We start from the raw sequence: 461,373 nt of genomic DNA, 5'->3' as shown, positions 1-461,373 counted from the left end.
GGACAAGCTGCGCCAGACACCGCCAGTCGAAACCCTGGTGTGACGTATGGTGCGCGGGCACCCGGTCCAGCCGATATAACCCTGCCCAAAAGGTCTCTTTCAGGTTGCCGGACTGCCGATTGTAGCCCATGAGGGCCGAACCCCAGTTCTTGATCCATACGGCTGGCCCGACTTCGACCGGCACGGTGATCAAGAAAATCCTCGGGCGAACAATTGAGCAGACATGCTCGATGACGCGAACGGTGCGGTTGAGATGGATATGTTCGAGCGTTTCAAGTGCGATGACGATGTCGGCCTCGATCGTTTCGTAGAGCTTTTCATCGCTGGCGTCGCCGACGATGAAACGGCAGTTTTCGTATTTGCTGTAACGGTTGCGCGCGGCCTCAATGAAGATCGGGTCGTAGTCGATACCGATGTAATCAACGTCGAATCTCTCCAGAATATGTCCGACCGCACTTCCAGGGCCGCAGCCGATATCCAATATCCGGACCTTCCGATTGCCGACGTCCTTCTGCAATGTTTCCAAGACCTCAAGCAGCTTTCGATAGCGGCCCGCATGCAGAAAACGGGTCAGCCAGTTGTAGTTCTGCATTTTCTCGTAAGTCGTCGCGAACGTGCCCATCCAATTCGTCTCCATAAAGAGCAAATGACGTCGTCTCACTCTCCCCGTTGTCGCAAAGATCGTGCGCGACCCGGCGTTGTATTTCCGGAGTCTGGCACGGCTTGCGCGACCTGCAACTCGACCAAAAGGCTTAAGTCGGAAGTTGGGATGCTCACCCCGCCTCCTCATAAAGGCAGATATCGAAGGGCTGGACAGTGAAACGGGCAGTTCTGACTGGCCGTCCTCTCCCTTTTGGTATGCTGCCGACGCGCAGGGTCTCGTTATACCTTTTTAAGAGGCGTCATCCGGGGCCGTAACCGCTGGAGATGTGGTGGATGGTAGACAAGAAAGCCTTGATTATCGGCGTCACCGGGCAGGATGGCGCTTATCTCAGCGAACTGCTGCTTGCCAAGGGATATATGGTGCACGGCCTGAAAAGGCGGTCTTCCTCATTCAATACCGGCCGGATCGACCATCTTTATCAAGATCCGTTCGCGGAAAACGTTCGCTTTCGTTTGCATTTCGGTGACCTGACGGACGCCACGAACCTGTGCCGGGTCATTCAGGAGGTCCAGCCCGACGAGATCTACAATCTCGGCGCCCAGAGCCATGTCCAGGTGAGCTTCGAGACACCGGAATATACGGCAAATGCTGATGCGCTTGGCACGCTGCGGCTGCTGGAAGCCATGCGTATCCTGAACCTTGGCGATCGCTGCCGGTTTTATCAGGCATCGACATCAGAGCTATTCGGGGGGATGGGGACTGTCGCTCAGCACGAGGGCACACCGTTCTATCCGAGAAGCCCCTATGCTGCGGCAAAACTCTACGCATACTGGATGACTGTCAATTACCGGGAAAGTTACGGCTTTCACGCATCCAACGGCATTCTCTTCAACCATGAGAGCCCCATTCGCGGGGAGACATTCGTCACGCGGAAAATCACGCGCGGCGTCGCGGCCATCGAACGCGGTCTCATGAGCAAGCTGCGTCTTGGCAATCTCGACGCAAAGAGAGACTGGGGGCATGCGCGCGACTATGTCGACGGCATGTGGCGGATCGTGCAGCAGGAGATACCGGAGGACTATGTGCTTGCTACCGGCGAGGCACATACGGTGAGGGAATTCGTCCAGCTTGCTTTCGGCGTGGTTGGCAAGACCATCGAGTGGCACGGCGATGGCCATGACGAAGTGGGATACGATGCCAAAACCGGAAATACGATCATCGAAATCGATCCCAGGTATTTTCGTCCGGCGGAGGTGGATTTTCTTCTCGGCGACCCCAGCAAGGCGCGCAGGAAACTCAACTGGAGCCACTCGACTTCCTTCTGCGAGCTTGTCCAGGAAATGGTCGAAGCGGATCTTCGCCTCGTGATGTTGGAAGAGGGAAGAAATGAATTCGTCGCATAAATCGAAAGAAGTCCCGTTCAGCTTGCGTGGTAAGCGCGTGTGGGTTGCAGGCCATACCGGAATGGTCGGCTCGGCACTTGTGCGACGTTTGGAGGGCGAGAATTGCGAAATCCTCAAAGTCTCTCGCAGCGAGCTTGATCTGACCCGACAGTACGAGACGGAGCAATGGATGAAGGCTGCAAGACCGGAGGTCATTTTTGTTGCTGCCGCCAAGGTTGGAGGCATCGCAGCAAATGCAGCATATCCGGCGGACTTTCTTTACACCAACACCCTCATTTCGATGAATATCATGAAATCGGCTGCCGACATCGGTGTCGAAAAACTTCTCTGGATGGGGTCGAGCTGCATCTATCCGAAATTCGCAGCACAGCCGATCACGGAAAATGCCCTTTTGACCGGTCCGCTGGAGCCTACCAACGAAGCCTACGCGATTGCGAAGATCGCGACGCTCAAGCTTTCCCAGTTCTATGCCAGTCAGCACGGTTTAAATTGCGTCTCCGTAATGCCGACCAATATTTACGGGCTGAACGACAATTTCGATCCACAAAGCTCGCACGTCATTCCCGCGATGATCAGAAGAATGCATGAGGCGAAAATCAGCGGTCAGAACAGGGTTGTTCTATGGGGCTCGGGCAGTCCTCTGCGTGAATTTCTCCACGTGGACGATCTGGCGGACGCCTGTTGTTTCCTGATGAAATCACCGGTGTATTTCCCGCTGATCAATATCGGCTCGGGACGTGAGATATCCATCCGCAATCTCGCCCATCTGATTGCAGGTGTCGTCGGCTACGATGGGCAGATCATTTTTGACACAAGCAAGCCGGATGGGGCCCCCAGAAAGCTGCTTGACTGCTCGCGGCTAAAAAAGCTTGGCTGGACATCGACGGTCGAGCTCAGACACGGAATTCAGGATTTGTATGAGTGGTGGCGACAACCGAAGCCGCTGCGATCGGATCAGCTACGGCAAGCCGCACAATAAGCCCTCAAGAACACGCTCAGAAGGGCCGATAGGCGTAATCCTGGATCAAAGACGAGTTCGCTCGCGGGCTGACGCAGGTTCCACCCGATGGAATTGAAACAAACCTGTGTTCGTCTGCGGAGATTGCGCAAGATGAGATCGTCAAATTCCCGTGCTTCATGGATTGTGCTCGCCGTCCTCGTGCTTGCAATACCAGGTTTCTGCTTTACAGGGCAGCGAGCGGTGAACGGCGGGCAAGAGCAAGGCAGCCAACCTGATCCACGGCAGTTCGGTTTCCCGATACCTGTTCCAGAACCACGATTGCCGGATGATGCGGACGTCTTCAATCCACCGTGGACGGAGGTCGGCCGCAATGGGCCGGCGATCGCGGAGATTTCGAGAACGGCGGGCGCGGGCGAGGTTGTCTCGATGACCGGTGTCGATCTCGACGGACGCACGGGTTTCGAAGTCTTTTCGCAAGTCGCTGGTGCTGCGGGCGGCGTGGTGACGCTGATGGTACCGCTGACGGCTGATGCGACAGCGGCGACGCTGCTGCTGCCAGATACGCTTCCGTCATGGTCCACGTACCTGATCAGGCCTGTGCGGGGCGATGTTCAAGGGCGAAGCTTTACGATCAATCGCACGGAAAGCTGGTGGATCGGACCCGATTCTGCAGCCCCGGGGGCGATCGTCTCCGTATATGGACGCAACCTGTCGCGATCCAATGGGACCAGCCAATCCTATCTCTACATCAAGCCGGTCGCCGCCGCCGGCTGGTACGTTCCGTCAATCTCCGTCAATCCCTTCAAGGTCGATTTCGAGGTGCCAGCTCTGCCGCCGGGTGACTATGAAGTGTGGGTGCACAATACCCATGGTGGTCGTTTCGGCTGGAGCGGTCCGCTCAGACTTGACGTCCTGTCGCAATCGCCATGGGCGGCGCAGGATAAAAGGCTCCTCAACGCCGGGCAGTTTGGCGCAAAGGGCGATGGCATGACCGACGACACCGCAGCGATTTTGCGCGCGATCGACGCTGCGGCTACAACTGCCCCATCGACATTGCATTTTCCTGCCGGCATTTATCTTGTGACAAGGCCTCTGATTGCGCCCGCCAATGTATCCTGGTTCGGCGACGGTATGAACAAAACAGAAATCAGGCTGAACCGGAGGATTGATCAGAGCATGGTTGTCGTTAACGGCGACAACACCCGGTTCCGGAATCTGACCCTCAATGCCAATCGCAACACTGCCGGTAAACCTCTTCTTGGATTGCGAGATGCCAAAAACATACGTCTGGATTCCGTACGCATCGACGCCTGGGGCGCGCCGGCGTTTGATGCGCAGGACACGGAAGGGTTTTTCGTTAATGCTTCCGAGCTGATCGAGAACGGATCCTTCTACGGCGCGAGCCGGCAGGTGTTTTTGTCCAATAACCGGTTCCGGATGACGGGTTACGGCGAATCCGTTGTCGCCCTATGGGGTGGGCGTGATTTCGCCATGACCGGCAATGAGCTTACAAACGCGGATGAAAACCGCGACGACGGTCATGGCATCGGGCGTTTCTTTGTCGCTCAAGCGCATTTCGGGAGCATGCGAAACCTCTATTTTGCGAAAAACATCTCGCGAAACGCCGCTCCCCACGACTGCACCAAGGTCGATTGTAACAAGGGCGAACAAATCTGCTTCGAGATCGTCGGGAGCAAGCTTAAAAACGATTTCGTCGACGCTTCGTTGAACTCGGTTACCTTCAAGTCCCTGTCGGATTGGGAGGATGCCGTGCCGGGCGGGCGCGATCTTGTCATCGTTGGCGGGCGAGGTGCCGGGCAGCACCGTCATATCGTGTCGACTGACGGTTCTGCCGTTCTGCTTGAGCAAGTCTGGAATGTCGTTCCCGATCGAACGAGCCGTTTTGCCCTGGCAGCGACCGCGTCGAGGGCAGTGATATACGATAACACTTTTGAGGGCAGGGCGAACTATGCCGACCATGATTCCGATTCCACCGGCGTTCTGCTTTATGGTAACGTCTACGACGTGGTGGTCGACAGCAACCGTATCTCTCAGATGCGACATGGCATGATGACGATCGCGCTGGACTCGACACGGGGACTTAGCCCGTATTTCCTACAATACTCCAACAACAGCGTGAGCCGCAGCAACAGCGGCCTCTATGTCGGCACGACATTCGCGGATTCCGGCGTTGCCGGCATCTGGGGAGGTCTGGGAAATGTTTATCGCGGGAATAGTTTCACCAATATCGCCTATATCGGCGTCGAATATGAAACCTGGGACCATCTTGGCGCCGACTATAACGGCACTGTCTTCGACGGAAATACCTTCACCAACGTCCGCTATGGCTTCGTTGATGCCTACAAACTCATGTGGACGCACGACGGCAGCTTCAAGGCTGGACCGCCCGAACGCTCAAGGCGGATCAATACGGTGCTCTACGACAATCATTTCACCCGAGGAACGCCGGGCCCCGTCGAAAGTTCGGGCTTCGTGACGATGCATCCGCAGAACAGCTGGGCAAATGTCGGTTCGACATGGAGCGGATTTGCAAAGGGCAACAGGGGGCCTGATCGTTAACTCGTCCTTCAATTCGTCGAATGAAGGCCAGCACCTATTGAGCTGGGGCCAAATCTCCGGAAAATTCGGGCAATCTACCTCCAAGGGCGTAATTGGGGGTAATGGTTGCGGGCAGAACGCAAATAGGCTCGCCCGGTTGAACGAACGAGCCCACCCGCGACCGGGTAACCCCGGTAACCGGGGGCCCGCCAAGTATCAGGGGGCGGCGGGCAATTTTAGAAAACCCTTTTCATCGCCTCGGTTCAATCTGGCTATAAGCGGTAGGGGCTCCATCCATTTGCTACCTGCGAAATTTACGCGCTGTGCGTAACCGCAATAAACTGCATAAGCGCTGGAGCTTGAGAAATTCACTTGGCCGGTCCGGTTTTCGTCGTCACGCCGAGCCAGGCCCGGACATCGGTCGCCGTGATCCAGATACGGCCATCGAATGCAAACATCCCCTTCTCGATTTTAGATGCCGCTATCGTTGCAAACACGTCAGCGAATTGCGCCAGACGTTGCGCATCGCATTGCGGCGGAGACTGAATGTCGTTCAGGGCATCTTGCGTCACATGGATGGGTTGCAACCCTCTCTCGCCGTTCACGATGATGACGGCGCGCTGCCGGACCATATGATAGCCGACCGGAACGAAAGCCGATCCCATCTTCGCCTCCTGAAGGCTGTTATCCTCGCGCATGCAACGAGTCGCGAAGGTCGTCGTCGGCGCTCGTCGCTAGAGCGCGTCCGGTTTAAACGGAATCGACGGACGTATTCCATGCCTTTGTTTTTAAGCATTTTCCGGACGTAAAACCGCTACGCACTTTTACTGGAAATGCTCTAGTTGACGCTGCCTGTGACGACTGCTGCGGAAAGCGGGTCTCTGCCGGATACCGACAGGCGGACGCGGACGACGTCCCCCGCCTGGACTTGCGTATGCTCGTCCGCAGCCGTTTCGCGATATGTGCCTGCAACCTGACGCACGATGAAGAACTTGGTTTCGATCATGTCCTCGAGGCTGGAAACCCGCCGCGCCGTCGAGCCGATCTCCGCCATGGATTGAAGGCTGAAGGTCATCTTTTTCTTGAGGCGCATGATGTCCAGGGAGGTCTCCCGCAATTCGGTCGCTGCGTCATTGTGCCTTTTGCTCTTCAGCTCCAGAATACGTCGCTCCACCTCGCTCTTGTTCTGTTGTGCTCGCGCCAGGAACGATGTCGATTCGAGCACTTGCTGGTTCATGGATAGCAATTCGCGCTTGCGCTCTCTCAGGGCAGATTCAGAGGCTGCACCGCGCGTGACAAGTTCTTTCGACGCGTTGACGTCCATGTCGAGCAACTCAAGTTGCTGGCTGCGCATGACGTTGCTTTTCTCAAGCGTGTCGATTTCCTGGATGAAGTTCTGTCGCTGGACTTCGAGATTGGTCTTTTCGTCCTGCTGCGCCGACAGGCGAAGGCGAAACAGACTTGTTTCAGATGAGACGATCTTCTCCAACGCGGCGCGATCCCGGACCAGCCCGATTTCGTCTCCCTTGTATTCGAACCCGGTATCATTCAGTTCCGCTTCCAGCCGTACACGCCGGATATCCTGCGACAGGAGTTGCATCGACATGTCTTCGTACTCCTGCTGTGCAGCGATCAGCTGTATGCCGGAGGTATCCCTCTGTGCATTGGATTCCCGCAATCCCCCGCCGAGCGCGAAGAGTTCAAGCACGATCATCCCCGGACGGTATTCATATTTCCCCGGCTTCTGGACGTCGCCGACAACGAAGATCGGAGCGTATTCCTTGACCGCAACCGCAACGGAGCGGTTTGCGACGTGGGTTGCCAGATCACGGCTGATCCGCGCACCGATCTCGTCCACCGTCTGATCGACCACGTTGACGTTGCCGAGAAGCGGATAACCGATCGTTCCATCTGCACTGACAGGAAACAGGCCGGTCAGTCCTGGATCGCCATATACGGAGATCGTCAACACATCACCGGTAACGACCTTGTAGTTGCTGCCTTCTGCAGCAGCATAAGTCGGGCAAATGGCCAAAGACAGAAGGACACTACCCGCGATCAGTGGGGAAAAGCCTTTGGACTTTGTCACGAAGCGCATGTGTCACCTCTTGCTTTGGGCTGCAACCGGGGGAAGCAGATTGGTTGCCCGTTTCCGCAGCTTGAAATTATGATTCCAATCCCGGAAAATCCTTGGCCAGATCGGGGTTTGATGCTTTCTCTGACGCCGTATTCCGTTGAGAACGATGCCTGTGATCGGCCGCCCGGCGACCCGCAGCTTGATGACGGCGTTCTTCATGCTGGCACCATCGGCGACGTCCTGCCGGACGACGAAGGCCACGGCGTCCGACAGGGTGGCGATCCGCAACAGATCGAGGTCATAGGCAACTGATGGGGCATCGATCAACACCAGTTCGTATCGCTGTCTCGCCTCAGCAATCAGGCCCGCGAAGCGCTTGTTTCCAAGAACAAGATTTGGCGGCAAGTCGCCTTTCTCGGCGACGATGATGTCGACGCCGGAGGCTTCATCGCGTTGGACGACGTCATCAAGAGCTACCTCACGGCTGACCGCGTAGGCGACATGCGATGTCGTACCCACATCGAATTCCGGCCCGAGAGCCGGGTTTCGCAGATTGGCGTCGATCAGCAGCAGCTTTACCCCGCTCATAGCAAGAGATCTGGCAAGGTTGGCAATCACGAACGTCTTGCCCTCTCGATCGGTCGAAGAGGTGAAGGCGATCACTTTGGCCTTGCTCTCGGCCAACTGTATGTGGGTCTGCAGGTCGGCAAACGCGCTGTAGAAATCTGCCGCGCCGCTGCTGAATTTGCCGGGCTTGTTCTGGAACTCCCCGAAGGAAATGCGCGGGATGCGTCCGATGACGTTAAGCCCGGTTTTCTGCTGAAGAGACGAGATGGAGCCAACGGACCGGTCGGTAAAATTCAGGATAAAAGCCGTTGCCAAACCGGTGCCGCAACCGAGAAGGAGCGCAAGCAAGCCCCACAGGCTCTCGTCAGGGCTGGTCGGTTTACGGGACGGCATTGCGCTCGATATGATCCGCGCTTCGGCGGTTGCGATGCCGTCCTGTTCAATAGTCTGCTTGTAGCGTGCCAGGTACGTCTCGTAGATCGAGCGGTTCGCCGCCGCTTCCCGGTCAAGTTGCGCGGACTGAACCATCGCCATGTTCGTCGTGGAAATGGCGCGTTGCGCATCATCGAGGCTCGCCTGGACTTCCTGCCGTTGTGTTTCGTTGACCTCGATCTCGTTGCGCAAGGCAGCGATGATCTGCGATATCTCTGAATCGACCTGCTTGTTGAGTGAACTAAGCTGGGAGGATAATTGCGGACGCTCCGGACTCATTGTAGCGCCGCTTTCATCGATCTGGGCAATGGCACGAATGACTCGTGCCTGCTCGGCCCTTAGAAGCTGGATCGTTGGTGAGGACAGAACTTCGGTTATTGCCAGCCCATCGCCGCTTTTCTGCAGTTCGAGCGCTGTCGCCAACCGCGCCTTTGACCCCGCCAGCTTGGCCTGTAGCGTTGTTAACTCGACATTCAGACTTGAAAGACGCTGCGACTGCAAGGGGATGCCCCCAGTGTCAATCAATCCGGATTTTTCGCGAAATTGCGATGCCTGTCGTTCGGACTCCTCAAGCTCGGTCCGCAGACTGACGAGGCGCTCACCCAGCCAGGTGCTCACACGCCGGGTCGCCGTCGTCTGCAGGTCGATCTGATAGTCGATGTAGGCTTCCCCGAAAGCGTTGGCGACTTTCGCGGCAAGCGCCGGATCGCCGGCATAATAAGAAATGTAAATCGTATACGAGCGACCATCATTCATCACACGAACGTTGGTCATGAGGTTGTCGATCAGTTTCGCTGTCTCGGCGTCAATTCGAAGGACGGCCGGGTTGGTGTTGGGCAGCTCGGATTTGGGCTGCCGCGCATCGAGCACGCGCTCTTTCTGCAGGATGACAAGAACCCGTTCGGCCATGGACCTCGAGCCGATGATATCGAGTTCCGTTCGAAGCACCGGGCTTTCCTGAGGCAGCGGTGAGACCACGGATTCGGTGGGCAGGGCCTGAAGTTTGCGGACATCCAGAGCAAGGATTGCCTCGGCCTTGTATCGGATCGGGCTTCGCGCATAGCCGATTGCCGCGATTGCGAAACTGGCGAGAAAGCAAAGGAAGACTGCTTTGCGGCGCTCCCGCAGGATGGCTATGAAGCGGGAGATACCTTCCTGTTCACTCGGAGATGATGACGACTGGATCATGGCGGTTCCTGCTGTAAGCGGGGCGTTCGGTGGCGACCGGTGAACGGGTGCTTAGCGCTCGTAAGCCATGTCGCCGATCTTGCAGGCAACTTCTGTGCGGTTGGTCGCTCCAAGCTTCTTCATGATGTTACGGATATGCACCTTGATAGTGCTTTCGCAGAGGTTCAGCTCCAGAGCGATATCCTTGTTAGCCTTGCCGCAACGCAGGGCCTCAGCGATAGCCGATTGACGGCTTGTAAATTTCATCGGCGGTCTGGACGCGTGCGCAGTCAGGCCGAAAAGACTTTTCATGTTCATGACGCTGCTTGCCGGTATGAAACGACCACCAGCGATTGCGAGACTTATCGCCTGAACGCAGACATCGACACTGACAGAACTCGATATATAACCGCGCACGCCAAGAGCGATCGTATCGAGGATAGTATTGATATCCTGATCGTCTGAGAGCACGACGACGGCGGCCGGCGACACCGCAGCGACAATCTCTGCGAGCTCGTGGTTTGTCTCTGGCAGTGGACCATGTCCGACACTGACCAGAACCGCGGCAGGCATGCCGATTTCTGCGCGTGCCTGTTGCCATTCGCCGAGATCGGAGAAGGTCAGAATGCGCCTGTCCGCATATTGATAGTTGAGACTATGCGCGAGGCATTCCCGCTCCAGCATGCGACGGTCTATGATGCCGATGTAGCTGGCTGCGCTTGTTGCGGCCTGCGGATGCGGAGGTGCGCCCGCGGATGGGTTCTCGGAGATATAGTTGTGTATCATGACGAAGATGCCCCCTGTACTCTACTTGGCTTCTTTTCTGAACTTCCGAAAAACGTGCCGATTTCGTACCGTCCATGGGCTTGCGCCTTTCAGGCGAACATCAGCTTTCTGACGGTAAAGGCTTCTGCAAAACGTGTGGGCGCCCGGCATTCCATTCCCCGCAGCCGCGCCAGGCCACGAAAGGTTTCCGCGTCGAACCAGTCCTTGGATCTTTGTGTTCCAAAGTGCTGCAGGAGAAGTTCGACCTTCATGTTGATCGCGTCTTCGCTCAACGGCACATAGGCATTTCGCCTGCCGAAATCGCCGTCCCACTTGGGGATTTCGTATTCCATGATCAGGTGATTTCGAAAGACGTTGGATGTGAGCTTGTTGATTTCGCGATGATCCTGGTGTGCGTCCTCGCGGCTATGCGTGAATATGATGTCGGGATTGATTTTGTCGCGCAATATCAGAAGCCATGACTTGATCTCGCGGCTCTGAGTGGGAAAGTAGCTGTCCTGAAACGATCCAAGCTCGATCGAGTAGGATGCTGCCTTTGCCAGAAAAGCTTCGGCAGAACTGCGCGCTTCCAGAGCGCGCTCGTTGCCGGCGCTGAGGACGCACCAATAGACATCAAGCAATACGCCTTTTGAAAGCAGGCTGAGGATCGTGCCTCCGACGCCGATCTCAATATCGTCGGAATGAGCTCCAAGACAAAGGATCGACAGACGATCACCGGGCGAGGCGAGGGACATGTTCTTCATGGCCGTAGCTTCGGCTTTGACGATTTGCATGCCATGGATTCGTCGTCTCCTATCCATGGCATGTCACCACGCTCGACCATCGCCTCCAACGTCTGCCAGTCGCGCAAGGTATCCATCGAGCGCCAGAAGCCCTCATGTTTGTAGGCCATCAATTTGTCTTCTGAAATCAACCTGGCAAACGGTTCCAGCACGAGTTCTTCACCCTCGCGCATGTAGTCGAAAATTTCCGGTCGCATCAGGAAGTAGCCGCCGTTGATCCACATATCGGATGTTTCCGACGATCGAAATTCCCGGACCCTTCCGCTCTCGTCGATCTCTGCCAGATGGTAGGTGAGGGGTGGCCTGACAGCCAGAAAGCAGGCGAGCTTGTCGCTCTTTTCGAATTTGGCAATCATGTCGTCTAGATCGACGTCGGTCAGGCCGTCGCTGTAATTGGCGAGGAACATCTTCTCGCCTTTGAGATGATGGCGTACCGCCCAGAGACGCTCGCCTATATTGCGCCATATCCCCGTGTCGATCAGGGATACACGCCAATCCCTCGGCAGTTCCTCGAGCAACTCCACGCGTCCGGGGCTTGATATGACGCAATCGGCATAGCTTTCCGGCCGACTGTTCAGGAAGAATTCTTTTATGACGTGCGCCTTGTAGCCGAGGCAGAGGATGAAGTCCTCATGTCCGAAGCGGGCGTAATATTGCATGACATGCCGCATGATCGGTTGAGAACCGAGCGGGATCAGCGGTTTTGGGACGCTTTCGGAATATTCCCTGATGCGTGTACCCCTGCCGCCGCAGAACAAGACGACCTTCATTGCGCCAGCTCCTTCGGATCAATGATGGATATGTTGGGAATTGGAACGATGAATTTTCCACCCCAATTTTGGATGTCTTTCATTTGCGCAACGATTTCACTCTTCAGGTTCCAGGGTAGAATGAGAACGTAGTCCGGCTTCATGTGCTGGATTTCGCTGACGGGCCGGATCGGGATATGCATTCCCGGCGTGAGGCGACCATGTTTGTAAGGATTGCGATCGACGGCAAAATCGATGAAGTCGGTGCCGATGCCGCAATAATTCAGCAGCGTATTGCCTTTTCCCGGCGCGCCATAGGCGCAGATCGATTTGCGCATTTCCTTGAGACGGATGAGGAACGACAACAGGTTTCGCTTGGTTCGGCGCACGGATTCGGCAAATGCGGTGTAGGTCTCGATCTTGTCGAGCTGAGCGCTGAGCTCCCGCGCGAGGAGGGTATCCACGCTGGCTTGCCGCGAAAAACCGCTGTCCTCGTGCGAGAAATAGACGCGCAGTGAACCGCCATGCGTGGGGATTTCCTCGACATCGAAAACCTTGAGCCCATGACGGCGGGCCATTTTTTCTATGGTCAGCAGGGAGAAGTAGGAAAAGTGCTCGTGATAGATGGTGTCAAATTGGTTTTCCTCGATAAGCCTTGCGATATGCGGGAATTCGAGCGTGATCACGCCTTCAGGCTTGAGCAGGACTTTCATGCCGGCAACGAAATCGTTGATATCGGGCACTTGGGCGAGAACATTGTTGCCGATGATGAGATCAGCCTTTTGTCCCTCGGCCGCCATATCGGTCGCCAAAGCTTCGTTGAAAAATTCGGTCAGTGTCGGGATACCTTTCCCGATCGCCACCTTTGCGACGTTGACCGCCGGTTCAATGCCGAGCATCGGAATGTTACTGTTCAGGAAATGCTGCAACAGGTAGCCGTCGTTGCTGGCAAGCTCGACAACGAAACTCGCTTCGCCAAGCGCGAAGCGCTCGATGACCATGTCGCAATATCGCTTTGCGTGAGCAACCCAACTGTCTGAAAATGATGAGAAATACGCGTATTCCGTGAAAATGTTCTCAGGCGCGACGTATTCCTGTAGCTGGACGAGGAAGCAGTCGTCGCAAACGAACGCATGGAGCGGGTAGAATGGCTCAACGTCGTTGGCTGCGTCAGCTGCAACGAAGCTTTCGCAGGGCGGGGACATTCCCAGATCGACAAACGTATGCACCAATGGCGCACTGCAGAGACGGCAAAGCCCAACATGATGCGTCGCGCTGAGTCTTGCAGAAAAGACTGCCTCATTATTCATCTGGCGCCCCCTGATTTCATCGCTGTGTCTTTGAGTGAATTCTAGAAAATTCTTTTATTAACTGGAAAAATACTATGGATCAGGGGTGACTGACGATACTGCATCCGGCGCGAAAACGTCATCCATAAGTCGTAGGATGAGATGTCTACTCGATGAGAACCCGCAAAAAATGCGCTTAAAGCGGGTGAGCTCGGTAACCGAAAGGGTGACTTATTCGCCAGCCAGCCTTCAAGGCATGCTGCCAATTGATGTATTCCGGAGCCGTGAAAAATGGCGGAGAATTCCTCCTGAATAAGGGGTCGCATCAGGAGCACCGAATGCTGTTTGAGAAGACGAGGATCGAGGGGCTTTGGGTTGTCAATCCGGTGCCTATCCGGGATAGCCGCGGCTCTTTTGCCAGGACGTTCTGCAAACATGAATTTGAGAGCAACGCGCTGGTATCGGACTTCAGTCAGCACAGCCTTTCCTTATCAAAGCTGAAACACACTGTACGGGGTCTGCATTTTCAGCTGCCGCCGCATCAGGAGACAAAGCTCGTTTCCTGCGTCAAAGGATCCATATGGGATATCGCCGTCGATCTGCGCCGCAACTCGCCGACTTATCTGCAATGGGTTGGGACAACGTTATCAGCCGACAATGGCGCGCAGTTCTACATTCCCGAGGGTTTTGCGCACGGCTTCCAGTCGCTCAGCGACGACGTTGCCGTGTCCTATTTGATTTCGGTGCCATATGCGGAAGCAAGTGCAGCGGGGATACGTTATGACGAGCCCGCGATCGGTGTAGAATGGCCCGCGCCACCCTCCGTTATATCGGAAAAGGACCTCGGTTGGCCGGCCTGGCAATGAAGGCGCTACCGCGTCAGGAAACCGAGGTTCGAGACAAGGCCCGCTTCCAGAAGCCTGCCGGCAGCGCTCGCTATATCGATAAACGGCATTTTCGAAGTTTCGGCGATATCGAGCAGCGAGTTTTTTCCATCGGCAAGGTTGAGTATCCAGAGATAGGCCATGGTGCGGTCATCATTCGTCTTATGACCGCCGATGGCAGGAAAAAGCCCGTATTTTCCGAGCTGGGGTTCACCCTTCGGCTTAAGGTTCAACGGCGTCCAGTTGCCTTCGAGAGCATCGATCATGTCCATGATCATCCAAAAGGATGTGGCGAGGTGCTCGGGCCTGATGAAGTCGAGATTGTCGGCGGAGGTGTGATATTCAGGAAAGGTTCCAAAAGCGCTTCTCTGCAGAAGGCCGACCGGCAGGTTGAAGCCCGGCGAACAGAATTGACGCTCGTCATAGCCATAGGGACTGAAATCGACGATTTCGAGGTGTTTGCGATCCTCCCCGCACCGCGTGCAGGCTGCAATCCGATCGATCAGTGCATCTGCCCTGCGGCTACGCTTGTAGTTCGGCCCGCCCCCGTCACCAATGCACGAAACCACAAGACCATGCGCGATGTTCGATAGCCCGTCTTCGTTCTGCGCAAGCCATGACAGGGAGCCAATCGTTCCGGGCGCAAAAACGAACCGATAATTGTAATATGTGGATCTACTTTTCAGGCTGGCGGCAAGACACGTCAGCAATGCAAGGCCGGAACAATTGTCGTTTGCCAGCGACGGATGACAAATATGCGCGAAGAGAAGCACCTCTTTGCTGCTTGTTCCGACATGCAGGTATTCGCCGTAAAACAAATTGCCTGAGGTCTTTTCGGTGTCGATGACGACTTCATAGTCGCCTTCCTCGAGCTTGAGGAACTCATGATGCGACATGCAAAAGCCCCAGGCATCCGTGTAATAGGCTGTTTTGTAAGGAATGAGATCCGGTTGGGCCGGCAGGGTATAGATATGCGCTTTCAGTTCGGCGAGCGGCATCACGCGGCATTGGGGGATGCTGTAGTTCATGAGATGCAGGTTCGAGGTTTGGAAATCGATCACCTTGCGTCCCGAATGGTTTTTCACATAGGCGTCCCGGACGATCCATTCCTGCGGCACCGTCCAGTCGAAAACCCGTGTTCCGCTCGGGACCGCGCGTTGTTCGATATCGATGTAGTCTTTGAGGATCTCGATCGTGTCGCGCACGCCTTGGCCGGTGATGCTGCGACAGATCGGAAAGAGGCGGGAAGCCAGATCATGAATAGTCTGGCCGATACCTGCCTCCCGCCATGCAGCGCCTGTCAGCTTGGCGAAAGGCTCCATCTTGCCCATCGCAGCCTCCTGTTCAAACCGGTGCCGCAATATCGGCGTCGCGGCGCGGCGCGGGCATGGGGCGGCGCAGGTTGCTATCGATATCGTTGTCACCGATCAGCTTCTGGAGCTGGCCGATCCGCTGATAGCGCGGCCCCTCGAATTCGGCCATTGTCAGGCCGGCGCTCTTGAACGCGTGGTAGAGTTGCTCGGCGCCCGCGGCCGCTGTCCATGTCGGTTTGAACGCCGGAAGCGCACGGGCGATCTTGCCGAAATCGACCCGGTAGGAGCGGGTATCGGGGCTTGCATCACTGGCATATCGGAGCTGGCATCCGGGCACCGTGAGAGCGACGATTTCGGCAATCTCCCTGATCTGGTAATTATGCGCATCCTGTCCGACATTGAACGCCTGATTGTGTATGGCATCGGTCGGCGCTTCGAGGGCGGCCAGAAAGGCCCGCGAAATATCCTCGATGTGAACGATCGGACGCCATGGAGACCCGTCGGATTTCAGGAGGATCAGTCCTTCCGTCACCGCCCACGCGGTCAGGTTGTTGAGGACGATATCGAAGCGCAGCATGGGCGAAAGGCCATATGCCGTCGCAGGACGCATATAGACGGGTGAGAAGCCAGGGCTCGCTAGTCCCGCGATCTCGCGCTCCGCCAATACCTTGGACGTGCCATAGGCCGATACCGGTTTCAGTTCTGCCGTCTCGTTGACCAGTCCCTCGCCAGCGGCGCCATAGTTGCTGCAAGACGAGGCGAAGATGAAGCGCTTGACCCCGGCCTGCTTTGCGGCCGCCGCTGCCCGAACGCTGCCGCGGTAGTTAATTTCGTACGTGATCTCCGGATTGAGATTGCTCAGCGGATCGTTTGACAGCGCTGCGAGATGAATGACAGCGTCGAAGCCTTCCATGTCCGAAGGGGTGATGTCGCGGATGTCCTTGCAGACACCTGGGACCTGCGGCAAAGGTCCCCCCGGAAGATAAGCGCAGCGATGGTAGAATTCGGTGTCATAGCCGTGAACTTCGTGACCGGCTTTGCGCAGGATGGGTACCATGACGGAGCCGATGTATCCGCGATGCCCGGTGACCAGAACGTGCATGAAATTTCCCCTCAAAATCCGTTGTCGATCGCAACCAGCGTATCTTTTCAGTGAAGACCGATGCACCGGGCAAAGCGGCCGCAGCCGGTATGCAAACGGTTTAGCCGCCTCCGTCGGTTAAGACTTTTGGATGGTTTCCGATAATCCCGACATCTCGGCCCCGGCCAGATGATGGGCGGCTTGATGCTGCGCGCCGCCATTGAAACGCCGAAAGACGACATCGGACGGGCGCCCTATCAGGAATTTTTCGACGCCATATTCCAGCGCTTTGCGATAGACGACGAGTGCCCCATCGATGGCATCGAGCGTTTTGGCTATGTCCTCGTCCCCATGCGTGTAGCTTACAACGAGAGACGGCGCGAGAACGCCACGGCGGATGGTTTCCTGCAGGAAGAGCGAGCGAAATGCCTGAGACGGCTTTCCATTCTGATCTTTCGTGAAGTAGCTGAGGCAAGCGGAATGGCCCTGGACGCCGAAGTAGGAATCGAGGCCGTGACCAATAGCAATCTGGCCAATGGCGGTACGCAGCGCATTTCCCTGGCGGACCAGATGTGGGACCACGGGTTCGCGCTGGTAGATCTGCATGGTTGCGATAGCCGCCGCCATCGCATGCGTTTCCGCCCCATGCGTCGTCGAAAGCAGGAAGACGCGGGGGGCATTGGTTTGATCGAGACCGCCCCGTTCCATGAATTCACGCTTGCCGGCAAGTGCGGAGATAGAAAAGCCATTCCCTAACGCCTTGCCGAAACAGGATAGATCAGGGACGATATCGTATGTCTTCTGCGCTCCACCCGCATCCCAACGGAAGCCGGTGATCATTTCGTCGAGAATGAAAAGCGCGCCTCTTTCGTGGCAGAGCATTTTGAGTTTGTGAAGAAAATGGTCGCGCGGCGGATCGCCTCGCGACGGCTCCAGGATGAAAGCCGCTATTTGACCTGGAAAGCGGTCGAACAGACTGCGTGCGCTTGCCAGATCGTTGTAGCTGAAGCCAAGGACCAGATTCTGGATCGCCTCGGGAATGCCCGCATTCATCTCGGTTGTCCCGATGAACCAGTCGTCGGTCGAGAAAAACGGGTGGTCGCTGCAGCGCGCGATCAGGTCGCGGCCCGTCACGGCCCGTGCAAGTCGCACCGCGGCGGATGTCGCATCAGAACCGTTCTTGCAGAATTTGACCATCTCGGCCGTCTGGATCGTGTCGAGAAACGTCGATGCGCAATCCACCTCGATCTTTGCAGGGCGTGTGAAGTTGCAGCCGCAATATAGCTCTGCACGCGCTGCTTCTACGACGTCGGGGTATGCATGGCCAAGGCCGACAGCTCGATTGCCCATGCCGTACTCGATATATTCGTTTCCATCGACATCCCAGACATGACAGCCATATCCTCTTGCAATAAAGCCGGGAGACAGAACGGGATACTGGTCGTCACCCTTTGCATAGGTATGTGCACCGCCCGGTATGATGTTGCGGGAGCGCAGTCGTAGTCGGTCCGAGTTTTCGAAATTTTCGACGAAATTTTGCATGGCGCAATCCCGGGTACATATGTCCAAGGATCGGAGATTACCGTATCCGGCTCGGTGGCCGTCATTCCGCCTTTATGCCTGGAATGCTAGCCGAAAGACTTAGAGAAGATGCACGACCTTCTATCGTCATCGCTCCAATGCTCTTGCATCAGGCGGCACCCGTAAAAAAATATAAATTCCCCCTGATTTCACTGCATACGACGCCGGGGGTCAATTTTTGAACAGATCCGATATTTTGAAAATCACTTCCGTTCTGTTTTTTGCATCCACTTTCTTCATGATGTTGCGAACATGCACCTTTACGGTGCTTTCACGAAGGTTGAGTTCATAGGCGATGATCTTGTTCGGCTTGCCTTGAGTGAGGGCATTGATGACATCGACTTCCCGCTGGGTGAACATTGCCGTTCGCTGGCGTTCCTTGTCTTCCGCAACCACGAGCAATTGCCTCAGATCGCTGAGGTTTTCAGCCGATACGAAGGCGCCGCCTGCCAATGCGAGGGAGATGGCGCCCACGCACACTGCCAATCCTATTGCCGAGGAGATGTATCCCCGCACGCCCACATCAAAAGCTCTCATGACCTGGCGCAGATCGCGATTTTCCGCAAGAATGACGACCGGCAGATAGGGGAAATCGGCAATAAATTCCCGCAACTCATGAAGCGATCCGTCATCGGAAAAACCGTTGCGGCCGACATTGACCAGGATGCCGGTATGATGGCAGTCCGGGGTATTTCTCCACTCGTCCAGTGACGAGAATAATTCGACTTCCATATCCAGGCCGTATGCGATCAGGCTCTGGGCCAGACATTCACGGTCCAGCGCGCGGTCATCGATGATCGCCAGCTTCCTGACTGAAGCATCTATAGTTTTCGAATGCTCAACCACATGAAAATTCGATGAGAATTGGCCATGCCCGTTGTTGGGAACTGATGTCAGCATAATATGTCCTATCCGCCCTGAAGAGTTACTTTGCCGATTTTCATAGCTTGGTAGCGCCGCACCGAAGAGTTTCTTTGCAGTCGGCACACGGACGTTTGGGGTGATCCAACCCGGAACGTCGTCATCAATCGGAAATCTCGGGAAGGATGATCTATATTGATGCGCTCTGGTTTTTTTGAAATTCAATGCTGACCAGAAAGCAATAGGAGTGATGCTACCCGAATTTCTGTTCCTGCATCCTACAGTGGAGTATCGGAGCTGGAATAGAATCGGAAATTACTCATTTCGATAGCGATTTCGAGTTAGTCTTCAGTCTGGTTCGATATGAGCGTGCCAGCTCTAACCACATTGGATGAATTATAATCGCGGCCGGATTGATCTATCGTCCACCGTTGGTGCTTTTTATTCGTGACGGCCGCGACCATCAGCGGGTGGGGTTTGGTGGAATGATTATCGCTGACGCAATATCTCAAGGCCGTGACGGCTGCTTTCAAGACTTGGTGAACGCTTCAACCCTGATGCTTCGTGAGGGTCGATTTCCGTTTGGAATGCGCGTCAATTTTAGTGAGAGTAAATATGACGGAACGCGGCGCTGATAATAACCCGGCTCGTTTTGCTTTCGGGAAAAATGCCGGTCCTATGTCCGGGTCAAAAGAAGCGGGTCAGGATAAGTTCACGATTGTCGGTGTCGGAGCTTCATCGGGCGGACTGAATGCGTTCAGAGCGCTACTCAAAGCGTTGCCCGAAAAAACGGGCTGTGCGTTTCTCGTTGTACAACATCTCGATCGTTCGCATGAAAGCATGCTCGCAGAACTTCTGTCGAGCGAAACAAATATGGTCGTTACGGAGGCCGTCAATCTAACGTTGATAGAGCCGGAACACGTCTATGTCATTCCGCCGAGATTTCTGATGTCGGTTGACGGAGGAAGGATACACCTCTCGCCCCGGCGAGAGCTGCATGAGGCGCCCCTGCCGTTTGATTTTCTCCTGGATTCGATGGCGAAGGAGTATGGACCACGGGCGATAGCTGTCGTCCTGTCCGGCACGGGATCCGATGGCTCATCCGGTGTCCAGCAGATCAGGGACTTCAAGGGGCTCGTTCTGGTTCAAGAGCCGGGTGAGGCGCAGTTCGACGGCATGCCGGCAAGTGTTATTTCGCTGGAGATCGGTGCGACCGTTTTACCTGTCGCCGAGATGCCTGCAGCCATCTTCAAACATATTGCCCTATTGTCGCGGCTTCCAGCTGCTCACTCGATGCAGCACCGAATGCCCGAACTTGGGCAGATCATCGAGATATTGAGAGTTTCCACGGCGAACGATTTTTCGGCCTATAAACATGGAACGCTGCAGCGCCGGGTCGAAAAGCGCATGGCGGTTCTCGGTATTACGATCGAAAACGTAGATCGGTATCTTGAGATGCTCGAAAACAGCGAAGAAGAGCGGCAAAATCTCGTCAGAGATCTGTTGATCAACGTCACCAGCTTTTTCCGGGACAGCAAGGTATTCGACTTTCTGCGCGACACCATTATTCCGGATATTCTCCGTGCGAAAGCGGCGCATGGAACAGTGCGGGTTTGGATTGCTGGATGCAGCACGGGGGAAGAGGCATATTCGCTCGGCATTATCTTCCTCGAACTCATTCAGTCGATGGGACTTCATCTCAAATTGCAGATGTTCGCTTCGGACGCCGATGTCGAGGCGGTCGCAATTGCGAGAGATGGACATTATTCACCCGAGGCGGTCAAATCGCTGGCGCCGGACTTGCTGGCAAAATATTTCGTAAGGGATGGAAGCGGGTACACCGTGACGGCGCAATTGCGCAGTGTGGTGGTCTTCACTGTGCAGAATGTCCTGAGCGACCCACCGTTTTCAAGGGTAGACCTGATTTCATGCCGGAACCTGCTGATTTATCTTGATGCAGACGCCCAAGCCAAGGTTTTGTCCCTGTTCAGGTTCTCCCTGCGTGAAAATGGCATTCTGCTGATCGGGAAATCCGAAACCGTCGGCAGAATGGATGACCATTTCAAGCTGATTTCGGAATCAGACAAGGTATATCGGCGCATAGGACCTCCGGTGTTCGGTGATCTTCATTTCGGAACGGCCCCGGGTGGAAATGTCAGAATTCCTCCTTCGCAAGGAAAGGTGACTTTAGCGTCGAGGCACAACGCGCTTGCCGAGGCGGTTTCCCAGATACTGCTCGGCAGCTACGTGCCGGCCGCGATCCTGGTCAATCGACATTATGAATATCTGTATTCCGTCGGCCCGACAGCAAAGTTCCTACAGATCGCTTCAGGCCCGGCATCGCATGACCTGTTCGCGATGATACCGAAGGGGCTCCATAATAAAATCAGGTCTGCTGTCCATCGTGCGACCCGGGATCAGAAGTCATCCGTGGCCAGGAAGGCAAAACTTGACGGCAACGGGGCGCATATCGAGTTCAGCATTCATGTCGAGCCGCTGTTCAGTCACGGCGAAGAACTCTTCCTCATCTGTTTCGTGGAAGACCCTGCGCAAGCCAACAGGGCCGTCCGGTCACAGAAGTCATCGACGATAGATATGTCCCCCATCGCCGAGCTTGAGTTCGAACTGGAGGAGACGCGGGCTGAACTACAGGGTGCGATACGCAACCTGGAACTAGCCAGTGAAGAACAGAAGCAGATCACCGCCGAAGCGCTGTCTCTCAGTGAGGAGTATCAGTCGGCGAATGAGGAACTCGTTACTTCGAAAGAGGAGCTACAGTCCCTCAACGAGGAGCTTACGGCCCTCAACAATCAACTGCACGAAGCTCTGGAACGTCAGCGCGCAGTATCCAACGATTTGCAGAATGTCTTGTACAGCACCGATGTTCCGACGCTTTTTTTGATTCCACTCTTCGCATACGGTTCTTCACACCGGCCACGCGGTCTCTCTTTAACTTGATACCGTCCGATGTCGGACGACCTCTCTCCGACCTCAGCGGCGACAGCACGCTTCGAACCGATGCCAAGATGGTTCTCCTGAAAGGCGATACGATCGACAGGGAGATCGCCGGACCGGACGATCGCTGGTATGTCCGCCGCGTCAAGCCGTATCGCGATGAGAGCGAGACCGTCGACGGGGTGGTCATCACGTTCATTGACGTGAGTGCCCAGAAACAGGTTGCCGAGAGCAGGGAAGCTGCGAAGAAATCCGCCGAACTGGCAACCGAGGCCAAGTCGCGGTTCCTGTCTGCGGCAAGCCACGATCTTCGCCAGCCGCTGCAAACGTTGAAACTGTTGCAAGGGCTCCTGGAAAGGAGTGTGGGTGAAGGGCAGGCACGCACCTTCGTTCAGAGAATGGAGGAGACGCTGTCCTCGATGCTGGGCATTCTCAACTCCGTTCTCGACATCAATCAGATCGAAGCGGGAATGGTGGAGCCCAAGATCGTGAGCTTCGCGATCGGCGGTCTTCTGGGGCAGCTCTTCAAGGAATTTCACTATCCAGCCCGTGCCGCCGGTCTCCAACTCCGTGTCGTGCCGTCCAGCCTTGCCGTTCACACCGATCCGCGTCTGTTCGCGCAGATCGTTCGCAACCTTCTTTCCAATGCGCTGAAATATACCACGAGCGGCAAAATTCTGGTCGGCTGTCGCCGGCGCGGGACCAAGGTTCGGTTCGAAGTGTGGGATACTGGCATCGGCATTCCCGAAAACCATATCGACGATGTTTTCAAGGAATACCACCAACTCGACGCGCCTGCCGGAACGGAAGACCGCGGGTTGGGGCTGGGATTGTCGATCGTCAGGCGGCTCAGCGAGCTTCTCGGACTGGGCGTATCGGTGCAGTCACGATTGTATAAAGGGTCTGCCTTCATGATCGAGATCGACCAGGCATCGGCAGGTGAGCCGCTTGTTCCAATGCCTGCGCCAGTGGACGACCATTCGCGCCAAGCGGCAACCCTGTCGTCGGCGTCGATCCTCGTCATTGAAGACGAAAACGGAATGCGCGATCTGCTCAAGATGGGCCTTGAGCAGATGGGATATACGGTCGCTGCGACCTCAACGGCTGCCGAAGCGCTGGCGATCGTTCGAGGCCTGCAGTTCATACCCGACGTCATTCTCGCAGACTACAATCTCCATACTGGTGGGGATGGCATAGCTGCGATTGGAGATATCCGACAAGCTCTCCGTCGCAACGTTCCGGCGCTTATCCTTACAGGCGACATTTCGAGCAAGGCTCTGAAGGCTTTTGCGCAGCACGAAATACCGCATCTGCACAAGCCGGCAAAGCTCAAGGACGTCATGCAGATGGTCGAGACCCTGGTCGTTCAACAAACCGGCGAGCGGGCAGAGCGCAGAAACGAAGCCGAAAACATGGAAACGATGACGGGTCGGCGCATCGAAATCATCGACGACGAGCTAGACATCAGGGATAACCTGCGTGCTCTTTTCGAGGGCGATGGCTGGGCGGTCAGAACCTATGCTTCTGCGGAGGCGTATCTTGCGGATTACAAGCCGGACAGATCAAGCTGCCTGCTTGTCGATGCGTATCTGCCTGGCATGGTCGGCATGGACTTGCTGCGTTTGCTGAAACAAAGACAGCATCGGTTTCCGGTCATCGTGATCACAGGTCACAGCGATGTGCGGATGGCAATCGATGCAATGCGATACGGAGCGGCCGATTTCATCGAGAAGCCGATTTCTTCCAGGGAAATATATCGGAGCGTGCGGTCGGCATTTGATCGATCACGTAATGCAAATGAGCGCGAGGAACGGCGTGAAACGGCTCGAGCCACCCTGGCAATGTTGACCCGCAAGCAACGGCAGATCCTTGACCGGATTGTTCAGGGACAGGCGAACAAGATTATTGCAGCCGATATGCAGCTTAGTCAGCGCACCGTCGAAAACCATCGCGCCTCAATCATGCGCCGAACGAAATCGGCTTCATTGCCAGCGTTGTTGCGGCTTGTCCTGAATGCCGAAGAATAGACCTTTGGTGAATTCACCCCGGTATCAAAAACCGGATGTGCTCTATCGGCGGGCGATAGCCTCACGGATGCGGTGCAATGCATCAGGCCGGCGCAGAAGATAGCTGATAGGTGGCAGAAACGCTGAAGCCGGTCTCAGGCGGAAAGCCTGCGCCAGGAGCGCACCCACGCCGGGCCGGCGCCGTGCCAGATTGGAAAGTGCACACCAATAAGCGCGATCGCTCAGGCTCGCGCGACCGCGCCGGAGCAGGGTTTGGGCATTGGCAAGCGAAGCGCCCTCGTTCCCGAAGAAGCTTTCGAGCGCGGCTTCGATTTCAGTATTCCAGGCAAGCACGTTATCAAGGATGGCCGACTGGTTGGCGCCGTGGATGCGGGTGAAATTCTGAACGGCGTCAAGTTCGACGATGTCGCCCAGGACCGCGAGGCGCATCCACATCTCGACATCGTCAGTATGGCGCAGTGCGGGCCGGTAATGACCGGCTCGTTGCTGAATGCGCGTTCTGGTAACGGCGAGGGGGCCTGGCACGGGGCTGCGTCCCGTAGCGCAAATGTCGGCGATGAAGTCCATCCCGCCACGAAGGCGCATGCCTTCGGCATCGTTGCGAAGGCCAGACGCGATTTCGCCGTCATCACGGAAGAAGGCGGTGCGGCCGAAGGCCATGTGCGCGCCGGGGTGACTGTCGAGCGCCTTTATGGCGCGCGTCAAGGCGCCGGGCGACAGGACATCGTCGGCGCAGATGATGGCGAAATAGTCCGCCCGAGCCCAATCAATGCCTTCGTTGAAAGACGCGTGACCGCCGAGGTTCCTTGGGCGCAAGCTCGTTTCGATACGAGGATCGGCTGCCGCGAGAGACCGGGTGATCGCAACACTATCGTCTGTCGAAGCATTGTCGATGATGAGGATACGCATTTCCGTGACGTTCTGGCCGAGGATGCTTTGGACGCATCCTTCGAGAAAGCGACCGTAATTGTAGTTGGGAATGACGATATCGATACTGCTCATGGCTCGATCGCTGCGGAAACGGCGGTGTCGGGAATAGAAGCTGGCGCAGGAGGTTTACCGATCCTGCGGAGACGCCCGGTGAAAGCATTGAACGTTGACCGCAGCTCGCCGAGGAGAGGGTGGCGCAGGAGAATTAGGCAGGCAGCCCAGCCTGCCACCGAAAGAATGATGGCGCCGCCAGCCTGGGCGAGGGAGTAATCGAAGCGGAAGCCCATCCAGGCGGATATGGCCAGCGGCCCCGCGATCGCAGCAAGGGTCACGGCTGCGCTCGGCCCGATGGCTACGAACAGTTCGGGTAGTTTGAAGTGCGCATGGCGTCGTACCATGTAGAAGGCGACGAGCATCTGGAAGGGCAATATTACGAACTGGCTCAGCGCTGCGGCGGTCAGGCCGAAGAAGCTGGCGGAACAGAGCACCGTTGCCGATACAGTGCGGCAGACGACACTGCCCAGGAAAGCTTCCCGGTTGGCGTTGAGAGCGATAAGCAGAGGCGTTGTCAGCACCATGGGAAACCAGAAGGTCGACGCGAGCGCGAGAATCCGGGTGATCGGTATCGCAGCGAGCCACTGGTCTCCGAGTGCAAGGCGCACGATGGGATCGGCGAGTATCGCGACCATGATCAGCGACGGCCAATAAAGCACGGTGATGTAAGACAGGGCGCGCAGGTAAGACTTGCGGACGTCCCCACCTTCGCGAACTTCGGCGGCGAGCGCCGGGAAGGCGAAGGAAAAGATTGCCGAGAGGAAAATGCGATCGGGAATGGAGCAGACGGTATTGGCACGATTGTAGATTGCGACCGCTGTCGGTGTCATGGCAAGGCCGAGCACCAGTTGAGGCAGGGACTCATACAATTTGTCGACGATGGTGGTCGCACCCCTGTAACGGCCGAATTCGGCCATACGGCGCCACGACTTGAGCGAGAGACGTGCTGCGCGCTGCGCCGGATCGGCATAGGCGGCAAGAGCGCTGGCAACGCTGTTGCCAGCGAGCATGCCGAGAGCGAAACTGACGAAGCCCCATCCATTCCTGGCAGCGACTATCGTCACAACAGCCATAACAACGAGACCGATGGTTCGGACGCGTGCGATCGTGCCGAAGGCGAGCTGGCGACGCAGCATGGAAAACGCCGGCATGCCCAGGCTTTCGGCCATGACGGCAACAATTGCCAGGACAAGATAGTGCTGGAGGCCGGGCTGGTCGTAGAAAGCCGCCACATACGGTCCGCACAGATAGAGAATGATCCCGAGAAGGCCGCTGACCAGGAGCAACAGTGTAAGCGACGTGTTGATGTCATCGCGTTCAACGAAATCGAGCTGAATCAGGAAATCGGAAGAAACGAATTCGCGAAAGGCGAAAATCACCGATGTCACCCCGTAGCCGATAACGGCAAAGCCCACTTCAGCAGGCGAAAGCAGCCTCGATACGATCGCGATCAGAGTGAAATTGACCGCAATTCCGAGGTGTTGTTCCAGCATGGCCATGAAAAAGGCGCGGCGGACTTTGTGCATCGAAGGGCTCCGACAGCGTCGCCGATTGTCGGCGTAGCGTCAAATTAGAGGAGGGGCTTGCACCTTGGAAATCTGACCGTTGGGATGGCAATGAGATCCGTAGGTGTAAGCCGTTTGGAGAATGTTCGTGCAAGGGGCATGCGACAGTGTGTGGTCTACTCCCATCGGACGTTAATGAGCCTCGGCACTACGTCGAAAGAATCGGGTTGTGGGCCAGCGTGTGTCTAAGGAGTAGCGCTCTGCGGCATTGCGACGACATCGCTGAAGAGAAATTCCCGGCCCAATAACGCCTGTTGCTCAGAGAGCTGGTGCTGAAAGTGCTCGTTGGCGATGGCAATCCGCTGCCTTACTGCCTCTGCATCAGCGAGTATCTCCTTCACCAGTTCGATGATTTCCTCTACCTCGAACGTGTCGATGTGCCGGGCAAATTTCTGTTGGTCGAAATCATGCATCAGATCATCGAACTTGCGGGCGTAACCTATCGATATCGTCGGATTGCCGAGTTTCAGGGAACAGACCACACCGTGATATCTGGATACGACGGCAAGATCGATCGCCGCCATCTGTTGCATTATATCGTGGAGCGTTGCGGCCGAGCTGATCTCTATCTGCGACAGCTCGTTCTCGGAAAGCATATCCGTAAGCAGAAACATCAGATCCGCACAGGCGACACGATCCGTAACATCCCCCATCACGAGGGTGATGCGATGGCCTTCGCCGATCATCCAGCTCACGAGCCGTGAGAGCTTGTGGATGTAGGCCTTGTAAATCTTGGCGGCCTCGGGGTCGTTGTGACGCCAGCCGCGATAGTCCATGACGCCGACGCCTATTCTCATCACGCCATCGGCGGATCTCTCCCGGCGAGGCGCAGGAACGGGAAGATCAAAGGCGATGTCGGGGTAACGGTAGTCTCGCGATACGTCAACACCGATCGCTTTCATGTAGTTGAGCGAGAAATCGTCTCGGTAGGATCGGTAAGAGGCCATCTTTGCGGCGGAGCGCAGGAACCAGCGGCTGAGAAGGCTTTTCATCGGACCGGCGCCGATGCTGACGAAGGCGATCTGCGTTTTGCGAAGGCGTGCGACGAGACACCAGCAAAAGACGACAAAGGGCCAGCCGAACCACTTTTCCTGAAAGTCATCGAGGATGCCGGTCCCCGGTATGATCATCAGGTCGACTTTGTCGAAATGGAAGAGGGAACTGACAAATAGCATCAGCCGTCGGGGCAGCCTGCCGAGCAGCTTGTCCAGTCGCTTCATCCACACATTCGTCAGGGGAGGGCCCCCAACGCCCATCGAACGAATATTGAACTTTGCACTTACGACGGTCGGACTTGCGCAGATGCACAACAGATCGGCATCGGGCCTCATCCTGCGCAGATAAAGGAGCATTGCTTCCAGCGATCCGTCATTGCCGGAATTGCCAGAACCAAATTGTCCAAGGAGAGTGATCCTCATTTATTTTCCAATCGCAGCACGGCGCCGACACGCTCGATATGGCATTGATATCTTCTGGATCAGCGCGACCCCACACCGACCTTCGGGCTGCGCCTTACGCCAAACGAATAGTCTGGTTGAGGCAAACCTTTCAAAGGAAGATGCAGCTAAGCCTAAGATGCAACTGCCCGTCATCCGACGGCTTTTTAGTATGTCGCGAGGCAGCCCTTTGAACCACCCGCCGTCGATCCAATGCGGGATGGTTATGGTTGCAAGAGCGAGAGTGTCCCATGAAGTTTGCCTATTTTGTCCTTCCCCATATCGGCGGCACCTATTCCGTCTTCAAACATCTTCGAAAAGGCCTCGTCGCCTATGGCATAGACGTGCGATGGCTCGGCGTGTGCAAGGAAACATACGGGCTGCCTTTCGAGCTGCAGGATGAAAAGGCATTCGGTCAGCTACTGCGGATGCCCGTCAATCTCAGCGAACGCGATTGCGCCCGACGAATGGCGGCAGCGATTGAAGACGGAGGGTTCGACGGTGTGATCGTCAACGTTCTTGGCGATCAGTTGCAGACAAATATCGCGCGCTATCTGCCCGAAGACGTCCTGCGTATTCTCGTCGTCCATAATATCTCGCCTGGAACATATGCGGCCGCGCGCTCGGTTCGGGACTACGCCCATGTGACGATCGGCGTGTCGGAGCGGTGCCGCGCCGATCTGGTCGCGCGCCACGGCTTTTCGAGGGATCGCACGTATGCAATCCCGAATGCGGTGGATAGCGATGCATTCCGCAAGCAGGTGGGTCGGTGCGTAAACCGGGGGCCGGAACTTAAAGCTCTCTTCGTCGGTCGGATAGAAGATGCATCCAAAGGCGTCATGTGGTTGCGGGAAATACTGGATGCCTTGCCCGAGGCGGTGCGCCTGACGGTCGTGGGAGACGGGCCGGATATGGGTAAACTCAAGCGAAGACTTGCCGGCCATGCCGGTCGCGTCAGTTATACGGGTTCCGTTCAGCTTTCTGACATACCGGCCATCATGGCCAGTCACGATGTTCTCATCATGCCGTCCCGCTTCGAGGGGCTTGGCATGACGATGATCGAGGCTATGGCTGGTGGCTGCGTCCCGGTCGTGTCCCATATCCGGGGCGTAACGGACACGATCGTCGAGACGGGGCGAAACGGTTTCCTGTTCCCGATCGGCAACTATACGGCAGCGGCCAACGCGATCGCCCGCTTGCATGCCGATCGCGACCTTCTCGAGCGCATGTCGATCGCGGCAAAGGAGATGGTCCTGAACCGCTTCAGCATCGAAAGGATGGCCGCGCGCTACAACGACGTGATCGCGACGACGCTGACCGACCGTCCGCAACTGTCACCGGTGCTCAGGATGGAGGACTGGTCGATTCCCGCCGGCTTGAAACCGGGCATTAGAACCTATGTGCCGTTGCCATTGAAAAACTGGCTTCGCGTCGTTCGTGAACGGCTCTGAAGTGATGATCGGCGATGACGGGCGACTTGGTTATGTGTTCGGCGTCTTCCTTCTTTGGCTATGCATGTTTTCGACCTGTATCGCACAGGATACCGCTTTTCCGCTCCGGACGGAGCAGGACGGTCGTTATCTCGAGGACAGCAAGGGGCAGCCATTCCTGATTGTCGGGGATAGTGCGTGGTCACTCATCGGGGATGCCTCTATCCCCGATGCGGAACTTTATCTGGAAACCCGAAAGCGGCAGGGCTTCAACACCGTGCTTGTATCTTTGATCGAGCATCAGTTCTCCCGCAAGGCACCGGCAAACTTCTACGGCGAGAAACCTTTTGTCGACGAGCCGTTCGATCGACCGAACGAGGCCTATTTCGACCGGGCCGAAACTTTCATAAAGGCCGCCGCCAGTCGCAACCTGCTGGTACTTCTCTGTCCGGCCTATAACGGCGCGCGCGGTGGCCCCGAAGGATGGTATGAAAAAATGGTCGCGGCCGGGCCAGAAAAGCTGCGGGCCTATGGACGCTATGTCGGGCAACGTTTTGCGAAGTACCCGAACATAATCTGGGTGCAGGGCGGGGATTACAATCCGCCCGATCGTAATCTGGTCATGGCTGTTGCAATGGGGATCGCAGAAGCCAATCCTTCGGCATTGCAGACCGTGCATGGCAATCCGGATACCGTGACGAGCGATTTTTGGCGGGATGCATCCTGGCTCGATATCGACTCGGTTTATACGTACCACAATGTCGCGGCGGCGGCGCTGGATCGTTACCGATCTGGACCGCGACGTCCTTTTTCCTCATCGAAGGCGCATATGAAGGCGAGAACGATGTCAAGGAGCGTCAGGTTCGTCTTATTGCCTACGGTGCACTGCTTTCGGGAGCGAGTGGTCAGCTCTTCGGCAACAATCCGGTCTGGCATTTTTCCGCTGCCGGACTTTATAAAGCGCATGACAGTTGGCAAGATTCACTGAACAGCCGTGGCGCTCAAAGCATCACGCATCTGGCCACGCTTTTCAATCAACTGACGTGGTGGAAGCTTGTACCCGATCAGGGCAGCGTGCTGAAAAGCGATGCGGGAGCATTCGCTGCGCGCGACAAAGACGGGTCGTTCGCCTTGATCTATGTCGACGCTCCCTCCGTCACCGTCGATCTCGACCGTCTGGCAGCCGGCGAGAAAACCCTTCGCTGGTATGATCCGTCGAATGGACTTTACGTCGGACCGATCGAGCATCTCGGCCGCAATGGCCTTCGCAACGTGCCGGTGCCGGCATCGTCGAATACTTTCGGCTTTCAGGACTGGATCGCCATTCTCTCCGCACGGGAATGATCGCTCCGACGATACTGCTTAACTCCGGTTTTTCATTCGTGGTTGCCCACGGTCAAGGTCTCGGCCCTAGAGTGCGTCCTGTTTAAACGGAATCGTTGGACGCGCTCTAGATCTTTGTTTTCGCGCATTTTCCGGACGTAAAACCGCTACGTACTTTTACTGGAAATGCTCTAGCTCTTTCGATGGTCGATCCGGTTCGGACGTAGGGAGGGTAGACGTTAATTTCGACACCCTCTCCCTTTGGTGGATTCCACACTCCTTTTGCCCGCATACCCCTCAGGGTCAGTGTTTTTTAGGATCGTCGGGAGTCGAATATCGTTGCAAATGCACCGCCAGGTTCTAGCGAGGGGATCAGACATGTCGGGGATACTCTTCAACACCATCGCTACTTTCATCCTGTGCGTATCGTTCATTGTCATTCTCCGGCGCCTGACCATTGCGTTTCAGCTCGTGGATCGCCCCGATGCAGTCCGCAAGCGCCATACCGGGATCGTTCCGCTTTGCGGCGGCATTGCAATCTTCGCTGCTTTCGCCGTTTCTGCCTTCGTTGGAGGTTGGAATGCGGCTCTCGGCATGAACTTTTGGCTCGGGCTGGCGGTCATCCTGCTGATGGGTGTCGTCGATGATCGCCGGCCGCTGCCCGCAACAGGACGCCTTGTCATGCAACTGGCAATGGCGATTGCCCTCGTGGGCGGTGCCGATATCGGCTCTCTCTCCGTCGGTGTGCTTTTCACGCAGCATTCGGATTTGTTCCTGCCGCTGTTTTTCGTCATCGGAGTTCTCTTTGTGACGGGACTGGTGAATTCGTGGAATATGCTTGATGGTGTTGACGGGCTTGCAGGTGGCACTGCGGGCGTCGCGTTGATCTGGTTGATGATCGTGGCTGCTATCGCAGACATCCGCGACATCATCCCGCCGCTTCAGGCACTCGCGGTATGCCTCTGCGCTTTTCTGGTTTTCAACATGCGCAGTCCATGGCGCGCAAGGGCAAGCATATTCCTCGGCGATGCGGGCAGCACCGCGCTGGGCGCAACGATCGCCTACGTGATTGTCCTACTTGCAACCACAAGTCCTACAGTGTCCTTTCCGGCACTGCTCTGGATCGTCATCTTGCCGATCACCGATACGTTAAGCCTGATTGTCCGTCGCATCATGCAGGGTCGCAGTCCAATGTCGGCCGATCGCTGGCACTTTCATCACCTGCTGCTGGACTACGGTTTTTCACCGGCGGCGGCAACGAACACGCTGGTCGTAATTTCCTTCATTTGCGGAAGCATCGGTTTTGCCGGAATCAAAGCCAATATCCCGGCGGAAGTGATGGCCGCCGGCCTTCTCGTACCGATCGCCCTTCACACCGCATTCGTCCTTGCCGCGACGGGTTATCTCTCGAAAACCTGGCTTCACAAGGGAAATTTCGATCTCTACCGCGAGGTAGCGCGTCGGCCTGTTGCCGCCAGCGCCGTGCCGGAACCAAGAGCCATGCAATCGACGAATGAAGAGTAATCGATCATGAAAGCGTCGTGGCCCGGACCACGAACTTCCTCAAAGCCCGTTGCGAAAGGAAGGCCTTCGCCTTCGCGCATTTCGCAATACATGAAAGACGCTTTGCCGTTGAAACGGAACGCAATTTTCCTGGGCCTGACGATGCTGACTGCAATCGGGCTTTATGGTCTGGCACTCGTTTCAGCGGGATCGCTGCTTGTCGTTGAGGATCCGCCTGCGCAAGCCGACGTCATCGTGGTTCTGGGCGGTGACGGTCCTCCGCGTGCTGCCCAGGCCGCAAAACTGTGGCACGAGGGAAGGGCGCCCCTCGTTCTGGTGACTGGCTACGGGGATTGCGACGTCATCCGCGACATGCTGGTGCGGATGGGTGTCGATTTCGCAGCCATTACAACGGAATGTCTTTCGGTCAGTACTTGGGAAAACGCGACGTTCGCACAGCCGCAGCTGACTGGAATGGGAGCAAAACGTGCCATTCTGGTCACGAGCTGGTTTCATTCACGGCGTGCGGTAAAGCGCTTCCGGTTTGTGATGCCTCAAATCCAGTGGGTTTCCCTTCCTGCGCAACGAACCGTGTCGCTGTGGCGGCTTGCCGTCGATGCAGACGGGGTACAGGTGTTCAAGGAGTACGCCAAGACGTTCTTCTACGACCTCAGAAGCAGCTTCGTGCGGGATTTACCCCCGGTTCAGGTGGGGCTCGCTTCATGAATACGCTCCTGGTTTTTTGCCTGTTCGGTGGTGTTCTCCTGCTCATTTGTTGGGGAATGACCCGTCGGGAGCGAATTTACGAGTTCCCGTTTCTGACCGGCGTCATCACGTTCAGTTTCATCATGCCGCAGATTCCCGGCCTGGCATCAGAAAGGTTCCTGCCGGAAGGCGCGTTCGCCAGAGCCGCGCTCTTCATGATGCTGTGCCTTTTCATGTGCTGGTGGGGATGGAGCAGGACGGCAAAACCCTTTTCATTCTTCCGTATCGATTTTGATGAAACACGTCTGCTGATCGTTGCGGCCGTTCTCTCGGTCGCCGGTGCATACTTCTATTTCCAGCTCAGCCGTCTGCCGGGAGAGTTGACCATTGCGGTGCAGATGACCGGCGTTCCGGTCATGTACATCTTCTTTTCGCGGCTGTTGAGTTATGGTCTGGCCATTGCGGTGCTTTGCCTTGCACGCCGGTTTTCCTGGCTGGCGCTGGTTGTCCTCGCGTTCGATCTCGTCTTCTACCTGGATCGCATCGTGATAACAGGAAAGCGCGCCGAAGCGGTGGAACTCATCATGATGTTCGCGCTGGCCTGGTGGTTTTACAAGGGGCGGGCGATCCCGCGCATCCTCGTGATCGTGGCACTTTTCCTCGGCACATTGTCGATGAACAGCATGGGCGACTACCGCGCCATTACCAAGGCCAACGCCGCGCCCGTCTGGGATGACATCAAGAAGATAGATTTCGTCGGCAATCTTGAAAAAGTGTTCCGCGACGGCGGCGACGAGATGCGCAATGCGATTATGCGGATCGACAACACCGCAACCACCCTACAATTCGACTATGGCAAGTTCCACTGGAACAGGCTGGTGTTCAACTTCGTACCCGCGCAACTCGTTGGCATGGAGGTCAAGCGATCCTTCATGTTGCCGGTGCCGGTTCAATCGCGCGACTACAATCCCGTCCTTGGAACGACGGAGACCGGAATGGCGGATGCGTTCGAGTCCTTCTGGTATTTGGGAGCATTCAAATTTTTCCTGCTCGCTTATCTGATGCGCCGGATCTGGGTGACCGCGAACCTGGGCGAGTTCGCAGCGCAATTCACCTATCTTTTGTCGATCGTACCTTCCATGCATGCCATATCGCATCAGACCGACTGGGTTCTTATGGTCTGGGTGCATATGCTGATGTTCGCCGTGCCGGCGCTGGCATTTGCCGTTATACCCGCTCGCGAGCAGCAGCGTCGATACGAGATACCATCTTTGACGTCTCAAGCGGGAGGGTAGGCGATGCGCTCACGATACGACGATCCCGGTTTCCAGCACGCAACGACGCCCCTGCCGCGCTTCGGAGGTCCGACTTTTGCGCTGCGTTTCCGGCTGAAACGGTTGGTCTGGATGATCGTGTGGCGGCTTCTCGCCTCCTGGACGCCGCCGCCGATGCGCCGCTGGCGCAATTTTCTCCTGCGCCGTTTCGGCGCGCGCCTGCATTCCACCGCAATGGTGCATTCCAAGGCGATCGTGTGGTGGCCGGGGCACCTCGTCATGGAACGTCATTCATCCCTCGGGCCTGGCGTGATCTGCTACAACGTCGATACGATCACCATCGGCCAGTTTGCCTCCGTCTCGCAGCGTGCCCATCTGTGCACCGGGTCGCATGATGTTCAGGACAGCGCGTTTCCCCTGTTGACGCGGCCGGTGGTGATCGAGGACGACGCCTGGGTGGCTGCGGAAGCCTTCGTCGGGCCTGGTGTTGTCATCGGCAAGGGGGCTGTTCTCGGTGCGCGCGCCGTCACGGCGAAATCTCTGGAGCCCTGGACGATCTATGTCGGCAACCCAGCCAGACCTGTCGGCTCCCGTTGTCAGGAAGCGGCTGCTTCTTACGCGCTAAGTCGATAACCTTCCAGAGTGGCATGGGCGATGGCTGGCCAGGTGAATTTCTCCAGCACAAGTCGGCGACCGTTTTCGCCCATCGTCCTTGCTTTGGCGGGATTGCTGAGAACACTTGCCAAAGCTCTGGCAACTTCGGCCGCATCAACTGAGACGATAAGCCCGGCATCAGCAGAACCAACTTCAGGAAAATGACACTGATCAGTGATCACAACAGGTGTCCCGCAGGCGAGCGCTTCGGTGATCGCCATGCTGAAACCCTCCTGTCGGCTTGGCAGGCAGAAGCAGTCGGCATCAACCATTGCTTCGAGCTTCGTCTCGCCGTAAATGGCCCCGACCAGAAAGACGCGGGATTGGATGTTGAATTTTTCGATCAGGGACAAAAGGTTGCCCTCCGCTCCACCCGGTGGACCAGCGATGACGAGATCAACGTCGAGATAGGTGTCACAGATTGCCGCAAAGGCCGTGGCAAGAATGTCCACACCCTTTTTGATGTGCAAGCGCGAAAGGAACAGAATGTAACGCCTGCCGGGCGTCAAAGCGATTTTCCGCTTGAAATGACCTCTGTCGGGCAGGGGATCGAATTCCTCGGCGAAAACACCATTCGGTATGATCAGATTTCGTGCCTGAAACTTCAGCGGCTCAACGGCTGCCATTTCATCGACGTTCAGCAGATGCAGGAAAGCGGCCTCGTTCAGCATCTTCCGATAGCAGAGCATCAGAGCGATTTTCTTTTTCCACGATCGCTGCCCAAGGCTCCAATGATCCAGCATGCCGGCAGGGCAAATGCAGTAGGGTACGCCAGCGGTGCGGGCCAGCTTGGAAGCATTGAGCAGAAAAGGCTCCCATACGCCATGAATATGCACGAAGGAGGCATCTTTCAGCACGGCTCTCAGTGCGCGCCGGCCCTGGAAGCAGAAAAGTGTTTCCAGCCTCCCGGCCGGCGGCAGGAGATGCCAGTGGATATTCGCGAAATGCGGAATGCTGCGACCGATTTCCTTGACCTGGGCCTCGATGGCGGCGTCAGCATAGCTGACGATATGGACATCCAGGCCCAGTGCCGTCTGTGCAGCGGCGATACGCATGGCGACGGCTTGCAGTCCGCCATGTTTCGGGTCGATCGAAGCAATGACGTGGACGATCTTCATGTCTGGATGCTCCCGGAGTATCGTGCTTCGTCCGTCAGGCAAAGATCTGCGGAGCGCGGCAGATGAGGTCCCGGCAGGGCGGCAAGAAGCCGCTCGCCGTAAGACTCCACGGTATGTTCGGCGGCGCGCAAAAAGGCATTGGCGGACATGATCTGCCTCAGCTCGGGATTGTCGGCGAGTTCAAGCACCGCAGCGGCGATAGCTTGCGGGTCGCAGACGGGAACGATGAAACCGTCGATGCCATCGCGAACGACGCTGCCGGTGTTTTCTGTCGTTATGACAGGCAGGCCTGCTGCCAGCGCTTCGTAGACGGCGGTAGCGGAACCTTCGCAGAGCGACGGCAGGAGGAAGACATCCGCCCATCGAAACTCTTCGGCGATCTGCGAGCGCGGGACGATCCCTCTCAGCTCGACCCATTGCGAAATCTGCTTCTTGACCTCGTCGGGTAATCGAACGCGGCCCGCCATCCGGAAGCGGGCGGCGCCGTTCATCAATCTGGCGGCTTCCACGACATAGGGCGATCCCTTGCGCAGTCCGACCTCGCCGACGGTAAGAACCCTGATTGGCCCCGGCATGCGTGTCCGCCTGTCGATGGCAGGAACGGGATTGACGCCATAGGGAACAACGACACACCGGTCTTCCGGCCCCCCGCATGCGACGACATGCTTGCGGACAAATTCTGACGGGCAGACGATGACGTCTGCAAGACGCCACTCTGCTTTTTCCCGATCGGCGAATATACGCGCATGCGGATTATCCCGCACCTGATTTGCCCATGCGGGAAATCGCGTCATTTCCTGCGCCAAAAGCGTTTCGACGACATCGCGTGGCGCGATCATCTGCTCGACCGCGGTCCACAGTCCCTGCTGCTTTGCCGCCCGCATCTGTTCAAGTGCGTCGCCGCTGAAGGCGTACAGCCCTGCTGCGCCATGAAAGCCGCGCCGGGCGACCATCTCGGAAAAAAGCGATCCGGCCCATATCGCGTGAGAGGTTTCCTCGACAACGTCTTTCGTGCGCATGTGGCGCAGGACGGAGCGGAGGCCGAAGCTGGAAAATACCGTCGTCAGCGCTGTCGGCACTCCCTTGGGCAGCCGACCAGCCAGCCGTTTGACCGGCGCTGGATAAAGGGTCGACGGAAACGAAGTGACGATCCGGGGCCAGCCCTTAGTCGCGCAGATATCCGTGTAAAAATGGGCAAGGCGGCCTGCGGACGCGAATATCCTCGGCACGGCATAATGCATGCGGGCTCCGAGCTGGCTGACGACGACTTTGTCTGTCATGGCGAGATACCTTGAGCGATAGGGGATCTGGAAGGCTCGACATTCTGCAATCCGGCGATCAACACCGCCCAGGCGTCCGACGCCTTTTCTCGGGAATATTCGGCACAAAGCAGTCGTCTTGCCGCATCACCCATTGCCTTGCGGGTATCCAGGTTGTCGCACAGCTCTTCGATGATGCCGGAGAGTTTATCGGTCGCGCCGATTTCGACGTTTCTGCCGCATCCCTTGGCGCTTAGAACACGCGGCACTTCTCCATCCGGGTCGCCGACAAAGATCGTCGGCCGACCGGCCGCCAGGATGCCATAGAACTTGCTTGGAATGATGCAGTGTTCAAGTTCCGGCAGGAGCGAGACCAGATGCACATCCGCAACGCTCAGGCTTTCAGCGAGATTCTCAGCTGGTTGCAGCGGCTTGAAGATGACGTTCTGAAGATCGAGATTCTGAACGGCAGTCTTGACAGCCGCATGCTGGTGTCCGCCGCCAATCAGAAGGAACCGGATATCCGGTCTGTGCTCGAGACGTTTGGCCGCGGCAAGGATCGTGCCGAACTCATGTGCTCGCCCGAAATTTCCCGAATAGCCGACGACAAAGACATCCTGCAGTTCCCACGCCTTTCGCAAGCTGTTGTCGTGGGGCGCGACAGGATAAATTTCCTCGCCATCCGACCAGTGATGCAGGACGCTGACGCGATCTTTTGCAAGGCCTTGCTTGATGAGGAATTCTGCCATTCTCCCGGTAGGGCAGACGACCATCCCCGGTGACTTCAGAGACCAGTTGCGCGCCTGCGTGACCCATCGCACGAGCCACCGTGCCCGTTTCCTGAAAAATCCAAGTTCGATCGCAGTCTCCGGAAACAGATCCATGATCCAGTTCACCATACGCGCGCCCTTGATGCGGATCGCGATGCTGCTCGTGACGGAGAGGAGCGGAGGATCCGTGCAGACGACGACCGTATCCGTCGCCCCGACATTGCGCAGAAGCCAGACAAATGCCAGCACCTGAAAAAGGAGATAATCAATGCTCCGACGCAACAGGCTGTGCCGACCGAAGCGACCGCTTGCGAGCCGTCGGATCTCTACACCCCGAACCATCTCGGTTGCCGGCAATGTGCTGCCGGGATGATTGTGTATTTCGCGACTGGCAACGACAGTCACGTTCATTCCGCGCTGCGCCAGCGAGATTGCGATCGACGATATCATCCGGCTTGTTGCCGACTGGTCTGGGAAACCATATCTGTTTAGGAAAATCATCCTCACGCTTTTTCTCCCGCCACACGTCCGGTCTGAAGGTGCATTCTTGGGGAGGTGAAAACAGGCGGCAAGCTGGTCGTAAGGACTAGGGGGATCACGATACGGAGTGGCCAATACTCCGAAGTTGGCGACGTACTATCCTTTTGGTGGCTGAAACGCAGACGATGCGCTTATGGAGTAACAAATCCATAAAAAGCCCCAGCCAATGAATGGCAGGGCGATTGACGCGGATCGCATGCTGGCCGTCAGAAACAGCTGGGCGCACTTGAGACGATTTTCGATTTAATCGCTAAAGCCAAAGCGCCAGCCGAAGGGAGCATGAGGCTTTGCGGGGCGGTCGAAACCTTCAATATCGTCATCGGGCGGGGACTGTGATTACACAAAATATAACGCCACAGCCCGTGCTCGATCGTCTCAGGCTCCTCACATTAAATCCGCCTGGGTGAGGAGTTGAATGGTTGAAGTAGAGTAAGATTAGAAAGTATTATCCGTAGATTATGTAGAGATATGAGTGTGCACCTTGAGGTTGCCTTCATTTTCTCTTGATTTACCTTGTGTATTTCCGATGACGTAAGATGGATTTGCTACATAAGCGACTCTGTATTTTATGAGCAGTGCAAATGAACATAATAAGCGCCAAACAGAAATTGCAGCATTTCATGTCTGTCCGGTCCGACAACCCGGACCTGCTGAAAGCACAGTATCGTGCCTTCACACGGCAGATGCCGATGATGTATTTCATACTTCTTTCAAGCACATGGGCGCTTACCATTACGCATGTGCAACTGGCGCCGTTTTGGCTCACCATTGGAATTCCCGCCGTTTTTACACTCGGCTGCACACTCAGGGTCGTATTCTGGTGGAGGACCCGCGGTATCGATCCCCCGCCAAAGGTGGCCCATGCAGCACTCCAGCGCGCAAATCGCCTGGCGGCCGGCATCGCCATGGCATTCACGTTCTGGTCTTTTTTGCTGGTGCCCTATGGGGACGCCTATACGCAATCTCACGTTGCTTTCTACATTGCGATTACTGTCATTTCCTGCATCTTCTGTCTGATGTATGTGCGTTCGGCCGCCTTCATGGTCACGGTCATCGTCAACGGCGCGTTCATTGTCTTCTTTTTGGCCTCACGACAACCGACATTCATCGCCATTGCCATCAATGTTCTGCTGGTCTGCGCCGGCATGATGTCCATCCTGTTGACCAACTACCGCAATTTCGAGCGCATGGTCGTTTCGCAACAGCGCACGGAAGCGCTCAGCAATGAGAACCTGCTGCTTGCCAATATCGACAGCCTGACGGAACTGCCCAACCGCCGCGCCTTTTTCAAACATCTGGAAATCGAACTGGAAAAGGCCAGGGCCGGCGGAACACGGCTGGCTCTCGGCGTCATCGATCTTGACGGCTTTAAGCCGGTCAACGACCTTTATGGGCATTCCGTGGGAGACAGGCTGCTGGTCAATGTCAGCAAACGCCTTGCCGCCAGTCTGAAAGCCAGCAAGGCGTTTCGGCTGGGCGGTGACGAGTTTGCCATCGTCGCCCCGATCATAGAGGACGATACGCAGCTCGTTGCAAAGGCTAATGCTATTTCGGAGGAGTTGGGAGCGCCCTACCATATGCCGGAGGGAACGGTACATGTTTCCGCTTCCATGGGGATAGCCGTCTTTCCAAATCTCGCCTCCACGCTTGAACAGCTTTTCGACAGGGCGGATTATGCCCTTTACCATGCCAAGAAGACCCGGCGCGGCGATGCTGTTCTGTTTGATGCGGAGCACGAAAAGCAGATCAATATCGAAGCCCGCATCGAGCATCTGCTCAAGCAGAAAGATATGGAAAACGAGCTTTCAGTCGTATTCCAGCCGATTGTCGATATACGCGATGGAAAAGCCGCCGGTTTTGAAGCCCTGGCGCGCTGGCACAGCCCGGTCCTCGGGCATGTCCCTCCTGCCCAGTTCTTCTCCATTGCCGAACGGGCCGGTATCGTCAGCTCACTGACGCGACCTCTGCTTAGAACCGCTCTCACCTCTGCATCAGCGTGGGAGCCGTCCCTCAGACTATCCTTCAACCTTTCGGCCCATGATCTCAATTCCTGCGAAAGCGTGCTGTCATTGATCAGCATCATCGACAACAGCGGCTTCGACCCACGACGTCTTGACCTTGAAATTACCGAAACGGCATTTGCACATGATTTCGAACAGGTCAGGCAGTCCGTCGAAATGCTGCGGCGCCTCGGTTGCGGTATTTCGCTGGACGATTTCGGCACGGGCTATTCCAGCCTGACGCGGTTGCACGCGCTCCCTCTCACCAAGATCAAGATCGATCGCAGCTTCGTCACGGATCTGCACGAAAAGCCGGCCAGCTACAAAATCGTGAAATCCCTTCTCACCCTCAGTCGGGATATGGGGCTGGAATGTGTGGTCGAAGGGGTTGAAACTTTCGAGGAGCTTGCGGCCCTTGAAGGTCTCGGCGCCACGCTGGTGCAGGGCTATGTTTATGCGCGGCCGCTGCGGGAAGAGGACGTCTATGAGTTTCTTTCAAAAAACACGACAAAGCGCATGATCCTGTAAGCCTGATTTTCGAGGGGGGCTCCCTGCCACGGCAGCCGGCCGGCGTCTGGCAGGCGTTCGCATCTTGCCCGCGTCAATTAACGCCCGCCCGAAGCAGGACGCCGATGGCCGAGTCGAAATGTTCGGCCATGGCCGCCTCCGCCATCTCCAGATTCTGGAGGCTGATCGCCTCGGCGATCCTCTGGTGGCAGCGGATGTTTTCGGTGCGGTTCTCCAAAGTGGCGCGGCTGCGCCAACCGATATGCCAGGTTTGCTGAGTTATGACGCGGAACGAACCGACGATGATCCCGTAAAGGGAGTTGCCAGAGGCCTGGGCGATGAGTTCGTGGAAACGGATGTCGAGTTCCATGACCGTTTCCGGCGTTTCGAGCGCATGGAACATGTCTTCCACTATCTGGAGAAGTTCCCGCGCCTGTGCATCGGTCCTGCGCAGAGATGCGAGATTTACCGTGCGAAGCTCGAGTGTGCGGCGAACGTCCAGCACCTGCTGAACGCTGAGCTGCTTCATCATCACTGTATGGTCGAGAATCATGCTGAGCGGTGCCGCATCCGGTGCCGCGACGCGCGCGCGGTGTCCCGTGCCGACCTCCAGGATACCAAGCGCTGCAAGGGCACGGAACGCCTCTCGGGCCACAGTCCGGGAAACGTCGAGCCTGGAGGCCATGGCAGTTTCGCTGGGCATGGGGCTGCCCGGACGAAGCTGGTTTTCGCGCATATAGGCGCGGATGCCGGCGATGGTGCGTTCAACGAGCCCTGTATCTTGGTCGGAAACCTGTACTACAGCTTTTTCCATTTCGGAGCACTACTTTCGTAATTTTGGTTGACACCATTATAGAAGACTGTCAGAAATTCTGCCAGAAAAATCCGGCGGGAGGAGCCGTCAGCAGGACATTGATGGAGAAAAATGGGTCGCATGCTTTCGCGTGCGGTCGATGGTTTTCCTTTGTCCATGCGTCTTTCCGACCGAAGTGGCTGGCCTGGCGAAAGCCCTGCCGATTGAACGGAAGTGACAATGAAAATAACTGCGATCAAGACTTTTCGTGCGGATGAGTTCTCCAATGTCCTCTGGGTGCATGTGGAAACCGATCAGGGCATTACCGGCCTCGGGGAAACCTTTTATGGGGCGGCGGCCGTCGAGGCTCATATCCACGATACACTGGCAAGCCGGCTCATGGGTCGCAACCCGCTTCACATCGAGGCCCTTCACAGGGAAATGCTGAACCTGCCGATGGGCCATGCCTCGACGGGGGCCGAACATCGGGCGGCTTCCGCAATCGATATCGCGCTGTGGGACGTGTTCGGAAAGGTGTGCGGACAACCGGTCCACCAGATGCTGGGCGGCCTCTGCGTGGAGAAGATGCGCGTCTACAACACATGTGCCGGAAGCCGCTACGTGCGCACGAAGAAGATCAAGCCGGTCGATACCTGGAACCTCGGTGAGGAAACGGGACCTTACGAGGATCTCGACGGCTTCATGAACCGGGCGGGTGAGCTTGCGGAAGATCTTCTGTCTAACGGCATCACGGCCATGAAGATATGGCCGTTCGATCCTGCCGCGATGGAAAACCGCGGCCTGTTCATCACGGCGGAACAGATGAAGACGGCGATCCAGCCGTTCGAGTTGATCCGCAAGGCCGTCGGCGACAAGATGGATATCATGGTCGAGTTCCATTCGCTCTGGAACCTGCCGGTCGCCAAGCAGATCGCGCGGGCACTCGAGCCCTTCAAGCCGACCTGGTACGAAGATCCGATCCGGATGAATTCACCGCAGGCGCTCGCCGAATTCGCACATTCCACCGACGTGTGGACCTGTGCCTCCGAAACGCTCGGCACCCGTTTTGCCTACAAGGAATATCTCGACCGGGATGCCGCCCATGTCGTCATGGCCGATCTGTGCTGGACGGGCGGCCTCACCGAAGGCCGCAAGATCGCGGCCATGGCGGAGACCTATCACCGGCCATTTGCGCCGCATGACTGCATCGGCCCGGTCGGCTTTGCCGCCGCCATCCACATGAGCTTCTCGCAACCCAACACACTCATTCAGGAAAGCGTGCGCGCCTTCTACAAGGGCTGGTATCGCGAACTTGTGACGGAGGTGCCGCGCATCGAAGGCGGCTTCGTCTATCCGATGGAAGGCCCCGGCCTCGGCACCGAACTGCAGCCATCCTTCTTCGATCGCTCGGACCTCACGGTCCGTGTAACCGAACTCTGAGGAGGAAATCATCATGAGCGTTTCACTATTTGATCTCAGCGGCAAGACCGCTCTGGTGACGGGTTCGTCACGCGGGCTCGGGCGGGCTTTTGCCGAGGGTCTGGCGGCTGCCGGCGCCCGGGTTATCCTCAATGGTGTCGATACCACCCGCCTCGAAGAGGCCGCCGCTGCGATGCGATCGGCTGGCCGCGATGTGCTGACTTCGGCCTTCGACGTGACCGACGAGGCCGCCGTGCTTGCCGCTTTCGAGACGTTCGATCGGGACGGTATCCGGGTGGACATCCTCGTCAACAATGCCGGTATCCAGTTTCGCAAGCCGATGCTTGAACTGGCGACAGAGGACTGGCGTCGTGTGATCGACACCAATCTCACTTCGGCTTTCCTCGTCGGCCGGGAAGCGGCAAAGCGGATGGCGGAACGTGGTTCCGGCAAGATCATCAATATCGGGTCGCTGACCTCCGAACTCGCCCGGGCAACGGTCGCGCCTTACACCGTGGCCAAAGGCGGTATCAAGATGCTGACCAAGGCCATGGCGGCCGAGTGGGCCGAAAAGGGCATCCAGGCCAACGCGATCGGCCCCGGTTACATGATCACGGACATGAACGAGGCCCTGCTCGCCAACCCGGAATTCGACGCATGGGTCAAGGCACGCACGCCGGCCCGGCGCTGGGGCCGACCGGAGGAACTGGCCGGCACGGTCATCTATTTCGCGTCCGCCGCATCCGACTACGTCAATGGCCAGATTGTCTATGCCGATGGCGGGATGATTTCCGTGCTGTAGGCGCCGCAAATCACGTCGTTGCGCTTCGGGAGAGCGTGACGAGTTCCAACAAACCAAGGGGAGGAATGACATGAAACTCGTATCGATGAAGCGCGCATTTGGCGCGGGAAGGCAATATCTGGCATCGTGCTTCGGCACGGGTACCACGCCGGACATGGCGCGTCGCGCAATCGGTGTCGGCATATGTGCGGCGATTGCATTTGCCTTCGTGCCGGCCACGCCGATTTTGGCTCAGGACGTCAAGGTGGCAAAACTCGGCCATGGGTTTGCCGATACCCATCCGCGCTCGGCAGCGATGAAATACTTCGCCGAGGAAGTGGCGAAGGCAACCGGTGGCAGCGTGAAAATCGACGTCTTCGGCAACTCCGCGATCGGATCCGAGGAGAAGATGCTGATGGCGCTTCAGTCGGGAACCATCGATCTCTACATGGGCGCGCTTGCTCCCATCGCGACCCACGAGAAGGAACTTCAGATATTTGACGTTCCTTTCCTGTTCTCGACCGACGCCGAGGCGGCGGACGTGCTCGATAGTCCACAGGGAAAGCGGCTGCTCGACAACCTTGCCGATATGAATATTCATGGCCTTGTCTGGGCTGGTGGAGCGTTCCGCAATCTGTCGAACAGCAAACACCCGGTGGCATCGCTCACCGACATGAAGGGGCTGAAAGTCCGGGTGATGCAAAGCCCCATGGCGCTCGCAAGCTTCAAGGCGCTTGGCATGAACGCCGTGCCCATGGCGTTCACCGAGGTCTATACGGCGCTCGAGACACGGGCACTTGATGGCTACGAGCACCCGTTCGTGGACATGTACGCGAACAAGATGTTCGAGGTGCAGAAATACCTGACCGTCACCAACCACGTCTATACGCCCGTGGCGCTGCTGTCCTCCAAGAGGTTCTATGACTCGCTGACGGCAGAACAGCAGAACGCCGTTCAGGCTGCCGCGGAGAAAACGCGCACCTTCCAGCGGGAGGCTGAGTTGCGTGATGCCAGCGAAGCTCTCAAGAAGCTTGAAGCCGAGGGCATGAAGGCGACAGTGATGCAGCCGGCTGAACTCGATGCGGTCCGCAAGGCCATCGAACCGGTCGTCGCCAAGAACAGGGATGTGATCGGCAATGAATTCGTCGATCAGTTCTATGCCGAGATCGCGAAGTACAGAAAATAATCGCTGTTATCGGCGGCGAGTCGGCGCGGAATACCGGCTCGTCGCCGCATTGTTCAGACCGAAATCTGTGAAATCTGCGAGGGGCGCCGCACATCGATTGCGGCCACCCTTCTCGCTGGGGAGAGGAAAATGCGCGCATTTCTGGATGCAGGGGTCGGCGGTTTTTACCGCGCCATTGAGATCATCCTCGTATTCTGCATGGCCACGATGCTTGTGATGGTGTTTGGCAATGTCGTCCTTCGTTTGTTTTTCAATACCGGGATCGACATCTCGGAGGAGCTTCCCCGATTTGCGTTCGTGTGGATGACCTTCCTGGGAGGTATCATTGGCCTGCACAGGCGTAGCCATCTGGGTGTCGACATTGTCGTGCAGGCGTTGCCGGTCCTTGGACGAAAGGTGTGCTGGGCAATCAGCCAGGTGGTGATACTCGTCTGTGCCACCTTCATTTTCTATGGCACCTGGCTTCAGCACGACATCCTGAAAATCACGGAATCTCCGGTCGCGCAGATCAGCATGCTCTGGGTCTATGGGGTCAGCTATGTCACCGGTGCAGCGATTGCCTTGATCTGCCTGTCAAACCTCATGCGGCTGGCCATGGGGGACATTGCCGATAACGAACTGATCGACGTTCACGAGGAAGGCCTCGACGAAGGGCTTCAGGCGGCACGCGCGACCGACGAGCAGAAGGGACGCTGATCATGATCGTTTTTGTCTTCATAGCGTCGCTTCTTGGCCTGATGGCGCTGGGCATGCCCATTGCGTTCGCGCTGATCGGATGTGGGCTTGTGATGATGCTTTACATGGGCATCACCGATCCGCAAATTATCATCCAGAACATGTGGGACGGCGCCAACAGCTTTCCTTTGCTCGCCGTTCCCTTCTTCATGCTGGCTGGCGAATTGATGAATGCCGGCGGAATGACCCGGCGCATCATTACCATGGCAATGGCGTGGATCGGCCACATTCGCGGCGGTCTCGGTTATGTCGCGGTCCTGGCTGCAATCGTCATGGCGTCGCTTTCCGGTTCTGCGGTTGCCGACGCGGCGGCGCTTGCCTCGGTGCTGATACCCCTGATGCGGAATGCGGGCTACGATATCAATCGTTCGTGCGGGCTCATCTCCTGCGGCGGCATCATCGCGCCGGTGCTCCCGCCATCGGTCGGCATGATCATCTTTGGTGTCGCCGGCGGTGTGTCGATTACCAAACTCTTCCTGGCCGGCATCGTGCCTGGATTGCTAATGGGTCTTGCCATCATGCTGGCCTGGCGCTGGAGTATCGGGCGGGACAAGCCGAGGGTTGAACCGAGGCGAACCCTTGCCGAGCGACTGAGCGAAACGCGCAAGGCGTTGTGGGCGCTTGTCATGCCCGTGGTCGTCATCGGCGGCCTGAAGATCGGCGCCTTTACGCCGACCGAAGCGGCGGTGATAGCAGCTGTCTATTCGTTGTTCGTCGGCGTGTTTGTCTATCGCGAGATCAAGCTGTCCGATCTGTTCGGACTTATGTATCGCGCGGCTGAAACCACTGCTGTCGTCATGTTCCTCGTTGCCGCTGCCGGTGTTTCCGCCTGGCTCATCACCACCGCGAACATCCCGCAGCAGCTGGCCGACATGGTACAGCCGTTCATGGAGAACAAGATCCTCCTGATGGCGATCCTCATGGTGATCGTGCTGATCGTCGGTACGGCGATGGACTTCACGCCAACGGTGCTTATCCTGACCCCCGTGTTGATGCCAATCGTCAAGCAGGCAGGAATAGATCCCGTCTATTTCGGCGTGTTGTTCATCATGAACAATGCGATCGGTCTGGTAACGCCTCCGGTCGGCACGGTGCTCAACGTCGTCTGTGGTGTGGCACGGGTTCCGATGACCGGCGTCATCAAGGGGGTCGTACCTTTTATGGTCGCCCAGATTGCGGTTCTCGTCCTGCTCGTGATCTTCCCGCAGATCGTACTATGGCCACTCGCGATGATGTCGCGATGACGCCCACTCATGGCCGGTTATCCGTTTCTCTGCCGGTAGGCCAAGGGTTGTTGGCCGCTCAGCGTCACTGCGTTCGGATAGAACTTCGATGCTAGTAAACATCGGATGCGAGATTGAAGAGATTACCTCTTGCATTCGACCTGCCGCAGCTTTGGCAGGCGTGGTTGACCCTGCGCAGCTTCAATGTGGCGCAGGGGCTACGCTCGCTGATTTGGTCGAGTGTACCCCGCGGCAGGCACCGCTGTTCAACCGTCGAGCGCACTCCACTCTTCACGGAGTAGCGACATCAGGACCAGATCCTCGCGGTTTCCATTCTTCAACCGAAGCGCCCGGCGCATTGTGCCTTCCTGGATGAAGCCGATCCTTCTGTAGACGTCTTTCGCATGGACATTCGAGGGTAGCAGGTCGAGCCAGAACCGTCCGACATCGTGGAAAGTGAAGATCATGCGGCAAATCTGGCGCAGGAATGCGGATCCGTGGCCCAAGCCCGTCGGGGCCATGGCTATACGATGAAGCTGGGCGTTTCCCATGCCGTCATCGTCGAGACGAACCACGGCAAAGCCCACGGGTTCCGTTCCGAGGTGGCAGAGAAGATAGTTGGTGTTCGCGGTTTCGATGCGTCGGCGATGTTCATCCGCATCGTAGCTGCCGACCAAAGCCGCATAACCCGGAATCCGCTCCACCGACATGATGAAAGGAATGTCGGCTTCGGTGGCAGGAATGATCGAAAGAGACCGCGTTGAAGGGGGAGTATTCATGTCGTTATTTCTTCCGCTCAGCGCTCACGCGGGCAGACGGTTTCGAGCGGTGCCTCACGCCAGCCTTCGGTTCGGGTCAGATAGGCAACGCTGCGATGTCCCGCAGCGGCAATCGCCGCGAGCGACCGGTCCAGTTCCGCGCCGACAGTCTGCGCGCCATGGCTGTCGTCACCGAGCGTGGCGGGGATTCCCATCTTTCGGGCACGTTCAAGAATATGTGGAAGCGGATAAACCGGCCCATAGCCATTGCGAAAGGCCGCGCAGTTGACGTCGAGCACGGATCCGCTCGCCTTGACGGCCTCAAGTGTCCTGTCGATGGAGCGCATGACCCGATCGGAAAACACAAAGCCGGGAGGTTCGTATTTTCGAACGAGATCCAGATGTGCGACGACATCGGGTCTCAGCTTCTCCACCATCTCAGTGACCTGATCGAAATAGGTGAGACGAAGTTCCTCTGCGCCACCGAGATCGGCAGCCAATGCCGCGGTGTCGCTTGCGGAGTAGTCGAGCCACCGGCCACAGATGTCGTGAACGCTGCCGACAATGTAATCGAAGGCATGGGCTTCACGCAGCCGGCTCATCGCTTCCAGCCAGCCGTCCGGCGGCAAGGTCTCCGTTTCAAAGCCGATCAGCAACTCTATCTGCCCGGCATACGCATCGCGCAGCTCGAAGGCGCGTTTGACGTAGCCCTCGAAAGCGGCAGCGAGCCCGACAACACCCAATGCCTCTTCTCCGGGATAGAGATCCGCTTCTCGGTAACGCGGGCAATGTTCGCTAAGGCCGTAATGGGTAAAGCCGCGTGTTATGGCGGTGCGAACAATCTCTTCAAGCGTGGAGGTCGCGTGATTGCAGAATTCGCCGCTGTGGCCACCGTGATAACTGAACCAGACCATAGCTTTAAGCGTCCTTCGCGGGCGAGCGGTAGATCGTGCCGTTGTAATCTTCGATACGGCTGACCATCAGCTCTTTTATCTCGATAAATTCGGCGCTGATATCCGTCTCGTTGAGGTTCAGGATCGTCAGGCCCAATAGTGCCGCGCCCGGCTGCGCGGGCATGGACCCATCATAGGTCAAAAAGCTTGAAGCCGCACACCAGATGAACCGGCTTTCCGCCAGGTCGAACTGGACGATGCGATGCATGTGCCCGGTGACGACGGCTTGTATTTTGTGGTCCGCGATCAGGCGGCGCAACCGGGTGCGGCCTTCCCGCATCAGTGCCCAGGCCGGTCGGTCAACCTCTTCCCAGTCGTTCAGGAAAAGCGGCATATGGGTGAACAGCACGGGTTTGAGCGCTCCACAAGTCGTCAGAGCCTGCTTCAGTGCCTCCCACTGCATGGCTTCTTCCGGCAGGCCGGTGCCGATGATCTGGCTGTTGAGGCCGATCAGGCGCCAGCCGGGGAACACGTCGCTGTGCCAATGCCCCGGGCCGTAAAACGCCTGCCAATTCAAAAGACGTTCGGCATTTGCCGGCTGGTGGCTGATACGCGAGATATCGCCGACATCGTGGTTTCCAGGCAAGGCCAGCCACGGCTTGTTCACGGCGCCAAGTGCGTTCAGCCCGAAATGCAGGTCTTCTTCCTGCTCGGAGCCAAGCAGGGTGAGGTCTCCAAGGATCACGGCAAGATCGATATCTTCGCGTGCATTTACATGAGCGACGACCTGTTCCCAGTTCGGAACGAAGACGGGATTGGTCGATCCGATATGTGGATCGGAGAGAACGGCAATTTTCAAGGTCTGCAGGCCTTTTGAAGTAATGGACAACACGGGACGGCGCTTTGCGCATCTGGCTTGGCGGTACGCGCCAAAAGATTTGCCCATGATCGAAACAGCGAAAGCCAGGAGGCCGGCAGCCTCCTGGCCGATATCGAGCCTTGGTTACTTGGCAGCCATTACACCGGCGACGTGTTCGCGCAGCTTCGGCATGGCAGCTTCAGGCGTGATCTTGCCGCGCTGCAGCTGGTCGAGGATCGGGGCAACGCCACGCCAGACATCCGGTGCGGTGTTGTTGGGATAGGCAAACCACGGCATGGCGGCATCCATCGACTTGAAGACCGTCTGGAAGTTCGGGTGAGCGGCGTAGAAGGATTCCAGCACCTTGGCGGTCTGCACGTTGGTCGGCATATAACCGCTGGCCTTGGAAACCTCGGCCTGAACCTGCGCGCTCGTCATGTATTTGATGAATTCCCAGGCGGCCGCACGCTTGGCCTCGTCACGGGTGAGGATCATCAGCGCGTTGCCACCCGCAGGAAGGCCGCCCTTCTTGGCGTCGATCAGCGGGAAACGAACGGTGCGCATGGTGAAGCGGTCACCGATGGCGGTTTCATAGGCCACGAGATCGGAAGGCGATTCAACGACCATGCCGATCTTGCCCGCGAAGAATTGCTGCTGCGCAGGCTTCGGGTCGGCGTAGATCGACATGCCGGTCTTCGTCGCCATGTCCTGGGTGATACGCAGGGCCTTCATGCCGGCGTCGTTATCGTAGCCGATACCGGTCGCCTTGTCGTTCAGCATATGGTCGCCCGCGCCCATGACCATCATCTGCCAGTACCAGTCATCGCTGAGACCGCCGACGGAGAAGCCGATACCGGAGACGCCGTTGCCGAGCGCGCTGATCTTTGCGGCAAGCTCGATCACGCCATCCCAGCTGGTGGGGAAGTTGTCGACATTGCCACCGGCCTTTTCGACGAGTTCCTTGTTGACGTAGAGAAGCGGCAAGGAGGCGGTGAAGGGCACGGCGAATTGCTTGCCATCGACCTTTGCAAGGTCGAGAACGGCCGGGGCATAATTTGCTGTCTGCCAATCAGCGCCCTGTTTTGCGAACAGGGAATCGAGCGGGGTTGCTTCGCCGCGATCCTGCATCACGCCGACGATCGTCGGAAGCGAGGAGTAGGAGGAAAGATAGACGTCCGGCGCGGAGTTCGTCATCATTCCGCGAATGACGCTCTGGTCTGCGGCGCTATAATTTTCCGCGGGAGCCTGCTCGTTGATCACGATGCCCGGATGAGCTTCCTTGAAGCCCTTGAGAATGGGCTCCATAAATGCCAAACGGGAATGGAAGAAATTCAGGGTCACGGGGTCGGCGGCGTACGCCGATGTGGTGCCGGCAATAGTCAGGGCGGCAGCCGCGAGGAGGTTCGTCACTTTCATGGTCGTTCCTTTTGAGCGAAGTTGTCTTGACTTGAGGGCCTGTCCGGTTGCCGCCGGACAGGCCCGTTTCATTTCACGCCCGTCATTGTCACGCCCTGAACGAACCTGCGTTGTGCAACGAGGAACATCAGGATCAGCGGGGCAGTAACGAGGGTAGCGCAGGCCATGAGAGGCCCGAAGCTGTCGCCGCCTTCCTGACTCCTGAAGAACAGGAGGCCAAGGGTGGGCGGAGACAGATCGATGGATCTGATGACGATCATCGGCCAATAGAGATCATTCCAGTGGAAGGTGATCGAAAAGATCGCAAAGGCGGCAATGGCGGGCATCATCGCGGGCAGGATGATGCGCACCATGATTTCAATTTCGCTCATGCCGTCCAGCCGTGCGGCCATGAGGATTTCATCCGGGAATGAGCGGATGAACTGGTGAAACAGGAAGATCGCAAAGCCGGAGGTCAGGTAGGGAATGATGACGCCCAGATAGGTATCTATCAGCCCAAGCCTGGCAAGGACGATGAAGATGGGCAGTGCGGTTGCCTGCGCGGGTACCGAGAGGGTCAGAAGCACGATGGCGAAGATCATGCGACGGCCACGGAATTCGAATTTTGCCAGCGCGTAGGCGCAGGTAACCGTGGTGAGTATCTGAAACAGCAGGATGCCGCCGGTCATGATGACACCATTCAGCATGAAGCGCGGCAGGGGCGATTCAAACAGGGCGCGGCCGTAGTTTTCGGAGATGGAGGTCAGGATCGGCGTTTGCTCGCGCATGGCGCCGAAGATTTCACCCGGTGCCTGGGTGGAGGCTTTCCACATCCAGTAGAACGGATAGATCATCAGAAAGGCGCCAGCCATCAGCACGGCATGCGCACCGATTGAGCGGAGAGAAACCCGGGCCATCAGAAGTGCGCCTTCCTGTTGGTGAATACGACCTGGAGGATTGAGAAAGCACCAATCAGGATGAGGTAGACCACCGTGAGCGCGCTGCCATATCCCGCCTTCAACCCGACGAAAGTATCGACGTTGATCTTGTGCAGCAGCATCTCCGTTGCGCCGTAAGGTCCGCCATTGGTGAGAACGGCCACGGTGTCGAAAACCTGGAAGGACTGGATGCAGCTTAAGACAACAACGACAATGGTGGTCGGCGCCAGCAGCGGCCAGACGATGTAGCGCAATCTGTCGAGAAACCCGTCTATCCCGTCGAGAGCGGCTGCCTCGCGCAAATCCTTGGAAATCAGCGTGAAACCGGCAAGAAACAGAATGAGGTTGAAACCAAGCAGATGCCAGATTCCGATGATTGCAAGTCCGATCAGGGCGAGCGTTCCTGATGCGAAGAAATCGAGTGGCGGCAGTCCCAGCGTGCTGAGTAGCCCGGCCAGTGGCCCGATATGACCGTTGAGCAGATAACTCCAGACGATCGACATCGCCGTCAGCGTCGACGTCACCGGCAGGAAGTAGACAAGCTCATAGAAGCGGCGTGACCGGACGCGACTATCGAGCAGCATGGCAAGGAATAATGCGCCAAAGACGGATACGGGCACGACGATTGCAGTGTAGACCGCACTGTTGCGCAACGCACCCCAGAACCAAGGATCCGCCAGCATCCGGATGTAATTGTCGGCGCCGATGAAATTGAGTGTTACGCGTCCCAGACGATAATCGGTCAGGCTGATTATGAATACGACGAAGATTGGCGCGATTACGGTGGCAATCAAAAGCAGAAAGGCCGGCGCCGCGAAAGCGCGAGCGATCGTGGCGTAGCTCAAACCCTTGGGCCTGCGGGTCTGGACGCCATCCCGCGTATCAGAGGACAGGTTCATGACACGCCTCCTCAAGCTGGTGCTGCGCGTTGACGCCAATATCCGCTACCCGTCGGCCTGCCGCGTCGAAAAGCAGGGCGGCATCCGGCACGATCCGCAGTGCCAACCGCTCCCCGATACGGCTTCCCTTTTCGAGGCGGGCGAAGGTTTCGGGACGCAATTGCGCGCGGATCCAACCGGTGCCGATCCCGCTTCCATCGCAGCGGATGCCGACCTCGTTGCCGGCAAATTCCACCTGCACGACAGGCAAGGAAAAATCGCTGCTTTCCTCCGATATCGGCTCCAGTGCTTCCGGCCTGATGGAAAGCGTATAGGTTCCGTCTGCAACATTGCGCAGCCTCAGTCGCAACGGCTGACCATTGATCAGCACGTTGCCACCGTGAATATGGACCGGGATTTCGTTGATCGCCGTCATGCCGACGAAACGGGCCACCGAGAGATAGTCCGGTCGGTTATAAATCTCGTCGGGCGTGCCGCACTGGCGGATCTCCCCGCCTTCCATCACGGCGATGCGGTCCGACATCGCCATCGCTTCGGTCTGATCGTGAGTGACGTAGATGAAGGTGATGCCTGTCCGACGGTGAAGATCGACGATCTCCTCACGCAATTGTATCCGCAGCTTGGCATCGAGGTTCGACAGGGGTTCATCCATAAGGAAGACGGCGGGATGGCGGACCATTGCCCGTCCCACGGCCACCCTCTGTCGCTGCCCTCCGGAAAGCTGCGAAGGCTTGCGGCCGAGCAGGTCTTTCAGCCCCAGCTGCTCTGCAACCGAGTCGATTTCCTTTTCGATCCCGCTTCGGATCTGTCGTGCCGTCGCGGAAAGAAGAGTGGCACCGGGCAGGCGCTGCAGGAACGAAAGGCGCGCCATTTCCAGGGGTACGCCAATATTTGCGCGAACGGTCATGTGCGGATAGAGCGCATAGGACTGAAATACCATCGCGATATCCCGTGCCTTCGGCGGCAAGGGGGTGACATCACGGTCGCCGATCAGAATGCGCCCGGCGCTTGAAGCCTCAAAACCCGCAATCAGGCGCAGCAATGTCGATTTCCCGCAGCCGGAAGGTCCGAGCAAAGTCAGGAATTCGCCCTCGCGGATATTCAGATTGATGCGGTGAAGCACCCGTGTGCGATCAAACCGCTTCTCTAGATCCTCGATCCTGATGGACTGGCCAGCCATTGCCTTCCTGCTCCTGCTTCCCACCACACACACCTGCACGGCGGGAATGGTTGTCGTTCATGGCGTCTTGGCCGCATTCCGCTGGAAGCGGAGCCTGCTGCTCAAGGCTTCTGCTTGCCGGGACAAAGGAAATAACCGCATTTCGTCCCGGTAAGGCGATGGTGCCTCTCTAGGGCGTATTTCTAACAGAGAGATGACGACATCTAAAATAATCTAGAAAAATTCGTTATGTTTTTCATTGGTATAATTGATATAAATAACGCATAGGTTACTTATTGGATGGTTTGCAATGTCTTGCTTTGGTATAGGGGTTCCACCATATCCGGCTGTTTGCGTTGAAGATTTCGGGGATTTGCAAGCGGTGGAGAGCGGCCTCAATCAGGTTCGCCGAGATACAAAAGAGAGATAGTGAATTGGAAGACGAACATTCTGATGCCACGGCCCCGGATCTACCCCGGCGGAAACATCCACGGCGACCGGACCTATCCCAGAACCGTATTCTCGATGCCGCAGTTCTGGAATTTGCGGAGAACGGTTTTGCTGGGGCACGTATCGAGGCGATTGCGGAGCGGGCTGAAATCAACAAGCGGATGCTGTACCAGTATTTCGGCAACAAGGATTCGCTCTATCAGGCTGTGCTCGAGAAGGTTTATTGCGACATCTGGGAAGCCGAGGCCGGTCTCAGTCTGGAGCAGTTTCCGCCGCGTGAAGCACTCGTTGCACTCGTGAGGTTTGTCTGGTCCTACTATCTCGACCATCCTGAATTCATCACCCTGCTGAACACGGAGAACCAGCTGAAGGCGCGATTCTTCCGCCAGTCCCGGATATTGCGAAGCGGCGCAGCCAATTCACGTCCGCTGGTCGAGGAAATATTGCGGCGAGGCGAGGCTGACGGGACATTTCGTGCAGGTGTCGACCCGACACAACTCAGCCTGACCATTACGTCGGTGTGCTACTATTACCTGACGAACCAGGCCACGAGTTCGATCGTTTATGGGCAGCGGCTGATGGCCAAGAAAGCGCTCGAGGCGCGGCTCGCATTTAACATCGAGACCATCCTCGCGATTGTCGCTCCCGCCGCCACCATAGGCGACACCGCTTTTACCGGAGACCGCCCATAGCGGGATTTGCAGGGAAGAATTTGCGCCAGAAGAGTGCCGTATTGCGTGCGATGTGCAGGACACGCGACAGCCGACACGACCAACCAGACACTTGGAGCTGCCACTCGCCCGAACTATCGGGCATATTGCTGAGCCACGTCTGTTCAGACATAGATTCCCGAGCCAAGGGCCAAGCTCCGAAAAGAAGAAGACGAGTTCACTGCCGATGAAAAACAAGTCGCTTTATTTGTGGCTACTGACACTAGCAATCCCGGTATCGGTTCTGATCGCGGCTCAGGTCGATACAAGCTCTGCACCATCAATTGGCGGGGGAGGCTACGACCTTGGTCCGTTTCTGTGCTCTTGGTTGTTGATAATTTTCACAGCCCTCTGGTCTCTCTGCGCTTTTGTGGCAGCTCTGCTTCAGAAGGATCGTGCTTCCTCGTTACGTGGTTTTGGCCTCGCAGCCGTTGGTGTTCTCATCTTCACTGCAGTTCTCTTTTTCTACCAGGAGAACCTTTCCTAGCGCTCAGCTCGCATGTTGGTTCCGGTCGGATCTCGGAATACGGATCATGGAGATTTGTCATGCATGTCATGCGACGCGAATGGGGCCACGCGGTAACGCAGCCCCGTCCAGGGATCACAAAATCAGCCGGCGATCTTGGTCCAGCCATCGACGATAGATTTGATGGCCGTCGAGAACGTCTTCAGGTTGCTCGGGAAGTGAACCTTTTCGTACTGTTCCTTCGGCAGCATCTTCGCGCTAACTTCCGCGGGAAGGGGTATGTCGCGTGTCGGGTGGGCATAGCCTGCGGCAAGCATCTGCTGGCCTTCGTCGGAGAACAGGAAGTCGAGCGCGCCCTTGGCGGCGTTCGGATGCGGGGCGTTGGCGCTGACATACTGGGCAAACAGCATGCCGACCGTGCCATCGGTCGGAATGACCACCTGTAGCGGCAGGCCGGTGGCGTCGCGCTTGGCCATGCCGTCGAAATCGTAGACGATCGAGATCGGGCACTCGCCCTTCTGGATCGACGCAACGTTCAGGACGACGCCTTTGCGCAGGTTCCCGCCGTCGTGCAGCGCCTTGAACCAGTCGAGGCCCGGCTACGTTTTCTTCGTTGCCGCCATTGGCGAGAGCGGCTGCAAGTACCGACGCCGTGGCGTAGGTGGAAACGCGCGGATCACGGCTGCAGACCATGTCCTTGTATTCCGGCTTCAACAGGTCGTTCCATGTAGCCGGCATGGTCTTGACCACATCCGTGTTGACGAGGAACGAGATCGCGCCCCAGTAGGCCGAGGCCCAGCGGCCGTCCGCATCCTTGAATTCCGGCTTGATTTGGTCCCAGCTGGCATTCTTGTAGCCGGCGGCAAGCTGCTCATCGAGCAGGCGACCCAGGAAATCATAGCCGATGTCGGCAATGTCCATGACGGGAGCGTCCTTTTCGGCCAGCAGATGCGTGATCTGCTCGGCGGAGGTCATGTCCGTATCGACGTGCTCGACCTTGTACTTCTCTTCGATCTTACCGAAGATCGCGCCGAGATTAACCCAGTCATCGGACATGCCGTAGGATACGAGCTTGCCTTCCTTGGCAGCGCCAGCGGCGATTGCCGCATCGTCGGCGTGTGCGGCGCCGGCCAGCGCAACGAGGGCGGTGGCGGCGAGCATGTGTTTCATGGTTTTCATCAACATGGTGTCAATCCTGATTGCGGCGTGGGATCATGAACCGGCACGGGAGCGCTTACGCTTCCGGCCAGCGTTGGAAAGCAGGACAAGCGAGATGGCCCAGGCACAGACGAAGCTGATGAGGGCGAGCGCGCTTGCCTGACGGGCGTCGAACCGGGTGAACTCCACGAGGTAGATCGGGAAGGTCTTGAACCGGGTTCCGACGAGCAGGTTCGCCAGGGCGAATTCGGCAAAGGCTGCGGAAAAGACGAGAAGGCTTCCGTTCACAAGGCCGTGGCGGATGTTCGGCGCAATGACCATGAAGAACGTCTGGCGGGCGCTGGCACCAAGGCTCTGCGCCGCCTCCGACAGCATGTGGATGTCGACGGCCTCCAGCGCGTTCATCACCGAGCGGTACATGAAGGGCAGCGTGACGACGACATAGGATCCCAGCAGCAGGGCCGCGGGATCGAAAAGCGGGAAGGAAACGCCCGCATAGAGCCGCAGCAGGCCAAGCGCCAGCACAACGGCGGGAAATCCGAAGGGCAGGACGGCAAGCATCTCGAGCAGCGGTTTCAGCCGCGCCTGTCGCAGGTGCACCCAGTAGGCCGCAGGCGCCACCAGGAGCAGCGACAACACGACAGTTGCCACCGATAGCACCAGCGAATTGTAAAGCACGGTGCTGAAGGCCCGTCTGGACGTGACCTTGATCCACCAGTCAAGCGTGTAGCCCTCCGGCCAGAGCGTCCGGTCCCACCGGACGGAGACGGAAAAGAGGGCCGTGGCCAGGAGCGGAAGCGCCATGAATGCCACGAAGACAATAACCGTGACCGTCCGTACCGTGCCGGAAACAGGTGAGCGCTCCGCGACAAGAGAATGCCCGTTCATGTCTGCCTCCTCTTGCACATGCTCAGGAGCCGATGAACGGATACGGATATCATCATGATGACGAGGGAGAGCATGGCGATGGCGTCCGCCAGACCGGGATCGAGTTGGACCTCGCCACGCACCAGAGCGGCAATCTGCACGGTCACGAGATTGACCGACGAGCCGGTTAGCGTCCACGCCGTTGCATAGGCGCCAAAAGCGTTGGCGAACAGCAGGCTGAGACAACTGATGAGGCTGGGCCGCAGGATCGGCAGCGCGATGTTCCACCAATATTGCCGCTTGCTCGCACCAAGGCTGTAGGCGGCCTCGCGCCATTCCGTCCGCAGCCCTTCCATGGACGGAACGAGCAGCAGGATGGCGAGGGGGATCTCGAAATAGAGATAGGCGAGAACCAGCCCTTGCATCGAATAGATACGAAAGCCCGGATAAAGTTCGACACCCATCTGCTTCAACATCAGCGTGATCATGCCCGTCGAACCGAGCGTGATGACGAAGGCGAAGGCGAGCGGCGCACCGCCGAAATTCGCCGAGACATCCGCCAGAGCTGTCAGTGCGTTGCGGACAACCTGGCTGCCAGCCGTCACGATAATATAGGCGAGGAACGCGCCAGCGATTGTACCGATCACCGCAACGACGGCGGAAAGCGTCAAACTGTTGACAAAGGCGTTGATGATCGACGGCTGGAAGGCCCGCACGATGTTTTGCAGCGACAGGCGGCCATCGACGGTGAAGGCCGATTTCACCAGTCCGGCCAGTGGCATAAGTTCATAGAGGAGCAGGAAAGCGGCGAGTGGCACAAGACAAAGCCACCCGGCATCCAGACGGAAACCCCTGCGGGTTCGACTGTTCAGCATCGGGCTTCCACCCCGTCTGCAGCAATTATGATTGGATGATCGAATAGCTGCTGCGCCTGAGCGGTGCCGACAACAGCCGACTTGAGGGCATGATCAGCCGTACCACCAGAGAACCAGATCCGTTGTTTTCTATCGTCCATCTTCCGTCGACCCGAGCATCTTTCCCAAAGCACGAGACCAATAGCCCGCAGGCAGTGACAAATGGATGACAATAATATTATTATTCGTATTATTGTGGGCTTTTGCATTCTGTCATACGACGGGTGTAACTCTCGACATAAACGCATCTCCGCATTTCACAGGACCGCACTCTCATGACGACACAGAATTTTGCCACCTATCCCAGCCTTCAGGATAGGAGCGTGTTCATCACCGGCGGTGGCAGTGGGATCGGCGAGAGCCTCGTCAGGCACTTCTGTGCGCAAGGAGCCCGTGTCGCTTTTGTTGATATCGATGAGAGTGCATCGCGATCGCTTGTTGAAGCCATCGCCGCAGATGGTGGTCCCGTTCCCCATTTTCTTCCCTGCGACCTTCGGGATGTAGAGGCGCTCCGCAGGTCTATTGTCGAAGCTGAAAGCCGCCACGGCGCAATCCAGGTGCTGCTCAACAATGCGGGAAACGACGACCGTCATGCGACAGAGGCAGTCGACGTTCCCTTTTGGGATGACCGCATGGCGGTCAATCTGAGGCACCAGTTCTTCGCCGCCCAGTCAGTGCTGCCGGGCATGAGGCAGGCCGGGAGCGGCTCCATCATCAATCTCGGTTCGATCACCTGGATGGTTGGAGATCCCGATTGCCCCGCCTATGTCACGGCCAAGGCCGCGATATCCGGCATGACCAGAGCCCTTGCCCGCGAATTCGGCCCTTTCGGAATCCGCGTCAATTGCCTGGTGCCTGGCTGGGTTATGACCGAGCGGCAAATAAAACTCTGGCTGAATGATGCAGGCGAAAAGCAGATCGCCGAACGGCAGTGCCTGCCGGACCGCCTCGCCCCATCGGATATCGCGCGGATGGCGCTTTTCCTGGCGGCGGACGACAGCCGCATGTGCACCAGTCAGCAGTTCATCGTTGATGGGGGATGGGTTTGACCGAGGCTTTAGCGATTGCCGTTTCAGCGGGAAATCGCCCGCAGGACGTCAGCCTCTGCGCCATCGAGAAGGATGAGAAGTGCTGACTGAGCACCCTCAGAGTCACCCGTTTCGATGCAATCCACCACCTGACGGTGCAGCGGCAGCGAGGGACGCTGGCCCAGCGGATTGGCATTGGACAGACGGAAACTCATAATCAGCGCCGCCTCGATCAGGCTTGCGAGTGAACCGATGAGTTCGTTGCCGGTCATGCGCAAGATAAGCTGATGAAAGGCAAGGTCTGGCTCCGAGAAACGTTCTCCGTCATCGGCATGTTCTTCCATCTGCGCATAGTACCGCTTAAGTTCTGCAACTTCCGCCGCCGTCGCCCTTTTGGCGGCCAGCGCACCCGCAAGCGGTTCAATCCCGCGGCGCAGTTCGAAAAGCGCTCTGACATCGTCGGGGTATACGGCGGCACTATAGCGCCAGGTGAGAACGTCCGAATCGAGGAAGTTCCAGTCCGCGCGCGGACGGATACGCGTGCCCGTCCTCGGCCGCGATTCGACCATCCCCTTGCCGGCAAGGACCTTCATCACCTCCCGCATAACCGTGCGGCTGACACCGTGGGCGGCACTCAGTGCTTCCACATTTGGCAGGAGAGTACCGGGCGCCAGCTCGCCACGGACGATACGCTGGCCGATCTGGCTGAGAAGCGAGGCGTAGAGACTGACACCGGGGGAAGGCCGGGGTCTCGAGGGGGACAACGTCATCAAACTCGCCAATTTTATGTTTAATAATACGATATAAAGTCTATAGACCCCTCACCATATTGGCAATGTGTCAGCACGGTGATGTCGGGTTAAACCGCGGGTTAAATGTGCGGCCATCATGTCGCTACGAGCAAAAGCCCTGTCAGCTAAAAGCGCCGTCGTTTCCGGTTTTCAGGATATTGCAACGATGGGTCAAACGATCGAGCAGAGCGGTCGCCCTCCAGGTGGGCGGGCGACATGTTTTCATCGGGCTGTTCGGATTGGCCGTGCCTATCGCTCGATCGCGTGAGTTTCGTGGCTCAGGTGCCGCCAGGTAGGGAGTCGGTCAGCATCAGAGCATCCAGCGCCACCGCGCCCTCACCCTCGGGATAGATCACGACGGGATTGAGGTCTATTTCCCGGATCGTTGGTTCGGCCAGCAGCAGGCGGCCAAGTGTGGCGATGATCCGGGCGGCGGCGGCCACATCGAGCGGCGGGGAACCGCGGAAACCGCGCAACAAAGGCGCGTTTTTCAACCGATATAGCTCGCGGACGATGGCGTCATCAGGCAGATCGGGGGTCAGAATGCGAACATCCCTCAGGATCTCGGCCGTAACGCCGCCAAAGCCCGCCAGGATCACAGGTCCCCAGTCCGGATCGTTGCGCGCGCCGATGATCAGCTCGATACCGCGTTTGCCCATGGCTTCGACCAGTACGGCGTCGAGGGTCAAGTCTGGGCGATGGCGCGCGACATCGGCGTGCAACTTGGCCCAACCCTCCTTGAGGCTGGCCTCGTCCGCCAATCCGATGATGACGCCGCCCGCGTCGCTCTTGTGGCTGAGATCGGGCGACTGCGCCTTCAGCACGACGGGATAGCCGATCTCCGCCGCCGCCGTAAGGGCCTGCTCGAGGGTCGTTGCCAGGCGTCCTTCAGGAAAGGGAATCCCGAGCGGCGCCAGGATCTGCTTGGCGCGATATTCGGGGACGACACCTCCTTGCGAGGAGAGACCGGCAATCGCGACAGGCAGCGCGGTGGACGCTGTTACGTCGCGAGCCGCGAATTCGTCGATGCGTTGCAGTGCCCGAAAAGCGCGTTCGGTCGACGGGAAATAAACGATGCCGAGCGCGCGCAGCTGCGCGATATAGTCCGCCGGGATAGGGGCGCCCTCATCGAGCCCGGCAAAGATCAGCGGTTTTGCCGGCTTATGCTCGCGCACCGCTTTCAGGATCGGCGGCAGTTTGATGGCGGAGGTGACAGGATCGGTCTGGATGATGCAGGCGACGATGCTAGCAAAACGGGTATCGTCGAAGAGTGCGGTGAGCGTCCTGTTGTAAAGGTCCGGCTCGACAAGACCCTGTGCCGTCAGATCCAGCGGATTGCTGACGCCGACGAAGGGCGGCAGGACGGCGCGCAACGCTGGCGCGGTATCGTCGCTGATCACCGGAAGGTCCAGCCCGAGTTCCTCGCAAAGATCGAGCGTCAGAGCCTTGAATGCACCGGATTCGCCGAGGACGGCAGGGCCTCCGGCCGGAAGCGTCGGGCAGCGCAGCGCGATTTCGGCGATGTCGCCGAGTTCTTCGAGCGTCTCTGCCAGAATGACGCCGGCGCGCGCCACCTTGGCGCGCATGACCTGATAGTCGCCGGCCATGGCACCGGTGTGGGTCGCGGCGGATTCACGCGCCGCGCTGCTCCGGCCGGGATGAAGAAGGACGATCCGCTTCCCCTTCGCATATGCCTTGCGCGCCGCGGCGAGGAAACGGGCAGGCTTGCGGAACTGTTCGACGATCATCGCGATGACCCTTGTGGAGGCGTCCTCCACCAGAAACTCAACATAGTCTTCCACGCCGCTGCCGGCTTCGTTGCCGGTTGAAATCGAATAAGAGAGACCCAGATCGCGGCTGGCTAAGGTCACGCCGAGGACGGCAGCCATGGCGCCGCTCTGGGACACGATCGCAATGCCCGGCCGGTCACCCAGTTTCTCTGCAGTGGTTTCGATGAAGGTCAGGGGGATGCGGTCAACATGATTGACCATCCCAAGGCAATTCGGCCCCTCGATCACCATTGCGACCTCAGCCGCGATGCGGGCGATGGCACGCTGATCAGCCAAACCTTCCTCGCCACCCTCGGCAAAGCCCGCCGAAAAGATCACTGCCGCGCCAACGCGGCGGCGGGCAAGTGCTTCGATGGAGGGAAGTACGGCTGCGCGTGGAACGGCAAGAACAGCCGCATCCACCCCATCGGGCAGGTCATCGATCGAGGCGAGGCAGGGCTGGCCGCCGATTTCGATCCGTTTGGGGTTTATCAGATGAATGGCGCCGGCATAGCCGCTGCGGTCGAGATTGGAGAGTACCGATGCGCCGAGTGCGCCGGGCTTGTCAGAGGCGCCGATAATCGCCACCGATTTCGGGCGCAGCAGCCGTTCCATCGAACTGCTGGGGAGAGCCGATGGGAGCGCGCTAGTTGTCTCAACCGTCATGTGGGGCGCTCCTCAGGCCTGATGCTTGGACTTGTCATAGGCACCAAGACCAGGCTTGTAGGTCTTGTCGTCGATGAACTGCTTGATACCTTCCTTGCGTCCCTCGTTGTCATAACTGTTGGCTGCTTCTTGCGCGCGCACCAGGTAATCCTCGGCATTGTCGTAAGTCATTTCGCGCACGCGGCGAATGGCGTCCTTGGTGGCCTTGAGGGCGACCGGGTTCTTCTGCAGCAAAATGTTGGCGACATCGGTCACGCGCGCTTTCAACTGCGCAAGCGGCACGGACTCGTTGACGAAGCCCCATTCGGCAGCTTTCCTGCCGTCAATGTTCTCGCCTGTCAGTGCATGGTACATGGCGTTGCGGAAGGATGTGAGTTCGGTCGCCACCTTGGCGGCACCACCGCCGGGCAGGATGCCCCAGTTGATTTCGCTCAGCCCGAATTTCGCTTCATCGGCGGCAAAGGCGAGGTCGCAGGCGAAAAGAGGCCCATAGCCGCCGCCGAAGCACCAGCCGTTCACCATGGCGATGGTCGGCTTTTGATACCAGCGCAGCCGGCGCCACCAGCCATAGCTTTCGCGTTGCGCCTTTCGTGTGCCCTGCAGGCCGTGGGCTTCGGTCTCGCGGAAATATTCCTTGAGATCCATGCCCGCGGACCAGGCCGTGCCTTCGCCGGACAGAACCAGAACACCGACATCGGCCCGAAACTCGAGTTCATCCAGAACCTCCATCATCCGCCGATTGAGCGTGGGGCTCATGGCGTTGCGTTTCTCCGGGCGATTGAAGCTGACCCAGGCTATGCCTGCTTCAACGACAAAGGCGACGGTGTCTTTTTCGGAATGTTCTGTTGTCATGATGCTGTCCTTCTTGCCGTTCGGGCCTGCACATCAAAAGGGAACCGGCCGCAAAGCTGCGACCTGCGTTGAATACAGTAAGCCTCGCCAGGGCTGGTGGGCCGTGGTGAAATCCAAATGAGACGCTTCACGCCAGCCGGCGCGAATGCGCAGAGAGCGGTTGTGCCGCTGATCCGCGGATCGCAGCGCATCTGCCGATATTCTAAAAGAAACTCCTCCAATACCGGCATATGACCTCCTCGCCGGTAATGTTATGCCTCATAGCATCATTTGATTGTTATGCGCAATAGCACTATAGCCGGTCTATGGATATCGACACCCGCACATCGAAATTAAGTGACCCGCTTGAGACCCTGCTTGGCTATCAGCTGAGGAGGGCATCCAATGTGATGATGGCCGACCTGGGCTCAAGGCTTCAGGCAATCGAACTCAGGCCGGTCGAAGCTTCCATTCTGACGCTGATCGATGCCAATCCCGGCTGTACCCAGAGCGACCTTGGACGCAGCCTCGGCATCCAGCGCGCCAACATGGTTCCCCTGATGGTCGGCCTGACCAAGGCCGGGCTTGTCGACCGGGCTCCGGTCGGCGGGCGAGCACAGGCTCTTCGTCTGACCAGGACCGGCATGGAGAGACTGGTGGCGGTGCACGCCATCATCGAGGCGCACGAGGCGCGGTTTCTGCGCCTTTTCGCGTCAGATCTGCGGGAGGCAGCGTTGGAAGTCTTGCGAAGTATCCGGCAGGAGGGCGAGGGGACCCCACGCCAGGATGATCCGGAACTGCCTGCGGGTGCCTGATCGGCTGGACCGTAGCGACTGGTCCCGTGGCGCTATGTGAACCGTTCATCTTTCTAAAACGCGTGGCTTATTCTGCCGCAGTGAGGTCGGGGCGATAGCCCGTATCGATGACGATCCGTCCACCGCACGCCCGCGAAACGCAGGCGCACATGCGTGAATTTTCCTGCCGCTCGGCTTCGGAAAAGAAAACGTCGCGGTGGTCGATCACGCCGTCCGTTTCCACGATGTTGACGGCGCAGAGCCCACACTCTCCACGACGACAATCGAAAACCATACCGACGCCGGCCTCCACCAGTACGTCGAGCATGGACTGATCGGCCCGGACCCGAACACGAGTGCCGAATTTGGGAACTTCGACGTCAAAGGCCTGTTCGGCGAAGCGCCCGTTGTCGCCGAAGACCTCGTAGCGCAGTCGGCTCATGGAGCGGCCGCCTCTCTGCCAAGCCTGCCGTGCCGCTTCAAGGAGGCCGAGCGGGCCACAGATATAGGCCTCTCCATCCGGCGGCAGGGCTGCGAATTCGGCATCGAGATTCAATGTTTCACCGTCATCCTGAGCAAAAACCTGCAACCGCTCGCCAAGCTGTGCGGCAAGCTCATCGAGAAAGGCCATCTGGTTGCGGCTCTTCGCGGCATAGGCCAGCCGGACCTTCTGACCCCGCGAGGCGAGTGTTTTCGCCATGCCATAGATCGGCGTAATACCGATGCCGCCGGCGATCAGGAGATAGCGGGAGGCGCGCCAGGAAAGTTCGAAACGGTTCTCGGGTTCGGTCAGTTCTGTGTCGTCACCCGGCTGCAGCTGCCAGATGAACGCCGAGCCGCCGCGGCTGTTCGGGTGGAGCTTCACGGCAATGGAGAGCGTGCCCGGCGGTCCGGGTATGACGGTATAGGTACGGATCGCCGGTTCGCCGTTGATCCTCACCCTGATATTGGTGTGCGAGCCGGGATCGAAGCCGGCGGGCAGGCCTTCGACGGCGAAAGTCACCGCCCGCACATCCTCAGCGATCGTCCGTGCCTCAATAACCCGTGCCTTGCGCCACTCCAGTCTGGACCGCATATTTTCCTCCCCTTGATGAATCTCGATGATCTGCCGGTTCTCTGTTGCAAAAGGCCCGCTCCCAACGGGCCTTTTTCGCTTCAGCCAGACATGAGCGCCAACGCCAGCACCTTGCTGCGCAGGTCAGGTTGTTCTTCCGTAACGAAATCCAGGTTTTGCCGCGCCAGCCGCGCGTGCTCACGCGCCAGCGCTTCGGCGCGCGCGCCTTCGCGCAGTTCGATCGCAGAAAGGATTGCCCTGTGCTGTGCCTGAGCGGTCAGCAGCGTGCGTTGAAAGGCGGGCACGTCCGCTTCCGTGTTGACGAAGGCATTGGGGCTGGCAAATGGCAGGCTGGTGATCCGCTCGATCTCCCGGCTCAGGAGTTCGCTGCCACTTAAGGATGCGAGTTGTCTGTGGAAACGCTCGTTCAGCATTTCATAGAGCCCGAAATCCATGGCACCCGGTCCCGGCTCGACCACACGGTCAAGACTTGCGACCACGTCCGAAATCGCCTTCAGCTTTACCGATGGCACGCCGCGCTCCGCTGCCAGTCGCGCGGCGGTGCCCTCGAGAACGCCGCGAAGTTCTATGGCGTCGATCACGTCCTGACGGCTGAAGCTGCGGACCGCATAGCCGCCCGAGGGGATCATGACAACCAGCCCCTCCTGTTCCAGCTTCTGCAGGGCGGCACGCAGCGGGGTGCGTGATACGTTGAGCCGGGCGGCTAGCGCCACTTCTGAAAGCCGCTCTCCGGGCAGAACCTCGCCTTTGAGCACGAGATCGCGCAGGCCGGTCAAGGCCCTTGCCGTCTGCTGTTTGGGGGCGCCGTCCTGCTCTGCCATCATGCTCTACTCCGCTGCCACTGCCGTGGCGTCTCGTTCCGGGTTGATTTCCCGGTCGATCATCCGGTCGATAAACTTGCGAGCCCACATCGTGCCGGCATCGATATTGAGGTTGTAGAACTGATGATCGGGATTTGCCTTGATCGCGATCTGCTGTGCTTCAAGCACCGCCTCATCCTCGCGGAAAACACCGGCGACGCCTTCGCGCAGTTCATGTGTTCGGGCCTGGTTGTGCAGGTCGTAGTTTCGGGCGAAGGCCCAGAAATATAGACAGGTATTGTCCGTCGATGGCGTGATCGTATTCAGGACGAAGCCGTTCACGCCTTGCGAGCGGTCACCCTGCGGCGCACCGGTACCAGCTGCTGCGACACCAACATCGATGGTGACCGTGCAAGGAGCCTCGAAGCGGATGATCTGCCAACGGTCCACCTTGCCCGGCTTGCCATATTGCTTTCGCCAGAAAGGCGGTGGGTCGATGTTGTGCATCCACCTGGTCACATAGGCGAAATGATCGGAATGGCTGGCTTCGAAGGGTGATTCCGCCACCGCCCGGTCGCCGATCGAGGAGCCATGCACGAAGGTCTCGTGGGTGAGATCCATGAGATTGTCGACGACCAGGCGGTAGTCGCATTTCACCTCGATCAGCTTGCCATCGGCAGCCCAGTCGGGGTCGTCGTTCCAATGCATGTCGGGGATCAGCGCAGGGTCGGCGAGTGCCGGCTCGCCCGGCCAGATCCAGACAAAGCGGTGTTTTTCTGCCACCGGATAGGATTTGACGCAGGCCGATGGATTGATGGTGTCCTGTGACGGCATGTATACACAGCGGCCGGTTTCGTCATATTCGAGGCCGTGATAACCGCACACCACGTTGTCGCCATCAAGCCGGCCGAACGAGAGCGGTACCAGCCGGTGCCAACAGGCATCCGCCAAGGCTACGGGTGTGCCATTTTCCTTGCGATACAGCACGACTGGCTTGTTGCAGATGGTGCGCGGCAGCAGAGTGCGCTTCAGCTCCACATCATAGGCCGCGGCATACCACGCATTTAGGGGAAAGGTTGGTCGCTTCATATCATCTGTCCTCCTCAGATGGCTTAAGGAAGACATGATGTATACATTATGTCAAGATAAACGGAGAAATCTTGAAAAATTGGCGTGATTGGTGGGGTTGGAAGAAATTATGTATACAGCTATCTCAATTTACCAAGCCTAGTTTCTTCAGCCTGTATTCCAGTTTGGCGCGGGTAAGGCCCAGACTGCGGGCGGCGGCTGAAACATTGCCCGCGGCGGCCCGTAGCGCTTCCCGGTAGAGTGTGTCTTCGGCGGCGGCAAGGTCGCCAGGCGAGGTGATAGGGCCAGGGTGCGGGACGGCGAGGGGTATATCCTTCGGCTTTATCCGCCCATCACGGTTCAGTGTCTGGGGAAATGTCGGGGAAGCTTCGCCGCTGGTGAAGAGATGCTGAATGTCGATGAGACCACCGGGCTCAGCAAAAATCACGCCGCGTTCGATCAGGTTCTGTAGTTCACGGATATTGCCGGGAAAGTCATAGGCCAAAAGTGCGTCGATCGCCCGTCGCGACAGGCCGATGACATCGCGGCGGTGGCGTTCGCGGAAGATACGCAGAAAATGGTCGATCAGCATCGGAATGTCATCTCGCCTGTCGCGCAGCGGGGGATGACGATCGGAAAAACGCAGAGGCGGAAATAGAGATCCTGCCGAAACCGCCCGGCGCGCACTTCGTCTTCAAGGTTGACATTGGATGCAGCCACCACCCGAACGTCGGCGGGAATGGTGCGGATGCCGCCAACCCGCTCGATCTGCCGCTCCTGGATGGCGCGCAGCAGTTTTCCCTGAGCCGCGTAGGCGAGTGAGGCGATCTCGTCGAGGAATATGGTGCCGCCCGCCGCCCGCTCGAAATATCCCGACCGGGATGCGATTGCGCCGGTATAGGCTCCCTTTTCGACACCGAACAGTTCCGATTCCACCAGGTTTTCGGGGATCGCAGCGCAGTTGATCGGCACGAACGGGCCACTAGCCCTGCCGCTCAGCCGGTGAAGTTGCTGCGAGAAGACCTCCTTGCCAACGCCGGATTCGCCGATGAGCAGCACGGTAGCTTCGGTATCGGCTACCTTTTCCACCATCAGCCGGGCGCGCAGGAAGCTTGCCGATACGCCGATGACCTGGCTGGAGCCAGCGGCTTCGGGCGTCCCGGCCTTTGCCGGCGGCTCCGTCGGCTGCGATCCCGGCTCGGTGCCCCGACGAGCGCTGCGGCGGGACCTTGGCCATTCAAGCCCAAGGTAAGCACGTTCCGGTGCGTCTTCACCCCACTCCTCCGCATTCTGGCCTACCACCTTGCAATGGGATGCACCCATCCCGGCGCATTCGACTTCGCGGAAGATCACGGGGCGTCCAAAGAGCGTGCTGGTATAGCCACTGGGATAGCCGGTCTGCATCCAGCAAACCGGTGCGCTGGCGAGGCCGTGATGGGCGATGTGTTCGGCAGCTTCGGAGGAATCGTGCCAGTCGAACTCGCCGAAGTAGGTGCCCCGGGCGCTGTCGAATTCGAAGTGCCGGGTGGTGACCTTGACGAAACCCTCAAGGGTATGGACCCGTGGCCCGGCCGCCAGGGCGTGAGTCAGGTCCTCGTTCGGAAACCGTTTCTGGATCAATTCCGCATCACGCACGCCCTGCATGTAGCCGACCCGCATGAATATGGCCGTGGCGACCTCGACGCCGAAGGCTTCGATGATCTCCTGCCGGAGCCGGCCCAGAACCTGCGACTGCATCAGCACCATGCGCTGATCGTTCAGCCAGATGCGGCCATCTCCCAGCGCGAAGTGCAGGGCCTCGGTCAGTTCGGTCAACGTTGGCGATGCGCCGGTATCGAGCTCGCTGTATGTGCCGCGCGACAACATCTTGCCCGTGCGTTTGGATGCATCGGCCAGCGAGATCAGGTGCGGCGGGACTACGCGCTTTGGCATGATCGCCTTTCATGAAATTCTGAAAATAATGAAATTCTTTCTTATTTTATGAAATTCGGCAAGCCCTTCTCCGAACTGGATCTGATCTGCCGCCCTCCGAAAACCAAGTTGATGGAAGGGTTTATCTGCTTTCGCCTGCATCTGCCTGGACAAGAGTAAAAACTGGCACAGGCCTTGCGAGAGAAGAGGCGGTCGCTTGAGGAGCAGCGGCCGGGAGGATTGCAGCATTACCATAGCCGACGTCGGCCGAACTTTTCGGACCGCGCAATGGCGAGCGATGCGTTTCTCTCATGACAAGCTGATCTGAGGAGGCCCACACCATGAATATCCAAACCCATAGTTTCATCGATACCGGGCGCTGGTCCGGTCGCGCCTTTTTCGGCGGCTGGCATCCAACCGAGGCGGGAACGATCGATGTCACCGATCCAGCCAATGGAACCATTTTTGCCTCCGTCGGGTTTGGCGGACCGGCAGATATCGCCCGCGCCGCTACCGACGCCCGGGCTGCCCAGAAAAACTGGGCAAAGACGCCTGGTGCGGAGCGTGCACGCATCCTCAACAGGGCTGCGGATCTGCTGGAGGTAAATGGCAAGGAACTCGCCCTGTGGATTATGAAGGAGTCGGGCTCGATCCATCAGAAGGCGATGATCGAGATCGAACACGGGGCGCTGTTCATTCGTCATGCGGCAACACTCGCCACGGCTCCGTCCGGCATGTTCCTTTCCGGCATGGATGATCGCGAAAATTATGCCCGGCGGGTACCACATGGTGTGGTCGGTGTTATCTCGCCGTTCAATTTTCCGCTGGTCCTTTCCGTCCGCTCCATTGCTGCGGCGCTGGCGGTCGGCAATGCGGTGGTGCACAAGCCCGATCCACGCACGCCGATCTCCGGCGGCATCATCATTGCCCGCATTTTTGAAGAGGCTGGCCTGCCTCCGGGCATTCTCCAGATCGTGCCGGGCGGCGCCGATGCCGGCGAAGCCCTCTGCAGCGATCCAAACGTAGCGATGATCTCTTTCACGGGTTCCGCCCGGGGCGGCGCCAAGGTTGGCGAGATTGCCGGCAGGAACCTGAAGCGTGTGCAACTCGAACTTGGAGGCAAGAACGCGCTGATCATTCTCGATGATGCCGACCCTGACGTGGCGGCCTCCAATGCAGCCTGGGGCGCGTTTCTTCACCAGGGACAGATTTGCATGGCAACAGGTCTGGTTCTCGTTGATGAGAAGATCGAACAGGCGGTGACTGACCGGCTGGTCGCAAAGGCCGCGCACCTGCCGGTTGGCGATCCTTCGAGCAATCAGGTAGCGTTGGGGCCGATCATTTCCGATGCCCAGGTGGCGGCGATCCAGGCGATAGTCGATGATGCCGTCGCAAAAGGCGCGCGGCTGCTTGTCGGTGGTCGCAGCGAAGGACGTTTTTATCCCGCAACCGTCCTGTCCGGTGTGAAGCCCGGCATGCTTGCCTTCGAGGAGGAGATATTCGGTCCCGTCGCCTGCATCGTCTCCTTCCATACCGACGAAGAGGCGATAGCGCTTGCCAATCGATCCGACTATGGCCTTGCCGCCGGGGTCATCTCCGCCGATATCGGCCGGGCGATGGCAGTCGGGCAGGAGCTTGAGGTCGGCCAGTTGCACATCAACGATCAGACGGTGAATGGCGGGCCATATGCACCCTTCGGCGGACGCGGCAAATCGGGCAACGGCACGCGGGTAGGCGGCCCGGCGGATATCGAGGAATTCACCCAGTGGCAGTGGGTTTCGGTCAAGAAAACCGCAACCCCGTATCCCTTCTGATCGGCCCGTATTTTTGCTCACTTTAACGATCCGGCCCGGACCGCTTGACAGCGTGTCGGCCGACGTTTTCCAGCACAAGGATGATCCCCATGAACCTTCACGGAAAAACAATTGTCATCACCGGTGCGTCCTCCGGCATTGGCGGCGAAGTCACCCGCCTCGCCCGCTTTCATGGCGCACATGTAATCGGCCTTGATCGGAATGATCCGATGCTGATGCTTGACGGCTTCATCAAGGCCGACCTGAGCGATCCCTCCGCAATCGACGCCGCGGTCCGGGCGCTCCCCGGGCAGGTCGATGCGCTGATCAATGCGGCGGGCGTGCCGGGAACCGCCGATCGGGCTCTCGTTGCGAACGTCAACTATCTCGGGCTTCGCCATCTCACCGAAGCGCTGGTAGCGCGGATGCCCAAGGGGGCATCGATCGTCAACTTTGCTTCCATTCTTGGCGCCGAGTGGCCTAAACGTGTTGAGGCGCACTGTGCGCTCGCCGAGACAAAGAGTTTTGCCGAGGGACTGGCCTGGCTAAACGACAACCCGGTTGCACAGGAAACCTGCTACCAGTATTTCAAGGAGGCGCTGATCGTCTGGACGCGCGCACGCAGCTTCGATCTGTTCATGCATCACGATATCCGCATGAATTCGGTGGCGCCGGGGCCGGTCTTCACACCGATTCTTGGTGATTTTGTCACCATGCTCGGCGCGGAACGGGTTCAGCGAGACGCGGGTCTGATGAAACGCCCGGCCTTTGCCGACGAGGTGGCCGGACCAACTCTCTTCCTCTGCTCCGATGCCGCCCGGTGGGTAGTAGGCGTCAACTTGGCCGTGGATGGCGGCCTTGGTGCGACGGCTCTCTGATCGGCCTTGCTGGGGCGAAAGGGAGAACTGGTGAGCCGCTGCACACGGGCGCGTGCGCAGCTGGCTAGGTCATGGAGGTTGTGGTGTCGGTGTTGTCGCCCAGGGGCGGTAAAGGTGTGTTACAAAGCTTCCGCCAGCGCCCTCATCCAGACTGCAACCGCTGCCGCTCCGCCATCCGGCACGCCGACGGCGCGTTCTCCCAGATAGCTGGCCCGGCCAAGCCTGGGTGACATGCTCTCCGTTGCCTTGGTGCCCGCTTCGGCAGCCTCGGCAGCTTTCACCCATATGGCTCTTGCATCGGTGCCGGTCGCTGCCTGCAGAGTGTTGAGTGCCGGCTGCAAGGCATCGAGCATCGTGCGGTCGCCAGGCTTGGCGCCGCCGGTGTCGCTGATTGCTGCGATTGCAATTGCCAATGCCTGCGTGAAATCCTTGACGGTGAATGTACCGTTTTCGGCAAGCTTGCGCCCGGCGCGGGTCAGAGCAATGGCGTAAAATGGTCCGGAACTGCCGGCAATGGCGCGCCGCAGTGCGTTGCCGATCGAGACCAATGCCTGCGCCGGATTGAGCCAAGCCTTGTCCGGCAGCGCCCTGATCGCCTCGGCTCCGCGCAGCATGCTGGCGCCAAGATCGCCGTCGCCAGCCCTGCTGTCGAGATCGGTCAGATAGGCTTCAGATTTTTCCAGGGCAGCAGCAATGGCAAACCCGATTGCTTTTATCTTGGCTGCATCGAAGTCTGCGGTCTCGCACAATACGCTGTTGTCCTCGGCGACTGCGACAACAGGCAGGATTTTGGCTGCCTGCGGAACAGCGCCACCGATCGGCCATGCCGAGGCATCGGTGGGAGCATCAAGAAGATCGGTCTCGCCCGCCTCCAGGGAAAACAGCGAGATGGAGGCCCCCGGCATTTCTATGGCGGTCAGGAAGTCGCCGCTCCAGGCCCGCTCGACGGTGATGCCCTTCTGGCGCAATACAGCAAGAGCACGACGCGCCACGATCGCCAGTTCCATTGGCGGCGTCGCGCCAAGGCCATTGATCATCAGGGCGACACGGTTGCCGCTTCTGATATCGAGGTCTGCGACGATGGTGTCGACAAGCCGGTCGACCAGCGTGTCGGCGGACATCAAGCCAGTGCGCTCGATGCCTTTTTCACCATGAATGCCAAGGCCAAGCTCGATCTCGTCATCTGCAAGGATGAAGCCGGGTTTCCCAACTGCCGGTACGGTGCATGCGCCCAGTGCCACACCCATCGTGCCTATGCGCTGCGCGGCTGAGCGGACAAGCGATGCGATTTCTGCCAAAGGCTTGCCGCTTGCCGCAGCGGCCCCGGCGATCTTGTGGACGAAGACGGTGCCGGCGATGCCGCGCCGCCGCTCGCGCGGAACTAGACCGGATAACGCAACATCATCGGCCACGACCACGATTTCGATCGGGATACCCTCGATCGTCGCCAGTTCGGCGGCGATGCCGAAATTCAGGCGGTCACCGGTGTAGTTCTTCACCACCAACAGCGCGCCTGCCGGCCCGGCAGTGGCGCGGATGGCGGCAAGAACGGCATCAACGCTCGGCGAGGTGAACACTTCGCCGGTAACGGCGGCCGTCAGCATGCCGTCGCCCACGTAACCCGCATGTGCCGGTTCGTGGCCGGCACCGCCACCCGAAATGACAGCTACTGGTCGGTCGGCGGCCGCAGGCAGATCGGCGCGCACCACCACGTTTTCGGTATCGAGAAGAGCCAGACCAGGATTAAGGCCGGCAATGCCTTCCAGCATTTCCCGAACCACGGCGGATGGTCTGTTGATGAGTTTTTTCACGGTCAACGTCTCCCTGGAGTGTAAGCTTGCCCATATCATTCCACCTGGTCGGGGTGCATTGTCAAAGCCAGCATGCAAATGGCGGACAGAATGGCGATACCGACCATATAATGTGCGATCGAGGTAGACGAACCGTATTCGCCATACAGCGCCACGGCCACCAGCGGCGAAGGACCACCACCAAGGATCGGGGCCCGACCTGCCGTGCCAGCGAAAGTGCGAATGTTTTGCCTGGTCAGCCCGCAGCACGGAGAGGAGCCTGCCGATCTGCATCCCTATGAGCATTTTCGAGATTGGAGCAGCTCTAGTTCTGCCCCCTCAAGCTGCGCCAAAAAAAGCAAGCCTGCCCGTTACGGTTGGCCAGAAACCATGTTGCCGACGGCACCGCAAAGAACGCCACATGATCATATGCCTTCGGAAGGGAGTAGCATATCCCGTGATTATTAGAGGATTGGGCATAATGACGATCTCACGAGTAGGGGGAAGAGCCACCCCGGCGTACATGTTTCTGCATCGGTTCTTGGTTATAGGTCGTCAGTCAAATTTTGAAACCAATTTGCCCGGCGGGCGACAATGACGGACGGAAGCTTTGATGATCCATGATTTTTCCTCATTCTTCGAGCGTTTTGGTTGGCCTTCCAGCAAGGGCAGGCTTCCATTCTGTATCGGTCATCGCGGCGCGAGCGGCCATGCGCGCGAAAACACGCTTAAGGCATTCAGGCTGGCATCCGAATTGGGCGCCGAGATGTGGGAACTGGATACTCAACTGACGAAGGATGGTGTTGTCGTTGTCTCGCATGACGACCACCTCGGGCATGTCTTCGGCGTCGATCGCCATATCTCGCAGATGACTGCGGCCGAGCTTGCGGCGCTGGAGGGTGTGGACGTCCCGACATTCGAAGCGGTGGCAGCGCTTGCCCGCGACCTCGGGACAGGCCTTTACGTTGAGCTCAAGGCGCCGGGCACAGGCACCCTCTGCTGGCAGCATCTTCGGCAGATCAATCAGCGCTTCGCCTGCCTCGGCTCGTTCGATACAGCGCAGGTGCGTGAGCTACGCGACGCAGGTTGCGCTTGGCCGCTTTCGGTCTTGGTACGCGTCGGCCACGACCCACATGCGCTCGGCGACGAGGCAGGCGCGGATATCCTGCATCTTTGCTGGGAGAGGGCGGGCGCGCAACCACAAGATCTGATCACAACGGAATTGATGCGGCGAGCTTTCGATGACGGCAGAGAGATCGTGCTCTGGCACGAAGAGAGATCCGCAGTTCTGAAGGATATCATGCAACTACCGGTGCTCGGCATTTGTACGGACCTTCCCGAATTGATGCGACCGGTGACGGAAGGCGCGCATTCAGGCCTCTTCAAATCCTGATTTCTTCAACATGTGAATGATGTCGACAGCATGCAGAAAGGCAGCCACGCAAATTCGATGCGGAAGGATCACTCCTGCAGAACCAAGCTTTCGCAGGTTCAACGGTTGGTTTCCCGTAGCCCGGCACGCCCTTCATGATATCTCGGAAAGTACCAGGCGGTGACTAGGCGGCACCACGTATCTCCGTGTGTTCGTTGAAAGGAGCGGGGCGCCGATTTCGAAGCTTATCCAGGAGAAGGTAGATCACAGGGGTGGTGTAAAGGGTCAATAACTGGCTGACAAGCAGTCCACCAACGATCGCGTAGCCGAGAGGCTGCCGAAGTTCGGCGCCTGACCCGTGCCCGATCGCAAGCGGCAGACCACCAAGCAGAGCGGCCATCGTCGTCATGAGGATCGGACGAAAACGCATATGCGCGGCTTTGATTATGGCTTCTTCACTGCTCAGTCCTTCGTCGCGCTCTGCCTGTATCGCAAAATCGACAAGCATGATCCCGTTCTTCTTGACGATGCCGATCAGCAGAATGACCCCGATCATCGCCACCAGTCCAAAGTCGAAACCAGCTACTTGCAGGGCAAGCAGCGCCCCCAGTCCGGCGGATGGCAGGGTTGAAAGGATCGTCAGAGGGTGGACGAGGCTTTCATATAGGACGCCGAGGATGATGTAGACGACGACGAGCGACGCCAGGATCAACAGTGGTATCGTGCCCAACGAGTCCTTGAATGCCTTGGCACTACCGGAGAAACTCGCCTGCAACGACGCCGGCGGATGCATCTCGGAAACGGCGCTCTCGATGGCGGCGGTCGCCTGGCCAAGAGCAACGTCCGGAGCGAGATTGAAGGAAATCGTAACGGCCGGTGACTGGCCCTGATGCGAGATCGACACCGGAGAAACGCCGTTTGTCGTCCATTTGGCAACGACCGACAGGGGCACCAGAGTGCCGTTGGTCGCTCGCATCGAGAGGCGATCGAGTGTGGCAATATCGCGTTGGAGATCCGGAAGAATTTCGAGAATGACGCGGAACGTATCGGTCTGCGTGGAATAAGACGCCACCTGTCTCTGGCCGAATGCGTCGTAAAGCGTCTCATCTATTGTCGAAGGCAATACGCCGTAAAGCGTCGCGGCTGCACGGTCGATCTTGATCGACAGGTTCGGTGCTTCCGCCTGCTGGTCGCTCCCGACATCGCGAAGCTGGGAAAGCCCCTGAAGGCGTGCAGTAATCTTCGCTGCCCAATCGCCGAGCTCACCAATATCAGCGTTCTGAAGTGTGAATTGATACTGGGTCTTGGCTGGACGCGCACCGATGTTGATATCCTGGGCCGATTGCATGAACAGCTTTATGCCCTGCTGTGCATTCAGAGCCGAACTCAACCTGTCGATAACCTGCCTGGCGCTGGCGTCCCGTTCTTCCAGTGGTTTCAACGTGATATTGACGTGCCCCTGGTTAAGCGCGTTGCCGCCGTTGCCGCCACCAATGTCCATGAAGACGCTGTAGACGGCGGGGTCTTTCATGATGATCGCGCTGACCCGCTCCTGAAGCTTGGCCATCTCGGTGAACGATATATCCGGCGACGCCTGGGAAAGACCGGCAATGAAGCCGGTATCCTGCTCGGGGAAAAAGCCCTTCGGTGCGATGGCGAACAGATAGCCTGTCGCCACGATTGTTGTAAGGAAAACGCCCAGTGTCAGGAACTTGTGACGGATGACTGGTCGCAGGCTCCGAATGTAGACTGATGAGAGACTTTCGAAGAATGCCTCTCCGGCGTTGTAAAACTTACCGCGCTGACCCTCACTTATTGGCCGAATGAACCGGGACGCAAGCATCGGGGTCAGCGTTAGCGATACGATTGCGGAGATAATGATCGCAACGGTCAGCGTAACCGCGAATTCGCGAAACAGCCGGCCAACGATGCCACCCATCAAAAGGATGGGGATCAGCACCGCGATGAGCGAGAGGCTGATGGATACAATCGTGAAGCCGATCTCGCGAGCCCCCTTGCGGGAGGCCTCCAGCGGATCGACGCCGTCTTCGATATGGCGTGTTATGTTTTCCAGCATGACGATAGCGTCGTCGACAACGAAGCCGACGGCGACGACCAGCGCCATCAGCGAGAGATTGTCGAGGCTGAACCCAAGCACCCACATCGGCGCCAGCGATCCCACCAATGCAATCGGCAGCGTCAAAACCGGAATGATCGTTGCCCGAAGATTGCGCAGGAACAGGAAGATCACGAGGACGACCAACCCGATCGTCAGCATCAGCGTAAACTGGACATCGTCTACAGACACGCGGATCGTTGACGTACGGTCGGTTACAAGCTCCAGCTTCACCGACTTCGGGAGCGAGGCCTGCAGGGCCGGCAGTTGTTGCTTTACGGCGTCGACCACGGCGATGACGTTTGCACCAGGCTGTCGAAACACGTCAAGTGCGATCCCGCGCTCGCCGTTGGTCCAGTGCGCCATCTTGTTGTCTTCCGCACCATCGACCGCCTGGCCGATATCGCGGATGCGCACAGGACCGCCATTGCGGTAAGCAATCACCGCGTCGTTCCATTCGGCGCTGCTGCCGATCTGGTCATTCGTGTAGATAGGGAACGTGCGGGTCGGGTCGTCGATATTTCCCTTTGGTGCGCTGACGCTGAGCCCGCCAATCGCGCTACGTACGTCTTCCAGCGTTACATCGGCCTGCGCGAGCCGGCCCGGATCCACGGCGATGCGTATTGCGGGCTTCTGCTTGCCGCCGATGTTGACGAAGGCGACGCCGGAAACCTGTCCTATTTTCGATGCGACGTTACGTTCGATATACTCGTCCAGTTGCGGAAGTGTCAGCGTGTCCGAACTGGCAGATAACTGCATGACGGGTGCATCGGCAGGATTGACCTTGCGGACCGTTGGAAGTGAGGTCATGTCTTTCGGCAACTGGCCGGCGGCCTCGCTGATAGCGGTCTGGACATCGCTGGCTGCGGTCTGGATATCCTGATCAAGTCCAAATTGAACCGTAATCGATGTCGTGCCAAGCGAACTGTTCGACGTCATCTCCGTTATGCCGCTGACCTTCGACAATGCTTCTTCGATCGGCTGGGCGACGCTGGCTGCCATCGTGTCCGGCGAGGCTCCCGGCAGATTGGCGGCAATCTGAACCGTCGGGAAATCGATCTGGGGCAGCGCCGATACCGGCATGAATGGATAACAAATGGCGCCGATCAGAAAAATGCCGGCCATGATCAACCCGGTTGCGACCGGATGAAGAATGAAGAAATCGAAGAAACTGCCCGATTGTGAACGCTGATCGCCGTCGCGTGCGTCCGTCATGGATTGGCTTTCTCGGCAAGTTCTCCGGTCGGCGACCCTGTCCATGGGCTCACCTCGACCTTGTCGCCGTCGCCGATTCTTGATTGGCCGTCCATGACCACTTGTTCACCATTGGCGATGCCGTCGGTAACAAGCGCTCTGGCATTGGTGACGAAGGCCGTTTTGACCTTTCGCTTGGCGACTTTGCCATCCGCTCCGACAACGTAGGCGTAAAGGCCGTCCCGGCCACGGGCAAGCGCCTTGTCCGGGACGACAACGCCTTCGCGCTTTTCGACCGTCAGAATGGTCGCAACGGGCAGACCTGGCCACAGAACGTCCTGCGCGTTATCGAAGGTCGCCTTGAGGTGGATCGAGCCATTCGAAACGTCGACCGAGTTGTCGATAATCGTCAGCTTGCCCTTGGCAAGAGAGCGGCTGCCATCGGTGCTGACGAGCGCGACGTCGGCGACCCCGTTTTTTAGAGCATCCCGAATTTCGCCAAATCTGTCGCCGGGAGCAACAAAAGAAACTGCGATGGGGTCCATCTGGGTGATCGTGACGATGCCGTCCGTCGAGCTGGCGCTGATGACACTGCCGACATCAACCTGTTTGAAGCCCGTGCGCCCGGATATCGGTGCCAGAACTGTTGCAAAACCGAGCTGGGTTTCAGCATTCTTGATCAGCGCATCGTCATACTGGAGAGCGGCTGCATATTGCTGGCTGGACGCGTTCTTCTGATCCAGGGTCGAGGCGGATGCGACCCCTTTTTCTGCAAGTGTCGCGTATCGTTGGGCGTCGGAACGCGCATTGTTGAACTGTGCTTCATCTTGCGCTTTCTTGGCGCGGGCGGACGCGAGCGAAGAAACCAGTTCGCGATCGTCCAGCTTCAGAAGAACACTTCCACTCTCGACCATCTGGCCTTCGGCAAAGAGGATTTCCATGACTTGGCCATCGATGCGCGGACGAACGGTAACGGATTGAAGCGGCGATACGGTGCCTATACCATTGATGACGCGGCTGATCGTTTCAGTCCTTGCCTGAATGGCCGTCACGGGCACAGCGGCCATGTCATCGGCCCACAGCGGCACGGAACCCATTGCAATCTGCAAGGTCAAAATTGCGCCACCCACATGCCTGCCGTGTGTGACAAGCGATTGAAATAACCGTATTTTCATGCCCGCCACTCCGTGTTGCCGCGCAATTAACGCGCGTTGCAGATATTGGTTCGTATCAGCCCCAGCTATTTTTTTGGCTTCGGCTTTCGACCCCTCGTCATGCACGGACGTGTTCAGATTTGTGTGTCTTGAGCAAGCAGGGCAAGCTAGCCCGAAATGATGAAAATCACGCAACAGTCGTCGAGAGAAAATCGTGGCGACAAGCCTGCTCCGCACGGCGTTAACCGGGGGGACACAGTCATGTCGATCCCGTCTTTTGCCGCTTTCACACTTCCAATTTAGCAGCCGGATAAAAAACGAGAGCGGGCTTTCGAGCCGGTTCGTGCAAACTTTTCCAGTTGAGGAACCAGTCGAAACGGCTGCTCTAGAAATCCCTGATCCCGCGAAGGTGCGTCTGAATAGTGCAGAATGCCTCGTAACGGTTGTTGTGGGTCGTGCGGATATCGCCTGATGCCGGTTGATAGACGCGGCCCGCCTTGCTGAGGGCCTGCATGGCCTGTTTCAGATCGGAGAAGGCATGAGCGGCTGTCGCACCCAGAAGTGCTGCGCCCAAAAGCACGGGTTCGGCCGTTCGGGGAGAGATGACAGGTTTGCCGCTCGTATCGGCGAGAATCTGCCGGGTCAGATCGTGCTGACCGGCTCCACCGCTGATGATGATTTGCTGTATGTCAGCGCCTGCTTTCGCCATCGCCTCGATGATCTGTCGCAGACCGTAGCCGATGCCGCAAAGACCCGCGACGTAGAGCGCCACAAGACTATCGAGATCTCTCTCCATTCCAAGCCCGGCAATGGCGGCGCGCGCGGCAGGGTCGGCAAAGGGCGCTCGGTTGCCCAGAAATTCCGGCACAACGTGAAGACCACGGGCCAGCGATACGACAAGGGAGAGGGTGTCTTGTCTTTCTGTCGCCAGATCGGCGAGCATGACCGGAAGTGAAAGGCCTGCGGAACGCGCGCGTTCGCTTGCCTCCGGGAAGGCCGGGTGAAAGCTTAGGAGTTGATCGATAGCGGCACCCGCAGCACTTTGTCCGCCTTCATTCAGCCAGAGGCCAGGCACCATGGCGGCAAAATAGGGTCCCCATACGCCGGGTACGAATTTGGGGCTGCTGCTGGAGGTGAGTGTGCAGGAGGATGTGCCGAAGACATAGGCGAGATTGAGTTCCGGCGTTCCGCCGATACCGACCGTGCCGATGCCACCGGCATGGGCGTCGATCATGCCGGCAGAAACGGGCGTGCCGGGTACAAGTCCAAGATCGTGCGCCGCTTCCGGCGTCAGACCCTGACCAACCGGTGTGCCAGGCTCTACGATTTCCTGTCCGATGCGGGCAAAGTTCTCGTCCGCAAGCTCGGCCAGACCGATCTGGCGGAAGTAGCTCGGATCCCAGCGGCGCTCGTGTGCCAGGTAAGTCCATTTGCACGCAACCGTGCATGTGGAGCGCGCAAGGCTTCCCGTTGCGCGCCACGTCAGAAAATCGGCAAGATCGAAGAACTGCCAGGCCTCAGCAAAGATGTGAGGCCGGTTCTCCTTGAGCCACAGGAGCTTAGGCGTTTCCATTTCCGGCGAGATGCGACCGCCGACATAACGCAGGACATCGTGGCCTTGCGCATTGATGCGCTCCGCCTGATCCACGGCGCGATGATCCATCCAGACGATGATGTCCCGCGTGGGAATTTCCGATGGGCCTACGGGTAGGGAACGCCCGCCGGCCCCGAGCACGACGAGCGAGCATGTGGCATCGAAACCTAGCCCGGCAACACTTTCCGCCGCAATACCGGTATTGGTCACAACGGAGCGGACGGCCGTGGACACCGCATCCCAGATGTTGGTGCTCGATTGCTCGACCATGTGAGGGATATCGCGATAGATTTCGATCTCGCGCTTATCCGTTCCAAGGCAATTGCCCTCTTCATCGAATACACCGGCGCGTGCGCTGCCCGTGCCGACATCGACGCCGATAAAATATCTGGACCCGGTCATCTTTCCCCCGCATGCGCAATGCAGCATCAGCCGGGGTTATAGATCCACGTTATTCGGCAAAATCACAAGGTCCCGGATGACGACATTGCGTGGACGCGATATCATGAAATAGACCGCTTCGGCCACTTCCTGCGGCTGCATGAGGCTGCCGTTGGCAAGCGCTTCATCCATTTTTTCCTTCGGCCAATCATCGAGAAGCGCTGTAACGACCGGCCCCGGCAAGACTGCGCCGACGCGGACGCCGTATTGAGAAACCTGACGCCGCGTTGAGTGCACGAAAGCCTGAACCGCGAATTTGGACGCGGTGTAGATCGGTTCCCAGACCACGGGTACGACACCCGCGACGGAGCTGGTGAAAAGAATATCGCCGCTTTTCTGGGCGATCATGTGCGGCAATACGGCATGCACACTACGGAAGGCAGCGTTGATGTTGAGGTTCAGCATCCGGTCCCAGCTGTCCGGGTCACCTTCCGCCACAGCTCCACCGACATAGGCACCGGCATTGGCATGGAAAATGTCGAGCCGGCCCGCAACCTCCAGAATGCGCGACATAAGGGCGGAAACCTGCTGGCTATCCAAAAGGTCAACCGTGATCATGCGGCTGCGTTCGCCGAGTTCGGCGCACAGGGCGCGAAGTTTGTCCTGCGCCCGGTCGATCATTACCACCGTTGCGCCTTCCTCGATAAGCTTGCGCGTGCAGGCAAGACCTATCCCGGAGGCTGCGCCGGTAATGGCCGCGACTTTGCCTTCCAGGCTGGTCGTCATGGCAAAGGCTCCCTTGTGACAGTGGACGAGATGGGATTTGCGAATTTATTCGGTGAGACGGATCTGCAATTTAACATCTTCCGGGAAGCCTTTTGCCGCGCGCTCGAAGGCCGTTATGCTGTTGGCGAAGGTGTAAGTCTCCGTGATCAGCGGCTTGAGATCCACCTTGCCGGAGGCGATGAGGTTCACTGCACGGTCGAAATTGTTCGCATAACGGAACACGGTTTCGATCCGCGCTTCCTTGAAGATCGAGGCCGGAATATCGAACGCGACCGGCTCGACCGGCAAGCCGACGACCACAAGTGCGCCGCCGGGGCGGATGAGATCGAAGATACCGTGATAGGCCTTGGGGCTACCGCTGGCCTCGAAGACGATATCCGCTCCCCATCCATCCGTCGCTGCCATGACGGCCTGTTGCAGCGAAGTCTCTGTTATGTTGACCGGAGTGATGCCGGCATATTGGGCAGCGATGTTCAGTTTTGCCGCACTCAGATCAGAGATGATGACCCTCGAACAGCCGCCGGCCAATGCTGCAATTGCCGTCATGATGCCGATCGGGCCGCAACCTATCACCACTGCCACATCGCCAGGGACTATGCGGGCGCGGGTGGCGGCCTGCATGCCGACCGCGAAAGGTTCGATCATTGCGCCTTCCGCAAAAGACACATTGTCCGGAAGCTTGTAAGTGAAGGCCGCGGGATGGACGACTTCCGGCGTCAGCACGCCATGGATAGGCGGGGTCGCCCAGAAGCGAACGTCCGGGTCGACGTTATAGATGCCAAGCTTGGAGGCGCGTGAGGCCATGTTGGGCACGCCGGGTTCCATGCAGACGCGGTCGCCGACGCGGAGCGTCTTCACATCCGCACCGACCTCGATCACGGTTCCCGCCGCCTCGTGGCCGAGAACCATCGGCTCCCGGACGACGAACGAACCGATTGCACCATGCGTATAATAATGCACATCGCTGCCACAGACGCCGACCGTATGGATCGCGATCTTCACGTCACCGGAACCGACCTGATCGGGCAGATCGATATCCCGGATGGCGAGTTCGCCTTTGCGTTCCAGAACCAGAGCTTTCATGTTTTGTCTCCGGGATCAGAGTGCAAGGCCATCTGGCGTGAAGAGATAGATGTGGCGCGGGTCGATGCCAGCCGTCATTGAAGCGCCCGTCTCAAGATCGGGCCGGCCATTGGCGAGGATGGTAATGGTCTCATTTTCGGTCCGTGCATAAAGCTGGGTGGAGCCGCCAAGGTTTTCGGCGAAATCCAGCGTCAGCCGCAAGAACGGATTGGCGGCGCCGGCCTCCAGATGTTCTGGCCGTAGTCCGACGATCAGCGTATCGCCAGGGCGAGCTTTCGATGCGGATACGTGGTTCATTGAAAATATGCTGTTTTCGAAGGCGGGATGCGTCAATTGCAGACTAGTGGCATCCGCACCCGTCACCTTGGCCGTGAGGAAGTTCATCTTTGGCGAGCCGATGAAGCCCGCAACGAAGGTGTTGGCGGGGTGGTCGTAAAGCTCCGTGGGAGAACCAATCTGCTCCACAAGTCCTGCACGCAGAACGACGATACGATCTGCCAGCGTCATCGCCTCTACCTGATCGTGGGTTACATACACCATGGTGACGCCGAGATTCCGGTGCAGTTTGGCAATTTCCACGCGCATCTGACTGCGCAGTTCGGCATCGAGGTTGGACAGCGGTTCATCGAACAGGAAGATCTTGGGTTTTCTGACGATGCAGCGGCCAATCGCCACGCGCTGACGCTGGCCGCCGGAAAGCGCCCGCGGCTTGCGCTCCAGTAATGCATCGATCTGTAGAATGCGCGCGGCTTCGGCGACACGCTGTTTGATCTCGTCTTCCGGCAGCTTGGCCATGCGCAGGCCGAAGGCCATATTTTCGAAGACGCTCATGTGCGGATAGAGCGCATAGGACTGGAAGACCATGGAGACCTCGCGCTTGGCGGGTTCCTCATAGGTGACATCCTTCGCATCGATCGAAAGCGTGCCGGACGAGACGTCCTCCAGCCCGGCGATCATGCGCAGAAGCGTGGACTTGCCGCAGCCGGACGGGCCGACGAAAACCACGAACTCCCCCTTGGAGGCGGAAATGTTGACACCCTTGATAACGCTCACTTCCCCGAAGGTTTTCGTGATGTTGTCCAACTGAAGGAAGGCCATGCTGTCGTTACTCCGATCACGTGGAGCCCGGGGCGAACCGCGGGTCTCGTTCTGTCTATTGGCTCTCGTTTTGTGTCTGGTGCGTATCATCAAGCAGGGCAGCGGCGCAGTTCTCGTCCGTCACAAGCCGCTTGACGTAACCGCCGCGCAGGATGGCGCGAATGATATTGACCTTGTATCCGCCGCCCGATGCCAGGATGGAGTGACGGACGGATTTCAGCTGCTCCGGCGAGACTGAAAGGACGCGTTCGTTCAGCGGATGATCGACCGGCTTGCCATCACTATCGAGGAACACGCCGAGCAGGTCGCCGACGGCACCCGCCGCCAGCAATGCCGCCAGGTTCTCGGAAACCGTTGGCGTCTGAACCAGCAGGGAGCGTTCCGTCATGTCGCCGCAGGAAACCAGCGCCACATCCACGGACCGCGCGCGTCGCATGGTTTCACGAATGCCGTAATGGGAGAGAAGCGCTTCCCGGCTTTCTGCTGAGGGGAAATAGAGCGGCGCCGTCAGATACCAGCATTCGGCCGAGATCGCCCGCGCATAGCCGGTGGCAACTTCGAATGTGCTGGAGCCGGAACCCCGGGTGAGGCCACCCATGATGGAGGTAACCCAGCTGTCGGACAGGGGTCTGGGCGTCAGTCGCTTGAGGCCGGCGGTCAGGGTTTTTCCCCAACCGACACCAAGACCCATGCCGTTTACCAGAAGCTTGTCCAGCATGCCGCCTGCGGCATCGCCAATGGTGCGCTGATTTTCCGCTTCGTCGGGGAGGGTGGGAATGACGCAGACTTCCTCCAGGCCGAAACGCGCCTTCACCTTGTGCTCAAGCTCGATGCAATTGGCCATGGGCAGGCGAATGTCGACCAGTACGGAGCCGTCTGTTCGCAATTGCCCGAGCGTTTTATTGATCCGCAGACGTGTCAGGCCCAACTGGTCGGCAATCTCCTGCTGGGTCAGTCCTCCGATGAAATACAGCCATGCCACCCGGGCGCGTATCTGCTGCGCATCCATGTCCTCGATAGCCGATGTTTCGTTGATTGCCATGCTCACTCGTCTCCCTGCTCAGGCAAAGGCCTGTTTGAGCGTCAGGGCCGATGTCTTCAGTGCATCCAATATGGATTTGCTGTTCTGTTCGAACGGGTAGAACACTTCAAGGAAGACCGGAGATTGTGCAAGTCCAGTCCGGGCGAGCAAAGCTCTCGCGTCCTTCAGGTCTACCCGTCCAGGCTCGGTGAAATCCCAATGGCGATCCAGTTGATAATCCGTCTGCTGGATGTGGACGACGGAAATGACGTCACTCAATTCGGTAAACCACGGCTCCATCGTGTCCGCTTCGGGTCCATAGAGAGGTATGATGGTGCCATGCCCCCAATCCACGCAAAGGCTCCATGGGGTTGCGCTGCCGGCGACATCCGCCATCATCCGGCGAGCCTGCTGAACCGTCCAGGGCCATTCCCGGCGCATCGGTGTCGGCTCCACGTAGAGCTCGCTCAGACCCGCGGTCCTGGCCTTCTCACCCAGTCGAAGCATCCGCTCCACCAGGCCTTCATAATCGCGTTGGTCGATTGCGTCCGCTTCCGAGGCATCCGTACGGGATGCAATGGCGCCGAGCGGACCGCCTACACCTGATATTCCGGCCTCGGCCGCAAAACCATAAGCCCGTTCCATCCATTGTTCCGCATAGGCGCGGACATCCTCGTCCGGATGAAGCAACTGGTTGAAGGTATAGTGTGCAAGTCCAATGAAGGCACTGTGGATGGTGATGCCGTGATCTTCCGCCGCCTTGCGCACGTCGCGCGCATGGCGGGAAAGCACCGCTGAGGGCCACATGGGATCGACGAGGTCGAAGGAAAACTGGATGAGGTTCAGCCCGAGCTGGTCGCGCACGACCGGAGCCCAGAGATCCGGTGTGATCCAGCGCTTGACACAGAAGGACAGGTTGATGCCGAGGGGATTGGCCGTGCTCATTTGGTCGCTCCCATGGTCAGGCCGCGCACCATGTGGCGGGAAACGATCAAGGCGAAAATGGTGACCGGCAGAACGATGACCGTGCCGGTGGCCATTATCTTGCCCCAGGGCAGTTCGTAGCCCGACATGAAGCTCGTGGCGACAACGGGTGCGGTCTGGACATTGCGGCGCGTAAGAACGAGCGCATAGAGAAGTTCATTCCATGAGAAGATAAACGAGAAGATCGCGGAGACTGCGATGCCCGGGGCACCAAGGGGCAGATAGATCTTGCGGAAAATGGTGAATTGGTCGGCGCCATCCAGCCGCGCCGCCTGTTCCAGATCCGGTGGGATCGACTTGAACTGGTCGGTGCAAATCCAGACCACGATGGGCAGGTTGAACGTGAGGTAGATGAGGACCAACACCAGATGCGTATCCAGCATCTTCAGCTGCAGCGCCAGAACATAGACCGGCAGGGCGAGCACGATCGGACTGGTCATACGGTTCGAGATGAACCAGAACCACAGATCGGACTTTCCCCGGAAATCATAGCGGGCCAGCGCGAAGGCGGCAGGCGCACCGAGCAGCACGGCGAGTGCCGTGGTTGCCGTGGCGATTATCAGCGAGTTGCCAACCGCACCGAGAACTTTCAGATCCGCGAAGATTTCCCGGTAGTGATCGAGCGTCGGCGTAAACAGCCAGACGGGCGGTGACGCCAGAATATCCGACTGAGTTTTGAAGCTGGCGGAGACCATCCAGTAGAACGGAAACAGCGTGAACAGCACGACGACCGTCAATCCGAGGGCGTGCAGGATCTTTCCGGATGAGAAACGCATCATTGCACCTCCTTGTAGAGAACGCGGATGTAAAGGCGGCTGAGCAGGATCGTGATGACGAGCAGCAGGATGGCCTGCGCGGAGGCCGTGCCGAGATCGAAGATGCGAAAGCCGACACGCTGAATGTAGACCGAGACGAGATCGGTCGCCGAACCGGGACCGCCGCGCGTCATGACAAACACCATATCGAAGAGTTTCAGAACGTCGGCGGAGCGCAGGATGAGCAGGGCGGTGAGGCCCGGCATCAGGTAAGGCAGCTGCACATGTTTCAGCAGCGCCCATTTGGAGGATGTTTCCAACCGGGCGGCTTCCTCGATTTCGCCTGGTACCATGGAGAGTCCTGCGAGGAAAATCAGGGCGCAGAAGGGTGTCCACTGCCAGATATCCATGATGACGATGGCAGCAAAGGCGCCCGTCTGCGATCCCAGCCAGTCGATACCACCGATGCCGATGGCATCGAGAAACCAGTTTGCGACACCGAAATCGCGATTGAAGATGAGGCGACCGATGAGGCCGACGACCGCATAGGTCGTTGCGAGCGGGACAACGAGCGTCACCCGTGCAAGGGACTTGAGCAAACCCATCCCTGTCTTGTGCAGCAGAAGCGCGGTCATAAGGCCAAGCGCTATCTGGATCGGCAGCACCGTCACATAGAACTTTGCCGTCAGGAACAGGGAAGCCCAGAACGTACTGTCCGTAAGCACGTTGGCGTAGTTTTCCAGTCCGACAAACGGGAAACCGTCCCGCGGGCGGGCAATGTTGTATTGCCGGAATGACGTCACCAGGGCGAAAATCGTCGGATAGATGCCGATGACGAAAAGTGTCAGCACGGCCGGGGCGAGAAACCAGAAAGGTGTCCAGCGACCGTAGCCGCGATTGGGTCTGATGGTGGGTCCGGGCATCAGGCTTTCCTCTCACGCTCGTCCAATGGGATAGAATATCGACATGTCCGAAATCTTTTCATGCTATTCCAGATTGGTGTGATTGGCGCGCATGACGGCAGGCGAAACTTTCAGCCTGTCGCGGACCGCAAGGACCAGAAGCTCGACGGCGATATAAAGCGCACCCTCATAGAGCGATCCCATCGGCATGACGGAAGCCGTCGCACCCTGATCATTCGCCATGGTCTGCGCCGGAACATGAAGAACGAGATCGCCTTTTCGTGCAGCTGCACCCTCAGCCTGTGCCGTTATGACAAGAACCCGCGCACCTGCTTCGCGCGCGACGCCGATAAGGGCAGACACCGTGGAAAAATCGCCCGGCCCGGCCGAAACGATCAGAAGATCGCCCTTTTCGACAGCAGGTGTCGTCATGTCCCCAACGACTGACGATTGCAGCCCAAGATGGAACAGGCGCATCGCCAGCCCCTTGATCTGAAGACCTTCGCGACCCACTCCGTAAAGGGCGATCCGTCGCGCTTTCGTAAGCGCGTCAACAACCGCCTCGAACTGTGAGGGGTCGATCCGGCCCAGGCATTTGCCGACTTCAGCCAGCGCGTTTTCGTATAGGTGAAGCATTGCGGTGGTTCACTATGAGCGATGAGGAGCAGGCGTTGGCGACGGCAGGACACTGCCGCCGCCAACCGCTGCGCGATCATCCTTGGGGGAAGGGGCGAAAAGGGTTACTGCAACAGCTTCTTCTTGCCGTCGTAATAGCCTTCCTTCTTCAGGATATCTTCCATTCGGGTTCCGATTTCCTTGGAGCCGGCCTCGACGGAAACTTCACCCAACATGATCTTGGAACCCCATTCCGCCACCACCTCGGAAATGGCGGGCCATGCCGGGAAGCGCGGACGGAACTCCGGAACGCCCTTCTGCCAGGATGCGACCATGGGTTCCACGAACTTGTACTTAGCCTTGATGTCAGGGTCGTTGTAGACAGACGTGCGGCCCGAGACGCCGCCGGCCTCCACATACGCCTTGGCGATATCTTCCGAAGTCGCCCACTGGATGAAGAGCCATGTTGCCTTTTTCTGCTCCTCGGACGCCTGCGATGCGACCGCGAGCGAGAAGCCACCAAGGGCCGGAAGACGTCCTGCCGGACCGGCTGGCTCCGGGGCAACAGCAAGGCAATCACCCAGCTTGGAGGTCGTGGCATCCGCCAGCGTGCCGTAGAAAGCCGACCACTCGGTGATCATCGCGACCTGACCCTGTGCTAGAGCATTTACAGCTTCCGCGTGGTCGAAGCTGACAATGCCAGGCGGCATATACTTCATCAGCTCCTGGCGGAAGTTGAGACCCGTCTGGCTTTCCTTGCTCATGAGGTTGGATTTGAATTCCTTGTCCAGTAGTGAACCGCCGAACGGCCAGAGGAAGCGCATGAAGCTGTCCGCCGATTGGGTTTCGCCGCGCAGCGACTGCAGGGCGAACGCATACTGGTTCTTGGACGCATCAGTCAGCTTGGGAGCATAGACTTTCATCAACTCCTCCCAGGTAGCCGGAGGCTTCTCGAAGCCAGCGTCCTTCAGCTTGCAGGAGTTGTAGAACAGCAGGCCGGAATAGTTATCGAAGGGCAGGCCGTAGGTCTTGCCGCCCCATGAACCGAACGCGTCCAGCAGCAGCGGGAAGAACCCGTCGAGCTTGAGGTTCGGATCGGTAATCGACTTGTCCTTGGTGAAGTTTTCGATCGGGTCGATCCAGCCGTTTTCCGCAAACTCACCGATCCAGACCAGATCGACCAGAGCCATCGTCAGATCGCCCTGCGAGGTAAAGTTCAGCACTTCCTTCTCGCGCGTGTTCTCGTAAGGAACGATTTCGTAATTGACCTTGATCCCGGTCTTCTTCTCAAATTCCGGAAGCAACTTGATGATGGCACGATAACCCGGCCGATCCAGGAAAATACCATTGATTTCGGTGCCATTCAGCGACTTGGCGGCATCTTCCAGCCAGTCGGCATGCGCCGTCATCGGCAAGCTTGCGGTCGCGGCAGCCAGTGCCAGCACGCTAGTGCAGACTTTCAAAAAGCGTTTCATTCCACTCCTCCTACGGTGCCAGCTGCCCCTGCGCAGCTTTGAAACGGTATTCTCAGAAAAGGGGCCCATAACGACCGTCGGCAATGGCTTCTGTCGTCATTCGCAAACCCTTGGACCTCTCGTCACCCCTTCGACCCGTTGTTTGGCATAGCTCCGCCCATCGTAAGAATGCGAATTTTGTTGCCATTTCAAAACGTTAAGGTCGAACTTCCTCCCGGTGCGACGGTTAATCGATACATCTGTATTTTTTATTTTGCAATAGCATTCAATGAGGAAATATGGTGCTTTGCTGGCAGGGGGAAGGGAGGCAATTCATGATCGAGCAGCCGTGCACTCCGGATTTCGCCGTGCGCCGCGATCTTGCGGTTCGATCGCTAAAAGTGCAGGCGCCCGTGCGAAGTCTTTCCTCTCACGGCCGGAAGAGCTTCGTGCGTCTGAAAAGTCGTCTTCGCAGGATCTTGTCAGCGCCGCAGACAAGATGACTGAAGCTCACTTGCGCCGGATGATCAAACGGAGTTTTCCATTCGGCGGTGTTGTTGGTGAGGAGGCAGGGCGTAAAACCGGTGCATCCGGTTTTGACTGAGTCATCGATCCGATTGACGGTACCATGGCCTTTCTCGTGGGGCAGCCCAATTGGGTGGCATAATGGCTGGCGCGACAAAGGAATAATGTCCTCCCAAGCCTTATAGTGCAAAGCCCGCGGATGAGTGATCATTCGCGGGCTTTGTGATAGAAGAGGACAGTTAGAGTACTTCTGCAACGGGTGGCGGCAGGCGCATCTCACTGGGTAAATCCTGAGGTGAAAACAGCGCATTGTGCACCTGGTTAAGCGCGATTGCGACCGCCCCGATCAGCGTGGCGAGAGGCAAGCGTGCTTGCTTCAACCGAAATGGTACGTTTGGTACAAGCAGGTGGCGCCTCCTGGATGAAGCGCGGCGCATCGACACGCACCGGAGGGCGGTGACACACACGATAGGCCCTATAACTTCGTCCTTACTCTCCAAATGGATCCATCAGCACCTTGCATTGCGTCGTTCGCTTTCGCAGTGCCTCGAAAGTGTCAGGCATGTCGATCAGGCTAACAAGATCGGAAATCAGATGTTGTGGGGCGAAACGACCTGAATCCAATGCGTCGATGGCGTTGGCGAACTCGTGCATGTTAAAGAAAACCGACATGACGATGGTGACCTCTTTCGAGATGGCCCGGAACAGAATCCATATGATCAGGCGCAGTACAGAGGCCGAGAACGACGACCTTGCCGCGTGGTCGCACCAGTGAAATGCAGTGATCGATCATACCTGGCCGACCGACACATTCGAACACGATGTCCGGCATGCCGTCGCAGGCCTCCGCGATCCTGCGCACAGATTCCTCGCCTGAAACGACGAAGCCTGTTGCGCCAAGCGCCATCGCCCGCTCGGCCTGCAAATCCGACAGGTCGGCGAGAACGACTTTGCGTGCGCCTTGCCGCCTTGCCCAGAAGGCGACAGCAAGGCCGATAGCACCCGCACCGACAATCAGGACGGTGTCACCCGGCTTCATGGCGGATTGGGTGATACCGTGAAGCCCAACGGCGAGAGGCTCCGCCAATGCACCATCGGCGGCCGAAATGCCCCAGGGCAATCGGCGGCATTGATTGGCGTTGACGGTGGCATATTGGGCGTAGCCGCCGCCGATTAGCGTCATCGTCTCGCACCATGCCGGTTCTCCTCTCCGGCAGGAGGAGCAGTTTCCACAGCCGCGAATAGGGGCAACGCTGACCTGATCGCCAACCTTCAAGCCACAGGCATCATCGCGGATTTCGAGAATTTCGCCGGAAAATTCATGGCCGAGAATGTCGCCTTTCTTGACGCCGAACACTTCCTCCGCAGTCATGTGCAGGTCGCTGCCGCAAATCCCGCACCGGCAGACCTTTATCAGAAGCTGTCCGGGTGCTGGCTTTGGGTCTCGCGCATTGCCTATGACAAGAGGTTTGCCGACAGAATCGAAAAGTGCTGCTTTCATCGTGGCCTCCCTGTTGCGGCCGAAAGCGGCGCGATCAGCTTGCGGCCGACGGGGAAAAGGGAGATGCGGTGGGAAATGAGACCCCATATGCCCTGGCGGGCGTAAAGGGCGGTCATCAGGGTCATCAGACCCAAAACTATCATGTACGTGGCACCGTATTGGGAGAAGAGACGGTCAGCGACGAAATAGATGATCGCACCGACGAGCACCCCTTCGATCTTGCCGATGCCTCCAACCATGACGATGAAGATGCAAATATTCGCCCAGCTCGGATTGAAACCTGCCGCAGGCGTAAGACGTAGTTGCGCCATGTAATAGATAGACCCGGCGAGCCCGGTTCCCATCGCCGCGGCGACGAAAATCAGAAAGCGCAACTTCTTTACATCGACGCCCTGGCTTTCGGCGGCGACCGGATTGTCGCGCATGGCGGTCAACGCCAGGCCGTGCCTTGAGCGTAACAGCCAATAACTGCCGCCAATGGTTGCCAGGAGCATCGATACACACAGCCAGATTATGCCGACTTCCCGTTCATGCAGGGAGTACTGGCTCATGACGCGCAGGGTCATGCCCGAGCCGGCGTTGACGTATTCGATATTGGAGATGATGAGTTTTACAGCTTCTGCCACCACCCAGGTGCCGATGGCAAAGTAAGGTCCCTCCAGACGATGAAGCAAGGCGTAAGTTGGGAGTGCAAGCAGGCCCGGAACGAGAATACTGAGCCATACGGCCAGAAATGGGTTGATCCCGAAATTGGATGCAAGGACAAACATCGTATAGCCCGCGACGCCTACAAAGGCTTGCTGGCCGACCGAAACAAGCCCGGCGTAACCGGCCAGTAAATTCCACATCTGGGCAATCGCCAGATAGCAGGAAAATTCGACGACCCAGCGGATGTGGCCGGATTGGCCCCACCACGGCATGGTGATCATTCCGGCCAAAACAACCAGGCTGGCCATGGCCGCCACGCGGCTGGAGGTCGTGTGGCGGATGACGGTGACCGTGTCGGCTGCGATGGCGCCGGCGCTTTCTGGGGATGCGGTATTTGCCGTGGTCATGGGATCAGCCTTTGCTCATCAGGCCTTGCGGACGTGTCGCAAGAATGGTCAGGAAAACGAGATGTCCGGCCAGGATTCCGAAGCCAGGATCGATACGAAAACCGATTGCCTGCGCAATGCCGAGAACCATCGATCCGACAAAGGCGCCCCAGATCGATCCCATGCCGCCGATAATGACAGCTTCAAATGCAAAGATGAGCTGTGCCGGGCCATCTGCTGGCGAGACGGTGGCGCGCAGGGCGAAAAATACGCCTGACAGACCGAGGATGCCGACTGCGATTGCTGTTGCATAGGCATAGACGACACGGGGATTGATGCCGGTCATGGCTGCGGCTTCAGTATCTGCGGCGGCAGCTCGAAGCGCCCGGCCGAAACGGGTATGGCGCATGGTCAGGTCGAGGCCACATGTGAGCAGCGTTGCCGCAATGAGAATCAGGACCGGAAGCAAGCCAATATAGATGCCTCCGATATTCAGAGACGCCGCTTCAATGCCGCCGCCGGTCATGGAGCGCGTGTCGGCTGACCAGATTTCGAGCATCAGGTTTTGAAGCGCGATCGACAGGCCGAAGGTAGCGATCAGGGAGGGCAGGGATCTGCCCCGACCACCTTGTTCAGCATGAATTTTTGAAGACCCCAGCCGATGATGGCTGCGAGCGGCACGAGCAGCGCAATAAGCGGCAATGGGCCGAGCCCGAATGCGACGGACAGTGACACGCCGATCAGCGCGAACAGTACCACCAGATCGCCATGGGCAACGTTGACAAGGCGCATGACACCAAACATCAGCGCCATGCCAAGCGCATATTGGGCGTACATGCCGCCGAGGAGAACGCCTTGTATCAATGCGTCAAGCCACTTCATGACTGGCTCCAAAATATGCCTGTGCGATATCGGCGCGGGTGACGTCGGATGATTTGCTCTCAAGCGTAATATGCCCTTCAAGCATGCAGTACAGTCGATTGGAGGCGCGCTGGGCGAGCATGACATCCTGTTCCACGAGCACGATCGAGGTGCCTGTTGCAGCAATTTCGGGAAGAATCTCGTAGATCTCGCGGATCACTTTCGGAGCCAGGCCAAGTGAAATTTCGTCACAAAGCAGAAGTCGTGGCTGGCTGAGAAGGCCGCGGCCGATCGCGACCATTTGCTGTTGACCACCCGACAGCCTTTCGACACTGGCGCCGCGCTTTTCCCGAAGGATCGGGAACAGTCTGTAGATGCGCTCCAGCGTCCAGATTTTTTCGCCGGCACCCGTCTTTCTGGCATGGTCGATGGCAACCTTCAGATTGTCTTCAACGGACATGCCGGCAAACAGCCGGCGACCTTCAGGAACCATGGCGACGCCGAGCTGTACCATGCGGTGCGGCAGGCTGCCGCCAACAGGGCAGTCTTCGAAAAGGATCATGTCACGCGCAACGGGCAGCAGACCCATAAGCGCGCGCAGAAGTGTCGACTTTCCGGCGCCGTTCGCACCGATCAGGGCGACGACATCGCCAGCCGCAATCTGGAAATCGATGGAAAAAAGCGCCTGGAAATCGCCGTAGCGTGCGCTCAGACCCCTGGTGCTGAGAAGCGGTGTCGCAGAAATCATGCTTCAATCCCCATATAAACGCGCTGCACATCCGGATTTGCGATCACGTCCCTGGGAGGGCCATCTGCGATTTTCTCACCGAAATTCAGAACGAGCAGCCGGTCTGCAACCGCCATGATCGCGTTCAACACATGCTCGATCCATATAATCGTGACATTGCGTCGCCGAAGTTGCCGGACGAGTTCAACGAGCTGACGCGCCTCCTCCTCCGTCAACCCACCGGCTATTTCGTCGAGCAGCAGGAGGGTCGGGTTGGTTGCCAGCGCGCGTGCCAACTCAAGCCTCTTCCTGTCGAGAAGCGTAAGCGACCCGGCTGGCAGATTGGCCTTGGCGGCGAGGCCGCATTCGTCCAGAATTGCCGCACAAAAGGTGTTGGCCTGCCGCTCTTCCAGCGAGGCACCGAACATGGCGGCGACCATCAGATTCTCGAAGGCGCTCATGCCTGCATAAGGTTTCGGAATCTGGTAGGTGCGGCCAATGCCGCGACGACAGCGTTTGTGAGGCGGTTCGCTACGGAGGATCGCGCCCTTGAAGACGAATTCGCCGGCATCGAGCGTTGCGTCGCCACTGATCATGTTGAACAGTGTCGTCTTACCCGCGCCGTTTGGTCCCAAAATCCCGAGGATCTCTCCATCCCGAACATCGATGTCGACGCCGTGTAAGACGCGTAACGCACCGTAGGATTTCGATATTCCTGTTCCTGATAAAATAAACTGCGCCATCGCATGCCCCTGCTATGCATTGGGTTCATCGTCTCCGGGCGGACAAAACAGGCCAAAGCCGGTCCGCCCGGCGACGTGTTGCGTGATCAGGACCACTTGATCGGTTGCAGCTTTGCTTCAGGCTCGATCAGTTTGTTGACGGAGTTGTCGACGATCTTCAGATCGTACATCCACTTGTCGCTCTTGACCCATTGGCCGCCAAAGATCGGCGTCTTGCAGATATTGGCATGCGGTCCGGTGCCGAACTTGATGGGGCCGACGAGCGTGTTAAGGTCGGTGGCCTTCAGCGCATCCCGCACGGATGTACGATCCATCGGGTCACTTGCACGCTTCAGGGATCGATGGCGACCTCCCAGAGTGCATGCGCGTAGCCCAGTGGCTGGATCCACTGCTTCTTCATTGCACTTTCCCACTCGTTGGCGATATCGCGGCTGGTCTGGCCGGTGAGCGAAGACTTGAACGGGAAAGCGGGCGTCCACCAGACTTCCGAACTCATACCCTCCCCAAGCCGTCCCATCGCCTCGACGCCCGAAGGGAAGAGGAGGGCTGCGGCCACGGTGACGACCTTGGGATGGAATTTCTGCTGACTGCACTGCGTGATGAAGGTCTTCAGGTCGGAGACATAGGCGATGCCGCCGACAATATCGCAGCCACCGCTTTTATAATCGGAAATCTGTGCGGAGAAGTCGTTCGTTCGTGGCTGAAACATGCTTGGCACAATGGTTTTGAACCCGGCCTTTTCCACCGACGGCGGCAAACCGTAGTTGCGGTTACCCCAGGTTTCCCCGTCTGCATTGCGGGGAAACAGCATGCCCACGTCCCTGTTGGTGTCGATCGACTGCCAAAGCCCCACAAATGTGGCAAGCGCGTCCTCAAGACCCCAGAAGAAATGATAGGTCCAGTCGAACGGTTTCTTGTCGCCGCCGCGCGGCATGACGTAGGCCTGCCAGGGTGCTGCCGAGGAAATGCTTGCGACACCGTTGAGTTCGGCCTGATCCGCGGCCGGGTTGATGACATCTGTCGTAGAGGCGGGAATGAGAAGCTGGACATTATCATTCAGGATGAGTTCGCCAGCAATCTCGGCAGATTTGTTCGGATCGGACTGGGCGTCACGGACAAGGATTTCGACATCATAAGTCTTGCCGTTGTTCTGGATACCGTTGGCCAGCAGTGTCTTGATTTTCTCCACGGTATAACCATCGGCCTCGCCGAAGGGTGACAGTGGACCAGTCAGCGGACTGATGAAACCGATCTTGATCTTGCCGCCCGACGCCCTTGTGAGCCCCGGCATGGCAAGTGTGGCCGCCGCCGCGCCCATGGTTTTAAGCGCGCTGCGGCGCGAGAGCCGCATCTGCCTGATACCTTCGATGATTGTATTCATGTTCTCCTCCCTTTTGTTTTTGGAAAAGGCAGCATCGGTCATCTCCTCCACGACCGATGCTGCCGTGCACTAACCGGCGGGACGCAAATGCAGTCCGCCGTCGATAACCATCTGCGCGCCGGTGACGTAGGACGAGGCCGGGGAAGCCAGATAGAGCGCGAGCCCTTTTATTTCCGAGGTATCGGCGATGCGGCGCAGCACCGACCATTTTTGGAAAGCTTCGCGATCCTCCACATTGCGCAGTCGACCGCCGGCGATATTGGTGATGAAGGGACCCGGCGCGATCGCGTTGACGAGGATGTTATATCGTCCAAGCTCCATTGCCGCCTGTCGCACCAGATGGGCGACGCCTGCCTTGGCGGGCATGTAGGGTGTGCCGACGATGCCATCGTTGTAGAGCGCTGCGCAAGACGAGGTCGCAATGATGCGGCCTCCTCCGTTCTGTTTCATGTAACGGGCGGCAAGCTTGATTGTGTTGAAGACGCTGGTCAGATTGGTCGCGATGACCTTGTCCCAGTGCCCGTCGTCGAGATTGTCGATTTCTCCAAGCGGATTGCGCTCGCCTTCGGCGGTCAGAAAGCCCGGTCCCGCATCGATCCCCGCATTGGCGAAGACGATATCGATACTGCCGTGCTCCCTCACGACACCGGCAAATGCTTCCTCCATGTTTGTGCGGTCGGTTACGTCGACGACCTGTCCCCAAATATTGCCGCCCCAGACATTACCGCCGGCCCGGCGCATGTCCTCGATCGTCCGATCCAGTTCGAGGCGGTTAATGTCGAAAAGGCAGACTTTCGCGCCGTTTTCGGCCAGCACTTCAGCATAAGCGCGACCAAGGCCGCTGGCCGCACCCGTCACGATGGCCGACTTTCCGGCCACATTGAACATTTCCTGCAATGACATGTTGGCAATCCGTTATCCAGAGAACGCGTCAGATGAACATTTCCTGATTTATCGGGATGCCTTTTTCTTCGCAGTAGCTCGTGTAGTGATTGATGAACCAGAACACGTCGGCGGTGAAATCGTAGTTGCCTTTGTCGTCGAAGAACTCGATGGGCCCGTTGATCCAGAAGATGGCCTTCACGCCGTTCGGATCATCGGAGAAAAGCGTATGGTCCGTACCCGGCAGCTCGTAAACGAAATCACCGGGACGGGCGACCCAGCTATATTCATGATAGGCAAAGGAGCCTTCCAGCGTTAATGCGGAGACCACTCCGCGATGGCGGTGCGTGCCGATCCGGCCGCCGCCTTTTACCCACAGGATGTTGGCGACGGAATTTGTCCGCACGTCAAAACAGAAATGCTTGATAGCGGCGCTGTCGCCGAAGGGAACCCAGGGATTTAGGTCGTCGTCTCCAGGAATATGGGCACCCTCACGCGCATATTTAAGGATTGTCTGATGATGTGGTTCTTCTGGAAGTTTGACGATTTGCGCCGGTGTGCTCATAGAAATCTCCTCCCGATTTTTAATGGCTCAGTATGTAGGGGCAGTCTGGAATTCGCCATCGAAGAGGGTCAACACAATAATCCTCCAAATTTCCTGGAGCCCTAATTTCAGTAGTCAAAGTATTGATTTTTAATATTAAAAATCGTCATTGCAGTGCAATGAGAGACGCCTCGATTTACTCTTCAAGAATTTTGATTTTATCAAATGATAAATTCGTTATGATGATTTCATCAATTGCCTGTCTTGCATTCAGTCGCGCCAGATTTTTAGGCATGGGAGGGTAGATGAAGATCAACGGCGATCAGGAGGCGCTTCTCGACAGGGGCGGGCATCCCACGTTGCGGGAACTTCTGGCTCATCTCGTGTTCAACCCCGTTAATGGCGTCCTGCGTCTCGGCAATACGCGGATGGTGTTGCAAAGAACGAGCTTCCTCAGTCATTTGCGGGAAGAGATCGTACGCAATTACGGACGCGAGGACGCGTTCGCCTTGCTTATCCGGCTGGGCTTTCAGGCGGGCGTGGAGGATTCACGCTTCGTGCAGGCATCATGGCCCAACATCGATCCCGGCGATGCATTTACCGCCGGCACACGGCTGCATACCGTGAGCGGCATCACGCGTGTGGAGACCGTCCACAACGATTTTGATTTCAAGAAAGGCAAGTTTTCCGGCGAATTTTTATGGCACGAGAGCGCCGAAGCCTCCGAGCATCGGAAACATTATGGTGATGCGACCGAGCCGGTCTGCTGGTCGCTTGTCGGTTATGCCTCGGGCTATGCCACACATTCGCTCGGCAAGCTGATCGTCTACAAGGAAACCGAATGCAAGGCGATGGGGCACAAGCATTGCAGGGTCGTGGGAAAACCCGCGGATGCGTGGGGCGAAAACGACCCGGCTGTGCAACTGTTTCGGCGACAAATCATGCCGCGCTATCTGAGCGAGGAAATCCAGTCGCGTGCTGCAAGGCCCAAACCTCTACCCTCGAAGTTTGACGCTTCCGCACGATCTCGATCTGGTTGTCCTGGCGCCCGTACGCGACCAGATCGAAGCCTCCGCGCGCTCAAGCTTCCCGGTCACGATTTCCGGACCTGTCGGCAGCGGAAAAAGTATCGCGGCCAATCATATTGCAAGTCTTGCCGCCCCGGGCGGCAAGTTGCCCGAATGGGCATCGGGCCACGGTATGACGCTTGCAATGTTGCGCGCGCTGCTTTTGCCTCCTGCAACACGATCGGGCAGGAAACATGTCGTTTTATTGCAGGATGTCGAACATCTTGACGCGGCATGCCAGGCTTTTCTTGAGAACCACCTGCGCTCTGCAAGCGAGGCAGCGCGGCAAACCCTCTTGATCATCCTGACTGAAGCGACGCCGGCTGCTTTTGCCTCCGATCCGCGCATGCGCCCCGCTCTTCGCCGCATCCTCTCGAGGAGGCCGATCATGATGCCATCCCTCAGCGCGCGACGGGATGAGATTGCCGTAATCGCCTTGGCATTAAAGGACGTCGTCGCAGAAAAATTGGACGTCCCGGTTCGCGATCTCGATGCAACTGCGCTGGCGAGGCTGGCCAGCTTGCCCATGCCGGAAAACCTGGTGTCTCTTGAGGCCGTTCTTGCCAATGCACAGCTGGAAGTCTCCCCTCTCAAGGCGATCAATGCTGCTGCTATCGCAAGAGCGGACGCGTTGTCTTCGTCAGGCAACCTACACGATGTCTGGAATGGCAAGCTGCAGTCCATGGCTGAAGCCGCAATTGAGACAGACGGTTTTGAACTCGAACAATTAAACCAGTTATTCTATCAGCTTGCGATTGATCGGGCGGATGGAAATGTGGCCAAAGCGGCGCAATTGCTGGGCTTGACCCGGCCACAACTCGCATACAGGCTTCGGGGTCGGGAGGCCTGAAAAAGATGGGCGCCCGGTGAAATTTTACGGTCGCTTCCGAAAGGGAAAGATCGCGGACGGTCCCAAAATCGTGCAGTGAGCTAGGAAAGATTTGTTGCCGGTCCATCCAGATTTGTTGGAGACCAAACAAAAGAGAGGCATCTATGTCCAACAGGGTTTTGATCGTCACGGGGGGATCACGCGGCATTGGTGCAGCGACATCCGAGCTGGCTGCTCAACGAGGCTATGCTGTTCTTGTCAACTACGTGGGAAATTCCGCAGCGGCTGAGGCGCTCTGCGCAAAAATACATAATGCCAGCGGCACAGCCTTATCTATACAGGCCGATGTCTCGCAAGAGGCTGATATTGATCGCATCTTTGAGGCCGCAGACCGGATGGGCCGTCTGGCAGGGCTGGTCAACAATGCTGGCGTGGTTGATGCGGCAGCTCGGGTCGAAGATTTTGACTTCGATCGGCTCTCGCGGATGTTTTCGATCAACACTTTGGGCACCATTCTCTGTTCAGGCCGCGCTGTAAGGCGCTTGTCCACGCGGCATGGTGGTCAGGGTGGAAGTATTGTTAATGTGACATCCGCTGCCGCGAAGCTCGGCTCGCCTGGCACTTACGTAGATTACGCGGCATCCAAAGGGGCAATAGACACCTTTACCGTCGGGATGGCGCTCGAAGTTGCGGCCGAAGGCATACGCGTGAATGGTGTCTGCCCCGGAATCATAGATACCGACATTCATGCCTCGGGCGGCGACCCGGGGCGAGCTGCTCGCATGGCTCGCGACTTGCCTATGGGTCGAACCGGTACGGCTCTGGAGGTAGCTCAGGCCATATTATGGCTGATATCGGACGAAGCAAGCTACACCACCGGATCAGTGATTAATGTAGCGGGCGGGCGCGGGATACTCCCCTGAAAATCACAGCTACGCGGGACGATGCGCGACATTCGCCATCCACCGGGCTAGGAGGGTATTTGGTTATAATGCTGCCGCAATTATTGCTGCCTACTGTCCATCCAATGCGATCAGCAACGGAGATAGCATTGTGGGCAACCGACACCATCCAGCAACGATTTATTCCGAACAAAAGAGCGTGATCAAGCAGCAAACCGGACTGGTGTGGCTTGTCTTTCCCACGGTCGCGCTGCTTGCCAGCTGCACATCCGTTCCCCTGAAGGAGGGAGGGACACTCACCTCCTATAATCATCTTAGCCCGGCCAAGGGCAAGTTCACTAAATCCCGCATGTTTGTCGACACGACAGGACTGGCGCAGGTCAAAACCGTGTCGATTGTACCGACGACGTTTTCCTTCGATGCGGCATCGAGAATCAAGTTGCCGCAAGACAGGGCGCTCGTCTCTAACGCTCTCGACCGTGCCATTTGCGTCGCCCTCAGCGACAAGTACCAGATCGTCTCACCTGGACAGCCCGCCGATCTCTCCCTCCATACGGTCGTGACCGATGTCGTTCCCACAAACAAGACGATGGCTGGTGTCTCGACTGCGGTTTCGCTTGGAAGCAGCTTTGCGCTTCCGGTCAGCATTCCGCGTCTTCCAGCCGGTCTGGGTGGACTGGCGGTCGAAGCGGAGGCGATAGACAGTACCGGCACACAGCGCGCCGCAGTCGTCTGGTCGAAGGGCGCCAACTCCCTGACCAACAAGGCGCGCGTGTCCGAAGTCGGGGACGCCTACAGTCTGGCTGCGAACTTCGGAAAATATTTCTCCCGCATGCTTGTCAGCGGCAAGGAGCCAAAGGGGCTCGATCTCTCAATACCATCTGGCCAACGAATAAACTCCGCGCTTGGCGGCAAACCTAAATACGCCGCCTGCGACGCTTTCGGGCGGTCTCCAGGCCTTATGGGAATAGTTGCGGATAAGGTTGGCGCACCGCCCGGTTGGACGGACAGGCAACCGAAGCCCGCAATGCAATAGACTTTGACCCGGTGTTGATGTGTTCAAGCGCTTGAACACATCAAAGCCACGCCGGCAAACCGGCGAGGTTCACCGGACGATCAGGGTCAAAGAAGACTTCCCCTGCGGCCCATCAGGCTCAACAGGATCAGGGGCAGGGCGGTCGTAATCATGATGGTGATGAACGCCATCGCCATGCCAAGCCCGATTGAGCCTTGTTCGAATTGACGCCAGATATAGGTCGAAATCGTCGCCACACCGACTGGTGCCACCACACTCGAAGCGACCAGTTCGCGTGTTGCGACCGCAAAGACGAGGAGCATTGAAGCCATCAGGCTCGGCATGATCAAAGGAAGAAGGATGCGGCGTAACGCGGTCAGGGGCGAGGCGCCAAACACACGCGCAGCAGCCTCCAGATTGTCGCCGATCTGGTGAAAGGCAGCTGTGGAATAACGCACCGGCTGCGGCAGCAGGATACAGCAATAGGCAAGAAGCAGGATCAGTACGGTATTGTACGGCGTGATCGCCAGCCACGGCTGGTTCCAGGCGAGGATCAGACCAACCGCGACGACAATTCCCGGCAGGGCGTTAGGCAGGATTGTCAGCGCGTCCAGCAGCCCGCGCCCGCGCATTTTGCTTTTCACAACCGCATAGGCAGAGAGTGCGCCAAGGATCCCTGTTACGATCGCAGCCGCGAGCCCCAGACTTAGACTGGTTCCCAACGCCCTGAGCGCCCCGGAACTGTCTGCGAGGATGGCCGTGAAATTCGACAGGCCCAGATTGGACCAGCGAAGTCCCCCTGAAATCGTGCGTGACGAAGCGGTGGCGAGGATCGCCAGTAACGGCAGCCCAGTGGCAACGAGTGCGACCAGCGCAAAGACGCCAACCACGGGGATGCGCAAAAGACCCAGGTCTCGCTTCGCGCTTTCCTGGGGTTTTCCGGTGGTGGTCTGATAGGATCGGCGCATCAGTATCCAGCGCTGCAAAAGGAACGCGCTGAAAGAAAGGGCCACCAGTACCAGGGACAGGATGGCGGCGCCCGGCAGATCTATCGGCCAGTCGGAAACTCTCAGGTCGATTGCGGTCACCAGCACCTGGAACCCGGCGCGGCCACCGAGGGCAGCGGGTGTGCCGTATTCCTCGATTGCCATGGCGAACACAAGGAGCAGACTTGCCGCAAGGCCTGGAGTAGAAAGCGGCAACGTGATCCGCCAGAAGGCTCGCGCCGAGCTGGCGCCAAAGACACGGGCGACATCGGCATAGCGGGAACCGACGGTTTCCACCGTGCGCGAAACGGCAAAATAAACCACCGGGAAGGTGTTCAGCGTCATGACAAAGACGATGCCGGGGACCGAAAACAGAAAGGTCGCAAGGTCGAACCCGGCAATTTGCGACAGGTAGCCCCTTGGCTGCAATGTCATGATCCAGCCGAGCGTGGCGATGTAGGGCGGGATCATGAAGGGGATCAGGAAAAGGACATCCCATATCACCGCACCGGGGACCCGGAACAGAGCGCGCAGGACGGCAAGCGGCACCGCGATCAGTGCTGACAAGGCCACGACCAGCGCGCCCAGCACCAACGTGTTCAGCGTCATATCTATAAGTTTGGGATCGCCGAGCGTGGAAGCCAACATCGAGAACGGCGCGGCCAATGAGCCGCGCCCCAACTCGGGAAATATCGCCTGCAAGACAATGAAGAGGAAAGGCACGGCAACCACGAGGATCAACCCGGCCGCCGAGATGATGACGGAAGGGCTAACCCCTTCTTTTGCGCGTGCCATGGATTTTCCTTACTTCTTAAAGGCCTTACCGAAGGTTTCCAGCGTTTCGGCGCGCTTTCCGTAGACGGCGCCGGCATCGACCGGAAGTATCTTCAGATCGGCGATCAGCGGGCGCGCGGCGGCCACATCGGCGCGTGCCGGCATCAGGTTTTCACCCGCGACGATGGCCTGCCCCGCATCCGAGAGGATGTAGTCGACAAATTTCTTTGCCTCGTCCTGGTGCTTCGACCAGTTCATGATCATTACCGGACGCGGCGCGATCACAGTGCCGGACTCGGGGAAGATTACCTCAATTTGCTCACCCTTCGCCTTGCCGTTCAGCGAGATATAGTCGACCGCACCGAAGACGGCAGCCTTGGCTCCTTGAAGAACCGGGTTCAGCGCTTCGGCATTGGCTCCCGCAACTATTGCGCCGTTCGCGGAAAGCGCTTCGAAAAGCTTCCAGCCTTGGGTGCCCGAAAGCGCCGCAACCAGTTCGAAGCTGGCACCCGACTGCGCAGGGTCGGGCAGGTTTACCAAATCCTTGTATTCGGGCTTGGCCAAATCGGCCCATTCCTTGGGCTTCGGTGTCCCCGAAGTCGGGTTCCAGGCGATGGCGAGGGCTGATACACCCTGCGCGACGGCAGTATCTGTCTTCAGAAAATCCGGAACGGTTGCCGCATTCGGGCTTGTATAGGGCACCAGCCACCCACGCTTGTTGAAGTCGGTCGCGGTATCCCACGAAGCGGAGATCAGGACGTCCACAACCGGGTTGGCGGCTTCGGCGTCGATCCGGGCCATCACCTTGCCAGTGGTTGCCTGGAAAGTATCGACCTTGATGCCGGTTTCCGCCGTGAAGCCACCTGCGAGCTTGTCGATCAGCGATGCCGGACCTGCTGTATAGACTTTAATGTCCGCCAAGGCTGCGCCAGCGGCAAATAGGGTCGCGGCGGCAACACCGGCGCGGATTGTGTTTTTCAGCATGAGATAACCTCAGTAAATCGGGGCCAGCGTCTGCGGTGGAAACCAGCGCAAACGTTCGGAGATAATCTCCAACCCGACGCGCTCCCCTATGCGCGGGCGGATATTGCTTGAAATCTGAAGGTTTTGTTTTTCTGGCCCATCCAGACGGACGTTAACCGAGTAGGCCGTATCGCGATAATGAATGGCTGTTATGACACCACTCAGCACGGCCGCATCGATTGGGGCGACCCGAAGCGCGCGGGGCGTGACCAGCACTTCTGCCGCGGGTATATCCGGCCCCCCGAGTTGGCCAAGTGTACGATGGCCGAGCATCCAATCTGCACCCGTTCGGGCAAGGGACAGAACCGTGCCAAGGCGCAGGAATTCGGCGACTTTGGGACTTGCCGGTTGCTCTACCAGCTGGTCAGGCGCCGCAAGTTGGACGATCTGCCCGGCGTCCATCACCGCCACTTTATCGGCAAGCGTCAACGCTTCGGACTGATCGTGCGTCACGTAGATTGCTGTCAGTCCAAGGCTGCCAATCAGAGTGCCAAGTTCTTCAACCATCGTTTCACGAAGTTCGCGGTCGAGGTTCGATAGTGGCTCATCGAAAAGGACGATTTTCGGCTCCGCCACGATGGCACGCGCGATCGCAACACGCTGCTGTTGGCCGCCGGACAAAGCCGATGGGGAACGGGCAGCCATTGCCCCCAAGCCCACACGCTCCAGGGCCGCTTTAGTGCGGTGCTCACGCTCCGCCCTGCCGACCCTCGCCATTTCCAGCGGAAACGCCACGTTTCCAGCTACCGTGAGATGTGGCCAGAGCGCATAGTCCTGGAACACCATTCCGAGGCCACGCTTTTCCGGCGGCAAGAATACATTCGGACCGGCGACGCAGCATCCGTCGATGGATACTTCACCGGAACTGGGAGCGAGCAGCCCTGCGACCAGTCGCAGTAGCGTAGTCTTACCGCAACCGGAGGGACCAAGCAGTGCCAGCGTCTGCCCCGCAACCAGCGAAAAATCTATTCCGCGCAGTATCTGCGCATCGCCATAGGCCAGACGCAAGGCCTGCGTCGAGACGGCGGAAGATGATTTGTGCAAGGTATCGGGCATCAGGAAAGATTATCAATTCATTGAGTTACGCGTTCCTAATGCAGGCACATGAAGCTTTCGTGACAAGGGCGTCGTTGAGGCATTTAACTGCAAGTTGCAGGCAAATATCTGAACGCGCGTGAGCGCGCTGATGCCGGCGCAAACGCGCCGCATGCAGCGCAGCGATGGGTCTGTCTCCATCTATGCAACGCTGCATGCAGCCATTCTATTTCATTGCGAACCGATTTGAGATTTCGGGAGGCGCAACGATGAGGTGGCCAGAGGCAGTGCCGTCACAACCACCGGTACGATCAATGCCGACCATGCTGAGCCATAGCCGAAATGGTCGACCAGAAGCCCGAACAGGTAGGGACCAATTGCCATGACCGCCAGACAAATCGTCGAAGCGAAGGCGATTGTCGATGCTATCGAACCTTTAGGCGCGCTTTCCGCGATTTGCAGAAGGTAAAGCGGAAACCATCCGATCCCGAATATCCCCAAGATGACCAGCACGAAGAGGGTTATGGGCAGAGGAATGCCGACGGGGAGAGCTGCAAGGACTGCGGCAGCGCCCGCGGCAATGATCGACACCCGACCGAAGGATTGGCTGCGAAGACCGGGCCGGAAGCGATCGCTGATCCAAGGCAGCAGAATACGGCCCGGAATACCCGCAAGTTGCGTTCCGGCAAACATCGACGATGCGACAAACAGACCAAGTCCTAACCCGTCTGCCATGAACCCGATAACGTGCGCCGTGAGGGTAAACTGAAACGCAGACATGGCAATACCGAGCCGCAACACTGGCCAGAAATCAGGATTCTGCCCGACAATGCGGGCGAGTTTCGCCAAAGGAAGCGGGCGCTCGGTTTTCGCGGCGACATCGCTTCCTTCGCGGTACAGTCCCCAGAAAAGTACCGCACCTGCCACGGAAACACCGGCGCAAAGCCAGGCCGCGGCATGCCATCCGTAACGAACCGCCATGAGCGGAAGAAGAGCGGCGGCGATCATCGTTCCGAAGGGAACCGCCGCCTGTCGAAACCCTGTTGCTATGCCGCGTTTGGCGGGCGGGAACCAGCGCATGATTGCTCTTGTGCCGCCCGGCTGGACAGCCGCATAGGTGCCGCCCAGAAACGCGATGCAAACGAGGAGTGCAGGCAGGCTGTTTGCAAATATCGCCGCGCAAGCCATCGCGATCGCCATGCCGAGCATGGCAATGCCGACGATGCGGCGTTCGCCATGAATGTCGATGGCGCGGCCGAGCGTGAACATCGTTGCGATCTGGACACCGTTCATGACGGTTACGGCGAGGGACGCAGACGCAAGGGAGACGCCGAAAGCTTCCCGCCAGAAGGGCACGAGAATGTAAATCCCCTGCGAGACGAACGAACCTGCGGTCTGCGTTCCGACGGCCACGGCAAGGACTGCCCAGATCGGGGATCGGCGGGGGCCGTGGGTATGGGGGAGGTTGAGGAAATCTGTGACGACACGGAAAAGCTCCTATCAAGGGTTTCCGTGCAATAGCCCTGCAGAGGACCCGGCAGAATTAGGGGCTTGCACATTTCAGCGATAACAGCTTGTTATGCAAACCATGCGCTCATTGGACCCAGAGGCCGTAGAGGCTTTTCTTCTCGTTGCCGAATTGCAGTCGTTCACACGGGTTGCAGGTGTGATGAATACGACGCAGGCCGCCATATCCCTGCGCTTGCGTCGGCTCGAAGACATGTTGGGGCATCGCCTGGTCGAACGGACACCGCGCCGGGTGCGGTTGACGGCGGCTGGCGAACGTTTTCTGGAACCCGCGCGTGCCTATGTCGCTGCCGGCCGTCGTGCCCTTGATGTGTTTGGGCAGGAGCCGACGCGTCTGGCGATCGGTGTCACGCATCATCTGATCGGAGCCGACCTGCCGCGGATACTTCGGGTCATCAGCGAGCGTGAAACGAGTGTTACGCTTCATCTTCGCACCGCCGGCACAAGGACGCTGCTTGAGCTTTACGATGCTGGCGAACTCGATGCGATCATCGTGCTGCGGCACGATGATATCCGGAGAGACGGCGAGTTTCTGTTTCAGGAGAGCTTTGGCTGGTACTGCGCAGCAGACTTTGACCTGCAGGCAAACGTGCCGGTGCCACTCGTGCTTCAACCGGCGCCTTGCAACTTGCGGGCCATGGCCCTTAGGGCGCTGGATACTGCCAGTATTGCCTGGCGCGAAGTGTTCGTCGGGACCGGGGCAACGGCGGTGGGTGCCGCTGCCGAAGCCGGCATCGGCGTCGCGCTGCTGGCGCAAAGTGCAGCTCCCGCTGGGGTGGAGGAGGTGAGGGGGCGCATGCTCCCGGAACTTCCCAAGCTCGACGTCGTGATGATTTCCACTGTCACGGGCGACTATGGGAATTCCGTGCTCCGACGGATCACGCGCGCATTTCGATCATCCTGATGTGGCGGGCGGCGATGTTTTCACTGCCAAAGCCAATATTGTGGTTGAAGTATCGACGGCGGGAGCCGCTTTTTTGCAATCTAAAGAATAGGGCGACAAAGGCGACAAGATTTGATAGATTAAAGCTAACCGGTTGCGGTCTGACGCGCGGGTAAAAATCACCTGACGTCCTTATGCCGCCAGCCGGATCATGGCGCAGGAGGAGACATGCTATGACGGCATTCCATGTCATGGCCGGAGCGAGCGGTGAGTTCACACGCCCGGAAGTCCGGAGGATAAGTATCGCGGATCTTGTGGATGTACTGAAGTCGGGGCTTGATGACTTCAAAGAGAAACCGTCCCACTATGTCTTTATCTGTCTTATGTATCCGATCGCGGGTGTTTTTCTGGTCGCGTGGAGTTCGGGCGCCAATCTGCTGCCGTTGATTTATCCCTTGATGTCAGGTTTTGCGCTGATCGGTCCAATTGCGGCCATCGGCCTTTATGAAATCAGCCGACGACGCGAGCAGGGGCTGGATAGCTCATGGCGTCACGCGCTGGAGGTTCGTCACTCTCCGGCAATGCCGTCTATCCTTGCCGTCGGTGTCATGCTGTTTGTGCTTTTCGTCGCCTGGCTGATTGTTGCGCAGCACCTCTACACCACGACTTTCGATGCGGCTGGTCCAGCCTCGATCTCAACGTTTCTGTCGGACGTGTTCACGACCCCGCAGGGCCTCTCCCTTATGATCTGGGGGAACCTGGCCGGCTTCGTTTTCGCGGTTATCGTGCTGGCAACAACGGTGGTGGCTTTCCCGCTGCTGCTCGATCGGGATGTCGGCGCAGTCGCGGCCGTGGATGCGAGCATACGCGCCACGCTTGCCAATCCAGTACCGGTTGCACTTTGGGGGTTGATCGTCGCTGCACTGCTTGTCGTCGGCACGATCCCGGTTTTTGTCGGCCTTGCGGTCGTCATGCCGATCCTCGGACATTCAACATGGCACCTCTATCGGAAATTGATCGTTCCCGTTCACCCAAACCGCATGCCTTGAATTCATAAGGGAAATCTACCTGTAGATCACCCTCCTTGCCGTTGCGGCCTGCCCGATGGCAGCCGTTTCGGCCGGGATGGCGATGGAGCGCGTGAGGATGCCATGTTGTATCGTTTTCTTGCCGTCTGTCTGCTTTTCACCGTTGCTATCCCGTTTGAAGTGCGCGCGCAGGAGGGTGACCCTGCCGCAGGCGCCACCATTTTCAAGAAATGCGGAATTTGCCATGTAGCGGAAACGGACCAGAACAAGGTCGGGCCCTCTCTGAATGGCCTGTTTGGCAGAACCGCCGGAACGCATCCGAATTTCGCCTATTCGCAGGCAATGCAGGATGCGGGCAAGGCCGGCCTCATATGGAGCGAGACATCACTCCGCGACTACCTGCACGACCCCAAGGCTAAGGTGAAGGGCACGAAAATGGCCTTTGCCGGGCTGAAGGACGACACCGATATTACCAATCTGATCGCCTATCTGAAGCAGTACTCCAAATAGCGAAATGGTGGGAGGAGACGATGGCTGTCGTTGTGGTTCTCGTTCTGCTGGTGGTGGGGTCGATCGCATTCCACCTGCTGAGCCCATGGTGGTGGACGCCGATCGCGTCGAACTGGAGCTACATCGACAATACGATCACCATTACCTTCTGGATCACAGGCCTCGTTTTTTCTGCTGTCGTGTTGTTCATAGCCTATTGCGTGTTCCGCTTCAGGCACCGCCCCGGAAATCAGGCGGCATACCAGCCCGAAAACAAGCGTCTGGAATGGTGGCTGGCGGGAGGAACCGGGATCGGGGTGGCCGCAATGCTGCTGCCGGGCCTCTTCGTGTGGAAACAGTTCGTGACCGTGCCTGATGGTGCCAGCGAGGTCGAGGTCGTCGGGCAGCAGTGGCAATGGAGTTTTCGGCTGCCCGGAGCGGATGGTCGGCTCGGACGGGCGGATACGCGCGCCATCACGCCGGACAATCCACTCGGTTTGAACCGGAACGATCCCGCCGGAATGGACGATGTCATCGTTGAAGGCGGCGAGTTGCATTTGCCCGCCGGCAGACCGGTTAAAATGCTGCTGCGCTCGGTTGACGTTCTGCACGATTTCTACGTGCCTGAATTCCGGGCCAAGATGGACATGATCCCCGGTTCGGTCACCTATTACTGGTTCACGCCGACCCGGACTGGAACCTTCGAGGTTCTCTGCGCGGAACTGTGCGGTGTCGGCCATCCGCAGATGCGCGGCACGGTCATCGTCGATACCGAGACTGACTATCAAGCCTGGTTACAGCAGCAACCGACTTTCTCGAAATCGCTGGCATTGGCGGAAAAGTCGGCAAGCAGATGAGCACCATGCGTCGTTGAAGGAAAAAACCGCATTGGAGGCAGGGAGGATGGAACATGGTCGAGATTGGATCAGGCGCCGGGCAGGTCATCCAGCCCGCTGAAGTCGAGGATGTCGAGCTTTATCACCCGAAAAGCTGGTGGACGAAATATGTCTTCAGTCAGGATGCGAAGATCATCGCCATTCAATACTTCCTGACTGCCGTCTCGATTGGCATGGTGGCGCTGGTGCTTTCCTGGTTGATGCGCCTGCAACTCGGCTTTCCCGGCTACTTCTCCTTCATCGACGCGGAACATTATTATCAGTTCATCACCATGCACGGTATGATCATGGTGATTTACCTGCTCACCGCACTGTTCCTTGGCGGTTTCGGCAATTATCTCATCCCCTTGATGCTCGGCGCCCGAGACATGGTGTTCCCCTATGCGAACATGCTGAGCTACTGGCTCTACCTCCTCGCGGTCATCGTGCTGGTCGCCGGTTTCTTTGCGCCCGGCGGGCCGACAGGCGCTGGCTGGACGCTCTATCCACCGCAGTCCCTGCTTTCGGGAACGCCGGGCGGGCGCGACTGGGGCATCATTCTGATGTTGTTGTCGCTGATCCTGTTCATCATCGGTTTTACCCTGGGCGGGCTGAATTATGTCGTGACCGTGCTACAGGGCCGCACGCGCGGCATGACGCTGATGCGGATGCCCCTGACGATATGGGGCATATTCACAGCGACTGTCATGGCGCTGCTCGCCTTTCCGGCGCTCTTTGTCGCCGCCGTCATGATGCTGTTCGACCGGTTGCTCGGCACGAGTTTCTTCATGCCCTCCATTGTGGAGATGGGTGAGCAATTGAAGCAGGGTGGCGGCAGTCCGATCCTGTTCCAGCACCTGTTCTGGTTCTTCGGTCACCCGGAAGTCTATATCGTCGCGCTTCCAGCCTTCGGCATCGTCTCGGATCTCATCAGCACCCATGCACGCAAGAACATCTTCGGTTACCGGATGATGGTCTGGGCGATCGTCATCATCGCGGCGCTAAGCTTCGTCGTCTGGGCGCATCATATGTATGTCAGCGGCATGAACCCGAACTTCGGCTTCTTTTTCGCCACCACGACGCTGATCATCGCCGTGCCGACTGCGATCAAGGTCTATAATTGGGTGCTGACGCTCTGGCGCGGCGATATCCATCTGAACCTGCCGATGCTGTTTGCACTCGCCTTCATCGTCACATTCGTCAATGGCGGATTGACCGGTCTCTTCCTCGGCAATGTCGTTGTCGACGTACCGCTTTCAGATACCATGTTCGTCGTCGCCCATTTCCATATGGTGATGGGGGTTGCCCCGATTATGGTGATCTTCGGTGCGATCCACCATTGGTATCCGAAAGTCACCGGTCGCATGTTGAATGCGACGATGGGGCATATCCACTTCTGGGTTACCTTTCTCGGCGCCTATGCCATCTTCTTCCCGATGCACTATCTCGGCCTGCTGGGCGTGCCGCGCCGTTATTACGAACTGGGCGAAACCGCTTTCATTCCACCGTCGGCGCATACGCTGAACATGTTCATCTCCGTCGCAGCACTTGTCGTTGGCGCGGCGCAACTGCTGTTCCTGTTCAATCTCGCCTGGAGCTTGCGTTGGGGCAAGCCAGCGGGCGGCAATCCGTGGCGGGCAACGACACTGGAATGGCAAACGCCGCAGACGCCGCCGGTTCATGGAAACTGGGGCAAGGAGCTGCCGGTCGTCTATCGCTGGCCGTATGACTACAGCGTTCCCGGAGCGGCGGAGGACTTCCTGCCGCAAAATCAGCCGGCTGCGGCCGGGCCGTCCGAGAGGGCGTTGTCATGAGCGCCATTCTCATTTTCATGGCCGGGATCGCGGGCATCATTGGCTGGTGGATGGCAAGCCAGCGGCTGACATCAAAACCCTGGCTGGAAGTGGGTCTGGCAAGCGACGCGCCGGGGATGCGCGGATCATCGGAGACAATAGCGAAAATCGGGCTCGGCATTTTTCTCGCCGTCGTCGGCGCGCTGTTCACGCTGTTCATCAGCGCCTATCTCAGCCGCATGGGCGGTGCCGATTGGTGGGGGATTCCGATCCCGCGGCTCCTATGGGTGAACACAACGGCGCTTGCCGCCAGCAGTGTAGCGCTGCAATGGGCGAAAACCGAAGCCCGTACCGATCGCGATGACAGGCTGAACACGGCGCTTGCTGCTGCCTTTGTGACGGCGGTTCTCTTTGTCGCCGGGCAGTTCACGGCGTGGTGGCAACTGATGTCTGAAGGTTATGTGCTGGCAGATAACCCATCGAACAGCTTTTTCTACATGATCACCGGGCTGCATGGACTGCATATAGTGGGCGGGCTTTTCGTGCTCGGACGCACCGCAATCCGCGCCCGGACCGGCCCTGCGGCGAGAGTGCGCCTGAGTGTGGAATTGTGCGCCATCTACTGGCACTTCATGTTCGTCGTCTGGCTGGTCCTTTTTGCACTGTTCGCCGGCTGGGCGAATAGTTTCGTCGATCTTTGCCGTCAACTTGTCACCTGAGGAGTTTCGATGATGGCCGCATCCATGGAAAGACCGGTAAGCGATCTGGAACCGCCCACGGGACTGCGTGGCGTTGCCGCCGATCTGTCATCGGACCAGCGGGCGTTCAAGAACGTCTCCTGGGGCAAGGCGATGATGTGGATCTTCATCCTCAGCGACACCTTCATTTTCGGCTGCTTTCTGCTGGCCTATATGACGGCGCGTATGTCCACCACCGTCGCCTGGCCCAATCCGAGCGAGGTTTTCGCGCTCACGATTGGCGGTAAGGAAATTCCGCTGATCCTAATTGCCATCATGACGTTTGTCCTCATCAGCAGCAGCGGCACGATGGCCATGGCCGTCAATTTCGGATACCGCCGCGATCGCCGGAAAACCGCCGCGCTGATGGTGGCGACGGCCGCCCTCGGCGCGACATTCGTCGGGATGCAGGCATTTGAATGGAGCAAGTTGATCGCGGAAGGCGTTCGTCCCTGGGAGAACCCCTTCGGTGCAGCGCAATTCGGCTCATCGTTTTTCATGATCACCGGCTTTCACGGCACCCATGTTTCGATTGGCGTCGTCTTCCTCTTGCTCATGGCGCGCAAGGTGTGGCGGGGAGATTTCGATCAGGAAAGGCGGGGATTTTTCACCAGCCGCAAAGGCCACTACGAGATCGTCGAGATAACCGGGCTTTACTGGCATTTCGTGGATCTGGTCTGGGTATTCATCTTTGCATTCTTTTATCTGTGGTGAGGAGGGCATCATGGCGCAAGAGCAGACGCATTCCGGACAACAGCACCCTTTACGACTTTATCTGGTGGTCTGGGGGCTGCTTTTCGTCCTCAGCACCTTCTCCTATCTCGTGGATTATCTCGGCATCCAGAGTTACCTCAGATGGTCTCTGATCATCCTGTTCATGCTCCTGAAGGCAGGGTTGATCGTTGCGATTTTCATGCATATGGCTTGGGAACGGCTGGTGTTGATCTACGCCATTCTCGCTCCCCCGTCCTTGTGCTTGTCTTCGCCGCCTTGATGGCGTCGGAATCCAACTACACGGTCTTTACCCGGCTGACCTTTTTAGGAGGCGGTTCGTAGGCGCATTATGGCTGCACCATCCATGGCTCCGGTAGCGTCTCCTGCAAGGCTTGCCGGATGATCGTGGCAAGATGGGTACTGATTGGATTTTCCTGTTTCCCTGAGCGAAGAAGGTTGAGCCCCAGCGACGGGAGTTGCGGCAGGCCGTGGGCTGTGGGATCGAGAACCCGCACACCAGGCGGCCGTCCGAACGGTGTGCGGAGCGCGATGCCGAGGCCTGCAGCCGTCGCCGCCCACAATCCGCCGAGGCTCGGGCTAACGAATGCGATGCGCCAGGCAATACCCTGTCGATCAAGATGGTTGCAGGCAATGCTACGCAAAAGGCAGGGCGCTTCCAGGGCGGCGAGCGGCAGCGGCTCAGGGCCGCCGACTTGCCAGACGGGCTCTGCACTCGCCGCGCCGAGCCAGCATAACGGTAGGGATGCAATCATTTCCGCCGGTGAAGCGATGCCGTCGTCCCATGCGAGCGCCAGATCGAGATGGCCGGAATCGATCTTCTCCCGCAATTCGATATTGCGCGCGATGCGCCCTTCAACCCGAACCCGGGGATGCGCGCGCGTGAAACGACCAAGCACCTGCTGCAGCACCGTTTCACCGAAATCTTCCTGAATGCCGAGGCGGATCCAGCCTTCGAGTTCCGGCCCGCGAACGGCGCTGATCGCCTCGTCGTTGAGATCCAGCAGACGCCGGGCATAGGACAACAGCACTTCGCCACTCTCGGTCAGTGCCAGCCCCCGGCCCGATTTACGCACCAACGCCGTTTCGGCCTGATCCTCTAGTTTCTTGAGCTGGGCGCTGACGGCGGAAGTTGAGCGCCCAAGCCGGTCGGCGGCCCGCGCGAACGACCCTGTTTCGATGCCGATCACGAAGCTGCGCAGTGCGTCGAGATCAAGATGAATGAGACGCATGTCTATTGTCCCGAAATACAGGACTATAAGTCCTGAATAATCTGATTTTCAGGATGATGATGCCGTTCCATAGTGTGCCTGTCAATCCTAACCAACGGAGCGTATCCTATGCCTTTCACTCGAATATCCCTGCTTGCGGGTAAATCCGCCGACTACCTTGCGGCTGTTTCCGACAGTCTCGACCGTGCGCTTGTTGATTGTTTCGACGTTCCGGAACATGACCGCTTTGCCGCGATCCACCAGCACCAGCCGGGCGAACTGATCTTTGACCGAAACTATCGCGGTGGCCCGCGATCAGATGACTACATCTTCTTCCACATCACCACGGGCAAGGTGCGATCGCCGGAAGTCAAGGCGCGTTTCTATGCAAGGCTGGTCGAAAATCTGGCGGCATCGCCCGGTGTGCGACCGGAAGACGTGATGGTCGCCATCGTCAACTCGACGTTCGAGGACTGGTCCTTCGCGTCAGGTGTTTCGGCAGGCATACCCACGGAGAAAAGCAAGTGACCGACGCTTTCGATATGCAATCGGCCTGTCCGTCGTCCATGACCGTCCGTCGCGCCGGTGAGGATATCCTTGCCGCACCTGACGGCATCTCCAGCGGCTCCTTCCTCGTCCAGATGCTATTGTCTAGCCAGATCGAGGGCGAGATGACGGCGATGCGTGCCTTTGTCCCGCCGGGGGTCGTGACCCATTGGCACAGCCATCCGCGCGGGCAGCTTCTTTTCGTTCTCGATGGCGTCGGTCTCGTCCAGCGCGAGGGTGACGATCCGTGCGAGGTCCGCGCCGGAGACGCCGTCTGGTTTGCCGCCGACGAACGCCATTGGCATGGCGCCACGCCGTCCAGCCCATTCAGCTATCTCAGCGTCCAGCCGGTGAAGAACGGAACTGCGGTGCACTGGATGGAGCCCGTAGACCATGAGGAGAGTTTGCCGTGATCGCCATGCAATACAGCTTCGTGCTGCCGGCTGACTACGACATGGCGATCATAGATCGCCGTATCCGGGAGAAGGGGCCGCTGCTCGACGGCTTCCCACGTCTGCGTTTCAAGGCCTATCTTTCGGCGAGAAAACAGGACGCAGGCTTCATCAGTGCCGAAAACCTGTATGCGCCATTCTATCTATGGGATGAGCCAGAAGGGATAGACAGTTTTCTGTCCAGCGCAGGTTTTGCGGCCCTGACGCGAGATTTCGGCTGGCCGTCGGTGCAGACATGGCTGGTCTGGCTGGCCGATCACGTTTCCGACCTTGCATCTGCGCGATATGCCACGCGGGAGGTCCGGCCCATTGCGCCCTATTCCGATCTGGCCGCGCAACGCGATGCGGCCACCGCGAACGCGCGTTCCGCAATGCAGGCCGGCGCGCTTGCGGCTATCGCCGCATTCGATCCGACAAAATGGCTGCTGCTGCAGTTCAGCCTTTGGCCGACGGTGCCAGCGGCAACCGAACCAATGCAAACCTACACCGTTGGCCACGTTTCAGTTTAAGGAGGGCCATAGTGTAGACTTGGCTCTCATCATCATTCGGTGCGTTGTCCGATTTCTACGCGAGGCAGGCCAAATCGCGCCTTACTTGCAATCCGGATTGTTATCGAACAGATAATCGCTGATGCGCGCTGAGGGTTCGGAATGACTGCGAGATTTTTTGCCGGGCGTCGGATCACTGGCATTGCTGGCTGGCGGCCAACTTTGGCCTGGCAGTTTGCTCTTGCAGGTACCGTGGTTCTGCTTCTGGGAATGATGCTCATCGGATTGTGGGTTACGTCCAAAATCGAGAGCGCGGCCGTGAGGAACATGGCAAGCGGCACGGCCCTTTATGTTGCGGGCATCGTTTCGCCTCTCACGCAGGAACTGGCGACCGGCTCGACGCTGAGCAACGACACCCGACAGAAAATTTTCGATACGCTGAGCAGCGGGCCTTTGAGCGATAAACTGTTTTCCTTCAAGATATGGGGGAAAGACAACACCATCGTATTCAGCAGCGATCCCAACCTGATCGGCAGGAAATTTGAGAGGTCCGCGGGGCTCGCAATTGCGTTCAATGGTGCCGTGCATGCGGCTTTCGATGCGCTGGGAGGTGAGGAGCATATTGAGGAAAAACGCAGCGGCCAGTTATTGCTGGAAATCCACAGCCCGATCCGTGATGCCGCGACCGGCAAAGTCATTGCTGTGGCGGAGTTTTACGAGACCTCCGCCGATTTGATGTCGGAGCTGGACAGTGTCCGTCATGAAAGCTGGCTGGTGGTGGCCGGCGTGACAGCGGGAATGCTGGCGCTGCTGTTCGGTATCGTCGCAAAAGGCAGCCGTCTTATCGAGGAACAGAAGCACGCGCTGCATTTGCAGGTGAGGGAGCTGTCACAAATGCTGGAGGTCAACAAAGGTTTGCGCCGGCGTATCGATCAGGCGATGCAGAGAACCGCAGCGCTCAACGAGCGCTATCTGCGCAGGATTTCGGCAGAGCTTCACGATGGACCAGCTCAATTGTTGGGGTTTGCGGCGTTACGGCTCGACGCCATTCGCGCGGGACGGGCGAGAGAGGACGACGCTGACATGGTGCAACATTCCATCAATGAGGCGGTAAAGGAGATCAGGGGCATTTGCCGCGGTCTGACCCTGCCCGAGCTTGAAGGCCTTTCCGGCGAGGAGGTGGTTTATCGTGTCATCACGGCGCACGAAAAAACCTCTGGGACGGTGGTTCAGAAACACATAGGCCCGCTGGAGGTTACATCGCAGGCCACGAAAATCTGCATCTATCGTTTTATTCAGGAAGCATTGAGCAATGCCACCCGCTATGCGGAGGCTGCCGAAATTTCGGTTTCTGCAATCGAAACAGATGAGAACATCGTTATTTGCGTCCGGGATAACGGTGTCGGTTTCATCCCGCGGGATGATGAAGGTGGCCTTGGTCTGGCTGGCCTTGAAGAACGGGTTGCAGGGCTTGGCGGGCGGCTGGACATCGTCTCTGCCATCGGATCTGGCACATCGATCACCATGACCCTGCCCGGGGTTAGCCGTCAATGAGACCGAATGTGATCAGGATCGTTATCGTGGACGATCATCCGATCTTTCGAAGCGGCCTGTCGCGCAGTCTGGAAGACGAGCCGGGTTTCGAAATCGTTGGCGAAGGCGCCAGCGCCGCCGACGCGATTGCGTTGTTCGACCAGCACCGCCCGGATATCATGCTGCTGGATTTATCCATGCCGGGTGGAGGACACTCGGCCTTGCGTGTCATCTTGCGGAGGGATCCTGCGGCTTCGGTGATTGTGCTGACGGCTTCCGAACAGGATTCCGATATTGCTCAGGCTCTTGCTGAAGGAGCAAAAAGCTACGTCCTGAAAGGTGTTGGTGTATCCGAGCTTGTCAACGTGATCTCGGGCGTCGCTGCGGGCAATGCGAACCCGGCGGATGTTCCCGCGACGCTCGTGGCTGTCGGGCTTCAGGAACAGGCTCTGGCGACGCTTACGCCCCGGGAAGAACAGATATTGACGCTTGTTGCTGCTGGTAACAGCAACAAGGAGGTTGCAAGGCTACTGGGCCTCCAGGAAAAAACCATCAAGCACAATATGACGCGCATCTTGCAGAAGCTCAAATTACGCAACAGGACCGAGGCCGCCATTTACCTGCGCGAAGCCCGGTCGAAAGGCTGATCTGCCTCGTTTGCCTTCAGGCAAAAATTCATCCTTCAGCACATCCGATAGGGACTTTAGTCCGCATGGTCCGGACGCCGGAGCGGGTATAAGTGGAGTTTATCTGAATAGTTTTATGCCTGCTCAACATCACCTGTTCAGACACTCAATTTGCACGAGACATACGGCCGATGGCGGCCTGTTCCGATCGGGAGAACGACGTGAATAAAGTACCAGTAACGAACCTTTTGATTGCGGCTGCCCTTGCTGCGACCTGCCTGACCGGCACAGCGCGTGCGCAGGATGCTGACGGCATCGTTGTCTACAACGCGCAACATGAAGGGCTTGGCATCGCCTGGGCCGACGCATTCACAAAGGAAACTGGTATCAAGGTCACGCTTCGCAAGGGCAGCGATATGGAGTTTGCCAACCAGATCGTGCAGGAAGGCGCCAATTCTCCGGCCGACGCTTTCCTGACCGAGAACTCTCCGGCGATGGCGCTGGTAGACAGCAAGGGCCTTTTTGAGCCAGTCGCCAAGGAAACCCTCGATCAGGTTCCGGAGCAGTTTCGCCCTGCAGATGGTCATTGGGTTGGCATTGCCGCCCGTTCGACCGTCTTTGCCTATGACAAGACGAAGCTGACGGAAGACAAGTTGCCGAAGTCGCTGCTCGACCTTGCAAAGCCGGAATGGAAGGGACGTTGGGCAGCCTCTCCAACCGGTGCCGATTTCCAGGCCATCGTTGGCGCTTTGGTGCAGCTGAAGGGCGAAGCAGAGGCGACAACATGGCTCAAGGGAATGAAGGAAAATTCTAAGGCCTATCGCGGCAATTCGACAGCCATGAAGGCAGTGAATGCCGGCGAGATCGAAGGCGCCGTGATCTATCATTATTACTACTTCGGTGATCAGGCCAAGACCGGTGAAAACAGCAAGAACGTAGCGCTGCACTATTTCAAAAACCAGGATCCGGGTGCGTTTCTCTCCACCTCCGGCGGTGGTGTGCTTGCTTCTTCAAAGCACAAGGAACAGGCTCAGGCATTCCTGAAGTGGGTTACCGGCAAGGGTGGCCAGACGATCCTGCGCGAGGGCGATTCCTTTGAATACGCCGTTGGCAACGGTGAAGCCTCCAACAAGGCACTCGTGCCCATCGCCGACCTTCAGGCTCCAAAGGTTGAACCGTCCTCGCTCAACAATGCGAAAGTCACCGATCTGATGACCGCAGCCGGTCTTCTCTGAAATTATCGGTGTTAAACAGCGTTTCATCGCAGGTACTCTGCGATGAAACTCGCTTTCGAGGTTTGGATGAAATCTGTCGCAGTAACCGGTGAGACTTCGGTCTCCCGGTCTCGTCTGGTGGCTGATGTGCCCTGGACGATCCTGATCGCAATTATCATCGCGTTCCTGGCGCTTCTTCCGTTCTGCTTTGTCCTGTGGGCCGCAGTGGAAACCGGCTGGGAGGCTGCGTCGCGCCTGATTTTCCGGGCTCGCGTCGGCGATTTGATGGTCAATACGGTCCTGTTGATCGTCTTCACAATCCCGATCTGCGTCATCCTGTCCGTCACGCTCGCCTGGTTGACGGAGCGGTGCGATCTTCCGGGTGCCCGGCTGTGGTCGTGGCTCGCGATTGCCCCACTTGCGGTCCCCGCCTTCGTGCATTCCTATGCCTGGGTGGGGCTGTGGCCAAGCATCAACGGACTGTTCGCGGGTATCGCGATATCCGTCGTCGCCTATTTTCCGTTCGTCTATGTGCCGGCGGCAGCCGCAATGAGGCTGCTGGATCCCGCACTTGAGGATTCTGCGTCATCGCTGGGGCTGAATCGTCTTGCCGTTTTTCGCCGCGTCGTGCTGCCACAACTCCGTCTGGCGATCTGTGGCGGCGCACTGCTCGTTGGTCTTCACCTGCTTGCGGAATACGGGCTTTACGCCATGATCCGCTTCGACACGTTCACAACCGCGATCATGGATCAGTTCCAGTCGACCTACAGCGGTGCGGCGGCAAATATGCTGGCGATCGTGCTCGTCTTTTGCTGCATGGTGCTGCTGTCGCTTGAAGCCAGACTGCGTGGCAAGGGCCGTAGCGCTCGCGTTGGTTCGGGCGTTGCCGCCCGCAATCGAATTGTCCCCCTCGGTCGGTGGAAATATCCGGCACTTGGCCTCTTCGTCGCGGTCTCCGCGTTCTCGCTCGGCATCCCGGCTCTCACGCTCGGACGTTGGTTGATTGCAGGCGGGGTTGGCGTGTGGAAGCTCGGCACGATCGGCCTTGCACTCTGGCAGACTATTGCGATTTGCCTGATCGGCGGCTTCGTCGTCACCGCGGCAGCCATACCGATTGCGTGGCTTTCAGTGCGCCGGCCTACACGGGCCTCACGCCTGCTGGAAAAGTGTTATTATCTGGCAAGTTCCATGCCGGGTGTCGTGGTGGCGCTGGCGCTCGTAACAGTCACCGTCCGGGTTATTTTGCCGCTTTACCAGACCGTTACCACCATCATACTTGCCTATGTCGTCATGTTTCTGCCCCGAGCCCTGGTGAGCCTTCGTGCCGGAATAGCGAAAGTGCCGATCGAACTCGAACAGGCTGCCGCAAGTCTTGGCCGTTCGCCGGCACGCGCGCTCTGGTCGACCACGATAAGGCTCGCCGCACCCGGTGCAGCGGCGGGCGCCTCTCTTGCGGCTCTGGGCATCATGAACGAGTTGACGGCTGCGCAGATGCTCGCACCGAACGGTACCCGCACCCTTGCCATGGCTTTCTGGGCCATGACCAATGAAATCGATTATGCAGGCGCGGCACCCTATGCATTGCTAATGGTGCTTTTTTCGCTGCCGATGACGTTTCTGCTCCATAACCAATCTCGAAAGTTCTCCGGGCGATGACGTTTCTGCAACTTCATTCCATCCGCAAATCCTATGGTCCGGTCGTTGCTCTGGACGGTATCGATCTTGCCGTCGAAGCAGGTAGCCGCACAGCCATCGTTGGCCCGTCCGGCTGCGGAAAGACCACCCTTCTGCGGCTTATAGCCGGCTTCGATGTTCCGGATTCGGGGACGATCCGGCTCGGCAGTGACATGATCGTCAATGACAGCCACCGCATCCCGGCCCATCGCCGCAATATCGGCATCGTGGCGCAGGACGGTTGCCTGTTTCCGCATCTCTCGGTCGCCGACAATATCGGCTTCGGCATAGAAGCCGAACGCGCGGTCCGGTACGAGAGGGCTGCCGAATTGATGGACATGGTCGGGCTTGACCGCGCCATGCTGTCGCGCAAGCCTGATCAGCTTTCGGGTGGACAGCAGCAACGGGTCGCCCTTGCGCGTGCATTGGCGAGAAAGCCACGCCTGATGCTGCTCGATGAACCGTTTTCGGCGCTCGATACCGGCTTGCGGGTCGCAACCCGAAAGGCCGTGACAGAGGTGCTTTCCGCTGCGGCCATTCCGACCATTCTCGTCACGCACGATCAGGCCGAAGCGTTTGCTTTCGCTGAACAGCTTGTGGTGATGCAAAGCGGCGTTTTCGCTCAGGTCGGCTCCCCGCGCGAGCTATATTCGCGTCCGGTGGATCCGGCTACGGCCACATTCCTCGGCGAAGCTATTATTCTACCGGCAGACATTGCAGACGGCTGCGCGGATAGCACACTAGGTCGATTGTCCATCGATGATAGCAAATTCCGCGGCTCGGCTCAGATCATGATCCGCCCGGAACAGATCGTCGTTGAGAAAATCGGCAACGAAAATCAACCATCCGGGACCATCTCGGAAATAAGTTTCTGCGGGCCGGTCTTCACGGCAAGGATCACCCTCCATAATGGAGGATCGTCTTTCAACGTGAACATTCCTTCCCATGCACCGTTCCAATGCGGCGATGACGTTTCCATCGCGGTCCTCGGCACGGCACATCTCTTCAAGTAGCGGTAGGCGGCAACGACGGTCAGGTCACCATGTTTCGCATATGAGGGAGGGTAGCAATTACCTTCCCTCATATCGGTTCATGATTAGAAGTCGAAGTTGTTGATGGTATCCTTGGTGAAGACGGTCGGAGCGCCGAGCAGGATTTCCGAGCCGTTGATCACTTTCAGATCGCCAAGTTTGCCAGCCTTGACAGACGTGGCGCCGGGTTGAAGCGTGCCGTCGGCCACCGAGCGCAGAACATGCATGGCTGCATAACCGAGATCGACCGGGTTCCAGAGAACAACAGACTTGACGCAACCGGCCCCGACATATGGCTTCATGGCATTCGGTGTGGCCAGACCCACGACTGCAACATGGCCGCATTTGCCGGCCTGCGTCACCGCGTCGGCTGCGGCAGGGGTCGCGACCGAGGTCATGCCGACGATGCCTTTCAGGTCATCGCCATATTTGTTGATCAGCGTGTTGGCCTGATTGAACGAAAGAATATTGTCTTCCTGTGCCTCGACGGTTTCCAGCCATTCCATTTTCGGGTGGCATTTCGCCTGATAGGCGGCCATCTCGGCGATCCAGCGCGCCTGGTTCGGCGTGGTGAAGGTGGATGTGACGATTGCGAATTTGCCATCTTCGCCCGTTTCGGCGGCAAGCGAGTCGATTGTCGCCTTGGCGATGCCGTTGAACTCCGCCTGGTTGACGAACCATTGGCGGAATCCGGCGTGGAGTTCGCATCGTAACCGACGACGTTGATGCCGGCGGCGAGCGCCTTCTTCAGGACCGGCGCGATCGCCACCGGGTCGTTGGCGGCATAGAGAATACCGTCCACGCCCGAAGTGATGTAGTTGTCGATCAGCGTGATCTGGTCGTCGATGTTGGCTTTGCTCGGTCCGTCGGTCTTGGCCTTGACGTTACCCAGTTCAGTCGCGGCGTCGGCGATGCCTTTGGCGGTTGCCGCGAAGTAGCCGATGCCGACCAGTTTGGGTACGTCAACGACCGTTATGGGCTTGCCCTTGCGATCCGGGGCGTTGGTTGGCGCTCCGCCATCATAAGCCTTGGCCTCGACTTTCGCGGGCGTGGCATCGCAGGCGAGCGGGTTGGTCGGCAGATCGTCACCGCCGGTCCAGGGGGAAGCCGCGTGGCTGAGGCTGGTCGAAAACGAAAGCGTCAGCAAGGCGGGCAGCAAATATTTACGCATGTCTTTCTCCTCCAAATCGTCCCGACACCATAGAGCGGCAGTGCAGGACGTGACATCGAACTATCGAGAGCCGCTCTTCTCGAAGAGATTGCTTGCGAGAATTGCCAGGATGAGCACGATGCCAATCAGCATGATCGTGCCGTCACCGGTAATGCCAGCGAGCGAAAGCCCGTTTTTCAGCGCCTGAATGACGCAAAGGCCAAGGATGGTGCCGACGATCGTGCCGCGACCGCCGAAAATGGACGTGCCGCCGAGAACAACCGCCGTAATGGCGTCGAGTTCGATGCCCGTCCCCATGTCGGAGCGCGTGGTGGAAACGCGGGAGACGAAGATCACGGCGGCGAGGGCTGCGGCAAGACCCGAGGCGGTGTAGACGGCCAGCTTGGTCTTTTCCACGGCAAGGCCGGAGAACCGGGCGCCGGTCTCGTTTGCGCCGATCGCATAAGTGCTGCGGCCCCAGGTCGTATAGGCAAGGATGACGGCGGCGATGATGGCGCCGACAAGGAAGACCCAGAGCTGGGTGGGTATGCCAAGCACTGCGCCCTGACCGAAGAGGAAGAACCATTCCGGATAGCCGCGCACGGAACGGGCCTGGCTGATACCTTCGGCAAGGCCGCGATAAAGTGCGAGCGTTCCAAGCGTGGCGATCAACGGCGGAACGTTGAAACGGGTGATGATAAGCCCGTTGACGAAGCCGGCGAAGGTGCCCGCCGCGACCGCCGCCGCCATTGCCAATGGCAGCGGCATGCCGAGCTTTTGCCAGAACACGCCAAGCAGGATGGCCGTGAGGCCAAGGATCGAGCCGACGGAAAGGTCGATCCCGCCGGTGGCGATGACGAAGGTCATCGCCAGGGCGACAAGGCCGATTTCCGTCATCAGGCGACCCTGATTGAGCAGGTTGGAGACGGTGAGAAACTTGTCCGACTGGAATGACAGCACGGTGAGGATGATGATCAGCAGGACAGCTAGAAAGGTTTCGTGCCGGATGAGTGACTTGGGGATCATGGCTTTCAAACACTCCTGCGGCGGCGGCGCAGCATATCGGCAAGCACCGTGATGAGGATCAGCAGACCGATGACCGCCCGCAGCCAGTAGGCGGAGACATTGACGAAGATCAGAGCCGAACCGATGGTGGCGAAGAGGATTGTCGCCAGTGTCGAGCCGATGACCGTGCCGGTGCCGCCGAGGATGGATACGCCGCCAATGACCGCAGCCGTGATGATCGTGAGTTCCAGATTGGGCGGAACCGTCGACTGGATGACCTGCAACTGGGTTGCGAACAGGATGGCGGCAAGGCCGGCGAACATGCCGTGGATGGCAAAAACCTGAACGATGCGCCGCTCGGCCGGAATGCCGCTGGCAACGGCTGCCTCGGGGTTGCCGCCGAGCGCATAAAGCGAACGTCCAAAGGCCGAATTGCGCATCCAGAAAGCGGTCAACACGGTGAGGATGATCATCGCGACCAGCGGAACCGGAACGCCGAGCAGTTTCTGCTGGGCGAGGAGAAAGGACGGCGGCAGGTTGGAGATCCAGGCCCCGCCGGTGACGCTGATGAGGCCGCCGCGCAGGATCGAGAGCGCCCCCAGCGTCACAACGATCGAGGGAATGCGCGCATAGGCGACGAGCAGGCCTATGACGGTGTTGATTGACATGCCGACGAGGATAGGGACCGTCCAGGCGACCCATACCGGATAGCCTGATGTCGCCAAGGTTCCCGCAACCGTTGCAAGCACGCCGATCAGCGCTCCCACGGAAACGTCAATATTGCCGGTGATGATCACCATCGCCATGCCGATTGCCGCAACCGCAATATAGGCGTTTCCGGAAAGAATGGTGTTGAGATTGTTGACCGCGATGAAACGTGGATTAACCAGGGTCACGCAAACGAACAGCGTGACGATTGCCGCAAGGACGAATATCTCCTGCCCGTAGTCCGAGAGGAACCGCCGGTAGCCGCTTTGGATGAGGTGTGCGCTTGTGGTGCGTCTGGCGGGTGCATTGCCAAGGTTGCTCATGCCGCGTTCTCCTCTCTGCGATGTGCCGTCATCGCCGCGCCGACCCGCTCGGGTGTCGCGTCGCTGCGTTCGAGAATTTCCGTGACCCGGCCCTCGGCCATGACCATCACCCGGTCGCTCATGCCCAGCACCTCAGGCAGCTCGCTGGAAATCATGATGATGGCGACGCCCTCGCGGGCAAGCTCGCCCATAATCGCGTGGATTTCCGATTTGGCACCGACGTCGACGCCGCGTGTCGGCTCGTCGAGGATCAATACCCGGGGTTTGATTTCGAGCCATTTGGCAATCACCACTTTCTGCTGGTTGCCACCGGAGAGCTGGCCGATCGGCTGGTCGGGGTCACGGCAGCGCACGCCAAAACGTTTGATCGCCGCCGCCGCCCGGCTCATTTCGGCGGCCGTGCGAATGAAGATGCCGTTCGACACCTTGTCGAGCGTGGCCATGGTGACATTCTTGCGGATGGCCATCGATTTGATGAGGCCTTGGGACCCGCGATCTTCCGGCACATAGGCGATACCGAGGTTGCGCGCCTGCGCAGGTGACGTGATCGCAACCACCTTGCCGTCAATGCGGATTTCACCTGACGTGGCGGGTGTCATGCCAAAAAGTGTGAGCGCAAGTTCGGTACGTCCGCTGCCGACAAGCCCGGCGATACCGAGAATTTCGCCTTGCCGCACGGCAAATGAAATGTCCCTGACACGCTTGCCGTGGTTCAAAGCGGCAACCTCAAGGATAGGCTTGCCGATGGGCACCTCCACCTTGGGAAAAAGGTTCTCGATGGCGCGGCCCACCATCAGGGACACCAACGCGCCTTCATCGACTTCATCGATGTTTTTGGTTGCGACGTAGGCTCCATCGCGCAAAACGGTAACGCGGTCGCACACGGCGAAAATCTCCGGCATGCGATGGCTGACATAGAGGATGCCCACGCCACGGGCGCGCAATTGCCTGACGATATCGAGCAGGCGCTGCACGTCCGATTCGACCAGCGAGGCGGTCGGTTCGTCCATGATCAGAACCTTGGCGTCCTTGGACAATGCCTTGGCAATCTCTACGCACTGGCGCTGGGCGACCGACAGGTTGGCCACTTTTTCATCGACGTCGAGATCATGCGTGTCGAGTTCTTCGAGAAGCTTGCGACTGCCCGCGCGGACTGCCGGCCAGTCGATGATGCCGCCGGCCCTGCGCGGATAATTGCCGAGAAAGATGTTTTCGGCGACGGTAAGTTCCGGGAACAGCAGAAGTTCCTGATACACGGTTGCAATACCGGCGGCATTGGCGTCTCGTGTCGAGGAAAACGTGACCGCTTCACCGTTGACGGTGATCGTTCCCTCGTCCGGGGTATAGAGGCCGGAGAGAATTTTGATCAGCGTCGACTTGCCTGCACCATTTTCTCCCATCAGCGCGTGCACTTCGCCGGGATAGATATCCAGGCCCACATCTTTCAATGCCTTGACGCCGCCGAAAGATTTGCCGAGACCGCTGAGCTGAACAATCGGCTGCATCATACCGCACTCCTGTATTCGCTGTTTTCTGCTGCCATCGCATCCACCTGCCGCCGCCATGCGCGCCTGTAGGCGTCGAGGCCGGGGATCGTTGCCGGTTGCGCCACCGAGCAATCGTTCACGAAGGGATTGCCGCCTGTCTCGTCGAAAACCAGCGCCGCAGCACCGAACGCGCTGCCTTCGGGATTAGCGCTGGTATGGATCGTCTGGTCGGGGCGCAGCGCCGCGAGAATGGCGGCGTAAAGCCCTGTCTTCACGAGGCCGCCATCGATGACAACGGTGTTTTGAGAGCCGATGAGATCGAGTGAAAGATCGGTCATCAGGGTGACGTAGAGCAGGGCAGTAGCGGCGCGCTCCTCGTCGGCAACGGCCGGCCCGATGAAATGTCCGGCATGTCCCTGCATCGGGCCGCCAGCGGCAAAGGAGGGCAGGGCAAAGCTGCCTTGGGCGATGACTGCGGCAACGGCCTGCGCGGAAACGGGCATGGTCCAACCGCCGCTTGCCAGATCGTATTCCCGGCCACCCATGAAGCGGATGGTTGCGACCGGCTGACGGTCGACCGTGACGTTGGCCAGCATGTCGCGGCCGGCATCGAGACTTTCGAGCGGGCTTGCCGGATTGAAGATAATCACCCAGGTGCCGGTCGAGATCAGCGTGAAATCGGAAAAGCCGAGCGATCGGTAGAAATAGAGGGCGGCGTTGCTGTCGTGCACGCCGTTGTGGACTGCGATATCCACGCTCTGTCCGTCGCCAATAGTCACGCTGTGGGTGCCGATCACACTGCCCGCCCGTGCAAAGGCCGGCATCTTGCCGCGCCAGCCCATGCGGTCGACAAGGCTGCTATAGTCGTTGTCAATCGGCGCCCAGAGATGGGAATGGCAACCGAGATAGGAGACTTCGGAAACCTTGCGGCCGGAAAACTTCCAGCTCCAGAATTGCGGATAGGCGAGAATGGCATCTGCACGTTCGAGAAGTGCAGGATCGCGCTCGTTCAGCCACAGAATATGGCGACCGTAGCTGAAACCGAGCGGCAATGGCGGGGAGAAGGTCTCGCGAAAATCGGGCACCAGAGCATCGATGCGGGCGGCGATTTCTGCGGGTGGTTCCTGTTCATAGTCCAGAATCGGATGAACGAGGGCATCGCCGGCGGCAAGTGCAAAGGTGCAGCCATGCCCGGAAAAAGTGACGCGGTCGACGCCATGCGCTGAAACCACGCGCGCAAGCTCACCCTTCATCCACGCAAAGAGGGTGTCGTCATCGAGAACTTGGAAGTCGCCGTCTCTTAGCCAGACGGGGCGGGTGCGCGCTTCGTCGATAAGCCTGCCTTCCGCCGAAAGAACGAAGAGTTTCGAATTGGTCTTGCCGAGATCGAAGACGGCGATGGGGGGCTGGCTCACTTTTCCCCTCCCATGGTGGCAATGGTGATGTTGACGCCGGCATCTTCCAGCATCTTGGCATTGGCGTCGGTCAGGCCGTCATCCGTGATGATGGTGCCGACGCGCGAGAGCGGCAGGGCAACGTTGCGCGGCTGGATGGAAAACTTCCGGCTATCGGCCAGAAGCACGATTTCGTCGGCGCAGGCCGCAAGTTCGCCGATGACCTTTACGAGCAGCGGATGGGATTCGAGCAGCCCCTTGCCGCTGATACCCTGTGTGCCGACGAAGAACCGCGAAGCAAAAAAGCCGGGGGAAGCGGCAGCCGTATCGTGGATGATGCCGGGTTCGCGATAGAGCGCGCCGCCGGCCACCGAAAGCTGGCAGGTGCCGTGTTCGCCAAGATGGGCGGCAAGCGGCATGGAGTTGGTCCAGATGCGAACGTTGCGGCGCGCAAGCAGCGTGCCGAGCTGGTAGCAGGTGGAGCCGGCATGAACGATGATGGCGTCTCCATCACGCACCAGATCCGCCGCCTTCGCGGCAATTGCCCGTTTGGCTTCGACGGCGATGTCGCGGTTCTCGTCATAGGGGCGTGCGGAAAGCCGCGCGCTGTCGCCAGTATCGATAGCGGAAATGCCGCCATAGACCTTTCTGGCTTGGCCAAGCTCATGCAGCTTGTCGATGTCGCGGCGGATGGTGGCTGGAGATGCCTCAAGGCGCTGTTGAAGGTCGCGGACGGATGCGAACGGCGTTTCGCGCAAAAGCTCGATGATGGCCTTGTGGCGTTCTGTGTCGTTCATGGCTGCTCCTCCGGCTCTCCCTTGCCGATGAAGAAAAATGATCACGATAGGTCATATATGTCAACATAAGTGATACAAATTTTCATTGTTGACGTATTTCACTCATGCAAATACAGTTTTTAGCAAAATCTTGCTCATATCGTTCGTCAAATAGAGCAAGTTGACGTAGTTGGAGGATGGCAGCCATGGGTTCAGATATTCCGGCGGGCGACGTTTCTGCCCTCGACGCATTTCTCGCGCTTTCAAAGGCGATCGGCAGCGATATCCTGAAAACGCAAGGGGCCGGTGGCAACACCTCTTTCAAACGCGATGGAGTGATGTGGGTGAAGGCTTCCGGCACCTGGCTTTCCCAAGCCGGGCAGCGGGATATCATGGTTCCGGTCAGGGTCGCGCCATTGGTGGAAGCGTTACGGTCCGGCAATCCAAGCGCCGAGAAGGCGACGGATTTTGTGGTCGCGGAGCTAAATACTTCCGGCCTGCGTCCGTCGATCGAGACGAGTTTTCACGCCGTGCTGCCACAGGCGGTCGTTGCCCATTATCATTGCGTCGAGGCGATTGCGCTTTCCGTGCTTGAGGATCGCGAGCGCGTTATTGGCGAGCGAATGGCGGCCTTGCCGGATCTTGCCTATGTCACAATCCCCTATCGTCGCCCAGGCACTCCGCTCGCGCATGAGATTGACCGGGTCGCGGCAGGCAGGCCGGATGTGCTGATCCTGTTCAACCATGGCATCATCGTTACGGGGGACACAGTGGAGGAGGTGCGGGAGCGCGTCGCAAGGGTGACTGCCGCGCTGCGCGTAGAAGAACGCCCGTCGACACCGGCCGACATGGTGCGGCTCGAAGCATTGGCGGATGGTTCGGATTTCCATGCGGCGCTGGATGCCGGGAGCCACAAGACGGCGCTCACCCCGGCAAGTGCTGCAATCGCGACCGCAGGTTCGCTCTATCCCGACCATATCATATTCCTGGGCACCGAAATCGGCGTTCTCGCCAATGATGAGACCGCCGCTGCCTATGCCGATCAACGCCGTCTACAGGGGCTTGCTGTTCCCAAGATGCTGCTTGCCCTGGGGCAGGGGGTGTTGCTGGCCAATGAGCTAACTGATGGTGGACGCGTGATGGCACGGTGTCTCGCCGAAGTGGTATCCCGCATTCCCGAGGGTGCGCCGGTGGCCTATCTCGATCCCGCGCAGGAGCATGAACTGACCCATTGGGAGGCCGAGCAATACCGTCAGGCGCTCGACCGCAAGGCGAGCAGGCAGGCATGAGCCGCGCGCCGAAGCCCGCTGTCTCTCTGGGGGTCGATCTTGGGACATCCGGAGTGCGTGTCGCAGCGCTTGCCGCCGATGGAACGCCGCTGGACATGGCCGCCTTTCCCTTTCCCGATGCCGTGACTGCCCGCTCGCCCGCCGTCTGGTGGCGTGGCGTGACGGCTTGTCTGGGCGAGCTTGCTTCGCGCCTCTCGCTTGTCGCCGTGGAGGGAATTGCGGTCGACGGTACGTCCGGCACGGTGCTTGCCATCGACGCCAGGGGTGCGCCTGTCGGCGATGTCCTGATGTACAACGACGCTTGCCCGGATGCCGCGATCGTCGACAGCATCGCACGGCATGCGCCGGCCGACAGCCCGGCGCGCGGCGCGACATCAGCGCTTGCGCGCGCCATTCATCTTTCGCGTCAGCCCGGCGCGCGGGTGATCGTGCATCAGGCCGACTGGATCCTCATGCAGCTCGGCCTCGACGTGCCATTGAGCGACGAGAACAATGCGCTGAAGACCGGTTATGACCTTGCCGCCGAGGCATGGCCTCAATGGCTGGAAGCTTGCGGCATGGATATCGCCCTTCTGCCGGAAGTCCGGCGTGCGGGTGCGGTTCTGTCGGAGGTCGGTGCGGTAGGGCGAACCGTCGGTTTGCCGTCTGGCTGCCATTATCATGCGGGGACGACGGATGGCTGCGCCTCCTTCCTCGCGACAGGTGCGGCATCTACGGGTGATGGCGTCACCGCGCTCGGCTCGACGCTGGTCGTGAAGCTTGCCTCCTCCCAACCCATCAACGCCGCAGACTATGGCATCTATTCCCACCGCATTCTCGACTTCTGGCTTGCCGGTGGGGCCTCCAATTCCGGCGGCGCCGTCATAGGCAACTTCTTCGATAGCGCGCAATTGAAGGCGATGACGCCGCATCTTCGGCCGGACGAGCCGACTGGTCTCGATTATTATCCGCTCCTGAGGCCGGGCGAGCGTTTCCCCATCAACGATGCCGCCTATCCGCCAAGACTGGAGCCTCGCCCCGACGACGCTCTCGTTTTCTTTCAGGCTATGCTGGAAGGCATCACCGCCATCGAAAAGTCGGGTTACGACCGGCTGGCAGCACTTGGCGGACCTGCCGTGCGATCCGTGCGCTCGGTTGGCGGCGGCGCGGTGAACCCGGCCTGGACCCGCATGCGGGAAAATGCGCTGGGTGTGCCCTTTCTTCCCTCCCGCTCGGCAGAGGCTGCCGTCGGCACCGCCTCGCTGGTTCTCGCCGGAAAGGTCCGCTGGTCATGAGCATTGCACCCTATACGACTCTCGCTGCGCTGGCCGCCCGCTACGATGTATTCCTCATCGACCAGTTTGGCGTATTGCGGGATGACGAGCGCGCCTATCCGGGCGCCAACGATGCGCTGCTGCATGTGAAGTCTTCGGGCAAGACCATTATCATTCTTTCAAATTCGGGTCGTAGCGGCGATTACAATGCGGAGCGGCTGGTCAAGCTTGGTTTTGATCGCGCGGGTTTCGATCATTTTCTCACCTCTGGCGATGTCGCCCACGCCATTCTGGCTCGGGAAGCAGCGGAGAGACGCGGGCGCATGCGCTGCCTCACCATCTCCAGTGGCCTCGACCGCAATCTCGCCGACCGTCTCGGTTTCGAAAGTGTCGAAGATGCCGACATCGCCGACATCGTGATCATTTCCGGAAGCGAAGCTGAGACGATCCCGCTCTCGGCCTACCGCGAAAAGCTGGAACCGGCCGCGCGGCGCGGTGTACCGTGTTACTGCACCAATCCCGATCGTCACAAGCTGGCGCCCGGCGGGCGTGTCGCGCCGGGTGCCGGCAGCATTGCGCTTGCCTATCAGGAACTTGGCGGCCCGGTTCGCTGGTTCGGCAAACCTTATCCTGCGATTTACGAGCATGCGCAGTCGCTTTTGAAGAACCCGCCTTCAGGCCGCATCGTCTGTATTGGCGACAGCCTCGAACATGATATTGCCGGGGCCGCAGGCGCAGGCCTTGCCTCTTGCCTTGTCAGGACCGGCATCCTTGCGGAAAAGCCCGACACCGATCTGGCTGATATTGCCGCCGGATATGGTGTTCGTCCCGATTTCCTGATGGATCGGTTCACGGTCTGAGCAACAAAAAGACTTTACCGCATCCCTGATCCGTGATCGAGGGATGCGGCATATCGGGGTCAGATCAGCCCGTATTGCTCGGCCTTGTTGCGCAGGAACGGAAGTCCTTTGTCCATGACCTCTTCCATGTCGCGCGCGACCGGCCGCCAGACGGCGAGGCCGTAGGCCACTTCCGGTGGCATGTTGATGAAGCTCTCCATGGCGAGACCTCCCTTGAAGCCGATAGCGGCAAGCGCGGCGTAGATTTCGTCCCAAGGCACATTGCCGTAGCCGGGGGTACCGCGATCGCTCTCTGACAGGTGGATATATTTCAGGTGATCACGGGCGATGAGGATGCCATTTGCGGCTCCCTTTTCCTCGATGTTCATATGATAGGTGTCGAGATGGACGAATATATTGTCCGCACCGACGCGCTCCACCATATCAACCGCCTGCCGGGCCGAATTGATCAGATGATTCTCATAACGGTTGACGGCTTCGACGCCGAGCTGGATGCCATATGACTTGGCATGTTTTGCGGCGGCGGCGAGCGCTCTGGCGATATTGTCGTATTCGGCCTCGGTCGGCGGCACGCCGGTGCGCTCGCCGATACCGCCGAAGATGACACCGGAAAGGGCTTCGGCGCCCATTTCAGCGGTCTTGTCGATTGCTACCTTCAGGTACTCGATCGCTTGATCGGGGCGAACGGAGGCCCAGGCATGCTCGGGAAGACCGAGGGAGCAGACGGCACGTAGCTTGTTCTTTTCAAGCAGGTCGCGGGTGTGCTTTGCGTCGACGGCAGGTGCATTCAGCAGTGCGACCTCGATGAAGTCCATCTTGTAGTGTACCGCGCCGGCAATCGCCTTTTCCGCGCCTGCGCGATCCCAGTTCATGGTCCACATGCTGGTGTGAACGCCGAAACCTTCCATGGTGGTATCCTCCTATTTCGAGCGCGACGGAGACGGGCAACATACGCCTGAGACCGTCGAAGGGTGGCGAACCATCTCGCACAATCGATATTTCTTGTTTGCACAATCGATGGTGCAAAATTATTAGATGGTATTGGGCCTTCGTCAAGTGGATCAATTGAAAGGGAGACGGAAAGGAACGTGTATGACTGAAACCAGCAAGAAGAAGGCGACGATCTATGATCTGTCTGTCCTCTCGGGCAGCTCCCCTTCGACAGTTAGCGCGGTGCTCAACGGAAGCTGGCGCAAACGCCGCATCAAGGAAGCGACGGCGCAACTCATACAGAAGTTAGCTGAAGAACACGGGTATACGGCAAATATGCAGGCCCGTGGCCTTCGCTCCTCCCGTTCGGGCCTCGTCGGCCTGCTTTTACCAGTCTACGACAACCGCTATTTTTCCGCCATGGCGCAGAATTTCGAAGCACAGGTCAGGACCCGCGGCCAATGCCCTGTTGTCGTCAGTGCCTGCCGCGATCCGGAAGAGGAACGTCGTGTGGTGGAAACACTGATATCTTACTCAATTGACGAGCTATTCATCGTGGGTGCGACGGACCCTGATGGCGTGCACGAAATCTGCGAAAAAGCGGGGCTGCGCCACGTCAATATCGACCTTCCGGGCACCAAAGCCCCCTCTGTCATCAGCGACAATTACGAGGGTGCCCGTCAGCTCACGCAAGCGATTATCGAGCGAGCGCAACGGGACGGCGTGGTCGGACCTGATGATATCTACCTGTTCGGCGGGCGTGATGACCACGCAAGCCGCGAACGTATCCGCGGTTTCCGGGACATGAAGCGCTCGATGCTTAGCGGCGACGACCGCGATGACTGCATCCGGTCGACAGGGTATTCTCCCGGCATGACCGCGCGCGCCTTCGAAGCCTTCTTCGAGGATCACGGCAAGCTGCCGCGCGTCTTCTTCGTCAATTCCTCGATCAATCTTGAAGGTCTGATGCGCTTCCTCGCCCGTCATCCGCAGGAGACCCTGACCGATACCGTTGTCGGCTGCTACGACTACGATCCCTTCGGCTCCTTCCTGCCTTTTCCCGTGTTCATGATCCGGCAGGACAGTGAGGCCATGATCACCAAGGGGTTTGCGATCCTCGAAGCAGATAACCGCCCAGCCGTCACATATCTCGTGCCGCCAACGCTTGTGCCACCGCGCACGGCGCGGACCGGGCCGCTGGATGCCCTGAAAGATATCGAGTGAGGTCTGACGCCCGAACTGTCAGAGCGCCTCAGGCAGTCTTCACGTAGAAGACAGGGACACGACCCCTCGATTCCATTTCGGCAGAACCCCTCGATAGAGGTATTCTGCATTTGCGCCACGGGGTTTTATCTGGCCGCCGGGACACCAGCGTGTAGACTGCGAAACAGGCAACTGCTCAAGCGGCCGGCATCGCATGCCCGCCGACAACACCCAGGAAGGAACGATGAAAATGGCACTCAAGGATTTTCTCCCCAGCCGACTTGGGTTTGGGGCAGCGCCGCTTGGCAACATGTTTCGCGCCATTCCCGAGGAGGAGGCGCTGGCGACGGTGGAGGCAGCCTGGAACGACGGGATACGCTATTTCGACAACGCACCCTTCTACGGCGCGGGTCTTGCAGAAATCCGCATGGGCGAAGCGCTCGCGGACAAGCCGCGCGACCAATATGTAATCAGCACCAAGGTAGGCCGGCTCGTGCTCGACGAGATCGAAGACGTCAGCGACAGCGGTTTCGGCGAGAACGGTGTCTTCAAATACGGCCGTGCCAACAAGGTTGTGAATGACTATTCCACTGACGCGACGCTGCGTTCGATCGAGGGCAGCCTTGAGCGGCTGAAGACCGACCGTATCGAGATCGTCTGGGTGCACGACGTTGCTCAGGATTTTTACGGCGATGAGTGGCTGAGCGTGTTCGAGAGTGCTCGCAACGGTGCGTTCAAGGTTCTCGATCGTCTGCGCGACGAGGGTGTCATCAAGGCCTGGGGTCTCGGGGTGAACCGCGTCGAGCCGATCGAGCTCCTGCTCGGGCTAGAGGAGCCGCGTCCGGACGGGTTCCTGCTCGCTGGTCGTTATACGCTGCTGGATCACGACCGCGCGCTTCAACGGGTGATGCCGATGGTTGCTGAGCGCGGTCTCGGCATCGTCGTCGGAGGCCCCTATAGTTCCGGCGCACTGGTCGGCGGCCCGAACTTCGAATATGCGCCGGCGACACCGCAGATCCTCGACAAGGTTGCCCGGATCAAGGCGATTGCCGAGCGTTATGGCGTCAGCATGAAGGCCGCCGGCCTGCATTTCGCGCTGGCCAATCCCGCCGTCGCCGGCGTTATTCCGGGCGCCAGTCAGCCGGCACGCATCGCGGAAGATAGCGCGGCCTTCGCGGAACAGGTGCCTGCCGATTTCTGGCGCGAATTGCGGCAGGCGGGCCTTATCAATCCCGCGGCTCCGGTGCCGGCCACGGCCTTCATTTGACGCGTCCTTGCCTGCGTGTTTCCCTGTTCCCATATCGATGACAGAAACAAACAGAATGCGGTATCTTGCCTTCCGGCCTTGGTTGACGTACTCGAAATCCATAGGACCCTGGGCCGATTAACAATAGTGTTTGGTGGCGCTGCGTTTCAGCGCCATACACCTCATGACGTTGGGATTGCGATGAACCTTTACTTGGATTACCTGGCTGAGATCGAAAGCAGAAAAACTCAAGGGCTCGCTCCCAAGCCGATTGATGATGGCGGATTAACCGGCGAAATCATTGCATTGATCAGGGATGCCGGTAGCAAATATCGGCCGGATGCCCTCAAGTTCTTCATCTACAACACCTTGCCCGGCACCACGAGCGCCGCTGGCGTCAAGGCGGCCTTTCTGAAGCAGATCATTCTCGGCGAAACGCTCGTTCCCGAGATTACGCCGACCTTCGCCCTCGAACTGCTGTCGCATATGAAGGGCGGTCCCTCTATCGAAGTGCTGCTCGACGTTGCCCTCGGTGATGATGCCGGGCTTGCCGCGCAGGCGGGTGAAGTGCTGAAGACGCAGGTCTTCCTCTATGACGCCGACATGTTCCGGCTGCGCGATGCCTACAAGGTAGGCAATGCCGTCGCGAAGGGCGTTCTCGAAAGCTACGCGAAGGCTGAGTTCTTCACCAAGCTTCCGGATGTCGAGGACGAGATCAAGGTCGTGACCTTCATCGCCGCCGAAGGCGATATCTCGACCGACCTTCTGTCCCCCGGCAACCAGGCGCATTCGCGTTCGGACCGCGAATTGCATGGCCAGTGTATGATCACGCCGGAAGCGCAGGCGGAAATCGTCGCGCTGCAGAAGCAGCACCCCGATAAGCGGGTGATGATGATCGCCGAAAAGGGCACGATGGGCGTGGGCTCGTCGCGCATGTCGGGCGTGAACAACGTGGCGCTGTGGACCGGCAAGCAGGCCAGCCCCTATGTGCCCTTCGTCAACTTCGCCCCTGTTGTCGCAGGCACCAACGGCATCTCGCCGATCTTCGCGACCACCGTCGACGTGACCGGCGGCATCGGCATCAACCTGAAGAACTGGACCAAGAAGACCGGTGAAGACGGTAAGCCGATCCTCAACAACGATGGCAACCCAATCCTTGAGCAGCAGTATTCGGTCGAGACCGGCACCGTCCTCAAGATCGACGCCAAGAACAGAAAGCTCCGTGACGAGAACGGCAAGGAGCTGGTCGATGTTGCTGGCGCCTTCACGCCCCAGAAGATGGAGTTCATGAAGGCCGGCAGCTCTTATGCCATCGTCTTCGGCAAGAAGCTGCAGACATTTGCGGCCCAAACGCTTGGCGTTGAGGCCACACCGGTCTTCGCACCGAATAAGGAAATCACCGTCGAAGGTCAGGGCCTGACGGCGGTCGAGAAGATTTTCAACCGCAATGCCGTCGGCGTGACCCCCGGCAAGGTGCTGCATGCGGGCTCGGATGTTCGCGTAACGGTGAACATCGTCGGTTCGCAGGACACCACGGGTCTGATGACTGCGCAGGAACTCGAGGCGATGGCGGCCACGGTCATCTCGCCGCTCGTGGACGGCGCCTACCAGTCGGGCTGCCACACGGCGTCCGTCTGGGACAAGAAGGCCCAGGTAAACATTCCGAAACTCATGTCCTTCATGAACAATTTCGGCGTGATCACCGCCCGCGACCCGAAGGGCGTCTATCATTCGATGACGGACGTAATCCATAAGGTGCTGAACGACATCACCGTGGACGACTGGGCGATCATCATCGGCGGCGACAGCCATACCCGCATGTCCAAGGGTGTGGCCTTCGGTGCCGACTCGGGCACTGTGGCGCTGGCGCTGGCCACCGGCGAGGCAACGATGCCGATCCCGCAATCGGTCAAGGTGACCTTCAAGGGTACGATGCAGCCGCATATGGACTTCCGCGACGTGGTCCATGCGACCCAGGCGCAGATGCTCAAGCAATGTGGCGACAACGTCTTCCAGGGACGTATCATCGAAGTCCACATCGGCACGCTGCTCGCCGACCAGGCCTTCACCTTTACCGACTGGACGGCCGAGATGAAGGCCAAGGCCTCGATCTGCATTTCGCAGGACGAGACACTGATCGAGTCTTTGGAAATCGCCAAGTCGCGTATCCAGATCATGATCGATAAGGGCATGGACAATGCCGTCGGCACGCTGAAGGGCTTGATTGCCAAGGCGGATGCGCGCATCGCCGAAATCCGTTCGGGCGAGAAGCCTGCACTGACCCCCGATGCCAATGCGAAATATTTCGCCGAGGTCGTCGTGGATCTGGACGTGATCGACGAGCCGATGATTGCCGACCCCGATGTGAACAACGCCGATGTGTCCCGGCGCTACACCCACGATACGATCCGCCCGGTTTCTTACTATGGCGGCACGAAGAAGGTGGACCTCGGTTTCGTGGGCTCGTGCATGGTGCACAAGGGCGACATGAAGATCGTCGCGCAAATGCTCAAGAACATCGAGAAGACCGAAGGCAAGGTCGAGTTCAAGGCGCCGCTGGTCGTCGCTGCACCGACCTACAACATCATCGATGAGCTGAAGGCAGAAGGCGATTGGGAAATCCTGCAGAAATATTCGGGCTTCGAGTTCGATGATCTGAAGCCGAAGACCACCAACCGGACCGAATACGAGAACATCCTCTATCTCGAACGTCCGGGCTGCAACCTGTGCATGGGCAACCAGGAGAAGGCGGAGAAGGGCGATACCGTTCTGGCAACCTCGACCCGTCTGTTCCAGGGTCGTGTGGTTGAGGATACCGCCGAGAAGAAGGGTGAATCGCTGCTGGCCTCGACTCCGGTCGTGGTGCTGTCGGCAATCCTTGGCCGCACGCCGAGTGCTGAGGAATACAAGGCGGCCGTCGAAGGCATCGATCTGACCAAGTTCGCGCCGCCGAAGGCTGCTCCGATCGACGCCCTGTCCGTCCAATACTAAAGCATTTCCGGACGTGACAGTTTTACGTCCGGAAAATGTGTAAAAACAAGGGTATAGAGCGCGCCCACCGAACTTCGTTTAAACCGGGTGCGCTCTAGGGTTGAAATTATTCGCCAAATTGTTTGCAAAACGCCACAATCACGCGAAAATGCGCCGGCACATAACTTCTGATTAATACGCCTGCGGCAGAATAGGATAATTATTACTAGCGATTAAACATCTACCCGGCAAGAAGCGGCGAGTATGTCTCAAATACGCTCATTTATTGCGGACGATCTTGTGTCCGTGGCTGACATGTTTCACCGTTTTTTACGGAAGAAGGATGGGGCCGCGTCCGATGATCTGACCTCATATTTGCGTACCATCTTCCTCGACAATTCAAACATAAATCCGGATATCCACTCCAAGGTCTATGTGCGCGACGACGGACGCGTGTCTGGATTTTTGGGCGTATTGCCCGTGGCGATGGAGCTTAATGGCCGGAATATCCAGGCCGCTGTCTGTTCTTCCTTTGTCGCTGAAGACCGTGAGACCGATCCGTTTGCCGGAGCGCGTTTGCTGCGCGAGGTTTTGGGCGGGCCGCAGGATCTGACGTTCGGTGAGACGATCAACGACGTTTCCGCCGAAATGTGGAGGACGATGCGTGGCCACCTGCTCGCCTCCTACAGTCTGGATTGGCTGCGGATCTTGCGTCCGGCTTCATTCGGGCTGGAAATTGCCGCTACCCGTTTTTCCGGCGCTTTCCGTGCGCTGACGCCGCTCAGCAAGATCATCGATCGAACCATTTCTGCGCGTGGCCACGGGCGGGCATTGTCCTATTATGCATCGCAGCCAGACAAGGTGGACAGCTTTACCGACGAAGAGGCGAGTGATGCCGAATTCGCGCGCCTGGCGCAGGAACTCGTCGGGCAGTTTCCGCTCCGTCCGGTGTGGAGCGAGGAAGGTCTGTTGACCATGCTCGATCACGCCAGACGTAAACGTCTGCATGGCGAACCGGTCCAGCGGATCGTGAGAGCCCGAGCGGGCAGGGCGATAGGGCTTTTTCTTTACCACGGCAATCCGAAGGGTATCGGCCAGACGGTGCAGATTATGGCTGTGCCGGGGCAAGAGCAGATCGTCATCGACCGGTTGATCCGCAATGCTTATGAGCGTGGTCTTGTTGCGATCAGAGGCCGCACCCAGCCGGCGCTTCTTCGGGCGATGCTTGGCAAGAAATGTACGTTCCTGCATGCGTCATCGACCATCGTGCATTCGCGCAACGCGGACCTCGTCAAGGCGGCGACGGATGGAACGGCTTTTTTCAACGGCTTTTGTGGTGAAAGCTGGACGCGCCTTATCGGCGACAGCTTTGGTCAGGCGGTCGAATAATGTGCGGAATTGCCGGATTTTACCGACACGACATGCCGGCCGAGCGCGCAAACGAGCGCCTTGCTCTGATGGCGTCGCGCCTTAGTCATCGCGGTCCGGATGCGCATGGAACCCTGCTGCGTGGCGATGTCGGCCTTGCCCACGCACGGCTGGCGATTGTCGGCATCGCCGATGGCGCGCAGCCGATGCACACGGTGGAGGACGATCTCGCCATTTCCTTCAACGGCGAAATCTTCAATCACGTCGAACTGCGTGAAACGCTGTCGGCGCGCGGCCATCAGTTCCGCACCCACTCCGACACCGAAGTCATCCTGCATGATTATCGCGACAAGGGGCTGGATTGCCTCAATGAATTCAACGGGGACTTCGCCTTCGCCCTGCATGATGCCCGCAACGACACGCTGGTGCTTGCGCGTGACCGCATGGGTGTTCGTCCGCTTTATTACACATGGCACGAAGGCACGTTTTATTTCGCATCCGAGATCGGGGCGCTTCTGGCCCTGCCGGGAATGACGGCTGAAATCGATCCGGTGGCGCTGGATCAGATATTTACATTCTGGTTTCCGTTGCCGCCGCGTACCGCCTTTCGCGGTATTCACGAATTGCCGCCCGGCCATATGATGATCCTGCGCGACGGCACGTCCACCGTGCGGCGCTGGTGGCAGCTTTCCTATCCTGACAGCAAGGACGTGGCACCGGCGGCAAGCCTCGGTACCCAGGTGGAGGAACTGACGGCGTTGCTCACCGACGCAACGCGGATCAGGCTTCGCGCCGATGTGCCTGTCGGCTCCTATCTGTCGGGCGGGCTGGATTCCTCCCTCGTTTCCGCCTTGGCCGCCGAAAGCATCAGCCAAGGCCTGCGTACATTTTCGCTGGCCTTCGAAAGCGAGGAGCACGACGAACGTATCTGGCAGAAAGCGATGAGCCAGCACCTTGGCGTCGCATCCGAAACCACGGAGTGTTCGACGCAGGACATAGCGCAATACATGCCTGAGGTCATGGAGCATGTGCAGACGCCCATTCTTCGCACCGCGCCGGTGCCGCTTTACCTGCTCTCCCGGCATGTGCGCGAACGGGGCATGAAGGTGGTGCTGACGGGCGAGGGCGCGGACGAACTATTCGCCGGATACGACATTTTCCGCGAGGCGCGCGTGCGGCGGTTTTGCAGCCGCCAGCCGCAATCGACCCGCCGGCCGAAACTGTTCCAGCGGCTTTATCCCTATCTGCCGGGACTGAAACAGCAGACGCCGGATTATCTGGCGCGCTTCTTCTCTTTCGGCGCGGAAGCGTCCGATGAGCCGCTCTTCTCCCATCGACCACGTTTGCGTTCGACGGCGGCGGCGAAAATCTTCTTCTCCGCCGACCTGAAAGCGCAGCTTGGCGACTACGACGCTGCCGCCGATTTTGCGGCACAACTGCCGGAGGATTTCCGTCGCTGGCATCCGCTACATCAGGCGCAGTATCTAGAGACAGCATTTCTTTTGCCCGGCTATATTCTTTCCAGCCAGGGCGACCGGGTGATGATGGCCAATGGGGTTGAGGGCCGGTTTCCGTTCCTTGATCCCCGTGTGGTGGACTTTGCCGCCGCGCTTCATCCCGAGGCGAAACTGCGTGGTCTGAAGGAAAAATACATCCTCAAGCAGGCAGCAACCGGACTGGTGCCTGATGCGATCCTTAACCGACCCAAGCAGCCTTACCGTGCCCCCGACGCGGAAGCTTTCGCGGATGCGGGCTATCTCGACGCCGTACTTTCTGCCGGTCAAGTCAAGACCACCGGCCTGTTCAACACCCTGGCGGTCGAAAAGCTGACATCCAAGGTGCGGCAAAAACAGGCGACCGGCTTTCGCGACAACGCCGCCTTCGTCGGGATACTCTCGACCCAGCTCCTGCACGCCGCCACGACCTCGAATTCCGCAACACAATCGCAAAAAATCGAAGGAAGCTCTACATGACGACTGAAAGCACCGGCACGAAAGCCGAAATTCGCGGTTTCATTATCGAAAACTTTCTGTTCGGCGACGAAAGCCGGTCGTTTGGCGACGATCTTTCGCTGATCGACAATGACATGGTCGATTCCACCGGAATTCTCGAATTGGTAAGCTTCATCGAGGAACGTTATGGCGTCCGCGTTGCCGATGGCGATATCGTGCCGGCCAATCTCGACACGATCGACAACATCGCTGCCTTCATCGGCCGCATGCAGACCGCCTGAAATTTCGGGAAGCGCCCATTGCGTATCGACCACTACCTGCATCGAAGTGCGGAGCGCCATGCCGGCAAGACGGCGCTGGTGGCTGGTGAAACGCGTCTGAGTTACGGCGAGCTCAAGACGATGAGCGAGGCTTTCGCCACGGCTCTGATCGCGCGGGGCGCAAGCCCGGGAGACCGTGTCGTCCTTGTGCTGGACAATGGCTGGCGTATGGCGGTCGCGGTTTTCGGCTGCTGGATGGCAGGCGCTGTTGCCTGCCCGGTGAACCCATCGTCCAAGGCCGCGCGCCTTTCGCAAATTCTGGACAGTTGCACCCCCTTTGCGGTGGTTGCCGAGGCCCGACTGGAAAAGATGGTTTCGGACGCGGCCGGTTCTTCCCCGCTGTTGCGCATCGTTTCCGGCGCTTCGAACCCGCCCGGTGATGGTGTCGATTTCGACGCGTTGCTTGAGGAACCGCCCGCCGCACTACCGCAAAACCTGCCAGAGACCGATCTGGCGGTGATCATCTACACATCGGGTTCCACCGGCGAGCCGAAGGGCGTGATGCTGGCGCATGACAATCTGGATGCCGCCGTCCGTTCGATTACGTCCTATCTCGGCAATACGCCGGAGGACGTTCTACTTGGCGTATTGCCGCTTTCGTTCGGATATGGCCTGAACCAGCTGCTCTCCAGCGTCTTCGTTGGTGGTACGCTGGTGATCGAGAAGTCCTTCGCCTATCCGCATTTGATTTTCGAGCGTATCCGCGAAGAGCGGATCACGGGTTTCGCGCTGGTGCCGACCATGCTGTCCATCATGATGCAGACGCGTGATCTGTCGCCGGCACTGTTCGAAAGCCTGCGCTACGTCACCGCCGCCGCCGCACCCCTGTCGTCCACCCACAGTGACTGGCTGCGAACCTTTCTGCCGCATGTCCGGCTGTTTTGCATGTATGGCCAGACGGAGTGCACCCGCATCAGCTTTCTGCCGCCGGAAGACCTCGACCGGAAACGTGGTTCGGTCGGCATCGCCATTCCCGGCACTGCCGTCGAGGTGGTGAACGAGGCGGGTGACAGCCTGCCGCCCGGAGAAGTTGGTGAACTCGTGGTCAGCGGGCCGCATGTCATGCGCGGTTACTGGCGCAACGAGGCGGCCACCGCCCGCGCTTTGCACGTTGACACCGTGACGGGCCAGATGCGTCTTCATACCGGCGATCTGTTTACATGCGATGCCGAGGGTTATCTCACCTTCGTTGCCCGCAAGGACGATATCATCAAGTCGCGCGGCGAAAAGGTTGCGCCGCTGGCGGTCGAGGCTGTGCTGCAAGCCATGCCGGGCGTATCGGACGCCTTGGTCGTCGGCGTTGCGCACGAGGTTTTCGGTCAGGCGGTCAAGGCTATCGTGATCGCATCCGGCGAGGCGATCACCGCAAAAGACGTCATGCGCTACTGCGCTCTGCACCTCGAAACCCATATGGTGCCAACACTGGTTGAATTTCGCGATTTCCTGCCGACCACGGATACTGGCAAGGTCAGTCGCCGCCTCGCTGCTCAAGACACGGAGAACAATCGATGACGAACAATGCACACAGCCTGCCTTTCTCACCGCTTGAACTTGATGCGGCGGCGGAGGTAGAGCGTATCGCCGAAAAAATCCGCAAGTCGCTTCGTTTCGACCTGCGCAAGCGCGGGCTGGTGCTCGGCATTTCCGGTGGCATCGATTCCAGTGTCTGCGCCGCACTCGCCGTCCATGCGCTTGGGGCAGGAAATGTTATTGGCCTGTTCATGCCGGAAAATGATTCCGACCCGGAAAGCCTGCGGTTGGGGCAGGCGTTGGCGACGAAGCTCGGTATGGACTGTGTGCTGGAAGATATCGGCCCTTCGCTTGCCGCGATGGGTTGTTATGAAAGGCGTGATGGTTTCATCCGCGAGGTTGTCCCCGAATACGGGCCGGGCTGGGCCTCCAAGATCGTCTTCGACAACGCCATGAGTACCGGCGCCTATAATATCTCCTCGCTGGTCGTCCGTTCGCCATCGGGCGAAACGCGCAAGGTTCGCCTCTCCGCAAAAGCCTATCTCGGCATCGTTGCCGCGACGAACATGAAGCAGCGCACGCGCAAGCAGTTCGAATATTATCACGCCGACCGCCTGAATTTCGCGGTGCTCGGAACCCCGAACCGGCTGGAATACGACCAGGGTTTCTTCGTCAAGAACGGCGATGGCGCTGCAGATATCAAGCCGATCGCTCATCTTTACAAATCGCAGGTCTATCAACTCGCGGCCCACCTCGGCGTCCCGCAGGAAATCCGCTCCCGCCCGCCGACGACTGATACCTACTCCATGCCGCAGACACAGGAAGAGTTCTATTTCGCCCTGCCTTACGACAAGATGGATATCTGCCTCTATGGTCTGGAAAACAGCATGCCTGTGACCGAGATTGCCACGGCGACCGGCCTGAGCGAGGACAACGTCCGGTTCGTCTGGACCGATATCGCCGCCAAGCGAAAGGTGGCGCATTATCTGCACCACATTCCTATCCATTTCCATGAGGGCGTTCAGGTGAAAGCCTGAGACTTTTCCATTTGATGCTTTCGATCGTCGCGACCGCGACGATCGAAAGGGGTAGCATCAGCCGATGATCTGCGGAACGGTCGCGCCGGCTTGGGCGATCAGGCTGTCCTGCTTGCAATGGGCCGGGATAGGATCATTCGGCCCGATGAAATAGACCTCCGGATGGAGATGCAGCCGCGGCTGCAAGCGGTTCAGCAGTCGTCTGCAGGCGGAGGCGTGGATATCCTCTTCTCCGGTCAGTCTGCCGACCAGACGCATGAACCAGCCGTCATAGGCCTCGACATAGAGGAACCACCGCGGCAGGGTAGGTGCCATCAGGCAACGTGTCGCGGCAAAGCCAGATGGCGCGTGCGTGCTGGAAGAGCGGTTGAAGTGTGGTCTGTAACAGGGTGAGTTCGGCGGCATCCATTCCATGGGGATGGAGACCTTCGAAGATGGCTTGCCCTGCATCTTCGTCCGTCCATAATCTGTCTGCGACTTGCCGATGGTGTTCTGCCGCCAACTTGTCGCCTGTCCGCAAATGGAGTTCAGACAGGTGGCGATGGACCCGATATTGGCGAGAAGACGGGTTCTGGCCGATGCGATGCCATAGGGATATCGCCCCGTGAATATCGCCAGCCTGCTCCAGATCGCCAGCCTTAAGCTGCAATAGAGCCGCGTCTTCCGGCGATTGCTGCAATCCTTCCGCAATAGCCTCTGCGCGAAGGGTGCCTGCCGGATCGAATTTCTCTGCCAGTCTCGCCAACTGCAACCAATCCTGCTCGTCAAACACCTGTTGTTCGCGACGCTGCAAAAGTCTTGAGAACTCGCTTTTCTGATGCGCTTGCCATTCCCTTGCATCCTGCCAGCCATGCGCGGCGTTTTTACGCCAATCGCCATCAAGTTGTGCTGCGATAATTTGTGCCTGCTCTCCCAGCCAATCTGCGGCAGCTGACGTCTCTTCGAGACGCCAGGGCAGATGATCGGGAAGCGGGCCTGCCGGATCAAATCCCGTTGCGGCGATACGTTCGGCAAAGATCGGATGCGTGCTGTGAATATCCGGTTTCTGACAAAGGCTTTCGTGCAACCAGACTGCTGCTTGCGCGCCGTCACGCGGGCGACTGCTCGCCGGTTCAGTCAAGAGCTGCGCAAACGGCTGCATCCGAGCGATGTCATCATTGCCTGCCTGCGCAAATATGCCCGGCCAGAACTGGTTGGACATGGCCTTTTGCCGCAATGTCAGGGCGACTTCCGCCTCAAATGCAATATCGCTGCCACAAACCGCAATTGCCTGTGCGTCGGCAACGATCTCGCAGCGTCGTGAAAACTCCAGCGTCTCGCGCATCATCCGAGGCACGTACCAGGAGAGAAACAATCTGAGCGGCGCGGTAATCAGCCGGTGATTGCGCTCATGCAATTCGCCAAGTGCTGCCCAGCGTTGGCGGGCCACATAAGCCCAGCGAGCGAAATGGCCGTGCAGCCGGGAAATATGCGCATATTCATGGGCGATGACGGCGGCGGTCTGCTTTGCCGTCAGAAGGCCAAGAAGCGGCAGGCCAAGCACCAGAACATGCTGCGGCTGACCCGCACGCGACCCTGTCTGGTAGATGGACGCGTTTAGCTCGGCATTGATATAGACGGCCGTGAAGGCGGGCGCGTCGCAGGCAAGCCGCAACCGCTCAAGCTCTCCGGCCAGAGCAGGAACTTCACCGGGCTCCAGCAATATTCCGTCCGAGACCGGAGGTGGCGGCACCGTCGCATAGGCACGCAGGACCATCAGTCCGTAAAAGACCCATGACAGCGCCGGCAAGGCAAGAAGTATCAACAGAAGCCGCGACGGCACCAGCAGCACAAGCAGAAGCGGCGACAGGACCAGCGCTGAGCCGCAGGCGAGCAGGAACAGGTCGCCAAAGGCGAGCCAGGCCAAAGCTCGCCATCTGCCTTCACGCGGTGACTGGAGGGAACTGGCCATGGCGGTCACTTATTTCGGCGGGAGATGCTCGCTTGAAAGCTTCTTGCCGAGGATGAAGGCCCTCAGCGCCCGCCCGGCCATTTGCAATCCGGTCGATCCGTAGACCTGCGTTTCCATCCAGTCCAAGGAGGAATGGCTGGGGAAGAGTTCCTTGTAACGGTCGAACCATTGCATGGCGATAAACTCGCTCTTCGGAACGCCGTCGCCGTATTTATACGCCAGGATGACCTCGCCATAGGCTTCTCCGGCAATATGGTCGTCATGGTGGGCAACGAGGGATTTCATATGGGCGACGGCCTGCTGCTTTTCCTCCTCGGTTCCATGCCGGCGGTCGACGCTGGCTAGCCGGATGACGGACATGTCCACGCCGCCTTCAAGGCCCCCACGGTAATATTCCTGAACGCGTTCGAAATTCTCACGGACCGACAGATCGAGATTATCGACATTTTCCAGACGCCAGGCATAATTGTAGAGCGCAACCGGCTCGCCTTCCTCGACCGCACGCTCAAGCCAGTGATCGGCTTCGTCGGCGTCGAGCAATTGCGGCTCGGTATCCGGCCGGAATCCCCTTGTGATGTCGTACATGCTTGCCGCAGCGGAATAGACGCGTCTCTCGGCAAATGCGCGGGTAAGAAAGGCCGACTCTTTTTGAAAGCCGCCATCCCAGATCATCCGGCAGGCATGCATCGGGGTAAATTCGTCGGGCTCATAGAGTGGTTCGAGTTGTGCGGCGCGCTCTATCAATCGCGTGGCAATGGCTGCATCCGCGTTGATGCCCCACATGCCGCACTGCCAGGCGAATGCCGCGACGGTCAGCATGGTCGGCTCGTCAAAGCGCCGGGCAGCGGTTTGCAATACGCTTGCGAAGGCGCCCTCGTGATCCTCAAAATGCTTGATCAGCATCAGGTTGGTGAAGTCGCGGAACGGACCATCAATGGCCGGATAGGTTCCCGGTGCCTTGCAATAACGGATGGATTCGACATGGCGCTGGTGCGCCAGTGTTTCGTCCTTGAGAGAATAATGGGTGAAGTTGGCATATTTCCCGAGGGAAATGAAACGCAGGCGATCGGGTAGATCCCGCGCCAGCCATTTCTTGAAGATTCTCTCCCGAGCGGTGATCTCGCGGGTATCGCCGGGCTCCGGATAATCTGGGAGCGTCAAAGCATCATGCACGCCGGGCCAGCGGACAGAATTACGTTCCTGCTCGGTGAGCGCGGAACATAATGGGCCGTTGGCAAACTTTTCGACTTCGCCTTCGTCACCACCCCATCTTGGGCTCAAATATTGCGCATAAGTCGCCAGAATATCGGCCCATCGCGGCTTCAGCGACAGGCAATAACGCAGCCAGTAGTAACCCGGATTTTTGACGTCTGCCTGCTGCGGGGGTGGAAGAGAAGCGGGCAGTGTCGCGGTTACGACGCCTGGCGGCTTTAATCCGTGTCTGGCAAGTTGCGCACAGGCGGCATCGTAAAGGTCCGGCTCGAACCCGTCGCGCTGCATGGTTTTTTCAATGCGCGAGCCGCGAAACAGCGCATCGACAAAGTCTGGCTGGCCAAGATACTGGCTCATCTGCATCATGGTTTCGGCAGCGAGAGCAGGCCGCCCGGAAAGAGCCATCGCCTGCAACAGATGCTCGGCTGCGGTTACGCAGGCCATGTTGGCGGCAAGCCACTGGTCCTCTCCCACATCAGATGCCCAGGTAGCCGTGCGGATATCGCAGGCCCGGCGAAAATAATACTGACCGGCGATTTGCCTTGCATGGTAGGAGGTCGGGTAGGCTCGGCTCCACTCCTGCAGCAGGTCTAGCCGGAGGGCTGCATCGACATCGAGAAGGTCGAACATGCCGGTGTCGGTTGCCAGATAGGTGTAGTGGTCATCCGCCAGATCGGCAGACTGCCACCACGCCGCTTCAAGCGCCGCCAATATACGTTCGACTTCGTCGAAACGCCGGTCAAGCATCGCCCTTCGCAACTCTTCACGCACGCGGAACCGACCCCATTGCGGACCGTCCAGTGGCAGGGGAGATGAACTTGTATCGATCTGCATGGGCGGTTCCTCAACGGGTATCGGGCGACGATTGTCAGGGGTAATCAAGGCGATAGGATTGGCATTCCGCTCAGTAATATTCAATCGGCCGCGAATTCGCACGCCAGCAGGGTCTTGTCGCCAAGAGCGTCGCCTTCGCGCGCCACGATGGAGACTTTTCCTGGGCCAGCCAGACCTTCCGGGGGCTGCAGGTCTTGTGAAAGCGCCCGCGCATAACCTTTGCTGGATGTGCCCATCAGGTCTGAGGTTTCCGGCTTCAAATCGTATTTCGCCGCCAACGCATCGGCACGCTGGCCCTTGATCAAAATGCCGACTGCACCATTGGCGAAGAACACCTGGTCGCTTTCAAAGCCATCGCGACCGATCTGGAATGGAAGCGTGTAGATCGCGGCGCCCAGTGACGATGTATCGGGCTTTGCCAGCTTTTCGGCGGCATCATAGACCGCGGTTGCCGATGTCATCGTGTAGGGCGGATTGCACAGAGCCGCATCATAAAATGTGGGATCGGTTTCGGCAGCTACAGCGCTCCCGACATGAAGCGCAGCAGCGGCTGCACACAGGGCTAGGGTGCCGCGACGGAGAGATATGAAAGCAAGCATAGGCGTTCCTTAAAATTTACCTGTCGTCCACTCGGAAAGATTGCGTCAGGCATCACCCTTCCCTTGGAGCACCAAAACTTCCCGCCTGTCGATATCCGGTGAAGCCTTTTCCCCAACCCACCGATCCATGGTCGATGCTCATTTTATCTTCGTCCAGCCAAAAACCAGCCAGGTGTATTTCGATTTCTTGTCGGGCTCGGCGGTGTAGGTCATCTGCATGTCGCCGCCTTTGGCGTAGATATCGAGCCTCGGTGCCGTGTCCATCTTGAGCCAAAGCGAACTCTTGGCAAAGGACCAGTTGCCGCACCACACGCAGGTGCCTGAAGCCGGATCGCCAGACTGGTGGAAGTTATAACGACCGTCCGCCGTGATCTCCAGATAATCGAACGCGGTGTAAAATGTCGTCACTGTCTCCTGAAACAGGGTAGCGTCCGCTTCCTGTTTCGGCGTGGGCACGGTCTTCATGCTACGCGGCGGCCGACTGGTCGCACCGCTGAGTTTCCATTTTCCGACAAAATCCTTCTGCGTTGGAAGATATTCTTCCTGAGCTTTTGCTGACGAAACCGGGGCTATGGCCGGTAGATCGGTCACGCCCATGATCCCGACCGCAAAGAAAAGCGTGGCAGTACGCAGCATTCTGGTTCGGTTTTGCATAGATGGATTTTCTGCAGTTGGGGGTGAAGGGGCGTTCTGTTTGCGGTTGCTCGTGCCGGTTCAGGGCAGCTTGGCCGGATCGTATTTGACAATTCGCAGCATGGGCTTCCCATCCAGCTCGGTGGGTTCGAACCGAGCGAGGAGGTCGTAGGAGGTGATGGCTTCACCCGCCTCGAAGCGTTTTCCGTGAACGACGAGGTGTCCCAGCCCGAACACGGTGAGAAGGGCCTCCGTCGTATTGCCCGTTGATGTATCGAAGAGCAAATTCGTCTGGCCGAAATGCTCAAGACCCGTCGTCCAGGCGCTGATCGTACCGTTCTCCCTGGTTACGAAGGCACCATAGGCCAGCATCGTTGCCGTCTGCTGCGGCTGGTCCAGATGGCTGTTGGCGTAGCTCAGATAGTCATCGAGATCGGTACGGCCGACTATCAGATCGAGATAGTGCAACACGACGGCACGCATCGGTGCAACCTGATGGATGCCGAGCAGGGTCATGGCGATTTCATTATGCGCGACCGTGGGATCGTCCTCATCCGCCATGATCATCAGTTTGAATTTCGCCTGATGGCTCGCACGGCGCAGGTCGTCATATCCCGCTTTTGCATTGACGTAGAAGGTGTTCGTCCAGTCGACTTCGGCCAGAGCGGCTGCGGGATAATGAGTGAGGACTGCTGGCGTGCCGACCGGCTCGGGATTGCCTACAAGCACGCGGGTTCCGCCGCGAAAGCCGTCAAAGACAACTTCCGCCTCCAGTTGTTCGCATTCATAGCCTTCACGTCCCCAGGCTTCGATCAGTGCAGCAGCCGACAAGGCCGGTAAATCGTCAAAATAGAGTGTTGCCGCGAAATATTGAATATTGTCGCTTGTCATTGCGATGGCCTCATATTTCTGCTGTGCTGATCACGCCGTCTTCGGGGTCAGCGATAGCGCATCCGGTCGATTTTTGCGACTACTCGATTTATACCCGTCATCAGAGCAACGACTTCACAGATTGCCTAGAGTAATAGCTGCCCGCACATGATCCCGATTGCACTCATCCCCGCCTCTTTTTTTGTTGTGCTGCTGGTTTCCGCTGTATCGGCGCTTATCCTCCTGTCGTGGCTTGCAGTACTCGCCGCCCGGCGCGGCGCACGAAGGGCGTTTCGGGCGCGGCTGTGGTTGACGCTGCCGCTCGTGATCTTGCTTACGCTGTCGTCGACATTCCTCCTGTCTTTCCTCTATCAAGGCTATCTCGTGGATGCGGATATGAAGGGGGAAGAGGCCGCGCGGAATATCACTCTGGAGAAGCCGGCCGTGGTCGCCGGAATCGCGATGCCAACGGCAACCCGTTTGCACAGCAAGGTGCCGGGTGATCCGGAAGCTTTCGATTCCGCCCACTTTCCGGTGCCGACTCTGGTCAATGGAATTGCTGCGGAGAGCCTCAGCCGTAATCTCTATCCGGATGTCGATACCGATGCCTATACGGTCACCTCGATGGAGTTGATGCTGGCCACTGACCAGCGTGTCGATGGTTGGCTTTGCGGAAAAGGGGAGCCGGTGGCGTTCGAACTCGAAACAGGCGAGACCTCCTTCTATTCCTGCGTTCTCGGCCCGGCCAATCGGCTGGAGAGCTTGGAAATCCCGGCCGGTGCGAAACTGATGACACTTGGAGCATCTCGCGGCTGGACCGTTTTTCTTGCGCCGGAGGCAATAATAACCGTGCGAGGCTTGCCTCTGCAGGGTGCCCGACTAGTCGTGGATCGAGACCGTCATTTCGCCGGTTTCAGCGAAGCGGTGCTCGCTACCGACCTGCGCCTTGGTGGGGTCGCATACCCTGCCGGCACGCGCATCCGCTCGAAGGAGTGGACGTCGCCGGGCCGGGATTCCGATAGTTTGATCCTGAGCCCGGTAAAAGGTCAGGTGGCAAAGCCCGCTGGCCAACCCGATGTTCCGTTCGGAAGCTCGATCGTGCAGACGGTGGCAGGTGAGGTGTTGGCCATCCTGCCCAACCCAAAAGCAGGCATCGTGGATTTCGAGGAGATCTCCGTGGACAATCCGGGGAATTGACGACACCTGAAAAGACGGCGTCTTCTTTGTCAGGGTTCAACCGGACAGGCGGCTTCAGTCTTGTTTTTCCACTGTTCTGCCACCGCATCCCCGATATTCCAGAGCAGCGCAGCAAAGATCAACCCGCAGATGACGCCCAGAATAAGCGAGCCGCGACGCCTGAAACGATAGAGGAATATCGAACCGGAAACCCCATAGACGGCCATAGCAGGCACGGCAAAGAGCAGAACGGACAACGGTCCGTCACAATCGACCGCATCAACGCCGATCGCACGGTATTCGTTTGCAGTTCCCACAATGCCGAGGAATGCCACGGGCAACATCGCAATCAGAATGGCGTAGCCAGACATTTTTGAGAGGTTTGGCAATCTTGTCTCCGGGCCGTTTGGTCCAGGTTATGCGGCCATGGCTGCTTCGTCCAGTTCCGTAAGAGACGCAATCGCGATCAGCGGTTTGCCATGTTAGCCCATTCGCTCTGATGCGTAAGAGTTGGGGGACGCGGGAAATACGACTGTCTTGTTGCCATTGAGAAGCGCGCGCCTGTGAATGTGGGCGTGGATTGCCCGCGCAAGGACCTGACTTTCCACATCGCGACCAAGGCTCACATAGTCGTCCGGGCTCTGTGCGTGGGTTACGCGGATGATGTCCTGTTCGATGATCGGTCCCTCGTCGAGATCGGCGGTCACGTAATGCGAGGTTGCGCCGATGAGTTTCACACCCCTTTCGAAGGCCTGCTTATAGGGATTTGCACCCTTGAAGGATGGCAGGAAGGAGTGGTGAATGTTGATGATGCGCCCGGACATTTTTCGGCACATCTCGTCTGAGAGTACCTGCATGTAGCGTGCTAGCACGATGAGGTCGGCGCCGGTTTCTTCGACAATGCGCAACTGCGCGGCCTCTGCTTCCGGTTTGTTTTCCTTGGTGACCTTTATGCAGTGGAAAGGGATGTCGGCGTTCACGACAACCTTCTGGTAGTCCATGTGGTTGGAGATGACCGCGACGATATCGATTGGCAGCGCGCCGATCTTCCAGCGATACAACAGGTCGTTCAGGCAGTGGCCGAAGCGCGATACCATGATGACGACCTTCATTTTCTCGGTCTCGTCATGAAACCCATGTGTCATCTGAAACATGTCCGCGATCGGTATGAAACCCTCCTTAAGCGCGTCCAGTGAAGCCCCGCTTTCACTTACGAAACTGATGCGCATGAAGAAAAGGTCGCTTTCGATGTCGTCGAACTGCGCGCTGTCGGTGATGTTACAGCCTGATTCAGCCAGAAAGGTTGCAATCGCTGCGACGATGCCGCGCTTGGTCTTGCAGGTCACGGTAAGCGTGTATTTCGTCATTGGTCTTTCCCATGTCAAAACAATAGGGGACGCCCGGACAGGTCGTCCGGCCGGTGAAAATGGTCTGGTCGTGTAGTGGTCTCGCTTTATGTGGTGGCGCTGGAAAGCTCTGCCTGGCGTCGGATCGCGGTCTCGATCACATGCCAGAGCGTTTCTGCGGCTGAGCGCATGCCAAGAATGGCAAGGCGTTCAGGCGCGCGCCGGATGACGAAAACGCTCATATGTTCCATCCCGGTACGCGTGGCGGTCCCTTGCCCGAATGCCGATGGATCGAGGTTGACCAGTTTCTGCATGAGGGCGGCAATTGGCGCTTCACCTGCATCGCTGTAGACTTCGAAGGCGACGAAGCCATCGGTCTGTTCTGTTACGGAACAGGAAGGGCAAAGCTCAATGAGTTCCGCAGCGAAATCCGTTTCAGCCCGATCCACGGCTTCGATCAGCCATTGGCCTTGCCCGGTCCACAAAGCTGAAAACGGTCCGTGCTGAACCCATTTGCCCGGACCCGGCAAGGTGAGATCGAAGGGCGAAGGTTCTTTGCCATTGCGGCGCAGGCTGAGGGAGGCGAGGGCCAGCCCCGAATTTTCCTCAAGCCGCAGCATGCCATGGCGAGCACGCCGGGACGTTTGCGCGCCGAGTGCGGTTGTCGGCTTCAAATCAGGCACGGAGTCTCTCTCCCTCAGGGTCGATGAAATGGGGGGAGACCACGCGCAATTCGACCGACTGTCCCTCTAAAGGGTTGGCCGCGAGGATGATCTCTCCGATACGGTTTGCGCCATCGGCAAGGAAACCAAGACCGATACTGAAACCGAGATTGGGCGAATGGCAGACGGATGTGATCCAGCCCTGATCGGTCTCGGTGTTCTGGCTGGCGCCATGGGCAAACAGATGCGAACCTGACACCACGGGATCCGATGCCGCAACCGGCTGGAGACCGACGAGCACGCGGCTTTCGCCGACAAGCCCTTCGCGGCGGGTCATGACGGTGCCGATTGCATCCTTCTTGGCCGAAACCATCCTGCCCATGCCCAGCATCTGCGCCGTGGTCTGGCCATTCAGCTCGTTTCCGGCAGCATGGCCTTTTTCGATGCGCATGACACCGAGCGCTTCGGTGCCGTAGGCCGTGGCTCCGAGATCTGCGCCGATCTCCATCAGCCGGGACATCAGCGCGTTGCCGTACCGGGCTGGAACCGCGATTTCGTAAGCCAGTTCTCCGGAAAACGAGATCCGGAACAAACGCGCCCGCAAACCGGCACAAACTGTCAGTTCGGCGCAGGCCATGAAGGGGAAGGCCGCGTTGGAAAGATCGAAACCGTCGACGATGCGTTCGACAAGGCTGCGCGCATTCGGACCGGCAACTGCGAGCTGCGCCCAGGCATCCGTGGTGGAGATTAACTGAACGTCCAGTTCCGGCCACAGGCATTGCCGGGCAAATTCCATGTGACGATAGACCGGTCCCGCTTGGGCGGTGGTCGTGGTGACGATGTAATGATCCTCGCGAAGACGTGCGCAGGTGCCGTCATCATAGGCATGGCCATCCTCCCGCAACATCAGGCCGTAGCGGACCATGCCGACCTTGAGGCTCTTCATCGCGTTGCAGTAGAGACGGTCGAGAAACTCGGCAGCATCGGTTCCCTGAACATCCACCTTGCCCAGCGTCGTCACATCGCAGATGCCGACGCCCTTTCGGGTGGCCAGAACCTCGCGGTCCACGGATTGACGCCAATGGGTTTCCCCGGCCTGCGGGAAATATTGCGCACGCATCCATTGCCCGACTTCGACGAAGACGGCGCCCTGCGCTTCGGCCCAGGCATGGCTTGGTGTCAGGCGGCGCGGACGGAAATGTGCTCCGGTGTCGCCGCCACCGAGTACCGCCATCGAAACCGGCGTATAAGGTGGGCGGAAAATCGTCGTGCCCGTATCCGGTATCGATTTGCCCGTCAGTTCGGACATGATTGCCAAAGCGGTGGCATTGGAGGTCTTGCCCTGGTCCGTCGCCATGCCAAGCGTTGTCCAACGCTTGAGATGTTCGATGGGCCGCATGTTTTCCTGATGCGCGAGCTTGATGTCCTTGACCGTAACGTCGTTCTGGAAATCGACCCAGGCCCGACCTTTTCCGGGCACATGCCACAGCGGCTTGATGTTGATTTGTGTATCCTCCGTCTCAGGCAGGGCAGGCCGGGATGCCGCGATCCCAATCTGTTCCAGAGCCGTTATGGCAGCGGACGCACCGGAAATCAGCGCCGCCTGCGTGCTTCCTTTGCCGGTAGCCGCTCCTGCAACGTGCATATGCGCGGGAACGTCGCCGGGCAGAAATGCCTGCAGTCCATCATCCCATAGCGGACGGCCGCGCTGATGCGAGGTGAGGTGGACATTGGGGTTCCATCCTCCGGAGATACCAAGCGCACCGCAGTTGATGGTTTCGTCATAACCGTCCTTGCGGACATCAATGGAAACGAGCCCGAGACGGCCTTTGCTGCCGGTTACTGCTGCCCCCGCAATCAGACGATATTCCGCAAGCGCCCGCGCATCAGGGCGCGGATCGATGACTGCGGCGATCTCGATGCCTTTCGCAAGAAGGTCGACAGCAGTGCGATGGCCGTCATCGTTGTTGGTGAAGATAGCAACCCTGTCTGCCGGACTGACGGCCCAGCGGTTGGCATAGGCGCGCAGCGCGCCGGCAAGTATGATCCCCGGCCGGTCGTTGTTCTCAAATGGAATGTGTCTTTCGGTCGCGCCTGCGGCAAGCACCGTGCGCTTTGCGGTGATGCGCCAGAGGGACTGGCGTACGCCCTTGGGCGCGGCAAGATGGTCGGAAACCCGCTCGACCGCACCGAATACACCGTGGTCGAATGAACCGAAAACCGTAGTACGGCGCATGACACGCAGGTTCGGCAGGCTGGAGAACTCCGCCTCCAGCGCTGCGATCCAGTCAGTTGCGGGGGCATCATCGAGCAGGTGGCTCTCCGCCAGCAGGCGGCCGCCGAGGTGATTGTCCTCGTCCGCCAGAATAACCTTCGCGCCGGCCCGCGCCGCTGTCAGAGCCGCGGCGAGACCGGCCGCTCCAGCGCCGATGACAAGCAGATCGCAGTGAAGGAAACCCTTGTCGTAACTGTCGGGGTCCGGTTTCATCGACAGGCTTCCAAGTCCTGCAGCCTTGCGAATGGCGGGCTCATAGAGCTTTTCCCAGAACGCCTTCGGCCACATGAACGTCTTGTAGTAAAAGCCTGCGGTCAGGAAATCGGCAAACAGGTCATTGATCGCCAGCGCATCGAAAGACAAGGACGGCCAGCGGTTTTGGCTTTTCGCTTCCAGCCCGTCGAACAATTCGATCGTCGTGGCGCGGGTGTTCGGTTCCAGCCGCGAGCCCGTGCGTAATTCAACCAACGCATTCGGCTCTTCGGAGCCGGCAGAAATTACGCCCCGTGGGCGATGATATTTGAAGCTGCGCCCCATCAGGCGGACATCGTTCGCCAGAAGTGCGGAGGCGAGCGTGTCGCCCGGATGCCCCTGATACTTCTTTCCGTCGAAGGTGAAATGCAGCACCTTGCTGCGGTCGATCAAGCCGTCCTTCAGTCTCATGCTGCATCTGCCTTCTGACGGAGCGCTACCGCGTTTGCGAGTTCCGCTCCGAGGATTTCATGGGTGACGGTATTTCGCGTGACCACGAGCCAGCTGCGATCGCCCTGTTCGTGAAACCACAGTTCCCGATGTACGCCGGCGGGATTGTCGCGCAGATAGACGTAGTCGTTGAAGTCTGCCGCAGCGTTTGTCGCCATGCCGTCGGGACGCCGCAACAGGGAGGCATCGCCGAGATAGGTGAATTCCTGAGCGTCGCGCAGCCCGAGCAGTGGGTGAGGGATCAGCATTGTTCAAGCCTCAGTGAAGGTTCGGTTGGGCGCCTGCGCCCTTTTCATCGATGACATAGCCGCGCTCGAACCGGTCGAGGCGATAGGCCTTGGCCGTATCATGCGGGGTATCGGTGGCCAGCAGATGCGCGAATGCATAGCCGCTGGCGGGGGTCGCCTTGAAGCCGCCATAACACCAGCCCGCATTGAGATAGAGGCCCTTCACCGGAGTGTGGTCGATGATCGGCGAGCCATCCATCGACATGTCCATGATGCCGCCCCAGATGCGCAGCAGGCGCGCGCGACCGATCATCGGCATCAGCGCCATGCCGCTTTCGGCAACGTCCTCGATGACGGGCAAGTTGCCGCGCTGGGCATAGGAATTGTAGCCGTCGATATCACCACCGAAGACAAGGCCGCCCTTGTCGGACTGGCTGACGTAGAAATGACCCGCGCCGAAGGTGATGACACCCGGTATGGTCGGCTTCAGCCCTTCCGAAACGAAGGCTTGCAGGACGTGGCTTTCGATCGGTAACCGCATGCCGGCCATGGCCATGACGCGGCCAGTCGATCCCGCCACGGCGACGCCGACCTTTCCGGCGCCGATATAGCCACGGCTGGTCTCCACGCCCTTGATTTCCCCGTCTTCGATGCGAAATCCCTGGACTTCGCAATTCTGGATAAGATCGACCCCGGCAAGATCGGCACCGCGTGCATAACCCCAGGCGACGCCGTCGTGGCGGGCAGTTCCGGCGCGGCGTTGGTAAAGCCCGCCCTTGATCGGGAAGCGTGCATTCTCGAAATTGAGAAACGGGATCATGGCGCGGACTTCGTCGGGTGCCAGCAACTGGGCATCCGCACCGGCCAGCAGCATGGCGTTGCCACGGCGGCGATAGGCGTCGCGCTGGGCATCGGTGTGGAACAGGTTCACGATGCCGCGCTGGCTTACCATCGCATTAAAATTGAACTCCTGTTCAAGCCCTTCCCAAAGTTTCATCGAGAATTCGTAGAACGGCTCGTTTCCGGGCAGCAGGTAATTGGAACGGATGATCGTGGTGTTGCGCCCGATATTTCCCGATCCCAGCCAGCCTTTTTCCAGAACGGCGATCCGGGATTTCGAGAACGTTCTGGCGAGATAATAGGCCGTTGCAAGCCCATGACCGCCACCGCCGACAATGATGAAATCGTAATGAGGCTGGGGGTCGGGGTTTCGCCACAGCGGGCGCCAGCCCTTGTGGCCGGTCAGGGCCTGTTTGAAAACCTGGAGAGCGGAATAGCGCAAATCTGTCATCCTCGAAAACAGGGCGGTTGACGAGTTTATAGCGCGATATCAGTTGAAATTTTTATCCGTAGCGGACGCATTGTTGTCCATTTCGGCCAAGTCGGCTAAGCTTCATCAAGGGATGTTCTGGAGCACGCCATGCACGCCGAAGGGTCGATGTCGATCGGGTTCATACTGATTGAGGGTTATGCCCTGATGTCGCTGGCTGCGGCTGTCGAGCCGTTGCGGGCAGCCAATCACCTTGCGGGTAAAACCCTCTATCATTGCCGGTTCTATTCAGTGAATGGCGGGTTTGGCGCATCCACCTCGGGCGGAGGTTTCGACACCGCGCCCGTCTCGCAGGCCGTGTCCGACAAGCTGGATCTGGTCTTCGTCGTCGCGGGCGGAAATCCCATGCTTTATGAAGATCCGGCACTTGCGCGCAACCTGCGAACACTCAACCAGCGGAGCGTGAAGCTCGGCGGCATTTCCGGCGGGGCGGCGATCCTTGCCAAGTCGGGCCTGATGGCGGGCAGGCGTTTTACCGTTCACTGGACCCACATCGATCCGCTCAGCGAATATGCCAGCGATCTCCTGATCGAGCGAGCGCTCTACGTCATCGATCGCGACCGTTATACCTGCGCTGGCGGCGTTGCCGCGATTGACATGATGGGTGCCTTGATCGCGAAAGACCATGGTTCGGCTTTCGCGCGCGATGTCAGCGAGTGGTTCATCCATCCGCGTTTGAGAACCGCCGACGAACCCCAATTGGGCCGCGCCGGGCAACGCTTCAACGTTCACCACCCGGTACTCGAAGCTGCCATCGAACTTATGACGAGCCATATCGCGGATCCCCTGTCGCCGGAGCAACTGGCGCAATTGTGCGACAGCAGTATCCGCCAGCTCCACCGGCTGTTTTCCAGCCACTTCGACCAGTCCATGATGTCGTTTTACCGCGGGCTGCGCTTGGCAAAGGCGGATGAACTCCTGCAGCAGACTTCGCTTTCGATCGTCGACGTGGCCTTGCTGACGGGTTTCGCAACGGCTGCCCACTTCACCCGCTGCTATACACAAAAGTACAGCATCCCCCCCAGCCGAAAACGTCGTGCCGGAAGGGATTTGGAGCAGGCTCCCGAAGATGCCTGATTTGCGGGTCGGCGCGTCAGGCCCACTCCTCGTTCCACACCTGCACCATGTGGCCCGGTGACACCTCGCGGTACTCGCGGGCGGGCGGAGTGAAGTTCTTGTCGCGGATAGGGCTGCGCAATTCCGCATCCGCGAGCTTGCGCCGCATGCGCCGGCGCGAAGGATCGGGAAGCGGCACGGCTGAGAGCAACCGCTGCGTATAGGGATGCTGCGGGTTGGAGAACACGGCCGCGCGCGGACCGGTCTCGACGATTTCGCCGAGATACATGACCGCGATCCGATGGCTGATGCGTTCCACTACGGCCATGTCGTGGGAGATGAACAGGAAACCGAGTTTCAGCCGTTCCTGCAGGTCCAACATCAGGTTCACCACCTGCGCCTTCACCGAAACGTCCAGCGCAGAAACTGCCTCGTCGGCAATGATGAGGCCGGGTTCCAGCGCCAGTGCCCGGGCGATGCAGATGCGCTGGCGCTGTCCGCCGGAAAACTCGTGCGGATAACGGCTGCCCATCTCGCCGGCAAGGCCGACCTCACCCAGCAGATCGCGAGCAAGCTTGCGGGCATTGCCGGCCGTTTCCAGCCCATGGATCAGAAGCGGTTCGGCGATGGCGTTTTCTACCGTCAGGCGGGGGTTGAGGCTGGCGAAGGGATCCTGAAAGATCATCTGCACCCGGCGGGACAGATCGGAGCGTGCAAAGTCCCCGACATCGTTGCCGTGAATGCGGATCGAGCCGGAATGCGGACGACCGAGCCCGGCGAGCAGGCGGCCGGTCGTGGACTTGCCGCAGCCGGATTCGCCAACCAGCGCCAGCGTTTCGCCGCGTGCCAGCGAAAAGCTGACATTCTCCACCGCGTGAACACGGGCCTGTACCATGCGAGTGTAGGGTGAGCGCATCTCGAAACGCGCCGAGAGGTTCTTGACCTCCAGCAGCGGGGTGCCTGCGGTGTCGACCGTGTCCGGACGAGCCGGTACGGGCAGGGCGCGTCCTGTTTCCATGTCGATGACAGGGAAGGGACGCGGACCGCCTTCGCCAGCCGAACCCAGTTGCGGGACGGCGGAAAGAAGGGCGCGGGTATAGGGCCGCTCCGGCCTGGCGAAGACATCGGGCGTCGCGCCGGTCTCGATCTGGTCGCCGCGATACATCACCAGAGTACGGTCGGCGATTTCGGCCACCACGCCCATATCGTGCGTGATGAACAGGACGGCGGTGCCTTCCTCTTCCTGTAGCGTCTTGATGAGGTCGAGAATCTGCGCCTGAATGGTGACGTCGAGGGCCGTGGTCGGTTCGTCGGCAATGAGCAGGACAGGGCGGCAGGCGAGGGCTATCGCAATCATCACACGCTGGCGCATGCCACCGGAAAACTGGTGCGGATAATCGTCGATGCGCTTGGTTGCCGAGGGGATACGCACCTTCTCCATCAGCTTCAGCGTCTCGGCCCGGGCCTCGGCCTTCGAGATACCGCGATGGGCAATCAGCGATTCCGCGATCTGTTCGCCAACAGTCAGCACCGGATTGAGGCTGGTCATCGGTTCCTGAAAGATCATCGCGATCCGGTTGCCGCGGATTTCACGCATGCGGGCGGGTGAAGCGCCGATCAGCTCCTCGCCGTCGAGCTTAATCGAGCCTTCGATGCGGCTCGTCTTTTCCGGCAGCAACTGCATCACGGAAAGCGCCGTAACACTCTTGCCGGAACCGCTTTCGCCAACGATGGCAAGCGTTTCGCCGGCATGGATATCGAGGTTCAGGTTGCGAACCACCGGGTTGAACGTGCCGTCGCGCAGGAAGGAGACCTTGAGGTTGCGGATGGAGACGACAGGATGAGGCGTGGTTTCGGTCATTGTCACTGTTTCCTGTTTCATGCGGCGCTCTTGCCTCCGCTGCCGGAAAGGACCGCACCTGCCGCCGAGCGTGGATCGAGCCAGTCGCGCAGCAGATCGCAGACGCCGTTGAGCACGAGGATCATCGCAACCAGCGCCAGACAGGGCCACAGAAGCAGCATGGGCTGATGGGCGATCGCGGCACGGCCGGTTCCGATCATCAGACCGAGCGAGGGCGAAGGCGGGACGACGCCGAGGCCGAGGAAGGAGAGGCCGGATTCGAGCACAACCGCAGCCGCAGTAACGAAACTGGCCTGGACCAGAAGCGGCCCCATGATGTTGGGCAGGATGGTTTTCAGCATGATGCGGCCGTTGCTGGCGCCCATGGCCTGCACCGCCTCGACATAATCCTGCGAGCGAACGGTAAGCACGCTGGCATAGGCGATGCGGGTGAAGCCGGGAACGAACACCGCGGCAAGCACCGGGATCAGTGTCATAGGACCCGGCCCATAAAGCGTGACGGCGAGCATGGCGAGGAGCAGCGGCGGAAAACAGAGCACCACGTCCATGGCTCTGAGCGTCAGGATTTCCGAGAAGCCACGCATATAACCGCCGATAATACCGAGTGCGGTGCCGATGATGCCCGAAAGAACGGAGGTCGAGAGGGCGATAAACAGCGAGATGCGGACGCTGAAGAGCAGACGGGAAAGAATGTCGCGGCCCATTTCATCCTGCCCGAGTGGGAAGGCGGCGGATGGGGTGGCGAACCGCTGGCCCATGTTCATCTTTAAGGGATCGGACAGGGGCAGGATTGGAGCAAGCAGGCATATCAGTGCGATGAGCGCGAGCAGCAGTGGCCAGATGAGACGAAGCGAGCGCGTCATTTGCGAATCCTCGGATCGGTGACGCCGTAGATAATATCGACGATCAGATTGAGCGTGATGAACAGGGCCGAAATGACCAGAATGACGGCGGTGACGGTGGGATAGTCGCGTGAATTGACGGCGCTGACCAGCATGCCGGAGAGACCCGGCCAGTTGAAGACGTATTCCACCAGCACCGTGCCGCCGAACAGGCCGCCAAGATTGAGTGCAAAGACCGTGATGACCGGCATCAAGGCGTTGCGCAGCACGTGGCGGGTAATAATGCGCCGCTGCGGCAGACCCTTGGCGCGGGCGGTGCGAACATAATCCAGCGGCAGGACATCAAGCACCGAGGCACGCGCGATGCGGATGACGATTGCCGCAAGGCCAAGCGCGATGGCGAAGGCGGGCATTGCCAGCAGGACCAGATGTTTGCCGGGATCGTCCGCAAGATTGACGTATCCACCCGCCGGCGCCAGCTTCCAGATCTGGGCAAAGACCAGAATGATCAATGTGCCGGCGACGAAAACGGGAATGCCCTGCGCGAAACCGGCAAGAAAATTGGAGACGCGATCAAAGCTGCCGCCCTGACGCAACGCGGCGGCAACGCCGACCGGAATGCCGATGAGCAGGCTGAGGATCGCAGCCGCCGCGATCAGTTCCAGGGTGCGCGGCAGGCGCTTGGCGATTTCGGGGGCGACTGGCGAGCCGTCGATCATCGAGTTACCGAGGTCGAAGCGCATGAGGCCGGACATCCGCTCGACATATTGCGTGAGGATCGGTCGATCAAGGCCGAGATCGCCACGTAGTTGCGCGATCGAAGCCGGGTCGGGCGTCGAGCCTTCGCCTGAAAGCAGCAGTTCAGCCGGATCGCCTGGCACCATATAGATGGAAAGAAAGACGAGGCTGGTAACGACCCAGAGCAGCGCCAGGGAAATGGCAATTCGCTGCAGGAACCAGAACATGAAGACAGCCCTCCGGCAGCCGGCCATGCGATGTCGACCTGAAAGCATTTGCCTTTCAGGCTTCTTCCGCATGGAAGATGAGAAACGGACGCCCGGACGGTCGAGTGGAGCCGCCCGGGCGAATTCCAGATGTTACGACAGCGAAAGCTCGTCGAAAAGGCGTCCGGAGAACGGAGAAATCTGGTCCGGAAGCATATGGAAGTTGTTGACGCGCTTCAGGCGAGCAAAGCCGGTTGCGCGGTAGGAAAGACCGCAGAAAGGCGTGTACTCGATGACGAGCTTGTCGACCTCGGCATAGATCGCCTTGCGCTTTTCGAGGTCGAATTCTGCACGGCCCTTGGCGAGCAGATCGGTCAGGCCCGGGACCTCGAAATTGCGCGAGCGGAAGAAGGTCGGCGATAGCGTCGGGTCGATGAGGGCGCTTGTCGCATCCGGATCGAAAGTGTCGAGGCCAAGGCCCTGAATTGCGAAATCGCCCTGGCCGCGGTTACCCATGGTCACGCGGGTGGACCAGTCGGGCATGGTCAATGTGACATTGATGCCGACTTCGGCCAGGTGGCCCTGAACGATGACAGCGGTATCGCGGTGCATGCCGTATTGCGCGGTCGAGAGCAGGTTGACGGTCACGCCTTCCGCTCCGGCTTCCTTGATCAGCGCCTTGGCGCGGTCGGGATCATAGGTCTGTCCCTTGGCGAGTTCAGCGTTGTAGAACGGGGTTGCGGCCGAGCGCGGAACGCCTTCGAGCACCGCGCCACGGCCGAAGAACACGCCGTTGACGATTTCCTCGCGGCGGATGGCGAGGGAAACGGCGCGCCGCAGGCGGTGGTCCTTGAATGCGCCTGCACCGTTGAACGACAGGAACATGAAGGCGCCCGTGGCAGCCGTCTCAAGCGCAACACTGGCGTCCTTGTCGAGCTGGTCCATCGCGCTCCACGGAACGTAGTCGATCACGTCCACATCGCCGGCGGTGATTGCGGCAACGCGCAGGTTTTCGTCGGCATAAGCGGTGACGTGAACCTTCTTGAACTTCGGCATGCCGTTCTTGAAGTAATGCGGGGAGGCTTCGAAATCGAGCCCGACGCCCTTCTCGGCGCTGGCCAGCGTGAAGGGGCCTGCGCCGACGCCATGGTCCTGCTTGTCGGTGGAACCCTTGGCGATGATCTGCAGGAACGGGTTGGCAAAGAGCGCCGGCAGCGCTGCGTTCGGTGATTTTGTCAGGAGTTTGAAGGTGCGGTCATCGACGATTTCGACCTTCTCGATTTCGAGCATTGCATCGCGGGTATAGGCGCCGGAGCCTTCGGCCTTGATCTTCTCGATATTCCATTCGATGTCGGCCGAGGTGACGGGCTGGCCGTCGGAGAATTTGGCATCCTTGAGCTTGATCACCCAGGCGCGATCGCCCTCACGGTCGAAGCTTTCAGCCAGTTCGCCCACCAGCTTGCCTTCCGGCGTGTAAGCCATGAGGAAACGGTTGATCAGCGATGAAACGAGCTGGCCGGCATAGCCGACATTCACCCATGGCTTCAGATGAGCGGGATAGGTGGATAGGCCGATGCGCAGTGTGTCGGAAGACGCCTGCGCGAAGGAACCGGATGCTCCGACGGCGAAGGCGGCGCCGGAAGCGACGGTCAGTTTCAGAAGGGTACGGCGATCGAGTATCATGGTTAGTTCCCCATTATGTGTTGATACATGCTTGCCAGCCGGCGTGGACGAATTCTGCGTGCCACCTTGTTCTTGACCGCTGCCGGTCTCGGTTTCGGTGAGCACGGATTGGCCCCGTCGATATCGAAAACAATAAAGAGAGCTTTTTCCGGGTGTCAAGAGAAATTCCATTAATTAATCCACTGAAATCATCTTGTGTCATATAGTGGAATAAATTGGCGTATTTTGCTGTTAAATGCACATTGTTCGTTTTTAATCCATTTATAGGAATACATGAATTATTATGGTCGTAATAATGGAATTGTGATTGACAAGCGAATGAAGCCGATCATAGGGTTTGAGCAACAGGCCGGGATTGCCCGGCAGCCGTTTCTCCGGGGCCGGAAGCATAGCTTTCGCGGTAGGCGGCGCATGCAATCAAGGCAGTGTCGCACGACCTCCAGATGAGGCGTTGCCCGATGACATCCAGAAGAAGGAGCGAGCCATGGCATGGCGGATTGGCGTGGATTCCGGTGGTACTTTTACCGACGTTTGTCTGTTCGAGGATGAAACAGGCGAGGTAGTGATCTGGAAGGTCTCATCGACCCCGGACGATCCTTCGCGCGGGATTACGCAGGGCGTGGCCGATGGCATTGAGCGCGTTGGCATCGAGGCGCAAGATGTTGCCTATGTCGGTCACGGTACGACGGTTGCCACCAATGCGCTCATTCAGGGCCGTGGCGCCAAGACCGGTCTTCTGACAACCGGTGGTTTCCGCGATCTCCTGGAAATCGGCCGCCAGAAGCGCCCGGACCTTTATGACCTTCAGGCGGACAAGCCTGAACTTCTGGTAGAGCGCCACCTGCGCTTCGGTGTTGGTGAGCGCGTGCTGGCCAATGGTACGGTTGAAACGCCGCTGGACGAGGCCGCATTGCGTGAAGCCGTTCGGGCGCTGAAGGCCGATGGTGTAAAGGCGGTCGCGGTCAATTTCCTGTATTCCTTCATGCATGCCGAGCACGAGAAGATTGCCGCCCGCATTCTGGAAGAAGAGTTTCCGGAAGCCTTCCATTCGCTTTCCCATCGTATCGCACCGGAATTCCGTGAGTTCGAGCGTCTGTCGACCACGGTCGTCAATGCCTATCTCGGTCCCGTCATGCAAGGCTATGTGAAGGCGCTGTCCGGCAAGCTCACCGATCTCGGCATTACGGTTGCGCCGCAGCTCACCCAGTCGAATGGCGGGGTTATCGGCTTTGACGCCGCTGCCGAAATGCCGGTGCGCACGGTTCTGTCCGGCCCCTCGACCGGCGTTGTCGCGGCACAGGCGGTCGGTCGTATGACCGGCATCGACAACCTCATCACCTTTGACATGGGCGGCACCAGCTCCGACGTGGCACTTCTTGCCGATGGTCAGTGCCGTGTGGTCAACGAGTCGGTGGTCCATGGTTATCCGATCAAGGCTCCGATGCTCGATATCCATACGGTCGGTGCCGGTGGCGGCTCGATCGCCTATATCGACTCGGGCAATCACCTGAAGGTCGGACCGCGTTCGGCAGGCGCCAATCCCGGTCCCTCCTGCTACGGACTTGGCAATGACGAGCCGACGGTCACTGACGCCAATGTCGTGCTTCAGACACAGAACCCGGAATATCTGCTCAACGGCCGCATGAAGATCGACCGTTCGTTGTCGGTGAAGGCCGTCGAGAGGCTCGCCGAAAAGCTCGGCATGGGCGTTCTGGAAACCGCGAACGGCATTCTCGACATCGTGACCGCCAATATGGCCAAGGCCATTCGCGTGATCTCCGTCCAGCGTGGCCATGATCCGCGTGATTATGCGCTTGTCGCCTTCGGCGGCGCCGGTCCGGTGCACGCCGTGCGTCTGGCTCGCGAACTGGGCATGAAACGTATTGTCGTGCCGAAAACGCCGGGCGTGCTCTGCGCTCTTGGCCTTCTGATGACCGATCTGCGCACGGACTTCTCGGCGACCGTCTTGCATCGCCTCGACCAGGTGGCGTCGGCAACGATCTCCACGCTGTATGATGGTCTTGCTGCTCAGGCCGATGCCTGGTTCGAGCGCGAAAAGATCGCACCTGCTGCCCGCGTCGTTACCCGCACGGTCGATTGCCGTTATGCCGGCCAGAACTACGAGATTGCAGTTGCCCTGCCGGAAGGCCCGATCACGGCGGAAACCTTCCGCCTCGTCAAGGAGCGCTTCGAGCAGGCCCATCGCCAGCTTTATGGCTTTATTGCCGAGGGTGAGCCGGTGCAGCTCGTTACCTATCGTCTGGTTGCAAGCGGTCTTGTCGAGAAGGCAGCGTTCAAGGCCCGTGAGATCGAGGGCGAAGATGCCTCCGCTGCGATCTCCGGCAAGCGTGACGTGTGGATGGCCGAAGCCGGCGGCTTCACCGCCGCAACGCTCTATAATCGCGATCTGCTGAAGCCCGGCAACGTTCTCGCCGGTCCGGCCATTATCGACCAGATGGACTCGACCACGGTTCTGCCGCCCGGTTATGTCGCCACGGTCGACGCCTATCTCAACCTCATCGTGGAGGAAAAGTGATGACGAACGCAGCCATCGCACAGAATACCGCCGCAGCGCTCAATCCGATCACCGTCGAAGTCATCGGCAGCGCGTTTGCCTCCACGGTGGAGGAAATGGGGGAAGCGCTCGTTCGCGCCAGCTACTCCACCAACATCAAGGAACGCCGCGATTGCTCGACGGCACTGTTCGACGCCAAGGGGTCGATGCTCTGCCAGGCCGAGCATATCCCGATGCATCTCGGCTCGTTCATCGGCTTCATTCCCTATATTCTGGAGCATGTGGGCGCCGACAGCCTTGCTCCCGGCGACGTGTTCATCGGCAACGACGCCTATGAGGGCGGCGGCACCCATCTGCCTGACATCGTTCTGGCCGAGCCGATTTTCCACGACGGCAAACTGATCGCCTGGGCGATCAACACCGCCCACCATTCGGACTTCGCGGATCGCGGCCATGCCCATATCTATCAGGAAGGCCTGCGCATTCCTCCCGTTCGCCTTTATCGCAAGGGCATCCTTCAGGAGGATATCCAGAAACTGTTTCTCCTGAACTGCCAGGTGCCGCATGAACGCATGTCGGACCTGCGCGCCCAGATGGCCGCGAACCGTCTTGGCGTGACGCGCCTCAAGGAACTCTGCGACAAATATTCCACCGAAACGGTTCTCGCCGCAGGCCGCGAACTCATGGACTATGCCGAACGCAAGATGCGCGCCGGCATCGCTTCCATTCCGGATGGCACTTACAGCTTTTCGGACCTGTTCGATGCGGAATCGCTACGGGAACAACTGGAATTTTCGGTGACGATCACCGTCAAGGGTGACGAGATGCATCTCGACTTCGTCAGCCCGCCGCAGGTTCGCGCCGGTCTGAACGTGGTCTATACCGCGCTTCTCTCCACCGTCTATTATGCGGTGAAGACCGTTGTTGATCCAACCGTCCTGCCGAATGCCGGTCTGGCCCGGCCGATCCATGTGACGGCGAAAAAGGGCACGTTGCTCAACTGCGCGCACCCGGCCGCGGTCGATGGCCGCATTGCCGCCTGCCAGCGTGTGGTCGATCTCATCCATGGCGCACTTGCGCAGGTGGTTCCGCATCGGGTTACCGCTGCCTGCAACGGCTCGGTTGCGGTTGCAAGCTTCTCCGGTACACGCGCGGATGGCAGCCTCTGGGTCTATCTCGAGACCATCGGTGGTGGCTTTGGCGCACGACACAACAAGGATGGTCTGGACGGTGTGCATGTCCACATGACCAACACGTCCAACCTGCCGCTGGAATCGCTCGAAACCGAATATCCGCTGACGCTGGTCGCCTATGAGCTGGTTGACGGCTCCGGTGGCGGCGGACAGTTCCGGGGTGGCATGGGCCTGCGCCGCGTGTATCGCGCCGAAGCGGATTGCCGCGTTTCCATCGGTGGCTCCCGTTTCGTCTCGCGCCCCTGGGGTCTTGATGGCGGTCTTGCCGGCGGCCTTGGCTCCTTTACCATTCTCGGTGCGCCCGAGCGGCTGGTGAACGGTGCCGGTGACATCTTCAAGGGTGACGTTCTCGAGATCATTACCCCCGGCGCGGGCGGCTATGGCCAGCCATCCAGCCGCGATCCGGCATCCGTTGCCACCGACATCCGCGACGGGCGCATTTCGTCCGAAGCCGCCAAGTCCGTTTACGGGTTCTGATTTCCCAAGCTGGCCCGGTTTCCCTCCAAAGGGAACCGGGTCTTTTTTGGAGAGCCCCTGGCGTCCCGAATTTTTTAATCCGCTTGACTACCTATACCTTATTGCCTAATTCAGTTCCAATTATCGGATTTTAATGGATGATATATTCACCAAAACCCTGGGGAACAGTATGGCAAAGCAATCGTCCAGCAATGTCGAACGCGGTGCGGAAATTCTTCTGGCGTTAGGCAATGCGGGCGTGGGCGGCATGAGCCTTGCTGAGATCGCCGAGGGGATCGGTGATGCAAAATCGGCGGTGCATCGGGCGCTGACCGGACTGTCGCATTACGGTTTTGTCGAACAGAGCGGCCGGCGCGGCAATTATAAGCTGGGTAGTGCGATCTATGCGCTGGCGCAGCGCGTGCCGGGCATCGGTGATCTGGTCGATCTCTTCCGCCCGGCGCTTATTTCCATCACGGCCGGCACGAACATATCGAGCTTCCTCATGGCGCGATCAGGTTTCGAATCCGTCTGCCTCGATTTCCAGCTTAGTGCAGCGCCGGTCCAGCCTTTGCTTTCGGGCGTCGGCGGGCGTCTGCCGCTTGGCATCGGCCATGCCGGCGTTTGCATGATGGCGCGGCTGGACAAGGAATCCCGCGAACGCATCCTCGAAATCAACGCCCCGCATTACGAACAATGGCAGATCGAGCCGGATACCATCCGCGCCGAGATCGAGATGTTCCTTGAAAAGGGCTATGTGACCGGCACGCGCAAAGCGGCAGGCTACGAGGTCTGGACGCTCTCCTTTGCGCCCGCGCCGGGTGATAATCGTTATGGCGAAACGGGGGTTTCTCTTCTGGCGCTGGCCAATAGCGTTTCGGACGAAGAGGCGCAGCGCTGCGTGGCGCTGATGGCGGAAGCGCTGCCCTATAAGTGGTTCGGCCTCAAGGCGTAACGCCGGATCATTTCCTGAATATGGGCGAGGCGCGCGCTGCGCGCCGGTTCGGCCAGCACGTCCCGCTCGAAGGTGAAACGAATGGTGTGCGCCGTGGAGACCGTTGCCCAGCACAGATCTCGAGATGGACAGCCAGAGTTCGACAGGGTCCAGCCCCGGGCGAAACACGCCAGCCAAGACGCCACGCTCCAGAATGCAGGCCACCATGCGGGAAATATTTCCGGCATACACCGTTTCCGGCTCCGATCTGCGGATGTTCTCGCCACCATGCAGGTTCTCGATGCCGACAAGCGTCAGGAAGCCCTGATTTTCCCGGTAGTAGTCAAAGGTGAATTCTGTCAGCCGATTGAGCGCCGCAACGGGATCCGTGGGCATGGCCAACGCTTCCTCGGCGTCGCGCATTGCCCGGTAAGCGTCTTCCAGCACATACCGGAACAGCACTTCCTTGCGGGAAAAATGCCGATAGACCAACGCCTTGTTAACGCCGGCCGAATGGGCGATGGCCTCGATGTTTGCGCCTTCCAGGCCGTGAGCAACAAATTCGCCTGCCGCAGCCACCAGAATGGCCTTGCGGGTGCGCAAGGTGCGCGCAGCATGTGATCCCGGCCCCTTTTCCTTCGCTTCAGTTGCCTGCGGTTTGTCGTTCATTCGTTTCTTCCCCCCATGGGCGGTGGATACCATCTTTGCCTCGCCTTGTCCCGCTTTCGGCAAAGGAGCGAATTTTGCTGCGTCGTCGCCGATACCCCTTTACAGGCCCCGTTGCTTCTGATTTTGTAACGACAACGTTACTGTTACACAAGAGCCAATCATGACCCCGCATATTCGTGTCGCATCCGACGTCGGCGGAACTTTCACCGATAGCATTGCCTATGACGAGACGACGAGAACCATCACGGTCTCCAAGGTGTCGACCACCCCGGTCAACCGTGCGCTCGGCACGCTTGAAGGCCTGCGCAAGGCGCTGGGCCTGCAGGGCGCTAGCGGTGCCGATGTTGCCTATGTCGGCCATGGCATGACAACGGCCACCAACGCCGTTATCCAGCGCAATGGCGCGAAGACGGCCTTTCTTACCAATCACGGCTTTCGCGATCTTCTCGAAATCGGTCGTCAGAACCGCCCGACGCTGTTCGATCTGACCAAGGTGAAGCCGGAACCGCTGGTGCCGCGCGAGCTTTGTTTTACGGCGCGGGGCCGCATTCTGCCGACCGGCGACGAGTTGCAGCCGCTTGACGAGACCGATGTGCGTGCGGCGGGTGAAGCGATGAAGGTGGCCGGCGTCGAGGCCGTCGCCATCCTTTTCCTGCACTCCTATGCCAATCCGGCCCATGAATTGCGCGCGCGCGATATTCTCGCTGAAATCCTGCCCGACGTCGCAATTTCCGCGTCCGTTGAGGTGAATGCCGAATTCCGTGAATACGAGCGCGGCTCCACGGCGGTGCTCAATGCCTATCTGCGCCCCGTCATGGACCGTTATCTCTCTTCGCTGTCAGGCATGTTGCAGGATGAGAAGGAAGGACTGGGGCTTGGCGCCGACCGTCCGGTAATGGTGATGGACGCCGCCGGTGGACTGATGAGCCTTGAAGGCGCGCGGCTGAAGCCGGTCCACACCGTTCTTTCCGGCCCCGCCGGTGGAGTGGTGGCCAGCGCCCATGTGGCGATGCTGGCGGGCATTCCTGATATCATCACCATGGATATTGGCGGCACCTCCACGGATATCAGCCTCATCCGGGCCGGGCGCCCGGAAATCACCCGTTCGGCCAGTCTCGAAACCGTGCCGATCCGCCTGCCGGTCATCGATATCAATGCCATCGGCGCGGGCGGCGGCTCCATTGCCTGGATTGATGACGGTGGCGCGTTGCGCGCGGGGCCGATGAGCGCCGAGGCCGTGCCCGGCCCGGTCTGCTATCGTCGTGGCGGAACGCTGCCGACCGTTACCGACGCCAATCTCGTACTCGGACGCTTCTCGCCGGAATCGCGTCTTGGCGGCTCGATGACACTCGATCTTGATGGTGCGATGAAAGCGATCGACGATGTTATCGCGACGCCGCTTGGCCTTGATGTCTATGAAGCGGCGGCGGGTATATTGCGCGTGGCGCATGCCAATATCGTGCGGGGCATTCGTGTCGTCTCCGTGGAGCGCGGCTACGATCCGCGCGATTTTGCGCTGGTGCCCTTCGGTGGTGCCGGGCCGATGCATGGCAGTCCCGTGGCCCGCGAACTCAAGATGCCGCGGGTGATGGTGCCGCCGACGCCGGGCATTCTTTGCGCGCTCGGCCAGCTTATTTCAGACCTGCGCCACGATTTCGTGGAAACCCATGTCGTCGCTTATGCGGCGATGAGCGAGGTTGAGGCGGCGGCTCGTATAGGGCGCCTGACGGATCGTGCCGACGGGCATCTCGATCATGATGGCGTCACGGCGGACCGACGCGAGATGGAGGTCCGCATCGACATGCGTTACCAGGGACAATCCTTCGAATTACCGGTTACGGTCGATCCTGATGAGACCGGCTGGTGGGCTGCTCTTCCTGCCCGGTTCCACGCGGCGCACCGTGCCCGCTTCGGCCATGCCGATGAAAACGCGGCCATCGAGATCGCCGGCTTCGGTGTTACCGGGATCGGCCGCATCGAAACGCCGGTTCTGCCTGAACTCGAGGACGGCGGCCCCACACCGGCGGCTGATGCCCTGACCGGCGAACGCCCCGTTTATTATGAGCCCGGCGATACCGGCGCGCGGGGTGCGTTCCACACGGCCGCTGTTTATGCCCGTGAAAAGCTCAAGGCCGGCAATGTCGTTTTCGGCCCCGCAATCGTCGAGGAAGTCTCCTCGACCACCGTCCTTTATCCCGGTGACCGTCTCACGGTTCACAAATCCGGCAGCCTGATCGTTGAGGTGGCAGAATGAGCATGTTCGATCCGATCCGTCTCGAAGTCCTGCGCAATGCGCTGGAAGCGACCGCGCAGGAAATGGGCGTGGTGCTGAAATGCACCGCGTTCTCACCCAACATTAAGGAGCGCATGGATGCCTCCTGTGCAATCTTTAATGCAGATGCCGAGCTTGTCGCACAAGCCGAGCATGTGCCGGTGCATCTGGGTTCGATGCTGAAGGCTGTGGGACCGACACTGGCGAAACTGCCGACGCTGAGGGAAGGGGATGTGGTTATCGTCAACGATCCCTTCGTTGCCGGTGCGCATCTGCCTGATATTACACTGATCGCGCCAGTTTTTGCTGAGGGCAAGCTCGTCGCTCACGTCGCGAGCCGTGCACATCATTCGGATGTCGGGGGCATGGAGCCCGGTTCCATGCCCGGCAGTTCCACGGAGATTTTCCAGGAAGGGCTGATCATACCACCGGTGCTGCTTTATGAAGGCGGCGTCGAACAGACGGGCATCATGCGGATCGTGCTTGCCAATGTGCGAACGCCGGAAGAACGGCGCGGCGATCTCAATGCCCAGTTGGCGGCGTTGAGGATCGGTGAGACGCGGCTTCAGGAAATGGCGGCGCGCTTCGGCGTGGATGGTTTGAAGGAAGGGCTGTCAGCCATTCTCGCCTATTCCGAGCGGCGCATGCTGAAGCGCCTCGCCGAATTGCCGCCGGGCCGCTACGAGGCCGAGGACTGGCTGGATGACGACGGCTCAAGCCCGGAAAAAGTCCTCATCAAGGTTGCGGTTGATGTCGCGCCGGACCGTCTGGTGTTCGATTTTGCCGGAACCGCGCCGCAGCGACGTGGCAATGTCAATGCGGTAGAGCCAATGACGCATTCCGCCGTGTTCTACGCCATCAAGATTCTGACGGATGCGACGCTGCCGCCGAATGCGGGCGTGTTGCGCCCGGTCGAAATTCGGATTCCGAAAGGCTCTTTCCTCGATGCCCAGCCACCGGCTGCCGTCTGCGCCGGCAATACCGAAACCACGCAGCGCATTGCCGACACGGTGCTGCGCGCCTTCGCACTGATCGCGCCGGAACGTATTGCCGCTGCCAGTCAGGGTACGATGAACCTTGTCGGCATTGGTGGGCGCGATCCGCGAAACGGGAGGGCTTACACCTATATCGAGACGATCGGCGGTGGGCAGGGCGGTCGGCCCTATGGGGCCGGGATGCATGGCGTGCATGCCAACATGTCGAACACGCTCAACACGCCGGTCGAAGCGCTGGAAATCAGCTATCCGCTACGCATCGAACGTTATGAGCTGCGCGAGGGATCGGGCGGAACAGGGCGCCATGCCGGCGGCGAAGGCCTCATTCGAGCGATTACGGCGGTGGATCACGAGGCGCGCGTTTCGTTGCAATCCGACCGGCGGGTGACCGGTCCCTACGGTCTGCTTGGCGGTGCCACCGGCGCGACGGGACGCAACTCCGTCACCGACAGAGGCGGCAACGTGACGCCGCTTGCCGGAAAGGGCTCCGTGACGCTGGCGCCCGGTGAAACGGTGATCGTCGAAACGCCCGGCGGTGGTGGTTGGGGTAGTCTGACCGGCGCGTGATGCCGGTCGCCTACTCTGCGAGATTGCGACCGGCGAAACGTCGTGCTGCCGTCCGCTTTTCTGCTTCAGCGACGGCAGACCGATTGAGATCCGGAGCCGGCTTTTAAGCCGGTTCGTTCATGCCTGACGTGAAAGAACCGTTTCGCTCTCCGCGTCGTGGATCAAACCCATGATGCTCTCGCTCATATCGGCATAGACGCCGTTGTTTTCGACAACGCCTTTGACGCGATAGCGATCCATCACGACGATGCGGTCTGCCAGTGCCACCATTTCCGGCATGTCGCTGGTAATGACGAGAATGGCGGTGCCGCTGTCTGCGAGCTCGCGCAGCAGATCATGCAGATAGGCCTTGGTCTTGATATCGATGCCGACGGAGGGTTCGTCGACGATCAGCAGTTTGACATCGGCTGCAAGCCATTTGGCGACGCTGATCTTCTGCTGGTTGCCGCCGGAAAGGTTGCCGACGGTCTGGCTGAGGCTTGGCGTCTTCACTTCCAGTTTTTGCAGGAATGGCGTCACCGCCGCACGGATGCGGCTGTCAGAAAGCACGCCGAATGCGTTCGAAAGCTTGCGCCAGATCGGAACGCCCGCATTGGCAAGAACGGAATGCTGGAGAATGAGGCCGTCGCCCTTGCGGTCCTCGCTGACATATCCGACGCCGTATTCGTGGATGGCTTCGGCAACGGAGCGAATGCGTGCGAGCCGGCCGGCGATACGGACGTCGCCTTCAGTAACCGCGAACTTGCCCATGATCGATTTTGCCAGTTCGGTACGACCAGCGCCCACCAGCCCGTAAAGGCCGACGATTTCGCCCTTGCGTACGGAAAGGCTGACGTCGCGATGGCCGATTGCGGTCGATACGCCTTGCAGTTCGAGTACCGTTGGTTTGTCTTCGACTGCACGTTTGCGCCAGCCGCCGCCGCCTTCGGCACGGCCAATCATCAGGCGCACGAGATCCTGTCGACCGAGACCTTCCATCGACCGGCTTTCGCAGGCGTTTTCGCCGTCCCGCAGAACAGTCACCCGGTCGCAGATATCAAGAACCTCCTCCAGCTTGTGGCTGACGAAGACGAGGCTTGCGCCGTCATCGCGCAGGCGGCGCAGAATGCGGAAGAGGTTGTCCGTTTCGCTCGGGGTCAGCGATGTCGTCGGTTCATCAAGCAGGAGAACCCGGCTTTGCAGGGAAAGCGCCTTGGCAATTTCCACCAGCTGCATCTGCGCGACGGAGAGTTCCGATACCGGCGTTGCCGGATCGATGTCCAGATTGAGAGCCTGCAGCCAGCGGCGCGCATCGCGGTTCAGTGCGGCGTAATCGATGGGTTTGAGATAATGCGCCCCGAGCTTTTCCATGTGGATATTCTCGGCAATCGAGAAGCGCGGAATGAGATTGCGCTCCTGGTGCACGACACCGATGCCGCGGGCGATTGCCTCGCGCGGATTGGCGAAGCGCACTTCCTCGCCATCGACGAGGATCTGGCCGCTGCTCTGATGGTGGACGCCGGTGATGACCTTGATCAACGTCGATTTGCCGGCGCCATTTTCACCGAGCAAAGCGTGGATCGAGCCGGGTTCCAGCGAAAAATTGACTCCCTTGAGCGCCCGAACGCCGGGGAACACTTTTTCGATGTTTTGCGCCTGAAAAACAGGTTGCTTGTCCATGATGTCAGGCCTTCCCTGTCTTTTTGCCGAGATGCGTTTCGCGCAGGCGGTTGATGCCGACGGCGGCGAGGATCATCGCGCCGAGCACCACCTGCACGAGGAACGGATCGATGGAGAACAGCACGAGCGCCTGTGTGATGATGGCGACGATGACGACGCCGAGCAGGGTTGCCCCGACGCTGACATGTCCGCCAGCCAGTACCGCGCCGCCGATGACGGGGGCCGCAAAAGACAGGATGAGCCAGTCATCGCCGATGGAGGGCTGGCCGATCTGCAGGCGGGAGACGAGCAGAATGCCGGCGACCGACGCCAGAAGGCCGGAAATGCCGTGGGCTACGATCATTGTCGTGCGGATCGAAATGCCGGAAAGTTCCGCCGCATGGCTGTTGCCGCCAATGGCGAGGATGAAACGGCCTATCGGCTGACGGCGCAGCATGAACCACAGCGCCAGTGCGATGATGATGGTGGGTGCTGCGAGCCACGGAACAGGACCGACGAGCAGGGCCGAGCCGAAAGCTTTCACCGATTCCGGCACGCCGTAGAACGGCTCCGCCCGGGTGATGCCGAGATTGATGCCCTTGTAGATCGACAGCGTGGCCAGCGTGATGACGAAAGCGGAAATGCCAGTGATGGCAATCAGCAGACCGTTGAGCATGCCGCAGGCGACGCCGATCAGCACCGCGGCAATGGCGGCCACCGGTGCCGGAAGCCCCCAGACCTGCATCAGGCCGGCAAAGGAGATTGCTGCCAGTCCGCCGATTGCGCCGACGGACAGGTTCATCTGGCCGATGGCGATGATGATCATCTGGGAAAAGGCGATGAGTGCATTGACCGCGATTGCCAGGAGCAGGATCTGGATATTGAAGGAAGACAGGAAGTTGGGGCTGAAGCCGCGGATAAGCGCGATTGCCAGCACCGTGACCAATAGGGGGCCGAACCAGTCGGTTCTGGCAAGGCGTAGAAGGGTGTTGTCGGTCGTCATCGTCCAGTCCTCAAGCCAGATTGCGCCGGGCGAGATAGCTTCGCCGCGCCTTGTCCATCAAAACCGCCAGCAACAGCAGCAGGCCGAGAAATGTCTGGACCCAGAATTCGCCGAGCTGGAGCAGCAGCAGGCCGCTGGTCAGCATCGTCACCAAAAGTGCGCCAAGACAGGTGCCGAGTACCGAAACCTTGCCGCCCTGCAAAAGCGTGCCGCCGAGAACGGGGCCGAGAAAGGCGGGCAAAAGCCAGTCCTGCCCGAGCTGACCCGCCATGGAAGGAATGGCAGCACCCGTGCGCGTCACCAGCATCAAGGCGGCGAGTGCGGCAAGCAGGCCTGACAGCATGTGACAGGCAATGAATATCCGGTCGACGCGAATACCGGAAAGCTCCGCCGCTTCCGGGCGTGCGCCCGCCGCCAGCATTTCGCGACCGAGAACCGTGCGCCGGTAGAGAAAGGACAGGGCGAGGGCCGTTGCGAGCGTGACGATAAGAAGCGGCGAGAAATATGTTGCGAGCTTCATCTTGCCGAAGGCTGCGAAGATCGGCGGCAGGCCACGATAGGCTTCGGCCCGCGTCAGGAAGATCATCACCCCGAAAAAGATGCTCATGGTGGCAAGCGTGATGATGAAGCTGTGCAATCCCGTGCGGATCACGGTCCAGCCGTTGACGAAACCGAGTGCGGCGCCTGTGGCGAGGCCGCCAATGAGTGCGAGCGGCCACGGCACGCCAAGCACTTCGATCAGATAACCGCAGGCCATGGCCGCTGAGACGCCGATCGCGCCAACGGCGAGATTGAGACCGCCGGTCACGATCACCGCCATCATCGACAGGCCGATCATGATGTTGATCGCGGCGCTGCGGCCAAGCGTGAACAGGTTAAAAGGCGAAAGGAACCCGCCTGCCGCCACGCCGAAAACGACGGCGAAGACGACGATCAGGAGAATGAGGCCGAACTCATTGGTAAGGAAAAAGCGGCCTTGCGAAAGGCTGGAGCCCATTCGTCTGTCGCCCTCCTGCGCGCCTTTTGTGAGCAAAGTATCGTTCACGGTCATGAAACTGTTCCGGTATTGGTTCGGTCCGAAGCGCCTACGCGGGTCGCTTCGCCACTACGCTGCCGTCTGAAAGAATATTTTCGGGCGGGGCTGATTGCCGGGCGCGGTCGTTTGGCGCCCGGCAATCGCTCAAGGCGTGCTTATTTGCAGCTCAGATACGTCGTATCGAAGTTGGTGAGCAGCTTTTTGGTCTCGGCGCGCATGGCGTCGATGTAGTTGTCGACCTTGGCGGCATCGACATAAGCGGTGCCGGAATCGATGAACTTGGTCGTCAGCGCGTTGGATTTGAACGGCGCATCTTCCTTCACCTTGCAGCCAGCCTGCAATTTGCTCAGCGCGAACGCGCCGACATAACCCTGGCCATAGGGGTTCTGAAGCATCGTACCGTCGACAAAGCCGTCCTTGATTGCTTTCAGCACGACTTCGTCATGGTCGATGCCGACCATGTGGATCCGCTTGTCGCCGATCTTACGCAGCGCGTTGGAGGCGACAACCGCCGGAACCCAGGCCGTGGTCACGATGCCATCCACTTCGGAGGCATGGGCGGCGAGGTAGGCGCTGATCTTTTCTTCCGCCGGTTCCGGCGCGTCGATATCGGCGATGACCTGAACGACTTCTGCGCCGGCCTCGTCAGCCGCTTTCTTCACGGCATCGATGCGAAGCTGGGTGTTGGGGTCGACAAGGAAACCGGTGAAATGGGCGATGCGTTTTTTGCCCGTTCCCATCGCCTTGATGAGTTCCTTGGTGCCGAGATAGGCCGAATTACCGGTGTCTGTGCCGAGGCAGAAGGCAGCGGGTGAGGGGTCCTTAAAGCAGCCGGCGCCGGCAATCACGTTTGCGCCGTTGCCGGTCAGTTCCTCGGCGGTCGATACCGCGCCGACGGGATCGCCGGGGAAAATCAGGAAGCCGTTATAACCCTGGCTGAGCAGGCTTTCGAGAAGCTGATTCTGCTGAGCCAGTTCCCATTTCTGCGGCACCTTATAGTCCGCGCCCGCAAGACCGAAGTCCTTGGCAGCGTCCTTGCCGGCCTGTTCCCAGGCGGCGAAATAAGGATGCGGGCCGCCCGGAACGAGGGCGACCTTGCTGGCGTCCGCCGCCTGCGCAACACCGCAGGCTCCAGCGCCGATGATTGCGGCAGCGACAAGGCTGCGCATGAAATACGTCATGTTTTTCTCCTCCTTGAAACGGTCTGCTTCTGCAAAAAGCGACTGGAAACCTCCCTTAATCGCTCTTTCTCCCAACAGCCGACTTGCGTAAGCACCATGGACACTAGTATACTTGTATCCAAGTAGCAATGAGATTTTCACGACGGCCTTTCAAAGGGGAGCGTTCATGACGAAAAACACCAATGCCGGTTTCACTGGGCGCGGCGGCTATCAGGACGCCGCTGGTTCGGGAATCGAAAGCGTGGAGCTTGTGGTCAATCGCTATGGCTCCGTTGCCGATCAGGTTCATGCGGCGCTGCGCGAAGCGATTGTTGAGGTCCGCCTCGCGCCCGGCGCGCCGATCAGTGAAAACTCGATCTGCCGCCAGTTTTCCGTTTCACGCACGCCGGTGCGCGCCGCCATCCAGCGCCTGTCGGAAGAGGGGCTTGTGGACGTCTATCCGCAACTTGGCAGCTTCGTCGCGCCGATCAGGCTCGGTGAAATTCAGGACAGCCATTTTATTCGCCGTTCGCTCGAAGTGGCGTTGCTGCGTGAAGTCGCGCCGAAGTGGACGAAAGAGATGAGCCGTACGATGCGCGACGTCATCGCCGAGCAGGAAAGGGTGATCGCGGCCAATGACGCATCCGGCTTCTTTCATGCCGACGAGGCGTTTCACCGGCTGCTTGGCACATTTTCCGGCCGCGAAGGCGTCTGGCAGGCGATCCTTGCCGCCAAGGTGACCCTGTCGCGGTTCCATCGTTATTGGGCGAAACCGGAACGCTTGCCCGCCGTGATCGAGGAGCATCTGGCCGTCGTCGACGCTCTCGACCGGGGCGATGCCGACGGCGCGGAGAAGGCGCTGGTGACGCATCTGGATATGGTTTTCGTGATCTACGAACAGCTGCCTGAAGAAGAGCGCAAGCATTTGTCCATTTGATAGTGGACGTGGAGGAGACAGAATGGAACTGAAGCACAAGACGGCGCTCGTTACGGGCGCGTGTGGTGGTATCGGCCGCGCCGTGGTTGCGGCGCTGGTGGCGCAAGGGGCGAGGGTGCTCGCCTTCGATCGCGACATCGAGGCTGTGACAGCGCTCGCGAACGGGTTCGGCGGTGCCTGCGATCCCGTCGCCGTCGATCTTGGTGACGCAGCGGCGCTGCAAGCCGTCATGAAGGATGTCGCCAATCGTTTCGAGGTCATCGACATCCTCGTCAACAATGCCGGGATTCTTTCTCCGCACAAGCTGGCCGCGACCAAGCTCGATGAATGGCACAAGCTGATGGCCGTCAATCTTGATGCCGCCCTGCTGCTGACGCAGGCCGTGGTTCCGGCCATGAAGGAAAACCGCTGGGGACGACTGATCAACATTTCGTCCTATGCCTGGAAATCCGGCGGTCTGACGGCGGGCACGGCCTATTCGGTTTCCAAATCGGCGCTGGTCGGCCTCACCTATTCGTCCGCCCGCGAACTTGCGCCATTCGGCGTCACCGCCAACGCGGTCGCGCCAGCCTATGTGGTTTCGCCGATGATCATGGAGCAATTGTCGGAAGAAGACCGTCAGCGCCAGCTCGCCGCCATTCCGGTCGGGCGCTTCTGCCAGCCGGAAGAGGTGGCGCATACCGTGCGTTTCCTTGCCTCGCCGCTGTCCGGTTTCATGACCGGCACCGTCGTCGACATGAATGGCGGCCTGCAATTCGGCTGAGATACGGAGAAATACGACCATGACAGACCGTCTTTCAACCCTTGCTTTGCCGCATCTGCCGCAAGACGTGCTTTTGCCCGCTTATGATCGCAATGCGGTGACGCCGGGCATCGTGCATCTCGGCGTCGGCGCTTTTCACCGGGCGCATCAGGCCGTGTTCATCGATGATTGCCTGGCGCGCGGCGAAACTGGCTGGGGCATCGTTGCGGCCTCGCTGCGCAGCCCCGACACCCGCGACGCCATCGCGCCGCAGGACAATCTCTATACTTTCTGCCTGCGTGACGGTGAAAACGAGACGCTGCGGATCGTCGGCTCCATCCTCGAGACCATCGTCGCCCCGGAAGAACCGGAACGGCTGTTGCAGGCCATGGCCGATCCACGGGTTCGGATCATCACTTTGACGGTGACGGAAAAGGGTTATCTCGCCGATTTGTCGGCGGGCACGCTTCTTCGTGATCATCCCGATGTCGTCCATGATCTCGCACATCCGCAAACACCGCGCTCCGCGCTCGGTTTTCTGCTGGAAGCGACAAGACGGAGGCGGGCAGCCGGGGCAGTGCCGCTGACTTTGCTCTCCTGCGACAATCTTCCGTCCAATGGTCGCATCCTGCACCGGCTTCTGGTGGAAATGGCGGGTCTGACTGATGAGAATCTCGCCGCTTTCATCGCGGAACATCTCTCCTGCCCCTGCGTCATGGTGGATCGCATCGTGCCCGCCACCACCGCCGTCGACCGCGAGCGTGTGATGGCGCGTCTTGGCTGCGAGGATGCCTGGCCGGTGATTGCGGAACCTTACTTCCGCTGGGTGATCGAGGATTGCTTTCCGCATGGTCGCCCCGGCATCGAGCTGTCGGGTGCCGAACTCGTCGATGATGTCGAACCCTATGAGCATATGAAGCTCAGGATGCTGAACGGCGCACACACGGCCATGGCCGCGATCGGCCAATGCAGTGGACTGGAGACGATCGCCGATATCTATGCCGATCCGCGTGTACGCGGTTACATCGATCGTTACTGGCGGGAAGTCGGTTCGACACTGGGCCCGGCCGTCAGCGGCCCGGACTATGTCGCCGGTCTGCGCCAGCGTTTCGCCAACCCATCCCTTCGCCATCGCGCCGCCCAGATCGCCTCGGACGCCTCGCAGAAAGTGCCGCAACGCATTCTTGCACCGCTCGCGGAACTGCGTGCCGCGGGCGCACCTGATACGGCCGCTCTTTTTGCCGTCGCCATGTGGATACGGTCCTGTGCGGCGCTGAACGAACGCGGCGAGCCTGTCGTCATGGCCGATCCGGCTTTTGCGGAATGGGGTGCCCCCCACCGGCAACGGCGAGGACCCGGACGCAATCATCGACCGGTTCTTAACATTCCGTCGCGTCTTCGGACCTGAATGGCAGAACGACGAGGCATTCGTCACGGCGCTTCGGGCGGCCTATCACGACATCGTCCAATACGGCGCGCTCGGCGCCATCGAACGGCATTTTTCGGAGGAGTAGAATATGAAGGAAACCTGGCGCTGGTTCGGAGAATCGGACCCCATCACCCTTGAGCATGTGCGGCAGACGGGTGCCAGCGGCGTTGTAACGGCGCTGCACCAGATCCCCGACGGCACGGCGTGGCCGGCGGAAGAGATCGCCAAACGCAAGGCGATGATCGAGGCGGCCGGTCTGGAATGGAGCGTTTGCGAATCCATTCCGATGGAACAGTCCATCAAGCGCGGCGATGCCGATGCGCCGAAGGCGATTGCGCGCTGGAAGGATACGCTCGTCCGTCTCGGCCGCGCGGGCGTTCCCGTCGTCTGCTACAATTTCATGCCGGTGGTGGACTGGACGCGTACGAACCTGCGCTGGCAGGCACGTAACACCGGATTGGCGCTGCGCTTCGAAATGGTGGATTTCGTCGCTTATGACATCTTCATTCTGAAACGGGTCCGTGCTGCAGAAAATTACGACCCTGCGCTGGTGGCGCGGGCTGAAGAGCGTTTTGCGCAAATGAGCGAGGACGACCAGTCGCTTCTGGAGCGCAACATCATCGCCGGCCTGCCGGGCGGCGCGCTGGTGCAGACGCGCGAATCCATCGCCGCGCTGATTGCTTCGTTCGATGGCATCGACAGCGCCACCATGCAGGGCAATCTTCTGGCCTTTCTGAGGGAGGTTGTGCCGGTGGCGGAAGAGGTGGGCGTGCATCTCGGCATCCACCCTGATGATCCGCCGTTCTCCCTGTTCGGCCTGCCGCGCGTGGTGTCGACACCCGCCGATATTCGCGCCATCCTCTCGGCCGTTGAAAGCCCGAACAACGGTATCACCCTTTGCACCGGCTCTTACGGCGCCCGCAGCGACAACGATCTTGTGGCGATGGCACAGGAATTCGCATCCCGCATCAATTTCGCCCATCTTCGCAATGTCACTGTCGAAGCGGATGGTTCCTTCTTCGAGGACGATCATCTGGATGGCGGTACGGACATGATCGGCGTCATCGAGGCGCTGTTGCGTGAAGAGCGAGCCGCCGCCAAAGCCGGCCGCCGGACCAATATTCCGATGCGGCCGGATCACGGCCATCTGCTGGGTGACGACATCACCAAAAAGACCAACCCCGGATATTCCTACATCGGTCGCATGAAGGGTCTCGGTGAACTCCGTGGTGTCATCCGCACCGTCGAGCGTCAGCTTCGCCGCGAGGAGGGTGCCGTATGAAAACCCGCAGACTTGGCCGCACGGCGCTGTCGTTGACGGAACTTTCCTTCGGCGCGGCCGGCATCGGCAATCTCTACCGCAGCGTCAGTCGCGAAGATGCGATGGCGACGCTGCAAACCGCGTGGGACGCCGGTATCCGCTATTTCGATACCGCACCCTATTACGGGCAGGGCCTTTCCGAACGCCGTACCGGCGATTTTCTCCAGACGAAGGAGCGTGGTTCGTTCGTGCTTTCGACCAAGGTCGGACGGATACTGAAACCGGCTGAAGAGGGTGTCACGCCGGATTACGGTTTTGTCGAAGCGCTGCCTTTCGTGGTGGAATACGATTACAGCTATGATGGCATCATGCGGTCGCACGAGCAGAGCCTTGCCCGGCTTGGCCTTGGTTCTGTGGATATTCTTTATGTCCACGATCTGGAGGCGACCACTCTCGGCGAAGAGGCTTATCACCACCATTTCGGAATCTTCACCGAAAGCGGCATCGAGGCGCTGCACGAGTTGAAGGCGAAAGGCAAGATCGGTGCGTTCGGCCTTGGCGTGAACGAGGTTCCGGCCTGCCTGAACCTCATGGAGATTGACGAGATCGACTGCATCCTTCTCGCGGGCCGTTATACGCTGCTCGATCGGTCGGCTTCCGCAAAGTTGCTGGGGCGTTGTGCGGAAACCGGCACCTCGCTCATCATCGGCGGTGTGTTCAACTCGGGCATTCTTGCAACCGGCGCAAGGCCAGGCGCGACCTTCAACTATAGCGAAGCGGCACCTGAAGTCATGGAGCAGGTACGTGCCATGGAGGCCCATGCCGCCGGCCACGGCGTCGCGCTTGCCGCCGCCGCCCTGCATTTTCCGCTGCAAAACACCGATGTCGCAAGTGTGCTGATCGGCACGGCAAAACCGGACAGTCTCCGGCGCAACCTGTCCATTTTCGAAACCACCGTGCCGGACGCCGCCTGGGCTGGTTTTGACGCGCTCGCTCTCGAAGATTGACCGCCACGACTGTGAGGAGGACGCCATGGATTTGATTGATACCCACCAGCATCTGATCTTGCGGGGCAAGCTCGGTTATGCCTGGACGCGCGGAGAGCCGAACCTTGCGGGAAGCTTCACCCGGGCGGATTATGCAGGGCTTGTCGAGGGCTGCGGCGTGATCGGCACCATCTTCATGGAAAGCGGGGTGGACGACGGCGATTATCAGGCGGAGGCTCGCCTTATCGCTGGCTTGGTCGGCGAAGGCGCTGTGCCGATGTTCGGCCAGATTGCCAGCTGCCGGCCGGAAATGGACGATGGTTTCGACGCCTGGCTGGAGGAGTGCCGCCACCTCAACGTGGTTGGTTTCCGACGCATCCTTCACGTCATGCCCGACGACCTCAGCCGTGCGGAAAATTATCGACGGAACGTGCGCACGATTGGAAAGGCCGGATGGCCGGTCGATCTGTGTTTTCATTCCCGCCAGCTTGGCATTGCTGCCGAACTCGTCGGGGCCTGTCCCGACATGCGCTTCATGCTCGACCATTGCGGCACGCCCGATATAGCCGGAAACGATTTTTCGGCGTGGAGCGAGCGCATGGCCCGCCTGGCCGAACTGCCCAATCTTTTCGTCAAACTCTCTGGCGTCACCGCCTATCGCGCGCCGGGGTACGCGACGCTGGAAAGCGTGGCGCCCTATGTGGAAACCGTGCTCGACCTGTTCGGACCGGAGAGAATGGTCTGGGGCGGCGACTGGCCGGTGGTCGATCTCGGCTCGGGTCTGCCGGAATGGATCGACATGACGAAGCAGCTTCTTTCGACGCTTTCGCCAGACGAGCAGGCATTGATCAGCCACCGTAATGCCAGACAGTTTTATCTGGCTGCATCGACCACGCCCTGGTCCCAATCGTGGCTGAGACCTTGATTAAGGTCATCCAGCCCCGATCGGGTCACCCTTTAGCGCCGTTCAGTTGACAGGAACTGATTGAACCGCAGGGATTTCGGAGACGCAAACATCTGCGCGGGTTCGCCTTCCTCCTCGATTTGCCCCTTGTGGAGGAAAACGACCTTGTTGGAAACCTCGCGTGCAAAGGCCATTTCGTGCGTCACCACCAGCATGGTCCGTCCTTCCTCGGCGAGTGAACGCATGACCTTCAGGACTTCGCCGACGAGTTCGGGATCGAGAGCCGATGTCGGCTCGTCAAACAGCATCACCCTGGGACGCTGGGCAAGCGCACGGGCGATTGCCGCCCGCTGTTGCTGACCGCCCGACAGGTGGCCGGGATAGGCATGCCGCTTGTCGGCAATGCCAACCTTTTCGAGCAGCGCTTCCGCTTCTGCGATGCATTCGGCACGGTCACGACCCTGCACATGGATCGGCGCCTCGATCACGTTCTCCAGAATGGTCATGTGTGACCAGAGATTGAAGCTCTGGAACACCATGCTGACATGTTGTCTTATCCGGTCCACCTGCCGTCTGTCCGCGGGCACCGCCTTGTTGCCGCGCGTCTTCATTCTGATGGTTTCGCCGGCGATGGTGATGTCGCCGCTATCGGGTGTCTCGAGCATATTCACGCAGCGAAGCATGGTCGATTTTCCGGAACCGGACGAGCCGAGAATGGAGATGACGTCTCCCTCCTGTGCTTCCAGATTAATACCCTTGAGGACCTCGACCGGGCCGAACGACTTGTGGAGGTTACGCACCGAAACAGCGGCGACGTTATTTTCTTCGACGGCTACGGGGTTCAGCTTTGTGCTGGCCATTGTTCCCTCCTTCATGCGGCTTGCGCCGGTTGCAGACGCAGGTGCGGTGAAAGCCCGTACTCGACAATCGCAACGATGCGCGTGAGTATCAGGTTGATTGCCAGATAGATCGCACCGGCGACGCAGAACACTTCAAACGCTCTGAAACTGTCGGCAATCAGTTTACCGGCCAGTCCCGTTACTTCCATGATCGTGATAACCGAGGCGAGCGCCGTCGCCTTGACCATCAGGACGATCTCGTTGCCGTAGCCGGGCAGCGCCTGCCGGAAGGCTATCGGGAAGATGATACGCCTGAAAAGCAGGAGGCCGGACATTCCGCAGGCGCGTGCCGCTTCCACCTGTTGTGCCGGAACCGATTGCAGCGCACCGCGGAAGATCTCGCCGGAATAGGCGGTGGTGTTGAGCGTCAAGGCAATGACGGCGCACCAATAGGGTTCGCGCAGGATCGTCCAGAGGCCCCACGCCTGCAACGTCGGGCGAAACTGTCCCAACCCATAATAGATGAGGAATATCTGGACCAGAAGAGGCGAGCCGCGGAATACGAACACGTAGGCACTGGCGAATCTTTTGCCGGTTACGCCGCCGAAAACGGCAAGGACGGCGAGCCCCGTTGCAAAGAGCGTTCCCGCCGATATCGAAATCGCCGCCATGCTCAAAGTCAGTGGCAATCCCTTGATAAGGGTCTCGAATGTTTCGAGGAGGAAGGTGAAATCCATCAGATGGCCCTCCTGAAGCCGCGCATGGCCCGGTTTTCCAACCGCCCGAACAGGATTGAGGAGACCCAGGTGATCACCAGATAAAGCATAAGTGCGGTGAGGTAGAATTCGAACGGCTTGCGGGTCGAGCCGGCAGCTATCTGTGATTGGCGCAGGATTTCAACGAGACCGGTCACCGATATCAGTGCCGATTCCTTCAGCACCAGTTGCCAGGTGTTGCCAAGCCCCGGCGTGGCGTAACGCAGCACAAGCGGAACGATGATGCGGCGAAACTTCCGCCATGGCCGCATGCCGACCGAATCCGCTGCCTCGAGTTCTCCGCGCGAAACCGCGCGATAGGCGCCGCGCAGGACTTCAGCCTGATAGGCTGCCGAAACGATGCCGAGGGCAACCGTACCCGTGAGGAAGGCCGGCATGCCGATATAGCCGTCATAGCCTGCGAAAGCGCCGATGTAGCTGAGCAGCGCACCGCCGCCGAAATAGAAGAGATAGACCACGAGAAGATCGGGTACGCCGCGCAGCACGGTCGTGTAACAGCCGCCGATCCAGCGCAGTGGGGCGATCGATGAAAGCTTCATGCCGGCAATGATCGTGCCGAGTACCGACCCAACCAGAAAGCCGCAGACGGAGACGGCGATTGTCACCATCATGGCCGAGATCAGAAGACCGCCCCATCCTCCCTGTCCGAAGCCGACAAGCGCGACATAGTTTTTGATTGCATCCATTGGTTCCCCTTTTTTTATAGTTCAGGCCAGCCCGGATAGTCGCCGGTGCTGCCAGATCCTCTCAAGCTTCGACATGTTCTTGAGGGAGCTTTGTATATGCGCGCTGGCCGCCCTGGCCGCAGCCTCCGGGTCGCGGGCGATGATGGCGTCCGCAATTGCCCGGTGTTCGTCGAGGTCGGTATGTTCGAGATCGACCCACAGAACTTCGAGCCACAGCGCCAGCCGAAGCTGCTGGTAAATCTGGTCCGTTACCCGGACGAGCGCTTCGTTCTTCGTTGCCTCGGCAATGACACGGTGAATGTGGAGGCCGAGGTGGAGGTTCTCCGCCGCCGCCGAAGGCGTCATGGTGTCGGCATCCTTCAACGCCTCCATCTGGTCGATGACGCCCCGCAGACGCTCCAGATCTTCATCCGTTGCCTTTTCGCAGGCCAGTTTCGCCGCGCATACGTCAATCGCCTCGCGCACGACGAGAAGATTGCAGAAGCCGGTTATATCGAGGTCTGCGACAGTATAGCCGAGATTGCGCTGACCAGTAATCAGGCCCTCCTCTTCCAGCTTCATTAGTGCCTCGCGAAGGGGGTGCGGCTGACGCCGAAACGTTTGGCCAGGGTGTTTTCCGAAAGACGCTCCGAGGGACGAAGCTGCCCGTTGAGGATCAGATCCTTCAGCTGGCTATATGTCGCCTCCCGCAGCGAAACTTTGGGTTCTTTAACTTTTGCGGACACCGTCGCCTCATTTCTCTCGCCACTGGCGAAGCTTCCCGTCGCTTGCTTTCCGGTCTGTATCAGCAAGGTAGGGTTCAAATTTCTAGCTTGCATCCAAGCTGATGTACAAATATGTATACAACATTGAGCACATCAATCAATCATCTTTTCTCGGTCTTGAGAGATGAAAGTCGGGGTGCTCATTCGAGCGCTGAAACACGGGTCACGGGAGGGGAAATGACAGAAATTCTGGACATAGACGCGCTTCGCGCCCGCTTCGGCAAAGCATCCGGCGGGGATGTCTTTGACCCCGAATTTGCGCAGGTGGCGAGGCTGGTTTTTGGCGAAGGCGACAGCCGACAGGCGCCCTATTGCGGGTTGCCGTCGCTGCTGCGCGCGCCCTATCGCCCGGATCTGGCGCCCTCGTTCGAGGGTCTGGATGTGGCGCTTCTCGGCGTGCCGATGGACCTTGGCGTCACCAACCGTCCGGGTGCGCGGTTCGGGCCGAGGGCGGTTCGCAATGTCGAGCGCGTCGGACCCTATGAGCATGTCCTGAAGGCGGTGCCGACGGCCCATGTGCGTGTTGCCGATGTCGGCGACGTGCCATTCCGCAGCCGTTTCGATCTTGCTTCGTCGCATGAGGACATCGAGCGTTTCATAAGTTCGATCGTCGATGCCGGGGTGGTGCCTCTTGCGGTCGGCGGCGATCATTCCATGGGGTTGCCGGTTTTGCGCGCCATCGGGCGCGACCGGCCGGTCGGCATGATCCATATCGACGCCCATTGCGATACGGGCGGCTCGTTCGAAGGCTGCAAGTTCCACCATGGCGGCCCGTTCCGTCAGGCCGTGTTGGACGGTGTCCTTGATCCCCGGCGGACGATCCAGATCGGCATTCGCGGCAATTCCGAATATCTCTGGGAGTTTTCCTACGCTTCGGGAATGACGGTCATTCATGCCGAAGAAGTGGATGAAATAGGCCTGAAGGCCGTGATCGCCAAGGCGCGCGAAATCGCCGGTGATGGTCCCACCTATGTCAGTTTCGATGTGGATTCGCTCGACCCGGCGTTTGCGCCGGGGACGGGAACGCCGGAGGTGGGCGGCCTCACATCGGCGCAGGCGCTCGGGATTCTTCGCGGCCTTAAAGGTCTCGATATCGTCGGCGGCGATGTGGTGGAGATCGCCCCGCAATACGACCCCTCGACGAACACCGCACAAGTGGCCGCACAGGTTCTGTTCGAGCTGCTCTGCCTGGCGGCCGAGGCCTTCACAATCAGAAAAACATCAGGGGGAGATGCCTGAATATTTGAGAATTCAACCGCCGAGCATGAATGCGAGGCCAAACAAAGGGGAATGATAATGAAAAAAATGAAACTCATCACCGCCGCGATGCTGCTTGCAGCAACCGGTGCCCATGCGCAGTCGGCACCCAAAGAGATCACCATTGCGACGGAAGGTGCCTATGAGCCGTGGAACTTCACCGGGCCTGATGGGAAGCTGGCGGGTTTCGAAGTTGATCTGGCCAACGACCTCTGCGCCAAAATGAAGATCAAGTGCACCATCGTTGCCCAGGACTGGGATGGATTGATCCCGTCGCTCAACGCCAAGAAGTTCGACGCGATCATGGCTTCGATGATCGTCACGCCGAAGCGCCTCGAAGTTATTTCCTTCAGCAAACCATACGCTTCCACGGCTGCGACCTTCATGGTGCAGAAGGATGGACCGCTGGCAAAGCTGCCGGGAACCGGTACGACCGTCGATCTGAACGGCGAAGCCGCTGCCGTCGACGCCGCCCTGAAGCCGGTGCGCGAGGCCATCAAGGGCAGCAGCGTCGGAGCCCAGGTCTCGACCGCCAACGTCGCATTCCTCGACAAATATCTGAAGGACGTGGTGACGACCCGCGAATACAAGACGACCGAACAGCACGATCTCGACCTTCAGTCGGGACGTATCGACGCCGTCGTAGCCCAGAAAACTGCTTTGACCGCAACGCTCGCGAAAGCCGAATTCAAGGACTATGCGCTGGCTGGCCCGACATTCACCGGCGGCGTCTTCGGCCAGGGCATCGGCGTTGGTTTGCGCAAGGACGATGCGGCGCTGAAGTCGATGTTCGACACTGCGATCGATGCGGCAAAGGCCGATGGGACGATCGACAAGCTGGCCCAGAAATGGATCAAGACGACCGTCAACTAAAGCGGGAACGACCGTAACCACGATAAAGGCCCGGCAGGCACCTTAGGAGATTGCCGGGCCGACCGAATGCGCGCCTGCGCTTTGCACGACCGATGGAGAAACCGACGTGACGGCTCTGCTAAATTCACTGGAAGCACGGGATACCGCCTTTGTGCTGCACCCCTACACCAACGCCTCGCAACACCTGAAGGATGGCCCGATGGTCATTGCCAAAGGCGACGGTGTCTATGTCATCGACAATGATGGCAACCGGTATATCGAGGCATTGGGTGGATTGTTTTGCGCATCCCTCGGTTTCAGCGAGGCGCGTCTCGTCGAGGCGGCCTATCGGCAGATGAAGGAATTGCCCTTCTATCACAGCTTCGGCGGCAAATCGCATGAAACGGCGATTGAACTGGCCGAGCGCTTGATCAAGCTCTCGCCGGTGCCAATGTCGAAGGTGTTTTTCGCCAATTCGGGTTCGGAAGCCAATGATACCGCGATGAAGCTGGTCTGGTATTATCACAATGCGATCGGCAAGCCGGAGAAGAAGAAGATTATCTCGCGGCACAGGGCCTATCATGGCGTCACGATCGCATCCGCAAGCCTGACGGGCCTTGCCAACAATCACCGCGACTTCGACCTGCCGATAGACCGGATCCTGCATACGGACTGCCCTGAATTTTACCGTTATGGTCATGAAGGTGAAACCGAAGAAGAGTTCGCCAGCCGCTGCGCCGCATCGCTTGAGCAGCTGATCCTCGAGGAAGGCCCGGAAACCATCGGCGGCTTTTTCGCCGAGCCCCTGATGGCATCGGGCGGCTGCATCGTGCCGCCCGCGACCTATTACGAAAAGATTCAAACCATCCTGTCGCGTTATGACATTCTGCTGATCGCCGACGAGGTGATCTGCGGTTTCGGCAGGCTGGGTACCATGTTCGGTTCCGAAAGCTTCGGCATGAGGCCTGATATCATCACCATGGCCAAGCAATTGTCAGCGGCCTATCAGCCGATCTCGGCCATCATGATCAACAGCAGGGTGCACGAGGCCGTCGTGGCCGAAAGCCAGAAGATCGGCACCTTCGGACACGGCTTCACCTATAGCGGCCACCCCGTTGCCACCGCCGTCGCGCTGGAAACACTGAAGATCTATGAAGAACGGGACATATTGGGCCACGTCAATTCCGTCATACCGCTGTTTCAACGACGGCTGCACGGTCTTCAAGACCACCCTCTTGTCGGCAATGTGCGTGGCCGCGGCATGATCGGTACGCTGGAACTCGTTCGCGACAAGGCGACCAAGGAGGCTTTCAAGCCCAGTGACGGCGTCGCGATCCATGCCGGCAAGCGCGCTCAGGCGCACGGTGTCATCACGCGCGCGCTTGGCGACAACTTCTCCTTCTGCCCGCCGCTGATCATGACTGAAGCGGAGATCAACGATATGTTCGATCGCTCAACCAAAGCGCTCGACGAAACATATGACTGGGCAAAGACCAGCAATCTCATCTGACGGGGAAAACCATGCGGAACTTTGAACAACCCGGACGTTCGCTTGTCGTTGCGCGCAACGGCATGGCTGCCACCTCTCATCCTCTGGCGACGCTCGCCGCGATTGAAATCCTCAAGGCAGGCGGTGCTGCAATCGATGCGGCGGTGGCGGCCTGTGCCGTTCAATGCGTGGTCGAAGCCGGATCGACGGGTATCGGCGGCGATTGTTTTGCGCTGCTGGCGGCAAATGGTGGCGACAGGATAGTTGCCTTCAACGGCTCCGGCCGCACACCGGCAGCCGCCGATCTGTCCTGGTACAGGCAAAAGGGCATTACGGCGATTGAACGTTCCTCCCCGCACGCCGTCACCATTCCGGGCGCGGTCGATGCCTGGACGCGACTTGTTGCTGACCATGGGCGCATGTCCATGTCTGAAATCCTCTCGCAGGCCATCGCACTTGCAAGGGGCGGATACGCCATCACGCCGCGTGTCGCGTCCGACATTTCGCACCAGAAAGCCATGCTTCTGCGCGAGCCTGCAACACGCCGCACCTTCCTTGCGAACGACGAGGCACCGCAGGTTGGAGCCGTTCAGTACCAGCCCGAGCTCGCCGATACGCTCGAAGCTATCGGCCGGGATGGTCGCGACGCTTTTTATCGCGGTTCCGTTGCCGAAGAGATGGTCTCTTATCTGCGCGAGAGAGGCGGCCTTCACACGAAAGAGGATTTCGCTGAGGCTGCGGGGGAATATGTGACGCCGATCAGCGCGGATTATCGCGGCTGGACGGTGCATGAATGCCCGCCGAACGGACAGGGCATCATCGCCCTGATGATCCTTAAAATTCTGGAACGTCACAGGCCGGCGGGAGACCCGCTTGCTGCCGACAATCTGATGCGGGAAGTGGAAGCGACGCGGCTTGCTTATGCGGCCCGCGATAAATGGCTTGCAGACCCTTCAGTGTCGGGCGTGCCCACGGACTTCCTGCTGTCGGATGCGCTCGCCGACGAGTTGGCCTCGAAGATCGACCTCAAGCGCCCGGTCGATGCCAAAACGATAATCGGCGGGGTTGCCCACTCCGACACGGTCTATATTTCGGTCATCGATAAGGATCGCAATTGCGTGAGCTTTATCAACTCGATCTTTCACCCTTACGGCAGCGGTCTGATGGCCCCCAAATCGGGTGTGCTTTTCCACAATCGCGGTCAGAGCTTCGTTGTCGAAGAGGGGCATCCGAATGCGATCGGTGCCCGCAAGCGACCGATGCACACCATCATTCCCGGCATGGTGACGAGAGACGGCAGAAGTGTCTTGTCCTTTGGCGTTATGGGAGGACATTATCAGGCCATGGGCCACGCCCAGTTTCTGTCGAAGCTGTTCGATTATGGTATGGATATGCAGGCGGCCATCGAACTGCCGCGCCTGTTCCCCCTGCCGGGAACCGCAAAGGTGGAGATGGAAGAAAGCGTTCGCCTCAAGGTCGGTGAAGTCTTCAGGGAGCGCGGTTTTGACGTACAGCCGCCCAATTGGGCAATCGGCGGCGCGCAGGCGATCTGGATCGATTGGGACAACGGGTCTTTGCTCGGCGCATCCGATCACCGCAAGGATGGTTGCGCGCTCGGTTATTGATCGGCTCTGAAACGCTGCCAAAAACAGATACGGGCGACGAGGAAAAGCGCCCGAACATTCTCAGGTCAACTGGAGGAACAGCAATGTCGAATTCGGCTATAGCCGCCCGCAGGGCCGACGCGATTTCGCGTGGTGTCGGCGTTACCACCCAAATCTATGCCGAGAAGGCGCAGAACGCTGAAATCTGGGATGTCGAGGGTCGTCGCTACATCGATTTCGCGGCCGGCATCGCCGTCGTCAATACCGGCCACCGGCACCCGAAAGTCATCGCTGCGGTGAAGGATCAGCTCGATCATTTCACCCATACCTGCCATCAGGTCGTGCCTTACGAAAACTACGTGCGTCTGGCCGAGCGGCTTAATCAGGCTGTTCCCGGCAATTTCAAGAAGAAGACGATTTTCGTCACCACCGGTGCCGAGGCGGTGGAAAACGCTGTCAAGATTGCCCGCGCGGCAACCAACCGCCCTGCGGTCATCGCCTTCAGTGGCGCATTCCACGGCCGCACCTTCATGGGCATGACGCTGACCGGCAAGGTCGTTCCGTATAAAGTCGGCTTTGGCGCCATGATGCCCGATGTCTTTCACGTACCGTTTCCCGTCGAACTGCATGGCCAGACGGTGGAGGCGTCGCTTTCTGTACTGGACAAGCTGTTCAAGGCGGATGTGGATCCCGGTCGTGTTGCGGCCTTTATCGTCGAGCCGGTTCAAGGCGAGGGCGGCTTTTACGAGGTGCCGCGCGCCTTCATGCAGAAGCTGCGCGAAATCGCCGACAAACATGGTATCCTGCTGATTGCCGATGAGGTTCAGACCGGCTTTGCCCGCACGGGCAAGCTTTTTGCCATGGAGCATTTCGGCGTGGTTGCCGATATTACCACGATGGCCAAGGGCCTTGGTGGCGGGTTCCCGATTGCAGCCGTCACTGGTCGCGCCGAGATCATGGATGCGCCGGGACCGGGCGGTCTGGGCGGAACCTATGGCGGCAACCCGATCGGCGTTGCTGCCGGTAATGCCGTGCTGGATGTGATCGAAGAAGAAGGGTTGACGGAGCGGGCAACGCAGCTCGGCAACCGGTTGAAACAGAGCCTGCAATCGCTGACCGACGCCGTGCCGCAGATCGCCGATATTCGCGGTCCGGGTTTCATGAATGCCGTCGAGTTCAACATCCCCGGCTCGGCAACGCCCAACCCTGACTTCGCCAACAGGGTGCGCGAGAAGGCATTGGATAACGGCCTGATCCTGCTGACCTGCGGGATTTACGGAAACGTCATCCGTTTCCTCGCGCCGATCACCATTGAGGACGCGGTTTTCAGCGAAGCGCTCGGCATTCTCGAAACGACATTGCGGCAATGTGCTGCGGAGGCCTGACCCATGACAATTTCCGAAAAGCTTTTGTCAAAACTGAAGGATCCCTCGCTTGTCACGGACAAGGCGCTCATCGGCGATGCCTGGGTCGGTGTCAGCGATAGCGGAAAAACGTTCGACGTCACCAATCCCTCGACGGGTGAGGTGATCGCCACGCTGCCGGACATGAACCGCGTCGATGCGGCCCGCGCCATCGACGCAGCCTATCTGGCCCAGAAACAATGGGCAAAGAAGACCGGCAAGGAGCGGGCAGCGGTGCTGCGCAGGCTTCACGAATTGCTGGTCGCCAATGCCGACGATCTTGCCGCAATTCTCACCATGGAAATGGGCAAGCCGTTGGCCGAGGCGAAGGGCGAGATCCTCACCGGCGCAGCCTATATCGAGTGGTTCGGTGAAGAGGCCAAGCGCGTTTATGGCGACACTATTCCCGGGCACCAGCAGGACAAGCGTGTCATCGTCATCAAGCAGCCGGTCGGTGTCGTGGCGGCAATCACGCCGTGGAACTTTCCAAATTCGATGCTTGCCCGCAAGCTCGCACCGGCAGTCGCGGCCGGTTGTGCCGTGGTCTCGAAGCCCGCTGCCGAAACGCCGCTATCGGCTCTTTCGCTGGCCGTGCTTGCCGAACGCGCAGGTTTGCCGGCCGGCGTCTTCAACGTTGTCACCTCGCAGGATGCCCCGGCAATCGGTCGGGAATTCACCGGCAACGACAAGGTGCGGAAGCTGACCTTCACCGGCTCAACCGCTGTTGGCAAGATATTGATGCGCCAGGGCGCCGATCAGGTCATGAAACTGGGCATGGAACTCGGCGGCAACGCGCCCTTCATCGTTTTCGATGATGCCGATCTGGATGCGGCGGTCGAAGGCGCCATGATCTCGAAATATCGTAACAACGGCCAGACCTGCATCTGCGCGAACCGGATTTACGTGCAGTCGAGTGTCTACGATGCCTTCGCGGAAAAGCTTGCCGCAAAAGTGTCCGCCATGAAGGTTGGTGATGGTTTCGAACCGGGGGTCAATACAGGTCCGCTCATCACCGAAAAGGCTGTGGCCAAGGTGGAAGAGCATATTGCGGATGCGCTCGGTAAAGGCGCATCCGTTCCGGTCGGCGGAAAGCGTGACGTGCTCGGCGGCCTGTTTTTCCAGCCGACCATTCTGACGGGCGTTAATTCCAGTATGAAGATCGCACGGGAGGAAACATTCGGGCCGATCGCGCCGCTCTTCCGTTTCGAAACGGAGGAGGAGGCGATCGCGATGGCCAACGACACCGAATTCGGCCTTGGCTCCTATTTCTACGCCAAGGACCTGTCGAGAGTTTTCCGGGTGGCAGAAGCGCTGGAATACGGAATGGTTGGCATCAATACCGGGCTGATTACAACGGAAGTCGCCCCGTTCGGTGGTGTCAAGCAATCCGGCCAGGGCCGCGAAGGCTCGAAATACGGTCTCGATGACTACCTCGAGATTAAATATCTTTGCCTGAGCATATGACGTTATCATTTGAACCGTGGCAGGCCGGTCTTGACCGGCCTGCCACGGTTGATCTGAATTGTCCGGCCTAGGGTTGTCGCGCTGGCTGAACCGTTTTGCCGCAGGTCGGCTTTCTGGCGGCGTCCGTACTGGCGGGGTGAGCAGCCCATGACGCGCTTGAAAGCCGTGCTGAATGCGCTCTCGGATTCATAACCGAGTGCTACTGCAACCGTGGAGACGGGATCGCTCGAATTCTCCAGTCTGTCGCAGGCGAGCAGCATTCGCCATCGCGCCACATATTGCATCGGCGGTTCGCCAACTCTCTCCCTGAACCTCAGCGCAAATGTCGAGCGGGACATGCTTGCGATCTCTCCGAGCTCCTGAAGCGTCCATTGATGGGCGGGATCGGCATGGATCGCCTTGATGGCGGCACCGAGCTGCTTATCCGACAGGGAGAAGAACCAGCCGACACGGTCACCGGCACTCGTATCCAGATGCACCCGTAGAGCCTGCACCAGCATCAGATGGGCCAGATGTTGCGCCACGAGGCCATTGCCGGGCTGCCCCTCACGTACCTCCTTCATCATCTGCTCGATTGACCATCGCAGGGCGGCCTGCTCGGGTTGCTCCCGAATGTGAACGATCGGTGGCAGCATATCGAGAAGCATGCCGGCGTGATTGCCCGAAATGCCGAAGCGGCTGCCGACAAGAAACAATCCGCCTCCGCCATTGAGTGTGACGACCCCACCCCTTTGTGCCGGCGGGAATATCTCGCTGGCCGCAACCGCGGGACCATCGATGCTGCTGCCAAGCCGGAAGGGGCGCCCTGTGGGCAACAGGAAACAATCGCCGGCCTCAAGGCGCGTCGCGCCGGCAACACCATCGACGGTGAGCCAGCAACCGCCTGACACGATCGCATAACATTTGAGGAGCTTGTGCTGGTCGCCAAACTGCACAGCCCAATCGCCGCCCGCATTAAAGCCGGACGACACGTAAGCATGCGGCTTGAGCAAGGAAAGCACGTCTGAAAGTGGGTCCATGGTTCATTCCGGACGATCGCGAAAGTAAAGCGGATTATGAAGCATAGACCGTCCCGGAGCAATGGCTCTATCTTCCATCTCGAACATCAATGCTGGCGCGCGCGGAGTGTCGGCAGCGGCAGAACCAGCCGCGCCATCGCCATCAAACACCGGAGTAAAACATGATCGTTGTAACAGGCCCCACCAGCTTGATCGGCCGTCAAGTTGTTCAGAAACTTGTGCAATCAGCCGTACCATTCCGGGTGATTGCGCGCGATCCATCGCGTTTGACTCAAGAGGTACGCGACAGCGCCGAAATCGTCATCGGCTCCCACGGCGATGCCGGCGTCGTGCATGAAGCGTTTAGCGGCGCCGATGCGGTATTCTGGCTCCTGCCGCCGGATCCGCAGGCCAGCTCCGTCATGGCGGCCTATGTCGATTTCACGCGACCGGCCGCAGCGGCCCTCAAAGATCGGGGCGTCAAGCGGGTTGTGTCAATTACGGCACTCGGGCGCGGTTCGCCGTTTGCCGGTAAAGCGGGCCATGTCACCGGCTCGCTGGCGATGGACGATTTGATCACCGAAACAGGCGTCGCTTTCCGGGGTCTGGCCAACCCATCCTTCATGGACAATATCGCCCGGCAGGCGGCCGTGATCAGGGATCAGGGCAAGTTCTTTTTGCCGCTCTCCGGCGCTCTTCGGCTTCCGAGCGCCGCAACGCGTGACATTTCTGCTGTTGCGGCACGCTGGTTGCTCGATGACGGCTGGACCGACCAGCGCGAGGTGGCAGTCCTCGGCCCTGAGGATATCTCGCTTAATGAAATGGCCAGCATCATTTCCGACGTTCTCGGCAAGCCGGTCACCTATCAGCAGATGGGCTTTGACGCATATAAGGCTCGTTTCCTGCAATTGGGCATGTCCGAGGCTATGGCGCAGGGTATGGTGGAGATGGCGCAGGCCAAGGATCAGGGCCTTGACCTTGCCGTGTCGAGGACACCGGAAAACGCAACGCTGACGAGTTTCCGGCAATGGTGCGAGGAAACCCTGAAACCGGCCGTGCTCAGCGAAACCGCCTCGTCTCTATCAAGCGCCAGGCACTAGCTCGACGAGACGATGTCCGCGACGCGACCTCCGAGATGGCCGGCTGGGTTTGCCAGATCGAGAACGATGCTCATGTGGTTGAGACCCGGCACGGCAAGCAATTCCGATGACATGTTTCCGGCGCCGAGCTGGGCATTCAGCGCCGATGCCTGTTCATGGAAGGGTGGGGTTTCGTCCGCTCCGAAGGCGATGATCCGCTGAGCGCATGGCAGCTGGTTCGATGTCAGAGGTGACCAGTCTGCCGCCTCCACCGGTGTCATTTCGGCCTCGTCGCGCAGGAAGCTGTCCGGAATTCCCGAGAGATCGTAAATGCCGCTGACAAGCAGGAGGCTGCGAATGGCGGGCAGGGAAGGTGTTGTTGTTTCCGCAGGCCCCGTCGCCGCGAGAAAGGAGGCGATATGGGCGCCCGCAGAATGACCGCTCACCGTCAGCCTGCGGGGATCCGCGCCGAAATCACCTGCATGATGTTCAAGCCAGAGCACCGCTCGTCGCACCTGCTCGATCAGCATGGGGAGCCGCGTGCCGGGCATCAAGTCATATTCGACGATTGCGGCAACACCGCCCGCTGCCAGAACCGGGGCGGCCACGAGGCGGTAGTTTGCCTTTTCGCCGGAACGCCAGTATCCGCCGTGGACGAAAACATGCAGCGGTGCGCCGGCTTTTGGCCGTTTCGGCAGGATGATGTCGAGAACCTCCCTGCTGCGCGCACCGTATCTGATGTCGGCAAGCACCTCCGTTTTTGCTGAAAGCTCCCGGCTGCGTTGCCCGAATTCGGCGGCGATTGCGTCGAAGTCGGGCACGAAGTCGCGAGTCCGGTAGAGGTCCTGTGACGTCATTGTCTGTTCCTTCATGGTCAGTAATCCACTGCGTAGTATTTTGCCTCCATGAATTCCAGTATGCCGGTAACACCGCCTTCACGGCCAAGGCCGCTCTGCTTGACGCCGCCAAAGGGTGCTGCCGGATCCGACATCAGGCCCCTGTTGATGCCGAGCATGCCGGTTTCGAGGCGTTTGCCCACCGCCAAAGCGCGTTTCAGGTCGCGGCTGTAGATATAGGCGGCGAGACCATATTCGGTGTTGTTCGCCAGATGGACGGCGTCGTCCTCGCTCTCGAATTTATAGACCGGCGCGACGGGGCCGAAGATTTCCTCGCGGGCGATTGCGGCATCGGTCGGAACGTTTTCGAGCACCGTCGGCGGATAGAAATAGCCGTTTTCGGCAAGCGGTTCGCCGCCGGTCGTGGCGCGCGCGCCCAATGCAATCGCGTCCGTGACAAGCCTGTCGATCTTGCGCACCGCATTGGTGGTGATCATCGGGCCGCATTGCGTGGCCGGATCGTAGCCAGGACCGATCTTGAGCGCTGCCATGCGGGCCGTGAGGCCGGCGACGAAGGCGTCGTGTATCCCCGCCTGAACGTAGAAGCGGTTGGCGGCGGTGCATGCCTCGCCAGCATTGCGCATCTTGGCGATCATCGCGCCATCGAGAGCGGCTTCCAGATCGGCATCGTCGAAAACGAGGAAGGGCGCGTTGCCGCCCAGTTCCATCGAACAACTGACCACCGACTTGGCGGCCTCACCAAGAAGCGTGCGGCCGACACCGGTCGAGCCGGTGAAGGAGAGCTTGCGCACACGCGGATCGGCGAGCATGGCATTCGTCACCCCGCTCGGATTGCTCGTGGTCAGCACGTTGACGACGCCCGCCGGCACGCCTGCTTCCTCGCCGAGCCGCGCCATGGCGTAGGCCGTCAGCGGCGTCTCGGATGCGGGCTTCAGGATGACAGTGCAGCCGGCGGCAAGCGCCGGACCGATCTTGCGGGTCGCCATAGCGGCCGGAAAATTCCACGGCGTAATCAGGACGGCAATGCCAATCGGCTCGTGATCGACGAGGATATGGTGCGAACCGGAAGGGGTGTGACGGAATTCGCCGGGAATGCGTGTTGCCTCTTCCGCATACCAGCGGAAAAATTCGGCGGCATAAGCCACTTCGCCGCGTGCATCGGGCAGCGCCTTGCCGTTCTCCAGCGCGATGAGCGTGGCGAGTTCCTCGGCGTGCTGTGTCATCAGCTGGAACCAGCGGCGCAGGATTTCCGAGCGCTGCCGGGCCGGGGTGGCACGCCATCCGGCGGCGGCTGCCTCCGCTGCATCGACGGCGCGCATCGCGTCTTCGACAGTGGCGTCAGCAACTTCGGCGAGCCTGTTCCCAGTCGAGGGATCCATCACGGCTATGCCGCCGCCCTTGTGCCATTTGCCGCCGATATAAAGGCCCTCGGCGTGAAGGGCGGGATCGGCATAACCGGTGATCTTGGTGTGAAACGTCATGGCGGGAAATCCTTTTCAACTCAATTCAGGCGTGACCGGTCGCCATTATAGGCGGCGGCGACGAGGGTGTGCATTTCTTGCGGGTTCAGAGGGCGCGGATTGTTCTGTATGAGGCGGGTGATGCCGCTACTTTGTTCTGCCACCCAGCCGATCCGGCTCTCTTCAAGACCGAGTTCGCAGAGCGTCGACGGAATGCCGATCCGCGCAAAAAGCGCGACGAGTTCGGGAATGACATCATCCGGCCCGTCAAGACCGGCGGCCTCCGCTATCCTTGCAAGCTCGCTTTTGATGACTGGCGCGTTCCACGTCATGACATAAGGCATGAGGCAGGCGACGCCGAGGCCGTGGGCGGTGTGGGTGAGGGCGCCGACAGGATACTGGATGGCATGGGCGGCAGCGGTTCCAGCCACGCCGAAGGCCAGCCCCGCAAGCGTTGCGCCAAGCATCACCTTTTCACGCGCGACGCGGTCAGCGCCGTTTTTGCAGGCGGCTTCCAGCCCCTGCCACAGCAATGTTATGGCGTTGAGCGCAAAGTGATCCGACATTTCGTTCTTGCCGACGAAAACGCGATGCTGCGCGATACCCGGAACGGGATCGCGGCGGATCGCCGTGAAGGCCTCGATTGCATGTGTCAGCGCATCGGCCCCGGCAATCGCCGTTAGTCCGGGCGGGCAGGACAGGGTCAGTTCCGGATCGCAGATGGAGACGGTCGGGATCAGATAGGGGCTGGAAATGCCGACCTTCAGGCTGCGTTCGACATCGGAAAGCACGGCAACGGGCGTTACCTCCGAGCCGGTGCCGGCGGTGGTGGGAATGGCGATCAACGGCATTACGGCCCCCGGCACGGTGTGCTCACCGTAATAATCCTGCGGCCGGCCGCCATGGGTGAGAAGCAGAGCCAGGCATTTGGCCATGTCCAGACACGAACCACCGCCTATACCGATCACGAGGTCCGGCGAAAAACTGCGGGCACGCTCGGCGCTGCTTGCGGCGGAATCGACGGGAACGTCGGGAAGGGTGGAGCTGTCGACCATGGCGGCGAGACCGGCGTCTTCAAGTTGCCGGACAAGCGCGAGAAAGTCGGCGTCCGCCGCAAGACGTGTATCCGTGACGATCAGCGCACGCTTGCCGAGCCTGGCGGCGACGACGCCGAGGGCATGCCGCTGCCCGGCGCCAAAAAGCAGTTCGCGCGGCGCTCTCAATGTGCCGAAAAGGTTCATTCCGTGTCTCCTCCGATAATTCAGGCGGCCTCGAGCGCCATAAGCTGATCTAAAAGCGGCTGCGGCAGCTCTATCCCCGTGTTTTCCGTCTCGGCGCGGCGCTGACGCGCGCCATCACCCGGGATTGCTACCGGGTTTGTAGGATCGGCCGGGCGGGACAGGCGCAGACGGTCCAAATAGGCCGCAAGCGACTGGACGTTTCCATCTCCCGCTGCCGCATCGATAAGGATGAGAAGATCGCCCTTGTTGGCCGGATGGGTATCGTCGAGTGTGCCATGCACATCGGGCGCGAGATCGGAACCGGCGAGTGCTGCGACGAGAAGTTCGATCGCAAGACCCAGCCCATAGCCTTTCGCGCCGCCGAAGGGCGCTATCGCCCCGGTCTTTGCCGCCTGCGGATTGGTTGTCGGACGGCCGTCCGCATCCATGGCCCAGCCGGACGGGATCGGTACTCCGCGCATTGCGTGATTGTTGATCTTGCCCATGGAAACGACACTGGTCGCCAGATCGAGCACGAAAGGCCGGTCACCGGAGGGAATGCCGATTGCGATGGGGTTGGTGCCGAGCATCGCTTGCGTTCCGCCGAACGGATGCACGAGCGCCTCGCTGGTCGACATGACGATGCCGATCACGCCGTCCTTTGCGGCGGCCTCTGCATAATAGGCGAGCATGCCAATGTGGTTGGCGTTGTGGATGGCGGCGATAGCGATCCCTGTCTCGTCCAGTACATCCCGCATGGTCTGCATCGCGTGCATCACCACCACAGGTCCGAGGCCTCGTTCGCCGTCGACGCTGAGAAACGACTTCCTGCGCCATGTCCCGGTTCCGTGTGTCCGGGCGTCGGCAATTCCCTTGTCCAGCCGGGAAAGAATGAGCGGCAGCCGCTGCAGGCCATGCGAAGGCAGCCCACGCAATTCGGCCTCCAGAAGGAGATCGGCCTGGAGGCGGGCATGGGCGGGCGGAGCACCTCGCCCTTCAAGCAGGGCTGTTGCCAGATGCCGGAGTCTTTCCGGTTGTAGCTTCATTTCAAAATCCTATATCGGATCATATACGATATTGTATTTGACATACGATATCTTATTTGTAACAAATGCCGACGTGTCAAGAAGCAATTGGAGAGTGAAAGTGGCATTTACGGCGGAACGGGAAGCGAGAGCGAGCATTCGCCCGAGCAGCGTGGTCGATGGCGTTTACGACAACATTTACCATCGGCTGATGTCCCTGGAGATCGCGCCCGGTGCGCGTATTCCGATCGATGTGCTGGCCCGCGAAATCGGCGTCTCCCAAACGCCGATCCGTGAGGCTTTGAGCCGTCTCGAGCGCGAGGGGCTTGTGCGTAAGGAGCATCTGGTCGGCTACAGCGCAGCTCCGCAATGGACGAAAAAGCAGTTCGAAGACCTCTATGCCTTCCGCCTGCTGGTCGAGCCGGAGGCCGCGAGGCTCGCAACGCTCAATATGACCCCCGAGGCGCTGCGCCAGCTTGAAAACTCCGCAGCAGATATGGGCAATGGCGAGACGCCGGTCGACCGCAACACGCGCTATTCGCGTTTTGCCCGTGCGGATGCGCATTTCCACGATGCGATTCTCAAGATTGCCGGAAACGACGTGATCCGCAGCACGCTGTCGAACCAGCACGTCCATCTGCATATCTTCCGGCTGATGTTTCATACACGCGTGACGCAGGAGGCACTCGAGGAGCACGAGAATTTGCTTGCGGCCTTCCGGTCGGGTGATCCGCAGGCGGCGGTCGACGCCATGCGCATCCATATCGAACGTTCACGCGACCGGTTGCTTTCGGCTTTCGAATGAACGCGGTCCTGTCACCCCAACCCCTGGCGTCGCCGGAAAGTTCGGTGGTCGCAACCCTTCGGGCCGATGGGCTCAGCAAAGCCTATGGCCCGATCACCGTCCTGTCGGACCTGACGCTCGATGTTCGCGCTGGCGAGGTTCACGCCATCATCGGTGAAAACGGTGCCGGCAAGTCGACGCTGATGAAGCTGTTGTCCGGTCACGTCGCGCCGACGGAAGGCCGGCTGTTCATGGACGGCCAGCCGGTCGAGTTTCGAAACGCGGTGGAGGCGGAAAATGCCGGCATCGTGCTGGTGCATCAGGAAATCCTGCTCGCCGCGGACCTTACGGTTGCGGAAAACCTGTTTCTGGCGCGCGAAGTCGGCCGTGGCCCGATGGTTGACGACCGGGCGATGAACCGCCGCACCGCCGAGTTGCTGGCAAGGGTCGGTTCGACCGCGCGCCCGCGTGACCGTGTCAGTGAACTGCCGCTTGCCCAGCGCCAGCTTGTGCAGATTGCACGCGCGCTTCTCGACGACCGCAAGGTCGTCATTCTGGACGAGCCGACGGCGGTTCTGGCCAATGACGAGGTTGCGGCGTTGCTCGATATCGTCAGGAGCCTGCGCGACCATGGCGTGGCGGTTCTTTATATTTCTCATCGCCTCGACGAGGTGCAGGCGCTTGCCGACCGCATCACCGTGCTGCGTGATGGCTGCATGATAGGCACCTGGCCGGCCGCCGGTCTCAGCCAGCGTGAAATGGCCGAACTCATGGTCGGGCGGGAACTGGAGATGCTTTATCCCCACAAACGCCCGCCTGCCGAAGGCGTGCCCATTCTCTCGGTCGCGGATCTGGCGGTTGATCACGGTGCAGAAAGCGCGAGCTTCAGTGTTTGTCCGGGAGAAGTGCTCGGCATCGGTGGCATGATAGGTGCTGGACGCACCGAACTGATCGAAGGGTTGATGGGCCTTCGCCCGTCACGGGCGGGCAGCGTTACTCTCAACGGCAAGGAGATCAAACACCGGTCGGTCCGCACGATGATGGAGGCCGGCCTTGTCTATCTGACCGAGGATCGAAAGGGAAAGGGCCTGCTTCTGGAGGAGAAGCTTGGTCCCAACCTGACGCTTCAGGCGCTGGACACGGTCAATCCGCACGCGGTTCTCGACAGGCGGGGCGAGCGTTCACGGCTTGAGGAGGCCGTGGCGGATTACGATATCCGCGTTCGTTCGTTGCGGCTGGAGGCTGGAAAGCTTTCAGGCGGCAACCAGCAGAAGCTGCTGCTCGCCAAGGTCATGCTCACCGACCCTTCGGTGGTGATCATCGATGAACCGACGCGCGGCATCGACATCGGCAACAAGAGCCAGATCTACGAATTCATCGACGCCATGGTGCGGGCGGGCAAGGCCTGCATCGTCATCTCGTCGGAAATGTCGGAGCTGGTGGGGCTTGCCGACCGGGTTCTCGTGATGCGGGCAGGCAGGATCGTCGCCGAACTTTTCGGCGCTGAAATCAATGAGGAAAATGTCGTCTACGCCGCCACGGTCGGTGGACGCGACGTCGTCGGGGAGGACGAACATGACCGCAGCGACAGCAACAACAACAATCATACCCGTTGACGAGGGCAGCCGCATCCGCTGGGCGGATCTCGCACCCTTCATTGCGCTCGCCGTAATTGTCCTCATCGGTGCGCTGGTAAACTCCAATTTCGTGGCGTCGGCCAACCTGATCAACGTCGTCACACGCAGCGCCTTCGTCGCCATCATTGCGGTTGGAGCGACCTTCGTGATCTCGTCGGGCGGGCTTGACCTGTCGGTCGGCTCTATGATGGCCTTCGTTACCGGCATCATGATCATGGTGATGAACCATCTTGCCCCGTCTTTCGGCGGCTGGGCCATCCCGATGGGAGCGGGTGTGGCGCTGGTGGTCGGCGCGCTCTGCGGGCTGTTCAACGGTCTGATCGTGACGGTGGGGCGCATCGAGCCCTTCATCGTGACGCTCGGCACGATGGGGATTTTCCGCGCCTTTATCACCTTCATGACGAATGGCGGCTCGCTGCCCATCGACCGAGGCCTGCGGGATGCCTACCGGCCGGTCTATTTCGGCAGCATTTTCGGCATTCCCTATCCGGTGCTCATCACCTTCGTCGTCGTGATGATCGGCGCGTTCCTGCTTTACAAAACCAAATATGGCCGTCGCCTGACATCGGCCGGGTCCAATGTCGAGGTCGCCCGCTTTTCCGGCGTCAACGTCGCGGCCGTGCGCACCGGCGCCTATGTCATTCAAGGCATCTGCGTGGCCATCGCGGCCATCTGTTACGTGCCGCGTCTCGGCGCAGCGACGCCGACGACCGGGCAGCTATGGGAATTGCAGGTCATCACCGCTGTCGTGATCGGCGGCACGCTTCTGCGCGGCGGACGCGGGCGCATCGGCGGCACCGTGGCCGGCGCACTCATTCTCGAGGTCATCGCCAACGTCATGGTCCTCTCGGACATGGTCTCGGAATACCTCGTCGCCGCCGTACAGGGTGCGATCATCATCATCGCCATGCTGGCGCACCGCTTTACTGCCAACCGCTGAAAACAGCACTGACTTCAAAAGGAGGAGAAAATGAAGTCTATTATCCAGAAAGCCGGACTGTTGTTATCGACAGCCGCATTGGCCCTTGTCCTGCCGCTTGGCAGCGTTCAGGCCGAAGACAAGAAGGTGACGATCGCCGTGTCGATCCCGGCCGCGACGCATGGATGGACGGGGGAGTCGTCTACCATGCCGAGCAGGCCGAAAAGGAAATCGAGGCCGCGTTCCCGAATATCGATGTGGTGCTGTCGACAGCAGCCTCGGCCACCGCCCAGGTCTCGGCGCTCGAGGATCTCTCGGCCAGCCGCAAACTCGATGCGCTCGTCATCCTGCCCTTCACCTCTGAGGAGCTGACCGGTCCGGTGGAACAGATCAAGCAGAAAGGCACCTTCATTTCGGTGGTTGACCGTGGCCTCACCGATCCGAGCGTGCAGGATCTCTATGTCGCCGGCGATAACATCGCAGTCGGCGCGAATACGGCACACTGGCTCGTGGACAAGCTGGGTGGCGAGGGTCAGATCGTCGTCTTGCGCGGCATCCCCACCGTCATCGATGATGAGCGCATCAAGGGCTTCTCTGATGTCGTCAACAAGAGCAACATCAAGATCCTCGACATCCAGTATGCCAACTGGAACCAGGACGAAGCCTTCAAGCTGATGCAGGATTATCTGGCGAAATATCCGAAGATCGATGCTGTCTGGGCCAATGACGACGATATGTTGCTCGGCGTTCTCGAGGCTGTCGACAACGCCGGACGCAAGGACATCAAGTTCGCGCTTGGTGGCAACGGCATGAAGCAGGTCATCGAGATGGTGAAGGAGAAGAACGTGCGCACGCCGATCTCGACGCCTTACCCGCCTTCGATGATCAAGTCGGCCATGTATATGACGGCCGCGCAGTTTAGCGGACAGGCCCCGGTACGTGGCTCGTTCCTACTCGGCGCGCCGCTGATCACGCCGGAAAATGCCGATCAGTTCTATTTCCCCAATTCCCCCTTCTGATCCGAAACGGTGCCCGGCCAGTGCCGGGCATCGCCCCAAATCAATGACAACAGGAGACATGACATGAGCGGCAAGAAAATCCTCATGCTGACCGGCGAGTTTACCGAGGAATACGAGATCTTCGTGTTCCAGCAGGGGATGGAAGCAGTGGGCCATACGGTCCACGTCATCTGCCCCGACAAGAAGGCCGGCGACCGCATCAAGACGTCGCTGCACGATTTCGAGGGCGACCAGACCTATACGGAAAAACTCGGCCACTACGCCGACATCAACAAGACGTTTTCCGAGGTCCGGGTCGAGGACTATGATGCGGTCTATGCTGCCGGCGGTCGCGGCCCGGAATATATCCGCACCGACAAACGCATTCAGGCCATGGTTCGCCATTTCCACGAGACCGGCAAGCCGATCTTCACCATCTGCCACGGCGTGCAGATTTTGATGGCCGTGCCCGGCGTGCTCAAGGGCCGCAAGGTCGCGGGCCTCGGCGCCTGTGAACCGGAAGTGACGGCAGTGGGTGGTACGTTCATCGACGTGAAGCCGACCGAGGCCTATGTCGACGGCAATATGGTCTCCGCCAAGGGCTGGACCGGTCTGGCCGCATTCATGCGTGAGTGCCTCAAGGTGCTCGGAACGAAGATCACCCACAGCTAAGGGCATTTAACGACGAAATTGCCGCCGGGTGTGGACCCGGCGGCTTAACCTTGTCTGATTGCGAATGTCTCTTCAGGGAAGAACGGGCAGCCGATTGTTTTTCGGTGCCGGTCCGAGCTGCGATCGCTCGAGGCGCCTGGGCCTTGCCCATTCGCGCCGTGCTTCTTCTGCAAGCACGAGACCGTGGCCGGGACGATTTGGCGCATAGGCATAGCCGTCGCGGATTTCGATGGGTGTTTCCACCAGATGGTCGAAGTTCTGGAAGGAATATTCCAGCCATTCGACCTCCGGCAGTGCTGCCGCCATATGGACGCCGACCTCCAGGAAGGTGTTCCCCAGGCTGATCGGCACGCCCATCTCGGCGGCAAGCCAGCCGATGCGCATCACGTCCGTCACCTGACCGTGTACGTTCAGGATATCGGTGCCATGGTTGTCCAGCAGAACGCGCTTTCCGGCCAGGTCGAGATATTCGCCGCTATTGATCTGCGTCCAGTTGACGGCGTGGCGCAGCGTGCGCAGCCCCTCGAAATCGTGGCGCAATATCGGGTCCTCGACCCACAGCAGATCGTGGCCCGCATCCCGGATCGCCGTCAATTTGACAAGGGCTTCCTTGGAATTCCAGGCTTCGTTGGGGTCGATCATGACCTGTGACCCTTCCGGCACCACTTTGCGCAGCAGATCGAGCCGATGCAGGTCGCGTGCGAAATCGGGATGGCCGACCTTTATCTTGAATGTCGTATATCCAAGGCTCGCCGCATGGGAAAACAGCGCGCAAAAGGCATCGTCGCTCAGGTGGAAATCGAGACCGCTGGCATAAGCGCGAACACGCTCCCGCCTGCTGCCCAGAAGCTGGTGCAGTGGCATTCCTGCCTGCTTTGCGGCAAGGTCCCAGAGGGCGACCTGAATGGCTTCATAAAAAGGTAGCGAATAGGCCCGCTGATTTCCGCCGCGGGGACGGTTCACACGGTGAACAAGTCCAATGGCCTTATTCCCCTTCAGTGTCGGCCAGACCTCGTTTTCAAATACCGCTTCGATCTCGTTCTGGTCGGGCAGGGGGTGGAACAAGGTCTGGATGAATCCTAGCCCCACCTCGCCATTTTCGGAAACCAGTTCCAGAGCTGCGATGTTGGCGTCGTCGGCTCGGACCTGGCTATCGCCGATTACGCGGTCGCGGGCGAATTGAAAACGCGTTATACGAAATTGGGAGATGGGCATATTGAGCTCTTTGATCGCTTACAAAGTTGAACTGATATATCAGAGAGGATAGATACTGTAGCCATGAAAAAACTGCAAGAGCCACGCAATCTAAAATCGAACGCCGCCGATACCGGTGCGCGCCGCCTCAACGCGACGTCGCCTATGATCGTATCCTGGAGAGCCTGTTTGAACGAAAGGTTCCGGTCGGTGCGTTCATTTCCCAGAACGAGCTTTCAGCGATCGTCGATGTTCCAGTCGGCCCGCTTCGGGATGCCCTGCGGGTATTGGACGCGGAAGGCATTCTGACCATTCATCCGCGCTCCGGCATCCAGTTCGTCAGGCCCGGTCTGGAGCTTACCCGTTCCACCTACCAGTTTCGTTCGATCGTCGAGCGTGCGGCCGTTCGCGTCTTTGCGGAAGAGGCGGACGAGCAGGTGATGAATGCCCTGGAAGTGCGGCATTCCCGGCTTTTGCGCCGCGTGGAGCGGGACGGCATCGGCTCTGAGCAATTGCTTGAGATGGATGCGCTGGAGCTGGATTTGCACGGGCATATCATTCAGGCTTTGCGCAATCCGCTCATCGAAAGCGCCTACCGGCGAATGCACAATTACCTGCGGCTCCTGAGGCTGGAGCGGAATGTTACCGCCCCGATTTTCATACGCACCCTCAAGGAGCATATCGACATTCTCGAAGCCTGCGCGACGCGGAATGCGGATGCTGCCGAGAAAGCTCTGCTGGCACATTTTCAGGCCGCGATGCAGCGCAATCTCGGTCTCGTCTGAGGCGAGCCGATTAATTTTGCGGGCTTGTCGAGGTGGGATATTGCGGCGCTCAGGAAATGATGTTACCTCACACTGATAGATCAGTATGATAATCTGATATCTTGGGAGGATAGTCGATGCATCTGAGTAAGCGTGAATTTCTGGCCGCGACAGCGGCGTTAACGCTGGCTGCGAGCCTGCGAAGTGCCAATGCCGCCACCGCAATCAACTACTGGCATCATTTCGCCAGTCAGTCGGAGATGGCGGGACTGGCCAAGATCATCCAGCTTTTTGCAGCGGCGAACCCTGATATCGCGGTGACGCAGGAAAGCATTCCGAACTCGGAATATATGGCGAAGGTCTCGTCGGCGGTGGTTGCCGGCGGGCGGCCCGATACCGGTATGGTGATTGCCGAGCGCTTTGCGGACCTGACGGCAATGGGTGCGCTTGTCGATATCAGCGAGCGCGTCAGCAAGTGGAGTGGCAAGGCCAATCTGCCCGAAGGCCGCTGGGCCGGGATGTCGCATGACGGCGCCATTTACGCCGTGCCCGCATATGCCTTCGTTGACTGGATGTATTATCGAAAAGACTATTTCGAGGAAGCCGGGCTGTCCGGTCCTCCCAAGACCTTCGAAGAGTTTTTGACCGCCTGCCGGAAGCTGACTGACCCTGCCAAGAACCGTTACGCATTTGGCATGCGCGGTGGTGCGGGTGCTTTCAAATACGTCATCGACGTCATGGAGGCTTTTGGTTCGCCGCTCGTGAAAGACGGGCAGGCGGCCATCGACAAGCCGGCCGCCGTCGAGGCAATCACCTTCTACGCCGACCTGTTCCGTAAGGAAAAAGTCGCGCCGCCCAGCGCGCCGAACGACAGCTACCGCCAGATCATGGAGGGTTTCCGCACCGGCCAGACGGCAATGATCTGGCATCATACCGGCTCGCTCATCGAAATTTCGGCGGCGCTCAAACCCGGCGTACAATTCGCCACGGCACCGATGCCGGCGGGACCCAAAGCGCACATTGCCCGCGTTGCTTATGCCGGCAATGGCATCTTCAAGGACGACAATGTCGAAGCCGCGTGGAAGTGGATCAGCTTCTGGGGTGAAACCGATGCGGCCATCGCGCTTCTTGAAGCGACGGGCTATTTCCCGGCTTCGACCGCCGCGCTCAAGGACGAACGGATCACGTCAAACCCGATCTACAACGCGGCAACCGAAACATTGGAGTTCGGGCGGCTGCCAAACAGCTTCGTTGGCGCCGCAGGCTGGTCGGAAAACGTTGTCAACCCGACGTTTCAGTCGGTCTTGACCGGCCAGTTGACGCCGAAACAGGCCGTGGATCGCATGATCGAAGGCCTCGAAGCCGCTCTTCGCTAATCTCTTTTAGACGCGATGCTCCGCCGGGGTGTCGCGTCTCAAGCAGGGACGGCGATATCGCCGAATTTCAATGACATCTCTTCTGCGCCGCCAGCCTTTCAGTCGCCTCGGGGCGTTCTCCGAGACCCGTTATTGGGTCTATTTTCTGCTGCTGCCGAGCCTGCTTCTGTTGCTGCTTGTCGTCGCCTATCCGACAATCTACGGCTTCGTCATCAGCGCCCGTGAAATGCGCCTTACCAGGCCCGGCCTCAACGGCTGGGTCGGGGCGAAGCATTATATCGCGATGATGTCCGATCGGGTGTTCTGGATATCGCTCAAAAACACGGCGATCTGGGTGGTCGCAGCCGTTACGATCGAGATGACGCTCGGTTTCATCGCAGCCGTCGCACTCAACCGGAATCTGCCGGGAACGAAGCTGTTCGGCGTCCTGATCCTGCTGCCCTATTTCCTGCCGAATGTCGTTGCCGGGCACATGTGGGCTCTGCTTCTCGATCCACGTCTCGGCGTCATCAATGATATCCTCGTGCGAATTGGTCTTCTAAGCTCCTACAAGGCCTGGTTTGCCGATCCGAACACCGCTCTTGCGGCAACGATCCTCGTCGAGGCATGGCACGGGTTTCCGTTCTTTGCCCTGCTGTTTCTTGCCGGGCTGAAGGGTATCCCTGAAGATCTTTACAAGGCCGCCGCCGTTGATGGGGCCGGTTCCTTCACCAAGTTCAGGTTGATCACGGTCCCGATGCTCAAGACCGTGATCACGGCTGCGGTGATCCTGCGGGTCATCAGCCTCGTCAATTCGCCGGACCTGTTGCTGGTCCTGACCGGCGGCGGACCCGGAAATGCCACTCAGGTGCTGTCGCTCTACGCTTTCCAGACAGCGTACCGCGATTTCAACTTCGGTTACGCGGGCGCTCTCTCGGTGGTGATGTTCTTCATCCTGATGGTCTTCGCCAGCATCTACATTCGCCTGTCGCGCATAACGAAAGAATGACCCATGTTTAGAACCAATCGCAGCAGGCGGCTGGCGGCCGATATATTGACCTATGTCGTGCTCTGCGCCCTTGGGGTGTTCTGTATCGGCCCGATGGCGTGGATGTTTTTGACCTCGCTGAAGCCCGAGGCAGACATCGTCACCTCGCAGATGCAGTATATTCCGCAGCACATCACCTTCGAGAATTACGTCGCAATCTGGACCCAGTCGAACTTTCCGGTGTTGATCACCAACAGTCTGGTCGTCACGACCGTCACGGTTGCGATCTGCGTGGTCGCCGGCACATTGGCGGCATATGCCTTCGCGCGGATGAATTTTCGCGGCCGCAACAGCCTGATGCTGGGTTACCTGCTTATCCGCATGTTCCCCGCGGTGATGATGATCATTCCGCTCTACGTGATGATGCGGAGTGTGGGGCTGGTGGACAGCCGGTTTGGTCTTGCACTCGCCTATACCAGCTTCCTGCTGCCGCTCTTCGTGTGGATGCTCAAGGGCTTCTTCGATGCGGCTCCGAAGGAACTGGAAAGTGCCGCACGCATCGATGGATCGACGCGTCTCGGCGCCATGGTTCGTATCGTCCTGCCTCTGGCCAGAAACGGTCTCGTGGCAAGTTCGGTCTTTATCGCCATTGCGGCGTGGAACGAGTTCATTTTCGCGCTCATGCTGACAACGGGGCAGGGCTCCCGCACCTGGCCTGTCGGGCTTCAGTTGATGGTTGGCGAATTTCAGCTTCCGTGGGGTGTTCTGGCCGCCGGCGGCATCCTCAGCATTCTACCCGTCATGCTGCTCTTTGCGATCGTCCAGCGGGCGATGGTTCAGGGGCTGACCGCGGGCGCCGTCAAAGGCTAAAGGAGACAATATCTGATGGCTACGCTTTCCCTTACCAACGTCCGCAAGTCCTACGGTGCGCTCGATGTCCTCCACGGCATCGATATCGAGCTGGAGGATGGCGGTTTCCTGGTGCTGCTCGGCCCGTCGGGCTGCGGCAAATCCACCCTGCTCAACATCATCGCCGGGCTTGATGATACCTCCAGCGGCGACATCGCCATCGGTGGCCGCTCGGTCTCAGCCCTGCCGCCGAAGGACCGCAATATCGCGATGGTCTTCCAGTCCTATGCGCTGTACCCGACGATGTCGGTGGAACGGAATATCGGCTTCGGTCTGGAAATGCGCAGCGTTGCCGCAGATCAGCGGCGCGAAGCTGTGGCCCGGGCGGCCGACATGCTGCAGATCACCCATCTGCTCGACCGCAAGCCGGCGAACCTTTCCGGCGGCCAGCGGCAGCGTGTGGCGATGGGACGGGCCATCGTGCGTGATCCGGACCTGTTTCTGTTCGACGAACCCTTGTCGAACCTCGATGCCAAGCTCCGGGTAGAGATGAGGACCGAGATCAAGCGGCTTCACGAGCGGCTCGGCACAAGCACCGTCTACGTCACCCACGACCAGATAGAGGCCATGACGCTGGCAACCAAGGTTGCTGTCATGAAGGGCGGGTATATTCAGCAACTGGCCGATCCACGGACGATCTACGAGCGGCCCGCCAATATGTTCGTTGCTGGCTTCATCGGGTCCCCGGCCATGAATTTCCTCAGCGGGCGTACGGTGAGGAGCGTTTCCGGCTGGCAGTTCAGGACAGAGGGCGTGGCGCTGGATCTGGATCCGGGATCAAGCAATGCCGAATTGACCGAGCGGGACGTCATTCTCGGTGTCCGCCCGGAGGAATTCAAGACTGTCTATGGGCAGGCGGGTGGTGCGTTCAACGGCACCATCGACGTGGTTGAGCCGACCGGAGCCGACACCATGCTGACCGTCGTCATCGGCGGCCAGACCGTGATCGCCCGCGTGGAACCGCGTTTTGGTGGGAAACGGGGAGAGCCGGTTGTTTTCTCTGTCGATCCCGCCAGCATCAGCCTCTTCGATCCCGAGACGCAGCTTCGGCTATAATATTGATCGGGCATGCCATGAAGCGCGCGCTTGAGCGCGCTTCATACTCTCATACTTTATTCGGCAGGCTGCGCCACGGTCGCCGTGTCAGAGCGGTTAGTTTCGCCAGAGAGGCTGCGCTGACCGAGGTTAATAATGGTGACTGTCGACAGGGTGGCGACAATCGACACCCAGAAGCCGTTGCTCGGGCCGAAATTATCGACCACCCAGCCGGAGACGAAGGCGCCGAGCGCCATGCCGATACCGATACCGGTCATCACCCAGGTCACGCCTTCCGTCAGCATCGATTCCGGTACGCGGCGCTCTATCAGGCCAAATGCGGTGATGAAGATGGGAGAGATCGCCACGCCGCTGAGGAATACGGCAAAGGCAAGCAGGGCAACTGTCGTGGTCGCAAACAGAAGCGGCAGGGCGGTCAGAGCAAGCACGCTGACGGCGATCAGTAGCTGACGGTGCAGCGGCATCTTGGGATTGATCGCGCCCAGAAGCAGGCCGACCACGAATGAACCGATGGCATAGACGCCGATGACGAGGCTGGCGGCTTCCGGCTGGCCGAGCTGTTTGGTGACGGCAACGGCGCTCACCTCGGCCGTGGCGAAGGTCGAACCGACGAAGATCAAGGCGAGTGTGATGATCTGGACCGGACGCAGCCGGATCGCCGAATGTTGCCGGCTTCCGCTTTCAACTGGGCGCACCTTGGGTTCGGTCGAACGTTGCAGCAGGAAGGCAAAGGTGCCGAGTGCCAGTGAAGCGGTGCTGATCATCATGCCCGCTTCCGGAAAGAGCGAGACCGCAAGGCCAACAGAAAGCGAGGCACCGGCGATATAAACAAGCTCGTCAGCGGCGGATTCAAACGCAAAGGCAGTGTTCAGTTCGGGCCGGTCACGGAAGATTTCCGTCCAGCGGGCGCGCATCATGGCGGGAATGCTCGGCATGGCGGCGGCGAGGAAGGCCGAAAGGAACAGCGTCCACACAGGCCACTTCTGATGCGTGGCGATAATCAGGACCGTAAAGGCGATGACCGATATGATGGTGGCCGGGATGAGGACGCTGCTCTGGCCCTTGCGATCCACCAAACGGGAAATCTGCGGCGCAACGGCGGCGTTGGTGAGCGCGAAGGTTGCCGAGACGGCACCGGCAAGCCAATATTCGCCATGGGTCTGGGAAAGCATGGCGACGATGCCGATCGGGGCCATCGCAATGGGAAGGCGGGCGAAGAAGCCTGCGGCGGAAAAGCCTTTGGCGCCCGGAGCCCGGAAAATTTCTCTATATGGATTAGACATCTGGATGCACCTTGTTTAGGGAGTATCCACCACACACATACGTGGCGTATGCAAATGAGATAATTGCATACGCAGCGTATGTCAACTAATATACGTGACGTATGTGGAGCAAGGAGAAAAAATGCGCAAACCTCGCAGTGAAATGATTGCGGAGACCCGGGCGAAACTTTTGGTCGCCGGCCGCAAGGCATTTGGCAGCATTGGTTATGCCGAGGCGTCGATGGACGACTTCACTGCAGAGGCGGGGCTGACGCGTGGCGCGCTCTATCACCACTTTGGCGACAAGAAAGGCTTGCTGCTGGCGGTTGTCGGTGAGATCGACGCCGAGATGACGAAGAGATTGTGTGACATCTCCTCAAGGGCTGCAACGCGGTGGGAGGGTTTCGTCAACGAGAATGTCGGTTATGTCCGCATGGCTCTGGAGCCGGAAATCCAGCGGATCATGTTCCGTGACGGACCGGCCGTGCTTGGCGATCCTTCCCGCTGGCCAAACGCCAATGGTTGTATTTCGGCCGTTGCGCGAAGCCTGGACGCCCTCAAGGATGAAGGGATGATCGGCGATATTGATTCAGAGGCATGCGCCCGTTTCATCAATGCGGCGAGCAGCAGTGCAGCCCAGTGGATCGCGAATTCCGACGACCCCGAAACGACCTCGAAACGCGCCGTAGAAAGCTTCCGGACCTTTCTGGACGGGTTGCGGATCAGGAAAGACTGATCCATCGCCAAGTCGTACTTATCGGAAGCAAGTCTGTCGCGACCGTCTGTGCGATATCCCCCGCAAGTTTCCCGTTCATGAGGACTCCCGGAAATATAGCAATCTGGAAGTCATGCAACTGTCACATGGCGGGTCTAGGAGAGGTTGTAGTTTTCACATATCTCGAGAGAGGGGAATATGCGCAAAATTGTTGCCACTCTGGTCGCCACGACCATTCTTACCGCCGCCGCTCAGGCCGCCGAGGTTTATCCGCTTGATCGTGCTACGATCCTCACGGGTTCGCCTTTTGATTTCAAAGTCGAGTTCGCTTCCGTCATAAAGCCGGAAGACGTCAAGATCACCGTCAATGGTCAGGATTACAAGGCCGCTCTCGGCAAGGACGCCGAGTTCGTCGCCGAAGAAAAGAACAAGGACAAGGTTCTTGGTTCTGCCGTCATCCTGCGCGGCGTCACGCTCGCCAATGCCGGTGACTACAAGGTCGAAGTTTCGGCCGGTTCCGAAACCAAGAACGTCACCTGGTCCGTTTATGGCACGCCTGCACAGGCAAAAGCCAAGAACGTCATCTTCCTGATCGCCGATGGTCTGTCCGTTGCTAACCGCACCGCTGCCCGTATCATGTCCAAGGGCATGACCGAGGGCAAGGCCAACGGTCGCCTCAACATGGACGACGTGCCGCCGGTTGCCTTCATCGGCACCTCCGCCACCGATGCCGTCGCCACCGATAGCGCCAACACCATGTCGGCCTACATGACCGGTCACAAGACCGCCGTGAACGCCATCGGCGTTTATGCCGACCGCACCCCGGCCTCGCTTGACGACCCCAAGGTCGAAACGCTTGCAGAAGCCCTGCGTCGCCAGACCAAGAAGTCGATCGGCATCATCTCGACCGCCGAATTGCAGGATGCGACACCGGCTGCCGTCGTTGCCCATACCCGCAAGCGCGGCGACAAGGCCGACATTAACGGCATGCTGTTCGACGTGAAGCCGGATGTCGTCCTCGGCGGCGGCTCCGCCTACTTCCTGCCGCAAGCCACGGCCGGTTCCAAGCGTAAGGACGACAAGGACTATATTGCCCTGTTCAAGGAAGCTGGCTACACGCTGGCGACCAGCAAGACGGAACTTACCGCGGCTGCCGGCACCAATACCGGCAAGATCCTCGGCCTGTTCCACACCGGCAACATGGACACCACGCTCGACCGCGAGTTCCTGAAGAAGGGCACCACGGCCAAGTTCCCGGACCAGCCGGGTCTCGTCGACATGACCAAGGTTGCCATCGACGAACTGTCGAAGAACCCGGAGGGCTTCTTCCTGATGGTTGAAGCTGCCAACGTCGACAAGATGTCCCATCCGCTCGACTGGGAGCGCGCCGTCGTCGATACGATCGAATTCGACAAGGCCATCGGTGTCGCCCGCGAATTTGCAGCGAAAAACCCCGATACGCTGATCATCGTCACCGGTGACCATACGCACGGCGTTTCCATCATCGGCACCGTCGATGATGACAAGCCGGGTACCGACATGCGCGAAAAGGTCGGCACCTATGCCGAGGCCGGCTTCCCGAACTACGAAGACAAGGACGGCGATGGTTATCCTGATAGGGTCGACGTTTCCCGTCGCCTGTTCATGAACGCCAATAACGGTCCTGACCATTACGAGACCTTCCGTCCGAAGCTCGAAGGCCCGTTCGCACCGGCTATCCAGAACGAAAAGAAGGAATACATCGCCAACGAACAGTACAAGGATGTTCCCGGCGCTGTACTCGTCACCGGCATCATTCCGAAAAGTTCGGATAGCGGTGTTCACGCGGTCGACGACGTCGTTCTGCAGGCCGAAGGCCCCGGTGCAGAAGGCTTCCGTGGCTATATGGAACAGAGTGACGTCTACAAGGGTCTTGCCGAAGCTTTCGCTCTCGGCGCCAAGCAGACCAACTAATCTCTGAACGCGGCGAGGGCATGCTGCATGGCGTGCCCTCACAATACCTCCAGGTCTCGCATCGTCTACCCGGACGTCCGACGGTGACAGACCTCTTCAAGAAGGAGAATGGTCATGAGCAAACCTGATCAGGCGCGGTTCAATCGCCGCCAGACCTTGGGCCTCATCGCCGGTCTGCCTCTGCTGGCTGCCGGCACCCGCGCGCAGGCGAAAAGCGATCTCACTTTCGACGAGCTTTATGGCAAGGTCAGCGTTCTCGGGCTGGAATTTTCCGAAAAGGTCAAGCAATTGAACGGCAAGGAGATCGCCATGCGCGGTTTCATGGCGCCGCCGCTGAAGGCCGAAGCACATTTTTTCGTGCTTACCGAAATACCCATGTCGATCTGCCCGTTCTGCTCCACGGATGCCGACTGGCCGGACAATATCGTCGTCGTTTATCTCGGCGAAAAACAGACCTTTACCCAGCCAAGCCAGACGATCGAAGTGCGCGGCAAGCTGGAAACGGGTTCATGGACCGATCCGGATACCGGTTTCGTCAGCCTCCTGCGCATCCGCCAGGCTGAATACGCGACGGTTTGAGACCATGCTGCCTCTGAAGATAGACGGTCTTGCCGTATCCTTTTCCGGTCTGGCGACACCGGTTCTCGCCATTGATCATCTCGAGATCGCCGCCGGCAGCCGTGTCGCGCTGACAGGTGGTTCCGGCTCGGGCAAGAGCACGCTTATCAATATCATCGCCGGTCTGGAGCGCGTTCGCACCGGCCGCGTCGTCTGGAGCGAGCAGAACATTGCGGAGCTGTCCGAAGGGCGTCGTGATCGCTGGCGGGCCGCCAATATCGGCCTTGTCATGCAGGACTTTCATCTTTTTCCCGGCCTGTCGGCGCTGGATAATATTCTGCTACCCGCCCGTCTGTCGCGGGTAGTGAATGCAGACCTCGTAAAACGCGCCGAGGCACTGTTTGCAACCGTCGGCCTCAAGCGCCCGGAGCAGCATGTCGAGACCATGTCGCGGGGTGAAATGCAGCGCGTCGCCATTGCCCGCGCAGTTTTGCGCAATCCCGGCGTCATCATCGCCGACGAACCGACCGCGAGCCTTGATCTCGAAAGCGGTGAAGCCGTTGGTGATCTGCTTCTCACGGTTGCTGCCGATGCAGGCAGCACGCTGATCGTCGCCAGCCATGACCAGCATCTGATCGCGCGTCTTGATCGGCGTCTTGCGCTCAGCGGTGGCCGTATCGTTGGCGATACCGACGGACAGGAGATCGCGGCATGATTGGTTTCATCCTCGCCGACCTGCGCCGCCTGTGGCTGGGCGGCATTGTCGTGGTTCTGCTGGTGGCGCTGGCCACGGCGCTCGGCGTTGCGGTCACGTTGCAGGAACGTTCCTTGCGTCTCGGCAGTGCCCGCGCCGCCGATAAGTTCGATCTCGTCGTCGGTGCCGCCGGCAGCGAAACCCAGTTGATCCTTTCCTCCATTTTTCTGCAGGCCGCACCGTTGCCGCTCGTGGATGGCACCGTTCTTGCGAAGCTCGCCGCCGATCCACGCGTTGCTTGGGCCGCACCGGTCGGTTTTGGCGATTCTTTTGCCGGTTATCCGATCGTCGGCACGACAACGAGCCTCGTCAGCAACACGACACCAGGTTTTGCCGAGGGCAGGATGTTTGCGCTGGAAGGCGAAGCCATCCTCGGTGCTGCCGTCAATCTGCGCGTCGGCGGGGAGATCAAGCCGATGCACGGCACGGCCGAGACCGGAGGCCATACCCATACCGAGCTTGCCTACAAGGTCGTCGGCAAGCTGCAGCCGACCGGCACGCCGTGGGACCGCGCCATTCTCGTACCGATCCAGGCCGTGTGGCATGTCCATGGTCTTGGCCATGATGACCATGACGATGAGCACCATCACGATGCGGATGGGCACGATCACGCCCATGAAGGCGAAGAACACCACGAGGGTGGCGACACGCATGCCGAAGGTGAGGCAAATCACGCCGAACCCACCGTCCAGACCGTGGCGCAGCGAGAGCCGGAAAAGGCCTTGACGCCTGCCGCTGCCACTTCGGTGCACGAGGATGTCGATCATCATGGCGGCGTCGATCCGGATGCGTCGATTGTCGAGACTTTTGGCGAGAATACGCCCGGCTTGCCTGCCATTCTCGTCAAGCCGAAGACGATTGCCGACGCCTATCGCCTGCGACAGGAATACCGCACCGGCAACACACTTGGTGTTTTCCCGGGCGAAGTGCTCACCGGCCTTTATGCCACGCTTGGCGATGCCAAGATGGTGCTAAGCGCTGTCGCTGCGGGTTCCCAGGCTCTTGTTGCGGCAGCACTGGTATTGGTAACGGTGATCCATGTCGGGCAACGGCGTCGGCAGATAGGCGCATTGCGCGCATTCGGCGCCCCGCGCGGTTCGGTATTTGCCATCGTCTGGCTGGAGCTTTTCCTTCTGGTCGCGCTTGGCGTCGGCATAGGCTTTCTGGTCGGGCTGGGTGCCGCCCATATCGGTGCGCAAATGTTTACCGCGCGAAGCGGCGTCATCCTGCCGGTCGGCTTCACCCGCGAGGATCTGCGTCTTGCATTGTTCCTGCTGGGCTTTGCCGCTATTCTTGCGGCGATACCGGCCTTGCTTGCTTACCGCCAGTCACCGGCCGCGGCCCTGCGGGCTTGAGACAGATAAAATATAGTTTTATCTTCCGCCGCCGAGGCCGATTTGCGAAGGCAGCCGTGCAAAGCCGGGAGGAAATCGTGATGGTCGACAAGAGGTCGGATAAAGCTGATATGGCCGGTGCCGAGCTATCGGCTGCGACACCGAAGCTTCTTTCAGGCGGCAATCCCCAGATCGCCAAGGGATACGGCGATGCGCCGGTGCAGGCCTATATCGCCGCCATGCCCGGCTGGAAAAGCGCAATCGGCAGCCGTATCCACACCTTGATTGAAGGCATCGTCCCTGGCGTGCGCAAGGCCGTGAAGTGGAACTCGCCATTTTACGGGATGGAGGACGATGTCTGGTTCCTCAGCCTTCATTGTTTTACGAAATATATCAAAGTGACCTTCCTCAACGGCGCATCGTTGCAGCCTTTGCCGCCCGGCACGTCCCAACATCCGAAAGTTCGTTATCTCGACATTCATGAGGGTGCGTTCGATGAAGCGCAGTTTACCGATTGGGTGAAGCAGGCGAGCCGGTTGCCGGGCGAAAAGATGTGAGCCGTTCGGCCCGGTTGCCTGTCGGGCACTGAACAGAATCGCGCCGTCTTTCCTGTTCCTTAAAAAACTCGGCGTGCCGCGGATGATGAGAAATCGCGGGCGTCTCGATACAGTTTTTCCTTCTTGAAGAAAAACCGGTCGGTCCGGCGGATTTCTGTTTACTTTTGCCGAAATTGCACCGCATCACGCTGTTTGAATTCGCTGTCAGGCCTTTCGCAAACTTCGGAGGATGAGATGAAAGCACTGGTGCTGGAAGAAAAAGGAAAGCTCGCGCTCAGGGAGTTCGACATTCCCGGCAAGCTCGGACCCAAGGATGTGCGCATCCGTACCCATACGGTCGGGATTTGCGGCTCGGACGTCCATTATTACACGCATGGCAAGATCGGCCATTTCGTCGTGCACGCACCAATGGTGCTGGGCCATGAAGCTTCCGGCACAGTAATCGAGACCGGTGCCGAGGTGACGCATCTGAAGGCGGGCGACCGCGTCTGCATGGAGCCGGGTATTCCCGACCCGACCTCGCGCGCCTCCAAACTTGGCATTTACAATGTCGATCCTGCCGTCAGCTTCTGGGCGACACCGCCCGTCCACGGCTGCCTGACGCCGGAAGTCATTCATCCCGCCGCCTTTACCTACAAGCTGCCCGACAATGTGTCCTTTGCCGAGGGCGCCATGGTCGAACCTTTCGCCATCGGCATGCAGGCAGCGCTTCGGGCGCGCATTCAGCCCGGCGATGTTGCCGTGGTGACGGGCGCCGGCCCAATCGGCATGATGGTCGCGCTGGCGGCTTTGGCCGGCGGTTGCGCCAAGGTGATCGTTGCCGACCTCGCCCAACCGAAACTTGATATCATCGCCGCTTATGACGGCATCGAAACCGTCAACATCCGTCAGCACGACCTGTCGCAGGCGGTGGCGGCGGCGACAGACGGCTGGGGCTGCGATGTCGTGTTTGAATGCTCGGGCGCAGCACCCGCCGTGCTCGGCATGGCGAAACTCGCAAGGCCCGGCGGCGCGATCGTTCTCGTCGGCATGCCCGTTGATCCGGTGCCTGTCGATATCGTCGGCCTGCAGGCGAAAGAGCTGCGGGTGGAGACGGTTTTCCGCTACGCCAATGTGTATGACCGCGCGGTCGCCCTCATCGCATCCGGCAAGGTGGATCTGAAACCGCTGATTTCCGCGAGCATTCCCTTCGAAGACAGTATCGCCGGTTTTGATCGTGCGGTTGAGGCGAGGGAAACGGACGTGAAACTGCAAATTCTGATGCCGCAATAAGCCCTTCCGGCAATCCCTTGCTCTCGGTCGCCTGGCTGATGCGGGAGCGGCAAAAACCCTTCGAAAAAGTATAAGCGCAACCTGCCGGTGATCGGCAGGTTGTTCTCTAAAAAATTGCCAGATCGCTCTTCCGGATGCGCATTATCTGGGCGTATGACGCTCAACTGCGCAGAAAAATCGGTGCAACTGCAGGCTTTGTTGTCTGTTTCTGAGTGGCGCTATTCAATTCCTGACAAAAAACAGTCAAAAAAGTATCGGCATTTTCCCCGGCATGAGGTGGAAGTAAATGCGCGGTAAGCCATATGCTCCTGTCAACGCCTGGGACGAGCCATAAGAGGAATGGCTTTGCTCCGCTGATACGGCGGACGTGACTGATGGGAGGAATATCGATGCAGCCCGATCTGGAACTGGTGCACATCCGCAAGGGCGAATCCTTCGCTGCCTGGCGGCATGGCTATCCGTTCCGCACCGTGCGCTGGCATTACCATCCCGAATATGAAATTCATCTGGTCGTGGCGACGTCGGGCACGTTTTACATCGGCGATTTCGTCGGTCGCTTTGGTCCGGGCCAGCTTATCATGACCGGCCCCAATCTGCCGCAGAACTGGATCAGCGAGATCGAGCCTGATGAGATCGTGCCCACGCGCTCTCTCGTCATCCAGTTTCCTGAGGCCTTTATCGAGGATGCCTGCGCGTCCATGTCCGAGATGGAGGTGGTGCGCGCCCTCCTGGACCGCAGCCGCCGTGGCATTCTGTTTGACGATGAGACCAGCAATCGCGTTCGCCCGCTGATGCTGCGGTTGATCGAGGCGCAGGGGTTGCGGCGTCTTGCGCTTTTCTGGGAAATTCTTGACCTGCTCATCAATGCTCCGGCGCCTGAAGTGCTGGCAAGCCTGAGTTACGAGCTGGACCTGACGGGCATTGGCGACAGCGGCATCAACCGCGCGTTGTCGCATCTGCGCCAGCACCTCACCGAACAGGTCGAGGAAATCGATCTGGCCGACATGGTGGGCCAGAGCCCAAGTGCCTTTTCCCGGGCTTTCAAGCGCCATACGGGAACGACTTTGGTGCGCTATCGTAATCAGTTGCGCATCGATCTGGCCTGCCAGATGCTTCTGGTGGATCAGGACGTGAAGGTGGCGGAAGTCTGCTACGACGTGGGCTTTTCTAACCTTTCGAATTTCAACAGGCATTTCCTGAAATTGAAGGGAATGTCGCCATCGAGGTTCCGGACCATATTCGCGGCCCAGAAGGCAGCGGTCATGGCCGACTAAACCAAAGACACATCGCAGATTTTTCACCAATTCGGGCAGAGTTCTGTCCGGAAACGGGCCTTTATTGCCCTGATTTTCCAAACGGGAGGAAGTGACAATGAACATGAAATCGAAATTGCTGATGGCTACGGCTGCAATCGCCATGATGGCTGCTCCGGCGCTGGCGCAGGAAAAGCTGAAGATCGGCATGACCTTTCAGGAGCTTAACAACCCCTATTTCGTGTCGATGCAGGAAGCGCTGAAGCAAGCAGCAGCAAGCATCGGCGCGGATGTGATCGTGACCGACGCCGGCCACGATGTTGCAAAGCAGATTTCCGACGTCGAAGACATGCTGCAGCAGAAGATCGACATCCTGCTTCTGAACCCGACCGACAGCGCCGGCATCGAAGCCGCCGTGCATGCCGCCAAGGCGGCCGGTGTGACGGTTGTTGCCGTCGACGCCAATGCCAATGGCCCGGTCGATACCTTCGTCGGCTCCAAGAACCGTGACGCGGGTTACATGTCGTGCAAATATCTCGGTGAAGCCATTGGCGGCAAGGGCGAGGTCGCGATCCTCGACGGCATCCCGGTCGTGCCGATCCTCCAGCGCGTCGAAGGTTGCAAGGCAGCGCTTGCCGAATTTGCCGATATCAAGCTTGTCGATACGCAGAATGGCCGTCAGGACCGTTCCGTTGCGCTCGGCGTCGTTGAAAATCTGATCCAGTCCCGTCCGAACCTTGCCGGCATCTTCTCGGTGAATGATGGCGGCGCGATGGGCGCGCTGGCCGCGATCCAGGGCTCCGGCAAGGACATCAAGCTCACTTCGGTTGATGGTGCGCCTGAAGCGGTGAAGGCGATTGCCGACGGCACGCCTTTCATCGAAACGACCGCGCAGTTCCCGCGTGACCAGGTGCGCGTTGGCCTTGCCATGGCGCTTGCCCAGAAGTGGGGCGCCCGCGTCGTTCCAAAGGAAGTGCCGATCGACGTCATGGTCGTCGACAGCAAGAACGCCAGCGGCTTCAGCTGGTAAGAACTCCTCCCCAGGTCCCGTCCCCGCTTCGTGCGGGGGCGGGATATGTCCCGACCATCGAGGAGGGTGAAATGCTGGAACTGAATGGAATAAGAAAAAGCTTCGGCAAGATCGAGGTCCTGCGCGGCGTCGACCTGCAGGCGCGCGCCGGTGAGGTGCATGCGCTTCTGGGAGAGAACGGTGCCGGCAAGTCGACATTGATGAAGATCCTTTGCGGCATTTTGCAGCCGTCCGAGGGAACGATCCGCATCGACGGAACCGATCGCCATTTCGCCAATTACGACGAGGCGATTGCCGCCGGTATCGGCATAGTGTTTCAGGAATTCAGCCTGATCCCCTATCTCAATGCCGTCGAAAACATGTTTCTCGCCCGCGAAATCCGCGGGCCGCTGCGCCTGCTAAACAAGGGCGCCATGCGCAAGCGTGCGGCCGAAATCATGAGCCGTCTGGCCGTGGATGTTCCGCTAGACGTGCCGGTGCATCATCTTTCCGTTGCCCAGCAGCAATTCGTGGAAATCGCCAAGGCGCTTTCGCTTGACGCCCGCATTCTTGTTCTCGATGAGCCGACGGCGACGCTTACCCCGTCCGAGACGGAGCATCTCTTCAAGGTCATGCATGAGCTGCGCCGTCAGGGCGTCGCGATCATCTTCATTTCCCATCACCTCGAGGAAATCTTCGAGATATGCGACCGCATCACCGTCCTGCGCGATGGCGAACTCATCGGTTCCTGCCTGACCTCGGAGGTTGATAACGACCGTCTGGTGGAGATGATGGTCGGCCGGCGTATTGAGGCCAGTTTCCCACCCAAACCAAAGATCGATGCGAGCGCGCGCAACGTGATCGAGGTGGAAGAGCTTCAACTGAAAAAGGGCGGGCCGGTCTCGCGCTTTTCGCTCAGGGCAAGGCGAAATATTGGGCTTTGCCGGTCTTGTCGGTTCGGGACGCACGGAAACGGCGCTTGCCATGCTTGGCGCGCATTCCGCCTCACGCCGCAAGATCAAGGTCGATGGCGTCGAGACGCGTTTTTCCGGCCCTGACGAAGCGCTGATGCGCGGTATCGGCCTGCTGCCGGAAAGCCGCAAGGAGGAAGGGCTGATCACCAGCTTCTCCATCCTGCAGAACATTTCCCTCAACAACTATCGCAAGTATCCGAAGGCTCACTGGTTCATCGACCTGAAAAAAGAGCTGGAGCACACGGAAAAGGCCATGGCGCAGGTGCAGGTCAAGGCACAGGGTCCCTATGCTCGGGTCGATACGCTGTCCGGTGGCAACCAGCAGAAGATCGTCATCGCCCGCTGGCTGAACCATGACATGCGCGTGCTGATCTTCGACGAGCCGACGCGCGGCATCGACGTCGGCGCGAAAGCGGAAATCTATGCGCTCATGCGCGAATTCGCCGCCAAGGGTCATTCGATCATCATGATCTCTTCAGAGCTGCCGGAAGTGATCGGCATGTCGGACCGCGTTTGCGTGTTCCGTTCCGGCGGCATCGTCGCCACCGTTGAGGGCGCAGACATCAATTCAGAAACAATAATGACAAATGCCACCACCGGGAGGGTTGAACATGTCGCTTGACGCAAATACCGGCGTTGCCGCGAAAACGAGCGGTTTTGGTTTGGGCAGCGTGCTGCGCTCTCCGCTCGCCCTGCCTTTGGCGGGCCTTATTGTCGTATCGATCCTGATGGGGCTTGCGAGCGACAATTTCTTCAGCGTGAACAACATCATGAACGTGCTGCGACAGGTTTCCGTCGTCGGCATTCTGGCCGTCGGCATGACGTTCGTCATCCTGACCGGCGGCATCGATCTGTCGGTCGGTGCAGTCATGGCACTTGTCGGCACATTGTCCGCCGGCCTGATGGTGAACACCGGCTTGTCTCCCGCCGTTGCCCTGCCTGCCGGCCTGTTCATCGGGCTGGGTATCGGTATCTTCAACGGAGCGCTTGTCGCCTGGGGCAAGATGCCGGCCATCATCGTCACGCTTGCGACCATGGGCATGGCGCGCGGTCTCGGCCTTATCTATTCCGGCGGTTATCCGGTCAGCGGCATTCCAAGCTGGATTTCCTGGTTCGGCGTCGGCCGTGTCGGCATCGTGCCGGTGCCTGTCATCATCATGGTGGTGATTTATGCCGTGGCCTGGGTGCTTTTGCAGCGGACGGCCTTCGGTCGCCACGTCTATGCGCTCGGCGGCAACGAATTGGCCGCACGCCTTTCCGGCGTCAAGACCCGCCGCGTTAAGCTTGCCGTCTATGGTATTTCTGGTGTGACCGCAGCACTTGCCGCCCTCATCCTGACCGGCCGGCTGATGAGCGGTCAGCCCAATGCCGGCGTCGGCTTCGAACTGGATGCCATTGCGGCCGTGGTTCTCGGCGGCACGGCGATTGCCGGGGGCAGGGGGCTGATCCTCGGCACGCTTATCGGCGCGGTGCTGCTCGGTATCCTCAATAATGGCCTCAACCTCATGGGCATCAACCCCTACCTGCAGGATGTCATCAAGGGCGCCATCATCCTGCTCGCAATCTATATCGGGCGCGACTGGCGTTAAGCCCGCGCGTCATATCTTCAAGAAAGCAGGAGAACTAAATGTCTGAATCGCTGCAAGGCAAGATCGCGGTCATCACCGGCGCCGCATCCGGTATCGGTCTCGCCACCACCGAGGCGCTGCTGGAACAGGGTGCGACCGTGGTCATGGTCGACTGGAACGAAAAAGCCTTGAATGAACTTGTCGGCAAGCTCGGCGAGCGCGCTATCCCGCAGGTCACGAACCTCTTGGACGCCGACAGCTGCAACGCCATGATCCCGGAAATCCTGGAGAAGGTCGATCATATCGACATTCTCTATTGCAATGCCGGCACCTATATCGGTGGTGAGCTGACCGAGACGACGCCTGATGCCATCGACCGCATGCTGAACCTCAACGTCAACGCGGTGATGAAGAACGTGCAGGCTGTCGTGCCGCACATGTCGGAGCGCAAGACTGGCGACATCATCGTCACCTGCTCGATTGCCGGACATTTCCCGACCTATTGGGAGCCGGTCTATTCGGGTTCGAAATGGGCGATCACCAGCTTCGTGCAGGGCATGCGCCGCCAGATGATCCCGCATGGCGTGCGCGTCGCGCAGGTCTCGCCCGGTCCGGTCGTTTCCGCACTTCTTGCAGACTGGCCGGAGGAAAATCTTCGCAAGGCCAAGGAATCGGGTAGCCTTATCGATGCGAGTGAAGTGGCGGATGCGGTTGTCTACATGCTGACCCGCAAGCGCACCGTTACCATCCGCGACATGCTGGTGTTGCCCACCAACTTCGACCGCGTTTAAAAGACCCTATTGGAGCGGCGGGAAAATCAGGATCGATCCCGCCGCTCTTGTTCGTTTCCGCATCGGATCATCCGTTGCTCCAAGGAGTATCGCAAATGGCTTCCTATCTGATTGGTGTCGATGTCGGGACCGGTTCAGCCCGTGCCGGTGTCTTTGATGTCGCGGGCAGACTTCTGGCCACCGCCAAGCGCCCGATCACGATGCACCGCGAGGACGGCGGCATCGCCGAACAATCGAGCGGTGAGGTCTGGAAAGCCGTTTGCGACAGCGTGCGGGAAAGTGTCTCGCATGCCGGCATCGATCCGGCTGCCGTGGTCGGCATCGGCTTTGATGCCACCTGCTCGCTCGTGGTGCGCGGACCTGATGATGAGACCCTGCCGGTCGGCGCTTCCGATCATCCCGAGCGTGACATCATCGTCTGGATGGATCATCGCGCTGTCGAACAGGCAGAGCGGATCAATGCTGGCGAACATGCCGTCCTGAAATATGTCGGCGGCCGGATCTCGCCGGAAATGCAGACGCCGAAACTGCTGTGGCTCAGCGAAAATAGGCCGGAGATCTATGCCCGTGCCGAACACTTCTTCGACCTGACCGACTTCCTAACCTGGAAAGCCTCCGGCGCGCTCGATCGCTCCGCATGCACAGTCACCTGCAAATGGACCTATCTCGCCCATGAGGAGCGTTGGGACGCGGAGTATTTCAGCGCCATCGGGCTTGGAGACCTGGCGGAGCAAGGTTTCCGTCGTGTCGGTGAAAGCGTCGTCCATCCCGGCACGGCGCTAGGAAATGGCCTTACCGAGGAAGCCGCAAAAGCCATGGGTCTGGTTGCCGGAACCGCCGTTGCCGCCGGTCTGATCGATGCCCACGCTGGCGGTGTCGGAACGGTGGCTGCGGGCGGTGACGCCTCGCGATGCCTCGGTTATGTCTTCGGCACCTCTTCCTGCACGATGACGACGACCTCTGAACCTGCTTTCGTGCCGGGTGTCTGGGGACCCTATTATTCCGCCATGGTTCCCGGTGCTTGGTTGAATGAAGGCGGTCAGTCCGCCGCCGGTGCGGCCATCGATTATCTGGTGCAATTGCACCCGGCCTTTGCCGAGGCGAAAGCGCTGGCGGAAAAAGAAGGTAAATCGTTACCCGCATGGCTGGCCGACCGCGCGCTGGCCATGGCTACAACCGTTTCCGCTGCGGTAAAGATTGCCGAGAATTTTCACGTCGTGCCGGAGTTCCTCGGTAACCGCGCGCCTTTCGCCGATCCCCATGCGCGGGCTGTCATTGCTGGTTATGGCACCGAAACGGGTGTGGATTCCCTTGTTGCGCTTTATGTTGCGGGGCTTCTCGGCCTTGGTTACGGGCTTCGCCAGATCATCGAGACACAGGCTCGCCACGGCGCTCCGGTGGAAACGATCAGCGTCAGCGGTGGCGCGGGCGCCCATCCGCTTGCAAGACAATTGCTGGCGGATGCGACGGGGCTTCCGGTCGAACTCAGTGAATGCGAGGAGCCTGTGCTTCTGGGATCAGCGATGCTTGGCGCGGTTGCCGCCGGGGCCTATCCCGACCTGATTTCCGCCATGCCCGCCATGTCGCGCATTGCCAAATGTTCGGCACCGGAGCCCACGTTCCAGCAGGTGCACCAGTCGCGTTACGAAGCGTTTCTGGCGCTGCAAAATGCGGCGCGCACCATCCGTTCCGTCAGCCATTCTTCAAACGCGTTATAAGCGCGTTCCACATCGCCTTACATCATCCGGCCTCCATGGCCAAAAAAGCAGGGAGGATTCCATGCAGTTTTCCGGAAAATCCGTCATCATCACCGGCGCAGGAAAGGGCATCGGCCGTGCCTGCGCTATCCTGATGGCCGCGCGCGGCGCGGAAGTCGTGGCGATCAGCAGGACCCAGTCCGATCTCGACAGCCTGAAAAGCGAAATCGGTTGCCGCACGATCCGCGTCGATCTCGCCGATGTCGCCGCTACCCGGGCGGCGATGGCGGAAGCAGGTCCGTGCGATTTTCTCATCAACAGCGCCGGCATCAACGTGCTCGAAAGCGTGCTTGAGATGAGCGATGAAGGTTATGAGGCCGTGTTGGGCATCAACCTGCGCGCCGCTCTCGTCACATGCCAGGAATTCGCCCGCGCCCGCGTCGCAGAAGGCGGCGGCGGCGCAATCGTCAACATCACTTCAATTGCCGGTCACCGCGGATTTCAGGATCATCTCTGCTACGCCGCGTCGAAGGCTGGGCTTGAAGGCGCGACCCGCGTTCTCGCCAAGGAACTTGGACCGCACGGCATTCGCGTCAACGCCGTGGCGCCGACCATCACGCTGACTGAACTCGCTGCGGAAGCATGGAACGATCCTGCCAAGAGCGAGCCGATGATGGTCCGCCATCCGCTGAAGCGTTTTGCCGAGGCCGAGGATGTGGCGCAGAGCATCGCGCTGCTTCTGTCGGATGATAGCAGCATGATTTCCGGTGCGGTGTTGCCGATCGATGGCGGGTTCCTCGCGGTCTGACGTTTACGGATGCGCGGGATGCAAACGCATCGCCGCGCATCCTGTCTCAGGACTGGATATCCCGCTCAGTTGAGATCCGGGTGTCTGCCAACGAGCTGGTTTCGTTTTGCCTGAAGAGTTTCCTTCTGTTCTTCAAGTTTGAGCAGCTCGTCGTCTATTTCCTCGACGCTTTTCTCGATGTGCAGATATTGCTCTGCAAGAAGCGATTTGGCTTCCTTTCGGCTCGACGCATTGGGTGTGTCGCCATAAAGCGGCCGGTTGGCGGTTTCCTTGAGGAAAAACGTCGTCACGATGCCGAAGACGGCCGCCACCATGAGGTAGTAAGCCGGCATATAGATATTTCCCGTTACCTCCACCAACCATGCGGTGAGTGTCGGCGTCAGCCCGGCGACGATGATCGAGATATTGAACGCGATAGCCAGAGCGCTGTAGCGGATGCGGGCCGGAAAGAGGGCCGGCAGGGTGGAGGCCATGATCCCGATCAGGCAGTTGAGCGCGACCGCGAGGATCAGCAGTCCGAAGAAAATCTGAACAACCTGTCCGCTGGCGATGAGATGAAATGCCGGCAGCGAAAGAAACAGGATCGCCGTGCTGCCAACCGCCAGAAACGGCCTGCGTCCGATCCGGTCGCTCAAAAGTCCGATGGCGGGCTGGACGAACAGCATGCCAACCATCACCGCGATGATGATGAGGACGCCATGGTCCTCGCTATAATTCAGTGTTTTCGACAGATATGTCGGCATATAGGTGAGCAGCATGTAATAGGTCACGTTGGTCACGAGGACCATGCCTATGCATATTGCCAGCGACCGCGAATGTTGGCTCACAATCTCGGCGATGGGAACCATGGGGCGCTCTTTCAGCGATTGCCGGTCTTCTTCTTCGGCGCGGTGCAGGCGTTCGGTGAAGGCGGGCGTCTCTTCCGCCGCGTGGCGGAGATAAAGCCCGATCAGCCCGAGGGGTGCGGCCAGAAAGAACGGAATGCGCCAGCCCCAGTTGAGGAACTTGGCTTCGCCCATTGCGGTGCTGAGCAGCACGACAAGCCCCGCGCCAAGCACGAAGCCGGCGATGGAGCCGAAGTCCAGCCAGCTGCCAAGGTAACCGCGTTTCCGGTCAGGCGCGTATTCCGCCACGAAAATGGCCGCACCGGTATATTCGCCGCCAACGGAAAACCCCTGGGCAAGCTTGCACAACAGCAACAGAATGGGTGCCCATATGCCGATGGTGGCATAACCGGGGATAAGGCCGATGCAGAAAGTGCTCGCGGCCATGATGATGATTGTCAGGGAGAGGACTTTTTGGCGCCCGAATTTGTCGCCCATGGCGCCAAAGAATACGCCACCCAATGGGCGGATGAGGAAGGGCACGGAGAAGGTTGCAAGCGCCGCCACGGTTTGAACGGCAGGGGCAGCGTCCGGGAAAAAGACCTTGCCGACGGCGTAGGCGACGAAGCCGTAGACGCCAAAATCGAACCACTCCATCGCGTTACCGAGAGCGGCTGCCGTGACCGCCTTTTTGACCTTCTCGTCATCGATGACGGTGACGTCGTCGATGCTCAGCGGAGTGGCCTGTATCTGGTTGTTCAATCACTGTCCCCTTGAACTACATTGCGCGCGATTTTTTAAGCGTCATGAAAATGCTCGATGCGCTTAAGCGTTCCATCGGCCGGCAGGACAATCGGGCCTTCGCCCATCTTATGGGGGGATGGGGAGGTCGCCCGATAGGAGAAAGAAAAAGAACGCCCGGCGGGTAGCCGGGCGTTTTTCAAAGATTAGTGGTGGTGCTCAGGCATTTCCTTGAGCTGATCCTTGGTCCATGAGGTGACCGCGTGGACATCGCCATCCTCGTCGCGCATGAAATCCAGATCGCTGAGCGGTACTGCGACGGGCTTTGCACCGATGCCGAGAAAGCCGCCGACATCGATAATGGCGGTGCTGCCGGCGCCAACGCCGTGGACGTGATCGACTTTGCCGACCTTGTGGTCATCCGCGCCATAAACTGTCGCACCTTGCAGAACGGACGGGGTCAGTTCTGTCTCGACGAGGCGTACGTGATTGGTGTGATCCACTGGTTTTTCTCCTGCTTGGGTTACGGTAAAACAACTCGTGCATGGGAAAACCGTTCCATTACACTCCGCAAGTTTTCATGACAAACCGATTATCCGGCAATGAGTTGATCGGTTTGACTTTCAGCAGAACATGTTTCGAAAATCGCGCTTGAAAAGATTGAACACGCGTGCAATATGAACGCGTGTTCAATCTTTTTAGAGATGGTTATTTCGCATGGACTCGATGCCCTATCCGGATACGTTGGCAGCCCGTGCCGAACTGTGCCGCAGCGTTATTCTTTCCGCCGGGGAACTGGTGCTGAAAGGCTTTCAGGGCGAGGCGACACGCAGCTTCTCGATGAAGGGTCCGCAGGACTTTCTGACGGTGACGGATGCGGCATCCGAAGCGCATATTCGCGGTGCGATCGCAGCTTGCTTCCCCGAGGACAGTTTTTTTGGCGAGGAGGGTGGCGGAGTGATCGGTGATCGCGTCTGGGTCGTTGATCCCGTGGACGGCACCGCAAATTTCGCCCGTGGCATCCCGCATTTCTGCATCTCCATCGCCTATGTCGAAAACGGGCAAACCGAATTCGGCGCGATCTACAATCCGGCTCTCGATGAGCTCTATTTCGCCAGACGCGGCGAGGGGGCAACGCGCAACGGACAGCCTATCCGGGTTGCGCAGACGGAGCGTTTCGATGCGGCCTCTATCGAAATGGGCTGGTCTACACGTATAGCGAATGCCACCTATCTCGATGTCGTCAAGAACCTGCTCGATATGGGCGCCAATGTCCGCCGCGCCGGTTCCGGTGCGCTGGCGCTTGCCTATGTGGCCGATGGTCGCTCCGATGCCTATCTCGAATTGCACATGAATTCATGGGATTGTCTTGCGGGACTGTTACTCGTCAGCGAAGCTGGCGGCGATGTCTGCCCTTTCCTTGAGATCGGTAGTCTTGAAGATGGCGGGCCGGTGCTGGCCGCAGCCAGTGGCGTTGCAAGCGGCGTCAGCCAAGCATCGAAGATACCCTTGGCAGAGCGGCAGCCGTCGGATCGGCAGCGGGCCGTATCGGCCTGATTTTAGACAAGCGCCCGTCCGTGAAGGGCGCTTGGTGCATGTGGAGGAATGACATGGATGGACCCGTTTATGCCCGGCCTGCGATCAGCCTGATTGCGGAAGGGCTCGGCCCGCGTAACGTTGCGCTTTACATCGGCGGCAGCGATGGTGCGAGCGACCTTGGGCTCCTGCGCCGGCATGGCATTACCACCGTCGTCAACTGCGCCGTCAATCTGGATATCAATCTGGTGCAGGCAGCAGTGGAAGAGGGCGACAGGCGCGCTGTGGGGTATGGCGATATCCGTTATTACAAGCTCGGTCTTATCGACGGCGAAGGCAGCCCGGACACGATGATGCTGGGAGCCTATTATATTCTCGACGGCGCGTTGCGGCAGACCATGCCGAAGCGGGAAACCTATCCGTTTCCCGATGGTGGCAATGTGCTCGTCAATTGCCGCAGCGGGCGGAGCCGCTCGGTCTCGCTGGTGGCGCTTTTCCTGCACAAGCAGCAGCCGCATCTTTACCCTACCCTTGACGATGCACTGGCTGTGATCCGCACGAAGCGGGAATTGCGGCCGGACGAATGGTTCGAGACGCCGAAACCGATGCTTTATGCCGCTGCCCGCCGCGCCTCCGACTGGATTGACATGGTCGAAGGCAGAAAGACTGTCCAACCATGCTGAAACGCACGCTTCCCTCCGTCGCCGTCATTGCCGACGCCCATTTCCATGACACGGCGGCCGATTTCGGTTTTCCCGGCATAGAGGTCGATGGTGAGTGCATCACCATGCGCAGCTGGTCGGATACACGCGATCCACCCGGGTTTTCAACGAAAGCGCCGATGCGCTGTATGCCGCGCTCGAAGAGGTGCGGCAGCGGGGCATTCGCCATGTGGTACTGCTTGGCGATTATACCGACGACGGCCAGCGGGCGACCACCGAAACCCTGAAGGGCATTCTGGAGCACCATCGCGATGCCCATGGCACCGCCTTTTATGCGCTGCCCGGCAACCACGATATTTTCGGCCCGCGTGGCCGGCATCATACCAAGGAGTTTCTGACGGAGAACGGCAAATGCCTTTCCGTTTCGAGCGATGCGCGGCGGGCCGGTGAGCGGGTCGTGATCAGCGACCGGATGTATTGCGAAGGCTACCCCGCGGGCCTTGGCCCGATGGCGGCCTTTGGCTATTTCCGCCAGCCGGACTATCTGCATTGGGAAACACCGTTCGGGCTTTCCGATGCGGCGGAAGACCGTCTCTACGAGGTGCGCTCGCCAGATGGACGCAATGTCTACCGACTGATGGACGCATCCTATCTGGTTGAGCCGGAGCCGGGTCTCTGGCTGCTCATGATCGACGCCAATATTTTCGAACCGCTCGACGGCACTTTCGAGACGGGTGAGGAAGCGGCTTTCACCGACAGTACCTCTGGCGGCTGGAATGCGCTTTTTCGCTGCAAGCCTTTCATCATCGACTGGATTGCCGATGTGCGGGAGCGGGCGCAGGCGCTTGGCAAGACTTTGCTCGGCTTTTCCCACTATCCGGCGCTCGATCCCTTCGATGGCGCAAGCGGCGCCGAAAGTGCGCTGTTTGGCGAAACCAACGTCGTGCGCCGCACGCCGCGAAAGGCGGTTGAGGACGCGCTGGTTGAGGCTGGGCTCCAGGTCCATTTCAGCGGTCATCTGCATGTGGAAGGTGTGACCCGGCGCGGGGAGGGGGAAACCTCGTTCACCAATATAGCCGTGCCGTCCCTGGTTGCCTTTCCGCCCGCCTTCAAGGTCGTCCATCCCTCGCAGCATGAGATGTCCGTCGAGACGGTGGAAATGGTCTCCCTGCCGATAAACACTCGCATTTGCCGGGGTTATGCGCAGGAAACCGCACTGGCCGGTGAGGACGAGGACCGGGCGTTTGCGGCGGGCAATTATGGTGATTTCCTGCTTGGCCACAAACGCGCGCTGATCAGGCACCGTTATTTCACCAAGGAGTGGCCAGCCGGGATCGTGGCGGCGATTGCGGATAAAACCGTATCGGAGGTTATCGGCCTGCTTGGTGAAAAGAGCCTTGCCTTGCGTGATGCCGAGCTGTGTTCCGATCTGCCAATGTTCGAGCTTATTGCCGACTGGTATTGCCTGCGTCAGGGCGCGGGGCTTGCGCTTGCGCATATCGCGCCTCAACGGCTTTGCCTTTACCGGGCGCTGGCGGAGCGTTTTGGCCGTGAGCCCGATCATCACGATGGTTCGGTGAAGAGTTTTATCGAAATCTTCTTCGGTGCCCTTGGGCTGTTTCTCGACCGTGCCGAAGGCGGTTCGCGGCATCTGGAACTCCGTCTCACACCGCAGCGTCAATCGATTGCGGTGTGATCCGAAGGTTTTTTCGCCGCAATCGCCGATGTGAACGGGGCAGATCAACAGCCCCTCGGGGAAAAGTGACTGCAAGCAGGACAGGCGAGGTGATCTAGTGGAATCGGTCGTTGTCAGCATCAATCTGTTCGGTGCGGTGGCGCTGCTGCTTTTCGGCCTTGGGCAGATCAAGGACGGAATGTCGCGTGCCTTCGGCGCCAAGCTTCGCATAGGGCTGGCCGCCGGCACGCGCGGCGGATTTCGCTCCTTCATCGCCGGCCTCGTGGCGACGATCGCCCTGCAGAGTTCGACAGCCACGGCGCTGATGGTTGCCTCTTTCGTCGAAAAAGACTTGATCGCACCGGCCATGGCGCAGATCGTGCTGCTGGGCGCCAATGTCGGCACTGCGACGACCGCGTGGATTGTCGCGCTCGGTCTTGGCTGGCTGTCGCCCATGCTGATCCTTGCCGGTGTCATCCTGTTGCGTGGAAAGTCGGTGCAGCGGCAGGGTGCGGGTGCTGCCCTTGCCGGTGTCGGCCTGATGCTGCTTTCCCTGCATCTTCTTTCTGCGGCGACGGATCCCATCCGGCAGTCGCCGGCGCTTAACCTCTTCATTTCCATGCTCGGCAATGCCTGGCCGGTCGCGTTGATCTTTTCCGCGGCGCTGGCCGTGCTGGCATCATCGAGCCTTGCCATCGTCGTCCTCATCCTGTCACTTGCGGCAAGCGGCGGCATTGAAACAAGCCTCGTTATCGTGCTGGTACTCGGCGCCAATCTTGGCGGCGCGGTTCCGCCGGTGCTGGCGACGTTAAAGGCGCCGGTCGCGGCGCGCCGGGTGGCGCTTGGCAACCTCATCGTCCGGACCACCGGCTGTGTCGCAGCCCTGCCTCTTGCCGGGTACGGCGCGGCACTGCTCGACATGTCGCCTTTCTCGCACGCCAATCTAGCGGTCGATGCGCATCTCCTTTTCAATCTTGCTGTTGCCGCGATCGCATGGCCGCTATCGCCGTTGTTGCTGCGGGTGACGACCGCGCTGCTGCCGGAAAAAGAGGGAGCCGAAAGCCGCCGCAGCTATCTCGACAGTCATGATCTGGGGCAGCCGGTTGCGGCTCTTGCCGGCGCAAGCCGCGAGGTCATGCTGGTCGGCGATCTGATCGAGCGCATGTTGCGTCAGGCGAGCGACGCCATGCGCGACAGCGATCTTTCGAAACTCAATGATATCAGCACGCTGGAAGGTCGGGTGGACAGTATCCAGCATGCCATCAAGGTCTATGTCTCGAAGGTGGGCCAGGATGGCCAGGATGGTTTGTGCCAGAAGGACCAGCGACGCGCGATGGATATCGTCGAATATGCCATCAATCTCGAACATATCGGCGATATCATCGAGAAGGGCATACGCCCGGAAATCGCCAAGAAGATCAATCTTGGTCTGAGATTTTCCGATGACGGTAAAAGCGAACTCGAACGTCTTTTCTCCATCACCCTCGACAATATCCGCATGGCGCAATCGGTTTTCGCCACCCGCAATGCCGACCTTGCCCGCCGGCTTGTGGAGGTGAAGGAAGATGTGCGCCGGTTGGAAAAACAGTCATCGGAGCGACATCTCCAGCGCCTGCGCGACGGCCGAACCGACAGCATCCAGACAAGCTCCGTGCATCTCGACATGCTGCGCGATCTGAAACGCATCAACGCCCATATCGCCGCCGTCGCCCATCCGATCCTTGATGAAAGCGGTCTCCTGATCGAAAGCCGGATCAAACAGGCGGGTTAGCGCGCGGTGATCCGCTCGACCATCTCAACGGGCACGACCTGAAGCCGGGTTTCCGGTTCGTCGCTGTCAAGCGCGGTCAGGACCTTCTCGGTCAGCGCGTCGAAGGACTGGGCGACGGTCGTCAGCTGATAGCTTTTCCAGCCCGCCTGCGGAATATCGTCGAAACCGACAATCGACACGTCTTCCGGCACCCGGCGGCCCATTTCCAGCCGTGCTGCATCCATGAAGCCGAGCGCCAGCAGATCGGTCACGCAGAAGGCGCCGTCTATCGTCTTGTCCGTCAGCAATTCGCAACCGGCCTGATAACCGCTGTCATAACTTGTCGGCCCGCCCGACCATGGAACGACTTCGACGCCCTCGATGGTCATGCGCTGGGTAAAGGCGGCGGCGCGGCGCAGCTGTGCCGGTGTCTGGCTGCCGCTGGAAACGACCGCGACCTTCCTGCATTTTGCCGCCACGAGCCGCATGGCGGCGAGATCGGCGCCATGGGAATCGTCGCTCAGCACCATGTTCGTATCGGTCCGGTCGAGACGCTGGTTGATGAGGATGAGACGCACGCCATTGGCGATGCATTCGTCAACGATCGAGGCCGGAGGCTCGCCGGAGAGAACGACGATGGCCTGGGCGCGAAACTCGAAGAGCAGTTCGATCAGCGGCGCGATATCCTTGCGTGCATCGGCTGCGTTCAGCAGCAGGCATTGCAGGCCGCGACGCAGAAGGCCGATGCTGAGAAGATCGAGCTGTTTTGAAATGAATGGCGAGCTGAGATTGGCACCGACCACCCCGATGAGATTGGAACGGTCATTGTTGAGGCCCTGGGCCAGACGGTTGACGCGGTAGCCAAGTTCATGCGCGGCTTTCAGCACCTTGCGCCGGACGGCCTTCGATACGCTGCCGCCGGGGGTGAAAGTGCGCGACACGGCGGAGCGCGAGACCCCGGCCTTTTTCGCCACCTCTTCGGCCGTCACGAACCCTCTCGCCATTCAACTCCCCCGTTGCGAAACCTCATATCTGATATCACAGGCCATAAGGGCCGACCATTCCAATCGAAATATTTCAGGTGCGAAGCGCTTCTGTTCAGGCAGGGCGATGCTCGCTTTCGCCGGAAAATATATCGTCCTTTCCATTCCCATTCTGCGGGAAAATAGGATTGCACACCAGTCGATATAAAAATATGCAAAATTCAATCAATAAAATCGTTTTAAAACAATGATATAAATCGATGACCGCGTGTGCATTTTTTCGTTGACAAAACGCCGCTTAGGATGGATCATGCATTCCAAGGTAAAGCATTATATGGAATTTTTATTCTACGTTTTGCTTGCTGGCGATGTTTCCGGGAGGAGCTGGATCATCGTTGCTCGCGGGCTGGATGCCCGCTGCTGAAGCATTGACACATTGCTCATGTTCGACGCACGCGCCGCCTGTCCCGCAGGTTGCGCGCAGGCAGATGCTTGCCGGCGTGTCGGAGCAATGTTGCGGCCATATGGGGAGGAATAATGGCTCTTTTAAGCGAAACAACGAAGGCGGAGGCACTGGGGCGTCCCCCGGCGACCGCGCCTTCGGCATGGCAGGCCTGGCGATATCGCGTCAAGGTCGCGCTCAGGGAGCCGACGACGCTCATCGGTGTGCTGACGGCCTTGCTTTTCACCTATCTGATCGTCGTTCCGATCATCTCGATTGTGCTCGACGCCGTCCGCGTCCAGTTCGGCCACGAACGGCGTCTCGGCAAGGATGTCGGTGATCTCACGCTTTATTATCTCGACAGGGCGTTCTTCTCGCCCGTCGCGACGGACCTTTTCTGGCGACCGCTATTTAACACGCTGACAGTAGCCTTCGGGGCGATTGTGCTTTCACTCATCATCGGCACGGTGCTTGCCTGGCTTATCAGCCGCACGGATATGTTCGGTCGCCGCTGGTTCGCGACCGCGCTGATCGTGCCCTACATGCTGCCCGCATGGACCTTCGCTCTCGCCTGGACGACGCTGTTCAAGAACCGCACCGTCGGTGGCCAGCCCGGCTGGTTCGAGGCGATGGGCCTGACGCCGCCGGACTGGGTGGCCTATGGGCGCTTCCCGATCACCATCATCCTTGCCTTGCATTACACACCCTTCGTCATCCTGCTGTTCGGCTCGGCGCTGCGCCGCTTCGACTCGCAGCTGGAGGATTCGGCCCGCATTCTCGGCGCCCATCGTTATCAGGTGGCTTTGCAGGTCATCCTGCCGCTGATGCGACCGGCGCTGCTCTCTTCCATGGTGCTGATCTTTGCAAAGTGCCTCGGTGAATTCGGCGTGCCCTATGTTCTCGGCCTTCCCGTGAAGTTCGAAGTCCTGTCGACATCGCTGTTCCGCAGCATTGCCTCACGCCAGACCGGTGTTGCCGGTGTCGTTGCGGCCTCGATCATGCTCATCGGCATCATCACGCTGATGATCGATGCCCGTCTGGTCCGCGAAGCCCGGCGTTTCGTGACGATCGGTTCGAAGGGTTCGATGAACCGGCAAAGCCGTCTCGGCAAAATGCGTCTTCCGGCAACGGGCTTTGCGGCCGCTGTCTTCATTCTCAGCGTCGGCCTGCCTTTGCTCACACTCGCCCTCTCGACCGTCATGAAGATGCCGGCCAAATTCACGTTCGACAATTTCACGCTCGATTACTGGATCGGCACCAACCTCAACACCGTGGCCTTGCAGACCGGCGTTCTTTTGAGCCCCGATCTCTGGGCGGCCGCGAAGAACACGATGATGATCGTCGGTCTTGCCTCGCTCACATCGGGTGTCCTCGGTCTGCTGGTCGGTTATGTCGTCATCCGCACGCCGGTGCGGGCGCTCTCGGTCTATCTGCGTCAGGTCACGTTCCTGCCTTATCTCGTGCCCGGCATCGCCTTTGCTGCCGCCTATCTCTCGCTGTTTGCGGTTCCGCGCGGGCCGATGCCGGCGCTCTACGGTACGGTGACGATCCTTATCCTGGCCCTGATCGCCGACCAGATGCCCTATGCCTCGCGTGCCGGCATTTCGGCCATGACACAGCTTGGAAAGGACCCGGAGGAGGCTGCCCAGATTGCCGGTGCCGGCTGGTTCCGCCGCATGATCTCGATCGTCATCCCGATCCAGAAGGGGTCGCTGGTGACGGGGGTTCTCCTGCCCTTCATCTCGGGCATCAAGGGCCTGAGCCTGTTCGTGATCCTCGCCGTGCCGAGCACGGATGTTCTGACCACCTATTCGCTGCGGCTGGTCGATTACCACTATACGCAGGCCGCGAACGCCGTGGTGCTGATCATCGCTGGCATCGCCTATTTCGGTACCCTGTTGGCCCAGAAGCTGACCCGCACAAATCTTGCAGAAGGACTTGGAAGCTGATGCCTACCATCAACCTGCGCGGGGCGCAGAAGAACTACGGCGTGAATTCCGCAAATGCGGTTTCCGATCTCGATCTCGAAATCCGCGACGGCGAATTCATGTGCCTGCTCGGCCCTTCCGGCTGCGGCAAGACCACGACGCTGCGCATGATCGCGGGCCTTGAAAATCTCTCCGGCGGGGAAATCCGCGTCGGCGACAGGGTGATAGACTCTGTCAACGACGGCATCTTCGTGCCGCCGGAAAAGCGCGAAATGGGGCTCGTCTTCCAGAGCTACGCGCTCTGGCCGCATCTGACCATCGAGCGCAACACGGATTTCGGCCTGCGCCTGCGCAAGCTGCCGAAAGCCGAGCGGGAGGAGCGCGTCGAGCGCGTGATGCAGGCGCTCGACATTGCCAAGTACCGTGACCGTTATCCCTCGCAGCTTTCCGGGGGCAGCAGCAGCGTGTGGCGCTGGCCCGCATGCTTGCCGTCAATCCGGGCGTGCTGCTTCTCGATGAGCCGCTCTCCAACCTCGATGCCCGGCTGCGGCTGGAAATGCGCGCCGAGCTGAAGCGGCTGCACAAGGAGTTCAAGACCACCATCGTTTTCGTGACGCATGACCAGTGGGAGGCCATGACGCTTGCCACCACCATTGCGGTGATGAACGAGGGCACCCTGCAGCAGATGGGCACGCCGAACGATATCTACGACCGCCCGGCCAATCGCTTCGTCGCCGAATTCGTCGGCAGCCCGCCGATCAATATCCTGACCTTCGGCCAGCCCGGCGTGTCCGATATCGCCGACAATGCGGAGGCCTATTTCGCAACGCGCTATCCGCAACTGCGCGGCATTGCCTCGGTCGGCATGCGGCCGGAGGCGATGGGTTACACGGCAAAGTCTGAGGATGTGCCGCAGGGCAGCTTCTTCGGAGAAATGACGGTGACGGGCGTGCTTCCGACAGGTGGCAGCTGGATTCTCGAATTGAGGAGCGAGAACCACACGCTGTTCCTGACCACCCATGCCCTGCCGCGCGTCGACAGTGGCGACCGCGTGTATTTCCACGTGCCGCCGGAGGCCCTGCATGTCTTCGACGCCAAGGGGCAGCGGATCACCGAGGCGGACGCGGTGCTGAGGAGCAGCAGCTACAACTGAAAACGACGAAAAGACTGACAATCGCTTGCTGAAGGAGGAGCAGTATGAAGCGGAAAATGACGGGCGGCCTTAGCCGTCTCCTGTGTGCAACGGCAATTCTGGCAACGCTTGGCGGCGTGGCGAAGGCGGAGGAGCCTTTCGACCTCAATGCCCTGATTGAGGCTGCCAAAAAGGAAAAGCCGATCACCGTCTATGACAGCACGGGCAAGATCGTGGAAATGGCGAAGAACTTCGCTGCGAAATATGGCGTTGGCGCGGAGGGGGCGAAGGTAAAGGCGTCCGCGCAGCTGGAGATGGTCATCCGCGAGGCGCGGGCGAACAATATTCAGGGTGACGTCTCGATCATCAGCGATGCGCCTGCGGCGATGGCACAGCTTATTCCGATGGGTTTTGTCGAAAGCTGGCTGCCGCCGGATCTCGCCGGCAATATTCCGCCGGAATATCAGGATCCGCTCACCGTCGTCACCAGCGCCAGTGTCTGGGCTTACAACAGCGAGCTTTTCGACAAATGCCCCGTTTCCAACATCTGGGAACTGACCGACCCGAAGTGGAAGGGCAAGGTGGCGATGCAGGATCCGCTCGGCAAGGCATCCTATGTCGACTGGTTCAACCAGATGGCAGCGCATGGCGATGGGGAGGTGAAGGCGGCCTATAAGGCGCTTTACGGCAACGACCTCGAGACCGCAGAGACAAGCGCGACAGCGGCATGGGTCAAGGCGCTTGCCGCCAACGCGCCGCTGCTGACCGATGCCGATGCGGCGGCGGCGGAAGCCGTTGGCACGCCCGGCCAGAAAGAGCCCTTCATGGGCCTCATCAGCTCGGCGAAGTTTCGCGACAATGCCGACAAGGGCATGAAACTCGGACTCTGCAAGGAGCTGAAGCCTTGGATCGGCTGGCTTTATCCAGGCGTCGGCCTGATCACCAAGGGCACCAATAGTCCGAATGCGGCAAAGCTCTTCATCCACTACGTTATGACCGCCGAAGGCATAGCGCCGCAGGCGATCGACGGAAAAATGTCCACCAACAAAGACGTGAAACTGCCCGCCGACGAACCTTCGGGCATCGGCGCCGTGCTTGATCGCGTTCTGCCCTACAGCATGGCCACCAGCCTTGAAGACTGGGATGCACGCGAAACCTGGCAGGATTTCTGGCGCGTGAACTACAAGAAATAACGGGGGGACCGACACAGTGAATATCATGACCAAGAACCGATATGGTGGCGAGCGGCGGCGGCGGATGGCGGCTTCAGCCCTTTCCCTTATCTTCTCGCTGGCGCTTGGCGGTGTTGCCCATGCGCAGGACGCCTTTAATCTCGATGCGCTCATCGACGCCGCGAAGAAGGAAAAACCGATCACCGTTTATGCGGTGACCGGCAAGATCGTCGACACCGCACAGGCCTTCACCGCCAAATATGGCGTGCAGGCAAGCGGCAAGAAAGTGAACGAGGCAACTCAGGTCGAGTTGATGATCCGCGAACATCGCGCCGGCAATGTCGTCGGCGATGTCAGCGTCGCAACGGATGTCGCCTCCGCCATGGGGGAACTTCTGCCGGAAGGCATTGCCACCAGCTGGTCGCCACCGGATATGGAAAGCGATATTCCGCAAAAGCTGCGCGATCCGCTCGTGGTCGTTTCGGATCCGCATGTGTGGACCTACAATACCGAGAAATACGACAAATGCCCGGTCACCAACATCTGGCAGCTTACGGAGCCGCGTTGGAAGGGCAAGCTTGCCATGCTCGATCTGTTCGACAAGCCGCTTTATGCCGACTGGTTCAACCAGATCGAAACCCATCATGACGCCGATGTCGCCAAGGCCTATGAGGAGCTTTACGGCAAGAAGCTGGAAACGGGTGAAAAAAGCGCGACGGCTGCCTGGGTGAAGGCCTTTGCCGAGAACGCTCCCCTGCTGACGGACTCGAGCACGGTTGCCGATGCGGCGGGCGCTCCGGGGCAGACCGATCCCTTTTTCGTCATCACCTCGGCGGCGAAATACCGCGACAATGAGGCCAAGGGGCTGAAGCTCGGTCTTTGCAGCGGCGTCAAACCGTTTTCCGGGTTCCTCTATCCCGGCTTCGGCCTGATTGCCGGGCAGACCAAAAGCCCGAATGCGGCGAAGCTGTTCCTGCATTATCTGATGACGGAAGAGGGCATCGCGCCGCAGACCGCCGACGGCAAACTCTCCGGTAACACGAAAATCGGCCTGCCGGCAGATGAGCCTTCGAAGGTCGCCGATCATCTCGATGAGCTGATGGCTTTCGATGCCGCAACGGCGGCCGACGACCTCGACAAACGCGAAGGCTGGCAGGATTTCTGGCGTGTGAACTACAAAAAATAACGGCAGGGCGGGCGTGAGCCTGCCTTGCCTTTGCCTTGGGAGGGGAACGATGAGAAGAAGCAGATTTTTACCGATGACGGCGATAGCGACTGTCATTGCAGGCTTATCCGCAATGAGTGCCACGGCCGAAGAAACCTTCGATCTCGATGCGATCTTGGCTGCGGCGAAGCAGGAAAAGCCGATCAATATCTACGACAGCACCGGCAAGATCGTGGAGATGGCCGACAAGTTCAGCGCCAAATACGGGCTGAAGGCGACAGGCGTGAAGGTGTCCGCCAACAGCCAGCTGGAGATGATCATCCGCGAAAGCCAGTCCGGCAACGTGCAGGGCGATGTGGTGCTGATCACCGATGCGCCATCGGCGCTCGCGCAGCTTCTGCCGGCGGGTTTTGTCGAGAATTATCTGCCGGGCGACATGGTGGCGAAGATCCCGGCGCAGTTCCAGAACCCGCTGGCAATTTCCACCAACGCCAATGTCTGGGCTTACAATACTGAAGCCTATGACAAATGCCCGGTGACCAACATCTGGGAACTGACCGAGCCGAAATGGAAAGGCAAGGTCGCCATGGTCGATCCCTTGAGCAAGAGCACCTATACGGACTGGTTCAACCAGCTCGAAGCCCATGGCAACGAGAAGGTGGCGGCGGCTTACAAGGCGCATTTCGGCAAGGATATCGAAAAGGACGCGGCCGCAGCCTGGATCAAGGCGCTGGCGCAGAACGGCCCGCTTGCCACCGATGGTGACGACCCGGTCGCGGAGGCCGTCGGCGCACCGGGCCAGAAGCAGCCCTTCTTCGGCCTGCTCAGCTCGGCGAAATTCCGCGACAATGCCGACAAGGGCTACAAGCTCGGCCTCTGCACCGGTCTCGATCCCTGGGTCGGCTGGACCTACATCAAGCTTGGGCTGATCGCCTCCAAGACCAAAAGCCCGAACATGGCGAGGCTCTTCGTCCACTACATCCTGACGGAAGAGGGCATTGCACCGCAGATGAAGGATGGCAAGCTGCCGACCAATATCGACATCAAGATGCCGGCCGACGAGCCCTCGGGACTGATGAAGGTTGCCGACAGGCTGATGGGCTATGAGTCCGCCACCGGCCTCAACGATTTCGATCGTCGCGAGGAATGGCAGGATGTCTGGCGCGTCAATTACAGGAAATGATCCCGGCTGGCGCGGCTCCTACCGCGCCGGTCCCTCCTTTGCGAAAAACAGACTGGATATGCCGATGCAGAGCCCTTCTTCGACCGAACAGAAACCTGAAAACGAGGAGGCGCTTTCCCGCTCGGTGCGGCTGATGAAGATTGCCGAAGCGGCGGCGCGTGCCGTGCGCGATCCGCTGCTTGCGGCGTTCCGATCGGACATGGCCGTGGATTACAAGGTCGATCTCCACGACATCGTCACCATTCACGACAAACGCGCCGAAGCCGCGATCCGCGCCGTCATTCTCGAACGGGAGCCCAATTCGGCGATCATGGGTGAAGAAGGCGGCCAGATCGGTAGTGGTGAGGTGCAATGGTATGTCGATCCAATCGACGGCACGGCGAATTTCGCCCGTGGCCTTGCCTTCTGGTGCGTATCGATTGCCGCCGTCATCGACGGCGAGGCCGTTGCCGGCGTAGTCTATGATCCCGTGGCGGACCAGATGTTTTCCGCCAATCTTGAGGCTTCCTATCTGGACGGAGACAAGCTGCGCTCCCGCAGTGTTGCAGACGAGACCCGGGCGACCTTGATCACCGGTTATCCTGTCTCGCGTGATTTCCGGCTGGATGGGCGGGAAGCGGCGCTTTCCAATTTCGGTGCTCTTGTCGAGACCTTCTCGACATTGCGCCGGCCTGGCAGCGCCGCGCTCAGCATCGCCCATGTTGCGGCGGGCTGGACGGATGCGGCTACCGGTTTCGGCGTCAATGCCTGGGATGTGGCCGCAGCCATCCTCATTCTTAAAAATGCCGGCGGAACCTATGAACCGTTGACGCTCGGAAAGGTGGCGGAGGGCTCTGCCGATTTTCTCTGCCCCGGTTACATCGCCACGGGCGAGGGGGCGAATTACCCGACATTGCAGCGGGTGGCGCGGTCCATATCCGCAGGCCGCATCGCCAAAGCAGCGATCCTGAAAAGCTAGACGGCTGCAAATGCCTGAACAAGCAAGGACATAACGGCCGCCGCATCGGTGCCGATGGAGACAAGACATGCCGCAACCGGAAAAGACCCTATCCCGAGAACAGGAAACCGGCGAGTTGCCGAAGCTCAGCCGCATCTATGAGCGGCACCCGCTTTATGGCGTTGATCTCTTCATTTCAGGCAAGGAAGGCGCCAGCGATCTGAAGCTTCTGCGTAAGAACGGCATCACCACCGTCGTCAATTGCGCCGTCAATCTCGACTTCAACTTCGTGGAACAGCCGCAGATCGTTTCCGATCATGAAGGCAGCATCTATGGGCCCGGCGAAATCCGTTATTACAAGATCGGCCTGATCGACGGTGATGGAAACCCCGATACCCAGATGGTTGCGGCCCATTACATTCTGCGGGCGGCGCTGGAACAGATACTGCCCGACAAGCCGTCCTATCCACGGCGGGAGCGCGGCAATGTGCTGATCAATTGCCGGGGCGGCCGTTCGCGTTCCGTCGCTGTCGTTGCGCTCTTTCTGCATCTAACGCTGCCGGTGGAATTCCCGACGCTCGACGATGCCATAGGCTTCGTTCGCGTGAAGCGCGAGCTGCCGGAAAACGAATGGTACAAGGCGCCGAAACCCGTACTCGCAGATGCCGCCCGCCGGGCCGCCGGCTGGATCACCACGATCGATGCCGCTCACTAGAACCGAGGACGGTTTTCATCGGTCGGGCCGCTTCCTTAGTGGTGCAAATGTGGTGACGTGCCGTGGCTTGCACGTCACGTCGTCATTTCGAAACGAGTTCGGGATTTTTCCAACTCACGCCTCGGGAAGCGTGGTGTTCCAAACCCGGACCTTTTCGATGTTTCTGTCCGAGCAGGAAACGATCTCGAACTCGAACCCATCGCCGGAAACACGTTCACCGATCTCGGGAAGGCGATTGAGGCGCCAGAGGATGTAACCGGCGACGGTGGAATAACGATCGTCCTCGTCGACCAGATTGATATCCAGCAGATAGGACACCCGTCTGACGTCGACAGCGCCATCCAGCAGCCAGGAACCATCCTCCGCCCGTTCCGAAATCTGCGATTCCTCGCCCTCATCCGGAAACTCACCCGCGATCGCCTCGAGAATGTCCGTAGGCGTCGTTATCCCCTGAAGCGTGCCGTATTCGTCGACGATGACGGCCATCTGGAGCGGGGATTTGCGCAGCTGTTCCATGACCTGCAATGCCGTAGCGCTTTCATGCACGATAAGGGGCTCACGAAGTGAGCGCTCGAGGTTGAGTTTTCCATCATGCAGAAGGTCTCGCAGCAAATCCCGCGTTGCGGCGACACCGAGGAATGAATCCAGCTTGCCCTTCGCCAGCATCAATCGCGAATGATCGAGTTCCAGCAGGCGGTGTCTCAGCGTGTCGTGGTCGGCATCGACATCGAGCCAGTCGATCTCGGTTCGTGGCGTCATGATCGAGACGACGGGGCGTTCGGCGAGCGTAAGCACGCCACGGATCATGTCCTTTTCTTCCGATTTGAACAGATCGCTCCGCGCCGCCTGTGCGGCTATTACATCGGCGGTCTCGCCAAGGGACTGTTGTTCGCCAACCCGGCCACCCAGAAGCCGTAAGATGGCATCGGACGTCCGCTCGCGCATATCGCCGGCGGTGATGCGTCTTTCGCGATTGAGCCTGCCGATCTGGTTCGCCGCCTCGATGAGCACGGAAAAACCGATCGCGGCATAGAGATAGCCCTTGGGAAGGTGGAAACCGAAACCTTCGACGATCAGGCTGAAGCCGATCATCAGCAGGAAGCCGAGGCAGAGAATGACCACGGTCGGGTGTTTCGACACGAAGGTCATCAGCGGCTTCGATGCCGCCATCATCACGGCCATGGCAACACAGACGGCGGTAATCATCACCCAGAGATTGTTGACCATGCCGACGGCGGTGATGACGCTGTCGAGCGAGAACACGGCATCGAGCACGACGATCTGCACGATCACCTGCCAGAAGACGGCATGGACGACCTTGCCCTGTTTGGGTTTGTGGTCACCCTCCAGCCGCTCGTGCAGCTCCATCGTTCCCTTGGCGAGCAGGAACGCGCCACCGAGGATGAGGATGAGATCGCGCCCTGAGAACGAGAAGTCCGCGACCTGAAACAGCGGCCGTGTCAGCGTGACGATCCATGAAATCGAAAACAGGAGCAGGATGCGCATGATCAGCGCCAGCGACAGGCCAACGATCCGCGCCTTGTGGCGTTGATGCGGCGGCAGCTTGTCGGCGAGGATCGCGATGAAAACGAGGTTGTCGATGCCGAGAACGACTTCGAGAACGATAAGGGTGACGAGGCCGATCCAAATGTTCGGATCTGCAAGGAATTCCATATTCAGGGGCCTTTATGGGAACGGACGCGAACGCAGAAAACCCCGGACTGAACATCCGAGGTTGAAACCCGTCGCGTTGAAAAACAGGAGAAAGGACGAGGCTGGCTTCGCGTCACGCAAGCCAGCCTCGTTCGGTGTCGACTATCGTCGGTACTGTCGCCTTCGTCAGGCATAGGGCAGAGTTATCCCGCTATCAGTCAATTCTTGTGCTCGCCCCAGTAGCAGATTTCCGGCGGCCGGGGAAGCGTTTTGCGTGTATCATTCTTTGCGGGACAGATTTGCCATCGTCCCGGCAGGCCGGTTATCGCGTTTTTTCGCCGATATCCGAAGTGGTCCGTTTGTCGACGGCCTTGCCGTCGAGGATGCCTCTGAGAACATCAAGACGCTCGTTGATCAGCCATCCATAGTAGTTTTCGACCGGCAGCAGCTTTTTTGCGCCGGCATCCACGGCGGTCCGCAGACGTTCGGCACGGCGGCGGGGTTGGCCGACATTGTAGAGGGTAGCTGTGATGCCGGGATTGCCGGAAATGTCGAAGCCCTTTTCTTTGTAGGCGTCGATGGAATCTCTCAGAATGGCGGCGATGTAGATGATGCTCCGGTCAGGATCCATGACGTCGCGGTAGATCTCTTTCGGCCTGTCGGCGGAGAGTTTCGGCAGGCCGCTGGTCTTGTTGACGAGATCGGTGACCTGCAGGGCGGTCAAGGGGCTGATCTGGCCAAGGCCGAAGGTCTGTCCGGCATAGAAGGGCTGGAAGAAGGCCCGCTGGAACGAAAACGCCTCATAGCTGACGCCATCAACGACCTTGCCGCGGAAGCTCGTGTCCCAGATATTGTCGCGGCAGCTCCATTGCTCGGATGTCGTGGCAAGCGTCTCGCAGGAGCGGAATTCCGGCCGTTCGAGAAATGTTTTCAGGGAAACGCCCTGATAGCTGAACTTTATATCGAGTTCCGCATAGGAAATGGCCTTGACGTAATATGTCTGCAGGCGGTCCACGGCCGTGACGTTGAACGTGTGTTCGCCAACGATGGCGCCGACGATATGGACCGGGTCGATGCCGTAGGCCGCGCCTGCCTTCTTGATCTTGCCGATGAGACCGGGCTCGCTGTTCAGAAGATCGACCGTCTTGCGGAATTTTTCCTCATAGGTCGTGGAGAATGCCTTGGTCCTGATCGCCGAGGCCTGCGGTATTTCGGGCTGCTCAGCCGACCTGTTTCCGGGGGGCACGACGGTCATCTGCTGCGCTGTGGCATGGGAAGGCAGAAAGGCCAGCGCCAGAAGGACAGCGGCCGCGCGGGTGGACTTCGCAAACAGGCTCATGCAGCGTTCTCTATGATGGGGATTGTTGTTGCGGTGACGGCTCTTTCATAAGCAGGCCGCTTGCGCGTGGCAAGTTCCCGCTGCTCACTTTACCGTTGCTGGCCGCTAGAATGCCGTCGTTGCAGCGGGGCGATCGCCGGCACGATCACTCCTGTCGGACCCACCGGGAGCGGAATTATCGGGTTCGTTAAAAGTCGAACATTTTGTTTCATGTGAACTCAAATCGCCGCCGGTAGGTCATGTCGTCAGGAGACGAACATGACCCACCTGATCAAATTGCTGCAAGCATGTTTTATTCTGGCTGTTGCGGGTCTGGCCGCGCCGGCGCAGGCTTCGCCCTCGATGCAGACGGGCAGGATCACGTCGCAGCCCATCGGGCACTATGACTTCTGTCAGCGGCATTCGGCTGAGTGCCAGCCGGTGAAGGCCATGCCTCCGCTCAATCTTACCCCCGACCTCTGGGCGACCATCGTTTCGGTCAACAGCGCCGTCAATGTCGAAATCGACCAGCGCACAGACATGGAAGTATGGGGCTACGAGGACTACTGGGAATACCCTTACAACGGCGCGGGAGACTGCGAGGACCTCGCGCTGGAGAAGCGTAAGCGGCTTATGGAAGCCGGTCTGCCGGTTTCCGACCTGCTGATCACGGTTGTCCGGGACGAACGTGGCGAAGGTCACGCCGTTCTCACGGTCAGGACGGATCGTGGAGATTTCATCCTCGACAATATGAAACCTAAGGTCTTTCGCTGGGACGAAACGCCCTACACCTACCTCAAGCGTCAATCCACGGAACATGCCGGTCGGTGGGTGGATATTGAAGGCTCCGGTTCGCCCGCCATCGCTGCCCGCGAGGTTGGCCGGGCCACCGCCACCTCCGCGACCGCACGCCGGAGCATCCTTGACGTAATCATGGGACGCTGAACCTTTGCCGTAAAACAACTCCGGACCGCCGTAAACCCTTGAGGTTTGTTGGCGGTCCGGTCCGAACGTCTCTGGTTCACCGGCCTCCGAGGCCGGCACCCGTTTCTTCATCGAACAAATGCAGGTCGGGCGGGTTGATCTCGAGGCCGATGACTTCGCCGGCCTTGACCTCACTGCGTCCCTGAATGGCAATGACCACTTCGGTCGATGTGCCGAGTGTGAGAAAGGTGGCCGAACCGGTGGTTTCCACGGCCGACACGGGCAACGTTAGTGTCGCCCCGGTTGCTGTTCCGGGCCGGATATGTTCCGGCCTGATGCCGACGATGACACGCTTGCCGGGCGGCAAGGGAGCCGGGGTTCTGATGGACTGCTGCGGCTCGCCTTCGCCGAAACGCAACTGAAGCGAAGCGCCGTCAGCGTTGACCGTTGCCGGAATGAAATTCATGGCCGGCGAACCGATGAAGCCGGCGACGAAACGATTAACCGGGCGGTCGTATAATTCCAGCGGCGTGCCCTGCTGTTCGATCACGCCGTCGCGCATGACGACGACATGATCCGCCATCGTCATCGCCTCAATCTGGTCATGGGTGACATAGACCGAGGTTGCATGCAGGCGGTCGTGCAGCGCGCGGATTTCCTTGCGCATATGCACACGCAAAGCCGCATCGAGGTTGGAGAGCGGTTCGTCGAACAGGAATGCCTGCGGATTGCGGATGATCGCCCGGCTCATCGCCACACGCTGGCGCTGGCCGCCGGAAAGTTCGCGCGGGTAACGCTTCATCAGCTTCGACAGCCCGGTGGTGGCCGCAACTTCTTCCGCCGCCTTGCGGGCTTCCGCCTTCGCCACGCCGCGCATGCGTAGCGAATAGGTCAGGTTTTCTTCCACCGTCATATGCGGGTAGAGCGCATAGGACTGGAACACCATCGCCACATCGCGCTTGCGCGGCGGTACACCGTTCATCAGCGTGCCTGCAATGCGCATGTCGCCGCTCGAAATGGTTTCCAGCCCCGCCAGTGAACGCAGCAGGGTGGATTTTCCGCAACCGGACGGGCCGACAAGGGCGACGAAGGTGCCTTTCTTGATGGAAAGCTGGATGTCCTTCAGCGCGTGAAAGGCACCGTAATATTTGTTTACGCCGGAAAGTTCGATCTGAAGGGTCATTTTAGCGCTCCCGAGGTCAGGCCGGAAACGATGCGGCGCTGCAAGAGAATGAACAGGGCAAGAATGGGCGTCACATACATGGTCGCATAGGCCATGATATTGTTCCATTCGCTGGTATTGGGGCCCATGAAGGAATTGAGGCCGACGCTGGCGGGCTGCAGTTCAGCCGCCTGGATCATCGATTTCGAATAAACGAATTCCCCGAAAGCCTGCATGAAAATGAGGATGGCGCTGACGAGAATGCCGTTTCTGGCAAGCGGCAGCACGATGTTGAAGAAGGCGCCGACGCGGGAATTGCCGTCCACCAGCGCTGCCTCTTCCAGTTCCTGCGGCACCGCCATGAAGGTGGCGCGCACCAGCACGACGAAGAAGGGCATGCTTTTTGCCGCAATGGCGAGGATGACCGACAGGCGCGGATAATCCAGCAGACCCAGTTGCGAGAAGCCGACGAAGATCGGTGTAATCATCAGGGATGCCGGCAGGACCTGAAGCATGAGGATGAGGAACAGGCCGATATCCACCCAGACGTTGCGATAGCGCGCCAGAACATAGGCACAGCCGACGCCGAGCACGGTGATGAGCGCCACCGCACTTGAGGCGATGAGTACCGAGTTCCACAGGTAACGCCCCATATTGCGGCTTTGCCACACATAGGCATAGGTCTGCCATTGCGGATCGGCCGGCCAGAAGCCCGGCGGGTTGGCGAACATTTCCGAGCCGCTTTTCAGCGATGTCAGATACATCCAATAGAGCGGGAAGAGATAGATGATGGCAAGCACGATGGCGATTGCCAGCATCAACCGGTTGCGGGTCGTGATACTCATCCGCGCACCTCATGCCGTGTGGAGCGAACGTAGACGACGGAAGCCAGCATGACGAAAACGATCATGATGACGGAGATCGTCGCGCCCTTGGCGAAATCATATTGCCGGAACGACAGATCCCAGGCCCAGTATTGCGCCACGTTGGAACTGTTATTGGGTCCGCCATCGGTAATGGCGGCGAAAAGGTCGAATTGCTGCAGCGTGAAAATCAGGCCGAGTGAAACGATCGCACCGATGGTGGAGCGCATCATCGGCAGTGTGATGGTGTAGAAGCGCTGCCAGGCATTGGCGCCATCCAGTTCCGCTGCCTCGTAGAGATCGCCGGGGATGGAGGCGAGCCCGACCGAAAGAAGGATCATGTTGAACGAGGTGCCGAGCCAGACATTGGCGATGACCACGGCCCAGAGCGAAAAATTCGCGTCCGACCGCCAGAAGATATTCGCGGAAATCATGCCGCTTTCCCGCAGGAAGAAGTTCAGCACGCCGAAGTCACCGGAAAGGATCCAGTTCCAGATCGCGCCGACGACGAGGCCGGGCATGACCCAGGAGACGAGGAACAGCCCGCGCAGCCAGGTGGCGCCGGGAAAGTTCACCCAGAAGAACAGCGCCAGACCGAAGCCGATAGCGAATTGCCCGGCAATGGAAGTGACGACGAAGGTGACGGTGTTGAACAGGATCGGCAGGGTTTCAGGCTGCCGGAACAGATCGACATAATTGCGGAAACCGACAAACGGGCGCACGAAGGTGCCCAGGCTGAACATGTCGACTTCCTGAAAGCTCATGACGATGTTGTAGATGAGCGGCAGTCCCGCCATGACGAACAGGAAACCCAAAGGAAAAGCGACAAGGATGAGGTCGAAGCCACGACCGTCGCTGACGCTGGAAAACAGTTTTTTCATGAAACATCCTCACAAGCTCCGATCGGGGCCGCCGCTGCATAGCACAGCTGGCAGCCCCACCGGGAGGAACCCCTTGGATGGAGGCCGGATGAAACCGGCCGCCCGCCCAGATAGATCAGCCTTCGATCAGCTTTATCTTTTCGGCGGCCTGATCAAGTGCTGCCTTCGGTGTCATCTGACCGGAGAGGGCACCCTGAATAGCGTCCTGGATAGCCTTGGAAATCTTCGGCCATTCAGGCGAGGGACCGCGCGGCTGCGCATATTTTAGCTGCTCGATAAAGGTCTTGAGCGCCTCGTCCTTCAGCGCATTGCCGGTGGGCGGAACCGGAATATCGGAACGCGCCGGCAATTGACCGAAGTTCTTGAACATGTCTTTGTCCTGCGAGGCGAAGAACTCGATCGCCTTGAAGGCTTCCGCAGGATGTTTGGTCTTGGAGAAGATCGCCCAGTTATAGTCGCCCATGGCCGAAGACCGCGGTGCGTCCGGTGTCGGAACCGGCAGCAGCGTCACACCCCAGTCGAACTTGGCGTCCTTCAGCATGCGGTCGATTTCCCAGGGACCGGAGATCACCATGGCGGCGTTGCCGGCGTTAAAGGTGGCGGTGGAATCCCACTGGCTGCGCGTCAGCGTATCCGGCGAGGCCAGCTTTTCACTGAGAAGGGTCTTCCACGTCTCAAGCGCCTTCACCGCGCCATCGGTATTGATGTGTTTGTAGGTGGCGCCGGCCATCTGCGCCCAGGGCAGGAACTGGAAGGTGCCTTCCTCGTTGGCCTTGGCGCTGAAGCTGATGCCGTAAATATTCTTTGCCGGGTTGGTGAGCTTGCGGGCAGCATCCACCAGCTCGTCCCAGGTCTGCGGCGGTTTTGCCGCATCGAGACCGGCTGCCTTGAACAGGTCCTTGTTATAATAGAGTGCAATCGTATTTGTCGCCTTCGGAACGCCGAAATATTTGCCATCCCAGGTCACGGATTTCAGCGGACCCGGAAAATAGTTTTCCGTCTTGATGACATCCGACTTGGCGATCATATCCGTCACGTCGAGAAAGGCGCCGCGCGAGGCGAACATGGCGTGGTTGGGATTGTCGATGGCGATAATGTCGGGCGCGTTGCCGGTCGAATAGGCGCGCATGGACTCGCTCACCACATCGTCGAATTGCAGGTAGCGGTATTCGATCTTGATGCCGTTGTTGAGCTTGTTGAACTCTTTTATGAGGTTCGGTGCCGGCTGGGTGTCTCTGTCCAGCGACCACAAGGTCAAGGTCACATCTTCCGCTTGCGCCGTCATCGCACCGGCGGATACGCTTGCCAGAACAAGCGCGCCGGCCATCATGCATTTTGCGATACCCATAATAATCTCCTCCTCTTGGTTATCGTCTCTGCAACTGCTGAAAGCCTTCTCCCAAAGGCTTCCATTCCTTAGGTGGGATCGACGACAAAATCGCCGCCCCGGCAATGTTTCAGATAGTTCAGGCCATGCACCTGTCCGGTCATTTCCAGCGCATCGCGGTAGACGGGGTCATGCCAGCCTTCGATGTCGATCGAACCGGACCAGCCGGCCAGACGCAGTTCCGAGATAATGTCCGTCCAGTTGCTGTCGCCGAAGCCCGGCGTGCGCATGAAAACGAATTTTTCCTTGCCGAAAATCCCGTGCTCGCGAATGACATCCCAGCGAATGGTCGCGTCCTTGCCGTGGACGTGGAAAATCTTGTCCGCCCATTTGCGGATCTGCGGCAGCGGATCGATGAGATAGACCATCTGGTGGCAGGGTTCCCATTCGATGCCGATATTGTCGTCCGGCGTTTCGTTGAACATCAGTTCCCATGCGTCGGGATTATGGGCGATGTTCCAGTCGCCGGTCTGCCAGTTGCCGTCCATGGCGCAATTTTCAAAGGCGATCTTCACGCCTTTGTCCGCCGCCCGCTTGGCAAGCTCGCTCCAGATTTCCTTGTAACGGGGCAGGCTCTCGGGCAGCGGCTTTCCGCGCAGGCGGCCGGTGAAACCCGCAACGCAGGTTGCGCCGAAGTGATGGGCGTTGTCGATGCAGTCTTTCCAGCCCTGCAAGGTCTGAAGGTCGATTTCGGTTTCTTCCAGCGGATTGCCGAACATGCCGAGCGTGCCGATGGTGATGTCGCGATCGCCGATCGCGTCAAGGGAGCGCTTGCCAAGCTCGGCAAGGTCCTGGCCGTTGGTCGTCTGCCAGAAGAACGGTTCGAAGCTTTCGAAACCAAGATCGGCTATCTGCCCGATGCGTTCAGCCGCCTGTCCCTTGGTGGCGCTGACCATGGTGCCGATGCGGATGGATTTTGCCGGATTGCTCACGTCTGTCGGTCCTTATGCTGCGATGGAAACACGCTGGCCGATGCGGGCGCTTTCGATTGCGCCGATCACCATTGCCAGGCTGTTGATGTTGTCGAAGGAGGCCGTTTCCGGCATCTGGCCGGAGCGGATGGATTGAAGAAACGAGAGTATGACACTGGCGTGGCCGTGCGTATCCTTCTCAGAAATACTATCGGAAACGTTTACGGTCTTGAATCCGCGCAGAAGACCAGGTTCTTCGCCAGCCACGGAAGCCGAGAAATTGTCTTCTCCGTCCCAGAGGATCATGCCCTTGGAGCCGATCAGCCGCCAGCGGGCTTCCCAGCTGGTTCTTTCGCCTTCCGCGCACCAGGAGCCGCGATAGGTGAAGACCACATCGTTGGAGAATTCGAATATCGCATTGGCGCTTGCCCCGTGTGCATACCAGGAGCCGGCCGGATTTTTCTCCACGCAAAACACGGAGAGCGGCTTTTCATCGGCGACGAAACGCGCCGCATCGAAGGTGTGGATCGCCATGTCGAGAAGGAGAACGTTCTTCATCTCCTCCCGGAAACCACCGAAATGTGGGCCGAGGAAAAAGTCGCAATGGATGGCCGTCAGATCACCGATAATGCCGTCTTCCACGGCCCGGCGCAGCCGTCGGATGCCGGAGATAAAGCGCCGGTTTTGCACCACGGCATGGATTTTTCCCGCCTTTTTCGCCAGCTCTACCAGCTTTTCAGCTTCCTGCATCGATGCGGCAAGTGGCTTTTCGCTGAGCACATGGCATCCGGCTGCAAGGCCGGTTTCAACCACGGCATACCGTGCCTGAGGGATGACGATATCGAACAGGATATCGGCTTTCGTCCGTGCGAGGACATCGCGAAGATCGGTGCCGATGATGACGTCGGTGAGCGCGAATTCTTGGGCAAGCGCGCGTGCCGTATCTTCATTCAGATCGACGAGACCGACGATCTTGATCGCGCCGGAAATCTCCGGCGTCGATTGAATGGCGCGCAGCCAGCCTTTGGCCATTGCTCCGCACCCGCATAAAACGGCGTTGTATGTCATCTTCTCTCCCCGGTCTCTGGGCAAAACTCCTCTTTGCGCAGAGCGTCGTAAACGTTTACGACACTAGGCTGATCATGTTAGATATGTCAATACCGTTATTGGGGACGCAGATTTCGTACCCGGCTCAGGAGGGGGAGTGCATGAAAGGAATTCGTCAGCTTGCCGATTATCTGGAGATATCGATAGGCACCGTTTCCCGAGCCTTGAACGGCAAGCCCGACGTTAACGAGGAAACGCGGCGGCGCGTTCTGGAGGCGGCGGAAAAGCTTGGCTATGTCGCCAACCAGTCAGGCCGCAGCCTCAGGCAGGGGACCACCAACGTCATCGGCCTGATGACCGGCAGCGATGCGCAGACGGTGGAGAACTCCGACAACTTCTTCATGGGGGTGACGGATGGTTTGCAAAGCGTGTTTTCCGCTCATAATCTCGATCTCATCGTGCTGCCTTGCCCCGGTGAAGAAGACCCGGATGAATATCTGAAGCGCATGGTGGCGCGCCGTATGGTGGATGCGATGATCATTTCGTCGACCCGCCGTGTCGACAAGCGTATCGATTTTTTAAAGCAGACCCGTTTGCCCTTCGTGACGCTCGGCCGCACCTCTTCCAGCGCCGACCATGCCTGGATCGATCTGGACTTTGAAGAAGTTGCGCGCAGTGCCGTCAACCGGCTCGCGGCTGCCGGCCATCGTACCATTGCGGTCGCGGCACCCGATAGCGATGTCAATCTCGGGTATGTTTTCATGGATGGTTACAGGCGCGGTCTGGAGGAGAACGGCATCGCTTACGACCCGTCTCTCGTCATCCGCGCGAAATCGAGCGAGCAGGGCGGATATCACGCCGCCAGCGAGTGGCTGCAGATGCGGCCCCGGCCAACCGCACTGGTGCTGATCTATGAAATGATGGCGCTCGGCCTTTATCGCCGTCTGGCGGAAGTGGGTCTGAAACCGGGGCGGGATCTTGCTGTCATCGGTTTTCGTGATGGTCCGCGCGGCCAGTTTCTGGAGCCGCGACTGACCAGTTTCCGCATGTCCCTGCACGATCTCGGCGTGACGGTCGCCCAGACCCTTTTGTCGACCATGCCGGCCTATGCGCCGTTTTACCCCGATCAGGCGCGAGATTGCGTCTGGCCGATGCAGCTCGTGGCGGGAGAGAGCGACCCGGCCCCCGCACCATTATAGGCGGAAGCCTCGGAGCGGAGTGTCAAAGCTTGTAGTCTTGAATGGTCGCGACGCCGAACGGATTGAATTTATATTCGTCTTCCTCATATCGCGTGTCGTCGGACAGCTCGGCATGGCGAGCTTTCAGGGCCGTTTCAACGCCTTCGCGGGTCATTTGTTCGGCGATATCGTCAATCAGCGCGGCGATTTTCAGCTGCTCGGTATTGGTTGAGGCCTGCTGTTCGTCTTTTCGGATGAAATGCACCTCCACGTCAGGCAGCCCGACCAGATGGAAGCCGACGCTTCCCATCCCGTCGGCATCGCCGCCGATGGGGCGGCGCGCGAAAGCGAGACGGCAGGTTTTGGCGAGTGCCAAAGCGTCGTTCGAGGCCGCGTCACGGCGCGACTGCTCGAAGAGTTCCTTCCACCGCCGCACGCCATGGGCAACGCCGGCACTTTCACCCTTTACGGCAACTGCGCCGTTATCGAGCATGTGCCGCACGAACATCAGGGCTTTCCCGCAGGTCGCCACGGCTGTTTCCGCAGCCATTGACGGGCCAAGCACGTAAAGGACCGAGCCGTGCCCGGCGACGGCTTCCTCGTCAGCTTCCTCATGGTTGTCCGGGTCGACACGATCCCAGCAGACATTGAAGGACCGCTCCATCCGGTCGTCCGGTTCATCCTGCGAATAATCCTCGTCGAGGCTGAAATCGGCGGCAAATTTATCGATAGCAGCACGGGCGCCCTGCTGCAGCGCAGCCAGACCATTTTCCGGGCCGAGAAAACAAAGGACATGGCGGGGTTGGTATTCGGAGCGGGATTCGGCAACTGCCGGTACGTTATTCGCGGCCTTGCCGGCGGACGGCCTTCCCAGCACAAGGCCACCCAAAAGCGCGAGAACGCCACGACGTTCTGAATTCATCCCATACCCCCACGGTTTCCATCAACAGGATCGAGGACTTTTACACCGGCGCGGGCAATTCTGACCATATTAATTACATTGATCGATTTTTCGCAGCGTCCGGTTTTAGGCAGGTGAACGGAAGAGGCTCAAGGTTGTGGCAACAGCACACCGACGGCGAATTCCTCATCAGTCGTTATGTGGCCGACCTGCGTCTTGCGATATTCGCTGGGGCTGAAGCCGCGCTCGGCGCGAAGTGTGCGGGAAAGGTGCGGGGCGTCGCAAAACCCGGTGGCGAGCGCGATCTGGGTGACCGGGTCACGCGTGGTGCGCAGGAGGGAAAGGGCGCGATCCAGCCGCAGTTCGAGATAGACCTTGGAGGGCGTCGCCTTCAGGTCACCAAGGAAACGCCGTTCGAGGCTGCGGCGGCCAAGGCCGAGATCGCGCGCGAGCTCCAGCACGGTTCTCGGAACCTCGATATTTTGCTGCATACGCAGGATCGCCTTTCTGACCAGCGGATCGGTTGCCGTTCGGGCGCTCTGCTGGCCGGGCTGGGGCTTTTCGCCGCTGAGCGCACTGTCGATCATCATGATGTTGAGGCTTTTGATGGCGGCGGACTGGCCGACATGGCGCTCAACAAGGAATGCCGCCAGATGCGCGGCACCATGGCCACCGGAACAGGTCAGACGGTTGCGGTCTATGACGAAAAGCTGGTCGGAGACCATTTGCTCGGCGTGGAAGCGGTCAAGAAAATCCTGATGGTGGAACCAGCTGACGCAGCAGCGATAACCATCCAGCAGGCCGGCCTCGTGCAGAATGAAAACGCCGGTGCACAGCCCGACGATGGGAGTGCCCGCAGCCGCGCGATCTTTCAGGAACCGCAACGCCTCCGGCGGCAGGGCGCTGTGGTCGCTGATCAATCCGCCGACAACGACGATATAGTCGTAATGCGCGGCGTCGATGAGCCGCGTATCCGGCTGGACCTTCACGCCGCAGCTCGATTGCACATTGCCAAGGGTCGCTGACAGCACCGACCATTCGCACAGGATAGGTCGGGAACGGTCCGCTTCGTCGGCGGCAAGACGCAGCACATCGACGAAATTGGCGAAGGCCGACAGCGTGAACCGGTCTGCAAGCAGGAAGGCGACGCTGAGGCGTTTCTTGGCGGGATGAGAGATCATGGCGCAAATATTCATGTAAAGAGACGCGATTGTCCAGCCCGGCCGGGATAAATCTCCGTAGGCTTTCGATTACCGAGATTTTCAAACCAGCAGGCCCGCTCATGACGCGTTTTAATGCCTTCAATCTCTTGCGGAATGCCATGACCGGCCACAAGAACTGGGACGAGCAATGGCCCGACAGCCAGCCCAAGGCCGAATATGACGTGGTCATCGTCGGTGCCGGCGGCCACGGTCTTGGCGCGGCCTATTATCTGGCCAGCCAACACGGCATCACCAATGTCGCTGTCATCGACAAGGGCTGGCTCGGAGGCGGCAATACCGGTCGCAACACGACAATCATCCGCTCCAATTATCTCTACGACGAGAGTGCCCGTCTTTACGATCACGCTGTCGACCTGTGGGAAAATCTCAGCCAGGAGCTGAACTACAACGTCATGTATTCCCGGCGCGGTGTGCTGATGCTGGCGCATAATGTCCATGACGTGCAGAGCTTCAAGCGCCACATCCATTCCAACCGCTTGAACGGCGTCGACAACCGCTGGCTTACCGCTGAGGAGTGCAAGGAATATTGCCCGCCTCTGAGCATTGCGCCGAATGCCCGCTACCCGGTAATGGGCGGCGCGCTTCAGGAGCGCGCTGGCACGGCGCGCCACGATGCTGTTGCCTGGGGTTATGCGCGCGGCGCCGCCGCCCGTGGCGTCGATATCATCCAGAACTGCCCGGTCACCGCCATTCGCCGCAATGCCGACGGTTCCGTCGCAGGCGTCGAGACGGCGAGGGGCTTCATCAAGGCGAAGAAGGTTGCCGTTTCCGCCGCCGGTCACACATCTGTTGTCATGGATACCGCAGGCGTTCGTTTGCCGCTGGAAAGTTATCCGCTGCAGGCGCTGGTGTCGGAACCGATCAAGCCGATCTTCCCCTGCGTGGTCATGTCGAATGCGGTCCATGCCTATATCAGCCAGTCCGACAAGGGTGAGCTGGTGATCGGTTCGGGCACGGACCAGTACACATCCTACTCGCAGCGCGGCGGCCTGCCGCTGATCGAACATACGATCGCGGCGATCGTGGAAATCTTCCCGATCTTCAACCGCATGCGGATGCTGCGCAAATGGGGCGGCATCGTTGATGTCACGCCGGATCGCTCGGCCATTCTCGGCAAGACGCCGGTTGACGGGCTTTACGTCAATTGCGGCTGGGGCACGGGTGGTTTCAAGGCCACGCCGGGCGCTGCCCACACCTTTGCCTGGACCATCGCCAAGAACGAAGCGCACCCGATCAACGCGCCGTTCACGCTGGAACGTTTCCGTTCCGGCCGTCTGATCGACGAGGCAGCCGCCGCTGCCGTGGCGCATTGAGGAGCCGACACCATGCTTTTGATCCGCTGCCCCTATTGCAACGAGACCCTGCCCGAGGCCGAATTCACCTATGCCGGACAGGCCCATGTCGTCCGCGCTGCCGATCCCTCGTCGCAGACGGACGAACAGTGGGAAGAATTCCTGTTCATCCGCGAAAACGCGAAAGGTCCGCATTTCGAGCGTTGGCGGCATCTGCATGGCTGCGGACGCTTCTTCAATGCCGTGCGTGACACAGTGAGCGACCGGTTCCTCACGACCTATCGCGCGGGCGAGCCGCGTCCAGAGCTTTCTTCCCTGACCCGCGCACCAGCTAGCTCCGAGGTGTCGAAATGAACTCCTATCGCGTTTCCGGCCGTGGCCGGGTGGATGCCGCCCGCTCGGTAAGCTTCACCTTCGATGGCAAGACCTATCGCGGCGTAAAGGGCGATACGGTCGCGTCCGCACTTCTCGCCAACGGCGTACATCTCATGGGCCGCTCGTTCAAATACCACCGCCCGCGCGGCCCGGTAACGGCGGGTTCCGAGGAGCCGAATGCGCTGATCGGCACCCGCCGCGGCTCCGGTCAGTTCGAGCCGAACACCCGAGCCACCGTGCAGGAAATCTGGAACGGGCTGGAAACTTCCTCGCAGAACAAATTTCCGAGCCTGAAATTCGACATCGGCGCGGTCAACGACATGGCCTACATGCTGTTTTCCGCTGGGTTCTACTACAAGACTTTCATGTGGCCGAAGAGCTTCTGGAACAAGGTCTATGAGCCCTTCATCCGCGCGGCGGCGGGTCTCGGCGTTTCGCCGACCGAGGAAGACCCCGATACCTATGCCTCGCGCAACCTGCATTGCGACGTGCTGATCGTTGGTGCCGGTCCGGCGGGTCTTGCCGCAGCGCGGGCGGCGGTCGTCGATGGTCTCAAGGTCGTGCTGGTCGATGAAAATGCCGAAGCTGGCGGCACATTGTTGTCCGAGCCGCAGACACAGATCGACGGGAAGCCGGCATGGAGCTGGCTGGCGGATGAGCTGAAAGCGCTGAAGGATCGCGGGGTCAGGATCATGACCCGCACGACGGCGATTGCCTATTACCACCAGAACATGATCGGCCTCTGCGAAAAGCTGACCGATCATCTCGAAACGGTGCCGCGGGATGTACCTCGCGAACGCCTGTGGCGGGTGCGGGCGCGTCAGGTGGTGTTGGCGCAGGGTGCGCTCGAAAAGCCGTTGGTCTTCCACGGTAACGACCGTCCGGGCGTTATGCTGGCCGGCTCCGCCCAGACCTATCTCAACCGATATGGCGTCAAGGTTGGCAACAGGCCAGTGGTGGTGACGAGCCATGACAGCGCCTGGTATGCGGCGTTCGATCTGCACAGCGCCGGCGCGCGGGTTCAGGCGATTGTCGATACCCGTGAGAAGGTGCGCGAAGAGTTGCTGAACGAGGCCCGCGCTCTTGGTATTCCGGTGCGGCTCTCGCATACGGCAACGGCGATCTCGGGACGGCTGCGTGTCAAATCGATCCGCGTTAATCCGCTTAATGGTTCGACGGTTGGTGCGGGGCAGGAAATTGTGTGTGACGCAGTGCTGATGTCGGGCGGCTGGACGCCGTCGCTGCATCTGTTCTCCCACACGCAGGGTAAGATCGCCTGGGATGACGAACGGACTACATTCCTGCCCGCCATGACCAATGAGGATTGTGCGATTGCCGGCGCCGGGCGCGGGCTGTGGGGCATTGCGGCGGTGTTGAAAGACGGCGCGGAGCAGGGCCGTAAGATCGCCGCAGCACTGGGCAAAACCGGCGATGCCTGCGACTATTCGGTGGATCATGATCGTACCGGTAGCGGTGTGTCGCACACGGAATTGCCGAGCGACCGCAACCCCGGCAAGGCCAAGGCTTTTGTTGATTACCAGAACGACGTGACCGCCAAGGATCTGCGGCTGGCCGTGCGCGAGGGCATGCGCTCGATCGAGCACGTCAAGCGTTACACCACCAACGGCATGGCGACCGATCAGGGCAAGATGTCCAACATCAACGGCCTGAACATCGCCGCTGAAGCGCTCGGCAAACGCCAGCCGGAAGTGGGTCTCACCACCTTCCGCCCGCCTTATACGCCGACGACGTTCGGAGCCTTTGCTGGCTATCATCGCGGCCAGCACTTTGAGGTTACCCGCAAGACGCAGATCGACCCGTGGGCGCAAGCGCATGGCGCGGTTTACGAACCGGTTGGCCAATGGCGCCGCGCCTGGTATTTTCCAAAAGCGGGCGAAGACATGGACGCGGCTGTCGGCCGCGAGTGCCGCGCGGTGCGCGAAAGCCTCGGCATTTTCGATGCCTCGACCCTAGGCAAGATCGAGGTTGTCGGTCCCGATGCGGTCGAATTCATGAACCGTATGTACACCAACCCGTGGTCGAAGCTTGCGCCCGGCCGCTGCCGCTATGGTCTGCTGCTCGGCGATGACGGTTTCATTCGCGACGATGGTGTTATCGGCCGTATGAGTGAGGATCGTTTCCATGTCACCACCACCACCGGCGGTGCCGCGCGGGTGATGAACATGATGGAGGATCACCTCCAGACCGAATGGCCCGACCTTAACGTCTGGCTCACCTCCACCACCGAGCAATGGTCCACCATCGCGCTCAATGGCCCGAATGCGGCAAAGCTGCTGGCCCCGCTGGTCGAAGGCGTCGAGCTGACGGAAGAGGCTTTCCCGCACATGTCCTGTGCGGAATGCACGGTGGCCGGAGTACCGGCACGCCTGTTCCGCGTCTCGTTCACCGGCGAGATCGGCTTCGAGGTTAACGTGCCGGCTCCGCTTGGCCGCAAGCTCTGGGAAATCCTGTGGGAAGCCGGCCAGCAATACGGCATCACGCCCTATGGGACTGAGACCATGCATGTGCTGCGCGCCGAAAAGGGTTACATCATCGTCGGCCAGGACACGGACGGCACCGTCACACCCTATGATGCAGCGATGGGTTGGGCCGTGGGCAAGAGCAAGCCGGATTTCGTCGGCAAGCGCGGTCTCGCCCGCCCCGATCTCGTCGCCAAGGGCCGCAGGCACCTTGTCGGACTTCTGACGGAGGATCGCTCGAAGCTGGAAGAGGGCGCGCAGATCGTCTTCGACGCGAAACAGCCGATCCCGATGAAGATGGTTGGGCATGTGACATCGTCCTACCATTCGGATGCGGTTGGCCAGCCGATTGCGTTGGCGCTGGTTGAAGGTGGCCACGATCGGATGGGCGAGACCGTCTACATTCCGATGCCGGAGCGCACCATTGCCGCGAAAATCACCGGGATGGTGTTTGTCGATCCCGAAAATACCCGCCTGAAAATCTGACCCGGAGATGACAATGAATATGCGCGTTTCCTCCCCCGCTTCCGGCATTCTGGCCGAGAGCAAAGCAGCCCGGGTCAGCATCGTGGCCGCGCAAGGGCGACTGTCGCTGCGCGCGCGCGGCGATCTCGCGCCGCTGAACGCAGCCCTTGGCCTTGCCTTGCCTGACAGTATCGGTGCCCGCGCTGCCGCCGGCGAAACCGAGGCCGTGCGTCTTGGTCCCGACGAATGGACGATCATTACGCCCGCTATCGAAGTCGACAGACTGATTGCGGCCTGCGCGGGTGTCTATGCTACCCACCCGCACAGCCTTGCCGATATTTCCGGGCGGGAAGTGACGCTCTCGATCGAAGGGCCGCAGGCTGCGGAGCTTTTGACGCTCGGTTGCGCCCGTGACATCGACACCATTCCGGTCGGGCAAGCGCGCCGAACGATTTTCGATGGCGTGACCGTGGTGCTGTGGCGCGATGCGCCTGACCGGTTCCGCATGGATATCTGGAACAGTTTCGCGCCGCATCTCGGCCATCTGCTTGAAACCGGCTGCAAGGAACTTGCCGCCGAAATCGCTTGATCCTGGAGGAGAAAACAATGCTTAACCGTCTGTCCCATAACGCCGTTTCGGATACGGTGATCGCCGATGCCCTCGCCGAGGAACTCGATCGCCAGAAGACCCAGATCGAACTGATCGCTTCGGAAAATATCGTTTCCGCCGACGTTCTTGCCGCTCAAGGGTCGGTGCTGACCAACAAATATGCCGAAGGGTATCCCGGCAAACGTTATTACGGCGGCTGCGAATTCGTCGACAAGGTCGAGCAGGTCGCCATCGACCGGCTGAAGCAGCTCTTCGGTGCGGAATTTGCCAATGTGCAGCCGCATTCCGGCGCGCAGGCCAATCAGGCGGTGTTTCTGGCACTTCTGCAGCCGGGCGACCGGATCATGGGCATGTCGCTCGCCCATGGCGGCCACCTGACCCACGGTTCGCCGGTAACCATGTCGGGCAAGTGGTTCGATGTCGTCTCCTATGAGGTCGATGCCGAGACGCATCTGATCGACATGGAGAAGGTGCGGGCAAAGGCACTGGAGACGAAGCCGAAACTGATTGTCGCGGGCGCTTCGGCCTATCCGCGCCAGATCGATTTCGCCGGTTTCCGCAAGATTGCCGACGAGGTTGGCGCTTACCTGATGGTCGACATGGCCCATTATGCCGGCCTGATCGCCGGTGGTAAATATCCGAACCCGGTGCCGCACGCCCATGTCGTGACGTCCACCACCCACAAGACCCTGCGCGGCCCGCGTGGCGGGGTAATCCTGACCAATGATGCCGATCTGGCGAAAAAGCTGAACTCGGCCGTTTTCCCCGGCAATCAGGGCGGCCCGCTGATGCATGTCATCGCCGCCAAGGCCGTGGCCTTCGGCGAAGCGCTGCGGCCCGACTTTGCCGACTACGCCGGTCAGGTTATTGCCAATGCGCAGGCTCTGGCCAAGGTGTTGACGGATGGTGGTCTCGGGATCGTTTCGGGCGGCACGGACAGCCACATGGTTCTGGTCGATCTGCGCCCGAAGGGCGTGACCGGTAAGGTGGCCGAAATCGCGCTGGAGCGTGCGGGCCTCACCTGCAACAAGAACGCCATCCCCAACGATCCGGAAAAGCCCTTCGTCACCTCGGGCATCCGGCTTGGCAGCTCGGCCGGCACCACGCGCGGTTTCGGTGAAGCCGAATTCGAGAAGATCGGTGCGCTGATCCTGCGTGTCATTGATGCACTCGCCGTCAACGCCGAAGGCGATGCCACGGTCGAGGCGGAAGTGCGGGCTGAGGTTGCGGCACTTTGCGAGGACTTTCCGATCTACGGCGCGTAACACGCCGTTGTCGGTTCCGTTAGCCGTGATCGGGCAGGGCGGCATTGCTGTCGATCTGCCCGATCGCTTATGCATCAAGGGGAGCAGGATTTGAGCAGCTATGTCATGAAAGTCTCGTGCCCGGCACGCAGCGGCATCGTTGCCGCCGTATCCGGATATCTCGCGCGATCCGGTTGCAACATCAACGACAGTTCGCAATTTACCGACCTGGAGACGGGCCGCTTCTTCATGCGGCTGAGTTTCGTTTCGGAGGAGGGGCTGGAACCCGCCGCTCTGGTTGCCGGGTTCGCTTCCGTCGCAGCCGATTTCGATATGGAATACGACATCCACGATCTCTCGCGGAAAACGAAGGTGGTGATCATGGTGTCACGTTTCGGCCATTGTCTGAACGATCTGCTGTATCGTTCTCACATCGGCGCGCTGCCCGTCGAGATTGTCGCCGTTATCTCCAATCACCTCGAATATCAGAAACAGGTGGTGAACGAGGACATTCCCTTTCACCACATCCGCGTCACGCCGGAAACGAAACCTGAGGCCGAGGCGGCCATCCTGCAGGTGGTGCGCGATGCAGGCGCAGAACTCGTCGTTCTGGCGCGTTATATGCAGGTTCTCTCGGACCGGCTGTGTCAGGAAATGTCAGGCCGCATCATCAACATCCACCATTCTTTCCTGCCGTCCTTCAAGGGCGCCAACCCCTACAAGCAGGCCTACGAGCGCGGCGTACGGCTGATCGGCGCGACGGCCCATTACGTCACCGCCGATCTCGACGAGGGTCCGATCATCGAGCAGGATACGATCCGCGTCACCCATGCCCAGAGCGGCATGGATTATGTGAGCCTTGGACGCGACGTGGAAAGCCAGGTTCTCGCGCGCGCCATCCATGCCCATATCCACCACCGGGTGTTCCTCAACGGAAACAGGACCGTGGTGTTTCCCGCTTCGCCGGGAGAATACATGTCCGAACGGATGGGCTAGAGCATTTCCAGTAAAAATGCGTAAGAACAAAGAGATAGAGCGCATCCAGCGATTCCGTTGAAACCGGATGCGCTCCAAGGCTAGGGCTCGGTTGTCGGAAGTTTATTCCTCGACCGGCCCCGTCCCGCCGCCGGGCTCAGGCTCTGGTAGCCGCGCGGCCCTTGACGATGAGGGATAGGCGCCTGCCATGCTGGCGAACTGGATGTCGTTTTGCGCAAAGGCATCCTTCAGCATCGAATAGGCCTTGCGGCGTACCATCGATGATTGCCCGCCGGCGCGCAGCATCATGCCGAAACCGAGCGTCATGCCATATTCGCCGAATTGCTCGACGCCCTTTAGTTTCACGGTCTCGATTAGGAACGGCCCGAATTCCGGGTCTTCCTTCAGCGCCTTGCCGATTTCCTTGGTGATGGCCCGGACCTTGGCGATATCAGTATCGAAGGCGACGGTGACGAGGAATTTGTCGATAGACCAGTCGCGGCTCATGTTTTCGACGGCGCCCAGTGATCCGAACGGTACGGTGAAGATCGGGCCGCGATGGTGTCGCAGTTTTACCGAGCGGATGCTGAAGGATTCGACCGTACCGCGATAGGAACCGCTCTGAATATATTCGCCGACACGGAAGGCGTCGTCGATCATGTAGAACACGCCGCTGATGATGTCCTTGACCAGCGTCTGCGAACCGAAACCGATGGCAATGCCGAAGATGCCGGCGCTCGCAAGCAGCGGCCCGATATTGACGCCGAGTTCCGAAAGCGCCGTCATGACCGCAACGGCGGCGATGATGATGCCAAGCATGTTGCGCAGGATCGGCAGAATGGTCAGAAGCCGGTCATCTTGTGGTTGGCCGCCCGGCTGCCCACTCAGTGGGTCGACGGCGGGTGCGCTCAATTCCAGCCTACGTGCGATCATCGATTTGATGGCGATCCATATGAGATCGGCAAGAAGCAGGATCAGCGCCCCGTGCAGGATGCCGATGACGATCGATGTCATCAAGGCGCCATCGGGCAGGGAATCCGGATGGGCGCGGACGAGGAAGATCAACCAGATGATGGCGGTCCCGACGATTGCAAGCCGCACGCCGCGTTCGACCAGAACCGGGCGAAGGTCGCTTTCCCCATAGCCGCCGATGTCGGTCGCAAGTTTTCGCGCCGCGATGCCGAGCGTCGAGGCGAGGCCGGGCAGAACCAGCGCATAAAGTCCGATCCAGAACAGGACCCCGGCACCGGCAAGCCGCAGCCCGAAGAGGATGATAAGGCTGAAGATCAGCGCGACGTCGATTGCCCTTGTCCGCTCCGAGCCCGGATCGCCGACCGGGCGACGCCAGATCCAGATGCACGCGAGCAGGAACAGGAGCCCGACCATGGCGGAGGACAGAAGCCCGAGCGTGTCACGCGGGACATCGAGATTTTCGAGCGTCCTGAGCAACGCCCAGAAAAGGCCGGCAAGCGTCAGGAGCCGAGTCCAGCGGACGATCCAGAAATCGCGCCGGGCATTGGCTTCACGGCCGACGACCCGCCGCAACAGACCGGTGAAGGCAAAAAGCAGCGGCAGGACGACGCTGGTTGCCAGCCAGGGCAGGAGAACCGCACTCAGCAAGGGCGGCCACTGGATGGCAAGGAATATGGCCGTCGCGGCAAGGCCATAACCGAGGACCGGCAAGAGCCTTCGCGACACGACGGCCGAGGCTTCCTTGCCGATATCATCACCGTTCTTGCGGGAGGTCTGCATCATGATGATCCGGTTCGTGGCGATGCCGCCGGCAAGGCCCGCGCCGAACAGGATCAGCACATGCAGCAAAAAGACGGGGGCACCGTAGGTATGGATTTCGTCGCAAAGCCTTCCCAGTGCCGAGGTGATCTGCATCGACATGCCGGGCAGGTCCCTTGCGAGGCGCCCGAGATGTTCGCGCCGCTTGCTCGCCCATTGGTCGAGATCGCTCAATTGGCTCAGCGGCGTCAGTTGCGGCGGTTGTTCGGTGCCGCTTGCCGCAAGCTTCTGTGTGAGAAGGGCGCGAACGTCGTCCTGACCCAGAAGCTGCAGCAATTGATCGACCTTCTGCTCCGTCGTTTGTTCCGGCGCAGCCGTTTTCGCCGGCGGTAGTAATTCCTGTGCGGTGAGGCTTGCCACGCCCGACACAAAAAGCGCGATGAAAGCGGCCGTTAGCAATCGGAGAAAGGAGGGCGGCGTGGTCATCGGTCCACTCCGCACCATCCAGGGAGATGCTTGGCATCGCGCGAGCGTGCCAGTTGCATCGCTTCCTCCACCGCGTCCTCGAAGGAATGCCGCAGTTTTTTGCCATCCACCCGGCGACGCAGGAAATCCGCCCAGAGGAATTCGCTGAATGGAGCCACGATCTTGGCAAAACCACCGGCCTCGCGAACCTCTCCGGCCAACGAGCGGAAAGGGTCGTCCTGAAGATCGACGATCCGCTTGGGAAGGTCTTCGATGGGGCGGCGTAGGCCATCCGCATCGAAAGGATAGACAAGGTTTCGGTGGTCCATCACCGACCAGAATTCCCGCCTGCCGAGATGGGAAAGATCGGCAACGATGCTGGTAAAGACATGTTTCACGCCCTCGTTATGCAAGGCCAAAGCGAGGTGATGGTGGTCGACCAGATAAAGACGTTCCTTATAACCGAGGACGACGGGCACCATGTGGTGGCCGAGGAAATCGGCGCCCTTTTCCTCGCGGATCGCGGTCCATTGCCGGCGTTTGGTCTCCACCTCGCGCAGACCGACGGTCATTTGTGTTGGCCTGAGAGCGGTGATTTCAACCGGGGTAAGGTGTGGTTCAAGGCTATGGGGCATGGTTGTTCTCCCGGTGCATGGCCGCCGTCACGGCATCATCGACACTGAAATTGCTGCGCGCAACCATGTCGGACCCGCCGCCGGCAAGCAGCAGATCCCGCACATGGTCGTGCACACGCGCATAATAGACCACGATGCCGCTGTGCTGCATCGACGTATCGAACTCCAGGAGCGCATCGAGTGCGGTGGAATCCAGCTCGAAACTTTCCTCGAGACTGACAATCGCGATGTGCAGCTCCGGCCGGGCGAGGATACGTTTGGTGACGGCGGCAAGGATCGGTTCCGCATTGCCGAAGAAAAACGGCTGTGCGGGCCGGAGGATGATCATGCCGGACACATCCTTTGCATCCGGATGGCGTTCCATGTCGACGAAATCGTGGCTGTCGCCCAACCGGCCGAGATGCATGACATGCGGCAGGGAGAGCCTGCGGACAAAGACGGCGAAGGAGAGGGCGACCGCGACGAGCATGCCGTTCAGCACCCCGAAGGCAAGAACGCTGGCCGCCGCGGCAAGTGCCAGATAGGCGTCGTTGCCGAGCCGCCATAAACGGATGATCGGCGTGGGATCGAGCGCATGCAACAGTGCCACGGCGATCACGGCGGCAAGGACCGCTTCGGGAATGAAAGCGAACCAGCTGGCGGCCAGCAGGCTGAAGACCGCAAGGCCGATTGCGGCGATGGCCGAGGCCAACCGGCTTTGCGGCCCGACCGCTTCACTTGCTGCCCCTGCGGAAAAACCCGCGCCGACCGGCATGCCCTGCACCGCGGCGCTGGCGATATTCGCAAGCCCGAATGCTCTGAGTTCGCGATTGGAATCGACGCTCTCGCCGTGGCGTAGCGAAAAGCTGCGGATGGTGCCCCATGATTCAGCAAAGAGAATGAGGACGAGCGGCGGCGCGAAGCGGGCGACATGCGCGACGTCGTCCAGTGACACCGAAAACGGGCCAGCCCATATTCCGGCAAGATCGATCTGGCCGACGACGGCGACGCCCCGGCTCTGAAGGTTAAGCAGGATCGAGGCGGCGATGCCCGCCACGATGACGACGAGACTGCCGGGAATGGTGGGGCGCTTGCGCATGAGGAGCAACACGGCGAGCGCTACGACGCCGACAACGATGCTTTCAAGGCTCCAGTCCTGCGGGCGGGAGAGGATTTGCAAGAGGATGGAGAGCGGCTCGCCTGAATGCGCCTTTATTCCGAAAATGCTCGGCAATTGCTTGATGGTGATGAGAATGGCGAGGCCGAAAGCAAAACCGCGCAGCACCGGCCGCGAAATCACGCTCGACAGGGCGCCGAGCCGCGTGACAGCCGCAAGCAGAAACAGTACGCCCACCAGCGCGACCGTGATGGCGACGAGCAGCATCTTTTGCGCTGGTGTGACGGAAAGCGTCGCAAGCATTGCCGCCAGAATTGCAGCGGAGGAGGAGGTGGGCGAGACGACCGCAAAACGGCTCTGGCCGAAAACGGCGTAGACGATGCAGCCGGTGATGGCGGCAAGGATGGCGTGTTGCGCCGGAACGCCGGCAATGCCCGAATAGGCGATCGCCTCCGGCAACATCAGGCCGGCAATCGACAATCCCGCAACCACATCGCGCCGGTTCAATGTCATGGGCATGGAGTTGCGACCGCACTTGCGCCGACGAAGCCAGGAAAACTTTCACCCACTGAGATCACGATCCGGCACCACGTTTCCGAGATAAACGAGGTTTGACGCATTCGAGGTGCAAGTCAAAGTTTATGTTACGCGCCTGACATATATTCAGCGTTTTGTCGCCGCTTCAGCCGCCATATTGCTCGTCCGTGACCTGTTCCATCCAGTCCACGACCTTGCCGTCCTTGACCTCCTGAAGCGCGATATGGGTCATGGCGACATTGGGTGCTGCCCCGTGCCAGTGCCTTTCGCCCGGTGCAAACCATACGGTGTCGCCGGGGCGGATCTCTTCCAGCGGGCCACCCTCGCGCTGTGCCCGTCCAAGCCCGGAAACCACGATCAGGGTCTGGCCGAGGGGATGGGTGTGCCATGCGGTTCGGGCGCCGGGTTCGAAGGTGACCTGCGCGCCTTGCACCCGTTCGGCATCGAACGGGTTGAACAGCGGGTCGATGCGGACGACGCCGGTGAACCAGGCCTCGGGGCCTTTGGCTGAGGCCCGTGTTCCCGCACGCAATATTTCCATGGTCACTCTCCTGACTGGTATCCTGTGGTGATTTGAAGCGGGAATGCCCCTCTTGTCCACAGGCGAGTGAAAATTCGCTCGAAGGTGGAGCGAGCCGGCCAAAGTTTTGCCGACATGGATGATGGATGATTTGAGGCGCATGCCGCCTGCTCGATCAGGCCAATCGGACGTTCCGCGAGGCATGACACTTTTCATCTGGCGGTTATAGGTTGGTGAAAAAGAGCGTTGCAGCAAGTTGATTCTGGAACGCCGTGCGTCCTTTCGGGGCGCACGGCGTTTTTTATTGTGGAACCGGATCGCCCTGACGGTATCCGGTTCCGTTTAGACCAAAACGTCAGCCGATCTGCGCGTTGTCGTCACGCTTGATGGCGATGACGGCCGAGCGTGGCAGCTTGCCTTCGCCATCCGGGAAGGGGGCGTCGGGGTGCTGGATACCGACGAAGTGGGTGCGCTTGTCGCCGGACCATGTCTGGCCGGTGACTTCGGAACCCTTCGGCGCGGTCAGGAAGCGTTCGATACGGCCGGTGGCCGGATCGCCCGCCAGCATCTGGTTGTTGCCCTGCCCGGCGAAGTTGCCTTCATTGCTGTCTTCGCCGTCGGTCTGGATCCAGAGGAGACCAGTCGAGTCGAACATCATGCCATCAGGCGAGTTGAACATGTTGCCTTCGTTGATGTTCGAAGAGCCGGCATAGACATCCTTGTGAACGGCGGGGTTGCCGGCCATGCAGAACAGATCCCACTTGAACTTTCCGTCCGCGTGGTCGTCATTTTCCGGGTACCAGCGCACGATCTGGCCGTATTCGTTCTTCTCGCGCGGGTTGGCGGCATTGATCGTCATGGCGTCGCCGCCGGCATTGGCGCGCAGCTTGCCATCCTTCATTTCGCCACGGCGGCTGTTGTTGGTGAGCGCGCAATAGGCTTCGATGGCGACCGGGTTGATGGCGACCCATTCCGGACGGTCCATGGTCGTTGCGCCCACCTTGGAAGCGGCCTGACGGGTGAAGACGCAGATCTCGTCGATCTTCATACCCGTGGTTTCAGGCGTGAGAGCCACCCATTCGCCAGCGCCGTCATCGACGAACTTGGCGACGTAAAGCGTGCCTTCGTCGAGCAGTTTCGAGGTGTCGCCGCCCGGCACATAGATGCCGTTGGAGACGAATTTATAGAGGAATTCGCCACGTTCGTCGTCACCCATATAAACGACGACACGGCCGTCGCGCGCGATGACCACGGCGGCGTTCTCGTGCTTGATGCGGCCGAGTGCCGTGCGCTTGATCGGGGTGGAGGAGGCGTCCGAAGGATCGATCTCGACCACGTAACCCGCACGGCGCGGCTCGTTCGGGTTCTTGGCGACGTCGAAACGCGCGTCGAACTTCTCATAGGCATAACGCGTCTCGGCGGCGATGCCATAACGCTTGTAATCGTCAGGCAGCTTGAAGGTGGCGTCGGTGGTGCCGAAGTAACCGTTGAAGTTTTCTTCGCAGGTGAGGTAGGTGCCCCAGGGCGTGCGGCCGGCGCCGCAATTGTTGAAGGTCCCGAGACAGTCGATACCATCAGGATCGGCGGCGGTCTTGACGAGATCGGAGCCTGCGGCCGGGCCGGAAAGCTTCATCGGCGTGTTGTGATGGATGCGGCGGTTGAACGGGCTGTCGATAACGACTTCCCAGCCTTCGGTGCCTTCCTCAACTTCCATGACGGTGACACCCTGCATGTTCTGCAGGATCTTCACGTCGTCGGCAGTCTTCGGGGTGCCCTTTTCCGTATGCGGCAGGTTGATTTCCGGGTTCACATATTCGTGGTTGACGGCGATCAGCTGGTGGCTGCCGACCATGAACAGTTCCATGCCGTCGGTGTTTTCGCCGAAAACCTTGTCTGAGTTTTCAACGCTGACACCCTTGGCGTGGTCGAGATCAGGCACGTTGGAGAACAGCGGCTGACCCCATTTGGCAACCGGTTTCCAGCTGTAACCTTCCGGCACGTGGATGGTGTGGTCGGTCGCGGCAGCAACCGGCTTGAAGGGGAAACGACCGGCGGCAGCTTCCTGCGCCTCAGCCGAGGTGCTGGTCATCAGATTGCCGAGCGTGCCCATGGCGGCTGCGGCAGAACCGAAGGCAAGTACACCGCCGAGAAAGCCGCGGCGGGAAATAGCGGCTTCGACTACGCGGTCGAAATCGGTTTGGGCTGGTGGCGGGTTTTGCAGCTCGTCCCACTCGTCCCAGGACAGCTTGCTCGTATCGATATCGGTCATGTTGTATCTCCACCGTTGCATGTTTGGAATCATTCCAACACGGTGCGTACCGTTTCAGTGTTTCACACGAATGACGGGAATAGCGGCTTTAAATATGATATTTAGAGACAGGAATGCTGTATTTTTCCCTTAATGCGGGAGAATGATGCGGGTGAGCAAAAAGCCTTCGAAGCGGCAGAAGCGGAACGGGATCTCCGTTCTCTTTTGCCACTTGCCGCCGAGGTCGGCGGTTAGCCGAAGGGATGCCGAACCGGCCGCGTCATAACCGGACAATTCCGCCGCTTCGAAAAAGAACAAACGTTTCACGCTTGGATAGAGTGCTTTGAACAGGCTTTCCTTGGCCGAGAAGATCAGCCCGGTCATGAAGGGATCGATGTCGTTTCCGAGGCTGTGGCGTTCGTTCGCCGTCAAGGCCTGCGGGGCGATATCGCGGGCTTCCTCCTCGTTCAGAAGCCTCTCGACATCAATGCCAATACCGCAGAACCGCTCGGAAGAGCCGGCAAGAGCGATGGCCCGCCCGTGACTGTGGGAAATCGCGCCGACCACGCCTTCGGGCCAGATCGGGGCGCGATCCACTCCCATGCCGGGAAATGCTGCGCGGCCGGTGAGACGGCGGATGGCTTCTGCCGCACATCTGCGCCCGGCAATGAATTCCGCCTTGCGTCTGGGCATTGCGCGCAAAAGCTGCGGCGGCAAGGGAGGGACCCTGCCGCCGCACCCTTCTTCGGCGCTGTAATGAAGGGTGACGCAATGGCAATCGCATCTGTCATCCGGCCAAGGCCAGATGGCCTCGGGTGGATCGCCGGAAACGGCTTGGCGGTGAAACGCCGGTGCAAATGCCATATCCGTCACCCTCATCAAGCGGACCGAGTTCAGGCGGCAAGCGTGGCGCCGCCGTCGACCACGATTTGCTGCATCGTCACATGCCCGGCCTGATCGGAGGCGAGGAACAGCACCGTGTCGGCGATGTCGTCCGGCCTTGCGATCTTGCCGAGCGGAATGCCGAGCTTGAACTGCTCGGGCAGGCCGGCGACAAGCCGCTGTTTGCCGGCGGGATCGCTCAGCATACCCGCAAGCATAGGCGTATCGGTGGAGCCGGGTGACACCACATTGCAGCGCACGCCATAGGGCGCAAGTTCAAGGGCGGCGCAATGGCTGAGGCTGACCAGCGCCGCCTTGGAAGCGCAATAGGCCATCATGCCGATGCGCGGCACGACGGCGGCATTGGAGCCGACATTGACGATGGCGCCATGCCGCTGCCGCTTGAAGGTGCCGCTCCATTGCCGCAGCAGGTAGAACGGCCCAGCGGCATTCACATCCATGCAGGCTTTCCAGTCCTCCGGCGTCAGGCTTTCGCTGTCACCGAGGCGCAGAATGCCAGCGGCGTTGACCAGAATATCGAGCCCGCCCCACTCCTTCTCGACCGCCTTGCTGACCGCCTCCACCGCCGCCACGTCGGTGATGTCGAGCGCGATCTGGCGGAAGGTTGCATCCGTTGCATCGGCGATGAGGTCGAGGCCGATGACCTCGGCCCCTTCCTCAGTGAAACGCTCGGCGATGCGGCGGCCGATGCCCTGCGCGGCGCCCGTCACCAGCACGCGCCGTCCGGTAAATCTGTTCTGCGTCATCTTGTCCGTCCGTTCAGGCCGCGAGCCGCTTTTCGTCGATCAGCGCCCACCAGGCCGAAAGCGTCGGCACGCGGGCGAGTTCATCGAAGCCCACGGTGACGCCGCGTTCCTTCAATTCACCGGCAAGCTTCATCACCTGCAGGGAATCCAGACCGTAGAAGATCAGGTTCTCATCGGGGTCGATGTCGCTTTCGTCCTCCACCAGTTGCAGGACGCGGGCTTTCAGCCATTCGCTGATATCGGTGGCTTCTCCTGCACCGGCAAGGCTTGCAGTATCGAGCACCACGCCGCAGCGCGTTGCCACATATTGCAGCGCCATGCGGTGTTCGCCTTCCGAAAAATCGGCGACGCCGTCACCGATCATGAAGGGCTGAATATCCTTCATGAAGGCTTCCACAGCCGTCATCATGCAGCCGATATGGGCATAGACACCGCCGATGATGATCTGGTCGCGGCCCCAGCCTTTCATGCGCTCGGCGAGGTCCGAGCGCTGGAAGGCGCTATAACGCCATTTGGTCAGCACCACGTCGTCGGGCGTCGGCGCAAGCTTGTCCACGACCTTCTGTAGTTCCGGGTCGACGACGGTAAGCCCCGGTCCCCACATGTCGTTCAGAAGCGCGCGGTCGGCGGCAGGCTGGTCGTGCGGCTGGGCGGTGTAGATGACCGGTACGCCGTTCTGAACCGCCCAGGCCTTCACCTTGGCGAGATTGTCGATGAGGGTTGTCATCAGCTTGCCGTCGGCCTCGTAGAACCGCAGGAAATAACGCTGCATGTCGTGGATGAGCAGCACGGCGCGCTTGGCGTCCGGCTGCCATTTGGTCTTGTTGGCCGGGAAGCTGGCAGCAACCGGCATCGGATAATCGGAAATGGTGGGGATTGTCATATTGACCTCGATAGTTTGGCGCATCGGCATGGGCGAGGCGCAATTTTTCAAATGGTTGAGGCGTGCGCTTGCCGCACGCCTTTAAGGTGCTGCCTTACGCCGGGACGGGTGCTGCCAGCAGGTCGCGCAGCTTTTTCTTGTCGATCTTGCCAACGGCGGTAAGCGGCATGGCGTCGATGAAGCGCACCCGGTCCGGCAGCTTGTAATCGGCGACGCCGAGACCGGAGAGGTGCTGGCGGATGGCCGGCGCCTTCAAAGCGGGGTTGCGGGAAACGACGAAGACGCAGCTTTTCTCACCGAGGAATTCGTCCTGCATCGCCACCAGTGCAGCGTGCGTCACATCCGGATGCCGCAGGATCAGGTTTTCCACCTCCTCCGAAGCGACCTTTTCGCCGCCACGGTTGATCTGGTCCTTCACCCGGCCAACCACCCGCAGATAACCTTCAGGCGTGCGCTGAACGACATCACCGGAATAATAAAAACCTTGGTTGTCGAAGACGCGGGCGCTGTGCTCGGCGGCGCGGTAATAGCCGCGGAACGTATAGGGGCCGCGCGTCGCCAGCATACCGGCTTCGCCTTCGGGAACGTCGTTGCCGTCCTCGTCGACGATGCGGATTTCGTCATCCGGGCTGATCGACCTGCCTTGCGTGGTGAAGACGATATGGTCTGGGTCCCCGGCGCGGGTGTAGTTCACCAGACCTTCCGCCATGCCGAAGACCTGTTGCAGGCCGCAGCCCAGCACTTCCGGCACCTGGCGAGCCAAAGCTTCGGCAAAGCTCGCGCCGCCGACCTGCAGCAGCTTGAGGGATTTTAGCCGTTCGCGATGGGCAGGGGCCACCTGTAGCCATAGTGCTACGGCCGGTGGCACCAGAGGCACCATGTCGATTCCATGTTTTTCGATGAGATCGAAGCAGGCAAGCGGCTCCGGATTGGCCGCCATCACCACGGTGCCGCCGGCGTGGAATACGCCAAGCGCGCCGGGCGAGCTCATCGGGTAATTATGCGCGACCGGAATGGCGCAGAGGAAACGGGTCTGTGGCGTCAGCTCGCAAATTTCCGCACTGGCCCGGGCGCTGTAGTCATAGTCATTATGCGTGCGGGGGATCAGTTTCGGCGTTCCGGTGCTGCCACCGGAAAGCTGGAACAGCGCCACCTCGTCGGCCGCCGAAGGGCCGTAGAACGGCGCATTTTCGGCAGGCGACGAGAACCGCTGTTCAAGGCTGCGCTGCGGATTTGTGTCGCCCAGCAGCAGGGTAACGGCAAGCTGCGGAGAGACAAGTTTCAGCGCATCCAGAAACGTGTCATTGGCAAAAAGCTCGTGGGAACGCGAGCCGATCACCAGCTTCGGCGCGATCTGCTCCGCGTAGGACGTCATTTCCAGCTTGCGATGGCTGAAAAGCGCATTGACGGGTGCGGCACCGATTTTCATCAACGCGAAAAAGACGAGATAGAACTCGGCGATATTAGGCAATTGCACCAGCGCCGTGTCGCCTTTGCCGATACCAGCAGCGGCCAGATGCCCGGCGAGATTGGAGGATTGCCGGTCGAGATCGGCATAGGTGAAGCGGCGTTCGCCGCAGATCAGCGCTGTCGCATCCGGCCGGCGCTCCACCTGTTGGGTAAGGATGTCGCTGAGCGGTCTGTCGATCCAGTAGCCGCGGTCGCGGTATCGGCGCGCAAGGTCTTCGGGCCAGCGTTCAAATTCGATTGTCATGGTTTGTCCCTGGGAAAATTAGGCAGAAAGACCGCAGGCGTTCAGCATGGTCTTGAGCTTGGTCTGCACCTCGGCCCATTCGGATTCAGGCTCCGAGGCCTCAACGATGCCGGCGCCCGCAAAGAGCCGTACGGTTTGCCGCTGCACTGTGCCGCAACGGATTGTCACGACCCATTCGCCGTTGCCTTCGGCATCCGTCCAGCCGACCATGCCGGTAAACAGCCCGCGCTCGAAAGGCTCGACGAAGCGGATGAGGCGATGGGCGCGCTCGGTGGGGAAACCGCAAACGGCCGGTGTCGGATGCAGCAGGCACGCCAGCTGCAGCGCATTGGTTTCAGGATCGGCAAGGCGGCCTTCAATGCGCGTCGAAAGGTGCCAGAGAGCGGCGGTGTTGATGAGGGAGGGTTTTTCGGGAACGTCGATTTCCGCGCAGCAGGGCGACAGCAGCGAGCGGATATCCTCGATCACGAGGCTATGCTCGTAATGATCTTTTTCCGAAGCCGAAAGCCGGTCGGCATTGGCCTTGTCGGCCACCGGGTCGACCATGCGTTTTGCCGAGCCCGCGAGCGGGTTCGAGATGACTTTTTCGCCCTGCTTGCGGATGAGGAGTTCGGGGCTGACGCCGATCAGATCGCCACCATCGGGTAGCGGGATGCGGAACTGGTAACCTTCGCGATTTTGCTTGGCGAGGCTGGCCAGCAGTCTTTCGACATTGACCTCGGAGGCAAAGGTCAACTCGCGCATCACCGAAAGCACCGCCTTGCGGACCTCGGAATGGCGGAAATTGACGATGGCATGCTCGACAGCGCGCTTGAAACCGCTCTCGTCGGGCAGGCTGTTCTGGCTGACAAGCGCCGGCATGGCCGAATCAGCAGCGACCGGCGCACTACCCTTTTTACTCCACTCATAGTTGTCTGGAATGTAAAGGCATGATGGTTCGCTGACGTCGAAGGGGATTGCGCCAATGGCGATGGGATTGTTCAGCCCAGCCCTGCGTGCCCGCTCGAAAGCGCCCTTTATTGCCTGCTGCAAAGGGCTTGCAGCATCTTCGCCGCCTCGGGCGGGAAGCGTTATCTTTTCGCGAATGCCCTTGGCCCGTAATTGTCCCGTGCCGGAAGTAAACAGAAATTCTCTATCAAAATCAGTAATTTCGTCGGATTCGACGTCATTCGTCCTGAGTGCCCCAGTTTTCATGGGATGCCTCCTGTGCGAGTGGTTGACGATGGCTTATACTTGATTATGATAATCATGTTTTGTCAATCGGTGCAAAGTCACATGCTAAATTTAACCCCCATGCAGGTTGCCTACTGGGTCGGCCGAGAGGCAGACGGGATACTCGGAAAAGTTACGCCGCATCTTTATCTCGAGTTCGAGGGCAAGGGGCTGGAGGCGGAAAGGCTGGCCGTTGCAGTCGACAGGCTTTGCCGGCGTCACCCCATGCTCAGCCTCAGGATCGATGCGGAAGGGCGCCAGACCGTGGACCCCGTAGGCCGGCTGTTCCGCCTCGACGTGGAGGATATGACAGCACTGGATGAGGAGGTGCTTGCGCAGCGTCTTGCCGCCAAACGTGAGGAGTGGAGCCATCGCCGGGTCGAACTGCGTGTTGCCCCGCCAGCGGCGGTTTCGCTCAGCCTGTTGCCTGAGGGCCGCTCCCGGCTGCATGTCGATACCGATATGCTGGCGATCGATCCGGCCAGCGTGCGCATCGTGATGGAGGACCTCGCCCGCTTTTATGAAGCGGATGCGGGCGAAATCGAGCCATCGGGAGATACACCGCCGTCTTTTTTCAGCTGGGCGGAACGTCTTGCATCCGATCCGGAACTTAGGGCTCAGCGTGAAAGGGACCGGCTGTGGTGGCGGCAGCATATTGCCGATATTCCAGAGGCCCCGCCGTTGCCGTTTTTGCTCGATGACGCGTCCCGCGCCGTTCATACAGATCGCCTTGCTGCAACACTGTCACCGGCTGAACGCAGCAGTCTGGAGCAGGTGGCGTGGCGCTGCTGCGTGACCACGTCGAACTTATTGCTGGGCGTTTTTGCAGTCGTGCTTTCGCAGGCGACGGATGCGAAAAAGCTCCGGCTTTCCGTGCCGGGTTTCTGGCGAGCGCCGCTGGTGGAAGGGGTCGACGGCATCGTCGGCGAATTCTCCAATGTGCTCGTGCTCGGCGTCGATATCCGGCCTGCGGAGAGCCTTGAGCGGCTGCTCGGGCGGCTGTTCGATGAGATGAACGGGCTCCTGGCGCACCAGTCCTATCCCGGTGTCAGCGTCATGCGTGATCTTTCCCGCCTGCGCGGCGGCTTGCAGACCTCGCCGGTGGTCTTCACCGCCGGGGTCGATCTTCCGGGCGGCGAGCTTTTTCCGAGCGCGTCGGGCGTGTGTTCGGTCCGATGATCCACACCGTCTCGCAAGGGCCGGGCGTTGCGCTGGATGCGCAGGTCGTAGCGCTGGATGGCGGGCTTTTGATCAACTGGGATGTGCGGCTCGACGCGCTGCCGGAAAGCTGGCTGCGCGCCCTGTTCGACGCCTATACCACCCTTCTTCGCCGTCTCGCCGCCGACCCCGATCTCGTTTCCGCAACCGTGGAGCGATTCGGCTTGCTAGCGCCGGAAGCGATAGCGCAAGCCAAAGGAAAACCCATGGAACGCTCCCTTTCAGCCTTGCAAAAGGCCTATCTGCTCGGTCGCGGCACCCACCTGCCGCTGAGCGGCGTGGCGATGCAGGAGTTCCGCGAATATCGCGGCAATATCGATCCGGCATTGCTTCGCTCGCGCCTCACCGCAATGGTCGAGCGGCATGAAAGCCTGCGCACCCACATCGATGAGCGGCGTCTGGTGCAGGTGGTCTCGGATGAGCCGAAGCTAAACCTTGATATTGTTGATCTTTCGCACCTGTCCGCTGCCGAAGCCGAACAGCGGATCGGCACCGTGCGGCAGGATTTCTCCCATGCCCATTTCGATCTTGCCGCCTCTCCCTGGCAGGTCACGGTGTTTCGTCTGCCGGAAATTGCGGTGGGGGACAGCATGGCGGTCTTCCTGCGCTTCGACGCCCTCATTCTCGATGGACGGGGAATAGCCAGCCTTGCGGCGGAACTCTTCGATGGTGTCGTGCCGCCCGCATCAACCGTAGCAACCATCGCCGCGCAGCAAGATGTAGCAGCGGCCCGTGCCGAGGATGCCGCATACTGGGCTGAGAAACTTGAGGGTGTGGAAGTGCCCTCGCAACTGCCGTGGAAAGCCCCGCTCGAAACCATTGCCGTTTCGCGTTACAGCCGCCAGAGCCTGACCGTGGAAAAACAACGCTTTACCGCCTTTTCACGGATCGGCGCAAAAGAGCGGCTGTTCAAGAATTCGGCGCTGACGGCGGTAATCCTCGATGTGCTGTCGCTTTGGCTGAACGAAGGTGCCCTCGTCGTCGGCATTCCCGTCGCCCCGCAGGTGGAAGGCGTCTTTGCCAACCGCTCGAGCTTCATCGCGGTCAAATGGGATGCCGCCAAGGGCGATTTTGCGGAGCGGGCCGCAGCTTTGCAGACGGGTGTGCTGGAGGGCCTCAACCATCTCGCTTTTTCGGGGATCGATCTCAATCGCATCCTTCTTAACGCCAATCCGGGTGGGCTTGCCCTGCCTGTCGTCATCACCAACGGCCTCTCATGGCCCACGCTTTCGCAAGACTCGGGGCTGCGTTGGACGGACGGGTTGACCCAGACACCGCAGGTGGCGCTGGATTTCCGTTTTTCGCAAAACCCGGATGGCGATCTCGTCCTCGATATCGATTATGCGGAGCAGGCGATCGATGCCGCAATGGTGGCGGATATTCTCGGTGCCATAGAGCGTGCGATTACCGCAATCACCGCCAGCGGGACGTTCTCGATGAATTCCCGCGAGATCGTCGATCTGTCTCACTACCGGCTGAACGGCGACGAGCGGAACTTCGTCTGCCCGCCATTCCTGGAACGGATCGCCTCTCATCTTTTCGAAGGCGACCGATCGCGCACGGCCCTGATCAATGGCAAACGGCGAATTTCCTATGGCGAACTCGGCGATACTGTGGCGCGGGCGATGGCGGGCCTTAAGACGCGCGGCGTTGGCTGCGGCGATGTCGTGGCGGTTTGCCTGCCGCGCAGTCCCGAGCACACGGCCGTCACGCTGGCCGCCGCCCTGATAGGCGCCATCTGGGTGCCGATCGATGCGGGCTCGCCGGAAGACCGCCTGCGCTATTTGCTGACCAATTGCCGCCCGGCCATCGTCGTCGCCCGTAACGTTCCTGAAGGCTTCGACGCTATCGATCCCGAGGAACTTCTCGCAGCGCCAGCCGCCTCCGGCGTGCCCGTTACTGTGGCGGATCTGGCGGCACTTTCGGCGAGCGAAGCGCCCGCCTATTACCTCTACACCTCCGGCACGACAGGCAAACCGAAATGCGTCGTGCTCTCCAATCGGGCCACGGCGAATGTCATCGGCAGCACGCTTTCGGAATGGGCGGTGACGGAAAACGACGTCTTCATCTCCGTTACGCCTTTGCACCATGACATGTCGGTCTTCGATGTTTTCGGGTCGCTTGCCGCGGGTGCAACGCTGGTGCTGCCGGAACCCGGTGAGGAAAAGGACGCGGTCCGCTGGAACGAGCTGGTGGCCGAACACGGCGTTACGCTGTGGTGCTCGGTTCCTGCGATCCTTGAAATGCTTCTGTCCTGCCGTCGTGGCGACCAGCTCGGCTCGCTTCGGCTCGTCGCGCAGGGCGGCGATTACATCAAGCCCGTGGTCATCGAGGAGTTGCGCCGGCTGAAACCTGAGCTTCGGCTGATATCGCTCGGCGGGCCGACGGAAACGACCATCTGGAGCATCTGGCACGAGATCGTGGCAGAGGACACTACGGCGATACCCTACGGGCATCCTTTGCCCGACAATCGCTATTTCATCCTCAACGATCAGGGCAGCCATTGCCCGGAGGGCGTTGTCGGACGCATCCACACAGCGGGCGTGAATGTGGCGATCGGCTATCTGGAAGATGGTGCCATTACCCAGACGGATTTCGTGACGGTCAGCGATACGGATGGAATTGCCGTCCGCGCTTTCCGCAGCGGAGACCGGGGCCGCTACCGGCCGGATGGCAAGATCATGTTCGCAAGCCGCGTCAACGGTTATGTCAAGGTGCGCGGGGTGCGGGTCTCGCTGCCGGATGTGGAAAACGAACTTATCCGCCATCCCTCTATCCAGCGGGTTCTTGTGGTGGATTACGGCGCCGAGCAAAAGGGCGAGGCCGCTATCGGCGTGCTTTATGTTCCGATGCCCGGTTTTGAGCTCTCCGCCGCCGATCTGCGCAATTTCGCCCGCAGGCATCTGCCGGAATCGCATGTGCCCGGCCGCTTTCTCAATGTCGCCGATCTGCCGCTATCGGCCAATGGCAAGCCGGATCGTCGCCGCGCCCGCGAATTGCTGATGGCGGCGGAACCGGCGAAGGCACCTGCGGCTGTAACAGTCAAAGCCGCCGATCAGGGCGATCGCCGGGTGCTGGATATCTATCTCGGCGTGCTGGGCAAAAACCCGGCAAATGTGGATACGAGCAGCGATCTGCTGGCGCTTGGCCTCTTGCCTTCACATCTGAAAACCGTCTCGGCCGAAATCCGCAGCGCCTTCGGCGTGGAACTTTCGCCGCAACAGCTTTTGCGGTGCCGCAACGCCAAACAGGTCAGTTCGCTTTTACCCGCCTCGGCGGCATGAGGCCTCACGGCCAGAAATCATAGGAATAACCCAAGGAAAAACAGATGGCGCATATCGATCCTGCCGGCGGCTGGCTTCCCCTGACCCAGCCGCAACTCGATTTCTGGGAGGAGTTTTCCTTCCATCCCGACGAGCCGGTCTCCACCGTCGCCCATTATATTGAGCTTTCCGGTGCCGTGAATGAAGGCGCGCTGCTCGAGGCGATCAAACGCACCGTGCGGGAATCGGAAGTGCTGTCGATCCGTTTTCGTGTCAGTGAGGATGGCGAGACGCCACAGCAACGCTGCGATCCGCTCCACGCTCCGGTGGTCGAACTTGTCGATCTCCGCGCCCATTCCGCGCCTTTCGAAGAAGCGCTGCGACGCATGAACGCGGATGTCGAGGCAAGGCTTGATCTTCGAACAGACAAGCTCTCCGCGCAGTTGCTTTACCGCATCGCCGAGGAGCGCTACCTCTGGTATATCCGCGCCCATCATATCGTTGTCGACGGTTATGGCCTGACGCTAGTGGAGCAGCGCTGCGGGCAGCTTTACGGGCACTATTGCGGCAAGGGCGAGGCGGGTCCGGATTTCCATCCCTTTCCCAGTTTTCTTGCCGAAGAGGACGCCTACCGGCAAAGTCGCCGTTTCGAAAAGGACCGCGATTTCTGGACGGCCTATCTCGCGCCGCCCGTTGATCTGCCGGTGCTGGACAAGGATTGCGAGGATTACGGCGGCGGTGGCCTGCATGCCGATGCGGGATTGCCGGAAGGTTTCAGCACCAGGCTGCAACAGATATCGGGTGCGCTTGAGATCGGCTGGCCGGACCTGCTGGTGCTGCTCTCAGGTCTTTATCTTCACCGTGTCCTGCCGCGCCCGGATCGTGATGTGCTGACGTTGTGGCTGCCATTCATGAGCCGCTGGGGCAGCGTCGGCGCGCATATGCCCGCCATGCTCGTCAATATCCTGCCATTCCACCTGACGATAGAACCGCAGGAGACCCTCGGTGGCTTCCTTGCGCGCAATGCCGCCAATCTGCGCAAACAGCGCCTGCATGGCCGCTACCGCATCGAACAGATCGCCGCCGACCGCGACATATCCAAGGGCCGGCGGTTCTTCTTCTCACCGCTCATCAATGTCCTGCCCTTCAGCGCTCCGGTATTTGCCGGGCTTGCCGTTATCAGGCACATTCTCGCCAATGGCCCGGGCGACGGGTTCAACCTGACCTTCCGCGGCGAAGATGACGGAAGCGATCTGAACCTGCATATCGACGCGGATTCCGCACTGACGGAAGCCGGCGATTTCGAACGTTACCGTGAGGAATTGCCGCTGTTTCTGGATGCCATGTTGCGCAGCGAGGCGCTGACGGTTCCGGCTGAAGAGGTTTCCGCGACGTTCCGTCTGGCGGTCTGAGCGGGGTGCCGAAGCTGGCGCAGGCGGATGTAAAATAGCCGCAGACTAGTCACAGCCATCTCCCCACACGCAACGTCATCCTCGGGCTCGACCCGAGGATCCATTGTCGCCAAGAGGCATGGATCCTCGCCTCAAGGGCGAGGATGACGAAGGAGAGGCTTCCAGCCTTTTCAGCAAAATAAACCCGGCGCCGCCAAGCGACGCCGGGTTTTTCTGTGTTCGCTTGCCCGCACTCAGGCCAGGGTCGTTAGCACCCTGCTCGAAGCGCCCACCTCGGCGAAACGGCTGAAGACGCCGCTGGTGGTGCTGCGCAGCCGGTCGACATCGTCAGGGCCGTAACGGTCGGAGCGGTAGCTCATCAACACGCGGATGGAGCGTTCGCCGCCAATCGTTTCTTCCATCACCTCAAATTGCAGCCCCAGCATGGATCGTGCTTGTCGGGATCGATCTGCCGGAATTCGACGGGTTTGCCGTCCGGCCCGGCAAGCGTACCGTTCAGCTTGTTCTTGGCGTGGATCTGGATGAATACCTCGAACAGATGATCCCGGCCCGGTGTCATGCCGAGCGCCTCTTCGACGAGATCGATCGGGATTTCGCTGTGTTCCAGAGAGCCGTTGACCGTGTTCTTGACCGATGAAATCAGCTCGCCGACCGTCATCTCCGCACGGAAACGCACACGATGGGCTACAACCGTGGTGAAATAGCCGATCGTATCGAAATAGCCGCTATCGGTGCGGCCGGACGCCGAAGTGCCGACCACGAGATCGCTCAGGCCGCCCAGATGCCGCAGCGATGCGGCAATGGCGGCATAAACGACGTTGAACAGGGAGGCGCTGTTCTGCTTGGCGATGGCGTAAAGCCCGTCGCTGACGTGTTTTTCCAGCTTGAACTCGATCCAGCCGCCTGCAGGCGCCTCGTCATGTGCAGCTTCGGGCGGCGTGCTGTTCTGCCCGGTGAGGACAAGGCCCTTCGGCGCATCCCGCAGCATATCGGTCCAGTAGTTCAGATGCGTGGCATTCACGCCTGATGCCACCTGTTTTCTGGCGAATTCATGGAAGGGTGCGGGTTTGCTCGCAAAGACGGGGGCCTTGCCCGCCGCCCTTGCCCGATAGGCCTCGGTCAACTCGTCCATCATCAGGTTCACAGACCATTCGTCCAGCACGATATGGTGGAAGAGGAAGGAGAGTACCTGGCCACCGGTTTGCGGATTGCGCAGGAAACGCAGCCGCATCGGCAATTCGCGGGCAAGGTCGAACCGCCAGGACGCTTCCGTGTGCCGGTTCGCGCCTTCGCTTTCTTCGCTGGTCCAGAACCACTTGTAGCCGGGCAGGTCGTGCATTGGCACGATCTTCTGCAGAACCGTGCCATCCTCGACGTAAAAATGGGTTCTCAGGCCGGGATGGCGCTCGATAATATCGAGGAACGCGCATTCAAAGGCGTTCTCATCGACGGGATCGAGGAAATCGAGCGCGAAGGGGATGTTGAAAATCTCGCCGAAACCGAAGGCGGCATAGGCTTTCCAGAGCGACATCTGCGCAAGCGACAGCGGTGCGGTGAGCGAGCCGGTCTCCGTAGACTCCAACTGTGCAGGTGCTGTGGTTTCGAGACGGGTCGCCTGTTTTGCAAGCGCTGCGGCGGTGGGATAGCTGAACAGGTCGTTGAAACGCAGCTCGATGCCGTGATTGCTCAAAAGGCGTCCGATGATGCGGGTCGCGATCAGCGAATGGCCGCCAAAATCGAAGAAATCGTCATCCGGTCCCATGTCTGGCGACGCAAGCGCTTCGCGGAATTCGGCAAGGATCGTTGCGGCAGTCTCGTCGTCGTTTGAGCGGGAGGTGGCGGGTAGGGATGCTGGAGCCTCCAGCCCTGCGGACGAGGTTTGATGCGTGATGCCGGAAAAATCCGCGCCGCCTTCGAGATGGGCGATGAAACGCTCCAGCAGGAATGCCGTCGCATGCGGCGAGGTTTCCTTGCCGCCCGTCAGTTCCAGACGGATGTGGCCATCCACCGTGCTGCCAACGGCAAGTGTCAGGCCAAGGCCGGACTGGAGAGAGGGGAGCGGCAGGCGCTCGAACCGGAGCCGATCGACGGATGAGGTTTCAGCTGATGTTGCCAGCGCTTGCAGCGTGAAGGTGGCTGCTTCGTCGCTGTGTTCGCTCTGTTGGGCCAGCCCCGCCCGTACGGCTTTTTCGGCCTCCTGCAGCGACTGGCCACGCGAGATCGAGACGTGGGCGACCGCATCTACTGGCAGCGGCAAGCCGGCTTCGTTCCCCGGCTGGAGGGGCAGGCGCAGGGTAACAGTGTCGAGATCGCCGCTGGTCGCCAGAAAAAGCGCGAAACGGGCGCCGGTGCGTGCCAGAAGCGCGTCCGTTGCGGTTGAGCCGCCTAGCTCCAACAGGGTGGCCGGAAGATCGACGCCGTGGCTGTGGCTCACGGGCTTGGCCCTGCCATCGCGCAAAGAGACGATGTGCGTGCCGGAGGCCGGCCCTTGGAGCCAAGGCAGCGGAACTGGATTGACGATGCCGTTTTCGGTGATGCGTGGCAAAAGCGGCTTCGGTGCTTCGCCGGCATAGGCTGCGGCGATAGCTTCCAGCAAAATATGTGGCGAGAGGGTCTCACCAAGCAGGCCATGCACCAGAAGCGCCAGCAACACCTCTCCTTCACTCAAAAGCACGATGGCCTGAAATGGCGGATCGATTTCTGCGTCGAAGGGGCTTGCCTGAAGGTCGTGCAGCAGCGCCACCGCTTCGTCTGTCGACGGCGCCTGAAACAGTTGCACGAGAGATGCCGATGGGGCTTCGACGCTCTTGGCAAGGGTGCCGTCTTCTCCGAAGGAAAACCGGACGCGAAGCTGCGGCCAGGCGTCGCAAACCGTCTTCAGCGCCGATGTCAGGCGCAGAAGGTCGCTCTCGCCGCCGATGCGGTAGGTGAGAAGATGCCGGAAGACCTGATCGGGGTCCTGAAATTGCGCGAACCAGACCCGTTCTTCATATTGGCTTGGCTGCGATCCGCTCTCTGGGGCTTCGTCGCCATTGTCGAAGGCTTCGTCAATGCGACGCGCAAGCATGCGCGAATTATCTGCTGCCATGGTCCTCTCCTTGGAAGTATTTGGGCGTCGCGCTCAGCGCGAAAAATTCTATCTCTAGCGGGGGATCAACCTTACGCGCGCGACTGCTCGATCAGCGCCTGCCATGCGGCAAGCGTGGGCTGACGGGCAAGATCGTCATAGTTCAGTCGCGTGCCGGCGAGTTGCGAAAGCGGCGGGATCAGGCGCATGAGGGCGAGGGAATGAAGCCCGCAGCCGAACAGGTTGGCATTCGGCCCGATATCTCCCACCTCATCGTCCAGAACCTTGGCGAGATGGGCCTTGAGCTCCGTCGTCATCATTTCCGTCTCCAGCTTGCCTGCCGCCGCGATTGCCGGTTCAGTCATCGAAATGATCGTGAACGCCGCTTGCGCCGCGCCGCCAGTAACCGGAAGCGCGTGTCCATTTGGGGTTTGCGCCGAACTCGCCGACCAGGAGGGTGCGCAGGTCTTTCGCAGTTTTCGATCTCGCAGGCGACCCAGCTGAAGAAATCACCCTTCGGCAGGTCGAGTGTGCGCAGCGCTTCCGTCAGGGCATCGTGATCGGCGCCGCTTGTGGCCTTCTGCGTTACCCAGATTATCGAGGCGTCGGCTTTCGTGTCGATGTTCATACGGTCTTCGTCCGTCTCGACCTCAATCAGGGCAACGACGCGGGTGCCCTCAGGCATTTCTTCCAGTCGCCGTGCTAGCGCGGGAAGGCCGGTATCGTCGGCGACAAGCAGATGCCAGTCGAATGTGAAGGGAACGGTGAACGAGCCGCGCGGGCCGGCGATCCATGCCCTGTCACCCACCTTGACGGATTTTGCCCAGTTGCTGGCGGGACCGTCATGATGCGTGGCGAAATCGATGGCGAGTTCACCCTTCTCCGCATCAAAGCTGCGTGGCGTGTAATCGCGTGCCAGCGGGCGCGGCGCGCCTTCGGGAAATTCAAGGCCGTTCGGGCCGATCACCGGCAGGTTAGGTTCGGTTTCGCCGGGAAGCGGGAAGAACATCTTGACGTGGTCGTCAAAACCAAGGCTGGCAAAGCCTTCCAGTTCAGGCCCGGTCAAAACGATGCGCACCATGGAGCCGCTGAGTTTTTCCACGCGGGCCACGTCAAGGCAGCGCAGCTTGACGGCGTAACGATGGCGTTTGGGGGTACGGTCCGGAACGCCGGTTTCGATGCTTTGTGCAATGCTCATGTTGCTGTGTTCCCTGGGATATCGCCGATTGGGGATCGGCAGTTTCGCTGTCCCGGATCGGCTTGCCGGACAATCGCGCACCGGAGTTTTCCGGCGGGAGATCCGACGTCGTTGCGTCAAGATGCGCGAACCATAACAGGCGGTTTCGGCCGTCGCAATATAAGTTTCTTCAAAAACTCAAGTTTATGTCCGGCGCATGGTTTGCGCCGGAATTGGGCGTGCGGCAAGGGCGATCAGCGGCGGCCCGCCCAGCTCTCCACCGCGTCCAGTGTGTGCAGGGCGCTGGGAATGGATGGCGTCGTGACCCTGGTGGAATCGAGGAAAACGATCCTGCCCTCGCGTGCCGGTTTGACGAAGCGCTCCCAGCCGGGAATGATCTTTTCAAGTGCGGCGCGCGTCCCGGCTTCGCCACGGGCGGGGCTGTTGTAGCTGTTCATCACCACCAGCAGATCCGGGTTGAGCTTGCCGAAAGCCTCGGCACTCAGCGGCATCGTCAGGGTCGAGCCGAGCCCGCCCGACGAGGTGGCGTTGTCGATCTTCAGGCGCGCATAACCGAGATCCTCCAGCGCCTGTACCGCGCCGGACATGTCGCCGACCGCGTTGATCTGGTCGGTCAGCAGGATGGCAAGATAGGTCTTGCCTTTTGCGTCTTCGCCGAGTGCCTTTTTGACGGTGGCGAGTTTCGCGTCATAGGTTTTGCGGCGTTCCGCAAACGCGTCGCTTCTGCCCACCAGACGAGAAAGATCTTCCTCAACGCTGAAGCCATACGTGTGGCCGGTGCTTACCTTTTGCAGATAGACGGGTGCGACGGTGGAGAGTTGCTCGGCCTTGCCGCTATCCATTTCCGTCGCAACAATCAGGTCGGGTTGCAGTGCTCTCAGCTTTTCGAGATCGATCTGACCGACCGCGCCAAAACCTTTCGGTTTCGTGCGGCCTTCCCCGAGAACGGTGTCGATGAAATCAACGGCGGTCGCGAATTTGCCGTCGCTGTTGCGGCCATAGGCGCCGACCACATTGGCGCCGAGATCGATCAGCGGCACGCCCAAAAGAGGCTCGTGCATGACGACGATGCGCTGCGGCTGTTCCGGTACGGAAACCGTGCGACCGGCGGCATCGGTGACGGTTTTCTCGGCGGCAAGGCTGCTTCCGGCGGTCAGAAGTGCTGCAACGAGGATGGCAAATCGCATGGCATACCCTTTGTTCAATATATTCAGTGGCTGTTGGTTCGGCGCAGCGCCTGCAGGCGCAGCGTGAGGATGAAAAGCGGAACGCCGATCAGCGTCAGCGCAAGGCCGATCGGCATCGGCGTATCGGCCACCAGCCCACGCGAGAGCGTATCGGCAGTCACGACCAGAATGCCGCCGGTCAAGCCCGACAGGAAAAGCCGGGCGCGGCCGACGGCGGGTGAAACGAAGGTGGCGAGATGCGGGGCAATGACGCCGAGAAAGGTCAAGGGGCCGACAGCAGTGACGGAAGCGGAACTGAGGATAACGGCGAAAACGATGACGAGCGGGCGCGAATGTTTGACGGTCTCGCCAAGCGCCATGGCCATCTCGTTGCCGAGATCGAAAACCGCAAGCGCCCGGCCGATGAGAAAAATGCCCACAAGGCTGGCCACGAAGAGGGGCGCGAATACGAGGATGATCGGCCAACTCGCCTGAAACAGCGAACCCGCCATCCAGTCGGCGAGCGAAAGCGACGTTTCCGTCGGCGTGTAGAGCAGAAGCACGGAGGAGACGGACGAAAGGGCGGATTCGATTGCGATGCCCATCAGCAGGATGGCGAGCCCGCTCGAACGTTCGCGCCCGACGAGCGCGATCAGGAGGAAAGCCACGGCCAGACCGCCGCCGACGGCCGCAAGCGCCACCATGGTCTTGGGTGCCGCCGGCACCAGCACCAGAAGCAGCATGATGGTGGTCATCGACCCTTGGCTCAGACCAAAAAGGCCGGGATCGGCGAGCGGATTGCGGGCGACCGATTGCAGCATGGCCCCGGCCAGCGCGACGCTCCAGCCGGCCATGAAACCAAGTAGGATGCGCGGCAGCCGCACTGTCCACAGCGCATAGGCCTGATCGTCGCTCAGATGCCCACCGGCAAGGCCGCGCAGGAGATCAATGAGGCCTGTCTCGGTATTGCCGAGGCTTGCGGAAATGACGGCAAGCGAGAGCGCCAGCAGGATCAGCGCAAGCCCGGCCTTCAGATTGCCGATGCCGATCTGCAGACCGCTCGGCAGCCGCAGGACCGCTTTGCCGTCGGTGGCGAATTGCCGTTTCATGAAAGCCCCCTTGCCGAAGGCGAGAGATAGAAACGCTTCACGATGACGATGAAGACGAGGCCGCCGAGCAGGTCCATGAACAGCCCGGTATTGACCACATAGGGCCTGAACAGGGTCTGCGCGCCAAGGTCGGCCAGTATGCAGAGACTTGCGCCGACAAGGGCGGAAGCGGGTAGAGCGAGCGTGAAATTCACCCCGACCAGCGGCCGGACCATATGCGGTACGATGAGGCCGACGAAGCCGATGGGGCCGCAGATGGCAACGGCCGAGCCGGAGGCCAGCATGGTGGCGAAAAGTGCGATCCGGGACACGCGTGTGACGTTGACGCCGGCGGAAGCGGCTTTTTCCGCACCCAGCAGAACGAGCGTCAGTGGACGGGCGACTGACCACAACATCACCAGCGCAATGGCGCCAATCCACCAGAAATCGCTGAGGCGACCGGCATAGACATGGTTGATGTTGCCGCCAACCCAGCTCAGGAATTCGGCGCGCCGTGTGGGATTTGACAACAGCAGGGCGTTGGTGATGCCGATCAGCAGCATGGAGACAAGCGCACCGGAAAGGATGAGCGACAGGCCGCGCGGATCGTTTGCCCGCCCGGCCAGCCGGCCGACGAGGAAGCAAGCGCCAAAGCCGAAACCTGCGCCTGCCAACGCCGCAAGCCCCTGCACCTCCGGAGGAGATCGAACACCAGCGCGCCGACAACCACAAACAGTGTCGCACCGGCATTCAAGCCCAGGGTGGAGGGCGAGGCGAGAGGATTGCGGGCAAGTCCCTGCAGCACGCAGCCGCTGACAGCGGTGGTGGCGCCGACATAGATCGCAATCAGCGAGCGCGGGATCTGCTGATAGAGCAGGACCGACTGTTCATAGGTTTCGGCCTCGCCATGCAGGAGCGTTGTCGCGATTTCTGCAATTGGCATGTCGGCAGCCATCAGCACGAGGTTGATGACGAGAACGACGGCCAGCAGCAGGGCGGCGGCAAAGATCAGCGTTATTTTCGACGTCATGCCGGAATGGCCTGTTCCTGCCGCTCGAGGCGTGGCACGCAGATGAGCCGCCCCTGCCGGGAGAATATGTCGGCCTCGAGATCGAAGACGTCGGCAACATTGGCTGATGTGACCGTATTCGTGACCGGCCCGGAGGCCAGAACCCGCCCGGCCTTCAGCATGATGACGTCATCGGCGAAAGTGGAAGCGAGATTGAGATCGTGCAGTACGACGATAACAGTCTTGCCGTGCCTGTCGGTCAGTTCGCGCACGAGGTTGAGAACGGCATATTGATATTTCATGTCGAGATGGTTGACCGGTTCGTCCATCAGGATCACCTCCGTGTCCTGGGCGAGCACCATGGCGATGAAGGCGCGCTGGCGCTGGCCGCCGGACAGTGTGTTCACCTGCGCTTTGGCCTTGTCTTCCAGCCCGACGGTCTTCAGCGCTTTGGCGAAAAGCGCTCGGTCGCGCTCGGAGGGGCCGCCGCCAAGCCCGTAGCGCGCATAACCCGCAAGCTCGATCAATTCGCCAAGCGTCATATAGTCAGGGCAATGGCATTCCTGCGGCAGATAGGCGATGCGGCGGGCGAGTTCCCGGCGTCCGATCTCGCCGATCAGGCGGTCACCAAGGCTTATCCTGCCTGATGATAAAGGCACGAACCCCATGATGGTCTTCAACAGTGTCGACTTGCCGCAACCGTTGGGTCCGACCAGCGCCGTGACACGGCCGGTTTGAAAGCGGGCAGACAGGCCCTGCAATACGGGGGCGTGTCCGTAACTCACATGAAGGTCCGTGGCGTGAAGCACCGGATTACAACTCCCGTTATTCATAAGGCCATGCGTCGAGACGCCGCAAGGCTTATCTAAGTTTTTGAATTCACACATCGAACTTGCGCAAATCGGGTTTCATACCGGCAAGCGCGACAGGGTGGTCTTGAAGCGACACTAAACTATAGTAAAATTCTCCACAAATCGAAATTTGCCGATTCACATCGCAGATTTCGTGAGGATTTTTTCATTCGAGGTGTTTCATGTCAGTCGCGCTCAAGCTTCACGTCGGCATGTCGCTGGCGCCAACCTGGCTCAGCGGCGAGGCATGGCGGCGTCAAGACAGCGGTATAGACGGGGTTTTCTCCAGCGATTATTTCGTCGATCTTGCAAAGCGCGCCGAGGCTGCGCATGTGGATTTCGTGTTCCGGCCCGATACGCTTTTTTTGCGCACCGAGGGGCTGGAGAGCGGCGGCGGATTTGCGAGCATGGACCCGACCATGCTTCTGGCGGCCATCGCGCGGGAGACCAGCCATGTCGGCCTCTTATCCACGGTTTCGACGACATTTCTGCCGCCCTATGTGGTTGCCCGCCAGCTCCAGTCCCTGAATTGGCTGAGCAATGGCCGGGCAGGCTGGAACATCGTCACGGCGCTGGACGGCAATGAGAATTTCGGCCTGACGGAAATGCCGTCGCCCCAGGAGCGTTATGAGCGCGCCGCCGAGTTTACGCAGGTGGTACAGCAGCTCTGGGCGAGTTTTCCGAACGAAGCGCTGAAGCTCGACAGGAAGAACGGACGTTTTGCGGATTCGTCGCTGGTGCGGCCAATTACGCATGAAGGAAAGCACTTCAGCGTCAAAGGCCCGCTCAACCTGCCGGCCCATGCCAGCCGCATTCCGCTGGTGCAGGCAGGTGCCTCCCCGGAAGGGCGTAATTTTGCGGCTTCCGTAGCAGATGCGGTTTTTGCCTCCACGCCGGATATGCAGGCGGCAATCGAGCTGCGGGCGGATTTGCGGCAAAGAGCGGAGCGGCATGGACGCTCACCGGATGTGGTGAAGCTGATGCCGGGTCTCAGTCTTTATCTGGCAGACACGAAAAACGAGGCGCAGGAGCTCTTTGCCGAGACCCATGCACGCGTCAACCGCGCCCGCATCTTTGCCTCCATTCACAATTTGACGGGCCTTGATCTCTCCGACTGGCCGCTCACACGGATCGTCAACGCATCGGATTTACCGCCGCCGCCCGAGACACCCAGAAGCCGCACCCATGCCAACCTGCTGCTGCGGCTGATCGAGCGGGAAACGCTGAGCGTTGCGGAGTTGTTGCGGCGTCCGGAAGTGATGGGGTCGGGCCACTGGCAGATCATTGGCACGGTCGAGGATGCTTTCGAGAACATCCGCGAATGGGCAACGGTCGGCGCGATAGACGGTTTTGTCGCGGTGCCCGGCGGTTCGGTCGGCTCGATGCGGCTGGTGCTGGAGCGGCTGCTTCCGAGGCTCGGTGATGCCGGGCTCTTCCGCACGGCCTATTCCGGCAGCACCTTTGCGGAGCATCTGGCCGGATAGGTTTACGATCCGCCGGATTCTGCCGTTGCCTTTCTGGCAGCTTCGAGCAGTTGTGAAAAATGCCCCTCGGTCTCGGCGGTCGCTAGAAAGGACACGGTGGTGACGACGCAACAGATTTCACCCTGCGCGTCGAAAACCGGTGCCGCCTTGCCCGTCAGGGCGGAGAACAGGTGTTCGTTGAGTTCCGCGCCGCCTGTCTCACGAATGGCGTGCAGGACTTTGGCGTCTGGGCGGGAGCCACGGAAGGCGGCCGGTTGCAGCTTGCGCACCGCCGCTATCCTGTCCGGTGGCAGGTAAGCCTGGAAAACCAGCCCGCAGGCGCTGTTGTCCAGCGGCAGAACATCGCCCAGCGCCACGGTGCTGATGGAGAAACTGGCGCTCCTCGCCCATTGCACCACGGTCGGGCCGCGATCTGTCCAGATCGCCACGCCGCAGCTGGCGCCGATCTGCGAGGCCAGATTTTTCATCTGGCGACCGGCGGTCTCGACCGGATTGATTCGTCTGAGCGCGCTGATTCCTATCGCGAGTGCGGTCGGGCCAAGGTCGTAGCTGCCAGTTGCGGGATCCTGCGCCACCAGTCCTTCGCGCACGAGGCTTTGCATATATCGATGCGCGGTGGAGCGGCCGGTGCCTGCGCGTTTGGCCAGTTCTCCAAGCGCGAGCGCCGTATCCGATTTTGCGAGAAGGCTTAGAAAACGCGCTGCAATCGACACCGACTGAATGAGGGCAGAACGCTTCTCTCCATCGTTTTCCGGCAGATTGTCAGCGTCGTCATCGATGGTGTCCAAGCCCATTCCCCCATTTATGGCTCGAACATGCCTAACGCATCGGGGCGGAAATCGGAATCGATTTCTGAGAGGTTTCAATGTCTTCCCATTGAAGCGCGAAAAAGGCGGTCGATAAACTTTGTTGTAAATATGGCACATGCCGTAGCGGAACCCTGTATGTCCACAATACGGAACGCATTCTCTATTGCGAAACGTATAACGCTTCCGTTACTTGAATATGACTTTAATACTCATGTTTATTAGGGGTGTGTTATGGGGTTTCGTTCTAGCGGTCGTTTGATGAGCGGGGTCAGCGTCTTGACGCTGTCGGCTTTGTTTGTGACGCCGGTTCTCGGTCAGGAGCAGCAGGCTCAGGAGGCGGGGACAACCGTTCTCAAACCGATCGTCGTGACCGGTGAAAAAGTGGCGCGCGACATGAAAAACACGGCGTCATCAGTCTCGGTCAAATCCAGCGAGGAACTGAAAAAGGAAAAGACCGGCGACCCGACCGTTTCAGACGCGATCAAGGATATTCCGAACGTCGTTTATACCGACAATGTCAGCGCCCCGATCATTCGCGGACAGGATACGCAGGGACCGAACACGGGTTCCATCGCCTTCTTTACCGGCACGGTGCCGCGCGCCACGATCAATGTCGATGGCCATTATCTCGGTTATAACGAGTTCATCTACGGTGCGACCTCCATCTGGGATGTCGAAAGCATCGAGGTGTTCCGTGGTCCGCAAACCACCTCGCAGGGCGCCAACGCCATCGCCGGCGCCATCCTCGTCAACACCAAGGACCCGACGTTTACGCCGGAAGCGACCTATCAGGCCGAAATCGGCAACTACCACCAGAAGCGGGCTTCCTTCGCCTTTTCCGGTCCGTTGGTTGAGGACGAGTTGGCGGCGCGTATGGCCATCGACTATTCCGGTCGCGACACCTTCATCGATTACATTAGCTCCGCTTTCGCCCATGACGGCACGGACCAGAACTTCAAGGAGTTCAACGGCCGCTTCAAGCTTCTGTGGGAACCGGCTGAAATTCCCGGCCTTTCGACCAAGCTGACCTATTCCTACAACGCCTCGAACCGGCCGAGCCAGGAAGCGGCGTCACGCCCCTTCGAAGACTTGAACCACATTACCACCACGATGCCGAGCTTCAGCCAGTATACCAATACCGGGATTCTCGACGTCAATTACGACTTCGAAAACGGCGTGAAACTGTTCAACCAGACGCAGTTTTCGGCCTCCACCGCCAAGCGCCGGGTCGGCATTGCGAACACCGGTGATGCCGATATCGATCTCAAGAACACATCCCACGAGACGCGTGTGACCTTCGGCGATCAGGAGGATGTGCTGAGCGGTGTTGCCGGCATTTTCTACGCCCACACGCAGGCTGACGAAGTTCTTTATCTGCGCGGAACGTCCAAGTTCGAGGATACCAAGGACAATCTCGGTCTCTTCAGCGAGCTGAGCTATCGCCTGACCGATCAATGGACCCTGACGGGCGGGCTGCGTTTCCAGCAGGACCAGATTCAGCGCAGCGGTTATCGGACATTGAGCGCCACCTCCAGAAGTTCGGTGAATTACGACGAGACCTTCTCGGAAATCCTGCCCAAGGCGTCGCTTGCGTATGCCGTGAACGACGACTGGACGGTGGGTGGCCTGATCAGCCGCGGTTACAATCCCGGTGGTGTCGCGTTCGATCTTACGACCAGCAAATGGCGGACGTTCGACAAGGAAACCATCTGGAACTACGAGCTGTTCACCCGCGCCAGCCTGCTTGACGATACGCTGACGCTGAACGGCAACCTGTTCTACATGGACATGAATGACGCCCAGTTTAACGTACCGGTCCAGGTTTCCACGGGCATTAGCGAATCCTACACGGTCAATGCCGAAAAGGCCCATGCCTATGGTTTGGAAATCGGTGCGGACTACCGGGTTCTCGACAATTTGACGCTGAAGGCCAGTGCAGGTGTGCTGAAGACGGAAATCGACGAGATTTCCAGCAATATCGCTTATGCCGGCAAGGAATTCGCGAAATCACCGGGTTATACCTTCACCATCGGCGCAAGCTGGGACGTGACCGACAAGTTCACCGTATCGGGGCAGGTACGTCATCTCGACGGTTATTATTCGGACACGGACAACAAGGCCATTTACGCGATCGATCCGTATACGATCGCGGATATTCGGGCGAGCTACAAGTTCCAGGAAGAGCTCGAGTTCTACGCCTACGTCAAGAACGTCTTCGACGAGCGCGCACCGACGCTTATGAAGGAAAACCGCGGCATTGGCGGCATTGAGGCCAGCATGACCGAACCGCGCATGTTCGGCGTCGGCGTCAGGGGTACATTCTAAGCCGTCACCTGAATTGAAAAGCAAAAGGCCTTCGAAGCGATCTTCGAAGGCCTTTTTTGATGCAGAATCCTTCACACTCGCCGTCATCCTCGGGCTTGTCCCGAGGATCCAACCACGTAGCGTTAGATCAATCGGTTACAGATGCTCGGGACAGGCCCGAGCATGACGAAGGAGAGGTTTCAGGCCTCTGTAAAACCTAACTCCTCGACGCCTAGAAAGCCTCAGAAAAACGCCTGAATGCCCGTCTGCGCCCGGCCGAGGATCAGCGCGTGAACGTCGTGCGTGCCCTCATAGGTGTTGACCGTTTCAAGGTTCTGGGCGTGGCGCATGACGTGGTATTCGATCTGGATGCCGTTGCCGCCATGCATGTCGCGGGCCTGGCGGGCGATGTCCAGCGCCTTGCCGCAATTGTTGCGCTTGATGATGGAGATCATTTCCGGCGCCATCTTGTGTTCGTCCATCAACCGGCCGACGCGCAAGGAAGCCTGAAGGCCGAGCGCGATCTCGGTCTGCATGTCGGCGAGCTTCTTCTGGTAAAGCTGCATGCCGGCCAGCGGCTTGCCGAACTGCTTGCGGTCGAGACCATATTGCAGGGCGCGGAACCAGCAATCTTCGGCCGCTCCCATCACGCCCCAGGAAATGCCGTAGCGGGCGCGGTTGAGGCAGCCGAACGGGCCTTTCAGGCCGGAAACATTCGGCAGCAGCGCGTCTTCGCCGACTTCCACGCCGTCCATAACGATCTCGCCTGTTATGGAGGCGCGCAGCGAAAGCTTGCCGCCGATCTTGGGGGCAGAAAGACCCTTCATGCCCTTTTCCAGCACGAAACCGCGGATCTGGTTGTCATGGGCTTCCGATTTCGCCCAGACGACGAAAACATCGGCGATCGGCGCGTTGGAAATCCACATCTTCGAACCGCGCAGGCGATAGCCGCCGGCGATCTTTTCGGCACGCGTCTTCATGCCGCCGGGATCGGAGCCGGCATCCGGCTCGGTCAGGCCGAAACAGCCGATCAGCTCACCGGAGACGAGGCCGGGCAGATATTTCTTCTTCTGTTCATCCGAGCCATAGGCGAAGATCGGGTGGATGACGAGCGAGGACTGCACGCTCATCATCGAGCGGTAACCGCTGTCGATGCGCTCCACCTCGCGGGCGACGAGACCGTAGGCCACATAGCTCGCATTGGCCGCGCCATATTCTTCCGGCAGCGTGATGCCAAGCAGGCCTTGCCGGCCCATCAGGCGGAACAGTTCCGGTTCGGTGGTCTCAGAAAGATAGGCCTCGTTCACGCGCGGCAAAAGTTCGGATTTGCCGAAGGCAGCGGCGGCGTCGCGGATCATCCGCTCGTCGTCGGTCAGTTGGTCTTCCAGCAGAAATGGGTCCTGCCAATTGAATGCTGCGCGTTCGCTCACGTTATGCCTCCGGATTTGCTGGCCGGATTATTCGTATTCGACCTTGGTGACACAAGCCATGTTTACTCATTTTCGCATTACATATAGTAATGGCTCATGTCGTCTCCTCAGCCGCAAACTTCTGCCGTCTACCAGTGCGCTTGCCGCCTTTGATTCCGTTGCCCGGCTGGGTAGCTTCTCGGCGGCTGCCGATGAGCTGGCCCTGACGCAGGGGGCGATCAGCCGGCAGGTTATGTCACTGGAAGAACAGCTTGGCGTGCGCCTGTTCGATCGCGGCGCGCGCGGCGTGGCGCTGACGACCGAGGGTCGCGCCTATGCGAAATCGATTGCCGCAGCCCTTGGCGAGATACGCTCCGCCTCATTGCAGATCATGACCAAAACGCATGGCAACACGCTCAACCTCGCCATGCTGCCCACATTCGGTACCCGCTGGCTTCTGCCACGTATTCCCGATTTCGTTTCCAGCCATCCGGAAATCACCATCAATTTTGCCACCCGCATCGGGCAATTCGACTTCGAGCGGGAGCAGCTGGATATGGCGATCCATATCGGGCAGGCGGACTGGCCGGGGGCGGAAAGCACCTTTCTGATGCACGAGATGGTTGCCCCGGTGTGCAGCCCCGATTTCCTGAAGGCGCATCCGGTCGAAAAGGGTGAGGATATCGCCGCCCTTCCGCTTCTGCACATGGCCTCGCGGCCGGGCGCATGGAGCCATTGGTTCGAAAGCCTCGGCCTGTCGCTTGCCCTGCCGCAGGGCATGCGGTTCGAACAATTTTCCAGCGTGGCGCAGGCCTGCATCGCCGGGCTTGGCGTGGCGCTGATGCCGCTTTTCCTGATCGACAACGAGCTGAAATCCCGGCAGCTGGTCAAGCCCTTCGATCATCAGGCCAAAAGCCCAAGTTCCTATTACGCCGTGGCGCCGCTTTCGCGTGCTAATCATGTTCCTGTCGTGCTGTTTCGTGACTGGCTGGTGCGGCAGGTGGAGGCCTATCGTGCGGCGGGCAGTCCGCCGCTTTAAAAATAAGCGCACTTTTTTCGGGCATTTAGAGTTTATGCCTTGGTTTTCACCCTGTTTTCCTCTTGTCCGGACTCGACAGGAGAGTTTTGCTCGATTATCGTGATTAAACGTTTAATCAGCCCTTTCGGACCAACATGGCGTCTTCACGGCCTGCCACCAATCTGAGCGCGATAGCAGCGGCACTCGGCGTGTCGGTGGCAACCGTGTCCAATGCGCTCTCGGGCAAGGGCCGCGTTTCGCCGGAACTGGTGGAGCGCATCCGCAAGACGGCAAGCGAACTGGGCTACGTGCCGAGTTCGGCGGGCAGAGCGCTGCGCACCGGCAAAAGCGGTGTTCTTGGGCTGGTTCTGCCTGATATCGCCAATCCGCTCTTTCCTCAGATCGCGCAGGCTATCGAAAAGGCCGCCGTCAATGCCGGTTACGGTGTGCTGATCGCCGACTCGCGCGGGGAAATCGCCATGCAGACGGATGCCATCAACCGGCTGATCGAGCGCGGCGTGGATGGCATGGTCATCGTTCCCCGCCGTGGCACGCGCATTGCCGATGTCGATTGCCCGGTGGCGGTGATCGACAGCCCCTCTACCCCCGGAAATACGGTGGCCGCTGACCATTGGGATGGCGGCCGGCAGGTCGGCGAATATCTCGCATCCCTTGGTCACGACAAGGTGGTGCTGGTGGGCAAGAACCGGGATTCCAACGTGCAGAACGACCGTCTGGGCGGCATTCGCGATGGTCTTGGCAAGGCCTGCATCACTGAGACGCTTTGGGTGGACGCCATCGAAAAGGCTGACGGCGCAGGTTGCCGGCTCGGTCTTGCCGACAGGGTTGCCGAGGGTTTCACCGCCTTTGCCGCCGTGTCCGACCTGCATGCGTTGCGCGCGCTCACCGAGTTGCAGCGCGAAGGCATCGAGGTGCCGGAAGAGGCCAGCGTGACGGGCTTCGACGATCTGATCTTTTCCGCCGTTGTGACGCCGCCGCTGACGACGATGCGCATGGATATGGGCCGCATCGCTGATCTGGCCGTGGATGCGCTGTTGCGCGCAATCGATGGCGAGGCCGGTTTCGAAAACGGCATTGCCGCCGAGGTAAAGGCGGAAATCTCGAAAGTACCGATGGCGCTGATCATGCGCGGCTCCACCGGCAGAAAAAAGCATGATGCGTTTGAAGCCAAAAACACGACAGCAGGAGAACTCACACCATGAAAAAAATCATTCTTGCATCGGGCACCGCCCTGATGCTGACGATGGGTGCCGCGCAGGCGCAGGACAAGACGCTGACGATCTCGGTCTACGCCTTCGCGCAGGACGAATTCAAGGAACTGGTCTATGCGCCGTTCGAAAAGCAGTGCGGCTGCAAGCTGGTCGTAGAGACCGGCAACAGCGTCGAGCGCCTCGCCAAGATGGAGGCCAACAAGGCCAATCCGGTGGTCGATCTCGCCATCGTCTCCATGGCGGATGCGCTATCCGCCACCCGCAAGGACCTGATCCAGAAGATCGACGCTTCCAAGGTTCCGAATATTGGAAAGCTCTATGACATCGCCAAGGATCCGAATGGCGACGGCATGAGCGTCGGCGTCAATTTCTACGCCACGTCTATCGTCTACCGTACCGACAAGATGAAGATCGATAGCTGGGCCGATCTCCTGAAGGACGGTATCGTTGATCACGTCGCCTTCCCGAACGTCACCACCAATCAGGGTCCGCCGGCGCTTTACATGCTCGGCAAGGCCATCGGCAAGGACACGCCTGATCTTTCCGGCGCCATCGAGGCCGTGGGCGAAAAGAAGGACGATATCGTCACTTTCTACGTCAAATCCTCGCAGCTGGTGCAATTGATGCAGCAGGAAGAAATCTGGGCAGCCCCCATCGGCCGCTTCTCCTGGGCACCCTTCACCAAGCTCGACCTGCCGCTCGCCTGGGCAACGCCGAAGGAAGGCCAGACCGGCGGCATGAACGTGCTCGTCGTGCCGAAGGGTACGAAGAACGAAGATCTGGCGCTGCAGTTCATGGATTTCTGGCTGTCGACCGACGTTCAGAAGGCGCTGGCCGAAAAGCTGGTGGACAGCCCGACCAACAGGGAAGTCAAGGTTTCCGACGCGGTGGCGAACAACATCACCTATGGCGACGAAACCGCAAAAAGCCTGCAGCTCATCCCCTCCGACGTGACGCTGGATAACCGCGACAAGTGGCTGTCGGAGTGGAACTCCAAGGTCGGGCAATAAGCCGGGCAGTGAGTTCAGTTTGGAACGGGGGGATTTTCAGCGTCCGCAAGGGCTCGCCCCGTTCCAGGAAAAGCGGTTTGGTCGTCCCCTGACCGCTTTTCCAACCTTTTCAGACCGAAAGCCGGCACGCCGGCTTCAACCGTAACCGGCCGTATGGCCGTTCAGGGAATAAACCAATGTTTCAGAACCGGGCCGAAGCGCTGGTGCTTGCCTTGCCCGCCGCAATTTTCGCGGCGGCGGTCTTTCTCGTGCCGGTCTTCATGCTTCTGTCGGAGGGCTTCCGCACCGCCGACGGCTGGACATTGTCCGCCTATGCCGATTTCTTTTCCGACCCGCTGAACCGGGCGGTCTTCCTGCGCACCCTGAAACTCGGTGCGATGGTGACAGCCGTTTCCGCGGTGGTGGGTTATGCTGCGGCGTTTGCCATCGTCAACCTGTCGCCGGGGACGAAGGGCCATGTGGTCAATCTGGTGGTTTTGCCGCTGATGATTTCGCCGGTTGCCCGTACCTATGCCTGGATCGTCATTCTCGGCAGAACCGGCATCGTCAATCAGGCTCTACAGGCGGTCGGGCTGAGCGACGCGCCGATCCGCATCCTGTTTTCCGAAACAGCTGTTTTCATCGGTCTCCTCCAGCTTTTCCTGCCGTTGATGATCATTTCCCTCATCAGTGCGCTGGAAAATATGCCGAAGGATACGATCTCTGCCGCCCGCGTTCTCGGCGCAAACTGGTTGCAGGTGTTCTGGAAGGTCATCCTGCCGCTCACCAAAGAAGGGCTGGTTGTCGGTGGCACGCTGGTCTTCACCGGTTCGCTGACGGCCTATATCACGCCCGCCATTCTCGGCGGCTCCAAGGTGCTGATGCTGGAAACCCTGCTTTACCAGCAGGTAACTGTCTCCAACAATTTCGTCGCCGCAAGCGTCATCGCCTTCATCCTGATCGTCATGAGCTTTGCCGCCAATATCCTGCTGAAGCGCATCGCCACCGCAAGGAACAAGAAATGACCCGGCAGCTCTTCATTCCGCTCACGCTCCTGCTTGTCGTCGGCTTCCTGATCGGGCCGTTCCTGATCATCGTTGCGGCCTCGTTTTCAGCCGGCGATACGCTTGCCTTTCCGCCGCAGGGCTTTTCGCTGAAATGGATCGCCAAGGTCTTCACCGTGGAAAGTTTCCGCGAGAGCTTTGCGATGTCGATGTTCCTTGCCATCGGCGGCACATTCACGGCGCTCATCCTCGGCATTCCCGCCGCCTACGCCATGTCGCGCTACAAGCTGCCTTTTGCAGAAACCGTGCGCACCATCGTTTCCGCGCCGATCATCGTACCGGGCATTATCGTCGGTCTGGCGCTGTTGCGGTATTTTGTCGTGCCCTTCGGCATCGGCATCACGCTTGCCCTGTTTCTGGCTCACACGGCGCTCATCCTGCCCTATGCGGTGCGGGTGGTTTCGGCCAGCCTTAACAATCTGCGCTCGGATATCGAGGAGGCGGCGGTGCTGCTCGGTTCGTCGCGGCTTGGCGCGTTTTTCCGCGTGGTGCTGCCCAATATCCGCGGTGGCATCCTCTCTGCCTTCATTCTCGGTTTCGTGACGAGTTTCAATCAGGTGCCGGTGTCGCTGTTCCTGTCGGGTCCGGGCGTGCGCACGCTGCCCATCGACATGCTGGGCTACATGGAAATCGTCTTCGATCCGTCCGTCGCCGCACTCTCCTCGCTGCTCGCCTTCCTTTCCATCGGCATCGTTTTCATGGCCGAACGTTTTCTGGGGTTCTCCCGTTATGTCTGACGCAAATTACCTTTCGCTCCAAAAAGTCTCGCTCGCCTATGGCGGCAATGTTGCCGTGAAGGATCTCGACCTTGATATCCGCAAGGGCGAACTTCTCGCGCTGCTGGGGCCTTCCGGCTGCGGCAAGACTACCACCATGCGTGCCATTGCCGGGCTGATGCCGGTGGCGGGCGGGCGCATCGATCTCGACGGCGTCGATATCACCCGTGTGGCCGCCAACAAGCGCGCCGTCGGGCTGGTGTTCCAGTCCTATGCGCTCTTCCCGCATCTGACGGTTTACGAAAACGTCGCCTTCGGCCTGAAACTCAAGGGCATGAACGGTAAGGCGCTGGACGACAAGGTCGCCTCCGGCCTGAAGTCGGTCGGATTGTCCAACTTCGCATCGCGCAAGCCTGCCGAGCTTTCCGGCGGCCAGCAACAGCGTGTGGCGCTGGCGCGCTCCATGGTCATGGAACCCAAGGTGCTGTTGCTCGACGAGCCGCTTTCCAATCTCGATGCGCGCCTCAGGCTCGAAATGCGCACCGAATTACAGCGCGTGCAGAAGGAAACCGGTGTGACGATGATCTTCGTTACCCATGACCAGATCGAGGCTTTGGCGCTGGCCGACCGCATTGTCGTCATGAAGGGCGGCAAGATCGAGCAGATCGGTACGCCGGAAGAGATTTACAACGCGCCGGTTTCCGCCTTCGTGGCGGATTTCGTCGGCTTTGAAAACATCTTCGCGCTGGAAGGCGGCGCGCTGAAAACCGCAAACGGCACTACACCAATTCCCGGGCCAGTCCCTTCAGCATCTGGACTGGCCTGGCGGCCGCGCATGGTCACCCTCGGTTCAGGTCCTTTCGAGGGAACCGTGCGCGGCACTTCCTTTGCCGGAAATACCCGTGAATATCTGCTTGATACGCCGCTTGGCGCCATCAAGGCGGAAACCGATGCCGCGCTGACCGCCCATACGATCGGTGATACGCTCGCCTTCGACCTGCCGGTCGAAAAAGCGGCAAGCTTCAAGGTGTTTGGCTGATCATGGGTGTGTGGATCGATACCGATATGGGCTTTGACGATATCGCCGCCATCATGGTGGTGCAATCGGCAGGCCTTGCCATTGACGGCATTTCGCTGGTCTTCGGCAATGCAACGCTGGATGCGGTCTGCCGCAATGCTGCCGGGGCCGTCGCTGCTTTCGGCTGGTCTGTGCCGATCCATCAGGGCCGTGAGATGCCGGTGCTCGGTGCGCTCGAAACTGCCCAGTCTATCCTCGGCGATAGTGGCATTCCGACTGTCGGTCAAAGCCTGCCGGAGGCGGCAGCATTGCCGAAGAGCGATGCTTTTGCCGCCCTGTGCGGCTGGCTGGAGGGGGCAGGCGAGAAGCGCATTCTCGCACTCGGTCCGCTCACCAATATTGCAGCACTTTGCCTTGCCCGGCCCGATCTTGCGGCCAGAATTTCCGACCTCACCTGGATGGGTGGCGGCGTAACGAGCGGCAACCATACGGCATCTGCCGAATTCAATGCCTTCGCCGATCCGGAAGCACTGGCCATCGTGCTTTCCCACGGCCTGCCGCTGCGCATGGTCGATCTGGACGTCTGCCGCAAGGTCACCGCCTCACCGGCAGATGTACTACCGATCCGCAATGCCGGCGGTAAAAACGCCGTTCTGATTGCCGACCTGCTGGAAGGTTTCATCGGCATCGCAACAAGACGCGGCAGACCCGCCATGGCGCTTTACGATCCCGTTGCGGCTGTCGGCTTCACTTCCGAGTTTCTTGGTTGGCGCCATGCGCGGATTGATGTCGAACTTTACGCCTCGCTGACGCGCGGACGAACGGTGGTCGAGACACGGGCCGAGAAGGTGAGGGGTTTCAACGCGCATTTCGCCGAGACGGTGAATGCCGAAACCGCAAAGGCTGCGGTTCTTGAGGCGCTGCGCCGGGAGGCCGCCCGATGAGTGCACAATCCCCGACGCGCGAGCCAACCGATCTCAACGACGATGTGCTGCGCACCCGCGCGGTTGCAGCTGCGCGCGGCGATGCGCCATTTGATGTTCTCATTACCGGCGGAACGCTGGTGGATGTGGTGACGGGCGAGCTTCGTGCCGCCGATATCGGCATCGTCGGCCGGCTGATCGCCAGTGTTCACGAACCGGCAAGCCGCAGCGACGCTGCGCAAATCATCGATGCGACCGGCGCCTATGTCTCGCCGGGCCTGATCGACACGCATATGCATATCGAAAGCTCGATGGTCACGCCGGCTGCCTATGCGGCGGCGGTCGTCGCGCGTGGCGTCACCACCGTCGTCTGGGACCCGCATGAATTCGGCAATGTGCATGGTGTTGAAGGGGTGCGCTGGGCGGCGAAATCCGTCGAAAACCTGCCGCTGCGCGCCATTTTGCTCGCGCCGTCCTCAGTGCCGTCAGCACCGGGGCTGGAATGCAGCGGCGCGGATTTCGATGCTGCCATTCTCGCCGATATCCTGTCATGGCCGCAGATTGGCGGCGTTGCGGAAATCATGAACATGCGCGGTGTCATCGAGCGCGATCCGCGCATGAGCGGCATCGTGCAGGCGGGGCTTATCTCGGAAAAGCTGCTCTGTGGCCATGCGCGCGGCCTGAAGGATGCTGATCTCAACGCCTTCATGGCGGCCGGCGTTTCTTCCGATCACGAATTGGTCTCGGCTGAAGACCTGATGGCGAAGCTTCGGGCGGGGTTGACCATCGAGCTGCGCGGTTCGCACGATCATCTGCTGCCGGAATTCGTGGAAGCGTTGAATGCGCTCGGCCATCTGCCGCAGACGGTAACGCTTTGCACTGACGATGTTTTCCCCGACGACCTGTTGCGGGGCGGCGGGCTGGACGATGTGGTGCGCCGCCTTGTCGGTTACGGGTTGAGGCCCGAATGGGCGCTGCGCGCCGCCACGCTCAATGCCGCACAACGGCTCGGCCGCTCCGATCTCGGCCTCATCGCCGCCGGTCGCCGTGCCGATATCGCCATCTTCGAGGATTTGAGCGGCTTTTCGGCCCGTCATGTTCTCGCCAGTGGCAAAGCAGTTGCGGAAGGCGGGCGTATGCTCGTCGAGGTTCCTGCCTGCGATGCGACGACGCTCAAGGGCTCGATGAAGCTGCCGCAGCGCAAGGCCAATGATTTCCGGGTTGCCTCTGAAGGCTCGAAGATACGCCTCGCCACCATCGACCGTCCGCGTTTCACGCAATGGAGCGAGGTGGAGGCCGAGGTGAACGACGGTTTCGTGGTGCCGCCAGAGAGTGCCACGATGATTTCTGTCACCCATCGTCACGGCAAGGCCGAGCCTGTCACGAAAACCGGCTTCCTTACCGGCTGGGGAAGCTGGAACGGCGCCTTCGCCACCACCGTCTCGCATGACAGCCACAACCTTACCGTCTTCGGCGGCAATGCCGAAGACATGGCGCTGGCCGCCAATGCGGTCATTGCCGCGGGTGGCGGCATGGCTGTCGCCTCGCAGGGTAAAGTGACTGCGCTTCTACCGCTGCCGCTCTCCGGCCTCGTTTCCGATGCGTCGGTTGAAGACGTGGCAAAGGCTTTCGAAGCGTTGCGCGCCGCTGTCGGCAATGTGGTCGAATGGCAGCCACCCTATCTGGTCTTCAAGGCCTGCTTCGGCGCCACGCTCGCCTGCAATATCGGTCCGCACCAGACGGATATGGGCATTGCCGATGTGTTGACGGGACGGGTGATGGAGAGCCCGGTGCTTGCTGTGGTTGATTAGGTCAGGGCCAAGCGTTGCCAAAAACCCGGTATATTGCTAAATCCAACCCCTGTTTACCCGTCGCTTTATAGGAATGTTGAACATGGGTGCCTCGAAGTCAGCAGATAAGTAAGCCGCAACGACGATATTTCGTTGTTGCGGCGTTCTGTCGAGCAATCCCTGTTCCATCAGGCAGACGCCGCCAAATGTCCTCATTTGAGCGGATCAATTCTCATGTCTATTCAAACTCCCGTTTGGGGGAGATCGCTGTTTGCAGCAATGCTGCTCATGGCTCCCTTTGATATTCTCGCCTCGCTGGCGATGGATATTTACCTGCCGGTCGTCCCCGTGATGCCCGAAGCCCTCGGTACGACGCCGGTCGTCATCCAACTGACGCTCACCGTTTACATGGTGATGCTCGGCCTTGGCCAAATCGTGTTCGGCCCAATCTCGGACCGCATTGGTCGCCGGCCGGTTTTGCTTGGTGGTGCCCTACTGTTTGTCGTGGCCTCGTTCTGTCTTGCGGCCGTGACAACCGCGAGTGCTTTCATCGTTTTCCGGTTCCTTCAGGCGGCCGGTGCGGCGGCGGCATTGGTTGCCACTTTCGCCACCGTTCGCGATGTCTATGCGGATCGCCCGGAAGCAACGACGATATACGGAACGTTCAGCTCCATTCTCGCATTCGTCCCGGCCCTCGGCCCGATTGTCGGAGCGGTCATCGCCAATGAATTCGGCTGGCGTACCATCTTCGTCACCCTGGGGGCGGCGGCTCTCATTGCCACGGTTGGCGCCTTGGTGAACTGGAGCGAAACCCGACCGGTGACGGCAGCGATGTCGCGCCCATCGCCTTTGCGCATGCTGGGCAGCGGCCGCTTCTGGACCTATACGCTTGGGTTCAGTGCTGCCATGGGGACGTTTTTCGTTTTCTTCTCCACCGCTCCACGCGTCATGATCGGCAGGGCAGGTCTCTCCGAGGTGGAGTTCAGCCTGGCTTTTGCAACGGTGGCGATCGCCATGATTGTTACCACCCGTTTTGCGAAGTTTTTTGTCGCCAGATGGGGTGTGAAGGGCAGCCTCGTCAGGGGCATGGCCCTGTTGCTGGTGGGCGCGCTTCTGTTCACCGCAGGTGAAGTTGGGGCAACCCCGTCATTCCTGACGTTCATCGTGCCGATGTGGGTCATGGCGGTTGGGATCGTTTTTACGGTTTCGGTCACCGCCAATGGCGCGCTGGAGGAGTTCGGGCACATGGCAGGAACGGCCGTCGCCTTTTATTTCTGCATTCAAAGTCTGTGTGTGGGAATAGCGGGCACGCTGGCGGTCATCATCCTGCCGGGTGATACGGCATGGCCGGTGGTCGCCTATGCGTCGGTCATGGCCTGCATCGTTCTGACCGCGCTGTATTTGCTGAACCGCCGGAACATCTGAGGAGAAAGCCGGGCAACGCGTCTGTTGCTGCCCGGCTTTTCAGCTTTGGGAATACGAAAAACGGCTTGCCGGCTTATTCCGCCGCCAGTTCCTGCTCCACCAGCGTTGCCCAGAAGGCGACACCGGGAACGATTGCGGCGTCGTTGAAGTCGTAGGAAGTGTTGTGGTGCAGCGCGCCATCCACTGCCGGACCGTTGCCGAGCCAGACGTAACAGCCGGGGGCTTCGCCGGCAAAGAAGGCGAAATCGTCGCCGGCGGTCGAGGGCGGGAAGGCGGTGCGGGCCTTGTTGCCGAAGACGGTCTTGGCGGCCCGGAGCGCCCGTTTCGTTGCATCCGCCTCGTTGATGACGGGCGGAATGCGACGGATGAATTCATAACTCGCCTCGATGCCGAACATCGCCGCCGTGCCCTTGGCCAGCCGGCCGATTTCCGCTTCCAGCTGGTTGCGCACCTCCGGCGCATAGGCACGCGCCGTGCCGCCGATTTCGACGAGATCGGGAATGACGTTGAGCGCCTTCGGGTCACCCGCCTGCACCGAACAGGCGCTGACGACGGCGGGCTGCAGCGGATCGACCACGCGGCCGACGATGCTTTGCAGCGAAGAAAGGAAGGTGCCGGCCGCCGTTACCGGGTCACGACCGAGATGCGGTTTGGCGCCGTGGGTGCCGATGCCCTTGAAGGTGACACGCCAGCTATCGGAAGACGCAAGCTGCGGTCCTTCCACCACGGCCATTTCGTCAATGCCCAGCCCCGGCATGTTGTGCAGGCCATAAACTGCATCGCAGGGAAACAGCTCGAAAAGCCCGTCTTCGACCATTTTTTTCGCGCCGCCACGGCCTTCTTCGGCGGGCTGGAAGATGAAGTGCACGGTGCCGGAAAAATCACGGGTGCTGGCGAGATAACGCGCAGCACCGAGCAGCAAGGCGGTGTGGCCGTCATGACCGCAGGCATGCATCTTGCCGGGAAACTTCGATTTGTAAGGTCTTTCGGCAAGCTCGGGCATTGCCAGCGCATCCATGTCGGCGCGCAGACCGATGCTGCGCGTGCCGTTGCCCACCTGCAGGGTGCCGACGACGCCGGTGCCGCCAAGACCGCGATGCACCTTCAGCCCGGCCCTTTCGAGAAGATCGGCGACGATGGCGCTCGTTCTCTCCTCTTCGAAGCCCAGTTCCGGGTGGGCGTGCAGATCGTGACGAAGCTCCGTCAGGAATGGCAGGTCCTCGCCGATGCGGTCCAGCAGTCTCATGGGCAGCTTGTCCTTGAATATGGGAAAAACCCGCGCCATAGGTGGGCTTGTCCGAATGCCTGTTGCTTTGTTTCCTTCTAGCTGAAAAACCCAATGAAATGAACCCGCCGCATGCCTGCGGTTGTCGAAATGCCTGATATGCCGAACGGGGATGGCGCGGATGAAAACCGCTTCCGCTTTTGCCGTCCCGCTTCTGAAAGGAAAACCGATGCCGCAATCCGCATCGCCCGCCGCCGCATCCCCTGCCGCTCCGCATGAGTTCTGGCAGGATATTCTTTCGCCCCGCACATTTAAGACGGCAGGTCCGCATTCCGCCTTCTTTCCGGCGGAACTGGATGACGGGCGACAGATCTGCCTGCCGATCCGGCCCTTGGCGGATGGCGAACATGCGCTCGCCTCGCTCATCGTCAATCAGGCGTCATTTGATGTGCTGGAGGTGCTGGCCGCCGATCTCGCCGATAAGCTTCGCCCCTTCAAGCCGGATGTCGTGATCGGCCTGCCGACGCTGGGGCTGACGCTCGCTGCTGCCGTCGCCCGTCATCTCGGCCATTCGCGATACGTGCCGCTCGGCACCTCGCGCAAATTCTGGTATCTGGAGGAACTGTCGGTGCCGATGTCCTCCATCACCACCAAGCAGGAAAAACGGCTTTATATCGATCCGCGCATGTTGCCGCTGATCGAGGGTAAGCGGGTGGCGCTGGTGGATGATGTCATCTCCAGCGGCAGTTCCATCATTTCAGGTCTTTCTCTTCTCGCCTCGTCCGGTATCCGGCCGGTGGCAATCGGCGCGGCCATGCTGCAATCGGATCGCTGGGAGCAAAAAATCGCTGCTTTCGGGCCGGAATGGCCGGAGCGGGCGAGGGGTGTTTTCGCCACGCCGCTGCTGAAAAAAGCGCAAGGCGGCTGGCAGGCTTGACGTTGCGCAAATCCGGGCGAAACGCAAGTGGTGATAATTTCACCGCTGCCTAATTTGTGCCTTGCGGAGCCGCGAGAGATCGTCCTAAGATCGTTTCCGACAGATTATAGCGGTCGGCGAAAAATGCGCCGGTCTGCTTTTTGCGCGGTGTCATTCCGGCGTCTGCCCGCCCCCTTTTGGTTTTGCCGGTTACTGGAATTTTCTCCTATGCATGCAGTTTTTGACGGTCATAATGATGTGCTGCTTCGGTTGTGGCGCAACAGCAAGGCCGGTGGCGATCCGGTGGCTGAATTCAAGAACGGCACGCGTGAGGGCCATATCGATGCCCCCCGCGCAAGGGCAGGCGGGCTCGGCGGCGGCATCTGCGCCATTTACATCCCCTCCGGCGATCTGATTCTGCAGGAACCGGACGAACAGGGCCATTACAACACGCCGCTCGCCGCTCCTCTTGATCGCCAGCCTTCGCTCGATATCGCCATGGAGAAAGCCGCCATCGCGCTCAGGCTCGATCGCGCCGGCGCCTGGCGTCTCTGCCGCTCGACGGCCGAAATCCGCAAGGCCTTTGCCGAGGATGTTTTCGCCGCCGTGCTGCACATGGAAGGCTGTGAAGCCATCGGCCCCGATCTGGATGCGCTGGAGGTGTTTTATGCCGCCGGCCTGCGCTCGCTCGGCCCGGTCTGGAGCCGGCACAATATTTTCGGCCACGGCGTTCCCTTTTCCTATCCGATGTCACCGGATACCGCGCCCGGTCTTACCGATGCCGGTTTTGCGCTGGTGAAGGAATGCAACCGGCTCGGCATTCTCATCGATCTCGCGCATATCACCGAAAAGGGCTTCTGGGATGTGGCGAAGACCACGAACCAGCCTTTGATCGCCAGCCATTCCAATGCACATGCGTTGACCCCCGTTGCCCGCAATCTCACCGACAGGCAGATGGATGCCATCAAGGAGAGCGGCGGACTGGTCGGCCTCAACTACGCCGTGACCATGCTGCGGGCGGATGCGCGCGACATTGCCGACACGCCGCTTTCCGACATGGTACGCCACATCGACTACATGGTGGAGCGCATGGGCATCGATTGTGTGGCGCTCGGTTCGGATTTCGATGGTGCGACGGTACCCGTTGGCGTTGCTGACGCGAGCGGCAACCACAATCTGGTTGCGGCGCTGAAATCGGCGGGCTACGGTGATGGAGTACTTGCTAAAATATGCCGGGAGAACTGGCTGCGCGTCTTATCGCAGGCCTGGCACGAGCCGGCCTGAAGGCAAATAAAAGCGAACTAAATCAATCTCATAACAAAAGGGGAGATCCTATGATCAAATCGCTCAACAAGTCCATGCGTATCCTCAGCACAAGCGCTGCCTTGTCGCTGATGATGCTGTCTGCGCCGCACGCTTTTGCCGCCACGCCGGCTGACACTCTGGTCGAAGGCTTCGCCATCGACGACATCATCTCGCTCGATCCGGGTGAGGCATTCGAGCTGTCCGCTGCCGAAGTCACCGGCAACACCTATAGCAAGCTCGTTTCCATCGATCTCAACGACACCTCGAAGGTGATCGGCGATCTGGCCGAGAGCTGGACGACCTCCGAAGACGGCCTTACCTACACTTTCAAGCTGAAATCCGGCCTGAAATTCGCTTCCGGCAACCCGGTCACGGCTGATGACGTTGCCTTTTCCTTCGAGCGCGCCATCAAGCTCGACAAGTCTCCGGCGTTCCTTCTGACGCAGTTCGGCCTCAAGGGTGACAACGTCACCGAGAAGGCGAAGGCTACGGACGCCAACACCTTCGTGCTGACCGTCGACAAGCCTTATGCACCGAGCTTCGTGCTGAACGTTCTGACCGCGACCGTTGCCGCAGTTGTCGACAAGAAGCTGGTGACCGAAAAGGCCAAGGCCGTTACCCCGAGCGCCGATTACAAATACGACACCGATTTCGGCAATGCGTTCCTGAAGACCGGTTATGCCGGTTCCGGCCCGTACAAGATCCTTGGCTGGAAGGCCAACGAGTCCGTCGTTCTGGAAGTGAACCCGAATTATTACGGCGAAAAGCCGAAGCTGAAGCGCGTTGTCTATCGCCACATGAAGGAAAGCTCCGGCCAGCGCCTGGCGCTTGAAAACGGCGATATCGATATCGCCCGTAACCTCGAGCCGGGCGACATGGAAGCGGTTTCCAAGAAGGATGGCCTTGCCGTCACCTCTGCTCCCAAGGGCACCGTCTACTATTTCAGCCTCAACCAGAAAAACGAGAACCTGAAGAAGCCTGAGGTCGTCGAGGCTTTCAAATATCTCGTGGATTATGATGCGATCGGCGCAACGATCATCAAGGGCATCGGCGAAATCCACCAGACCTTCCTGCCGAAGGGCCAGCTTGGTGCGCTTGACGAGAACCCCTACAAGCTCGATGTCGCCAAGGCCAAGGAACTTCTCGCCAAGGCCGGTCTGAAGGACGGCTTTACCGTGACCATGGATGTGCGCAACACGCAGCCGGTAACGGGCATTGCCGAAAGCGTGCAGCAGACGCTGGCGCAGGCTGGCATCAAGCTGGAAATCATTCCGGGCGACGGCAAGCAGACGCTGACCAAATACCGCGCCCGCACCCATGATATCTATATTGGCCAGTGGGGTTCGGACTATTTCGACCCGAACTCGAATGCCGAAACCTTCACGATCAACTATGACAATTCCGAAGAAGGCAAGAACAAGACGCTCGCCTGGCGCAACGCCTGGGACGTTCCGGAGCTGACGAAGGAAACGCAGTCGGCACTTCTGGAAAAGGATAATGCCAAGCGCGCCGCCATCTATCAGAACCTTCAGAAGGAAGTTCTCGAAAAAGGCCCGTTCGTCATCATCTTCCAGCAGACGGAAGTGGCGGGATATTCCGCGAAGCTCAAGGGTCTGAAGCTCGGACCGAGCTTCGACACCAACTTCGTTTCGCCCATCTCCAAGGAATGATCCGGAAGGATTGGTCCCTTGAGCATCGTTGAAGCAAACAGCAAGGCGAGGCACGGCAAACGCCGTGCCAACGCCCGCACCAAAGCCGTTCTCGGCTTTGCCATCACCGTCATCACCACCTTTCTGGGTCTGATGGCGGTGACGTTTTTCATTGGCCGCGTCATTCCGATCGATCCCGCGCTGGCGATCGTCGGCGACCGTGCGCCCGCCCATGTGGTGGAGCGTGTGCGAGAGGAACTCGGCCTCAACCTGCCGCTCTGGCAGCAGTTTTTCCTTTACCTGAAACAGGCGCTTTCGGGTGATTTCGGCATCTCAGTCCTCACCACCAACCCGGTGATGGAGGATATCAAGCGGGTTTTCCCGGCCACGATAGAGCTGGCCACACTCGGCACGATCATCGGCGCCGTTTTCGGCATACCGCTCGGTGTTCTCGCCGCCGTCAAGCGCGGCAGTTTTGCCGACCAGGTCGTGCGCGTCATCGGCCTTATCGGCTATTCCGTGCCGATCTTCTGGCTTGGTCTCCTGGCGCTGCTGGTGTTTTACGCCCGGTTGCAATGGGTCGCTTATCCCGGCCGGATGGATATCGTTTACGAATTCACATTCACGCCGATCACGGGTTTCTTCCTGATCGACGCGATCTGGCAACGGCAATGGGACGTGTTGTGGGACCTGTTCCGCCACATCATCCTGCCCGCCTGTCTGCTCGGCTATTTTTCGCTGGCCTATATCAGCCGCATGACACGTTCCTTCATGCTGAACGAGCTTAGCCAGGAATATATCGTTGCAGCGCGCGCCAAGGGGCTTTCGGAAACACGCATCATCTGGTTCCACGCGCTGCGCAACGCCGCCGTGCCGCTGGTGACCGTGATTGCGCTGTCTTACGCCGGTCTGCTGGAAGGTTCGGTGCTGACCGAAACCATCTTCGCCTGGCCGGGGCTCGGCCTCTACATCACCAATTCCCTGCAGAACGCGGATATGAATGCCGTTCTCGGTGGCACGATCGTGATCGGCGCCATCTTCGTTGGCATCAATCTCTTTTCCGATCTGCTTTACCGGACGCTCGACCCAAGGACGCGCAGCCGATGACGATTTCGACCGACACACTCAAACCCTATAGCCGCGAATGGCTGCTCTCCGACCGGCCGGCCTCGCGCAAGCAGGCGCGTCTTGGCCGTGCCTATGTCATCTGGCGGCGGTTTTCGGAAAACCGGCTGGCGCTGCTCGGCCTCGGCATCATCATCGCGCTGTTGTTCGTCGCGCTGTTTGCCAATGTGCTGGCGCCGCATAATCCGGTGCAGGGCGATCTGCGCAATGCCCGGCTTCTGCCGCCCGGTACTGCCGGTTATCTGCTCGGCACCGACGATCAGGGGCGGGATATTCTCTCGCGCCTCATCCACGGTTCGCGGCTGACCCTGTTCGTGGTGCTGCTGGTGGCCATCATCGCTGCACCCATCGGGCTTATCGTCGGCACCGTCTCGGGTTATGCCGGCGGCTGGGTAGATGCCGTTCTGATGCGCATCACCGATATCTTCCTCGCCTTTCCAAAGCTGGTTCTGGCGCTGGCGCTGGTGGCCGCACTTGGGCCGGGCATTGAAAACGCCGTGCTCGCTATCGCTGTCACCTCATGGCCGCCCTATGCGCGCATCGCGCGCGCCGAAACCATGACCTTCCGCAATTCCGATTTTATTGCTGCGGTGAAGCTCATGGGGGCATCGCCCTTCCGCATCGTCCTGAAACACGTCATGCCGCTTTGCATGTCGTCGCTCATCGTGCGTGTCACGCTCGATATGGCGGGCATCATCCTCACCGCCGCCGGTCTCGGTTTCCTTGGCCTTGGCGCGCAGCCGCCGCTGCCGGAATGGGGTGCGATGATCGCCTCCGGCCGTCGTTTCATTCTCGATCAATGGTGGGTTGCCGCCATGCCGGGTATCGCGATCCTGATCGTCAGCCTCGGTTTCAACCTTCTGGGCGATGGCCTGCGCGATGCGCTGGACCCCAAGGAGGCGAACCAATGAGCGCGCCGCTTCTGACCGTCGAGAACCTGCGCGTTTCCTTCCCCACCCGCACCGGGCTGGTGGAGGCGGTGCGTGGCGTCTCGTTCACGCTGGGGCGCGAACGTCTCGGCATCGTCGGCGAATCCGGTTCCGGCAAGTCGCAGACCGGCCGCGCCATCATGGGACTGACGCCGAAGAGCGCCCGCATCGAAGCCGATGTGTTGCGTTTCGGCGATATCGATCTTCTTCGCGCTTCGGCCAAGGAAAGGCGGCTCATGCGCGGCAAGCGCCTGGCCATGATCCTGCAGGACCCGAAATATTCGCTGAACCCGGTCATGACCATCGGCCGCCAGATCATGGAAACGCTGCGCACCCATGAAAACATCGGCACCAGCGAGGCGCGCCAGCGCACGCTCGCCATGCTGGAGGCGGTGCAGATCCGCGATCCCGAGCGCGTGTTCGATCTTTACCCGCACGAGGTTTCCGGCGGCATGGGCCAGCGTGTCATGATTGCCATGATGCTGGTCTGCGGCCCGGAACTGCTGATCGCCGACGAGCCGACTTCGGCGCTCGACGTGACGGTTCAGCTCGAAGTGCTCGACATTCTTGACAAGCTGGTGCGCGATCGCGGCATGGGGCTGATTTTCGTCAGCCACGATCTGCGGTTGGTCTCGTCCTTCTGCGACCGTGTTCTGGTCATGTATGCGGGCAAGGTGGTGGAAGAACTGTCTTCGGCCAATCTGAAAGAGGCGAAGCATCCCTATACGCAGGGCCTGCTGAATTGCCTGCCGGAAATCGGCGGCCACCGGCATCCGCTGCCGGTTCTGGAACGCAAGGCGGAGTGGCGCGCATGAGCACGGTTCTTTCTATCAGAGACATGGTGGTCGATTTCGACGGTTACATCGCGCTCGACAGTGTCAGCATCGATGTGGCCGAGGGTGAATCCTTCGGCATCGTCGGCGAGTCGGGTTCCGGCAAGTCGACGCTGCTTCGGGCGATTGCCGGCCTCAACCATTTCGACGAAGGCTCGTTGATGGTGGCAGGGCGCTCCTATTCGGGCAAGCACCGCGACAAGAGCTTTTATAGCGATGTGCAGATGGTGTTTCAGGACCCTTACGGTTCCCTGCACCCCCGCCAGACGGTGGATGCGCTGCTGCTTGAGCCGCTCGTCATCCACGGTCTCAACAATCGCGAAGAGCGCATTGCCCGCGCGCTGGATGAAGTGGGTCTCGGCACCGGTTTCCGCTTCCGCTATTCGCACCAGCTTTCCGGCGGCCAGCGGCAGCGTATCGCCATTGCCCGCGCGTTGATCGTCGAGCCGAAAATCCTGCTGCTGGATGAGCCGACCTCGGCGCTCGACGCTTCCATTCAGGCGGAAATCCTCAATCTGCTCGAACAGGCCCGTAAGGATCGCAACCTTACCTTCGTCATGGTCAGCCACGACCTCGGCGTCATCAGCCATATGTGCGATCGTCTGGCGGTGATGAAAAGCGGCAAGGTGGTGGAGATGCTGGAGGCGGAAGCGCTGGAAAGCCGCGAATTTACCGCGGATTACACAAGGCAGCTGCTGGTGGCGAGCGAGGGCTTCAAGCGCGCTTGAGGAGTGCGATGTTGCGGCCCATTTCTTCTCCCCGCCGGGGAGAAGATGGCCCGAAGGGTCAGATGAGGGGGCAACGTTGCCGGTTCTCACGACCCTCGCCCCCTCATCCCGCTGCCGCGACCTTCTCCCCGAACGGGGAGAAGAAACAAGCCGCGCGCTCTTGCTCCACATGTAATGTTTGCCGTGTTCTTAAGGCTTGCTACACGTAGTGATATGGTGGGCCGCCACGCCGGCATATCCGAACAAGGTATCCAGACCATGCAACTCCGCGCATTGATGTATTTCGATGAACTTGTCCGCACCAATTCCATGCGCGCCGCTGCCGAAAACCTGAATGTCGCGCCGACGGCTGTCAGCCGCCAGATCGAGAACCTCGAATATTATTTCGGCTCGCCTTTGGTGGAGCGCTCCAGCCGCGGCGTGAAGCTGACGGCGGCGGGAGAGCTTCTCGCCGCCCGTGCCGGTAAGACGCTACGCGAACTCGACCATGTGCACCAGCTGATCGATGACTTGAAGGGGCTTCAGCGCGGTCGGGTCACCGTTTATGCCAATGGCGCGACGGTGGCGAACCTTCTGGCGCCAGTGCTGGCGCAGTTCAGCCTTAAATATCCGCAACTGCGTTTCGAGGTGCACATCACCAGCGCCCGCCAGGCGATGGAGGCACTGGGCGCGGCGGAGGCCGATCTGGTCGTCAGCCTTTTTGCGCCGAAGGTTTCCGGCGTGAAGGTGCGCTCGCGCAACCGCATCAGCTACGATGTCATTGTCCCGGCGGGCCATGCGCTTGCCGCGCAGGCGGAAGTATCGCTGAAGGAACTTGCCACCCTGCCGCTTGCCCTGCCGGACAAGAGTTTCGCGGCGCGTCAGGCCTTCGATACGCTGTTTGCCGATGCGGGTATCGAACTCGATCCCGTCTTCATCACCAGTTCGCTGGAAATGCTGAAGGAGCTGGTACTTGGCCATGCGGCGGCCACGCTGCTGCCGGCATTGTCGGTGGCGCGCGAAATCCGCAGCGGCCAGATGGTCGCCGTTCCCCTTGCTGGCAAGAAGGGCATTCACACCCAGATCGATCTCTGCGTCGCGCCCGACAGGCAATTGTCCTTCGCCGCCTCCAAGCTTGCCGATTTCATCGAGCGTTTCATGCGCGAGGCGACGGCGGGGTAGGGGAACTTGTCCGCTTCAAGAATTGTCCGCGCAGGTTGATTTCCATCCGCATTTCCGTGTAGCCATTTCAGCTACACGGAGCACACAAAAATCACGATTGTGTGTGCGCCTGCAACATGACACTCTTTTTGCAACGGGTGGTCTTCGAAGGGCAAAAATGCCTCGGCCGCCAGACAGGGGACAATGATGCCACGCACTTATTTTTCGCAGCCGCTGACAATGACGCGGCGTGCCGCGCTCGCGCTTGCACTGGGGACGGCGCTCTGGTTGCCGCTTTCGATGACGGATGCCGAAGCTGCACCGAAGACCGCCTTGACGCTTGGCATGACAGTGGAGCCGACCGGTCTCGATCCGACCATTGCAGCACCCGTCGCCATCGGTCAGGTGACCTGGCAGAACATATTCGAAGGTCTCGTCACCATCGACCACGAAGGCAAGGTGAAGCCGCAGCTTGCCGAAAGCTGGGAAATTTCCCCTGACGGCAAGACCTATACCTTCAAGCTGCGCAAGGGCGTGACCTTCCATGATGGCGAGGCTTTCGACGCCTCCGTCGCGAAATTTTCACTCGACCGGGCGCGTGGCGAAACTTCGGTGAACCCGCAGAAACGCTTCTTTACCGCCATAGACAGCGTCGAAACGCCGGATGCGGCAACGCTGGTGCTGAAACTGAAGCAGCCGGCGGGCAGCCTGATCTACTGGCTCGGCTGGCCTGCCTCCGTCATGGTCGCGCCGAAGAGCGTTGACAACAACCGCACCACGCCCATCGGCACCGGCCCGTTCAAATTCGTGAACTGGGCCAAGGGCGACAAGGTGGAACTGGAGAAGAATGCGGCCTATTGGGACAAGGCGGTCGCGGTGAAGCTCGAAAAGGCGACATTCCGCTTCGTTTCCGATCCGCAGGCGCAGGCCGCCGCGCTGAAATCCGGCGATATCGATGCCTTCCCGGAATTCGGTGCACCGGAGCTGATGACCTCCTTCGATGGCGATGCGCGTCTCGGCACGTTTGTCGGCAATACCGAACTGAAGGTCGTGGCCGGCATGAACAATGCCCGTAAACCCTTCAACGACAAGCGCGTGCGTCAGGCGCTGATGATGGCGGTGGATCGTGGCACGGTTATCGAAGGCGCATGGTCGGGTTACGGCACGGCGATCGGCAGCCACTATACGCCGAATGACCGCGGTTACATCGACACGACAGGCGTGCATCCTTTCGATATCGACAAGTCGAAGGCGCTGCTTGCCGAGGCCGGTTATCCCGACGGATTCAGCTTCACCATCAAGGCGCCGCAAATGGCCTACGCGCAGCGGACCTCGCAAATCCTGCAGGCGATGCTGGCCGAAATTGGCGTGACGATGACCATCGAAACCACCGAATTTCCGGCAAAATGGGTGGCGGATGTTCTGAAAAGTGCCGATTACGATATGACCATCGTCGCCCATGCCGAGCCGATGGATATCGATATCTATGCGCGCGATCCCTACTACTTCAACTACAAGAACCCGGCCTTCAACGAGGTGATCAGCAGCGTCGAAAAGACGGCGGACCTCGCCGAGCAGGAAGCGCTTTACAGCGATGCCCAGAAAATCCTCGCCGAAGACGTGCCGGCACTCTTTCTGTTCGTGATGCCGAAGCTCGGCGTCTGGGACAAGAAGTTGAAGGGGCTGTGGGAAAACGAGCCGATTCCCTCGAATGTGCTGACGGATGTGCACTGGGAAGAGTGACGTTTGTTGTGAATGGCGAGGCGCATTTCTCCCCTCATTCCTGTGCTTGTCACAGGAATCCAGCCAGCCCAAGTCATTGGGCTGAGAGGAATCTTTCCGCCGCGCAGACGCGCGTCGACTGGATTCCCGTGACAGGCACGGGAATGAGAGGGATGCGCAAGGAGACGATGGCTTCATTTGCCATATCCGGCAACAAAACCGCGCAAGGAGAAGATGCCAGATGTTAGCCGTCCTCATCCGGCGCCTTGCCAGCCTCGTCATTACGCTGTTTGCGGTCTCGCTCATCATTTATATCATCATGGGCCTGCTGCCGGGTGATCCGGCGGCCATCATGCTCGGCACCTCGGCCAGCCCCGATACGCTCGCCGCGCTGCAAAAGCAGATGGGCCTCGATCAACCCTTGCCACTGCGTTACATCCATTGGCTCGCCGGCGTGTTCCGGGGTGATCTCGGGCAATCCTATACCTATGGCGTGCCGGTGGCGGGGCTGATTGTCGAGCGGCTTGCCGTCACCCTGCCGCTTGCCCTGCTGGCGGTCTGCCTGTCTGTTGCCATCGCCATTCCGCTCGGCGTGGCGGCGGCGAGAAGCCGTAACGGGCCGGTGGATTTTGTAGCCGGGCTGTTTTCCCATGTCGGCATTGCGGTGCCCGGTTTCTGGGTCGGGCTGCTGCTCATCATCGTTTTTTCCACCACGCTCGGCTGGATGCCATCAGGCGGTTTTCCCGGCTGGCGTCCGAGTTTTTCGGCGGGGCTTATCGCATTGGTGCTTCCCGCCATTGCCCTTGCGCTGTCGCAGGCGGGTGTTCTCACCCGCGTCTGCCGCTCGGCGGTGCTGGAGGTGATGAATGAGGATTTCGTGCGCACCGCCCGCGCCAAGGGTCTGAGCGAGCGGGTGGCGCTATGGCGGCATGCGGTGCCGAACGCGATGATCCCCGTTGTCACCATGATCGGCCTGCAATTCACCTTCCTGATTGCCGGGGCAGTGCTGGTGGAGAATGTCTTCAACCTGCCGGGCCTCGGGCGGCTTGCCTATCAGGCGCTGACCCAGCGGGATATCGTCGTCATGCAATCAGTGGTGCTGTTCTTCTCGGCACTCGTCATCGTCATGAATTTTCTGGTCGATATCGCCTATCTCTTCATCGATCCGAGACTGCGGACAGGTGCGCGATGATGCGACTGATCCGCCGCCGCCCCGCTTTCGTCCTCGGCATTGCTGTCACGCTCTTTCTTGTCGCGGTCGCATTGGTTTCGCTGGTCTGGACGCCGGTTTCACCGACCAAGATACAGATCGCCCAGAAACTGAAATCGCCGTTTGCCTATGGCGGGTTGGGCACGGACCATTTCGGCCGGGATGTCCTCTCCATGCTGATGGTCGGGGCGTGGAACTCGCTGTCCACCTCCATCGCCGCCGTTGCCATCGGTGGCCTCATCGGCACTGCGGTCGGTGTTTCGGTCGCGGCCCTGCGTGGCTTCACCGAAACGGTGGTGATGCGCATCTGCGATATCATTTTCGCGCTGCCGCCCATCCTGTCGGCCATGATGCTCGGCGCTTTCATCGGCACGGGGCGTTTTACCGCCATCATCGCCATCGCCACCTTCATGGTTCCGGTCTTTGCGCGGCTGACACTGGGTGCCGCCTTGCAGATATGGTCGCGGGAATATGTCACTGCGGCCACCAGCATCGGCCAGAACCGCGCCAAGATCACGCTGTTTCATATCGTGCCGAATATTTCCAACCAGATCATCGTGCAGGTGACGATCCAGCTCGGTCTTGCCATTCTCACCGAAGCGGGGCTTTCCTTCCTCGGTCTCGGCATGCCGCCGCCCGCCGCCACCTGGGGGCGGATGCTGGCGGATGCGCAGACCTATCTCGGCGCAGCCCCCTGGCTCGCCATCATGCCCGGCCTTGCGATCGCGCTTGCCGTCTTCGGCCTCAATCTGCTCGGCGATGGCCTGCGCGACCTGCTGGACCCGCGCGATACCAGCTGATCCCCAAGGGAACCAGCCGCCCATATTTCCTGTTTTCTGACGAGACGAAGCTGATGACCGATCTCATAGACCTCAACACGCTCGAAATTCTGGCGCTTTACCGGCAAAAGAAGCTATCGCCATCGGAATACTGGCAGGCGGTAGAGGCCCGCATCGATGCATTCGAGCCCACGGTGAACGCGCTTTACGCCTATGATCCCGAGGATGCTCGCAAACAGGCGCTGGCCTCCACGGCGCGCTGGCAAAAGGGCGAGACGCTCGGGGCCCTCGATGGGATTCCGGTCTCGCTGAAGGAGCTGATCGCCACCAAAGGCCAGCCGGTTCCGCTCGGCACCAAGGCGGTGGAACTGGTGCCGGCTCTGGAAGACGCGCCGGTGGCGGCGCGCTGCCGCGAGGATGGCGCGATCCTTTACGCCAAGACCACCTGCCCGGATTACGGCATGTTATCATCAGGCCTTTCCAGTTTCCACAAGCTCAGCCGCAACCCGTGGGACCCGACACAGAACCCCGGCGGCTCCAGCGCCGGTGCGGCCTCTGCCGGTGCTGCGGGTTACGGCACGTTGCATATCGGCACGGATATTGGCGGCTCGGTACGGCTTCCAGCCGGATGGACAGGGTTGTTCGGCTTCAAACCCAGCCAGGGCCGCATCCCCGTCGATCCCTATTATACCGGCCGCTGCGCCGGGCCGATGACCCGCACCGTCATCGATGCCGCCTATGCCATGGCGACGCTTTCGCGACCCGACTGGCGCGATGGCACCGCGCTGCCGCCCAACGATATCAACTGGATGGACCTCGATACTAATGTGAAGGGCCTGAAGATCGGCCTCATGCTGGATGCCGGTTGCGGCCTGCCGCTTGAGGAAGAGGTGCGGGACGCCGTGCTCTCCGCGGCCAAACTGTTTGAAGATGCGGGCGCCATCGTCATCCCGGTCGAGCCGGTACTGACGCGGGAGATGCTGGACGGGCTGGATGATTTCTGGCGGGCGAAGTTCTGGGGCGATATGGCGGCATTGAGTGCTGATCGTCGCGCCGCGATCCTTCCCTATATTCACGAATGGGCGGAAAAGGGTGCTGATGTCTCCGGCGCGCGTGCCGTTTTCGGCTTCAACCAGACCATGGAAATGCGTAAGACCTGCGGGCGGTTGATGCAGTCGGTTGATGTGGTGATTTCACCCGTCAATCCCATTGTTTCCTATCCAGCCGACTGGGCCTCGCCTACCAACGATCCAGAGCGGCCTTTCGAACATATCGCCTTCACGGTGCCATGGAACATGTCGGAGCAGCCGGCATCCTCGATCAATTGCGGCTTCTCCAAATCCGGAATGCCCATCGGCTTGCAGATCGTCGGCCCGCGTTACGAGGATCTGTTCGTGCTCAAGCTGTCCAAAGCCTTCGAGGATTGGGGCGGCGGTGTGCGGCGCTGGCCGGAGCCGCCGCGTGGCCGCTGATCCCGCCTTTATCGGCCGTGTAGTATAGCCATAATACCCGCATCTCCACCCGCCCTGCTACGGTGCCCATGGCATTCAAAAAACGGGAGGAGCAAGCATGCCGAAGAAGATTTTGATGATCACCGGCGATTTCGCCGAGGACTATGAGACCATGGTGCCGTTCCAGACCCTGCTTGCGGTCGGTCACACGGTCCACGCTGTTTGCCCCGGCAAGAAGGCCGGCCAGACGATCGCCACCGCGATCCATGATTTCGAGGGCGACCAGACCTATTCGGAAAAGCGCGGCCACAATTTCGCGCTCAACGCCACCTTTGCCGATATCAAGGTTGCGGATTACGATGCGCTGGTCATTCCGGGTGGCCGCGCGCCGGAATATCTGCGGCTCAATGCGGATGTGCTGGCCGCCGTGAAGCATTTTTTCGAGGCCGACAAGCCCGTCGCGGCCGTCTGCCACGGCGCGCAATTGCTGGCGGCTGCGGGTGTCCTGAAAGGCCGCACCTGCTCGGCCTATCCGGCCTGCCGCCCCGAGGTTGAACAGGCGGGCGGCACCTATGCCGATATCGCCATTGATGCGGCGGTTACCGACGGCAAGCTGGTCACGGCGCCGGCATGGCCCGCCCATCCGGCATGGCTCTCGCAGTTCATGGCAGTGCTCGGCAAATAAGCTGTGCGGAACGGGGCTTTTACCGGCCCCGTTTCCGATCTATCCTTTGAACGTGGTGAGGGAGGAAACCATGTGCAAGCTTTTCATCAAGGCAGACCCGACGCTTTGGGAAAGCCATACCCGGTCTTTGCGGATCGACGGCATGGTCACCAGCGTCAGGCTTGAAAACTTCTTCTGGACGACGCTGGACGAGATTTCGCGCCGCGACGGCATGAACAGCGCGCAGCTCATCGCCAAGCTTTATAATGAATCGATCGATGCCGGGCACGATCTCGGCAATTTCACCTCGTTTTTGCGGGTCTGCTGCGGCCGTTATCTCGCCTTGCAGCTTTCCGGCGATATTCCCGCGCGCAGCGATATTCCGATCGCCGCGCTGGATGCCGACAGCATCCTTGATGCGGAAAAGGTGAATTATCACTAGTTAGCAACTTTGCGCTTGATAGCTGGTCAACTTGCATTCGACGTCATCCTCGGGCTTGACCCGAGGATCCACCATCACGCGCGGCAATGGATCCTCGGGTCAAGCCCGAGGATGACGGTGGAGAGGTTGTTGTGACGCAGAGAACGCCCCCCTCAACTCTTCAGCGCCCTTGGATCAAGCGCATCGCGCACGGCGTCGCCGATGTAATTGACGCTCAGAACCGTCAGCGAGATTGCCAGTCCCGGCCACAGCACACGCGAGGGCGTCAGCTGCAGGAAGTTGGCGCCATCGAACAACAGCCGTCCCCAGGTGGGGAAGTCCGACGGAAAGCCGAGGCCGAGGAAGGACAGTGCCGATTCCGTGATGATGGCCGAGGCGATGCCGAGCGTGGCTGAGACCATGATCGAACTCAGCACATTCGGCAGGATATGGCGCAGGATGATGCGATACTCACGCATGCCGCTCGATTTCGCCGCCATGATGAATTCCTGGCTTTTGATCGTCAGCACATCGCCGCGCACAATGCGCGCGGTATGCATCCAGCTCGTTATCCCGATCACGAAAACGATGAGGATGAAGATGCCGGTTTCCGGTCCGAAAGCGGTCCTCAGCGTGTCGCGAAACAGCATGAGGATGACGAGCAGCAGCGGCAGCAGCGGCAGGGCCAGAAACAGGTCCGTCAGCCGCATCAGCGGCCCGTCCAGCCATCGGAAATAGCCTGATAACACTCCCACCAACGTGCCGAGAAACAGTGCCAGCAGCATGGCGGTGATGCCGACGGCAAGCGAGATGCGCCCGCCGGCCAGCACCTGCGCCAGCATGTCCTTGCCCAGATTGTCGGTGCCGAAGGGATGCGCCAGCGACGGCCACTGGTTGCGTTCCTTCACGTTGATGACGTTGGGCGCGACGGTGTGGATATAGGGGCCGACATAGACGGCAAACAGGATGAAGACGAAAACGATCAGTCCCACCACGCCGCCCTTGTGGAGGCGGAACTGTTTCCAGATATCGGCAAGCGCCGATTGCACGGGCGTGGCGGCAACGGTTGGCGCTGCGAGGGTGGCGTCAGTCATAGCGGATCCTCGGGTCGAGAATGCCGTAAAGCACGTCGGCAATCAGGTTGAAGAGCACGATTAGCACCGCGAAAATGAAGGTCAGCGTCTGCACCAGCGGAATATCCGCGCCCTGAACGGCTGTTATCAGCAATTGGCCAAGCCCGTTCACGCGGAAGATCTGCTCGGTAATGATGGCGCCGGAAAAGATCGTCGGCACGCCGAGTGCGATGACGGTGACGACCGGGATAAGGCTGTTGCGCAGGACGTGAACGAGCAGCACGGATTTTTCCTTCACGCCCTTTGCACGTGCGGTGCGCACATAGTCCTGATGCAGGTTGTCCAGCATGGAGGCGCGCACGAAACGGCTGATCTGCGAGACGTTGTAGAGCGTCAGCACCAGCACCGGCAGGAACATCTGCCGCACCTGCGCGACGAAGCTTCCCCAGTCCCTCACCTGCAGATTGGTATCGTAGACGGAAGGGAACCATTGCAGATACGAGCTGAAGATGACGACCAGCAGCACGCCGGTGAAGAAGGTGGGAACCGAATAACCGACCATCGAGACGAAGGTGCCGATCTGGTCGAAGATCGAATATTGCTTGTAGGCGGAAATGACGCCGATCGGGATGGCCAGAAGCGCGCCGAAAAGATAGGCGAGGCCGACCACCCAAAGCGTCTGCGGCATGCGCTGGATGACGAGATCGACCACCGGGCTGCGCGTTGCCCAGGACAGCACCCGCATGCGGTTGCCGTCGCCGATCTGCCAGCCGGTCAGTTTTTCGAAAAGGTTGAGAGGCTCGTTGATGAAGAATTGCTGCAGCCAGAGCAGGTAGCGGATGAAGAACGGCTGGTCGAGGCCAAGCGAGGCGCGGATCTGCTCGCGAACTTCGGGCGGAATGGTCAGCGGCAGATCGCCGGTCGGATCATTCGGCGCAAGATCGAGCAGGGCGAAGATGACGAAGCTGATGACGAGCAGCGTCGGTACGGCAAAGGCAAGCCGCCGGAGCGTAAAGGTAAACATCGGAAAGTCTCCAGACCGTCAGGGTCTCGCAAAACGGGCGCGGCCGCCCTTTTGGGGGCGACCGCGCATTTGCGTGTTACTTTTTGCGGGACCAGTCCGCGACGTTCCAGAGTTCCGATCCCAGGCATTCATGCGAACGCCTTCGAGTGTCAGCGAATGCGAGGAGACGTTGCCACGGTGGATCAGCGGAATATGTGCGCCTTCTTCCGTCAGCATGTCGTTCAGCTGTTTGGCGATTTCCCCACGCTTGGCGAAATCCGTCGTCTTGGAAAGGACGCCCACCAGCTTGTCGAATTCCGGGTTGCAATAACGCGGAACATTCTGACCCTGCCAGCCGTTTGCGGGGGCGGGGATTTTGTCGCACAGCCATTCCGCCAGATATTTTTCCGGATCGGTGCCGTCGAAATTGTTGGTGTACATTTCAACGTCGGCATAAAATTTCTGGAAGGTATCCGGGCTTGCCGGATCGCCGCCGAAGAACACCGAGGCGCTGACATTGCGCAGTTCAGACGCAACGCCGATCTGCGACCACATGTCCTTCACCAGTTCCTGCGCTGCCTGGCGAACGGAGTTGGTGGAGGTCTGGTAGAGGAAGGACAGCTTCACGCCGTTCTTGGCGCGGATGCCATCGGCGCCCTTCACCCAGCCTGCATCGTCGAGCAGCTTGTTTGCACCTTCCAAATCCTGCTTCAGGCACCAGCTGTCGTTTTTCGTCGAAGCGACAGCCGCCGGGGCCGGCACGATGTTGCAGGTCGGCTTACCCGCCTCGCCATAACCCGTCTCATCGATAATGTCGCGATCAATGGCGAGCGAGAGCGCACGGCGCACGGCCGGGTCGGAAAGGGCCGGATGCGGACCGCCCTCCTTGGTGGAGCGCTTGTCACCCAGAGCAGGGTCGGCATTGTACCAGTTGAGATTGATACGCTCGACCTGCGTGCCGAAGGCGGTTTCCAGCTTGCCCTTGCCGGCGGCCACCATGGTGGCCAGAATTTCCGGCTCCACCTGCATGTTCCAGGCGTAGTCGAATTCGCCGGTTTCAAGAACGGCACGCGCAGCGGATGCCGCATCACCGCCGCCCTTCAGGGTCGCCGTGGCGAAAGCGGGCTTGGCGGGATCGCGATAATTGGGGTTGGCGACGAAGCTGATGACGTCGTTCGGCTTGAAATCCTTGACCACGAAGGGGCCTGTGCCGATGGGGCCGAAATTGGCGGATGTGCAGCCGGGTGCGGCGGCACCGAGGCAATTTTCAAACTGCTTCTTCTGGATAACAGGCGATTGCGCGCCGACAAATGCGGAATAGGGGTAGGGCTTGGGTTCGGTGAAGCTGACCTTGACGGTATGGGCGTCGATGGCCTCGACGTTTTTCACGCCCTCATATTGCGCCGCCTGCGCGCAGCCGCCATCCGGTGCTTTGCAATATTTCCAGGTGAAAATCACGTCGTCAGCGGTCAGCGGCGTGCCATCAGACCATTTGACGTCGCTTTTCAGCTTCCATGTCATGCTGAGCAGGTCTTTCGCGACGCCGCCATTATCGACCGTTGGAATTTCGCTCACCAGCATCGGTACCAGCTCGCCCTTTTCGTCGTAGCGCGCCAGCGGCTCGATCACCATGGATGAGCTGTAGACTTCCTTGGTGCCTGCGGAAAGATAAGGGTTCAGTGTCGATACAGCCTGCCAGAACAGGATTTTCAGTTCGCCGTCACTGCCGCGTTCGGCATGGGCGGCAGAGCCTGCCAAGGCCATTGCTGCCACTGTGCTGGCAAAGAGAATGCTGCGCTTCTTCATTATATTTTCCCCTTTTTAGATTTTATCTATTTGATTGTTTGATGCTTTTCCTCAATGTCACCTGCAAGGGGTTTTATTTTAAGTATTTGACTTTGCAGGGAAATATTCATCCAGTCCCGCTGATGCTATTGTCAGTTTTTTTGGAAATCAAGCCCCAAACGTTTATTGATGAACAAAATTTGAGCCGATCGGCTTTTGGCCTATTTTTCGACCATGCAGCAAAATTCATACTTGCAAAAGCAGAAATTCCAAACGCAATATGGTTTCCGACAACCCGGCGGGGAACAAAAAAGGGAAAAATGGGAATGCCGATATTGAACCGTGTGGCCGAGATGCAGGAAGAAGTTGCCGGCTGGAGGCGCCACCTGCATGAGACGCCGGAGCTGCTTTACGATGTCTTCGAAACCTCGAAATTCGTGGCCGAGAAACTGAAATCCTTCGGATGCGATATCGTCGAAACCGGCATTGGCAAGACCGGCGTGGTCGGCATCATCAAGGGGCGGCACGGCGACGGCGCGACCATCGGTTTCCGTTCCGACATGGACGCGTTGCCGATTCTGGAAACCAGCGGCAAGCCATGGGCTTCCAAGGTTCCGGGCAAGGCCCATTCCTGCGGCCATGACGGGCACACCGCCATGCTTTTGGGTGCGGCGCAATATCTGGCCGAGACCCGCAATTTCAAGGGTTCCGTCGCGGTCATCTTCCAGCCGGCGGAAGAGGGCGGGGCAGGCGCGCTCGCCATGCTGAACGACGGCATGATGGAGAAATTCGGCATTTCGCAGGTCTATGGCATGCATAACGAGCCGGGCATTCCGGTCGGCCAATTCGCCATCCGCAAGGGTTCCACCATGGCGGCGGCGGATACCTTCGAGATCACGATTACCGGCAAGGGCAGCCATGCGGCCGCACCGCATCTTTCCGTCGATCCGGTTCTGACCTCGGCCTATATCATCATCGCCCTGCAATCCATCGTCTCTCGCGAGATGGACCCGTTGAAATCGCTGGTCGTCACCGTCGCGACTACCCATGGCGGCACAGCCTCCAACGTCATTCCCGGCTCGGTGACGCTGACGGGCACGGTGCGGACATTGCTGCCGGAAACCCGCGATTTCGCCGAGAAACGCCTGAAGGAAGTGGCGACAGCCACCGCCATGGCGCATGGCGCGACGGCGGAGGTGAGATACGATCGCGGTTATCCCGTCACCTTCAACCATAATGACGAAACCGAATTCGCAACCGGCGTGGCGGCGGGGGTGGCAGGCGCAAATGCCGTCAACACCAATCCCAACCCGCATATGGGCGCAGAAGATTTCTCCTACATGCTGGAAGCGCGCCCCGGCGCCTTCATCTTCATCGGTAACGGCGATACGGCCGGGCTGCACAATGCGGCCTATGATTTCAACGACGAAGCCCTGCCTTATGGCATCAGCTACTGGGTTTCGATGGCCGAAACCGCACTTGCTGCATAAGATACCCGGCGGCCTTCATGGCCGCCTTTCGCTTTTCAGGAGATCGGCATGCTTTTGGCGGCAACATCAATGGAACAGACCGGCGGTTCGGCAGGCCCGGTTCTTTCAGTTGAAAATCTGACGACTTCGTTCCGTGTCGATGGCGGCTGGAAATCCGTGGTCCGCAACATGAGTTTCGAGATTGCGCCACGCGAGACGGTGGCGATCGTCGGCGAGAGCGGTTCGGGAAAAAGCGTGACGTCGCTGTCGATCATGCGGCTTCTCGATAAAAAAACGAGCCGCATCGAGGGCAAGGTCATGCTTGGCGGGCGCGACCTGCTGGCGCTTCCGGAAGAGGAGATGCGCAAGGTTCGCGGCAAGGACATCTCGATGATCTTCCAGGAGCCGATGACCAGCCTCAACCCGATCTTCCCGATCGGCAAGCAGATCGCCGAAGCGCTTACCGTACATCAGGACATTTCCTCATCTGCTGCGAAAGCCGAGGTCATCCGCCTGCTGGAAAAGGTCCGCATTCCCAATGCCAAGAACCGTTTCGACGATTATCCGCACCAGTTTTCCGGCGGTATGCGCCAGCGCGTTATGATCGCCATGGCACTTGCCTCGAAACCAAAGCTGCTGATTGCCGATGAACCGACGACGGCGCTTGATGTCACCATTCAGGGCCAGATTCTCGACCTCATCAAGCAATTGCAGGAAGAGGAGGGCATGTCGGTCCTGTTCATCACCCATGATATGGGCGTGGTGGCGGAAGTGGCCGACCGCACCATCGTCATGTTCCGCGGCGATGTGGTGGAAACCGGCACCACCGACGACATCTTCCATCGCGGGAACCATCCCTATACGCGCGCCCTGCTTTCGGCGGTGCCGAAGCTCGGTTCGATGAAAGAGCGGGTGCTGCCCGCCCGCTTTCCGATCATCGATATCAAGACCGGCGAAAGCCAACAGGTCGAAGAGGTCAGGAACACGGTTTCCGGTGGTCGCACGCCCATTCTTTCGGTCCGGGACCTGACGACCCGCTTCGATATCCGCTCCGGTCTTTTCGGCCGCAAGTCCGGTGCCGTGCATGCGGTGGAGAAGGTCTCCTTCGATCTGGCTGAGGGCGAGACACTATCGCTGGTCGGTGAATCCGGCTGCGGCAAGTCCACCACCGGGCGGTCGATCACCCGGCTGATCGAACCGACCTCCGGTAACGTGACTCTCGACGGTTACGAGGTGATGAAACTCGACAAGACGACGTTGCGCACCATGCGCCGCAGCGTGCAGATGATCTTTCAGGACCCCTTCGCCAGTCTCGATCCGCGCATGAGCATCGGCACGGCGATCATGGAGCCCTTCATCGAACACCGGCTTGGACCGAAGGCGCAGGCGCGTGAAAAGGCGGCGGACCTGATGGAGAAGGTTGGCCTCAGCCCGGATATGATGCGGCGCTTCCCGCATGAGTTTTCCGGCGGCCAGCGCCAGCGCATCGCCATTGCCCGTTCGCTGATGCTTGACCCCAAGGTCATCGTTGCCGATGAAGCGGTGTCGGCGCTTGATGTCTCCATCAAGGCGCAGGTCTGTAACCTGCTGCTCGATCTGCAACAGAGCCTCAACCTCGCCTTCCTGTTCATTTCCCACGATATGGCTGTGGTGGAGCGTGTCAGCCATCGTGTCGCGGTGATGTATCTCGGCGAGATCGTTGAAATCGGCCCGCGCGCCGCCGTCTTCGACAATCCGCAGCACCCCTATACGAAAAAACTGATGTCGGCGGTTCCGGTGCCGGATCCGGCACGGCGGCAGATCCGGCGCAACATGGCGACGGACGAGATCAAAAGCCCGATCCGCCCGGTGGATTACGTGCCGCCGCAACGCCACTACCGTGAGGTCTCCGCCGGACATCTGGTGCAGGAAGCGGCTTGATATAGAGGAAACTGCACCGGGATAGGTGTCTCAGTGTTCGCGACGTCATCCTCGGTCTTGTGCCGAGGATCTGCTAACGTCTCGTAAATCGATACGTTGCAGATGCTCGGGACAGGCCCGAGCATGACGGAGGAGATGTTTTGCATCCTCTTTAGAGATGCCTGGTCCCGCCAAACGCTTCGCTCAGTCGCCGCTCCGTTTGACAGGCAGCGCAAAAAAATGCCAGCAAATGCTCGAGCATAATTCTTAGAGGGCGGCGGCATGGCCAGACGAAACGACGCACATGGACGGCTGGATGATGCGGCGCGCGCGGGCTGGCTTTATTATGTCGCGGGCCGCACGCAGGATGAGATCGCCGCTGCCATGGGCATATCCCGGCAATCGGCGCAGCGGCTTGTGTCGCTGGCCGTCGCCGAGCGTCTGATCAAGGTCCGGCTCGATCATCCCATCGCCGCCTGCCTCGAAAAGGCTGAGCGCCTCAAGCAAAAATTCGACCTTAAATATATCGAGGTGGTGCCGAGCGATCCGGCCGGCGTCTCCTCTACGGTCGGCATAGCCGAGGCCGGCGCGGCCGAAATCGAGCGCTGGCTGAAAAATGCCGATCCCATCGTGCTCGCCATCGGCACCGGCCGCACGCTGAAGGCGGCCGTGGACCAGTTGCCACCGATGGAATGTCCGCAGCACCGCATCGTGTCACTGACAGGCAATATCGGCCCGGATGGATCGGCCGCCTATTACAACGTCATCTTCAGCATGGCCGATGCCATCAAGGCGCGGCATTTCCCGATGCCGCTGCCGGTTTTGTGCTCGTCGGCGGAAGAGCGTGAGCTGCTGCACGATCAATCCATGGTGCGCTCCACGCTGGCGCTCGGCGCTGCCGCCAACGTCACCTTCGTCGGCGTCGGCGAACTCGGTGAAAACGCGCCGCTCTGCGTCGATGGTTTCCTTGGCGTCGACGAGATGAAGGCGCTGATGGCAAGCGGTGCCGTCGGCGAGATTTGCGGCTGGGTTTATGATGCTAACGGCAAGGTTCTCGAGCATTCTGTCAATGAGCGTGTGGCCTCCGTTCCTATCCCGTCCAGAGAGACCTGCACGGTCATCGGCATGGCGCAGGGCGCGCGCAAAAACGCTTCTATCCTGGCGGCGTTGAGGGGCGGTCTTTTGAACGGTCTCATCACCGACGAAGTGACAAGTGAATATTTGCTCACGCATTGAGCAAAAATTAATTCCTTAAAATCAAAGGCTTGGTTTTTCCATGTGCGCCGCAGCACAGGATGTTGCTTGACATTTTTGCTCTGTGGGTGAGTAAATGCCCTAGAGCAAAGCGAATGCTCATAAATTTCTTCTGGGAGGAAGATATGACATTGAAGACTATTTTGCTGGGCGCATGCTCGGCTCTCGCCTTTACGACCCTTGCTTCCGCCGAAACGCTGACCATCGCCACCGTGAACAATGGCGACATGATCCGCATGCAGGGGCTGACCTCCGACTTCACCACCAAGAACCCCGACATCAAGGTGGAATGGGTCACGCTTGAGGAAAACGTCCTGCGTGAGCGGGTGACGACGGATATTGCCACCAATGGCGGCCAATACGACATCATGACCATCGGCAATTACGAAGTGCCGATCTGGGCCAAGCAGGGCTGGCTGCTGCCGCTCGAGAAGCTTGGCGACAAATACGACGTGGATGACATTCTGCCGGCGATCCGTGGCGGTCTTTCCAGCGAAGGCAAGCTTTATGCGGCGCCCTTCTACGGCGAATCCGCCATGATCATGTATCGCAAGGACCTGTTCGAAAAAGCCGGTCTGAAGATGCCCGAAAACCCGACCTGGGAATTCATCGGTGATGCGGCCCGGAAGATCACCGACCGCAAGACCGATATCAACGGCATGTGCCTGCGCGGCAAGGCTGGCTGGGGCGAGAACATGGCCTTCATCAGCGCGCTCACCAACTCCTTCGGTGGCCGCTGGTTCGATGAAAAATGGAAACCGCAGTTCGATCAGCCGGAATGGAAGAGCGCGCTGCAATTCTACGTCGATCTGATGAAGGATGCCGGCCCGTCGGGCGCCTCCTCCAACGGCTTCAACGAAAACCTGACGCTGTTCCAGCAGGGCAAATGCGGCATGTGGATCGACGCCACGGTAGCTGCGTCCTTCGTGTCCAACCCGAAGGATTCAACCGTTGCCGACAAGGTCGGTTATGCGCTGTTCCCGACGCATGGCGAACTGAAGAACCATGGCAACTGGTTGTGGTCATGGAACCTTGCTATCCCGAAGAGCTCGAAGAAGTCGGATGCGGCTGAAAAGTTCATCTCCTGGGCAACCAGCAAGGACTACACCACGCTTGTCGCTTCCAAGGAAGGCTGGGCAAACGTGCCTCCGGGCACCCGCACCTCGCTTTACAAGAACGCCGAGTATGAAAAGGCAGCCGCCTTCGCCAAGCCGACGCTTGCTGCAATGGATGCCGCTGACATCACCAAGCCGACTGTAAAGCCCGTGCCTTATACCGGCGGTCAGTTCGTGGCGATCCCTGAATTCCAGGCGCTCGGCACCACGGTTGGTCAGCTGTTCTCGGCGGTTGTTGCCGGCCAGTCCAGCGTCGATGATGCGCTTGCAGGCGCCCAGTCGACGGCAACGCGTGAAATGACCCGCGCCGGTTACATCAAGTAATCCTCCCGAAGATCGCTGTCCGGCGCCAATGCCGGGCAGCGAACTCTCCGGGTCTAAGCCGCCGGTTACGCGGCGGCCTTTATGCCTTTCAAATCAAAACAAGAATGAGCCGGTTCTTCCGGATATGCCGGGCGCATGTCGTGATGCCCGGGCCCAAGGGGAGGTTAGTGCAATGGCAACACGAAACACGAGCGGTCTTGCGCGGGTTATGCTTGCGCCATCGGTGCTGCTGCTTCTGGTGTGGATGATCGTGCCTCTGGCGATGACCCTGTGGTTTTCGTTCCAGAACTACAATCTCCTCAACCCTGCCAATGTCAGCTTCGCCGGCCTGTTCAATTACCAGTATTTCTACACCGATCCGGCCTTCTTCCAGTCGATCTGGAACACGCTGCTGATCGTCGGCGGCGTGCTTTTGATCACCGTCATCGGCGGCATCGCCATTGCGCTTTTGCTCGACAATGACATCTTCGGCCAGGGCATCGTGCGCATCATGATCATCTCGCCGTTCTTCGTCATGCCGCCGGTGGCAGCACTGGTGTGGAAGAACATGATCATGCATCCCGGTTATGGGGTGCTCGCCGATCTCTCGCGCTTCTTCGGCCTGCAGCCGGTCGACTGGTTCGCGCAGTTTCCGCTGCTCTCCATCGTCATCATCGTCGCCTGGCAATGGCTGCCTTTTGCAACGCTGATCCTCCTGACCGCCCTGCAGTCGCTTGATGGCGAGCAGAAGGAAGCGGCCGAGATGGATGGCGCCAACTTCATCAATCGCTTCGTCTACCTGACGCTGCCGCATCTGGCCCGCGCCATCACCGTCGTCATTCTGATCCAGACGATCTTCCTGCTCGGCGTTTATGCGGAAATCCTCGTCACCACCAATGGCGGGCCCGGCTATGCCTCGACCAACCTTGCCTTCCTCATCTATCGCACGGCGCTTTTAGGCTACGACGTCGGCGGCGCATCGGCCGGTGGCATCATCGCCGTCGTGCTCGCCAATATCGTCGCCATCTTCCTGATGCGCGCCGTCGGCAAGAACCTCGACCGTTAAGGAGAACCGATCATGGCCCGCAAGACAACCACACGCGCAAAGATCGGCTTTTCCATCGCGGCATGGGCCGTGGCGCTTTTGCTGTTCTTCCCGATCCTTTATGCCTTCCTCACCTCGATCAAGACCGAGCCGGAGGCCATCGCAGGCTTCAGCCTCATTCCCTCGGGCACGCTGGAAAACTACATCACCGTGCAGACCCAGCGCGATTACTTCAAGCCGTTCATGAACTCTGTCGTGCTGTCGCTCGGCTCGACGATCATTGCGCTCATCATCGCCATTCCCGCCGCCTGGGCGATGGCGTTTTCGCCGACCAAGCGCACCAAGGACATTCTGATGTGGATGCTCTCCACCAAGATGATGCCGGCGGTGGCCGTGCTGGTGCCGATCTACCTGATCTTCCGCAATGCCGGCCTGCTCGATACCCGCATCGGCCTCACCGTCATGCTCACCTTCATCAACCTGCCGATCGTGGTGTGGATGCTTTACACCTACTTCCGCGAAATCCCCGGCGAGATCCTCGAAGCAGCCCGCATGGATGGCGCATCGCTGTGGAACGAGATCGTGCATGTGCTCACCCCAATGGCGGTTCCGGGCATCGCCTCGACGCTGCTTCTGAACGTCATCCTCGCCTGGAACGAATCCTTCTGGACCATCCGGCTGACAACCACCAATGCGGCACCGCTGACGGCCTTCATCGCCTCCTTCTCCTCACCGCAGGGGTTGTTCTGGGCAAAACTCTCGGCCGCCTCGATGATGGCGATCGCCCCCATTCTCGTCATCGGCTGGTTCTCGCAGAAACAACTCGTGCGTGGCCTCACCTTCGGCGCCGTGAAATAAGGAACGACAATAATGGGCAGCATTTCCCTTCAGAACGTGTCCAAGCTCTTCGGCGAGGCAAAAGTCATCCCGTCGATCGATCTCGACATCCATGACGGCGAGTTCGTCGTCTTCGTCGGCCCCTCCGGCTGCGGCAAGTCGACGCTGCTGCGCCTGATTGCCGGGCTGGAAGACGTCTCCGGCGGAAAGATCGTCATCGACGGCAAGGACGCCACCGAAAAGGCCCCGGCCGAGCGTGGCCTTGCCATGGTGTTCCAGTCCTATGCGCTTTATCCGCATATGAGCGTCAGGAACAACATCGCCTTTCCGCTGAAGATGGCCAAGCTCGACAAGGCCGTCATCGACAAGAAGGTCGATGATGCCGCCCGCATCCTCAACCTCACCGATTATCTCGAGCGCCGGCCCTCGCAGCTATCAGGCGGCCAGCGCCAGCGTGTCGCCATCGGCCGCGCCATCGTGCGCGAACCGAAAGCCTTCCTGTTCGACGAACCGCTCTCCAACCTCGATGCGGCGCTGCGCGGCACCATGCGGCTGGAAATCTCCGAGCTGCACAATACGTTAAAGACGACGATGATCTATGTTACCCACGATCAGGTCGAGGCGATGACCATGGCCGACAAGATCGTGGTGCTCAACCGCGGCAATATCGAGCAGGTCGGCTCGCCAATGCAGCTTTACAAGACACCGCGCAACCTCTTCGTCGCCGGCTTCATCGGCTCGCCGCGCATGAACCTGGTGACCGGCGATTACGCCCGGCAAAAGGGCGCCGCAACCGCCGGCGTGCGGCCCGAGCATCTGGTGCTGTCGAAGGAAAGCGGGCTGTGGCAGGGCAAGGTCACCGTCGCCGAACATCTCGGGTCGGATACCTTCCTGCATCTCGACGTCCAAGGCATCGGCCCGATTACCGCCAGAACCGACGGCGAGTTCGAATGCAGACACGGCGATACCGTCTTCATCACTCCCGACGACACCAAGATCCACAGGTTCGATGACAAGGGTATCGCCATATGAAGCGCAGACTGGAAGGCAAATCCGTGCTGAATGCCGGGCGCTTGCCGCCCGGTTCTGGCCCGACCAACGTTTCCCCTTCAAGGATCGTGACATGACATGCAAACTCTCGACTGCAACGCTTGATGAGGCCAAAAAAACTGCGGCGGTTCCGGCCTATTCCCGTGCCGGGCTTTCCGCCGGCATCGTGCATTTCGGCGTCGGCAATTTCCACCGCGCCCATCAGGCGGTCTATCTTGATGACCTGTTCAACACCGGCTCGGACCACGACTTCGCCATCATAGGCGCGGGTGTTCTGCCTTCCGATGCGGTGATGCGCGAAAAACTCGCGGTGCAGGATTTCCTCACGACCGTTGTGGAGCAGGACAATAACCGCACCGGCGCGCGCGTCACCGGGCCGATGATCGACATTCTGAAGGTCGGCGATATCAAGGGTATCATCGATACGCTCGCCGACCCCAAGATCCGCATTGTCTCGATGACGATTACCGAAGGTGGTTATTTCATCGATGCTTCCGGTTCCTTCAATCCGCAACATCCGGCGATTGCCGAGGATGGAAAGAACCCGTCTTCACCAAAAACAGTGTTCGGCTTCATCGTTGCCGGGCTGAAAGCGCGGCGCGATAAGGGGCTTTCGCCCTTCACCGTCATGTCCTGCGACAACATTCCCCATAATGGCAAGGTCACCAAAAACGCGGTGGTCGGGCTGGCGGCTCTCTCCGATCCGGCCTTTGCCAATTGGATCGGTGAAAACGTCGCTTTCCCCAATTCGATGGTGGACCGCATTACGCCTGCCACCGGTGAGCGGGAACGCAATATTGCCCGTGACGATTTCGGCATTGACGACAATTGGCCGGTCTTCTGCGAGGAATTCAAGCAATGGGTGATGGAGGATAATTTCCCCGCGGGTCGCCCGGCGCTCGAAAAGGCGGGCGTGCAGTTCGTCAAGGACGTCGCGCCATACGAGCACATGAAAATCCGCATCCTCAATGGTGGCCACGCGGCAATTGCCTATCCGGCAGCGCTGCTCGACATCCATTTCGTGCATGAGGCGATGGAACATCCGCTGATCCGGGCGTTTCTGGCAAAGCTGGAAAAGGAAGAGATCATCCCGGTCATTCCGCCGGTTCCCGATACCGATCTTGGCGAATATTTCGGGCTGATCGAGCGGCGTTTCCTCAATCCGAAAATCGGCGACACCATTCCGCGCTTAGCGCAGGACGGCTCCAACCGTCAGCCGAAATTCATCCTGCCTTCCACCGCCGATCGTCTGGCGGCGGGTAAGGATATCATCGGCCTGTCATTGGTCTCGGCGCTGTGGTGCCGCTATTTTTACGGCACCACCGATAGCGGCAAACAAATCACCTTTAACGACGCCAGCGCCGAACGCCTGCAGGCGGCGGCCATCAAGGCCAAGGACGATCCGATGGCCTTCCTCGCACTCGACGATATTTTCGGAGAGGTTGCCGAATCGGCGCTTTTCCGTAAACGCTTCGCCCATGCACTGGCGACGCTGTGGCAAGAAGGCACGGCGAAGACCTTGCAGCTTTATCTGGATGACAAGCTGGCTGAAAAGTGACGTGAGATGCAGGACGAGACCGGACCTCTTTTGATTTTCGACTGCGACGGCGTTCTCGTCGACAGTGAGCCGGTCTCGATTTCGGTACTTCTCGACATGCTCTCCCATCTCGGCGTGACGATGGGAGAGGAGGAGGCCTATGAGCGTTTTCTCGGCCGCAGTGTCGCCAGCATGACGACGACTTTGTTTGAGGATTACGGCGTCGAGACCGACATCGATTTTCTCGAGCATATGCGCGCGACGCTGTTCGAGCGCTTCCGCACCGAGCTGCAGCCCATCGACGGTATTGCTGAAACGCTGGACAGGCTGGTCGCCCTCAGGCGCTGCGTCGCCTCCTCCAGCCAGCCGGAACGCATCCGTTATTCGCTGGGGCTGACCGGCCTGATCGATAAATTCGAGCCGCATGTCTTCAGCGCCATTATGGTGAAGAACGGCAAGCCGGCGCCCGACCTTTTCCTGCATGCGGCGCGTGAGATGGGCGCTGAGCCGCGTCACTGCATCGTGATCGAGGACAGCCCAGCGGGCATTGCGGCGGCAAAGGCAGCCGGCATGGCGGTTTTTGCCTTTACCGGCGGCTCGCATGCGCGGTTTCCCGCATTCCGCGAAAAGATCGCCGCTCTCGGGGCTGATGCCGTGTTTGACGCAATGCCGGATTTGGTCCAACTTGTCGGCAGCTATGTGGGGAAGGGCGGTTTTGACAGGCGGGTGGAACGTGACGCAGGCTGAAGTTGACCATGCCTGCCACCGCCCGGAGGTCGTTGCGCAAGGGATGGAATTGCAGTCTTGATGCGTCAAAATCTCGTTGCCGTCGATGTCGGTACGGCCAGCGCGCGCGCCGGAGTTTTTGACCCGGCCGGCAGGCTTCTTGCCCGTTCTACCCATCCCATCCTGATGCAGAGGCCGCAGGAAAACCACGCCGAACACGATTCCACCGATATATGGAACGCGGTCTGCATGGCGGTCAAAGCAGCGCTTGCCGAGGCAGCTGTTTTGCCGCAAAGCATCGCCGCCATTGGTTTCGACGCCACCTGCTCGCTCGTCATCCGTGATGAAAGTGGCGAGCCGGTGTCTGTTTCCGTTACGGGCAAAGACCGGTTCGACACCATCGTCTGGCTCGATCACCGGGCGATTGCGGAGGCCGACCGGCTGACGGCATCCGGCCACCGGGTTCTGGATTTTGCCGGCAAAAGCGTATCGCCGGAAATGCAGATGCCGAAGCTGATGTGGCTGAAGACACATTTGCCGGCAAGCTGGGCGCGCATGTCTTTCGCCTTCGATCTGGCGGATTTCCTGACATGGAAGGCGACCGGTTCTGCGAAACGTTCAAATTGCACGCAGACGGCGAAATGGAATTTTCTGGCGCAGGAAAACCCCGGCTGGCAGGCGGATTATCTGGAATTTGCCGGGCTTGCCGACCTCAAACAGCGGGCAGGCCTTCCCGAGACCACCGTCATGCCGGGGACAGCCATCGGCCCGCTTTCGCCCGAGGCCGCCCTTGAGCTTGGTCTCGATACCGGCTGCCAGGTGGCGGCGGGCATGATCGATGCTTATGCCGGCACGCTCGGTGCGCTTGGCGGATGCCTTTCTGATGATGTGGGTAAACATGTGGCGCTGATTGCCGGCACGTCGAGCTGCCTTGTCGCCATGTCCGAGCAGCAGATGCCGGGACACAGCCTCTGGGGCCCCTATTGGCAGGCGGTGCTGCCCGGCCACTGGCTGGTGGAGGGCGGTCAGTCGGCCACCGGTGCACTGCTCGATCATATCGTGCGCATGCATGCGGCGGGCGGCGAGCCTGATACGGCGCTGCATGCCCGCATCGTTGCGCGGGTAACGGAATTGCGTGCGCTGGAGGGCGAGGCCTTCGCCGAGCGGCTGCATGTGCTGCCGGATTTCCACGGCAACCGCTCGCCGCTTGCCGATCCGCATGCCGTCGGCGTCATCAGCGGGCTGACGCTGGATACATCCTTCGACAGCCTCTGCCGCCTTTATTGGCGCACCGCCGTGGCGATCGCTCTCGGTGCGCGCCATGTGCTCGATGCGATGGAGCGTTTCGGCTATGCGGTCGAAACCCTGCATGTCACCGGCGGCCATGTGAAGAACCCGTTATTGATGGAACTTTACGCAGATGTGACCGGCAAACGCATCGTGGTCCCCGCCACCGCCGATGCTGTGCTTCTCGGCACGGCGATGACGGCGGCCGCCGCTGGCGGCGTGCATGCGAGCCTTGCGGCGGCGGGTGCCGCCATGTATCCGGGCAATGCGGAAATATCAGGAAATCCAGCGCTCGCACCGCGTTACGAGCGGGATTATCGCCGTTTTCTCGCCATGCAGCGTCATCGTCAGGAACTGGAAAACCTCTGATTTTCTGGAGGAAGATGACAGGCGTTGACGAGCGGCAACCGCTCGATCCATATGCCGCCGCTACCGGAAGGCGCAGATCAACTGCTCAGCGAGCGTTTGAGTGTGGTGAGGTTCTTTGCCCTTGCCCTGCCGTTGTCATCGGCGCTGAGGGCGCAGAGCGTGAATTCCATCAGCGAGACGAGTTGCAGCAGGCTCTGGCCGCCATTCTGGGCCTGCGGCATGGCAAGACAGATATCGGCGCTTTCAGGTCCCCATTCGTAAAACCGGGTGGTGATCAGCAGGGTTCTGTAGCCCGCCTTGCGCGCCGTTGCCGACAGGCGCTGTAAAGGCGACAGGCTGCCGCCGCAATCCATGATGACGAGAAGCGTCTGCGTGGGCTCATAATCCCACAGGGCGAGATAGGCCGCGCTGTCGCTGCCGAGATAATGCACATGCCCGCGACATTCCAGAATACGCCCGTGGAAGTGCCGGCCGGCGCCGATACCTTCCGGGGATGTCGCCAGAAAAACATCCGCTGCAGATGTGATCTCGTTCATGGCAACACGCCAGATCGGCTGGGAGGTCATGTCGAACGCTGTCTGGATGGCCTGAATCTGCTGCGCCAGCAGTTGGGAAACCGGGTTGGACTGGCGTTCGCCACTTTCGGCAATCGCGGGCTGGTCTGCACTCGCCACGTCTTCAGCATGGCGCAGGTCGGCGCGGATATCGCTGAATTGTCGGTAACCGAGCGAGCGCAGGAAACGGCCGACCGTCATCGGACTGAGGCCGAGCTTGGCGGCCAGCGTCTGCGCGGTTTCAAACGGCAATTCGTCCAGATGCTCGATCAGATATTTGGCGATCTTGCGCTCGGAGGGTGTGCCGGCCTTCATGGCACGGGTAAGATTCAACAGCAGCTTTTCCACCAACGCCTCATTCTTTTATATTTATTGAACGATGATGCATCCGCGCGCCAAAACGAGCGTGCGAACCGCGACTTGTCGGTGGGGGCGAGCTTTTCCGGCCTTGTCCTCCACCGGACCGGAATGCGAATTATAATAGATAGATTATTATATTTTAGAGATACCTTTTATTCAAGGGAAATTCCATCTGCGGTTTAATTACCGATACTTGACGTCTATGCCTCCGTCTTGCGAAGCGGATGGCCAGCGCTTATCTCTTCTTGGTCAGAAAGTTTAAACGCGCCAGGCGTCAAAGGAGTTCCTAATGATTTTTGATGCGGCGCGGCTGGCATTCCACAATCTGTTCGCCGCCGAGACCCGGTCGGTGTTCTGGAAGGTTCTGGGGCTGACGCTTCTGGTACTTGCGGCGCTGTGGTTCGCCATCCGCTCGATCTTCATCTATTTCGCCCTGCCGTGGGTGGATACGCTGATCCCCGGCGTGCCTGATTGGGCTGGGTGGCTGACTTTCGTTTTTGCCATTTTCGCCGGCATAGGACTGGCGCTGGCACTGGCGCTATTGATCTCGCCTGTTACCGCCGTCATCGCCGGCCTGTTTCTCGACGATGTCGCTGAAGTCGTTGAAAAAAAGACTTATCCCGATGATCCGCCGGGCAAGGCGATGCCCATCGGCGAGGCCGTCGTGTCGTCGATCAAGTTTTTCGGCGTTGTCATTGCCGGCAACCTGATTGCGCTTCTTCTGCTGCTGGTGCCGGGCGTCAACCTCATCGCCTTTTTTCTGGTGAACGGTTATCTGCTCGGCCGGGAGTTTTTCGAATTCGCGGCGATGCGTTTCCGCACGCCCGCCGAGGCACGGCTGTTCCGGGTCAAACACCGCACAACGGTGTTCATGGCCGGGCTGGTGATCGCGGCGTTTCTTGCGGTCCCGTTCCTCAACCTGCTGACGCCGCTTTTCGCCGCCTCGATGATGGTGCATCTGCACAAGGCCGTCAGCCGGCGTGATCCCTCATTCGCCGCCGGCCGCACCGAACAGCTGCGCGGGTAGCTCCACCAGCGGCGCTGGAATATCGAAGGTCTTTTCCGGCGATTTGCAGATATCGGCAATCACGCAGCGCTCGCATTCCGGCTTGCGCGCCTTGCAGCAATAACGCCCGTGCAGGATCAGCCAGTGATGGGCATGGAACAGATATTCTTCGGGGATGATACGGATTAACCGGTCTTCCACCTCATCCGGGGTTTTCCCCGGTGCAAGACAGAGCCGGTTGGCAATGCGGAAAACGTGGGTGTCTACGGCAAGCGTGGGCACGCCGAAGGCCATCGACATAACCACATTGGCGGTCTTGCGGCCGACACCCGGCAGGGTCACCAGCTCGTCGCGGGTCTTCGGCACCTCGCCGCCGAAATTGTCGATCAGCATCTGCGACAGGGCAATGACGTTTTTTGCCTTGTTGCGGTAAAGCCCGATGGTCTTGATATGGCCGATCAGCTGTTCTTCGCCAAGCGCCAGCATCTTTTCCGGCGTGTCCGCCACCTTGAAAAGCGCCCGTGTCGCCCGGTTCACGCCCACATCGGTTGCCTGCGCGGAAAGCGCCACGGCGACCAGCAGGGTGAAGGGATTGGTGTGTTCCAGCTCGCCCTTGGGTTCCGGCCGCTGAATGGAGAAACGGCGGAAGATTTCGGTCAATTCGTCCTTCGAATAGATCGTCTTCACGCGCGCCGGTTTGCGGGCGGATGCAGTATTTGACTTTTTCGAGGTTTGGGTGCTGGATCGTGTTTTGGCGACTGTCATGAACTATCTATAGCCAGCCCGCCCGAAGGAAATCAACGTGGATACGCCCAACGACCAGCCGATTTTTGCGGCGGAACTCGTTCCGCACCGTTCGCTTGGCAGAAAGGGTTTCCGGCTGCTTCTCATCCTGTCCGGACTGGCCTGCCTGATCTATGGCGGGTTTTTCCTCGCCACCGGGGCATGGCCTGTCGGCCTGTTTTTCGGCGTAGATTTTCTGCTGCTTTATGTCGCTTTCCGCGCCAATTACCGGGCGGCAAAGGCGCGGGAGGAAGTCAGCGTCTCGCGCACCAACCTGTCGATCCGCAAATTCTCTCCCGCTGGCCGCATGGTGGAGCATCGCTTCAATCCCTTCTGGGCGCGCTTCAGGGTGCGCCGGCACGAGGAGATCGGCATCGTTTCCATGCATGTGACGGGCGAGGGGCGCGCGACCGATGTCGGTTCGTTTCTCAACCCGGATGATCGCGAAAGCTTCGCCAAGGCCTTCGGCGGCGCGCTTGCCACCGTCAGGCGGCGTATGTGAGGCAAGGATAGGAATGCCGCGCAAGAAACGGGTGGAGGCGACGGCGTTTTAGTGGTTTTGTCGTATTGATTAGGAGAAATGCGATGAACGCCAATATCATGCTGAATGAGGACATCACTCCCATCGGATCGGACTACGAGACGGTGCGCGGGGTTATCGAGCTTTTGACGCTGGATTATCGCGACCAGCCCTCCCTCGAGGCCATCGCCGCAGAACTCGGCCAGTCGCCGACGCAATTGCAGAAAACCTTCACCCGCTGGGCCGGTCTTTCCCCCAAGGCCTTCCTGCAGGCCGTGACGCTTGATCACGCCAAGAGACTATTGCGCGAGGAAGATTTACCGCTGCTCGAAACCTCGATCGAGGTCGGCATGTCGGGTCCGGGACGCCTGCACGATCTGTTCGTCACCCATGAGGCCATGTCGCCCGGCGAATGGAAAGCCAAGGGCGGGGGACTGACGATCCGTTACGGGTTTCACGCCTCGCCCTTCGGTCTTGCGCTTGTCATGGTCACCGATCGCGGTCTTGCCGGCTGCGCCTTCGCCGATCCGGGTGAAGAAAAAGCCTGTTTCGAGGACATGGCCGGCCGCTGGCCGAATGCCGATTATGTCGAGGATCGCGAAGCGACCGCGCCCTATGCCGCGCGCATCTTCGACCCGTCCATGTGGTCGGAGGACAAGCCGCTGCGCGTCGTGCTGCTCGGCACGGATTTTCAGGTGCGGGTGTGGGAAAGCCTGTTGAAAATCCCGATGGGCCGCGCCGTCACCTATTCGCACATCGCCTGCGATATCGGCCAGCCCACCGCCTCGCGCGCCGTGGGTGCAGCAGTCGGGGCCAACCCCGTCTCCTTCGTCGTTCCCTGCCACCGCGCCGTCGGTAAAAGCGGGGCGCTGACCGGCTATCACTGGGGCCTGACCCGCAAGCGGGCGATGCTCGGCTGGGAAACGGGGAAGGTGTGACGGGGTTTTGATTGTCTTTGCTAGACTTGGGATCCCCCACACGCGACGTCATCCTCGGGCCTGACCCGGGGATCCAAGCCTTCGCCGCTTGTGGATCCTCGCCTCAACGGCGAGGATGACGGCAGAGAGGTTCTACACGCCGCCCGGGAATGGCCCGAGAAAATCTAAACCAGTTCCATCAACGCCCTTGCCGCCGCCTCGTCGGTGATCAGCGTGTTGCAGCCGATGCGTTTGATGGTGGCGCGGATGGCGATGGCGCGGTGGGCGCCGCCGGAGGCGAGAACGATGTGTTTGGCCTTGCGCAGCGTATCGAGATCGATCGCCATGGCGCGCTCGTTGATCGGGTGATCGACCGAGCGGCCTTCCGCGTCTATGAAGTTGAACATCGTGTCGCAGACGCAGCCGACATCGATGAGTTCCTGAAGTGTCGCCTTCGAAATGAAGCCTTCCGATAGCGAGGTCGAATGCGGGCCGATATCGCCGCAGGAGACGATGGCGAGGTCGAGCGTTTCGGCCAGATCATAAAGCGTGGCCAGCCCACATTTTTCGATCAGCGCCCGTTTGGTCTCGACGGAATCCACCAGAAGCGGCGCGAGGAACATGTAACATTCCGCACCGAGCGCGCTTGCCAGCCGCCAGGTGTAATCGAGCGGGTTGGTCTGGTGCACAGCGACGATACCGCCGAGCAGCGAGACGACCTTGCAGTTTTCCCGGCGCGGCGGGCGAAAGCTGGAAAGCGAGGCGGTCATGGTGCGGCCCCAGCCGACGCCGATGGTGGCGTCGTTCGGCACCGCTTCGGAGAGGAACTGCCCGAGCGCCAGACCCACGGCCTTCGCCGTGCCCTCGGCGCTCACCTTGTCCGGGGAGGGAATGATGACGGCCTCATCCAGCCCGTAGGCCACCTCCAGCCGGCCTGCCAGCTCGACGAAATCCTCGATGCCCTCGTTGATCCAGATCTGCACTTCAGAGCGTTTCATTGCCTCGTCCAGAAGGCGGATGACGGTGGAGCGGCTGATGCCGAGTTTCTCGGCGACATCTTTCTGCGTCATACCCTGATTATAATAAAGCCATGCGGCGCGCAGCCTCAGCGAAGCCGCTTCCGAATAGGCCGTATGGGTTTCTCTTCTCAGTTTCGCCACGGTTTCCGCCATTGTCTATGTGCGGCGGAGTATCGCAGGCGTGAAACTTATGTCAATTGCGATGCGCAAATGTCTTGACTTTCGGCCTTGCCGCTTGCGATAGTCGGAGCCGGACAAAACCGTGATTTCGGCCTTGGGCGCACCATGGTGCGGGAACGAAAAGACGGCTGAGCAAGTTTACAAGAGATCATGAGGGATCATTCGCTATGACGTCCAAACTTGAACAACTTCGCGCCATCACCACGGTCGTTGCCGATACCGGCGACATCGAAGCGGTTGCGCGCCTGAAGCCGGTGGATTGCACCACCAACCCCACCATCGTCCTGAAAGCTCTCGGCACCCCCGCTTTTGCGGATGCGGTGAAGGAAGCAGTCGCATGGGGCAAGAAGCAGGGCGGCCAGTCCGACGCTGTCGTTGCTGCCGTTGCTGATCGCCTCGCCATTTCCGTGGGCGCTGCGCTTGCCGGTCTGGTTCCCGGCCGTGTCTCGACGGAAGTCGATGCCGACCTGTCCTTCGATACGCAAGCCTCGATCACCAAGGCACGCCACATCATCGCGGCCTACAAGGAGCGCGGCATCGAGCGTGAGCGCATCCTCATCAAGCTTGCCTCCACCTGGGAAGGCATCAAGGCTGCCGAGGTTCTCCAGTCCGAAGGCATCGATTGTAACCTGACGCTGCTGTTCTCGCAGGCACAGGCCATCGCCTGCGCGGAAGCCAAGGCGTTCCTCATCTCGCCCTTCGTCGGCCGTATCCTCGACTGGTACAAGAAGTCGACCGGCGAGACCTACACCGCAGAGACCGATCCAGGCGTTGTTTCGGTACGCAGCATCTATAACTACTACAAGGCCAACGGCATCGGCACCGTCGTCATGGGCGCGTCCTTCCGCAACGTCGGCGAGATCGAGGCGCTTGCCGGTTGCGATCGCCTGACGATCAGCCCGGCGCTTCTGGAAGAGCTGGACAAGGACACCGGCACGCTCGTGCGCCAGCTTTCGCCCGACAATGCCAAGCCCGAGCCGTTGCAGTCGCTCGACGAAAAGGCATTCCGCTGGGCGATGAACGAAGACGCCATGGCAACCGAGAAGCTCTCGGAAGGCATCCGCATGTTCGCCAAGGATCTGGTGACGCTGCGCGACATGGTCCGCAAGGAACTGACGCTGGTTGCTGCTTAAAGAGCCGGAGCTTAGGCTTTCGGCGACCTTGCCACACACATGACGTCATCCTCGGGCTTGTCCCGAGGATCTATCCACGTCGCGTGAAGCCGATCGGTTGCAGATCCTCGGGACAAGCCCGAGGATGACGAAAATGGGGAGGTCGCCTCCTCGTCTTTAATCTCGGCGGAACATTTTATGCTCCCACCGCGTTTAAGACACATAAATCTCCAGTCACTCAAAACGCGATCGGGCCCCTGCCGGTCGCGTTTTTTTATGTCGATCAGGGATTTGCGTTGCCCGTCGCCACTTCGGAAATGCGCTTTGCCGCATCGCGGATCAGCGCCTCGCAGGCCTCGCGTGTCGGGGCCTTGCCGCCAAGCGGCGTGATATAGGGGCAGGTGATGACGGCAAGTGCGGTACCATCCAGCGTCAGCACCGGGGCGGAAATATTGCGCACGCCGGCGGTCTGCATGCTGTCCATGGATTCAAGGCCGTTTCTGCGCACTTCTGCCAGCCGCTCGTCCAGATCCGAAGGCTCGGTTTCCCCGCCGCCGCGCACCTGCTCGGCGATCATGATCTTGCGCTGCGCCTCGTTCTGGAAGGCCAGCAGTACGTGGCCGGAGCCGGTGTGGAACAGGCTCATCTGCGCACCCACCCGCATGGACATGGCCCAATAGGTGGAGGATTCCTGCTGGGCGATGACGACGACGCTGCCGCGGTCATAAATGGCCAGATGGCAGGCCTGCTCGGCACTTGCGGAAAAGTCGCGCATGACGGGGGCGGCGAAAGACACCAGCCGGCGGATCGGCGCGTGGAAATGCGCCAGCCCGAACATCTTCAGCGTCAGCGAAAACCGGTCACCCTCCAGCCGCTGCACGTAACCACGGCGCACCAGCCGGTCCAGCATGCGGTAAAGTTCGTTCGGGGTTTTGCCGATGGCTTTGGCAATCTCGATCTGCGTCAGCCCGCCATCCGTGCGGGCCAGAAGTTCGAGAATGTCCAGACCCTTGTCGAGGGCAGGGGCGCGATATCTTTCGCTGTCGTCTTCGGTCATCTGGCCTCGGTGGCGTTTGGAAGGATTGGCTGGCGCGAAATGCGGTTTGGAAATACCGTTGCCCGACGCCGTCCTTTTGCGCAAGTCTGCTTGACGTTACATGAATACCGCGTTTACATATGAATTGTCGATCCATATTTGAGATCAATGAAATTCAATGGCGAAAGTCAGCGGCTCGGCCCCAACGGGCGGGCGCGCCATAGCGGGAGGCTATTCATGGTGCAGGATTTTAACGGGCGGACAGTGGTGATCACCGCAGCCGGCCAGGGTATCGGCCGGGCGACGGCGGAGCGCTTCATCTCGCTTGGCGCACGCGTCATCGCCACCGATATCAACGAGCAGGCGCTTTCGACCCTCAAGGGTGCGGAAACGCGGGTTCTGAACGTGCTGGATGGCGAAGGCGTTACGGCCTTCGCGGCGGAAATCGGCCATGCCGACGTGCTGTTCAACTGCGCAGGTTTCGTTCATTCCGGCACCATTCTCGATTGCGAGGAAAAGGACTGGGATTTCTCCTTCGATCTCAACGCCAAGGCCATGTACCGCACCTGCCGCGCCTTCCTGCCCGGCATGCTGGAAAAGGGCAAGGGCGCAATCGTCAACATGTCCTCCGTTGCTTCAAGCGTAAAGGGCGTGCCGAACCGCTTCGCCTATACCGCCTCCAAGGCGGCCGTGGTGGGTCTGACCAAGGCGATTGCTGCCGATTTCGTCACCAAGGGCATTCGCTGCAACGCCATCTGCCCCGGCACGGTGGATAGCCCATCCCTGCATGACCGCCTGCGCGCCACCGGCAACTACGAACAGGCGCTGGCCGATTTCATCGCCCGCCAGCCAATGGGCCGCATCGCCACGCCGGAAGAGATCGCAGCACTCGTCACCTATCTCGCTTCGGATGAGGCAGGTTTCACCACCGGCCAGATCCATGTGATCGACGGCGGCTGGACCGGCTGATAGTTTTCTATACGGGAGAGAGGAGAAGGCGACCGGCCGGAAAGCCGGTCGCCTTTTTTCATCAGGCGACCACGCTTCCGGCGATCAGTGCAAGCACGAGGAAGACCAGGAAGATCACGACGGCGATGAAGAACAGGATCTGGGCCACGCCCGACGCCGCTGCCGAGATGCCGGTAAAGCCGAAAAGGCCCGCGATCAACGAGATAACAAAGAAAATAAGAGCCCATTTCAGCATGGAGCTTCCCCTTCTGCTTGATTTTTATGAGTTTGCCGCTTGACGACAAGCTCATGAAAATGACGCGCAAAAGGCGAAAATGTTCCACCCGCCCGCAAAAATCGTTGTTTCAGAGCGTTTTCGCTTCTCTTCGGGTCGCGAAAACACTCTAACTCTTTGTTTTGTCGCATTTCCGGACGGAAAGCCGGGGGCCGCTTTTCCTGGAAATGCTCTAGATGCCCGTTTCGTTCGCTGCGTCGATCTGGCGGGCCTTGAAGGTGGTGCGGATGAATGTTGCGACGAAGGCAAGGCTCATGAACAGCACGATGGTTGGGGCCGGCGCACTGTCGATCAGGAAGCTCAGCCATATGCCCGCAAGCGATGAGAGAACCGCAACCGAGATGGCGACCAGGAGCATGGCGGAAAAGCGCCGCGTCAGCAGGAAGGCAATTGCACCGGGGGTAACCAGCATGGCGACCGAGAGGATGATGCCCACCGCCTTCAGCGCGCCGACCACGGCAAGCGACAGGACCATCAGCAGGCCATAATGCAGGACGCGCACCGGCAGGCCGATTGCCTTTGCATGTTGCGGATCGAAGGCGTTGACCAACAAATCCTTGCGCAACACCCCGAGAAACAGCGTTGCGAAAAGTGCGATCAGCCCGGTCTCCAGCATGTCTGACGGGGCAATGCCCAGCATGTCGCCGAAGAGAATGTGATCCAGATGCATGTCGCTCTGCACCTTCACGTAAAGCACCAGCCCCAGCCCGAACATGCCAGAAAAGACGATGCCGAGTACAGTGTCTTCCTTGATGCGGCTGTTTTCCTTGATGAAGCCGGTGCCGAGCGCGCAGATCATACCGGCGATGAAAGCGCCGATGGAAAGCGGAATTCCGGCAATATAGGCAATCACCACGCCGGGCAGCACGGCATGCGAAACCGCGTCCCCCATCAGCGACCAGCCCTTCAACACCAGAAAACAGGAGAGCATCGCCATCGGCACCGCGATCATCAGCGTGATGATGAAGGCATATTGCATGAAAGGCAGCTGAAACGGCAGCACGGCGAGTTCGAGATATTCGCTCATGGCGTTTCTCCCAGTGCCTTGCGGGCTTTTGCGCGGGAGGCGAGAAGCCCGTGTTTGGGTGCAAAGATGAAGGCGGCAAGGAAGATCGCCGTTTGCAGCACGACGATAACGCCGCCGGTGGCGCCATCGAGGAAGTAGCTGAGATAAGCACCGACGAAGCTGGTGGTCGCACCGATGATCAGGCTCATCAGGATAAGCCGTTCGAAACGGTCGGTGAGCAGGTAGGCGGTTGCGCCCGGTGTCACCACCATGGCAACGACAAGGAAAGCGCCCACCGTCTGAAGGGCTGCAACCGTGGAGGCGGCAAGCAGGGTGAAGAAGATCACTTTCAGCACTTCCGGTTTCAGCCCCACGGTGCGGGCGTGGTTTTCATCGAAGAATACCACCATGAAGTCGCGCCATTTCAGCGCCAGTACGATGAGGCTGATGCCGCCGATCAACGCAAGCTGGATCGTGTCTTCGGTGGTGATTGCCAAAATATTACCAAGCACGATGGTCTGGATATTGATCGAGGTGGGCGACAGCGAGACCATGAATAGCCCCAGCCCGAAAAACGAGGTGAAGATCAGCCCGATGATCGCGTCTTCCTTGAGCCGCGTTTTCTGGTTCAGGAACAGCATGGAGCCGGCCGCAAGTCCGCCGGAGAGAAAGGCGCCGAGCGAAAACGGCAGCCCCAGCATATAGGCACCTGCGACGCCCGGAACGATGGCGTGCGAGAGCGCATCGCCGATCAGCGACCAACCCTTCAGCATCAGATAGGCAGATAGAAATCCACAGACGCCGCCCACAAGGGCGCTGACCCAGATGGCGTTGAGCATGTAGCCATAGGTGAAGGGCTCAAGAAGGCTGTTTATCATCGGTCTTTTCCTTCGGAGCGCTCGGATCGTGTCCGTTCTGGCCGTTCTTTCCGTAGATCACGAAAGGCCGCTCGTCGTCGGTAATCACCTTCACCCGGCGCGGATCGGCATCGTTATGCAGATCGGCTCCACCGAGAACGAAATGGCGCAGGCTGCCGCCGAAGGCTTTTTGCAGGTTCTCCTCGTTAAAGGTATCCGCCGTTTTGCCTGAGGCTAGGACCGTGCCCTTGACGAACACGGCGCGATCACAGAATTCCGGCACGCTGCCGAGATTATGGGTGGAAACCAGCATGACGCGGCCCTCGTCACGCAACGCCTTCAATAGCGCAACGATCTGTTCTTCCGTCGTCACGTCGACGCCGGTGAAAGGTTCGTCCAGCAGGATTACCTGACCTTCCTGCGCCAGCGCGCGGGCCAGAAACACCCGCTTTTTCTGCCCGCCGGAAAGCTCGCCGATCTGCCGTTTGCGATAATCCAGCATATTGACGCGCTTCAGTGCCTTCTCGACCATCTCATGATCGTGTCTGGATGGAATGCGCAGGAAATTCATATGGCCGTAACGGCCCATCATCACCACATCCTCAACCAGTACGGGAAAACTCCAGTCCACTTCCTCGGCCTGCGGCACATAAGCGACGAGGTTTTTCCGGAGTGCATCCTTCACCGGCAGGTCGAAAATCGAGACGGAACCGGCGGCCAGCGGCACGAAACCCATGATTGCCTTGAAAATCGTGGACTTACCGGCGCCATTGACGCCGACAAGTGCAGTGATCGTGCCGCGTGGAATGGAAAAGCTGGCATTTCTTAATGCGGTGTGGCCGTTGCGATAGGTCACTGTCGCATTTTGAACCGTCAGGCCGCCGCCGGTTTTTTTACCGCCCATTCTCATGAGGACAGTCCTTTGGCAATCGTGTTGCTCGTCACGCGGAGCAGGTCGAGATAGGTCGGAACCGGGCCGTCGGCCTCGCTCAGCGAATCCACATAGAGTACGCCGCCGTAGGCCGCTCCGGTTTCCTTGGCCACCTGCTGGGCTGGATCGGCGGAAACCGTGCTTTCGCTGAAGATGACCTGAATATTGTGTTCGCGCATGGCGTCAATCACGCCGCGCACCTGCTGTGGTGTACCCTGGCTGTCGGCGTTGACCGGCCAGAGGAACAGTTCCTTCAGCCCGAAATCACGGGCGAGATAAGAAAAGGCACCTTCGCTCGTTACCAACCAGCGCTTGTTTTCGGGAAGGGCGGAAAGCTCGTCGCGAATGGGCTGCACGGTGGCCCTGATCTTGTCCGAATAGGCCTTGGCATTGGCGGCATAAACATCGGCATGGGCAGGGTCTATGCCAGCAAGGCCCTTGCGGATATTCTCCACATAGATCAAGGCGTTATCGGGTGACATCCAGGCATGTGGGTTGGGTTTTCCCTGGTACGCCCCACCATTGATCGCCATCGGCTCGATGCCGTCGCTGACAGTCACGTTCGGTACGCCGGAAAGATTGGCCAGAAATTTCTCGAACCACAATTCCAGATTGAGACCGTTGCGCAGCACCAGATCGGCCTTGCGGGCTTTGAGAATATCGCGCGGCGTCGGCTGGTAGTTGTGAATTTCCGCGCCCGGCTTGGTGATGCTCTCCACATCGGCTGCATCTCCAGCCACATTGCGCGCCATGTCGGCGATGATCGTGAAGGTGGTGACCACCTTCGGTTTTTCCTGCGCGATGGCAGCGGCGGGCAGGAAAAGCGAAAAAGCAAAAAGGGCATGGCGGATTTTATGGAAATTCACGTCTGTCACCGATTTTTTGTTGCGATTAACTCGCAATACCATCTGTTATAGAATCACAGTTGTCAACGCTATTGCAAATCATTCGCAATTTAGCTGATTTTGAAAATGTCTGAAAATGGTGCGTTTTTGCCCGCGCGGTGGCGGCGGGGTTAAACTTTTTTCAATGAGAAAGCGGCAGTATCACAAGGCTCGGACAGCGACGTCCCGAGCTTGTCCCGCGTGTGTTCCTCATTCTTCGAGCCACGTTCCGGGGTGAGGGCGATAGGCGGGGTACTTGATGTCAGGATGTTGCGCGTGAAGGCTGTATTCGGACGAATGCGGTTTTCGCGCAAACTCGTTATGATCGGAGGCGGTATCCTGCTTTTGGCGGGTGCGACCGGTTCTGCTGCCGTGTTCATCGGCAGCGAGCGGCTGCTTGGGTCCACCTATGCTTCCGCCAACGGGCTTTCGTGCGACGCAGTCCAGACGGTCAACATCCGCAAGAACGGTTCCCTTTGGGTTCGCAAATTCATCCGCACCGATGGCGGTAACGGCACGGACCGGCTGAAAACCGCGCTGCGCGTCGCCAAGGCGGTTTACGACAAACAGAAACCCGATCTGGTGCAGGTTTCCGTACTCGACAGGAACGGCCCGCAATTGCGCTCGGAAATGCGCGGCCGCGCCATCGCGGCCCAGGTGGTCTTCATTCCCGACCCGGCGAAAATTCCCGAGGGCGCCGATGCCCAGCGTTATTCCGCCTTTTATTACGACGGCGCCGCAAATGGCAGCGGACAGTTTTACGGCCTTCGTATCGATCTGCCGCTGGAGGATGCCGCAGCAATTGCCGCGAGTCTCAGCGACGCGACCGATTGCGCAACCCCGGCTTCGGATGTCGCGCCCGAGGGACATGGCGGAAAGGCCGCGAAGGGCGCTACGGGACACGGCGAAACCAAGGGCGAGGGTGCCGGCGGGCACGATGCCGCGCCGGCGGAAACGCATGAGGGCGGAACCGGTGCGGAAGCCCACGGCGAACCCGTAGCAGACGAAGAACTTCTGACCTCGACCCCGGAAGCCGATAGCGGCAGCATCTTCAGCATCAGCTATCTGAAATCACTGATCTTCGGAAAAGGCACAACGACCGCGCAGGCGGCGGAAGAGAAGCTGGCCGAGAGCGCGCCTGCGGAAGAGCCGGCTGCGGGGAAGACCGGACATTAGGGGCAGCCGTTTCTCCTAAGCCTTTTGGTCAGGTGTCCGGCCCGATACGCAAGCGGCCGGCCGGATTTGGAAATTTCTTGCGCTTGTTGACAATCTCCGGCGAGAAGCTTTGCGACAGGGCGGCAAAGGCGGCAATTCGAGCTATCAGTTTTTCCCGCTCAGCCTTCGTCACGTTTTTGTAGCTGTCGACCCTATCGATGTAACCCGTCAGCCATTCTTCGTATTTGCCCTCGCTCCACAGGCGCTGCGTCGCAAACACCGTGTCTTCCAGTCGATCATAGGCAACGAGTGTGCGTCGCCAGCGATGCTCGTCAAAATCCAGCGCGCCATTTGCGAAGAGCGATCCGACCTCAAGGCCGTAGCTCATGAGTTTGCCTGAGCGTTCCGGTGGCATGGTAAGATTGAGCCCGCCTTCCTCTTTGGAGAGAAAGACGCGGGCAATGCGCTCTCTCTGGCCTGGCATGGTGGCAAGGGATTGATCTTGCCAGTCCTTCGCCGAACTGAGAATGCTGCCCAGGAAACCGCTCATCTTTTCCATCTTGTGAACGGGCACGCCTATCCCTTCGCCCGCCGCCTGCGGAATCGTGACGCGCTTGCTGCTGCTGGCGATGGATTTCGGCAGTTCATCGAGGCTGAGTGCGAAAGTGGGACGCGACGGAAGCAGGGCGTCGAAAAGATGAATGGGAAAGTTGCTGCTGATCCCGCCATCGGAGAACCAGATTTTCGCCTTCATGACGGGCCGCGCTTCACCACTGATACGCTGCACAATATCCAGCGTGCCGCGATCATTGGTATAGGCCGGAATAGCCTTGAACAGCACCGGGAAACTCAGGCTCATGCGCGTGGCGATAATGACCGGCAACTGGGCAGGCTCTGGAAAAGCCTTGAATTCTGGAAAGGGGCCGCCCGGTGTTGCTACCTGCTTCAGCCAGTTCATCACGGCAGCCGGAAACAGTTGGCTCCATTCCTTCGGGTCGTAAGCCACCATTAGATTCGTGGTCGGAAGCGTGTGCGGCCGCCGCATCGACAGGTTCGTCGTGACCATCTTCAGGTTTATGCTTTTTTTCGGGTCGTCGCCTGAGAGATCGCCAAAGGTCAGCGGCGGCGCTGTAGCGGCTTCGTTACCGAAGGCGATGTCCTGGATCGACGCATGAAGCCATTCCGTCAGGCCCGGACCATCCGCATCGGAAACCGTTAATCCCGAACAGAAGCCGAACCCCTCCTGTGGTAACCGGTAGAAAACCAGCCACAGGATTTGACCGAGGATTCCAATCAACAGCCCCACCAGCCCGCCGAGAACCGACCCGGCGCAGCCTCCGCCCATCGCCCACAACAGGCTGGCGCCGATTGCGATACCGGCTATCGAGGCCAGCGGGAAAGCCAAGGGCAGCCCCAGGATCTTGCCCGGCCAGCCACCGGCCTGCGCCCACAGCAGGTAACGCATCAGCGGGCGAAAACGGCGTTCCGGCTGGAAAAGCTTGCCCAGAATATTGGGTATCGTATCGCAGTGGGCCTGCAAGCGGACGAAGCCATCAGGATCATCCCTGACGGTGCGGGAATATTCCGCCGCCGCCGCAAAGGCGGCGGCAATCGCCCCGGCTGAAGTGCCACCTATCGAGCGGAAGCGGTATCGGCGTGCCAGTTCCAGAACGGCATAGGGATAAACGACGCCGGAGGTGATGCCACCCTTCATCACCACGTCGCATTCCTTTTCCGGCTCTGCGAACATATCGGGTTGGTACTTGGGAAGCTCATTCTCGGGCATGCGTATCTCCCCGACGGCCCCGCTAGCGGAAAGCCGTCAAACACAATGCGAAATGATGGGGAATGGGTATCACAAGTTGAGGCGATATCGCCAGCATATTCTACTAAGGGTTAAATGAATTTATGCAATCCGCAGGCCGGAAACCGGATAACTACTTCAGTGCGTCTTCGTCTCAAGTGGAAAACCGGCAAGCGGATCGGGCGATGTACGCCCTATTCAATATGCTTAAGTATAGGAGGTCAGCTTTAGCCGAAGCGGCCGTAAGGCCGCCTCGGGTTTCGTCCGATCAGTCCGCCTTGTTGCGGCGGGCAGGGAAGAGGATAACGTCGCGGATCGAGGGCGCGTTGGTGAGCAGCATGATCAGACGATCGACGCCGATACCGAGGCCGCCGGCGGGCGGCATGCCCTGGTCGATGGCGTCGAGGAATTCGTCGTCGAGCTGCTTGTCCTTTTCGCCGCGGGCATGGGCCTGCTCCAGCTGCTCCACCATGCGGCGGCGCTGTTCTTCGGGATCGTTGAGTTCGGAGAAGGCGTTGCCCACTTCCCAGGCGTTGCAATAGCTTTCGAAACGCTCGACGAGGCGCGGTTCGCCCGGCACTTCCTTGGCGAAGGGCGAGATGTCCTTCGGGAAGTGCGTGACGTGGCTCGGCTGGATCAGCGTGCCTTCCACCTTCTCTTCGAAGATGAAGGCAAGGCATTCGCCCCAGGTCCAGTCCTTCTCGACGGCAAAACCGGCGGCCTTAGCGGCGGCACGGGCTTCTTCATCGGTTTTGATGGCGAGGAAGTCGATACCGGTCGCTTCCTTTACCGCATCGGGCATAGGCACGCGCTTGAACGGACCCTTGAAGGAGATCGTCTGGCCCTGGAATTCAACTTCGGTCGTGCCGTGCAGGGCAATCGCCAGCGTCTCGAACAGCCGCTCCACGAGACCCATGATGTCTTCGTAGTCGGCATAGGCCCAATAGCACTCCATCATGGTGAATTCAGGATTGTGCCTTGTGGAAACGCCTTCGTTGCGGAAGTTGCGGTTGATTTCAAAGACCTTGTCGGAAAGGCCTGATACCAGCGTGCGCTTCAGGAACAGTTCCGGCGCGATGCGCAGATACATGTCCATCTTCAGCGTGTTGTGGAAGGTCTTGAACGGATCGGCCGTCGCGCCGCCATAAACGGTCTGCAGCATCGGCGTTTCCACTTCGAGGAAGCCTTCGTCCTCCATGAAACGGCGCATACCGGACAGGATCTTCGAGCGCTGCAGGAAGCGCAGCTTGGATTCTTCGTTGGCGAGAATATCGAGATGGCGCTTGCGGTAGCGCAGCTCGATGTCCGAGACGCCATGCCACTTCTCCGGCATCGGCAGAAGCGACTTGGTCAGCATGGTGATTTCTTCGGCGTTGATCGTCAGCTCGCCGCGCTTGGTGCGGCGCACCTTGCCGGTCACGCCGATGATGTCGCCGATGTCGATCATCGGCAGAAGATTGCGCGCCGTTTCCGGTGTCGTATCCTTGTGGGAGAAGATCTGCACCTTGCCCGAGGCATCATGGATATCCATGAACATGCCGGAATTGCGCGAGGAATAAACGCGGCCTGCCACCGTCACCGTGTCGCCGGTTTCGACGTCGGCTTCGATATCGGCATATTTTTCCGCCAGCTCCGCATTGGTCAGCGTGCGGTGGAAATGCGCCGGATAAACGTCGCCGATCTGCTCGCGCAGCAGCGCAAGTTTCTGGCGACGCACTTCTGTCGCGTCGGAGGAAAGGGCGGTGGTTTCGGTCTTGGTGTCGGTCATTGTTCTTCGCCTTTAGCGGGCTTTGCTTGTTGCGGTTACCCATCCCACTCTGGGTTTCCCCCCCTCTGTCCTGCCGGACATCTCCCCCTCAAGGGGGGAGATCGACAAGCGGCGGACACCTTGCCCATGGAACGGGCGGGTGCGCCATCTGATCTCCCCCCTTGAGGGGGAGATGCCCGGCAGGGCAGAGGGGGTGCCCCGAGCAGAGGGGTATATTTCAGAATGCTGCCGTTACCGGCAGCATTAAACTATCAGCTTCCGCTGCCGACCATCGTGGCCACAACGGCAATCGCGATCTTCAGACGCTGGCGCACCACGGAGCGGCCGAGCAACGCCATGCTATCAAACAGCGGCAGCGAGCGCGAGGAACCGGATACGGCAACGAAGAGCGGCGGCGTGACGATGCGCAGCTTCTTGCCGGTGCGTTCGGCAATGTCGCGCAGCTCGGCCTCGATTGCTTCCACGTTCCAATCAGGCATTTTTTCAAGGTCGGTGGCAACCGTGGTTAGGATCTCGTGGATTTCCTCCGGTTTGCTCTTGAGACCGGCAAACGATGCGGGTGTGAGGCCGACGTCGCTCGAAAGCAGGAAGCCACCAAGGTTCGGCAATTCGCCGAGCTTGGAAATGCGGCTCTGGGCAAGCTTCAGGCCTTCGGTCAGGCGGGCATTTTCCATCGCCCATTCCAGCGTGCGGGCAATGAATTCTTCCGGGGTGAGTTTTTCGCGCAGCCAGCGGCCGTTCAGCCAGTCCAGCTTCTGGATGTCGAAGATGGCGCCGGCCTTGGAAAGTGCTTCCGGGTCGAACTTCGCCGCCAGCTCGTCCATGGTCAAAAGCTCTTCGCCTTCGGCGATCTGGATGAAGAACAGGCCAAGGAAGTTCATCAGCGCTTCCGGCAGGTAGCCGAGAGCGGAGTAATAGGAGATCGACGTCGGGTTCTTGCGCTTGGAAAGCTTGGACTTGTCGGCGTTGCGCATCAGCGAAAGATGCATGAACGTCGGCTGTTCCCAGCCGAAATAACGGTAAAGCAGGATGTGCTTGGGCACAGACGCCAGCCATTCCTCGCCGCGCGCCACATGGGTGATCTTCATCAGATGGTCGTCGATGACGTTTGCCATGTGATAGGTCGGCATGCCGTCGGCCTTGATCAGCACCTGCATGTCGACCGAATCCCAGGGGATCGAGACATCGCCGTAGACGCCGTCATGGAAATCGCACGAACCTTCGGTCGGGATCTTCATGCGCACGACGTTGGCTTCGCCGGCGGCAACGCGGGCTGTGACTTCCTCGGCCTTCAGGTGGAGGCAAAGCCCGTCATATTTTGGCGGCTTGCCGGCGGCGCGCTGCGCCTCACGCATCTGCTCAAGCCGCTCGGGCGTGCAGAAACAGCGGAAGGCATGGCCTTTTTCCAGCAGCTCTTCGGCATAAGGCCAGTACATCGGCTTGCGCTCGGACTGGCGATAGGGACCGTAAGGACCGCCGACGTCAGGGCCTTCCGACCAGGTGAGGCCGGTCCAGCGCAGCGCCTCGAGCACCTTCTGCTCATATTCCAGCGTCGAGCGGGTGGCGTCGGTATCCTCGATGCGCAGGATGAACTCGCCGCCGTGTTTCTTGGCGAAGAGATAGTTGAACAGCGCGATATAGGCGGTGCCGACATGGGGCTCGCCGGTGGGGGAAGGTGCGATGCGGACGCGAACGCCGGAAGTGGTCATGAAATTCACTCGTCGTGACGTGGCAGTGACATGGGGGCGAATTGGCCCTTATATCACGGAGTTTTCGTTTGAATGCGGCAGGAAATCATGCGGAAAGACACGTATCACGCGCGCTTTTGCACATTCCCGTTCGGCATCGGCTTAGGCCATATTATGCCGCAGGCGTCAAGGAAATAAGGATATTTGCCGTGTTGCCTCGACGCATTGCAGCGATGCAACGATGCAGCGCTTTTCCGGGAAAAGTTTCAGGAAACCGGCCAGACGTAAAGCAGCATGGGAATGCTGGCGATGACGATCATGATCGATAGCGGCAGGCCGAGACGCGGATAATCGCTGAAACGATAACCGCCCGGCCCCATGACCAGCGTGTTGCACTGGTGGCCGATGGGGGTGAGAAAATCGCAGCCGGCACCGATTGCCACCGCCATCAGAAAGGCCTCTGGCCTGAAGCCGAGCGTGGTGGCGAAACCGGCGGCGATGGGGGCCATGACGAGAACGGTCGCGGCGTTGTTGAGGAAGGGTGTCACCGCCATGGCGGTCAAGAGGATCATGCCGAGTGCGGCAAAGGGCGGCAGTCCTTGTGCGGCATGGCCGAGCCAGGCGGCGATCAGCTCGCTTGCGCCGCTGGTGCGCAACGAGTCGCTGACCGGAATGAGGGCGGCGAGCATGACGAGGATCGGCCCGTCGATCGATTTATAGACCTCAGTCAGCGGGATCGCGCCGACGACGATCATCAGGAAGGCGGCGGCGAAAAAGGCCACCGAGACCGGCACCAGACCGCTGCCGGCGGCGATCATGGCGGCGGCAAGCACGATGACGGGCAAAAGCGCGCGACGCTGGACGCCGAGCAGGATTTCCCGCTGCGCCAACGGCAGCAGGGAAAACTCCTGCAGCACCTGTGGCAGGTTCTTGCGGCTTCCCTGCAACAGAATGACGTCGCCCGCCTGCAATGTCAGGTCGGAGAGCCTCTGGCTGACCCGGTGCCCGCGGCGGCTGACCGCGATCAGATTGACGCCGCGTGTGTAGGACAGCGCCAGTTCGCGCGCGGAAATTCCGTTGAGAACGGATTCGTTGCTGATCACCGCTTCCATGGAAATGAGGTCGACGGTTTTCTGGCCGTTTTCGGTCAGCGGTTTTCCTGATAGCAGCAGTTTCGCCTGCGAGACGATGCGGTCGAGACCTTCCGGGTTGCCTTCGAGGAGAATGGTATCGCCCGCCTTCAGATTGACGTCGGGAAAGGGGGACATGCGGCGCGTTCCGCGCAGGATGGTGCTGGCAATCACGTCGCCATCTGCCTGTTTCAATAGATCGCGCAGCGGTTTGTCCGCATAGGTGCTGTCGGCGGGCAGCGTCGCTTCGGCGGTATAGGCCGACTGGTCCAGAACATCCTCCACCGAGGCATTCTGCCGGTTGCGCACCGGCAGCAGCCGGTAACCGAAGGTGAGGAAGATGATGCCGATCACGGTCAGCGCCGCGCCCACGGGGGTGAAATCAAACATCGAGAAGCTCTGCCCGGTCATTTCCTCACGCAGTCTTGAGACAACGATGTTGGGTGACGTGCCGATCTGCGTCATCAGCCCGCCCAAAAGGGCGGCAAAGGCCATGGGCATCAGATAATAGGAGACGGGGCTGCCGGATTTGCGGGCGAACTGGAAGGCGACCGGCATCATGATGGCGAGCGCGCCGATATTCTTGATGAAGGCCGACATGATGGCAACGACGATCATCAGAAAGGCCAGTTGCAGACCTTTGGAGCGCATGTCCGGAAAGTATTTCTTGATCGTCATGTCGACAATGCCGGAACGCGCTACGGCCGAGCTGACGATCAGCGCGCTGCCGACGATGATGACGATATCATCCGAGAAACCGGAAAAAGCCTTGTCGAAAGGCACGACACCAACGGCCACCGCCACTAACAAAGCGCTGCAGGCGACCACATCGTAACGGAACCTGTCCCATATGAACGCGATCATCATGCCGGCGATCACGGTGAAGGCGAGAATCTGGTCGGTCGTCATGCTGCCTGTTTGCTTTCAAAGGAGAGAAATGCGTCCGGTGGGGCCGGCGAGGATGCATTGAAACGCAGGGTGCGGCACCGGGGTTCCGGACGGGAATAAAGAGTCCGTCTAACGGAAGGGCGTTTCGCACGGCAAGCGTCAGCGATCCGTAAATTTGCTTAAAGCTCTCCGTCATCCTCAGCCTTGAGCCGAAGATCCACATCCCTTGAATTGATGGGGCCTCGGCTCAAGGCCGAGGATGACGGAGACTATGGGGAACGGTCTTTCCTCAACCGGAGACCCGCCCGCGGACGGGCCTCCGGAGAATCAGGGACGCGTCAAAGCGCCATCAATGCGTTTTGCCGGCTGCAGCTGCTGCCTTCTTGCGCTGCCGGGCGTTGCGCGCCAGCATGTTCAGCAATTCCACCAAAGCGGAGAATGCCATGGCGGCATAGACGTAACCCTTGGGCACATGGAAGCCCATGCCCTCGGCGATCAGCGTCGTGCCGATCATCATCAGGAAGGCCAGCGCCAGCATGACGATGGTCGGGTTGCGCTCGATGAAGTTGGCAAGCGGGGTCGCGGCCAGAAGCATCACGGCAACGGCGAAGATCACGGCAACGATCATGATCGGCAGATGCGGGGTCATGCCGACGGCGGTGATGATGCTGTCCACCGAGAAAACAAGGTCGAGCAGCAGGATCTGGCCGATGGCCGCGCCGAAATTCATCGCGACGGGGCCGCCCACCATGTCTTCCTTGTGGTCTTCCGGATCGACATTGTGGTGGATTTCCTTGGTGGCCTTCCACATCAGGAAGAGACCGCCGGCGATCAGGATCATGTCCTTCCACGAGAAGGCATGACCGAAGATTTCGAAGACCGGGGTGGTCAGCTGCACGATCCACGCGACGGTGCCGAGCAGGCCGAGACGCATGACGAGCGCAAGGCCGATGCCGATCTTGCGGGCTTTTTCGCGCTGTTCAGGGGGAAGCTTGTTGGTGAGGATCGAGATGAAGATCAGGTTGTCGATACCAAGCACGACCTCCATGACGATCAGGGTGACAAGCGCCACCCAGGCAGCGGGGTCGGACAGAAGAGGGAGAATGGACTCCATCAGGGAATTTTTCCTTTCAGCAACAAGGCTACCCGAAACATTCGGTGGGTGGAATTTATAGCGCAATACGCGAGAAACAAGGAGACCGCCCCTGTGATGGGCAAGATTTCATCGAAATTTCGCGCAAACCGCGTATCACGCGCCGTACCGTTGCCGGTTCGGTCGCCCGTTGCTGAATGATCTCAGTCCTTGTCGGTTCCGTAGGCGGCCATAAACACCTTGATGGCGCTGCCGATCACCCGGTCCAGTTCCTCTTCGGGAACAGGGCCTTCCAGCTCGCCGAACAGCCGCAGCTTGAAGAAGGTGCCGGTGGAAAGCTCGATATATTGCCGGGCGGCCAGCTCGGCGTCATCCACCTTCAGATGCCCGATCTTGACCTGATGTTCGATGAAATCCAGCAGTACCGTGCGCACATTATTCGGCGCGGAGAGGAAAAAACGCTGCGCCAGCTTCGGCATGCGATCGATGACACCGATCACCGAACGCATGGCGGGGATCATGTCGGAACAGATCATCTTGTTGGCAAAAGCCTTGCCGAACTGTTCCAGCCCCTCGCGTACCTCCTCGGTGCCCTCAAGAATATGGCGCATGGAGGTGGCGAATTCGTTGCGGTGATGGTCGACGAGCGCAACGAACAAATCCTCCTTATTGGAGAAATAGACGTAGATCGTGCCCTTGGAGACGCCCGCTTCCCGGGTGATGTCGTTCATGCTGGCGGCATCGAAGCCCTTGCGCTTGAACACGCGCCAGGCGCCGGCCAGAATCTGGTCGCGTTTGGCCGGGTCTTCGCCCGCCGCAAAACGCCCGGCGGGGTTTCCCGGACAGCCCGTATCGGTTTCCGTCTCCATATCCATGTCTTCACCTGCCATCGTTACCGGCTCCCTAGCACTGCAATGGCGTAAAAAAATTAACCGAACGTCGAACCAATCAGTTCGATAACACTTGATATGTGTCAGGAAAGAGATTATGTCAATCGAACCGAACGGTTCAGTTCGAAAAAAGTTTTCTTCAATTTTTCACGGTACAATCTCATGTCGGCCCAGAAGAATAACGCGGTTCGCGCCGTTAACGATGCGGAAGAGGCGGATGTTTCCGCCAAGGCCGAGACCTCCCCGGTAAAGCCGGTTGAGGCCCCGCCGCAACAGCCGCCCCAGACCATTGCCGCACCGAAGCCAAAGAAGCGTTCGCCGCTTCTGCCGATCTTTGCCCTTGCCCTTCTCGCCGGTGCCGGCTGGTATGGTTACAACTGGTGGATCGACGGTCGCTTCATGGTGTCGACTGATGATGCCTATATAGAAGGTGACATCGCGGTCATCGCACCGAAGGTTGCCGGTTACGTCGCCAAGGTGAACGTGGTCGAAAACCAGGAAGTCAAGGCCGGCGATCCGCTGGTGACGCTGGATGACGGCGACTACCGCATCGCGCTCGAACAGGCCGATGCCCAGATCCGCACCGAGGAACTGTCGCTGAAGCGCATCGATGCGCAGATCATCGGCGGCGAGGCATCGCAGGAACAGGCCGTTGCCCAGAAGGGCGCGCTTGATGCCGCCCTTCGCGGCGCGGAAATCACCCAGAAGCGCGCCACCGAATTGCAGGCGAAGGATGTCGGCACGGTTGCTGCTTCCGATAGCGCCCAGGTCGCACTCGATCAGGCCAAGGCGAATGTCGTGGCCGGCGAGGCGGCGATTGCGTCGGCGAAAGCCAATGTCGAGCTTCTGCGCGCCCAGCGTGAGGAGGCCGAAAGCACCATTCGTTCGCTGCAGCTCTCCAAGGACAAGGCTGCCCGCGATCTGGCCTTCACCGTGCTGAAGGCGCCCTATGACGGCGTCATCGGCAATCTGGCGGTGCAGACGGGCGATCTCGTCTCGGTCGGCAAGCGTCTTGCTTCGCTGGTGCCGATGAACGAGCTTTATATCGACGCCAATTTCAAGGAAACGCAGCTGGCCCGCGTGGTGCCCGGTTCGAAGGTTCGCGTCCATGTGGATGCCTTCGACGATGCCACCATCGAAGGCACGGTGCAGTCGATCTCGCCGGGTTCCGGCTCGGTCTTCTCCATGCTGCCGCCGGAAAACGCCACGGGCAACTTCACCAAGATCATCCAGCGCGTGCCGGTGCGCATCGTCTTCTCCAAGGAAGACCTTGCCAAGCACAATCTGCGCGCGGGTTTGAGCGTTGTCGTCGATGTGGATACCCGCACGGCGCCGGAAAATACGAAAACGGCGCAAGTTAACCCGCAGGCCAAGTAAGGCTTCGTTGAGGGCAAGATCATGGCGGCTACGGTTGTCGGCACAGGCGGGGCTTCGGTCCCCGTCGATCCTCCCATGGACAGGCGCAGGCTCATCGCGTTCTTCGCGATGGTCTTCGGCATGTTCATGTCCATTCTCGACATTCAGATCGTCTCTGCCTCGCTGGCGGAAATCCAGGCCGGCCTCGGCGCGGGCTCCGACGAGATCGCCTGGGTGCAGACCTCCTATCTGATCGCCGAAGTCATCATGATCCCGCTGTCGGGCACGCTGGCGCGCATCCTTTCCACGCGCGTGCTGTTTGCCACCTGCGCCGCCGGCTTCACCCTGTCGAGCGCGCTCTGCGCCACCGCGACCAATATCGACCAGATGATCGTCTACCGGGCGATCCAGGGCTTTATCGGCGGCGGCATGATCCCGTCGGTCTTTGCGGCCGCCTTCACCATTTTCCCGCCCTCCAAGCGTTCGATCGTCTCGCCGATCATCGGTCTTGTCGCCACGCTTGCGCCCACCATTGGCCCGACGGTCGGTGGCTATCTCTCCAACGCCTTTTCCTGGCACTGGCTGTTCCTCGTCAACATCATTCCCGGCATCATCGTCACCATCCTGACGTGGAGCCTGATCGATTTCGACAAGCCTGAAACCTCGCTCTGGAAGAAGTTCGACTGGTGGGGGCTCATCTCCATGGGGGTGTTCCTCGGCTCGCTGGAATATGTGCTGGAAGAAGGCAACAACAAGGACTGGTTCAACGATGAGCGCATCGTAATCGGATCCATCGCCATGGTCATCGGTGCGGTGGTGTTCTTCTGGCGCGCCTTCAAGGTGGAATTCCCGGTCGTGGATATCCGCGCCTTCGCCGATCGAAACTTTTCCATCGGCTCGCTGTTTTCCTTCGTCATGGGCATCGGGCTTTACGGGTTGACCTATCTTTACCCGCTCTATCTCGGACGGGTGCGTGGTTACGATGCGCTGATGATCGGCGAGACCATGTTCGTCTCCGGTCTTGCCATGTTCTTTACCGCGCCAATTGCCGGCAAGGTTTCCACCAAGCTCGATCCGCGGATGATGATGGCCATCGGCTTCATCAGCTTCGGCTGCGGCACCTGGATCATGACCTATGTGACGACCGACTGGGATTTCTACGAGCTGCTGATCCCGCAGATCCTGCGCGGTTTCGGTCTGATGATGTGCATGGTGCCGATCAACAACATCGCGCTCGGCACGCTGCCGCCCGCCCGTATCCGCAACGCGTCAGGCCTGTTCAACCTCACCCGTAACCTCGGTGGCGCGGTTGGCCTTGCCGTCATCAACACGCTGCTGTCACAGCGTACCGACGACCATTATGCGCGGCTGTCGGAACATATCAGCTACTCCAATCCGCAGGCGCTGGAATGGCTGAACAATGTCGGGGCGAACTATGATTCCTACGGGCTGGACGGCGCGTCCGTCGCGATCAAGAAAATGGTCGGCATGGTTTCGCAACAGGCATGGATATTGGCTTTTGCGGACGTGTTCTTCGCATTGACGATACTGTTCGGCAGCCTGATCTTCATGACCGTGCTGATCCAGAAACCCAAGGCAGCGCCGCCGCCAGACGCGGCGCACTAACAAAATCCCCTCCCATCCACCGCAGAGCTGGGGCCGTCGGAAATGACGGCCCCTTTTTTTTTGACCGCCCGCCACGCCGGGCCGTTGCATATGGGCCGAGCGGATGCGGCCCGTTTCTTCTCCCCGTCGGGGAGAAGGTTGCGGCAGCGGGATGAGGGGGCGAGGGTAGCGGTATTCGGTGAGGGAGCCCCCTCATCCCGCCCTTCGGCCACCTTCTCCCCGGCGGGGAGAAGAAACACGCCGCAACGTCGTTGGAAGAACTGCTCCCGATCGAGGCTCCCGGCTTTTGAAGAAATATGAGGTACGTACATCATTTTTCGGTTTACGGCGACGAAAAAGCTGGATATGCAAAGTTTGAGGGAGGAAACATGAAGCCTACAGTTCACGATATTGCCGAGCGGGCGGGCGTTAGTCTCGCCACCATCGACCGGGTGCTGAACATGCGCCCCGGCGTCCATGCGGCCACCCGCGCACGCGTGGAGGCGGCGATTGCCGAGCTTGGTTATGTGCGCGATATCGCGGCCGCCAACCTTGCCAAGGGCCGCAATTATTCACTGGTCTTCATCCTTCCCGGCAACGACAATTCCTTCATGGCGACGCTGCGTGCCGAGGTGCGGGCCGCAGCCGCCCGCGCCCATCTGGAGCGCACGGCAATCCGCATCATCGAGGTGCCGCCCTTCAATGCCGCGGCGCTGACTGAGGCGCTGGAAGTCGCGCGGCGGGAAAGGCCGTCCGGCGTCGCTTTCGTCGCCATCGATTCGGAAGATGTGGCTGAGGCCGCCGACCGGCTGGCCGAAGACGGCATCGCCACCGTCACGCTGGTGTCCGATCTCTCCGGTTCGCGACGCGACCATTATGCCGGTGTCGACAACGTTGCGGCCGGGCGCACGGCGGCGAGCCTCATGGGCCGTTTCCTGTCGGCGCGCGGCGGCGATATCGCGGTTGTCGCCGGTTCCATGCTGGTGCGCGACCATCGCGAGCGCCTCGACGGCTTCCGCTCCGTTATCGAAAACGAATTTCCGGACCTGCGGCTTTTGCCCGTCCTCGAAGGCCGGGACGATCCCGTCACCGTCGAGGCGCTGGTCGCCAAGGCACTGGGCAACGCTGCGCTTTCCGGCATCTACAGTCTCGGCGCCGGTAATCGCGGCCTCATCCGGGCGCTGAGGACTTCATCCGGTGAAAAGCCGATTTCCGTCATTGCCCATGAACTGACCGAGAACACCGCCAATGCGCTCCGGGAAGGGGTGCTTGATGCCGTACTCAATCAGGATGCCGGCCATGAGGTGCGCAGCGCCATCCGCGTGCTGAAAGCGCGCGCCGATGGCCTCGCCGTCATCGCCGCGCAGGAGCGTATCCGTATCGACATATTCCTCAGGGACAATCTGCCCTGAGACAAGCCTGCTGAAGTGGCGCATGGAGCGCCGGAATGGAGAATTACATGTATCTCGGTCTCGATCTTGGAACATCCGGCGTCAAAGCCCTGCTGATGGACGGCGACCAGAAGATCGTCGGCTCGGCCAACGGCTCGCTGGAAGTCTCGCGTCCGCATCATGGCTGGTCGGAACAGGACCCGGCTGACTGGATTGCCGCCACGCAGACCGCAATTGCCGGACTGAAGCAGAAGTTCCCCAAGGAGCTTGCTGCCGTGAAGGGCATCGGCCTTTCCGGCCAGATGCATGGCGCGACGCTGATCGACGCTGCCGGCAAGGTGCTGCGCCCGTGCATTCTCTGGAACGATACGCGCTCTTATGCGGAAGCTGCAGCGCTGGACGCCGATCCGCGCTTCCGCAAACTCACCGGCAACATCGTGTTCCCCGGCTTCACCGCGCCGAAACTCGCCTGGGTGGCCAAGAACGAACCTGATGTATTCGCCAAGGTCGCCAAGGTGCTGTTACCGAAGGATTATCTGCGGTTGTGGCTGACCGGCGAATATATCTCGGAGATGTCGGACTCCGCCGGCACCTCCTGGCTCGATACCGGCGCGCGCAAATGGTCGGCCGAGCTTCTGGCCGCGACCGGCCTTGACGAAAAACACATGCCGTCGCTGGTGGAAGGCACTGACGAGGCAGGCGTGCTGCGTGCCGAACTGGCCGCCGAATGGGGCATAACGGGCAGGACAGTGGTTGCTGGCGGTGCCGGCGACAATGCCGCTTCCGCCTGCGGCATGGGTACGGTGAAGGAAGGCCACGCCTTCGTTTCTCTCGGCACGTCAGGCGTGCTTTTTGCCGCCAACGCTTCCTATCTGCCGAAGCCGGAAAGCGCCGTGCATGCTTTCTGCCACGCGCTGCCCAACACCTGGCACCAGATGGGTGTCATCCTTTCCGCCACCGATGCGCTCAACTGGTATTCGCGCCTTACCGGCAAATCCGCTGCCGAACTGACCGGCGAACTCGGCGATGAACTGCTGGCGCCGAGCGGTGTGACGTTCGCGCCCTATCTTTCGGGCGAGCGCACACCGCATAATGACGCGGCCATTCGCGGCTCCTTCATCGGCCTTTCCCATGAAAGCGACCGCAAGGCGCTGACGCAGGCGGTGCTGGAAGGCGTCACCTTTGCAATCCGCGACAATCTCGAAGCGTTGAAATCGGCCGGCACCTCCATTTCCCGCGTCACCGCCATCGGCGGTGGCTCGCGCTCGGCCTATTGGCTGGCCTCGATTGCGACTTCGCTCGGCGTGCCGGTGGATATTCCGGCGGAAGGTGATTTTGGTGCTGCCTTCGGCGCCGCCCGCCTCGGCCTCATCGCCGCAACGGGGGCTGATCCGGTTGCGGTGTGCACGCAGCCGGAAACGGCGCGCACCATCGAGCCGGTGGCGGCGCTTGGTGATGCCTATGAGGCCGCCTATCGGCGTTACCACGCGCTTTATCCGGCCATTCGGCCGCTTTCACATTGAGGTTTTGCGTGCGCCGTTCACCCCCCTCTACCCTGCCGGGCATCTCCCCCACAAGGGGGGAGATCGACAAGCGGCTACGTCACGTCCTCCTGTGAGGTCGCGGTCGAAGCGATTGAGCGCATCTTGCTGATCTCCCTCCTTGTGGGGGAGATGTCCGGCAGGACAGAGGGGGGGTAAGCGGCCCGCGCAGACCTCGAATTTTTGAACACCACCTAAACCCATCCCAGAGGAGGACCACCCATGAGTACAGGTTTTTTCGGCGATATCGCCAAGATCAAATATGAAGGCCCAGAAAGCACCAACCCGCTTGCCTTCCGCCATTATAACCCTGATGAGATCGTGGCCGGAAAGCGCATGGAGGAACACCTCCGCTTTGCCGTGGCTTATTGGCACACCTTCACCTGGCCGGGCGGTGACCCCTTCGGTGGGCAGACGTTCCAGCGTCCGTGGTTCGAAGACACCATGCAGGCCGCCAAGCTGAAGGCTGATGTCGCTTTCGAATTCTTCTCGCTGCTCGGTTCGCCGTTCTATTGCTTCCATGACGCGGATGTGCGCCCGGAAGGCAATAACTTTGCCGAAAACACCAAGAACCTCAACGAGATCGTCGATTATTTCGCGCAGAAGCAGGCCGATACCGGCGTGAAACTTCTGTGGGGCACGGCGAACCTGTTCTCCAACCGCCGCTTCATGTCGGGTGCCGCGACCAATCCGGACCCGGATGTCTTCGCGTTCTCGGCCGCGACGGTCAAGACCTGCATGGACGCCACCAAGAAGCTTGGCGGCGCCAACTATGTTTTGTGGGGCGGTCGTGAAGGTTACGAAACGCTGCTCAACACCGATCTTTCGCGCGAGCTGGACCAGCTTGGCCGCTTCCTCAATCTGGTGGTGGAATACAAATACAAGATCGGTTTTGAAGGCACGATCCTGATCGAGCCGAAGCCGCAGGAGCCGACCAAGCACCAGTACGACTACGATGTCGCAACCGTTTATGCCTTCCTGCAGAAGAACGGTCTCGATAAGGAAGTGAAGGTCAACATCGAGCAGGGCCACGCCATTCTCGCCGGCCACTCCTTCGAGCACGAACTGGCCATGGCGAATGCCTTCGGCATCTTCGGCTCCATCGACATGAACCGCAACGACTACCAGTCCGGCTGGGATACCGACCAGTTCCCCAACAACGTACCGGAAATGGCGCTTGCCTATTATCACGTTCTGGCCGGTGGCGGCTTCAAGAATGGCGGCACCAACTTCGACTCCAAGCTGCGTCGCCAGTCGCTCGATCCGCAGGACCTGCTGATCGGCCATATCGGCGGCATGGATTGCTGCGCCCGCGGCCTTAAGGCAGCGGCGAAGATGATCGAGGACGGCGCGCTGTCGAAGCCGCTTTCCGAGCGTTACGCTAAGTGGGATTCGGCCGAAGCCCAGAAGATGCTGCGCGGCGAGCTGAAGCTCGAAGAAATCGCAGCGCTGGTCGAACGTCAGGACATCAACCCCGAGCCGAAGTCCGGTCGTCAGGAATATCTCGAAAACGTCGTCAATCGCTACGTTTGATCGGGTCATGCGTTCTAAAAGAGAAAGCGGGGGACCATCTCCCGCTTTCGTCGTTTCGGTTTGGTTATTTTGTCTCAACATACTCGACGTCATCCTCGGGCTTGCCCCGGGGATCCATGGTTCAGCGGGTTGTGGGTCCTCGGGACAAGCCCGAGGATGACGTCGAGCGTGGAAGAGGGCAGGCGCGAGGGGCCGGATGAGGGGGCTTGTTCCCCGTTAGCCATCCAAAGGTGTGGATAATTTCTTACCGCACATCCTTCCTCTCCAGTCACTTACCGAAAAACATCTCCCCACATATCCCCGCCCACCCATTCCGCCGCATCATCTCTCCTGCAACCGGAATGGAAGGGCGATACGCGCGGCGTCTTTCGCGGACCGGTGGCCGGCATCGACAAGCATGGTTCTGGCAGACCGTGTTCCGGAAAGGCGTCCCGCAATGCCAGCAGCGGGAAGGGCCGATCCGGTAGGTGTCGTGAAAAAGCAGTCACTGACGCGACCGGCATTCCGGTCGGACAAGATGCAGCCCGGCAAATGCAAGACTTTCCACCACACATCAACTGCCACCCGCATCTGCCGGGCTGCCGTTCCTCCCGCCGCCGTGAAACCGCTGCGGTGACTTTTGTGTACCTAAAGCGCTTTGGATATCTTAACCGCTTTGCTGAAACGTTGCAGATTTTGCGCGCCGTGGCTGTACCTCATTGCCGACATGGTCTAAACCGCTCCCCATATTTTGACGCTCGATGGATGACGAAAGGGCCTCTCCGATGACCGATCATAAAGCGCTTGCAGCCCGTTTCCCCGGCGATTTCCTGTTCGGCGTTGCAACCGCCTCCTTCCAGATTGAAGGCTCCACGAAGGTTGACGGCCGCAAGCCATCCATCTGGGATGCCTTCTGCAACATGCCGGGCCATGTCTTTGGGCGCCATAATGGCGATGTTGCCTGCGACCACTATAATCGCTGGGAGGATGATCTCGATCTCATCAAGGAAATGGGTGTCGAGGCCTATCGTTTCTCCATCTCCTGGCCGCGCATCATTCCTGACGGATTCGGGCCGATCAACGAGAAGGGGCTGGATTTTTACGACCGCCTCGTTGATGGCTGCAAGGCGCGCGGCATCAAGACCTATGCGACGCTTTACCATTGGGATCTGCCGCTGACATTGATGGGCGATGGCGGCTGGGCATCGCGCTCCACCGCGCATGCCTTCCAGCGTTATGCCAAGACCGTCATGGCACGGCTGGGCGACCGGCTGGATGCTGTTGCGACCTTCAACGAGCCCTGGTGTGCGGTGTGGCTCAGCCATCTCTACGGCATTCACGCGCCGGGCGAACGCAATATGGAGGCGGCGCTTGCGGCCATGCACCACATCAATCTCGCCCACGGTTTCGGCGTTGAGGCATCACGCCACGTCGCACCCAAGGTGCCGGTCGGGCTGGTGCTGAACGCCCATTCCGTCATCCCGGCCTCCGACAGTGACGCCGACCTCAAGGCCGCCGAGCGGGCATTCCAGTTCCACAACGGCGCTTTTTTCGATCCGGTCTTCAAGGGTGAATATCCGGTGGAGATGATGGAAGCGCTTGGTTCACGCATGCCGGTGGTGGAGGCAGAAGACCTGTCCATCATCAGCCAGAAGCTCGACTGGTGGGGCCTGAATTATTATACGCCGATGCGCGTTGCGGACGACGCCACCGAGGGTGCGGAATTCCCCGCCACCAAACCAGCCCCGGCCGTCAGCGATGTGAAGACCGATATCGGCTGGGAAGTCTACGCGCCGGCGCTCAAGTCGCTGGTGGAAGACCTCTACAAGCGTTACGACCTGCCGGATTGCTACATCACCGAAAACGGCGCCTGCTACAATATGGGTGTCGAAAACGGCGTGGTGGATGACCAGCCGCGGCTCGATTATTACGCCGAACATCTCGGCATCCTTGCCGATCTCATCAGGGACGGTTATCCGATGCGCGGTTATTTCGCCTGGAGCCTTATGGACAACTTCGAATGGGCCGAGGGTTACCGAATGCGCTTCGGCCTTGTGCATGTGGATTACGAAACGCAGGTCCGCACGTTGAAGAACAGTGGCAAATGGTACAGCGCGCTGGCGTCGGGTTTTCCCAAGGGCAATCACGGATCACCAAAACCGTAAGCAGGCGAAATCGGCAGTTGAGACTGCTATAAACGCATTCAACCTTTCCTCCGTCATCCTCGCCCTTGAGGCGAGGATCCACAAGCGTTGAAATTGTGGTTCTCGAGTCAAGGCTAAGGCCGCCACGGCGCAGGAAGAAAGGTTTGGAAGCATTATTATCAGTTTTCCTGACTTTTTTGCCAGTTACCCTGCGGTGACCGCTTGCGTCTGCCATCCTGTCTCCTATGTCAGGCGGGCTACGACGGCGTAGCGCCTGCCGCTGCCCCATCGGGCGGTGCGGGCTGATCCTCCCAGGGAAAACGAACATGCTTATCGAAAAACTCAACTGGCGTTATGCCACCAAGAAAATGGACCCTTCCAAGACTGTGGCGGAAGACAAGGTCGAGCGCATCGTCGAGGCGGCGCGGCTTGCGCCCACCTCCAGCGGCCTGCAGCCGTTCGAGGTGATCGTCGTCACCGATCCGGAAGTGCGCGCAAAGATCCGCGAGATCGCGTGGAACCAGGCGCAGGTCACCGAAGGTTCGCATCTTCTGGTGTTTGCGGCGTGGGATAACTACACCGAGGAGCGGATCAACCATATGTTCGATCTGGTCAACGAAGAGCGCGGCATCAAGAACGAGGGCTGGGAAGCCTATCGCAAGATGCTTCTCTCCTCCTATCCGCAGCGCGATGCGGCAGTGAATTTCGAACATGCCGCCCGTCAGGCCTATATCGGCTTTGGCATGGCTGTTGCGCAGGCGGCCTTCGAGGGCGTGGATTCCACCCCGATGGAAGGTTTCGACCCGGCAAAGCTGGATGAAATCCTCGGCCTGCGCGAAAAGGGCCTGCGCTCCGTCACCATCCTGCCGCTCGGATACCGCGAGCCGGAAGGCGACTGGCTGGTGAACCTGAAGAAGGTCCGCCGCCCGCTTGAAGAATTCGTCAGCCGCGTCTGATTTTCATACCATCGCGAAATCTTGACTGCCGCAGGGCCGCCCAGACGGCTTTGCGGTAGATTTTTTCTCTGATTTCAGATAATTGAAAAATCATCCCTGTTAAAAGGTGGCGCGTGCGGGCAAGTATGCGCCATCGAATTGCCGATCCCCGGCATTTCTGAGTGAAAGCCTGACGAAATGACCCGGAAAATCAGCTGTCATCGAATGTGCCAGAAGGCTGCATGAAGAGAGCGGTTCAGCACCGCAACAGGATTTTTTGAGACCCGATCAGTCACGCGCTTTCCCAGAGTTTTCAATGAGTTTTCAATCCAACGCGGCGTCGCCCGCGACCCGGCCACAAGCGGCCCCTGAACGGGCGGCCCCGACCAATGACCCGATGGTCACGTTCGAAGGCGTGACCAAGACCTTTGGCGGTGCCGATGGCAAGCCGGGCTTTGCAGCCCTTGCCGGCATTGATTATGTCGTGCCTAAGGGCTCCATCACCGGCATTATCGGCCGTTCGGGTGCGGGCAAATCCACCCTCATCCGCCTCGCCAACGGCCTTGAAAAACCGTCCTCCGGCCGGGTGGTCGTCGATGGCGTCGATGTCGCAGCCCTTGATGAAAAGAGCCTGCGGACCCTGCGCCGTTCCGTTGGCATGATCTTCCAGCATTTCAATCTCCTGTCGTCGCGCACCGCTTTCGACAATGTGGCGCTGCCGCTTGAAATCGCCGGTCTCGGCAAAAAGGAGATCGAGGCGAGGGTAACCCCGCTGCTCGAACTCGTCGGCCTTTCCGATAAGGCGAAGCGTTATCCGGCGGAACTGTCGGGCGGGCAGAAGCAGCGTGTCGGCATCGCCCGCGCGCTTGCCACGCAACCGAAGCTGCTGTTGTCCGACGAAGCGACTTCCGCGCTCGATCCGGAGACGACGCAATCCATCCTCGAGCTTCTGAAGCGGATCAACGCCGAACTCGGACTGACCGTGCTGCTCATCACCCACGAGATGGAAGTGGTGAAGACCATCGCCTCGCAGGTCGCCGTCATCGACAGGGGCCTGATTGTTGAGGAAGGCCGCACCTTCGATATCTTCACGGCGCCGAAACACGAGACGACCCGCAGCCTGCTGTCGTCTTCGGTCGGGGTGAAGCTGCCGCATTGGGTCACGTTCGGCCTGAAGCCGGAAGCCACGGAAGGCGACCGCGTTCTCGTGCGGCTGGTGTTCTTTGGTGAAACGGCCTTCCAGCCGTTGACTGCCCGGCTTGTCGCCGAAATCGGCCCTGACGTGAATATCCTTGCCGGCACCATTGAGGAAATCTCCGGCGAACCTTTCGGCTCGCTGGTCGTCTCCTATCCGGCGACAGCGGAAATCACCGCGCGCGCCGGACGCTTTTATACCGAAACCGGTCTTCACACGGAGGTGCTCGGTTATGTCGCCTGATATGCTTTTCAACCTTCTGTCGAAGGGCCTTCTGCAAACGCTGCACATGGTCGCGGTCGCCGGCATTGTCGGTTCTATCATCGGCGTGCCGATGGGCGTTTTCCTCGCCACCAGCGGCAAGGGCGAGCTGTTCCCCGCGCCGATGACGAACCGTATCCTCGGTCTCGTCGTTAATGCGGCGCGCTCCACGCCCTTCATCATTCTGGTGGTGGCGATCATTCCCTTCACGCGGCTGGTGGCAGGCACCTCCATCGGCACCAATGCGGCCATCGTGCCGCTGACGGTTGCCACCGTGCCCTTTATTGCGCGGCTGGTGGAGGCGGCGATCCGCGAAGTGGACAAGGGTCTGATCGAAGCCGCGCGCGCCATGGGCGCCACCCCGCTGCAGATCGTTACCAAGGTTCTGCTGGCCGAAGCAAAGCCCGGCATCACACTGGCGCTGACGCTCACGCTCGTCAGCCTCATCGGTTATTCGGCCATGGTCGGTGCTGTCGGCGGCGGCGGGCTGGGTGACCTCGGCATCCGCTACGGTTACCAGCGCTTCATGCCTGACGTGATGCTGGTCGTGGTTCTGGTGCTCATCGTGCTGGTGCAGCTGGTGCAGAGCGCCGGCGACAGGCTCGCCCGCGGCTTCGACAAGCGCACCCGCAAGAACTGACATTCGCATTCTACCCAATCAAAAAGCATACAACCCAAGGAGACACCCATGAAGAAAATCATCCTCGCGGCTTCGCTCGCCGCCCTGTTCACGGCAGGTCAGGCACTTGCTGAAACCATCAAGATCGGTGTCACGCCCGCCGAACACGCGCAGATCATGGAACAGGTCAAGAAGATCGCGGCTGCCAAGGGACTGGACCTCGATATCATCGAATTCTCCGACTATGTCGTACCGAACCAGGCGCTGAATGATGGCGAGCTTCAGGCCAATTCCTTCCAGCATCAGCCTTACCTCGACAACCAGATCGCCGACCGCAAGTTCGATCTCGTCAGCGTCGGCACCACCATCACCACCCCGATGGGTGTTTATTCGAAAAAGGTGAAGAACCTTGACGAACTGAAGGACGGCGCGACCGTCGGTATTCCGAACGACCCGACCAATGGCGGCCGTGCGCTTCTGGTTCTCGCTTCCAAGGGCGTTATCAAGGTCAAGGAAGAGGCCGGCCTGAAGGTGACGCCTGCCGACATCACCGAAAACCCGAAGAACATCCAGATCGTCGAGCTTGACGCTGCCCAGCTGCCGCGCTCGCTTGACGATACCGACGCTTCGGTCATCAACACCAACTATGCCACGGCAGCGGGCCTGAACCCCAAGAAGGATGCGATCGCCATCGAAAGCGAAAAGTCTCCTTATGCGAATGTCATCGCCGTTCGTGCACAGGACAAGGACAAGCCGTGGGTGAAGACGCTGGTTGAATCCTACCATAGCCCGGAAGTGAAGGCCTTCATTCTGGAAAAGTACAACGGCACGGTCATTCCGTCCTGGTAATCAGGCCGTCCCGGTAATCTCGCCAGTCACGGCAAAAGCTTTGGCCTCTCCCGTTCGCGGGGGAGGTTTTTTGTTTGCGGAGAGGGCGCATCCCGTCTTTCATGAAAATCCCCCACCATTTTGGGGAAGGATTTTTCGGGTTTTCACCCGGACTGTCGTTTTATACCCGTTGTTTTTTGGGGCGCTGACACAATCCAACTTAACGGCTTTTGAATGTTTCCTTCGCAAGATGATGCTTTCGAAGGGGATTTTATGCGGATTGCGCCGCGAAACATTGGGGAATATTTGCCGGTCGGGCGTAGAACCGCCGTGGGCGTCGTATTGTCCACCTTTGCGCTGGTGCTTCTCATCGTCACCGCGCTGGTTTTGTCCGCCCTCAGCCAGGTCAGGGAAAGGGCGAACTCGCTCGACAATGCCCGCTCACGCGAGACGACGGCGGGCGCTCTCGTCACCTTTCGCGACCAGCTTGGCGCGACGCTCAACGATTACGCCGCCTGGGACGATGCCGCCGAGTATGTCTATGCCCCCGACAGGTTCGACTGGGTGGCAAGCAATTATGGCGAGATGACGGTCAACAGCGATCTTTTCGATACCGCCGTCGTCATCGATGAGACCAACAAGGTCCAGATAGCCTACCAGGACGGCAAGCCGGTTACATGGAAGCCCGATGCCTATTTCGGGAGTGGCCTGAACGAGATGATCGAACGGGTGCGTTCCATGCGTCCCGGCATCACGTCGCAGGTTACGGGTTTCATCGAGACCCGTGAGGGCATCGCTGCCGCAGGCGTTGCGCTGGTGCGGCTCAAATCCGGCGAATTGCCGCCGGTGGGTTCCGAGCGGCGCTATCTGATTTTCGCCCGCCATCTCAAACAGGTGACGGTGGACAAGCTTGCCCGCAACTACGTCATAGAGGGTCTGGAACTGCAATATGGCGACGGCCCGGCGACCAACCATGTGGATATCGTCAGTCCGCTTGGCGATGTGCTGGCGCGGCTAGTCTGGCGCTCGCACCTGCCGGGAGACGTCAGCTTCCATGAGGCGCGGCCGATCGTCTTTACAGCTCTCGGCATTGCCGGCACGTTTTTTCTCGTCCTTCTCATCATCGGTTCGGCCACGCTCGACCGGCTGAAGGCCGATGAGGCGGCAGCCAGGGAAGAGGCGCTGCGCGATCGTCTGAGCGGGCTTTCCAATCGCGCCGGTCTGTTTTCCAAGCTGAACCGCATGGTCGGCAAGGCCCGACACGACAAGACCGATATCAAGCTGCTTTATCTCGATCTTGATGGCTTCAAGGAAATCAACGATGCCTACGGTCATGCTGCCGGTGACCGACTGATCAAGGGCGTGGCGGCGGCGCTCCGGGTGCTGGTGCCGGAAGATGCGGTGCTTGCGCGGCTGGGCGGCGACGAGTTCGCCATCGCCATTCAGGGCAACGACGTCTGGTCGGAGGGCCGCAAGCTTTGTCAGGCGCTGCTCGAACTGTTCACCGAGCCTTTCAGCATCGGCGAGCGGGTAGCGAGCATAGGCTGCAGTATCGGCACCTCCGTTTCCCGAGCCGGCGACATCAACGGCGAGGAACTGCTGCGCCGCGCCGATATGGCCATGTATCAGGCCAAGGAAAACGGGCGCGGGCGTTATGTCGCTTACGAACTGAAAATGGATGCGCTGCGCGAGGAAAAGCTGCAGCTCGAAGCCGATCTGCGTTATGCCATTCTGAATGACGAGATATCGGTAGTCTACCAGCCCGTCGTCAGCGCCGCCACGCGTTGCATCACCGGGGTGGAGGCGCTTGCCCGCTGGCAAAGGCCGGGATACGGCTTCGTGCCGCCGGATATCTTCATTGCGGCTGCCGAAACCAGCGGCCTTATCGACAGGCTCGGCCTTCTGGTGCTGCGCAAGGCCTGCGAGACCGCGGGACAATGGCCCTCCATCAAACTTTCCGTGAATATTTCACCCGTTCAGCTCCGCAATCCGGCATTTTCCGGCCACGTATCGGATATTCTCGCCGCCACACAGACGCCGACCGCAAGGTTGCGGCTGGAAATGACGGAGGGTTATTTCATCCAGCATCCGGAGCGGGCAAGCGCGGCGATCGACAAGCTGAAACAACTTGGCCTGCACATAGCGCTCGACGATTTCGGTGCCGGTTTCGCCAGTGTCGGATATCTGCGCCGCTTCGGTTTCGACCGCATGAAGATCGACCGGTCGCTGGTCATGGCGCTCGAGCAGGGCGGGCGGTCGCTGGAAATGCTGCAGGCAACCGTGGCGCTGGCGAAATCGCTCGGTATTCCGGTTACGGCGGAAGGCATTGAGACGGAAGAACAGGCGGCCATCCTGCATCTGTGTGGCTGCGATGAATTGCAGGGTTACCTGTTCTCAAAACCGATCGCTGCCGAAGCGATCACCGCCATGCTGGAGGAGCAGACGGCACCTCTGTTTGCGCTCCGGGCAGGGGCGTAAGCGGCCGCCGTTCAGGTCACGTACCCATAAAATCGCCTTTTTAAGTGACTGTGATCCACTCGCCGCGTCATAGGGAGTCGGTCAATTGAAGTTTTCATTCAGACGCATCTGCGCTCTTGTCGCCACGGTCAGCGTGATCGCGATTGGCGCCAATACCGCCCAGGCAGCTTCTAACGCTTTCATCCATCCGGGCGCCCTGCATAGCCAGGCCGATTTTGCGCGGATGAAAACCAGGATCGCTGAGAAAGCGCAGCCCTGGACGGATGACTGGGATGTTCTGACCAGGAACCCACATGCATCGTTGAACTGGACGCCGCATCCCGTGGAAATGCTTTACCGTGGAGCGGATGGAACCCACCCGGAAAACTATTCCGCACTGTTCAACGACACGGCAGCCGCCTATGCGCTCGCCTTGCGCTGGAAGATCAGCGGTGACGATGCCTATGCCGATAAGGCCGTTGCCATCCTTGATGCCTGGTCGACAAAACTGGTGGGAATTGGCGGCACGTCCGACAAGTTTCTTGCCTCGGGCATCTACGGTTACCAGCTTGCCGACGTGGCCGAGATCATGCGCGGCTACCAGAAATGGCCGGCCCAGAACGTCGATCGTTTCAAAGCGATGATGCTCACGGTATTTTATCCGATGAACCACGATTTTCTGGTCAGGCATAACGGCGCCAAGATCGATCACTACTGGGCCAACTGGGATCTGGCCAACATGGATTCGATGCTTGCAATCGGCATTCTCACCGACCGGCGCGACATCTACAACGAGGCGGTCGATTATTTCAAACACGGTAATGGCAATGGCGCCATCGACCATGTCGTGTGGAAACTCTATCCGGGCGGATTGGGGCAGACGCAGGAAAGCGGCCGCGATCAGGGGCACAACACACTTAATGTCGCGCTGTTAGGTGCATTCTGCCAGATGGCCTGGAACCAGCATGATGACCTCTTCGGTTACGAAGACAACCGCGTGCTGAAGGGCATCGAATACATCGCGAAATATAATCAGGGTGGTGACGTTCCCTACACGCCTTATAGCAACAGCGATGTTACCCAGAACGTCATTTCGAGCCAGGGGCGTGGCGGCGAGCGCCCGGTCTGGGAGCTGTTCTATAACCACTATGTCGTTCTGAAAGGCCTTGATGCGCCCTATCTGACGATGGCGGCCAAGGTAACGCGCCCGGAAGGCGGCGGCGGAAACTATGGCCCAAACAGCGGCGGCTTTGACCAGCTCGGTTACGGAACGCTTACCTATACTCTGAGATAGGAAAGCGTCCGTCGGCGGCTTTAACGACCCAGATGCCGCTCGCCGCGCTTCTTTGCCAGTTCGATCTGCTGCTGCCGGTCGCGGAATCGCTGGCGGTCCTCTTCCGTGCGATCATCGTAGCAGCTCGGGCAGGAAACACCTTCTTCGAACAGCGGCGATAACCTCACCTCGGGCGTGATCGGGTTGCGGCAGGCGTGGCAGAGCTTGTGGTCGCCTTCGGCAAGGCCGTGGACAACAGAGACGCGCTCGTCGAATACGAAACAGGCGCCTTCCCACAGGCTCTCCTCTTCCGGCACTTCCTCCAGATATTTGAGGATGCCGCCCTTGAGGTGATAGACTTCGTCGAAGCCCTGTTCCTTCATGAAGGCTGTGGCCTTTTCGCAGCGGATGCCACCGGTGCAATACATGGCGATCTTCGGCTTGTTATGCAGGCCGGGATTGTTTTTCACCCAGTCGGGAAACTCGCGGAAGGTCTTGGTCTTCGGGTCCACCGCGCCCTTGAAAAGGCCGATCGCGGTCTCGTAGTCGTTGCGCGTATCGATGACGATGGTATCAGGGTCGGAGATCAGCCCGTTCCAGTCACGCGGATCGACATAGGTGCCGACGATGCGGTTCGGATCGATGTCCGGCACGCCCATGGTGACGATCTCTTTCTTGAGCTTCACCTTCATGCGCACGAAAGGCATGTTCGACGCCCGGCTTTCCTTGTGCTCCAGCGCGGCGAATTCCGGCTGCGCGCGCAGGAAGGCGAGCACAGTGCGCACGCCCGCATCCGGCCCGGCAATGGTGCCGTTGATGCCTTCAGCCGCCAGCAGCAGCGTGCCCTTGACGCCGTTTTCCTGGCAGAGCTGGAACAGCTGATCGCGCAGGCTTTCAAACCGCGGCAGGCGGGCGAAATGATAAAGCGCAGCCACAAGGAAATCGCCAGTGGCTTCCGGGCGGGGGAGAATGGTGGTGTCGGTCATGGGCGCTGAAATACAGCGGCGGCGGACGCAAATCAATATTTATCCGTCGCTGCCGGTATTTTGAAAATCGTCAAGTATCGGACAAAGGGAGCAAGAGGTGGGGCGGTTCGTCACTTAAATCCGCGTTGGTTAGACCGCAAAACCCCTCTTCCGTCATCCGTGGGCTTGTCCCAAGGATCTAATCACGCCGCACAAAATCGAACCGTTGCAGATCCTCGGGACAAGCCCGAGGATGACGTCGAGTGGCGGTACGTTCCCTCCGCCGCCTTCCCGCCTACTTTGCCGCCTGTCGCCACAAAAGGCCGACGATGCGGCTTTCCGTGCCGGCGGATTCGGAGAAGACTTCGTTTGCCAGTTCAAGGCCTTCTGCGCGCAGCGTCTGCTGTCTCTGGATGATTGCATCGAGAAGCAGAGCCAGCCGCTCGCCATTGCCGAAACGCTCCGGCTCCCGATCCGCGAAGGCGGCGAGGGCGGAAAGATCGTGCTCGTGGCCGAGAATATCGACCAGCCGTTTGGTGTCGGCCCGCTTGGCGCGCATCGCCGAAGGCCAGAGGCGGCGCAGAAGGCCGAGATGCATCCAGTAGGCCTGCCCGGATTTGCGCAATTCATGGAAATGTTCGACGTCGGCCTGGTCATGGCAATCGGCCAGCGCCTGGCGTGCCCTTTTCCTCTGCTTCGCCCAGCCGGACTTCAACAGCCTCGTTGTGTTTTTCAGGTCGTCCGGCAGCGACACGGCCTTCAGCCTCTCGCGCCCTTCCTCGCAGCCGGCAATGGCGGCTGAGATGGCGTCTTCGAGACCCGCCTCATGTTCGATGGCGTGGTCGCGGCGCTTGCGCAGGATTGTCGAGATTGACCGCAGCGCCTTGCCCTGCGCAGTGGAAAGCGCAAAAGGCTCGAGATAATCCGCCGTTTCCACCAGCGCCGTCGCTTCGCGCGCAAAGGCGAGCGAGCGGGTGATATCGCGAAAGCGGGCATTTTCCTCGCGGCTGAACTCGGGCGCGGCCTGGCGGATGAGGCGGTAGAGCGCGCGCAGCCGCTTGAACCGCTTGCGGGCATCGTGCACCGCCTCATGCGAGCCGGAAGGCTGGTCGCGAAGGATCGTTATTGCGTCTTCGATCAATTCCAGCCCGGCACGGCGGATTTCATCGTCGAAGGGTTGTTTCGGATCAATCCTGAAGGGCATCCGTCAAGTCTCCGTGCGGACAGTCCATGGCGAGCGACTGGTTGGAAAAGCGCCGGTCGCCCGTAACCTCTTTGCCGAGCCAGGAGGGCAGGTCGGGATTGGCGTTTTCGTCGTCCATCTCCACCTCCGCCACGATCAGCCCCTGATATCGGCCCTCGAAAACATCGACCTCCCAGGTGAAGCCGCCATGATCGACGGTGTGGCGCGTCTTTTCGATCACCACGCCCGGCGCGCTGGCCATCAGTTCTTCCGCGTCTTCCAGTGGGATGGAATATTCATATTCGTCGCGAACAAGTGCGCTTGCGCCGATCTTGATGGTCAGTGTCGCGTCACGCCCATTGACGATCCTTACCCTGACTGAGCGATTTTCCAGCGAGGCGACATATGCCTGCCGGAAAGCCATGCTATGCGTTACTTCATTACGCCATTCACCGCCTGCAACAAGAAACTTCCGTTCAATTTCCTTGGCCATGCTGACTCCGCAAACTGGGGCGCCAGATTATCGCAAGAGGATGCTTTGAAGAAGCGAATTGATTGAAGTATCTGGATAAAAAATGGCCCCGCCATGCCTCGACATCAAAGCCGGGGCAGGCTAATCGGTAAACGGGATTTCAATCGTTTCAATCGTGTAAGGAAGCTTATCTTGGCCCAGGATTCCGAAAAACTGCTCTCCATTCTCAAACTTCAGCCGGTCGTGCCGGTGCTGATCGTGGATGATGCCGCTTCCGCCGTGCATTTGGCGCGCGCTTTGGTCGCAGGCGGCCTGAAGGCGATCGAGATCACCATGCGCACGCCGGCAGCGCTCGACGCCATCCGCGCGGTTGCAGCGGAAGTGGAAGGCGCCCATGTCGGCGCTGGCACCATCCTCAACGCGAAGGATTTCGAGGCGGCTGCCGAGGCGGGTTCCACCTTCATCGTCAGCCCCGGCATCAACAAAAGCGTGCTGGAAGCCGCACGCGCTTCCAAGGTGCCGTTGCTTCCGGGTGCCGCCACCGCAAGCGAAGTCATGGCGCTGCGTGACGAGGGTTACAAGGTGCTGAAGTTCTTCCCGGCGGAACAGGCCGGCGGCGCGCCTTACCTCAAGGCACTGTCTTCGCCGCTTGCCGGCACGCTGTTCTGCCCGACCGGCAGCGTCTCGCTCAAGAACGCCAATGATTATCTGTCGTTGCCGAACGTCGTCTGCGTTGGTGGCTCCTGGGTTGCCCCGCGCGAACTGGTGGCAACCGGTGACTGGGCCGGCATCACCAAGCTCGCTGCCGAAGCCGCCGCACTGCGCGGCTGATCTGCACGTCTTCAAACCCGTTCACGAAGGCGTGAGCGGGTTTGTCATTTGTATTCCGGCCGCGGCTTCCTATCTCCCCTGTAAATTTGACCCTTACAGGAGATTTTGATGTTCGACGCCAAGAAGCTTCTTGAACAATTCCTCGGCTCACAGGTGCCGGGCCTTTCGGGAAGCGTCCGTGACAGAGCCGGGCAGGCCGCCGATATCGCCAAAAACAATCCCCTGAAGGCCGGCGCGCTCGCCGCCGCCATTCTGGGCACCAAGACGGGCCGCAAGCTGGCCGGTAATGTCGCCACCATCGGCGGTGTCGCTGCAATCGCCGGTCTCGGTTATCTCGCTTACAAGAACTACAAATCCGGGCAGGCACCGGAAGCCGCGCCGAAACCCGAGCCGGAGCTTCTGGCCCCGCCTGCCGATTCCGCTTTTCACCCGCAATCTGCCGCCCTTTCCAACGATTTTGCGCTGAAACTCATTCAGGCGATGATTGCCGCAGCCAAGGCTGACGGCCATATCGACGAGAAGGAGCGCGCCAACATCATGGAAAAGGTGCAGATTTCCGGTCTCGATACGGAGGCCGAACGCTTCCTCGACAAGGAACTGGCCGATCCGCTCGATATCGACGCGCTGGTGGCCGCCGCCCGCACGGAAGAGCAGAAAGTGGAAATCTACACCGCCTCGCGCCTTGCCATCGAGGCCGATACGCGGGCGGAGCGCGGCTATCTCGATCTTCTTGCCGGGCGTCTGGGGTTGCCGGATGCGCTGGTTGATCACATCGAGGCGACGGTGGTTGCGGCGAAGGTTTGAGGGTTTGAGCGTGTGGCTCACCCCCTCTGCCCTGCCGGGCATCTCCCCCCTCAAGGGGGGAGATCGACCCGAGGCGATGTTTTGCCCATCTCAATGTCTGAGAATAAAGTGACGGTGGCGCTTCCTGCTGATCTCCCCCCTTGAGGGGGAGATGCCCGGCAGGGCAGAGGGGGGTAAGCCGCACCCACCAACCCGGTAGGCCACACCCACCAAGACGTAACCCCCACCCACAGACGACCGCGCAATGCCCCACTTCCCGGTTGTCATCCCGCCCTGCATGGCCTAATCCTTCTCCCAGACAATGGGGAAGAGAATGCGCGATCTGAGTGATTTTAGGGGATGTCCGGCGCCGCAGCCGGTGACGCTGAAGGGCCGTTACGTTACGGCGGAGCCGTTTGATCGCGGTAGACATCTTGAAAGGCTCTGGACCGCCCTTGGCGGCGAGGGGACGAATGCGCTTCTTAAATATTTCCCGCTGAGCAGCTTTGCCGATGCCGACGCCTTTGGCGACTGGCTGGTGGGTGCCGGGCAGAAGCTCAACTGGGTGACGTTGGTCTTCGTTGAAAACGCCACCGGCGATATTGTCGGCATGGCGAGCTACATGCGGCCTGATCCCGCCAACGGTGTGGTCGAGGTTGGTTCCGTTGCCCATGGCGCCAAGATGAAGCGCTCGCCGCTTTCGACCGAAGCGCATTACCTGATGGCGAAACATGTTTTCGAGGATCTGGGTTACCGCCGCTACGAGTGGAAATGCCACAATGAAAACGAGCCCTCCAAGATCACGGCGAAACGTTATGGTTTCACCTTCGAGGGCGTCTTCCGCCAGCACATGATCTCGAAGGGCCAGAACCGCGATACGGCGTGGTTTTCCATGATCGACGGCGAATGGCCTTTGATCGGCAAGGCGTTTGAAATCTGGCTGTCGCCGGAGAATTTCGGCGCCGATGGCGCGCAGAAGCGCAAGCTTGAGGATATCCGCGCGGAGCTTGCCGATGCCCGCGCCTGAAAAGCCAGCACCTGAAAAGCCGACGTCCGGGAAGAAGGACCTGTCGCCGGCCATTGCCGCCGTCGCCATCATCATCGGCTTCGGTCTGGTGTTTTACATCATGCCGAAAATCATGCTGTGGCTGGGGAATTATTCGCCCTGGCTTGCGGCGGCTTTCGGCTCTGTCGTGGTGTTGTGCTTTTTCCTGCTGTTCTGGCTGCGCGCCCGTTATCAGCGCCGCCGCGACGGTTAGAACTGAAGCGACGCACCAAGCAGCATCAGGCCCATCAGCAGCACGAACAGCGCACCGGCGATCTCGATCGCGTGGCTGATGCCCGCCGCCTTGCGGCTTCCGGGGCCGGCGAAGCGCACGGCAAGACCCTTGGCCGAGACGGCCATGATGGCAAGCAGGGAGACGGTGATGGCGGTGCCGAGCGACATGGCGAGCACCGAGAGCACGCCGCCGAGAAAAATTCCATTCAAAAGTGCAAAGCTCATGACGATGATGGCGCCGGAGCAGGGCCGGAGGCCAACCGCGATGATGGCCGACCATGCTTCGTGCAGGCTGAAATTTTTGCCCTTCAGCAGTTGCGGATCCGGCGCATGCGATTTTCCGCAGGAGACGCAAAGGTCGCCCGTTCCATTATGGTCGTGGTCGGCAAAAACCGGTTTGCCCTGAAACCTCAGCCCCGTGCCCATGCCGGTGGTTCTGACCGCTGTGGCTTCTCCTGTCGTTGCGAAGACGGCAACCGGCACACGCCGGATGCGCAACGACCAGAGCTTGCGCAGCAGAAGCCATGCGCCGAACAGCGCCACCATGGCGAAACTGGCAATCTCCATCGCCTGCGTGGCCTTTGTCATGGTGATGGAGGTGCCGCGCAACACGAGCCAGGCCGCGGCAACGAGGCCGATGGCCATTGCGCCCTGAATGAGTGCGGAAATGAAGGAAATGAGAATGCCGCGTTTCAGCTGCGTTTCATTGGCGATCATGTAGGAGGAGATGACCGCCTTGCCGTGGCCGGGGCCAGCGGCATGGAAGACGCCATAAGCGAAGGAAAGGCCGACCAGCGATGCCATCGCCCAGTTGTCCTCGCGCATGGCTTTCAGGGCGCCGGTCAGCGCCCGGTAGAACATCTGCTGGTGCACGTTGATCCATTGCATCAGCGGTGCGAATGGTCCGCCAATGACGAAGGACGGCTCGGCCGAGCCGATGCCGAGCGGTGATTGCGCGTGGGCAGCGCCCGCCACGGTCAGCAGGCAGAGTGCGGCGATGGTCAGATGTTCGGCCAGTCGGCCGGAGCGGTTCAGCATGTCACCTCCAGCCGGGTGGCGAAGAGCTTGGTCATGTCGGTGCCGGTCGGGTCGTTGAAGAAGGCGTCGGTGAGCGAGGTCTGGTTTTGCGAGATCACTTCGTCCGGGTCGGGGCGCACGACATGGTGCTTGCAGGCGGCGAGATCCTTGCCGACGGTCGCCAGATCGCCGTCTTTCGCAAAATCGATTGCCGTATACATGGTCGGATCCCACGCGCCGAAGCTCAATTTGCCCTTGATGGAAAGCGGCGTGGTTGGCTTGACGGAAAAGAACATCAGGATCTGCTTGTCCTTGTAGTCCACATGAATGGTGTCCGGCTTTGCGAAATCCACCTGTTTTCCGTTGGCGGTGATGAAGGTGTAATAGGAATATTCGGCCAGTGAATCCCGCACGGTATTGCCGATTTCGGCGAGCTCGGTCTTGTCGAGCTTCAGATCGCCGTTCTTGTCGTAATCCATCACCACACTTGCCGAGAACATTTCGTCGAACCGCCAGATGTTGCGCACCTCCTGGATGGTGCCGTTCGGCCCCTCGACGATTTCCATGCGTGCTTCGGCGAAGATATGCGGATGTGCCGCAGCGGCAACGGGAATGGAGGTCAGGCCAGCCGCAAGGAGCAAAAGTCGTCTGTTCATTATCCGGTCTGTCCTGCCTTCGAATCTCGAAGGCCCGATCCTAGCAGAAATTGGGACCGAATTTCGACCTGATGCCCGCTTTCGTAATGGCGCTGGGTGTTTCAGAAGGTGCCGGTGAAACGCGAGGTGACGCTGGAGCCGCTATAGGCGAGGTCGGCGTCACGCTCGCCATGCAAAAGGCGGTTGAATTCCACCTCCAGCTTGCTGTTCTTGCCGGTATCGAAGGACAGGGTGGCCACCAGCCTGCGCTCGCTGGTATCGTAATTGTAATAGATCCAGTCCTTGTGGACACGCTGCAGCGCAAGGTCCAGCCCGACCTTGTCGGTGAGCTTGCTTTTCACCACGAACTGCCAGCGACGGTGGAACTCGGCAATGGGGTCATCGGGGTCGAAAAGCGCATAATCCTGCGAGAAGCCCGCGCCGAAGGCGATGCGGTCGGTGGCCTTCACCTCGGCCTCTGCCCTGAGATAGGGTCGGGTGCGCTTCACCTTGTCGCTGATCTCGTCGCCGGAAATGGTCGTCAGGCCCGCTTCGGCCAGAACAGCGAAACGTTCGGAGAACTTGTAGCCGTAGGCAATTGAGCCGCGCAACGTACTGGCGGGGAAACGCTCGTATTTCACCTGCTGGCTTTCCGGCACGACGACGCGGTCATAGGCGATTGTCAGCCCGGCCTCGCCGCCGGCCAGCGGCCGCACATGTTCTGCCTTCAGCGATAAAAGCGCTTCATTGGCCTCCAGTCGGGTGGGCTCGAAATAGGCCGGACGGAAACGCGCCTTGCCTTTCATCAGGCTGGCATAGCTCGCCGTCAGCGTGTTCTTACCACCAAGAGCAAGGATGCCGAGCTGGGTCGATGCCTCCAGCTTGTGGTCCAGCCGCCGGTAGCCGATGTCTTCTTCCGGCAGATGCAGGAAGATATCACCGGCATCGCTGCGTGTGCCACGCAGTTCCACGGCCCATTCCAGCCGTTCCGACAGGCGCGTGGTCAACCCCAGGCTGGCAATGGTGTTGTGTTCATTGGCAAAACGGTAACGGGGGAGGCGAACCTCCTCGTGATCGAGCGAATAACGCAGCTCCGCGCCATCAAGTACGAATTTTCCATTAAGCCCGAAGCCGGCGCGCAGCGAAATTGCGTTCAGGCGGTTGGTATCGCCGAAATAATTGGTGTCGTAGCCAATGCCGGTCTTGTAGGTGATATTGTGTTCATCGGCGCTTTCCGCCGCCCGCGCAGCAGAGGCGCAGGCAAGCCCAAGAACAAGCGCGATGTATCCCCCCAGCCGCATTCGCATCTCCGGTTGCTAATTAAGCAATATCTTATAGTTGGATGGTTAACAAAGTTTCAGGGCGAATTTTACTGTGGCTATGGGAAGTCATGGCGCATTTCGTGAAGTTTCCGTGGGAACTGGATTGTGCCAATTACGTAAAATTTTATTAAAATCACCAGTATTAGCGTTAATTGTTTATTGTAATATTAGGCTTTGCTTGAATTAGAATCCTCTAAATATACAGTTCGACTACGCCAGAGGGCGTGATCAAACATAAGAGGAGAGAGAAATGATTGCTAAGTTTGCTTGCATAGCCGCTGTTCTTACTGTCGCTTCCGTTGGTCAGGCCAATGCTGGCGGTCTTCTGGGCGGCATCCTGTCCGGAAACAGCAACAAGGGCGGCGCACTCGTCGTCGTGTCGCCGAGCATCGATCTGGGTGTCAGCGGTATCCTGTCCAATAACGGGATTCTGAACGGCAACAAGACCGGTATCCTGAACGGGCTCCTGAACGGCAACAAGACCTCCGTCGATGTCATCGACAACAAGAATGACGGCGGCAAGAAGCGCCGCCACTAATCGTCCGGATCGGAGATCGACAGGGATTTCTGACGGAAACGATGCGCGTAGGATATAAGTAGGGAGCAGTCCTCCAGCTACCGCGTGTATGACACACGGTGCTCCCGGCCAGAACAAACGGCGCATCGCACGACTGAAAGGGGGTCATTGGGCCCCCTTTTTTTGTTTCGCCTTCTCGGGAAATCAAACTGCGAGCAGGCTTGAATAGCAGGCCGTTTTGGTGTGATGGTGGGTTTCACGTCCTCCCAGCCTACAGTCGATTCCCCATGTTGCAGAAACACGCTTCGCCGGGCGTTTTTGATCGCCAGGCTTATATGATCGCTGTGCTGGTCTTCATTGCCGGCGGCACGAATGCGGCTGTTGTGCCGTTTATCGGGTTTTATATCATCCAGGTGCTCGGCCATCCGCCGGCAACGCTCGGTCTTTACAGCGTGACGGCGATGGTGGCCTCGATTGTCGCCAGCCGTATATATGGCGAGCGTGTTGACGCAGGTGTGCGGGTGCGACCACTGTTGCTGCTCTCCGTGCTCGGGGCTTTTGTCGCGGCGACGGCGGCGACCTTCGGGCATCTGGCGCTGCTGGTGGCGGTAACGGCGACCGGCATGGGGCTTTCCAATGCCGCCAGTACCCTCATCTTCAGTTACGGCCGGTATTACGGCCGGGTGAAGGCACTGGATGCGCCTGCCTATAACGCCTTTCTGCGAACGATGGTCTCGTTGGCGTGGATGCTGCTTCCGGCTGCCGCTTATCTGATCCTCGATCTTGCCGGTGCGAAGGCCGTGTTCCTGAATGCCATGCTGATGGCGGCGATCTGGGGCGGGCTTGCGCTTGCCATCGTGCCGCGCGGCCAGACTTGCCCGATGGAGCGGCGGGCAGACGGCGACACCGATACGCGGCCCAACCTGCCGCTGCTGATGGCGGCGGCGGCCAGCTTCTGCATGTCATTTGCCCATGCCCTGTGTGCCTCGGCCCTGCCGGTGTTTCTGGTGCGCGAGGTAGGCCTGCCGGATTATGTGCCGGGCCTGTCGCTCAGCGTTAAATGCGCCATGGAGGTTCTGCTGATCCTGCTTGCGCCACGGATCATGCGCCGGGTCAGCGCCCGTATCCTTCTGTGCGTCTCGGCGGTGATGGCGATCATTGCCTTCAACATCATCGCCTCGGTCCAGACCCTTCCGGCCATGCTGGTCGGTGCGGCTATGGAAGGCGCCTATTACGGGCTTTGCGCCGGCACCTGCCTCACCTTCGTGCAGGGTTTCGCGCGCGGCCGCACGGCGCGGGCCACCGCGCTCTACATGAATTCCATCTTCCTTGCCGGGCTGTTTGCGGTGCCGCTGATGGGGTTCGTATCGCAATATGCGAGCTTCGGCACCTCGATCCGGCTTGCTTCGGTTGGTGCCGGTGCGGCACTGTTGCTGCTGTTCCTGACGCGGCGTCAGGTGAGCGAACAGGGGGCGTAAAAGCTCCGAAGTTTTGCGTCCGGTGCGGACACCCACCAGCCCTCATTCCTGTGCTTGTCACAGGAATCCAGTCGACGCGCGTCTGCGTGGCGGAAAGAGTCCTTTTCAGCCCAAGGACTTGGGCTGGCTAGATTCCTGTGACGAGCACAGGAATGAGGGCGGAGATTGACCGGTATCGAGCCGTCCGTCGAAACCGGACGTGCGCCCGTCGCGGTCCTTACGCCGAAATGTCGATAATCCCGCAATCACCCGCTTCCGAGGCGAAGGCGAGCAGTTTGCCGGTGGCGCTCCAGTCCATGCCGGTGATGGCGCCCTTGCCGGGGCGGCGGAGCAGGGCTTCCTTGCCGTCTGCAAGGCGCACGCCGAGGATCATGCCGTCAATGAAGCCGATGGCCAGCACGTCTTCCACCGGGTGGAAGGCGACGTTGGTGACCATGATGTTGGCGCGGCTGCCAAGTTCCTCGGGCGCCTTGCCCATCGGGCCGTCCTTGCCGGCGAAAGGCCAGACGATGGCGGCGGGGGCGCCGGAAGAGGCGAGCCACTTGCCCTTCACCGACCAGGAGATGGATTTCACCTTGGCGGGATAACCCGTCATGCGCATGTGGCGGGCCTCCATGCCGCCCTTGGTCGCTTCCATCTTCCAGCCATGCAGGGCATTTTCCTGCATGGTGGTAACGAGGAACTTACCGTCAGGCGAGAAGGTGACGCCGGTATGCGCGCCCTTCCATTCCAGATCCACCGGATCACCCGCACTCGCCACCCAATGCAGCGTCACGCCGTTATAACGTGCAACCGCGATGCGCAGGCCCTTGGGCGCGAAGGCGATTGCCTCCACCGTGCGTTCTTCCTTGAATTCCTTCACCGTACCATCGGACAGTCGCACGAAGCTGGACTTGCCGACGCCATAAGCGACCGCCTTCTGCGGCCCGCCGGCAACGACGCCGATCCATTTGCGCGGCACGTTTGCCAGCTCGCTGATGCTGCCATCATGGCCGATGCGCAGCACGCGCCCGTCTTCGCCGCCGGAAAGCAGCGTGGCGCTGTAGGGATCGCGAATGCAGGTCAGCAGCCCCTCATGCGCCTGCGTTACCTTCTCGCCGCCATCCAGCCGGTGGATGGTGCCGGCGGCGGTGGCAAACAGGGGAATGTCGCCGAGAAAATGGGTCGAGACCACGTGGCCTTCGATATCAAGCGGGGCAACAGTCGGCATGGGGCATCGGTCTTTCGTATGTGCGTTTTTCGTTTGGTGGATTTCGGTCGCTGACCAAGGTCGGGAAGACCCGTTGGTGCGGTTTCAACCCGGGGCGTCATGGTCGGTCCCCGGGGCAGACCCGCGGATAATCCAACCATCCATATGCTGGCGGTAATGGGTCCCCGGGTCAAGCCCGAGGATGACGTCGAGAGTGAGGAAGGGCACCAAAAACGCCAGGAGCGGCGCGGTGCCCCGTCAGAGGCGTCAAGCCGTAGCAAGGCAGGCGTTGAAGCTCTTTTCCAGCTTTTCGCGGTCGAGTTCGCGGCCGATGAAGACGAGGCGGCTTTCGCGCTTTTCGTCTTCCTTCCACGGGCGCTGGTGATCACCCTCGATGATCATGTGCACGCCCTGCACCACGTAACGTTCCGCATCGCCCTTGAAGGCGATGATGCCCTTGAGGCGCAGGATGTTCGGGCCGTCGGTCTGCGTCACCTTCTGGATCCACGGGAAGAACCGCTCGGGGTTCATCTCGCCACCGCGCAGCGACACCGACTGCACCGTCACATCATGAATCGGGGAGGCCGCGCCATGGTTGTGGTGATCGTGGCCGTGGTCATGATCGTGGTGCGCGTGATCATGGTCGTGATGATGGTGGTCATGGCCATGGTCATGATGGTGGTGATCGCAATCGGGGCCGCAGGCGTGATCCTCGTGGCCGTGCTCGAGGAAATGCGGATCGTTTTCGAGCGCACGTTCCAGATTGAAGGCGCCTTGGTCGAGAACGCGGGCGAGATCGACGCCGGAACGGGTGGTCTTGTAGATGCGCGCGGAAGGATTGATGGCGCGCACGATATCCTCGATGCGAGCGACTTCTTCCGGCGAAACGAGATCGGTCTTGTTGACGATCACGACATCGGCAAAGGCGATCTGGTCTTCGGCCTCGCGGCTGTCCTTCAGGCGCAGCGGCAGGTGTTTGGCGTCGACCAGCGCGACCACGGCATCAAGCTCGGTCTTGGCGCGTACATCGTCATCCATGAAGAAGGTCTGGGCAACGGGAACCGGGTCGGCAAGGCCGGTGGTCTCGACGATGATGCCGTCGAATCGACCGGGCCGGCGCATCAGGCCTTCGACCACGCGGATCAAATCGCCGCGCACCGTGCAGCAGACGCAGCCATTGTTCATTTCGTAGATTTCTTCGTCGGATTCGACGATCAGATCGTTGTCGATGCCGATCTCGCCGAATTCGTTGACGATGACAGCGTATTTCTTGCCGTGGTTCTCGGACAGGATACGGTTGAGAAGCGTCGTCTTGCCGGCGCCGAGATATCCCGTCAGGACGGTGACTGGAATGGGCTTGACTGGTGCTGTTTCGGTCATGGAAACCTCGTGTGGAAAAAGGCCGTTTGAGGCCTCGAGAAAGAAGTGTCGACGTCCATATAGGCGCGACGTTCGGGCAGTTCAAAGGGATTCTGGCCGGTTTCGGCGCAGTTTTTCAAATTTTGTTATGAAATAACGTTATGTCAAAAGCGTGGACGTCTTCAAGCAGTTCGACAAGGCCCGAAACGGCATGGGAAATGAGCCTTTCGCCCTTTTCGGCTGAGGCTGCAGCGGCGTTTCCGGCAACTCCGTCAGGGTTCAGATCGCTCATCAGCCAGCCGAAGGCGTGTGGGCCGTAAGCGCGCAGATGCCTGAAACGGCTGGCGAAATCGCTCTGGCGGGAGGGGAAGTCGGCGGCTTTTTCCATCGCCACCCGTTCCGGGTAAAGCGCCAGCATCACGGATGTCTCGATATCGCCGCCATGGATGTCGATTGCCTTGTCTTCAGGCTTCACAATATCTGCCGGCACGCCAAAACGGGTCCAGCTGGTGGCCACCGCCAGCATGCCGAAGCGGGCGCGGGCCTCGGTGGCGACGATCGTCATCAACGGCGAGTTGCCGCCATGGGCGTTCAGCATCACGAATTTGCGCACGCCTTTTTTGTGTTCTGCCTCAGCAATGCCCAGCCAGCGCTCAACGGCTTCATCGTAACGCAACGACTTCGTGCCCGGCACATTCATGTGCTCGATGGAATATCCGACGGGTTCCACCGGCAGGAAGGAGGCCGGCAGATTAGCTGGCAAAACAGCGTTGAGACGGGCGACGATGCCTTCAGCAATCAGCGTATCGGTCTCGAACGGCAGGTGCGGTCCGTGCTGTTCGTGCGCACCGAGCGGCAGCACGGAAATTGCACCTGTTGCGCGAAGATCAGGGTCTGTTACGTTTTCGTCGTGATAATGCGTGTATGAGTTTGGCATCTGGCAGTCCGCGCGTGCATTCGGTAAGGATTTCCAGCAACATATATCGGTTCCGCCACAGGGTAAAAGGCACTCGCATATGAGCAAGGACAAAACTGGGCATAAGGACAAAAGCGCCAAGAAGGAAAAGGGCGGCAAGAAAATAAAGGACGCCAAAAAAAGGGATGAGGATTTCAACCCTGAGGAACTGGCGCAATCCATCACCCAGGCCGCCCGCTCCATGCGCACGGCACTGAGCCACAGCCTTGCCGAAAGCGGCCTTTACGCCGGGCAGGACGGCGTTATCCTCGCATTGGCGCAGGAAGGCAGCCTCACGCCGGGGCAGATCGCCCAGAAGCTTGGCGTCAAGGCGCCAACCATGACGCGTACCATCGGCCGCATGGAGGCCCAGGGCTTCGTGGAACGCAGCGGTGATGACGAGGATGGCCGGGTTACGCTGGTGAAGCTGACGGAGACGGGGCTGAAAAGCGTCGAGCATATCAACGTCTCCATCGCCAATTGCGGTGCTCGGGCGATCGAGGGGCTTTCGGCCAAGGATATCAGGACCGTGGTTAAACTTCTCAAGGCGATCGATACCAATCTTCAATAACTTTATTGAAATTTTTAAAATACGCCGTCTTTTTGTTGGTATTCCTTAAACCAGTTGCGGATTTTGTTTAAATTGTTTAATTGCGATTTAAACAGAGACATCCGTCACTGACATGGGTTTGGGGAGAAATACCGTGGCACAAAAGATCAAACTGTCGACGATTGCCGAAAGCCTTGGTCTTTCGACCGCCACCATCTCTCTTGCATTGCGCGACAGTCCGCTGGTCGCTTCCGACACGCGCGACAAGATCAAGGAACAGGCCCGGGCGCTCGGTTACATCTATAACCGCCGGGCCGCCAGCCTGCGCACCTCGCGCTCCGGCATTGTCGGCGTGGTGTTCCACGATGTGATGAACCCGTTCTACGGGGAAATTCTCAAAGCCATTGAAACCGAGCTGGACCGCAGCCGCCAGACATTCATTCTTTCCAACCATTATGATTCGGTCGAAAAACAGCGCACCTTCATCGAAACGCTGCTGCAGCTTGGTTCGGATGGCATCATTATGTCGCCCGCCATCGGCACGCCGATAGAGGACATGACGCTGGCCGAGGAGAACGGCATGCCCGCCATTCTGGTGGCCCGTTCGCTCGAGGGCGTCGACATGCCGACCTATCGCGGTGACGACAGCTACGGCATTTCGCTGGCGACCAACCATCTGATCAGCCTTGGCCACCGCACCATCGCCATGGTTGGTGGCACCGACCAGACCTCGACTGGCCGCGACCGTTATCAGGGTTACGTCAACGCGCTGCGCAAGGCGGGGATCGAGGTCGATCCGAACCTGCGCATTCCCGGTCCGCGCTCCAAGCAGGGCGGTTTTGAAGCCGCCGTGCATTTCCTGTCGCTGCCGCAGAAGCCGACCGCTGCCGTCTGCTGGAACGATCTGGTCGCCATCGGCCTGATGAACGGCGTTTCGCGTGCCGGTCTGGTGCCGGGTGTCGATATTTCGGTGACGGGTTACGACGATCTGGAGGAAGCGGCCATCGCCACACCGGCGCTGACTACCGTCTCTAACGGGCAGGCCGAGGTGGGGCGTCTTGCGGCACGCGCGCTTCTGGACAGGCTGGCGGGCAGCCACGAACCGGATGGCGTCCACCTCATCAAGCCGGAAATGCGCATCCGCCAATCGACAGGGCCGGTTCGCCCTCGGGTTTGAGCAGCGCATCTCCTCATTTCCGTCATTCCGGCCTTGAGCCGGAATCCAGCTGACGCGCGTCTGCGCGGCGCAAGGTCCCTTCCAGCTCAAGGACTTGGGCTGGCTGGATGCCGGATCGGGTCCGGCATGACGGTGAGGGATGTGTCAAAAAAAACCGCATGAAACCTCCGTCTGCCCCCATAACATCGCCTTATTGCCCTTTTCAGGACCGCCGTTGTTTGAAAGGATCGCGCCCGCAAGAGCGGGACTGCGAAAGCCGTAAGTGGTTTTCGCCCGGAATCCGGCTCTGACGATATCGGAATGTAATCAGGAGGAATACCCACCCATGTCTGACAGACAAGCCGTCGTTCTCGTTCCCGGCAAGATCAACCCGCGCGTCCTCGAACGCCTCGAAGGCAAGGTCGAGATCGTGAAAGTGCCTGCCGGTGCCGAGCCGGTTCTGCCCGATGGTGCGGCTGAACGCATCAATGCCATCGCCGTTTCCGGCGTCGTCAACGCCAAATGGATCGATGCGCTGCCGAAGCTCGAGATCATCGCCAATTTCGGCGTCGGTTATGATGGCGTCGATGCCAAACATGCCGCCACGCGCGGTATCGTGGTCACCAATACGCCCGACGTGCTGAACGATGAAGTGGCGGATACGACGATTGCGCTGCTGATCAATACGGTTCGTCGTCTGTTTCAGGCCGAGACCTGGCTTCGCGACGGCAAATGGGTTGGCGAAGGCCCGTTCGCGCTTTCGCCGTTTTCGCTGCGCGGCCGCAAGGTCGGCCTGTTCGGCATGGGCCGCATCGGCCAGGAAATTGCCAAGCGGCTGGAGCCTTTCAAGGTGGAGATCGGCTATCACACTCGCAGTAAGCGTGATGGCCTTCCCTACACCTATTACGGTTCGTTGAAGGAGATGGCGCAGGCTGTCGATACGCTGATCTGCATCGTGCCGGGCACCCCGGAAACACACAAGGTAATCAACGCGGAAATCCTGTCGGCACTTGGTCCGCAGGGCGTTTTCATCAATGTCGGTCGCGGCTCCAGCGTCGATGAGGATGCGCTTCTGGAGGCTCTTAAGAGTGGTGCGGTTGGCGCTGCTGGCCTTGATGTCTTCTACGCCGAACCGAAGGTGCCGGAAGCATTCCTGTCGCTGCCCAACGTTTCCCTGCTGCCGCATGTGGCTTCCGCCTCGATCCCGACGCGCAACGCCATGGCCGATCTGGTGGCCGACAATATTCTCGGCTGGTTTAGGGATGGCACGGTGCTGACACCGGTGCCGGAAACGCCGGTTAAGGGGTAACACCTCTCCGCCGTCATCCTCGGGCTTGTCCCGAGGATCCAACCACGTAGCGTTAAATCAATCGGTTGCAGATGCTCGGGACAGGCCCGAGCATGACGAAAGAGGCAAAGTTCCGCGCTAGCCCCGCCTCCGCCTATTCCACAATCTCCCCGGTCGCCACCCATCGCCCCTCAGCAAACGACCGGGCCATGGCATGAATGCTGCGCTCGATCTTCAGGCCTTCCTCGAAGTCGATGATGTGCGCCTTCTTGCCCTCGATGGCGGCGATCAGTTCCCGGCATTCGATCACTTTCAGATCGTTGAAACCGAGCCCGTGGCCGGGGGCGGGGATGAAACGGTCATAGGGCTTGTGGTGCGGAGCGGCGAGAATGGTTCTGAAACCCTGCTCCTCCGGGCGTCCATCCGTGGTGTAGAGCTGGAACTCGTTCATCCGCTCCTGATCGAAAAGGATCGAACCTGTCGAGCCATAGATCTGGATGGCGATGCGGCCTTTGCGGCCCCAGGCCGAGCGGTTGGCGATCAGCACGGCCGAAATGCCGCCTTCGAGTTTTAAAAGCACGCTGGCAAGATCATGCGTTTCCACCGCGCGCTCGCCGCCGCCGGCAAGCGGCCGTGTCTCGTAGGGCTTCACCATATCGGTGATCGCGCTTTCGGCATGGCCGAACAGGGAAAACAGCAGTGACAGCGGGTGAACGGCGAAATCATCCAGCGCGCCGTAACCGGAGGAGGCTTCGCTCTTCCAGTAAAAGGGCTGGGTGGCATCCGCCATGAAGTCCTCATCCATTTCGGCGCGGACATGGTAGACCTTGCCGATCGCGCCTTCGTCAATGAGACGGCGCATATGGCGGATCATAGGGTTCTGGATGTAGTTGTAGCCCATCGCCGCCGCCTTGCCGGACCGGCGGGCCGCATCGCGCATCTTCACCGCGTCGGTAAAGGCAGGCGCCATCGGCTTTTCGCACCAGACATGTTTGCCGGCATCAAGCGCGGCAATCGCCATTTCCGGGTGAAAGGCATTCGGTGTGGTGACCGAGATCACGTCAATTTCGGGATCGGCAAGCAGATCGCGCCAGTTGCCGGTCGAGCGGGCGAAACCGAACTCGGCGGCCTTCTTCACCGCAAGTTCGGGATTGACCTCAGCCAGCGTCACCAGCCGTGGTCGTTCCACATCGCCGAAGACGCTGGTGACGTTGTTCCATGCCAAAGCGTGGCATTTGCCCATGTAACCCGTGCCGATAAGGCCCACGCCAAGAGCGGCCATGGTCTTTCCTCCCTAAATTGTTAGAATGAAATCAGTGATTTATCTAATTCTGTTATTTCTGAAGCACACTGTGTGGCGGTAAGGCCGATGCCGGTCCCACGGCCCTCATCCATGTGCTCGTCACAGGGATCCAGCCAGCCCAAGTCCTTGGGCTGAGAGGAGTCTTTTCGTCGCGCAGACGCGCGCCGGCTGGATTCCTGTGACGAGCACAGGAATGAGGGTGCTGCGGAGTGCCTCACGGATTGTCGCGCTTGAAAATCCAGTCATGATCCGGGTGGTTCTTGAACCGCCACTTGCGCATCGGCCCCGCCATCACGTTCAGATAATACATTTCATAGCCATAGGGCGCGCCGCAGGGGTGGTGGCCCTTGGGAACCAGCACGACATCGCCGTCCGCCACAGCCATGGTCTCGTCAAGCGAGCCGTCTTCTGTGAAGACCCGCTGGAAGCCGAAGCCCTGCGCCGGGTTGAGCCGGTGATAATAGGTCTCTTCCAGATAGGTCATATCAGGGTAATTATCTTCGTCGTGCCGGTGCGGTGGATAGGACGACCAGTTGCCGGCGGGGGTGAACACTTCCGTCACCAAGAGACTATCGGCCACATCGCGCTCTTCCATGGCGATGGGGAAGATGTAACGCGTATTGGCGCCCTTGCCGCGTTCCGTCAGCTGCACGCCATCAGGGCCGATCTGCCGCGCCTCGCGGCTGCCCTTCTCACCCGGAGCGGTGCAGACGCCGACGGTGCAATCCGTCGTCGCCGTCAGCGACCATTCGGAACCGGCGGGGATGTAGACGCAATGCGGTGGCTTGCGCTCGAACACATTCATGCGGTCGCCGAGTTCACCGAAATCCTTACCCCCGCCGGAAATCTTCGCCTTGCCTTCGACAAGCACCAGAATGACTTCCGTATCGCCGGTTTTCTCAGCCGCGGTTTCACCCGGTTTCAGGCGATAAAGTCCGAAACCGACATAACCCCAATCCGCGCTTTGGGGCGTGATGTCGTGCACCTTGCCGCTTGTCGCGACCGGCTTGCGCAGAAGTGAGGTCATGGTGGTGTTCCTTTTTGGTGAGTAGTGCAATTGATCGAGCGGCTATTCCCACGGTTGCCTCATCCCTGTGCTTGTCACAGGGATCCAGTCAGCCCAAGTCCTTGGGCTGAAAGAACTCTTTCGCCGCGCAGACGCACGTCGGCTGGATTCCTGTGACAAGCACAGGAATGAGGGTGGAGGGGCTGCACCGGAGCATATGATCCGCAGACGTATACACTCTGATGAAATCCCTCGCTCAGTTCAGGCAGCCTGAGCCTTATCCAGCCCCGCTTCCCGCGCGAAAGCCTTCAGCGATTTCAGCCCAAGGCTCTGATATTCGAACGGGTTGCGCACATCCGGGTCCTGTTCGGCCTCGATGACCAGCCAGCCGCTGTAATTATGCTCGGCCGCCACTTTCAGCACCGGCGGGAAGTTCACGCCGCCTTCGCTGTCACCAGGCACGGTGAACACGCCGCGGCGGACACCTTCAAGGAAGGAAAGCCGCTCGCCCCGAACCTGATCGGCAATCACCGGCCGCACGTTCTTGGCGTGGATATGGCCGACGCGGTGCATGTATTTCTGCGCGACGCGCACGGGATCGCCGCCGCCGAACAGGCAATGGCCGGTATCGAGCAGCAGATGGGTCTTCGGCCCGGTGTGCTGCATCAAAAGGTCGATCTCGTCTTCGCTCTCGACCACGGTTCCCATGTGGTGATGGTAGACGAGGGTAATGCCCTGTTCGGCAGCAAAAGCCGCCAGCGCCTCGACACCTGCACCGAACTTGGTCCAGTCTTCAGCCGCAAGGCGCGGACGGTCGACCAGCGCCGTGTCGTCGGCACCGTGAATGGCGTTCGAGGTCTCGCAGACGATGATGACTTTCGAGCCCATGGCTTTCAGGAGATCGAGCGCCGGCTGCATGGCCTTCTTTTCGGATTCGATGCTGTCGGTCAGGAGGTTCAGCGAATGCCAGCCGGAGACGAAGGACAGGCCGCGCGGCGAAAGCACGCCCTTCAGGCCTTCCGGTTCCGTCGGGAATTTGTGGCCCTTCTCGATGCCGTCGAAGCCGATCTTGGCGGTTTCGTCGAGGCATTGTTCAAGGCTGATATGGGCGCCCAGCGTGCGGTCGTCGTCGTTGGACCAGGCAATCGGGTTGGTTCCGTAACGGATCATCTTACTGTCTTTCCTTGATATGGTTTTCGTAGCGCGCGCGCGCCGGTCCGATTTCGGCGCGGTCGGAGACTTCGGGTACCGCCACATCCCACCAGTGGCCACCGGCCTGCGGGGTCGGATAGGGGTCGGTATCGATGACGATGACAGTCGTGCGGCTGGATTCGCGAGCGGCCGCAAGCGCCGCTTCCAGCTCGGCGATGGTCGAAACCTTGCGCGCATCCGCGCCCATAGAGCCGGCATGGGCGACGAAGTCGATGGCGATGGGGTTGACGTTGGTGTGGGCGTAGAGGTTGTTGAACTCCGCGCCGCCGGTTTCCATTTGCAGCCGGTTGATGCAGCCGTAACCCCTGTTATCGGTGATGACGAGCGTGATTTTGACGCCCATGGCAACCGATGTCGCAAGCTCGGAATTCATCATCATGTAGGAGCCGTCGCCGACCATGACGATCACGTCCCGGTCCGGTTCCGCCATCTTGATGCCGAGGCCGCCGGCAACCTCATAGCCCATGCAGGAGAAGCCGTATTCCATGTGATAGGAAAGCGGCAGCTTGGATTTCCACAACTGGTGCAGCTCACCCGGCATGGTGCCCGCCGCGCACATGACGACGGTATTGTCGCGCGACTGGCGCTGCACGGCGCCGATCACCTGCATGTCGGTGGGCAGGCTGTTGGCATTGTCCTCACCCGGTGCTGCCGTATCGGCATCGGCCTTCTCGAACCATGCCGCCTTGAGCTTGGCATCCGGTGCCGTGAAGCGGTGGCTGCCAAGGGCGGCCGACAGCTTTTCAAGACCGATCTTCGCATCCGCCGTCAGGCTGATCGCATCATGCTTGGTGCTGTCATAGTGCTGCACATTGAGGGCGAGAATCTTGCGGTCCGGGTTCTTGAACAACGCCCAGGAACCGGTGGTAAAGTCCTGAAAGCGAGTGCCGACGCCGAACACCAGATCGGCTTTCTCGCTTATGATATTGGCGCTTTCGGCACCCGTGACACCGACCGGGCCGAAATTGAGATCATGATTCCATGCCAATGCCGATTTGCCGGCCTGCGTTTCGACGACTGGGATGGAATGGGTTTCCGCAAAACGCTTCAGCGTTTCGGTGGCGCCTGAAAAATGCACACCGCCGCCGGCAACAATGACGGGGTTCTTCGCAGCCTTCAGCGCGGCGACGGCCTCTTCGAATTCCGCCACATCCGGTTCCGGGCGGCGTTGCCGCCAGACGCGCTTTTCAAAGAAGCTGACGGGATAATCATAAGCTTCAGCCTGCACGTCCTGGCAGAAGGCCAGCGTTACCGGGCCGCAATCGGCCGGGTCCGTCATGGTGCGCATGGCGCGGGGAAGGGCGGTCAGCAATTGTTCCGGGCGCATGATGCGGTCGAAATACCGGCTAACCGGACGGAAGCAGTCATTCACCGTCATCGTGCCGTCGCCGAAATCCTCCAGCTGCTGAAGCACGGGGTCGGGACCGCGATTGGCGAAGACATCGCCGGGGATGAGAAGAACCGGCAGGCGGTTGACATGGGCAAGCGCTGCCGCCGTCACCATGTTGGCGGCACCGGGGCCGATGGAAGAGGTGACGGCCATTGCCCGCCTGCGGCGCAACTGCTTGGAATAGGCAATTGCCGCATGCGCCATGGATTGCTCGTTCTGGCCGCGATAGGTCGGCAGTTCCTCGCGAATGCCATAAAGCGCCTCGCCAATGCCGGCGACATTGCCATGGCCGAAGATGGCCCAGACACCGGCGATATAGGTTTCGTCATATTCATTCATCTGCGCGGCGAGGTAACGAACCATTGCCTGCGCAGCCGTCATTCTGATTGTTTTCACGCTGCCTCTCCCTTTTTGGCGCGCGCCTCATCCCATATGCGGCACAGGCTGGTGTAGCGCTGCGCCATGTCCTTCACCGCTTCCTGATCTGTCATCTTGCCACCGAGCCATGCCCGGGCAGCATCTGCGAAAATCGTGCGGCCGACGGCGAAACCTTTGACCAGATCGAAACCGGCGGCAAGGCGGAAGCTCTCCTCCAGCTCGCTTTGCGGTGCGTCGAGACCGAGAACGACGATGCCCCGCACGTAAGGATCGTTGCGATGCACGGCGTCACAGGCGTTCTTCCATGCTGCCCGTGTCTTCATCGGCTCAAGTTTCCACCAGTCGGGGTAAACGCCGATCTCGTAGAAACGCTCGACGATGCGGGCGGCGGTCAGATCGTCGGTCGGGCCGACCTTGGAGGGAATGACCTCGAGCAGCATTTCCAACCGGTTGCGGCGTGTCGCCTGGAACAGACGCATCACCGTCTCCTCCTGCGCAGCGCGCATTTCGTCGGTATCATCCGGGTGGTAGAAGCACAGAACCTTGACGACATTTTCCAGCGGCCATTCGGAAAGCCCGCCGAAATCCTTGCCGAGTTCCGGTTCCAGCGTCAGCGGGCGCGAACCCGGCCATTCCACCGGCCGGCCGATCCACAGGCCGGAGCCGCTGGCTGCGAAAAGCGCATCGCGCCCGAGGCGGCCATCGCAGAGAATGCCGTAACCGGCCTTGCCACCGGCGACCGTTTGCGCGGCCTCGAGGCAGAGCTTCTTGAAGGCGCCGATGCGCTCGTGTTTCACGCCGAGTTCGTCGGCGATCGATTCCAGTTGCATGCGATGGTCGAAGGCGAAGACGCGCATCGTGTCCCATTCGCCCTTGCGATTGGTGGACCAATGCACCTGTTCCAGCGCCTCATCCTTGCGTAGCGCCTTGTTGCGGATGCCGGCCTTGAAGAAATATTGCAGCTCTTCCCAGCTCGGATAGGCGGGCGTGCAGCCGTGGCGGGAAACGGCAAAGGCGCCACAGGCATTGGCGTATTTCAGCGTCGTCGGCCAGTCTTCGCCGCGCAGCCAGCCACGGAAAAGCCCGGCCATGAAGCCATCGCCGGCGCCGAGAACGTTGAACACTTCGATGGGGAAACCCTCGCCCGTCTCGCCATCATCGAGGCTGGCAGGAATTTCGCCGGCAAAAACCGAAGCGCCCATCGGCCCACGCTTGCATACCAGTGTCGCGCCGGTGACCTTGCGCACGGCGTTCAGTGCGGCCAGCGTATCGGTCGAGCCGCCGGCAATATGGAATTCTTCTTCGGTGCCGACGATCAGGTCAAAAAGGTGCAGCGTGGATTGCAGCTTGGCGGTGACCTTCTGCGATTCCACGAAGCGGCTTTCGCCATCGCCATGGCCGGCAACGCCCCACAGATTGGGGCGGTAATCGATATCGAGCGCGGTTTTCGCGCCGGTTTCCCGGGCGATTTTCAGCGCCTTCAGCACGGCAGATTCGGTGTTGGGGTGTGACAGATGTGTGCCGGTGGCGCAGACGCAAGCGGCCTCGGCGATGAAGGCGGGATCGATGTCGTCTTCGTTAAGCGCCATGTCGGCACAGTTTTCACGATAGAAAATCAGCGGAAACTGGTTCTGGTCGCGAATGCCGAGCAGCACCAGCGCGGTCAGCCGCTCCGGGTCGGTTTTGACACCGCGCACATCCACGCCTTCGCGCACCAGCTGTTCGCGGATGAAGCGGCCCATATGCTCATCGCCGACGCGGGTGATGACGGCGCTGTTGAGGCCGAGGCGCGCAGCGCCTGCCGCGATATTGGTGGGAGAGCCGCCGATATATTTGGCAAAGGAGGCCATGTCCTCCAGACGGCCGCCAACCTGCGAACCGTACAGGTCGACCGACGAGCGCCCGATCGTGATGAGATCAAGTTTTTTCAAAAAGGTTCCTCCTTCGGACCGCGCAAACGCGGCCTGCCTCACATGTCCGGAGCGGCATTCCGGGCAAGACCGCCCGAATTTTTTGCCATCCCGCTCCGGTGAGCCTCCCCGCCCACTTATCGTCCCTCAAGAGACGGACGATAATGGAATGCCCGTTTCATGGATTTGGATTATAAATTCTATTTTTGGTGTTTTCAATAAAAATATTCAGGCTGTTTTGCGTGCTCCAACAGCGACAGCCAGTGTAATGGCGAGACAGAGCGTGGCGGAAAGCGAGCGGAATGCACCAAAATCGATTTCCGTCACCGTCAACAGCGTCGCGCCGGATTTGCGCAGCGGATTGACGGCCGAATCGGACATGGCGACGACGGGAATGCCGTTGGCGCGGGCCATCTCCGCCAATTCCAGCGTTTCCGCCGAATAGGGGGAGAAGGTGATCGCAATCAGCGCGTCGTCGCGGGAGATGGCGCTGAGGTTGCCGAGGCCACCCACGGCGCTGTGCAAAACCGCCGGCACCTTCATTTTTTCGAAGGCGTAAGCGAGATAGCTGGCGATGGGGAAGGAGCGCCGCAAGCCCATGATATGCACCGTGCGTGCCTTTGCCAGAGCCGAAACCGCCTCGTCAAGCTGCTTGGTATCGACCGATTTCAGCAGCATTTCCAGGGAGGAACGACCGGCTTCCACGAACTCCGCCAGCAGGCCGGAAGCGCTCTCGTCGCCCTTTTCGCGCAGATGGTCGAGCCGGGTGGCATAATCCGGCCAGCCGCCGACATAGGAATCGCGAAACAGGCGCTGCATCTCCGAAAAGCCGGAAAACCCCAGGATCTGGCAAAACCGCATGAAGGCCGAGGGCTGCACACCCGCACCTTCAGCCATTTCGGCAACGGTGGAAACGGCAATGCGGTCCTGATTGGAAGCGACATAATCGGCGCACTGGCGCAATCGTTTCGGCAGGCCTTCCGCGACATGGAGCAACCGCTCCTCAAAAGCCTTCACGGAGTCTGGCGCCTCGATTGCCGTCATTGTCGTTCCCTTGTGCACATTGAAATCGTGTGCACTTTAGCCGTTGTGGAATTTTTATTCCATTGGGTTTTTCAGGAAGGGGAAAAATGAGGCGGGATGGAGTTTGATGTGATGTAGGAACCCGCCGCTTCCGTCATGCCGAATCCAGCGAGCCCAGGTCTTTGGGCTGAAAAGGGACCTCTCGCCGCGCCGACGCGCGTCGGCTGGATTCCGGCTCAAGGCAGGAATGACGGAGGTGGGATGAGCTAATGCAACCCACCAACCCCAAGATGCGTGTCGATAATATCCGGGTTTGCCGCAAGATCGTCCGACGGTCCTTCCCAGACGATGCGGCCGCGTTCCATGATAATGGCGTGGTCGGCGAAGTCGATGGCCATCTGGATGCGTTGTTCGACGAGGAGAATGGTCATTTCGCCTGATTGTGCCAGTTTGGAAAAGGCCGCCATCAGTTCCTCGCAGATGACCGGGGCGAGACCCTCAAGCGGTTCGTCGAGAAGCAGTACCCGCGGCTGGCCGAGGATGGTGCGGGCGGTGGAGAGCATCTGTTGCTCACCGCCGGAGAGTTGCGAGCCGAGATTGCGGCGTCTTTCCTTCAGGCGCGGAAACAGCGTGTAGGCTTCCTCGATGGCCGATTTCGGTCGCCCCTTGAGGCCGACGAAAAGGTTCTCCTCGACGGTGAGCGTCGGAAAGACATCGCGGGTCTGCGGCACGTAACCAAGACCGATGCGGGCGCGGGCAGCACTCGGCAGGGCGGTGATGTCCTGTCCGCCGAGGCGGATATCGCCGGAAAACCGTTTCGTCTGCCCGGCAAGCGTGGCGAACAGGCTGGTCTTGCCGACACCGTTGCGGCCGAGCACCGCGAAACGCGAACCGGCGGGAACGGAAAGCGACAGTCCCTCGATGACGCGGGTGGGGCCATAACCGGCGGTCAGGTTGGCGATTTCAAGCGGCGCTGCGGGCATCGGCGTAACTTCCCAGATAGGCTTGGCGAACTTCGGCATTGCTGGTCACTTCATCAGGCGAACCGTCGAAGATGACGGCGCCCGCCGCCAGAACCACCACACGTTTGGCGAAACGGAAGACCAGGTCCATGTCGTGTTCGATCATCAATATGGCGAGGTCGGCGGGCAGGCGGTCGAGCGCCTGTTCGATACGCGTCGTTTCTGTCGAGGGAACGCCGGCGGCAGGTTCATCAAGCAGCAGGATTTTGGGCCTGAGCGCCATGGCGAGTGCGATCTCGATCAGCCGCTGCTGGCCATAGGCGATTTCACGCACGCGGGTTTCGGCGATGGCAAGCAGGCCAAGCGTACCGAGAATGTCGCGCGCCTCGCTCATCACCGTTGGCATGGCGCGGTAACGCCCGAAAATCCGGCCCGTCCTGCCTTCCCTTTGCAGAATGGCGAGTGCGACATGTTCCTCTGGCGTCATGTCCTGGAACAGCCGCGTCACCTGAAACGAGCGGACAAGTCCGCGCTTCACGCGATGACTGGCGCTGAGCCCCGTCACGTCTTCTCCGGCAATCCGCACGGTTCCGGCGGATGGCTTGATGTTTCCGGTAACGAGGTTGACGAAGGTGGTCTTGCCAGCGCCGTTGGGGCCGATCAGCACGGTGCGATCGCCGGGCGAAAGCGACAGCGAGACATTGTTGGTAACGACGAGACCGCCGAAATTTTTCTGCAGGCCGGAAACTTCGAAAATGGCGCTCATTTGCGATCTCCCCGCAGGCGCGCGATGATCTGTTCGCCCGCGCCATAAAGGCCGCGTGGCGCAAACAGCACGACGGCGATCAGAAGCAGGCCGACGATTGTGAGCCAGTGGAACGGATTGGCGGCGGAAACGACGTCCTCGAACCACATGAAGGTGACGGTGCCGATCAGCGCGCCATAAAGCGAGCCCGCGCCACCGAGAACCAGCATGACCAGCGCTTCGGCAGACAGCGTGAAGCTGAGGCTGTCGAGGCCGACCACCTGCGTGGAGATGGCGTTCAGCGCGCCGCCGATTCCGGCGACGATGCCTGATATCACGAACATCTTCAAAATCGTGCCATTGACCGAACCGCCCATGGCCTGAATGCGGATGCTGTCCTGCTTGACGCCGCGACACAGCATGCCGAAGGGCGAATTGACGACGACGCGAAGTGCCAGAAAAACCAGAAGCAGCAGGCATACGCCGTAGATATAGGCGGTGCGGCCGTAAAGATCGAATTCGAAGGTGCCGAACAGCGCATCGGGCGAGACGCCGGCAAGCCCGTCGCTGCCGCCCGTCCAGTCCGACGCCTTGTTGGCCGCCTCATGGAAAAGATGGACGACGGCGATGGACAGCACCAGTTGCGGCAGGCCGTGCGCGCGCAACAGAACGGTGCCGGACAGCAATCCCGCGATGCCGCCCACTGCTGCGCCGATGAGGGTCATGAGAAGCGGGTCGGTGATACCGTAGTGGGCAGCGGCAATGCCGGCGGAATAGGCGCCGGCACCGAACAGGGCCGCATGGCCAAGTGTCGCCACGCCACAATAGCCGGTAACGAGATCTATGGAGAGCACGAGAAGCGCTATCGCGATGATGCGCGTCAACAGCGCCAGATTATCCGGAAACAGGAAGTAACCGGCGATGGCGGCGATGATGATGAGCAGCGGACCGCCAATCGCGCGCAGGGGCGAGCGGGCCTTCGGCGGTTTTGCCGTTTCAGTGAGGTCGTTCATGAGCACCGCCATCTCATTTCGCCCTTCCAAGAAGGCCGCGCGGAAACAGCGTGATGATCACGATGACCGCCAGATAGAAGAAGAATTCGCCATATTCCGGGGCAAGATACCGCCCGGTCGTCTCGATGGCGCCAAGCAGCAGACAGGCGATCAGCGCGCCGGGGATCGAGCCTGCGCCGCCGACGGATACGACCACCAGGAAGGTGACCATGTAGCGCAGCGCATAATAGGGCTCGACCGGCAGCAATTCCGCGCCGATGACGCCGCCCATGGCGGCAAGGCCGACGGCGATGGCAAAGCTTACGGCATAGATGACCTCGGTGCGCACGCCGAGTGCCGCTGCCATCGCGGCATTGTCCACCGCCGCTCGCAGCTTGATGCCGAAGGCGGTCTTTTCGAAGGTGAACCAGAGGGCACCCGCCACGACGAGGCCGCTGATAATGGCGAAGATGCGGTGGGTGGCAATGGTGCGGAAGCCTAAATCGGTAGGCCCTGCCAGTTGTTGCGGCAGCGGGATGGTTTTCAGCGTCGGGCCGAACACGAAATTGGCGATGCCGATGATGCAGAAGGTGATGCCGATGGTCATCAGCACCTGCGTCAGTTCGGGGGCGCCATAAATGCGCCGATAAAGGAACCGCTCGAGCGGTATGGCGATCACGATGGTGCCGACAATCGCGACAAGGATCGCGGCCGCATAACCAAGGCCGAGGCCATGGGCGGCATAGGAGGCGAGATAACCGCCGATCATGGCGAAGGCGCCGTGGGCCAGATTGACCACCCGCATCAGCCCCATCGTTACCGAAAGGCCGATGGAGATGATGAAAAGCACCATGCCATAGGCAAGCGCATCGACAAGGATGCTGAAGACCGTCTGCATGTTCGAAAGCTCCTCCCGATGCGATTGCACCCGTGCCGGAACCGCCCGCAAAGGCGGCTCCGCCTGTTCACACCCTGCCGTTTACTTAGCGGCGGCGAGGCCCGGATCGCCCTGTTTTTCGAAAGTCTGGACTTCCTTGTTGTAATAATTGCCGTCATCGCCCTTGGCGACTTCGCGCAGATAGATGTTCTGCGTGATATGACGGCTTTGCGGATCGATGCTGACAGGGCCGCGCGGGCTTGTCCAGGAAAGACCCTTTACGGCTTCGACTGCCTTTTCCGCATCCTGCTTGCCGCCGGTCGCCTCGATCATCTTGCTGATGACATACATGCCGTCAAACGCGCCGACCGAGGGGAAGGACAATTCCTTGGGATTGCCGATCGCCTTGGATGCGGCCTCCACGAAGGTCTTGTTCTCAGGGGAATCATGCGAGACGGCATAATGGAAGGTCGTCTGCATGCCGAGTGCTGCTTCGCCGAGCGCCGGCAGGTCGGATTCCTGTGTCAGATCGCCCGGCGCAAACAGCTTGATGCCTGACGATTTCAGGCCGTTATCGTTAAAGGCCTTCACGAAGCCGAGCGTTGTCGGGCCTGACGGAAGGAAGGCGAAGACGCCTTGCGCGCCGGAATCCTTCACGCGCTGCATGATCGGGCTGAAATCATTGGTGGAAAGCGGCATGCGGATGCTTTCCACGACCTCGCCGCCGGCGGCGGTGAAGGCCGCCTTGAAGGCATTCTCCGCATCGACGCCCGGACCGTAATCGCTGACCAGCGAAATGACCTTCTTGACGCCGCCATCAAAAGCCACCTTGGCGATGGGCGTGGATGTCTGCCATGTCGTGAACGAGGTGCGCACCACATAGGGGCTTTTGGTGACGATGGCCGAGGTGGCGGCATTCATGATGACCATCGGCACATTGCCCTGTTTCAGGAGCGGCGTGACGGCCATGGCGTCAGGGGTGAAATAGAAGCCGGCCAGATATTGCACGCCTTCCTTCACCACCAGCTCCTGCGCCAGCGCCTTGGATTGCGCAGGGTCGGCCTGCGGCACATCGCGATAAACGACCTCGATCGTGTCACTGCCGACCTTGTTGCCGTGAAGCGCAAACCAGGCGTCGATACCGGCCTTGAAGTTCTTGCCCTGCAGCGCGAAGGGGCCGGAGAACGGGCCGACTACGCCGACCTTGATCGTATCGGCATAAGCAACGGAACTGAAGCAGATGGCCGCGATTGCGGCGGTGATCCGTAGTTTCATGATTTCCTCCCAATTGATCCGTGGCTCCCTCCACCGATCCAGTCAGCCAGACTGGTAAGTGCGATGGTCAAAGTAAAATGAAAAAATGAGGGCGATAAATAACCTGATGGTTATCAATTCCCGTCCGCCGTGTCTTTCCCATGCGAGATCGCACAATAGTGATCATCCCGTGATTCTCAATGTGCAGTGCTGCCGCAGCCATCATGACTGGTGTCGTCTCGGCACGCAGCATCGAAAATGTCCTGTTATGAAAACCGGTCTCGGCGACACACCACGAAAATGAGGGTCATGCCCGCGCAAGCCACGTGCCTTAACCAGTTCTAAGGGGATTATTCGTAGTCTCCCGAAGCATATTTGAATTTCATTTGGTGTCTTGATGGGCGAATATCAGAATAAAGCCGTTGAGCTTATGCGAAATCGCGTCGGCGAAAGTATACTCAATAACAAGATCGAGCGCCGCGAAGCTTTTCTCCGCAAGGCGCTGGCGCTGTATCACGTCATGGGCGGTACGGCGGAGGGCATTCAGGCGGCGACGAAGGATGTTGCAAACCTGGCCCCACCCACCGTCGATGTGGCTGTCGGTGACGTGATGCATGAACTGGCAGCAATCGGGCACGTTGCCGATCTCGATATTATTCAGGCGGGTTATAACAAGCTGGACGCTGCGAATTTGCATATTCTGAGCAAAGGCAAGAAGCTTTTGCAGAAACAGCGGGAAAAAAAGCTCGCCGCCGCGCCTGCGCCGGCGAAGTAAACCTCTCCGTCAAGCGACAGGACAGCGGCGCATACCCCACGCAGAAGTTGGGGCATGCGCGTTGGTTGGCCTCAAGTGACGATTGGAATCCAGATTTCCACCATTCCTCGCCCCGTTTGTGGATCGAAACGCCGGTCGTACATTTCGAAATCGGGGGAATGCGCGGTTTTGAACCCGCCGTCGGGCAAGGTCTTGTTCCAGATCGTATAAACCGTCTTGGGAAGATCCGAGATATGGCCATTATGCGCAAAGACCGCGTAGGACTGCGCCGGCACCTCGACGTAATCCATGCCGGGCGTTTTCTTCATCGCCTTGAGGCCGGCGAGATATGTGCAGTTTCCAGCGTCATCGGCAACGCTGCATACACCGTAGGCTGCGCCGGAAACCGCCGCTTCGACTTCGTTTTCGCGCGCATTGAAGGCTTGCCACAACGCGGGAATACTGCCGTTGTTCTCCAGTGAGCACGGTGTGCTGAGACCGACCACCATGAAGGCATCGCGGTAACGTATTTCCGGTGCCTGGACTTCGACAAACATGTCTTTCTTCATTTTGAAAGGCTCCATCAGATCAAGAGACGAGGTTGATCGCGCCTTGCGAACGATACTCGGTAATATGTTGAAATAATTCGCAAAGGCTCGTGTGAATGCCTCATGGGACCCGTATCCCGCACCGAGCGCGACGGTGAGGATGTCTGCATCGTAACGCACGATGGTTTTTGCTGCCTCGGATAGTCGGCGCGCCCGGACATAGGACATGATCGACAGGCCGGTCGCGAGCTGAAACAGCCGGCACATGTGATGTGTGCTGATCGCACAGCGGTCGGACAGGGCTGTCAATGTCAGGTTTTTATGCAGATCGGTTTCGATCTGCCAGATGAGCTTGTCCAGAGCGGGCATGGGGTCTCCTGTGGTTCACGCCCGCATCATGCAAAACCGCTCCACCTTATGCTTGATCGGATTTGACTTGTTGTTCCGGCTTGGCGAAGATTCGACGTTACGCCGTTTCGAGCGCGAAAATATCCTGCCAGGCGTCATAGGCGGAAAGGACCGTTTCCATCTGCGCCGTGTGGCCGGAGATGAAGTTCTCGCCATAGATCGTCTGGTCCGGATATTCGGTAATCAGCGTCATCGGTGCGACTGGGCGGTCGTCGACGGACGGCAGGCACGGAAAACCGTTGATGAAGCGGAAACCGGTTTCCCCGGCATGGATTTCATAAAGAGCGATTTGGCGGTTGTTGTGGTCGATGAGACCCGGAATGGTGCCGAGATGGCGGGTGACCCGTTCCAGCAGCGCTTCCGCCTGCCTTTCCCAGCCGGTGTGGTAGCGCATGATGAGGAAGAAGCCCTTCGGCAGGGTCCACATGTCGAAATTGCGCGGCACATAACCCGAAAGCGGCCGGGTCCATTCGTGGGAGGGATAACCGTGCAGGTTCAGATGCAGGCTGGCACCGCTCAACGCCTGCGCCTGGAAACGGATTTCTTTCTCGTTGATATGGCCACCCGAACTTTCCCGCGTGCGATATTCCAGATCGTCGCCAAGCGCCGTGTAACGCGCCGCGTGGTGCATGTGGCGCGGATTATCGGCCCGCAACCGCTGGTGAACCGCATAACCATCCGGGTTTTCCAGCGGCGAAACGGTGAAATGTGCACCCCGTCTTTGCCGAAGCTGTCGTGCCGCCCGGATGGCGCCGACCATGCCGGTGGTCTCATTGGGATGCTGGCCGCCGCTGATCATCACGGCGGCATCGCTGCCTGCGACGTAACGGGCGGAAAGAACACGGCCGGAGCGTGAGCGTGCCTCGAACGCCTCGCCGCCGATTTCCGCCAGCAACTGCTTGATTTGACCGGCGGCCACGGGTTCGCTGGCGGTATCGATTGGCTGGTCGGCGCCATCAAGGAAGGCGGTGGTGAGTGATCGGGTCTCGATACGGACGGAAACCTCGCCGTCGCTCTTGACGATTTCCGGAACGATCTGGCCGGGTTTCAGGCCCCGATCTCCAAGCGGGCGGCCGGATTTCTTCTGGAAAAATTCCAGCAGGGAGAAATAGAGATCCTCATGCAGTGCTTCGCGAAGGCTGACGACCTCGTTGCCAAGCGGCAGGTCGATGTCTTCAGCCGGATAGGCGATGCGGATGTTCAGTTCCTCGAAATAGGGCTCGTCATTGCCCCAGTCATGGTGGGCAATCGCGTGGATCGCAGCCTCGAAAAGACGTTCGTAATCCGTCTCCAGCCGTTCGCCAACCTCATCCCCGGCAAGCCGGAACCAGCCGGTCGAGGAGACATTGGTTTCGTCGACGATATCGGTGTGAACGCGGTTCGGCGCGAGAACCTTGAGGCTCTGTGTTCCCTCGGCACGATGGAGCGTCACGTCATAATGGAAGGCACCGTCGTTGCGGGCGGTAAAGTCTATCTTCGTATCGCCGACCAGTGCCGCCAGCGGATAGGCTTCCAGCCGGAAACGGTTGGCGGGCGTGTTCGGGTGAACCGGGTAAAATACCTCTATGGCCTCGACGCCATGAAGATCGATTTCTTCGAGAAAGGCGAACAGCAGCGGCTTGTAGGCGCTGCGGATGCGGGCGCTGACGCCCTTTTGCTTCAGCCTGTTTTCGGCCTCGCGACGGCTTATCGGATCGTCGAAGGTCCATGCTTCGAAGGACTGGCCGGGTTTCGCATGGGCGACGAGTTCATCCAGACGGCGCTCGAAAGACTGTTCGAAAACTCTGCTCATCGCGATCCCTTGAGATTCTGCCGGTGACGCGGAGGTCGGAATTCAGCGTCACCAGACTTTGAGAAACTCAGAGGTTACAGAATATCACGATCGTTCCCAACCCAAAGATTTCACCCCGCGACTATTCCTTCGGCATGCCGATCGGTGGGGCCAGACGCCGTTGCGCGGCGATGCGGAACGGGGCGTTCATTGCGCCATAACCGCTATATGCGCCGCGTCTTTCGATGATTTCGAAGAAGAAACCTTCGCCGAAGGTGCGGCTGTATATCTGGAAATATTCACCATTGTCGTCGCGGTCATAGAGGATACTCGCCTCCCGCAGCGCATCGGAGAATTCCGGCTCCAGCCCGAAACGGGCCTCCAGATCGTCGTAATAATTGCGCGAGATCGGTAGCGCATGAAAACCACGCGCCTGCATCGCTTTTGCGGTGGCGAAAATATCGTCGGTGGCAAAGGCGATGTGCTGGATGCTGGTACCGAAGCCCTCGGCCAGAAATTTTCCGGCAAAGGTCTTTCGGTTGTCGGCGCCGTTCATGGTCAGACGGAAATTCGGGGAGGGAACGCTTTCTATGGCCTGGCTGCGCACCAGACCGCCGGGATCGACGACATCCACCATCGGCGTGCGGCGTGTCGAGAACAGCGATGTGTAGAACAGAAGCCAGGTCAGCATTTCGTCGTAATGCGTTGTTTGCGCGAGATGATCGATGCGGGTCAGGTGGGCATCGCCCGCCGACGTCTTCGCCTCTACCGGCGCGAATTCGTTGTCCCATATAGAGGCGAGCGCCGTTGAACCGTCGAGGAAATAGATGACGCCGTTGCCCACGCCCTGAATGGCCGGAACGGCGACCTCGCCCAATTTGCGCGGTTCGGCGAAGGTCGGCGCGCCAAGTGCTGCCGCACGCGCAAGTGCCGCCTGCGCATCATCGACCTTCAGGCCGAATGCATAGGCATTGGTGCCGTGGATGGAATAGGACGCGCCGGCGAAACTCTCGTCGTTGCCGCCGGTATTGATGACGATGCGGATATCGCCCTGCGTGTAAAGATCGACGTCGCGATTGCGGTGGCGGGCGGTTTTTTCAAAACCGAGCGTGGCGAGCAGCGCTTCCAGATTGGCCTTTTCTTCCGGTGCGGTGGTGAATTCGACGAATTCTACCCCTTGCGTCTGCACCCGTTCGGGCATGGCCGGCACATCGATGCGGATATCCGGCTCGAGACGGCGCACCTGATCCATGAGGTTGACCAGCGAACGATGGCCATCTTCTGCCAGCAGGCGGGCCGAGCCGCCGCGGAACTGGTCGTTGAAGATTTCGAGCGACAGCGGGCCGCTATAACCGGTTGCAGCGACAGCGCGCATGAAGTCCACCACCGGCAGGTCGCCTTCGCCCGGCATGTTGCGGAAATGGCGGCTCCAGTACAGCAGGTCCATGTCGATCAGCGGCGCATCGGCCAGCTGCACGATGAAAATCTTGTCGCCGGGAATGGAGCGGATGGAGTTGGGATCGATCTTGCGCGACAGCGTGTGGAAACTGTCGAGGATGATGCCGACATTGGCGTGGTCGGCGCGGCGCACCACTTCCCATGCATCACGGTGATCGCTGATGTGGCGGCCCCAGGCCAGCGCCTCGTAACCGACGCGCACGCCGTGTTTGGCCGCTAGCTCGCCAAGTTCATGGAAATCGGCGGCGGCGCGGTCTATGCCGCCCAGCGACACCGGCGAGACATTCGAGCAGATCAGCATCAGATCGGTGCCGAGTTCGCCCATGATGTCGAATTTGCGCCCGGCGCGCTCGAAGTTGCGGGTGCGGTGCGGTTCCGGCATGCCTTCGAAATCGCGGAACGGCTGGAAAAGGGTGATATCCAGCCCGTGATCCGCCGCCATGGCCTTAACTTCGCGCGGCGAGGCGTCGTAAGTCAGGAAATCGTTCTCGAAAATCTCGACGCCGGTGAAGCCGGCCTTGGCGATGGCCGCCAGTTTTTCGGGGAATTCGCCGCTGATGGAGACGGTGGCGATGGATGTACGCATTGGCACGCCCTGTTTGCCTGTGTCATAGCTCGCCATATTGCGTTCCTTTTCAGCGTTATGTACTAATTGGTTAATAATAAGGGTGCGGCGGCAAGCCGTATACCCTGCTGATGGATGGATCATGACAAAAAGCGCAACTTCGAACGGCACCACCGAAACCCGGCAGGCGAAGCGCGATCCGGAAGGGGTGCGCCGCGATATTCTTTCCGTCGCGATGGAGGAATTTTCGCAAAACGGTCTGTCGGGTGCGCGCATCGATGAGATCGCCGCCCGAACGCGCACGTCCAAGCGGATGATCTATTATTATTTTACCGACAAGGAAGGGCTTTACCAGCACGTTCTTGAGGAAGCCTATGCCAAGGTGCGCGGCGGCGAGAGCGATCTGGAGCTTGACGACATGGCGCCGATCGCGGCGCTCGACAAGCTCTGTCGGTTCACCTTCGACCATCACCGTCGCAACCCGGCTTTCATCCGCATGGTGATGATTGAGAACATTCATCACGGCCGACACATGCAATCGTCCGGAACGATCCGCCAGCTCAACCGGCCGGCCATCGATGCCCTGGAAGGCGTGCTGTTGCGCGGCCAGAAAGCCGGCATCTTCCGCGAGGGCATCAACGCGCTTGAACTGCACTGGCAGATCAGCGCGCTGTCGTTTTTCAACGTTTCGAACGTCGCGACCTTCTCGTTCATCTTCGGCGACGGCCTGTTTACCGAGAACGGTCAGGAGACATTGTCGCAGCACGTCAGCGACATGGTGTTGCGTTATGTGCTGAGCCCCGACCATATCACGACGATCGGGAAAGACGGCCAATGAGGTGGCTGAGCGCCACCCCGTAACCTTCGATGCCGAGACCGGCGATCACGCCTTCGGCGCGCGTCGAGACGTAGGAATGGTGGCGGAAGATTTCGCGTTTGTGGATGTTGGAGATGTGAACCTCGATCACCGGCGCCTCGAAGGCATTGAGCGCATCGAGGATCGCCACCGAAGTATGGGTGAAGGCGCCGGGATTGATGACGATGCCCGCCGATGTGCCGCGGGCCGCGTGGATCCAGTCGATCAGCTCATATTCCCGGTTGCTCTGGGCGAAGAATATCTCGTGGCCCGCGGCCTCGGCAATCTTGCGACAGCTGGCTTCCACATCGGCCATCGTCTCGTAACCGTAGATTTCCGGCTGGCGCTGGCCGAGCAGGTTGAGGTTCGGCCCGTTGAGGATGGTGAAAAGGCTCATGCCACACCCTCGGCCATGCAAATTTCGGTGAAATGCGCCGTCATGCGCTCGGCGTCCGGTTCGCGGCCGCAGAACAGGCGAAACGCGCCGACCGCCTGAAACACGGTCATGCCGCCGCCGGGCAAGGTGCGACAGCCCTTTTTCGCTGCCGTTGCCAAAAGCTCGGTCACGAGCGGCATATAGACGATGTCAGCCACCCAGTGCCGCTGTTCGAGCAGATCTGCATCCACCGGCATGCCGGGATGGGCGGGCATGCCCATCGGTGTGGCGTGGATCAGCCCGTCCGCGAAGGGCAGGGACTCCGCCGGGTCTTTGACGGCAAAGGCATGACCCTCGCCGAAACGGGCATTGAGTTCGGCCGCCAGACGCTCGGCGCGGCCGAAATCGCGGTCGCAGATATCGAGATGGCTGATACCGAGCTTCAGCGCCGCATGGGCGACCGCAACGCCTGCACCGCCGGCGCCGACCAGCAGCGCCCGGTCGCGTTTCGCATCCGGCAGGCCACGCATGAAGCTTTCGTAAAAACCGTACCAGTCCGTATTGTGTCCAATGCGGCGTCCGTCCTTGAAGACAACGGTATTTACCGCGCCGAGCATGCGGGCATCGTCGGACAGTTCATGCAGATGCGGAAGGACCGCCTGCTTGAAGGGATGGGTGATGTTGGTGCCGGCAAAACCGCGCGTTTCCAGTTCGTTGAGCAGATCGGGAAGGGCGCTTTCCGGCAGGTTGCGTGCCACGACGTCGACAAGCTCATAGGAATAATCGAGGCCGTGGGCCGCCCCTTCGCGCATGTGCAGCGCGGGAGATTTGGAAAGCTGGATATCGGCGCCAATCAGGGCAACCTTGTAGGATATTGTGTCTGTCATGATCAGGTCATCGCTCATCGAACATGGTGGGAGAGGCGGGGGCGACCCCACCTGCCTGTCGGCTCTGGAAAACCTCAGTGGTGGGCGAGAATCTCGCCGAGGAACGTGCGGGTACGCTGGTGCTTGGGATCGCGGAAGAACTCTTCCGGCGGGCCTTCTTCGATGATCTCGCCTTCCGACATGAAGACCACGCGGTCGGCGACCTGCCGGGCAAAGCCCATCTCATGGGTGACGCAGATCATCGTCATGCCGTCGCGGGCAAGTCCGATCATCGTGTCGAGCACTTCCTTCACCATTTCCGGATCGAGCGCCGAAGTCGGCTCATCGAACAGCATGGCCTTAGGTTCCATGCAGAGCGCGCGGGCGATTGCTGCGCGCTGCTGTTGGCCGCCGGAAAGCTGTGCCGGGTACTTGTCGGCCTGATTGAGAATGCGCACGCGCTCCAGATATTTGCGCGCGGTGGCTTCCGCGTCGGCTTTCGACAGGCCCTTCACCCGCATGGGCGCCAGCGTGCAGTTTTCCATGATGGTCTTGTGCGGGAAGAGGTTGAAGCTCTGGAACACCATGCCCACTTCGCGGCGAACCGCATCGATGGCGCGGCTGGAATCCGAAAGCGTGGTGCCCTCGACCGTGATCTTGCCCTCCTGGATTTCCTCCAGATGGTTGATGCAGCGAATAAGGGTGGATTTTCCCGAACCGGACGGGCCGCAAAGAACGATTTTTTCGCCTTTGCGAACCGTCATGTTGACGCCTTTAAGCGCATGGAAGGCTCCATACCACTTTCCAACCCCTTCAAGGGCGATCAGCGGAGCCTGTGCGGCGGAGGATTGCGACATGGAACTTTCCTTCATGCTTTGCAGCAGCGTTTAGTTGACGGTGTAGGGAATGTCAGGAAGCGAGGCCGGGAACTCCGGAACCGGGCGCTTCATCCATTTGGCATAGACTTTTGCGAGCTCGCCATTGGCCTTGGCTTTGTCGAGCCAAGCGTTGAGTGCCTCGTTCCAGTCCTTTTCACCGGGGCGCGTGGCGGCGCTGTTGTAGAGGGTCACGAGATCGAACTTCACCTCGTAATCCTTGCCACCGGCCGCCGAGAGACGGTCGCCATAGAACTGGTTGCCGCCGATCGCCTCGATCTGGCCCGACAGGATCGCCTGAATGGTGGCGGCGTCATCGTCGAAGCGTAGAATTTTGGCCTTGGTGCCGGTACCTGCGGTCAGTGCCGTATCCATCGGACTGGATTTCGGCGCGCCGACCGTCATGCCCGTAAGATCGTCGAAGTTGGCGATCTTCTTGTCTTTCGTGGCATAAACCGACATGACGTTATGCGCGTAGGGCTGCGCATATTGTACATTCTTTGCGCGCTCCGGCGTCATTCCCATCGACGCGAACAGGGCGTCGACCTTGCCGGTGCGAAGCGACGGGATGCGGTTGGCGACTGCGAGCGGCACGAATTCCACTTTCAGCCCGAGATAGTCCGCGAACCCCCTGGCCAGATCGGCATCGTAGCCTTCCTGAACACCGGTGGAGTTGATGAAGCCCCAGGGCGCGTTGTCACCCTGAATGCCGACGATGATCTTGCCGCTGGATTTTGCTTCTTCCAGCGTTCTGGCTTCTGCGCCTGCGGGCGTCAGGATTGGCAGCAAAGCTGCTGCCAATCCGACTGCAAGCGCTGTGCGCCAAGCTGTCTGTTTCCTAAAGATTCCCATTGGTTACTCCTCCCAATCTCAGCCTCTTCCGATCCTTCACTTCACGGTGAAAGGAATATCCGGCAGGCTTTCCGGGAAAGCGGGAACTTCGCGCTTCATCCACTTGTCGTAGATTTTGGCGAGCTGGCCGTCCGACTTGATCTTGTCGAGGAAGGCGTTGACGGTCTCGTTCCAGTCCTTTTCACCCGGACGGGTGCCGGCGCCGTTGTAAAGCGTCGTCAGGTCGAACTTCGGCTCGTATTTGCCTTCGGCTGCCTTGGTCAGGCGGTCGCCATAAAACTGGTTGCCACCGACGACATCGACCTGGCCGGAAATCAGCGCCTGAATGTTGGCGGCGTCATCGTCAAAACGCAGGATTTTGGCCTTGGAGCCTGCACCGGCGGTGATCGCCGTATCCATGGCGCTGGACTTCGGAACGCCGACGGAAACGCCGGTCAGATCGTCGTAACCAGCGATCTTCTTGTCCTTCGGGCCGTAGACGGAAAGCACGTTACCGGCATAGGGCTTGGAATACTGGATGGTCTTGGCGCGCTCGGCGGTCATGCCCATGGTTGCGAAAAGCAGGTCGACCTTGCCCGTCAGAAGGGCCGGAATACGGTTTGCCACGGCAAGTGGCACGAACTCCACCTTGACGCCGAGATATTCGGCAAAAGCCTTGCCGATATCGGCATCGAGGCCGTCCTGAACGCCGGTGGAATTGACGAAGCCCCATGGCGAATTGTCGCCCTGGATGCCGATCACGACCTTGCCCTTGGCCTTGGCCTCATCGACCGTGCCGGCGAAAGCATCGACCGGTGCGATAAAGGGCAGGGCGACGGTTGCTGCGGCGAGCGCGAGCAGTGCGCGACGTGAGAATTTAGGGTTGGATTTCATCTTTGGCTCCTCCTTACAAAGCTGATGACATGTTGTTGATAATCAACGGGTTGGTGACGATTAGCGAGAAGCTGCCTGCAGCCGCTTCTCGACGCCGGCGCCCCACAAAGAAAGCGGCCAGCAGATCAGGAAATACATGATGCCGACGATGGCAAAGACCGTCAGTGGACGGAACGTCTGGTTGGAGACGATCTGGCCGGCGCGGGACAGTTCGACGAAACCGACGATGGCGGCAAGCGACGTGCCCTTGATGAGCTGCACCAGAAAACCGATGGTGGCGGGCAGCGAAATCTTGAAGGCCTGCGGCAGGATGACGTCCTTCATTCGCGAGATGTAATGCAGGCCGAGCGCGTTGGCGGCTTCGGTCTGACCCTTTGGCACCGCCTGGATGCCGCCGCGCCAGATTTCACCCAGAAAGGCGCTGGCATGCAGCGTGAATGCGATGGCAACCGCAATCCAGGCATCGACATTGAGGCCGGCTAGCGCAACGCCGTAATAAACAACGAAGAGCTGCATCAGGAGCGGTGTGCCCTGGAAAACCGCGATGAAGCCGGTACTGGCGCGTTGGATCGCCGGGCTTTCGGCAACGCGGCCAAGCGCCACGCAAAGGCCGAAAATGCCGCCGCCGATGAAGCCGATCAGGGTCAGCGCAAGGGTCCATTTAAGGCCTTGCAGCAGGAAGAAGAGTTCGTTGGGACCGATGGATGCCATTGTCTTTTCCTCACTTGACCGGATAGCTGAACGATGTGCGGGAGATGAGGGAAAAGATCCCCATCATCAGCGAGGAAATGACCAGGTAAAGCAGCGTGATCGAGAAATAGACCTCGAATGAGCGGAAGGTATCTGCTTCGATCTGCTGCGCCACCGAGGTCAGTTCGTAAGCCGCAATCGAGGTGCAGACAGAGGTGGTCAGCGTCAGCATGATGAACTGGCTCGTGAGCGACGGATAGACCGCGCGCAGCGCCGGTTTGAGAATGATGTGCCGGAAGATCTGCGCCCGGTGCAGGCCCAGTGCCAATCCCGCCTCAACCTGACCCTTGGGAATGGAATCGACGCCGCCGCGAATGATTTCAATGGCATAGGCGCCGCCGTTCAACGCCAGCGCGATGATGGCCGTGACCGTGGGATTGAGCTTGATGCCGATCTGCGGCAGGGCGAAGAAGATGAAGAATATCTGCACCAGAAACGGCGTGTTGCGGATGGCCTCCACAAAACCGATGACCAGGCCGCGCAGCAGCTTGAAGCGCGAGCGGCGGGCCACGACGCCGAGAACCCCGATGACGGTGGCAAGCGACATGCCGGCGATTGCAAGGCCGATCGTTGCAAGACAGGCCAGAAGCAGCTCGGGCAGACGGTCTATGACCGCCGAAAAATCGAGACTGTAAGACATATTTCCTCCCAACCCGTTCGGGTCCGAACAGGCGTTTCGCCTTGTTCGTATCGCCTTGGAAACCCTGCGGCTCCAAAGCCCTCCGTTTGTTTTTGCTGTACCGCGGAAGCTCCACACTTCTCTTGCAACATAGCGTTAACCTGAATGTTTGTACCAGTTAGTTCAATTTTGTGTCAAGCGTCAACTCCGGTTAAAAACAGCTTAAAAGTCACTTTTTGTTCATTTAAGCCGCTCTGAAAAGTCGTTTTTTATCAATGGCTAATGTGATTAAGCGCAAGCGTTTTCATTGCGCGGCCGCGCCATTCCCATCTCCCCGGCAAGAGCGCCCGAGACCGCTCATTTTCGCGAAAACCTGCCGTTATTCTTTGCTTGCTCCCAGCCTGTCGATCTGCCCGGCGAGGCGCTCGGCGATCAGCAGCGAAGACCCCGTTGCCGTCACCATTTGCGGTAGCGACATCCATTCGAGCATCCAGCCCGCGCCCGAACGTTCCTGTTCGTGAACGAGAGACTGATGCAACGCCGAAATCTGCACGGCGTTGAAGCGCGCCAGCGTCACCAGCGTTTCCGCATTGACCGGGTTTTGCTTGTGCGGCATGGCCGATGAGCCGCCACCGCCGCTCATGCGGATTTCCGTACCGATTTCGGCCAGAAGGGCGATATCCTGCCCGAACTTGCCGAGCGTTCCGGTGACGAGCGACAGCAGATTGCCGAATTCGACGATGCCGTCGCGCTGGCTCTGCCATTGCGACCGGTCGGAAAGGCCAAGCCGCATGGCGAGATCGGCACGCACCGCACCGGCCTTGTCGCCGAGCTTTTCCAGCGTGCCGGCCGCGCCGCCGAACTGAAGGGCAAAACCGTTCTGCAAAAACGTATCGAGCCGCACCAGATGGCGCTCCAGCGGGGCGATCCAGCTCGCCACCCTGTCGGCGACGGTGATGGGAATAGCGGCCTGCATGCGGGTATATCCCGTCAGCGTGTTTTTGCCGTCGCGAGCCGAGATATCACTCAGCGTATCGATAAGGCGGCCGAGCCGGGCCGCGATGATTTCCGTCGTTGCCTTCAGCCGCAACATCAGGCTGGTATCGATGACATCCTGGCTGGTCGCGCCGAAATGCAGCTTTTCCGCAGCAGCGCCTGCGATTACGGTGCGCATCTGCCGGACGAGTTCCGGCACCACGACGCCGTCTTTGGCAACGCCATGGCGAAGTGCGGTGATATCGGCGGCAAAATTAGAAAGGCCTGAGACGATCGCCTCCGCCGCATCCGCCGCAATGACATCAGCTTCGGCTTCCGCCTGCGCCAGCGCCGCCTCGAAGCGGATCATGGCGTCGATATCCGCTTTCGCCGAAAACAGTTCGACGATTTCACTGTCGCCGAAAAGGCCTGACAGAAACGGATGTTCGAAGGGGGAAAGGCTCATCTGGGGTTCCGTTTAACTTTCTTTTGCGCGATATGCGTCAAATATCGAAAAACACGGTTTCGCCCTCGCCCTGAAGGCGAATGTCGAAACGATAGATGTTTCCCGCTTCCTTCTGGGCAACGAGCGTGGCGATGCGGCTTTTCTGCTCGACGCGGGCAAGAACCGGATCGGCGGCATTGGCGGCCTCTTCCTCGGGAAAATACATGCGGGTCTGCAGGCCGATATTGATGCCGCGCGCGACGATCCAGAAGGTGATGTGCGGCGCCATCGGCCGGCCATCCCGGAACGGCACCTTGCCGGGCTTGATCGTCTCGAAAACGAATTCGCCGGTATCCATGTCGCCGGGCGAGCGGCCCCAGCCGGTGAAATTCGGGTCCGCCTGGCCGCGTGTTTCGCTGGGGCTGTTGTAATAACCGTCGGTATCTGCCTGCCAGATCTCGATCAGGGCGTCTTTCAGCGCATTTCCCGCGCCGTCATAAACCGTGCCGCGCACGCTGATGCGTTCGCCGCGGGCTTTGTCATTATAGAGCGCGCCGGAGCCGAGGTCCTTTTCGAACACGCCCTCGATGCCGACGAAATTGGGGGTGCAGCCGATGTGGACATATGGTCCTGCCGTCTGCGAGGCTGATTCCTTGAGGTAACCGAGCGGCTGGACCATGATCAGTTGCCTTCCTTGCGGTTTTCGAAAAATGTAGAGCGGCGACCGCGAAGCACGATATCGAATTTGTATGCCAGCATGTCCATCGGAATGTTCGAGTTCATGTCGAGCGGCGCGATCAGCCGCTTGATCGCATCCTCGTCCGGGATGGTTTTGACGATCGGACATTTCCAGATCAGCGGGTCGCCTTCGAAATACATCTGGGTAATCAGTCGCTGCGCAAAACCGTGGCCGAAGACCGAGAAGTGAATATGGGCGGGCCGCCAGTCGTTGACGCCGTTCGGCCAGGGGTAAGCGCCCGGCTGGATGGTCTTGAACCAGTAATAGCCGTTTTCATCCGTGATGGTGCGGCCGACACCGCCGAAATTCGGATCGATGGCGGCGAGATAGGTTTCCTTCTTGTGGCGATAACGCCCGCCGGCATTGGCCTGCCAGAATTCCACCAGCGCGCCGTCCACGCCGCGGCCGCGTTCGTCCAGCACCCGGCCGTGAACGAGGATGCGCGGGCCGATCGGCATTTCGCCGGGGCGGGCGTAATTGAGGATGAGGTCGTTATCCAGCTCGTTCAGCATGCTATGGCCGAAGACCGGGCCGGTGATCTCGCTTTTGGTGCCTTCCAGCGAAATCAGGGCGCGCTGCGGCGAACGCAGGACCGAGGTTTTGTACCAGGGTGCATAGGCCAGCGGATGGATATCGCGGTCGCGTGCGAAGAAAGGCCCCGTTTCGGGCGGTACATTGCTCATTTCGTCTCCTCCTCGTCGCGAGAACTATCGGTCTTCATGCCGGCCAGAGCAAGCTTGGCGGTCTTGAAGGCATGGTTGGCGGCGGGCACACCGGCATAGATCGCGACATGCAGCAGCGCTTCGCGAATATCCGCTTCGGTGGCGCCGGTATTGGCGGTGGCGCGCACATGCATGGCAAGCTCCTCGTCCTGGCCCAGTGCAGCAAGCAGAGCGATGGTGACCATCGAGCGCTCACGCTTCGTCCAGTGGTTGCCGGACCACACCGTTCCCCAGGCCGCTTCGGTGATGAGCTGCTGAAACGGTTGGTCGAAGCCCGTCGTCACCGTCTGCGCGCGGTCGACGTGGGCGTCACCGAGCACGGCACGGCGCGTCTTCATGCCCTGCTCGAATCTTTCGTTCTTGTCCATATGGTCCGCCATCGGTCAGTGCTCCGGCAAGGTCTTCAGAAAATCGCCGACCGCCTGCGCATAGGCAAGCGGCTGTTCAAGGCATGGAATGTGGCCGCAGCGCGCAACGGTGGCGAAGCGGCTTGCGGGAATAAGATCAGCCATGGACTGCACCAGCGCCTGTGGCGTCGAGCCATCCTCATCACCCGCAACGCAAAGCGTCGGAACGTTGATGCGGCCCGCCTCCTGCGTGAAATCAGCATCGCGAATGGCGGCGCAGGTGCCGCTGTAACCGGCAGCCGGCTGTTGCGAAAGCATGTTGCGCGCGCCCGCATAAATCGCATTGTCCGGCTGGCGAAAGGCGGGCGTGAACCAGCGCTCCATCACCGGATCGATCAACGAGGCAAGGCCGTCAGCGGCGATCTTGTCGATGCGGGTGTTCCACATCTCGGCGGTGCCGATCTTGTGGGCGGTGTTGCTGAGGACCAGAGCGCGGACCAGATCGGGACGACGAGCATAAAGCCCCTGCGCGATCAGTCCACCAACCGAAAGACCCCAGATGACCGCTTTTTTGACGGAAACATGATCGAGGAGCGTGATCAGGTCGTCGGCGTGATCGTCCACCGAATAGGGCGCGCGGCCGACATCGGACAGGCCGTGGCCGCGCTTGTCATGCAGGACGAAAGCATAATCGTCGCCGAGCGCCGCCATCACCGCATCCCAGATGCGGAAATCGGTGCCCAGCGAATTGATGAAGGCGATGACCGGCTTGCCGCTTTCCAGTTCGTACGCACGATAATGGATCGCGTTTTCGCCACAGCGCAGAAATTGCATGTGTACTTCCTCCTGTTGGTGATATTGCAAGCGCGTTCCGGTTAAGTAAAATGACATTATCGGTGAAAAATATAACCTGTGGATTATATGTGCGATGGTCGAGCAGCGTATCAAGTTCCGGCATCTTCAGACTTTCGTGGAGGTGGCGCGCCAGAAAAGCGTCATTCGCGCCGCGGAAATCCTGCATGTCAGCCAGCCGGCGGTGACGAAGACCATCCGCGAGCTGGAGGAGGTCCTCGGGGTCACGTTGTTCGACCGTGAGGGGCGCGGCATTCGCATCAGTCGCAGCGGCGAGGTGTTCCTGCGCCATGCCGGCGCGACGATGACCGCACTTCGCCATGCTGTCGATTCCGTCTCGCAGGAGGCGGCGCATTCCGGCCTGCCGGTCCGGGTTGGGGCCTTGCCGACCGTTTCGGTGAGGATCATGCCGAAAGCCATGGCCGGTTTTCTCTCGGAAAAAACCGGCAGCCCGGTCAAGATCGTCACCGGTGACAACGCCGTGCTGCTCGAGCAATTGCGCGTCGGCGATCTGGATCTCGTCGTCGGTCGTCTGGCCGCACCGGAAAAGATGACGGGCTTTTCCTTCGAGCATCTCTATTCGGAAAAGGTGCGGTTCGTGGTGCGCGCCGGCCATCCGCTGCTGTCACCGGGCATTTCGGTTTTCGATCACCTGCACGAGTTTCCGGTATTGATTCCCACCCGCCAGTCGGTGATCGGACCGATCGTCGAGCAGTTCCTGATCGCCAACGGCGTGCCGGCTTTGCCAATCCGCATCGAAACGGTGTCGGATGCGTTTGGCCGCGCCTATCTGCGCACCAGTGATGCCGTCTGGATCATTTCGGAAGGGGTAATTGCCGGCGATGTCGCTGATGGTATTCTGGCGATCCTGCCGGTCGATACCGGCGATACCAGCGGCCCGGTCGGGTTGACCGTGCGGGCCGATACCCAACCGTCGCTACCGCTTTCGCTGCTGATACAGGCCATTCGCGAAGCCGCGCGCGAATTGCTCGACCCGAAATCCGAGGCTGCCTCCCGCCTGTAGGCCAACTTTTCTCAGTAAGGAAGCCCGACATAGTTTTCCGCAAGCGCTGTGGAGGCGGCACGGGAATGGACGAGATAATCCAATTCCGCTTCCTGGATACGCTGGCCGAAATCTCCCGTATCGGGGAAACGATGCATCATGGTCGTCATCCACCAGGAAAAGCGCACGGCCTTCCAGATGCGTGAAAGCGCTTTCTGCGAATAGGAATCGATGCCGGCCTTCGATCCTTCGCCGTAAAATTCAATCAGCGCTTCGCTCAGATAATGCACGTCGCTGGCGGCGAGGTTGAGGCCCTTGGCGCCCGTCGGCGGCACGATATGGGCGGCATCGCCGGCCAGAAACAGCCGCCCGAAACGCATGGGTTCACAAACGAAGGACCGGAGCGGCGCGATGGATTTTTCAAAGGAGGGCCCCGTCACCATGGCATCGGCATGGTTTTCCGGCAGGCGGCGGCGGATTTCATCCCAGAAGCGATCGTCGCTCCAGTCCTCCGGCCGGTCTTCCAGTGAACATTGCAGATAATAACGGCTGCGGGTGTGCGAGCGCATGGAACAGAGCGCAAAGCCGCGTGGATGGTTGGCATAGATCAGTTCGTGGCTGACGGGCGGCACTTCGGCCAGAATGCCGAGCCAGCCGAAAGGATAAATCTTCTCGAATTCCTTGATCGCGCCCTGCGGCACGGATTTGCGGCTGACGCCGTGGAAGCCGTCGCAGCCGGCAATAAAATCACAATCGATCCGGTGGGTTACGCCGTCTTTCTCATAGGTGACATAGGGGCTGGCGCCATCGAAATCATGCGGCTCCACATTCGCTGCTTCATAGATCGTCGAGAGCCCGGCTTTTTCGCGCACATCCATCAGGTCGTGCGTCACCTCGGTCTGGCCATAGACCATCACGCGTTTGCCGCCGGTCAGATCAAAGAGGTCGACACGGTGATCGCGCCCGTCGAAGGTCAGCGAAAAACCATCATGCGGCAGGCCTTCCCTGTGCAGGCGTTTATCGGCACCGACCTTTTCCAGAAGGTGCACCGTGCCTTCTTCCAGCACGCCGGCGCGGACGCGGCCAAGGATATAATCCTTGCTGGCACGGTCGAGAATGACGGTATCGATGCCCTCATTGGCAAGCAGCTGGCCAAGAAGCAGGCCTGAAGGGCCGGAGCCGATGATCACGACCTTGGTGCGCATTGTCTGTTTCCTCCCGGAACTGTCTCCTGTCAGGAAATTGACCAAGGCGGATCACAAGCTCAATGGACTTTCTGATCCGTTAATTGCACAATTCGACCATGATACGGGGAGGTGAGGTCACATGCGCGTTGCGGCCAATGACGGACTATATGGCGAAGAGGCGGCGCAAGGCACTGAATTTCGCTTTCATTGCGAGACACTTTTTTCCAGAAGCAGCCTGCACCGCTTTGAAATCGGCCTGCACCGCCATGCCGCGTTCCTGCAAATCTTGTACATTTGGGGCGGTGAGGGCGATGCGCTGCTGGATGGTCGCATCGAGGCCATCCGCCCGCCGGTCGCCATTGTCGTGCCGCCGGGTTTCGAGCACGGCTTCCGGTTTTCGCGCGATATTGGCGGGGTGATCGTCACGGTGCTGCCGGGTGCGCTCGCCGCATCCGTACAGGCGTTGTTGCTCAGGAATTTCCAGCGGCCGACATTGCTGCCGCTACAGGATTTTGCCGAGGGCGACCGTCTGCGCGGCGGTTTCGAACAAATCTCCGGGGAATACGAGGCTCGTGAGATCGGCCGCGACGCCATGATCGAAGGTCAGCTTGCCTCCGTCGTCACGCTTCTCGCACGGGCGACGCGGCCCTTGATGGAGGGAACCGGCGAAGGGCTTGCTGAACGGCGGTTCGAGCTTTTGTTATCACTGATCGCCCGCCATATCCGCGAGCCGCGCAAGGCGGAGTTTTATGCGCAGAAGCTCGGCCTTTCCGAGACCCATCTGAACCGGCTCGTGCGTTCCGTATCCGGCCTCAGCCTGCAACGGCTGGTTGCCAGACGCCAGATCGAGATTGCCCAACAGGAGTTGATCTTCACGGTATCGACCGTGCAGATGATCGCGGAAGGTTTAGGATTCGCCGATCCGGCCTATTTCAACCGCTTTTTCAAGCGGGAAACCGGCATGACGCCAAGGGTATGGCGGCTGGCTGAGCAGCGAAAAATGGGAGATGACGGCGTGCGGGAAAACCTGTCCCAGACCCGGCCTCAGACCAGCATTCTCTCCAGTTCGCGCTGAACGGCCAGAAGCGCCGGCAGATAACGTTCCACCAGATCGTCCATCGACGCCATGGAGGCGGCAAGCCCGACATTGAGCGCGGCGACCGTCTGCCCGCGCACGGTTTTTACCGGCACGGCGATGGAACGAAGGCCGATTTCCACCTCCTGATCGATGAGGGCATAACCGCGATTGCGGGTCGCCTCGATTTCGGCAAGCAGGGCATCCATATCGGTGAGCGTCTTTTCCGTGCGCGCCACCAGCTTGGAGTTTTCCAGCACTTCACGTTGCCGCTCCGGCGTGAGGGCTGAGGAGGAGAACGCGGCCCATGGAGGTGCAATAGGCGGGCAGGCGCGAGCCCGGCATGAGCGCGATGGACATAACTCGCTGCTGGGCAGCGCGGGCCACATAAACGATTTCGGTATCGTCCAGAATGGAGACAGACGTGCTCTGGCCGATCTCTTCCGAAAGGCGATCGAGCAGCGGCTGGACGATGCGTGGCAGCGGCATGGTGGCAAGACAGCCGGTGCCGAGCCGCAGCACCTTGGGCGTGACGGTGAAGAACTTGCCGTCATAGGCGGCATAACCCATCTCGGACAGTGTGAGCAGACAGCGCCGCGTGGTCGCGCGGTCAAGCCCCGCGATTTCCGCCGCGTCGGAAATGGAGAGGCGTGGACGCTCGGCGCTGAACGCCTCGATGACCTTCAGCCCCTTGGCGAGACCGCCCATCATGTCTCTTTCGTTGATGGCCATGTCGCAACTCCATTTGTGCGATATACGAACAAAAATCATATAACGCACAAAATTCTTGCCGTCTAGGCGGATTCGGATTTAGCTCTCCGCCAAGCGGCCTTGCGGGTTCAACCGTTCGGCTGGATGGAGGATTGATATGGACAAGACAATCAACAGCGCAGCCGAGGCCATTTCCGGTATCGGTGACGGCGCGACGGTGATGATCGGCGGTTTTGGCGGCTCCGGCGCGCCCATCGAGCTGATCCACGCCCTGATCGACAAGGGACCGAAGAACCTGACGGTCATCAACAACAATGCGGGCAACGGCCGTATCGGCATTGCCGCGATGATCGATGCGGGCATGGTCAGGAAGATGATCTGCTCGTTTCCGCGCTCATCCGATCCGCGCGCTTTTACCGACAGGTATCTGGCCGGCGAAATCGAACTGGAACTTGTGCCGCAGGGCACGCTTGCCGAGCGTATCCGTGCCGGAGGTGCCGGCATTCCGGCATTCTACACCCCGACAGCCTTCGGCACCGAGCTTGCCAACGGCAAGCCGATCGCCGAATTTGACGGCCGGTCGTATGTTCAGGAGCGCTGGCTGAAGGCGGATTTCGCCATCGTGAAGGCCGAGCTTGGCGATACCTATGGCAACCTCACCTACAACAAGGCCGGGCGCAATTTTAACCCGCTGATGTGCATGGCGGCGGCCACCACCATCGCGCAGGTTTCGACGATCGTCGCTGCCGGTGAGATCGATCCTGAGCATGTCGTCACCCCCGGCATCTTCGTCAACGGCGTCGTGCAGATCGCCGATCCGCAACAGGAAGAAGTCCTCATTCGCGCGGGAGTAGCCTACGCATGACCCAGCCAATCAACACCCGCGACGATATCAAGCTTTCCAACGCCCAGATCGCCTGGCGTGCGGCACAGGACATCGAGGATGGCGCTTACGTCAATCTCGGTATCGGCTTTCCCGAAATGGTGGCGCGTTACCAGCCGCCCGGCCGTCAGGCCATCTTCCATACCGAAAACGGAATCCTGAATTTCGGTGAAGCGCCGCCGGAAGGCGAGGAGGATTGGAACCTCATCAATGCCGGCAAGAAGGCCGTGACGCTGAAACCCGGCGCCTCCTTCTTCCACCATGCCGACAGCTTCGCCATGGTGCGTGGCGGCCATCTGGATGTGGCGATCCTCGGCGCCTATCAGGTGGCGCAGAACGGCGATCTCGCCAATTGGCGCGTCGGCTCCAAGGGCGTGCCCGCCGTCGGCGGCGCCATGGATCTGGTGCATGGCGCAAAGCAGGTTTTTGTCATCACCGAACATGTGACGAAGAACGGCGAACCGAAGCTCGTCGAAAAATGCGCCTTTCCGCTGACCGGCGTCGGCTGCATCACCCGCATCTATACCAGCCATGCCGTGATCGACGTGGTGGATGGCCGCTTCGTGCTGCGTGAAAAGTTGGCCGCGATGACATTTGACGAATTGCAGGCCATGACCGGCGCGCCTCTCCACGTCGATGGCGAGGTCACCGATCTCGTCGCCCCGGAACTGTGAGGAAAAACCGATGACTGATGCATTCATCTGCGATTATATCCGCACGCCGATCGGCCGTTTCGGTGGTGCGCTTTCCTCCGTGCGGGCTGACGATTTGGGGGCCGTGCCTTTGCGGGCGCTTGTCGAGCGTAACCCCTCCGTCGATTGGGAAGCCGTCGAGGACGTGATCTTCGGCTGCGCCAATCAGGCCGGCGAGGACAACCGCAACGTCGCGCGCATGTCGCTGCTGCTCGCCGGCCTGCCGGTCTCGGTAACGGGAACGACTATCAACCGGCTTTGCGGTTCGGGCATGGATGCCGTCATCGCCGCTGCCCGTGCCGTCAAATCCGGTGAGGCCGAACTGATGATCGCCGGCGGCGTGGAAAGCATGAGCCGTGCGCCCTTCGTTCTGCCGAAGGCGGAAAGCGCCTTTTCGCGCAATGCCGAAATCTACGACACCACCATCGGCTGGCGTTTCGTCAACCCGTTAATGAAGGCGCAATATGGCGTCGATTCCATGCCGGAGACGGGCGACAATGTTGCCGTCGATTATCAGGTGTCCCGCGAAGATCAGGATGCGTTCGCCGTCCGCAGCCAGAACAAGGCGGCTGAAGCGCAGGCTAATGGTCGTCTCGATAAGGAAATCGTGGCGGTAACGATCCCGCAGCGCAAGGGCGATCCGCTGGTCGTCTCGAAAGACGAACATCCGCGCGCCACCAGCCTCGAATCGCTGGCGAAGCTGAAGCCGGTAAACAAGCGCGATGGCGCAACGGTGACAGCGGGCAATGCGTCCGGCGTCAATGACGGTGCGGCTGCGCTCATCATTGCCTCTGCGGCGGCGGCCAAAAAATACGGCCTGACGCCGATTGCCCGCATTCTCGGCGGTGCTGCAGCGGGGGTTCCGCCCCGCGTGATGGGCATCGGCCCGGCTCCGGCCTCGGCTAAGCTGCTGGCACGGCTCGGCCTGACGCAGGAACAGCTCGACGTGATCGAACTCAACGAGGCCTTCGCCAGCCAGGGTCTCGCAACGCTTCGCCAGCTCGGCATTGCGGACGACGATGCGCGGGTGAATGCGAACGGCGGCGCGATTGCACTCGGCCATCCGCTCGGCATGTCCGGTGCGCGCATTGCCGGCACCGCAGCGCTTGAACTGTCGCTGACCGGCAAGCGTTATGCGCTTTCCACCATGTGCATCGGCGTCGGGCAAGGCATTGCCGTGGCGCTCGAGCGGGTTTGATAGGCCAGCGGCATTCGGCCATAGTAATGGTGCGAATGCCGCTGCCGCCCTGTCTTCACCTATGTCGGCAGGTGCTCAGGAACTCCACGCATGATTTTCTCGCGTTGGTGCATTCCAACTCCCCTCATTCCTGTGCTCGTCACAGGAATCCAGCCGGCGCGCGTCCGCGCGGCGGAGAGGGTCCTTTCAGCCCAAGGACTTGGGCTGGCTGGATCTCTGTGACAGGCACAGAGATGAGGGAGGGAAACGCACTGAAAAAAGCAGACCCCGCACTGACACGTCGGCCCTGAGCCTTTATGTCGTGCGCTACGGCCTTCCCTGACGAAATCCTCCGGCATGCGTTGGATTCCATCATCATCCGTGACATGTTTTGCGAGATATGACAGGAATCTTTCCGTCTACGGGGTGCCCCATGAAACGTCCGACCATCACAGATGTCGCAAACGCCGCCGGCGTCAGCGTTGCCACCGTCGACAGGGTGTTGAACGGTCGCCTGCCGGTGCGGGAGGAAACCTCGCGGCGGGTGTTTGAGGCGGCGGAGAAGATCGGCTTTCATGCCACCAACATCATTCGCCAGCGTATGATGGCCGATCTGCCATCCTACAATCTCGGTATCATTCTGCGGAAAGAACGGCACTCCTTTTACCAGACATTTGCTGACGAGTTGGAGCTTGCGGCACGCAACGTCAGGGAGCGCCATCTGAACCTGCGCATAGAATTTGCCCAGTCGGGCGAACCAAGCGAGCTTGCCGCACTTCTGACCGGCATGAAAGGCCGGGCGCACGCCGTGGCGGCCACCGGGCCTGACCATCATGACGTCACGGCGGCCGTCGAGGCGCTGAAAGCCAAGGGTATTCCCACCTTTTCGCTGCTTTCCGATTTCGCCCAGGGCGTGCGGGAAGCTTATCTCGGCGCAAATAACATGAAGGTCGGGCGCACGGCGGCCTGGATGATCTCGCGGCTGGCGCGCAGCCAGGGCAAGGTGCTCCTGCTGCTCGGCGGCCACCGTTTTCACGGCCATTCGCTGCGGGAAACTGGCTTTCGCAGCTATATGCGGGAATATGCGCCGGAATTCGAGGTGATGGACGCGCTGATCACGCTTGAAACGCGGCGGCTGACCTATGAGCTGGTCATGGACACCATCGCCAAACACCAGGATCTCGTCGGCATCTATTGCATCGGCGGCGGCATGGAAGGCGTGATCGAGGCCCTGCAGCAGGAGAACCGCCAGGAAACCATCGTCTGCCTCGTCAACGAGTTGACACCGGAATCCCGGCAGGCGCTGCTTGAGCGGCGTATTACCGGCGTGTTCCAGACGCCGCTTCGTGAACTATGCGCCGACCTCGTCGCCACCATGGTTCACACCATCGAGCACGGCATGGCGGAAACGCCGGGGCAGAGATTTGTGCCCGCCCATCTGTGGGTTCCTGAGAGCCTTTGATGGTTTGATAGATTCTATCATAAATGCCGCGTCTCTTTCTATCAGCCATGATGGTTTTGCCCCTCGAAGACGCGTTGACGCCGGCCCCGGACTAGGAAAATGTTGCCGGCATGTGGAGCGGTCAGGAGGCTGATCCACGACAATAATGATGTTTCAAGGTTGCTGCCCGCCGCAGATATCCATCTTCGGCGAAGGGCATCCTTTTGCCGGCGATTGGCTGCGGCGCGATGCGCGCAGAGCCTTGTGGCCGGTGCTTTTCAAGAGTTTCGGAGGAGGACGACATGAAAAGACATTTTGCGATTGCGGCTTTGGCCACCATGCTGGCGACCACGGCTTCCGCTCAGACCATCGGCGTTTCGATGGCCCTGTTCGACGACAATTTCCTGACCGTGCTGCGCAACGGCATGATCGACTATTCGAAGGGCATGAATGGCGTCTCGCTGCAGATCGAGGACGCGCAGAACGATGTCGGCAAACAATTGAGCCAGGTGCAGAATTTCATTGCCGCCGGCGTCAATGCCATCATCGTCAATCCCGTCGATACGGATGCGACGGTGGCGCTCTCGCAGGCCGCCGCCAAGGCCGGCATTCCGCTCGTTTACGTCAACCGCCAGCCGGTCAATCTCGACAGCCTGCCGGACAAGCAGGCCTTCGTCGCTTCCGATGAGAAACAGTCGGGAACCTTGCAGACGCAGGAAGTCTGCCGGCTTCTGAAGGCGGCGGGCAAGACGGAAGCCAAGGCCGTGGTGATGATGGGTGAGCTTTCCAACCAGGCGGCCCGCATGCGGACGCAGGACATCAAGGATGTGGTCGCCACCCCGGATTGCAGCTTCATCAAGCTTGTCGAGGAGCAGTCCGCCAACTGGTCGCGCACGCAGGGGTCGGACCTGATGACCAACTGGCTCTCGGCCGGTGTTGAGTTCGATGCGGTGATTTCCAACAATGACGAGATGGCGATCGGCGCGATCCAGTCGCTGAAGGCGGCCGGCCGGCCGATGGACGGCGTCATCATCGCGGGTATCGACGCGACGCAGGACGCACTTGCCGCGATGGCAGCGGGCGATCTGGATGTCAGCGTGTTCCAGAACGCCGCCGGTCAGGGCAAGGGCGCGGTGGATGCAGCGCTGAAACTCGCCAAGGGGGAGACGATCGACAAGAAGGTTTTCGTGCCCTTCGAGCTCGTCACGCCCGCCAACCTTAAGGATTATCAGGCGAAGAACTGAGGCCGGCATTCACTGGGAATGCCGGGAATAAACCAGGGCCGCTGATGAAAAAGCCGGCCAAAGGCCGCGGTCTCTTCTCCCGGACCGCGGCCCACTCTTTCCGTAACGACCTCAACAGCTACCGACGACAAGGAAGCGTATATGCGCATCGCCATCGACCCGTTCATGCACCGCCATCTCAGCCTCGAAGCTCTTCCCGCCAAGGTGCGCGAACTCGGCTACGACTGGATCGAGCTCAGCCCGCGCGCCGATTTCCTTGAATGGTTCAAGGCGCCGCGCGTGTTTCCCGAGAGGATCCGCTCGTTCAAGAAGGCGCTGGCGGCTGAAAACGTCAAGATCGCCTCGCTGCTACCAATGTATCGCTGGGCCTCCAATGACGAGACCGAACGACAGGCGGCGGTGAAACACTGGAAACGTGCCATCGAGATCGCCATCGAACTGGAGGTCGACACGATGAACTCCGAATTCGGCCGTGGCCCGCATCCCGACAAGGGGTCATGTTATTGCTGCCATACCGGCTCGATGATCGAGGCCTGCGAGGATGCCTGGTGGCGCTCCATGGAAGAGCTGGTGCCGCTCTTTGAGCGCGAAAACATCAACCTGCATGTGGAGCCGCATCCGGAAGACTGGTGCGAGACGCTGCAGCCGGCCCTCGACATCATCCGCACCGTCAATTCGAAGAATGTGAAGTTCCTCTATTGCGCGCCGCATACCTTTTATTTCGGTGATGACACCAAAGCCATGCTGCGCGAAGCGAAGGATGTGCTCGCCCATGTGCATGTGGGCGACACGTTCAACCACAAGGCCAGCTCCGGCCTTCGCTACATTCTCAACCCGCCCGGCACGCAGGCGCGGGTGCACCAGCACTTGAATATCGGCCAGGGCGAAGTGCCGTGGGACGACTTCTTCGGCACGCTCGCGGAAATCGGCTTCGACGGCATCATGACCTCCTGCGTCTTTGCCTGGGAGGACAGGGCCGATGAATCCGGCAAGTTCATGTGTGCTGAGATCAATAATTACATCGAAAAATACCGCAAGTGAGGTTTTTCCCATGACTGTGAGAATTGGTGTCATCGGCACCGGCGCGATTGGCCGCGACCATGCCCGCCGCATAAACAAAGTCCTTGGAGGCGCAAAGGTCGCGGCGCTGAGTGACGTCAACCCGGCATCCGCCGAAGCGGTGCGCAATGACATAGCCCCGGATGCCGTTATCTTCGCGACCGGCGAGGAACTGATCGTATCACCGGATGTGGATGCCGTGCTGGTCACCTCCTGGGGGGCGACGCATGAGCAATATGTGCTGGCGGCCATCGCCGCCGGCAAGCCCTGCTTCTGCGAAAAACCGCTGGCGACAACGGCGGAAGGCGCAAAACGCATTGTTGACGCCGAAGTGGCGCAGGGCAAGCGGCTGGTTCAGGTCGGCTTCATGCGCCGTTATGACGCCGGCTACGTGGCGCTGAAACAGGCCGTCGACAGCAGGATCGGCGCGCCCATCATGGTGCACGCCGCACATCGTAATCCAACCGTTCCGGAGCAATATGTAACCCCGATGGCGATCCACGACACGATGATCCACGAGATCGACGTGCTGCGCTGGCTGCTTGATGATGACTATGTTTCGGCCCGGGTTCTCTTTCCCCGTTCGGCGGCCAGAAGCCATACGCGGCTGAAGGACCCACAGATCGTCATTCTCGAGACTGCCAAGGGCACGATCATCGACGTCGAAATCTTCGTAAACTGCCACTATGGTTATGATATCCAGTGTCAGGTGGTCGGCGAAGATGGCATTGCCAGCCTGCCGGAGCCGATGTCGGTGCAGACGCGCCTTGGCGCCAAGCTGCAGAACGACATCCTCACCGACTGGAAAGACCGCTTCATTGCCAGCTACGATGTGGAGTTGCAGGACTTCATCAATGCTGCGGCGAATAAAACAGCGGCCGGACCGAATTCCTGGGATGGTTACGTGGCCGCCATCACATCCGATGCCTGCGTCGCCGCGCAGGAAACCGGCGGCGCTGCGGTCGCCATCGACCTTCCCGCGCGTCCCGCCCTTTACCAGTGAGGTTTTTCATGCGTTTTGCCATCAATCACATCACGGCACCGAAGCTGTCGCTCGCAGAATTCTTCGCCGCCGCCCGCAATCTCGGCCTTACCGAAGTCGAAATCCGCAACGATCTGCCTGACATCGTCGGCACGGTGGAACCGGAGACAGTGAAGGCGGCCGCCGAAAAGGCCGGCGTAACGATCATCTCGATCAACGCGCTTTACCCCTTCAACGTCTGGTCGGGCGACCTGCCCGCGCGGGCCGTTGCCATGGCCGATTATGCCGCGGCAAGCGGCGCGAAGGCGCTCGTCATGTGCCCGCTCAACGACGGCGCGGCGGTGTCTTTCGACGATCTCGTGGCAGCGCTGAAGGCCATGAAGCCGATCCTTGCGGAACGCGGCCTGACCGGCCTCGTCGAACCGCTCGGCTTCCCGATCTCGTCGCTGCGCACCAAGGCCGAGGCCGTCAGGGCCATCGACGCCGCCGGCGGTGCAGATGTCTACAGGCTGGTGCACGACACCTTCCACCACCATCTCGCCGGCGAGACGGAGTTCTTCCCGGAACGCACGGGCCTCGTGCACATTTCCGGCGTCACCGACCCTGCCGTCTCCGTCGCCGACATGCTCGACGCCCACCGCGTTCTGGTTGATGGCGACGACCGGCTGGAAAATATCGCCCAGATCAGGACGCTCGAGGCGGCCGGTTATAAGGGCCCCTACAGCTTCGAGCCTTTCGCGACGGAAGTTCACGAGCTAAGGGATCCGGCGGTCGCCGTGAGGGACAGTATCGACCATATCTCCCAGGGTCTTTGACGGCCTCGCCGCTCGCGGTGAACCGCGGGCGGTGTTTTATTCGCTAGTTAGAGTCGAACCCGATGATGGTCATTCCGGGCGACAAAACCTCTCCTATTTTACTTTTCTGCAAACGGTGTGGGACAGATCGTGTCGAGCGTCTAGTCTACTTCTCTGTGGCCCGATCTATGCTGCTGCTTTCGAGGGATCCGGTGAAAACTCCAACAAGAAGATGTTGTTGAGTCACTGTTAACGACCCGCCACCGAGGATATTTTTAATGTTAATGTCCCAGCATATCTTATTGGTCGATACTCAAGTGATTTTGCCATTTTTCCATAGTATATTTTGAAATTTCCATTTAATTCTTCATTTTTTGCTAATTTATTAAGCTCCAGAAGTTGTACATCTTTTGGCTCATTGTACATGTTTTGAAGTAGACACGGCGTTCCGGAGCACTTAATCCTCGAAGATATGTGGTCGTAATATTCTGAGAAGTAGAAGGATATAGTCTTCTTGTCGTCTAATTTTATATCGCAAATCCTCCCTCGATAGCACGACACTCTTCCTTGAGTTCTCAATCCTTCAAGTTCTAATATGTAATATATTTTTATGTGATTCTCGTCGGAGTAAGCATTATTATGATATGTAATACTAATAAAAGCGGAAACTAAAAAAGAAAATGCAACGTTATACTTTTTATACATAAATACACCCTTGATATAAATATAAAAGTTGGTATGTTTTATTTAAATTCCCTGCATTATATAATTTATTATTCGATTAGAGTAAATAAAGTTATCTATCAAATATTTATACTAATTTTTTGGAGAAGAAATAATGTCCAAGGTTGAATCTGCGCCGCTGCCTCCATTGCCAGGAACAGCAACGCTCTCCTTAACAGAGAAAGATAGGGCGGGTGTAAATCGTTGGATAGATGGCCGGCTGAAGGATCTTCTGACGGGGGATGGATCATATCGACCCGACGGCCCGAAACTGCCAGTCAGTGATATCTATGATAATGTCAAGAATTTTTTGGATAAAATGGGAAGGATAAAAAATGAGATCTATGATCCTTTAAATATAGTGCGTGATAAAATAAAAGAACATGAAGGGAATATGGCCGCACTACTGGACCTAAAAGACAAATTTGAGTCAAACGTTTTATCAACGCCCGATAGAATTCAAGTTGCGCCTCCAAGGAAGGGTGGATGGACAAAGACGCCAATAATTGACCCTAGAGGCGAGGATTTCCCTGCGTCATATACGGGGCAGTATGAAATTAACGCTCTCAAAAGTATAGTAAATAGACCAAGCGGGGCAGGAGAGGCAGAGTTCCGGCCAATTGAGCGAAATTCCCTGTTTAATTCCGTGACTCTTAATGAAATTTCTCGCCAAGTTATGTTAACATATGATGCGTGGAAGAAATACGAAAAAGCATTTTCGGATTTTAGTCGCACATCGAAATCCAGCAACAAAAATTATTGGCCTGAATACAAGGCTATCGATAATCTGCGGAGAGAAGCGCAAACGGCTTTTGCAGAGGCGTTTGATTTCGGCGCTAAAATTCTGGGTGTGCCTTTAGACGATCTGATTGCACCCGTGAATGAAGCTATAAAAGCTCTGCGTAAACAGCAAGAGACTATTAAGGTTGGGGCGGCTGCGAAGGCGGAGGCTGAGCGTCAGGCGGCTGCGAAGGCTGAGGCTGAGCGTCAGGCGGCTGCGAAGGCGGAGGCTGAGCGTCAGGCGGCTGCGAAGGCTGAGGCTGAGCGTCAGGCGGCTGCGAAGGCGGAGGCTGAGCGTCAGGCGGCTGCGAAGGCGGAGGCTGAGCGTCAGGCGGCTGCGAAGGCTGAGGCTGAGCGTCAGGCGGCTGCGAAGGCCGAGGCGGAACGTCAGGAGGCGGCGCGACAGGAGGCCGCGAGGGCGGAGGCGGCGCGGCGGGACGCTGAGAGGGCAGAAGCGGCGCGGCGGGAGGCAGCGGCCAGGGCGGAACGTGACCGGCTGGCATTCGAAGAAGGCCGCCGCCAAAGCGAACTGCAGATGCAGCGCCATCTGGAGAGACTCAGACAGGAAGAGCAATTTCGAAAAGAAAGCCAGGAGCGCCAAAGGCAATGGGATCTCCAAAGGCAACGTGAAGCCGAGGAACAACGCAGGCGCGCTGCTGCCGATCAGGCGCGGCGAGATGCTGAACAAGAGCGTCTCAGAAGAGAAATGGACAGCATTCGGATAATTGGCGCAGGCAATGGCAGGCGCCCGGCTCCAGGAATACCTGTTCCACAACCACGCCCGGGGCCTGTCCCCACACCGCGACCGTCTTGGCGACCCGGATTTGCGGGGGCTCCAGTCGTGCTTGATTTGAATAACGATGGTCGGCTGGACTTGACGACGCTGCCAAGTATCGCTGAGTCAAACGGTGTATCTCCGGCTTTTGATTGGAATGGCGACGACCTGCGTGATAGGACAGCATGGATCGGACCAAATGACGGCCTGCTCGTTATCGATCTTGGCAAGAACGATGCAGCCGGACCTGATGGTCAGATCAATCGGCCGGAAGAAGTTGCTTTCTCACTCTGGAAATCGGAAGAGCAGCGAGTGGCTGAACTCAAAGCGCAAGGTATTGATGATACCGGTCGTCCGGTGACCGATCTTGAAGGTCTGCGTTTTGCTTTTGACACCAATCACGATAATATTCTCGACAATCGTGATGCTCGATGGAGCGAGTTCCGCATCTGGCAGGACTTCAACCAGAACGGCGCAACGGACGAAGGTGAACTTAGCACGATGGAGGCTGAGGGTATTACCTTCATCGACCTTCTGCCGTTGGAGCAGGGCGCAAAATCGTTCCCTGACGGCTCGATGATCACCGGGACAAGTTCTGCGAAAAGGATAGACGGGACATCCATTCTCGTCGGAGACGTTGCTCTCGCTTACCGGCCTTCTCAATCGGGGCTTTAAGTTTCCGGGAAACGGCGACTGGCGTATCGCGCTTACGAGCGCGCGCCAGTTGCCGTCCAATCGTGTTTCAAACTTATTTCATGCGATCCCCGCGTCATTTTTCGACGCCGCTATTCAAGCAAGTGCGATGAGACAAAATACAGCCATGCAAGGCCCCGCTGATGTTGATGACGCACAAAAAAACGATGCAGCGAGTTTCTCCAGTAAGGGGATCATGACAGCGGCCTTGTCGCCCTGTGTGCGATCGCCTCTCATTATCGCATCGCCGCAGCCCCCAAAAGGCTGACGCATGAACTCGCCATTTCCGGCAGGTCACATTCTCGGGATATTTTACGAGCGGCGAAGAATATCGGCCTGAAAGCAAGGCTGATACAGACCAAGGACGAAAAGCGTATTTCGTCTTTGCCAACTCCGGCGATCATCTGTTTTGCCGATGGGAGCTATGGTCTATATCTCGGAACGGCAAGCAACGGCATGCACAATGTCGCCGACCCTGTGAGCCTGGCCATTCGTCACGTGGATACCGCTGCATTGCTGGAAATGAGTGACGGCGGTTTCATTCTGGTCCAGCGACGGTTTACAGGGCCGGGGGCTTCCAGAGAAACATTCGGTTTTCGATGGTTCCTTCCATCGCTGTTTCGTTATCGTAAAGCGTTTGGCCATGTCCTGATCGCCTCACTTTTCGTGCAGATTTTCGCACTTGTAACGCCTTTGTTTTTTCAGGTCGTGGTGGACAAGGTTCTCGCCCACAGAAGTTATTCGACCCTCATTGTTCTGGTTATAGGGCTTGTCGCGATCGGATTGTTTGACGTCATCCTGCAATATCTCAGAACCTATGCTCTGGCTCACACCACCAATCGTATCGATGTCGAGCTTGGCCAGAGGCTGTTCCGTCATATGATGAACCTGCCGTTGAGCTACTTCGAAACGCGGGCAGCCGGTCAGACCGTTGCCCGTATCCGCGAGCTCGAGACCATCAGGGACTTTCTCACGGGGCAGGGGTTATTCTCGGGTCTCGATCTTATTTTCACGGCAGTCTTCATATTTGTTCTGTTTTGTTATTCAACGACCTTGGCCTGGATCGTGGTTGCCTCGATACCATTCTACATACTGATAGGCATTCTGATCCGGCCATTTCTAAAGGAGCGGATTGACGAGAAATTTGACCGTGGCGCCTACAGTCAGCAATTGCTGGTGGAGACCGTTGTCGGCATCCAGACTCTGAAAGCATCAGCCGTCGAGCCGGTCGTTTCCGCGCAATGGGAGGAAAGACTGGCGGCTTATGTACGCTCGTCCTTCGGCGCGACAATGCTTGCTGCCAAAGGACAAAATGCCATTCAATATATCAGCAAGGTCACGAGTGCGGCGCTGCTGTTGTTTGGGGCGCAATCCGTGATCAATGGCGAACTGACGGTTGGAGCGCTCGTCGCGTTCAACATGATTGCCAGCCAGGTTTCGCAGCCGATCCTGCGACTTTCACAACTCTGGCAGGATTTTCAGCAAGTTCAGATATCGGTTTCAAGGCTGGCGGATATTTTGAACGCCCCTGCGGAACCGCGACCGAAAATCGCCGTCAATCTGCCGCCGCCCAAGGGCGCATTGGAATTCAAGCGAGTTAACTTCCGCTATCGACCCGATGCGCCGAATGTCCTGAACGATATCAACGTTTCTATCCGGCCGGGTGAGGTCGTGGGGATTGTGGGAGCTTCCGGTTCAGGGAAATCCACTCTCACAAAACTTGTTCAGCGGTTCTATCTCCCGGATAGCGGTCAGGTGTTTCTGGATGGGCAGGACATTTCTCAAAGTGACCCCGCGTGGCTGAGAAGTCATATCGGCGTGGTGTTGCAGGAGAACATGCTGTTCAACCGCACTGTGCATGACAATATTGCTTTCAGTAACCCGGCAATGTCGCGCGAAGTTGTTATCCGAATGGCGCTGATGTCCGGTGCGGATGAGTTTATTACGAAGCTGCCTCGCGGTTACGATACGATGATCGAGGAGCGCGGGGCAAATCTCTCCGGTGGCCAGCGGCAAAGGATAGCGCTGGCTCGCGCTCTGGCAACCAATCCGCCCTTGCTTATTCTGGACGAGGCGACGAGCGCATTGGACTATGAAAGCGAGCGGATTATTCTCCAGAACATGCGTGATATTGTTCGGGGACGAACGGTCATCATCATCGCTCACAGACTGGCGACTGTTCGCTATTGTAATCGCATCATCGGCATGAAAGACGGCGCCATCACCGAGCATGGGACACACGAAGAGTTGCTCGCTCGACCTGATGGGACCTATGCGCATCTCTGGAACCTTCAAAGCGGAAGTGTTTTCGCGTGAAAATCGATGCCCGCTCCACCCGTCGCGCAAGATCCCATGGCAAAAGAAACGAAGAGGCTCTCCGCGAGGATATGGAGTTTCTTCCAGCGGCTCTTGAAATACTGGAGACACCGCAGTCGCCTGTCCGGATTGCATTTTTATGGTTCATCTGCATCCTGGCAACGTCGCTGCTGGTTTGGGGATGGTTCGGCAAATTTGACATCGTCGCAACAGCGCAAGGTAAGATCCAACCGATCGGGCGTGTAAAAATCATTGAATCGCTTGAGCACGGAAAGACCAGTTCTGTCGCTGTTGGCAATGGGGATGTCGTCAAGGCCGGGGATGTTGTTGCCGAACTTGACGACACTGAAACGAGGGCCGACGAGGTCGCGAAATCAGGTAGTTTCAACACTCTTCAAGCGGAAATTCTGCGGCGGGCTGTCTTGCGTGAGGCGCTCGCCGAATTGAAAATGAGCCTGTGGCAACAGGCGGACAAGTCGGAATATCCACTATTGGCTTTTCCCGAAAACATGCCGGAATTGATACGCTTGCGCGAGCAGACAGTATTTGAGGCCGATCTCCGGGGCGTATGGGCCAACATCCATAGTCTGGCTGCCCAGCGCCAGCAGAGACAAGATCAGATTGTTGGGCTGACGGATGCGATCGCCTCTCAGCGTGAACTCGTCCAGACACTGGAGCAGCGGGTGACGATGAGGTCGCAACTGCTTCAGTCTCGCGCTGGCTCCCAGGTCGAAGTCATCGACGCTACGCAGGTGTATCAGGAGGCGAAATCGGCTTTGGCCGACAAGCTTGCCCAATTAATGGGCGCAAAGGCGGAAGTGAACGTTGTCATCGCAGAGGCCGAGAAGCTCGTTGAAACAGCCTCCACCGACAATGCAAACCGCTGGTTGGATGCGCAACGGGCAATGGACGAGCTGGAACAGGAGTTGATCAAGGTGCAGCGCCTTCAAATCCGCTCACCGATCGACGGGGTCGTTCAGCTCTCATCCATCACGGCCGTTGGCCAGGTTGTGACGGCAAACGTCGAATTAATGCGTATTGTTCCACTTGATGCCGACCTTGAGATTGAAGCATATTTGCCGAACAAGGATATCGGCTTTGTAGAGCCGCAGCAGTCCGCCGTCATAAAGGTCGAAGCATATCCTTATACTCGATTTGGCGTGTTGAAAGGAGAAGTTAAGCGCGTCTCCTCGGATGCCATTCCAGAACCGGATGCTCAGAATCTTGAGTCAACAATGGCGCAATCTGCTCAATCCATCATCCCAACGGGCAATGCGCAGAGAGTGCAGAATCTTGTATTCCCCATCACTGTCACCCTTCAAGACAGCGTTATGCAAATCAACGAGGGGTCTGTGCCAGTTACACCTGGCATGAGTGTAACGGTTGAAATCAAAACGGGACAACGCCGCATTTTGGAGTATTTGTTTTCGCCGTTGGTGGACGTTGCTTCCGAATCGATGAAGGAAAGATGATTTCAAAATTGGTTCAGCGCACGGCGCAAAACCGGCAAAAAAGACAGAGAAATCAATTCCGCTTTTACGGATGATGCTGTAGTCTTTGCGTGACAAAACAGAGCAGCAATCAGGCTCGGGTAATCTTCAGATCAACTGCGTTGCGCAGGCTTTCTGCCCGCACCATCCGTAAAAGAGTGGTTGAATTTCCCCTTTATGAAAATAGACAGGAAAACGACGCTTAAGGATGTGGCGAAGGAAGCGAATGTTTCGCTGAGCACGGCCTCGCATGCCATCAACGGTACGGCGTCGTTGACCACGCAGGTGCGTGAGCGGGTGCTGGAAGCGGCCCGTTCGCTCGGTTATCTCGAAAACCGCCGGCAGAAGGCGACGATTGCCACCCTGCGTGTCGTGTTGCTGGCGATGACCAATGATGCAGCGCCGCAGAGCGATCTCAACATGGTCAGCTGGACGATGCTGAATGGCTTCCGGCGCGAATGCGAACGGCGCGGCATCCGCATCGTTCCGTTCGTCGGCGCCACAAACCGGCTTGACCCTCTGGTGGTGGCGCAGGCGGCGGTTGCCGATAATGTCGATGGCATCGTGGTGTTGAACGACGACAGGCCGCAGTTGGTGCAGGCGCTTGCAAAACTCGGCAAGCCGGTGGTGCTGATCAATGGTGAAGACCCAGCCATGATTGTCGATACGGTGACGGCCGAGAACCGTTTCGGCGCCCGCCTTGGCATCGAGCATCTACTTGCCCTTGGTCATCGCAATATTCTGCACATTACCTGGAAGGGCCGCACGACGATCCGTCGCCGTTACGACGGCTATAGCGATGCCTTTCTTGCGGCGGGGTTTCCTGTGCCCACGGATATGGTCATCGAGGTGGAGAGTTACGAACCGCAATGGGGTGAGGCCGCCATTCGCAGCCTTCTTGCCGAAGACCGCCCGCTCAGAAACGCCACGGCCATTTTCTGCGCGGCGGACAATCTGGCGCTCGGCTGTCTGAAAGCCCTGACGGAAGCCGGTGTCCGAGTTCCCGATGGCGTTTCGGTATTGGGTTTCGACGACATCATGCCGGCCGCCTTCAGCGCGCCGCCGCTCAGCACCATTCAATTGCCCGCCGACAGGCTGGGCGGTGCCGCCCTTTCGCTTCTGGAACAGCGGCTTCTCGCCGCCGACCCGACCCGACCCGCACACCGGCTGGAACTCGGCTGTCGCCTTGTGCTGAGGGGCAGCATCGCGGTGCCGCCGAAGTAGCTGCCTTGCCGCTCAGGCTGGTGGTAGAATGTCTTTGGACAGCTAAATTTCCACCCGTCATTCCGGCCTTGAGCCGGAATCCAGCCGACGCGCGTCTGCGCGGCTGAGAGAGTCCGTCCAGCCCAAGGACTTGGGCTGGCTGGATACCGGCTCAAGGCCGGTATGACGGGGTGAGGGTGGCGCCCTACAATGTCAGCAACCGTTGATGGGCTGTAACGCAAAGCACCCCACGCACCGCTGTTACTTCATCCCCGTCCCCGCAATCCCTGTCGTGATATAGCGTTGCAGGAACAGGAACACGACGGTAACCGGCGCAAGGCTGAGGAAGGTCATAGCGAGAATATAGTGCCATTGCACCGAGAACTCGCCCTGGAAGGCATTAAGGCCCACCTGCAACGTGAAGTTCTCGCGGCTGCTGAGAACGATCAGCGGCCAGAGGAAGTCGTTCCAGCGCCACAGCACCGAGAAGATCGCGAGAACCGCAAGGGCCGGTGCCGTGAGCGGCAGGATGATGCGCCAGAAGATGCGGAATTCGCTGGCCGCATCGACGCGCGCGGCCTCGATCAACTCGTCGGGTATCGTCAGCATATATTGCCGGAGCAGGAATACGCCGGTCGGCGTTGCGACCGTGGGGATGATGACGCCCCAGAGATTATCCACGAGGCCGACGCCGACGATGACCAGATAGGCCGGCACCATGACGACGGTGAGCGGGATCATCAGGGTGGAGATGATCAGCACAAAAATCGCCTTCTCGCCGCGAAAGCGATATTTTGAGAGGGCAAAGGCGGCCATGGCGTTGACGATCAGCGTCAGAACCGTTGCGACGACGGTGACGAAGACCGAGTTCTTGAGGAAGGTGAGGAAGTTGAACTGGGTCAGCGGATCGGTGAAATTCTGCGTCGCGATTGTCAGTTTCTGGACGGGCGACATTTCCCGCGTATCGACGCTGACCGGCGGGCCGGGATTGGCCGGGTCCACCATCTGCGCCTTGATGCCGACACGCCGCACCATCGCCATTTGCCGCGCCGCGCCGTCGATGGTGGCGTTCCAGAGGCTGAGCGGCCTGTCATAACCCGGCACCTCTACCTGCACGGCGGCGCGCGGCAGGAGGCTCGGCGGAAACCGTGTGATCTCGGCTTCCGGTTTCAGCGACGACATCGCGGCCCAGACGACCGGTATCAGCACCGCGAGCGTGCCGCCGATGAGCCAGACCCAGGAGAGAATATCGGTGAGGCCGATCCGGCCGGGACGGCGGGTTCGTGTCAGGAACGTGACTGCGTTGATAGTGCCGGACATGATCAGGACTCCATCTTTTTGCCGAGGCGCAATTGCACCAGCGTCAGCGCCAGCAGAACAAGGCCCATGAGAACCGATGCGGCCGAGGCGAGGCCGAAGAGCCTCAGATCGCTGCCGAAGGCCATCTGGTAGATATATTGCACCACGAATGTGTTGGCCGTGCCCGGCCCGCCGCCATTGGTCAAAACCCACGCTTCATCAAATATTTGCACCGAGCGGATCATCAAAAGGATCAGCACGACGAGAAGGTTGGGGGCGAGCAGCGGCAGGGTGATGCGCAGCAATGTGCGCCGGGGCGAAGCGGCGTCGATGGCTGCTGCTTCATAGAGGTCTTTGGGAATGGCCTGCAACCCGGCAAGCAGGATGAGCGTGTAAAAGCCCATATGAAACCAGACGGATACGACCACGACGAAGAAGCGCGACCAGCCGACGTCAAGCAGGAAGATTTCCGGCGGCACGCCGAGCATCTGGAAAAAGGCGTTGAGCAACCCGTTGCGGTCGAGGAACCATTTCCAGATGAGGCCGATGACAACGGGCGACAGCAGCACGGGATAAAAGAACATGGCGCGGAAGAAACCGCGCGCGGCAATCGCCCTGTTGAGAATGAGCGCGGTGATGAGCGCGACCACCAGCGTGGCGACGACGTTGAAACCGACGAACCAGAGCGTGTTCCAGATCGCGGTCCAGAACAGCGATTCCCGGCAGCTTCCGGGGTCCATATAGCTCTGGCAATCGAGCAGCTTGCCGAAATTCTCCAGACCGACGAATGGGCGGTCGCTGATCAGCAGTTCTGTGCCGCCGGTAAAGGCATAACCGACGGCAATCGCAATCGGCAGGAAGGTGAAGATGCCGAACAGAACGAGGTTCGGCATCAGGAAAATATAGGGCATGCGCCTTTTGCCGATCAGCCGCTCGATGAAGTTGAGCGGCACTTCAGCGATCGCCATCACGGCATCGAGCGCACGGTCGGACAGTCTCGCGAGCTTCGGATTGGCCATGCTAACCTCTCCCCTGGCTTTCGAGACGCGGTAGCGCCAGTTCGGTGGCGGGGTCGAAGACATGCACCCTTTCGCGCGCCGGCATGATGGTCAGCACGGAACCGGGCGCGGGCGCGAAATGGCCGGCCTGATGCACGATGATCTGGTCTTTCTGGCCCTGAAGATTGCCGTAGAGATAGGTCTCGGTGCCGAGGCTTTCGTGATACTGCACCTCGAAGGGCAGGCCGGCATTGTCAGTGATCGAAAAATGCGACGGGCGGATCCCCGCCAACACCGCCTGTCCGGGGGTGACCGCGGCCGGATCGACGAGGCAGGGCAGGGACACGCCGTATCCGGCGTCAATGGCGATGCTGCCGTCGCTGCCCTTGGTGATGGTTCCCTTCAGCATATTCATGCGCGGCGAGCCGAGGAAACCCGCAACGAAGAGATTGCGCGGATTGTCGAAAAGCTCAAGCGGACTGCCCACTTGCTCGATACGCCCGGCGCGCAGCACCACGATCTTGTCGGCCATGGTCATGGCTTCCACCTGATCATGGGTGACATAGATCATCGTTGTCTTGATATCGCGATGCAGGCGGGTGATTTCCGCACGGGTCTGCACGCGCAGCGCCGCATCGAGGTTCGATAGCGGCTCGTCGAACAGGAAGATGTCAGGCTCGCGCACGATGGCGCGGCCGATGGCGACGCGCTGGCGCTGGCCGCCGGAAAGCTGTTTCGGCTTGCGGTCGAGATAGGGTTCGATGGCCAGCATGCGCGCGGCCTCGTTGATGCGGCTTTCGATTTCCGCCCGCTTGAAACGCAGGTTTTCCAGACCGAAAGCGAGGTTCTTGCGCACGCTCATATGCGGATAGAGCGCATAGGACTGGAAGACCATGGCGATCTTGCGCTCGGCCGGCGAAAGCGCGCTGACGTCGCGCCCGCCAATGTCGATGGTGCCTGATGTCACATCCTCAAGGCCGGCGATGATGCGCAGCAGGGTGGATTTTCCGCAGCCGGATGGGCCGACGAAAACGACGAATTCGCCGTTCTCGATCTCAAGATCGATGTCATGCAGGACATGAACGGCACCGAATGCCTTGTTGAGGTTCTCTAGCTTCAGACTTCCCATTACCTGCTCCCTTCGGGCAAGCGCGTCGTCGCGACGATCTCTTCGATGTTCCAGCCCTTGGGCAACGGCGTCGTCCTGCCGATGGCGACATCATGCGCCGAGAACCCGTGAACGCCGGAGAGATAAACCGCGGGCATTCCGCCGGGATAATCCTCCATGCCGACGATCCTGCCGTCGGCGCTGCGCGTCCAGGCATTGGCGCGACCGGCGGCCTCCGGGCTTGGTGCAATATCCGCATTGGTCGGGCGAAGATCATATTGCAGACCGGTGCCGAGTTTGCCGGGCTGCTGCGACAGCGTGATGCGGCTGAGCGTCACGTTGTGGATGCCCGCCTTCGAGGTGGCGACGAGATTGATCGCCCCTTCCATCGAACCGCTGAGGTCCTCCACGACAAGGTTTTCGACCTTGCCGGCCTGACGTTCGGGGCGGCGGTCTACCACTGTGACGGTCACGGCTTCACCCGATCCCCAGAACCCGCCCGGCGTTTCGTGGCACTCGGCCTCGATGCGCGAAAAGCGGATGTTGCGCATCGCGCCGCCATCGCGGGAAAAAAGACCGATGCCGCGATTGGATTGGACGATCTTGCAATCCTCGAACACCACATCGGTGAAATCGCCGAAGGATTCCGTGCCGAGTTTCAGCGCGCAGCTCATGCTTGAGACGGTGCAGCGGCGAACCGTGATGTCGGCGCAGGCACCGACAGCCTTGCCATCCGGCCCGGCGCTGGTCTTCAGGCAGATGCCGTCGTCGGCGGTGGAGATGGTGCAATCCTCGATCAGCGCGCGCCGGCAGGCATCCAGCACGATGCCGTCGGTGTTGGGCAGGCGGCGATCGTTCTCGACACGGACGTTGCGGAAATCGAGGTCCTCGCAATCGACCATGTGCAGCGTCCACATCGGCGAACCGGTGACGTGGAGGTTCTCAAGCCGCACATTGCGGCAGGCTTCCAGTACCATCACGCGTGGGCGTTTTGCTGCCGGGATATAGGTTCCCATGGCTTCGTCATCGCCGATGATGAAGTTTTCACCGCCCGCCTCGATGCGGCCGGGGCCGGTGACGGCGATATTGCTCGCGCCCTTGGCGATGATCATGCCGCGATCGGAATCCTCGGCAATGACCGAAACTGTCGTATGGGCATAGGCATGGTAATCGGAAATTGGCGCCAGCACCGCGTCCTGTGCAAGGTGCAGCTCCACGCCGCTCATCAGCCGCAGGCCGCCGCTGACATGTCGCCCGGTGAGCAGAGAGACACGCCCGCCACCTGCCGCCGACACCGTTTCTATCGCCTGCTGGATTTCAACTGTGGCATCGCGGCCATTGGATTTTATGGTGATTTCGGTACGCACGGTCATGATGCTTCCGGCCTTTCAAGGAATACGTCGATCAGGAGCAGCATGGTCAGTGCCTGCCCATAGGGCGTGGGCAGGTTGGGAATGCGGCGGTAAAATTCGAGGTCGTGGCCCATCGGTGTGCCGTCCGAGACACCGTGAACGACACCTTCGTCATCGATATTGCCCAGCACCGCCTTTAGCGCGCGCTCTGCATGGGGGCGGTTTTCTTCACCGAGAATACCGGCCTCGATGCCGCGCAGAATGCCGTAGGCGATGCCAGCGGTCGCCGATGTCTCGACCGGTGAGGTCGGATCATCGAGCAGCGTGTGGAACATGCCGTCTTCGCGCTGATATTGGCGCAGCGACCGCACCTGGCTTGCCAGCACGTTTGCGAGGAAACGCTTGTCCTTTTCAGCAAGCGTCGGCACCAGTTCGAACAGTTCGGGGATGGCGACGGTGATCCAGGAATTGCCGCGCGCCCAGAAGGCATCAGCGAAATTGTGGCGTCCGTTGAAGGTCCAGCCGTGATACCACAGCCCGGTGACGGGGTCGGACAAATAGCGCGCATGGATCATGAACTGGTAGACTGCCTCGTCGATCCAGTCCTGACGATTGCAGACCACACCGGCGCGGGCGAGGAACAGACATGCCATGAACAGCGTGTCGTCCCATAATTCGCCCTCGTTCAGCCGTTCCTTGACGACGTGCTGGAAGCCGCCATCTTCGGTTTTCGGCAACTCATGCACCAGCCAGTCGGCCCAGTCTTCCACCAGCGCCCGGAAATCCGGTCGGTCGACATGTTCGGTGAGGATGACGAGCGGCAGCATCGGTGCCGAGCTGTTGATCTGGCGCGGCGGCAGGCCGCGCTCAATCTGCCAGCCGTACCATGTCACCAGATCATCCAGTGCCTTGCGGTCGTTTGCGGCAAGCGCCCGGCGCAGGAAACCATAAAGGCCAACGCCCACTTCCCAATCCCATTCGTCGAACTGGATCTTGCCGTCTGAACTGCCGCTGGCCAGACCTTCCTGTATGCCCTTGAGGCGGCTGAAGGCGGCGGCAACATTGTCGATCGTCGTCCTGAGAGTGTCTTTTTCCATGATTAGCTGGTTCATCTGCTGGTTCCGCTTAGGAGTAGAATGGCTGTGCCGCGCCGCTGCCTGCGGCGGTTTCGGCACTGTCGAAGGTGATTTGCGGCTGGGGCTGCTCGTGGTCGAAGGCCATGGCTTGCCCGCCGATGGTGAAGGTGCCGTCCCAGTCAAGGACGAGTTCGGGACTGCCGGGCGGCGTGACTGATAGCAGGCGCTTGTCGGCGTCGAAGGTCACCTGCGTGGCGAGAATTCTTGCGCGGAAGCGGGTGAATTCGTCCGCATCCCCGCACTCTATGATGCCGATCCAGCCGGCGCGGCGGCCGGGGGACCGGACCTCGCGGTTGGCGGTCGCGCCGGTGGTGACAGGTTCAAGCCCATTGGTCGCATAAAGTGCTGCAAAGCCGCGGCCGGAGCGGGTGATGAGCCAGTTGCCCTTCGTGACCACCTCGTCCAGCCCGTCGCGACCGAGATAGGCATGGGTCCAGTCGTTGCGGTGATCGCCCGTGTCGAAGATCATCATCGCGATATCCCGGTGCTGCGCCACGCGCGGCAGGATGCCGCTGCCCGCCCAATAGGAGGGGCGCTGTGTGCCCCAGGGATCATCCTCGCCGGGATGGTTGACCCACAGCCGCGCCATGGGATGACCGGAAAGTTTGATGTCCATGACGTGCTGCTGATGGCCCTTGCGGCCGGTCTTGTGATCGACAACGGTGGAAAGCTGGGCGGCCTCGTTCTTGAAAAGCACGAGCTTGCCCGGCTCCTGCCCCTGCGCGTAACGTGCCTCGACCATTCGGCCGCTTGCCAGCTGCGAAAGGGCAGCGAGATGTGGCGGCGGCAGATAGTCACCGCAGCAGAACATCGGCAGCGAGGCGACGCCATTGTTGAGCCAGCCGTGACCGAATGCTACCTGCGCAAAGGGTGCCAGTTCCGTCAGCGGCCCGGCGCGTAATTCCTTGTCATAGGCTCTGCCTTGCGAACCGGAGGGAACGCCGCCAAGTGTGTGCAGCGCGATCATTTCGAAAATGAGGTCGAGCTGGTGGCGTGCATGCGCTGCAAGTTCCGCTCCCGCCCAATGTTCGATGGCGAGAAGGCCGATGAAATCCACCGGGTAATAGGCGGCTGAGTTCCATTCGGCGAGACCATGCGCCTCAACACTGTCGAACCAGCGCTGCAGCCGCTCAGTGGCGAGTGCCGCCTGTTCTCTGCCCGTGCGCCCGGAAGCGCTAAAGACGGCGTTTGGCAGATAGTCTCCGGCCAGCAACTGGCTGGTATGGAAGCACAGAACGTGGTTCTCGCTCCAGAACCACATGACGTCGTTGCCGGGTTCGTCCACCCAGTAGCGATAGGAGAGGATCGAGGCGTTGATCCGTTCAAGCATCTGAGGAGGAAGCCGGTCGCCGTAGGCGCGCACCAGCCAGAGGAGCGGCACCAGCACGAAATCGGAGCAATCCTCCCGCCGGTCGATGGAATGCAGTGTTGCGTCGACAATGCCGCCGATCGTTTTCATATCGTCGCTGCCGGTGGCGACCATTGCCAGCGCGCGGCCGATGCGCCAGGCGCCGAAACGGGCGCTGAAGGACAACGCCGCCTTTTTTCGCTCGGCAATATCGGCAGCAGCCGGTTGCGGCACCGTATCGGCCATGAAGGCGGCGTCGATGACGCGCGTCACCGTTCCGGCCCCTGAGCCGATGGTGATCTTTACGCCGTGATAGCCATCCGCGATACCAATGGTTTCGGGGATCGTGAGCGAGGACTGCCCGGCTTTCAGCACGGTATTCCCCTCGGCAAGAGCGGCACGCTCGTGGCCGTGGCTTTGGACCGCGACGTGGACCGGCAGGTCGCTTGCCGGCGCGGCATCAAAGATGAGTTCAAGCGCCGTGCCCGAAAAGACGTCGCGGGCCGGGCGAACATCGCGCACCAGTGCGGCAAGACGCTTTGTTTCTTCCCGGTCGAGCGGCACCGGCAGCACGACGGTCAGCGGCGTGGCGTCGATGACCTCAAGCTCGAAAAACCAGATGATGTCGCGTTCCGCCAGATCTTCGCAGAGCAGCAGCACCTCGTTGTCGCCGGCTTTCAGATCGAGCGTGATGTCGCTGATGTTTTCGACATTGCGGATAAATGGTTCAAAACGCACCTGTTCGACGCCGCCCACCCAGATGCGCACGCCGCCGCAGGTGCGCAGCCGGAAATGCGCCTGTCTTGCGCTGTCGCTGCGGAAGGTGCCTTTCAGCCAGCGCTGCACATGGGTCGGAGCATGCCAGAAGCCGGTAAATTCGACGCGGCGGTTGGAGCCCGGCAGATTGAGATGGGAAACCGGCCAACCGGTGTCCGGCGCGATCTCGCGGTCGATCATCGTCCGCTGGAAGGCCTTGCGGCAGGGCAGGTCGCCGACATCCACGAAACCATTGATGAAGCGATAATTGACGCGGTCTTCCGCCGGTGCCGCGATGCCGGGAAATGCGGTTTCCACCAGATCCGAGACGATCCAGGCGGTCACCGTTTCGCCGTCAGCGACGATATATGTCGGCTGCGACGCGCCCGCTGCCAATGCTCCATCTGTCATAATGGATCGTCTCCCTACGATCTTTATGAAATTATTTTCACAAATCTGATTTCGCTTTCTCGCGTCGATTTGTGCGATTTAGCCGAAACAAACAGCTTGACGTTTATTCTGTCAAGTCGCAAAACATCATAAATCGAATTAAGAAGAGGAGCTTCGGTTCGATTTATGAAAAGTTTTTCATTGGGAGGATGAGCATGGTGAAATTGTTTTCGGGCGTCAGCGCCCTCGTATTGGCCTCGATTGCCGGCCTCTCGGTCGCAGAGGCCGAGACCAGAACGATCACGTTCCTTTTTACGGATGACGACCAGGGTTATGTGCAGCGCATGTCGGAACTCAGCAAGGAGTTCGAGGCGGCCAATCCGGGCGTGAAGATCAATTTCGTCTCCTCCGGTTATGACGCCGTTTCCAAGCAGTTGCCGGTGCAGCTTGCGGTGGGCGAGGGGCCGGATGTCGCCAAGATTACCGACTGGCAGCTCGCCTCCTATTATCTCGACATGCGCCCCTACATGAAGGATGCGGATGGCTTTGCGAAGCTGCACGGGTCCAGCCTTGCCCAGTTGCGCCTGCCCGGTGTCAACGATCCGCAGTCGATCAACGGCTATATGGCGTCGCAGACGCTGAACCTGCCCTTCGTCAACAAGACGTTGTTCGAGCAGGCGGGTGAACCCTTGCCTGGCCCGACTGCAAAATTCAGCGAAATCGTCGAGGCGTCGGCCCGCGTCGCCAAGTCGACCGGCGTGCAGATCCCCTTCACCATGGATCGTTCCGGCCACCGCTTCTCCGGCGGTGCCTTCGCTTATGGCGCGACCTATGTGAAGGACGGCAAGTTCAGCTTCCCTGACGATGCGGCGAAAAAATACATCGCCGATATCTATTCATGGACGCAGAACGGCAGCTTCCCCAAGGAAATGTGGGGTGCGGCGGGCGGCTCGCAATACAAGAACATGGGTGACGAGTTCGTCAACGGCAACGTCGTGACCTATCTGGCCGGCAATTGGATGGTCAATCCGTTCCAGAACAAGATCGGCGACAGCTTCGAATGGACGGCGATCAATGCGCCGTGCGGCGATGCC

385 protein-coding genes and 18 pseudogenes (2 of these 403 cut by a window edge) are annotated in these 461,373 nt (G+C 59.6%); 203 read left to right on the top strand and 200 right to left on the bottom strand.

From position 1 onward, the window contains the following. Window positions 1–622, bottom strand: partial view of a class I SAM-dependent methyltransferase gene (locus RBH10_RS02725; RefSeq protein WP_281038396.1) — the 5' portion only. 467 nt of this gene lie to the left of the window's left edge; the window shows 622 of its 1,089 coding nt (coding positions 1–622); the start codon lies at window positions 620–622; the stop codon falls past the left edge of the window. A 314-nt stretch (window positions 623–936) separates the two neighbouring features. Between RBH10_RS02725 and gmd the strand changes: the two genes are divergently transcribed. The 3 genes from gmd (at window position 937) to RBH10_RS02710 (ending at window position 5,548) form a co-directional block, all read left to right on the top strand. Next, a complete protein-coding gene (gene gmd, locus RBH10_RS02720) occupies window positions 937–2,007 on the top strand; it encodes a GDP-mannose 4,6-dehydratase (RefSeq protein ID WP_281038397.1) in 1,071 nt (356 codons plus the stop codon). Then, complete coding sequence (locus tag RBH10_RS02715; protein ID WP_281038398.1) at window positions 1,991–2,986, top strand: GDP-L-fucose synthase; 996 nt, start codon at window positions 1,991–1,993, stop codon at window positions 2,984–2,986. The genes gmd and RBH10_RS02715 overlap by 17 nt, the downstream gene beginning before the upstream one ends. An 87-nt stretch (window positions 2,987–3,073) precedes the next feature. Beyond that, complete coding sequence (locus tag RBH10_RS02710; RefSeq protein ID WP_281038399.1) at window positions 3,074–5,548, top strand: glycoside hydrolase family 28 protein; 2,475 nt, start codon at window positions 3,074–3,076, stop codon at window positions 5,546–5,548. A 347-nt stretch (window positions 5,549–5,895) separates the two neighbouring features. Here RBH10_RS02710 and RBH10_RS02705 read toward each other — a convergent pair whose 3' ends face one another. The 7 genes from RBH10_RS02705 to RBH10_RS02675 all read right to left on the bottom strand — a co-directional run bounded on the left by RBH10_RS02705 (window position 5,896) and on the right by RBH10_RS02675 (window position 13,397). After that, on the bottom strand, window positions 5,896–6,225 hold the full coding sequence (locus RBH10_RS02705; RefSeq protein ID WP_281038400.1) for a hypothetical protein: 330 nt from the start codon (window positions 6,223–6,225) through the stop codon (window positions 5,896–5,898). A 140-nt stretch (window positions 6,226–6,365) separates the two neighbouring features. Next, complete coding sequence (locus tag RBH10_RS02700; RefSeq protein ID WP_281038401.1) at window positions 6,366–7,625, bottom strand: polysaccharide biosynthesis/export family protein; 1,260 nt, start codon at window positions 7,623–7,625, stop codon at window positions 6,366–6,368. A gap of 3 nt (window positions 7,626–7,628) precedes the next feature. Continuing rightward, the gene (locus tag RBH10_RS02695) at window positions 7,629–9,791 is read right to left on the bottom strand and encodes a polysaccharide biosynthesis tyrosine autokinase (protein ID WP_281038402.1); all 2,163 of its coding nucleotides are present in this window, start codon (window positions 9,789–9,791) and stop codon (window positions 7,629–7,631) included. Between the two features lie 51 nt (window positions 9,792–9,842). Further along, window positions 9,843–10,556, bottom strand: coding sequence for a response regulator transcription factor (locus tag RBH10_RS02690; protein WP_045019698.1), 714 nt, complete (start codon window positions 10,554–10,556; stop codon window positions 9,843–9,845). A gap of 89 nt (window positions 10,557–10,645) precedes the next feature. Further along, a complete protein-coding gene (locus tag RBH10_RS02685; RefSeq protein ID WP_045019758.1) occupies window positions 10,646–11,299 on the bottom strand; it encodes a PIG-L deacetylase family protein in 654 nt (217 codons plus the stop codon). Continuing rightward, complete coding sequence (locus RBH10_RS02680; protein WP_281038403.1) at window positions 11,296–12,108, bottom strand: glucose-1-phosphate cytidylyltransferase; 813 nt, start codon at window positions 12,106–12,108, stop codon at window positions 11,296–11,298. The genes RBH10_RS02685 and RBH10_RS02680 overlap by 4 nt, the downstream gene beginning before the upstream one ends. Next, a complete protein-coding gene (locus RBH10_RS02675; protein WP_281038404.1) occupies window positions 12,105–13,397 on the bottom strand; it encodes a class I SAM-dependent methyltransferase in 1,293 nt (430 codons plus the stop codon). The genes RBH10_RS02680 and RBH10_RS02675 overlap by 4 nt, the downstream gene beginning before the upstream one ends. A gap of 317 nt (window positions 13,398–13,714) precedes the next feature. Between RBH10_RS02675 and rfbC the strand changes: the two genes are divergently transcribed. Then, on the top strand, window positions 13,715–14,242 hold the full coding sequence (rfbC, locus tag RBH10_RS02670) for a dTDP-4-dehydrorhamnose 3,5-epimerase (RefSeq protein ID WP_281038405.1): 528 nt from the start codon (window positions 13,715–13,717) through the stop codon (window positions 14,240–14,242). Window positions 14,243–14,247: 5 nt separating this feature from the next. On the opposite strand, the gene RBH10_RS02665 is transcribed toward rfbC, so the two are convergent. The 4 genes from RBH10_RS02665 to RBH10_RS02650 all read right to left on the bottom strand — a co-directional run bounded on the left by RBH10_RS02665 (window position 14,248) and on the right by RBH10_RS02650 (window position 19,135). After that, window positions 14,248–15,591 (bottom strand): DUF4910 domain-containing protein, encoded by a 1,344-nt coding sequence (locus tag RBH10_RS02665; protein WP_281038406.1) that lies wholly within the window; start codon window positions 15,589–15,591, stop codon window positions 14,248–14,250. A 13-nt stretch (window positions 15,592–15,604) separates the two neighbouring features. Next, window positions 15,605–16,675, bottom strand: a complete 1,071-nt coding sequence (locus RBH10_RS02660; protein WP_281038407.1) for an NAD(P)-dependent oxidoreductase — start codon at window positions 16,673–16,675, stop codon at window positions 15,605–15,607. Between the two features lie 117 nt (window positions 16,676–16,792). After that, the gene (locus tag RBH10_RS02655) at window positions 16,793–18,196 is read right to left on the bottom strand and encodes a glutamate-1-semialdehyde 2,1-aminomutase (protein ID WP_281038408.1); all 1,404 of its coding nucleotides are present in this window, start codon (window positions 18,194–18,196) and stop codon (window positions 16,793–16,795) included. Window positions 18,197–18,406: 210 nt separating this feature from the next. Next, window positions 18,407–19,135: a LuxR C-terminal-related transcriptional regulator gene (locus RBH10_RS02650; RefSeq protein ID WP_281038409.1), complete on the bottom strand. Its 729-nt coding sequence runs from the start codon at window positions 19,133–19,135 to the stop codon at window positions 18,407–18,409. A gap of 576 nt (window positions 19,136–19,711) precedes the next feature. Between RBH10_RS02650 and RBH10_RS02645 the strand changes: the two genes are divergently transcribed. The 3 genes and pseudogenes from RBH10_RS02645 to RBH10_RS02635 all read left to right on the top strand — a co-directional run bounded on the left by RBH10_RS02645 (window position 19,712) and on the right by RBH10_RS02635 (window position 24,078). Next, window positions 19,712–22,054 carry a CheR family methyltransferase gene (locus RBH10_RS02645; RefSeq protein WP_306180410.1) on the top strand — a complete coding sequence of 781 codons (2,343 nt, stop codon included), beginning with the start codon at window positions 19,712–19,714 and terminating at the stop codon, window positions 22,052–22,054. Then, window positions 22,051–22,197: pseudogene (locus RBH10_RS02640) on the top strand (hypothetical protein); the annotation flags it as partial. The gene RBH10_RS02645 and the pseudogene RBH10_RS02640, both read left to right, overlap by 4 nt. A 36-nt stretch (window positions 22,198–22,233) precedes the next feature. After that, complete coding sequence (locus tag RBH10_RS02635; RefSeq protein WP_306180568.1) at window positions 22,234–24,078, top strand: response regulator; 1,845 nt, start codon at window positions 22,234–22,236, stop codon at window positions 24,076–24,078. A 42-nt stretch (window positions 24,079–24,120) separates the two neighbouring features. Here the strand turns inward: RBH10_RS02635 and RBH10_RS02630 are convergent, their stop codons facing one another. The 3 genes from RBH10_RS02630 to RBH10_RS02620 form a co-directional block, all read right to left on the bottom strand. After that, window positions 24,121–25,080 (bottom strand): glycosyltransferase family A protein, encoded by a 960-nt coding sequence (locus RBH10_RS02630; RefSeq protein ID WP_281038411.1) that lies wholly within the window; start codon window positions 25,078–25,080, stop codon window positions 24,121–24,123. Continuing rightward, on the bottom strand, window positions 25,077–26,588 hold the full coding sequence (locus RBH10_RS02625) for an oligosaccharide flippase family protein (RefSeq protein WP_281038412.1): 1,512 nt from the start codon (window positions 26,586–26,588) through the stop codon (window positions 25,077–25,079). Before RBH10_RS02625 ends, RBH10_RS02630 begins: the two co-directional genes overlap by 4 nt. Window positions 26,589–26,812: 224 nt before the next feature. After that, window positions 26,813–28,045: a polysaccharide pyruvyl transferase family protein gene (locus RBH10_RS02620; protein ID WP_281038413.1), complete on the bottom strand. Its 1,233-nt coding sequence runs from the start codon at window positions 28,043–28,045 to the stop codon at window positions 26,813–26,815. A 269-nt stretch (window positions 28,046–28,314) separates the two neighbouring features. Between RBH10_RS02620 and RBH10_RS02615 the strand changes: the two genes are divergently transcribed. From RBH10_RS02615 to RBH10_RS02585, 7 genes are all read left to right on the top strand, one after another. After that, window positions 28,315–29,514, top strand: a complete 1,200-nt coding sequence (locus RBH10_RS02615; protein WP_281038414.1) for a glycosyltransferase family 4 protein — start codon at window positions 28,315–28,317, stop codon at window positions 29,512–29,514. A gap of 4 nt (window positions 29,515–29,518) precedes the next feature. Next, on the top strand, window positions 29,519–30,481 hold the full coding sequence (locus tag RBH10_RS02610) for a DUF4038 domain-containing protein (RefSeq protein ID WP_372339764.1): 963 nt from the start codon (window positions 29,519–29,521) through the stop codon (window positions 30,479–30,481). Further along, entirely contained in the window at window positions 30,364–30,837 is a 474-nt protein-coding gene (locus RBH10_RS24845) for a DUF4038 domain-containing protein (RefSeq protein ID WP_372339778.1), read from the top strand. The genes RBH10_RS02610 and RBH10_RS24845 overlap by 118 nt, the downstream gene beginning before the upstream one ends. A 357-nt stretch (window positions 30,838–31,194) precedes the next feature. Continuing rightward, entirely contained in the window at window positions 31,195–32,340 is a 1,146-nt protein-coding gene (locus RBH10_RS02600) for an MraY family glycosyltransferase (RefSeq protein WP_281038416.1), read from the top strand. A 90-nt stretch (window positions 32,341–32,430) separates the two neighbouring features. Then, window positions 32,431–33,045 (top strand): YdcF family protein, encoded by a 615-nt coding sequence (locus RBH10_RS02595; RefSeq protein ID WP_281038417.1) that lies wholly within the window; start codon window positions 32,431–32,433, stop codon window positions 33,043–33,045. Continuing rightward, complete coding sequence (locus RBH10_RS02590) at window positions 33,042–34,319, top strand: hypothetical protein (RefSeq protein ID WP_281038418.1); 1,278 nt, start codon at window positions 33,042–33,044, stop codon at window positions 34,317–34,319. The genes RBH10_RS02595 and RBH10_RS02590 overlap by 4 nt, the downstream gene beginning before the upstream one ends. A 3-nt stretch (window positions 34,320–34,322) precedes the next feature. Continuing rightward, window positions 34,323–34,931, top strand: a complete 609-nt coding sequence (locus RBH10_RS02585) for an acetyltransferase (protein ID WP_045019675.1) — start codon at window positions 34,323–34,325, stop codon at window positions 34,929–34,931. Here RBH10_RS02585 and RBH10_RS02580 read toward each other — a convergent pair. Genes RBH10_RS02580 through RBH10_RS02570 form a run of 3 tightly spaced genes read right to left on the bottom strand, consistent with a single transcriptional unit; the run spans window position 34,913 to window position 38,714 of the window. Next, complete coding sequence (locus RBH10_RS02580) at window positions 34,913–36,070, bottom strand: glycosyltransferase (RefSeq protein ID WP_281038419.1); 1,158 nt, start codon at window positions 36,068–36,070, stop codon at window positions 34,913–34,915. The two genes, RBH10_RS02585 and RBH10_RS02580, sit on opposite strands and share 19 nt — an antisense overlap. Then, on the bottom strand, window positions 36,067–37,350 hold the full coding sequence (locus RBH10_RS02575) for a glycosyltransferase family 4 protein (RefSeq protein ID WP_281038420.1): 1,284 nt from the start codon (window positions 37,348–37,350) through the stop codon (window positions 36,067–36,069). Before RBH10_RS02575 ends, RBH10_RS02580 begins: the two co-directional genes overlap by 4 nt. Further along, window positions 37,347–38,714 carry a glycosyltransferase family 4 protein gene (locus RBH10_RS02570; protein WP_281038421.1) on the bottom strand — a complete coding sequence of 456 codons (1,368 nt, stop codon included), beginning with the start codon at window positions 38,712–38,714 and terminating at the stop codon, window positions 37,347–37,349. Before RBH10_RS02570 ends, RBH10_RS02575 begins: the two co-directional genes overlap by 4 nt. Before the next feature lie 506 nt (window positions 38,715–39,220). Here RBH10_RS02570 and RBH10_RS02565 point away from each other — a divergent pair. Next, a complete protein-coding gene (locus RBH10_RS02565; protein ID WP_281038422.1) occupies window positions 39,221–41,167 on the top strand; it encodes a bifunctional diguanylate cyclase/phosphodiesterase in 1,947 nt (648 codons plus the stop codon). Between the two features lie 73 nt (window positions 41,168–41,240). On the opposite strand, the gene RBH10_RS02560 is transcribed toward RBH10_RS02565, so the two are convergent. Next, entirely contained in the window at window positions 41,241–41,960 is a 720-nt protein-coding gene (locus RBH10_RS02560) for a FadR/GntR family transcriptional regulator (RefSeq protein WP_281038423.1), read from the bottom strand. Between the two features lie 219 nt (window positions 41,961–42,179). On the opposite strand from RBH10_RS02560, the gene RBH10_RS02555 reads away from it, so the two are divergent. The 5 genes from RBH10_RS02555 (at window position 42,180) to RBH10_RS02535 (ending at window position 47,304) form a co-directional block, all read left to right on the top strand. Continuing rightward, a complete protein-coding gene (locus RBH10_RS02555; protein WP_281038424.1) occupies window positions 42,180–43,379 on the top strand; it encodes a mandelate racemase/muconate lactonizing enzyme family protein in 1,200 nt (399 codons plus the stop codon). 13 nt (window positions 43,380–43,392) lie between these two features. Next, window positions 43,393–44,160: an SDR family oxidoreductase gene (locus RBH10_RS02550; protein ID WP_281038425.1), complete on the top strand. Its 768-nt coding sequence runs from the start codon at window positions 43,393–43,395 to the stop codon at window positions 44,158–44,160. Window positions 44,161–44,230: 70 nt separating this feature from the next. After that, window positions 44,231–45,325 carry a DctP family TRAP transporter solute-binding subunit gene (locus RBH10_RS02545; RefSeq protein WP_281038426.1) on the top strand — a complete coding sequence of 365 codons (1,095 nt, stop codon included), beginning with the start codon at window positions 44,231–44,233 and terminating at the stop codon, window positions 45,323–45,325. Between the two features lie 129 nt (window positions 45,326–45,454). Then, entirely contained in the window at window positions 45,455–46,021 is a 567-nt protein-coding gene (locus tag RBH10_RS02540) for a TRAP transporter small permease (RefSeq protein WP_281038427.1), read from the top strand. A 2-nt stretch (window positions 46,022–46,023) separates the two neighbouring features. Further along, window positions 46,024–47,304 (top strand): TRAP transporter large permease, encoded by a 1,281-nt coding sequence (locus RBH10_RS02535; RefSeq protein ID WP_281038428.1) that lies wholly within the window; start codon window positions 46,024–46,026, stop codon window positions 47,302–47,304. A gap of 245 nt (window positions 47,305–47,549) precedes the next feature. On the opposite strand, the gene RBH10_RS02530 is transcribed toward RBH10_RS02535, so the two are convergent. From RBH10_RS02530 to RBH10_RS02500, 7 genes are all read right to left on the bottom strand, one after another. Continuing rightward, window positions 47,550–48,062 (bottom strand): GNAT family N-acetyltransferase, encoded by a 513-nt coding sequence (locus tag RBH10_RS02530; RefSeq protein WP_281038429.1) that lies wholly within the window; start codon window positions 48,060–48,062, stop codon window positions 47,550–47,552. Window positions 48,063–48,079: 17 nt separating this feature from the next. Continuing rightward, window positions 48,080–48,955: a histidinol-phosphatase gene (locus RBH10_RS02525; RefSeq protein WP_281038430.1), complete on the bottom strand. Its 876-nt coding sequence runs from the start codon at window positions 48,953–48,955 to the stop codon at window positions 48,080–48,082. A 4-nt stretch (window positions 48,956–48,959) separates the two neighbouring features. Then, window positions 48,960–49,793, bottom strand: coding sequence for a metallophosphoesterase (locus tag RBH10_RS02520; RefSeq protein ID WP_281038431.1), 834 nt, complete (start codon window positions 49,791–49,793; stop codon window positions 48,960–48,962). Window positions 49,794–49,937: 144 nt separating this feature from the next. Continuing rightward, window positions 49,938–51,209, bottom strand: coding sequence for an ABC transporter substrate-binding protein (locus RBH10_RS02515; protein WP_281038432.1), 1,272 nt, complete (start codon window positions 51,207–51,209; stop codon window positions 49,938–49,940). Between the two features lie 68 nt (window positions 51,210–51,277). Beyond that, window positions 51,278–52,105 carry a carbohydrate ABC transporter permease gene (locus RBH10_RS02510; RefSeq protein WP_281038433.1) on the bottom strand — a complete coding sequence of 276 codons (828 nt, stop codon included), beginning with the start codon at window positions 52,103–52,105 and terminating at the stop codon, window positions 51,278–51,280. Beyond that, the gene (locus RBH10_RS02505; protein ID WP_281038434.1) at window positions 52,105–53,025 is read right to left on the bottom strand and encodes a carbohydrate ABC transporter permease; all 921 of its coding nucleotides are present in this window, start codon (window positions 53,023–53,025) and stop codon (window positions 52,105–52,107) included. Before RBH10_RS02505 ends, RBH10_RS02510 begins: the two co-directional genes overlap by 1 nt. Beyond that, the gene (locus RBH10_RS02500) at window positions 53,009–54,205 is read right to left on the bottom strand and encodes an ABC transporter ATP-binding protein (RefSeq protein WP_281038435.1); all 1,197 of its coding nucleotides are present in this window, start codon (window positions 54,203–54,205) and stop codon (window positions 53,009–53,011) included. The genes RBH10_RS02505 and RBH10_RS02500 overlap by 17 nt, the downstream gene beginning before the upstream one ends. Before the next feature lie 413 nt (window positions 54,206–54,618). Here RBH10_RS02500 and RBH10_RS02495 point away from each other — a divergent pair, with 413 nt between their 5' ends. Further along, a complete protein-coding gene (locus RBH10_RS02495; protein ID WP_281038436.1) occupies window positions 54,619–55,326 on the top strand; it encodes a TetR family transcriptional regulator in 708 nt (235 codons plus the stop codon). A 627-nt stretch (window positions 55,327–55,953) separates the two neighbouring features. Here RBH10_RS02495 and RBH10_RS02490 read toward each other — a convergent pair. The 4 genes and pseudogenes from RBH10_RS02490 to RBH10_RS02475 all read right to left on the bottom strand — a co-directional run bounded on the left by RBH10_RS02490 (window position 55,954) and on the right by RBH10_RS02475 (window position 58,710). Then, a complete protein-coding gene (locus RBH10_RS02490; RefSeq protein ID WP_281038640.1) occupies window positions 55,954–56,349 on the bottom strand; it encodes an ABC transporter substrate-binding protein in 396 nt (131 codons plus the stop codon). Between the two features lie 139 nt (window positions 56,350–56,488). After that, window positions 56,489–56,731 (bottom strand): annotated as a pseudogene (locus RBH10_RS24840) (ABC transporter substrate-binding protein); the annotation flags it as partial. Between the two features lie 291 nt (window positions 56,732–57,022). After that, on the bottom strand, window positions 57,023–57,856 hold the full coding sequence (locus RBH10_RS02480; RefSeq protein ID WP_281038438.1) for an ABC transporter permease: 834 nt from the start codon (window positions 57,854–57,856) through the stop codon (window positions 57,023–57,025). Further along, window positions 57,853–58,710 carry an ABC transporter permease subunit gene (locus RBH10_RS02475; RefSeq protein WP_281038439.1) on the bottom strand — a complete coding sequence of 286 codons (858 nt, stop codon included), beginning with the start codon at window positions 58,708–58,710 and terminating at the stop codon, window positions 57,853–57,855. Before RBH10_RS02475 ends, RBH10_RS02480 begins: the two co-directional genes overlap by 4 nt. A gap of 314 nt (window positions 58,711–59,024) precedes the next feature. On the opposite strand from RBH10_RS02475, the gene RBH10_RS02470 reads away from it, so the two are divergent. Then, window positions 59,025–59,798: an SDR family NAD(P)-dependent oxidoreductase gene (locus RBH10_RS02470; protein WP_045019648.1), complete on the top strand. Its 774-nt coding sequence runs from the start codon at window positions 59,025–59,027 to the stop codon at window positions 59,796–59,798. A 23-nt stretch (window positions 59,799–59,821) separates the two neighbouring features. Here RBH10_RS02470 and RBH10_RS02465 read toward each other — a convergent pair whose 3' ends face one another. The 3 genes from RBH10_RS02465 to RBH10_RS02455 all read right to left on the bottom strand — a co-directional run bounded on the left by RBH10_RS02465 (window position 59,822) and on the right by RBH10_RS02455 (window position 63,855). Continuing rightward, entirely contained in the window at window positions 59,822–60,547 is a 726-nt protein-coding gene (locus tag RBH10_RS02465; protein WP_281038440.1) for a FadR/GntR family transcriptional regulator, read from the bottom strand. Window positions 60,548–60,846: 299 nt separating this feature from the next. Next, window positions 60,847–63,003, bottom strand: coding sequence for an acetate--CoA ligase family protein (locus RBH10_RS02460; protein ID WP_281038441.1), 2,157 nt, complete (start codon window positions 63,001–63,003; stop codon window positions 60,847–60,849). Between the two features lie 12 nt (window positions 63,004–63,015). Beyond that, on the bottom strand, window positions 63,016–63,855 hold the full coding sequence (locus tag RBH10_RS02455) for a p-hydroxycinnamoyl CoA hydratase/lyase (RefSeq protein ID WP_281038442.1): 840 nt from the start codon (window positions 63,853–63,855) through the stop codon (window positions 63,016–63,018). Window positions 63,856–64,244: 389 nt separating this feature from the next. Between RBH10_RS02455 and RBH10_RS02450 the strand changes: the two genes are divergently transcribed. Then, window positions 64,245–64,649 (top strand): MarR family winged helix-turn-helix transcriptional regulator, encoded by a 405-nt coding sequence (locus tag RBH10_RS02450; protein ID WP_281038443.1) that lies wholly within the window; start codon window positions 64,245–64,247, stop codon window positions 64,647–64,649. A 67-nt stretch (window positions 64,650–64,716) separates the two neighbouring features. Here RBH10_RS02450 and RBH10_RS02445 read toward each other — a convergent pair whose 3' ends face one another. The 5 genes from RBH10_RS02445 to RBH10_RS02425 form a co-directional block, all read right to left on the bottom strand. Beyond that, window positions 64,717–65,703, bottom strand: coding sequence for a PDR/VanB family oxidoreductase (locus RBH10_RS02445; protein WP_281038444.1), 987 nt, complete (start codon window positions 65,701–65,703; stop codon window positions 64,717–64,719). 80 nt (window positions 65,704–65,783) lie between these two features. Continuing rightward, window positions 65,784–66,527 carry a GntR family transcriptional regulator gene (locus tag RBH10_RS02440; protein WP_281038445.1) on the bottom strand — a complete coding sequence of 248 codons (744 nt, stop codon included), beginning with the start codon at window positions 66,525–66,527 and terminating at the stop codon, window positions 65,784–65,786. 3 nt (window positions 66,528–66,530) lie between these two features. Further along, window positions 66,531–67,592 (bottom strand): aromatic ring-hydroxylating dioxygenase subunit alpha, encoded by a 1,062-nt coding sequence (locus RBH10_RS02435; RefSeq protein ID WP_281038446.1) that lies wholly within the window; start codon window positions 67,590–67,592, stop codon window positions 66,531–66,533. A gap of 124 nt (window positions 67,593–67,716) precedes the next feature. Further along, a complete protein-coding gene (locus tag RBH10_RS02430; RefSeq protein WP_306180408.1) occupies window positions 67,717–68,163 on the bottom strand; it encodes a helix-turn-helix domain-containing protein in 447 nt (148 codons plus the stop codon). After that, window positions 68,157–69,503, bottom strand: coding sequence for a sigma-54-dependent Fis family transcriptional regulator (locus RBH10_RS02425; RefSeq protein ID WP_306180407.1), 1,347 nt, complete (start codon window positions 69,501–69,503; stop codon window positions 68,157–68,159). The genes RBH10_RS02430 and RBH10_RS02425 overlap by 7 nt, the downstream gene beginning before the upstream one ends. Window positions 69,504–69,823: 320 nt before the next feature. Here RBH10_RS02425 and RBH10_RS02420 point away from each other — a divergent pair, with 320 nt between their 5' ends. Further along, on the top strand, window positions 69,824–71,296 hold the full coding sequence (locus RBH10_RS02420; RefSeq protein WP_281038448.1) for a benzaldehyde dehydrogenase: 1,473 nt from the start codon (window positions 69,824–69,826) through the stop codon (window positions 71,294–71,296). Window positions 71,297–71,385: 89 nt separating this feature from the next. Next, window positions 71,386–72,153, top strand: coding sequence for a coniferyl-alcohol dehydrogenase (locus RBH10_RS02415; RefSeq protein ID WP_281038449.1), 768 nt, complete (start codon window positions 71,386–71,388; stop codon window positions 72,151–72,153). A 119-nt stretch (window positions 72,154–72,272) separates the two neighbouring features. Here RBH10_RS02415 and RBH10_RS02410 read toward each other — a convergent pair whose 3' ends face one another. Continuing rightward, window positions 72,273–73,964: a dihydroxyacetone kinase family protein gene (locus RBH10_RS02410; protein ID WP_281038450.1), complete on the bottom strand. Its 1,692-nt coding sequence runs from the start codon at window positions 73,962–73,964 to the stop codon at window positions 72,273–72,275. Window positions 73,965–74,556: 592 nt separating this feature from the next. On the opposite strand from RBH10_RS02410, the gene RBH10_RS02405 reads away from it, so the two are divergent. Continuing rightward, the gene (locus RBH10_RS02405; RefSeq protein WP_281038451.1) at window positions 74,557–75,336 is read left to right on the top strand and encodes a glycerophosphodiester phosphodiesterase; all 780 of its coding nucleotides are present in this window, start codon (window positions 74,557–74,559) and stop codon (window positions 75,334–75,336) included. Window positions 75,337–75,499: 163 nt separating this feature from the next. Here the strand turns inward: RBH10_RS02405 and RBH10_RS02400 are convergent, their stop codons facing one another. The 22 genes from RBH10_RS02400 to RBH10_RS02295 form a co-directional block, all read right to left on the bottom strand. Beyond that, window positions 75,500–78,646 carry an efflux RND transporter permease subunit gene (locus tag RBH10_RS02400; RefSeq protein ID WP_281038452.1) on the bottom strand — a complete coding sequence of 1,049 codons (3,147 nt, stop codon included), beginning with the start codon at window positions 78,644–78,646 and terminating at the stop codon, window positions 75,500–75,502. Then, window positions 78,643–79,800: an efflux RND transporter periplasmic adaptor subunit gene (locus tag RBH10_RS02395; protein WP_281038453.1), complete on the bottom strand. Its 1,158-nt coding sequence runs from the start codon at window positions 79,798–79,800 to the stop codon at window positions 78,643–78,645. Before RBH10_RS02395 ends, RBH10_RS02400 begins: the two co-directional genes overlap by 4 nt. A 364-nt stretch (window positions 79,801–80,164) precedes the next feature. Continuing rightward, a complete protein-coding gene (locus RBH10_RS02390; protein WP_281038454.1) occupies window positions 80,165–81,775 on the bottom strand; it encodes an FGGY-family carbohydrate kinase in 1,611 nt (536 codons plus the stop codon). A 36-nt stretch (window positions 81,776–81,811) separates the two neighbouring features. Further along, window positions 81,812–82,540, bottom strand: a complete 729-nt coding sequence (locus tag RBH10_RS02385; protein WP_281038455.1) for an SDR family oxidoreductase — start codon at window positions 82,538–82,540, stop codon at window positions 81,812–81,814. A gap of 45 nt (window positions 82,541–82,585) precedes the next feature. Then, window positions 82,586–83,623 carry an NAD(P)-dependent alcohol dehydrogenase gene (locus RBH10_RS02380; RefSeq protein ID WP_281038456.1) on the bottom strand — a complete coding sequence of 346 codons (1,038 nt, stop codon included), beginning with the start codon at window positions 83,621–83,623 and terminating at the stop codon, window positions 82,586–82,588. 15 nt (window positions 83,624–83,638) lie between these two features. Further along, window positions 83,639–84,721 (bottom strand): ABC transporter ATP-binding protein, encoded by a 1,083-nt coding sequence (locus tag RBH10_RS02375; RefSeq protein ID WP_281038457.1) that lies wholly within the window; start codon window positions 84,719–84,721, stop codon window positions 83,639–83,641. A 55-nt stretch (window positions 84,722–84,776) separates the two neighbouring features. Then, window positions 84,777–85,763, bottom strand: a complete 987-nt coding sequence (locus tag RBH10_RS02370; protein WP_281038458.1) for a sugar-binding transcriptional regulator — start codon at window positions 85,761–85,763, stop codon at window positions 84,777–84,779. Window positions 85,764–85,781: 18 nt separating this feature from the next. After that, window positions 85,782–86,687 carry a sugar phosphate isomerase/epimerase gene (locus RBH10_RS02365; protein ID WP_281038459.1) on the bottom strand — a complete coding sequence of 302 codons (906 nt, stop codon included), beginning with the start codon at window positions 86,685–86,687 and terminating at the stop codon, window positions 85,782–85,784. Beyond that, window positions 86,684–87,505 (bottom strand): carbohydrate ABC transporter permease, encoded by an 822-nt coding sequence (locus RBH10_RS02360; RefSeq protein WP_306180406.1) that lies wholly within the window; start codon window positions 87,503–87,505, stop codon window positions 86,684–86,686. The genes RBH10_RS02365 and RBH10_RS02360 overlap by 4 nt, the downstream gene beginning before the upstream one ends. Beyond that, window positions 87,502–88,404: a carbohydrate ABC transporter permease gene (locus tag RBH10_RS02355; protein WP_281038461.1), complete on the bottom strand. Its 903-nt coding sequence runs from the start codon at window positions 88,402–88,404 to the stop codon at window positions 87,502–87,504. Before RBH10_RS02355 ends, RBH10_RS02360 begins: the two co-directional genes overlap by 4 nt. A gap of 63 nt (window positions 88,405–88,467) precedes the next feature. Further along, a complete protein-coding gene (locus RBH10_RS02350) occupies window positions 88,468–89,019 on the bottom strand; it encodes an SIS domain-containing protein (RefSeq protein WP_281038462.1) in 552 nt (183 codons plus the stop codon). Between the two features lie 104 nt (window positions 89,020–89,123). Next, entirely contained in the window at window positions 89,124–90,473 is a 1,350-nt protein-coding gene (locus RBH10_RS02345) for a sugar ABC transporter substrate-binding protein (RefSeq protein WP_281038463.1), read from the bottom strand. A gap of 1,159 nt (window positions 90,474–91,632) precedes the next feature. Further along, the gene (locus RBH10_RS02340; protein WP_306180405.1) at window positions 91,633–92,478 is read right to left on the bottom strand and encodes a zinc-binding dehydrogenase; all 846 of its coding nucleotides are present in this window, start codon (window positions 92,476–92,478) and stop codon (window positions 91,633–91,635) included. Further along, window positions 92,475–93,533 (bottom strand): branched-chain amino acid ABC transporter permease, encoded by a 1,059-nt coding sequence (locus tag RBH10_RS02335; protein WP_281038466.1) that lies wholly within the window; start codon window positions 93,531–93,533, stop codon window positions 92,475–92,477. Before RBH10_RS02335 ends, RBH10_RS02340 begins: the two co-directional genes overlap by 4 nt. 4 nt (window positions 93,534–93,537) lie before the next feature. Beyond that, on the bottom strand, window positions 93,538–94,071 hold the full coding sequence (locus RBH10_RS02330) for a branched-chain amino acid ABC transporter permease (RefSeq protein WP_306180404.1): 534 nt from the start codon (window positions 94,069–94,071) through the stop codon (window positions 93,538–93,540). A 38-nt stretch (window positions 94,072–94,109) separates the two neighbouring features. Beyond that, window positions 94,110–94,394, bottom strand: a complete 285-nt coding sequence (locus tag RBH10_RS02325; RefSeq protein WP_306180403.1) for a hypothetical protein — start codon at window positions 94,392–94,394, stop codon at window positions 94,110–94,112. Then, on the bottom strand, window positions 94,381–95,121 hold the full coding sequence (locus RBH10_RS02320; RefSeq protein ID WP_281038468.1) for an ABC transporter ATP-binding protein: 741 nt from the start codon (window positions 95,119–95,121) through the stop codon (window positions 94,381–94,383). The genes RBH10_RS02325 and RBH10_RS02320 overlap by 14 nt, the downstream gene beginning before the upstream one ends. Beyond that, window positions 95,118–95,843 carry an ABC transporter ATP-binding protein gene (locus RBH10_RS02315; RefSeq protein ID WP_045019635.1) on the bottom strand — a complete coding sequence of 242 codons (726 nt, stop codon included), beginning with the start codon at window positions 95,841–95,843 and terminating at the stop codon, window positions 95,118–95,120. The genes RBH10_RS02320 and RBH10_RS02315 overlap by 4 nt, the downstream gene beginning before the upstream one ends. An 86-nt stretch (window positions 95,844–95,929) precedes the next feature. Next, window positions 95,930–96,157, bottom strand: a complete 228-nt coding sequence (locus tag RBH10_RS02310) for a hypothetical protein (RefSeq protein ID WP_306180402.1) — start codon at window positions 96,155–96,157, stop codon at window positions 95,930–95,932. A gap of 17 nt (window positions 96,158–96,174) precedes the next feature. After that, entirely contained in the window at window positions 96,175–97,224 is a 1,050-nt protein-coding gene (locus RBH10_RS02305; RefSeq protein WP_306180401.1) for an ABC transporter substrate-binding protein, read from the bottom strand. 69 nt (window positions 97,225–97,293) lie between these two features. Next, window positions 97,294–98,127: an SDR family NAD(P)-dependent oxidoreductase gene (locus tag RBH10_RS02300; RefSeq protein WP_281038470.1), complete on the bottom strand. Its 834-nt coding sequence runs from the start codon at window positions 98,125–98,127 to the stop codon at window positions 97,294–97,296. A gap of 28 nt (window positions 98,128–98,155) precedes the next feature. Continuing rightward, the gene (locus RBH10_RS02295; protein ID WP_052675429.1) at window positions 98,156–98,671 is read right to left on the bottom strand and encodes a 2,4'-dihydroxyacetophenone dioxygenase family protein; all 516 of its coding nucleotides are present in this window, start codon (window positions 98,669–98,671) and stop codon (window positions 98,156–98,158) included. A 284-nt stretch (window positions 98,672–98,955) separates the two neighbouring features. Here RBH10_RS02295 and RBH10_RS02290 point away from each other — a divergent pair. The 4 genes and pseudogenes from RBH10_RS02290 to RBH10_RS02275 form a co-directional block, all read left to right on the top strand. Beyond that, a pseudogene (locus tag RBH10_RS02290) lies at window positions 98,956–99,522 on the top strand (XylR N-terminal domain-containing protein); the annotation flags it as partial. 103 nt (window positions 99,523–99,625) lie between these two features. Then, on the top strand, window positions 99,626–100,567 hold the full coding sequence (locus RBH10_RS02285) for a helix-turn-helix domain-containing protein (RefSeq protein WP_306180400.1): 942 nt from the start codon (window positions 99,626–99,628) through the stop codon (window positions 100,565–100,567). A gap of 143 nt (window positions 100,568–100,710) precedes the next feature. Continuing rightward, complete coding sequence (locus tag RBH10_RS02280) at window positions 100,711–101,469, top strand: SDR family oxidoreductase (protein ID WP_281038472.1); 759 nt, start codon at window positions 100,711–100,713, stop codon at window positions 101,467–101,469. 181 nt (window positions 101,470–101,650) lie between these two features. Further along, window positions 101,651–102,484, top strand: coding sequence for a DUF3313 domain-containing protein (locus RBH10_RS02275; RefSeq protein WP_372339777.1), 834 nt, complete (start codon window positions 101,651–101,653; stop codon window positions 102,482–102,484). Window positions 102,485–102,570: 86 nt separating this feature from the next. Here RBH10_RS02275 and RBH10_RS02270 read toward each other — a convergent pair whose 3' ends face one another. From RBH10_RS02270 to RBH10_RS02255, 4 genes and pseudogenes are all read right to left on the bottom strand, one after another. Continuing rightward, complete coding sequence (locus tag RBH10_RS02270; RefSeq protein WP_281038474.1) at window positions 102,571–104,244, bottom strand: iron ABC transporter permease; 1,674 nt, start codon at window positions 104,242–104,244, stop codon at window positions 102,571–102,573. A gap of 9 nt (window positions 104,245–104,253) precedes the next feature. Continuing rightward, window positions 104,254–105,207 carry an ABC transporter substrate-binding protein gene (locus RBH10_RS02265; protein WP_281038475.1) on the bottom strand — a complete coding sequence of 318 codons (954 nt, stop codon included), beginning with the start codon at window positions 105,205–105,207 and terminating at the stop codon, window positions 104,254–104,256. 9 nt (window positions 105,208–105,216) lie between these two features. Next, window positions 105,217–106,302, bottom strand: a complete 1,086-nt coding sequence (locus RBH10_RS02260; protein ID WP_281038476.1) for an ABC transporter ATP-binding protein — start codon at window positions 106,300–106,302, stop codon at window positions 105,217–105,219. Window positions 106,303–106,512: 210 nt separating this feature from the next. Further along, window positions 106,513–107,768 (bottom strand): annotated as a pseudogene (locus RBH10_RS02255) (MFS transporter). A gap of 92 nt (window positions 107,769–107,860) precedes the next feature. Between RBH10_RS02255 and RBH10_RS02250 the strand changes: the two are divergent. From RBH10_RS02250 to RBH10_RS02215, 8 genes and pseudogenes are all read left to right on the top strand, one after another. Continuing rightward, window positions 107,861–108,712: a LysR family transcriptional regulator gene (locus tag RBH10_RS02250; RefSeq protein ID WP_281038478.1), complete on the top strand. Its 852-nt coding sequence runs from the start codon at window positions 107,861–107,863 to the stop codon at window positions 108,710–108,712. A gap of 212 nt (window positions 108,713–108,924) precedes the next feature. After that, window positions 108,925–109,740: a DUF2189 domain-containing protein gene (locus tag RBH10_RS02245; protein WP_281038479.1), complete on the top strand. Its 816-nt coding sequence runs from the start codon at window positions 108,925–108,927 to the stop codon at window positions 109,738–109,740. Between the two features lie 102 nt (window positions 109,741–109,842). Further along, complete coding sequence (locus RBH10_RS02240) at window positions 109,843–110,229, top strand: cytochrome c family protein (RefSeq protein WP_281038480.1); 387 nt, start codon at window positions 109,843–109,845, stop codon at window positions 110,227–110,229. 20 nt (window positions 110,230–110,249) lie between these two features. Further along, entirely contained in the window at window positions 110,250–111,065 is an 816-nt protein-coding gene (locus RBH10_RS02235; protein ID WP_281038481.1) for a cytochrome c oxidase subunit II, read from the top strand. A gap of 53 nt (window positions 111,066–111,118) precedes the next feature. Next, complete coding sequence (locus RBH10_RS02230; RefSeq protein WP_281038482.1) at window positions 111,119–112,897, top strand: cbb3-type cytochrome c oxidase subunit I; 1,779 nt, start codon at window positions 111,119–111,121, stop codon at window positions 112,895–112,897. Then, window positions 112,894–113,595, top strand: coding sequence for a cytochrome c oxidase subunit 3 (locus RBH10_RS02225; RefSeq protein WP_281038483.1), 702 nt, complete (start codon window positions 112,894–112,896; stop codon window positions 113,593–113,595). The genes RBH10_RS02230 and RBH10_RS02225 overlap by 4 nt, the downstream gene beginning before the upstream one ends. Before the next feature lie 12 nt (window positions 113,596–113,607). Further along, the gene (locus RBH10_RS02220; RefSeq protein ID WP_281038641.1) at window positions 113,608–114,327 is read left to right on the top strand and encodes a heme-copper oxidase subunit III family protein; all 720 of its coding nucleotides are present in this window, start codon (window positions 113,608–113,610) and stop codon (window positions 114,325–114,327) included. A gap of 10 nt (window positions 114,328–114,337) precedes the next feature. After that, window positions 114,338–114,669, top strand: a pseudogene (locus tag RBH10_RS02215) (cytochrome C oxidase subunit IV family protein). A 5-nt stretch (window positions 114,670–114,674) separates the two neighbouring features. Here the strand turns inward: RBH10_RS02215 and RBH10_RS02210 are convergent. Continuing rightward, entirely contained in the window at window positions 114,675–115,577 is a 903-nt protein-coding gene (locus RBH10_RS02210; RefSeq protein ID WP_281038484.1) for a LysR family transcriptional regulator, read from the bottom strand. Between the two features lie 108 nt (window positions 115,578–115,685). Here RBH10_RS02210 and RBH10_RS02205 point away from each other — a divergent pair, with 108 nt between their 5' ends. The 8 genes from RBH10_RS02205 to RBH10_RS02170 all read left to right on the top strand — a co-directional run bounded on the left by RBH10_RS02205 (window position 115,686) and on the right by RBH10_RS02170 (window position 123,102). Further along, window positions 115,686–116,084: a tautomerase family protein gene (locus RBH10_RS02205; RefSeq protein ID WP_281038485.1), complete on the top strand. Its 399-nt coding sequence runs from the start codon at window positions 115,686–115,688 to the stop codon at window positions 116,082–116,084. Continuing rightward, entirely contained in the window at window positions 116,081–116,515 is a 435-nt protein-coding gene (locus RBH10_RS02200; RefSeq protein WP_281038486.1) for a cupin domain-containing protein, read from the top strand. The genes RBH10_RS02205 and RBH10_RS02200 overlap by 4 nt, the downstream gene beginning before the upstream one ends. After that, window positions 116,512–117,063, top strand: coding sequence for a DUF4865 family protein (locus RBH10_RS02195; RefSeq protein ID WP_281038487.1), 552 nt, complete (start codon window positions 116,512–116,514; stop codon window positions 117,061–117,063). The genes RBH10_RS02200 and RBH10_RS02195 overlap by 4 nt, the downstream gene beginning before the upstream one ends. Window positions 117,064–117,369: 306 nt before the next feature. Beyond that, the gene (locus tag RBH10_RS02190) at window positions 117,370–118,596 is read left to right on the top strand and encodes a sensor histidine kinase (RefSeq protein ID WP_306180565.1); all 1,227 of its coding nucleotides are present in this window, start codon (window positions 117,370–117,372) and stop codon (window positions 118,594–118,596) included. An 8-nt stretch (window positions 118,597–118,604) separates the two neighbouring features. Continuing rightward, entirely contained in the window at window positions 118,605–119,222 is a 618-nt protein-coding gene (locus RBH10_RS02185; RefSeq protein WP_306180399.1) for a response regulator transcription factor, read from the top strand. Window positions 119,223–119,422: 200 nt separating this feature from the next. Further along, a complete protein-coding gene (locus tag RBH10_RS02180; RefSeq protein WP_372339763.1) occupies window positions 119,423–120,436 on the top strand; it encodes an iron ABC transporter substrate-binding protein in 1,014 nt (337 codons plus the stop codon). A 66-nt stretch (window positions 120,437–120,502) separates the two neighbouring features. Continuing rightward, window positions 120,503–122,071 (top strand): iron ABC transporter permease, encoded by a 1,569-nt coding sequence (locus tag RBH10_RS02175; protein ID WP_281038490.1) that lies wholly within the window; start codon window positions 120,503–120,505, stop codon window positions 122,069–122,071. Beyond that, a complete protein-coding gene (locus tag RBH10_RS02170; RefSeq protein ID WP_281038491.1) occupies window positions 122,068–123,102 on the top strand; it encodes an ABC transporter ATP-binding protein in 1,035 nt (344 codons plus the stop codon). Before RBH10_RS02175 ends, RBH10_RS02170 begins: the two co-directional genes overlap by 4 nt. 83 nt (window positions 123,103–123,185) lie before the next feature. Here RBH10_RS02170 and RBH10_RS02165 read toward each other — a convergent pair whose 3' ends face one another. The 7 genes and pseudogenes from RBH10_RS02165 to RBH10_RS02135 all read right to left on the bottom strand — a co-directional run bounded on the left by RBH10_RS02165 (window position 123,186) and on the right by RBH10_RS02135 (window position 129,984). Beyond that, window positions 123,186–123,755, bottom strand: a complete 570-nt coding sequence (locus tag RBH10_RS02165) for a substrate-binding domain-containing protein (RefSeq protein ID WP_306180564.1) — start codon at window positions 123,753–123,755, stop codon at window positions 123,186–123,188. Between the two features lie 116 nt (window positions 123,756–123,871). Continuing rightward, window positions 123,872–124,291, bottom strand: a pseudogene (locus RBH10_RS02160) (substrate-binding domain-containing protein); the annotation flags it as partial. Between the two features lie 60 nt (window positions 124,292–124,351). Continuing rightward, window positions 124,352–125,296, bottom strand: a complete 945-nt coding sequence (locus RBH10_RS02155; protein ID WP_281038493.1) for an ABC transporter permease — start codon at window positions 125,294–125,296, stop codon at window positions 124,352–124,354. Between the two features lie 5 nt (window positions 125,297–125,301). Further along, on the bottom strand, window positions 125,302–126,306 hold the full coding sequence (locus tag RBH10_RS02150) for an ABC transporter permease (RefSeq protein WP_281038494.1): 1,005 nt from the start codon (window positions 126,304–126,306) through the stop codon (window positions 125,302–125,304). Beyond that, a complete protein-coding gene (locus RBH10_RS02145) occupies window positions 126,303–127,814 on the bottom strand; it encodes a sugar ABC transporter ATP-binding protein (protein ID WP_281038495.1) in 1,512 nt (503 codons plus the stop codon). The genes RBH10_RS02150 and RBH10_RS02145 overlap by 4 nt, the downstream gene beginning before the upstream one ends. Continuing rightward, window positions 127,811–129,208 carry an FGGY-family carbohydrate kinase gene (locus tag RBH10_RS02140; protein WP_281038496.1) on the bottom strand — a complete coding sequence of 466 codons (1,398 nt, stop codon included), beginning with the start codon at window positions 129,206–129,208 and terminating at the stop codon, window positions 127,811–127,813. Before RBH10_RS02140 ends, RBH10_RS02145 begins: the two co-directional genes overlap by 4 nt. After that, the gene (locus RBH10_RS02135) at window positions 129,205–129,984 is read right to left on the bottom strand and encodes a DeoR/GlpR family DNA-binding transcription regulator (RefSeq protein WP_045019582.1); all 780 of its coding nucleotides are present in this window, start codon (window positions 129,982–129,984) and stop codon (window positions 129,205–129,207) included. The genes RBH10_RS02140 and RBH10_RS02135 overlap by 4 nt, the downstream gene beginning before the upstream one ends. 185 nt (window positions 129,985–130,169) lie before the next feature. On the opposite strand from RBH10_RS02135, the gene RBH10_RS02130 reads away from it, so the two are divergent. Genes RBH10_RS02130 through RBH10_RS02120 form a run of 3 tightly spaced genes read left to right on the top strand, consistent with a single transcriptional unit; the run spans window position 130,170 to window position 133,365 of the window. After that, window positions 130,170–131,252 (top strand): class II aldolase/adducin family protein, encoded by a 1,083-nt coding sequence (locus RBH10_RS02130; protein WP_281038497.1) that lies wholly within the window; start codon window positions 130,170–130,172, stop codon window positions 131,250–131,252. Beyond that, window positions 131,249–132,526, top strand: coding sequence for an FGGY-family carbohydrate kinase (locus tag RBH10_RS02125; protein ID WP_281038498.1), 1,278 nt, complete (start codon window positions 131,249–131,251; stop codon window positions 132,524–132,526). The genes RBH10_RS02130 and RBH10_RS02125 overlap by 4 nt, the downstream gene beginning before the upstream one ends. Beyond that, window positions 132,523–133,365: a TIGR01459 family HAD-type hydrolase gene (locus RBH10_RS02120; protein WP_281038500.1), complete on the top strand. Its 843-nt coding sequence runs from the start codon at window positions 132,523–132,525 to the stop codon at window positions 133,363–133,365. The genes RBH10_RS02125 and RBH10_RS02120 overlap by 4 nt, the downstream gene beginning before the upstream one ends. Before the next feature lie 59 nt (window positions 133,366–133,424). Here the strand turns inward: RBH10_RS02120 and RBH10_RS02115 are convergent, their stop codons facing one another. Further along, window positions 133,425–134,273: a sugar phosphate isomerase/epimerase gene (locus tag RBH10_RS02115; protein ID WP_281038501.1), complete on the bottom strand. Its 849-nt coding sequence runs from the start codon at window positions 134,271–134,273 to the stop codon at window positions 133,425–133,427. A gap of 184 nt (window positions 134,274–134,457) precedes the next feature. On the opposite strand from RBH10_RS02115, the gene RBH10_RS02110 reads away from it, so the two are divergent. The 8 genes from RBH10_RS02110 to nadE all read left to right on the top strand — a co-directional run bounded on the left by RBH10_RS02110 (window position 134,458) and on the right by nadE (window position 145,861). Further along, a complete protein-coding gene (locus RBH10_RS02110) occupies window positions 134,458–135,519 on the top strand; it encodes a LacI family DNA-binding transcriptional regulator (protein ID WP_281038502.1) in 1,062 nt (353 codons plus the stop codon). Window positions 135,520–135,748: 229 nt separating this feature from the next. Continuing rightward, window positions 135,749–136,765, top strand: coding sequence for an aldo/keto reductase (locus RBH10_RS02105; protein ID WP_281038643.1), 1,017 nt, complete (start codon window positions 135,749–135,751; stop codon window positions 136,763–136,765). Between the two features lie 180 nt (window positions 136,766–136,945). Beyond that, complete coding sequence (locus RBH10_RS02100) at window positions 136,946–139,735, top strand: bifunctional aconitate hydratase 2/2-methylisocitrate dehydratase (protein ID WP_281038503.1); 2,790 nt, start codon at window positions 136,946–136,948, stop codon at window positions 139,733–139,735. 354 nt (window positions 139,736–140,089) lie between these two features. Continuing rightward, window positions 140,090–141,103 carry a hypothetical protein gene (locus RBH10_RS02095; protein WP_281038504.1) on the top strand — a complete coding sequence of 338 codons (1,014 nt, stop codon included), beginning with the start codon at window positions 140,090–140,092 and terminating at the stop codon, window positions 141,101–141,103. After that, entirely contained in the window at window positions 141,103–143,055 is a 1,953-nt protein-coding gene (gene asnB / locus RBH10_RS02090; RefSeq protein WP_281038505.1) for an asparagine synthase (glutamine-hydrolyzing), read from the top strand. Before RBH10_RS02095 ends, asnB begins: the two co-directional genes overlap by 1 nt. Beyond that, the gene (locus RBH10_RS02085) at window positions 143,052–143,315 is read left to right on the top strand and encodes an acyl carrier protein (protein WP_045019565.1); all 264 of its coding nucleotides are present in this window, start codon (window positions 143,052–143,054) and stop codon (window positions 143,313–143,315) included. Before asnB ends, RBH10_RS02085 begins: the two co-directional genes overlap by 4 nt. An 18-nt stretch (window positions 143,316–143,333) precedes the next feature. Continuing rightward, window positions 143,334–144,866 carry a class I adenylate-forming enzyme family protein gene (locus tag RBH10_RS02080; protein WP_281038506.1) on the top strand — a complete coding sequence of 511 codons (1,533 nt, stop codon included), beginning with the start codon at window positions 143,334–143,336 and terminating at the stop codon, window positions 144,864–144,866. Continuing rightward, the gene (gene nadE / locus RBH10_RS02075; RefSeq protein WP_281038508.1) at window positions 144,863–145,861 is read left to right on the top strand and encodes an NAD(+) synthase; all 999 of its coding nucleotides are present in this window, start codon (window positions 144,863–144,865) and stop codon (window positions 145,859–145,861) included. Before RBH10_RS02080 ends, nadE begins: the two co-directional genes overlap by 4 nt. A 57-nt stretch (window positions 145,862–145,918) precedes the next feature. Here nadE and RBH10_RS02070 read toward each other — a convergent pair whose 3' ends face one another. From RBH10_RS02070 to RBH10_RS02045, 6 genes are all read right to left on the bottom strand, one after another. Then, complete coding sequence (locus tag RBH10_RS02070; protein ID WP_281038509.1) at window positions 145,919–146,176, bottom strand: hypothetical protein; 258 nt, start codon at window positions 146,174–146,176, stop codon at window positions 145,919–145,921. After that, window positions 146,130–147,812: a M48 family metalloprotease gene (locus tag RBH10_RS02065; protein WP_281038510.1), complete on the bottom strand. Its 1,683-nt coding sequence runs from the start codon at window positions 147,810–147,812 to the stop codon at window positions 146,130–146,132. Before RBH10_RS02065 ends, RBH10_RS02070 begins: the two co-directional genes overlap by 47 nt. 9 nt (window positions 147,813–147,821) lie before the next feature. After that, window positions 147,822–149,858: a DUF4034 domain-containing protein gene (locus RBH10_RS02060; RefSeq protein ID WP_281038511.1), complete on the bottom strand. Its 2,037-nt coding sequence runs from the start codon at window positions 149,856–149,858 to the stop codon at window positions 147,822–147,824. A gap of 80 nt (window positions 149,859–149,938) precedes the next feature. Then, window positions 149,939–150,457, bottom strand: a complete 519-nt coding sequence (locus tag RBH10_RS02055; RefSeq protein WP_281038512.1) for a hypothetical protein — start codon at window positions 150,455–150,457, stop codon at window positions 149,939–149,941. A 138-nt stretch (window positions 150,458–150,595) separates the two neighbouring features. Further along, window positions 150,596–151,111, bottom strand: a complete 516-nt coding sequence (locus RBH10_RS02050) for a hypothetical protein (RefSeq protein ID WP_281038513.1) — start codon at window positions 151,109–151,111, stop codon at window positions 150,596–150,598. A gap of 60 nt (window positions 151,112–151,171) precedes the next feature. After that, window positions 151,172–151,981 carry a hypothetical protein gene (locus RBH10_RS02045; protein WP_281038514.1) on the bottom strand — a complete coding sequence of 270 codons (810 nt, stop codon included), beginning with the start codon at window positions 151,979–151,981 and terminating at the stop codon, window positions 151,172–151,174. A gap of 147 nt (window positions 151,982–152,128) precedes the next feature. Between RBH10_RS02045 and RBH10_RS02040 the strand changes: the two genes are divergently transcribed. Next, the gene (locus RBH10_RS02040; RefSeq protein WP_281038515.1) at window positions 152,129–153,157 is read left to right on the top strand and encodes a hypothetical protein; all 1,029 of its coding nucleotides are present in this window, start codon (window positions 152,129–152,131) and stop codon (window positions 153,155–153,157) included. Between the two features lie 29 nt (window positions 153,158–153,186). On the opposite strand, the gene RBH10_RS02035 is transcribed toward RBH10_RS02040, so the two are convergent. From RBH10_RS02035 to RBH10_RS02010, 6 genes are all read right to left on the bottom strand, one after another. Continuing rightward, on the bottom strand, window positions 153,187–153,480 hold the full coding sequence (locus RBH10_RS02035) for a hypothetical protein (protein ID WP_281038644.1): 294 nt from the start codon (window positions 153,478–153,480) through the stop codon (window positions 153,187–153,189). A gap of 138 nt (window positions 153,481–153,618) precedes the next feature. After that, complete coding sequence (gene purU / locus RBH10_RS02030; RefSeq protein WP_281038516.1) at window positions 153,619–154,503, bottom strand: formyltetrahydrofolate deformylase; 885 nt, start codon at window positions 154,501–154,503, stop codon at window positions 153,619–153,621. A gap of 86 nt (window positions 154,504–154,589) precedes the next feature. Then, window positions 154,590–155,165: a sarcosine oxidase subunit gamma gene (locus RBH10_RS02025; RefSeq protein ID WP_281038517.1), complete on the bottom strand. Its 576-nt coding sequence runs from the start codon at window positions 155,163–155,165 to the stop codon at window positions 154,590–154,592. Continuing rightward, on the bottom strand, window positions 155,158–158,082 hold the full coding sequence (locus RBH10_RS02020; RefSeq protein WP_281038518.1) for a sarcosine oxidase subunit alpha family protein: 2,925 nt from the start codon (window positions 158,080–158,082) through the stop codon (window positions 155,158–155,160). Before RBH10_RS02020 ends, RBH10_RS02025 begins: the two co-directional genes overlap by 8 nt. Then, on the bottom strand, window positions 158,079–158,369 hold the full coding sequence (locus RBH10_RS02015) for a sarcosine oxidase subunit delta (protein WP_281038519.1): 291 nt from the start codon (window positions 158,367–158,369) through the stop codon (window positions 158,079–158,081). The genes RBH10_RS02020 and RBH10_RS02015 overlap by 4 nt, the downstream gene beginning before the upstream one ends. A 10-nt stretch (window positions 158,370–158,379) precedes the next feature. Further along, a complete protein-coding gene (locus RBH10_RS02010; protein WP_045019539.1) occupies window positions 158,380–159,630 on the bottom strand; it encodes a sarcosine oxidase subunit beta family protein in 1,251 nt (416 codons plus the stop codon). 138 nt (window positions 159,631–159,768) lie between these two features. On the opposite strand from RBH10_RS02010, the gene RBH10_RS02005 reads away from it, so the two are divergent. Further along, window positions 159,769–160,755, top strand: coding sequence for a GlxA family transcriptional regulator (locus RBH10_RS02005; protein ID WP_281038520.1), 987 nt, complete (start codon window positions 159,769–159,771; stop codon window positions 160,753–160,755). A gap of 16 nt (window positions 160,756–160,771) precedes the next feature. Here RBH10_RS02005 and RBH10_RS02000 read toward each other — a convergent pair whose 3' ends face one another. The 4 genes from RBH10_RS02000 to RBH10_RS01985 all read right to left on the bottom strand — a co-directional run bounded on the left by RBH10_RS02000 (window position 160,772) and on the right by RBH10_RS01985 (window position 166,064). Then, a complete protein-coding gene (locus RBH10_RS02000) occupies window positions 160,772–162,595 on the bottom strand; it encodes an ABC transporter ATP-binding protein (protein WP_281038645.1) in 1,824 nt (607 codons plus the stop codon). 17 nt (window positions 162,596–162,612) lie between these two features. Then, a complete protein-coding gene (locus tag RBH10_RS01995; protein ID WP_281038521.1) occupies window positions 162,613–163,458 on the bottom strand; it encodes an ABC transporter permease in 846 nt (281 codons plus the stop codon). After that, window positions 163,455–164,402: an ABC transporter permease gene (locus tag RBH10_RS01990; protein WP_281038522.1), complete on the bottom strand. Its 948-nt coding sequence runs from the start codon at window positions 164,400–164,402 to the stop codon at window positions 163,455–163,457. Before RBH10_RS01990 ends, RBH10_RS01995 begins: the two co-directional genes overlap by 4 nt. A gap of 132 nt (window positions 164,403–164,534) precedes the next feature. Further along, complete coding sequence (locus RBH10_RS01985; RefSeq protein WP_281038523.1) at window positions 164,535–166,064, bottom strand: ABC transporter substrate-binding protein; 1,530 nt, start codon at window positions 166,062–166,064, stop codon at window positions 164,535–164,537. A 484-nt stretch (window positions 166,065–166,548) separates the two neighbouring features. On the opposite strand from RBH10_RS01985, the gene RBH10_RS01980 reads away from it, so the two are divergent. From RBH10_RS01980 to RBH10_RS01970, 3 genes are all read left to right on the top strand, one after another. Next, on the top strand, window positions 166,549–168,600 hold the full coding sequence (locus RBH10_RS01980) for a hydantoinase/oxoprolinase family protein (protein ID WP_281038524.1): 2,052 nt from the start codon (window positions 166,549–166,551) through the stop codon (window positions 168,598–168,600). Beyond that, window positions 168,600–170,249 (top strand): hydantoinase B/oxoprolinase family protein, encoded by a 1,650-nt coding sequence (locus tag RBH10_RS01975; RefSeq protein WP_281038525.1) that lies wholly within the window; start codon window positions 168,600–168,602, stop codon window positions 170,247–170,249. Before RBH10_RS01980 ends, RBH10_RS01975 begins: the two co-directional genes overlap by 1 nt. Window positions 170,250–170,418: 169 nt before the next feature. Further along, window positions 170,419–171,183 (top strand): IclR family transcriptional regulator, encoded by a 765-nt coding sequence (locus RBH10_RS01970; RefSeq protein ID WP_045019526.1) that lies wholly within the window; start codon window positions 170,419–170,421, stop codon window positions 171,181–171,183. 174 nt (window positions 171,184–171,357) lie between these two features. Here RBH10_RS01970 and RBH10_RS01965 read toward each other — a convergent pair. After that, window positions 171,358–171,831, bottom strand: a pseudogene (locus RBH10_RS01965) (TetR/AcrR family transcriptional regulator); the annotation flags it as partial. A 160-nt stretch (window positions 171,832–171,991) separates the two neighbouring features. On the opposite strand from RBH10_RS01965, the gene RBH10_RS01960 reads away from it, so the two are divergent. Together RBH10_RS01960 and RBH10_RS01955 are read left to right on the top strand one after the other, a co-directional pair. Then, complete coding sequence (locus tag RBH10_RS01960) at window positions 171,992–174,085, top strand: hydantoinase/oxoprolinase family protein (protein WP_281038527.1); 2,094 nt, start codon at window positions 171,992–171,994, stop codon at window positions 174,083–174,085. Beyond that, the gene (locus RBH10_RS01955) at window positions 174,082–175,665 is read left to right on the top strand and encodes a hydantoinase B/oxoprolinase family protein (RefSeq protein ID WP_281038528.1); all 1,584 of its coding nucleotides are present in this window, start codon (window positions 174,082–174,084) and stop codon (window positions 175,663–175,665) included. The genes RBH10_RS01960 and RBH10_RS01955 overlap by 4 nt, the downstream gene beginning before the upstream one ends. Window positions 175,666–175,782: 117 nt before the next feature. Here the strand turns inward: RBH10_RS01955 and RBH10_RS01950 are convergent, their stop codons facing one another. The 4 genes from RBH10_RS01950 to RBH10_RS01935 all read right to left on the bottom strand — a co-directional run bounded on the left by RBH10_RS01950 (window position 175,783) and on the right by RBH10_RS01935 (window position 180,523). After that, the gene (locus RBH10_RS01950) at window positions 175,783–177,324 is read right to left on the bottom strand and encodes a sugar ABC transporter ATP-binding protein (RefSeq protein ID WP_281038529.1); all 1,542 of its coding nucleotides are present in this window, start codon (window positions 177,322–177,324) and stop codon (window positions 175,783–175,785) included. A 4-nt stretch (window positions 177,325–177,328) separates the two neighbouring features. Then, window positions 177,329–178,306 (bottom strand): ABC transporter permease, encoded by a 978-nt coding sequence (locus RBH10_RS01945; protein ID WP_112953981.1) that lies wholly within the window; start codon window positions 178,304–178,306, stop codon window positions 177,329–177,331. A gap of 10 nt (window positions 178,307–178,316) precedes the next feature. Continuing rightward, a complete protein-coding gene (locus RBH10_RS01940) occupies window positions 178,317–179,357 on the bottom strand; it encodes an ABC transporter permease (RefSeq protein WP_153314741.1) in 1,041 nt (346 codons plus the stop codon). A gap of 140 nt (window positions 179,358–179,497) precedes the next feature. Continuing rightward, entirely contained in the window at window positions 179,498–180,523 is a 1,026-nt protein-coding gene (locus tag RBH10_RS01935; protein WP_281038530.1) for a sugar ABC transporter substrate-binding protein, read from the bottom strand. 166 nt (window positions 180,524–180,689) lie between these two features. Between RBH10_RS01935 and RBH10_RS01930 the strand changes: the two genes are divergently transcribed. The 6 genes from RBH10_RS01930 (at window position 180,690) to RBH10_RS01905 (ending at window position 186,782) form a co-directional block, all read left to right on the top strand. Continuing rightward, window positions 180,690–181,439 carry a GntR family transcriptional regulator gene (locus tag RBH10_RS01930; RefSeq protein ID WP_281038531.1) on the top strand — a complete coding sequence of 250 codons (750 nt, stop codon included), beginning with the start codon at window positions 180,690–180,692 and terminating at the stop codon, window positions 181,437–181,439. A 22-nt stretch (window positions 181,440–181,461) separates the two neighbouring features. Beyond that, a complete protein-coding gene (locus tag RBH10_RS01925) occupies window positions 181,462–182,202 on the top strand; it encodes an SDR family NAD(P)-dependent oxidoreductase (RefSeq protein WP_281038532.1) in 741 nt (246 codons plus the stop codon). 19 nt (window positions 182,203–182,221) lie between these two features. Next, window positions 182,222–183,589 carry a mannitol dehydrogenase family protein gene (locus RBH10_RS01920; RefSeq protein ID WP_306180398.1) on the top strand — a complete coding sequence of 456 codons (1,368 nt, stop codon included), beginning with the start codon at window positions 182,222–182,224 and terminating at the stop codon, window positions 183,587–183,589. A 109-nt stretch (window positions 183,590–183,698) separates the two neighbouring features. After that, the gene (gene uxuA, locus RBH10_RS01915; protein WP_281038534.1) at window positions 183,699–184,892 is read left to right on the top strand and encodes a mannonate dehydratase; all 1,194 of its coding nucleotides are present in this window, start codon (window positions 183,699–183,701) and stop codon (window positions 184,890–184,892) included. Then, window positions 184,889–185,878, top strand: coding sequence for an aldo/keto reductase (locus RBH10_RS01910; RefSeq protein WP_281038535.1), 990 nt, complete (start codon window positions 184,889–184,891; stop codon window positions 185,876–185,878). Before uxuA ends, RBH10_RS01910 begins: the two co-directional genes overlap by 4 nt. A 25-nt stretch (window positions 185,879–185,903) precedes the next feature. After that, on the top strand, window positions 185,904–186,782 hold the full coding sequence (locus RBH10_RS01905) for an amidohydrolase (protein ID WP_281038536.1): 879 nt from the start codon (window positions 185,904–185,906) through the stop codon (window positions 186,780–186,782). A gap of 32 nt (window positions 186,783–186,814) precedes the next feature. Here the strand turns inward: RBH10_RS01905 and RBH10_RS01900 are convergent, their stop codons facing one another. The 4 genes and pseudogenes from RBH10_RS01900 to RBH10_RS01885 all read right to left on the bottom strand — a co-directional run bounded on the left by RBH10_RS01900 (window position 186,815) and on the right by RBH10_RS01885 (window position 189,730). Continuing rightward, window positions 186,815–187,621, bottom strand: a complete 807-nt coding sequence (locus RBH10_RS01900; protein WP_281038537.1) for an ABC transporter ATP-binding protein — start codon at window positions 187,619–187,621, stop codon at window positions 186,815–186,817. Between the two features lie 11 nt (window positions 187,622–187,632). Continuing rightward, window positions 187,633–188,337 carry an ABC transporter permease gene (locus RBH10_RS01895; RefSeq protein WP_281038538.1) on the bottom strand — a complete coding sequence of 235 codons (705 nt, stop codon included), beginning with the start codon at window positions 188,335–188,337 and terminating at the stop codon, window positions 187,633–187,635. After that, window positions 188,337–189,062, bottom strand: coding sequence for an ABC transporter permease (locus RBH10_RS01890; RefSeq protein ID WP_045019494.1), 726 nt, complete (start codon window positions 189,060–189,062; stop codon window positions 188,337–188,339). The genes RBH10_RS01895 and RBH10_RS01890 overlap by 1 nt, the downstream gene beginning before the upstream one ends. A gap of 21 nt (window positions 189,063–189,083) precedes the next feature. Then, window positions 189,084–189,730, bottom strand: a pseudogene (locus RBH10_RS01885) (GntR family transcriptional regulator). Window positions 189,731–190,003: 273 nt separating this feature from the next. On the opposite strand from RBH10_RS01885, the gene speB reads away from it, so the two are divergent. The 6 genes from speB to RBH10_RS01855 all read left to right on the top strand — a co-directional run bounded on the left by speB (window position 190,004) and on the right by RBH10_RS01855 (window position 197,895). After that, window positions 190,004–191,065, top strand: coding sequence for an agmatinase (gene speB, locus RBH10_RS01880; RefSeq protein ID WP_281038539.1), 1,062 nt, complete (start codon window positions 190,004–190,006; stop codon window positions 191,063–191,065). A 57-nt stretch (window positions 191,066–191,122) separates the two neighbouring features. Then, on the top strand, window positions 191,123–191,956 hold the full coding sequence (locus tag RBH10_RS01875) for a lysine/arginine/ornithine ABC transporter substrate-binding protein (RefSeq protein ID WP_372339762.1): 834 nt from the start codon (window positions 191,123–191,125) through the stop codon (window positions 191,954–191,956). Window positions 191,957–192,062: 106 nt separating this feature from the next. Next, entirely contained in the window at window positions 192,063–193,445 is a 1,383-nt protein-coding gene (locus tag RBH10_RS01870) for an aspartate aminotransferase family protein (protein WP_281038541.1), read from the top strand. Window positions 193,446–193,456: 11 nt separating this feature from the next. Continuing rightward, complete coding sequence (locus tag RBH10_RS01865; protein ID WP_281038542.1) at window positions 193,457–195,049, top strand: gamma-glutamyltransferase family protein; 1,593 nt, start codon at window positions 193,457–193,459, stop codon at window positions 195,047–195,049. A gap of 83 nt (window positions 195,050–195,132) precedes the next feature. Next, window positions 195,133–196,413, top strand: coding sequence for a 4-aminobutyrate--2-oxoglutarate transaminase (locus tag RBH10_RS01860; protein ID WP_281038543.1), 1,281 nt, complete (start codon window positions 195,133–195,135; stop codon window positions 196,411–196,413). A 3-nt stretch (window positions 196,414–196,416) separates the two neighbouring features. Next, complete coding sequence (locus RBH10_RS01855) at window positions 196,417–197,895, top strand: NAD-dependent succinate-semialdehyde dehydrogenase (RefSeq protein ID WP_281038544.1); 1,479 nt, start codon at window positions 196,417–196,419, stop codon at window positions 197,893–197,895. Window positions 197,896–197,900: 5 nt separating this feature from the next. On the opposite strand, the gene RBH10_RS01850 is transcribed toward RBH10_RS01855, so the two are convergent. Next, entirely contained in the window at window positions 197,901–198,914 is a 1,014-nt protein-coding gene (locus RBH10_RS01850) for an AraC family transcriptional regulator (protein ID WP_281038545.1), read from the bottom strand. 161 nt (window positions 198,915–199,075) lie between these two features. On the opposite strand from RBH10_RS01850, the gene RBH10_RS01845 reads away from it, so the two are divergent. Continuing rightward, entirely contained in the window at window positions 199,076–199,993 is a 918-nt protein-coding gene (locus RBH10_RS01845; protein WP_281038546.1) for an NAD(P)H-binding protein, read from the top strand. Here the strand turns inward: RBH10_RS01845 and RBH10_RS01840 are convergent. Genes RBH10_RS01840 through RBH10_RS01825 form a run of 4 tightly spaced genes read right to left on the bottom strand, consistent with a single transcriptional unit; the run spans window position 199,990 to window position 204,555 of the window. After that, window positions 199,990–200,829: an alpha/beta hydrolase gene (locus tag RBH10_RS01840; protein WP_281038547.1), complete on the bottom strand. Its 840-nt coding sequence runs from the start codon at window positions 200,827–200,829 to the stop codon at window positions 199,990–199,992. The genes RBH10_RS01845 and RBH10_RS01840 overlap by 4 nt on opposite strands. A 17-nt stretch (window positions 200,830–200,846) precedes the next feature. Next, a complete protein-coding gene (locus RBH10_RS01835; RefSeq protein ID WP_281038548.1) occupies window positions 200,847–202,310 on the bottom strand; it encodes an NAD-dependent succinate-semialdehyde dehydrogenase in 1,464 nt (487 codons plus the stop codon). Window positions 202,311–202,330: 20 nt separating this feature from the next. After that, entirely contained in the window at window positions 202,331–203,530 is a 1,200-nt protein-coding gene (locus RBH10_RS01830; RefSeq protein WP_281038549.1) for an iron-containing alcohol dehydrogenase, read from the bottom strand. A 20-nt stretch (window positions 203,531–203,550) separates the two neighbouring features. Then, window positions 203,551–204,555, bottom strand: coding sequence for an Ldh family oxidoreductase (locus RBH10_RS01825; RefSeq protein ID WP_281038550.1), 1,005 nt, complete (start codon window positions 204,553–204,555; stop codon window positions 203,551–203,553). A gap of 94 nt (window positions 204,556–204,649) precedes the next feature. Here RBH10_RS01825 and RBH10_RS01820 point away from each other — a divergent pair, with 94 nt between their 5' ends. From RBH10_RS01820 to RBH10_RS01800, 5 genes and pseudogenes are all read left to right on the top strand, one after another. After that, on the top strand, window positions 204,650–205,339 hold the full coding sequence (locus tag RBH10_RS01820) for a GntR family transcriptional regulator (protein ID WP_045019472.1): 690 nt from the start codon (window positions 204,650–204,652) through the stop codon (window positions 205,337–205,339). Then, a complete protein-coding gene (locus RBH10_RS01815; RefSeq protein WP_281038551.1) occupies window positions 205,336–206,934 on the top strand; it encodes a sugar ABC transporter ATP-binding protein in 1,599 nt (532 codons plus the stop codon). The genes RBH10_RS01820 and RBH10_RS01815 overlap by 4 nt, the downstream gene beginning before the upstream one ends. Beyond that, window positions 206,894–207,895: an ABC transporter permease gene (locus RBH10_RS01810; protein ID WP_281038552.1), complete on the top strand. Its 1,002-nt coding sequence runs from the start codon at window positions 206,894–206,896 to the stop codon at window positions 207,893–207,895. Before RBH10_RS01815 ends, RBH10_RS01810 begins: the two co-directional genes overlap by 41 nt. A 30-nt stretch (window positions 207,896–207,925) precedes the next feature. Beyond that, window positions 207,926–208,893 (top strand): annotated as a pseudogene (locus tag RBH10_RS01805) (substrate-binding domain-containing protein). A gap of 63 nt (window positions 208,894–208,956) precedes the next feature. Further along, entirely contained in the window at window positions 208,957–209,544 is a 588-nt protein-coding gene (locus RBH10_RS01800) for a DJ-1/PfpI family protein (RefSeq protein WP_045019466.1), read from the top strand. 72 nt (window positions 209,545–209,616) lie between these two features. Here RBH10_RS01800 and RBH10_RS01795 read toward each other — a convergent pair whose 3' ends face one another. Next, entirely contained in the window at window positions 209,617–210,759 is a 1,143-nt protein-coding gene (locus tag RBH10_RS01795; RefSeq protein ID WP_281038553.1) for a mandelate racemase/muconate lactonizing enzyme family protein, read from the bottom strand. 38 nt (window positions 210,760–210,797) lie between these two features. Between RBH10_RS01795 and RBH10_RS01790 the strand changes: the two are divergent. The 6 genes and pseudogenes from RBH10_RS01790 to RBH10_RS01765 form a co-directional block, all read left to right on the top strand. After that, window positions 210,798–211,010, top strand: a pseudogene (locus RBH10_RS01790) (hypothetical protein); the annotation flags it as partial. Between the two features lie 15 nt (window positions 211,011–211,025). Further along, window positions 211,026–211,523, top strand: coding sequence for a GntR family transcriptional regulator (locus tag RBH10_RS01785; protein ID WP_306180397.1), 498 nt, complete (start codon window positions 211,026–211,028; stop codon window positions 211,521–211,523). Between the two features lie 116 nt (window positions 211,524–211,639). After that, window positions 211,640–212,878 carry a sugar ABC transporter substrate-binding protein gene (locus RBH10_RS01780; protein ID WP_281038555.1) on the top strand — a complete coding sequence of 413 codons (1,239 nt, stop codon included), beginning with the start codon at window positions 211,640–211,642 and terminating at the stop codon, window positions 212,876–212,878. A gap of 70 nt (window positions 212,879–212,948) precedes the next feature. Then, window positions 212,949–213,866 (top strand): carbohydrate ABC transporter permease, encoded by a 918-nt coding sequence (locus RBH10_RS01775; protein WP_281038556.1) that lies wholly within the window; start codon window positions 212,949–212,951, stop codon window positions 213,864–213,866. Between the two features lie 3 nt (window positions 213,867–213,869). After that, the gene (locus tag RBH10_RS01770) at window positions 213,870–214,715 is read left to right on the top strand and encodes a carbohydrate ABC transporter permease (protein WP_281038557.1); all 846 of its coding nucleotides are present in this window, start codon (window positions 213,870–213,872) and stop codon (window positions 214,713–214,715) included. A gap of 15 nt (window positions 214,716–214,730) precedes the next feature. Beyond that, on the top strand, window positions 214,731–215,810 hold the full coding sequence (locus RBH10_RS01765; protein ID WP_281038558.1) for an ABC transporter ATP-binding protein: 1,080 nt from the start codon (window positions 214,731–214,733) through the stop codon (window positions 215,808–215,810). A 56-nt stretch (window positions 215,811–215,866) separates the two neighbouring features. On the opposite strand, the gene RBH10_RS01760 is transcribed toward RBH10_RS01765, so the two are convergent. Beyond that, window positions 215,867–217,093: an MFS transporter gene (locus RBH10_RS01760; protein WP_281038559.1), complete on the bottom strand. Its 1,227-nt coding sequence runs from the start codon at window positions 217,091–217,093 to the stop codon at window positions 215,867–215,869. 121 nt (window positions 217,094–217,214) lie between these two features. Here RBH10_RS01760 and RBH10_RS01755 point away from each other — a divergent pair, with 121 nt between their 5' ends. The 14 genes and pseudogenes from RBH10_RS01755 to RBH10_RS01690 all read left to right on the top strand — a co-directional run bounded on the left by RBH10_RS01755 (window position 217,215) and on the right by RBH10_RS01690 (window position 232,315). Beyond that, the gene (locus RBH10_RS01755; RefSeq protein ID WP_281038646.1) at window positions 217,215–217,808 is read left to right on the top strand and encodes a TetR/AcrR family transcriptional regulator; all 594 of its coding nucleotides are present in this window, start codon (window positions 217,215–217,217) and stop codon (window positions 217,806–217,808) included. Between the two features lie 177 nt (window positions 217,809–217,985). Beyond that, entirely contained in the window at window positions 217,986–219,740 is a 1,755-nt protein-coding gene (locus RBH10_RS01750; RefSeq protein WP_281038560.1) for an alkaline phosphatase, read from the top strand. A gap of 114 nt (window positions 219,741–219,854) precedes the next feature. Then, window positions 219,855–220,319: a hypothetical protein gene (locus tag RBH10_RS01745; RefSeq protein WP_281038561.1), complete on the top strand. Its 465-nt coding sequence runs from the start codon at window positions 219,855–219,857 to the stop codon at window positions 220,317–220,319. A gap of 4 nt (window positions 220,320–220,323) precedes the next feature. Continuing rightward, window positions 220,324–221,013, top strand: a complete 690-nt coding sequence (locus RBH10_RS01740) for an ABC transporter ATP-binding protein (RefSeq protein WP_281038562.1) — start codon at window positions 220,324–220,326, stop codon at window positions 221,011–221,013. After that, complete coding sequence (locus RBH10_RS01735) at window positions 221,010–222,407, top strand: FtsX-like permease family protein (protein ID WP_281038563.1); 1,398 nt, start codon at window positions 221,010–221,012, stop codon at window positions 222,405–222,407. The genes RBH10_RS01740 and RBH10_RS01735 overlap by 4 nt, the downstream gene beginning before the upstream one ends. 80 nt (window positions 222,408–222,487) lie before the next feature. Further along, window positions 222,488–222,943 carry a DUF1801 domain-containing protein gene (locus tag RBH10_RS01730; RefSeq protein ID WP_281038564.1) on the top strand — a complete coding sequence of 152 codons (456 nt, stop codon included), beginning with the start codon at window positions 222,488–222,490 and terminating at the stop codon, window positions 222,941–222,943. A 234-nt stretch (window positions 222,944–223,177) separates the two neighbouring features. Next, window positions 223,178–224,215: an NAD(P)-dependent alcohol dehydrogenase gene (locus RBH10_RS01725; RefSeq protein WP_281038565.1), complete on the top strand. Its 1,038-nt coding sequence runs from the start codon at window positions 223,178–223,180 to the stop codon at window positions 224,213–224,215. A 389-nt stretch (window positions 224,216–224,604) separates the two neighbouring features. Beyond that, window positions 224,605–225,489, top strand: coding sequence for a helix-turn-helix domain-containing protein (locus tag RBH10_RS01720; protein ID WP_281038566.1), 885 nt, complete (start codon window positions 224,605–224,607; stop codon window positions 225,487–225,489). A 97-nt stretch (window positions 225,490–225,586) separates the two neighbouring features. Continuing rightward, window positions 225,587–226,498 (top strand): ABC transporter substrate-binding protein, encoded by a 912-nt coding sequence (locus tag RBH10_RS01715; RefSeq protein ID WP_281038567.1) that lies wholly within the window; start codon window positions 225,587–225,589, stop codon window positions 226,496–226,498. A gap of 71 nt (window positions 226,499–226,569) precedes the next feature. After that, window positions 226,570–228,073, top strand: a pseudogene (locus tag RBH10_RS01710) (sugar ABC transporter ATP-binding protein). Further along, entirely contained in the window at window positions 228,063–229,040 is a 978-nt protein-coding gene (locus RBH10_RS01705) for an ABC transporter permease (protein ID WP_045019432.1), read from the top strand. The pseudogene RBH10_RS01710 and the gene RBH10_RS01705 overlap by 11 nt, the downstream one beginning before the upstream one ends. 38 nt (window positions 229,041–229,078) lie before the next feature. Next, entirely contained in the window at window positions 229,079–229,810 is a 732-nt protein-coding gene (locus RBH10_RS01700; RefSeq protein ID WP_281038569.1) for an SDR family oxidoreductase, read from the top strand. 95 nt (window positions 229,811–229,905) lie between these two features. Beyond that, window positions 229,906–231,528, top strand: a complete 1,623-nt coding sequence (locus tag RBH10_RS01695; protein WP_281038570.1) for an FGGY-family carbohydrate kinase — start codon at window positions 229,906–229,908, stop codon at window positions 231,526–231,528. A gap of 61 nt (window positions 231,529–231,589) precedes the next feature. Continuing rightward, window positions 231,590–232,315 carry an SDR family oxidoreductase gene (locus RBH10_RS01690; RefSeq protein ID WP_281038571.1) on the top strand — a complete coding sequence of 242 codons (726 nt, stop codon included), beginning with the start codon at window positions 231,590–231,592 and terminating at the stop codon, window positions 232,313–232,315. 65 nt (window positions 232,316–232,380) lie between these two features. Here RBH10_RS01690 and proP read toward each other — a convergent pair whose 3' ends face one another. Both proP and RBH10_RS01680 read right to left on the bottom strand, forming a co-directional pair. Next, window positions 232,381–233,901: a glycine betaine/L-proline transporter ProP gene (gene proP / locus RBH10_RS01685; RefSeq protein WP_281038572.1), complete on the bottom strand. Its 1,521-nt coding sequence runs from the start codon at window positions 233,899–233,901 to the stop codon at window positions 232,381–232,383. A 185-nt stretch (window positions 233,902–234,086) separates the two neighbouring features. After that, window positions 234,087–234,383 (bottom strand): PRC-barrel domain-containing protein, encoded by a 297-nt coding sequence (locus RBH10_RS01680; protein ID WP_281038573.1) that lies wholly within the window; start codon window positions 234,381–234,383, stop codon window positions 234,087–234,089. A 214-nt stretch (window positions 234,384–234,597) separates the two neighbouring features. On the opposite strand from RBH10_RS01680, the gene RBH10_RS01675 reads away from it, so the two are divergent. From RBH10_RS01675 to RBH10_RS01660, 4 genes and pseudogenes are all read left to right on the top strand, one after another. Then, window positions 234,598–235,437 carry an inositol monophosphatase family protein gene (locus RBH10_RS01675; RefSeq protein ID WP_281038574.1) on the top strand — a complete coding sequence of 280 codons (840 nt, stop codon included), beginning with the start codon at window positions 234,598–234,600 and terminating at the stop codon, window positions 235,435–235,437. Window positions 235,438–235,490: 53 nt separating this feature from the next. Further along, the gene (locus RBH10_RS01670) at window positions 235,491–236,099 is read left to right on the top strand and encodes a dual specificity protein phosphatase (protein WP_281038575.1); all 609 of its coding nucleotides are present in this window, start codon (window positions 235,491–235,493) and stop codon (window positions 236,097–236,099) included. Beyond that, window positions 236,093–237,774: pseudogene (locus tag RBH10_RS01665) on the top strand (metallophosphoesterase). Before RBH10_RS01670 ends, RBH10_RS01665 begins: the two are co-directional and overlap by 7 nt. A 97-nt stretch (window positions 237,775–237,871) precedes the next feature. Next, on the top strand, window positions 237,872–239,524 hold the full coding sequence (locus tag RBH10_RS01660) for a Na/Pi cotransporter family protein (protein WP_281038577.1): 1,653 nt from the start codon (window positions 237,872–237,874) through the stop codon (window positions 239,522–239,524). On the opposite strand, the gene RBH10_RS01655 is transcribed toward RBH10_RS01660, so the two are convergent. Next, on the bottom strand, window positions 239,521–240,507 hold the full coding sequence (locus RBH10_RS01655; RefSeq protein ID WP_281038578.1) for a LacI family DNA-binding transcriptional regulator: 987 nt from the start codon (window positions 240,505–240,507) through the stop codon (window positions 239,521–239,523). The genes RBH10_RS01660 and RBH10_RS01655 overlap by 4 nt on opposite strands. Before the next feature lie 516 nt (window positions 240,508–241,023). Here RBH10_RS01655 and RBH10_RS01650 point away from each other — a divergent pair. The 7 genes and pseudogenes from RBH10_RS01650 (at window position 241,024) to RBH10_RS01620 (ending at window position 249,160) form a co-directional block, all read left to right on the top strand. After that, window positions 241,024–242,877 carry an iron ABC transporter permease gene (locus tag RBH10_RS01650; RefSeq protein ID WP_281038579.1) on the top strand — a complete coding sequence of 618 codons (1,854 nt, stop codon included), beginning with the start codon at window positions 241,024–241,026 and terminating at the stop codon, window positions 242,875–242,877. Further along, a pseudogene (locus RBH10_RS01645) lies at window positions 242,877–244,009 on the top strand (ABC transporter ATP-binding protein). The gene RBH10_RS01650 and the pseudogene RBH10_RS01645 overlap by 1 nt, the downstream one beginning before the upstream one ends. 44 nt (window positions 244,010–244,053) lie before the next feature. Beyond that, on the top strand, window positions 244,054–245,181 hold the full coding sequence (locus RBH10_RS01640) for an ABC transporter substrate-binding protein (protein WP_281038581.1): 1,128 nt from the start codon (window positions 244,054–244,056) through the stop codon (window positions 245,179–245,181). A gap of 64 nt (window positions 245,182–245,245) precedes the next feature. After that, the gene (locus tag RBH10_RS01635; protein WP_372339776.1) at window positions 245,246–246,346 is read left to right on the top strand and encodes an ABC transporter substrate-binding protein; all 1,101 of its coding nucleotides are present in this window, start codon (window positions 245,246–245,248) and stop codon (window positions 246,344–246,346) included. A 73-nt stretch (window positions 246,347–246,419) separates the two neighbouring features. Further along, window positions 246,420–247,508, top strand: coding sequence for an ABC transporter substrate-binding protein (locus tag RBH10_RS01630; protein ID WP_281038647.1), 1,089 nt, complete (start codon window positions 246,420–246,422; stop codon window positions 247,506–247,508). 58 nt (window positions 247,509–247,566) lie between these two features. Beyond that, a complete protein-coding gene (locus tag RBH10_RS01625; RefSeq protein ID WP_281038648.1) occupies window positions 247,567–248,466 on the top strand; it encodes an inositol monophosphatase in 900 nt (299 codons plus the stop codon). A gap of 67 nt (window positions 248,467–248,533) precedes the next feature. Continuing rightward, window positions 248,534–249,160 carry a dual specificity protein phosphatase gene (locus RBH10_RS01620; RefSeq protein ID WP_281038583.1) on the top strand — a complete coding sequence of 209 codons (627 nt, stop codon included), beginning with the start codon at window positions 248,534–248,536 and terminating at the stop codon, window positions 249,158–249,160. Window positions 249,161–249,274: 114 nt separating this feature from the next. Here the strand turns inward: RBH10_RS01620 and RBH10_RS01615 are convergent, their stop codons facing one another. Both RBH10_RS01615 and RBH10_RS01610 read right to left on the bottom strand, forming a co-directional pair. Further along, on the bottom strand, window positions 249,275–250,834 hold the full coding sequence (locus RBH10_RS01615; protein ID WP_281038584.1) for a TerC family protein: 1,560 nt from the start codon (window positions 250,832–250,834) through the stop codon (window positions 249,275–249,277). A gap of 301 nt (window positions 250,835–251,135) precedes the next feature. Beyond that, the gene (locus RBH10_RS01610) at window positions 251,136–252,152 is read right to left on the bottom strand and encodes a DUF1402 family protein (protein ID WP_281038585.1); all 1,017 of its coding nucleotides are present in this window, start codon (window positions 252,150–252,152) and stop codon (window positions 251,136–251,138) included. Window positions 252,153–252,410: 258 nt separating this feature from the next. On the opposite strand from RBH10_RS01610, the gene RBH10_RS01605 reads away from it, so the two are divergent. Beyond that, the gene (locus RBH10_RS01605; RefSeq protein WP_281038586.1) at window positions 252,411–253,076 is read left to right on the top strand and encodes a transglutaminase-like cysteine peptidase; all 666 of its coding nucleotides are present in this window, start codon (window positions 252,411–252,413) and stop codon (window positions 253,074–253,076) included. A gap of 76 nt (window positions 253,077–253,152) precedes the next feature. Here the strand turns inward: RBH10_RS01605 and RBH10_RS01600 are convergent, their stop codons facing one another. From RBH10_RS01600 to RBH10_RS01575, 6 genes are all read right to left on the bottom strand, one after another. After that, window positions 253,153–254,238 carry an ABC transporter ATP-binding protein gene (locus RBH10_RS01600; RefSeq protein ID WP_281038587.1) on the bottom strand — a complete coding sequence of 362 codons (1,086 nt, stop codon included), beginning with the start codon at window positions 254,236–254,238 and terminating at the stop codon, window positions 253,153–253,155. Then, entirely contained in the window at window positions 254,235–255,062 is an 828-nt protein-coding gene (locus RBH10_RS01595) for a carbohydrate ABC transporter permease (RefSeq protein ID WP_045019395.1), read from the bottom strand. Before RBH10_RS01595 ends, RBH10_RS01600 begins: the two co-directional genes overlap by 4 nt. Beyond that, on the bottom strand, window positions 255,059–255,961 hold the full coding sequence (locus RBH10_RS01590; protein ID WP_045019394.1) for a carbohydrate ABC transporter permease: 903 nt from the start codon (window positions 255,959–255,961) through the stop codon (window positions 255,059–255,061). Before RBH10_RS01590 ends, RBH10_RS01595 begins: the two co-directional genes overlap by 4 nt. Before the next feature lie 115 nt (window positions 255,962–256,076). Next, entirely contained in the window at window positions 256,077–257,309 is a 1,233-nt protein-coding gene (locus RBH10_RS01585; protein WP_281038588.1) for a sugar ABC transporter substrate-binding protein, read from the bottom strand. Window positions 257,310–257,377: 68 nt separating this feature from the next. Continuing rightward, window positions 257,378–258,280 carry a sugar phosphate isomerase/epimerase gene (locus RBH10_RS01580; protein WP_045019392.1) on the bottom strand — a complete coding sequence of 301 codons (903 nt, stop codon included), beginning with the start codon at window positions 258,278–258,280 and terminating at the stop codon, window positions 257,378–257,380. Window positions 258,281–258,292: 12 nt separating this feature from the next. Beyond that, window positions 258,293–259,327: a Gfo/Idh/MocA family protein gene (locus RBH10_RS01575; protein WP_281038589.1), complete on the bottom strand. Its 1,035-nt coding sequence runs from the start codon at window positions 259,325–259,327 to the stop codon at window positions 258,293–258,295. Between the two features lie 140 nt (window positions 259,328–259,467). Here RBH10_RS01575 and RBH10_RS01570 point away from each other — a divergent pair, with 140 nt between their 5' ends. Further along, window positions 259,468–260,505: a LacI family DNA-binding transcriptional regulator gene (locus RBH10_RS01570; RefSeq protein WP_281038590.1), complete on the top strand. Its 1,038-nt coding sequence runs from the start codon at window positions 259,468–259,470 to the stop codon at window positions 260,503–260,505. Between the two features lie 22 nt (window positions 260,506–260,527). Here the strand turns inward: RBH10_RS01570 and RBH10_RS01565 are convergent, their stop codons facing one another. Together RBH10_RS01565 and RBH10_RS01560 are read right to left on the bottom strand one after the other, a co-directional pair. Then, on the bottom strand, window positions 260,528–261,406 hold the full coding sequence (locus RBH10_RS01565; RefSeq protein ID WP_281038591.1) for a hypothetical protein: 879 nt from the start codon (window positions 261,404–261,406) through the stop codon (window positions 260,528–260,530). 128 nt (window positions 261,407–261,534) lie between these two features. Continuing rightward, on the bottom strand, window positions 261,535–262,581 hold the full coding sequence (locus tag RBH10_RS01560; RefSeq protein ID WP_045019386.1) for a GlxA family transcriptional regulator: 1,047 nt from the start codon (window positions 262,579–262,581) through the stop codon (window positions 261,535–261,537). An 86-nt stretch (window positions 262,582–262,667) separates the two neighbouring features. Between RBH10_RS01560 and RBH10_RS01555 the strand changes: the two genes are divergently transcribed. From RBH10_RS01555 to purU (RBH10_RS01530), 6 genes are all read left to right on the top strand, one after another. Further along, complete coding sequence (locus tag RBH10_RS01555) at window positions 262,668–263,921, top strand: sarcosine oxidase subunit beta family protein (protein ID WP_281038592.1); 1,254 nt, start codon at window positions 262,668–262,670, stop codon at window positions 263,919–263,921. A gap of 12 nt (window positions 263,922–263,933) precedes the next feature. Then, the gene (locus RBH10_RS01550) at window positions 263,934–264,254 is read left to right on the top strand and encodes a sarcosine oxidase subunit delta (RefSeq protein WP_045019384.1); all 321 of its coding nucleotides are present in this window, start codon (window positions 263,934–263,936) and stop codon (window positions 264,252–264,254) included. Further along, window positions 264,251–267,241 carry a sarcosine oxidase subunit alpha gene (locus RBH10_RS01545; protein WP_281038593.1) on the top strand — a complete coding sequence of 997 codons (2,991 nt, stop codon included), beginning with the start codon at window positions 264,251–264,253 and terminating at the stop codon, window positions 267,239–267,241. The genes RBH10_RS01550 and RBH10_RS01545 overlap by 4 nt, the downstream gene beginning before the upstream one ends. A gap of 13 nt (window positions 267,242–267,254) precedes the next feature. Beyond that, window positions 267,255–267,809, top strand: a complete 555-nt coding sequence (locus RBH10_RS01540; protein WP_281038594.1) for a sarcosine oxidase subunit gamma — start codon at window positions 267,255–267,257, stop codon at window positions 267,807–267,809. A 17-nt stretch (window positions 267,810–267,826) separates the two neighbouring features. Further along, window positions 267,827–269,095 carry a serine hydroxymethyltransferase gene (gene glyA / locus RBH10_RS01535; protein WP_281038595.1) on the top strand — a complete coding sequence of 423 codons (1,269 nt, stop codon included), beginning with the start codon at window positions 267,827–267,829 and terminating at the stop codon, window positions 269,093–269,095. A 69-nt stretch (window positions 269,096–269,164) separates the two neighbouring features. Then, complete coding sequence (gene purU, locus RBH10_RS01530; protein WP_372339761.1) at window positions 269,165–270,070, top strand: formyltetrahydrofolate deformylase; 906 nt, start codon at window positions 269,165–269,167, stop codon at window positions 270,068–270,070. A 102-nt stretch (window positions 270,071–270,172) separates the two neighbouring features. Here purU (RBH10_RS01530) and RBH10_RS01525 read toward each other — a convergent pair whose 3' ends face one another. From RBH10_RS01525 to RBH10_RS01480, 10 genes are all read right to left on the bottom strand, one after another. Further along, complete coding sequence (locus RBH10_RS01525; protein ID WP_281038596.1) at window positions 270,173–272,266, bottom strand: mechanosensitive ion channel domain-containing protein; 2,094 nt, start codon at window positions 272,264–272,266, stop codon at window positions 270,173–270,175. Continuing rightward, window positions 272,263–272,880, bottom strand: coding sequence for a ParB-like protein (locus tag RBH10_RS01520; RefSeq protein WP_281038597.1), 618 nt, complete (start codon window positions 272,878–272,880; stop codon window positions 272,263–272,265). The genes RBH10_RS01525 and RBH10_RS01520 overlap by 4 nt, the downstream gene beginning before the upstream one ends. After that, complete coding sequence (locus RBH10_RS01515) at window positions 272,870–274,495, bottom strand: SulP family inorganic anion transporter (RefSeq protein ID WP_372339760.1); 1,626 nt, start codon at window positions 274,493–274,495, stop codon at window positions 272,870–272,872. Before RBH10_RS01515 ends, RBH10_RS01520 begins: the two co-directional genes overlap by 11 nt. 163 nt (window positions 274,496–274,658) lie before the next feature. Further along, the gene (locus RBH10_RS01510; RefSeq protein WP_281038598.1) at window positions 274,659–275,054 is read right to left on the bottom strand and encodes a cupin domain-containing protein; all 396 of its coding nucleotides are present in this window, start codon (window positions 275,052–275,054) and stop codon (window positions 274,659–274,661) included. Between the two features lie 334 nt (window positions 275,055–275,388). Continuing rightward, window positions 275,389–277,302 carry a PhoX family phosphatase gene (locus RBH10_RS01505; RefSeq protein WP_281038599.1) on the bottom strand — a complete coding sequence of 638 codons (1,914 nt, stop codon included), beginning with the start codon at window positions 277,300–277,302 and terminating at the stop codon, window positions 275,389–275,391. 129 nt (window positions 277,303–277,431) lie between these two features. After that, window positions 277,432–278,145, bottom strand: a complete 714-nt coding sequence (locus RBH10_RS01500) for a 4'-phosphopantetheinyl transferase (RefSeq protein ID WP_281038600.1) — start codon at window positions 278,143–278,145, stop codon at window positions 277,432–277,434. Window positions 278,146–278,174: 29 nt separating this feature from the next. Beyond that, window positions 278,175–278,930, bottom strand: coding sequence for a 2,3-dihydro-2,3-dihydroxybenzoate dehydrogenase (dhbA, locus tag RBH10_RS01495; RefSeq protein ID WP_281038601.1), 756 nt, complete (start codon window positions 278,928–278,930; stop codon window positions 278,175–278,177). Between the two features lie 13 nt (window positions 278,931–278,943). Next, window positions 278,944–279,813: an isochorismatase gene (locus tag RBH10_RS01490; RefSeq protein WP_281038602.1), complete on the bottom strand. Its 870-nt coding sequence runs from the start codon at window positions 279,811–279,813 to the stop codon at window positions 278,944–278,946. A 94-nt stretch (window positions 279,814–279,907) separates the two neighbouring features. Beyond that, window positions 279,908–281,527 (bottom strand): (2,3-dihydroxybenzoyl)adenylate synthase, encoded by a 1,620-nt coding sequence (locus RBH10_RS01485; RefSeq protein ID WP_281038603.1) that lies wholly within the window; start codon window positions 281,525–281,527, stop codon window positions 279,908–279,910. Window positions 281,528–281,545: 18 nt separating this feature from the next. After that, window positions 281,546–282,721 (bottom strand): isochorismate synthase MenF, encoded by a 1,176-nt coding sequence (locus RBH10_RS01480; RefSeq protein WP_281038604.1) that lies wholly within the window; start codon window positions 282,719–282,721, stop codon window positions 281,546–281,548. A 99-nt stretch (window positions 282,722–282,820) separates the two neighbouring features. Between RBH10_RS01480 and RBH10_RS01475 the strand changes: the two are divergent. Both RBH10_RS01475 and RBH10_RS01470 read left to right on the top strand, forming a co-directional pair. Continuing rightward, window positions 282,821–287,241 (top strand): annotated as a pseudogene (locus RBH10_RS01475) (amino acid adenylation domain-containing protein). A 44-nt stretch (window positions 287,242–287,285) separates the two neighbouring features. After that, on the top strand, window positions 287,286–288,632 hold the full coding sequence (locus RBH10_RS01470) for a condensation domain-containing protein (protein ID WP_281038606.1): 1,347 nt from the start codon (window positions 287,286–287,288) through the stop codon (window positions 288,630–288,632). A gap of 233 nt (window positions 288,633–288,865) precedes the next feature. On the opposite strand, the pseudogene RBH10_RS01465 reads toward RBH10_RS01470, so the two are convergent. From RBH10_RS01465 to RBH10_RS01435, 7 genes and pseudogenes are all read right to left on the bottom strand, one after another. Then, a pseudogene (locus tag RBH10_RS01465) lies at window positions 288,866–291,720 on the bottom strand (condensation domain-containing protein). A gap of 71 nt (window positions 291,721–291,791) precedes the next feature. Next, on the bottom strand, window positions 291,792–292,064 hold the full coding sequence (locus RBH10_RS01460; RefSeq protein ID WP_281038608.1) for a phosphopantetheine-binding protein: 273 nt from the start codon (window positions 292,062–292,064) through the stop codon (window positions 291,792–291,794). After that, window positions 292,061–292,897 (bottom strand): siderophore-interacting protein, encoded by an 837-nt coding sequence (locus RBH10_RS01455; protein ID WP_372339759.1) that lies wholly within the window; start codon window positions 292,895–292,897, stop codon window positions 292,061–292,063. The genes RBH10_RS01460 and RBH10_RS01455 overlap by 4 nt, the downstream gene beginning before the upstream one ends. Before the next feature lie 233 nt (window positions 292,898–293,130). Continuing rightward, on the bottom strand, window positions 293,131–294,084 hold the full coding sequence (locus RBH10_RS01450; protein WP_281038610.1) for an ABC transporter substrate-binding protein: 954 nt from the start codon (window positions 294,082–294,084) through the stop codon (window positions 293,131–293,133). Between the two features lie 23 nt (window positions 294,085–294,107). Beyond that, entirely contained in the window at window positions 294,108–295,172 is a 1,065-nt protein-coding gene (locus RBH10_RS01445) for an iron ABC transporter permease (RefSeq protein ID WP_281038611.1), read from the bottom strand. After that, a pseudogene (locus RBH10_RS01440) lies at window positions 295,169–296,094 on the bottom strand (FecCD family ABC transporter permease). Before RBH10_RS01440 ends, RBH10_RS01445 begins: the two are co-directional and overlap by 4 nt. A gap of 83 nt (window positions 296,095–296,177) precedes the next feature. Continuing rightward, window positions 296,178–296,993 (bottom strand): ABC transporter ATP-binding protein, encoded by an 816-nt coding sequence (locus RBH10_RS01435; protein ID WP_281038613.1) that lies wholly within the window; start codon window positions 296,991–296,993, stop codon window positions 296,178–296,180. A gap of 200 nt (window positions 296,994–297,193) precedes the next feature. On the opposite strand from RBH10_RS01435, the gene RBH10_RS01430 reads away from it, so the two are divergent. Then, a complete protein-coding gene (locus RBH10_RS01430; protein ID WP_281038614.1) occupies window positions 297,194–298,495 on the top strand; it encodes an NtaA/DmoA family FMN-dependent monooxygenase in 1,302 nt (433 codons plus the stop codon). Between the two features lie 2 nt (window positions 298,496–298,497). Here RBH10_RS01430 and RBH10_RS01425 read toward each other — a convergent pair whose 3' ends face one another. Next, the gene (locus RBH10_RS01425; RefSeq protein WP_281038650.1) at window positions 298,498–299,274 is read right to left on the bottom strand and encodes an IclR family transcriptional regulator; all 777 of its coding nucleotides are present in this window, start codon (window positions 299,272–299,274) and stop codon (window positions 298,498–298,500) included. 288 nt (window positions 299,275–299,562) lie between these two features. On the opposite strand from RBH10_RS01425, the gene RBH10_RS01420 reads away from it, so the two are divergent. Next, window positions 299,563–301,629, top strand: a complete 2,067-nt coding sequence (locus tag RBH10_RS01420) for a TonB-dependent receptor (RefSeq protein WP_281038615.1) — start codon at window positions 299,563–299,565, stop codon at window positions 301,627–301,629. A gap of 221 nt (window positions 301,630–301,850) precedes the next feature. Here RBH10_RS01420 and RBH10_RS01415 read toward each other — a convergent pair whose 3' ends face one another. After that, window positions 301,851–303,038 (bottom strand): acyl-CoA dehydrogenase, encoded by a 1,188-nt coding sequence (locus RBH10_RS01415; protein WP_281038616.1) that lies wholly within the window; start codon window positions 303,036–303,038, stop codon window positions 301,851–301,853. Between the two features lie 58 nt (window positions 303,039–303,096). On the opposite strand from RBH10_RS01415, the gene RBH10_RS01410 reads away from it, so the two are divergent. The 9 genes from RBH10_RS01410 (at window position 303,097) to cml (ending at window position 313,192) form a co-directional block, all read left to right on the top strand. Next, window positions 303,097–304,056: a LysR family transcriptional regulator gene (locus tag RBH10_RS01410; RefSeq protein ID WP_306180383.1), complete on the top strand. Its 960-nt coding sequence runs from the start codon at window positions 303,097–303,099 to the stop codon at window positions 304,054–304,056. A gap of 134 nt (window positions 304,057–304,190) precedes the next feature. Continuing rightward, complete coding sequence (locus RBH10_RS01405; RefSeq protein ID WP_281038618.1) at window positions 304,191–305,258, top strand: LacI family DNA-binding transcriptional regulator; 1,068 nt, start codon at window positions 304,191–304,193, stop codon at window positions 305,256–305,258. Continuing rightward, window positions 305,255–306,277 (top strand): ABC transporter substrate-binding protein, encoded by a 1,023-nt coding sequence (locus tag RBH10_RS01400; protein WP_281038619.1) that lies wholly within the window; start codon window positions 305,255–305,257, stop codon window positions 306,275–306,277. Before RBH10_RS01405 ends, RBH10_RS01400 begins: the two co-directional genes overlap by 4 nt. 176 nt (window positions 306,278–306,453) lie before the next feature. Next, window positions 306,454–307,281, top strand: coding sequence for an ABC transporter permease (locus RBH10_RS01395; RefSeq protein ID WP_281038620.1), 828 nt, complete (start codon window positions 306,454–306,456; stop codon window positions 307,279–307,281). After that, complete coding sequence (locus RBH10_RS01390; RefSeq protein ID WP_045019321.1) at window positions 307,278–308,057, top strand: ABC transporter permease; 780 nt, start codon at window positions 307,278–307,280, stop codon at window positions 308,055–308,057. The genes RBH10_RS01395 and RBH10_RS01390 overlap by 4 nt, the downstream gene beginning before the upstream one ends. Continuing rightward, a complete protein-coding gene (locus tag RBH10_RS01385) occupies window positions 308,050–309,075 on the top strand; it encodes an ABC transporter ATP-binding protein (protein ID WP_281038621.1) in 1,026 nt (341 codons plus the stop codon). Before RBH10_RS01390 ends, RBH10_RS01385 begins: the two co-directional genes overlap by 8 nt. Window positions 309,076–309,077: 2 nt before the next feature. After that, complete coding sequence (locus RBH10_RS01380; protein WP_281038622.1) at window positions 309,078–309,998, top strand: nucleoside hydrolase; 921 nt, start codon at window positions 309,078–309,080, stop codon at window positions 309,996–309,998. After that, on the top strand, window positions 309,995–311,788 hold the full coding sequence (locus RBH10_RS01375; RefSeq protein WP_281038623.1) for an adenine deaminase: 1,794 nt from the start codon (window positions 309,995–309,997) through the stop codon (window positions 311,786–311,788). The genes RBH10_RS01380 and RBH10_RS01375 overlap by 4 nt, the downstream gene beginning before the upstream one ends. Before the next feature lie 213 nt (window positions 311,789–312,001). Continuing rightward, complete coding sequence (gene cml / locus RBH10_RS01370; RefSeq protein WP_281038624.1) at window positions 312,002–313,192, top strand: CmlA/FloR family chloramphenicol efflux MFS transporter; 1,191 nt, start codon at window positions 312,002–312,004, stop codon at window positions 313,190–313,192. Window positions 313,193–313,265: 73 nt separating this feature from the next. Here cml and RBH10_RS01365 read toward each other — a convergent pair whose 3' ends face one another. Beyond that, complete coding sequence (locus RBH10_RS01365) at window positions 313,266–314,438, bottom strand: M20 aminoacylase family protein (RefSeq protein WP_281038625.1); 1,173 nt, start codon at window positions 314,436–314,438, stop codon at window positions 313,266–313,268. A gap of 208 nt (window positions 314,439–314,646) precedes the next feature. Here RBH10_RS01365 and RBH10_RS01360 point away from each other — a divergent pair, with 208 nt between their 5' ends. The 14 genes from RBH10_RS01360 to RBH10_RS01295 all read left to right on the top strand — a co-directional run bounded on the left by RBH10_RS01360 (window position 314,647) and on the right by RBH10_RS01295 (window position 329,310). After that, on the top strand, window positions 314,647–315,354 hold the full coding sequence (locus tag RBH10_RS01360) for a phosphoribosyltransferase (RefSeq protein ID WP_281038651.1): 708 nt from the start codon (window positions 314,647–314,649) through the stop codon (window positions 315,352–315,354). A gap of 207 nt (window positions 315,355–315,561) precedes the next feature. After that, window positions 315,562–316,617, top strand: a complete 1,056-nt coding sequence (locus RBH10_RS01355) for a dipeptidase (protein ID WP_281038626.1) — start codon at window positions 315,562–315,564, stop codon at window positions 316,615–316,617. Window positions 316,618–316,667: 50 nt separating this feature from the next. Continuing rightward, window positions 316,668–318,308 (top strand): ABC transporter substrate-binding protein, encoded by a 1,641-nt coding sequence (locus RBH10_RS01350; protein WP_281038627.1) that lies wholly within the window; start codon window positions 316,668–316,670, stop codon window positions 318,306–318,308. A gap of 18 nt (window positions 318,309–318,326) precedes the next feature. Beyond that, window positions 318,327–319,394, top strand: coding sequence for an ABC transporter permease (locus RBH10_RS01345; protein ID WP_045019307.1), 1,068 nt, complete (start codon window positions 318,327–318,329; stop codon window positions 319,392–319,394). Next, window positions 319,391–320,323 carry an ABC transporter permease gene (locus tag RBH10_RS01340; protein ID WP_045019305.1) on the top strand — a complete coding sequence of 311 codons (933 nt, stop codon included), beginning with the start codon at window positions 319,391–319,393 and terminating at the stop codon, window positions 320,321–320,323. Before RBH10_RS01345 ends, RBH10_RS01340 begins: the two co-directional genes overlap by 4 nt. After that, window positions 320,320–321,156: an ABC transporter ATP-binding protein gene (locus RBH10_RS01335; RefSeq protein WP_281038628.1), complete on the top strand. Its 837-nt coding sequence runs from the start codon at window positions 320,320–320,322 to the stop codon at window positions 321,154–321,156. The genes RBH10_RS01340 and RBH10_RS01335 overlap by 4 nt, the downstream gene beginning before the upstream one ends. Beyond that, window positions 321,153–321,902 (top strand): ABC transporter ATP-binding protein, encoded by a 750-nt coding sequence (locus tag RBH10_RS01330; protein ID WP_281038629.1) that lies wholly within the window; start codon window positions 321,153–321,155, stop codon window positions 321,900–321,902. The genes RBH10_RS01335 and RBH10_RS01330 overlap by 4 nt, the downstream gene beginning before the upstream one ends. Before the next feature lie 258 nt (window positions 321,903–322,160). Further along, window positions 322,161–323,063 (top strand): LysR family transcriptional regulator, encoded by a 903-nt coding sequence (locus RBH10_RS01325; RefSeq protein WP_281038630.1) that lies wholly within the window; start codon window positions 322,161–322,163, stop codon window positions 323,061–323,063. A gap of 186 nt (window positions 323,064–323,249) precedes the next feature. Continuing rightward, entirely contained in the window at window positions 323,250–324,785 is a 1,536-nt protein-coding gene (locus RBH10_RS01320) for an ABC transporter substrate-binding protein (RefSeq protein WP_372339758.1), read from the top strand. A 220-nt stretch (window positions 324,786–325,005) separates the two neighbouring features. Continuing rightward, entirely contained in the window at window positions 325,006–325,956 is a 951-nt protein-coding gene (locus RBH10_RS01315; RefSeq protein ID WP_281038632.1) for an ABC transporter permease, read from the top strand. Further along, window positions 325,953–326,774: an ABC transporter permease gene (locus tag RBH10_RS01310; protein WP_281038633.1), complete on the top strand. Its 822-nt coding sequence runs from the start codon at window positions 325,953–325,955 to the stop codon at window positions 326,772–326,774. The genes RBH10_RS01315 and RBH10_RS01310 overlap by 4 nt, the downstream gene beginning before the upstream one ends. Window positions 326,775–326,827: 53 nt before the next feature. Continuing rightward, entirely contained in the window at window positions 326,828–328,225 is a 1,398-nt protein-coding gene (locus tag RBH10_RS01305; RefSeq protein WP_281038634.1) for an amidase, read from the top strand. A 97-nt stretch (window positions 328,226–328,322) separates the two neighbouring features. Continuing rightward, window positions 328,323–328,889: a DJ-1/PfpI family protein gene (locus RBH10_RS01300; RefSeq protein ID WP_003499036.1), complete on the top strand. Its 567-nt coding sequence runs from the start codon at window positions 328,323–328,325 to the stop codon at window positions 328,887–328,889. A 70-nt stretch (window positions 328,890–328,959) separates the two neighbouring features. Then, window positions 328,960–329,310 (top strand): ribbon-helix-helix domain-containing protein, encoded by a 351-nt coding sequence (locus RBH10_RS01295; protein WP_045019284.1) that lies wholly within the window; start codon window positions 328,960–328,962, stop codon window positions 329,308–329,310. Window positions 329,311–329,462: 152 nt separating this feature from the next. Here RBH10_RS01295 and RBH10_RS01290 read toward each other — a convergent pair whose 3' ends face one another. From RBH10_RS01290 to RBH10_RS01280, 3 genes and pseudogenes are all read right to left on the bottom strand, one after another. After that, window positions 329,463–330,383 carry an ABC transporter permease gene (locus tag RBH10_RS01290; RefSeq protein ID WP_045019282.1) on the bottom strand — a complete coding sequence of 307 codons (921 nt, stop codon included), beginning with the start codon at window positions 330,381–330,383 and terminating at the stop codon, window positions 329,463–329,465. After that, a complete protein-coding gene (locus RBH10_RS01285) occupies window positions 330,376–331,386 on the bottom strand; it encodes an ABC transporter permease (RefSeq protein ID WP_281038635.1) in 1,011 nt (336 codons plus the stop codon). The genes RBH10_RS01290 and RBH10_RS01285 overlap by 8 nt, the downstream gene beginning before the upstream one ends. 76 nt (window positions 331,387–331,462) lie before the next feature. Next, a pseudogene (locus tag RBH10_RS01280) lies at window positions 331,463–333,171 on the bottom strand (peptide ABC transporter substrate-binding protein). A 305-nt stretch (window positions 333,172–333,476) separates the two neighbouring features. On the opposite strand from RBH10_RS01280, the gene RBH10_RS01275 reads away from it, so the two are divergent. The 10 genes from RBH10_RS01275 to RBH10_RS01230 all read left to right on the top strand — a co-directional run bounded on the left by RBH10_RS01275 (window position 333,477) and on the right by RBH10_RS01230 (window position 346,041). Then, window positions 333,477–334,640, top strand: coding sequence for a M20 aminoacylase family protein (locus tag RBH10_RS01275; RefSeq protein ID WP_281038637.1), 1,164 nt, complete (start codon window positions 333,477–333,479; stop codon window positions 334,638–334,640). Window positions 334,641–334,688: 48 nt separating this feature from the next. Further along, a complete protein-coding gene (locus tag RBH10_RS01270; protein WP_281038638.1) occupies window positions 334,689–336,539 on the top strand; it encodes an ABC transporter ATP-binding protein in 1,851 nt (616 codons plus the stop codon). 261 nt (window positions 336,540–336,800) lie between these two features. Then, a complete protein-coding gene (locus tag RBH10_RS01265; RefSeq protein ID WP_045019273.1) occupies window positions 336,801–337,754 on the top strand; it encodes a sugar-binding transcriptional regulator in 954 nt (317 codons plus the stop codon). Between the two features lie 143 nt (window positions 337,755–337,897). Continuing rightward, window positions 337,898–339,211, top strand: a complete 1,314-nt coding sequence (locus RBH10_RS01260) for a sugar ABC transporter substrate-binding protein (RefSeq protein ID WP_281038639.1) — start codon at window positions 337,898–337,900, stop codon at window positions 339,209–339,211. A 172-nt stretch (window positions 339,212–339,383) separates the two neighbouring features. Next, entirely contained in the window at window positions 339,384–340,256 is an 873-nt protein-coding gene (locus tag RBH10_RS01255) for a carbohydrate ABC transporter permease (RefSeq protein ID WP_111789198.1), read from the top strand. A 12-nt stretch (window positions 340,257–340,268) separates the two neighbouring features. Beyond that, entirely contained in the window at window positions 340,269–341,093 is an 825-nt protein-coding gene (locus RBH10_RS01250) for a carbohydrate ABC transporter permease (protein ID WP_111782392.1), read from the top strand. Between the two features lie 12 nt (window positions 341,094–341,105). Further along, window positions 341,106–342,104, top strand: coding sequence for an ABC transporter ATP-binding protein (locus RBH10_RS01245; RefSeq protein ID WP_306180373.1), 999 nt, complete (start codon window positions 341,106–341,108; stop codon window positions 342,102–342,104). 91 nt (window positions 342,105–342,195) lie between these two features. Then, on the top strand, window positions 342,196–343,680 hold the full coding sequence (locus RBH10_RS01240) for a mannitol dehydrogenase family protein (protein ID WP_281039319.1): 1,485 nt from the start codon (window positions 342,196–342,198) through the stop codon (window positions 343,678–343,680). Window positions 343,681–343,686: 6 nt separating this feature from the next. Then, complete coding sequence (locus RBH10_RS01235) at window positions 343,687–344,406, top strand: HAD family hydrolase (RefSeq protein ID WP_281039318.1); 720 nt, start codon at window positions 343,687–343,689, stop codon at window positions 344,404–344,406. A gap of 60 nt (window positions 344,407–344,466) precedes the next feature. Further along, on the top strand, window positions 344,467–346,041 hold the full coding sequence (locus RBH10_RS01230; RefSeq protein WP_281039317.1) for an FGGY-family carbohydrate kinase: 1,575 nt from the start codon (window positions 344,467–344,469) through the stop codon (window positions 346,039–346,041). Between the two features lie 77 nt (window positions 346,042–346,118). On the opposite strand, the gene RBH10_RS01225 is transcribed toward RBH10_RS01230, so the two are convergent. Continuing rightward, window positions 346,119–346,946 (bottom strand): MurR/RpiR family transcriptional regulator, encoded by an 828-nt coding sequence (locus RBH10_RS01225; protein ID WP_281039316.1) that lies wholly within the window; start codon window positions 346,944–346,946, stop codon window positions 346,119–346,121. Between the two features lie 298 nt (window positions 346,947–347,244). Here RBH10_RS01225 and RBH10_RS01220 point away from each other — a divergent pair, with 298 nt between their 5' ends. Then, complete coding sequence (locus RBH10_RS01220; protein ID WP_281039315.1) at window positions 347,245–347,982, top strand: sulfate transporter family protein; 738 nt, start codon at window positions 347,245–347,247, stop codon at window positions 347,980–347,982. Here RBH10_RS01220 and nth read toward each other — a convergent pair. Then, complete coding sequence (nth, locus tag RBH10_RS01215; RefSeq protein ID WP_281039314.1) at window positions 347,944–348,726, bottom strand: endonuclease III; 783 nt, start codon at window positions 348,724–348,726, stop codon at window positions 347,944–347,946. The two genes, RBH10_RS01220 and nth, sit on opposite strands and share 39 nt — an antisense overlap. 37 nt (window positions 348,727–348,763) lie before the next feature. On the opposite strand from nth, the gene RBH10_RS01210 reads away from it, so the two are divergent. After that, window positions 348,764–349,246, top strand: coding sequence for a DUF2244 domain-containing protein (locus tag RBH10_RS01210; protein WP_281039313.1), 483 nt, complete (start codon window positions 348,764–348,766; stop codon window positions 349,244–349,246). 83 nt (window positions 349,247–349,329) lie between these two features. Then, a complete protein-coding gene (locus tag RBH10_RS01205; RefSeq protein ID WP_045022462.1) occupies window positions 349,330–350,202 on the top strand; it encodes a bifunctional helix-turn-helix domain-containing protein/methylated-DNA--[protein]-cysteine S-methyltransferase in 873 nt (290 codons plus the stop codon). Between the two features lie 164 nt (window positions 350,203–350,366). Here RBH10_RS01205 and RBH10_RS01200 read toward each other — a convergent pair whose 3' ends face one another. Then, the gene (locus RBH10_RS01200) at window positions 350,367–351,341 is read right to left on the bottom strand and encodes a sugar-binding transcriptional regulator (protein ID WP_281039312.1); all 975 of its coding nucleotides are present in this window, start codon (window positions 351,339–351,341) and stop codon (window positions 350,367–350,369) included. Between the two features lie 206 nt (window positions 351,342–351,547). Here RBH10_RS01200 and tal point away from each other — a divergent pair, with 206 nt between their 5' ends. Further along, window positions 351,548–352,513 (top strand): transaldolase, encoded by a 966-nt coding sequence (gene tal, locus RBH10_RS01195; protein ID WP_045022457.1) that lies wholly within the window; start codon window positions 351,548–351,550, stop codon window positions 352,511–352,513. A 262-nt stretch (window positions 352,514–352,775) separates the two neighbouring features. Here the strand turns inward: tal and RBH10_RS01190 are convergent, their stop codons facing one another. Then, window positions 352,776–353,549 (bottom strand): IclR family transcriptional regulator, encoded by a 774-nt coding sequence (locus RBH10_RS01190; RefSeq protein WP_281039311.1) that lies wholly within the window; start codon window positions 353,547–353,549, stop codon window positions 352,776–352,778. A gap of 216 nt (window positions 353,550–353,765) precedes the next feature. Between RBH10_RS01190 and RBH10_RS01185 the strand changes: the two genes are divergently transcribed. After that, a complete protein-coding gene (locus RBH10_RS01185) occupies window positions 353,766–354,497 on the top strand; it encodes an SDR family oxidoreductase (protein ID WP_045022456.1) in 732 nt (243 codons plus the stop codon). 61 nt (window positions 354,498–354,558) lie between these two features. Here RBH10_RS01185 and RBH10_RS01180 read toward each other — a convergent pair whose 3' ends face one another. The 5 genes from RBH10_RS01180 to RBH10_RS01160 all read right to left on the bottom strand — a co-directional run bounded on the left by RBH10_RS01180 (window position 354,559) and on the right by RBH10_RS01160 (window position 358,431). Then, complete coding sequence (locus RBH10_RS01180; protein WP_306180370.1) at window positions 354,559–354,732, bottom strand: DUF1328 domain-containing protein; 174 nt, start codon at window positions 354,730–354,732, stop codon at window positions 354,559–354,561. Window positions 354,733–354,943: 211 nt separating this feature from the next. Next, window positions 354,944–355,798, bottom strand: a complete 855-nt coding sequence (locus RBH10_RS01175; RefSeq protein WP_281039310.1) for a metal ABC transporter permease — start codon at window positions 355,796–355,798, stop codon at window positions 354,944–354,946. After that, window positions 355,795–356,655: a metal ABC transporter permease gene (locus tag RBH10_RS01170; RefSeq protein WP_045022448.1), complete on the bottom strand. Its 861-nt coding sequence runs from the start codon at window positions 356,653–356,655 to the stop codon at window positions 355,795–355,797. The genes RBH10_RS01175 and RBH10_RS01170 overlap by 4 nt, the downstream gene beginning before the upstream one ends. After that, window positions 356,636–357,544, bottom strand: coding sequence for a manganese/iron ABC transporter ATP-binding protein (locus RBH10_RS01165; protein ID WP_281039309.1), 909 nt, complete (start codon window positions 357,542–357,544; stop codon window positions 356,636–356,638). The genes RBH10_RS01170 and RBH10_RS01165 overlap by 20 nt, the downstream gene beginning before the upstream one ends. Next, window positions 357,541–358,431, bottom strand: coding sequence for a metal ABC transporter substrate-binding protein (locus tag RBH10_RS01160; RefSeq protein WP_281039308.1), 891 nt, complete (start codon window positions 358,429–358,431; stop codon window positions 357,541–357,543). The genes RBH10_RS01165 and RBH10_RS01160 overlap by 4 nt, the downstream gene beginning before the upstream one ends. Before the next feature lie 315 nt (window positions 358,432–358,746). Between RBH10_RS01160 and RBH10_RS01155 the strand changes: the two genes are divergently transcribed. Continuing rightward, window positions 358,747–359,625 carry a hypothetical protein gene (locus tag RBH10_RS01155; protein ID WP_281039329.1) on the top strand — a complete coding sequence of 293 codons (879 nt, stop codon included), beginning with the start codon at window positions 358,747–358,749 and terminating at the stop codon, window positions 359,623–359,625. Window positions 359,626–359,653: 28 nt separating this feature from the next. Here the strand turns inward: RBH10_RS01155 and RBH10_RS01150 are convergent, their stop codons facing one another. The 6 genes from RBH10_RS01150 to RBH10_RS01125 form a co-directional block, all read right to left on the bottom strand. Continuing rightward, a complete protein-coding gene (locus RBH10_RS01150) occupies window positions 359,654–361,390 on the bottom strand; it encodes a patatin-like phospholipase family protein (protein WP_281039307.1) in 1,737 nt (578 codons plus the stop codon). A 286-nt stretch (window positions 361,391–361,676) separates the two neighbouring features. After that, window positions 361,677–363,176, bottom strand: coding sequence for a lysine--tRNA ligase (gene lysS / locus RBH10_RS01145; protein ID WP_060724554.1), 1,500 nt, complete (start codon window positions 363,174–363,176; stop codon window positions 361,677–361,679). A gap of 251 nt (window positions 363,177–363,427) precedes the next feature. Next, complete coding sequence (gene gltX, locus RBH10_RS01140; protein ID WP_281039306.1) at window positions 363,428–364,885, bottom strand: glutamate--tRNA ligase; 1,458 nt, start codon at window positions 364,883–364,885, stop codon at window positions 363,428–363,430. A 245-nt stretch (window positions 364,886–365,130) separates the two neighbouring features. Continuing rightward, on the bottom strand, window positions 365,131–366,903 hold the full coding sequence (locus RBH10_RS01135; protein ID WP_281039305.1) for an SLC13 family permease: 1,773 nt from the start codon (window positions 366,901–366,903) through the stop codon (window positions 365,131–365,133). Window positions 366,904–367,231: 328 nt separating this feature from the next. Beyond that, the gene (locus tag RBH10_RS01130) at window positions 367,232–367,996 is read right to left on the bottom strand and encodes a TerC family protein (protein WP_045022436.1); all 765 of its coding nucleotides are present in this window, start codon (window positions 367,994–367,996) and stop codon (window positions 367,232–367,234) included. Window positions 367,997–368,178: 182 nt separating this feature from the next. Beyond that, window positions 368,179–368,865 carry a TetR/AcrR family transcriptional regulator gene (locus tag RBH10_RS01125; RefSeq protein WP_045022434.1) on the bottom strand — a complete coding sequence of 229 codons (687 nt, stop codon included), beginning with the start codon at window positions 368,863–368,865 and terminating at the stop codon, window positions 368,179–368,181. A gap of 162 nt (window positions 368,866–369,027) precedes the next feature. Between RBH10_RS01125 and RBH10_RS01120 the strand changes: the two genes are divergently transcribed. The 13 genes from RBH10_RS01120 to RBH10_RS01060 all read left to right on the top strand — a co-directional run bounded on the left by RBH10_RS01120 (window position 369,028) and on the right by RBH10_RS01060 (window position 386,003). Next, a complete protein-coding gene (locus RBH10_RS01120) occupies window positions 369,028–370,242 on the top strand; it encodes an HlyD family secretion protein (protein ID WP_281039304.1) in 1,215 nt (404 codons plus the stop codon). 21 nt (window positions 370,243–370,263) lie between these two features. After that, window positions 370,264–371,847, top strand: coding sequence for a DHA2 family efflux MFS transporter permease subunit (locus RBH10_RS01115; RefSeq protein ID WP_045022432.1), 1,584 nt, complete (start codon window positions 370,264–370,266; stop codon window positions 371,845–371,847). Between the two features lie 368 nt (window positions 371,848–372,215). Then, window positions 372,216–373,238, top strand: coding sequence for a LacI family DNA-binding transcriptional regulator (locus RBH10_RS01110; RefSeq protein WP_281039303.1), 1,023 nt, complete (start codon window positions 372,216–372,218; stop codon window positions 373,236–373,238). A 47-nt stretch (window positions 373,239–373,285) separates the two neighbouring features. After that, window positions 373,286–374,740: a xylulokinase gene (gene xylB, locus RBH10_RS01105; RefSeq protein WP_281039328.1), complete on the top strand. Its 1,455-nt coding sequence runs from the start codon at window positions 373,286–373,288 to the stop codon at window positions 374,738–374,740. Window positions 374,741–374,980: 240 nt separating this feature from the next. Beyond that, the gene (xylA, locus tag RBH10_RS01100) at window positions 374,981–376,291 is read left to right on the top strand and encodes a xylose isomerase (protein WP_281039302.1); all 1,311 of its coding nucleotides are present in this window, start codon (window positions 374,981–374,983) and stop codon (window positions 376,289–376,291) included. 436 nt (window positions 376,292–376,727) lie between these two features. Beyond that, the gene (locus RBH10_RS01095) at window positions 376,728–376,907 is read left to right on the top strand and encodes a hypothetical protein (RefSeq protein WP_306180366.1); all 180 of its coding nucleotides are present in this window, start codon (window positions 376,728–376,730) and stop codon (window positions 376,905–376,907) included. A gap of 148 nt (window positions 376,908–377,055) precedes the next feature. Then, complete coding sequence (locus RBH10_RS01090; protein ID WP_281039301.1) at window positions 377,056–378,435, top strand: GH1 family beta-glucosidase; 1,380 nt, start codon at window positions 377,056–377,058, stop codon at window positions 378,433–378,435. A gap of 305 nt (window positions 378,436–378,740) precedes the next feature. After that, entirely contained in the window at window positions 378,741–379,370 is a 630-nt protein-coding gene (locus tag RBH10_RS01085) for an NAD(P)H-dependent oxidoreductase (protein ID WP_045022424.1), read from the top strand. 376 nt (window positions 379,371–379,746) lie between these two features. Then, window positions 379,747–380,787, top strand: coding sequence for a methionine ABC transporter ATP-binding protein (locus RBH10_RS01080; protein WP_372339775.1), 1,041 nt, complete (start codon window positions 379,747–379,749; stop codon window positions 380,785–380,787). Beyond that, complete coding sequence (locus tag RBH10_RS01075) at window positions 380,777–381,445, top strand: methionine ABC transporter permease (RefSeq protein WP_045022420.1); 669 nt, start codon at window positions 380,777–380,779, stop codon at window positions 381,443–381,445. The genes RBH10_RS01080 and RBH10_RS01075 overlap by 11 nt, the downstream gene beginning before the upstream one ends. 48 nt (window positions 381,446–381,493) lie before the next feature. Next, window positions 381,494–382,273, top strand: a complete 780-nt coding sequence (locus RBH10_RS01070; protein ID WP_045022419.1) for a MetQ/NlpA family ABC transporter substrate-binding protein — start codon at window positions 381,494–381,496, stop codon at window positions 382,271–382,273. Window positions 382,274–382,486: 213 nt separating this feature from the next. Further along, on the top strand, window positions 382,487–384,730 hold the full coding sequence (locus RBH10_RS01065; RefSeq protein WP_281039299.1) for a bifunctional diguanylate cyclase/phosphodiesterase: 2,244 nt from the start codon (window positions 382,487–382,489) through the stop codon (window positions 384,728–384,730). 85 nt (window positions 384,731–384,815) lie between these two features. Beyond that, complete coding sequence (locus tag RBH10_RS01060) at window positions 384,816–386,003, top strand: alginate lyase family protein (protein ID WP_281039298.1); 1,188 nt, start codon at window positions 384,816–384,818, stop codon at window positions 386,001–386,003. Between the two features lie 20 nt (window positions 386,004–386,023). On the opposite strand, the gene RBH10_RS01055 is transcribed toward RBH10_RS01060, so the two are convergent. The 3 genes from RBH10_RS01055 to RBH10_RS01045 form a co-directional block, all read right to left on the bottom strand. Next, window positions 386,024–386,968: a rhodanese-related sulfurtransferase gene (locus RBH10_RS01055; RefSeq protein ID WP_281039297.1), complete on the bottom strand. Its 945-nt coding sequence runs from the start codon at window positions 386,966–386,968 to the stop codon at window positions 386,024–386,026. A gap of 274 nt (window positions 386,969–387,242) precedes the next feature. Continuing rightward, complete coding sequence (locus RBH10_RS01050) at window positions 387,243–388,151, bottom strand: CHAD domain-containing protein (RefSeq protein ID WP_281039296.1); 909 nt, start codon at window positions 388,149–388,151, stop codon at window positions 387,243–387,245. Continuing rightward, the gene (locus tag RBH10_RS01045; protein ID WP_045022411.1) at window positions 388,135–388,623 is read right to left on the bottom strand and encodes a CYTH domain-containing protein; all 489 of its coding nucleotides are present in this window, start codon (window positions 388,621–388,623) and stop codon (window positions 388,135–388,137) included. Before RBH10_RS01045 ends, RBH10_RS01050 begins: the two co-directional genes overlap by 17 nt. 171 nt (window positions 388,624–388,794) lie before the next feature. On the opposite strand from RBH10_RS01045, the gene RBH10_RS01040 reads away from it, so the two are divergent. The 4 genes from RBH10_RS01040 to RBH10_RS01025 all read left to right on the top strand — a co-directional run bounded on the left by RBH10_RS01040 (window position 388,795) and on the right by RBH10_RS01025 (window position 391,475). Then, a complete protein-coding gene (locus RBH10_RS01040; RefSeq protein ID WP_045022410.1) occupies window positions 388,795–389,433 on the top strand; it encodes a 2-dehydro-3-deoxy-phosphogluconate aldolase in 639 nt (212 codons plus the stop codon). 108 nt (window positions 389,434–389,541) lie between these two features. Further along, on the top strand, window positions 389,542–390,237 hold the full coding sequence (locus RBH10_RS01035) for a tellurite resistance TerB family protein (protein WP_281039295.1): 696 nt from the start codon (window positions 389,542–389,544) through the stop codon (window positions 390,235–390,237). A 313-nt stretch (window positions 390,238–390,550) separates the two neighbouring features. Then, entirely contained in the window at window positions 390,551–391,243 is a 693-nt protein-coding gene (locus tag RBH10_RS01030) for a GNAT family N-acetyltransferase (RefSeq protein ID WP_281039294.1), read from the top strand. Then, window positions 391,230–391,475 (top strand): hypothetical protein, encoded by a 246-nt coding sequence (locus RBH10_RS01025; protein ID WP_281039293.1) that lies wholly within the window; start codon window positions 391,230–391,232, stop codon window positions 391,473–391,475. Before RBH10_RS01030 ends, RBH10_RS01025 begins: the two co-directional genes overlap by 14 nt. On the opposite strand, the gene RBH10_RS01020 is transcribed toward RBH10_RS01025, so the two are convergent. The 3 genes from RBH10_RS01020 to RBH10_RS01010 all read right to left on the bottom strand — a co-directional run bounded on the left by RBH10_RS01020 (window position 391,472) and on the right by RBH10_RS01010 (window position 394,448). After that, window positions 391,472–392,533, bottom strand: a complete 1,062-nt coding sequence (locus RBH10_RS01020; RefSeq protein ID WP_281039292.1) for a nickel/cobalt transporter — start codon at window positions 392,531–392,533, stop codon at window positions 391,472–391,474. The genes RBH10_RS01025 and RBH10_RS01020 overlap by 4 nt on opposite strands. Next, on the bottom strand, window positions 392,527–393,168 hold the full coding sequence (locus RBH10_RS01015) for a DUF1007 family protein (protein ID WP_281039291.1): 642 nt from the start codon (window positions 393,166–393,168) through the stop codon (window positions 392,527–392,529). The genes RBH10_RS01020 and RBH10_RS01015 overlap by 7 nt, the downstream gene beginning before the upstream one ends. A 101-nt stretch (window positions 393,169–393,269) precedes the next feature. After that, window positions 393,270–394,448, bottom strand: coding sequence for a hypothetical protein (locus RBH10_RS01010; protein ID WP_281039290.1), 1,179 nt, complete (start codon window positions 394,446–394,448; stop codon window positions 393,270–393,272). Between the two features lie 271 nt (window positions 394,449–394,719). Between RBH10_RS01010 and RBH10_RS01005 the strand changes: the two genes are divergently transcribed. Both RBH10_RS01005 and RBH10_RS01000 read left to right on the top strand, forming a co-directional pair. Then, window positions 394,720–395,007 carry a hypothetical protein gene (locus RBH10_RS01005; RefSeq protein WP_004430950.1) on the top strand — a complete coding sequence of 96 codons (288 nt, stop codon included), beginning with the start codon at window positions 394,720–394,722 and terminating at the stop codon, window positions 395,005–395,007. 266 nt (window positions 395,008–395,273) lie between these two features. After that, window positions 395,274–396,464 (top strand): MFS transporter, encoded by a 1,191-nt coding sequence (locus tag RBH10_RS01000; protein WP_281039289.1) that lies wholly within the window; start codon window positions 395,274–395,276, stop codon window positions 396,462–396,464. 217 nt (window positions 396,465–396,681) lie between these two features. Here RBH10_RS01000 and RBH10_RS00995 read toward each other — a convergent pair whose 3' ends face one another. From RBH10_RS00995 to RBH10_RS00985, 3 genes are all read right to left on the bottom strand, one after another. Further along, window positions 396,682–397,674 carry a WD40 repeat domain-containing protein gene (locus RBH10_RS00995; protein WP_045022395.1) on the bottom strand — a complete coding sequence of 331 codons (993 nt, stop codon included), beginning with the start codon at window positions 397,672–397,674 and terminating at the stop codon, window positions 396,682–396,684. A gap of 246 nt (window positions 397,675–397,920) precedes the next feature. Next, entirely contained in the window at window positions 397,921–399,033 is a 1,113-nt protein-coding gene (locus tag RBH10_RS00990) for a GTP-binding protein (RefSeq protein ID WP_281039288.1), read from the bottom strand. A 115-nt stretch (window positions 399,034–399,148) separates the two neighbouring features. Next, the gene (locus RBH10_RS00985; RefSeq protein ID WP_281039287.1) at window positions 399,149–399,949 is read right to left on the bottom strand and encodes a creatininase family protein; all 801 of its coding nucleotides are present in this window, start codon (window positions 399,947–399,949) and stop codon (window positions 399,149–399,151) included. Between the two features lie 79 nt (window positions 399,950–400,028). Between RBH10_RS00985 and RBH10_RS00980 the strand changes: the two genes are divergently transcribed. From RBH10_RS00980 to RBH10_RS00970, 3 genes are all read left to right on the top strand, one after another. Further along, a complete protein-coding gene (locus RBH10_RS00980) occupies window positions 400,029–400,538 on the top strand; it encodes a MarR family winged helix-turn-helix transcriptional regulator (protein WP_045022389.1) in 510 nt (169 codons plus the stop codon). A 133-nt stretch (window positions 400,539–400,671) separates the two neighbouring features. Continuing rightward, window positions 400,672–401,694: a LacI family DNA-binding transcriptional regulator gene (locus RBH10_RS00975; RefSeq protein ID WP_045022388.1), complete on the top strand. Its 1,023-nt coding sequence runs from the start codon at window positions 400,672–400,674 to the stop codon at window positions 401,692–401,694. A 325-nt stretch (window positions 401,695–402,019) separates the two neighbouring features. Then, window positions 402,020–402,982, top strand: a complete 963-nt coding sequence (locus RBH10_RS00970) for a 2-hydroxyacid dehydrogenase (RefSeq protein WP_281039286.1) — start codon at window positions 402,020–402,022, stop codon at window positions 402,980–402,982. Between the two features lie 133 nt (window positions 402,983–403,115). Here the strand turns inward: RBH10_RS00970 and RBH10_RS00965 are convergent, their stop codons facing one another. The 11 genes from RBH10_RS00965 to RBH10_RS00915 form a co-directional block, all read right to left on the bottom strand. Further along, window positions 403,116–404,243 carry a Gfo/Idh/MocA family protein gene (locus tag RBH10_RS00965; protein ID WP_281039285.1) on the bottom strand — a complete coding sequence of 376 codons (1,128 nt, stop codon included), beginning with the start codon at window positions 404,241–404,243 and terminating at the stop codon, window positions 403,116–403,118. A 235-nt stretch (window positions 404,244–404,478) separates the two neighbouring features. Next, entirely contained in the window at window positions 404,479–405,291 is an 813-nt protein-coding gene (iolB, locus tag RBH10_RS00960; RefSeq protein ID WP_281039284.1) for a 5-deoxy-glucuronate isomerase, read from the bottom strand. Window positions 405,292–405,531: 240 nt separating this feature from the next. After that, window positions 405,532–406,440 (bottom strand): myo-inosose-2 dehydratase, encoded by a 909-nt coding sequence (iolE, locus tag RBH10_RS00955; protein WP_281039283.1) that lies wholly within the window; start codon window positions 406,438–406,440, stop codon window positions 405,532–405,534. A 1-nt stretch (window position 406,441) separates the two neighbouring features. Further along, window positions 406,442–408,268 carry a 3D-(3,5/4)-trihydroxycyclohexane-1,2-dione acylhydrolase (decyclizing) gene (iolD, locus tag RBH10_RS00950; protein ID WP_281039282.1) on the bottom strand — a complete coding sequence of 609 codons (1,827 nt, stop codon included), beginning with the start codon at window positions 408,266–408,268 and terminating at the stop codon, window positions 406,442–406,444. Next, complete coding sequence (gene iolC / locus RBH10_RS00945; protein WP_281039281.1) at window positions 408,265–410,181, bottom strand: 5-dehydro-2-deoxygluconokinase; 1,917 nt, start codon at window positions 410,179–410,181, stop codon at window positions 408,265–408,267. Before iolC ends, iolD begins: the two co-directional genes overlap by 4 nt. Before the next feature lie 207 nt (window positions 410,182–410,388). Next, window positions 410,389–411,204: a MurR/RpiR family transcriptional regulator gene (locus RBH10_RS00940; RefSeq protein WP_045022368.1), complete on the bottom strand. Its 816-nt coding sequence runs from the start codon at window positions 411,202–411,204 to the stop codon at window positions 410,389–410,391. Window positions 411,205–411,449: 245 nt separating this feature from the next. Further along, window positions 411,450–412,166: an ABC transporter ATP-binding protein gene (locus RBH10_RS00935; protein ID WP_281039280.1), complete on the bottom strand. Its 717-nt coding sequence runs from the start codon at window positions 412,164–412,166 to the stop codon at window positions 411,450–411,452. After that, window positions 412,147–412,911, bottom strand: coding sequence for an ABC transporter ATP-binding protein (locus RBH10_RS00930; RefSeq protein WP_281039279.1), 765 nt, complete (start codon window positions 412,909–412,911; stop codon window positions 412,147–412,149). The genes RBH10_RS00935 and RBH10_RS00930 overlap by 20 nt, the downstream gene beginning before the upstream one ends. Next, window positions 412,908–413,915 (bottom strand): branched-chain amino acid ABC transporter permease, encoded by a 1,008-nt coding sequence (locus tag RBH10_RS00925; RefSeq protein ID WP_111842274.1) that lies wholly within the window; start codon window positions 413,913–413,915, stop codon window positions 412,908–412,910. The genes RBH10_RS00930 and RBH10_RS00925 overlap by 4 nt, the downstream gene beginning before the upstream one ends. 1 nt (window position 413,916) lies before the next feature. Beyond that, window positions 413,917–414,780 (bottom strand): branched-chain amino acid ABC transporter permease, encoded by an 864-nt coding sequence (locus RBH10_RS00920; RefSeq protein WP_281039278.1) that lies wholly within the window; start codon window positions 414,778–414,780, stop codon window positions 413,917–413,919. An 81-nt stretch (window positions 414,781–414,861) separates the two neighbouring features. Continuing rightward, on the bottom strand, window positions 414,862–416,034 hold the full coding sequence (locus tag RBH10_RS00915; protein ID WP_281039277.1) for an ABC transporter substrate-binding protein: 1,173 nt from the start codon (window positions 416,032–416,034) through the stop codon (window positions 414,862–414,864). A 376-nt stretch (window positions 416,035–416,410) separates the two neighbouring features. Here RBH10_RS00915 and RBH10_RS00910 point away from each other — a divergent pair, with 376 nt between their 5' ends. Then, window positions 416,411–416,788, top strand: a complete 378-nt coding sequence (locus RBH10_RS00910; RefSeq protein ID WP_281039276.1) for a hypothetical protein — start codon at window positions 416,411–416,413, stop codon at window positions 416,786–416,788. A 71-nt stretch (window positions 416,789–416,859) separates the two neighbouring features. Here the strand turns inward: RBH10_RS00910 and RBH10_RS00905 are convergent, their stop codons facing one another. From RBH10_RS00905 to RBH10_RS00895, 3 genes are all read right to left on the bottom strand, one after another. Then, the gene (locus RBH10_RS00905; RefSeq protein WP_281039275.1) at window positions 416,860–417,684 is read right to left on the bottom strand and encodes an AraC family transcriptional regulator; all 825 of its coding nucleotides are present in this window, start codon (window positions 417,682–417,684) and stop codon (window positions 416,860–416,862) included. Between the two features lie 97 nt (window positions 417,685–417,781). Continuing rightward, on the bottom strand, window positions 417,782–419,515 hold the full coding sequence (locus RBH10_RS00900; protein WP_281039274.1) for a peptidase M14: 1,734 nt from the start codon (window positions 419,513–419,515) through the stop codon (window positions 417,782–417,784). 121 nt (window positions 419,516–419,636) lie between these two features. Continuing rightward, window positions 419,637–421,538, bottom strand: a complete 1,902-nt coding sequence (locus tag RBH10_RS00895) for a bifunctional sugar phosphate isomerase/epimerase/4-hydroxyphenylpyruvate dioxygenase family protein (RefSeq protein WP_281039327.1) — start codon at window positions 421,536–421,538, stop codon at window positions 419,637–419,639. A 121-nt stretch (window positions 421,539–421,659) separates the two neighbouring features. Between RBH10_RS00895 and RBH10_RS00890 the strand changes: the two genes are divergently transcribed. Next, a complete protein-coding gene (locus tag RBH10_RS00890; protein WP_281039273.1) occupies window positions 421,660–422,355 on the top strand; it encodes a TetR family transcriptional regulator in 696 nt (231 codons plus the stop codon). Here the strand turns inward: RBH10_RS00890 and aroQ are convergent. The 12 genes from aroQ to pcaD all read right to left on the bottom strand — a co-directional run bounded on the left by aroQ (window position 422,327) and on the right by pcaD (window position 431,646). Further along, window positions 422,327–422,770 carry a type II 3-dehydroquinate dehydratase gene (gene aroQ / locus RBH10_RS00885; protein WP_281039272.1) on the bottom strand — a complete coding sequence of 148 codons (444 nt, stop codon included), beginning with the start codon at window positions 422,768–422,770 and terminating at the stop codon, window positions 422,327–422,329. The genes RBH10_RS00890 and aroQ overlap by 29 nt on opposite strands. Further along, a complete protein-coding gene (locus RBH10_RS00880; RefSeq protein ID WP_281039271.1) occupies window positions 422,767–423,636 on the bottom strand; it encodes a shikimate dehydrogenase in 870 nt (289 codons plus the stop codon). The genes aroQ and RBH10_RS00880 overlap by 4 nt, the downstream gene beginning before the upstream one ends. A gap of 74 nt (window positions 423,637–423,710) precedes the next feature. After that, the gene (locus RBH10_RS00875) at window positions 423,711–424,472 is read right to left on the bottom strand and encodes an amino acid ABC transporter ATP-binding protein (protein ID WP_006316555.1); all 762 of its coding nucleotides are present in this window, start codon (window positions 424,470–424,472) and stop codon (window positions 423,711–423,713) included. Between the two features lie 30 nt (window positions 424,473–424,502). Next, window positions 424,503–425,342, bottom strand: coding sequence for a transporter substrate-binding domain-containing protein (locus tag RBH10_RS00870; RefSeq protein ID WP_281039270.1), 840 nt, complete (start codon window positions 425,340–425,342; stop codon window positions 424,503–424,505). A 36-nt stretch (window positions 425,343–425,378) separates the two neighbouring features. After that, on the bottom strand, window positions 425,379–426,215 hold the full coding sequence (locus RBH10_RS00865; protein ID WP_045022347.1) for a transporter substrate-binding domain-containing protein: 837 nt from the start codon (window positions 426,213–426,215) through the stop codon (window positions 425,379–425,381). Window positions 426,216–426,275: 60 nt separating this feature from the next. After that, complete coding sequence (locus tag RBH10_RS00860) at window positions 426,276–426,926, bottom strand: amino acid ABC transporter permease (protein WP_045022346.1); 651 nt, start codon at window positions 426,924–426,926, stop codon at window positions 426,276–426,278. Between the two features lie 10 nt (window positions 426,927–426,936). Then, a complete protein-coding gene (locus RBH10_RS00855) occupies window positions 426,937–427,605 on the bottom strand; it encodes an amino acid ABC transporter permease (protein WP_045022345.1) in 669 nt (222 codons plus the stop codon). A 358-nt stretch (window positions 427,606–427,963) separates the two neighbouring features. Then, window positions 427,964–429,025, bottom strand: a complete 1,062-nt coding sequence (locus tag RBH10_RS00850) for a 3-carboxy-cis,cis-muconate cycloisomerase (RefSeq protein ID WP_281039269.1) — start codon at window positions 429,023–429,025, stop codon at window positions 427,964–427,966. A gap of 37 nt (window positions 429,026–429,062) precedes the next feature. Further along, a complete protein-coding gene (gene pcaG / locus RBH10_RS00845) occupies window positions 429,063–429,683 on the bottom strand; it encodes a protocatechuate 3,4-dioxygenase subunit alpha (protein WP_281039268.1) in 621 nt (206 codons plus the stop codon). 2 nt (window positions 429,684–429,685) lie between these two features. Continuing rightward, the gene (pcaH, locus tag RBH10_RS00840; protein WP_281039267.1) at window positions 429,686–430,426 is read right to left on the bottom strand and encodes a protocatechuate 3,4-dioxygenase subunit beta; all 741 of its coding nucleotides are present in this window, start codon (window positions 430,424–430,426) and stop codon (window positions 429,686–429,688) included. Beyond that, a complete protein-coding gene (gene pcaC / locus RBH10_RS00835; RefSeq protein ID WP_045022336.1) occupies window positions 430,423–430,845 on the bottom strand; it encodes a 4-carboxymuconolactone decarboxylase in 423 nt (140 codons plus the stop codon). Before pcaC ends, pcaH begins: the two co-directional genes overlap by 4 nt. Window positions 430,846–430,848: 3 nt before the next feature. Next, the gene (gene pcaD / locus RBH10_RS00830) at window positions 430,849–431,646 is read right to left on the bottom strand and encodes a 3-oxoadipate enol-lactonase (protein WP_281039266.1); all 798 of its coding nucleotides are present in this window, start codon (window positions 431,644–431,646) and stop codon (window positions 430,849–430,851) included. 94 nt (window positions 431,647–431,740) lie between these two features. Between pcaD and pcaQ the strand changes: the two genes are divergently transcribed. Further along, the gene (gene pcaQ / locus RBH10_RS00825) at window positions 431,741–432,688 is read left to right on the top strand and encodes a pca operon transcription factor PcaQ (protein ID WP_281039265.1); all 948 of its coding nucleotides are present in this window, start codon (window positions 431,741–431,743) and stop codon (window positions 432,686–432,688) included. A gap of 11 nt (window positions 432,689–432,699) precedes the next feature. Here the strand turns inward: pcaQ and pobA are convergent, their stop codons facing one another. Beyond that, the gene (gene pobA / locus RBH10_RS00820) at window positions 432,700–433,872 is read right to left on the bottom strand and encodes a 4-hydroxybenzoate 3-monooxygenase (RefSeq protein ID WP_281039264.1); all 1,173 of its coding nucleotides are present in this window, start codon (window positions 433,870–433,872) and stop codon (window positions 432,700–432,702) included. Between the two features lie 121 nt (window positions 433,873–433,993). Between pobA and RBH10_RS00815 the strand changes: the two genes are divergently transcribed. After that, window positions 433,994–434,929: a helix-turn-helix domain-containing protein gene (locus RBH10_RS00815; RefSeq protein ID WP_281039263.1), complete on the top strand. Its 936-nt coding sequence runs from the start codon at window positions 433,994–433,996 to the stop codon at window positions 434,927–434,929. Here the strand turns inward: RBH10_RS00815 and RBH10_RS00810 are convergent. After that, a pseudogene (locus RBH10_RS00810) lies at window positions 434,899–435,661 on the bottom strand (IclR family transcriptional regulator). The gene RBH10_RS00815 and the pseudogene RBH10_RS00810 overlap by 31 nt on opposite strands. Before the next feature lie 136 nt (window positions 435,662–435,797). On the opposite strand from RBH10_RS00810, the gene RBH10_RS00805 reads away from it, so the two are divergent. From RBH10_RS00805 to RBH10_RS00750, 12 genes are all read left to right on the top strand, one after another. Next, complete coding sequence (locus RBH10_RS00805) at window positions 435,798–436,505, top strand: 3-oxoacid CoA-transferase subunit A (RefSeq protein ID WP_281039261.1); 708 nt, start codon at window positions 435,798–435,800, stop codon at window positions 436,503–436,505. Then, the gene (locus RBH10_RS00800) at window positions 436,502–437,197 is read left to right on the top strand and encodes a CoA transferase subunit B (protein WP_281039260.1); all 696 of its coding nucleotides are present in this window, start codon (window positions 436,502–436,504) and stop codon (window positions 437,195–437,197) included. The genes RBH10_RS00805 and RBH10_RS00800 overlap by 4 nt, the downstream gene beginning before the upstream one ends. A 10-nt stretch (window positions 437,198–437,207) precedes the next feature. After that, entirely contained in the window at window positions 437,208–438,413 is a 1,206-nt protein-coding gene (pcaF, locus tag RBH10_RS00795; RefSeq protein ID WP_281039259.1) for a 3-oxoadipyl-CoA thiolase, read from the top strand. 412 nt (window positions 438,414–438,825) lie between these two features. After that, complete coding sequence (locus RBH10_RS00790) at window positions 438,826–439,854, top strand: LacI family DNA-binding transcriptional regulator (protein WP_281039258.1); 1,029 nt, start codon at window positions 438,826–438,828, stop codon at window positions 439,852–439,854. A 281-nt stretch (window positions 439,855–440,135) separates the two neighbouring features. Then, window positions 440,136–441,077 (top strand): sugar ABC transporter substrate-binding protein, encoded by a 942-nt coding sequence (locus RBH10_RS00785; RefSeq protein WP_281039257.1) that lies wholly within the window; start codon window positions 440,136–440,138, stop codon window positions 441,075–441,077. A gap of 141 nt (window positions 441,078–441,218) precedes the next feature. Further along, entirely contained in the window at window positions 441,219–442,118 is a 900-nt protein-coding gene (locus tag RBH10_RS00780; RefSeq protein WP_281039256.1) for a sugar phosphate isomerase/epimerase family protein, read from the top strand. 10 nt (window positions 442,119–442,128) lie between these two features. Continuing rightward, window positions 442,129–443,139, top strand: a complete 1,011-nt coding sequence (locus RBH10_RS00775; RefSeq protein ID WP_281039255.1) for a Gfo/Idh/MocA family protein — start codon at window positions 442,129–442,131, stop codon at window positions 443,137–443,139. 8 nt (window positions 443,140–443,147) lie between these two features. Next, complete coding sequence (locus RBH10_RS00770; protein ID WP_281039254.1) at window positions 443,148–443,933, top strand: TIM barrel protein; 786 nt, start codon at window positions 443,148–443,150, stop codon at window positions 443,931–443,933. Window positions 443,934–444,750: 817 nt separating this feature from the next. Beyond that, a complete protein-coding gene (locus RBH10_RS00765; RefSeq protein WP_306180361.1) occupies window positions 444,751–446,865 on the top strand; it encodes a hypothetical protein in 2,115 nt (704 codons plus the stop codon). A gap of 234 nt (window positions 446,866–447,099) precedes the next feature. Continuing rightward, a complete protein-coding gene (locus RBH10_RS00760) occupies window positions 447,100–449,199 on the top strand; it encodes a type I secretion system permease/ATPase (protein WP_281039326.1) in 2,100 nt (699 codons plus the stop codon). Continuing rightward, the gene (locus RBH10_RS00755; protein ID WP_281039252.1) at window positions 449,196–450,671 is read left to right on the top strand and encodes an HlyD family type I secretion periplasmic adaptor subunit; all 1,476 of its coding nucleotides are present in this window, start codon (window positions 449,196–449,198) and stop codon (window positions 450,669–450,671) included. The genes RBH10_RS00760 and RBH10_RS00755 overlap by 4 nt, the downstream gene beginning before the upstream one ends. Before the next feature lie 195 nt (window positions 450,672–450,866). Beyond that, window positions 450,867–451,913 (top strand): LacI family DNA-binding transcriptional regulator, encoded by a 1,047-nt coding sequence (locus RBH10_RS00750; protein ID WP_281039251.1) that lies wholly within the window; start codon window positions 450,867–450,869, stop codon window positions 451,911–451,913. 240 nt (window positions 451,914–452,153) lie between these two features. Here the strand turns inward: RBH10_RS00750 and RBH10_RS00745 are convergent, their stop codons facing one another. The 6 genes from RBH10_RS00745 to RBH10_RS00720 are packed head-to-tail and all read right to left on the bottom strand — an operon-like array spanning window position 452,154 to window position 460,300. Beyond that, window positions 452,154–453,212 (bottom strand): carbohydrate ABC transporter permease, encoded by a 1,059-nt coding sequence (locus RBH10_RS00745; RefSeq protein ID WP_281039250.1) that lies wholly within the window; start codon window positions 453,210–453,212, stop codon window positions 452,154–452,156. Window positions 453,213–453,214: 2 nt separating this feature from the next. Next, the gene (locus RBH10_RS00740) at window positions 453,215–454,210 is read right to left on the bottom strand and encodes a carbohydrate ABC transporter permease (protein WP_281039249.1); all 996 of its coding nucleotides are present in this window, start codon (window positions 454,208–454,210) and stop codon (window positions 453,215–453,217) included. Between the two features lies 1 nt (window position 454,211). After that, window positions 454,212–455,318 (bottom strand): ABC transporter ATP-binding protein, encoded by a 1,107-nt coding sequence (locus RBH10_RS00735; RefSeq protein ID WP_281039248.1) that lies wholly within the window; start codon window positions 455,316–455,318, stop codon window positions 454,212–454,214. Then, a complete protein-coding gene (locus RBH10_RS00730) occupies window positions 455,318–456,670 on the bottom strand; it encodes a glycoside hydrolase family 28 protein (protein WP_281039247.1) in 1,353 nt (450 codons plus the stop codon). Before RBH10_RS00730 ends, RBH10_RS00735 begins: the two co-directional genes overlap by 1 nt. After that, window positions 456,667–457,761 carry a glycoside hydrolase family 88 protein gene (locus RBH10_RS00725; RefSeq protein ID WP_281039246.1) on the bottom strand — a complete coding sequence of 365 codons (1,095 nt, stop codon included), beginning with the start codon at window positions 457,759–457,761 and terminating at the stop codon, window positions 456,667–456,669. Before RBH10_RS00725 ends, RBH10_RS00730 begins: the two co-directional genes overlap by 4 nt. Window positions 457,762–457,774: 13 nt before the next feature. Next, complete coding sequence (locus RBH10_RS00720; RefSeq protein ID WP_281039245.1) at window positions 457,775–460,300, bottom strand: hypothetical protein; 2,526 nt, start codon at window positions 460,298–460,300, stop codon at window positions 457,775–457,777. Window positions 460,301–460,494: 194 nt separating this feature from the next. On the opposite strand from RBH10_RS00720, the gene RBH10_RS00715 reads away from it, so the two are divergent. Further along, window positions 460,495–461,373: the 5' portion of an ABC transporter substrate-binding protein gene (locus RBH10_RS00715; RefSeq protein ID WP_281039244.1), read on the top strand. It continues 402 nt past the right edge of the window; only the first 879 of its 1,281 coding nucleotides appear in the window; the start codon lies at window positions 460,495–460,497; its stop codon lies beyond the right edge, outside the window.

Source organism: Rhizobium sp. AN73 (genome assembly GCF_030757975.1).
Lineage (GTDB): Bacteria > Pseudomonadota > Alphaproteobacteria > Rhizobiales > Rhizobiaceae > Agrobacterium > Agrobacterium arsenijevicii.
The sequence above is the reverse complement of the archived record's forward strand: the minus strand, read 5'-3'. Positions and strand labels throughout refer to the sequence as shown.

Excerpts from the sequence above, each read along its gene's own strand:
- gmd (WP_281038397.1), top strand. The coding sequence starts at position 937 with ATGGTAGACAAGAAAGCCTTGATTATCGGCGTCACCGGGCAGGATGGC.
- RBH10_RS02715 (WP_281038398.1), top strand. The coding sequence starts at position 1,991 with ATGAATTCGTCGCATAAATCGAAAGAAGTCCCGTTCAGCTTGCGTGGT.
- RBH10_RS02710 (WP_281038399.1), top strand. The coding sequence starts at position 3,074 with ATGGAATTGAAACAAACCTGTGTTCGTCTGCGGAGATTGCGCAAGATG.
- RBH10_RS02705 (WP_281038400.1), bottom strand. The coding sequence starts at position 6,225 with ATGCGCGAGGATAACAGCCTTCAGGAGGCGAAGATGGGATCGGCTTTC.
- RBH10_RS02700 (WP_281038401.1), bottom strand. The coding sequence starts at position 7,625 with ATGCGCTTCGTGACAAAGTCCAAAGGCTTTTCCCCACTGATCGCGGGT.
- RBH10_RS02695 (WP_281038402.1), bottom strand. The coding sequence starts at position 9,791 with ATGATCCAGTCGTCATCATCTCCGAGTGAACAGGAAGGTATCTCCCGC.
- RBH10_RS02690 (WP_045019698.1), bottom strand. The coding sequence starts at position 10,556 with ATGATACACAACTATATCTCCGAGAACCCATCCGCGGGCGCACCTCCG.
- RBH10_RS02685 (WP_045019758.1), bottom strand. The coding sequence starts at position 11,299 with ATGAAGAACATGTCCCTCGCCTCGCCCGGTGATCGTCTGTCGATCCTT.
- RBH10_RS02680 (WP_281038403.1), bottom strand. The coding sequence starts at position 12,108 with ATGAAGGTCGTCTTGTTCTGCGGCGGCAGGGGTACACGCATCAGGGAA.
- RBH10_RS02675 (WP_281038404.1), bottom strand. The coding sequence starts at position 13,397 with ATGAATAATGAGGCAGTCTTTTCTGCAAGACTCAGCGCGACGCATCAT.
- rfbC (WP_281038405.1), top strand. The coding sequence starts at position 13,715 with ATGCTGTTTGAGAAGACGAGGATCGAGGGGCTTTGGGTTGTCAATCCG.
- RBH10_RS02665 (WP_281038406.1), bottom strand. The coding sequence starts at position 15,591 with ATGGGCAAGATGGAGCCTTTCGCCAAGCTGACAGGCGCTGCATGGCGG.
- RBH10_RS02660 (WP_281038407.1), bottom strand. The coding sequence starts at position 16,675 with ATGCACGTTCTGGTCACCGGGCATCGCGGATACATCGGCTCCGTCATG.
- RBH10_RS02655 (WP_281038408.1), bottom strand. The coding sequence starts at position 18,196 with ATGCAAAATTTCGTCGAAAATTTCGAAAACTCGGACCGACTACGACTG.
- RBH10_RS02650 (WP_281038409.1), bottom strand. The coding sequence starts at position 19,135 with ATGCTGACATCAGTTCCCAACAACGGGCATGGCCAATTCTCATCGAAT.
- RBH10_RS02645 (WP_306180410.1), top strand. The coding sequence starts at position 19,712 with ATGACGGAACGCGGCGCTGATAATAACCCGGCTCGTTTTGCTTTCGGG.
- RBH10_RS02630 (WP_281038411.1), bottom strand. The coding sequence starts at position 25,080 with ATGAGCAGTATCGATATCGTCATTCCCAACTACAATTACGGTCGCTTT.
- RBH10_RS02625 (WP_281038412.1), bottom strand. The coding sequence starts at position 26,588 with ATGCACAAAGTCCGCCGCGCCTTTTTCATGGCCATGCTGGAACAACAC.
- RBH10_RS02620 (WP_281038413.1), bottom strand. The coding sequence starts at position 28,045 with ATGAGGATCACTCTCCTTGGACAATTTGGTTCTGGCAATTCCGGCAAT.
- RBH10_RS02615 (WP_281038414.1), top strand. The coding sequence starts at position 28,315 with ATGAAGTTTGCCTATTTTGTCCTTCCCCATATCGGCGGCACCTATTCC.
- RBH10_RS02610 (WP_372339764.1), top strand. The coding sequence starts at position 29,519 with ATGATCGGCGATGACGGGCGACTTGGTTATGTGTTCGGCGTCTTCCTT.
- RBH10_RS02600 (WP_281038416.1), top strand. The coding sequence starts at position 31,195 with ATGTCGGGGATACTCTTCAACACCATCGCTACTTTCATCCTGTGCGTA.
- RBH10_RS02595 (WP_281038417.1), top strand. The coding sequence starts at position 32,431 with ATGAAAGACGCTTTGCCGTTGAAACGGAACGCAATTTTCCTGGGCCTG.
- RBH10_RS02590 (WP_281038418.1), top strand. The coding sequence starts at position 33,042 with ATGAATACGCTCCTGGTTTTTTGCCTGTTCGGTGGTGTTCTCCTGCTC.
- RBH10_RS02585 (WP_045019675.1), top strand. The coding sequence starts at position 34,323 with ATGCGCTCACGATACGACGATCCCGGTTTCCAGCACGCAACGACGCCC.
- RBH10_RS02580 (WP_281038419.1), bottom strand. The coding sequence starts at position 36,070 with ATGAAGATCGTCCACGTCATTGCTTCGATCGACCCGAAACATGGCGGA.
- RBH10_RS02575 (WP_281038420.1), bottom strand. The coding sequence starts at position 37,350 with ATGACAGACAAAGTCGTCGTCAGCCAGCTCGGAGCCCGCATGCATTAT.
- RBH10_RS02565 (WP_281038422.1), top strand. The coding sequence starts at position 39,221 with ATGAACATAATAAGCGCCAAACAGAAATTGCAGCATTTCATGTCTGTC.
- RBH10_RS02560 (WP_281038423.1), bottom strand. The coding sequence starts at position 41,960 with ATGGAAAAAGCTGTAGTACAGGTTTCCGACCAAGATACAGGGCTCGTT.
- RBH10_RS02555 (WP_281038424.1), top strand. The coding sequence starts at position 42,180 with ATGAAAATAACTGCGATCAAGACTTTTCGTGCGGATGAGTTCTCCAAT.
- RBH10_RS02550 (WP_281038425.1), top strand. The coding sequence starts at position 43,393 with ATGAGCGTTTCACTATTTGATCTCAGCGGCAAGACCGCTCTGGTGACG.
- RBH10_RS02545 (WP_281038426.1), top strand. The coding sequence starts at position 44,231 with ATGAAACTCGTATCGATGAAGCGCGCATTTGGCGCGGGAAGGCAATAT.
- RBH10_RS02540 (WP_281038427.1), top strand. The coding sequence starts at position 45,455 with ATGCGCGCATTTCTGGATGCAGGGGTCGGCGGTTTTTACCGCGCCATT.
- RBH10_RS02535 (WP_281038428.1), top strand. The coding sequence starts at position 46,024 with ATGATCGTTTTTGTCTTCATAGCGTCGCTTCTTGGCCTGATGGCGCTG.
- RBH10_RS02530 (WP_281038429.1), bottom strand. The coding sequence starts at position 48,062 with ATGAATACTCCCCCTTCAACGCGGTCTCTTTCGATCATTCCTGCCACC.
- RBH10_RS02525 (WP_281038430.1), bottom strand. The coding sequence starts at position 48,955 with ATGGTCTGGTTCAGTTATCACGGTGGCCACAGCGGCGAATTCTGCAAT.
- RBH10_RS02515 (WP_281038432.1), bottom strand. The coding sequence starts at position 51,209 with ATGAAAGTGACGAACCTCCTCGCGGCTGCCGCCCTGACTATTGCCGGC.
- RBH10_RS02510 (WP_281038433.1), bottom strand. The coding sequence starts at position 52,105 with ATGGCCCGGGTTTCTCTCCGCTCAATCGGTGCGCATGCCGTGCTGATG.
- RBH10_RS02505 (WP_281038434.1), bottom strand. The coding sequence starts at position 53,025 with ATGAACCTGTCCTCTGATACGCGGGATGGCGTCCAGACCCGCAGGCCC.
- RBH10_RS02500 (WP_281038435.1), bottom strand. The coding sequence starts at position 54,205 with ATGGCTGGCCAGTCCATCAGGATCGAGGATCTAGAGAAGCGGTTTGAT.
- RBH10_RS02480 (WP_281038438.1), bottom strand. The coding sequence starts at position 57,856 with ATGAACGGGCATTCTCTTGTCGCGGAGCGCTCACCTGTTTCCGGCACG.
- RBH10_RS02475 (WP_281038439.1), bottom strand. The coding sequence starts at position 58,710 with ATGCTGAACAGTCGAACCCGCAGGGGTTTCCGTCTGGATGCCGGGTGG.
- RBH10_RS02470 (WP_045019648.1), top strand. The coding sequence starts at position 59,025 with ATGACGACACAGAATTTTGCCACCTATCCCAGCCTTCAGGATAGGAGC.
- RBH10_RS02465 (WP_281038440.1), bottom strand. The coding sequence starts at position 60,547 with ATGACGTTGTCCCCCTCGAGACCCCGGCCTTCCCCCGGTGTCAGTCTC.
- RBH10_RS02460 (WP_281038441.1), bottom strand. The coding sequence starts at position 63,003 with ATGACGGTTGAGACAACTAGCGCGCTCCCATCGGCTCTCCCCAGCAGT.
- RBH10_RS02455 (WP_281038442.1), bottom strand. The coding sequence starts at position 63,855 with ATGACAACAGAACATTCCGAAAAAGACACCGTCGCCTTTGTCGTTGAA.
- RBH10_RS02450 (WP_281038443.1), top strand. The coding sequence starts at position 64,245 with ATGATGGCCGACCTGGGCTCAAGGCTTCAGGCAATCGAACTCAGGCCG.
- RBH10_RS02445 (WP_281038444.1), bottom strand. The coding sequence starts at position 65,703 with ATGCGGTCCAGACTGGAGTGGCGCAAGGCACGGGTTATTGAGGCACGG.
- RBH10_RS02440 (WP_281038445.1), bottom strand. The coding sequence starts at position 66,527 with ATGATGGCAGAGCAGGACGGCGCCCCCAAACAGCAGACGGCAAGGGCC.
- RBH10_RS02435 (WP_281038446.1), bottom strand. The coding sequence starts at position 67,592 with ATGAAGCGACCAACCTTTCCCCTAAATGCGTGGTATGCCGCGGCCTAT.
- RBH10_RS02430 (WP_306180408.1), bottom strand. The coding sequence starts at position 68,163 with ATGCTGATCGACCATTTTCTGCGTATCTTCCGCGAACGCCACCGCCGC.
- RBH10_RS02425 (WP_306180407.1), bottom strand. The coding sequence starts at position 69,503 with ATGCCAAAGCGCGTAGTCCCGCCGCACCTGATCTCGCTGGCCGATGCA.
- RBH10_RS02420 (WP_281038448.1), top strand. The coding sequence starts at position 69,824 with ATGAATATCCAAACCCATAGTTTCATCGATACCGGGCGCTGGTCCGGT.
- RBH10_RS02415 (WP_281038449.1), top strand. The coding sequence starts at position 71,386 with ATGAACCTTCACGGAAAAACAATTGTCATCACCGGTGCGTCCTCCGGC.
- RBH10_RS02405 (WP_281038451.1), top strand. The coding sequence starts at position 74,557 with ATGATCCATGATTTTTCCTCATTCTTCGAGCGTTTTGGTTGGCCTTCC.
- RBH10_RS02400 (WP_281038452.1), bottom strand. The coding sequence starts at position 78,646 with ATGACGGACGCACGCGACGGCGATCAGCGTTCACAATCGGGCAGTTTC.
- RBH10_RS02395 (WP_281038453.1), bottom strand. The coding sequence starts at position 79,800 with ATGAAAATACGGTTATTTCAATCGCTTGTCACACACGGCAGGCATGTG.
- RBH10_RS02390 (WP_281038454.1), bottom strand. The coding sequence starts at position 81,775 with ATGACCGGGTCCAGATATTTTATCGGCGTCGATGTCGGCACGGGCAGC.
- RBH10_RS02385 (WP_281038455.1), bottom strand. The coding sequence starts at position 82,540 with ATGACGACCAGCCTGGAAGGCAAAGTCGCGGCCATTACCGGCGCAGCC.
- RBH10_RS02380 (WP_281038456.1), bottom strand. The coding sequence starts at position 83,623 with ATGAAAGCTCTGGTTCTGGAACGCAAAGGCGAACTCGCCATCCGGGAT.
- RBH10_RS02375 (WP_281038457.1), bottom strand. The coding sequence starts at position 84,721 with ATGGCCTTCCTTCAGTTGGACAACATCACGAAAACCTTCGGGGAAGTG.
- RBH10_RS02370 (WP_281038458.1), bottom strand. The coding sequence starts at position 85,763 with ATGGCAATCAACGAAACATCGGCTATCGAGGACATGGATGCGCAGCAG.
- RBH10_RS02365 (WP_281038459.1), bottom strand. The coding sequence starts at position 86,687 with ATGAGCACGGCCAATCCCCTCGGCATCAACCTGTCCTTCTGTGTCAAG.
- RBH10_RS02360 (WP_306180406.1), bottom strand. The coding sequence starts at position 87,505 with ATGATGCGTTTCTCATCCGGAAAGATCCTGCACGCCCTCGGATTGACG.
- RBH10_RS02355 (WP_281038461.1), bottom strand. The coding sequence starts at position 88,404 with ATGCCCGGACCCACCATCAGACCCAATCGCGGCTACGGTCGCTGGACA.
- RBH10_RS02350 (WP_281038462.1), bottom strand. The coding sequence starts at position 89,019 with ATGCTTCACCTATACGAAAACGCGCTGGCTGAAGTCGGCAAATGCCTG.
- RBH10_RS02345 (WP_281038463.1), bottom strand. The coding sequence starts at position 90,473 with ATGAAACGCTTTTTGAAAGTCTGCACTAGCGTGCTGGCACTGGCTGCC.
- RBH10_RS02340 (WP_306180405.1), bottom strand. The coding sequence starts at position 92,478 with ATGAAAGCAGCACTTTTCGATTCTGTCGGCAAACCTCTTGTCATAGGC.
- RBH10_RS02335 (WP_281038466.1), bottom strand. The coding sequence starts at position 93,533 with ATGACCACGGCAAATACCGCATCCCCAGAAAGCGCCGGCGCCATCGCA.
- RBH10_RS02330 (WP_306180404.1), bottom strand. The coding sequence starts at position 94,071 with ATGCTCGAAATCTGGTCAGCCGACACGCGCTCCATGACCGGCGGCGGC.
- RBH10_RS02325 (WP_306180403.1), bottom strand. The coding sequence starts at position 94,394 with ATGAAGTGGCTTGACGCATTGATACAAGGCGTTCTCCTCGGCGGCATG.
- RBH10_RS02320 (WP_281038468.1), bottom strand. The coding sequence starts at position 95,121 with ATGATTTCTGCGACACCGCTTCTCAGCACCAGGGGTCTGAGCGCACGC.
- RBH10_RS02315 (WP_045019635.1), bottom strand. The coding sequence starts at position 95,843 with ATGGCGCAGTTTATTTTATCAGGAACAGGAATATCGAAATCCTACGGT.
- RBH10_RS02310 (WP_306180402.1), bottom strand. The coding sequence starts at position 96,157 with ATGGATCGTACATCCGTGCGGGATGCGCTGAAGGCCACCGACCTTAAC.
- RBH10_RS02305 (WP_306180401.1), bottom strand. The coding sequence starts at position 97,224 with ATGAATACAATCATCGAAGGTATCAGGCAGATGCGGCTCTCGCGCCGC.
- RBH10_RS02300 (WP_281038470.1), bottom strand. The coding sequence starts at position 98,127 with ATGTCATTGCAGGAAATGTTCAATGTGGCCGGAAAGTCGGCCATCGTG.
- RBH10_RS02295 (WP_052675429.1), bottom strand. The coding sequence starts at position 98,671 with ATGAGCACACCGGCGCAAATCGTCAAACTTCCAGAAGAACCACATCAT.
- RBH10_RS02280 (WP_281038472.1), top strand. The coding sequence starts at position 100,711 with ATGTCCAACAGGGTTTTGATCGTCACGGGGGGATCACGCGGCATTGGT.
- RBH10_RS02270 (WP_281038474.1), bottom strand. The coding sequence starts at position 104,244 with ATGGCACGCGCAAAAGAAGGGGTTAGCCCTTCCGTCATCATCTCGGCG.
- RBH10_RS02265 (WP_281038475.1), bottom strand. The coding sequence starts at position 105,207 with ATGCTGAAAAACACAATCCGCGCCGGTGTTGCCGCCGCGACCCTATTT.
- RBH10_RS02260 (WP_281038476.1), bottom strand. The coding sequence starts at position 106,302 with ATGCCCGATACCTTGCACAAATCATCTTCCGCCGTCTCGACGCAGGCC.
- RBH10_RS02250 (WP_281038478.1), top strand. The coding sequence starts at position 107,861 with ATGCAAACCATGCGCTCATTGGACCCAGAGGCCGTAGAGGCTTTTCTT.
- RBH10_RS02245 (WP_281038479.1), top strand. The coding sequence starts at position 108,925 with ATGACGGCATTCCATGTCATGGCCGGAGCGAGCGGTGAGTTCACACGC.
- RBH10_RS02240 (WP_281038480.1), top strand. The coding sequence starts at position 109,843 with ATGTTGTATCGTTTTCTTGCCGTCTGTCTGCTTTTCACCGTTGCTATC.
- RBH10_RS02235 (WP_281038481.1), top strand. The coding sequence starts at position 110,250 with ATGGCTGTCGTTGTGGTTCTCGTTCTGCTGGTGGTGGGGTCGATCGCA.
- RBH10_RS02230 (WP_281038482.1), top strand. The coding sequence starts at position 111,119 with ATGGTCGAGATTGGATCAGGCGCCGGGCAGGTCATCCAGCCCGCTGAA.
- RBH10_RS02225 (WP_281038483.1), top strand. The coding sequence starts at position 112,894 with ATGAGCGCCATTCTCATTTTCATGGCCGGGATCGCGGGCATCATTGGC.
- RBH10_RS02220 (WP_281038641.1), top strand. The coding sequence starts at position 113,608 with ATGGCCGCATCCATGGAAAGACCGGTAAGCGATCTGGAACCGCCCACG.
- RBH10_RS02210 (WP_281038484.1), bottom strand. The coding sequence starts at position 115,577 with ATGCGTCTCATTCATCTTGATCTCGACGCACTGCGCAGCTTCGTGATC.
- RBH10_RS02205 (WP_281038485.1), top strand. The coding sequence starts at position 115,686 with ATGCCTTTCACTCGAATATCCCTGCTTGCGGGTAAATCCGCCGACTAC.
- RBH10_RS02190 (WP_306180565.1), top strand. The coding sequence starts at position 117,370 with ATGGCAAGCGGCACGGCCCTTTATGTTGCGGGCATCGTTTCGCCTCTC.
- RBH10_RS02175 (WP_281038490.1), top strand. The coding sequence starts at position 120,503 with ATGAAATCTGTCGCAGTAACCGGTGAGACTTCGGTCTCCCGGTCTCGT.
- RBH10_RS02170 (WP_281038491.1), top strand. The coding sequence starts at position 122,068 with ATGACGTTTCTGCAACTTCATTCCATCCGCAAATCCTATGGTCCGGTC.
- RBH10_RS02155 (WP_281038493.1), bottom strand. The coding sequence starts at position 125,296 with ATGATCCCCAAGTCACTCATCCGGCACGAAACCTTTCTAGCTGTCCTG.
- RBH10_RS02150 (WP_281038494.1), bottom strand. The coding sequence starts at position 126,306 with ATGAGCAACCTTGGCAATGCACCCGCCAGACGCACCACAAGCGCACAC.
- RBH10_RS02145 (WP_281038495.1), bottom strand. The coding sequence starts at position 127,814 with ATGATGCAGCCGATTGTTCAGCTCAGCGGTCTCGGCAAATCTTTCGGC.
- RBH10_RS02135 (WP_045019582.1), bottom strand. The coding sequence starts at position 129,984 with ATGAACGACACAGAACGCCACAAGGCCATCATCGAGCTTTTGCGCGAA.
- RBH10_RS02130 (WP_281038497.1), top strand. The coding sequence starts at position 130,170 with ATGGGTTCAGATATTCCGGCGGGCGACGTTTCTGCCCTCGACGCATTT.
- RBH10_RS02125 (WP_281038498.1), top strand. The coding sequence starts at position 131,249 with ATGAGCCGCGCGCCGAAGCCCGCTGTCTCTCTGGGGGTCGATCTTGGG.
- RBH10_RS02120 (WP_281038500.1), top strand. The coding sequence starts at position 132,523 with ATGAGCATTGCACCCTATACGACTCTCGCTGCGCTGGCCGCCCGCTAC.
- RBH10_RS02115 (WP_281038501.1), bottom strand. The coding sequence starts at position 134,273 with ATGGAAGGTTTCGGCGTTCACACCAGCATGTGGACCATGAACTGGGAT.
- RBH10_RS02110 (WP_281038502.1), top strand. The coding sequence starts at position 134,458 with ATGACTGAAACCAGCAAGAAGAAGGCGACGATCTATGATCTGTCTGTC.
- RBH10_RS02105 (WP_281038643.1), top strand. The coding sequence starts at position 135,749 with ATGGCACTCAAGGATTTTCTCCCCAGCCGACTTGGGTTTGGGGCAGCG.
- RBH10_RS02100 (WP_281038503.1), top strand. The coding sequence starts at position 136,946 with ATGAACCTTTACTTGGATTACCTGGCTGAGATCGAAAGCAGAAAAACT.
- asnB (WP_281038505.1), top strand. The coding sequence starts at position 141,103 with ATGTGCGGAATTGCCGGATTTTACCGACACGACATGCCGGCCGAGCGC.
- RBH10_RS02085 (WP_045019565.1), top strand. The coding sequence starts at position 143,052 with ATGACGACTGAAAGCACCGGCACGAAAGCCGAAATTCGCGGTTTCATT.
- nadE (WP_281038508.1), top strand. The coding sequence starts at position 144,863 with ATGACGAACAATGCACACAGCCTGCCTTTCTCACCGCTTGAACTTGAT.
- RBH10_RS02070 (WP_281038509.1), bottom strand. The coding sequence starts at position 146,176 with ATGGCACCTACCCTGCCGCGGTGGTTCCTCTATGTCGAGGCCTATGAC.
- RBH10_RS02065 (WP_281038510.1), bottom strand. The coding sequence starts at position 147,812 with ATGGCCAGTTCCCTCCAGTCACCGCGTGAAGGCAGATGGCGAGCTTTG.
- RBH10_RS02060 (WP_281038511.1), bottom strand. The coding sequence starts at position 149,858 with ATGCAGATCGATACAAGTTCATCTCCCCTGCCACTGGACGGTCCGCAA.
- RBH10_RS02055 (WP_281038512.1), bottom strand. The coding sequence starts at position 150,457 with ATGCTTGCTTTCATATCTCTCCGTCGCGGCACCCTAGCCCTGTGTGCA.
- RBH10_RS02050 (WP_281038513.1), bottom strand. The coding sequence starts at position 151,111 with ATGCAAAACCGAACCAGAATGCTGCGTACTGCCACGCTTTTCTTTGCG.
- RBH10_RS02045 (WP_281038514.1), bottom strand. The coding sequence starts at position 151,981 with ATGACAAGCGACAATATTCAATATTTCGCGGCAACACTCTATTTTGAC.
- RBH10_RS02040 (WP_281038515.1), top strand. The coding sequence starts at position 152,129 with ATGATCCCGATTGCACTCATCCCCGCCTCTTTTTTTGTTGTGCTGCTG.
- RBH10_RS02035 (WP_281038644.1), bottom strand. The coding sequence starts at position 153,480 with ATGTTGCCCGTGGCATTCCTCGGCATTGTGGGAACTGCAAACGAATAC.
- purU (WP_281038516.1), bottom strand. The coding sequence starts at position 154,503 with ATGACGAAATACACGCTTACCGTGACCTGCAAGACCAAGCGCGGCATC.
- RBH10_RS02020 (WP_281038518.1), bottom strand. The coding sequence starts at position 158,082 with ATGAGACTGAAGGACGGCTTGATCGACCGCAGCAAGGTGCTGCATTTC.
- RBH10_RS02015 (WP_281038519.1), bottom strand. The coding sequence starts at position 158,369 with ATGCTGATCCCTCACCCACTGCTCGGGCTGCGCGACGCTCAGGAATTC.
- RBH10_RS02005 (WP_281038520.1), top strand. The coding sequence starts at position 159,769 with ATGCACGCCGAAGGGTCGATGTCGATCGGGTTCATACTGATTGAGGGT.
- RBH10_RS02000 (WP_281038645.1), bottom strand. The coding sequence starts at position 162,595 with ATGACCGAAACCACGCCTCATCCTGTCGTCTCCATCCGCAACCTCAAG.
- RBH10_RS01995 (WP_281038521.1), bottom strand. The coding sequence starts at position 163,458 with ATGACGCGCTCGCTTCGTCTCATCTGGCCACTGCTGCTCGCGCTCATC.
- RBH10_RS01990 (WP_281038522.1), bottom strand. The coding sequence starts at position 164,402 with ATGTTCTGGTTCCTGCAGCGAATTGCCATTTCCCTGGCGCTGCTCTGG.
- RBH10_RS01985 (WP_281038523.1), bottom strand. The coding sequence starts at position 166,064 with ATGATACTCGATCGCCGTACCCTTCTGAAACTGACCGTCGCTTCCGGC.
- RBH10_RS01980 (WP_281038524.1), top strand. The coding sequence starts at position 166,549 with ATGGCATGGCGGATTGGCGTGGATTCCGGTGGTACTTTTACCGACGTT.
- RBH10_RS01975 (WP_281038525.1), top strand. The coding sequence starts at position 168,600 with ATGACGAACGCAGCCATCGCACAGAATACCGCCGCAGCGCTCAATCCG.
- RBH10_RS01970 (WP_045019526.1), top strand. The coding sequence starts at position 170,419 with ATGGCAAAGCAATCGTCCAGCAATGTCGAACGCGGTGCGGAAATTCTT.
- RBH10_RS01960 (WP_281038527.1), top strand. The coding sequence starts at position 171,992 with ATGACCCCGCATATTCGTGTCGCATCCGACGTCGGCGGAACTTTCACC.
- RBH10_RS01955 (WP_281038528.1), top strand. The coding sequence starts at position 174,082 with ATGAGCATGTTCGATCCGATCCGTCTCGAAGTCCTGCGCAATGCGCTG.
- RBH10_RS01950 (WP_281038529.1), bottom strand. The coding sequence starts at position 177,324 with ATGGACAAGCAACCTGTTTTTCAGGCGCAAAACATCGAAAAAGTGTTC.
- RBH10_RS01945 (WP_112953981.1), bottom strand. The coding sequence starts at position 178,306 with ATGACGACCGACAACACCCTTCTACGCCTTGCCAGAACCGACTGGTTC.
- RBH10_RS01940 (WP_153314741.1), bottom strand. The coding sequence starts at position 179,357 with ATGACCGTGAACGATACTTTGCTCACAAAAGGCGCGCAGGAGGGCGAC.
- RBH10_RS01935 (WP_281038530.1), bottom strand. The coding sequence starts at position 180,523 with ATGACGTATTTCATGCGCAGCCTTGTCGCTGCCGCAATCATCGGCGCT.
- RBH10_RS01930 (WP_281038531.1), top strand. The coding sequence starts at position 180,690 with ATGACGAAAAACACCAATGCCGGTTTCACTGGGCGCGGCGGCTATCAG.
- RBH10_RS01925 (WP_281038532.1), top strand. The coding sequence starts at position 181,462 with ATGGAACTGAAGCACAAGACGGCGCTCGTTACGGGCGCGTGTGGTGGT.
- RBH10_RS01920 (WP_306180398.1), top strand. The coding sequence starts at position 182,222 with ATGACAGACCGTCTTTCAACCCTTGCTTTGCCGCATCTGCCGCAAGAC.
- uxuA (WP_281038534.1), top strand. The coding sequence starts at position 183,699 with ATGAAGGAAACCTGGCGCTGGTTCGGAGAATCGGACCCCATCACCCTT.
- RBH10_RS01910 (WP_281038535.1), top strand. The coding sequence starts at position 184,889 with ATGAAAACCCGCAGACTTGGCCGCACGGCGCTGTCGTTGACGGAACTT.
- RBH10_RS01905 (WP_281038536.1), top strand. The coding sequence starts at position 185,904 with ATGGATTTGATTGATACCCACCAGCATCTGATCTTGCGGGGCAAGCTC.
- RBH10_RS01900 (WP_281038537.1), bottom strand. The coding sequence starts at position 187,621 with ATGGCCAGCACAAAGCTGAACCCCGTAGCCGTCGAAGAAAATAACGTC.
- RBH10_RS01895 (WP_281038538.1), bottom strand. The coding sequence starts at position 188,337 with ATGGATTTCACCTTCCTCCTCGAAACATTCGAGACCCTTATCAAGGGA.
- RBH10_RS01890 (WP_045019494.1), bottom strand. The coding sequence starts at position 189,062 with ATGGATGCAATCAAAAACTATGTCGCGCTTGTCGGCTTCGGACAGGGA.
- speB (WP_281038539.1), top strand. The coding sequence starts at position 190,004 with ATGACAGAAATTCTGGACATAGACGCGCTTCGCGCCCGCTTCGGCAAA.
- RBH10_RS01875 (WP_372339762.1), top strand. The coding sequence starts at position 191,123 with ATGAAAAAAATGAAACTCATCACCGCCGCGATGCTGCTTGCAGCAACC.
- RBH10_RS01865 (WP_281038542.1), top strand. The coding sequence starts at position 193,457 with ATGCGGAACTTTGAACAACCCGGACGTTCGCTTGTCGTTGCGCGCAAC.
- RBH10_RS01860 (WP_281038543.1), top strand. The coding sequence starts at position 195,133 with ATGTCGAATTCGGCTATAGCCGCCCGCAGGGCCGACGCGATTTCGCGT.
- RBH10_RS01855 (WP_281038544.1), top strand. The coding sequence starts at position 196,417 with ATGACAATTTCCGAAAAGCTTTTGTCAAAACTGAAGGATCCCTCGCTT.
- RBH10_RS01850 (WP_281038545.1), bottom strand. The coding sequence starts at position 198,914 with ATGGACCCACTTTCAGACGTGCTTTCCTTGCTCAAGCCGCATGCTTAC.
- RBH10_RS01845 (WP_281038546.1), top strand. The coding sequence starts at position 199,076 with ATGATCGTTGTAACAGGCCCCACCAGCTTGATCGGCCGTCAAGTTGTT.
- RBH10_RS01840 (WP_281038547.1), bottom strand. The coding sequence starts at position 200,829 with ATGACGTCACAGGACCTCTACCGGACTCGCGACTTCGTGCCCGACTTC.
- RBH10_RS01835 (WP_281038548.1), bottom strand. The coding sequence starts at position 202,310 with ATGACGTTTCACACCAAGATCACCGGTTATGCCGATCCCGCCCTTCAC.
- RBH10_RS01830 (WP_281038549.1), bottom strand. The coding sequence starts at position 203,530 with ATGAACCTTTTCGGCACATTGAGAGCGCCGCGCGAACTGCTTTTTGGC.
- RBH10_RS01825 (WP_281038550.1), bottom strand. The coding sequence starts at position 204,555 with ATGAAGCTACAACCGGAAAGACTCCGGCATCTGGCAACAGCCCTGCTT.
- RBH10_RS01815 (WP_281038551.1), top strand. The coding sequence starts at position 205,336 with ATGAACGCGGTCCTGTCACCCCAACCCCTGGCGTCGCCGGAAAGTTCG.
- RBH10_RS01810 (WP_281038552.1), top strand. The coding sequence starts at position 206,894 with ATGACCGCAGCGACAGCAACAACAACAATCATACCCGTTGACGAGGGC.
- RBH10_RS01800 (WP_045019466.1), top strand. The coding sequence starts at position 208,957 with ATGAGCGGCAAGAAAATCCTCATGCTGACCGGCGAGTTTACCGAGGAA.
- RBH10_RS01795 (WP_281038553.1), bottom strand. The coding sequence starts at position 210,759 with ATGCCCATCTCCCAATTTCGTATAACGCGTTTTCAATTCGCCCGCGAC.
- RBH10_RS01780 (WP_281038555.1), top strand. The coding sequence starts at position 211,640 with ATGCATCTGAGTAAGCGTGAATTTCTGGCCGCGACAGCGGCGTTAACG.
- RBH10_RS01775 (WP_281038556.1), top strand. The coding sequence starts at position 212,949 with ATGACATCTCTTCTGCGCCGCCAGCCTTTCAGTCGCCTCGGGGCGTTC.
- RBH10_RS01770 (WP_281038557.1), top strand. The coding sequence starts at position 213,870 with ATGTTTAGAACCAATCGCAGCAGGCGGCTGGCGGCCGATATATTGACC.
- RBH10_RS01765 (WP_281038558.1), top strand. The coding sequence starts at position 214,731 with ATGGCTACGCTTTCCCTTACCAACGTCCGCAAGTCCTACGGTGCGCTC.
- RBH10_RS01760 (WP_281038559.1), bottom strand. The coding sequence starts at position 217,093 with ATGTCTAATCCATATAGAGAAATTTTCCGGGCTCCGGGCGCCAAAGGC.
- RBH10_RS01755 (WP_281038646.1), top strand. The coding sequence starts at position 217,215 with ATGCGCAAACCTCGCAGTGAAATGATTGCGGAGACCCGGGCGAAACTT.
- RBH10_RS01750 (WP_281038560.1), top strand. The coding sequence starts at position 217,986 with ATGCGCAAAATTGTTGCCACTCTGGTCGCCACGACCATTCTTACCGCC.
- RBH10_RS01745 (WP_281038561.1), top strand. The coding sequence starts at position 219,855 with ATGAGCAAACCTGATCAGGCGCGGTTCAATCGCCGCCAGACCTTGGGC.
- RBH10_RS01740 (WP_281038562.1), top strand. The coding sequence starts at position 220,324 with ATGCTGCCTCTGAAGATAGACGGTCTTGCCGTATCCTTTTCCGGTCTG.
- RBH10_RS01735 (WP_281038563.1), top strand. The coding sequence starts at position 221,010 with ATGATTGGTTTCATCCTCGCCGACCTGCGCCGCCTGTGGCTGGGCGGC.
- RBH10_RS01730 (WP_281038564.1), top strand. The coding sequence starts at position 222,488 with ATGGTCGACAAGAGGTCGGATAAAGCTGATATGGCCGGTGCCGAGCTA.
- RBH10_RS01725 (WP_281038565.1), top strand. The coding sequence starts at position 223,178 with ATGAAAGCACTGGTGCTGGAAGAAAAAGGAAAGCTCGCGCTCAGGGAG.
- RBH10_RS01720 (WP_281038566.1), top strand. The coding sequence starts at position 224,605 with ATGCAGCCCGATCTGGAACTGGTGCACATCCGCAAGGGCGAATCCTTC.
- RBH10_RS01715 (WP_281038567.1), top strand. The coding sequence starts at position 225,587 with ATGAACATGAAATCGAAATTGCTGATGGCTACGGCTGCAATCGCCATG.
- RBH10_RS01705 (WP_045019432.1), top strand. The coding sequence starts at position 228,063 with ATGTCGCTTGACGCAAATACCGGCGTTGCCGCGAAAACGAGCGGTTTT.
- RBH10_RS01700 (WP_281038569.1), top strand. The coding sequence starts at position 229,079 with ATGTCTGAATCGCTGCAAGGCAAGATCGCGGTCATCACCGGCGCCGCA.
- RBH10_RS01695 (WP_281038570.1), top strand. The coding sequence starts at position 229,906 with ATGGCTTCCTATCTGATTGGTGTCGATGTCGGGACCGGTTCAGCCCGT.
- RBH10_RS01690 (WP_281038571.1), top strand. The coding sequence starts at position 231,590 with ATGCAGTTTTCCGGAAAATCCGTCATCATCACCGGCGCAGGAAAGGGC.
- RBH10_RS01675 (WP_281038574.1), top strand. The coding sequence starts at position 234,598 with ATGGACTCGATGCCCTATCCGGATACGTTGGCAGCCCGTGCCGAACTG.
- RBH10_RS01670 (WP_281038575.1), top strand. The coding sequence starts at position 235,491 with ATGGATGGACCCGTTTATGCCCGGCCTGCGATCAGCCTGATTGCGGAA.
- RBH10_RS01655 (WP_281038578.1), bottom strand. The coding sequence starts at position 240,507 with ATGGCGAGAGGGTTCGTGACGGCCGAAGAGGTGGCGAAAAAGGCCGGG.
- RBH10_RS01650 (WP_281038579.1), top strand. The coding sequence starts at position 241,024 with ATGGCTCTTTTAAGCGAAACAACGAAGGCGGAGGCACTGGGGCGTCCC.
- RBH10_RS01640 (WP_281038581.1), top strand. The coding sequence starts at position 244,054 with ATGAAGCGGAAAATGACGGGCGGCCTTAGCCGTCTCCTGTGTGCAACG.
- RBH10_RS01635 (WP_372339776.1), top strand. The coding sequence starts at position 245,246 with ATGGCGGCTTCAGCCCTTTCCCTTATCTTCTCGCTGGCGCTTGGCGGT.
- RBH10_RS01630 (WP_281038647.1), top strand. The coding sequence starts at position 246,420 with ATGACGGCGATAGCGACTGTCATTGCAGGCTTATCCGCAATGAGTGCC.
- RBH10_RS01625 (WP_281038648.1), top strand. The coding sequence starts at position 247,567 with ATGCCGATGCAGAGCCCTTCTTCGACCGAACAGAAACCTGAAAACGAG.
- RBH10_RS01620 (WP_281038583.1), top strand. The coding sequence starts at position 248,534 with ATGCCGCAACCGGAAAAGACCCTATCCCGAGAACAGGAAACCGGCGAG.
- RBH10_RS01615 (WP_281038584.1), bottom strand. The coding sequence starts at position 250,834 with ATGGAATTCCTTGCAGATCCGAACATTTGGATCGGCCTCGTCACCCTT.
- RBH10_RS01610 (WP_281038585.1), bottom strand. The coding sequence starts at position 252,152 with ATGAGCCTGTTTGCGAAGTCCACCCGCGCGGCCGCTGTCCTTCTGGCG.
- RBH10_RS01605 (WP_281038586.1), top strand. The coding sequence starts at position 252,411 with ATGACCCACCTGATCAAATTGCTGCAAGCATGTTTTATTCTGGCTGTT.
- RBH10_RS01600 (WP_281038587.1), bottom strand. The coding sequence starts at position 254,238 with ATGACCCTTCAGATCGAACTTTCCGGCGTAAACAAATATTACGGTGCC.
- RBH10_RS01595 (WP_045019395.1), bottom strand. The coding sequence starts at position 255,062 with ATGAGTATCACGACCCGCAACCGGTTGATGCTGGCAATCGCCATCGTG.
- RBH10_RS01590 (WP_045019394.1), bottom strand. The coding sequence starts at position 255,961 with ATGAAAAAACTGTTTTCCAGCGTCAGCGACGGTCGTGGCTTCGACCTC.
- RBH10_RS01585 (WP_281038588.1), bottom strand. The coding sequence starts at position 257,309 with ATGGGTATCGCAAAATGCATGATGGCCGGCGCGCTTGTTCTGGCAAGC.
- RBH10_RS01575 (WP_281038589.1), bottom strand. The coding sequence starts at position 259,327 with ATGACATACAACGCCGTTTTATGCGGGTGCGGAGCAATGGCCAAAGGC.
- RBH10_RS01570 (WP_281038590.1), top strand. The coding sequence starts at position 259,468 with ATGAAAGGAATTCGTCAGCTTGCCGATTATCTGGAGATATCGATAGGC.
- RBH10_RS01565 (WP_281038591.1), bottom strand. The coding sequence starts at position 261,406 with ATGAATTCAGAACGTCGTGGCGTTCTCGCGCTTTTGGGTGGCCTTGTG.
- RBH10_RS01560 (WP_045019386.1), bottom strand. The coding sequence starts at position 262,581 with ATGAATATTTGCGCCATGATCTCTCATCCCGCCAAGAAACGCCTCAGC.
- RBH10_RS01555 (WP_281038592.1), top strand. The coding sequence starts at position 262,668 with ATGACGCGTTTTAATGCCTTCAATCTCTTGCGGAATGCCATGACCGGC.
- RBH10_RS01550 (WP_045019384.1), top strand. The coding sequence starts at position 263,934 with ATGCTTTTGATCCGCTGCCCCTATTGCAACGAGACCCTGCCCGAGGCC.
- RBH10_RS01545 (WP_281038593.1), top strand. The coding sequence starts at position 264,251 with ATGAACTCCTATCGCGTTTCCGGCCGTGGCCGGGTGGATGCCGCCCGC.
- RBH10_RS01540 (WP_281038594.1), top strand. The coding sequence starts at position 267,255 with ATGAATATGCGCGTTTCCTCCCCCGCTTCCGGCATTCTGGCCGAGAGC.
- glyA (WP_281038595.1), top strand. The coding sequence starts at position 267,827 with ATGCTTAACCGTCTGTCCCATAACGCCGTTTCGGATACGGTGATCGCC.
- purU (WP_372339761.1), top strand. The coding sequence starts at position 269,165 with ATGCATCAAGGGGAGCAGGATTTGAGCAGCTATGTCATGAAAGTCTCG.
- RBH10_RS01525 (WP_281038596.1), bottom strand. The coding sequence starts at position 272,266 with ATGACCACGCCGCCCTCCTTTCTCCGATTGCTAACGGCCGCTTTCATC.
- RBH10_RS01520 (WP_281038597.1), bottom strand. The coding sequence starts at position 272,880 with ATGCCCCATAGCCTTGAACCACACCTTACCCCGGTTGAAATCACCGCT.
- RBH10_RS01515 (WP_372339760.1), bottom strand. The coding sequence starts at position 274,495 with ATGCCCATGACATTGAACCGGCGCGATGTGGTTGCGGGATTGTCGATT.
- RBH10_RS01510 (WP_281038598.1), bottom strand. The coding sequence starts at position 275,054 with ATGGAAATATTGCGTGCGGGAACACGGGCCTCAGCCAAAGGCCCCGAG.
- RBH10_RS01505 (WP_281038599.1), bottom strand. The coding sequence starts at position 277,302 with ATGACCGATATCGATACGAGCAAGCTGTCCTGGGACGAGTGGGACGAG.
- RBH10_RS01500 (WP_281038600.1), bottom strand. The coding sequence starts at position 278,145 with ATGGCATTTGCACCGGCGTTTCACCGCCAAGCCGTTTCCGGCGATCCA.
- dhbA (WP_281038601.1), bottom strand. The coding sequence starts at position 278,930 with ATGACGCAGAACAGATTTACCGGACGGCGCGTGCTGGTGACGGGCGCC.
- RBH10_RS01490 (WP_281038602.1), bottom strand. The coding sequence starts at position 279,813 with ATGACAATCCCCACCATTTCCGATTATCCGATGCCGGTTGCTGCCAGC.
- RBH10_RS01485 (WP_281038603.1), bottom strand. The coding sequence starts at position 281,527 with ATGACAATCGAATTTGAACGCTGGCCCGAAGACCTTGCGCGCCGATAC.
- RBH10_RS01480 (WP_281038604.1), bottom strand. The coding sequence starts at position 282,721 with ATGAAAACTGGGGCACTCAGGACGAATGACGTCGAATCCGACGAAATT.
- RBH10_RS01470 (WP_281038606.1), top strand. The coding sequence starts at position 287,286 with ATGGCGCATATCGATCCTGCCGGCGGCTGGCTTCCCCTGACCCAGCCG.
- RBH10_RS01460 (WP_281038608.1), bottom strand. The coding sequence starts at position 292,064 with ATGACTGAACCGGCAATCGCGGCGGCAGGCAAGCTGGAGACGGAAATG.
- RBH10_RS01455 (WP_372339759.1), bottom strand. The coding sequence starts at position 292,897 with ATGAGCATTGCACAAAGCATCGAAACCGGCGTTCCGGACCGTACCCCC.
- RBH10_RS01450 (WP_281038610.1), bottom strand. The coding sequence starts at position 294,084 with ATGCGATTTGCCATCCTCGTTGCAGCACTTCTGACCGCCGGAAGCAGC.
- RBH10_RS01445 (WP_281038611.1), bottom strand. The coding sequence starts at position 295,172 with ATGAAACGGCAATTCGCCACCGACGGCAAAGCGGTCCTGCGGCTGCCG.
- RBH10_RS01435 (WP_281038613.1), bottom strand. The coding sequence starts at position 296,993 with ATGAATAACGGGAGTTGTAATCCGGTGCTTCACGCCACGGACCTTCAT.
- RBH10_RS01430 (WP_281038614.1), top strand. The coding sequence starts at position 297,194 with ATGTCAGTCGCGCTCAAGCTTCACGTCGGCATGTCGCTGGCGCCAACC.
- RBH10_RS01420 (WP_281038615.1), top strand. The coding sequence starts at position 299,563 with ATGAGCGGGGTCAGCGTCTTGACGCTGTCGGCTTTGTTTGTGACGCCG.
- RBH10_RS01410 (WP_306180383.1), top strand. The coding sequence starts at position 303,097 with ATGTTTACTCATTTTCGCATTACATATAGTAATGGCTCATGTCGTCTC.
- RBH10_RS01405 (WP_281038618.1), top strand. The coding sequence starts at position 304,191 with ATGGCGTCTTCACGGCCTGCCACCAATCTGAGCGCGATAGCAGCGGCA.
- RBH10_RS01400 (WP_281038619.1), top strand. The coding sequence starts at position 305,255 with ATGAAAAAAATCATTCTTGCATCGGGCACCGCCCTGATGCTGACGATG.
- RBH10_RS01395 (WP_281038620.1), top strand. The coding sequence starts at position 306,454 with ATGTTTCAGAACCGGGCCGAAGCGCTGGTGCTTGCCTTGCCCGCCGCA.
- RBH10_RS01390 (WP_045019321.1), top strand. The coding sequence starts at position 307,278 with ATGACCCGGCAGCTCTTCATTCCGCTCACGCTCCTGCTTGTCGTCGGC.
- RBH10_RS01385 (WP_281038621.1), top strand. The coding sequence starts at position 308,050 with ATGTCTGACGCAAATTACCTTTCGCTCCAAAAAGTCTCGCTCGCCTAT.
- RBH10_RS01380 (WP_281038622.1), top strand. The coding sequence starts at position 309,078 with ATGGGTGTGTGGATCGATACCGATATGGGCTTTGACGATATCGCCGCC.
- RBH10_RS01375 (WP_281038623.1), top strand. The coding sequence starts at position 309,995 with ATGAGTGCACAATCCCCGACGCGCGAGCCAACCGATCTCAACGACGAT.
- cml (WP_281038624.1), top strand. The coding sequence starts at position 312,002 with ATGTCTATTCAAACTCCCGTTTGGGGGAGATCGCTGTTTGCAGCAATG.
- RBH10_RS01365 (WP_281038625.1), bottom strand. The coding sequence starts at position 314,438 with ATGAGACTGCTGGACCGCATCGGCGAGGACCTGCCATTCCTGACGGAG.
- RBH10_RS01360 (WP_281038651.1), top strand. The coding sequence starts at position 314,647 with ATGCCGCAATCCGCATCGCCCGCCGCCGCATCCCCTGCCGCTCCGCAT.
- RBH10_RS01355 (WP_281038626.1), top strand. The coding sequence starts at position 315,562 with ATGCATGCAGTTTTTGACGGTCATAATGATGTGCTGCTTCGGTTGTGG.
- RBH10_RS01350 (WP_281038627.1), top strand. The coding sequence starts at position 316,668 with ATGATCAAATCGCTCAACAAGTCCATGCGTATCCTCAGCACAAGCGCT.
- RBH10_RS01340 (WP_045019305.1), top strand. The coding sequence starts at position 319,391 with ATGACGATTTCGACCGACACACTCAAACCCTATAGCCGCGAATGGCTG.
- RBH10_RS01335 (WP_281038628.1), top strand. The coding sequence starts at position 320,320 with ATGAGCGCGCCGCTTCTGACCGTCGAGAACCTGCGCGTTTCCTTCCCC.
- RBH10_RS01330 (WP_281038629.1), top strand. The coding sequence starts at position 321,153 with ATGAGCACGGTTCTTTCTATCAGAGACATGGTGGTCGATTTCGACGGT.
- RBH10_RS01325 (WP_281038630.1), top strand. The coding sequence starts at position 322,161 with ATGCAACTCCGCGCATTGATGTATTTCGATGAACTTGTCCGCACCAAT.
- RBH10_RS01320 (WP_372339758.1), top strand. The coding sequence starts at position 323,250 with ATGCCACGCACTTATTTTTCGCAGCCGCTGACAATGACGCGGCGTGCC.
- RBH10_RS01315 (WP_281038632.1), top strand. The coding sequence starts at position 325,006 with ATGTTAGCCGTCCTCATCCGGCGCCTTGCCAGCCTCGTCATTACGCTG.
- RBH10_RS01310 (WP_281038633.1), top strand. The coding sequence starts at position 325,953 with ATGATGCGACTGATCCGCCGCCGCCCCGCTTTCGTCCTCGGCATTGCT.
- RBH10_RS01305 (WP_281038634.1), top strand. The coding sequence starts at position 326,828 with ATGACCGATCTCATAGACCTCAACACGCTCGAAATTCTGGCGCTTTAC.
- RBH10_RS01300 (WP_003499036.1), top strand. The coding sequence starts at position 328,323 with ATGCCGAAGAAGATTTTGATGATCACCGGCGATTTCGCCGAGGACTAT.
- RBH10_RS01295 (WP_045019284.1), top strand. The coding sequence starts at position 328,960 with ATGTGCAAGCTTTTCATCAAGGCAGACCCGACGCTTTGGGAAAGCCAT.
- RBH10_RS01290 (WP_045019282.1), bottom strand. The coding sequence starts at position 330,383 with ATGACTGACGCCACCCTCGCAGCGCCAACCGTTGCCGCCACGCCCGTG.
- RBH10_RS01285 (WP_281038635.1), bottom strand. The coding sequence starts at position 331,386 with ATGTTTACCTTTACGCTCCGGCGGCTTGCCTTTGCCGTACCGACGCTG.
- RBH10_RS01275 (WP_281038637.1), top strand. The coding sequence starts at position 333,477 with ATGCCGATATTGAACCGTGTGGCCGAGATGCAGGAAGAAGTTGCCGGC.
- RBH10_RS01270 (WP_281038638.1), top strand. The coding sequence starts at position 334,689 with ATGCTTTTGGCGGCAACATCAATGGAACAGACCGGCGGTTCGGCAGGC.
- RBH10_RS01265 (WP_045019273.1), top strand. The coding sequence starts at position 336,801 with ATGGCCAGACGAAACGACGCACATGGACGGCTGGATGATGCGGCGCGC.
- RBH10_RS01260 (WP_281038639.1), top strand. The coding sequence starts at position 337,898 with ATGACATTGAAGACTATTTTGCTGGGCGCATGCTCGGCTCTCGCCTTT.
- RBH10_RS01255 (WP_111789198.1), top strand. The coding sequence starts at position 339,384 with ATGGCAACACGAAACACGAGCGGTCTTGCGCGGGTTATGCTTGCGCCA.
- RBH10_RS01250 (WP_111782392.1), top strand. The coding sequence starts at position 340,269 with ATGGCCCGCAAGACAACCACACGCGCAAAGATCGGCTTTTCCATCGCG.
- RBH10_RS01245 (WP_306180373.1), top strand. The coding sequence starts at position 341,106 with ATGGGCAGCATTTCCCTTCAGAACGTGTCCAAGCTCTTCGGCGAGGCA.
- RBH10_RS01240 (WP_281039319.1), top strand. The coding sequence starts at position 342,196 with ATGACATGCAAACTCTCGACTGCAACGCTTGATGAGGCCAAAAAAACT.
- RBH10_RS01235 (WP_281039318.1), top strand. The coding sequence starts at position 343,687 with ATGCAGGACGAGACCGGACCTCTTTTGATTTTCGACTGCGACGGCGTT.
- RBH10_RS01230 (WP_281039317.1), top strand. The coding sequence starts at position 344,467 with ATGCGTCAAAATCTCGTTGCCGTCGATGTCGGTACGGCCAGCGCGCGC.
- RBH10_RS01220 (WP_281039315.1), top strand. The coding sequence starts at position 347,245 with ATGATTTTTGATGCGGCGCGGCTGGCATTCCACAATCTGTTCGCCGCC.
- nth (WP_281039314.1), bottom strand. The coding sequence starts at position 348,726 with ATGACAGTCGCCAAAACACGATCCAGCACCCAAACCTCGAAAAAGTCA.
- RBH10_RS01205 (WP_045022462.1), top strand. The coding sequence starts at position 349,330 with ATGAACGCCAATATCATGCTGAATGAGGACATCACTCCCATCGGATCG.
- tal (WP_045022457.1), top strand. The coding sequence starts at position 351,548 with ATGACGTCCAAACTTGAACAACTTCGCGCCATCACCACGGTCGTTGCC.
- RBH10_RS01190 (WP_281039311.1), bottom strand. The coding sequence starts at position 353,549 with ATGACCGAAGACGACAGCGAAAGATATCGCGCCCCTGCCCTCGACAAG.
- RBH10_RS01185 (WP_045022456.1), top strand. The coding sequence starts at position 353,766 with ATGGTGCAGGATTTTAACGGGCGGACAGTGGTGATCACCGCAGCCGGC.
- RBH10_RS01180 (WP_306180370.1), bottom strand. The coding sequence starts at position 354,732 with ATGCTGAAATGGGCTCTTATTTTCTTTGTTATCTCGTTGATCGCGGGC.
- RBH10_RS01175 (WP_281039310.1), bottom strand. The coding sequence starts at position 355,798 with ATGAGCGAATATCTCGAACTCGCCGTGCTGCCGTTTCAGCTGCCTTTC.
- RBH10_RS01170 (WP_045022448.1), bottom strand. The coding sequence starts at position 356,655 with ATGATAAACAGCCTTCTTGAGCCCTTCACCTATGGCTACATGCTCAAC.
- RBH10_RS01165 (WP_281039309.1), bottom strand. The coding sequence starts at position 357,544 with ATGAGAATGGGCGGTAAAAAAACCGGCGGCGGCCTGACGGTTCAAAAT.
- RBH10_RS01155 (WP_281039329.1), top strand. The coding sequence starts at position 358,747 with ATGCGGTTTTCGCGCAAACTCGTTATGATCGGAGGCGGTATCCTGCTT.
- RBH10_RS01150 (WP_281039307.1), bottom strand. The coding sequence starts at position 361,390 with ATGCCCGAGAATGAGCTTCCCAAGTACCAACCCGATATGTTCGCAGAG.
- lysS (WP_060724554.1), bottom strand. The coding sequence starts at position 363,176 with ATGACCGACACCAAGACCGAAACCACCGCCCTTTCCTCCGACGCGACA.
- gltX (WP_281039306.1), bottom strand. The coding sequence starts at position 364,885 with ATGACCACTTCCGGCGTTCGCGTCCGCATCGCACCTTCCCCCACCGGC.
- RBH10_RS01135 (WP_281039305.1), bottom strand. The coding sequence starts at position 366,903 with ATGACGACCGACCAGATTCTCGCCTTCACCGTGATCGCCGGCATGATG.
- RBH10_RS01130 (WP_045022436.1), bottom strand. The coding sequence starts at position 367,996 with ATGGAGTCCATTCTCCCTCTTCTGTCCGACCCCGCTGCCTGGGTGGCG.
- RBH10_RS01125 (WP_045022434.1), bottom strand. The coding sequence starts at position 368,865 with ATGGCAGGTGAAGACATGGATATGGAGACGGAAACCGATACGGGCTGT.
- RBH10_RS01120 (WP_281039304.1), top strand. The coding sequence starts at position 369,028 with ATGTCGGCCCAGAAGAATAACGCGGTTCGCGCCGTTAACGATGCGGAA.
- RBH10_RS01115 (WP_045022432.1), top strand. The coding sequence starts at position 370,264 with ATGGCGGCTACGGTTGTCGGCACAGGCGGGGCTTCGGTCCCCGTCGAT.
- RBH10_RS01110 (WP_281039303.1), top strand. The coding sequence starts at position 372,216 with ATGAAGCCTACAGTTCACGATATTGCCGAGCGGGCGGGCGTTAGTCTC.
- xylB (WP_281039328.1), top strand. The coding sequence starts at position 373,286 with ATGTATCTCGGTCTCGATCTTGGAACATCCGGCGTCAAAGCCCTGCTG.
- xylA (WP_281039302.1), top strand. The coding sequence starts at position 374,981 with ATGAGTACAGGTTTTTTCGGCGATATCGCCAAGATCAAATATGAAGGC.
- RBH10_RS01095 (WP_306180366.1), top strand. The coding sequence starts at position 376,728 with ATGCCAGCAGCGGGAAGGGCCGATCCGGTAGGTGTCGTGAAAAAGCAG.
- RBH10_RS01090 (WP_281039301.1), top strand. The coding sequence starts at position 377,056 with ATGACCGATCATAAAGCGCTTGCAGCCCGTTTCCCCGGCGATTTCCTG.
- RBH10_RS01085 (WP_045022424.1), top strand. The coding sequence starts at position 378,741 with ATGCTTATCGAAAAACTCAACTGGCGTTATGCCACCAAGAAAATGGAC.
- RBH10_RS01080 (WP_372339775.1), top strand. The coding sequence starts at position 379,747 with ATGGTCACGTTCGAAGGCGTGACCAAGACCTTTGGCGGTGCCGATGGC.
- RBH10_RS01075 (WP_045022420.1), top strand. The coding sequence starts at position 380,777 with ATGTCGCCTGATATGCTTTTCAACCTTCTGTCGAAGGGCCTTCTGCAA.
- RBH10_RS01070 (WP_045022419.1), top strand. The coding sequence starts at position 381,494 with ATGAAGAAAATCATCCTCGCGGCTTCGCTCGCCGCCCTGTTCACGGCA.
- RBH10_RS01065 (WP_281039299.1), top strand. The coding sequence starts at position 382,487 with ATGTTTCCTTCGCAAGATGATGCTTTCGAAGGGGATTTTATGCGGATT.
- RBH10_RS01055 (WP_281039297.1), bottom strand. The coding sequence starts at position 386,968 with ATGACCGACACCACCATTCTCCCCCGCCCGGAAGCCACTGGCGATTTC.
- RBH10_RS01050 (WP_281039296.1), bottom strand. The coding sequence starts at position 388,151 with ATGCCCTTCAGGATTGATCCGAAACAACCCTTCGACGATGAAATCCGC.
- RBH10_RS01045 (WP_045022411.1), bottom strand. The coding sequence starts at position 388,623 with ATGGCCAAGGAAATTGAACGGAAGTTTCTTGTTGCAGGCGGTGAATGG.
- RBH10_RS01035 (WP_281039295.1), top strand. The coding sequence starts at position 389,542 with ATGTTCGACGCCAAGAAGCTTCTTGAACAATTCCTCGGCTCACAGGTG.
- RBH10_RS01030 (WP_281039294.1), top strand. The coding sequence starts at position 390,551 with ATGCGCGATCTGAGTGATTTTAGGGGATGTCCGGCGCCGCAGCCGGTG.
- RBH10_RS01025 (WP_281039293.1), top strand. The coding sequence starts at position 391,230 with ATGCCCGCGCCTGAAAAGCCAGCACCTGAAAAGCCGACGTCCGGGAAG.
- RBH10_RS01020 (WP_281039292.1), bottom strand. The coding sequence starts at position 392,533 with ATGCTGAACCGCTCCGGCCGACTGGCCGAACATCTGACCATCGCCGCA.
- RBH10_RS01015 (WP_281039291.1), bottom strand. The coding sequence starts at position 393,168 with ATGAACAGACGACTTTTGCTCCTTGCGGCTGGCCTGACCTCCATTCCC.
- RBH10_RS01010 (WP_281039290.1), bottom strand. The coding sequence starts at position 394,448 with ATGCGGCTGGGGGGATACATCGCGCTTGTTCTTGGGCTTGCCTGCGCC.
- RBH10_RS01005 (WP_004430950.1), top strand. The coding sequence starts at position 394,720 with ATGATTGCTAAGTTTGCTTGCATAGCCGCTGTTCTTACTGTCGCTTCC.
- RBH10_RS01000 (WP_281039289.1), top strand. The coding sequence starts at position 395,274 with ATGTTGCAGAAACACGCTTCGCCGGGCGTTTTTGATCGCCAGGCTTAT.
- RBH10_RS00995 (WP_045022395.1), bottom strand. The coding sequence starts at position 397,674 with ATGCCGACTGTTGCCCCGCTTGATATCGAAGGCCACGTGGTCTCGACC.
- RBH10_RS00990 (WP_281039288.1), bottom strand. The coding sequence starts at position 399,033 with ATGACCGAAACAGCACCAGTCAAGCCCATTCCAGTCACCGTCCTGACG.
- RBH10_RS00985 (WP_281039287.1), bottom strand. The coding sequence starts at position 399,949 with ATGCCAAACTCATACACGCATTATCACGACGAAAACGTAACAGACCCT.
- RBH10_RS00980 (WP_045022389.1), top strand. The coding sequence starts at position 400,029 with ATGAGCAAGGACAAAACTGGGCATAAGGACAAAAGCGCCAAGAAGGAA.
- RBH10_RS00970 (WP_281039286.1), top strand. The coding sequence starts at position 402,020 with ATGTCTGACAGACAAGCCGTCGTTCTCGTTCCCGGCAAGATCAACCCG.
- RBH10_RS00965 (WP_281039285.1), bottom strand. The coding sequence starts at position 404,243 with ATGGCCGCTCTTGGCGTGGGCCTTATCGGCACGGGTTACATGGGCAAA.
- iolB (WP_281039284.1), bottom strand. The coding sequence starts at position 405,291 with ATGACCTCACTTCTGCGCAAGCCGGTCGCGACAAGCGGCAAGGTGCAC.
- iolE (WP_281039283.1), bottom strand. The coding sequence starts at position 406,440 with ATGATCCGTTACGGAACCAACCCGATTGCCTGGTCCAACGACGACGAC.
- RBH10_RS00940 (WP_045022368.1), bottom strand. The coding sequence starts at position 411,204 with ATGACGGCAATCGAGGCGCCAGACTCCGTGAAGGCTTTTGAGGAGCGG.
- RBH10_RS00935 (WP_281039280.1), bottom strand. The coding sequence starts at position 412,166 with ATGCCCGCAGCGCCGCTTGAAATCGCCAACCTGACCGCCGGTTATGGC.
- RBH10_RS00930 (WP_281039279.1), bottom strand. The coding sequence starts at position 412,911 with ATGAGCGCCATTTTCGAAGTTTCCGGCCTGCAGAAAAATTTCGGCGGT.
- RBH10_RS00925 (WP_111842274.1), bottom strand. The coding sequence starts at position 413,915 with ATGGCGGTGCTCATGAACGACCTCACTGAAACGGCAAAACCGCCGAAG.
- RBH10_RS00920 (WP_281039278.1), bottom strand. The coding sequence starts at position 414,780 with ATGCAGACGGTCTTCAGCATCCTTGTCGATGCGCTTGCCTATGGCATG.
- RBH10_RS00915 (WP_281039277.1), bottom strand. The coding sequence starts at position 416,034 with ATGAAACTACGGATCACCGCCGCAATCGCGGCCATCTGCTTCAGTTCC.
- RBH10_RS00910 (WP_281039276.1), top strand. The coding sequence starts at position 416,411 with ATGGGCGAATATCAGAATAAAGCCGTTGAGCTTATGCGAAATCGCGTC.
- RBH10_RS00905 (WP_281039275.1), bottom strand. The coding sequence starts at position 417,684 with ATGCCCGCTCTGGACAAGCTCATCTGGCAGATCGAAACCGATCTGCAT.
- RBH10_RS00900 (WP_281039274.1), bottom strand. The coding sequence starts at position 419,515 with ATGAGCAGAGTTTTCGAACAGTCTTTCGAGCGCCGTCTGGATGAACTC.
- RBH10_RS00895 (WP_281039327.1), bottom strand. The coding sequence starts at position 421,538 with ATGCGTACATCCATCGCCACCGTCTCCATCAGCGGCGAATTCCCCGAA.
- RBH10_RS00890 (WP_281039273.1), top strand. The coding sequence starts at position 421,660 with ATGACAAAAAGCGCAACTTCGAACGGCACCACCGAAACCCGGCAGGCG.
- aroQ (WP_281039272.1), bottom strand. The coding sequence starts at position 422,770 with ATGAGCCTTTTCACCATCCTCAACGGGCCGAACCTCAACCTGCTCGGC.
- RBH10_RS00880 (WP_281039271.1), bottom strand. The coding sequence starts at position 423,636 with ATGACAGACACAATATCCTACAAGGTTGCCCTGATTGGCGCCGATATC.
- RBH10_RS00875 (WP_006316555.1), bottom strand. The coding sequence starts at position 424,472 with ATGTCGCAATCCTCCGCCGCACAGGCTCCGCTGATCGCCCTTGAAGGG.
- RBH10_RS00870 (WP_281039270.1), bottom strand. The coding sequence starts at position 425,342 with ATGGGAATCTTTAGGAAACAGACAGCTTGGCGCACAGCGCTTGCAGTC.
- RBH10_RS00865 (WP_045022347.1), bottom strand. The coding sequence starts at position 426,215 with ATGAAATCCAACCCTAAATTCTCACGTCGCGCACTGCTCGCGCTCGCC.
- RBH10_RS00860 (WP_045022346.1), bottom strand. The coding sequence starts at position 426,926 with ATGGCATCCATCGGTCCCAACGAACTCTTCTTCCTGCTGCAAGGCCTT.
- RBH10_RS00855 (WP_045022345.1), bottom strand. The coding sequence starts at position 427,605 with ATGTCTTACAGTCTCGATTTTTCGGCGGTCATAGACCGTCTGCCCGAG.
- RBH10_RS00850 (WP_281039269.1), bottom strand. The coding sequence starts at position 429,025 with ATGAGCCTTTCCCCCTTCGAACATCCGTTTCTGTCAGGCCTTTTCGGC.
- pcaG (WP_281039268.1), bottom strand. The coding sequence starts at position 429,683 with ATGGTCCAGCCGCTCGGTTACCTCAAGGAATCAGCCTCGCAGACGGCA.
- pcaH (WP_281039267.1), bottom strand. The coding sequence starts at position 430,426 with ATGAGCAATGTACCGCCCGAAACGGGGCCTTTCTTCGCACGCGACCGC.
- pcaC (WP_045022336.1), bottom strand. The coding sequence starts at position 430,845 with ATGGCGGACCATATGGACAAGAACGAAAGATTCGAGCAGGGCATGAAG.
- pcaD (WP_281039266.1), bottom strand. The coding sequence starts at position 431,646 with ATGCAATTTCTGCGCTGTGGCGAAAACGCGATCCATTATCGTGCGTAC.
- pcaQ (WP_281039265.1), top strand. The coding sequence starts at position 431,741 with ATGGTCGAGCAGCGTATCAAGTTCCGGCATCTTCAGACTTTCGTGGAG.
- pobA (WP_281039264.1), bottom strand. The coding sequence starts at position 433,872 with ATGCGCACCAAGGTCGTGATCATCGGCTCCGGCCCTTCAGGCCTGCTT.
- RBH10_RS00815 (WP_281039263.1), top strand. The coding sequence starts at position 433,994 with ATGCGCGTTGCGGCCAATGACGGACTATATGGCGAAGAGGCGGCGCAA.
- RBH10_RS00805 (WP_281039261.1), top strand. The coding sequence starts at position 435,798 with ATGGACAAGACAATCAACAGCGCAGCCGAGGCCATTTCCGGTATCGGT.
- RBH10_RS00800 (WP_281039260.1), top strand. The coding sequence starts at position 436,502 with ATGACCCAGCCAATCAACACCCGCGACGATATCAAGCTTTCCAACGCC.
- pcaF (WP_281039259.1), top strand. The coding sequence starts at position 437,208 with ATGACTGATGCATTCATCTGCGATTATATCCGCACGCCGATCGGCCGT.
- RBH10_RS00790 (WP_281039258.1), top strand. The coding sequence starts at position 438,826 with ATGAAACGTCCGACCATCACAGATGTCGCAAACGCCGCCGGCGTCAGC.
- RBH10_RS00785 (WP_281039257.1), top strand. The coding sequence starts at position 440,136 with ATGAAAAGACATTTTGCGATTGCGGCTTTGGCCACCATGCTGGCGACC.
- RBH10_RS00780 (WP_281039256.1), top strand. The coding sequence starts at position 441,219 with ATGCGCATCGCCATCGACCCGTTCATGCACCGCCATCTCAGCCTCGAA.
- RBH10_RS00775 (WP_281039255.1), top strand. The coding sequence starts at position 442,129 with ATGACTGTGAGAATTGGTGTCATCGGCACCGGCGCGATTGGCCGCGAC.
- RBH10_RS00770 (WP_281039254.1), top strand. The coding sequence starts at position 443,148 with ATGCGTTTTGCCATCAATCACATCACGGCACCGAAGCTGTCGCTCGCA.
- RBH10_RS00765 (WP_306180361.1), top strand. The coding sequence starts at position 444,751 with ATGTCCAAGGTTGAATCTGCGCCGCTGCCTCCATTGCCAGGAACAGCA.
- RBH10_RS00750 (WP_281039251.1), top strand. The coding sequence starts at position 450,867 with ATGAAAATAGACAGGAAAACGACGCTTAAGGATGTGGCGAAGGAAGCG.
- RBH10_RS00745 (WP_281039250.1), bottom strand. The coding sequence starts at position 453,212 with ATGTCCGGCACTATCAACGCAGTCACGTTCCTGACACGAACCCGCCGT.
- RBH10_RS00740 (WP_281039249.1), bottom strand. The coding sequence starts at position 454,210 with ATGGCCAATCCGAAGCTCGCGAGACTGTCCGACCGTGCGCTCGATGCC.
- RBH10_RS00735 (WP_281039248.1), bottom strand. The coding sequence starts at position 455,318 with ATGGGAAGTCTGAAGCTAGAGAACCTCAACAAGGCATTCGGTGCCGTT.
- RBH10_RS00730 (WP_281039247.1), bottom strand. The coding sequence starts at position 456,670 with ATGACCGTGCGTACCGAAATCACCATAAAATCCAATGGCCGCGATGCC.
- RBH10_RS00725 (WP_281039246.1), bottom strand. The coding sequence starts at position 457,761 with ATGAACCAGCTAATCATGGAAAAAGACACTCTCAGGACGACGATCGAC.
- RBH10_RS00720 (WP_281039245.1), bottom strand. The coding sequence starts at position 460,300 with ATGACAGATGGAGCATTGGCAGCGGGCGCGTCGCAGCCGACATATATC.